The 461,373-nt window shown below is 54.1% G+C and carries 409 protein-coding genes, 3 tRNA genes, 1 other RNA gene, 5 pseudogenes, 2 CRISPR repeat arrays and 2 riboswitches (2 of these 422 cut by a window edge); of the genes and pseudogenes, 293 read left to right on the top strand and 125 right to left on the bottom strand.

Annotation, left to right across the window (positions count from 1 at the left end):
* On the bottom strand, window positions 1-429 hold the start of the coding sequence (gene corA, locus L6439_RS20620; protein WP_168181249.1) for a magnesium/cobalt transporter CorA. It extends 507 nt beyond the left edge of the window; only the first 429 of its 936 coding nucleotides appear in the window; the start codon lies at window positions 427-429; the stop codon falls past the left edge of the window.
* A 504-nt stretch (window positions 430-933) separates the two neighbouring features.
* A riboswitch (SAM riboswitch) is annotated at window positions 934-1,086 on the top strand.
* Window positions 1,087-1,202: 116 nt separating this feature from the next.
* On the opposite strand from corA, the gene metA reads away from it, so the two are divergent.
* From metA to mqnC, 4 genes are all read left to right on the top strand, one after another.
* Entirely contained in the window at window positions 1,203-2,144 is a 942-nt protein-coding gene (gene metA / locus L6439_RS20615; protein ID WP_168181250.1) for a homoserine O-acetyltransferase MetA, read from the top strand.
* Entirely contained in the window at window positions 2,144-3,328 is a 1,185-nt protein-coding gene (locus L6439_RS20610) for an aminotransferase class V-fold PLP-dependent enzyme (RefSeq protein WP_168181251.1), read from the top strand. Before metA ends, L6439_RS20610 begins: the two co-directional genes overlap by 1 nt.
* Window positions 3,325-4,509, top strand: a complete 1,185-nt coding sequence (locus L6439_RS20605; RefSeq protein ID WP_213469152.1) for a trans-sulfuration enzyme family protein — start codon at window positions 3,325-3,327, stop codon at window positions 4,507-4,509. The genes L6439_RS20610 and L6439_RS20605 overlap by 4 nt, the downstream gene beginning before the upstream one ends.
* A 302-nt stretch (window positions 4,510-4,811) precedes the next feature.
* Window positions 4,812-5,951, top strand: coding sequence for a cyclic dehypoxanthinyl futalosine synthase (gene mqnC, locus L6439_RS20600; protein WP_168181253.1), 1,140 nt, complete (start codon window positions 4,812-4,814; stop codon window positions 5,949-5,951).
* A 58-nt stretch (window positions 5,952-6,009) separates the two neighbouring features.
* Here mqnC and L6439_RS20595 read toward each other — a convergent pair.
* From L6439_RS20595 to L6439_RS20570, 6 genes and pseudogenes are all read right to left on the bottom strand, one after another.
* A pseudogene (locus tag L6439_RS20595) lies at window positions 6,010-6,282 on the bottom strand (IS5/IS1182 family transposase); the annotation flags it as partial.
* Between the two features lie 833 nt (window positions 6,283-7,115).
* Window positions 7,116-8,459 carry an MFS transporter gene (gene pgtP, locus L6439_RS20590; RefSeq protein WP_168181254.1) on the bottom strand — a complete coding sequence of 448 codons (1,344 nt, stop codon included), beginning with the start codon at window positions 8,457-8,459 and terminating at the stop codon, window positions 7,116-7,118.
* A gap of 3 nt (window positions 8,460-8,462) precedes the next feature.
* Window positions 8,463-9,506 (bottom strand): ABC transporter substrate-binding protein, encoded by a 1,044-nt coding sequence (locus L6439_RS20585; RefSeq protein WP_168181255.1) that lies wholly within the window; start codon window positions 9,504-9,506, stop codon window positions 8,463-8,465.
* Entirely contained in the window at window positions 9,503-10,321 is an 819-nt protein-coding gene (locus L6439_RS20580) for a DUF3919 family protein (RefSeq protein WP_213469151.1), read from the bottom strand. The genes L6439_RS20585 and L6439_RS20580 overlap by 4 nt, the downstream gene beginning before the upstream one ends.
* Window positions 10,322-10,393: 72 nt before the next feature.
* Window positions 10,394-11,833, bottom strand: coding sequence for a sensor histidine kinase (locus L6439_RS20575; RefSeq protein WP_168181257.1), 1,440 nt, complete (start codon window positions 11,831-11,833; stop codon window positions 10,394-10,396).
* Between the two features lie 34 nt (window positions 11,834-11,867).
* Window positions 11,868-12,545, bottom strand: coding sequence for a response regulator transcription factor (locus L6439_RS20570; RefSeq protein ID WP_213469150.1), 678 nt, complete (start codon window positions 12,543-12,545; stop codon window positions 11,868-11,870).
* 382 nt (window positions 12,546-12,927) lie between these two features.
* Here L6439_RS20570 and L6439_RS20565 point away from each other — a divergent pair, with 382 nt between their 5' ends.
* The 12 genes from L6439_RS20565 (at window position 12,928) to L6439_RS20510 (ending at window position 29,577) form a co-directional block, all read left to right on the top strand.
* Complete coding sequence (locus L6439_RS20565) at window positions 12,928-13,749, top strand: AAC(3) family N-acetyltransferase (protein WP_213469149.1); 822 nt, start codon at window positions 12,928-12,930, stop codon at window positions 13,747-13,749.
* Window positions 13,750-14,930: 1,181 nt separating this feature from the next.
* Window positions 14,931-15,848, top strand: coding sequence for a putative sporulation protein YtxC (gene ytxC / locus L6439_RS20560; protein ID WP_213469148.1), 918 nt, complete (start codon window positions 14,931-14,933; stop codon window positions 15,846-15,848).
* A gap of 497 nt (window positions 15,849-16,345) precedes the next feature.
* Window positions 16,346-18,304 carry a threonine--tRNA ligase gene (thrS, locus tag L6439_RS20555; protein ID WP_168178209.1) on the top strand — a complete coding sequence of 653 codons (1,959 nt, stop codon included), beginning with the start codon at window positions 16,346-16,348 and terminating at the stop codon, window positions 18,302-18,304.
* A gap of 276 nt (window positions 18,305-18,580) precedes the next feature.
* Window positions 18,581-20,794 carry a M1 family metallopeptidase gene (locus L6439_RS20550; RefSeq protein WP_237096565.1) on the top strand — a complete coding sequence of 738 codons (2,214 nt, stop codon included), beginning with the start codon at window positions 18,581-18,583 and terminating at the stop codon, window positions 20,792-20,794.
* 225 nt (window positions 20,795-21,019) lie between these two features.
* Window positions 21,020-22,489 carry an ammonium transporter gene (locus L6439_RS20545; RefSeq protein WP_213469145.1) on the top strand — a complete coding sequence of 490 codons (1,470 nt, stop codon included), beginning with the start codon at window positions 21,020-21,022 and terminating at the stop codon, window positions 22,487-22,489.
* 294 nt (window positions 22,490-22,783) lie between these two features.
* Window positions 22,784-23,488: a response regulator transcription factor gene (locus L6439_RS20540; protein ID WP_168178206.1), complete on the top strand. Its 705-nt coding sequence runs from the start codon at window positions 22,784-22,786 to the stop codon at window positions 23,486-23,488.
* Between the two features lie 4 nt (window positions 23,489-23,492).
* Complete coding sequence (locus tag L6439_RS20535) at window positions 23,493-24,878, top strand: sensor histidine kinase (RefSeq protein WP_213469144.1); 1,386 nt, start codon at window positions 23,493-23,495, stop codon at window positions 24,876-24,878.
* 85 nt (window positions 24,879-24,963) lie between these two features.
* The gene (locus L6439_RS20530) at window positions 24,964-25,506 is read left to right on the top strand and encodes an FG-GAP repeat domain-containing protein (RefSeq protein WP_168178204.1); all 543 of its coding nucleotides are present in this window, start codon (window positions 24,964-24,966) and stop codon (window positions 25,504-25,506) included.
* Window positions 25,493-26,464, top strand: coding sequence for an LCP family protein (locus L6439_RS20525; RefSeq protein ID WP_213469143.1), 972 nt, complete (start codon window positions 25,493-25,495; stop codon window positions 26,462-26,464). The genes L6439_RS20530 and L6439_RS20525 overlap by 14 nt, the downstream gene beginning before the upstream one ends.
* Window positions 26,465-26,974: 510 nt before the next feature.
* Complete coding sequence (locus L6439_RS20520; RefSeq protein WP_213469142.1) at window positions 26,975-28,144, top strand: FtsW/RodA/SpoVE family cell cycle protein; 1,170 nt, start codon at window positions 26,975-26,977, stop codon at window positions 28,142-28,144.
* Window positions 28,145-28,270: 126 nt separating this feature from the next.
* Window positions 28,271-29,185: a 3D domain-containing protein gene (locus L6439_RS29760; protein WP_213469141.1), complete on the top strand. Its 915-nt coding sequence runs from the start codon at window positions 28,271-28,273 to the stop codon at window positions 29,183-29,185.
* Window positions 29,186-29,295: 110 nt separating this feature from the next.
* The gene (locus L6439_RS20510; RefSeq protein ID WP_213469140.1) at window positions 29,296-29,577 is read left to right on the top strand and encodes a hypothetical protein; all 282 of its coding nucleotides are present in this window, start codon (window positions 29,296-29,298) and stop codon (window positions 29,575-29,577) included.
* Between the two features lie 162 nt (window positions 29,578-29,739).
* Here L6439_RS20510 and L6439_RS20505 read toward each other — a convergent pair whose 3' ends face one another.
* From L6439_RS20505 to L6439_RS20495, 3 genes are read right to left on the bottom strand one after another with little or no spacing between them, the layout of a single operon-like run.
* On the bottom strand, window positions 29,740-30,384 hold the full coding sequence (locus tag L6439_RS20505; RefSeq protein ID WP_168178199.1) for an ABC-2 transporter permease: 645 nt from the start codon (window positions 30,382-30,384) through the stop codon (window positions 29,740-29,742).
* Window positions 30,385-31,242 (bottom strand): ABC transporter ATP-binding protein, encoded by an 858-nt coding sequence (locus L6439_RS20500; RefSeq protein ID WP_213469139.1) that lies wholly within the window; start codon window positions 31,240-31,242, stop codon window positions 30,385-30,387.
* Window positions 31,239-31,619, bottom strand: coding sequence for a GntR family transcriptional regulator (locus L6439_RS20495; RefSeq protein ID WP_168178197.1), 381 nt, complete (start codon window positions 31,617-31,619; stop codon window positions 31,239-31,241). Before L6439_RS20495 ends, L6439_RS20500 begins: the two co-directional genes overlap by 4 nt.
* Before the next feature lie 296 nt (window positions 31,620-31,915).
* Between L6439_RS20495 and liaF the strand changes: the two genes are divergently transcribed.
* The 14 genes from liaF (at window position 31,916) to serC (ending at window position 50,604) form a co-directional block, all read left to right on the top strand.
* On the top strand, window positions 31,916-32,878 hold the full coding sequence (gene liaF, locus L6439_RS20490; RefSeq protein WP_213469138.1) for a cell wall-active antibiotics response protein LiaF: 963 nt from the start codon (window positions 31,916-31,918) through the stop codon (window positions 32,876-32,878).
* 3 nt (window positions 32,879-32,881) lie between these two features.
* A complete protein-coding gene (locus L6439_RS20485) occupies window positions 32,882-33,958 on the top strand; it encodes a HAMP domain-containing sensor histidine kinase (RefSeq protein WP_168178195.1) in 1,077 nt (358 codons plus the stop codon).
* A 72-nt stretch (window positions 33,959-34,030) separates the two neighbouring features.
* Window positions 34,031-34,684 (top strand): response regulator, encoded by a 654-nt coding sequence (locus L6439_RS20480; protein WP_168178214.1) that lies wholly within the window; start codon window positions 34,031-34,033, stop codon window positions 34,682-34,684.
* Between the two features lie 36 nt (window positions 34,685-34,720).
* Window positions 34,721-35,137, top strand: a complete 417-nt coding sequence (locus L6439_RS20475) for a YugN family protein (RefSeq protein WP_213469137.1) — start codon at window positions 34,721-34,723, stop codon at window positions 35,135-35,137.
* A 246-nt stretch (window positions 35,138-35,383) separates the two neighbouring features.
* Window positions 35,384-37,021: a S1C family serine protease gene (locus tag L6439_RS20470; protein ID WP_213469136.1), complete on the top strand. Its 1,638-nt coding sequence runs from the start codon at window positions 35,384-35,386 to the stop codon at window positions 37,019-37,021.
* A gap of 171 nt (window positions 37,022-37,192) precedes the next feature.
* The gene (locus tag L6439_RS20465; protein WP_168178192.1) at window positions 37,193-37,882 is read left to right on the top strand and encodes a response regulator transcription factor; all 690 of its coding nucleotides are present in this window, start codon (window positions 37,193-37,195) and stop codon (window positions 37,880-37,882) included.
* On the top strand, window positions 37,882-39,348 hold the full coding sequence (locus L6439_RS20460) for a sensor histidine kinase (protein ID WP_168178191.1): 1,467 nt from the start codon (window positions 37,882-37,884) through the stop codon (window positions 39,346-39,348). The genes L6439_RS20465 and L6439_RS20460 overlap by 1 nt, the downstream gene beginning before the upstream one ends.
* Window positions 39,349-39,396: 48 nt before the next feature.
* Entirely contained in the window at window positions 39,397-40,347 is a 951-nt protein-coding gene (locus L6439_RS20455; RefSeq protein WP_168178190.1) for a 4-hydroxy-3-methylbut-2-enyl diphosphate reductase, read from the top strand.
* A 51-nt stretch (window positions 40,348-40,398) separates the two neighbouring features.
* Window positions 40,399-40,866, top strand: coding sequence for a DUF2062 domain-containing protein (locus tag L6439_RS20450; protein ID WP_237096564.1), 468 nt, complete (start codon window positions 40,399-40,401; stop codon window positions 40,864-40,866).
* Between the two features lie 215 nt (window positions 40,867-41,081).
* On the top strand, window positions 41,082-42,143 hold the full coding sequence (gene aroF / locus L6439_RS20445) for a 3-deoxy-7-phosphoheptulonate synthase (protein ID WP_213469135.1): 1,062 nt from the start codon (window positions 41,082-41,084) through the stop codon (window positions 42,141-42,143).
* A 1,362-nt stretch (window positions 42,144-43,505) separates the two neighbouring features.
* The gene (gene glnA, locus L6439_RS20440; RefSeq protein ID WP_213469134.1) at window positions 43,506-44,930 is read left to right on the top strand and encodes a type I glutamate--ammonia ligase; all 1,425 of its coding nucleotides are present in this window, start codon (window positions 43,506-43,508) and stop codon (window positions 44,928-44,930) included.
* Window positions 44,931-45,275: 345 nt separating this feature from the next.
* Window positions 45,276-45,401: a hypothetical protein gene (locus tag L6439_RS29370; RefSeq protein WP_269155948.1), complete on the top strand. Its 126-nt coding sequence runs from the start codon at window positions 45,276-45,278 to the stop codon at window positions 45,399-45,401.
* Between the two features lie 424 nt (window positions 45,402-45,825).
* Entirely contained in the window at window positions 45,826-49,332 is a 3,507-nt protein-coding gene (locus L6439_RS20435; protein ID WP_213469132.1) for a discoidin domain-containing protein, read from the top strand.
* Window positions 49,333-49,509: 177 nt separating this feature from the next.
* Complete coding sequence (gene serC / locus L6439_RS20430) at window positions 49,510-50,604, top strand: 3-phosphoserine/phosphohydroxythreonine transaminase (RefSeq protein ID WP_213469131.1); 1,095 nt, start codon at window positions 49,510-49,512, stop codon at window positions 50,602-50,604.
* Between the two features lie 112 nt (window positions 50,605-50,716).
* Here serC and L6439_RS20425 read toward each other — a convergent pair whose 3' ends face one another.
* On the bottom strand, window positions 50,717-51,955 hold the full coding sequence (locus L6439_RS20425) for a lytic polysaccharide monooxygenase (protein WP_237096563.1): 1,239 nt from the start codon (window positions 51,953-51,955) through the stop codon (window positions 50,717-50,719).
* Window positions 51,956-52,369: 414 nt separating this feature from the next.
* Between L6439_RS20425 and L6439_RS20420 the strand changes: the two genes are divergently transcribed.
* On the top strand, window positions 52,370-52,840 hold the full coding sequence (locus L6439_RS20420) for a hypothetical protein (RefSeq protein WP_168178186.1): 471 nt from the start codon (window positions 52,370-52,372) through the stop codon (window positions 52,838-52,840).
* 104 nt (window positions 52,841-52,944) lie between these two features.
* Here the strand turns inward: L6439_RS20420 and L6439_RS20415 are convergent, their stop codons facing one another.
* Window positions 52,945-53,664: a response regulator transcription factor gene (locus tag L6439_RS20415; protein WP_168178185.1), complete on the bottom strand. Its 720-nt coding sequence runs from the start codon at window positions 53,662-53,664 to the stop codon at window positions 52,945-52,947.
* 142 nt (window positions 53,665-53,806) lie between these two features.
* Between L6439_RS20415 and trmL the strand changes: the two genes are divergently transcribed.
* From trmL to L6439_RS20400, 3 genes are all read left to right on the top strand, one after another.
* Window positions 53,807-54,274 carry a tRNA (uridine(34)/cytosine(34)/5-carboxymethylaminomethyluridine(34)-2'-O)-methyltransferase TrmL gene (trmL, locus tag L6439_RS20410; protein ID WP_168178184.1) on the top strand — a complete coding sequence of 156 codons (468 nt, stop codon included), beginning with the start codon at window positions 53,807-53,809 and terminating at the stop codon, window positions 54,272-54,274.
* Window positions 54,275-54,578: 304 nt separating this feature from the next.
* On the top strand, window positions 54,579-54,827 hold the full coding sequence (locus tag L6439_RS20405; protein WP_006676399.1) for an AbrB/MazE/SpoVT family DNA-binding domain-containing protein: 249 nt from the start codon (window positions 54,579-54,581) through the stop codon (window positions 54,825-54,827).
* Between the two features lie 210 nt (window positions 54,828-55,037).
* Complete coding sequence (locus tag L6439_RS20400) at window positions 55,038-57,383, top strand: fibronectin type III domain-containing protein (RefSeq protein ID WP_213469130.1); 2,346 nt, start codon at window positions 55,038-55,040, stop codon at window positions 57,381-57,383.
* A 376-nt stretch (window positions 57,384-57,759) separates the two neighbouring features.
* Here the strand turns inward: L6439_RS20400 and L6439_RS20395 are convergent, their stop codons facing one another.
* Together L6439_RS20395 and L6439_RS20390 are read right to left on the bottom strand one after the other, a co-directional pair.
* Window positions 57,760-58,821 (bottom strand): phosphodiester glycosidase family protein, encoded by a 1,062-nt coding sequence (locus L6439_RS20395; protein ID WP_213469129.1) that lies wholly within the window; start codon window positions 58,819-58,821, stop codon window positions 57,760-57,762.
* A 15-nt stretch (window positions 58,822-58,836) separates the two neighbouring features.
* Window positions 58,837-59,247, bottom strand: a complete 411-nt coding sequence (locus L6439_RS20390) for a hypothetical protein (protein ID WP_213469128.1) — start codon at window positions 59,245-59,247, stop codon at window positions 58,837-58,839.
* 318 nt (window positions 59,248-59,565) lie between these two features.
* Here L6439_RS20390 and L6439_RS20385 point away from each other — a divergent pair, with 318 nt between their 5' ends.
* Complete coding sequence (locus L6439_RS20385) at window positions 59,566-60,777, top strand: aminotransferase-like domain-containing protein (protein ID WP_168178180.1); 1,212 nt, start codon at window positions 59,566-59,568, stop codon at window positions 60,775-60,777.
* Between the two features lie 19 nt (window positions 60,778-60,796).
* Here L6439_RS20385 and L6439_RS20380 read toward each other — a convergent pair whose 3' ends face one another.
* Window positions 60,797-61,609, bottom strand: coding sequence for a DUF2161 domain-containing phosphodiesterase (locus tag L6439_RS20380; RefSeq protein ID WP_168178179.1), 813 nt, complete (start codon window positions 61,607-61,609; stop codon window positions 60,797-60,799).
* A 348-nt stretch (window positions 61,610-61,957) separates the two neighbouring features.
* On the opposite strand from L6439_RS20380, the gene L6439_RS20375 reads away from it, so the two are divergent.
* Window positions 61,958-63,853, top strand: a complete 1,896-nt coding sequence (locus L6439_RS20375; protein ID WP_213469127.1) for a PrkA family serine protein kinase — start codon at window positions 61,958-61,960, stop codon at window positions 63,851-63,853.
* 1,181 nt (window positions 63,854-65,034) lie between these two features.
* On the top strand, window positions 65,035-65,613 hold the full coding sequence (locus L6439_RS20370) for a DUF2199 domain-containing protein (RefSeq protein ID WP_168183090.1): 579 nt from the start codon (window positions 65,035-65,037) through the stop codon (window positions 65,611-65,613).
* 70 nt (window positions 65,614-65,683) lie between these two features.
* On the opposite strand, the gene L6439_RS20365 is transcribed toward L6439_RS20370, so the two are convergent.
* Window positions 65,684-66,526: a DUF368 domain-containing protein gene (locus L6439_RS20365; protein ID WP_213469126.1), complete on the bottom strand. Its 843-nt coding sequence runs from the start codon at window positions 66,524-66,526 to the stop codon at window positions 65,684-65,686.
* Between the two features lie 205 nt (window positions 66,527-66,731).
* On the opposite strand from L6439_RS20365, the gene L6439_RS20360 reads away from it, so the two are divergent.
* The 5 genes from L6439_RS20360 to L6439_RS20340 all read left to right on the top strand — a co-directional run bounded on the left by L6439_RS20360 (window position 66,732) and on the right by L6439_RS20340 (window position 71,280).
* The gene (locus L6439_RS20360; protein ID WP_237096562.1) at window positions 66,732-68,219 is read left to right on the top strand and encodes a hypothetical protein; all 1,488 of its coding nucleotides are present in this window, start codon (window positions 66,732-66,734) and stop codon (window positions 68,217-68,219) included.
* A gap of 189 nt (window positions 68,220-68,408) precedes the next feature.
* Window positions 68,409-69,044 (top strand): FMN-dependent NADH-azoreductase, encoded by a 636-nt coding sequence (locus L6439_RS20355; RefSeq protein ID WP_168183063.1) that lies wholly within the window; start codon window positions 68,409-68,411, stop codon window positions 69,042-69,044.
* Between the two features lie 165 nt (window positions 69,045-69,209).
* A complete protein-coding gene (locus tag L6439_RS20350) occupies window positions 69,210-69,635 on the top strand; it encodes a cell wall hydrolase (protein ID WP_168183062.1) in 426 nt (141 codons plus the stop codon).
* 234 nt (window positions 69,636-69,869) lie between these two features.
* The gene (gene gerQ, locus L6439_RS20345) at window positions 69,870-70,241 is read left to right on the top strand and encodes a spore coat protein GerQ (RefSeq protein ID WP_374043257.1); all 372 of its coding nucleotides are present in this window, start codon (window positions 69,870-69,872) and stop codon (window positions 70,239-70,241) included.
* Between the two features lie 214 nt (window positions 70,242-70,455).
* Window positions 70,456-71,280, top strand: a complete 825-nt coding sequence (locus L6439_RS20340; protein WP_168183060.1) for an aldo/keto reductase — start codon at window positions 70,456-70,458, stop codon at window positions 71,278-71,280.
* Between the two features lie 395 nt (window positions 71,281-71,675).
* Here L6439_RS20340 and L6439_RS20335 read toward each other — a convergent pair whose 3' ends face one another.
* The 7 genes from L6439_RS20335 to L6439_RS20305 all read right to left on the bottom strand — a co-directional run bounded on the left by L6439_RS20335 (window position 71,676) and on the right by L6439_RS20305 (window position 81,090).
* Window positions 71,676-72,344 (bottom strand): 3'-5' exonuclease, encoded by a 669-nt coding sequence (locus L6439_RS20335; protein WP_168183059.1) that lies wholly within the window; start codon window positions 72,342-72,344, stop codon window positions 71,676-71,678.
* A 161-nt stretch (window positions 72,345-72,505) separates the two neighbouring features.
* On the bottom strand, window positions 72,506-74,695 hold the full coding sequence (locus tag L6439_RS20330) for an alpha-galactosidase (protein ID WP_420540568.1): 2,190 nt from the start codon (window positions 74,693-74,695) through the stop codon (window positions 72,506-72,508).
* Window positions 74,692-76,230, bottom strand: a complete 1,539-nt coding sequence (locus L6439_RS20325; protein WP_213469123.1) for a response regulator transcription factor — start codon at window positions 76,228-76,230, stop codon at window positions 74,692-74,694. Before L6439_RS20325 ends, L6439_RS20330 begins: the two co-directional genes overlap by 4 nt.
* Entirely contained in the window at window positions 76,227-77,972 is a 1,746-nt protein-coding gene (locus L6439_RS20320) for a cache domain-containing sensor histidine kinase (protein WP_213469122.1), read from the bottom strand. The genes L6439_RS20325 and L6439_RS20320 overlap by 4 nt, the downstream gene beginning before the upstream one ends.
* Window positions 77,973-78,020: 48 nt before the next feature.
* On the bottom strand, window positions 78,021-78,839 hold the full coding sequence (locus L6439_RS20315; RefSeq protein ID WP_168183055.1) for a carbohydrate ABC transporter permease: 819 nt from the start codon (window positions 78,837-78,839) through the stop codon (window positions 78,021-78,023).
* Window positions 78,839-79,723 (bottom strand): carbohydrate ABC transporter permease, encoded by an 885-nt coding sequence (locus L6439_RS20310; RefSeq protein ID WP_168183054.1) that lies wholly within the window; start codon window positions 79,721-79,723, stop codon window positions 78,839-78,841. The genes L6439_RS20315 and L6439_RS20310 overlap by 1 nt, the downstream gene beginning before the upstream one ends.
* An 80-nt stretch (window positions 79,724-79,803) precedes the next feature.
* Window positions 79,804-81,090: an ABC transporter substrate-binding protein gene (locus tag L6439_RS20305; RefSeq protein ID WP_168183053.1), complete on the bottom strand. Its 1,287-nt coding sequence runs from the start codon at window positions 81,088-81,090 to the stop codon at window positions 79,804-79,806.
* A 503-nt stretch (window positions 81,091-81,593) separates the two neighbouring features.
* On the opposite strand from L6439_RS20305, the gene L6439_RS20300 reads away from it, so the two are divergent.
* Window positions 81,594-82,499 carry an EamA family transporter gene (locus L6439_RS20300; RefSeq protein ID WP_213469121.1) on the top strand — a complete coding sequence of 302 codons (906 nt, stop codon included), beginning with the start codon at window positions 81,594-81,596 and terminating at the stop codon, window positions 82,497-82,499.
* Between the two features lie 1,100 nt (window positions 82,500-83,599).
* On the opposite strand, the gene L6439_RS20295 is transcribed toward L6439_RS20300, so the two are convergent.
* Complete coding sequence (locus L6439_RS20295; RefSeq protein ID WP_237096890.1) at window positions 83,600-84,481, bottom strand: IS3 family transposase; 882 nt, start codon at window positions 84,479-84,481, stop codon at window positions 83,600-83,602.
* A 50-nt stretch (window positions 84,482-84,531) separates the two neighbouring features.
* Window positions 84,532-84,852 carry a transposase gene (locus L6439_RS20290; RefSeq protein ID WP_237096561.1) on the bottom strand — a complete coding sequence of 107 codons (321 nt, stop codon included), beginning with the start codon at window positions 84,850-84,852 and terminating at the stop codon, window positions 84,532-84,534.
* Between the two features lie 1,160 nt (window positions 84,853-86,012).
* On the opposite strand from L6439_RS20290, the gene L6439_RS20285 reads away from it, so the two are divergent.
* The gene (locus L6439_RS20285) at window positions 86,013-86,672 is read left to right on the top strand and encodes a topoisomerase II (RefSeq protein ID WP_168182908.1); all 660 of its coding nucleotides are present in this window, start codon (window positions 86,013-86,015) and stop codon (window positions 86,670-86,672) included.
* A 193-nt stretch (window positions 86,673-86,865) separates the two neighbouring features.
* The gene (locus L6439_RS20280) at window positions 86,866-87,384 is read left to right on the top strand and encodes a YfjD family protein (RefSeq protein WP_168182909.1); all 519 of its coding nucleotides are present in this window, start codon (window positions 86,866-86,868) and stop codon (window positions 87,382-87,384) included.
* Between the two features lie 50 nt (window positions 87,385-87,434).
* Here L6439_RS20280 and L6439_RS20275 read toward each other — a convergent pair whose 3' ends face one another.
* On the bottom strand, window positions 87,435-87,698 hold the full coding sequence (locus tag L6439_RS20275) for a metal-sensitive transcriptional regulator (protein ID WP_006675029.1): 264 nt from the start codon (window positions 87,696-87,698) through the stop codon (window positions 87,435-87,437).
* Window positions 87,699-87,890: 192 nt separating this feature from the next.
* On the opposite strand from L6439_RS20275, the gene L6439_RS20270 reads away from it, so the two are divergent.
* The 42 genes from L6439_RS20270 to L6439_RS20065 all read left to right on the top strand — a co-directional run bounded on the left by L6439_RS20270 (window position 87,891) and on the right by L6439_RS20065 (window position 143,327).
* Window positions 87,891-89,501: a hypothetical protein gene (locus L6439_RS20270; RefSeq protein WP_213469612.1), complete on the top strand. Its 1,611-nt coding sequence runs from the start codon at window positions 87,891-87,893 to the stop codon at window positions 89,499-89,501.
* An 80-nt stretch (window positions 89,502-89,581) separates the two neighbouring features.
* Window positions 89,582-90,295, top strand: coding sequence for a hypothetical protein (locus L6439_RS20265; RefSeq protein ID WP_213469611.1), 714 nt, complete (start codon window positions 89,582-89,584; stop codon window positions 90,293-90,295).
* 67 nt (window positions 90,296-90,362) lie between these two features.
* Window positions 90,363-91,133, top strand: a complete 771-nt coding sequence (locus L6439_RS20260) for a hypothetical protein (protein WP_213469610.1) — start codon at window positions 90,363-90,365, stop codon at window positions 91,131-91,133.
* A gap of 129 nt (window positions 91,134-91,262) precedes the next feature.
* The gene (locus L6439_RS20255; protein ID WP_213469609.1) at window positions 91,263-92,003 is read left to right on the top strand and encodes a hypothetical protein; all 741 of its coding nucleotides are present in this window, start codon (window positions 91,263-91,265) and stop codon (window positions 92,001-92,003) included.
* A 1-nt stretch (window position 92,004) separates the two neighbouring features.
* Window positions 92,005-92,157 (top strand): hypothetical protein, encoded by a 153-nt coding sequence (locus L6439_RS20250; RefSeq protein ID WP_168182914.1) that lies wholly within the window; start codon window positions 92,005-92,007, stop codon window positions 92,155-92,157.
* 124 nt (window positions 92,158-92,281) lie between these two features.
* Window positions 92,282-97,720 carry a phage tail tape measure protein gene (locus tag L6439_RS20245; protein WP_213469608.1) on the top strand — a complete coding sequence of 1,813 codons (5,439 nt, stop codon included), beginning with the start codon at window positions 92,282-92,284 and terminating at the stop codon, window positions 97,718-97,720.
* Between the two features lie 21 nt (window positions 97,721-97,741).
* Window positions 97,742-98,338, top strand: coding sequence for a distal tail protein Dit (locus tag L6439_RS20240; protein WP_168182916.1), 597 nt, complete (start codon window positions 97,742-97,744; stop codon window positions 98,336-98,338).
* 23 nt (window positions 98,339-98,361) lie between these two features.
* Entirely contained in the window at window positions 98,362-98,997 is a 636-nt protein-coding gene (locus tag L6439_RS20235; protein WP_168182917.1) for a hypothetical protein, read from the top strand.
* An 11-nt stretch (window positions 98,998-99,008) separates the two neighbouring features.
* Complete coding sequence (locus L6439_RS20230; RefSeq protein WP_213469607.1) at window positions 99,009-99,650, top strand: phage tail family protein; 642 nt, start codon at window positions 99,009-99,011, stop codon at window positions 99,648-99,650.
* A 15-nt stretch (window positions 99,651-99,665) separates the two neighbouring features.
* A complete protein-coding gene (locus L6439_RS20225; protein WP_213469606.1) occupies window positions 99,666-103,136 on the top strand; it encodes a phage tail spike protein in 3,471 nt (1,156 codons plus the stop codon).
* Window positions 103,137-103,199: 63 nt separating this feature from the next.
* Entirely contained in the window at window positions 103,200-103,688 is a 489-nt protein-coding gene (locus L6439_RS20220; protein ID WP_213469605.1) for a hypothetical protein, read from the top strand.
* Window positions 103,689-103,780: 92 nt separating this feature from the next.
* The gene (locus L6439_RS20215) at window positions 103,781-104,935 is read left to right on the top strand and encodes a hypothetical protein (RefSeq protein ID WP_213469604.1); all 1,155 of its coding nucleotides are present in this window, start codon (window positions 103,781-103,783) and stop codon (window positions 104,933-104,935) included.
* A gap of 25 nt (window positions 104,936-104,960) precedes the next feature.
* Window positions 104,961-105,503: a hypothetical protein gene (locus L6439_RS20210; protein WP_168182922.1), complete on the top strand. Its 543-nt coding sequence runs from the start codon at window positions 104,961-104,963 to the stop codon at window positions 105,501-105,503.
* 114 nt (window positions 105,504-105,617) lie between these two features.
* Window positions 105,618-106,229 (top strand): hypothetical protein, encoded by a 612-nt coding sequence (locus L6439_RS20205; protein ID WP_213469603.1) that lies wholly within the window; start codon window positions 105,618-105,620, stop codon window positions 106,227-106,229.
* 9 nt (window positions 106,230-106,238) lie between these two features.
* Window positions 106,239-106,823 carry a hypothetical protein gene (locus tag L6439_RS20200; RefSeq protein WP_213469602.1) on the top strand — a complete coding sequence of 195 codons (585 nt, stop codon included), beginning with the start codon at window positions 106,239-106,241 and terminating at the stop codon, window positions 106,821-106,823.
* A 2-nt stretch (window positions 106,824-106,825) separates the two neighbouring features.
* The gene (locus L6439_RS20195; protein ID WP_213469601.1) at window positions 106,826-107,500 is read left to right on the top strand and encodes a hypothetical protein; all 675 of its coding nucleotides are present in this window, start codon (window positions 106,826-106,828) and stop codon (window positions 107,498-107,500) included.
* Window positions 107,501-107,517: 17 nt separating this feature from the next.
* Window positions 107,518-108,810, top strand: a complete 1,293-nt coding sequence (locus L6439_RS20190; RefSeq protein WP_213469600.1) for a discoidin domain-containing protein — start codon at window positions 107,518-107,520, stop codon at window positions 108,808-108,810.
* Window positions 108,811-108,875: 65 nt separating this feature from the next.
* A complete protein-coding gene (locus L6439_RS20185; protein WP_213469599.1) occupies window positions 108,876-111,062 on the top strand; it encodes a hypothetical protein in 2,187 nt (728 codons plus the stop codon).
* 30 nt (window positions 111,063-111,092) lie between these two features.
* A complete protein-coding gene (locus L6439_RS20180) occupies window positions 111,093-112,223 on the top strand; it encodes an SPRY domain-containing protein (protein ID WP_213469598.1) in 1,131 nt (376 codons plus the stop codon).
* A 610-nt stretch (window positions 112,224-112,833) separates the two neighbouring features.
* Window positions 112,834-114,048 carry a hypothetical protein gene (locus L6439_RS20175; RefSeq protein ID WP_213469597.1) on the top strand — a complete coding sequence of 405 codons (1,215 nt, stop codon included), beginning with the start codon at window positions 112,834-112,836 and terminating at the stop codon, window positions 114,046-114,048.
* Between the two features lie 113 nt (window positions 114,049-114,161).
* A complete protein-coding gene (locus L6439_RS20170) occupies window positions 114,162-115,901 on the top strand; it encodes a DNRLRE domain-containing protein (protein WP_213469596.1) in 1,740 nt (579 codons plus the stop codon).
* Window positions 115,902-115,987: 86 nt separating this feature from the next.
* Complete coding sequence (locus L6439_RS20165; protein WP_237096560.1) at window positions 115,988-116,497, top strand: phage holin family protein; 510 nt, start codon at window positions 115,988-115,990, stop codon at window positions 116,495-116,497.
* A gap of 4 nt (window positions 116,498-116,501) precedes the next feature.
* Window positions 116,502-116,873: a hypothetical protein gene (locus L6439_RS20160; protein WP_213469595.1), complete on the top strand. Its 372-nt coding sequence runs from the start codon at window positions 116,502-116,504 to the stop codon at window positions 116,871-116,873.
* A 550-nt stretch (window positions 116,874-117,423) separates the two neighbouring features.
* Complete coding sequence (locus L6439_RS20155; RefSeq protein ID WP_213469594.1) at window positions 117,424-117,567, top strand: hypothetical protein; 144 nt, start codon at window positions 117,424-117,426, stop codon at window positions 117,565-117,567.
* 618 nt (window positions 117,568-118,185) lie between these two features.
* Window positions 118,186-119,406 (top strand): cupin-like domain-containing protein, encoded by a 1,221-nt coding sequence (locus L6439_RS20150; RefSeq protein ID WP_213469593.1) that lies wholly within the window; start codon window positions 118,186-118,188, stop codon window positions 119,404-119,406.
* 465 nt (window positions 119,407-119,871) lie between these two features.
* On the top strand, window positions 119,872-121,101 hold the full coding sequence (locus L6439_RS20145; protein ID WP_213469592.1) for a YcaO-like family protein: 1,230 nt from the start codon (window positions 119,872-119,874) through the stop codon (window positions 121,099-121,101).
* A gap of 25 nt (window positions 121,102-121,126) precedes the next feature.
* The gene (locus L6439_RS20140; protein ID WP_213469591.1) at window positions 121,127-122,134 is read left to right on the top strand and encodes an ABC transporter ATP-binding protein; all 1,008 of its coding nucleotides are present in this window, start codon (window positions 121,127-121,129) and stop codon (window positions 122,132-122,134) included.
* Window positions 122,103-122,882, top strand: a complete 780-nt coding sequence (locus tag L6439_RS20135; RefSeq protein ID WP_213469590.1) for an ABC transporter permease — start codon at window positions 122,103-122,105, stop codon at window positions 122,880-122,882. Before L6439_RS20140 ends, L6439_RS20135 begins: the two co-directional genes overlap by 32 nt.
* Window positions 122,879-123,670, top strand: a complete 792-nt coding sequence (locus L6439_RS20130; protein ID WP_213469589.1) for an ABC-2 family transporter protein — start codon at window positions 122,879-122,881, stop codon at window positions 123,668-123,670. The genes L6439_RS20135 and L6439_RS20130 overlap by 4 nt, the downstream gene beginning before the upstream one ends.
* 774 nt (window positions 123,671-124,444) lie before the next feature.
* Window positions 124,445-127,135, top strand: coding sequence for a carbohydrate binding domain-containing protein (locus L6439_RS20125; RefSeq protein WP_237096559.1), 2,691 nt, complete (start codon window positions 124,445-124,447; stop codon window positions 127,133-127,135).
* A 241-nt stretch (window positions 127,136-127,376) separates the two neighbouring features.
* The gene (locus L6439_RS20120) at window positions 127,377-128,555 is read left to right on the top strand and encodes an ROK family transcriptional regulator (protein ID WP_213469588.1); all 1,179 of its coding nucleotides are present in this window, start codon (window positions 127,377-127,379) and stop codon (window positions 128,553-128,555) included.
* A 355-nt stretch (window positions 128,556-128,910) separates the two neighbouring features.
* Window positions 128,911-129,996, top strand: coding sequence for an extracellular solute-binding protein (locus tag L6439_RS20115; RefSeq protein WP_213469587.1), 1,086 nt, complete (start codon window positions 128,911-128,913; stop codon window positions 129,994-129,996).
* A gap of 54 nt (window positions 129,997-130,050) precedes the next feature.
* A complete protein-coding gene (locus L6439_RS20110; protein WP_213469586.1) occupies window positions 130,051-131,130 on the top strand; it encodes an ABC transporter ATP-binding protein in 1,080 nt (359 codons plus the stop codon).
* A gap of 14 nt (window positions 131,131-131,144) precedes the next feature.
* Window positions 131,145-132,881, top strand: coding sequence for an ABC transporter permease (locus tag L6439_RS20105; protein ID WP_168180455.1), 1,737 nt, complete (start codon window positions 131,145-131,147; stop codon window positions 132,879-132,881).
* Between the two features lie 128 nt (window positions 132,882-133,009).
* The gene (locus L6439_RS20100; RefSeq protein WP_213469585.1) at window positions 133,010-135,559 is read left to right on the top strand and encodes an NEW3 domain-containing protein; all 2,550 of its coding nucleotides are present in this window, start codon (window positions 133,010-133,012) and stop codon (window positions 135,557-135,559) included.
* Window positions 135,560-135,709: 150 nt separating this feature from the next.
* Window positions 135,710-136,048: a hypothetical protein gene (locus L6439_RS20095; RefSeq protein ID WP_213469584.1), complete on the top strand. Its 339-nt coding sequence runs from the start codon at window positions 135,710-135,712 to the stop codon at window positions 136,046-136,048.
* Window positions 136,049-136,144: 96 nt separating this feature from the next.
* Entirely contained in the window at window positions 136,145-136,903 is a 759-nt protein-coding gene (locus L6439_RS20090) for a creatininase family protein (protein ID WP_213469583.1), read from the top strand.
* Window positions 136,904-136,913: 10 nt separating this feature from the next.
* On the top strand, window positions 136,914-138,422 hold the full coding sequence (gene argH / locus L6439_RS20085) for an argininosuccinate lyase (RefSeq protein WP_213469582.1): 1,509 nt from the start codon (window positions 136,914-136,916) through the stop codon (window positions 138,420-138,422).
* Entirely contained in the window at window positions 138,422-139,441 is a 1,020-nt protein-coding gene (locus tag L6439_RS20080) for an N-acetylglucosamine kinase (protein ID WP_213469581.1), read from the top strand. The genes argH and L6439_RS20080 overlap by 1 nt, the downstream gene beginning before the upstream one ends.
* A 61-nt stretch (window positions 139,442-139,502) precedes the next feature.
* Complete coding sequence (locus tag L6439_RS20075; RefSeq protein WP_213469580.1) at window positions 139,503-140,255, top strand: PIG-L deacetylase family protein; 753 nt, start codon at window positions 139,503-139,505, stop codon at window positions 140,253-140,255.
* Between the two features lie 515 nt (window positions 140,256-140,770).
* Window positions 140,771-141,138: a CRISPR direct-repeat array (repeat unit 32 nt; unit sequence GTCGCATCCTACGCGGATGCGTGGATTGAAAT).
* 184 nt (window positions 141,139-141,322) lie between these two features.
* Window positions 141,323-142,630, top strand: coding sequence for a helix-turn-helix domain-containing protein (locus L6439_RS20070; RefSeq protein WP_213469579.1), 1,308 nt, complete (start codon window positions 141,323-141,325; stop codon window positions 142,628-142,630).
* 382 nt (window positions 142,631-143,012) lie between these two features.
* Window positions 143,013-143,327 carry an aspartyl-phosphate phosphatase Spo0E family protein gene (locus L6439_RS20065; protein WP_213469578.1) on the top strand — a complete coding sequence of 105 codons (315 nt, stop codon included), beginning with the start codon at window positions 143,013-143,015 and terminating at the stop codon, window positions 143,325-143,327.
* A gap of 236 nt (window positions 143,328-143,563) precedes the next feature.
* Here L6439_RS20065 and L6439_RS20060 read toward each other — a convergent pair whose 3' ends face one another.
* From L6439_RS20060 to L6439_RS20050, 3 genes are all read right to left on the bottom strand, one after another.
* Window positions 143,564-143,713, bottom strand: a complete 150-nt coding sequence (locus tag L6439_RS20060) for a hypothetical protein (RefSeq protein ID WP_237096558.1) — start codon at window positions 143,711-143,713, stop codon at window positions 143,564-143,566.
* 66 nt (window positions 143,714-143,779) lie between these two features.
* A complete protein-coding gene (locus L6439_RS20055; RefSeq protein ID WP_237096557.1) occupies window positions 143,780-143,947 on the bottom strand; it encodes a hypothetical protein in 168 nt (55 codons plus the stop codon).
* An 18-nt stretch (window positions 143,948-143,965) separates the two neighbouring features.
* Window positions 143,966-144,256 (bottom strand): Rpn family recombination-promoting nuclease/putative transposase, encoded by a 291-nt coding sequence (locus L6439_RS20050; protein WP_237096556.1) that lies wholly within the window; start codon window positions 144,254-144,256, stop codon window positions 143,966-143,968.
* Window positions 144,257-144,300: 44 nt separating this feature from the next.
* Between L6439_RS20050 and L6439_RS29755 the strand changes: the two are divergent.
* The 5 genes and pseudogenes from L6439_RS29755 to L6439_RS20025 all read left to right on the top strand — a co-directional run.
* Window positions 144,301-144,650: pseudogene (locus L6439_RS29755) on the top strand (transposase); the annotation flags it as partial.
* A gap of 651 nt (window positions 144,651-145,301) precedes the next feature.
* On the top strand, window positions 145,302-145,871 hold the full coding sequence (locus tag L6439_RS20040; protein WP_213469577.1) for a restriction endonuclease subunit S: 570 nt from the start codon (window positions 145,302-145,304) through the stop codon (window positions 145,869-145,871).
* Between the two features lie 19 nt (window positions 145,872-145,890).
* Window positions 145,891-147,483, top strand: a complete 1,593-nt coding sequence (locus tag L6439_RS20035) for a type I restriction-modification system subunit M (RefSeq protein ID WP_213469576.1) — start codon at window positions 145,891-145,893, stop codon at window positions 147,481-147,483.
* Window positions 147,473-148,675, top strand: coding sequence for a restriction endonuclease subunit S (locus L6439_RS20030; protein WP_237096554.1), 1,203 nt, complete (start codon window positions 147,473-147,475; stop codon window positions 148,673-148,675). Before L6439_RS20035 ends, L6439_RS20030 begins: the two co-directional genes overlap by 11 nt.
* 23 nt (window positions 148,676-148,698) lie before the next feature.
* On the top strand, window positions 148,699-151,857 hold the full coding sequence (locus L6439_RS20025; protein ID WP_213469575.1) for a type I restriction endonuclease subunit R: 3,159 nt from the start codon (window positions 148,699-148,701) through the stop codon (window positions 151,855-151,857).
* Window positions 151,858-153,309: 1,452 nt separating this feature from the next.
* On the opposite strand, the gene L6439_RS20020 is transcribed toward L6439_RS20025, so the two are convergent.
* The 5 genes from L6439_RS20020 to L6439_RS20000 all read right to left on the bottom strand — a co-directional run bounded on the left by L6439_RS20020 (window position 153,310) and on the right by L6439_RS20000 (window position 160,208).
* Complete coding sequence (locus L6439_RS20020) at window positions 153,310-154,758, bottom strand: SpoVR family protein (protein ID WP_168180461.1); 1,449 nt, start codon at window positions 154,756-154,758, stop codon at window positions 153,310-153,312.
* On the bottom strand, window positions 154,755-155,906 hold the full coding sequence (gene yhbH, locus L6439_RS20015; RefSeq protein ID WP_168180462.1) for a sporulation protein YhbH: 1,152 nt from the start codon (window positions 155,904-155,906) through the stop codon (window positions 154,755-154,757). The genes L6439_RS20020 and yhbH overlap by 4 nt, the downstream gene beginning before the upstream one ends.
* A 159-nt stretch (window positions 155,907-156,065) precedes the next feature.
* On the bottom strand, window positions 156,066-157,574 hold the full coding sequence (locus L6439_RS20010) for a sulfatase family protein (protein WP_213469574.1): 1,509 nt from the start codon (window positions 157,572-157,574) through the stop codon (window positions 156,066-156,068).
* Window positions 157,571-158,344 (bottom strand): IclR family transcriptional regulator, encoded by a 774-nt coding sequence (locus tag L6439_RS20005; protein ID WP_213469573.1) that lies wholly within the window; start codon window positions 158,342-158,344, stop codon window positions 157,571-157,573. The genes L6439_RS20010 and L6439_RS20005 overlap by 4 nt, the downstream gene beginning before the upstream one ends.
* Before the next feature lie 190 nt (window positions 158,345-158,534).
* Window positions 158,535-160,208: a DUF4091 domain-containing protein gene (locus L6439_RS20000; RefSeq protein ID WP_213469572.1), complete on the bottom strand. Its 1,674-nt coding sequence runs from the start codon at window positions 160,206-160,208 to the stop codon at window positions 158,535-158,537.
* 316 nt (window positions 160,209-160,524) lie between these two features.
* Here L6439_RS20000 and L6439_RS19995 point away from each other — a divergent pair, with 316 nt between their 5' ends.
* Both L6439_RS19995 and L6439_RS19990 read left to right on the top strand, forming a co-directional pair.
* Window positions 160,525-160,893 carry a DUF423 domain-containing protein gene (locus L6439_RS19995; RefSeq protein WP_168180466.1) on the top strand — a complete coding sequence of 123 codons (369 nt, stop codon included), beginning with the start codon at window positions 160,525-160,527 and terminating at the stop codon, window positions 160,891-160,893.
* A gap of 47 nt (window positions 160,894-160,940) precedes the next feature.
* Window positions 160,941-162,872 (top strand): putative bifunctional diguanylate cyclase/phosphodiesterase, encoded by a 1,932-nt coding sequence (locus tag L6439_RS19990; protein ID WP_213469571.1) that lies wholly within the window; start codon window positions 160,941-160,943, stop codon window positions 162,870-162,872.
* A 67-nt stretch (window positions 162,873-162,939) separates the two neighbouring features.
* Here the strand turns inward: L6439_RS19990 and L6439_RS19985 are convergent, their stop codons facing one another.
* The gene (locus tag L6439_RS19985; RefSeq protein WP_213469570.1) at window positions 162,940-163,605 is read right to left on the bottom strand and encodes a hypothetical protein; all 666 of its coding nucleotides are present in this window, start codon (window positions 163,603-163,605) and stop codon (window positions 162,940-162,942) included.
* Between the two features lie 175 nt (window positions 163,606-163,780).
* Here L6439_RS19985 and L6439_RS19980 point away from each other — a divergent pair, with 175 nt between their 5' ends.
* A complete protein-coding gene (locus L6439_RS19980) occupies window positions 163,781-164,083 on the top strand; it encodes a YunC family protein (RefSeq protein ID WP_168180498.1) in 303 nt (100 codons plus the stop codon).
* A gap of 124 nt (window positions 164,084-164,207) precedes the next feature.
* Here L6439_RS19980 and mtnK read toward each other — a convergent pair whose 3' ends face one another.
* Entirely contained in the window at window positions 164,208-165,464 is a 1,257-nt protein-coding gene (mtnK, locus tag L6439_RS19975) for an S-methyl-5-thioribose kinase (protein WP_213469569.1), read from the bottom strand.
* A 320-nt stretch (window positions 165,465-165,784) separates the two neighbouring features.
* On the opposite strand from mtnK, the gene L6439_RS19970 reads away from it, so the two are divergent.
* The 9 genes from L6439_RS19970 to L6439_RS19930 all read left to right on the top strand — a co-directional run bounded on the left by L6439_RS19970 (window position 165,785) and on the right by L6439_RS19930 (window position 174,846).
* The gene (locus L6439_RS19970) at window positions 165,785-166,255 is read left to right on the top strand and encodes a Dps family protein (RefSeq protein ID WP_168180470.1); all 471 of its coding nucleotides are present in this window, start codon (window positions 165,785-165,787) and stop codon (window positions 166,253-166,255) included.
* Window positions 166,256-166,897: 642 nt separating this feature from the next.
* Window positions 166,898-167,680 (top strand): Fe-S cluster assembly ATPase SufC, encoded by a 783-nt coding sequence (gene sufC / locus L6439_RS19965; RefSeq protein WP_168180471.1) that lies wholly within the window; start codon window positions 166,898-166,900, stop codon window positions 167,678-167,680.
* Between the two features lie 42 nt (window positions 167,681-167,722).
* Window positions 167,723-169,030 (top strand): Fe-S cluster assembly protein SufD, encoded by a 1,308-nt coding sequence (gene sufD / locus L6439_RS19960; protein WP_172878798.1) that lies wholly within the window; start codon window positions 167,723-167,725, stop codon window positions 169,028-169,030.
* The gene (locus tag L6439_RS19955) at window positions 169,027-170,253 is read left to right on the top strand and encodes a cysteine desulfurase (protein WP_168180473.1); all 1,227 of its coding nucleotides are present in this window, start codon (window positions 169,027-169,029) and stop codon (window positions 170,251-170,253) included. Before sufD ends, L6439_RS19955 begins: the two co-directional genes overlap by 4 nt.
* Window positions 170,240-170,665, top strand: coding sequence for a Fe-S cluster assembly sulfur transfer protein SufU (gene sufU, locus L6439_RS19950; protein WP_213469568.1), 426 nt, complete (start codon window positions 170,240-170,242; stop codon window positions 170,663-170,665). Before L6439_RS19955 ends, sufU begins: the two co-directional genes overlap by 14 nt.
* Window positions 170,666-170,709: 44 nt before the next feature.
* The gene (sufB, locus tag L6439_RS19945) at window positions 170,710-172,107 is read left to right on the top strand and encodes a Fe-S cluster assembly protein SufB (protein WP_213469567.1); all 1,398 of its coding nucleotides are present in this window, start codon (window positions 170,710-170,712) and stop codon (window positions 172,105-172,107) included.
* A gap of 347 nt (window positions 172,108-172,454) precedes the next feature.
* Window positions 172,455-172,565 (top strand): dihydroorotate dehydrogenase, encoded by a 111-nt coding sequence (locus L6439_RS19940; RefSeq protein WP_168180476.1) that lies wholly within the window; start codon window positions 172,455-172,457, stop codon window positions 172,563-172,565.
* A gap of 106 nt (window positions 172,566-172,671) precedes the next feature.
* Window positions 172,672-172,785, top strand: coding sequence for a sporulation protein YjcZ (locus L6439_RS19935; RefSeq protein WP_237096553.1), 114 nt, complete (start codon window positions 172,672-172,674; stop codon window positions 172,783-172,785).
* Window positions 172,786-173,952: 1,167 nt separating this feature from the next.
* Window positions 173,953-174,846: a polysaccharide deacetylase family protein gene (locus tag L6439_RS19930; protein WP_213469566.1), complete on the top strand. Its 894-nt coding sequence runs from the start codon at window positions 173,953-173,955 to the stop codon at window positions 174,844-174,846.
* A gap of 12 nt (window positions 174,847-174,858) precedes the next feature.
* On the opposite strand, the gene L6439_RS19925 is transcribed toward L6439_RS19930, so the two are convergent.
* Entirely contained in the window at window positions 174,859-175,917 is a 1,059-nt protein-coding gene (locus tag L6439_RS19925; protein ID WP_213469565.1) for an HD-GYP domain-containing protein, read from the bottom strand.
* 273 nt (window positions 175,918-176,190) lie between these two features.
* Between L6439_RS19925 and L6439_RS19920 the strand changes: the two genes are divergently transcribed.
* From L6439_RS19920 to yfkAB, 5 genes are all read left to right on the top strand, one after another.
* Complete coding sequence (locus L6439_RS19920; protein ID WP_213469564.1) at window positions 176,191-177,633, top strand: bifunctional metallophosphatase/5'-nucleotidase; 1,443 nt, start codon at window positions 176,191-176,193, stop codon at window positions 177,631-177,633.
* 22 nt (window positions 177,634-177,655) lie between these two features.
* The gene (locus tag L6439_RS19915; RefSeq protein WP_168180480.1) at window positions 177,656-178,483 is read left to right on the top strand and encodes an undecaprenyl-diphosphate phosphatase; all 828 of its coding nucleotides are present in this window, start codon (window positions 177,656-177,658) and stop codon (window positions 178,481-178,483) included.
* A 201-nt stretch (window positions 178,484-178,684) separates the two neighbouring features.
* The gene (locus L6439_RS19910; RefSeq protein WP_172878812.1) at window positions 178,685-179,770 is read left to right on the top strand and encodes an HD-GYP domain-containing protein; all 1,086 of its coding nucleotides are present in this window, start codon (window positions 178,685-178,687) and stop codon (window positions 179,768-179,770) included.
* Between the two features lie 60 nt (window positions 179,771-179,830).
* Entirely contained in the window at window positions 179,831-182,071 is a 2,241-nt protein-coding gene (locus L6439_RS19905; protein ID WP_213469563.1) for an MMPL family transporter, read from the top strand.
* A 165-nt stretch (window positions 182,072-182,236) separates the two neighbouring features.
* A complete protein-coding gene (gene yfkAB / locus L6439_RS19900; RefSeq protein ID WP_213469562.1) occupies window positions 182,237-183,388 on the top strand; it encodes a radical SAM/CxCxxxxC motif protein YfkAB in 1,152 nt (383 codons plus the stop codon).
* An 821-nt stretch (window positions 183,389-184,209) separates the two neighbouring features.
* Here the strand turns inward: yfkAB and L6439_RS19895 are convergent.
* Entirely contained in the window at window positions 184,210-185,214 is a 1,005-nt protein-coding gene (locus tag L6439_RS19895; protein ID WP_213469561.1) for a YpdA family putative bacillithiol disulfide reductase, read from the bottom strand.
* A gap of 199 nt (window positions 185,215-185,413) precedes the next feature.
* Between L6439_RS19895 and L6439_RS19890 the strand changes: the two genes are divergently transcribed.
* A complete protein-coding gene (locus tag L6439_RS19890) occupies window positions 185,414-186,109 on the top strand; it encodes an HAD family hydrolase (protein WP_168180500.1) in 696 nt (231 codons plus the stop codon).
* Between the two features lie 59 nt (window positions 186,110-186,168).
* Here the strand turns inward: L6439_RS19890 and L6439_RS19885 are convergent, their stop codons facing one another.
* From L6439_RS19885 to L6439_RS19865, 5 genes are read right to left on the bottom strand one after another with little or no spacing between them, the layout of a single operon-like run.
* Window positions 186,169-187,359 (bottom strand): YheC/YheD family endospore coat-associated protein, encoded by a 1,191-nt coding sequence (locus tag L6439_RS19885; RefSeq protein ID WP_237096552.1) that lies wholly within the window; start codon window positions 187,357-187,359, stop codon window positions 186,169-186,171.
* A gap of 21 nt (window positions 187,360-187,380) precedes the next feature.
* The gene (locus L6439_RS19880; RefSeq protein WP_213469560.1) at window positions 187,381-188,490 is read right to left on the bottom strand and encodes a YheC/YheD family endospore coat-associated protein; all 1,110 of its coding nucleotides are present in this window, start codon (window positions 188,488-188,490) and stop codon (window positions 187,381-187,383) included.
* Entirely contained in the window at window positions 188,487-189,863 is a 1,377-nt protein-coding gene (locus L6439_RS19875; RefSeq protein WP_213469559.1) for a YheC/YheD family endospore coat-associated protein, read from the bottom strand. The genes L6439_RS19880 and L6439_RS19875 overlap by 4 nt, the downstream gene beginning before the upstream one ends.
* Entirely contained in the window at window positions 189,860-191,014 is a 1,155-nt protein-coding gene (locus L6439_RS19870; RefSeq protein WP_213469558.1) for a YheC/YheD family endospore coat-associated protein, read from the bottom strand. Before L6439_RS19870 ends, L6439_RS19875 begins: the two co-directional genes overlap by 4 nt.
* Window positions 191,015-191,029: 15 nt before the next feature.
* On the bottom strand, window positions 191,030-192,391 hold the full coding sequence (locus L6439_RS19865; RefSeq protein ID WP_168180488.1) for a YheC/YheD family endospore coat-associated protein: 1,362 nt from the start codon (window positions 192,389-192,391) through the stop codon (window positions 191,030-191,032).
* Between the two features lie 155 nt (window positions 192,392-192,546).
* Here L6439_RS19865 and L6439_RS19860 point away from each other — a divergent pair, with 155 nt between their 5' ends.
* The 3 genes from L6439_RS19860 (at window position 192,547) to L6439_RS19850 (ending at window position 194,608) form a co-directional block, all read left to right on the top strand.
* Window positions 192,547-193,722, top strand: a complete 1,176-nt coding sequence (locus tag L6439_RS19860) for a DUF445 domain-containing protein (RefSeq protein WP_168180489.1) — start codon at window positions 192,547-192,549, stop codon at window positions 193,720-193,722.
* Window positions 193,723-193,791: 69 nt separating this feature from the next.
* Window positions 193,792-194,127 (top strand): YlbF/YmcA family competence regulator, encoded by a 336-nt coding sequence (locus L6439_RS19855; protein ID WP_213469557.1) that lies wholly within the window; start codon window positions 193,792-193,794, stop codon window positions 194,125-194,127.
* Between the two features lie 130 nt (window positions 194,128-194,257).
* Window positions 194,258-194,608: a prominin family protein gene (locus tag L6439_RS19850; RefSeq protein WP_237096551.1), complete on the top strand. Its 351-nt coding sequence runs from the start codon at window positions 194,258-194,260 to the stop codon at window positions 194,606-194,608.
* 78 nt (window positions 194,609-194,686) lie between these two features.
* On the opposite strand, the gene deoD is transcribed toward L6439_RS19850, so the two are convergent.
* On the bottom strand, window positions 194,687-195,397 hold the full coding sequence (gene deoD / locus L6439_RS19845; RefSeq protein ID WP_168180491.1) for a purine-nucleoside phosphorylase: 711 nt from the start codon (window positions 195,395-195,397) through the stop codon (window positions 194,687-194,689).
* A 280-nt stretch (window positions 195,398-195,677) separates the two neighbouring features.
* Complete coding sequence (locus L6439_RS19840; RefSeq protein ID WP_213469556.1) at window positions 195,678-196,409, bottom strand: Crp/Fnr family transcriptional regulator; 732 nt, start codon at window positions 196,407-196,409, stop codon at window positions 195,678-195,680.
* A gap of 157 nt (window positions 196,410-196,566) precedes the next feature.
* On the opposite strand from L6439_RS19840, the gene L6439_RS19835 reads away from it, so the two are divergent.
* The 8 genes from L6439_RS19835 to L6439_RS19800 all read left to right on the top strand — a co-directional run bounded on the left by L6439_RS19835 (window position 196,567) and on the right by L6439_RS19800 (window position 208,321).
* On the top strand, window positions 196,567-197,748 hold the full coding sequence (locus L6439_RS19835; protein ID WP_213469555.1) for a phosphopentomutase: 1,182 nt from the start codon (window positions 196,567-196,569) through the stop codon (window positions 197,746-197,748).
* Between the two features lie 63 nt (window positions 197,749-197,811).
* The gene (locus tag L6439_RS19830) at window positions 197,812-198,846 is read left to right on the top strand and encodes a BMP family lipoprotein (RefSeq protein WP_168180494.1); all 1,035 of its coding nucleotides are present in this window, start codon (window positions 197,812-197,814) and stop codon (window positions 198,844-198,846) included.
* Between the two features lie 65 nt (window positions 198,847-198,911).
* On the top strand, window positions 198,912-200,453 hold the full coding sequence (locus tag L6439_RS19825; protein WP_172878802.1) for an ABC transporter ATP-binding protein: 1,542 nt from the start codon (window positions 198,912-198,914) through the stop codon (window positions 200,451-200,453).
* Window positions 200,440-201,516 carry an ABC transporter permease gene (locus L6439_RS19820; protein WP_172878804.1) on the top strand — a complete coding sequence of 359 codons (1,077 nt, stop codon included), beginning with the start codon at window positions 200,440-200,442 and terminating at the stop codon, window positions 201,514-201,516. Before L6439_RS19825 ends, L6439_RS19820 begins: the two co-directional genes overlap by 14 nt.
* A 3-nt stretch (window positions 201,517-201,519) precedes the next feature.
* On the top strand, window positions 201,520-202,473 hold the full coding sequence (locus tag L6439_RS19815; protein ID WP_172878806.1) for an ABC transporter permease: 954 nt from the start codon (window positions 201,520-201,522) through the stop codon (window positions 202,471-202,473).
* Between the two features lie 344 nt (window positions 202,474-202,817).
* Window positions 202,818-205,493, top strand: a complete 2,676-nt coding sequence (locus tag L6439_RS19810; protein WP_168183072.1) for a YhgE/Pip domain-containing protein — start codon at window positions 202,818-202,820, stop codon at window positions 205,491-205,493.
* Window positions 205,494-205,727: 234 nt separating this feature from the next.
* On the top strand, window positions 205,728-206,582 hold the full coding sequence (gene ant(6) / locus L6439_RS19805) for an aminoglycoside 6-adenylyltransferase (RefSeq protein ID WP_168183073.1): 855 nt from the start codon (window positions 205,728-205,730) through the stop codon (window positions 206,580-206,582).
* Window positions 206,583-206,986: 404 nt separating this feature from the next.
* Window positions 206,987-208,321 carry a DRTGG domain-containing protein gene (locus L6439_RS19800; RefSeq protein WP_168183074.1) on the top strand — a complete coding sequence of 445 codons (1,335 nt, stop codon included), beginning with the start codon at window positions 206,987-206,989 and terminating at the stop codon, window positions 208,319-208,321.
* Window positions 208,322-208,410: 89 nt separating this feature from the next.
* On the opposite strand, the gene L6439_RS19795 is transcribed toward L6439_RS19800, so the two are convergent.
* The 3 genes from L6439_RS19795 to L6439_RS19785 form a co-directional block, all read right to left on the bottom strand.
* Entirely contained in the window at window positions 208,411-208,722 is a 312-nt protein-coding gene (locus tag L6439_RS19795) for a YtpI family protein (protein ID WP_172878808.1), read from the bottom strand.
* Window positions 208,723-208,804: 82 nt separating this feature from the next.
* Window positions 208,805-209,302, bottom strand: coding sequence for a sporulation membrane protein YtrI (locus tag L6439_RS19790; protein WP_168182560.1), 498 nt, complete (start codon window positions 209,300-209,302; stop codon window positions 208,805-208,807).
* Window positions 209,303-209,339: 37 nt separating this feature from the next.
* Complete coding sequence (locus L6439_RS19785) at window positions 209,340-209,666, bottom strand: YtrH family sporulation protein (RefSeq protein WP_006679841.1); 327 nt, start codon at window positions 209,664-209,666, stop codon at window positions 209,340-209,342.
* Between the two features lie 155 nt (window positions 209,667-209,821).
* Between L6439_RS19785 and L6439_RS19780 the strand changes: the two genes are divergently transcribed.
* The 8 genes from L6439_RS19780 to L6439_RS19745 all read left to right on the top strand — a co-directional run bounded on the left by L6439_RS19780 (window position 209,822) and on the right by L6439_RS19745 (window position 219,004).
* Window positions 209,822-213,436 carry a DNA polymerase III subunit alpha gene (locus L6439_RS19780; RefSeq protein ID WP_213469554.1) on the top strand — a complete coding sequence of 1,205 codons (3,615 nt, stop codon included), beginning with the start codon at window positions 209,822-209,824 and terminating at the stop codon, window positions 213,434-213,436.
* A gap of 103 nt (window positions 213,437-213,539) precedes the next feature.
* Window positions 213,540-214,040, top strand: coding sequence for a phosphatidylglycerophosphatase A family protein (locus L6439_RS19775; RefSeq protein WP_168181690.1), 501 nt, complete (start codon window positions 213,540-213,542; stop codon window positions 214,038-214,040).
* A gap of 143 nt (window positions 214,041-214,183) precedes the next feature.
* On the top strand, window positions 214,184-214,372 hold the full coding sequence (locus tag L6439_RS19770; RefSeq protein ID WP_087445247.1) for a glutamate decarboxylase: 189 nt from the start codon (window positions 214,184-214,186) through the stop codon (window positions 214,370-214,372).
* Window positions 214,373-214,497: 125 nt separating this feature from the next.
* Entirely contained in the window at window positions 214,498-215,379 is an 882-nt protein-coding gene (gene accD / locus L6439_RS19765) for an acetyl-CoA carboxylase, carboxyltransferase subunit beta (RefSeq protein WP_168181691.1), read from the top strand.
* Complete coding sequence (locus L6439_RS19760; RefSeq protein ID WP_213469553.1) at window positions 215,369-216,349, top strand: acetyl-CoA carboxylase carboxyltransferase subunit alpha; 981 nt, start codon at window positions 215,369-215,371, stop codon at window positions 216,347-216,349. The genes accD and L6439_RS19760 overlap by 11 nt, the downstream gene beginning before the upstream one ends.
* 145 nt (window positions 216,350-216,494) lie before the next feature.
* The gene (pyk, locus tag L6439_RS19755) at window positions 216,495-217,928 is read left to right on the top strand and encodes a pyruvate kinase (RefSeq protein WP_168181693.1); all 1,434 of its coding nucleotides are present in this window, start codon (window positions 216,495-216,497) and stop codon (window positions 217,926-217,928) included.
* A 127-nt stretch (window positions 217,929-218,055) separates the two neighbouring features.
* A complete protein-coding gene (locus L6439_RS19750; RefSeq protein ID WP_168181694.1) occupies window positions 218,056-218,538 on the top strand; it encodes an acyl-CoA thioesterase in 483 nt (160 codons plus the stop codon).
* 61 nt (window positions 218,539-218,599) lie between these two features.
* Window positions 218,600-219,004: an FxsA family protein gene (locus tag L6439_RS19745; RefSeq protein WP_168181695.1), complete on the top strand. Its 405-nt coding sequence runs from the start codon at window positions 218,600-218,602 to the stop codon at window positions 219,002-219,004.
* 897 nt (window positions 219,005-219,901) lie between these two features.
* Here the strand turns inward: L6439_RS19745 and L6439_RS19740 are convergent.
* The gene (locus tag L6439_RS19740) at window positions 219,902-220,423 is read right to left on the bottom strand and encodes a ClbS/DfsB family four-helix bundle protein (protein ID WP_213469552.1); all 522 of its coding nucleotides are present in this window, start codon (window positions 220,421-220,423) and stop codon (window positions 219,902-219,904) included.
* Window positions 220,424-220,613: 190 nt separating this feature from the next.
* Window positions 220,614-221,729, bottom strand: coding sequence for a sporulation integral membrane protein YtvI (ytvI, locus tag L6439_RS19735; RefSeq protein WP_213469551.1), 1,116 nt, complete (start codon window positions 221,727-221,729; stop codon window positions 220,614-220,616).
* A 315-nt stretch (window positions 221,730-222,044) separates the two neighbouring features.
* Here ytvI (L6439_RS19735) and citZ point away from each other — a divergent pair, with 315 nt between their 5' ends.
* From citZ to L6439_RS19710, 5 genes are all read left to right on the top strand, one after another.
* A complete protein-coding gene (gene citZ, locus L6439_RS19730) occupies window positions 222,045-223,157 on the top strand; it encodes a citrate synthase (protein ID WP_168181698.1) in 1,113 nt (370 codons plus the stop codon).
* A 156-nt stretch (window positions 223,158-223,313) separates the two neighbouring features.
* Entirely contained in the window at window positions 223,314-224,612 is a 1,299-nt protein-coding gene (gene icd, locus L6439_RS19725; protein WP_213469550.1) for an NADP-dependent isocitrate dehydrogenase, read from the top strand.
* 12 nt (window positions 224,613-224,624) lie between these two features.
* Window positions 224,625-225,566, top strand: coding sequence for a malate dehydrogenase (mdh, locus tag L6439_RS19720; RefSeq protein ID WP_213469549.1), 942 nt, complete (start codon window positions 224,625-224,627; stop codon window positions 225,564-225,566).
* Window positions 225,567-225,707: 141 nt separating this feature from the next.
* The gene (locus L6439_RS19715; RefSeq protein ID WP_168181701.1) at window positions 225,708-226,130 is read left to right on the top strand and encodes a hypothetical protein; all 423 of its coding nucleotides are present in this window, start codon (window positions 225,708-225,710) and stop codon (window positions 226,128-226,130) included.
* A gap of 50 nt (window positions 226,131-226,180) precedes the next feature.
* The gene (locus L6439_RS19710) at window positions 226,181-226,375 is read left to right on the top strand and encodes a hypothetical protein (protein WP_213469626.1); all 195 of its coding nucleotides are present in this window, start codon (window positions 226,181-226,183) and stop codon (window positions 226,373-226,375) included.
* 94 nt (window positions 226,376-226,469) lie between these two features.
* On the opposite strand, the gene ytvI (L6439_RS19705) is transcribed toward L6439_RS19710, so the two are convergent.
* Complete coding sequence (gene ytvI, locus L6439_RS19705) at window positions 226,470-227,606, bottom strand: sporulation integral membrane protein YtvI (protein WP_168181702.1); 1,137 nt, start codon at window positions 227,604-227,606, stop codon at window positions 226,470-226,472.
* 129 nt (window positions 227,607-227,735) lie between these two features.
* On the bottom strand, window positions 227,736-228,365 hold the full coding sequence (gene yfbR, locus L6439_RS19700) for a 5'-deoxynucleotidase (protein ID WP_168181703.1): 630 nt from the start codon (window positions 228,363-228,365) through the stop codon (window positions 227,736-227,738).
* Between the two features lie 225 nt (window positions 228,366-228,590).
* Between yfbR and L6439_RS19695 the strand changes: the two genes are divergently transcribed.
* From L6439_RS19695 to L6439_RS19625, 15 genes are all read left to right on the top strand, one after another.
* Window positions 228,591-230,141 carry a fumarate hydratase gene (locus tag L6439_RS19695; RefSeq protein WP_213469548.1) on the top strand — a complete coding sequence of 517 codons (1,551 nt, stop codon included), beginning with the start codon at window positions 228,591-228,593 and terminating at the stop codon, window positions 230,139-230,141.
* Window positions 230,142-230,427: 286 nt separating this feature from the next.
* Complete coding sequence (gene pnpS / locus L6439_RS19690) at window positions 230,428-232,239, top strand: two-component system histidine kinase PnpS (RefSeq protein ID WP_213469547.1); 1,812 nt, start codon at window positions 230,428-230,430, stop codon at window positions 232,237-232,239.
* A gap of 153 nt (window positions 232,240-232,392) precedes the next feature.
* Window positions 232,393-233,112 carry a response regulator transcription factor gene (locus tag L6439_RS19685; protein WP_168180699.1) on the top strand — a complete coding sequence of 240 codons (720 nt, stop codon included), beginning with the start codon at window positions 232,393-232,395 and terminating at the stop codon, window positions 233,110-233,112.
* Between the two features lie 404 nt (window positions 233,113-233,516).
* The gene (locus L6439_RS19680) at window positions 233,517-234,644 is read left to right on the top strand and encodes a methyl-accepting chemotaxis protein (RefSeq protein WP_213469546.1); all 1,128 of its coding nucleotides are present in this window, start codon (window positions 233,517-233,519) and stop codon (window positions 234,642-234,644) included.
* A 443-nt stretch (window positions 234,645-235,087) separates the two neighbouring features.
* Window positions 235,088-235,474: a hypothetical protein gene (locus L6439_RS19675; protein ID WP_213469545.1), complete on the top strand. Its 387-nt coding sequence runs from the start codon at window positions 235,088-235,090 to the stop codon at window positions 235,472-235,474.
* A gap of 575 nt (window positions 235,475-236,049) precedes the next feature.
* Window positions 236,050-237,063, top strand: a complete 1,014-nt coding sequence (locus tag L6439_RS19670; protein ID WP_213469544.1) for a PstS family phosphate ABC transporter substrate-binding protein — start codon at window positions 236,050-236,052, stop codon at window positions 237,061-237,063.
* A gap of 136 nt (window positions 237,064-237,199) precedes the next feature.
* Window positions 237,200-238,126, top strand: coding sequence for a phosphate ABC transporter permease subunit PstC (pstC, locus tag L6439_RS19665; protein ID WP_168180703.1), 927 nt, complete (start codon window positions 237,200-237,202; stop codon window positions 238,124-238,126).
* Window positions 238,127-238,129: 3 nt separating this feature from the next.
* Window positions 238,130-239,005 (top strand): phosphate ABC transporter permease PstA, encoded by an 876-nt coding sequence (gene pstA / locus L6439_RS19660; protein ID WP_213469543.1) that lies wholly within the window; start codon window positions 238,130-238,132, stop codon window positions 239,003-239,005.
* 12 nt (window positions 239,006-239,017) lie between these two features.
* Complete coding sequence (gene pstB, locus L6439_RS19655; RefSeq protein WP_168180708.1) at window positions 239,018-239,821, top strand: phosphate ABC transporter ATP-binding protein PstB; 804 nt, start codon at window positions 239,018-239,020, stop codon at window positions 239,819-239,821.
* 18 nt (window positions 239,822-239,839) lie between these two features.
* Window positions 239,840-240,499 (top strand): phosphate signaling complex protein PhoU, encoded by a 660-nt coding sequence (gene phoU, locus L6439_RS19650; protein WP_168180710.1) that lies wholly within the window; start codon window positions 239,840-239,842, stop codon window positions 240,497-240,499.
* Between the two features lie 806 nt (window positions 240,500-241,305).
* Entirely contained in the window at window positions 241,306-243,975 is a 2,670-nt protein-coding gene (polA, locus tag L6439_RS19645; protein WP_213469542.1) for a DNA polymerase I, read from the top strand.
* Between the two features lie 63 nt (window positions 243,976-244,038).
* Window positions 244,039-244,881: a DNA-formamidopyrimidine glycosylase gene (gene mutM, locus L6439_RS19640; RefSeq protein ID WP_213469541.1), complete on the top strand. Its 843-nt coding sequence runs from the start codon at window positions 244,039-244,041 to the stop codon at window positions 244,879-244,881.
* Between the two features lie 99 nt (window positions 244,882-244,980).
* Window positions 244,981-245,688, top strand: a complete 708-nt coding sequence (locus L6439_RS19635) for an MntP/YtaF family protein (RefSeq protein WP_213469540.1) — start codon at window positions 244,981-244,983, stop codon at window positions 245,686-245,688.
* Window positions 245,689-245,730: 42 nt separating this feature from the next.
* On the top strand, window positions 245,731-246,327 hold the full coding sequence (coaE, locus tag L6439_RS19630; protein ID WP_213469539.1) for a dephospho-CoA kinase: 597 nt from the start codon (window positions 245,731-245,733) through the stop codon (window positions 246,325-246,327).
* On the top strand, window positions 246,324-246,908 hold the full coding sequence (locus L6439_RS19625; RefSeq protein ID WP_172879026.1) for a lytic transglycosylase domain-containing protein: 585 nt from the start codon (window positions 246,324-246,326) through the stop codon (window positions 246,906-246,908). Before coaE ends, L6439_RS19625 begins: the two co-directional genes overlap by 4 nt.
* A 53-nt stretch (window positions 246,909-246,961) precedes the next feature.
* On the opposite strand, the gene L6439_RS19620 is transcribed toward L6439_RS19625, so the two are convergent.
* Window positions 246,962-247,183 carry an alpha/beta-type small acid-soluble spore protein gene (locus L6439_RS19620; protein WP_006679245.1) on the bottom strand — a complete coding sequence of 74 codons (222 nt, stop codon included), beginning with the start codon at window positions 247,181-247,183 and terminating at the stop codon, window positions 246,962-246,964.
* A gap of 122 nt (window positions 247,184-247,305) precedes the next feature.
* Between L6439_RS19620 and nrdR the strand changes: the two genes are divergently transcribed.
* The gene (gene nrdR, locus L6439_RS19615; protein ID WP_040733970.1) at window positions 247,306-247,779 is read left to right on the top strand and encodes a transcriptional regulator NrdR; all 474 of its coding nucleotides are present in this window, start codon (window positions 247,306-247,308) and stop codon (window positions 247,777-247,779) included.
* A gap of 92 nt (window positions 247,780-247,871) precedes the next feature.
* Here nrdR and L6439_RS19610 read toward each other — a convergent pair.
* Window positions 247,872-247,946, bottom strand: a tRNA-Ala gene (locus L6439_RS19610).
* Window positions 247,947-248,002: 56 nt separating this feature from the next.
* Entirely contained in the window at window positions 248,003-248,257 is a 255-nt protein-coding gene (locus tag L6439_RS19605) for a hypothetical protein (RefSeq protein ID WP_006679243.1), read from the bottom strand.
* Window positions 248,258-248,425: 168 nt separating this feature from the next.
* Here L6439_RS19605 and L6439_RS19600 point away from each other — a divergent pair, with 168 nt between their 5' ends.
* The 15 genes from L6439_RS19600 (at window position 248,426) to L6439_RS19530 (ending at window position 260,285) form a co-directional block, all read left to right on the top strand.
* Window positions 248,426-249,328 carry an AraC family transcriptional regulator gene (locus L6439_RS19600; RefSeq protein ID WP_213469538.1) on the top strand — a complete coding sequence of 301 codons (903 nt, stop codon included), beginning with the start codon at window positions 248,426-248,428 and terminating at the stop codon, window positions 249,326-249,328.
* A 136-nt stretch (window positions 249,329-249,464) separates the two neighbouring features.
* A complete protein-coding gene (locus tag L6439_RS19595) occupies window positions 249,465-250,436 on the top strand; it encodes an N-acetylglucosamine kinase (RefSeq protein ID WP_168180722.1) in 972 nt (323 codons plus the stop codon).
* Window positions 250,437-250,489: 53 nt separating this feature from the next.
* Entirely contained in the window at window positions 250,490-251,797 is a 1,308-nt protein-coding gene (locus L6439_RS19590) for a 6-phospho-beta-glucosidase (protein ID WP_213469537.1), read from the top strand.
* A gap of 143 nt (window positions 251,798-251,940) precedes the next feature.
* Window positions 251,941-252,339: a phage holin family protein gene (locus tag L6439_RS19585; protein WP_168180726.1), complete on the top strand. Its 399-nt coding sequence runs from the start codon at window positions 251,941-251,943 to the stop codon at window positions 252,337-252,339.
* Between the two features lie 216 nt (window positions 252,340-252,555).
* Entirely contained in the window at window positions 252,556-252,933 is a 378-nt protein-coding gene (locus L6439_RS19580; protein ID WP_006679238.1) for a cupredoxin domain-containing protein, read from the top strand.
* A gap of 113 nt (window positions 252,934-253,046) precedes the next feature.
* Window positions 253,047-253,469, top strand: a complete 423-nt coding sequence (locus tag L6439_RS19575; RefSeq protein WP_168180730.1) for a DUF86 domain-containing protein — start codon at window positions 253,047-253,049, stop codon at window positions 253,467-253,469.
* 64 nt (window positions 253,470-253,533) lie between these two features.
* Window positions 253,534-254,169 (top strand): helix-turn-helix transcriptional regulator, encoded by a 636-nt coding sequence (locus L6439_RS19570; RefSeq protein WP_168180732.1) that lies wholly within the window; start codon window positions 253,534-253,536, stop codon window positions 254,167-254,169.
* 217 nt (window positions 254,170-254,386) lie between these two features.
* Window positions 254,387-254,863 (top strand): DUF948 domain-containing protein, encoded by a 477-nt coding sequence (locus L6439_RS19565; RefSeq protein ID WP_213469536.1) that lies wholly within the window; start codon window positions 254,387-254,389, stop codon window positions 254,861-254,863.
* Between the two features lies 1 nt (window position 254,864).
* Entirely contained in the window at window positions 254,865-255,206 is a 342-nt protein-coding gene (locus L6439_RS19560) for a YtxH domain-containing protein (protein ID WP_168180735.1), read from the top strand.
* Between the two features lie 267 nt (window positions 255,207-255,473).
* A complete protein-coding gene (gene racE, locus L6439_RS19555; protein ID WP_172879029.1) occupies window positions 255,474-256,265 on the top strand; it encodes a glutamate racemase in 792 nt (263 codons plus the stop codon).
* A gap of 151 nt (window positions 256,266-256,416) precedes the next feature.
* On the top strand, window positions 256,417-257,631 hold the full coding sequence (locus L6439_RS19550) for a M14 family metallopeptidase (protein ID WP_213469535.1): 1,215 nt from the start codon (window positions 256,417-256,419) through the stop codon (window positions 257,629-257,631).
* Between the two features lie 65 nt (window positions 257,632-257,696).
* Window positions 257,697-257,957 carry a hypothetical protein gene (locus L6439_RS19545; RefSeq protein ID WP_237096550.1) on the top strand — a complete coding sequence of 87 codons (261 nt, stop codon included), beginning with the start codon at window positions 257,697-257,699 and terminating at the stop codon, window positions 257,955-257,957.
* A gap of 111 nt (window positions 257,958-258,068) precedes the next feature.
* The gene (locus L6439_RS19540) at window positions 258,069-258,293 is read left to right on the top strand and encodes a YuzB family protein (protein ID WP_168180740.1); all 225 of its coding nucleotides are present in this window, start codon (window positions 258,069-258,071) and stop codon (window positions 258,291-258,293) included.
* Window positions 258,294-258,369: 76 nt separating this feature from the next.
* The gene (locus tag L6439_RS19535) at window positions 258,370-258,657 is read left to right on the top strand and encodes a hypothetical protein (RefSeq protein ID WP_213469534.1); all 288 of its coding nucleotides are present in this window, start codon (window positions 258,370-258,372) and stop codon (window positions 258,655-258,657) included.
* A 107-nt stretch (window positions 258,658-258,764) separates the two neighbouring features.
* Window positions 258,765-260,285 carry a glycine betaine uptake BCCT transporter gene (locus L6439_RS19530; protein ID WP_213469533.1) on the top strand — a complete coding sequence of 507 codons (1,521 nt, stop codon included), beginning with the start codon at window positions 258,765-258,767 and terminating at the stop codon, window positions 260,283-260,285.
* A gap of 119 nt (window positions 260,286-260,404) precedes the next feature.
* On the opposite strand, the gene L6439_RS19525 is transcribed toward L6439_RS19530, so the two are convergent.
* Together L6439_RS19525 and L6439_RS19520 are read right to left on the bottom strand one after the other, a co-directional pair.
* Window positions 260,405-262,387, bottom strand: a complete 1,983-nt coding sequence (locus L6439_RS19525) for an LTA synthase family protein (protein ID WP_213469532.1) — start codon at window positions 262,385-262,387, stop codon at window positions 260,405-260,407.
* Between the two features lie 120 nt (window positions 262,388-262,507).
* On the bottom strand, window positions 262,508-263,674 hold the full coding sequence (locus tag L6439_RS19520) for a THUMP domain-containing class I SAM-dependent RNA methyltransferase (RefSeq protein WP_213469531.1): 1,167 nt from the start codon (window positions 263,672-263,674) through the stop codon (window positions 262,508-262,510).
* Between the two features lie 82 nt (window positions 263,675-263,756).
* Here L6439_RS19520 and L6439_RS19515 point away from each other — a divergent pair, with 82 nt between their 5' ends.
* The 3 genes from L6439_RS19515 to L6439_RS19505 all read left to right on the top strand — a co-directional run bounded on the left by L6439_RS19515 (window position 263,757) and on the right by L6439_RS19505 (window position 267,218).
* Window positions 263,757-264,392, top strand: a complete 636-nt coding sequence (locus L6439_RS19515) for an O-methyltransferase (protein WP_213469530.1) — start codon at window positions 263,757-263,759, stop codon at window positions 264,390-264,392.
* A gap of 97 nt (window positions 264,393-264,489) precedes the next feature.
* Window positions 264,490-265,836 carry a sodium-dependent transporter gene (locus L6439_RS19510; protein ID WP_168180751.1) on the top strand — a complete coding sequence of 449 codons (1,347 nt, stop codon included), beginning with the start codon at window positions 264,490-264,492 and terminating at the stop codon, window positions 265,834-265,836.
* Window positions 265,837-265,877: 41 nt separating this feature from the next.
* Window positions 265,878-267,218: a sodium-dependent transporter gene (locus tag L6439_RS19505; RefSeq protein WP_168180753.1), complete on the top strand. Its 1,341-nt coding sequence runs from the start codon at window positions 265,878-265,880 to the stop codon at window positions 267,216-267,218.
* A 532-nt stretch (window positions 267,219-267,750) separates the two neighbouring features.
* Here L6439_RS19505 and L6439_RS19500 read toward each other — a convergent pair.
* The 3 genes from L6439_RS19500 to L6439_RS29365 form a co-directional block, all read right to left on the bottom strand.
* Window positions 267,751-268,683 (bottom strand): hypothetical protein, encoded by a 933-nt coding sequence (locus L6439_RS19500; protein ID WP_237096549.1) that lies wholly within the window; start codon window positions 268,681-268,683, stop codon window positions 267,751-267,753.
* 400 nt (window positions 268,684-269,083) lie between these two features.
* Window positions 269,084-270,289: an MFS transporter gene (locus L6439_RS19495; RefSeq protein ID WP_168180755.1), complete on the bottom strand. Its 1,206-nt coding sequence runs from the start codon at window positions 270,287-270,289 to the stop codon at window positions 269,084-269,086.
* Window positions 270,290-270,632: 343 nt separating this feature from the next.
* Entirely contained in the window at window positions 270,633-270,755 is a 123-nt protein-coding gene (locus L6439_RS29365) for a hypothetical protein (RefSeq protein ID WP_269155947.1), read from the bottom strand.
* A 290-nt stretch (window positions 270,756-271,045) separates the two neighbouring features.
* Here L6439_RS29365 and hemE point away from each other — a divergent pair, with 290 nt between their 5' ends.
* The 9 genes from hemE (at window position 271,046) to L6439_RS19450 (ending at window position 281,325) form a co-directional block, all read left to right on the top strand.
* Entirely contained in the window at window positions 271,046-272,092 is a 1,047-nt protein-coding gene (gene hemE / locus L6439_RS19490; RefSeq protein WP_168180757.1) for a uroporphyrinogen decarboxylase, read from the top strand.
* 73 nt (window positions 272,093-272,165) lie between these two features.
* Entirely contained in the window at window positions 272,166-273,092 is a 927-nt protein-coding gene (gene hemH / locus L6439_RS19485) for a ferrochelatase (RefSeq protein WP_237096939.1), read from the top strand.
* A gap of 15 nt (window positions 273,093-273,107) precedes the next feature.
* The gene (hemG, locus tag L6439_RS19480; RefSeq protein WP_168180761.1) at window positions 273,108-274,589 is read left to right on the top strand and encodes a protoporphyrinogen oxidase; all 1,482 of its coding nucleotides are present in this window, start codon (window positions 273,108-273,110) and stop codon (window positions 274,587-274,589) included.
* A 297-nt stretch (window positions 274,590-274,886) separates the two neighbouring features.
* The gene (locus tag L6439_RS19475) at window positions 274,887-276,176 is read left to right on the top strand and encodes a CapA family protein (protein WP_237096548.1); all 1,290 of its coding nucleotides are present in this window, start codon (window positions 274,887-274,889) and stop codon (window positions 276,174-276,176) included.
* Between the two features lie 54 nt (window positions 276,177-276,230).
* Window positions 276,231-276,893: a fumarylacetoacetate hydrolase family protein gene (locus tag L6439_RS19470; RefSeq protein WP_237096547.1), complete on the top strand. Its 663-nt coding sequence runs from the start codon at window positions 276,231-276,233 to the stop codon at window positions 276,891-276,893.
* Between the two features lie 22 nt (window positions 276,894-276,915).
* On the top strand, window positions 276,916-277,779 hold the full coding sequence (locus L6439_RS19465; protein WP_213469528.1) for a DUF92 domain-containing protein: 864 nt from the start codon (window positions 276,916-276,918) through the stop codon (window positions 277,777-277,779).
* A gap of 111 nt (window positions 277,780-277,890) precedes the next feature.
* A complete protein-coding gene (locus tag L6439_RS19460) occupies window positions 277,891-278,535 on the top strand; it encodes a TetR/AcrR family transcriptional regulator (protein ID WP_213469527.1) in 645 nt (214 codons plus the stop codon).
* A gap of 115 nt (window positions 278,536-278,650) precedes the next feature.
* A complete protein-coding gene (locus tag L6439_RS19455; RefSeq protein WP_213469526.1) occupies window positions 278,651-280,579 on the top strand; it encodes an ABC-F family ATP-binding cassette domain-containing protein in 1,929 nt (642 codons plus the stop codon).
* A gap of 221 nt (window positions 280,580-280,800) precedes the next feature.
* Complete coding sequence (locus L6439_RS19450; protein WP_283771203.1) at window positions 280,801-281,325, top strand: STM3941 family protein; 525 nt, start codon at window positions 280,801-280,803, stop codon at window positions 281,323-281,325.
* A gap of 103 nt (window positions 281,326-281,428) precedes the next feature.
* Here the strand turns inward: L6439_RS19450 and L6439_RS19445 are convergent, their stop codons facing one another.
* From L6439_RS19445 to L6439_RS19420, 6 genes are all read right to left on the bottom strand, one after another.
* Window positions 281,429-282,439: an acrylyl-CoA reductase family protein gene (locus L6439_RS19445; protein WP_213469524.1), complete on the bottom strand. Its 1,011-nt coding sequence runs from the start codon at window positions 282,437-282,439 to the stop codon at window positions 281,429-281,431.
* 145 nt (window positions 282,440-282,584) lie between these two features.
* A complete protein-coding gene (locus tag L6439_RS19440; protein WP_213469523.1) occupies window positions 282,585-283,664 on the bottom strand; it encodes a M42 family metallopeptidase in 1,080 nt (359 codons plus the stop codon).
* Between the two features lie 63 nt (window positions 283,665-283,727).
* Window positions 283,728-284,075, bottom strand: a complete 348-nt coding sequence (locus L6439_RS19435) for a LapA family protein (RefSeq protein WP_168180774.1) — start codon at window positions 284,073-284,075, stop codon at window positions 283,728-283,730.
* A gap of 173 nt (window positions 284,076-284,248) precedes the next feature.
* Window positions 284,249-286,045, bottom strand: coding sequence for an oligoendopeptidase F (gene pepF, locus L6439_RS19430; RefSeq protein ID WP_172879031.1), 1,797 nt, complete (start codon window positions 286,043-286,045; stop codon window positions 284,249-284,251).
* Window positions 286,046-286,356: 311 nt separating this feature from the next.
* On the bottom strand, window positions 286,357-286,536 hold the full coding sequence (locus L6439_RS19425; RefSeq protein WP_168180777.1) for a hypothetical protein: 180 nt from the start codon (window positions 286,534-286,536) through the stop codon (window positions 286,357-286,359).
* A 51-nt stretch (window positions 286,537-286,587) separates the two neighbouring features.
* Window positions 286,588-286,821 carry a hypothetical protein gene (locus L6439_RS19420; protein ID WP_168180779.1) on the bottom strand — a complete coding sequence of 78 codons (234 nt, stop codon included), beginning with the start codon at window positions 286,819-286,821 and terminating at the stop codon, window positions 286,588-286,590.
* 156 nt (window positions 286,822-286,977) lie between these two features.
* Between L6439_RS19420 and L6439_RS19415 the strand changes: the two genes are divergently transcribed.
* Window positions 286,978-287,223 carry a cold shock domain-containing protein gene (locus tag L6439_RS19415; protein WP_172879032.1) on the top strand — a complete coding sequence of 82 codons (246 nt, stop codon included), beginning with the start codon at window positions 286,978-286,980 and terminating at the stop codon, window positions 287,221-287,223.
* 873 nt (window positions 287,224-288,096) lie between these two features.
* Here the strand turns inward: L6439_RS19415 and L6439_RS19410 are convergent.
* Window positions 288,097-291,255 (bottom strand): glycoside hydrolase family 2 TIM barrel-domain containing protein, encoded by a 3,159-nt coding sequence (locus L6439_RS19410; RefSeq protein WP_237096546.1) that lies wholly within the window; start codon window positions 291,253-291,255, stop codon window positions 288,097-288,099.
* A 165-nt stretch (window positions 291,256-291,420) separates the two neighbouring features.
* Between L6439_RS19410 and L6439_RS19405 the strand changes: the two genes are divergently transcribed.
* Entirely contained in the window at window positions 291,421-292,296 is an 876-nt protein-coding gene (locus L6439_RS19405; protein WP_213469522.1) for a helix-turn-helix transcriptional regulator, read from the top strand.
* A 139-nt stretch (window positions 292,297-292,435) separates the two neighbouring features.
* Here the strand turns inward: L6439_RS19405 and L6439_RS19400 are convergent, their stop codons facing one another.
* The gene (locus L6439_RS19400; RefSeq protein ID WP_168180206.1) at window positions 292,436-293,086 is read right to left on the bottom strand and encodes a nitroreductase family protein; all 651 of its coding nucleotides are present in this window, start codon (window positions 293,084-293,086) and stop codon (window positions 292,436-292,438) included.
* Window positions 293,087-293,446: 360 nt separating this feature from the next.
* Complete coding sequence (locus L6439_RS19395; protein ID WP_213469521.1) at window positions 293,447-294,640, bottom strand: MFS transporter; 1,194 nt, start codon at window positions 294,638-294,640, stop codon at window positions 293,447-293,449.
* Window positions 294,641-294,817: 177 nt separating this feature from the next.
* On the opposite strand from L6439_RS19395, the gene L6439_RS19390 reads away from it, so the two are divergent.
* From L6439_RS19390 to pfkA, 3 genes are all read left to right on the top strand, one after another.
* A complete protein-coding gene (locus L6439_RS19390; protein ID WP_168180204.1) occupies window positions 294,818-295,135 on the top strand; it encodes a hypothetical protein in 318 nt (105 codons plus the stop codon).
* A 163-nt stretch (window positions 295,136-295,298) separates the two neighbouring features.
* Window positions 295,299-296,336: a tetraprenyl-beta-curcumene synthase family protein gene (locus L6439_RS19385; protein WP_213469520.1), complete on the top strand. Its 1,038-nt coding sequence runs from the start codon at window positions 295,299-295,301 to the stop codon at window positions 296,334-296,336.
* Window positions 296,337-296,347: 11 nt separating this feature from the next.
* A complete protein-coding gene (gene pfkA / locus L6439_RS19380; RefSeq protein ID WP_168180202.1) occupies window positions 296,348-297,319 on the top strand; it encodes a 6-phosphofructokinase in 972 nt (323 codons plus the stop codon).
* A gap of 93 nt (window positions 297,320-297,412) precedes the next feature.
* On the opposite strand, the gene L6439_RS29525 is transcribed toward pfkA, so the two are convergent.
* Both L6439_RS29525 and L6439_RS29520 read right to left on the bottom strand, forming a co-directional pair.
* Window positions 297,413-297,616: a hypothetical protein gene (locus L6439_RS29525; protein WP_331253393.1), complete on the bottom strand. Its 204-nt coding sequence runs from the start codon at window positions 297,614-297,616 to the stop codon at window positions 297,413-297,415.
* Window positions 297,617-297,634: 18 nt separating this feature from the next.
* Window positions 297,635-297,784, bottom strand: a pseudogene (locus L6439_RS29520) (DUF3899 domain-containing protein); the annotation flags it as partial.
* A gap of 1,180 nt (window positions 297,785-298,964) precedes the next feature.
* Between L6439_RS29520 and L6439_RS19370 the strand changes: the two are divergent.
* The 7 genes from L6439_RS19370 (at window position 298,965) to L6439_RS19340 (ending at window position 305,914) form a co-directional block, all read left to right on the top strand.
* On the top strand, window positions 298,965-300,749 hold the full coding sequence (locus tag L6439_RS19370) for a peptide ABC transporter substrate-binding protein (protein ID WP_213469518.1): 1,785 nt from the start codon (window positions 298,965-298,967) through the stop codon (window positions 300,747-300,749).
* 73 nt (window positions 300,750-300,822) lie between these two features.
* Window positions 300,823-301,770: an ABC transporter permease gene (locus tag L6439_RS19365; protein WP_168180199.1), complete on the top strand. Its 948-nt coding sequence runs from the start codon at window positions 300,823-300,825 to the stop codon at window positions 301,768-301,770.
* Complete coding sequence (locus L6439_RS19360; protein ID WP_237096545.1) at window positions 301,767-302,903, top strand: ABC transporter permease; 1,137 nt, start codon at window positions 301,767-301,769, stop codon at window positions 302,901-302,903. The genes L6439_RS19365 and L6439_RS19360 overlap by 4 nt, the downstream gene beginning before the upstream one ends.
* Window positions 302,904-302,920: 17 nt before the next feature.
* Window positions 302,921-303,976, top strand: coding sequence for an ABC transporter ATP-binding protein (locus L6439_RS19355; protein WP_213469517.1), 1,056 nt, complete (start codon window positions 302,921-302,923; stop codon window positions 303,974-303,976).
* 1 nt (window position 303,977) lies between these two features.
* Window positions 303,978-304,931 (top strand): ABC transporter ATP-binding protein, encoded by a 954-nt coding sequence (locus L6439_RS19350; RefSeq protein ID WP_168180197.1) that lies wholly within the window; start codon window positions 303,978-303,980, stop codon window positions 304,929-304,931.
* A gap of 180 nt (window positions 304,932-305,111) precedes the next feature.
* Window positions 305,112-305,312: a DUF3906 family protein gene (locus L6439_RS19345; RefSeq protein WP_168180196.1), complete on the top strand. Its 201-nt coding sequence runs from the start codon at window positions 305,112-305,114 to the stop codon at window positions 305,310-305,312.
* A gap of 65 nt (window positions 305,313-305,377) precedes the next feature.
* The gene (locus L6439_RS19340) at window positions 305,378-305,914 is read left to right on the top strand and encodes an NADPH-dependent FMN reductase (RefSeq protein ID WP_168180195.1); all 537 of its coding nucleotides are present in this window, start codon (window positions 305,378-305,380) and stop codon (window positions 305,912-305,914) included.
* A gap of 98 nt (window positions 305,915-306,012) precedes the next feature.
* Here the strand turns inward: L6439_RS19340 and L6439_RS19335 are convergent, their stop codons facing one another.
* A complete protein-coding gene (locus tag L6439_RS19335) occupies window positions 306,013-306,840 on the bottom strand; it encodes a YitT family protein (protein ID WP_168180194.1) in 828 nt (275 codons plus the stop codon).
* A 270-nt stretch (window positions 306,841-307,110) separates the two neighbouring features.
* Here L6439_RS19335 and cshA point away from each other — a divergent pair, with 270 nt between their 5' ends.
* Window positions 307,111-308,655, top strand: coding sequence for a degradosome RNA helicase CshA (gene cshA, locus L6439_RS19330; protein ID WP_168180193.1), 1,545 nt, complete (start codon window positions 307,111-307,113; stop codon window positions 308,653-308,655).
* Between the two features lie 98 nt (window positions 308,656-308,753).
* Here the strand turns inward: cshA and L6439_RS19325 are convergent, their stop codons facing one another.
* On the bottom strand, window positions 308,754-308,855 hold the full coding sequence (locus L6439_RS19325; RefSeq protein WP_168180192.1) for a sporulation protein YjcZ: 102 nt from the start codon (window positions 308,853-308,855) through the stop codon (window positions 308,754-308,756).
* A gap of 176 nt (window positions 308,856-309,031) precedes the next feature.
* Here L6439_RS19325 and L6439_RS19320 point away from each other — a divergent pair, with 176 nt between their 5' ends.
* The 3 genes from L6439_RS19320 (at window position 309,032) to L6439_RS19310 (ending at window position 310,692) form a co-directional block, all read left to right on the top strand.
* Window positions 309,032-309,862, top strand: a complete 831-nt coding sequence (locus L6439_RS19320) for a YesL family protein (protein WP_168180191.1) — start codon at window positions 309,032-309,034, stop codon at window positions 309,860-309,862.
* Window positions 309,863-309,966: 104 nt separating this feature from the next.
* A non-coding RNA gene (ssrS, locus tag L6439_RS19315) (6S RNA) lies at window positions 309,967-310,148 on the top strand.
* A gap of 151 nt (window positions 310,149-310,299) precedes the next feature.
* Complete coding sequence (locus tag L6439_RS19310; RefSeq protein ID WP_168180190.1) at window positions 310,300-310,692, top strand: DUF1499 domain-containing protein; 393 nt, start codon at window positions 310,300-310,302, stop codon at window positions 310,690-310,692.
* A 99-nt stretch (window positions 310,693-310,791) separates the two neighbouring features.
* Here the strand turns inward: L6439_RS19310 and tpx are convergent, their stop codons facing one another.
* Window positions 310,792-311,304, bottom strand: a complete 513-nt coding sequence (tpx, locus tag L6439_RS19305) for a thiol peroxidase (RefSeq protein WP_168180189.1) — start codon at window positions 311,302-311,304, stop codon at window positions 310,792-310,794.
* Window positions 311,305-311,527: 223 nt separating this feature from the next.
* Between tpx and L6439_RS19300 the strand changes: the two genes are divergently transcribed.
* Complete coding sequence (locus L6439_RS19300; RefSeq protein WP_213469516.1) at window positions 311,528-312,127, top strand: rhomboid family intramembrane serine protease; 600 nt, start codon at window positions 311,528-311,530, stop codon at window positions 312,125-312,127.
* Between the two features lie 55 nt (window positions 312,128-312,182).
* On the top strand, window positions 312,183-313,133 hold the full coding sequence (gene gltC, locus L6439_RS19295) for a glutamate biosynthesis transcriptional regulator GltC (protein WP_213469515.1): 951 nt from the start codon (window positions 312,183-312,185) through the stop codon (window positions 313,131-313,133).
* Between the two features lie 78 nt (window positions 313,134-313,211).
* Here the strand turns inward: gltC and L6439_RS19290 are convergent, their stop codons facing one another.
* The 3 genes from L6439_RS19290 to L6439_RS19280 all read right to left on the bottom strand — a co-directional run bounded on the left by L6439_RS19290 (window position 313,212) and on the right by L6439_RS19280 (window position 315,976).
* Entirely contained in the window at window positions 313,212-313,895 is a 684-nt protein-coding gene (locus L6439_RS19290; RefSeq protein WP_168180186.1) for a zinc metallopeptidase, read from the bottom strand.
* Window positions 313,896-313,949: 54 nt separating this feature from the next.
* Window positions 313,950-314,378 carry a MerR family transcriptional regulator gene (locus L6439_RS29750; RefSeq protein ID WP_168180208.1) on the bottom strand — a complete coding sequence of 143 codons (429 nt, stop codon included), beginning with the start codon at window positions 314,376-314,378 and terminating at the stop codon, window positions 313,950-313,952.
* Between the two features lie 389 nt (window positions 314,379-314,767).
* The gene (locus L6439_RS19280; protein WP_213469514.1) at window positions 314,768-315,976 is read right to left on the bottom strand and encodes an MFS transporter; all 1,209 of its coding nucleotides are present in this window, start codon (window positions 315,974-315,976) and stop codon (window positions 314,768-314,770) included.
* Window positions 315,977-316,211: 235 nt separating this feature from the next.
* Between L6439_RS19280 and L6439_RS19275 the strand changes: the two genes are divergently transcribed.
* Complete coding sequence (locus L6439_RS19275; protein ID WP_213469513.1) at window positions 316,212-316,781, top strand: TlpA family protein disulfide reductase; 570 nt, start codon at window positions 316,212-316,214, stop codon at window positions 316,779-316,781.
* A gap of 587 nt (window positions 316,782-317,368) precedes the next feature.
* On the opposite strand, the gene cimA is transcribed toward L6439_RS19275, so the two are convergent.
* A complete protein-coding gene (cimA, locus tag L6439_RS19270; RefSeq protein ID WP_168180181.1) occupies window positions 317,369-318,982 on the bottom strand; it encodes a citramalate synthase in 1,614 nt (537 codons plus the stop codon).
* 209 nt (window positions 318,983-319,191) lie between these two features.
* Here cimA and L6439_RS19265 point away from each other — a divergent pair, with 209 nt between their 5' ends.
* The 6 genes from L6439_RS19265 to L6439_RS19240 all read left to right on the top strand — a co-directional run bounded on the left by L6439_RS19265 (window position 319,192) and on the right by L6439_RS19240 (window position 328,235).
* The gene (locus L6439_RS19265) at window positions 319,192-320,511 is read left to right on the top strand and encodes a DNA polymerase IV (RefSeq protein ID WP_213469616.1); all 1,320 of its coding nucleotides are present in this window, start codon (window positions 319,192-319,194) and stop codon (window positions 320,509-320,511) included.
* A 136-nt stretch (window positions 320,512-320,647) separates the two neighbouring features.
* Window positions 320,648-320,881, top strand: a complete 234-nt coding sequence (locus L6439_RS19260) for a ferredoxin (RefSeq protein WP_006680207.1) — start codon at window positions 320,648-320,650, stop codon at window positions 320,879-320,881.
* Between the two features lie 276 nt (window positions 320,882-321,157).
* Complete coding sequence (locus L6439_RS19255) at window positions 321,158-323,011, top strand: CHASE2 domain-containing protein (protein ID WP_168180179.1); 1,854 nt, start codon at window positions 321,158-321,160, stop codon at window positions 323,009-323,011.
* 103 nt (window positions 323,012-323,114) lie between these two features.
* Window positions 323,115-325,016 (top strand): FecR family protein, encoded by a 1,902-nt coding sequence (locus L6439_RS19250; protein ID WP_213469512.1) that lies wholly within the window; start codon window positions 323,115-323,117, stop codon window positions 325,014-325,016.
* Window positions 325,017-325,034: 18 nt separating this feature from the next.
* Complete coding sequence (locus L6439_RS19245) at window positions 325,035-326,774, top strand: stalk domain-containing protein (protein WP_237096544.1); 1,740 nt, start codon at window positions 325,035-325,037, stop codon at window positions 326,772-326,774.
* A gap of 48 nt (window positions 326,775-326,822) precedes the next feature.
* Window positions 326,823-328,235, top strand: coding sequence for a L,D-transpeptidase (locus tag L6439_RS19240; RefSeq protein WP_213469511.1), 1,413 nt, complete (start codon window positions 326,823-326,825; stop codon window positions 328,233-328,235).
* 84 nt (window positions 328,236-328,319) lie between these two features.
* On the opposite strand, the gene L6439_RS19235 is transcribed toward L6439_RS19240, so the two are convergent.
* Window positions 328,320-328,457, bottom strand: a complete 138-nt coding sequence (locus L6439_RS19235; protein WP_213469510.1) for a hypothetical protein — start codon at window positions 328,455-328,457, stop codon at window positions 328,320-328,322.
* A gap of 251 nt (window positions 328,458-328,708) precedes the next feature.
* Between L6439_RS19235 and L6439_RS19230 the strand changes: the two genes are divergently transcribed.
* The 5 genes from L6439_RS19230 to L6439_RS19210 all read left to right on the top strand — a co-directional run bounded on the left by L6439_RS19230 (window position 328,709) and on the right by L6439_RS19210 (window position 333,326).
* Window positions 328,709-329,812 carry a quinone-dependent dihydroorotate dehydrogenase gene (locus L6439_RS19230; RefSeq protein WP_213469614.1) on the top strand — a complete coding sequence of 368 codons (1,104 nt, stop codon included), beginning with the start codon at window positions 328,709-328,711 and terminating at the stop codon, window positions 329,810-329,812.
* Window positions 329,813-329,869: 57 nt separating this feature from the next.
* On the top strand, window positions 329,870-330,679 hold the full coding sequence (gene yjbM / locus L6439_RS19225) for a GTP diphosphokinase (protein ID WP_168180175.1): 810 nt from the start codon (window positions 329,870-329,872) through the stop codon (window positions 330,677-330,679).
* A gap of 17 nt (window positions 330,680-330,696) precedes the next feature.
* The gene (locus L6439_RS19220) at window positions 330,697-331,089 is read left to right on the top strand and encodes a DUF309 domain-containing protein (RefSeq protein ID WP_213469509.1); all 393 of its coding nucleotides are present in this window, start codon (window positions 330,697-330,699) and stop codon (window positions 331,087-331,089) included.
* 265 nt (window positions 331,090-331,354) lie between these two features.
* Window positions 331,355-332,698 carry an MFS transporter gene (locus L6439_RS19215; RefSeq protein WP_213469508.1) on the top strand — a complete coding sequence of 448 codons (1,344 nt, stop codon included), beginning with the start codon at window positions 331,355-331,357 and terminating at the stop codon, window positions 332,696-332,698.
* A gap of 19 nt (window positions 332,699-332,717) precedes the next feature.
* Entirely contained in the window at window positions 332,718-333,326 is a 609-nt protein-coding gene (locus L6439_RS19210) for an ArsR/SmtB family transcription factor (protein ID WP_213469507.1), read from the top strand.
* Between the two features lie 75 nt (window positions 333,327-333,401).
* Here L6439_RS19210 and L6439_RS19205 read toward each other — a convergent pair whose 3' ends face one another.
* Genes L6439_RS19205 through L6439_RS19195 form a run of 3 tightly spaced genes read right to left on the bottom strand, consistent with a single transcriptional unit; the run spans window position 333,402 to window position 336,629 of the window.
* Entirely contained in the window at window positions 333,402-334,484 is a 1,083-nt protein-coding gene (locus L6439_RS19205; RefSeq protein WP_168180171.1) for an efflux RND transporter periplasmic adaptor subunit, read from the bottom strand.
* A gap of 46 nt (window positions 334,485-334,530) precedes the next feature.
* Window positions 334,531-335,907 carry an ABC transporter permease gene (locus L6439_RS19200; RefSeq protein ID WP_168180170.1) on the bottom strand — a complete coding sequence of 459 codons (1,377 nt, stop codon included), beginning with the start codon at window positions 335,905-335,907 and terminating at the stop codon, window positions 334,531-334,533.
* Window positions 335,904-336,629 carry an ABC transporter ATP-binding protein gene (locus L6439_RS19195; protein WP_168180169.1) on the bottom strand — a complete coding sequence of 242 codons (726 nt, stop codon included), beginning with the start codon at window positions 336,627-336,629 and terminating at the stop codon, window positions 335,904-335,906. Before L6439_RS19195 ends, L6439_RS19200 begins: the two co-directional genes overlap by 4 nt.
* 279 nt (window positions 336,630-336,908) lie before the next feature.
* Between L6439_RS19195 and L6439_RS19190 the strand changes: the two genes are divergently transcribed.
* Both L6439_RS19190 and L6439_RS19185 read left to right on the top strand, forming a co-directional pair.
* Window positions 336,909-337,661 carry a pseudouridine synthase gene (locus L6439_RS19190; protein ID WP_213469506.1) on the top strand — a complete coding sequence of 251 codons (753 nt, stop codon included), beginning with the start codon at window positions 336,909-336,911 and terminating at the stop codon, window positions 337,659-337,661.
* A gap of 26 nt (window positions 337,662-337,687) precedes the next feature.
* On the top strand, window positions 337,688-338,500 hold the full coding sequence (locus L6439_RS19185; RefSeq protein ID WP_168180167.1) for a Cof-type HAD-IIB family hydrolase: 813 nt from the start codon (window positions 337,688-337,690) through the stop codon (window positions 338,498-338,500).
* Window positions 338,501-338,564: 64 nt separating this feature from the next.
* On the opposite strand, the gene L6439_RS19180 is transcribed toward L6439_RS19185, so the two are convergent.
* Complete coding sequence (locus L6439_RS19180; protein ID WP_168180166.1) at window positions 338,565-338,657, bottom strand: sporulation protein YjcZ; 93 nt, start codon at window positions 338,655-338,657, stop codon at window positions 338,565-338,567.
* 215 nt (window positions 338,658-338,872) lie between these two features.
* Here L6439_RS19180 and L6439_RS19175 point away from each other — a divergent pair, with 215 nt between their 5' ends.
* The gene (locus tag L6439_RS19175; protein WP_213469505.1) at window positions 338,873-339,571 is read left to right on the top strand and encodes a hypothetical protein; all 699 of its coding nucleotides are present in this window, start codon (window positions 338,873-338,875) and stop codon (window positions 339,569-339,571) included.
* Between the two features lie 1,029 nt (window positions 339,572-340,600).
* Here the strand turns inward: L6439_RS19175 and L6439_RS19170 are convergent.
* Together L6439_RS19170 and L6439_RS19165 are read right to left on the bottom strand one after the other, a co-directional pair.
* Window positions 340,601-342,043, bottom strand: coding sequence for an RsmB/NOP family class I SAM-dependent RNA methyltransferase (locus L6439_RS19170; RefSeq protein ID WP_213469504.1), 1,443 nt, complete (start codon window positions 342,041-342,043; stop codon window positions 340,601-340,603).
* A 239-nt stretch (window positions 342,044-342,282) separates the two neighbouring features.
* Window positions 342,283-343,179, bottom strand: a complete 897-nt coding sequence (locus tag L6439_RS19165) for a hypothetical protein (RefSeq protein ID WP_213469503.1) — start codon at window positions 343,177-343,179, stop codon at window positions 342,283-342,285.
* Window positions 343,180-343,997: 818 nt separating this feature from the next.
* Here L6439_RS19165 and L6439_RS19160 point away from each other — a divergent pair.
* Together L6439_RS19160 and L6439_RS19155 are read left to right on the top strand one after the other, a co-directional pair.
* On the top strand, window positions 343,998-344,939 hold the full coding sequence (locus L6439_RS19160) for an ABC transporter ATP-binding protein (protein ID WP_168180162.1): 942 nt from the start codon (window positions 343,998-344,000) through the stop codon (window positions 344,937-344,939).
* Window positions 344,936-345,694 (top strand): ABC transporter permease, encoded by a 759-nt coding sequence (locus tag L6439_RS19155; RefSeq protein ID WP_213469502.1) that lies wholly within the window; start codon window positions 344,936-344,938, stop codon window positions 345,692-345,694. Before L6439_RS19160 ends, L6439_RS19155 begins: the two co-directional genes overlap by 4 nt.
* A 50-nt stretch (window positions 345,695-345,744) precedes the next feature.
* On the opposite strand, the gene L6439_RS19150 is transcribed toward L6439_RS19155, so the two are convergent.
* Window positions 345,745-346,941, bottom strand: coding sequence for a GGDEF domain-containing protein (locus L6439_RS19150; RefSeq protein ID WP_213469501.1), 1,197 nt, complete (start codon window positions 346,939-346,941; stop codon window positions 345,745-345,747).
* A gap of 85 nt (window positions 346,942-347,026) precedes the next feature.
* Here L6439_RS19150 and L6439_RS19145 point away from each other — a divergent pair, with 85 nt between their 5' ends.
* From L6439_RS19145 to L6439_RS19135, 3 genes are all read left to right on the top strand, one after another.
* Window positions 347,027-348,160 carry a glycosyltransferase family 4 protein gene (locus L6439_RS19145; protein ID WP_168180159.1) on the top strand — a complete coding sequence of 378 codons (1,134 nt, stop codon included), beginning with the start codon at window positions 347,027-347,029 and terminating at the stop codon, window positions 348,158-348,160.
* A gap of 91 nt (window positions 348,161-348,251) precedes the next feature.
* Complete coding sequence (locus tag L6439_RS19140) at window positions 348,252-349,586, top strand: metallophosphoesterase family protein (RefSeq protein WP_213469500.1); 1,335 nt, start codon at window positions 348,252-348,254, stop codon at window positions 349,584-349,586.
* Window positions 349,583-352,828, top strand: coding sequence for an AAA family ATPase (locus L6439_RS19135; RefSeq protein WP_213469499.1), 3,246 nt, complete (start codon window positions 349,583-349,585; stop codon window positions 352,826-352,828). The genes L6439_RS19140 and L6439_RS19135 overlap by 4 nt, the downstream gene beginning before the upstream one ends.
* Before the next feature lie 192 nt (window positions 352,829-353,020).
* On the opposite strand, the gene L6439_RS19130 is transcribed toward L6439_RS19135, so the two are convergent.
* Complete coding sequence (locus L6439_RS19130) at window positions 353,021-354,133, bottom strand: YkvI family membrane protein (protein WP_213469498.1); 1,113 nt, start codon at window positions 354,131-354,133, stop codon at window positions 353,021-353,023.
* Between the two features lie 145 nt (window positions 354,134-354,278).
* On the opposite strand from L6439_RS19130, the gene L6439_RS19125 reads away from it, so the two are divergent.
* On the top strand, window positions 354,279-354,893 hold the full coding sequence (locus L6439_RS19125; protein WP_168182485.1) for a DedA family protein: 615 nt from the start codon (window positions 354,279-354,281) through the stop codon (window positions 354,891-354,893).
* 40 nt (window positions 354,894-354,933) lie between these two features.
* Here L6439_RS19125 and L6439_RS19120 read toward each other — a convergent pair whose 3' ends face one another.
* Window positions 354,934-355,581 carry a DNA uptake lipoprotein gene (locus L6439_RS19120; RefSeq protein WP_213469497.1) on the bottom strand — a complete coding sequence of 216 codons (648 nt, stop codon included), beginning with the start codon at window positions 355,579-355,581 and terminating at the stop codon, window positions 354,934-354,936.
* A gap of 236 nt (window positions 355,582-355,817) precedes the next feature.
* On the opposite strand from L6439_RS19120, the gene L6439_RS19115 reads away from it, so the two are divergent.
* From L6439_RS19115 to pdxA, 7 genes are all read left to right on the top strand, one after another.
* Complete coding sequence (locus L6439_RS19115; RefSeq protein WP_168182487.1) at window positions 355,818-356,144, top strand: hypothetical protein; 327 nt, start codon at window positions 355,818-355,820, stop codon at window positions 356,142-356,144.
* Window positions 356,145-356,258: 114 nt separating this feature from the next.
* Window positions 356,259-356,516, top strand: a complete 258-nt coding sequence (locus L6439_RS19110; RefSeq protein ID WP_213469496.1) for a hypothetical protein — start codon at window positions 356,259-356,261, stop codon at window positions 356,514-356,516.
* Window positions 356,517-356,815: 299 nt separating this feature from the next.
* A tRNA-Leu gene (locus L6439_RS19105) sits at window positions 356,816-356,902 on the top strand.
* A gap of 277 nt (window positions 356,903-357,179) precedes the next feature.
* Window positions 357,180-358,883, top strand: coding sequence for a sigma-54-dependent transcriptional regulator (locus L6439_RS19100; protein WP_213469495.1), 1,704 nt, complete (start codon window positions 357,180-357,182; stop codon window positions 358,881-358,883).
* Between the two features lie 173 nt (window positions 358,884-359,056).
* The gene (locus tag L6439_RS19095; RefSeq protein WP_168182490.1) at window positions 359,057-360,046 is read left to right on the top strand and encodes a 2-keto-3-deoxygluconate permease; all 990 of its coding nucleotides are present in this window, start codon (window positions 359,057-359,059) and stop codon (window positions 360,044-360,046) included.
* Between the two features lie 12 nt (window positions 360,047-360,058).
* On the top strand, window positions 360,059-361,360 hold the full coding sequence (locus L6439_RS19090) for a four-carbon acid sugar kinase family protein (RefSeq protein ID WP_213469494.1): 1,302 nt from the start codon (window positions 360,059-360,061) through the stop codon (window positions 361,358-361,360).
* Window positions 361,357-362,361 (top strand): 4-hydroxythreonine-4-phosphate dehydrogenase PdxA, encoded by a 1,005-nt coding sequence (gene pdxA, locus L6439_RS19085; RefSeq protein ID WP_213469493.1) that lies wholly within the window; start codon window positions 361,357-361,359, stop codon window positions 362,359-362,361. Before L6439_RS19090 ends, pdxA begins: the two co-directional genes overlap by 4 nt.
* Window positions 362,362-362,438: 77 nt before the next feature.
* Here pdxA and L6439_RS19080 read toward each other — a convergent pair whose 3' ends face one another.
* The 3 genes from L6439_RS19080 to L6439_RS19070 all read right to left on the bottom strand — a co-directional run bounded on the left by L6439_RS19080 (window position 362,439) and on the right by L6439_RS19070 (window position 364,703).
* Window positions 362,439-363,431: an IseA DL-endopeptidase inhibitor family protein gene (locus L6439_RS19080; RefSeq protein ID WP_213469492.1), complete on the bottom strand. Its 993-nt coding sequence runs from the start codon at window positions 363,429-363,431 to the stop codon at window positions 362,439-362,441.
* A gap of 112 nt (window positions 363,432-363,543) precedes the next feature.
* Entirely contained in the window at window positions 363,544-363,987 is a 444-nt protein-coding gene (locus L6439_RS19075; protein WP_213469491.1) for a GNAT family N-acetyltransferase, read from the bottom strand.
* A 47-nt stretch (window positions 363,988-364,034) separates the two neighbouring features.
* Entirely contained in the window at window positions 364,035-364,703 is a 669-nt protein-coding gene (locus tag L6439_RS19070; RefSeq protein ID WP_237096543.1) for a sigma-70 family RNA polymerase sigma factor, read from the bottom strand.
* Between the two features lie 182 nt (window positions 364,704-364,885).
* On the opposite strand from L6439_RS19070, the gene L6439_RS19065 reads away from it, so the two are divergent.
* Entirely contained in the window at window positions 364,886-365,185 is a 300-nt protein-coding gene (locus L6439_RS19065; protein WP_213469490.1) for a hypothetical protein, read from the top strand.
* Between the two features lie 126 nt (window positions 365,186-365,311).
* The gene (locus L6439_RS19060) at window positions 365,312-365,656 is read left to right on the top strand and encodes a carboxymuconolactone decarboxylase family protein (protein ID WP_213469489.1); all 345 of its coding nucleotides are present in this window, start codon (window positions 365,312-365,314) and stop codon (window positions 365,654-365,656) included.
* Window positions 365,657-365,740: 84 nt separating this feature from the next.
* Here the strand turns inward: L6439_RS19060 and sdaAA are convergent, their stop codons facing one another.
* The 3 genes from sdaAA to L6439_RS19045 form a co-directional block, all read right to left on the bottom strand.
* The gene (sdaAA, locus tag L6439_RS19055) at window positions 365,741-366,616 is read right to left on the bottom strand and encodes an L-serine ammonia-lyase, iron-sulfur-dependent, subunit alpha (protein WP_213469488.1); all 876 of its coding nucleotides are present in this window, start codon (window positions 366,614-366,616) and stop codon (window positions 365,741-365,743) included.
* Entirely contained in the window at window positions 366,601-367,308 is a 708-nt protein-coding gene (sdaAB, locus tag L6439_RS19050; protein WP_213469487.1) for an L-serine ammonia-lyase, iron-sulfur-dependent subunit beta, read from the bottom strand. The genes sdaAA and sdaAB overlap by 16 nt, the downstream gene beginning before the upstream one ends.
* Before the next feature lie 74 nt (window positions 367,309-367,382).
* Entirely contained in the window at window positions 367,383-368,426 is a 1,044-nt protein-coding gene (locus L6439_RS19045) for a PTS sugar transporter subunit IIC (RefSeq protein WP_213469486.1), read from the bottom strand.
* A 410-nt stretch (window positions 368,427-368,836) separates the two neighbouring features.
* On the opposite strand from L6439_RS19045, the gene L6439_RS19040 reads away from it, so the two are divergent.
* Window positions 368,837-369,514, top strand: coding sequence for a helix-turn-helix transcriptional regulator (locus L6439_RS19040; RefSeq protein ID WP_213469485.1), 678 nt, complete (start codon window positions 368,837-368,839; stop codon window positions 369,512-369,514).
* A 210-nt stretch (window positions 369,515-369,724) separates the two neighbouring features.
* On the top strand, window positions 369,725-370,291 hold the full coding sequence (locus L6439_RS19035) for an RNA polymerase sigma factor (protein WP_237096542.1): 567 nt from the start codon (window positions 369,725-369,727) through the stop codon (window positions 370,289-370,291).
* 90 nt (window positions 370,292-370,381) lie between these two features.
* On the opposite strand, the gene L6439_RS19030 is transcribed toward L6439_RS19035, so the two are convergent.
* A complete protein-coding gene (locus L6439_RS19030; protein ID WP_168182500.1) occupies window positions 370,382-370,747 on the bottom strand; it encodes an SH3 domain-containing protein in 366 nt (121 codons plus the stop codon).
* 960 nt (window positions 370,748-371,707) lie between these two features.
* On the opposite strand from L6439_RS19030, the gene L6439_RS19025 reads away from it, so the two are divergent.
* From L6439_RS19025 to L6439_RS18960, 14 genes are all read left to right on the top strand, one after another.
* Window positions 371,708-372,052 (top strand): hypothetical protein, encoded by a 345-nt coding sequence (locus L6439_RS19025; protein ID WP_168182501.1) that lies wholly within the window; start codon window positions 371,708-371,710, stop codon window positions 372,050-372,052.
* A 751-nt stretch (window positions 372,053-372,803) separates the two neighbouring features.
* The gene (locus L6439_RS19020) at window positions 372,804-373,055 is read left to right on the top strand and encodes a DUF7660 family protein (protein ID WP_213469483.1); all 252 of its coding nucleotides are present in this window, start codon (window positions 372,804-372,806) and stop codon (window positions 373,053-373,055) included.
* 676 nt (window positions 373,056-373,731) lie between these two features.
* Window positions 373,732-374,595 (top strand): aminoglycoside phosphotransferase family protein, encoded by an 864-nt coding sequence (locus tag L6439_RS19015; RefSeq protein ID WP_213469482.1) that lies wholly within the window; start codon window positions 373,732-373,734, stop codon window positions 374,593-374,595.
* 211 nt (window positions 374,596-374,806) lie between these two features.
* Window positions 374,807-375,379: a TetR/AcrR family transcriptional regulator gene (locus L6439_RS19010; protein WP_213469481.1), complete on the top strand. Its 573-nt coding sequence runs from the start codon at window positions 374,807-374,809 to the stop codon at window positions 375,377-375,379.
* A 339-nt stretch (window positions 375,380-375,718) separates the two neighbouring features.
* Window positions 375,719-376,153, top strand: a complete 435-nt coding sequence (locus L6439_RS19005; protein WP_213469480.1) for a hypothetical protein — start codon at window positions 375,719-375,721, stop codon at window positions 376,151-376,153.
* A gap of 53 nt (window positions 376,154-376,206) precedes the next feature.
* Window positions 376,207-376,560: a DUF4064 domain-containing protein gene (locus L6439_RS19000; RefSeq protein ID WP_237096541.1), complete on the top strand. Its 354-nt coding sequence runs from the start codon at window positions 376,207-376,209 to the stop codon at window positions 376,558-376,560.
* A 171-nt stretch (window positions 376,561-376,731) separates the two neighbouring features.
* Window positions 376,732-377,409, top strand: coding sequence for a response regulator transcription factor (locus L6439_RS18995; RefSeq protein ID WP_213469478.1), 678 nt, complete (start codon window positions 376,732-376,734; stop codon window positions 377,407-377,409).
* On the top strand, window positions 377,406-379,229 hold the full coding sequence (locus tag L6439_RS18990; protein WP_213469477.1) for a sensor histidine kinase: 1,824 nt from the start codon (window positions 377,406-377,408) through the stop codon (window positions 379,227-379,229). Before L6439_RS18995 ends, L6439_RS18990 begins: the two co-directional genes overlap by 4 nt.
* Before the next feature lie 158 nt (window positions 379,230-379,387).
* Window positions 379,388-380,206 carry a polysaccharide deacetylase family protein gene (locus L6439_RS18985; RefSeq protein WP_213469476.1) on the top strand — a complete coding sequence of 273 codons (819 nt, stop codon included), beginning with the start codon at window positions 379,388-379,390 and terminating at the stop codon, window positions 380,204-380,206.
* A 79-nt stretch (window positions 380,207-380,285) separates the two neighbouring features.
* Window positions 380,286-380,963, top strand: coding sequence for a GDSL-type esterase/lipase family protein (locus L6439_RS18980; RefSeq protein ID WP_213469475.1), 678 nt, complete (start codon window positions 380,286-380,288; stop codon window positions 380,961-380,963).
* Window positions 380,964-380,998: 35 nt separating this feature from the next.
* On the top strand, window positions 380,999-382,405 hold the full coding sequence (locus L6439_RS18975) for an MBOAT family O-acyltransferase (RefSeq protein ID WP_213469474.1): 1,407 nt from the start codon (window positions 380,999-381,001) through the stop codon (window positions 382,403-382,405).
* Window positions 382,406-382,419: 14 nt separating this feature from the next.
* Entirely contained in the window at window positions 382,420-383,571 is a 1,152-nt protein-coding gene (locus L6439_RS18970; RefSeq protein WP_213469473.1) for a DHHW family protein, read from the top strand.
* Window positions 383,568-384,062, top strand: coding sequence for a DUF4358 domain-containing protein (locus tag L6439_RS18965; protein ID WP_213469472.1), 495 nt, complete (start codon window positions 383,568-383,570; stop codon window positions 384,060-384,062). The genes L6439_RS18970 and L6439_RS18965 overlap by 4 nt, the downstream gene beginning before the upstream one ends.
* A gap of 259 nt (window positions 384,063-384,321) precedes the next feature.
* A complete protein-coding gene (locus tag L6439_RS18960; protein ID WP_213469471.1) occupies window positions 384,322-385,020 on the top strand; it encodes a hypothetical protein in 699 nt (232 codons plus the stop codon).
* A gap of 138 nt (window positions 385,021-385,158) precedes the next feature.
* On the opposite strand, the gene L6439_RS18955 is transcribed toward L6439_RS18960, so the two are convergent.
* Together L6439_RS18955 and L6439_RS29745 are read right to left on the bottom strand one after the other, a co-directional pair.
* On the bottom strand, window positions 385,159-385,854 hold the full coding sequence (locus L6439_RS18955) for an aspartate/glutamate racemase family protein (RefSeq protein WP_213469470.1): 696 nt from the start codon (window positions 385,852-385,854) through the stop codon (window positions 385,159-385,161).
* A gap of 31 nt (window positions 385,855-385,885) precedes the next feature.
* Window positions 385,886-386,110 (bottom strand): GrpB family protein, encoded by a 225-nt coding sequence (locus L6439_RS29745; RefSeq protein ID WP_369009959.1) that lies wholly within the window; start codon window positions 386,108-386,110, stop codon window positions 385,886-385,888.
* Window positions 386,111-386,546: 436 nt separating this feature from the next.
* On the opposite strand from L6439_RS29745, the gene L6439_RS18950 reads away from it, so the two are divergent.
* The 18 genes from L6439_RS18950 (at window position 386,547) to L6439_RS18865 (ending at window position 399,694) form a co-directional block, all read left to right on the top strand.
* Entirely contained in the window at window positions 386,547-386,939 is a 393-nt protein-coding gene (locus L6439_RS18950) for a Gfo/Idh/MocA family protein (protein WP_213469468.1), read from the top strand.
* A gap of 248 nt (window positions 386,940-387,187) precedes the next feature.
* The gene (locus tag L6439_RS18945; RefSeq protein WP_213469467.1) at window positions 387,188-387,463 is read left to right on the top strand and encodes a hypothetical protein; all 276 of its coding nucleotides are present in this window, start codon (window positions 387,188-387,190) and stop codon (window positions 387,461-387,463) included.
* Window positions 387,464-387,496: 33 nt separating this feature from the next.
* Window positions 387,497-388,042, top strand: coding sequence for a GNAT family N-acetyltransferase (locus L6439_RS18940; RefSeq protein WP_213469466.1), 546 nt, complete (start codon window positions 387,497-387,499; stop codon window positions 388,040-388,042).
* A 127-nt stretch (window positions 388,043-388,169) separates the two neighbouring features.
* Window positions 388,170-388,835 carry an MBL fold metallo-hydrolase gene (locus L6439_RS18935; RefSeq protein ID WP_213469465.1) on the top strand — a complete coding sequence of 222 codons (666 nt, stop codon included), beginning with the start codon at window positions 388,170-388,172 and terminating at the stop codon, window positions 388,833-388,835.
* A 106-nt stretch (window positions 388,836-388,941) separates the two neighbouring features.
* The gene (locus L6439_RS18930; RefSeq protein ID WP_168182618.1) at window positions 388,942-389,292 is read left to right on the top strand and encodes a VOC family protein; all 351 of its coding nucleotides are present in this window, start codon (window positions 388,942-388,944) and stop codon (window positions 389,290-389,292) included.
* Between the two features lie 227 nt (window positions 389,293-389,519).
* On the top strand, window positions 389,520-390,650 hold the full coding sequence (locus tag L6439_RS18925; protein ID WP_213469464.1) for an amidohydrolase/deacetylase family metallohydrolase: 1,131 nt from the start codon (window positions 389,520-389,522) through the stop codon (window positions 390,648-390,650).
* Complete coding sequence (locus L6439_RS18920; RefSeq protein WP_213469463.1) at window positions 390,604-391,716, top strand: DgaE family pyridoxal phosphate-dependent ammonia lyase; 1,113 nt, start codon at window positions 390,604-390,606, stop codon at window positions 391,714-391,716. Before L6439_RS18925 ends, L6439_RS18920 begins: the two co-directional genes overlap by 47 nt.
* Window positions 391,709-392,440 (top strand): 2-dehydro-3-deoxy-phosphogluconate aldolase, encoded by a 732-nt coding sequence (gene dagF, locus L6439_RS18915; RefSeq protein ID WP_213469462.1) that lies wholly within the window; start codon window positions 391,709-391,711, stop codon window positions 392,438-392,440. Before L6439_RS18920 ends, dagF begins: the two co-directional genes overlap by 8 nt.
* Window positions 392,433-393,461, top strand: a complete 1,029-nt coding sequence (locus L6439_RS18910) for a sugar kinase (RefSeq protein ID WP_213469461.1) — start codon at window positions 392,433-392,435, stop codon at window positions 393,459-393,461. Before dagF ends, L6439_RS18910 begins: the two co-directional genes overlap by 8 nt.
* 38 nt (window positions 393,462-393,499) lie before the next feature.
* Window positions 393,500-394,213 carry a GntR family transcriptional regulator gene (locus L6439_RS18905; RefSeq protein WP_168182623.1) on the top strand — a complete coding sequence of 238 codons (714 nt, stop codon included), beginning with the start codon at window positions 393,500-393,502 and terminating at the stop codon, window positions 394,211-394,213.
* Between the two features lie 274 nt (window positions 394,214-394,487).
* A complete protein-coding gene (locus L6439_RS18900) occupies window positions 394,488-394,748 on the top strand; it encodes an HPr family phosphocarrier protein (RefSeq protein ID WP_111153105.1) in 261 nt (86 codons plus the stop codon).
* Between the two features lie 67 nt (window positions 394,749-394,815).
* Entirely contained in the window at window positions 394,816-396,549 is a 1,734-nt protein-coding gene (locus L6439_RS18895) for a BglG family transcription antiterminator (RefSeq protein WP_213469460.1), read from the top strand.
* Window positions 396,550-396,727: 178 nt separating this feature from the next.
* Window positions 396,728-397,090, top strand: coding sequence for a PRD domain-containing protein (locus L6439_RS18890; RefSeq protein ID WP_213469459.1), 363 nt, complete (start codon window positions 396,728-396,730; stop codon window positions 397,088-397,090).
* Window positions 397,091-397,105: 15 nt separating this feature from the next.
* Window positions 397,106-397,471 (top strand): SFCGS family glycine-rich protein, encoded by a 366-nt coding sequence (locus tag L6439_RS18885; protein ID WP_213469458.1) that lies wholly within the window; start codon window positions 397,106-397,108, stop codon window positions 397,469-397,471.
* A 6-nt stretch (window positions 397,472-397,477) separates the two neighbouring features.
* Window positions 397,478-397,816: a DUF4312 family protein gene (locus L6439_RS18880; RefSeq protein WP_168182626.1), complete on the top strand. Its 339-nt coding sequence runs from the start codon at window positions 397,478-397,480 to the stop codon at window positions 397,814-397,816.
* Between the two features lie 47 nt (window positions 397,817-397,863).
* Window positions 397,864-398,652, top strand: coding sequence for a DUF4311 domain-containing protein (locus L6439_RS18875; RefSeq protein WP_111153109.1), 789 nt, complete (start codon window positions 397,864-397,866; stop codon window positions 398,650-398,652).
* A 1-nt stretch (window position 398,653) separates the two neighbouring features.
* Window positions 398,654-399,304: a DUF4310 family protein gene (locus tag L6439_RS18870; protein ID WP_420540567.1), complete on the top strand. Its 651-nt coding sequence runs from the start codon at window positions 398,654-398,656 to the stop codon at window positions 399,302-399,304.
* Window positions 399,305-399,607: 303 nt separating this feature from the next.
* A tRNA-Leu gene (locus L6439_RS18865) sits at window positions 399,608-399,694 on the top strand.
* A gap of 242 nt (window positions 399,695-399,936) precedes the next feature.
* Here L6439_RS18865 and L6439_RS18860 read toward each other — a convergent pair.
* Window positions 399,937-400,578, bottom strand: coding sequence for a hypothetical protein (locus L6439_RS18860; RefSeq protein ID WP_213469457.1), 642 nt, complete (start codon window positions 400,576-400,578; stop codon window positions 399,937-399,939).
* A gap of 324 nt (window positions 400,579-400,902) precedes the next feature.
* Between L6439_RS18860 and L6439_RS18855 the strand changes: the two genes are divergently transcribed.
* The 5 genes from L6439_RS18855 (at window position 400,903) to L6439_RS18835 (ending at window position 405,301) form a co-directional block, all read left to right on the top strand.
* Window positions 400,903-401,730 (top strand): GNAT family N-acetyltransferase, encoded by an 828-nt coding sequence (locus L6439_RS18855; protein WP_213469456.1) that lies wholly within the window; start codon window positions 400,903-400,905, stop codon window positions 401,728-401,730.
* A gap of 76 nt (window positions 401,731-401,806) precedes the next feature.
* Entirely contained in the window at window positions 401,807-402,058 is a 252-nt protein-coding gene (locus L6439_RS18850; protein WP_168182631.1) for a hypothetical protein, read from the top strand.
* 198 nt (window positions 402,059-402,256) lie between these two features.
* On the top strand, window positions 402,257-403,183 hold the full coding sequence (locus L6439_RS18845) for a PadR family transcriptional regulator (protein ID WP_213469455.1): 927 nt from the start codon (window positions 402,257-402,259) through the stop codon (window positions 403,181-403,183).
* Between the two features lie 211 nt (window positions 403,184-403,394).
* A complete protein-coding gene (locus L6439_RS18840; RefSeq protein ID WP_213471782.1) occupies window positions 403,395-404,747 on the top strand; it encodes a transposase in 1,353 nt (450 codons plus the stop codon).
* Between the two features lie 50 nt (window positions 404,748-404,797).
* Complete coding sequence (locus L6439_RS18835; protein WP_213471794.1) at window positions 404,798-405,301, top strand: VanZ family protein; 504 nt, start codon at window positions 404,798-404,800, stop codon at window positions 405,299-405,301.
* A 77-nt stretch (window positions 405,302-405,378) separates the two neighbouring features.
* On the opposite strand, the pseudogene L6439_RS18830 reads toward L6439_RS18835, so the two are convergent.
* The 6 genes and pseudogenes from L6439_RS18830 to L6439_RS18805 all read right to left on the bottom strand — a co-directional run bounded on the left by L6439_RS18830 (window position 405,379) and on the right by L6439_RS18805 (window position 412,241).
* Window positions 405,379-406,730: pseudogene (locus L6439_RS18830) on the bottom strand (transposase).
* A gap of 289 nt (window positions 406,731-407,019) precedes the next feature.
* Window positions 407,020-407,757, bottom strand: coding sequence for a cyclase family protein (locus tag L6439_RS18825; RefSeq protein ID WP_213471732.1), 738 nt, complete (start codon window positions 407,755-407,757; stop codon window positions 407,020-407,022).
* Window positions 407,758-407,802: 45 nt separating this feature from the next.
* The gene (locus tag L6439_RS18820; protein ID WP_213471731.1) at window positions 407,803-409,176 is read right to left on the bottom strand and encodes an XRE family transcriptional regulator; all 1,374 of its coding nucleotides are present in this window, start codon (window positions 409,174-409,176) and stop codon (window positions 407,803-407,805) included.
* Window positions 409,177-409,329: 153 nt separating this feature from the next.
* A complete protein-coding gene (locus tag L6439_RS18815) occupies window positions 409,330-409,521 on the bottom strand; it encodes an aspartyl-phosphate phosphatase Spo0E family protein (protein WP_237096540.1) in 192 nt (63 codons plus the stop codon).
* A gap of 240 nt (window positions 409,522-409,761) precedes the next feature.
* A complete protein-coding gene (locus L6439_RS18810; protein ID WP_213471730.1) occupies window positions 409,762-411,063 on the bottom strand; it encodes a helix-turn-helix domain-containing protein in 1,302 nt (433 codons plus the stop codon).
* A 242-nt stretch (window positions 411,064-411,305) separates the two neighbouring features.
* Complete coding sequence (locus L6439_RS18805; RefSeq protein WP_213471729.1) at window positions 411,306-412,241, bottom strand: aldo/keto reductase; 936 nt, start codon at window positions 412,239-412,241, stop codon at window positions 411,306-411,308.
* Between the two features lie 369 nt (window positions 412,242-412,610).
* On the opposite strand from L6439_RS18805, the gene L6439_RS18800 reads away from it, so the two are divergent.
* Entirely contained in the window at window positions 412,611-414,707 is a 2,097-nt protein-coding gene (locus L6439_RS18800; protein ID WP_213471728.1) for a TerD family protein, read from the top strand.
* 89 nt (window positions 414,708-414,796) lie between these two features.
* Here the strand turns inward: L6439_RS18800 and L6439_RS18795 are convergent, their stop codons facing one another.
* Window positions 414,797-415,915, bottom strand: coding sequence for a DUF4261 domain-containing protein (locus L6439_RS18795; protein WP_213471727.1), 1,119 nt, complete (start codon window positions 415,913-415,915; stop codon window positions 414,797-414,799).
* Between the two features lie 348 nt (window positions 415,916-416,263).
* Here L6439_RS18795 and L6439_RS18790 point away from each other — a divergent pair, with 348 nt between their 5' ends.
* Complete coding sequence (locus tag L6439_RS18790) at window positions 416,264-416,587, top strand: hypothetical protein (protein ID WP_213471726.1); 324 nt, start codon at window positions 416,264-416,266, stop codon at window positions 416,585-416,587.
* A gap of 431 nt (window positions 416,588-417,018) precedes the next feature.
* On the opposite strand, the gene L6439_RS18785 is transcribed toward L6439_RS18790, so the two are convergent.
* A complete protein-coding gene (locus tag L6439_RS18785; RefSeq protein ID WP_213471725.1) occupies window positions 417,019-417,396 on the bottom strand; it encodes a hypothetical protein in 378 nt (125 codons plus the stop codon).
* Window positions 417,397-417,489: 93 nt separating this feature from the next.
* The gene (locus tag L6439_RS18780; RefSeq protein WP_213471724.1) at window positions 417,490-418,491 is read right to left on the bottom strand and encodes an Rpn family recombination-promoting nuclease/putative transposase; all 1,002 of its coding nucleotides are present in this window, start codon (window positions 418,489-418,491) and stop codon (window positions 417,490-417,492) included.
* 392 nt (window positions 418,492-418,883) lie between these two features.
* Window positions 418,884-419,511: direct repeats of the CRISPR family, unit length 32 nt; unit sequence GTCGCATCCTACGCGGGTGCGTGGATTGAAAT.
* A 1,562-nt stretch (window positions 419,512-421,073) separates the two neighbouring features.
* Here L6439_RS18780 and L6439_RS18775 point away from each other — a divergent pair.
* The 18 genes from L6439_RS18775 (at window position 421,074) to L6439_RS18690 (ending at window position 436,088) form a co-directional block, all read left to right on the top strand.
* Complete coding sequence (locus L6439_RS18775; protein WP_168181428.1) at window positions 421,074-421,994, top strand: methyl-accepting chemotaxis protein; 921 nt, start codon at window positions 421,074-421,076, stop codon at window positions 421,992-421,994.
* A gap of 197 nt (window positions 421,995-422,191) precedes the next feature.
* Window positions 422,192-422,359, top strand: a riboswitch (cobalamin riboswitch).
* Between the two features lie 307 nt (window positions 422,360-422,666).
* Window positions 422,667-423,299, top strand: a complete 633-nt coding sequence (locus L6439_RS18770) for a cobalt-precorrin-8 methylmutase (RefSeq protein WP_213471723.1) — start codon at window positions 422,667-422,669, stop codon at window positions 423,297-423,299.
* Window positions 423,300-423,313: 14 nt separating this feature from the next.
* Window positions 423,314-424,435 carry a cobalt-precorrin-5B (C(1))-methyltransferase CbiD gene (gene cbiD, locus L6439_RS18765; RefSeq protein WP_168181430.1) on the top strand — a complete coding sequence of 374 codons (1,122 nt, stop codon included), beginning with the start codon at window positions 423,314-423,316 and terminating at the stop codon, window positions 424,433-424,435.
* Window positions 424,432-425,037 carry a cobalt-precorrin-7 (C(5))-methyltransferase gene (locus L6439_RS18760; RefSeq protein WP_168181431.1) on the top strand — a complete coding sequence of 202 codons (606 nt, stop codon included), beginning with the start codon at window positions 424,432-424,434 and terminating at the stop codon, window positions 425,035-425,037. The genes cbiD and L6439_RS18760 overlap by 4 nt, the downstream gene beginning before the upstream one ends.
* Complete coding sequence (locus L6439_RS18755; RefSeq protein ID WP_213471722.1) at window positions 425,027-425,602, top strand: decarboxylating cobalt-precorrin-6B (C(15))-methyltransferase; 576 nt, start codon at window positions 425,027-425,029, stop codon at window positions 425,600-425,602. Before L6439_RS18760 ends, L6439_RS18755 begins: the two co-directional genes overlap by 11 nt.
* A complete protein-coding gene (locus tag L6439_RS18750) occupies window positions 425,599-426,348 on the top strand; it encodes a cobalt-precorrin-4 methyltransferase (RefSeq protein WP_213471721.1) in 750 nt (249 codons plus the stop codon). The genes L6439_RS18755 and L6439_RS18750 overlap by 4 nt, the downstream gene beginning before the upstream one ends.
* Window positions 426,335-427,375: a cobalt-precorrin 5A hydrolase gene (locus tag L6439_RS18745; protein WP_213471720.1), complete on the top strand. Its 1,041-nt coding sequence runs from the start codon at window positions 426,335-426,337 to the stop codon at window positions 427,373-427,375. Before L6439_RS18750 ends, L6439_RS18745 begins: the two co-directional genes overlap by 14 nt.
* 17 nt (window positions 427,376-427,392) lie before the next feature.
* The gene (cobJ, locus tag L6439_RS18740; RefSeq protein WP_168181435.1) at window positions 427,393-428,118 is read left to right on the top strand and encodes a precorrin-3B C(17)-methyltransferase; all 726 of its coding nucleotides are present in this window, start codon (window positions 427,393-427,395) and stop codon (window positions 428,116-428,118) included.
* On the top strand, window positions 428,115-428,849 hold the full coding sequence (gene cobK, locus L6439_RS18735; protein ID WP_213471719.1) for a precorrin-6A reductase: 735 nt from the start codon (window positions 428,115-428,117) through the stop codon (window positions 428,847-428,849). Before cobJ ends, cobK begins: the two co-directional genes overlap by 4 nt.
* Before the next feature lie 24 nt (window positions 428,850-428,873).
* Window positions 428,874-430,373, top strand: coding sequence for a uroporphyrinogen-III C-methyltransferase (cobA, locus tag L6439_RS18730; protein WP_213471718.1), 1,500 nt, complete (start codon window positions 428,874-428,876; stop codon window positions 430,371-430,373).
* On the top strand, window positions 430,370-431,164 hold the full coding sequence (locus L6439_RS18725; RefSeq protein ID WP_168181438.1) for a sirohydrochlorin cobaltochelatase: 795 nt from the start codon (window positions 430,370-430,372) through the stop codon (window positions 431,162-431,164). Before cobA ends, L6439_RS18725 begins: the two co-directional genes overlap by 4 nt.
* Window positions 431,157-431,855, top strand: coding sequence for a cobalt-factor II C(20)-methyltransferase (locus L6439_RS18720; protein WP_213471717.1), 699 nt, complete (start codon window positions 431,157-431,159; stop codon window positions 431,853-431,855). Before L6439_RS18725 ends, L6439_RS18720 begins: the two co-directional genes overlap by 8 nt.
* A gap of 108 nt (window positions 431,856-431,963) precedes the next feature.
* Entirely contained in the window at window positions 431,964-432,614 is a 651-nt protein-coding gene (locus tag L6439_RS18715; protein ID WP_213471735.1) for an energy-coupling factor ABC transporter permease, read from the top strand.
* Window positions 432,611-432,904 (top strand): energy-coupling factor ABC transporter substrate-binding protein, encoded by a 294-nt coding sequence (locus tag L6439_RS18710; RefSeq protein WP_168181440.1) that lies wholly within the window; start codon window positions 432,611-432,613, stop codon window positions 432,902-432,904. The genes L6439_RS18715 and L6439_RS18710 overlap by 4 nt, the downstream gene beginning before the upstream one ends.
* The gene (gene cbiQ / locus L6439_RS18705; protein ID WP_213471716.1) at window positions 432,891-433,568 is read left to right on the top strand and encodes a cobalt ECF transporter T component CbiQ; all 678 of its coding nucleotides are present in this window, start codon (window positions 432,891-432,893) and stop codon (window positions 433,566-433,568) included. The genes L6439_RS18710 and cbiQ overlap by 14 nt, the downstream gene beginning before the upstream one ends.
* 87 nt (window positions 433,569-433,655) lie before the next feature.
* Entirely contained in the window at window positions 433,656-434,465 is an 810-nt protein-coding gene (locus L6439_RS18700) for an ATP-binding cassette domain-containing protein (protein WP_213471715.1), read from the top strand.
* Window positions 434,466-434,737: 272 nt separating this feature from the next.
* Complete coding sequence (locus tag L6439_RS18695; RefSeq protein ID WP_168181443.1) at window positions 434,738-435,487, top strand: alpha/beta fold hydrolase; 750 nt, start codon at window positions 434,738-434,740, stop codon at window positions 435,485-435,487.
* 4 nt (window positions 435,488-435,491) lie between these two features.
* Window positions 435,492-436,088 carry a TetR/AcrR family transcriptional regulator gene (locus L6439_RS18690; RefSeq protein WP_213471734.1) on the top strand — a complete coding sequence of 199 codons (597 nt, stop codon included), beginning with the start codon at window positions 435,492-435,494 and terminating at the stop codon, window positions 436,086-436,088.
* Between the two features lie 63 nt (window positions 436,089-436,151).
* On the opposite strand, the gene L6439_RS18685 is transcribed toward L6439_RS18690, so the two are convergent.
* From L6439_RS18685 to L6439_RS18675, 3 genes are all read right to left on the bottom strand, one after another.
* On the bottom strand, window positions 436,152-436,748 hold the full coding sequence (locus L6439_RS18685; RefSeq protein ID WP_213471714.1) for a class I SAM-dependent methyltransferase: 597 nt from the start codon (window positions 436,746-436,748) through the stop codon (window positions 436,152-436,154).
* A gap of 301 nt (window positions 436,749-437,049) precedes the next feature.
* Entirely contained in the window at window positions 437,050-439,119 is a 2,070-nt protein-coding gene (locus L6439_RS18680; RefSeq protein ID WP_213471713.1) for a leucine-rich repeat domain-containing protein, read from the bottom strand.
* A 154-nt stretch (window positions 439,120-439,273) separates the two neighbouring features.
* Entirely contained in the window at window positions 439,274-440,662 is a 1,389-nt protein-coding gene (locus tag L6439_RS18675) for an MFS transporter (RefSeq protein WP_237096539.1), read from the bottom strand.
* A gap of 388 nt (window positions 440,663-441,050) precedes the next feature.
* Here L6439_RS18675 and L6439_RS29740 point away from each other — a divergent pair, with 388 nt between their 5' ends.
* Both L6439_RS29740 and L6439_RS29505 read left to right on the top strand, forming a co-directional pair.
* On the top strand, window positions 441,051-441,200 hold the full coding sequence (locus L6439_RS29740) for a CatA-like O-acetyltransferase (RefSeq protein WP_369009969.1): 150 nt from the start codon (window positions 441,051-441,053) through the stop codon (window positions 441,198-441,200).
* Window positions 441,166-441,279: pseudogene (locus L6439_RS29505) on the top strand (CatA-like O-acetyltransferase); the annotation flags it as partial. The gene L6439_RS29740 and the pseudogene L6439_RS29505, both read left to right, overlap by 35 nt.
* Window positions 441,280-442,155: 876 nt before the next feature.
* Here L6439_RS29505 and L6439_RS18670 read toward each other — a convergent pair.
* From L6439_RS18670 to L6439_RS18660, 3 genes are all read right to left on the bottom strand, one after another.
* Complete coding sequence (locus L6439_RS18670; RefSeq protein ID WP_237096883.1) at window positions 442,156-443,037, bottom strand: IS3 family transposase; 882 nt, start codon at window positions 443,035-443,037, stop codon at window positions 442,156-442,158.
* A gap of 50 nt (window positions 443,038-443,087) precedes the next feature.
* Window positions 443,088-443,408, bottom strand: a complete 321-nt coding sequence (locus tag L6439_RS18665) for a transposase (RefSeq protein ID WP_172879205.1) — start codon at window positions 443,406-443,408, stop codon at window positions 443,088-443,090.
* Between the two features lie 274 nt (window positions 443,409-443,682).
* Window positions 443,683-443,886 carry a hypothetical protein gene (locus tag L6439_RS18660; RefSeq protein WP_213471635.1) on the bottom strand — a complete coding sequence of 68 codons (204 nt, stop codon included), beginning with the start codon at window positions 443,884-443,886 and terminating at the stop codon, window positions 443,683-443,685.
* Between the two features lie 53 nt (window positions 443,887-443,939).
* Between L6439_RS18660 and L6439_RS18655 the strand changes: the two genes are divergently transcribed.
* Complete coding sequence (locus L6439_RS18655; RefSeq protein ID WP_213471636.1) at window positions 443,940-444,266, top strand: antibiotic biosynthesis monooxygenase family protein; 327 nt, start codon at window positions 443,940-443,942, stop codon at window positions 444,264-444,266.
* 730 nt (window positions 444,267-444,996) lie between these two features.
* Here L6439_RS18655 and L6439_RS18650 read toward each other — a convergent pair.
* Both L6439_RS18650 and L6439_RS18645 read right to left on the bottom strand, forming a co-directional pair.
* Entirely contained in the window at window positions 444,997-445,302 is a 306-nt protein-coding gene (locus tag L6439_RS18650) for a spore coat protein (RefSeq protein WP_168182770.1), read from the bottom strand.
* Between the two features lie 19 nt (window positions 445,303-445,321).
* Entirely contained in the window at window positions 445,322-445,525 is a 204-nt protein-coding gene (locus L6439_RS18645; protein ID WP_168182769.1) for a spore coat protein, read from the bottom strand.
* A gap of 251 nt (window positions 445,526-445,776) precedes the next feature.
* Between L6439_RS18645 and hfq the strand changes: the two genes are divergently transcribed.
* Together hfq and L6439_RS18635 are read left to right on the top strand one after the other, a co-directional pair.
* A complete protein-coding gene (gene hfq, locus L6439_RS18640) occupies window positions 445,777-446,004 on the top strand; it encodes an RNA chaperone Hfq (protein ID WP_168182768.1) in 228 nt (75 codons plus the stop codon).
* A 242-nt stretch (window positions 446,005-446,246) separates the two neighbouring features.
* Window positions 446,247-447,422 carry a cation:proton antiporter gene (locus L6439_RS18635; RefSeq protein WP_213471637.1) on the top strand — a complete coding sequence of 392 codons (1,176 nt, stop codon included), beginning with the start codon at window positions 446,247-446,249 and terminating at the stop codon, window positions 447,420-447,422.
* A 70-nt stretch (window positions 447,423-447,492) separates the two neighbouring features.
* Here L6439_RS18635 and L6439_RS18630 read toward each other — a convergent pair whose 3' ends face one another.
* Genes L6439_RS18630 through L6439_RS18620 form a run of 3 tightly spaced genes read right to left on the bottom strand, consistent with a single transcriptional unit; the run spans window position 447,493 to window position 451,180 of the window.
* Window positions 447,493-448,614, bottom strand: coding sequence for a Ger(x)C family spore germination protein (locus L6439_RS18630; protein WP_213471658.1), 1,122 nt, complete (start codon window positions 448,612-448,614; stop codon window positions 447,493-447,495).
* A complete protein-coding gene (locus L6439_RS18625; protein ID WP_237096538.1) occupies window positions 448,614-449,708 on the bottom strand; it encodes a GerAB/ArcD/ProY family transporter in 1,095 nt (364 codons plus the stop codon). Before L6439_RS18625 ends, L6439_RS18630 begins: the two co-directional genes overlap by 1 nt.
* Window positions 449,705-451,180 carry a spore germination protein gene (locus tag L6439_RS18620; RefSeq protein WP_213471638.1) on the bottom strand — a complete coding sequence of 492 codons (1,476 nt, stop codon included), beginning with the start codon at window positions 451,178-451,180 and terminating at the stop codon, window positions 449,705-449,707. Before L6439_RS18620 ends, L6439_RS18625 begins: the two co-directional genes overlap by 4 nt.
* A gap of 146 nt (window positions 451,181-451,326) precedes the next feature.
* Here L6439_RS18620 and L6439_RS18615 point away from each other — a divergent pair, with 146 nt between their 5' ends.
* Entirely contained in the window at window positions 451,327-451,629 is a 303-nt protein-coding gene (locus tag L6439_RS18615) for a LolA-like protein (RefSeq protein WP_168182762.1), read from the top strand.
* Between the two features lie 77 nt (window positions 451,630-451,706).
* Here the strand turns inward: L6439_RS18615 and L6439_RS18610 are convergent, their stop codons facing one another.
* The 4 genes from L6439_RS18610 to L6439_RS18595 form a co-directional block, all read right to left on the bottom strand.
* Window positions 451,707-452,105 (bottom strand): PDZ domain-containing protein, encoded by a 399-nt coding sequence (locus L6439_RS18610; RefSeq protein WP_213471639.1) that lies wholly within the window; start codon window positions 452,103-452,105, stop codon window positions 451,707-451,709.
* Window positions 452,106-452,197: 92 nt separating this feature from the next.
* Window positions 452,198-452,503 (bottom strand): transposase, encoded by a 306-nt coding sequence (locus tag L6439_RS18605; RefSeq protein WP_213471640.1) that lies wholly within the window; start codon window positions 452,501-452,503, stop codon window positions 452,198-452,200.
* Window positions 452,504-452,609: 106 nt separating this feature from the next.
* A complete protein-coding gene (locus L6439_RS18600; protein WP_213471641.1) occupies window positions 452,610-455,774 on the bottom strand; it encodes an MMPL family transporter in 3,165 nt (1,054 codons plus the stop codon).
* A gap of 6 nt (window positions 455,775-455,780) precedes the next feature.
* On the bottom strand, window positions 455,781-456,227 hold the full coding sequence (locus L6439_RS18595) for a MarR family winged helix-turn-helix transcriptional regulator (protein WP_213471642.1): 447 nt from the start codon (window positions 456,225-456,227) through the stop codon (window positions 455,781-455,783).
* Between the two features lie 730 nt (window positions 456,228-456,957).
* Between L6439_RS18595 and L6439_RS18590 the strand changes: the two genes are divergently transcribed.
* Together L6439_RS18590 and L6439_RS18585 are read left to right on the top strand one after the other, a co-directional pair.
* Complete coding sequence (locus tag L6439_RS18590) at window positions 456,958-457,359, top strand: DNA-directed RNA polymerase (protein ID WP_213471643.1); 402 nt, start codon at window positions 456,958-456,960, stop codon at window positions 457,357-457,359.
* 336 nt (window positions 457,360-457,695) lie between these two features.
* Window positions 457,696-457,926: an ATPase gene (locus L6439_RS18585; protein WP_237096537.1), complete on the top strand. Its 231-nt coding sequence runs from the start codon at window positions 457,696-457,698 to the stop codon at window positions 457,924-457,926.
* Between the two features lie 101 nt (window positions 457,927-458,027).
* Here L6439_RS18585 and L6439_RS18580 read toward each other — a convergent pair whose 3' ends face one another.
* Window positions 458,028-458,798, bottom strand: a complete 771-nt coding sequence (locus L6439_RS18580; protein WP_420540566.1) for an N-acetylmuramoyl-L-alanine amidase family protein — start codon at window positions 458,796-458,798, stop codon at window positions 458,028-458,030.
* Window positions 458,799-458,944: 146 nt separating this feature from the next.
* Between L6439_RS18580 and L6439_RS18575 the strand changes: the two genes are divergently transcribed.
* A complete protein-coding gene (locus L6439_RS18575; protein WP_168182755.1) occupies window positions 458,945-459,220 on the top strand; it encodes a YqzE family protein in 276 nt (91 codons plus the stop codon).
* Between the two features lie 36 nt (window positions 459,221-459,256).
* On the opposite strand, the gene L6439_RS18570 is transcribed toward L6439_RS18575, so the two are convergent.
* Both L6439_RS18570 and L6439_RS18565 read right to left on the bottom strand, forming a co-directional pair.
* Window positions 459,257-460,459, bottom strand: coding sequence for a phospholipid phosphatase (locus tag L6439_RS18570; RefSeq protein ID WP_237096536.1), 1,203 nt, complete (start codon window positions 460,457-460,459; stop codon window positions 459,257-459,259).
* Between the two features lie 394 nt (window positions 460,460-460,853).
* Window positions 460,854-461,373, bottom strand: partial view of a YqhG family protein gene (locus L6439_RS18565; protein ID WP_438822776.1) — the 3' portion only. It continues 578 nt past the right edge of the window; 520 of the gene's 1,098 nt are visible here — the last part of the coding sequence; its start codon lies off the right edge, out of view; its stop codon occupies window positions 460,854-460,856.

Below are 461,373 nucleotides of genomic sequence, written 5' to 3'. Positions count from 1 at the left end.
CGAGAAGTAGTTATCCACCACCAGATCGAGCAAGTGATACAGCATGCGGTCGGCCGAGCTCACCTGCTGCTCCCACAGCATCGGCTTGACCATGCGCAATTCATTGATTTTCTGCTTCGTCACGGTGATGATGAAGTGTTTGCCGAGAAAGATATTCAGGGCCCGCAGAAATATTTCCTCATCGTCGAAGCGGATGCTATTCAGCACGATGAAATAATGATTTTCATAGATTTCGATTTTGGGCCGCTGCTCTTCTTCGCTCATACAGTCCTCGACCGCGAGATCATGTATGGAGAACAAGGGCTGCAGCTCGACCAGATCTTCCAAATCGGCATCTAACCAATAGAAGCCGTTCTCCGGCGGAGCGAGTGTCATCTGTATATCATCCACCGGCGTGAAGACGCCTTCGTTTACTAGACGGATTTTCATTGCCAATCTCCCCTTCGGCCGCATATCCGATGCGGCAGCTTGCTTCGTCTACTTAGACGATTCGTGCAGGGCAGATGCAGATGAGAGCCGTAGACCCCAGGGCACGGCATTTATCCGCGCATGACGCTCGGGGATGGGCATAATGACAGAACGCAACAGCCGTCAAGCTGCACGGAGTCCCGCCGAATCGCCTTATTCGGTTGTCCGTTCGTACCTCGGCATTGCCTCGGGTCGCCATCCATCCGAAATTCACCCCAATTTGAAATGATTTACGATAATCTTCGAACTTTATGACAACTGTGCCGCTCAGGCACCTGTTAAGTATACCGCTCGGCACGTCCTTTTTTCAAGACAAAATCGGTTCGCTGCGGCGTACATGGAATACGATATGCCGGAAGGAGCAAAAGGTGATTTTCCTCTTGACTTCTGGCTCGTCTTGCCTTTAAATTATTACCAAGTCCTGTTCAGCTTCCCGGGACTGCAATCGAATATGAAATGTTAGCAATCTTATCAAGAGCAGGTGGAGGGACAAGCCCGATGAAACCCGGCAACCGGCCAGATGCGCAGAGCCGTTCTTGCATTCAAGGACGTATCTGCCGCGTGCACGGTGCTAATTCTTGCGGTAGCGGTCAGAGGACTGCTGCTGACAGATGAGAGAGGCGCATGAATCTGGAAATGCACAACCTTTCTCGAATGTCGGGAAAGGTTTTTTTGTACCCTTATCCCGCAAGCGACAACCACATTATGATGGATTTATGAAGGAGGAGAGCGTCATGCCGATCAAGATTCCCGATCATTTGCCGGCCAAAGAAATATTGTCTCAGGAGAATATATTCGTCATGGACGAAACCCGCGCGTATCACCAAGATATTCGTCCCTTGCGAATTGTGATCCTCAACCTGATGCCGACGAAAGAGACGACCGAGACGCAACTGCTGCGCCTCATAGGCAATACGCCGCTGCAAGTGGATGTGACGCTGCTTCATCCAGCGACGCACACATCCAAAAATACATCCGCCGAGCATTTGTCCTCATTCTATAAGACTTTCGATGAAATCCAAGGACAGCAATTCGACGGCATGATCATTACGGGGGCGCCGGTCGAGCAAATGGAATTCGAGGAAGTGACGTATTGGAACGAGCTGTGCGGCATTATGGAGTGGTCTTCCGCCAACGTAACGTCCACGTTCCATATTTGCTGGGCTTCCCAGGCCGGCTTGTACTTCCATTACGGCATTCCGAAATATCCGCTTGAGCGCAAAATATTCGGCGTCTATCCGCACTGTACCACCAAGGACAATGTGAAGCTGACGCGCGGCTTCGACGACGTATTCCTCGTGCCCCAGTCCCGGCATACGGAGATTCGCCGCGAGGACGTGGAGCGGGTGCCTGAGCTGGATATTCTCGCCGAGTCGGAAGAGGCGGGCGTCTATCTCGTGGCGACGCGGGACGGGAAGCATATTTTCGTGACCGGACATTCCGAGTACGACCCTTGCACGTTGAAATGGGAGTACGATCGGGATATCGCCAAAGGGATGGAGATGGATCTGCCGGTCAATTATTTCCCGAACAACGATCCGTCACGCCAGCCGCGTTCGTCGTGGCGCGCCCACGCCAATCTGTTGTTCTCGAACTGGCTGAACTACTATGTCTATCAGGAGACGCCGTACGAACTGGGCAATGCCGTATTGCGTAAGGAAGGGGCCAACGTATAATGGTGCAGCGCAACGAAGCCGATTACCGCATGGAAAGCCGCTTGGCCCAGATCGGGTCGGTTCACGATCCGGCGACAGGAGCCGTTAATTATCCGATTTACCAAGCTACCGCCTATCGTCATCCGAGATTGGGAGAGAGCACGGGGTTCGATTATATCCGTACGAAGAATCCGACGCGTACCGTGCTGGAGGAAGCGGCAGCCGCCCTGGAGCAGGGCGATGCCGGCTTCGCCTGCAGCTCGGGCATGGCGGCGATACAGACGGTGTTCGCCAAGTTCGGACAAGGCGATCATCTGATCGTGTCGCTCGATCTGTACGGCGGCACGTACCGTCTGCTGGAGCGGATATGGTCCCGCTGCGGGGTCACCGCCACCTATGTCGACACGAACGACCTGGACGCGCTCGAGTCATCCCGCACGCCGCAGACGAAGGCGGTCTTCATCGAGACGCCGACCAATCCCTTGATGATGATTACGGATATCGAGCGGGTGGCGGCCTGGGCGAAGAAACATGGCCTGCTGACGATTGTGGACAATACGCTCCTGACGCCGTTCTTCCAGCGGCCGCTGGAGCTGGGAGCGGACATCGTCGTACATAGCGCGACGAAGTACCTCGGCGGCCACAACGATGTGCTGGCCGGCCTTGTCGTCACGAAGGGCCGCGAGCTGTCGGAGGAGATGGCTTTCCTCCACAACTCGATCGGCGCCGTGCTGAGCCCGTCGGATTCCTATCAGCTGATGCGGGGCATGAAGACGCTGGCGCTGCGGATGGAGCGTCATGAATCCAACGCGACCCGCCTCGCGGAATGGCTGCTGGAGCACCCGGCTGTCGAAGCGGTCTATTATCCCGGGCTGGGGGCTCACCCGGGCTATGAGATTCAGCGGCGCCAGTCCTCCGGGAACACCGGCATCTTCTCCTTCCGCTTGAAGGATGCCCGCTATGTCGATCCGATTCTGCGCCATCTGAAGCTGATCGCGTTCGCCGAGAGCCTGGGCGGGGTCGAGTCGCTCATGACGTACCCGGCGGTGCAGACGCACGCCGACATTCCGGCCGAGATTCGGGACCGGATCGGGGTCGACGATCGGCTGCTGCGGTTCTCCGTCGGCATCGAGCATGTCGACGACCTGAGACAGGATCTGGCGCAAGCGCTGGAAGCGGCCCGCTTGGAGGTGGAGCAGGGATGAGCGGATCCGATAATTCGAAGCCGGAGTTGAAGCAAGGACAGGCGCTCGATTTTACAACGAAGCTGATTCATTTCGGCGGGGAAATCGACAAGACGACGGGCGCGTCCAGCGTGCCGATCTATCAGGCGGCGACGTTCCATCATCATGACATTTACGAGCCGCCCGAATTCGATTACTCGCGCTCGGGCAATCCGACCCGGCAGGCCTTGGAGGATCATATCGCCCTGTTGGAGGGAGGAACGAACGGCTACGCGTTTGCGTCCGGGATGGCGGCTATATCGTCCGCCTTCCTGCTGTTCTCTGCCGGCGATCACATTATCGTAACCGAAGATGTATACGGAGGGACGTACCGTCTGCTGACCACGATTCTGAACCGGCTTCGGATTGAATCGACCTTCGTCGACATGACCGATATCGATCGGGTGAAGGCGGCGCTGCGTCCGAATACAAAGGCCGTCTATATGGAGACGCCGTCCAATCCGACGCTCAAAATTACGGACATCGCGGAGGTATGCGGCTGGGCGAAGGAGCATGGGCTGCTGACACTGCTGGACAACACGTTCATGACGCCGTATCATCAGCTGCCTATCGCCCATGGGGTGGACATTGTCCTTCACAGCGCAACGAAGTTCCTGAGCGGACACAGCGACGTGCTGGCCGGTCTGATTGTCACGGCGACCGAGGAACTGGGCGGGCGCATCAAGCAGCTTCAGAACGGGCTTGGCACGGTGCTCGGCGTGCAGGACAGCTGGCTGCTTATGCGCGGGATGAAGACGCTGGGCGCGCGGATGAGCCAGAGCGAGCAGAGCGCCCGCCGCTTGGCGGCTTGGCTGGAGGAACGAAGCGATATCAGCCAGGTTTATTATCCGGGCCTGGCGGGTCATCCGCGCCGCGGCGTGCACGAGAGGCAATCGGCAGGCTACGGCGCGGTCGTCTCGTTCGATGTCGGCTCCGGCGAACGGGCGAAGCGCGTCCTGAACAAGGTGAAGCTTCCGTTGGTCGCCGTCAGCCTCGGCGCAGTGGAAAGCATCCTGTCCTATCCGGCGATGATGTCGCATGCCTCGATGCCGGGGCAGGTTCGGCTGGAGCGCGGGATCACGGACGGACTGCTGCGGTTCTCTGTCGGATTGGAGCATATCGACGATCTGCTGCAGGATTTGGATCAAGCACTGAGCCAATAATAGGGCCTCAGTGAATTATTTTTCCTTATATACATGGCATTATGCCCTCTTCAGCACGGAGTACCGGCTATATTACGGGTCGGGCTTCCCTGGAGAGGGTGCTGTTTTTTCGCCTGTAATTGTGGTACGATTATGAAGTCATTGACATGCAGGATCCTATGCTCTGACGGGCATCGGCTTCATGTCAGGATCGGAAATCGAATGGCTTGCGAATAGAGGAGCATCGGACCGGATGCATCCGCTTCGTGCTGCATGTACGCTCATACAGCATGCAACTAATGAGAGAGGAAGTGACTGTGACGATGTCACCGATTGATCGCATTTTGGATAAAGCGCTGCGCGGTGAACGTATCGACACGGATGAGTGCGTGACGTTGTTCGCGTCCGATCAGGTAGAGAAGATCGGCCATGCCGCCAACCAGATCATGTTGAAATGGCATCCCGAACCGATCGCTACGTTCGTCATCGGACGCAATGTGAATTATACGAATATCTGCGATACGTATTGCCGGTTCTGCGCGTTCTACCGTGCCCCGGGCTCCAAAGAAGGCTACGTGCTTCCGGATGAAGTCATCTTCCAGAAGATTCAGGAGACGATCGATGTCGGCGGTACGGAAATTTTGATGCAGGGGGGAACCAATCCGGAGCTTCCGTTCAGCTATTATACGAATCTTCTCAAGGCGATTAAGGAACGGTTCCCGAGCATTACGATGCATTCCTTCTCTCCGGCCGAAATCATGAAGATGAAGGAAGTATCGGACGGTTTGTCGCTGGAGGAAGTGGTGCGCGCTATCCACGAGGCGGGACTTGACTCCTTGCCGGGGGGCGGCGCCGAGATTCTGGACGATCGCACCCGCCGCAAGATCAGCCGGCTCAAAGGCTCCTGGCGGGACTGGATGGATGTGATGCAGACCGCGCACAAAGTGGGCATGAATACGACCGCGACAATGGTGGTCGGCTTCGGCGAGCTGCTGGAGGAGCGCGCTCTTCATCTGGAGCGGGTCCGCACGGCGCAGGACGAATGCATCGGGAACAAGTATCCGTCCAAGGGCTTCCTGGCCTTCATTCCATGGACATTCCAATCGGAGAATACGAATATGAAGGCAGACCCGGTCAGTCCGGAGGAATATTTGAAGACGCTGGCGATCAGCCGCATCTTCCTGGATAATATCCCGAACTTCCAGGCATCTTGGGTAACGATGGGGCCGGAAGTGGGCAAGAAGACGCTGAGCTACGGCTGCAATGACTTCGGCAGCACGATGATCGAGGAAAATGTCGTCTCCGCTGCAGGCACGACGCATAAGGTCAACATCAGCAGCACGCTGCAGCTTATTCGCGAGGCCGGCAAAATTCCGGCGCAGCGGGACACGAAGTACAATATTTTGAAGGTGTTCGAGGACGAGAACGCGAAGGTCGATCGCGACTTCGTCATGCAGAATTAGTTCTGCCGGAGGGCGGATATTGTTATTCCAGTCTTAAGATGCGCTTAATAGCGTTATTTTATAGATGCGGAACGGGAAGGACGAACGCCGGTTCCAGATTGTTGACTAACTCCCGCGAAAAAACTGCCATCGCGGGAGTTGTTTACGTCTTTTATCCATATTTCAAATTAGCAGATGGGTGACCGGTCTTCCAGAGACAGGCCGCCGTTTTTTTGAGGCTTATGGCAGCAAAAACAAGCATCGCTGGTGTGGCGGCCCTTTTTAGTCCCCGCAAGGTCGTCCACCGCATACCATCCTTTAAATCAGCAAAAATTCGCTCTTTTGTCTCTTTTGGCACCGCGAAGATAACCCCATCGACTCTTATGTATCAGGGCTCCCGAAATGGTTATTACAACTGGACAAGACGGAAAGTAAGAGGACTATCCGGGAAACCGTTGCCCGCATCCATGATGGAGCTCGCTTTGAAACCGCGTACAGTCAAGAATGGAACAGGCCCGCACTAGGACGACATAGGGACCTGTTCACTGTTATATTCCTTTAGAAACAGGTATACCATAAAATAGCGGATGAAGGAAATGTACCAAACGAGTACGTCGGAAAGATGAAGCCCTGTGTAAAACCAAATGGGTTGGCAGATGTGATATACATAAGAAAAACATTGAAGGTACGAGTGACAATGAGCGTCCATCGGTTCTGGCAGCCTGCAGCAAATGGTGTGACGCCTTGGGCCGGATACTGGTAGAGAAAGCTTTGCACTTGATACGGGGACTGCGACAGCTGCTGAAACGAACTCAGCAATTGAGGCGGTGGCGGCGTAATGCCTGGAGGCAATCCTGCTCCAGGCCCTCCCCCTGGTGCGGAAGGAAGGCCAGGTGTGAAAGGACCTCCCCCTGGTGCGGAAGGAATTCCAGGCGTGAAAGGCCCCCCACCTGGCATTGGGATTGGAAAAGGCAAAAATGGACCGAGTGCTCTATAGGTCGTAGTCACGGATCTCTCCCTCTCTTATTAGGATTGACATATATCGTTACGCTACAGTATGCACAGGCGTTAGCACATGTTCTTCTTGATTCCTCAAGGGTGAATAAATAGGAAACCCTCTGATGCCCAGCTTTGGCAGCGTGACATCAGAGGGTCATTTTTTTATAATTTATATCCTGCTGCGGCTTACGCTTCGTTCGCAGCGTTAGTCAGCTTCTTCTTGCGGCCGACCTGAATCAGCGTCAGGAAGAGTGCTGCCAGTATGCCACTCGCGAGAAGCAACAGGAAGCAACCGTTCCAACCGGAGGATTCGACGATAAATCCAACGAGTGCGCTTGCCGTCAAGTTGCCGAACAAGTAAGCGAACAAACCAGTCATGCCAACCGTGGTACCTACAGCGAACTTCGGCACGAAGTCGATCGCGCTCAGGCCAATCAGGAACTGCGGTACATAGATGAGACAGCCGATAATGGATACGGCGATAGTAATTACGAGGACGTTCGCAGACTGCCAATATACGAGCGTAGCCAACACGACGCCGACCATGCTGATAATACAGAGCGGCATCCGGTTGCCTTTGAACAACTTGTCGCTAAGCACACCGACGACGAGCGAGCTCAGAATGGCTGCCCATTCGAATACAGCAAATGCAACGTGATACTGCGATTGCGTGAAGCCTTTTTCTTCCGTCAAGTATAAGGGTACCCAGTTCAAGACGCCGAAGCGAATGAAGTACACGAAGACGTTCGCCAAGCACAGGTACCAGATGAATTTGTTTTTAAGCACATATTTGATCAAGATTTCTTTCATGGACAGCTTGTCGCCGTCTGGATTGCGTTCCACATCGTCATAATCGTTGCGATATTCATCGATTGGCGGCAGACCAACCGACTGCGGAGTATCCTTGCCGCAGAACCAGACGAAAACGGCGATCATCATGGCCATAATCGAGGGAACGACGAAAATTCCGGTTTGCCAGTAAGCCGAGCCTAGAATCCCTAATGCAACACCGACGATTGGCGCGATAATGCCTCCGCCGATATTATGGGACGTATTCCAGATTCCCATATACGTACCGCGCTCTTTCTTCGAGAACCAGTTCGCCAGCACGATACTGCAAGGAGGAGCGCCCATGCCTTGAAATACCCCGTTCACGACAAGCATTATGAAGATGAGACCGAACGAGGAAGTAGATCCTAAGATAAGGTTAACGACGGCAGACAAGAACAACCCAACAGCGATAAATCGCTGCGTATGGGCTTTATCCGCCAGATTTCCCATGAAGAATTTGCTTATTCCGTAGGTAACGGCAAGTGCCGCGCTCAACATACCGATTTGAGAAGGGGTGAACCCGAACTCACTCTTCAAATAGGGTGTGGACAACGTAAAGTTGCTGCGCACTAAGTAGTAGCCTGCGTAACCGATAAAAATACCGATTAAGGTACGCATGCGGAAAATTCGGTACATCTTCGCGATCATGTGCTCCGGCAATCGAGGTATGGCGGGAGCTTTTTTCAACCAACCTAACATGCTTCATTCTCCTTGACCTTTTTTGTCCGCACGCATTCTGTTCCAAAGGTCAATGATTTGTTCATGCCTACGCATGGAACTGTGTACAGGCAAGACAGCGGAATTCGCTGCATCCTGCTTGTTCTCGAGAACGGTCGGGGTGCCGTAAGACACCCGTTCCAGGACAGCCGCAGCCTCTTGTGACAAGCAGTAATTGATGAACCAGTCCGCAGCGGCCTCATTGGGCCCGTTCCGGATTTTCGATATGCCATTGACGAAGAGGCTCGTTTTTATCGGAACGCTGCTCACGATATCGAACCCGGCCTCGCGCAGCTTGCGCTGATCTCCCAGGAAGTTGATACCGATTGCATACTCGCCCGAGCTGACGTATTGTGCCGGCATGAAGCCGTTTACAGTAAGCAGGCCGATATTGCGGTTCAACTGCCGCAAATAATCGGAAGTTCTCTGCTCGCCCCATGCATCGTATAACGAGGCGATAAACGTGTACGCGGTTCCTGAGTAATTCGGATCTGGCATAACGAGCTTGCCGCGATATGCAGGATCAAGCAGGTCTTCCCACGTTGCAGGGATCTTCAGCCCGAGCGGCGCAAATTCTTGATTCCAGCGTTCGCGATGAACCGCAATGGATAACTGCTCCACTTCGTAACCAGCCCAATACTCGTCCGCATCCTTGAACGGGAAAGGGATAAGATCCATATTTGCGCTGCGAATCGGGGAGGATAGAGCCTCTTCCTTCATCGTCATGTGCGCATCGATCGTTCCCCCAATGACGAGATCCGCTTGCGGCTTCGTTGATTCCTGAGACACGCGGCGCAATATTTCCTCTGTCGACAGCCGGATATATTCGTACGTACATCCTGTTTGTTGACAGAAGGAGGACAGCAGGGCACTGCCGACTTCTTCCCGAGCGGCCACGTATACAACCAGATGGCGCCCTTTCAAGTCGGGCATGCCTTGCTCATCCACAGTAATGGCATGATGATCATTGGAACAGCCTGCCTGCGCAACTAGACAGACGAATAGTAAAAGGTAGAGTAATCGTGTCATCTTATATCCGCCTTTGCGTTCTTTCGATGAAGCAGCTTCTCCAAGCCCGCCTGCAAATAGATCGAATTTCCGTTGTCATCGCCCATATACTGCATGACGACATAGTCGGAATACACGACAATATGCAGGATATTGCCGCGGTCATTTTTCAGCTCCTTGTCCTCCTTGTATGCAGTAATCGAGCCGAGCAGCTTCTGCTTGCGGAGCAACAATTGCTTAATTTCGACCAGATCTTTGATTTCCAATGCTTGTTGAATGCTCGACACCAAGTAACCCTTTTCATGATCAAGCAAATTTCCTTGTACGCCATCAGAGCGAAAAGTGAGCCCCTTTGCAGTTCGTATGAATTGCGCGAAATGCTCGGGCGTATAATAAAGACTTTGCAGCTGAGTCTCCAGGGCAGACAGCAGAGGAGTCTCGTGTCCAGGGCCGTAAGACCATTTGCCTAGGGTAAAGGTGCTGCCAAGCTCAAAGGTCTGCTCGCTTCCGTTCAAATATTGGATACGTCCCGAGAGGATGGCCTGCTCACTGTCGGTATCCGTAGACAGCTTCGGTTCATACTCCTGCTTGATTCGATCCATATAGGATACGAACGCGTGCAGACTTACTTCGTCATTGACATCCACGGATCCCCATTTCTGATGAGAAATGATTGCTTGAACAGGAAGGGAATCGCTTACTTTTCGCAATACTTCATGCTTATCGTCGATAATGCCGACCTTCTGATAGACCTGCTCATTCAGGAAGAAGCCGGCAAAAGACAGCAATAGAATGATTCCCGTAAAAAGAAAGGCGCTCCATATAAGCTTGTTCATCTGCATTACTCTCCTTGCTCAGCATAAACAATCATCATTTCATAATTTCCTCGTAATTGTTTCATAAATGTATTATTTCGAGCATGTTGGTAGAGGATGTGTATCCAATGCTGCCGGCGAGCGGAATTGGAGCGTGATCGTCGTTCCGATCCCATCCTCGGATTGTATGGACATTTCTCCTCCTTGCAAGGCCATCAGCTGCTTGCATATGAGCAATCCGAAGCCATTGCCTGCGTCCGATTTTAGGGCTGCGTCCGATGATGCGTTTTCGAACCGTGCAATGAGTGAATGACTTATGCCGATTCCATCGTCCCGGATCGTAATTCGCTCGGCATCATCGCTTGATGTCTGTCGAATCACTAGCTCGGATGCATCGCTATATTTGATTGCGTTATCGAGCAGGTTCAGGAAAATCTGCTTCGTCTTATCCGGATCCGCGACAACCATCGTAGGTACTAGCTCGTTGTGCAGCCGAATCCGATATTTGTCCAGCCGTGGCTGCATGATATAGACGCCTTCGCTCGCAATCGCCGCGATATCGCATATGGTAGGGGATACCGAGAACGGGCTGTCTCCATACTTGGATTGGCTGAGCAGTTCCTCGACAAGTGTAAGCATGCGCTCGCTTTCCACGGAAATATGGCGCAGGCTTTCTTGAACATCCTTCGGATCCTTCAGACGCGGAATAAGGTTCGAATATCCCATAATCGCGGTCAGAGGCGTCTTCAGCTCATGAGTGACCCGATCCAGGAAATCGCGCTGCTTGTCCTTCTCCCGGCTTAGCTGCTTGACGTGCAGCTCGATGGCATCGGCCATTGCATGCAAGGAATGCGCCAGCTGACTTATTTCCTCATAACCGCTCAGTTCGATACGGCTGCCATAATGGCCGTTGGCAAGCTTCTTCGCCATATCTCGAAGCTGCTCGATCGGTTTGCTCAGCGACTTGGCGAAGCGATTCGCAACCAACACGGCGGCAGCGAGAATAAGCACGCAAGCCACCCCGAAGGTGAGCTTCATTCGCTTGACCAGCTGCGATTCATCCTCCAAGGGCTGGAGGAATCGAATGATACCGATGACTTGATTGTCGACGTAGATTGGGCTAGAGAACAGCAGCAATGGAGAAGGAGAGGCCTTTTGAAACATATAGGACTTATTGCCAAGCATCGCTTGTTCCATATCCTGATTCACATAAGACAGCGATCCTCGCTCGGTATCGGCCAGGACGAGATGATGCGCGTTAATGAGCTGAACACGAATGCCCATGCGCTTGGACAGATAGGAGGCAATGAGCGGCGCCCCTTTTTGAAGCGTGACGTCCGGTCTTCCTTTTTGTTCGCGTTCCACATAATTGATCGTGTAGATTTGAGCTTCTACGCTTAGCTTTTGCAGCGAATTGACCGCGGAGTGATAAACATTATTCTGCAAAGAAATATCAAGCACGATATAGAGAAAAAGCATGACAGGAATGAATAGGGCAAGAAGTGCCAAGTGAAAGCGTTGCTGTAAAGTCATGGGTTGTCCACCTTGTTCAAAATGGCCGTGCATCTCAACAATCTATTTTGTATCCGACGCCGTAAATGGTTTTGATTCGCTCTCCTTCTTTTCCCAGCTTTTTGCGGAGGCGCTGTATCATAATATCGACGGCTCTCGTATTTTCCGGATAATCAAGCTTCCACACCTTCATAAGGAGATCATCGCGAGTGAAGATGCGCTGCTTATTGGATAATAACAGCAGAAGCAGATCATACTCTCGATACGTTAGCGTAATTTCCTGTCCGTTCACAACTAGCGCGCGCTTTTCCGGATCGACTTGAAAAGGTCCGCAATGCATGATGCTGGATCCGGAGTTCGTCTGCACTTGTTTTTTCATCCGTCTTTCGATCACCTTGATTCGGAGCAGCAGCTCCGTGCTGTGGAACGGCTTGACGAGGTAATCATCCGCGCCTAATTGCAGTCCCAGCAGCTTGTCGTTGATTTGTCCTTTGGCGGTAAGCATGATGACGGGAACATCTGAATTGCTGTTGCGGAACTCGCGCAGCAATTGATACCCATCTGTGTCGGGAAGCATAACATCAAGAATAATCAAATCAATCGGTTGCGCCTGCCATTGTTCGTGCGCGGCTTGGCCGCTCGCGGCCGTGTGCACCGCGTAGCCTTCGATCTCGAGATTGAGACGGATGAGGTTCAAGATGCTCTGCTCGTCATCGACAACTAGAATATTCATCGCGTCCTCCTTCTAGGGTGTGGTTATCATTGATCGCACAAAAAAGCAGCCTGGCAAAAGGCCGCTCCTTCTTCTATTATACGGACATACCCGTAACTGTGCACGAAATGCTTCCTCATTAGACACGGTAAAATATCCTAGCTAATGCTTTTGCAAGCCCTATTGCAAATATGTGCTTCAAACGTTTAGAAATGTTTATTCATAATGTTCATTTATATAGTATTATTATGGCACGCAATGTTTTCTGGATATTGGCAGGGGAATTTCCTATTAGTAACTGCATCCTATTCTGCTCTGGATCTGGCGGACGACTCAATGTGAGCAGGGGATAAGACCGATGACATAGCTCGTTCGAACATGACTACAAAGGCGGAATGAACAGATGGAAGTAATCAGCGGAGATTTCATTACACCGTCCTCACTGAAAAAGGACTTTAAGAAGCTGGGCGTACAATCGGGAATGAATATGATTCTTCACTCCTCTATGAAATCCTTAGGCGGCTGGGTGGTAGGAGGAGCCATATCAGTCATATTAGCTTTAGAGGAACAGTTGGGAGAAGAAGGAACGCTTGTCATGCCAACGCACACGCCGGACTTGTCTGATCCCTCGACATGGCGCAATCCGCCTGTGCGAGAATCTTGGTGGGAGGATATTCGGGAGCAAATGCCTGCTTTTGATCATGATTTTACTCCTTGCTGGGAAATGGGGATTATACCGGAGGTGTTCCGGAAGCAAAGGGGCGTCATCCGAAGCAGTCATCCTCAGCTTTCCTTCGCTGCCTGGGGCGCCAACCGGGAGTATATTACAGCAAATCATAGTCTGGCGTACGGCTTGGGCGAGCAATCGCCGATCGCCCGTCTGTATGAACTTGATGGTTGGATATTATTATTGGGGGTCGGTCACGGCAATAATACATGCATTCATTTGGCTGAATATAGGGCCGATTATGAGCGTAAGAAGGAGATGATGGCGAAAGCTCCCGTGATGCAAGGCAATAAGAAGGCTTGGGTTGGATACAAGGAAGTGGATTTAGATTCAAGCGATTTCGATGTGATTGGGGCAGACTTCGCGCGGGATACGAATCATGTCCGAGTGGGGAAGGTCGGGAATGCAACCGCCTTGCTCCTTCCTGTTCGAGATATTGTCGATTACGCGACAATATGGATGGAGAAACATCGTACACTTTCTGCTCCCATCTCGTAACTTTTTACCACATCTTTTATACCGGATAATATGGTTTTTGCACATGGATGGAGGGGAGAGTACGCGCGGTATGCGCAGGGGAAGTCCAGGTTTGTAGGCTTGCGTTGGGGGAATCCTGCAAAACTGCACTATTTTCTCCTTCTTTCCGTTGTAATTTGGGAAATTGATGCAAAAGTCAGGCTGTTGGAAAACCCCTGTTTTTTGTAAAGGGGTAGCGAAGGTCCATTTTCCTCATCCAAACTTTGGCTCTTAGAGCGTTTTAAATCGATTTTTTTCTACCGGGAGAAGAGATCCACATCACAGGTGAAAAGTCCCATAGACTACTCAATGGCCTGATTTTACGGGATCCAACCGACCGCGTCGGATGCTGGGGGCAACATCGCCTTCAGGAAGCACTATCCGGCCTGCTGGAAGCACTATCGGCCTGCTGGAAGCAGCGTTGCCTCCTGGGGCTTGGACGTGCGGAGGAAATTGCTGCTAATTTACAGGAATTTCGGCTTAATGAGTCCCCATCCCGAGGAATTGCTGCAAATCTACATCATTTTAGGCCCTTTTGCTTCAAACCGAAGCGAAACGGGGGAAATTCCTGTAATTTTGCAGGATTCCCTTTCTGGAATAGTCGTCCATATCGAATTGCTGTATTTCTGCAGATTTCGCTTACCGAATCGGCGTGCCTGGAAAAATCGTGGAGTTTGCGGATTTCGCCTGCCGGATGGGCGTGTCTAGGGAAATGGTGCAGTTTTCAGGATGGTGGAAATATCCATTTTCCTGCTCAAAACTTCTTTCTCAACAGCCTGAAAAGTGCAGGATTTCGCCGGTTTTACCTCTGCATAAGTGGAAGTTAGCAGAAATTCCTGTATTTCTGCAGGAATTTCTATTTCGGGAAGCCCCGCCAAGCCGAAAACTGTATAATTACAGTTATTTAGAGCCAAGGCCGCCGTATCTTTCCCATACCGCAGGTGCCTCAATTCGCCATGCCAAGCGATCTTTTATGACGGGGGCCGGCACAGCCAGCTTTTCTCTACACAGGGGAGGCGCTCCCTGTATGATGTGCCCTCCATCAGCCTGTCTGACGTGCCGTCCCGCGGCCTGTCCGGCGTCGGCTTCATTTCCAGAACCCGCTTCGTATATCTGTTTCCGCAGCCCCATATACTTAATAAGGAACAGAAAGGAGTGGGCATATGGAACTGTTCACGTTAACGCTTCCGAATGCGTCACGGGAAGAGGTTTTGTCTTTAAGCAAATTGCTGCAGCAGGAGCTGGGTGATTTACATAAAGAACAGACGATTGTCCGATTGGATGTCACGTTCGGTGAACAGCTAAGCTCCATTGCATGCAGCGGAGTGGAGCCGGATTTTCAACTGGCGGGCCATGGCTCCGAAGTATGGAATCGAAGTGCCCGCGCCTTGGCCGAATTTATTCTTTCCGGCAAAGAAGAGGAACTTTTGCGCGACTTGATTCAAAAATATACGAGCTATGATCCGGAGGAATGCGTCAAAATCGAAAAGTACTGTTTGCTGCTATTGAGCGGCGGTGACGATACCGGCGGCCAGGAAGCGCGGCGGCGCCGCAAAAAGAAAGTCATGCGGGCCATCCGCAGCTATTTGGAGGAGCATACCTCCCTTCATCTGGACGGGTTCATCCGCTTCCGGCTGCAGCCTTATATGGCCGAGCTCCAGGAGGTCGTCGATTATGCCGTGGACGAATTTGTGCTCGAGCGGCAGTACCAGGAATTTATCGCGTTGTTGAAATATTTTGTCTATATTCAGGAAACCAAGGTGCCGCTCGCGCATTTAATGCACAGCGGGGGACATGATTTTACCTTGTTGAATGAGAATCTTCAGCCGTTGGAGCCGAAGCATGTCATGGACGGCATGATCGTGGAGATGGTCGATTGCGATATGGAAATGGAGGACATGATCGTGAGCACGCTCATCAATGTCTCTCCGCAAAATATCATCATTCATACGCGGGAGCCGGAATCACAGGTCATCAAGACGATTCAGCAAATTTTTGAATCCCGGGTCCATGTCTGCATCCGCTGCAACGCTTGCCAATCGATGCTCTGGCAGAAGCAGGAGACGGCGCCTGATTTTTAAGGACGGGCTGGGCTCCTGCTTGACCTCCCGCCGAAAATGCCATATAATATGGGTTGATCTAAAATGCGATATCAGTCGCGATGCAACATGCTGTGACGAAGACAACAATGGCGAGATGGAACCGCCCAGAGAGAGGGACCTTGGCTGCAAGTCCCTTCGGTGGCCGCGCACATTGACCCCTTCGGAGCATTGGGCGGGAACCCCGGAAGCCGGACATGCGGCTCGGCCGGACAGTATCGCTCAACGAATCATTCCCGTTACCGAATGCTCAAGAACCGGCAGGATCGATCGCAAGCAACCGCGCTAAGCGGTATTGCGAGGGTGCCTGCGCTTCCGGTTGAATGAGGGTGGAACCACGGGTTAACTGCGTACGTCAACACTCGTCCCTTGCCAGGGACGGGTGTTTTTTGTTGTTGGCGGGCTCGCGGGCAACGCAACGCACAGATGGCGGTTACGGATATCGCAGCGCAACAGCTGAAATGAGGAGGTCCAGCATCATGTCTATGGTCAAAGTAACTCTGCCCGATGGCTCCGTTCGGGAGTATGCGCAGGGCACAACATTGGAGGAAGTCGCCGGCTCTATCAGCAGCGGCTTGAAGAAGAACGCGCTGGCAGGTAAATTGGACGGCAAAATGGTCGATCTGGCAACGCCGATTGAGCATGACGCCCAAGTGGCAATCGTGACGGCGGATTCGGAGGAAGGGCTGGAAGTCATGCGCCACAGCACCGCCCATCTGATGGCCCAGGCGATTAAGCGGCTCTACAAGGACGCGAATGTGAAGCTGGGCATCGGTCCGGTCATCGAGGACGGCTTCTATTACGATATCGATCTTGATATTTCGTTGACGCCGGAGGATCTGCCGAAGATCGAGAAGGAAATGACACGGATTATCGGAGAAAATCTGCCGATTACACGACGCGTCGTCTCCCGGGAAGAGGCATTGGCGATCTATGAGGAGATTGGCGATGAGCTGAAGCTGGATCTGATTCGCGATCTGCCGGAGGATTCGGTGATCACGATCTATGATCAGGGCGAGTTCTTCGATCTGTGCCGCGGCCCGCATGTGCCGTCGACCGGCAAGATCAAGGTGTTCAAGCTGCTTAGCCTTGCCGGAGCTTATTGGCGCGGCAATTCGGACAACCAGATGCTGCAGCGGATTTACGGCACCGCCTTCCCGAAGAAGGCGCAGTTGGATGAATACTTGCATTTCCTGGAGGAAGCGAAAAAACGGGATCACCGCAAGCTGGGCAAGGAACTGAAAATGTTCACCTTCTCCCGCGAAGTCGGCCAGGGGCTGCCGATCTGGCTGCCGAACGGGGCGACGCTGCGCCGCACGTTGGAACGCTATATTGTCGATATGGAGGAGCGCCTCGGATACAGCCACGTCTATACGCCGGTGCTGGCTAACGTCGAGCTGTACAAGACGTCGGGCCACTGGGAACACTACCAGGAAGATATGTTCCCGAAGATGGAGATGGACAATGAGGAACTGGTGCTTCGTCCGATGAACTGCCCGCATCATATGATGGTGTACAAGAGCGAGATGCGCAGCTACCGCGACTTGCCGGTCCGGATTGCGGAGCTCGGCATGATGCACCGCTACGAGATGTCCGGCGCCTTGACGGGGCTTCATCGCGTGCGGGCGATGACGTTGAACGACGCTCATATTTTCTGCCGCCCGGATCAGATCAAGGAAGAGTTCGCGCGCGTCATTACGCTGCTGCGCAAAGTATACGAGGATTTCGGCATCAAGGAGTACCGCTTCCGCTTGTCCTACCGGGATCCGCAGGATACCGAGAAGTATTTCCCGGACGACGCGATGTGGGAAATGTCCCAGCGCATGCTCCGCGAAGTGGTCGAAGAGCTGGGCCTTCCGTTCTTCGAGGCCGAAGGGGAAGCCGCATTCTACGGTCCGAAGGTCGACGTACAGATCAAGACGGCGCTCGGCAAGGAAGAGACGTTGGGCACCGCGCAGTTGGACTTCCTCCTGCCGGAGCGATTCCAGCTCGAATACGTCGGAGATGACGGGCAGAAGCATCGTCCGGTCGTCATTCACCGCGGCATCATCAGCACGATGGAGCGCATGACGGCGTTCCTGCTGGAGAACTTCGCCGGTGCGCTGCCGCTCTGGCTGTCGCCGGTCCAGGCGAAGGTCCTTCCGGTATCGCCGGCGTATGAGGCGTATGCCAAGGAAGTAACCGAGAAGCTGCTCGATGCGGGCATTCGCGCCGAAGCCGATGTGCGGAACGAGAAGCTCGGCTACAAAATCCGCGAAGCGCAGCTGGAGAAAATGCCTTACATGCTCGTCGTCGGCGAGAATGAGAAGAACGAAGGCGGGGTATCCGTCCGCAAGCGCGGGGAAGGCGATCTGGGCATGAAGCCGCTCGCGGAGCTGATCGGCCTGATGCAGGAAGAGATTCGGACACGCTATATCGCGCAGCCGAAGGAACAATAATGGAGAGAGCCTGCCTGCGTGCCGCCCAGGGATAAAGCAGAAGCTGAGACTCTTGGGCGCAGCGCTGCTTGACTATTTATGCCGTAAGACAAGACGTCTGTCGTTGACAGGCGTCTTTTGCGGTTGGAGGAGCGGCAGATGGTCCATTCGATCCGGAGCCGGGCTGACAAGTTTGTAAGCTTCCGATAAGGAAAATCACTGGCATGCCGGTTCTTGCCTCCGCTAAAATAGGGGTAACAGCCCAGACATTAGCAACGATAAGGAGTGGGGAGATTGATGAAAATAACCGGACGCCAACTGCTGCACACGACCTTGGCGGCAGCGATGGCCTTCACGATGCTGGCGGCCCCTCTGGCCGGCAACGGAACCGCCTATGCCAAGGAGAGCGGCAAGCCAGACTTGACTCGGAACGCTGCGGCGGAACCGGCGAAGCGGGAGGCCGCGGCGCAGGTTCAATATGATATACAAGCGAAGCTGGACACGGAGAAGATGACGATTGCCGGCAGACAGAAGGTAACCTACCGCAATACGTCATCCGACGAGCTTACCGATGTCGTCTTCCGGCTGTTCGCCGACGCGAACCGCTCGAAAAAGACCCAACCTGCCATGTTCGCACGGAATAATGAGCAAATCGCCAAGGATAATCCCGATAAGAAGCCGGAGGATTTTCTCGGCGGCATCGATATTATTAGCGTGAAGGATGCAAGTACGGGACGGACGCTCGATTTCAAGAAGGAGAATCAAGCGCTGACGGTTTCCTTGGCGAAGGCGTTGAAGGAAGGAGAAGCGGCCGCGCTGGAGCTGGAATTCAAGACGAAGATTCCGTTCGGCATGCAGCGGCTGTCCTATTACAAAGACATTGTGAACGGCGCGCATTGGTTCCCGGTCATGTCGGTCTATGACGGGCGGACGCATGCATGGGCGAAAAAGCCGTACAGCAAAACGTTCGAATCCGATTACTACGATATGGCCGATTATCGCGTCAGTCTGAATGTCCCGGAAAAGCTGCAGGTAGCGATGCCGGGCCAATTGTCCGAAGCGGCGGCAGAGCCCGGACGCAAAACGGTTACGGCCGAGGCCGACAATACGCGGGAGCTGGTCTTCTTCGCCAGCCCGAAGTATCATAAGGCGAGCAAAACGGTGAACGGCTTGACCGTGGAGTATTATTATTATAATGATGACAATGATCCGAAAAAGACCAAAATCATTAATCAATACATCGATCAGGCATTCAAGGCGATCACCTTCTTCAGCGAGAAGTTCGGTCCTTACGACTACCCTGAATTCCGCATCGTGGAATCCCATGTCGAGGGCGTGGCTGTCGAATTCTCCAGACTTATCCAGATGGGACTCGTGAGCGCTCAGGACGATCCGGAAAACAAAACGGCCTTCGTCCACGAGATTGCGCATCAATGGTTCCATTCCATCATCGGCAATGACTCGGAGCATGAATCGTTCCTGGATGAAGGCTTCGCCGACTTCGCCATGGCCTATTTCTATGAAGAGCAGGGGAACAAGATGAGCGGCTTCGACGGCGTGCGGATGGATGAATTTCCGCTGGAAGAGTCGATTAACTCCACGAATGACAATGTGGGCGACTCTCCCGATGCCGTATTTTACAAAAAGGGGCGCCTGGCCATCTATGAACTTTACCGCACGGTAGGACAAGCCAAGTTCGATGCGTTCATGAAAGAGTACTATAATCGTTACGCTTATCGGAACGCGACGGTCGAAGGGCTCCTGCAGATCATAGAGGATCAGTTCGGGACCGAGATTGGCCAGCGGATGGATGACAATCTGAATAAGCCGAATTATGAGCTGAAGCAGGAATTCCGGTTGACCGAAGCGGAGAAGGCGAACTACACCCGGACGACGATGACTCAAATGTATGACGGCATCCTGGAACAACATCCGGATCTTCCGCCACAATCGATGCTCCGCATCATGTCCAAGACGCTGCATGGCGAGCCGCTGGTTATCGTGCTGAGCGATGGCGTAAGTGAGGAAGCCGCGGCGCACCAGGCCATGGTGAAGGATAGCCTCCTCCATATGCTGAACATGTGGGGCATGAAGGCTACGGTGTTGACGGAGCGGCAGGCGGTCAAGAAAAATATGGAGACGGCGCTGGCGAAGAGCAATGTTATCGCGATCGGCAATTCGTCGAAGAACGCCTTTGTGCAAGCGATGAAGCCTCAGCTCGCGGACAAGTCGGCTCAATCGGGCTTCCCTTGGAAAGAAGTCATGGGCAAGCCCGGTCTTTACGGCGCTTACGGCACGGTTCATCCGTACAATAAGAACCGGCTCGTGGTGCATTATTTCTGGACTGACGATCATGTCAATGAGAGAGCGGCAGAGGAGTTTTTGCCAACCGCCAGCTTCAGCACGTTATTCCCGACGCAGAACTTCCACCAGTATAAAGTATTCAAGCAGGACGGGACAATCTATAAAGAGAAGTTTACCGAAAATCCGCTTTCCCAAGTATTCCAGTAAAGTCGGACTCGCCATCGATACCGCAGAGGATGTATCCTCTGCGGTATTTTGCTGTTAACCTAACCTGCGAAGTGACATGATTGCGTTAGATTCATTTACATTAATTGCAGAAAAATATACATTATCTTGAAAACCTATTGAAACAAGGCGATCCCACCCCTATAATCACCAATAATAAATTAAATTTGTGTTAGAGTATCTTACACATTAAAGGGAGTGGAGATTATGCAAAGCAACCTGTCCATTCAGCCGCCACGCATGTCAAGCGGGTGGAGACGCTGGGGGATGGCCGCGCTCCTCGGGATCGGCTGGGGGCTAAGCCTGCCGGTTCCGGCCCTGGCAGCGGACGGTCCGTCGGTCGAGAGCTTGAACACGGGGATCAATGCCCTCTGGGTCATGCTGGCGGCCGTGCTGGTTCTGTTGATGCAGGCGGGATTTATTCTGCTGGAATCGGGATCGGCCCGCATGAAGAATGCCGGTCATATCGCCGGGAAGACCGTGTTCACGGTTGGCTTGTGCTCGCTGGTGTATTGGGCCGTCGGCTATGGTCTCATCTTCGGCGGCAGCGGGAACGGACTGATCGGCTGGGGGGACTTTTTCTTCAACCCGCAGGGGGCTGGCGGCCTCCCTCCGTTCGTCTTCTTCACGTTCCAGTTCGCCTTCGCGGCCGTGGCCCTGTCGATTGCGTGGGGAGGCTTCGCGGAGCGGGCGAAGCTGTCCGTCTATGTCTGGTTCACCATCCTGTTCACGGCGGTCATTTATCCGGTCGTGGCGCACTGGATTTGGGGCGGCGGCTGGCTCGCGGAGCATGGGAAGCAGGATTTCGCCGGATCGACCGTCGTTCATTTGACAGGCGCGATGGCCGCGTTGGCGGCGACGCTTCTGCTCAAGCCCCGGCTTGGACGCTTCGGGGGCAAAAGAGCTCCCGAGGAGATAAAGGGGCATAATCAGGTATACACGACGCTTGGCGTGCTTATTCTCTGGATCGGGTGGTTCGGCTTCAATGCGGGCAGCACATTGGCTGTCGATGACGGCTTTTTCGGTTACGTGGCGATGAATACGCAATTGGGCGCCGGGGCCGGCGCGATAGCGGCACTCGCCATCAGCTGGATTGTCAATGGCAAAGCGGACATTCCGACGATATTGAACGGCACGTTGGCCGGGCTGGTTGCCATTACCGCCTCTTGCGCTTTTGTGGAACCATGGGCGGCGGTGCTTATCGGTCTTGCCGCCGGGGTACTGGTCTTTTACAGCGCGAAGCTGTTCGATAAGCTGCGCATTGACGACCCGGTTTACGCCTTGTCCGTCCATGGGATGGCCGGAATCTGGGGCACGCTCTCGAACGGAATTTTCGCGACGACGGAGCTGGCGGCCAAGGTAGGCGTCGGAACCGGAGGTCTTCTCGATACGGGAAGCCTTCGCCAGTTGGGGGTGCAAGCCTACGGAATCGCGGCAGCGGGGGCGTTTGCCTTCCTCGCTTCCTATGTTCTGTTGTACGGCATCAAGCAAATCTCGGGCTTGAGGGTGCGGGAGGACGAGGAAGTGATGGGTCTCGATCTGAGCGAGCATGGGGAATACGGGTATCCGGAGCAAATGGGCCAGCTTGACGCTGCGCACCACAATCGGCCCGCTAGCCCGCCGTTGCCTCCGCCGATCGGCCATTCGCCCGCGAAGCCGGCCGTGCTGAGAAGATAGGAAGACCGGCTGGAGGATAAGGCCCGAGGAGCGGTCTGCGACTTGAACGCGGATGCTCTTCGGGCTTTTTCCCGTGCATCCGGTCTGGACAACCCGCATCAGCACGGCGGATATAGGGGGGATCGCGGAACCGTCCCTTCACCCGTTATAATAGAAGATAAACGCAAGGCCGGAACGGAGGCGTCTTCTGCATGCCTGCGCTGCGGCAGCCGGTGCTGTGCCCGCGCCGGCGAACTGAATAGAAGGAAATGATTCTCCCTTGTGCATGCTTGAATGGGAGTGAAGGAGGCAGCGATGAATACTTCCTGCGGCAATCAAGTGCTCGTCGTCGAAGACGATGATAATATTAGACGATTTGTCACGATTAATTTGGAACGGAATGGCTTCCTGGTAGCGGAGGCGGCACAAGGAGAAGCGGCGCTGCATCGTTTTGCGGCCACCCGTCCCGATGCGGTCGTGCTGGACATCATGCTCCCCGACATCGACGGATTTGCCATTTGCGAGCGGATGAGAGAGATGGATCCCGAGATTGTCATTATTTTTCTCACCGCCCGCGGACAAGATCTGGACAAGATTAAGGGACTCGAACTCGGTGCCGATGATTATATCGTCAAGCCGTTCAATCCGCTGGAACTGGTGGCCCGGATTCGGACCGTGCTGCGGCGGACCCGTCTAGCGGCCGCGCCGGCGCGAAAGATCATGGAATCCGGTCCGTTCCGGCTCGACCTGGATGCGAACCGGCTGTACAAACGGGATGATGTGATCGGCTTGACGCCGAAGGAATATCAGATGGTGAAGGTGTTTATGGAGCATCCCGACAAAGCGCTATCCCGGGATGACCTGTTGAACCTCGTCTGGGGAGAGGACTTCGTCGGCGATCCGAAGACGGTAGATGTGCATGTTCGGAAGCTGAGAGAGAAGCTCGAAGACGATTGCTCGAAGCCGCAGCGGATTGAGACAGTATGGGGAACCGGGTACCGCTGGAGAAAGGACGAATGACATTGTGGGCATCCGACAAAGATTAGTAGGAAGCTATTTGGCAGTCATCCTCATTACGGTATCGATCTTGGAAGTGATCCTGATCGCGTCGGTGGATTACTATTACCATTCCAGCGTCAGGCGCATTCTCATAAATCAAGCGGAAATATCGGCCGCTTTTTTTCAGCAATATTTCTCGGGGCAGGATGTGGCTGAGCAGTCGGAGCGGCTGCTCCGGGGGTTTTCCCAAAATACGGCAGCGCAGGTGCAAGTCATTGACGCTTCCGGACGATTGCTTCAGGATAATGTCAACGTCCAGGCCTCGGGAAGCCTGATTGATTATTCGGATGTGCGGCAGGCGCGGGACGGAACGATGGGGATATGGCGGGGGACATCTCCCTCCTCCGGCGAGTCCTTGCTGGCGGTATCCTGCCCATTGGTGACCGACGCCAAGACGGTCGGGGTCGTCAGGTATGTGGCATCCTTGACGAACACAATCGCCACCATCCGCCGGATCGCTGCCTTATGCATTGCGGCCGGCCTGCTGGTGGTCGGGATTGTCACGGTGGTCAGCCTGTTCCTGTCGCGGACGATTACCGGATCGATACGGGAGTTGAAGCTGGCCGCAGACCGGATGGCGGAGGGCGATCTCTCGGCTAGAGCGGAGAAAAGACACAAGGATGAACTGGGAGCCTTGGCGGAGACCTTAAATACAATGGCATCCCGATTGCAGCGAAGCGATCAGCTCAAAAATGAATTCATCTCCTCGGTGTCCCATGAGATTCGAACGCCGTTAACGTCCATTAAGGGGTGGACGGTGACGTTGCAGGCGGCGGGCGGCGACAGCAAGGCTTTGCTCGAGGAGGGGCTGGACGTGATTGAAGCGGAAAGCGATCGCTTGACTGAGCTGGTGGATGAATTGCTTGACTTCTCCAAGCTGGCGAACGGAAAAATTACGTTGTCCCGCGCCCCGGTGCATGTTCCGGAGCTGCTGCGGCATGTCGGGACACAGCTGGCCCCAAGAGCGGCCAGACTGGGGCTGGAACTGGAGGTCAAGGGTGGAGATGCCCTGCCTGTCATCCATGCGGACGCCAATCGTCTGAAGCAGGTGCTTCTCAATCTGTTGGACAATGCGATCAAGTTCACCCCTCCGGGCGGAACCGTTGCGATGCATGCAGGCCAGTTCAAGGAATATATCGTTCTTGCAGTCGAGGATACGGGCGCGGGCATTCCCGAGGAGGAGATCGGCAGCGTCCTGCAAAAATTTTATAAAGGCAGCAACAGCGGAGCCGGAAGCGGACTGGGCTTATCGATCTGTCATGAGATCGTGAAGCTGCACGGCGGGTATCTGAAAATAGAGAGCGAGCCGGGACGGGGAACGAAGATTCAGGTGTTCCTTCCGTCGCGTTAGATGCGACAATTTTAACCTTTTCATAACCTATTCTTGGTTATGAGGCAATACACTAGAGTGGAAGACAGGCAGAGAAGGGGATGCAATGAGAGACATAAGGAGATGGGGAGCGTTCGCAGCGGCTTCTTTGCTGTGGATAGGCGGATGCAGCATGCCTTCCGCTCCGGCCGAGTTGGTTCAGCCGCCGCGGCCCGAGCCCCATCATCGCAGCGATCTTGTGTTAAGCGACATTCCCGGCTTTTCCAGATTGCTGATTCCGGCTCTCAGCGAAGAGGGCAACGGCATCTCGGTCGGGGATGTGGATGGGGACGGCAACGATGAGGTCGTCGTCGTCTATGAAGCGAATATTCAAGACGAGAAGGTGCAGAAGGCGGCCTTGCTGAAGCGGGAGGATGAAGCGTGGCGGGTCGTGTGGGATACGAAGGGCTTCGGCCATGGCCTCGATTACGCGGGGTTGGCCGATCTGAACCAGGACGGTTATCCCGATATTGTGCTTGGCTGGGCTCTGGGCGGCGGAGAAAAGGGCATGGATGTCTATGTGTGGAAAGACGATGGCATCGAATTGTGGAGAAAACAAGCCTACCGCGGCCAAATGAGTTTGGGAGAGATGAACGATGAAACTAAATAAAAAGTGGGCGATTATTGCGCTTGCTGCGGGCATTGTGCTCTTCGGCGCCTTTTTATTTCGCAAGCAGCTAGCCGTACTCGCCTTCGATATGTTCCTGTCGGATAAGGTGGAGAAATCACTGGATCGGACCTATAAACCGATTTATGACAAGAAGGACACCATAGGCATTGATGATGATCCGTTCTCGCTGCTGCTGCTCGGAATCGATCAGCGGGACAAGGAGGTCGGACGTTCCGATTCGATGCTCTATACCGTCGTGAGGCCGAAGGATAACCGCATTCTGCTCTTGTCCATCCCGAGGGATTCCTACGCCGAGATTGTCGGCAAGGACAAGCAAGACAAAATCGCTCATGCCTATGCCTTCGGGGGCGCGAAAATGAGCGTCGAGAGCGTGGAACATCTGCTCCAGCATCCGGTGAATCATTATGCGGCCATCAATTTTAAAGGATTCCGGGAGGTCGTTGATGCACTGGGCGGCGTCGAATTGCCGATCACGGAGGACATCCGGAATCAGAGCCGTTACCATGACAAATTCCTGATCGAAGCGAACAAGCCCATCTATACCGGACTGGAGGCGCTGAACTATGTCCGCTATCGCGAAGATTCGGACATGAACCGGATGGAGCGCAACCGTATCTTTTTGCAGGCCTTGATGAAGCGCATGGTGCAGCTCGACAAGATCAGCCATTTGCCCGAGCTTCTGGAGATTGCCGGTGACAACCTGGACACCGATATTTTGCCCGGCGATATGATTGGTTTGGCCAAGATGATGCTGTTGAAGGACACCCTTCCCTCATTCACCAGCTATTCCTTGGATGGGAAAGGAAAAATCATGGATGATATCTGGTACCTAATCCTGAATGAAGAGGATCTGGCCTATGCGAGGAAGCTGATTGACAATTGGCTCGATCCGGAAGTGCTCTCCGCGGAATTGTTGCTTCCCGAGACACTAGGATAGCGAGGACCTGTGTACAAGATAAAAGTTTAATCGCTTTAACTTCAGGTTGCGGAAATTTTCCGGACTCTCTGGCTGTATATCTGTCGTCACTTATTAGAATCGCAAGGAGGACGAATCAACGTTGGTCGCGAAGGCGGATGTGCAGGCGGATGTGCAGGCGGATGTGCAGGCGGATGTGCAGGCGGATGTGCAGGCGGATGCGGATGCGGCGGTAAGGCGGGGGCTCTGATAGCAGCGGCCTCGGTCCAAAATTGCTGCAAATATACAGTATTCGCCCTGATGCCCCGTTCCGAAAACTAAAATCCTGCAAGGATGCAGGATTTTATGCCAATTTCGGCTTGTTTTATGGAGAAACAGGCGAAATCCTGCACTTCTGCAGCAATTTCCCAAATTCTTCTCGTAAGTAGAAGAAATTAATGCCTTTTTGCAGGATTCCCGAAAACCGCGATTCCCTCGCCAGATCTTGGCGGGAACGGGCACTCCTCCAGCCTACGAATAAGAGGTACTGAGATGATTTATATTCGCAAGTTTAGAAAAATAGATAAACCGATCGTCTTGTTCATGCTGGCCCTGATTGCCATTGGGACAGTGGCCGTGCATGGGGCGACGGCCGGCACCAAGCTGGACGGATTATATGTGAACAACATCGTGTTGTTCGCCTTGTTCACTATTCCGACGCTGCTTGTCGCGGTGCTCGATTATTCGATCCTTATGGGGGCCGTGGCCTACGTTTTGTACGGAATCGGAATCGGTCTCTTGCTGCTTGTCATGTTCCTTGGAGAAAATATCAACGGAGCGGTCCGGTGGCTGAGTGTCGGCAGCTTCCAGCTTCAGCCCTCCGAGTTGATTAAAATCGCTACGGTATTGGTGGCCGCCGATATGCTGCACAAACGCTCGGGCCGGACGCTTCGTCTGCTCCCCGATCTGCTGCCGATCGGGGCCGTGTTCTTCGTCCCGACGTTCATGATTATGAAGCAGCCCGATCTTGGCACGGCGCTTGTCTTCGTCGGCGTCCTGCTCGCGATGCTATGGATGGGCAATATCCGCACCTCCCAGATGGCCTCGCTGCTTGGCACCCTCGCGGTGGCGATCGGGGCGATATGCTGGTTGTATTACGCGGATCACGATTTGTTGGCCAAGCTGGTCAAGCCGCATCAAATGTCGCGGATACAGACCTTTCTCGACCCCGCCAGCGATCCTGATAAATCATGGCATGTCAACAATGCCATCCATGCGATTGGCTCGGGGGGATTAAGAGGCGATTCGGGATTCTATATCGAGCGCGGCTACATTCCCTATGCCTACTCGGATTCCATCTATGTGGTCATTGGCGAGAAATACGGGTTTTTAGGGTCCTCGGCGCTGCTGCTGCTTTATTTTCTTCTTATCTATCGCATGATGCTCATTGTCCGGGAGAGCCGCGACCTGGCCGGATCCTATCTCGTTATCGGACTTGCCGGAATGCTGGTCTTTCAAATCTTCGTCAATATCGGCATGCACATCGGCTTGGTGCCCTTGACCGGCCTGTCGCTGCCGTTCATCAGCTATGGCGGCAGTTCTTTGTTAGTGAATATGGTATCGATAGGGCTGGTGCTTAGCGTCAGGATTCATAAGGATGACGCCATCCTGGATGTTGGCGGCCAATTGCCCTCTGAACCTGCCCTTTTAATCCCTAAGTAAATCGTAAATTGCCCGCGGGCTCATGTCGAAAGAACGCCTTCCCTATCGGAGGGAGTTCTTTTTTGTCGATGATGCATAAAATAAATAAGCCGTGGACATCCTTCCCACTAAGGGAGGGGTAACCATATGTTTACAGGAATGAACAAGGAAAAGAATAAGGAAGAACGTTCGATGATGACGTCGCCTAACCGTTCACGGATTCGCTTGGCGGTCATTCTCCTGCTCGGCGCGGTCGCTATGGCTTTGGCGCCAGAGCGGGGAGAGGCGGATGCCTATCTGTACCGGTACGTGGCCTTGATGGAACAAGGACCGGTGTCTGCCGCGATGGGGCAGGGGGTACGGCCATCGTCTGGGCCTGTATGGAGGGGCTCGGCTCTTCCGGAGGGCATTGGGAACCGGTATGCGGCTGTTCCGCCGCTGGCTGACATCGGGCCTGGGATGTCCGGGAAGCGGGCTCCCGCGCTCGGGGCGTACAACGCCGGGAGTAAGCCGTCTCCGCCAGCAGCGATCGTGTATGTCAACCCGCCGGCCCGTCCGGATAAAGGGGCGGAATCCGCGTCGAAAGAGCCGCGCAAGGCCGTTCCGACTTCCTCGATGTCGTATTCCGACGTCAATCTGGCGCCGGGGAAGCAGCAGGTGATCAAGAGAGTGAAGGTCATCGCCACGGGTTATACGGCAGGCGTGGAATCGACCGGAAAAAAACCGGGCCATCCGGAATACGGCATTACCTATTCGGGCGTGAAGGTGCGAAGAGATTACGTGTCCACCATCGCCGCTGATCTGTCCGTATTCCCGCTTGGCAGCATCTTATATATTCCGGGCTACGGCTACGGGATCGTGACGGATATCGGTTCGAAAATCAAGGGAAATAAAATCGACTTGTATTTTCATACAACGAAGCAGGTATATAAGCAGTGGGGCAAGAAAGAAGTGGAAGTTCAGCTTGTCCAGGAAGGCAATGGCAAGGTGTCGGAGGACATGCTGAATCAGCTGAACGAAGCCGTCTTCAAAACCGGCTCGATTCCTAAATCGCTGCAGTAGCCTGCCGGGCGAATAAAGCGGGGCAGACCATCGCATACTACTTGTCGTGGGAAACGACGTTTCCTTGATATGCTCGCCAACGACGGCGAACTCTCAGGAGGTGAAATGCGATGAAAAACAACAAAGCGAACAGAATGTCCCCAGCGAATTCGAAATATGTTGACGCTGAATTTGCAGCAGAAAACACGGCTGCAGATACGGGAGTGGCTCCGAGAAACGCGGGTGCGGTTCCAGGAGGAGCTGCAGGAAGAAACGCGGCTGCGGACACGGAATTTGCAGCAGGAAATGCTTTTGCGGACACGGAATTCGGGGTGGAATCGGAAGGCGCCGCAAGCGCTCTGAACAACCCGCAAGCGAACCGTATCTCCAAAAAACAGCCGGAGCAACTGTAATTACGCTGACATGGAAGGCGCCGCAACGGCTTGTTCCCTAGTTATAAAGAGATGCAATGACCGCCGATAAGGCGGTCTTTTTTGCATCCTAGCCCGGCCGCCGGAGCGTATTAACCGGTTCTCTCAACGGCCTGCCGTTCCGCTCGCGGCGCCGGTTCCGATTCACAGGTTTTGACGGGAATAGATGGCTAACGACAGGCGCATCGAGATCCATCCAATCAACAGCCCAAGCAGGGCGGGAAGCCAAGCTTCCACGGCAGGCGGAAGCGGGAGATGAAGGCTCAGACTGAAGGGGGAATCATGAGCCGCACGCGCGATGACCGGAGATACAAACGGCGTCAGAAAGACAAAAATCATAAATACGTATTTGGACTTCTCGTAGCCGAAGTGATACTGAAACGGCAGCAGAATCCCGAAGATAAGGGAAAAGAGCAAAAACGATCCGGCAAACGAAGCCGCCGACAATAATTCGAGCTTCGAGGGCAGAAGCAAGGCCGTTATCGTATAAATGAAATAGCAACCGGCAAAAAGAACGCAAATAAACAAATATTTTGCCTTCACCAAAGCTTGGCGCGTATAGGGGGTAGCGCACAGCAAAGCCGCTCCCTTATACTTGTATTCCATCATCGACACGGTGTTGAAGAGCAAGTACACAAAATAGAGCCACGTCATAAAGAACGCCAAAAAGCTGCCGGCCACAGGAAGCTTTGTGGAAATAAAAGCCGGCAATACAAACGCCACCGCCAGCATGAAGGCCAAGTGCTTTTTTGCCAGGAGAAAATCTTTTTTCACGAGATGTAACAGCATCTATTTTGCCCCCTTTAAATAACCGAGCATCACGTCTTCGATCGTCGGACGTTCGATTAGCACATTGTTCATGTTTTGGCGTACGGCCATTTTATTGTTCGTCAAGCCCGTAAAACCGTAATGGGTCTCGTCCACGCTCAAAAACAATCCCCTCGTCTCCTCGTTCAGCGCCGCCCTGTCCCCTTTGACGACCGCATGGGAATCAAGCAAAGCGTCCCTCTCTTCCATGAATTTGATTTTGCCCTTATCCATGAAAATGAGCGCATCGGCCACTTTGTCCAGATCGGATGTGATATGGGTGGAGAAGAAGACGGCTTTTCCGCCTGAATTCATGAAATCGAGCAGGATGTCCATCAACTCGCTTCGCACCAAAGGATCGAGACCGCTGGTAGGCTCATCCATAATCAAAAGCTCGGCCTGATGGGAGAGGGCCAGGGCAAGCGCATATTTCATGCGCATTCCTTTTGACAGGGTCGAGATTTTTTGGCCGGGATCCAGGCTGAAGCGCGTCATATATTGCTTGAATGCGGACTCATCCCATTTGGAATAGGCCGGCGCGACGATGCTTTTCATTTCCCGCAGGGTCAGATCCTCATAAAAGTAGCCTTCATCCATGACGATGCCGATTCGGTTTTTCAGCTCCCGTTCATGACCGTCCATGTCCTTCCCGAACAGGGCGATGCGTCCGGCATCCGCCTCCGCCAAGCCGAGGATCGCTTTGAGCGTCGTTGTCTTGCCTGCCCCGTTAATCCCAACAAGCCCGGTGATGCAGCCTTCTTGCAGAGAGAAGCTGACATTTTGCAGGCTGAATGAGCCAATTTGTTTGCGAAGCTCTGTAACTTCGAGTATCGGGTTCATTGGTCTTCCTCCTCGAAAAGAATGTCCATCATGGCCATGAGCTCTTCCTTGCTGATTCCGAGCGCACGGGCGGTTGTCCACGCTTCTGTCAGCTTGACTTCCACCATATGCCGCTTCGATTCCAGCAGCAGCTCCAGGTTCTCCCTCGCGACAAAGGAGCCTTTGCCCGGCCTGGTAGTAATAAATCCTTCGGATTCCAGTTCATCATACACTCTCCGGGTCGTCAGCACGCTCACATGGAGATCGTTGGCCAGCGCCCGAATGGATGGCAGCAATTCGCCTTCCTTCAGCTCGCCGTAGAGGATGGCATCCTTGATCTGGTCCTTGATTTGCTGATAAATCGGCGGATCCGATACGTTGGAAATAATAATTTTCATGGGACCTCCATCAAAATTAACTGTGCATCTCTTACATACACATCATATACATACAGTACATCATTGTCAATCCATAACGCTGCGAATCAGCTTGATTGCAAGCGACCCGGTTATGTCAGCCAGGGCTTGCAGAGGCCTTGTCCGAATATCTGGGATCAGCTTCCACCCCCTCGGTCTGGAGACCGAGGCCGATTTCAATCTTACGCCGCTGGCGCCCGGACGAGTCATCGCTTACACTAGAGTTACAAGAAGCGGCACAAGCTGAGCCGCATATGGATAGAAGCGAGGGATGAGACATGCAACATAATCGGGGACGATGGTTAGGCGGTCTGGTGCTTATCGGGCTCGGTGCTTTCTTTATGCTCAGTCAGTTAGGCTACATCGATATGAATATCGGGGATTTGTTCCGCACCTTCTGGCCGGCCATTTTGATCGTCATTGGCTTGAATTCGCTCCTGCATGGCGCCTTCTGGGGAGTCATACTGCTTGGGGTCGGCGGCTACTTCCTGCTGTCGAATCTGGGGTACATCTATATGTCGCCGGGCGATTTCTTCAAAATGCTGTTCCCGCTTGCCCTTATCGTGGGCGGAGTCTGGATGCTGTTCAAGAAGCGGGATTATCCGCGTCCTGACCGGGATCGTCATCGCCCGAAGGATTGGAAGGAGGACGATTGGGGATTCGATGCGCATGCGCAGACCCCGCCTCCACCGCCGCCGCCGGCGGACTATGATTTTGACAGCAAGTTCGATGAGCAATTCGGCACGAATTATACGAAAAAGGAGCCGAAAAATAATGATTTCCATGGCCAGTCGGGCTCCTTCGCCGGATCGGTTCCGCCGCCGCCTCCAATGGGAGGAATGTCAGGCAATCCGAAGCGGGACACGTTCCACAAATCGGCGTTCATCGGCGATACCCATCTGGGCAGCGATTATTGGGAGCTGAAGCCGACGAATCTCTCCCATTTCATCGGCGATACATTCATTGACCTGACGAAGGCCCAGGTCCCTTACGGAGAGACAAAGATTACGGTCTCTTCCTTCATCGGAGACGTGAAGGTATTCGTCCCGAACGATATGGATTTGGGGGTTAGCGTAACGTCGAGCTCCTTCCTGGGCGATGTGAAAATATTCGATCAAAAGAAGGACGGATTCATGAGCAGCGTGCAGATGGAGACCCCTTATTTCTATGAGGCCGGCAAAAAAATTCGCATCGTCGTCAGCACGTTCATCGGTGATGTGAAGGTGACAAGGGTAGGATAACGAATGCTGATAAATTGGGTTCGCCGTTCCCGGAGCGTCAAATGGGAGCTTCTCCTTACCTTCCTTATCTCGGGCGGCCTTATTATGAGCGTATTCTGGATTGGCATTGTGTACGGCGGCGCATGGTACCATGGCATGAACTGGTGGCTGTTCGGCATCAGCACGGTCGTCGTCGTGTCGCTCATTATGGGCTATGTCGCCGGCGTCCGGCTGCAGCGCCGCCTCGACGTGCTGCACCTCAGCATGATGCAGGTGATCAAGGGCAATTGGTCGGAGCGGATTCCGCTCGGCGACGACGCGTCCTTCGATCGGCTCTATGAGGATTTCAATACGATGGTCGACGCGATGGAGAAGAAGCTTCGCCTGCTGCAGAAGATGTCGGAGCAGCAGGTGATGGATCGGGAGAAGGAATGCGAGGCGGTTGTGCTGGAAGAGCGCCGCAGGCTGGCCAGAGATCTGCATGATACGGTCAGCCAGCAGCTGTTCGCCCTGCATATGGCCTCTTCTTCTCTTCCCAAAGTGATGGAGCGGGATATGAAGCGGGCTGAAATGGTGGTCAACCAATTGATTCAGATGTCGCATATCGCCCAACGGCAAATGCGCAGCCTGATCGCCCAGCTCCGCCCATTGGAACTGGACGGGCGCACGCTGCAGGAGGCGCTCGATCATTGGTTTCCCGACTACTGCCGGCAGAACGGCATTCAAGGCAAAATCGATATTGACATGAACATCAAGCTGTCCGAGGCAATTGAGCACCAGAGCTTCCTGATGATTCAGGAGGCGATGGCTAATGTCGTGAAGCATGCCCGCGCGACGCAAGTTACGCTTACCATGCACGCGACGCCGGCGCAGCTCATCCTGGCCATCGCCGATGACGGCCAGGGCTTCGATCTGCAGGGCGCGTCCTATAAGACCGGAAGCTACGGTCTGACGACGATGAAGGAACGGGTAGACAAGCTGGGCGGCAATCTGGATGTCATCAGCCAGCCCGGCGCGGGAACGACGATTCGCGTTCATATTCCGTTATTTCGGGAGCAAGAAGAAGAAGCCGGGGAGACGGCTCCGCCAGGAAGCGAATAGAAGAGGGGAAGCGGGCCCGGAGCAGGGCGAGCCGGAGGCAGACGGAGGGATATCATAGTGGAACAGACGGTAATGACCGTATTTCTCGTGGATGACCATGAGATGGTCCGAATGGGATTGAAGACATATTTGATGCTGGATCCGGATATTGAAGTGATCGGGGAAGCCGGAGGCGGGCTGGAAGCGATCCAGTCGATCTCCGCCCGGGCGGAGCGGGGAGAGCGGCTGCCCGATCTCGTTCTGATGGATCTGATGATGCCGGACATGAACGGCGTCGAGGCGACGCGCGAATTGACGCGCCGCTATCCGGAGCTGAAGATCGTCATGCTGACGAGCTTCATGGAGGATGAACAAGTATTCGAAGCGATTCAGGCCGGGGCCATCAGCTATGTGCTGAAGACCGTCTCCGCCGAGGAACTGGTCTATGCGCTCCGCGGCGCCTTGCGCGGCATGCCGGTGATGAGCGGAGAGGTGTCGCAGGCGCTGACCCGCGGCTTGCGCAAGCAGGCGTCGCAGTCGGATGATGAGGCGTTGACGGAGCGGGAGCGGGAAGTGCTGCTGCTCATCGCCGACGGGAAGACGAACAAGGATATCGCGGAAGAGCTTCATATCAGCATCAAGACGGTCAAGACGCATGTGTCCAATCTGCTCATGAAATGCGAGGTTCAGGATCGGACGCAGCTCGCCGTTCATGCGCATCGCAAAGGCTGGGTTAAAAGCGACTGACTTCGTCCACAATAAGGAGGAAGGAGGTTGCATGCCATGCAGCAGTTGGAAGGGAAGTTCGCCGGCCGCAAGTTCGGCACCGATGAACTGGTGCGCGTGTTGGAGCCGCTCGGGTTCGCCATCTCCGGCAATTGGGATTATGAAGGGGGCAGCTTCGATTGCGCATTGAACGAGGAGCGCACCCTGTGGCTGCGCCTGCCGTTCGCGGCGGTGAACGGTTCGTTCGACGGGGAAGCCAACGAATCGATCTTCGTTGAGATGAAGCAACCGTTCGTGCTCAAGCACGAGTACCGGGTCGGCAATGATCCGGATGCCGGCGTGCAGCTGTTCGGCGCCGTCGTGAACCAGTTCCAGGCGCCAACCAATCCGGACGCTTCGCTCTCTCCCGCGGAGATGCACCGGGCCCGGGCCAAGCTTGATGAAGCAGAAAATGTATTGGGGCGGATGAGTTAGCGGCGCCGGCCCGTTCGTAACGTAAAACAGGTCCATGGGCCTGTTTTTTGCGTCCATATCGATATCCGGCGAAGGCTGCCGCATGGGGGATAAGGCGGCTTGTCTCCGGAGAATCATTCTTTTTATTGGGTTTTATAATCTTTTTAAGCTGAGCTTAAGGTTGATGGTACAATATATAAATATATCATTCATACCTAAAACGCTTGTTGATTCGAGTGAAGATCAGCTTATTGGGAGGTAAGAACTATGGACGAACAACGACGCAAATTATTTTTTACATCCGACTCCGATTCGGATTCTTATACAACAGCACCGAATGAGACTCGAGGCCCGCAGGACGGCCCTCAGACGGGCGATGCCCAGGCGCGCAAGCCCGAGGAAGCTTATTATTTCGCTTACGGCCCTTATCAGTCTGTCAAGCAATCCGAAGAAAGCACAACGACTGCTATGGCATCGGGCAAGGTGAATGAAGTGGAGGTGACGCCGCCCGCGCCCGTCAAGCCGCTGCCATTCTCCAGAGCGACCAGCCAGGGAAGCGGCTCCGGCTTCCAGCCCGGGGGGAGCGGAGGCAGCCTGCCTCCCCAGCCGCCGCAGGGCAATTGGCAGTTCAAGGAGCCGAAGCGCAAGCGGGGCAGCTCGTTCCGGGCAATGTTCGCTTCGTTCCTGGCAGGGATGCTGGTCATCACCGGCCTGATGTATGCCGCGGACACGACCAATCTGTTCACGGGCAGACAGGAGCTGGCGAGCACGGCCGCCACGTCGGAGAGCGCGGTCGTGACCAACGGCACGCCGGCTCCGTTCCCGAACGGCGCCAGCAGCGTGCCGGAGGTCGTGAAGAAGACGAGTCCGGCGGTAGTGAAGATCGAGACGCTGGCCCGCGTAAGCACGCAGAACGGCTACGGCAATAACCCTTGGATGAACGATCCGTTCTTCCGCCAGTTCTTCGGCGATTCCTTCGGCGGCAGCGGGAACAACAGCTCGAGCCAGAGCCAGCAGCTGCAGCCGCTTGGCATCGGGACCGGCTTCATCTTCGATAAGTCGGGCTATATTTTGACGAACCAGCACGTCATCTCCGGGGCGGAAGTCATCCAGGTGACGGTGGAAGGCTACAAGAAGCCGCTCAAGGGGACGCTGCTTGGCCAGAGCCAGGATCTGGACCTGGCGGTTATCAAGATTGACGGGGAAGGCGACTTTCCGACGGTTCCGCTTGGCGATTCCGATGCGGCTCAGGTCGGAGAGCAGGTTGTCGCGATCGGCAACCCGTCCGGCTTCGACCACACGGTTACGTCCGGCGTGCTGAGCGCCCGCGAGCGCTCGATCAATGTCGATGATAACGGCAGCGCCCGGGAATACGAGCATTTGCTTCAGACGGACGCGTCCATCAATCCGGGCAACTCGGGCGGGCCGCTCTTGAATATGAAGGGCGAAGTCATCGGCATGAATGTCGCGGTCAGCAAGCAGGCGCAAGGCATCGGATTCGCCATCCCTTCGAATGTGATCAAGAAGGTCGTGGACGATCTGAAGGCGAACCGTGAAATACCGAAGGAGCCGATTCCGTTCATTGGCGCTACCCTCCAGACGATGACCAGCGACATTGCGCAGGAAATGGGCATCAAAAATGTCGAAGGCTCTCTCGTGCTTAATGTGATGTTCGGTTCCCCGGCCTATGAGGCGGATTTGCGCGCCTATGATATTATTGCAGGTATGGATGGCACGAAGTACGCGACCAAAGAGGAATTGATCGAAGCGATACAGAAGAAGAAGGTTGACGATACCGTGACGATGCAGGTGGTACGCAACGGCAAAGAGACGGAACTGAAGATTAAGCTCGGCGACCGGAACAAGTTCGACAAGCAGCTTCAGTCGCAGCAGCAGCAGCCATAAGCCGCGCGGCTTATGACGAATCCGGGTGCTGCGGCCCGGGCGCAGCGGGAGAGGAAGCATAGGACGGCCTGCGCCGTTCTTGGCTTCCTTTTCGCTATTCGGGCGGCGAATGGCAGTAAGGAAGAAGCAGGGAAGAGAATGATAATCTACGGGTGAAGAGGGGCTGGTAGGATGACGCGTTCAACGATTATGGTCGTGGATGACGATGAGAAAATTACGTCCATGCTGAGGCGTGGCTTGGTCTTCGAAGGATATGAAGTCCGGACGGCGACGAATGGCAGCGAGGGCTTGCGCGAGATGATGATCCGCGAGCCCGATTTGCTGATCCTGGATGTGATGATGCCGGAGGTGGACGGCTGGGAGGTATGCCGCAGGCTGCGGGAAGCGGGCAGCAATGTGCCGGTGCTGATGCTGACCGCGAAGGACGAGGTGCAGGACCGGGTGCACGGGCTGGATCTCGGAGCCGACGATTATCTCGTCAAGCCGTTCGCGCTGGAGGAACTGCTGGCCCGCGTGCGCGCCTTGCTGCGCCGCCGGGCCGAGGGCGAGGGCGGGACGCACCGCTTGACGTTCGAGGACGTCGTGCTTGATCTGCATACGCGGGAGGTGCTTCGCGACGGGAAGCCGATCGAGCTGACGGCGAAGGAGTTCGAACTGCTCCATCTGTTCATGCAGAATCCGAAGCGGGTGCTGCCGCGCGACGTCATTATGGAGAAAATTTGGGGCTATGACTACAGCGGAGAATCGAATGTGCTTGAGGTGTATATCGCCATGCTGCGCCAGAAGACGGAAGAACATGGAGGCAAGCGTATCATCCAGACCATTCGGGGAACGGGCTACGTCTTGAGAGGAGATCATTAATGTCGATTCGGCTGCGGCTTACGGTATGGTATTCCGTCCTGCTCGCGTTTACCTTGCTCTTATTCGGAATCGCCATCTACACCTTTGTCGACTACAACACATACGCGCATATTAAGTCGCGCATTCAGGCCCAGGTCAACCAGTTGAAGGTGCTGCCGACGATCGATCTGCAGAATCGCTTCGACTTCGATGTTCCCAAATCCGACGTGAAGCGGCTGGAGGATGCCGAGCTGTATATTCAGATTGTCAGCTTCCGCAACAAAACGCCGAGGATGTCGCCGAATCTGTCGGAGCTCGGTCTGAATATACCGATGCCGCAAAAGGCGGCGCAGATTAAAGAGGGCTATCGAAAAATCGAAGTTGGAGGCTATGAATTTCTTGTCTATGAAAATGCAATCGTGTTAGGTGATCAGGTTGAGGGGGCATTTCAGGTATTCGCCTTCACCGGGCGCGAAGCCCTGTTCACCAAAGAACTGCGAAGTATCCTTATCATCGCGTCGATGGTCACGATCGTGCTGGCCTTCTCGCTTGGCCTGTTCCTCGCCCAGAAATCGCTGCGGCCGATCGAGAATATCATCCGGGCTACGGACCGCATTCAGAAGGGGGCCGACCTGAGCGTCCGCATTCCGCGCGAGGGGCCGTCCGACGACGAGATCGGACAGCTCACCGACCGGATCAACAGCATGCTGGGCCGGATGGAGACGTTCTATAACGAGCTGGACGAGGCGTACCGGGCGCAGCGCCGATTCGTGTCCGATGCGTCCCATGAGCTGCGGACGCCGCTGACGACGATTCGCGGCAATGTCGATCTGCTTCAGAAAATGTGGATGAAGCAGCAGGAGCCGATCCAGATGAGCCAGAGCGACCGGGAGCAGATGTCGCTGGAAGCGCTGCGCGATATCGCGGACGAGTCGGAACGCATGAGCCATCTGGTGAATGATTTGCTGTCGCTTGCCCGCGCCGATGCCGGCTATGTGATGAGCAAGGTGCTCGTCGAGCTGAAGCCGATGGTCGAGGAGGTCGTGCGCCGGGCGCAGTTCCTCCCGCGCAAAGCGGAATGGGAGCTCGGCGATATCGATGTGCTGGAAGATTTGTATGTGTACGGCAACAAGGATTATTTGCAGCAGATGCTTTTCATTTTCATTGAGAATGCGTTCAAATATACCCCGGAAGGCAAGGTACGGCTGACGGCGCTGCGGCAGGATAACCAGATCGGATTGAAGGTGGATGACACGGGAATCGGCATGAACGAGAAGGAAGTGCCGTATATCTTCGAGCGTTTCTATCGGGCCGACGTGTCCCGCGGCGTAACATCGGGCACCGGGCTGGGGCTGGCGATAGCCAAATGGATTATCGATGAGCACCGGGGTTCGGTCGAGGTCGTCACGAAGCCGGGGAAAGGAACCTCGTTCATCGTGTGGCTGCCGCTGGCTACGGTCGACGGAAGCGGAGATTATCCGGTATAATGGAGAAGCGGATGTCAGACGCAGTATAATGAGAAGGCAGGTGTACCGATGGAAGTCAGGAAAATTACACCGCGTGGCTATTGCTATGGCGTCGTGGATGCGATGGTGCTGGCACAACAGACGGCGCGCAATCTGGATTTGCCCCGTCCGATTTATATATTAGGGATGATCGTTCATAACCGTCACGTAACGGATGCGTTCGAGGACGAGGGCATCATTACGCTGGATGGGGCGAACCGCCTGGAGATTCTGGATCAGATCGATTCCGGGACGGTGATCTTTACGGCGCACGGCGTATCTCCGGAAGTGCGGAAGAAGGCCCGGGAGAAGGGGCTGACCACCGTCGATGCGACATGTCCCGATGTGACGCGCACGCATGATCTGATTCGGGAGAAGACGGCCGAAGGTTACGAGATTATTTATATCGGCAAAAAAGGGCATCCTGAACCGGAAGGCGCCATGGGCGTAGCCCCGGACAAGGTGCATCTGATCGAGACGGAAGCGGAGATCGCCGATCTGAAGGTTGGCACGGATCGCCTCGTCATTACGAATCAGACGACGATGAGCCAGTGGGATATCAAGCATATTATGAATCGGCTTATCGCCCGCTTCCCGACGGCGGAGATTCATAACGAGATCTGCATGGCGACGCAGGAGAGACAGGCGGCGGTGGCCGAGCAGGCCGCAGGCTGCGACCTCGTCATCGTCGTGGGCGATCCGCGGAGCAACAACTCCAACCGACTGGCCCAGGTCTCGGAGGAGATTGCCGGCGTCCGTGCCTACCGCATCTCCGATCTGTCGGAATTGAAGCGGGAATGGCTCGATGGGGTCCGAATCGTCGGCGTGACCTCGGGCGCGTCAACGCCGACGCCGATTACGAAGGAAGTCATCGCTTATTTGGAGCAGTACGACGGGAATAACCCGGAGACATGGGACTTGAAGCGGACCGTGAATATGAAGAAGCTGCTTCCGGTCATTCGCGAGAAGTCGAAGTCATGAACTAGGGCTGCCATCAACGGATCGGAGATACAACTCGAGAGAAGGAATATTGTGAAAAGATGGTTGAAGTACCAGTTCCTGAAGCTGATTCGAACCCGGGGCGCCGCCGCGCTGGTTGCGAGAGGCTTCTGTATTGGACTGGCCGTTGAAATGTTCACACTGCCGACGGCAGGGCTGGCGTTCTTCCTCATCTTTCCTCTGGTGTACTGGATGAGGGGGAGGCTCGCTGCCGCTCTGGTCGGCTTCGCATTCGGGAAGCTGATCTATATTCCGGTCGCTGTCGTCAATGAGCGGGTAGGGCATTGGGTTCTGCCCCTGCATTGGACGGTTCATGCGGCCGCGCTGCCGGACTGGCTGAACCGGCTTCTGACCATCAACATGAATCTGATTGTAGGCGGAATGATTGACGGAGCCTTGATGGCGCTTCTGTTGTATATCCCGATGAAGCGGTTCCTGCTGGCCATGCAGAAGCGGCGCTGGGAGCAACGCCGCCATTATCATGGTCACGCTCACGGATAAAGAAAAGCTCTTTTCTGCCAGCCGAACGGTCTGGGGAGAAAAGAGCTTTCTTTTATTTCCCGGGACATAACGGATGGCGGGAAACGGATGAGGAAAAAAGGATTGACGAAGGGTGGGATTTTCGTTATAGTTGCTTTAATGGATAAAAGCTTAAAAGCGTATAAGCGTTGAAATGTGAAAGCGATGAATCGACAGTAAAGAATGGATGTAATCCCATGATCGTTATCGTCTCGAATCAGACTCCGGAAGAGCGGGTCGCGGAGCTTGTAAGCCTCATCGAGAAGGCCGGCAACCAGGCCCATATCTCGCGCGGAACGGATCGAACCGTCATTGGCATTATCGGTAAAGCAGAGCCTCAGCTGGCTGAACATCTTAGACAAATGAAAGGCGTCGAGAGCGTGATTAAAATTACGAAATCATATAAGCTCGCTAGCCGTGACTTCCATCCGGAAGATACGGTAATTAAGATTAAAGGCGTGGAAATCGGCGGCGGCAATCTCGTCGTTATGGGCGGCCCGTGCGCGGTGGAATCGCCGGCGCAGATTGACGAGATCGCGCGCCTGGTGAAGGCGGCGGGCGGACAAATCTTGCGCGGAGGGGCTTTCAAGCCGCGGACAGGACCGTACAGCTTTCAAGGAGTCGGCGTAGAAGGGCTGGTCATGATGGCCGAAGCCGGGCGCAAGCACGGGCTGTTGACGATTACGGAGGTCATGACGCCGGAATACGTCGATATTTGTGCGGAGTACGCGGATATTCTCCAAGTCGGAACGCGCAATATGCAGAACTTCGATCTGCTGCGCAAGCTGGGCGAATGCGGCAAGCCGGTCTTGCTCAAGCGCGGGTTCAGCGCCACTTATGATGAGTGGCTGAATGCGGCCGAATATATTTTGGCCGGGGGCAATCCGAACGTCATGCTGTGTGAGCGCGGCATTCGCACCTTTGAGACGTATACCCGCAACACGCTGGACCTGACCGCCATTCCGGTCGTGAAGCAGTTGAGCCATCTGCCGGTCATCTCCGATCCGAGCCATGGCACGGGCCGCCGCGAGCTCGTGGAGACGATGTCCAAGGCATCGGTGGCCGCCGGCGCGGACGGATTGATCATCGAGATGCACACCGATCCGGACAACTCGATGACCGGAGACGGGGTGCAGTCGCTGTTCCCGGATCAATTCGCTAATCTGCTGCGCGAGCTGGAGCAGCTCGCCCCTCTGTGCGGCAAGACGTTCAGCACAGAGAAAATGGAGCCGTCCCATTTTGCTACTTGGGTCAAGTAAACCTAATGATGAAGTGAAGAAGAACAGTCTCTTTCCATGTGGAAAGAGGCTGTTTTTTCTTTCGCGGAAACAGGGGGCGCTGGTTGGCGCTTGCCCGCACGCCGGACATGCCGCTGCTGCTCATGGCCTGCATCTAGCGTGGCATGGCGGAGGCGGGGGCTAGCGTGGGCATGACGGGGGTAGGCACGGTGGAGCCCTGGGGCTAGCGTGGGCATGACGGGGGCCCGGGGCTAGCGTAGGCACGGTGGAGCCCTGAGGCTAGCGTGGGTATGGTGAGGGCCTGGTGCTAGCGTAGGCACGGTGGAGCTCTGAGGCTAGCGTGGGTATGGTGAGGGCCTTGTGCTAGTGTAGGCACGGTGGAGCCCTGGGGCTAGCGTGGGCATGACGGGGGCCCTGGGCCTAGAGTGCACGGTCGGGTCCCTTTGGCAGAGGCGCTCCGCAGCTATGCCCATATGCCTAGTGGCGGCTATGCTCGTGTACCTAGCGGCAGATGCGTCTGTGGCTCTGGGGGCCTGTTCGCAATGGGTTGAGCTGGTGTACAACAAATTCGAACGAGCGGGCTCGTGGGTGTCCGGATGATAACGCATGGCTAGTGTAATGTCCCGTTAGGGGTATTACGGCCATGTGCAGGTCATGAGTCGCTAGCGAACCGGCGTGAAGCCGTGTACGCGTATGTGGGACTATGGGCTTGTCATGACGTAAAGGTGCTTCCGCCTATGCGCTCTGGTCGGATAGCCTACGGCCGAGTGATGCGTCGGTTTTGGGTCCCTGCTCGATGAATGCTGCAAATTTACAGCATTTTCTTCGTCTAGCAGGTAGATTAAGTGACATTGATGCAAATATACATCAATTCTCCCATTTCGGGCCCAAATGAAGTGAAAACGGGCGAAAATCCTGCACTTTTGCAGGATTGCCTTACTCAAAATGGAGGCGTTCCAGAAATCCTGCATTATTGCAGCATTCGGAGGGGCGAACGTGTAGAGAGAGTTCCCGAGTCCCTGATCGGGAGGGAGGAGTGCCGAAGCCGGGCATTATGCGGGTTCCCGCCGCAACCTAGAACAGGCGATGCCGCAGCCGATTCACAGGCAGGCCCGCTTGGACGGAGGCACACGAAACATTTCCCAGTCCGAGGGGCCAATTCATTTCCCCGTGGGAGATCATGAGCCAAAGCGGAGGAGAAAGCGGATTTTCTGCTGTTTCCCATCATTTAGTGTAAGAATACCTAACATCAAACATAAAAATACCTGACATAGGTATTGACGAGATTTCTCCGCAGCGATTATAATGACAACAACTTAATTTTGAAAGTGGAACAATGAATGCGTGATGAACGTGTATTGTTCGGAAATGGGAGGAATCATCATGTCGACAAATCCAGCTTTGATGGTTATTCAAGAGAAAAAAATCCAGTATGTAGATTTTCGCTTTGTTGATTTGGTCGGTCGGGCGCATCATATTACCCTTCCCGCTTCAGAGGTCGATGAGAGCACGTTCACGAACGGAGTAGCATTTGACGGTTCCTCCATCAAAGGATTCCGCGGAATTGAAGAATCTGACATGGTGATGATGCCGGACGCGAACTCCTGCTACGTCGATCCGTTCACGGCGCATCCGACGCTTATCATCATGTGCGATATTTTTACACCGGATGGCGAACGCTATGACCGGGATCCGCGCAGCATCGCCCAGAAGGCGGAAGCGTATTTGCACACGTCCGGGGTCGGTACGGCCGCATTTTTCGCTCCGGAGTCGGAATTCTTCATCTTCGATGAGGTCCGGTACGAGAATACGATGAACCGTTCCTCCTTCTATGTCGACTCGGTAGAGGCATCCTGGAATACGAACCGCGAGGAAGCCGGCGGCAACCTCGGGGGCAAAATTCCGGCAAAGGGCGGATACGTGCCGGTCGCGCCAGTCGATACGCAGCAAGATATCCGCAGCGAGATGTGCCGTCTGCTGCAGGAATGCGGCATCCGCGTCGAACGCCATCATCACGAAGTGGCGACGGCGGGGCAGGGGGAGATTAACTTCCGCTTCGATACGTTGACGGCCTCGGCCGATAATCTGATGAAATATAAATATATCGTTCATAATACGGCACGGCAGTTCGGCAAGGTGGCCACCTTCATGCCGAAGCCGCTGTTCGGCGACAACGGCAGCGGGATGCACGTGCATCAATCGATATTCAACGGCGATACGCCGCTATTCTACGAGAAGGGCGGATACGCCAATCTGAGCGAAATGGCGCTCCATTATATCGGCGGGATTCTGCACCACGCGCCTGCGCTTATCGCCTTGACGAACCCGAGCACCAACTCATTCAAGCGGCTCGTTCCCGGGTATGAAGCTCCGGTCAATCTGGTCTTCTCCAAAGGCAACCGTTCCGCCGCGGTTCGCATCCCGGTGGCCGCAGTCACGCCGAAGGGCTGCCGCATCGAGTTCCGCACGCCGGATTCGACGGCGAACCCGTACCTGGCGTTCGCGGCAATGCTGATGGCGGGACTGGACGGAATCAAGCGCAAGATCGATCCGGCCGCCGCCGGCTTCGGTCCGTATGACCGCAATCTGTATGAGCTGTCCGAGGCGGAGAAAATGGAGATTCGCCGCGTCCCGGCTACGATGGAAGAGGCGCTCGACGCTTTGATGGCGGATCATGAATTTTTGCTGGAAGGCGGCGTATTTACCCGTGAGTTCATCGACAACTATGTCAGCATTAAGCGGAAAGAAGCTCAATCCGTAGCCATTCGCATTCATCCGCAGGAATACAGCCTTTATTTCGACTGCTAATCACATTGATATACGTCTCCTCCTATGTATCCTTCCCATCCGGCTTGGATGGGGAGGATTTTTTTATTCACGTCCCGGGGAAGAGGCCAGGGCAAAGCTCAAAAGAAAGGAAGAGAATGGAATGTTAAAACGTTTCTTCATGACAACGCTCAAGGGAGAGAGGATGACCGTAAGCTTGCTTGAATACGGCTGGATGATTTGGAAGCGTTGAAAAACGTTTACGTTTTGGCCAAGCGAGGTCGGTAAGATGAAAAAAGGTGTCCATTGCTACGGTGCCCTCTATTTTAAGGCGCCCCCTATACGGCCCGTCTGCGTTTCCCGTATCATACGGAATGGTTTTTTCAAGTGAACCGTGAAGACGGGATCGTCGCGGCCGATGGAGCGGGAGCCCCGGTTGAACGCCGCTATCGAGCCGAGAAGGACGGAACGCTGGAGATCTGCGTGGAGAGATGGAGGGAGAGGAAGGATTAAGGAAATGGAACGTATCAAACGAATGAACGAAAGGAAGGAAACAGCATGAGGAAACGGGTGACGGGATTCCTTGCCGGCGTCCTCTATTCTCGGGAGCCGTGTTCGATGCCTCGGAGTTTGCGGCCCATGCCGGGATTAAGGGCCTTAAGCGATTGGACAACGTTGAAGTTCCGTATGCTGTGGGCAGCGGTTGCACGGAAGGGCATGGGTGAAGGTTGTAGTCTTGTGGTGCCGCCAAGCACGGCGGCGGAAGTGTTATCTTCCCTGCTGACGCCGCAGTGCGGAGCAAGAATATACATCTCTTTACTTATGCTTATTTTTTGTTGCGGCACGATGTTGAACAGGTTAGGATTGGAAAAAAGGAGGTGAGAAACAAAAAACTGGCGTCAATGACGCGGCGGAATCCACGACAATATGGAGGGAAATGAAGAAGACGATGAACAAAAAAGCGCTTGGATGGATGCTTGGTATCGTAATAATGACGGCGAGCGTTCTGCCCGGAACTCCGCCATCGCATGTCTATGCCCAGCCGAAAGAGCTGGCGGCAGTTGCGGACGATGAGCCGATCGCGCCTCCAGACGGCGGCGAGCCGGGGACGGTGACGGAGGCTGTCTATCATAAAAATGGAAGCGCATTCCCGGAAGATCCTTCCCCGGATAGAGGCGCCGGCCATTCCCTCGCGGCTGCATTCGGCGGGACGAACCTCGCCCTGAACAAACCGGCCTACTCGTCGGGCAATGAAGTCGATTACCTGAGTCCGGATCTGGCCGTAGACGGGAAGGCCAATACAAGATGGTCTTCCGCGAAGCAGGATGATCAATGGTTCTATGTCGATCTGGGAGAGCGGACCGCGATCGATCGCGTCGTCATCCGCTGGCAGACGCCGGCCGATACATACAAGATCCTTGTGTCGGATGACGGGGAGCAGTGGACGAACGCGAGGGATGGCGACGGCGTCATTCCATGCAAGGGAGGCACCGAAGTAATCGATTTCGCGCCGCTTCAAGCAAGATATGTCAAGTTCCAAGGAGTGAAGCGAGCGCCTGTCGAAGGCGTGCTGTACGGTTACTCCTTCTATGAATTCGAGGTGTACCAATTGAATGACCTGCAATCTATCGCAGACCGGATTCAGGCCACATTGACGGTGCAGGCCGGACAGACCGAGCTGGATTGGTCCGCGGCCGAAGTGCCGGAAGGGTATCGCGCCAGCGTGTACGGGAGCGACCGGCTGCCTGTCATCGATCGCGAAGGCCGTATCCGGATGCCGCTGGTCGATGCCAAAGTGAATCTGATCGTGCAGGTGGAGGATCTGAACGATCCGAACCGCAAAGTGCTGTCGGATAACATTGCGGTTACGGTTCCGGGTCAGTATAAGCAGACCCCGGATCGCAATCCGGAGCCGGACGTCATCCCGTCCTTGCGGGAATGGTATGGCGGATCGGGGACTTATACGTTGACGGCATCATCGCGCATTGTCGTCCGCCCGGAGGACGAAGCGGCGCTGCGCAAGGCGGCGGAGCTGACGCGAGAAGATGTGGCCGGCCTGACGGGATATGAGCTTGAGATTGCCTATGGCCAGCCGCAGACGGGCGATTTGTACTTGTCGCTGGATCCGTCGCTAGCGTGGCTGGGCGAGGAAGGCAACGTCTTCCAGGCCGGAGACTATGTGTCGATCGCCTCGTCTTCGGCGACAGGCGCGTTCTTCGGCACGAGAACCGCGCTTCAGATCCTGAAGCAGCATCCCGATCTCACGATTCCCCGCGGAGAAGCGAGAGATTATCCGAAGTATGAGAAGCGGGGCCTCATGATCGACGTGGCGCGCAAATTTTACACCGTTGATTTTCTGAGAAGCTATGTGAAGCTGCTGTCCTGGTACAAAATGAACATGTTCCAAATTCACCTGAACGATGATGTCGGCACCCCGTTCTTGGACGGAACGAGGGCGGCTTACCGGCTGGAAAGCGCCACGTATCCCGGATTGGCCAGCCCGAACGGACATTATACGAAGCAGGAATTCAAGGAACTCCAGCTTCTGGGCATGGATTACGGAGTCAACGTGATTCCGGAGATTGACACGCCCGGGCATTCCCGCGCTTTTACTTCCTATAATCCCGCGCTGGGGAACGATCACGCCCTCGACATTTCCAAGCCGGAAACCGTGGAGTTCGTGAAAAATCTGTTCAACGAATATTTGGATGAAAACGATCCGACCTTCGTCGGTCCGGAAGTGCATATCGGCACCGATGAATATTGGGGACCGGATGTGGAGCGCTTCCGTTGGTACATGGATACGCTCATCAAGCATATAAACGAGAAAGGCAAGCACCCGCATTTGTGGGGCGGATTAACGCAATACAACGGGACGACCCCGATCAGCAATGAAGCGACGATGGATATCTGGTATGAACCGTATGGGGCCCCGCAGCAGGCGGCCGATCTCGGGTATGACGTGCTGAACGTCCAAAATATTTATATGTATATCGTCCCTACCCTATATGGAGACTATTTGAATTCCCAGTTCTTGTACAATGACTGGGAGCCGATCAAGTGGGAGAATACGACGCTGCCGTTCGGGCATCCCCGCGTAAAGGGCGGCATGTTCGCCTTGTGGAACGACGTCTCGGATGCCAACGGGGTATCCATGGACGATTCGCATGAGCGGATGCTGCCCGGAATCCAGGTCGTGTCCGAGAAAATGTGGACCGGCACGCGGGACGACCGATCCTTTGAACGCTATATGAAGCGGGCGGAAGCGATCGGGGATGCGCCGAACGCGAATCTATCCCGCAAGTTCAAGGTGGATAACGAGGAGAACCAGGTGATTCAATACCTGTTCGAGGACCAGTTCAAGGATAGTTCGGGCAATGGCTTCGACGGAAAAGGCGTCAATGTGGAGATGACGGAAGGGAAATATGAGCAGGGGGTGCGCTTGAAGGGCGGAACCAGCTATATCGAGACGCCGGTCGAGGCGTTGGGATTCGGCTGGACGCTCTCGGCGTGGGTGAAGCCGGATCGGGGGAACCCGGATGACGCGATCCTGATGGAGTCTCCGGCCGGAACGTTGAAGCTCAAGCAGGGCAAGACGGGCAAGCTCGGGTTCACGAAGGAGCACTATGACAGCACGTTCGATTATGTTGTGCCGGAAGACAAGTGGACGCATCTTTTGCTGAAAGGCGACAATAAGGGCGTGACGCTGTTCGTCAATGTGGATGAGTACGTGGAGCGGCTCGAGAATGCGTACCCTCGTCTGCACACGCTCGTGCTCCCGGCGCTGCGCATCGGCAGCGAGACGAACGCGTTCCGGGGCGTGCTGGACAATGTCATCATGTACAATAAGCCGATTGAGCTTCTCTATACGGACAATAAGGCGCTTCATCAACCGGCCGAGTCCTCCGCAACCGAGTTCCCGTATTATTCGCCGGATATGGCCGTGGACGGAGTCGTGTCGATCAATTCCAGATGGTCCAGCGCCTATGTGGACGACGCCTGGTTCATCGTAGATCTGGGCGAGCCGACAGACATCAACAAAGTCGTTATTAAGTGGCAGGCGGGCGCGGAGAAGTATCAGCTGCTCGTCTCCGATGACAAAACGAACTGGACGAATGTATCCGGCGATAAAGGAACGATCACGTCCCAGGGGAAGTTGGATATCGTGACCTTCGAGACGAAGACGGCGCGCTATGTCAAATTCCAGGGCGTGAAGCGGGCCACGGTCTTCGGATATTCCATCTACGAGTTCGAGGTGTATGCGCCGGATCATATCCAGGAATATAAGCGGCTCATCGGCTTGATGGAGCATTTGCTGCCGCGGTTGAAGAAGCCGGAGCGCCTGCGCGAGCTCCTGCTGCAAGTGTTGAACCGCTATCCGTATGACGCGACGCGCGAGCTTCGCCCGATGCAGGATCTGCTGCAACGCGCTCGGATAAAATAAGCTGAATGAACGGCGTACAGCCCCCGTATCCTGAGAAGGATGCGGGGTTTTTTAACGGCGCAGGATCCCTGAGGAGCGCAGACTTTTTTGCGTTACCTCCTTGAAGCGAACTTCAATTACTGCTATGATTATCGATAAAATATGGGATAGAGAAGAACACGAAGGTGGGAGAAACCGATGGAACAACATCAACGCGCGTACAATTTCAATGCCGGCCCGGCAGCTTTGCCATTGGAAGTATTGGAGCGGGCTCAGTCCGAATTCGTCGATTTCCGGGGCCATGGCATGTCCATCATGGAAATGTCGCACCGCGGCGCCGTCTACGAACAGGTTCATAATGAAGCGAAGCAATTATTGAAGGAGCTGTTCCAGATTCCGGACGGCTACGATGTGTTGTTCTTGCAGGGAGGAGCGAGCACGCAGTTCGCCATGGTGCCGATGAACCTGCTTGCCGCAGGCAAGGTGGGCGCTTACGTCCATACCGGAAGCTGGGCCGGCAAGGCGATCAAGGAAGCGGAGCTCATCGGCGAGACCCGCGTCATCGCCTCGACCGAATCCGATCGCTTCATGCGCATGCCGGCACCGGAGGAGATTGTGGCTCCGGAGAATGCCGCCTATGTTCACCTTACTTCCAATGAGACGATTGAGGGAACGCAGTTCGCCGCTTACCCGGAGACGGGCCCGCTGCCTCTTATCGCCGATATGTCGAGCGACATTTTGTGCCGTCCGATCGATGTCTCGAAGTTCGGGATGATCTATGCGGGCGCGCAGAAAAATCTCGGTCCGTCCGGCGTTACGGTCGTCATCGCCAAGGAAGAACTGCTGGCGGACAGCCCTGCGACGATTCCGACCATGCTTCGTTACAGTACTCATTATAAAAATAATTCCTTATATAATACGCCGTCCTCTTTCTCCATCTATATGGTGAACCTGGTGCTGCAATGGCTTAAGGAACGCGGCGGATTGGCGGCGGTCGAGCGGGACAATCAGGCGAAGGCGGAGCTGCTGTACGGCGCCATCGACAACAGCGGCGGCTTCTACCGCGGCTGCGCGGCGCATGACAGCCGTTCCATGATGAACGTCACCTTCCGGCTCGCGGACGAGGAACTGGAGAAGGCGTTCATCAAGGAAGCCGGGGAAGCGGGCTTCGTCGGTCTGAAGGGACACCGCAGCGTCGGCGGTTTGCGCGCCTCGATCTACAATGCGGTACCTTATGCGTGCTGCGAGGCGTTGGCGCAGTTCATGATGCAATTCCAACAGAAGAACGGCTAAAATACAAGTTGATGACGCCCCGCGAGGCTCTCTCGCGGGGCGTTGTGTTTACTTTGGACTATATTCTCAAGGAAGCCATACAAAGCATCGCCTTGAATGGCTCTATGGGTGTCTACTTCACCGCTTGCCACACATCGGCGCTGCCAGGCTCCTCTCCGCGGGTCCACCAGCGTGCCTGGTAGACGGCCCCGTTATAGTTCACCTTGTCTCCGCCTACGTAGGCCCGATCCTTGCTCCAATCGAGGATGACGTTGCTCACCAGCTTCCACGCTTCTGAGACGTCAGGACGATTGTTTTGCGTCCAATACTGGGCTTCGTATTCCAAGCCTTCGTAGAGTACGCGGTCGCCGCGGGTATAGATGGCGTCGGATTTCCAGGTCGTATCGCCGGTCTGTGGAGGCTCAGTGCCGCCTTCTCCCTCGCCGCCGTCTCCGCCGCTGCTATCCTGCGGGAGCGTCGCCGCAACCAGCGGCGCGGACAACGGGGACAGATTGCCGGCCCGATCGATGGCCCGCACGGTATACGTGTAAGATGTATCCGGAGTCAGCCCGGCGTCAAGATACGATGTTCCGGTCGTCTGTCCCAGCGAAGCGCCGTTGCGGAATACTTCATAGGCCTTGATTCCGTTCGCCGAGGAAGAAGAGGTCCAGGACAGCGTGATGGATGTCTCGGTCTGCGCGGAAGCCGCGAGCTGGCCCGGAGCCGACGGCAGATCGATGGCCGAATCGTCGTTGACGAGATCAACGTCAATCACTTGGTAGAACGCATTGCCGGTGTCCGCGATCTCCCAGACGCCGAGAATCAGATGATAGCCGCTGCGATCGGTCGGCACGCTGCATTCATGCGTGACGGTTGCCGGCGGCTTTTTGCCGCCGTCCTGAATCGTGCAGAACGGCACCGGATCCAGATCGGCGCGAGTGAGCGGTTTGTTCGGATCCCAGTCTTTTTTCGTAATATAGTATTTCCATTCCGACGTGGCATGCGGCGCTGTCAAATGCCATTGGAACGTATTCATTCCGCCTTGCATTTTCACCTTGTTCCACCGATCGGCTGACTGCTCATCCAGCGGGGCGAAGATGCCGCCGCCGGCAATATGTCCGTCAGCCGGGCCGCCTTTCGGGAAGTTGCCTTTGGCTTCCACGCTTTGCGGTTCATACTGAACCTGTCCGCAGCCGGTGTTCAAGCCCAGCTTGCATTGGTACGCCCGACTGGCGGGAGATTCAATGTAGCCGTGGGCCGATGCGCTGTCCGCGAAGATGGCGCTCGCGGCCAGTCCGAGCACGATAAGCCCGAATGCGGTGAACAGGGGGGATACTTTGGACAGCATAGTGCTGCCGATTCGTCTTGCCATTTGTGTCAACTCCTTTAAGTGGTCTCAACACCAGTGTAAAGATATAAGCGTTTTAATTCTATCGATCATTGGTCTGATTTCCTCTAAACATTACAAACTATTTTGGCGCACGATCCGAAGTACCAGGAAGCATCGCGGAAGCAGCGCTTTTGTCGAATCAATCCCCCGATCCTCCCGAACTTGCAGGATGAAGCTTGTCAAAAAAAGTAGAATCGCCTCGTTCAAGGGGGGACGGTGGAGAATTGGGGTTTTAGGCATTTAGGAGGGGAGAGTTATAACTATCGTTTGTTCTAGGACGATTTGCAACTTTTTAATGAAATCTATCTCTTTATTAAGGCGAATCCGGCCTTCTCTATTCTATTGACCGTGATGATGTCCGCAGTAGCGTGAATTTACAAGGAAAGCAAAAATAATATGCTCATGAAGTATGAACAGGAATGTAACGAACTGACCCATAAACTTCAATGCTGCGGAGCTCTGGAAAGTTCATTGTCAAAGAATCGAACCGAAGAAATTGATGAATTTTTAAAAAAGCTGGCCAAACCGACAAAACCTATATTCGTTCTGTTTGTCATGGGAACGGTCTTCCTCCTGTTTGGATATTACTGGATTCAGGCCGAATCTTGGTTCGAACGGCTGAACTATTTTTGTGGAAGCGTCTCTGTTATGCTCTCGATGGCTTTATTTTTCGAATGGATTTTTAATGACCTTGTCTTTCAAAAAAAATTTACGCCGTTGCTCTTAATGTGGGTAGGCAGTCCACTTATCGGTCTAGTCGGAAATAACCTGTTTATTCTCTCGACCTTCATCCATTTGTTGATCATTTTTGTGATGTACAGAATCAAACGAAATCAAAAGAAAATACTTGCCTATGAAGCTTCTTAAGCTGCATAAATCCCCTTCATAGCGTTTTCTTGGTATACAGAATTCTTGGGCACACGAATACCCGCCCGCTCCCTGGAGCAGGCGGGTATGGATGAAGCAGGGACTTATCCTTCCGCAGCGAGATGGCGCCGCATCGGATCGGTCAGCTTATAGCCGACGTTGCGGATCGTCATAATAAATTCGGGATTCCGCGCATTTTTCTCCAGCTTGTCGCGCAGGTGGCTGATATGGACGTCGACGATGCGCGTATCCCCGAGAAAATGATAATCCCAGACGCCCTGCAGAAGCTGCTGCCGGCTGAGCACTTTGCCGCGGTGCCGGCACAGGAAGACGAGCAGCTCGAATTCCTTCGGGGTCAGTTCGATGGGACGATCGTCCAGCTTCACTTCCCGCTGATCGGCCATGACGGTAAGCGGTCCAATCTGGTAGACCTGGCCATCGTCATGCAGCGGCAAGGAACGGATGCGGCGCATGACCGCCTGAATGCGGGAGATCAGCTCCTGCGGAGAGAAGGGCTTGGTCATATAGTCGTCGGCCCCGTTGTTCAGCCCGTCGATTTTGTCTCCGACCTCCTGCATGGCGGTCAGCATAATGACCGGCACCATGTTGCTCCGCTCGCGGAGCTTCCGGCAGACCTCGAGGCCGTTGCTTTTCGGCAGCATCCGGTCCAGCACGATCAGATCGGGCCGGAAGGTCGGCAGTACTTCGAATACCGCTTCTCCATCGTAGACGCACATGACCTCGTAACCGGCCAGCTTCAGATTATATTCAATGAGGGTAGAGATGGATGGCTCATCGTCAACGACAAGTATTTTGGACTTCATAACGTTCCCTCCCATCGATTCCATTCTGCTTCTATTATGCAAGGAGATCGTCAGCGTTATATTAAACAAACGTAAACGGGATGTTAAATCGCGATTTTTGGCATGATGTTGTATAATGAGTTCAGAATGTGAGGTGAACAGAATGGCACTGCATATCGTGCTTGTGGAACCGGAAATTCCGGCCAATACCGGCAACATCGCCCGCACCTGTGCCGCGACAGGCACCCACCTGCATCTTGTGCGGCCGCTGGGCTTCCGTACGGATGACGCGACGTTGAAGCGTGCCGGTCTGGATTATTGGTACGCTGTCCATATCGAATATCATGATTCGTTCCAAGAGGTGCTGGATCAATACGCGGATTCGCGTTTTTTTTATGCCACGACCAAGGCGGACAAATGCTACAGCGACTTCTCGTTCCGGGACGGCGACTTCCTCGTCTTCGGCAAGGAGACGAAAGGACTGCCTCCCGAGCTGATCGAAGCGAACCGCGAAACGTGCATGCGCATGCCGATGACCGATAAGGTCCGCTCGCTCAATTTGTCGAATTCAGCCGCGATCATTGTTTATGAAGCGCTTCGTCAGCTCGATTTTCCCGGCCTAGTCAAATAGGGGCGACAGAAGACTTGTTCCTGCCGCATGGCAGGGACAATCTGCGCCGTTGAGACTATTTTCACAGAAGGTTCGAAGCTTAATCCGACCATATACTTAGCGTAAGAGCTCTTGTATTGCCCGCCAGTAACGGAACCCGACGTACATTCCTGCCAGGGACATATAGACAATAGATGAACAGAATAGATAAAAACGAAATTGATTGACATTTTTCAGCAGGAATTTCGTCTATAGTATCGAAGTAATAGAAGCAGAGTTTTCTAAGGGTAATCATGAGGAAGTATATACAAGAGAGGTGGAACAGATGAAACCTGCCGGAGTAGTCCGTAAAGTCGATCAACTGGGACGCATTGTGTTGCCCAAATCGTTGAGAAAACGTTACCAGATGAACGAGGGGGATCCTGTCGAAATTTTGGTGCAAGGCGACCATATTATTTTGGAGCGCTACCGTCCGAAGTGCGTATTCTGCGGGTCCATGGATGGAGTCGCTGAGTTCAAGGAACGATACATATGTTCTCCATGCATGAATGAGATGACGCATCTCGTTCGCTAACCGGGCAAAGAAGCATCGCAAGATGCTTCTTTTTTTATCATTTTTTGAAAACCCCATTCATCGACCTCTATTTGTTACCAAAGACTCTATTTAAAATCCGATTTAGTATAAAAGTCACGAAAAAGACAATACCTTAATCCGATAAAATGTTATATAATGGAATCATACTTACATATTATTACTTCAAACTTATTTTTTGGGGGGAGTAAAATGAGGTTACGCAAGATCGGCTGGTTGTGCATTGTCTTGACGTTGGTTGCAGGCTTGATCCATGCCATGCCCGTGAACGCCGCGGCGAGCAAATATACGGGCGGCCTGCTGGACGGAGTTCCGCTTCCAACCGGAAGCACCATCGGGAAGCCGTCAGGCAGTCCGGTGACGCAATTGACCGATAATAATGCTTCAACTGCTTATCGGTTGAATGCAGGCACATTCGTCTGGAACACCTTTTCCGAACCGGCGGAAATCACCGCTGTGATTGTGAATAGAACCGCAGGCACTAATGCTGTCATCGAGTTCTATGATCCGGACGACCATCTGCTGTTATCCTATCAGCCTGTTGTCAACGATGGCGTTGTATCGTTGCCGGTTTCTCTCCGTAATGTGAAGACGGCGGTATTAAAATCGACCGGCTCCTATTCCACGATTGCGGAGTGGAACGTGTTCGCCACGCCTTCGGCGCCTCCTTCCGTTCCCGTTATCAATTGGATTCAGGCTGGCGACAAGACGGTAACGCTTGAATGGGGATCGACCGGGGCCAAATCATACCATGTCAAGCGGGCAACGTCCCCGGGAGGACCGTACGCCATGCTCGCTGCGAATGTGAAGGATCCTGCTTATACGGACAAGTCTGTGACGAACGGCATTACGTATTACTATGTCGTAAGCGCTATGAATGAGGCGGGCGAGAGCGGCCATTCCGGCGAGAAGAGCATCCGGCCGAACGCCACCAAGTATACGGGCGGCCTGCTGGACGGATTAACGCTGAAGGCAGGAACAACTCTTGCAAATCCCACGGAATCAATACGGGTACTAACCGATAATAATGCTTCATCTGCTTACCGGTTGAATGCAGGGAAACTTATCTGGCACACCTTTTCCGAACCGGCGGAAATCACCGCTGTAATTGTAAATCGAACCGCAGGGACGAACGTCGTTATTGAGTTCTATGATGCGGAGGACCATCTTCTGTTATCCTATAACCCTATTATCAACGACGGGATTGAATCCTTACCCGTTTCTGTCACCAATGTGAAGAGGGCAGTAGTGAAGCCGACAGGCTCCTATTCCACACTTGCAGAGTGGAACGTGTTCGCCGCTCCTTCTTTTCCGCCTTCCGTTCCGGCCATGAATTGGGTTTACGGAGGCGATCAGACGGTAATGCTCGAATGGGGCTCGACGGGGGCGAAAGCATACCATATCAAGAGGGCAACGTCTCCCGGAGGTCCATACGCCATGCTTGCTTCGAATGTAAAGGGGACGGCTTATACGGACAAGGCCGTAACGAACGGCGTAACGTATTATTATGTCGTAAGTGCGGTAAACGAAGCGGGCGAGAGCGCCCATTCCGGCGAGAAGAGCATCCGGCCGAATGCCACTAAGTATACCGGCGGCCTGCTGGACGGATTAACACTGAAGGCGGGTGCGTCCCTGGCCAACCCGACGGAATCCGTACGGGTACTCACAGATAATAACGCGTCATCTGCTTATCGGTTGAACGCAGGCAAATTCGTTTGGCACACCTTTTCCGCTCCTGCCGAAATCACCGCGGTTATTATGAATAAAACCGCAGGCACTAATGCTGTTATCGAGTTCTATGACGCGGACGAGCAACTGCTGTTATCCTATAACCCTGTCGTTAACGATGGCATTGAATCGTTGCCCGTTCCTGTAAGCAATGTGAAGACGGTCGTATTGAAATCGACCGGCTCCTATTCCACCATCGCGGAGTGGAACGTGTTCGGGAAGACGACCGGCGTGCCGCCGGCGGAGCCGATTGTCTTGAACGGAACGGCAGGAGACGCCAGTGTGACGTTAAGCTGGAATACCCTCAATGACGCAACAGGCTACCACGTGAAACGGTCCGCAACGACGGGAGGGCCTTATGCCACGATTGCTACCGTTACATCGAGCACTTACGGTTATATCGATTCAAGTGTCATGAATGGAACCGTCTATTATTATGTGGTCACCGCATTATATGAAGCCGAGGAGTTGGCGACATCCAATGAAGTGGCCGTGACGCCGCAGGCGGGGAACAAGCCGGGGCCTGGACCCGGCGAACCGGGAGAGCCAGGCGGTGAGGGGGATCGAGCGTTGCTCCGGATTATGCTGATTAACGGGGCGGACAAGGAATACGACTTGTCCATGCAGGAAGTCAACGCGTTCATCAGCTGGTATGAAGGCCGGGCTGCCGGAACGGGACCCATCACGTTCTCTATCGACAAGCACGGCAACAATAAAGGCCCGTTCAAGCAGCGCAAAGATGTCATTATCTATGATAAAATCATAACCTTTGAAATTAACTCGTACGAAAATGGGCAAAAAGCGAGCTAAATCCTGCATCCTGTCGAACAAACAAAGCCGCGGCTGAAAATGCCGCGGCTTTTCTTCGTCTTCGGATGACCTATTAGGCAGCTTGTCCCGTTACAGAAAAAGCTCCCCTGCGTCCGGGAAGCTTCTTCGCCTTTACAAGCCTTTGGTCTTATCGTCGTTATAACCTGCCGTTAAGATAGCTGTCAAGAACATGGCCATCACGAGCACGATAATCCAGAACGTCGTCGTCATGGTACGCCCACCTCCATTGATCTAATCTCATTATAACCAAGACATGCCAAAAAGGAAATGATTAACGTGAAAAATCGCACGGCGCGACGAGCGCATTTTGTGGTAATCTATTAGATTTTTGCGGCTCGGTGCTGGATTTCCCTTATTATTTGAAAAACAAAAAGTGAGTCGGCAGCGCCCGGAGCTCCCCGTCCGAAGGATTGTTCACCACTCTGCCGTTGAAAATGAGCGACGAGGAGCCGCCGCCATCGAGATTGTAGGCATCGATGACGCCGAGGTTCGACAGCTTCGCCTGCAGTTCCTCCAGCTTGGCGCCGGAGCTTCCATTCTCATCATACCCATCCGCGACGAGGATTAATAATTGATCATCCTTATAATTGCCGATTACGGTGCGCGGAGCCCGGGATGACTGCCATTTCTTCGGAATGGCCAGCTTGCGCCCGTTCTTCAGCAGCGCCGGAACGAAGGTGGCTCCGTGCTGCGGCTTCAATGTATCCAGCTGCTGCTTCTCTGAAAATTTGCCGCCAATCAGCTTCCCGCCGACATCGAGCCCGACGAAGGCCAGGTCTTTGTAGGTCGGCTCGAATGAATTCACATATTCTCCGTTCATGACCGTCGTGCCGAGCGGATACCGGTTGCCCTTCCCGTCCGCGAACCCGCCGGCATTGACTCCGGCGACGGCCCCGTAGCGCTTGACGGCCTGCAGGGTCGTCTCGGCCCCGCCGTACTTGTCCTTGCCCAGCGTCAGGCGCATGGCGGACGGATCCTTCAGCTTCACCTTCATGGCGTACCCCTGATAGGTTGGCTGATGAATCCGGTACAATTCGGCCCGCAGCTTGTCGCTGTCGATCCGTTCCTGCGCTGTGCCAAGCTTGGCCGAGATGCGCCGGTCATAGATTTGCTCCGGACGCTTCGCCTGCGCCCCGGCCGTGCTGACAATATCGTTCATCGCCTGGGTGGTCTGCCGATACAGAACCGATGTCTTCTTAATAGATTCGACCGTGAAGGAGGCGGTATGCTGCGCCTCGTCCAAGCTTATGTATAGCTTCTTGTTCTTGTCCGTCCAGCCCGCCGGCTCGGAAGGAGGGGACCACTCCACCTCCGCCGTGACGTGCAGCGTGGATGCCAGCATCCAGATCATCATCCCGATGAACGGGGCGGTAATCAGCATGAACAGCCGGTTTATTTGTTTCACTCGCACATTCATCGTATCGCCTCACCGCTATTTCAAAAGATCCATTTTTTTCTTCAAGTCATTCAACTGCTTCTTCACTTCATTCAATTGAGTGTACAGCTTGTTGCTGTTGTCGGTCTTATCCGACGCATTGTCCTTCGTGAAGGTGAGGAGCTGGTTGAACGTGTCCACCTTGCTCTGCATTTCGTCCAGCTTTTTGTTCATGTCGGCCAGCTGCTGTTCGTAGGACTGCTGTACGATCTTGAGCTGGGCCTCGGTCTGCTTCTGCAAATCTTCCAGCATCGTCCTTTTCATATAATCACTATAGAAATAGGTCGCTGTCACGCCAAGCCCGATCATGACGACCCAGAACAGAAGGAACCATTTGGCATTGGAACCGCTAGTCTTCGTTCGAGCGCGACGGGTAGTCTCGGGGGAAGAATTCGTGGATGGCTGCATAGTCTAATCACCTCGAATGAAGTCGTATTTCGTCAAAACATTTACTATTCTAGCATGTATTCTATCACTGGTGGATAAAATTTTGCAAAAAACATACAAAATAGACATAGATATAACAATAAAACGATAGATTTCCCTCCTTATGCCTCCAACTTCGAACACAAGGGCGCGCCAAAACAAGCTTCAGGAAGACATCGGGAGAAGCTTGAGAAGGCGTTTACAAGCAGATAAAACGGCGCTTATGACCATGACGATCCCATTGCATAACACCAGTATTGGGTGTATCATTTTTGAAAAATGGGAAAGGGCGATAGCCGAATGCAATACTCATTCTCTACCCGCGTGTCATCCGTCGAAAGCTCGGCCGTACGCGATATTTTGAAATTAACGCAAGGAAAATCGATCATTTCTTTTGCGGGAGGCCTGCCGGCCGAAGAATACTTCCCGATGGAAGCGATTCGCTACGCGGCGGATCGCGTCCTTCAGCAAAGCCCGCAAGCCCTTCAATACGGCCTGACGGAAGGGACGACCGTGCTGCGGGAGCGTCTAGGGGCGCGTCTCCAATCGCAGAGGAACATTCCGGCTGCCGTCGACGAGATTCTGATTACGAACGGATCGCAGCAGGCGTTGGATCTGTTCGCGCGGGCGATGCTGAATCCGGGGGATACGGTACTTGTGGAAAATCCGACCTACTTGGCTTGCCTGCAGGTGCTGAGCATGAATCAAGCGAACATCGTCCCGGTGGACAGCGACGACCAGGGCATGATTCCCGAGGATGCGGCGGAGAAGCTGAAGCGCCATAAGCCGAAATTCGTCTACGTCGTGCCGACGTTCGGCAATCCGACCGGCCGGGTATGGAGCGTCGAGCGAAGGCAAGCGCTGCTGAATCTGTGCCGGGAGCATGGAACAGTCATCCTGGAGGACGACCCGTATGGGGAATTGCGGTTCACTTCGGATCGCGTGCCGAATATCGCCGCGCTGGAGGGCGAGACGGATCATCGTCTTGTCGCTTATACGAGCACGTTCAGCAAGACGGTCGCGCCTGGATTAAGAACAGGGTGGATTGTCGCCGATCGCCAGATTATTCGCATGATGGCGCGCGCGAAGCAATCGGCGGATCTGCATACCAGCGTGCTGGATCAGCTCATTTTGAGCGAGATGCTGCTTCCGGAAGTGTTCAAGCTGGATGATCATATCCATAAATTGTCTTCCATTTACAAGGAAAGAATGGAGACGATGGAAGCCGAGCTGTCCCGGAACATCTGGAGCAGCTCCGTCTGGAAGAAGCCGCAAGGCGGCATGTTCTTCTGGGTGGAGCTGCCCGAAGGACTCGATTCCCAGACGCTGCTGGCTTGCGCCGTCGACAAGGGCGTCGCCTTCGTGCCGGGAACCTCATTCTATGCCGGAGACCCGAAGCGCAACACGATGCGGCTGAATTACTCGTTCGCGGAGCCGGACGTGATCCGCACGGGCATGGAGCGGCTGACCGAAGCCGCCTCCGAATTCCTCGGGCGCTATGCCGGCGAGTAGCCTGTAGCCAGGCACCCTCTTATGTATCGCCCGCCATCGGAAGGCCGGTGACCTCCGCTGTCCCGGCCCCCGGCTTGCGCCATTCGCGCACGATATGGGCGTAGCGCTCCAGCGCTTCACGCCCTTCCCCCGTCAGCGCGTAGACGCCCCGGCTGACCCGCTCGAACCAGCCGTAATAATTGCGCTGCAGGATGGCGGCCGCATCGCCGACGCCGCTGCCATCCCGCACGGCGGCTGCCCGGAGCGGGCCGTCTGCCAGGCAGTGCGCCGCGCGAAGCGCTTTTTCCCGATAGGCCGTCACGAGCGGCTGCTTCGTTGTGCCTCCCACGTTGTAATCCCCGCTGCGGGCGCTGAATTCACGGACGAGCCGGGCCGCTCTGGTCTTCACGGGCCGCGTCGCCATGTAGCTGGCCTCCGAACCCGCGGGCGAGCAGATAATCTCGACGAACGGCGCCTTGCGCTTGTAGAATGTCACGAGCAGGAAGCCGATGCCGAGCTTGCCGCACAGCAGGCGCAGGGACGAGACGGAGTGTCCTTTGCCTCCCTTTTTCTTCTCGACCGCGACATACACCTGAGGCGACAGCTTCTGCCGTTCGAGCGCCTGCAGGACAAGCGTCAGATTGAAGGAAGGCTTCATTTCCACAATGATCGGCGGTTCCTCCTGTCCCTCGGGCCCCTCCGGCCGCATCGCGACCAGATCGCAATGGCGAACCTCGCCGCGAACGATATATCCCCTTGCTTCAAAGAAAGCTTTCAACGGAGCGTACAGCTCCGATTCCTTGCGTGCCGCCGATTTGGCGGGCTTTGCTTCACGATGGTCAAAAGCGTCCATGTCCGCAACTTCTCTCCTCTCTCCGAACCTTGGCCGATCCGCATTTCCCGGTCTCCTGCCGCGCAATGAGCATCCCGGCTCGCTGCTAACACGAGTATAACATGAGCCGGGCAGGCTTGCTTTTCGCCAAGTTGGTCTGCAAATTACCGTGCTAATAATCCGTCCGGGCCGCATAAGTATGTATTACACTTTGTTCACGCACCGCTCCAGCAGGGCTGTCGAGAGCCCGCGAGGCGCGGCCAGTCTCTAAGAAGCATGAGCAATCATGGAGAATCGTGCATACCGTATACGAAGCGAAGCGGCGATGAAGGGCTGTGTTGCAAATCGGGAGCAATGGAGGTATAGAGTATGGATATTTTCAAGCGGATTTCAGAGCACCGCGCCGAGAGCGAACGATTGGCCTGGACCGGTACCTTTAAAGAATATGTGGAACTGCTGCGTCGAGATCCGACACCTGCGATGACCGCTCATGCACGCGTGTATGAGATGATCGCGTCGCACGGCGTGGAGGAAGTTGACGGGCATAAGCGATATGCCTTTTTCGAGAAGGAAATCTTCGGTCTGGACCGGGCCGTGCACAAGCTGGTAGAGGAATATTTCCATTCGGCAGCCAAGCGCCTTGATGTGCGCAAGCGCATCCTGCTGCTGATGGGGCCGGTCAGCGGCGGCAAATCGACGTTGGTCACGATGCTGAAGCGGGGGCTGGAGCAATTCTCGCGCACGGAGAAGGGGGCCGTCTATGCGATCAAGGGCTGTCCGATGCATGAGGAGCCTCTGCACCTGATTCCGCATGAACTGCGAGCCGAGGTGGAGCAAGAGCTGGGCGTCCGCATCGAAGGCAATCTGTGCCCGGCGTGCCAGATGCGGCTCCGCACCGAATACGGGAATGACATCGAGCGAGTTCCGGTCGAACGCGTGCTGATCTCCGAGGAGAACCGGATCGGCATCGGGACCTTCAGTCCGTCCGATCCGAAGTCTCAGGATATCGCGGATCTGACGGGAAGCATCGACTTCTCGACGATTACGGAGTACGGTTCGGAGTCCGATCCGCGGGCATACCGCTTCGACGGGGAATTGAACAAGGCGAACCGCGGCTTGATGGAGTTCCAGGAGATGCTCAAATGCGACGAGAAATTCCTCTGGAATCTGCTCTCGCTGACCCAGGAGGGCAATTTCAAGGCCGGGAGGTTCGCGTTAATCAGCGCGGATGAGCTGATCGTGGCCCACACGAACGAATCCGAGTACAAGGCCTTCATAGCCAACAAAAAAAATGAAGCGCTTCAATCCCGGATAATCGTGATGCCGATCCCGTACAATCTCAAAGTGTCCGAGGAAGAAAAAATATACGCGAAGCTGATTAACCAGAGCGACATGAAACATGTTCACATCTCGCCGCATGCGCTGCGGGCCGCCGCGATTTTCTCTATCCTGACCCGGCTCAAGGAGTCGAAGAAGCAGGGCATGGATCTGGTCAAAAAGATGCGGATGTATGACGGAGAAGAGGTTGAAGGCTATAAAGAAAATGATCTCAAGGAGATGCAGAGCGAATTTTCCGAGGAAGGGATGTCGGGGGTTGACCCGCGCTACGTCATTAACCGGATATCGAGCGCCTTGATCAAGCAAGATCTTCAGTGCATCAACGCGTTGGATGTGCTGCGTGCGTTGAAGGACGGTCTGGATCAGCATGCTTCGATTACGAAGGAGGAACGGGAACGGTATCTGAATTACATCTCGGTGGCGCGCAAGGAATACGACAATCTGGCCAAGAAGGAAGTGCAGAAAGCGTTCGTCTATTCCTTCGAGGAGTCGGCGAAGACGCTGTTCGAGAATTATCTGGACAACATCGAGGCCTTCTGCAATTGGAAAAAAATCCGCGATCCGTTGACGGACGAGGAAATGGACCCGGATGAGCGGCTGATGCGCTCGATCGAGGAGCAAATCGGCGTCTCGGAAAACGCGAAGAAGGCGTTCCGCGAGGAAATTCTGATCCGCCTGTCCTCGTATTCCCGCAAAGGACGCAAATTCGATTACAACAGCCATGAACGGCTGCGGGAAGCGGTCGAGAAGAAGCTGTTCGCCGATTTGAAGGATATCGTGAAAATTACGACCTCGACGAAAACGCCGGATGAGACCCAATTGAAGCGCATCAACGAGGTGTCCGCCCGGTTAATGGAGGAGCACGGGTATTGCCCGGTCTGCGCGAACGAATTGCTGCGTTATGTGGGCAGCCTGTTGAACCGCTAAGCAGCCCGAAGCGAATAGGGGCATGACGGGAAACCTGCAAGCGAAGGGCTTGCAGGTTTCAGATTGAAGAACAAACTCCCGCGAATACGGAAAGCGCGGGAGTTCTTTACGTTTTTTATCCCTATCATCTGCTCCACCAATACTGCAAGAATGCATCAATTTCATTGACACGAGGTTGCGAAAATACGATTACTGCAAAAATACAGCAATCACCGTGCGGCGAAGCATAAATAGCGTTCAAAATGGCGGAATAATGTAACTCTGCAGGATTTTCTCGGAATTTAGCCTCTTGAGGTTAAAAATGCTGTGCCTGTCAGGCTGATGAGAAAGAAGTTATGAGCAGGGAAATGGATAATTCCACCAGCCTGAAAACGGCGCCATTTCCTGAGACACGCCGATTCGGTAAGCGAATCCTGCAGAAATACAGCAATTCGATAGGGACGACTATTCCAGAAAGGGAATCCTGCAAAATGACAGGAATTTCCCCGGTTTCGCTTCGGCTTGAAGCAAAAAGGCCTAAAATGATGTAGATTTGCAGCATTTCCCCGGGAGTGTGACTCATGAAGCCGAAATTCCTGAAAAATAGCAGCAATTTCCTCCGCACGTCCAAGCCCCGGGAGGCAACGATGCTTCCAGCAGGCCGATAATGCTTCCTGAAGGCGATGATCCCCCCCAGCATCCGACGCGGTCGCTTGGCTCCCGTAAAATCAGGGCATTGAGCAGTTTATGGGACTCTTTACCTGCGATGGATCTATTCTCCCGGTAAAAAACGATTTAAGACGCGCTGAGAGCCAATGTCTGGATGAGGAAAATGGACCATCTCCACCCCTTCGTAAAAAACAGTGGTTTCTCAACAGTCTGGCCTGTGCAGTAATTTCATGCGGGGAACAGCTTGCCCTATTTCTTCGAGAAATGTTTTATCGGATAACATGAGCGCATTATGAATTCGGGGAATGAAAAGATGTTAGCCCAGAAACTCCAATAGCGGATCTGAGCGATGACAAAAACGCTGTTGGTATTCATGTACACCCCGGTTGATAGGCTTGATTCTTAAAACAAATCGACATAATTCGACATTTTGGTGTTGATTTTTGTTGATTTTTGTTACAAAATGTTCACAATCTCCCTCTTTCAATCTTCCAAATTTTGAGTAAATTATTAGTGGAGGGAGAGATATAGAGATGAAAATGATTGATGGTGTGAACGGTACCGCTAACTCAACGGCCGCCGGGAGGAGGCGGCGCCATCGCATCCGGCTGCGCAAGCCGGAGAAAAAGGCCTCTATCGGGGTATATACCGATTGTTCGGCTCCATTCTACGTGACGGAGATCGAGCCTTGGGAGCGGGAGGAACGCTGCCGCTTCATGGGCGGGGAGATCGTCATGGACGGCCGCTATCATTATGTGCGCGGAAGCCTGCGCGTCCCGTACGGCAATGGCCGCGGACATATCCGCTGGGAAGTATGGGTGGAGATCCGCCCGGATGACGCCGCCGGCTCATCCAAGCCCGAGCGCGGAACGTACCCGCTCGGCAATGCGCCCGTGGAAGGGCGGCTGTCTTCCGCGATCCCGGGATATCCGGATACGTTGACGCTGGCTGTCAACGTGCATTACCAGAGCAGAGGGGCATTGCCCGATGTCCGCATTCAAGACATGGAGCATCTCCTGGGCAGAGAACAGCGGGAAGGGATCTCCTTCCAGAGGTGGCTGGAGCTTCGCCCGCTGCATGCCGAATATCATCGCTACACCGACGCGCAGTAATCTCACATCATCTACGATCGACTTCATATATGCGGAAGAAGGCACTGGCCGTTGAGGCCGGTGCCTTCTGTTATGGTATGTTGATTTCCGCTTCTATTTTCTGCGCGGGGCGCTGTCCCAGGAAGAATGCGGCCGCGAATCCCGCCGCCAGCGTGACGATGCTGATGACGAGCGTCATGGCGGATCCGTTCAATCCGGGGTAGACGACGGCGAGGGAGCCGACCACCATGCCGATGATTAATGCGTACATCACGGCCGGGAAGCGGCCAAGGAGCATGCGGATGAATTTGCTGCTGACGATAAAGCCGACGATGACGCCGCTCCCGATGATGGCGATCAACGGAATATTGAGGCTGGAGAGCGCGTGAATCGCGGTTGGATAAGCGCCGAGCAGCAGCAGCACGAAGGAGCCGCTGATTCCCGGCAGAATCATGGCCATGCTTCCGAGCCAGCCCGCCAGAAATAAGAACACGCCGGAAGATGCGGTCAATTCAATAAGCGGAGCCTGTCCCTCGGGGCGCACAAAGGCGGTGGCCGCTACGGCTGCCCCTGCGGCAATCGCCAATAGGTAATGGACAGCCTTGAAGGAGCGGGAGGCGTCCGCTTCTTTCCACAGAAAAGGAAGGATGCCTACAATCAGTCCCAAAAAGAAAAAGAATGTTGGCTGGGGATGCTCGGCCAGCAGCCATTTCATCAGACGGCTGAGCAGCAGCAGGGAAGCGCCTACGCCGATTCCCAGCGGAACGAGAAAGCCCAGGTGCTTCTTCCATTCCCGGCTGAAGAACCCGCTGATGGCGGCGATCAGGCGCTCGTACATCCCGAGGACAACAGCGATGGTTCCGCCGCTGACGCCAGGAATAAGATCGCTGGCGCCAATGAGAATTCCGCGAAAGATATTTTTCCACTCGAACATTGATAAGCTCCTTTACATATCGATAGTCCAAAACAAGCCATACCCATTGTACTATCAATTGCCGCGAGAGTCCAAAGGCCCGCTTGTTCATCCAATAACAATTTAAAAAGGAAAATGCATAAACCTCCTGCCTGTCTATCCATAATAATGTCGAGTGCTGAGCGCAGGTTCGGCCCACTTTCATATCCTATAAGGAGGCAAAGGCATGACTTTTCAACAATTTCGACCTCAAAGTCAGGCGCCGTCATCCGGAGCGGGGTTGTCCGGCGGTATCGTGGCAAGCACGTATGCCGGCAATAATTCCGGCCCATCGGGCAGCACGGCGAACGAAGGCGCGTACAACAGCTTCAGCGGTCAAGGCAGCTTCGCGCCAACGAGCAGCTTCGGCGCGGCTGGCGGCGGTCTGTCCGGCGGCATCGTGGCGAGCACGTACAGCGGGAACAGCTCCGGCCCTTCCGGCAGCACGGCGAATCAAGGCGCGTACAACAGCTTCAGCGGTCAAGGCAGCTTCGCGCCAACGAGCAGCTTCGGCGCGGCTGGCGGCGGTCTGTCCGGCGGCATCGTGGCGAGCACGTACAGCGGGAACAGTTCCGGCCCTTCCGGCAGCACGGCGAATCAAGGCGCGTACAACAGCTTCAGCGGTCAAGGCAGCTTCGCGCCAACGAGCAGCTCCGGCGCGGCTGGAGGCGGTCTGTCCGGCGGCATCGTGGCGAGCACGTACAGCGGGAACAGCTCCGGCCCTTCCGGCAGCACGGCGAATCAAGGCGCGTACAATAGCTTCAGCGGTGAAGGCAGCTTCGCGCCAACGAGCAGCTTCGGCGCGGCTGGCGGTCTGTCCGGCGGCATCGTAGCAAGCACGTATGTTGGCAATAACTCCGGCCCTTCCGGCAGCACGGCGAACGAAGGGGCGTACAACCGTTTCAACCAAGGCTTCTCGGCGATGGGCGGCCAAGGCTTCTCTGGCGGCATCGCAAGCGGGCTTCAATCCAACTATGGAGCTTTCCAACCAAGCGGCTTACATAGCTTTGGAGCCCCATCGTTTGCCAGCCAATCGTTCCAGCCAAGCGGCCAAGTGCAAAGCATCACGGCCCAAACTCATGGCGCGCAGCAAAACGTAGTGCCAAGCAACTTCCAGCCAAGCGGCCAAGTGCAAAGCATCACGGCCCAAACTCATGGCGCGCAGCAAAACGTAGTGCCAAGCAACTTCCAGCCAAGCGGCCAGACGCAAAGCATTACGGCGCAAACTCATGGCGCGCAGCAAAACGTAGTGCCGAGCAACTTCCAGCCAAGCGGCCAGACGCAAAGCATTACGGCGCAAACCCATGGCGCGCAGCAAAACGTAGTGCCGAGCAACTTCCAGCCAAGCGGCCAAGTGCAAAGCATTACGGCGCAAACCCATGGCGCGCAGCAAAACGTAGTGCCGAGCAACTTCCAGCCAAGCGGCCAGACGCAAAGCATTACGGCGCAAACCCATGGCGCGCAGCAAAACGTAGTGCCGAGCAACTTCCAGCCAAGCGGCCAGACGCAAAGCATTACGGCGCAAACCCATGGCGCGCAGCAAAACGTAGTGCCGAGCAACTTCCAACCAAGCGGCCAGACGCAGAGCATTACTTCGTCGCTGTCTTCCGGCGAATCGGCTTCCAGCGTTTCGGAGCTCGTGCGAAGCGTCCAATCCGACAACCAATTGGGGTAAAGACACGGCGGCTCTCCAGGGCCGCCTTTCTCTTTTATTTTGCATAAAAAATATTGCTTGACATTAGTAAGTAACATTCGCTATTATACTTACATAAAGTAAGTTGATGTTATTTAATGAGCGACAGTGCTGAGTCAACATCCACAATTCGATCATTGATAGCAAATTTGACGCAGAGGTGACAAACCGATGAAAAAAGTACTCGTTGTGAATTCCAATCCAAAACCGACGGAAATGTCTTATGGACTCCGTCTGGGAGAGCATTACCTGGCCGCGCTGCAAGCAAAAGGCGACGTTGCCATCGAACGCGTGAATCTGTATGAAGATACGATTCCTCTTATTGACGGCAGCGTGTTGGACAGCTGGGGGAAGGCCGCGAAAGGCGAAGCGCTGACTCCAGAGCAAACGAAAGTGCTCGGCCGCATGAACGAGATTCTGGAGCAATTCATTGCCGCCGATCTGATCGTATTCATTACGCCAATGTGGAACCTGAGCTATCCAACCATGCTGAAAGCTTATATCGATAACGTAATTATTGCTGGCCGCACGTTCAAGTATACGGCGGAAGGCCCTCAAGGCCTGCTTCAAGGCAAACGGGTCGTGCATATCGAAGCGCGCGGGGGCTTCTATTCCGAAGGACCGGCACAGGCGTTCCAATTCACGAATTCGTATCTGAAAGCCGTGATGGCATTTATCGGAATTACGGAATATGAAAATATTGTGGTGGAAGGCATGAACGCGGTTCCGGATCGGGCCGAAGAATTGCTGGAAAACGCCAAGCGCGCGGCGGAACAAAGCGTAGAGCGCTTCTCCGCTTCCGTGTAACAAGCGAAAAGGATTTTTTCCCTGTCTAGGATTTATAGAGTTTTTCCCGGGCCGGCTCTTCCGAGAGCCGGTCTTTTTCTGTTGTCCGCCCTTTGTCCGGTGTCACCAAATAGGCGTATGCACATATGATGAGGATATCGAAAGAAAGGAGGGGAGCGCACGAAGATGGCGGTCATCAAAGCAAACTCCGAAGACGTGAGGCTGCTGGCTCAGCTGCTGCGGGCCGAAGCGGAAGGCGAAGGAGAACTCGGCATGCTGATGGTCGGCAATGTCGGAGTGAATCGCATTTTAGTGGATTGCCTTGATTTTGCAAACGTGCGAAATATGAGGGACATGGTCTTTCAGAGTCCAGGGGGATTCGAATCGACGCAGAAAAGCTATTTCTACCAGAGGCCGCGTGAATCCGAAATCCGTCTGGCCAGACGTGCCGTCAATGGGGAACGCACCTGGCCCGCTACTTACGCGCTGTGGTTCTTCCGTCCGGAGGGAGAATGTCCGGCAACCTGGTACAATCAGCCGAATTCCGGGCGGTTCAAGGCCCATTGCTTCTTTGCTCCGTCTGGCGACGATTGCCCGGATGTGTACCGGTAAATCTCCATCCTGCAGTGTCTGTTAAGCATGGCCATCGCTTGTGACACAACAAATAAAAAGCCGTAAAGGCTAAGAAGGAGAGAGTGCAAGATGAGTTACAGCTATTCCATGTATGGATATTCCAACCCAATGGCGTACCAGCCGCAATCTTGGGGCGGATCCTGGGGCGGATCGAAATGTATGGCCCCTCCGACACCGACCCCGTATATGGGTGGCCCGACAACATCCGGTTACATGGTGCCGCAGCAGGTGCAGGGCGCTGCCGCTCCGCCTGCGGTGCCAAGCGGCAGTCCGATGACGCCAAGCGGAACAGTCGCGCCGACGCCGCCTCAATTATTTGAGCAGTCCTACATCGAGAACATTTTCCGGCTGAACTTGGGCAAAATCGGCACCTTCTACATGACCTACGAGAACAACTCCCAATGGAACGCGAAGGTGTTCCGCGGCGTCCTCGAGGCCGCGGGACGGGATCATATTATCATTAGCGATCCAAATACAGGGCAGCGCATCGTTATGCTCATGGTCAACTTCGATTATGCGACCTTCGATGAGCCGTTGAATTATCAATATCCAGGCGTGACGCCGCGCCTGCAGGACGAGGCGTAATCGTGACTCCAGGCCGCTTCCAATGGATGCGGCTATTTTTTCCGGGACGGGCTTGTCCGGAGAGCGGCCAGGCGGACAGATTGGATTCAGCGGCGTTCGGGTAATATGGGACAGGGTTTGATTTGGTGCGCGGAATGGGGCTATACTAGATAGAGAAAAAGCCATCGCGCAGTATCTGTATGGATTCAATTTTTGCTATGAGGAGGTTGTTAATGTGATCGTTACTTTGAATAATGGTGTGCGCATGCCGCAACTTGGCCTGGGGGTATGGCGCGTAGAAGAAGGACAGCAAGTCAAAGAATCGGTCAAGACGGCGCTCGAGATTGGATACCGCCTCATTGATACGGCAGCGATCTATCAGAACGAAGCAGGCGTAGGCGAGGGAATGCGCGAGTCCGGCGTGAAGCGGGAAGATATTTTCCTCACGACCAAAGTATGGAATTCCGATCAAGGCTACGACGAGACGCTGCGGGCGTTCGAGACCAGTCTGCAAAAGCTGGGTACCGACTATGTCGATCTGTATCTGATTCATTGGCCGGTGCCTGCGAATGATAAGTATGTCGATACATACAAGGCGTTGGAAAAATTGTACGCCGACGGCCGCGTGCGGGCGATTGGCGTATCGAACTTCCATATCCCGCATCTGGAGCGGATTTTGCGGGAGTGCAGCGTGAAGCCGGCCGTCAACCAGGTAGAATGCCATCCGCGCCTGGCTCAGAACGAGCTGCGTGAATTCTGCAAGCGCAATGAGATTGTGTTGGAGGCTTGGAGCCCGCTGATGCAGGGCGGCGATATATTGACGAACGAGACGATCGGCGCCATTGCCGGCCGGCATGGGAAGACGCCTGCGCAGACGGTGATCCGCTGGCATTTGCAGAAGGGCAACATCGTTATTCCGAAATCGGTCACGCCATCCCGCATCCGGGAAAACTTCGATGTATTCGACTTCGAGCTCACGGAAGAAGAAATGACCGACATCAACGGGTTGAATCAGGATAAGCGCGTCGGTCCGAATCCGGACGAATTCAATAACGCGTAAAGACAGCGGATATATGCGGGACCTGCGTCCCGGAGACAGGGAACCGTCCGGCAGATGCCGGTCGGTTCTTGCTTGTGCGTGAAGAACGGGGAACCGGGAACAGGCACACTGCTCCTTCACGCCGAGCAAATAAGAGGCAATCATGTCGATGGTCTCCGCCTTGATCCGCTCGGATGAGACGGGCAGCGCGGAGAACACGATCGTGTCCGCGAGCCTGTCCAGCGTCTCGAATACGACAAACGGCGCAGCTTCGCTATCCGTGACGCGCAGCTGGTCCCGTGTCAGGTTCAAATACTCCAATGCAGGCTCCGGCCCAGTTCGTATTGTTCATTTTGTTGGCTGGGGCAAAACATCCGGCTCGTACGGCCGCACGCTGCCCGGCGCATCGCCCCGGCTCACTCCTTCGGCAGCTGCAGCCGGGCGAGCGCCGCGAACGGATTCGCATCCGCATCGGCTTCCGGCTCGTCCCGATAGACGACGGCGCTCTCATAGCTCGGATGCTCCTGGACTTCATTTCGCTGAAGCTGGATATGATCGATCATATGGATGTAGATGAGCGCCGTATTGTATGCGTCATCGAGCGCCCGGTGCTGCGTGCCGACGAACGGAACCTGCAGCGTGTCAAGCGCGGTCTTCAGTCCGACCTGCTGGTGGCTCCCCCGGTTCATGACCTGGGACACCGGCTTCTGCAAATTGTTGTGGTTACGCAGCCAGTGGAGCGGAATGCGCTTCATGCGGCACTCCTTCAGGAACTGGGCTTTGTCGTCCGGTCCCCAGGAGCAGAGCGCGTAATCCTCCGTATCAATCCAGGCGACGAATTGATCCAGCACATCCTGCAGGACGGGAGAAGCGTTGACGTCTTCCTGGCGGATGCCCGTGAAATTGACCGTATCCTGCGACAGCTTGGGGGAGAGCGTCGGCTTGACGAAGGCCTGGAATGTGTCGACGATGGCGGCCTTGCCGTCCTGCTCCGCTACTTTTACCGCGCCGATCTCGATAATCTCCGCGAATTCCCCTTTTTTCCGCTTTACGGTCATTTCCAGGTCATAGATGATGGCTAACATGGGCTTACTCCTGTTCTGTTCATTTAGTCTCTCTGTATTTTACCATAAAAGACAAGACAGGTTGGAAGGAACTACTTGGATGGGAGGGACGAGGGGAAGGAATCGGCGCGGCACGGAACCGCCGCCTCTGCCGTTGAGGGGCAAAGACGGCGGTCTATTGCTTAGACAGCGGTAAAGCGGTAAAGGATGCTGCAGAAATCCTGCTCCATCTGCGGCAGATGAATCCCTGCGTACATGAGTTCATCGCCGCCGTACATGCGGCCGGTCTGTTCCAAGCGGTACATGGTATCCGGACAAAGACCTCGCAGCTTGATGCGGCCGATCGCCGGGTTCGGCCCGGCGAGCACGCGGAAATGGCCTAGCAGCGCCTCCTTGCGATCCGCGGAGACGAACATCCATGCCGTCACGGCGCTGGTGAACGGACTGGAGAGGCGGTACATGTCCCCCTGCTGCACGAGAGCGCGCACCGATTTATAGAACGCCACCTGTGCCTTGACCTCCGTCTTCTCCGCCTCCGTGAACTTCGTCAGATCGAGCTCATAGCCCAGGTTCCCCGACATCGCGACATGTCCTCTCATCTCCAGGGAGGTAACGCGCCCGAGCTGATGGTTAGGGACGGCCGATACATGCGCCCCCATGGCGCTGACCGGGTAGACGAGGCTGGTGCCGTATTGAATCTTCAGGCGCTCGACGGCATCGGTGTTGTCGCTTGTCCATGTCTGCGGCATGTAGAAGAGCATCCCCGGGTCGAAGCGGCCGCCGCCGCCGGAGCAGCTCTCGAACAGCACCTCCGGAAAGGCGGAGGTGACCTGCTCCATGACGCGGTACACGCCCAGCATGTAGCGGTGCGCCGTCTCCCGCTGCCGCTCGGGCGGCAGGGCGGCGGAGCCGATCTCCGTCATGTTGCGGTTCATATCCCATTTGACATAGGCGATCGGGGCGCTCGACAAAACACTGGTGAGCATGTCCGCAACCGCACGGCACACGTCCTCCCGGGAGAAATCCAGAATAAGCTGCGAGCGCGCCTGCGTCCGTCTCCGCTCCGGGACATGCAGGCACCAATCCGGATGGGCACGGTACAGATCGCTGTCCGGGGAGATCATTTCCGGCTCGAACCAGAGGCCGAACTGAACCCCCTGCGCATTAACCCGCTTCGCGACATCCGCCAATCCGCCCGGAAGCTTCTCCGCGTTCACGAACCAGTCGCCCAGAGAGCTGCGGTCATCATTGCGCTTCCCGAACCAGCCGTCGTCCAGCACGAGCAGCTCGATTCCCAGTTCAGCGGCGCTGCCGGCCAATGCTTCGATCTTGTCTGCCGTAAAGTCGAAGTAAGTGGCCTCCCAGTTGTTGACGAGCACCGGCCGTTCCCGATCGCGGTACCGGCCGCGGCAGAGCCGGGTGCGGTACAGCCGGTGATAGGTCCGGGACATCCCGCCCAGCCCGGCGGCTGAATAGACCATGACCGCTTCCGGCGTCTGGAATGATTCGCCCGGCTCCAGCAGCCATTCGAAGTCGAACGGATTCAATCCCATCGAGACGCGCGTCGAACGGAATTGATCGACTTCCGCCTGGGCGAGGAAGCTTCCGCTGTAGACGAGGCTGAAGCCGTACACTTCGCCGTGCTCTTCATCCGCTCCCCGTGACAGCAGCGCAATGAACGGGTTGTGCTGATGGCTGCTTGAGCCGCGGCGGCTCTCGACCGATTGCATGCCGGCCGCCAGCGGGTGCCGCTCGATATGGCGCTCCCGCGCCCAGGCGCCCGGCAGGCGGAGCAGGTCGAATTCCGCATGCGGGAAATCGACGCTCATGCTGAGCGCCCGCTGGAGCCTCATCGCCGCGCTGCCCGCATTCCGGAAGCAGACGGAACGCGCAATGGCGTCATGCTCCGCGAATACGGTATACCGCAGTAGCGCCTGCAGGCCCGTGACCGCATCCTCCAGCTCGACCTCCAGGGTCATCGCTTCTTCATCGGCCTCGGCATAGGTCGCGGGCAGCCCTTCCAGAGCCGGCTTCCCGCTGACAATCGCATGGCGCCGGTACATCAGCTCGGACGCCGTTCCCCCATGGGCCTGCCGCGCTTCATAGGCGGGGTGCCGGAAATCGCCGCAGCCATACCCCGGCAGCTCTTGGGGAAGCGTATCGGGCGAGAATGAGCGGTCATGCGGATCCGGATTCGGATGGAACGAGCATCGCTCCACATAAGGGATTCGCTCCAGGGCGTGAATTCCTCTCAGCTTGCGCCCCCAATAGATATGGGCGAGATAGCCGCCCTTCACCACTTGCATGATGTAGCTTGTCTTCGGCGTCTGCAGGTGAAAGAGCTGCTCCGCCTCGTTGTAGTCAATCTTCAATGTGATCCCTCCCATGACGTAATAGCCGGCTTCTGCATATTTTGGAGCTTTCGTTTTTTCTTATATTCGGAGGGAGAGCATCCCTCGAATTCGAAGAAGCACTTCGTAAAGTGTCTTGTGCTGAAATACCCGACTTGCTCGGCAACCTGCTGCACCTGCAGCGACGGGTCGGCAAGAAGCTGCTTTGCCCGCATCATCCGCAGCCGCATCACGTATTTCACGAACGTGGTGCCCGTTGTCTGATGGAATAACGTGCTCAAATAGTTGGGCGTGACATGAAAGTCCCGGGCCAGCTCCGTCAACGTAATCTCGCTCGCATAATGCTGCTCCAGATAGGAGATGACCTGCTCAATCATCGTGGAGCCGCAATCCTTGGAAGCATGGTGCGGCAGCAGGCTGTCTCCGGCCTCGTGAAGCGCCTCTATCCAGTTCTCGCTGCAGATGTCAATCCGCCGGTTCATCGTGACGGATGCATAGTCCCCAATCGATTGCGCGACGGACGGGGAGCAGGCGGACAAGCGCTCCGCATGGAACAGCTGCCACAGCCGATCGGCGGTCTTCATATAGGACAAGTAGTGACGGCCCTGATAGGCCGCGCTCAGATCGAGCCACAGCCGGCTGAATTCTGCCAGATTCCCAGCGTGCGCTCCGATCAGCAGTTCCTTGCTCCAGTGCCTGCCTATCCCCCTTATGACGCGCAAGGGAGCGAAGCGGGCACATTCGTTCAATTCGTGCCGCAGCTCCTGCAGCGAGGCGCATATTCCGGTAGAGAACAGCGTCACGGTCACCGCAGCCTGCGCGCCGCTTGCCGTCTGCGCCTCATCCTCCAGCTCGCGCAGCAGCCTGCGCATCGCCCGGCTTCCTTCCTGCTCCCGCTCCGGCAGCCAGGCGCCGATAAGAGCCATATGGCCATGGGGGAGCAGGAACAGCGCCGGATAGAAGGATTCGGACACGAGCGCTTCCATCTTCAGGCGCAGCCGGGAGAAGTACTGCTGATGGAATGCTCTCTCCTGTTCCTTCAGGCCGCTGTCGATCGCGAACGAGATGCCCATATACTGCGCCTGCTCGATAAACGGATCATGGCATGACGAGTGTGGATCGACCCAGCCCGAGAAGGCCGCGTTCAAGTTGCTCTCGAACTGCTTATACAGCAGGCTGCGCTGCTCCCGGACGATCCTGGCGACCCGCAGCAGCGCCTGTTCCAACTCCTTGGCGCTGGACGGCTTCAGCAAATAATCGGCCGCTCCCAGCTTGACTGATTCCCGGGCGCTGTCGAAGTCCGAGAATCCGGTCAAAATAATCCACTGCGTCAATGGAGAAAGAGCTTTTCCGCGGCGCATCGCTTCCAGCCCGCCCATCTCCGGCATTCTCAGATCGAGCAGCACGATGTCGGGCCTGCAGTCCGGCAGCAGTTCAAGCAGATCCTCTCCGCTCTCCGCTTCCCCGCATATGCCGAACGGGTGCGGCATCTCCTGAATCATGCTCACCAGCGTCATGCGTACCAAATATTCATCATCGGCAATCAGAACTTTCATGGACTCACTTCTTCCTTGCGGATTTGAATCGTAATGCTCGTGCCCTCGTCCACCGCGCTCTGAACGGCAAAGGCTGCCGACGGATAGAGGAGGCGCAATCGTTCCTTCGTATTGGCCAGCCCGACCGCATTCGGCCGGACGGATGCTTCATCGAAGCCCTTCCCGGTATCCTTCATCGCAATCGAGAGCCAGGGCTCCCCGTCGACCGACACCTCCGTGGCCTGCACTTGCAGGAAGGCCGGGCGCCTGAGCGGCTCGATGCCATGAATGATGGCGTTCTCAACGAGCGGCTGCAGCAGCAGCTTCGGAATCATGGCATCTCCGACGGCTTCGTCATGTTCGATGCGGAAGGTGAACTTGTTCCCGAAACGCAACTGCTGCAGCTCGCAATAGCGCTGCAAAAAATCGAATTCCTCCCGAAGCGTGCTCTTGGGCCGGTCCTCCAGCGTATACCGCAGCATCCGGCTGAGCGAGACAATGGCTTCTTCCAGCACATCCCGCTTGTTCATCCGGTTCAGGCCGATAAATCCATTTAACGTATTGTAGAGAAAATGCGGCTGAATCTGCGACTGCAGCGCGCGATATTCCGCTTCCTTCAACTGCAGCTTGGCGATGTATTCGCGCTTGACCATGTCGCTGATTTGATCAGCCATCGTGTTATAGGCGAGCGACAGTTCATGGATTTCGCCCGTCCCGTTCCTCACCTCGATGCGCGACTGCCAGTCTCCGCGCCGGAAGCGGTTCATCGCGGCGAGCAGCTTGTGGTACGGGTTGATGATCCAGCGCGACAGCAGCTTGAACAGCAGGAATGTCGCCGCGATTCCGGCAATGGCGAACAAGCCGCCGACGATATAGAACCAGCGGATATTGTTCTTTAATTCCGTCTTGGACAGCAGCACGACGATGCTCCAACCCGAGCTGCTCATCTGCTTGGCGATCTTGACATAGGAGTCGCGCTCGCCCTCGACCATGTCGCCCGGCTGCACCGCTTGAAGCTGGATCTTCTCCGACAGCGGATGATTGGAGAAGATCAATTGATTGTCCTGGTCATAGATGCTGACAATCGAAGATACGTCGAATTCGATGTCCTTGACCAGATGATTGATGATGGACAGATCCGCGTCCGCCATCAGCACGGCCAACGGCTGCCGCGAGTCCGGATCCTGGATCAGCCGGGCGACGGAGAACGCATGCGATACGGCCGGGTTCGTCACGTAGTAGCGCGGATGCGGGCTAATGAAGACCGTCTTGCCGTCGGCTTCGACCGCCTTCTTGTACCAGGATTGCTTCCGGAAGGAATAATTTTCGGTAATCTGCCCTCCTTGCGAGGAGGGGAGCATATAGGTCGAGCCGTCCAACGGCAGCAGCACGATGCCCAGAATATCGCTGCGCAGATTGCGCAGCAAGTTCGGCAACCCGTTGCGCAGCGCGCGTTCCGACAGCAGCTTCGTATAATCGTCTACGGTGCTGTAGCGGGAGCTCGCTTTTAATTTCAGCGCGTTCATCACTTCGTCGCTCAAGTAGGGGGTAATGGTCAGCCGCACCAGATCATCGAGATACGTTTCCATATTTTTCGACAGCGATTCCAAAATGGTCTCTGTCTGCTTCGAGGTTCGCTCGGTAATAACGTTATAGAAATAGGAGGGCATCACATACACGATGACAAGCATCGGAATCATCAGGATGATGAAATACAGCACAAGCAGCTTCGAGCGAAGCGAATGCAATTTCTGCGAAATCATGATGCCCTCCCTTATTGTTGCGGTGCGAATGCGAACCGGTACCTCGGTTTATCCTTTGACGGCGCCGGAAGACAGGCCGTGTATGAACTGCTTCTGCAGCGCCAAGTAGACCAATGTAATCGGCAGCGCTCCCATCAGCGATCCGGCGGCGACCCAACCGATATTGCTGTTGTATTGTCCGAAAAATTTCGCCAACGACACCGTGATGGTTCGCACTTCTGTTTTTTCCAGGAAAAATACCGAGAACTGATAGTCATTCCAAATCGCGACGCCCGCCAAAATAATGACGGTGGCTGTCACCGGCTTCAGCAGCGGCATAATCAGCCGGAAAAACAGCCCGACTCGGCTGGAGCCGTCGATCATGCCCGCCTCATCCAGATCCTTCGGGATGGTGCCAATGAACCCGGTAAATAAAAAGATGGTGATCGGCAGGTTGAATGTCACGTGAATCAAAATAATTCCCCAGTACGTATTCAAGGCATGAATATCGACATAGAAGCGGTACAAGGGGACCAAAATGGCCAGCGGCGGCACAATGAGCACCGAGATGAACAGCATGTACATGAACTTGTTCCATTTCGTCTGATGCCGGGCCAGCGGATAGGCGGCCAGCGAGCCGATCGCGACGACGAGCACGACAGCGATGCCGGTGATCAGGATATTATTGATGAACGCTCTCCCAAGATTCGCTTCATTCCAGGCGTTCACGAAGTTGTCGAGGTAGACATACCCCGGAAAGGCCCATTTGGAAGACAGATCGTCGGCCGCCTTGAAGGAACTGGTCAATAAAATATAAAACGGAATGGTATGGAGCGCAATGACAATCATCGAACCGATGGCGATCAGCCATTTTTTGTATGCCTTCATTATTGCTGCATCTCCTTTCTTCGCAGGAAGTACAGCGCAGACATGCTGATGACGGAGATGATGACGAACATCAGGTTGCCGAGCGAAGCCGCATACCCCGCGTCTTGTCTGGAGAAATACAGGTGATACATCAAGGTGGACAGCGAGGAGGACGCATAGCCCGGTCCGCCGTTCGTCATGGCGATAATGACATCGAACAGCTTCAGTCCGCCGATAAGATTGAGCACGACGTTGATCGTAATCGATGGCGCAAGCAGCGGCAGCGTAATGTTGCGGAACTGCTTGAGCGAGGAGGCGCCGTCGATCTGAGCCGCTTCGTAGTACTCCTTCGAGATCGACTGCAGGCCGGCTAAATAGATCACCATGGCAATCCCCATGTATTGGAATGTATTGACAAACGTAATAATCCATACGTTAATATCCGCATTCGCCAATAAATTGATCGGCTCGTCCCGGAACCATAAAATCATATCGTTCAAGGCGCCTCCGTCATATTGGAACACAAAATACCAAATGTAGCCCATGATGAGCGGGCTGATAATGACCGGTAAATAAACGATGGTCCGGATGAGCCCTTTGGCCCGTATCGAGCGGTTCAAATATAAAGCGTACAGCAGGCCGAGTATATTTTGCAGCACCGTGCTGCCGACGCCGTAAATGATCGTGTTTTTCATGACGTTGACAATCTGCGGATCGGAGAACATGCGGCGATAGTTCTCGAAGCCGATCCAGCGGAAATCTTGGGAGTAGCCGTCCCAGTTCGTAAACGAGATCTGAATTCCCTTCATAAAAGGATAAAAGACAAAGGCGGCAAACAGCGCCAAGGCGGGAATATAAAAGAGATTCAGCACGCTGCCGGACGCCCGTTTTCTGTTCGTATTCATCGTTTCTCACTCCTGACCTCTCATAGAGAGAGGGCTTGCTCGTATGAACAAGGCCCTCTTCTGCTGCGCGAGTCGTCTATCTATCTGTTGCGCAATCGCTCTACTTCCTGCTTCATCACTTCGGAATATTGTTCCGGCGTGATGCGATCCGCCAGAAGCTCCGTGCCCTGCTTGCACAAGACGTCCCACATTCCGCTCGGCAAATACACGCGGTCGAAGTAAGGGAATACGCGTACATCCTTGTACTGCTCATAATAAGGCGAGAATTCGTGCTTCGCATCAACGCCCTTGAGGCCCGGAGGAAGCATGGTGACATTCGCGATTTTGCTCATGTTCTCCGGCTTGGCGAAGAAGGCAAGCAATTTTTTCGCTTCTTCCATATTCTGTGTGTCTTTCCATACGCCCATCGTAAAGCGCTCGCCGCCCGAGAAGCTCGGTTCGTCGCCGGCAACCAGCGCAGGTACAGGCATATAGCCGATCTTCATATCTTGGTTCATTTTGCGCACTTCTTCGGCAAAGCTCGGATTGACCATGACGAAGGCGACTTTGCCTTCCGCGAACTGGCGGGAGGCATCGCTGTATTTTGCCGTAATGACGTCTTTATTGATATAGCCCTTCTTGTGCATCTCCTGGAATTTTTCCGGGAGCGGCGTCCATTTCGTCCAGTCGAAGGTTCCGTTCAGGAGCGCTTCCTTCTCATTCTGCTCCGGGCTGATGAGGAGCGGGGTCGCCATCAGATCGAAGTACTGGCCGATCGTCCAGTCGTCGATGCCGGAGAAGTGGAAAGGCACCGTCTCGCCGTTCGTCTCCTTCACGATCTTCTCGGCCGCCGCCATCAGCTCGTCGAACGTGGACGGCACGGGAATATTCAATCGCTCCAGCAGGTCGGCGTTGTAGGTGAAGCCGTCCTTGGCTTCGCTCAGCACCAGCGCATATACTTTGCCGTCCTTGTCTGTGACGACGTCCTTGATCGTGTCCGTGAGCTGAGGAACCCATGGTTCATCGCGCAGATCGGCCAAGTAATTGCCGTAGCGCACCTGCGCCCAGCCATGCGTATCGAAGATATCCGGCATTTCATTCGCCGCCATTTTGACCTTCAAAATATTATCATGCTCCGAGCCGGGGAATTGCAGGTCGACTTCGATGTCCGGATTTTCTTCTTCAAATGCGGCCACGATGTCTTTGTATGCGCGTTGAACCACCGGATCGTTCACACTGCTGTCGACCGTGATTTTCGTGGATGCCGAGGTGTTCTTTTTGGCCGTTTCGGTGTCGGTTGCCGTATCTCCCGAGCGGCTGGAGCAGCCGGCCAGCAGCATAATGGCCGCCAGGGCGATGGCTGCCCCTTTCATGAATCTGGTTTTCATGTGATTGAGACCTCCTAGTTGTAAGCGTTGCCACCATTCTATCAACTTCTCATTTTGGCCGATACGACCTAATCTACGATGAAAGCGCTCTTTTTTAAACAAGAACCCATATAATGGCATGGATGCGATGCGGTCTGTACCTGCGGTTCGAAGTGGCTAATGATTGCGTTGTCCGCGAATCCGGTTCAACACGGCGGTTGGCGGGCATGCCGCTGCTATTCGGCGAGCAAAGCCTCATGATAGCAGAAGCCGATGGAAGCAAGCTGCCGGATCGGCTCCAAAAGGATTGACATTGTCCGTATTCCTCATTACAATGATCGTGCAGAAACGTTCGGCTCAGCAACCAAACTCAGTCCAATGGATTGAGCGGCGAAATTTTGCGGAGGCGTGCACGGGCTACCGCTTCGTGAGCGCATCTGGTTTCGTTCGCCCCCTGTCAAGCGACAGGGGGTTTTTTGCGTGGATTTACGGTTTTACTCAACCAGAAGGGAGCGTAAAGGGCAATGAAATTATTCCGTTATGCGCTGCTGGTCTTCATCGGCGCATGCAGCTACGGGACATTATCCTCGATTATGAAGCTTGGGATAAGAGAGGGGTATACCGTGCCCCAGATTATCGGGAGCCAGTATTTCTTCGGATGGCTGCTTCTGGCCGCCGCCGCGCTTCTGTTCTCCCGGCGCCGTGTGAGCGGGAAGCAGGTGCTGGCGCTGCTCGTTTGCGGCTTATCGGTGAGCTGCACCTCGATTTCCTACGGGATCGCAGTTGAACAGCTGCCTGCTTCGATCGCCGTCGTATTCTTGTTCCAATTCACATGGATCGGCGTCTTGCTGGAGGCGCTTCTCAACCGGACGTGGCCGGATCGGGCCAAGCTCCTCTCTGTCCTGATTCTGCTCGTTGGCACGGTGCTTGCGGGGGGGCTTGCCGACCACGGCTTGTCCGGGTTAACGGCGAAGGGCGCGATCTTCGGCCTTATCTCCGCCGTATCATTCGCCTTCTATATTATGGTGAACGGGCGTGTCGCGACCGATATGCCCATCTTGAACAAGAGCCTGTCGCTGACCACCGGAGCGGCGGCCAGCCTGTTCCTCGTGTTCCCGCCCGCCTTCCTCGCCGACGGCGCGCTTGCGGCCGGCTTATGGAAATATGGCCTTTTCATGGGGCTGCTGGGCGTGCTCGTTCCCGGCGTCTTTTTCGGTCTTGGCGTGCCGAAGATCGGCCCCGGTCTCGGCACGATTCTGGGAGCGGCCGAGCTGCCCGCCGCCGTCATCATGTCCGTCACCGTGCTGCAGGAGCAGGTGAGCTGGCTCCAATGGGCGGGGATCGCGTTGATCTTCGCGGGCATCTGTCTGCCGCAGTTGGCGTATGTGCGGCAGGAGCGGCATCGGCACGCCGGGGCGCGGGCGCTGTAGCTTGCCGGCCCGGACAATGCGGCCGCTGGGGAAGGCGCGAGCGCTGGAGAATTTGCAGCCAGCGACGGAGAATCCGGAGCCGGCGTGGGACAGGCCGGGAGCGCGGGCTCCCGGTTTTTTGTGCGCATGGCGGAACGGATGCGCTTGGCTGCGCCGTTTGAGGGCCCGGCTTGATGGGGTGACGGGCGAGAGCAGGCGGTGATGACGGTACACCGGCTTGACTTGATGAAGGGAACGTGTCTGGAAGCAGCTTCCGTGCGCCGCGCGATCATGCAAGTGTTTAGAGTAAGGGATCGTGGATCATGAGGTAGCTTGCTTGGTACGCCGGAAGATGGATGGTGGGTCTTGAGGTAGCTTTGGTGAGCCGAATGATGGATGGTGGGTCTTGAGGTAGCTGGTAAGCCGGAAGATGGATGCTGGATCTTAAGGTAGCTTTGGTGAGCCGAATGATGGATGGTGGGTCTTGAGGTAGCTGGTAAGCCGGAAGATGGATGGTGGATCTTAAGGTAGCTTTGGTGAGCCGAATGATGGATGGTGGGTCTTGAGGTAGCTTGGTACGCCGGAAGATGGATGGTGGATCTTAAGGTAGCTTTGGTGAGCCGAATGATGGATGGTGGGTCTTGAGGTAGCTGGTAAGCCGGAAGATGGATGGTGGATCTTAAGGTAGCTTTGGTGAGCCGAATGATGGATGGTGGGTCTTGAGGTAGCTTGGTACGCCGGAAGATGGATGGTGGATCTTAAGGTAGCTTTGGTGAGCCGAATGATGGATGGTGGGTCTTGAGGTAGCTGATTGATAATGCACGGGCCTTGTAGGGCTTCGGGATACCCAAGAAAGTGTTCTAACTAGCTTCGGTGCGCTCAAAGCTGGTGAATAAACGGTGAGATGTGATCTCGGAGGCAGATTGGAGGGGGACCGATAACTCATTCGGTATGCGTCTCTATAATGCTTCTGTAAAAGTGAATCCTGCAATTTTACAGTATTTTATTGCTTAAATGGAGATATAGTGAAAAGTTGCTGTAAAAACGGCTAGGCCCCCTATATCTGGAGTCATGTCCACCAAAAAAGATGCGTTCTTAGAATTGCTTCCTATTTCGCGTGGTTACACGGCCCGATGATATTTTGATCGGTCCTCCAGCGTCATGACCCACTTTGAGTATTCCGATGGTGACATGCTCTTTAGGCTACCATGCATTCTGCGGTTGTTGTAGAAATCCATGTAACGATCAAGTGCTTCATAGGCCTCTTCAAATGTCATAAATTCCGTCAGGCTGAACAGATCACGTTCGAGTAAGCTATGAAATGACTCAATGTAGGCGTTCATATTCGGACTGCGTGGCGGGATGCGTTCATGGACGATCTCCAGACTCTCGCACGTATCACCAAACAACTTGCTGACAAACTGAGGCCCGTTGTCGGTGCGGACGGTGGGCAACTCATCGCCGGGATTCAGGCGTTCTTGTAGCGCCCGGCATAGTGTCTGTACGACGTGCTTGGCCTCACACACGGAACCCCGGTATTGTCCGACGACGACGCGGTCAAATACATCGATGATACTGAGCACGAAAAAGAAACGCTGGCGACCAATCACGTACCCATATTTAATATCAATTTGCCATAGCTGGTTCACCCCGGTTACCGTCCGGTTTCTCGGTACTCTTCGAGGATGTTTGCTTGTTTTCTTCCGTTGTTTCTGAAGAATTCCTAACTCTTTGCAAATGCGGTACGCCTTTTTCTTGTTTAGAATCAATCCACGTTGTTTGCGGAGGCACAGCGCCAAATTCTTATACCCATAAATGTGCTCTTCTCCTTCCAGGAGTTCGAGCATCCATTCTTTAATCTGTTCATCTGAAACTTTCCGGCCCGTGTTCGTAGAGGAAAATCCAGGCACAGGACGCCCTTTTAGAGCGCATGAAGCCTGTTCTTCGGTACTGGATGCCTCTCGTTTCTTCCGGCCATAGTACGTCGATTCGCGAACTTTCAGGATACGCAGAACTTTAGCTGCTGCATGCCCCCGCTTAATAAACGGTTCTGCTATTTCAAGTCTTTCAGATAAGCGGGGTTCTTCTTTTTTACGACTTCTCGCAGGATCTCGATCTCAAGCTCTTTTTCACCCAGGAGCTTTTTTGCCTGCTCGAACTTTGCCTCTACCTCTTGAAGTCGACGGAGTTCTTGCAGATGCTCGTCTGCTGCGGGTATCTCCTCTTGGCTAATTTCGTCACGGTGGTCTCTAACCCAAACACGTACCGTCTCCGGATGGACACCGTACATTCGGGCAAGTGTTCCCACCTTAATGCCGGCCATTGCTTCCTTTATGATTTGCAGGCGTTTTTCCTTGCTAAAGTGCTTTCCCATACTAGTTGTCCCCCTCTGATAACAGCTTATAATATTGGAGCCGGAAGCTCCAGTTTAATTAGGGGGCCTAGGAGAAAATACAGGAAATATACTGCTTTGATGTAATTATAGAGGTATTTAGGAGAAAATGATGTATTTTTGCAGGATTTTTTTTCCGGGGCACGGGGCTGAGGTAAAAATCCTTCATTTTTCAGGCTGTTGGAACCCCCCTGTTTTTTGTGAAGGGGTGGAGATGGTCCATTTCCCTCATCCAAACTTTGGCTCTTAGAGCGTTTTAAATCGATTTTCTCTACCGGGAGAAGAGATCGATCACAAGTAAAAAGCCCCATAGACTACTCAATGGCCTGATTTTACGGGATCCAAGCGACCGCGTCGGATGCTGGGGGCATCATCGCATTATCCGGCCTGCTGGAAGCATTATCGGCCTGCTGGAAGCATCGTTGCCTCCTGGGGCTTGGACGTGCGGAGGAAATTGCTGCTATTTTACAGGAATTTCGGCTTAATGAGTCTACATCCCGAGGAATTGCTGCAAATCTACATCATTTTAGGCCCTTTTGCTTCAAGCCGAAGCGAAACGGGGAAAATTCCTGTAATTTTGCAGGATTCCCTTTCTGGAATCGTCGTCCCTATCGAATTGCTGTATTTATGCAGGATTTCGCTTACTGAATAGGAGCGTCTGGAGAAATCGTGGAATTTTGCGGATTTCGACTGCCGGATGGGCGTGTCTAGGGAAATGGTGCAGTTTTCAGAATGGTGGAAATATCCATTTCCCTACTCAAAACTTCTTTCTCAACAGCCTGATTTTTGCAGCATTGTTCTGCGGCTGAGGCGGGTCCAGGGTGAACAGGGGAAGCTGTCCCCTCGGCAGAGTGCCCGCCTGGCTGTGTCAGCCCCAGCGCTGCGGCCCAGCCCGCCTGGCGGGAACGGCCTCTGCGGGTCGCATCCCGCTACGGCCGAGCGGAGCGGGCAGCCCGCACAGCCGCGTTCTCGCTTGGCGGCTGTAACGCCTACCCGCCTCTCGCCGCGGGAGCGGGCACTTCCGGCAGCGCAGGAAAATAAGGGTGACTATACAGGGAGAATGGTCCATAATAGAGAAATATGCGTATTCATTCTAATTCTTTAAATTTTCAAATATTATGAGATGAAAAGAGGAATGCGACTTGTCAGTCAACCCTTCTATGCGCATCGTATGCAGCGGCGGACATGTGTTTATGGGGCGGACCCGCACTTTTTTTATGATCATTCTTATCTGGGCCAGGGGGAATGAGATGTCCTTCGGCAGCCTGGCCGGCTGGGGAGCGGGGGAGCCGCTGGAGTTGACCGTCATCCCGGATCGGTCGGTCACCGTGCGCGAAGTCTATGGTTTTCAGGCCGTGCCCGGGACCAAGCAGGTGACGGTGCCTTTGGGAGCATGGGAAGCGGACGGGTTCCGGCTGGTCGTGCTGAAATGCGAAAAGGAAGAAAGCGGGGATTCATCCGGAATGCAGCTGGCCGCCCATTGCGAGCTCCATGTCCCCGCTGGCGGCATGGTGTTGGAGCGGCAGGGAGTCTATCTGAATGTGGATGAACTGCCGCGGGTAGACGCGGAGGCGGAGCAGCTTGCCGCGAGAAGGGAGCAGTGGTTCCGGGCCCTTCCGGAAATCAACTTCATTCTGGAGCCGCTGCGCGAAGGCAATCCGGCCAGCGCCTATTGGACCATTCAGCGGCAGTTGGACGAGATCGTGCTGGAGGCAGTGCAGGCCCATGACGAGCTGCGGGATCTATATTTGGAGATGTACGAGCATATTAGCCAGGTGGTAGAAGCATCGCAACATCCCTAAGAAATACGCTTTAATTCCAGGCGCAGCTAGCTGAAACGTTAACAAAAATGTAACACAAAAAGGCTGCGGCGGAGCCGGTTCGGGCTTGCCGGACGAGGGTAAAAGGAGATAACATAGGCGATACAAAGAGCAAGCATGAATGCGGGCCACGCAATTCCAACTTATCGTTCACAGGGGCAAGGGTGATAAGCGGATGGAATATGTATGTTACCGGCGGCGGGTGGCCGCGGCGAAGCTGTTGTTATCGATGCTGGGCCTGGCCGGGGCGGCCGGGTTAATCTATGGGGCTCTGTTCGGCTCTGTCTCCTTGTCCGTACGGATCGCCGCCTGGGCTGCCGCTCTTACCGGAACCCTATTTTTCGGCAGCAATCTGGTTCTCTCGTTCCTGGCGCTCGTCCGGCCGCGCAATGTTCTGTTCCGTTATGACGAGTCCGCCGTCTGGAGTCACGGCGATCGGCCTGTGCCATGGGCGCAGGTGAAGGAGATTACCGCCGAAGGCGCGCGCGTCGGCATCTTGTTCAAGCCGGAATTCGCGAAGTTCCTGCTGCGGCTGGAGGATGGTTCGCGGATCGAGATTCGCACCTATAATGCGATGACCGAACGGGAGATGAAGGAATGGGCGCGTCGCATGCGGGAACGGAAGCAAGCCCATGATACGGCCGCGAGAAGCGATAGCCTCCGGCCAGACCCGACCCCGGTTCAATGCACGTAAAGCGATTCGGCGCAAGAAGAAAGGGAGCGGCACGGATGCCCTCCCTTTCGTTATCTGCTCTTGACCAGCAGTTCTACCGCTTCCTTCACGATCTTCCCCGTGTCTCCGCCGGAAGCCTGCTCCTCAAGCAGGCAGTGCTGCAGATTATCCGCCACGATCTGAGCCAACGCCTTGTCCGACGCGTTCCGCACTGCCGACAGCTGGCTTACGACCTCCTTGCACGGTTTTCCTTCTTCCATCAGGCGCAGCACGCCGCGCACTTGTCCTTCAATCCGCTTCAGCCGTTTTTTTACGTCATCCGAGTAATGATTCATACGAATTCCCTCCTTTCTGGTCACACACATACGCGTATAGGTATAGTATACCCGAAATCCGACAAAAAGCGTTATAAGGTTATTATAAATAACATTAAATATTTCTGTTAAATAATAATAACAAATCTATCGTTCCCGTTTAAGTTCGATCCCGAAAAGAGCCTTACGATAGAAAGAAAGGGGTTGAGAGCGATGGAACGACGGAATTTGAAATGGTTGCTGGAAGAATATCGCCGCGGCAACAAGGCGGTGATCAATGGAATTGTATCCGAACACGATCGCGTTATCCGCTTCGGACTGGAGGATGTGCAGCAGGCGCTGCAAGCGATTAGGCGGCAATTCGCCGCCATGGAACGCGATGAGATCGATATCCGCTTTATGGAATATTTGCTGCTGTTCCTGGAAAAGCAGTCCAGACGGCCTGCAGCCAGCGAGGAGGGGCAGCCGGAACAATTCCAATGCTGGATGGAGGCCCAATTCCGCAAGCATGAACCTAGCCTTCGCCAAGAGCGGGATCTCGCGCTCATCCTGGCCGAATATCAGGCGGGAAGCAGGGAGTCGGCGCTGAAGCGGATTTTTGCCCAGACCGTCATTCACCAAAAACAAGGAGTGCAGGTCCGGCTGGACATCAAGCATAGCGTAGTGCGCAGCATGTACCATTCGATTCAACGAAAATATATCAACTATTTCGGAGCCGATGAGATCAAAGGGTATTTCGTAGAATGCGTGATCGAGTTTCTGCAAAATGACAGGAACCTGCTGTTTACGGAATCCCAGCTGCGTGCCCGCCTCTATCATCATGTGAAGTATTCCTTGGAGCGATTCACGGAGAAGAGCTTCGGCAAGATCCTTCCGGGCAATGAGCAGGAGCCGGATCGCCGGGAGCGGAGCTTCGAGGATGGCGCCGCGGCGGGGAAAGGCAAGGATATGGAAGACAAGGCGTACTCTCCTTACGATACGCATGCTTTCGCAAGATTTCAGCAAATCCGGGGAGAGAGCAGCTTCGCCAAATTTTTGCGGGAAATCGAGATTGAGGCGCTGCTGACGGAGAAACAGCTGCGGGTGTACCCTTACATTTTGATCAAAAACAATATTGAGTACAAGCCTGCGGCTGCGGATCGGGGCCGGAGCTTCGAGCGGCAGGACAAGCTGCCGTACAAGCAAATCGCGGCGGAACTCCAAAGCGTCTACCAATGGCGCATCTCGGAGGCGATGGTGCGCAAATACGAGCTGGCGATTAAAGAAACGATTCGCAAGGCGTACCTGAAATGGAAGGAATACCGCTTCGTGAAGCGAGTTCCTTTGCCGCAAAAAATCAATGAATATATGATCGTATACCACAGCATCGGCGAGGAGACGAAAGCGTACCCGCTGCTGTTCCAGATCTTCGTCAACTGGTTGAAGGATAATCTGGACGACGATGACGAGGAAATTGACTTTTTCAAGCGGGATTACAGCTTCGATGATTCTCCTTATGAGTGGGTCGTCGAAAATTGGTTGAACCAGCGGTACGGTTCGTTGAACCGGCTGCTGCAGCAGAAGCTGGCGACATACTGGGAGCAGGTGGCCGAGATCGTGCACCATGACGCCCCGCTCTCGATTCTGACCGCGCAGCAGAAAAAGCGAATCATGGAGCGGGTCGGTACGATTTTCCGGCAGTATCTCAAGGAGAACCAGCATCATGTCAATCAGTTGATCAAATATTCCTGCTTATATAAAAAGGATGCACAAAAAACGGGCAAAACAGGTTCGAATTCGGACACTAGCTATAGTACAGGGGATCATCGCCGGACCTTGGCTTGACAAGGCAACCGGACAGGAGCGGCCGCTCCCCCGACCATTCCCCGAAGCATGGGGCTAGAGAGGAGTGCAGATATGACACGATGACGGAACGGCTGCGTTGTTTTCTCGGGAAGCCGATTGCGGCCGGCAAGGTGAACGTCTATTCGCCCACGGTCGATCAGATCGGCGAAATAGGCGAGCCGCTGTACAATTTGTATCTTTTGCTGGCGACCTTCGACAAGGAGGAGGTTGTGAAGCGGCTGTTCTCGGTAGACGATGACGATTGGGCGCAGCTTGAAGCGGAGGATGATTTCCAGTTGATCTGCTCGATACCGGCGCTTCATTACCGTCTTTGCGAGGCGCTGCGTTTTTTTACGAAAAACGAGTTCGCCTATGATAAGGACGATCAAGCCTTCGTGAGCGACGCGGCGGTGATCGATCGTCATAATTACCGGGACGTCGCTCGCGCCGTGAAGCTGGTGAACGGCATTGCGGCCGCGGTGACGGCGCCGGTCCGCTTCAAGAACGAGAAGGCGAAAGAGCTGTACGGCAAGCTGCAGCACTTCAAGGCGAAGTACGCCCGGGATAACGACAATACGCTTCATTTGAAGGATATTTTGTCCATCCTCTGCCATGCGGAGGGCAACGGCATCCATATTTTTAATGTGGGTCAACTGACGATTTATCAGGTGTATGAGCATTTTGAGCGCTTGAATGTGCGCGAGCGCCATACTCGCTTGCTGAAGGTATGGGCGAATGGATATTTGGGGCGCGATGAATCGCTGCCGGAATGGATGACAAGAAGCAAATTGTAAAAGCAAATTGTAAATCAGAACAAGCATGAAAGAAGCACGGGCTTCAACGACGAGGAGGAAACGATTTATGGAACAAGGACGTTACGGATCTAGAGCGATTTTGAACACGCAGGTTATCGACTATGCGACCAATGAACCGATTATGTATATGGATTATGCCACATCGGCCACCAATGAATGGACGTCGGAGACGGTCTATGCCCGCGGCGGCAACGGCAACCCGAAGCGCATCGCGTGGAACGGGGAAAAGGGAGCGACGCTGACCATCGAGACGCAAATCTTCACGATGGAGCATCTCGCGCTCCTGGCGGGAGAAGAGATTGTGACTGGTCCGCAGACCATATATAAGCGGGAAGTGCTTACCGTTCAGGAGGATGGCGCAGGCGGCAAAAAAGTAAAGCTGGGCAAAGCTCCGCAGGGCGGCAGCACGGCCGTGTCCGTATTCGCCTTCACCAATGGCGTCAAAGGGGCGGCGCAAGAAGTGAAAACCGTTACCGGCAGCGAAATCGCTCTGTCGGACAAAGCGACCGTAGCGGCAGGGGAGGAGGTCGAAGTCTACTACCAATTCCAGTCGGCTTCCGCGAACAAGCTCTCCTTCACGGCCAAGGGCTTCCCGAAATACGTGAAGATTGTGGGCGACACGCTCTATGCGGATGAAGCGGCGGGCGAGATGGTGCCGATGCAGATGACGTATTACAAGGCGAAGCTGCAGCCGAACTTCACCTTGGCGATGAGCCCGACAGGCGATCCGAGCTCGCTTACGCTGACCTTCGACATTTTCCCGGTGAAGGTAAATGGAACGGATACGTTGGCGGACATGATCATTTACGAGGAATAATCGATTGTACTTTTCGGGGGAGTGGCGGCACTCCCCTTTTTCATTGGAGAATGCTTGGATTGAGAAACTCTGGCCGGAGTCAGAGTTTTTGATATCAATTATTCTGCCAGCGACAAGGAGAGAAGCGATATGAGCGCGATGAAAAATTTAGCAGTCAAGCAAGTAAAAAAAGAGATGAAGGACCGGTACAAGGAGAAGAAGCGGGTTGAATTCGGGGAAAATCGGAAGCTGGACATCGATGTGCGGTTCCGTCCATCTGTTAAAAGCGACGTGAAGAAGGAGCTTATCCGCGTTTTGACGGAGGCGCTGGAGCAGAATAAGCCGCTGGATGCCGGCATGCTGCTTGGGCTGCAGACGATGCTTGCGATCAAGCATTTCACGTCGATCGTAACGGATGCCGCGACCCTCGACGATTATATGGAGATGCTGCATGCGCTGCATGACGGCGGCTATACGGAGCGTATCCTGGAAGCCTTCGACCGGGAGGAACTGGCTGCGCTGTACGGCGAGTTGAATGACGCGCTGCAGTTGTTCAACCGGGCGATGGAAGCGGAGCTGGCCAAGGCGAAGGGAGCGGACGCCGCAGACGAGGCGGGCAAGCCAGTCAAGGCAGTGAAGGCAGCCGGCAAGGCAGGTAAGGTCGATAAGACAGATAAGACCGATAAGACAGATAAGACCGATAAGACGGATAAGGCAGCCTATAGAGCGGGCAGGGAAGAGAAGGCGGGCAAGCGCAGCAAGTCACGCAGCGCAGACCAGGAAGGCAAGGAGGCCGCGGCAAGCACGGGAGACTCGGAGCCGGCAGCGGCATCCCCGTTAACGCGATCCTCCTCCCGGGCATCGGCGCGCGGAGCAAAGGGGGAGAATTAAGATGGCCAAGTATGAATTATCGGATCATATGGTGAAAAATTTGCTGCAGTTTTTGAACCGGACGCCAGTAGAGGGCTTCGCCGAGCAGGATGCGATGTATGAGATTCGGTATGTGCTGGCGAAGCCGCTTGAGGAAGACGAGCCGAAGGAATAGAACGGAAGGGAATCGAGCATGAAGCGGGACAAGACGGAGAGTACATCTCCGGGAAGGAAAAGGTGCGCAAAAGAGCGGGGAGAACCGCTCTTTTTGGCATGGACAGAAAGGAGTGGGGAAGAGAGTGAATGATGTAACATTGCGGCTGTCGGCGTCGCTCGATATGAGGAGCTCGACCAAGGCGATTAACCAAGCGATTCGGGCGCTCGAAAAGAGCCCGTCGCTCCAAACGCTTCAACTGCGAGCCGCCATCGATCCCGCCATGCTTCGATCGCTCAAGGAGTGCAGCACGGCTATCGTGAAGCAGAACGAGTCGGTCAAGGAGGCGATCGACAGCTATAAAAAGCTGGGCAAGCAGATCGAGGAGGCCAATCAAAAAGCGGCCAAGGGCAAGGGCGGGTCTGGTGAACCGGCTGCCGCTCAGCCTGAATCGGGGGCATCAGATCAGAAAAGCTTCGGCAGCTATTTGAAGGATGCGAAACAATCTGTGCTTCAGAATGTAGCGAAACAACTGGTCAATGCCCCGATCGAAGGGGCACGGCAGGCGGTGCAGACGGTTATCGAGATCGATTCCAAAATGGCCGCTCTTCGGCGGGAAATGGACGCGGATACTAACTTCGACCGCATGCTGGACCGTTCCGTCACGCTGGCCGGCGAATTGGGCCGATCATTGAACGATGTTCTCGATACGATGCACGGCCTGTCCCGTTCGGGCTGGAATGAACAGCAGGTTATGGCGCTGGCGGAGACGGTGCAATTGGCCCGGAATATTTCGGGTCTAAGCGGAGATGAAGCGATCGTAGCGCTTACCGCCGCCATGTCCGCTTTCCAGATCGAGGCGGGCCGAAGCATGACGATCCTCGATTCGCTCAAGGCGGTCGATCAAGCCTACGCCGTCTCGACGCGGGATTTGGCGCTCTCCTTGACCGAAGCCGGCGCAGCGGCGCGATCCTATGGCGTCAGCATGGAAGAGCTGATCGGACATACTGCCGCTATCGGCAGCATCACGCAGGAATCGGGCGCTGTTATCGGAAGCAGCCTGGAAGCGATATATGAGAGCATCATGAAGGCCGATACCTCGGCCGCCGCGCTGCAGGAGGCGGGGGTGTCGCTGCAGGATACGTCGGGGACGTTAAAATCGGCTTCGAGCATTGCGGAGGAGCTGGCCGGCAAATGGAATCAGCTCTCGGAAGGGACGCAGCGCTATATCGCGCAGACGATCGCCGGCAAGGATCATATGCAGCGCTTTATGGCCTTGATGGCGAATTACCCCGTGGCGCTGGATGCGGCGAACGCGGCGCTTTATTCCGAAGGCGCGGCGATGAGGGACAATGAGGCGCATATGCAGTCGCTCGAGGCCCGGCTCGCGAATATGCGGACTGCGTGGCAGGAGCTCGCCCTCACGATGGGCGAGGCTTTCATCAGCGATTCGCTTATTGCGTTGATCAGCGCCGCGACAGCATTGGGACAGACGTTCGTCTGGCTCGCGGAGCGAATCGGTACGCTGCCGCTACTGTTCGGGACGATGGCGGCAACGGTAAAAGTGGTCCGTACGGCGATTGCCTCCTTCATCGGGAGCATCTCCCAGACAGCGGCCGGTCTTCTTGGTATTGCTCCGGCTTCGGCTACGGCAGCTACCGGACTGAGAGGACTGGCTGCTGCAACGAAAATGTTGGGCAGAGCCATTAAAAGCTTGGTGGTCAGTACAGGTATAGGAGCACTAGTTGCCCTGATCTCTTGGGGCGTATCCGAGCTGATCGGGCTATTCGGCGATGCGGGAGAGGGCGCGGAGAATGTCGCCCAGTCGTTTGAGCGTGTAAAGGAATCCGTCGCGCAAGCCAGTTATCTTAAGACACTAGCTGCGGAATATGAGGAATTGACGGCGCTCGAGGAGAAATCGATTCAGGCGAAGATACGTCTTGCTCAGATTGAGGATACGCTTCGGTCCCAATTCGGCATCAGCGTAAAGTCGTTGGATGAGCATGCCGATGCGCAAAAGGAGAACAACGAGCTGATTAAACAGCGAATCGCCTTGCTTCAGGAACAGATTCAGAGCGAGCGGGAAAATGCGCAGTTGGAATACGAAAGTCAGAAGTCGAAAATCGATCGCAAAATCGATGAAACCTCTGCGAAAAGGGACAGGGCGGAAGAGGAACTTGATAAAAAGTGGAAAAAGTATGAAGAGTTCCTTGCAAAATATAAGGGCAAGGACAATGAAAATGTCTATTATTCGTTCGAAGAGTTCCCGGAGTTCGATCTTGATCCAAATGCCTCGGACAAAATTTATACGGTCAAGGAGTTAAGAGAAAAGCTTGCTGGAGAAGTGAAAAAAGCGAAAGAAAAATGGGAAGAATCCAACACCGAATTTACGGAAGCGGTCAGTACGGCAGAGAACGCGATCAAAGGACGGCTCCAGTCCTATGTCGACGCCTTCGAATCCAAAGGAGAGGAACTGAATGAGCATACCCGCTTCTTGACTGATGTGCTGGCCTCCTGGGCCGCCACCAATCGGGTGGAGATTAGCGAGAGTGACTTCGCTGCGATCTTTCAAGCCTTCCAGAAGGGCGACATTCAGCAGGTCGAAGACGTTGTCGACTTATTCGCCAAGCTGCCCGGGAACATCCAAATTACCGGAAGCTCATTGAAAGATTTGGAGCAGCGATTCAACCAGATGAAGTTCGGCGCCGGCGGCGCGGCGGACGGGCTGGACGGCCTGGCTTCTTCTTTGCAGAAAGGCAAGCAGGAAAGCGACGAGCTTCGCAACCGGATCAAGAGCACGCAGGACGAGCTGAAATCGTTCAATCAGATTTTGGCCGATCTGGAGGCGGGCCAATCGATGTCTACCGAGGCGATGCTGGATCTGATGGCCCAATATCCGGAGCTGCAAAAGCATATCAGCAAGGCGGCCGACGGCTGGAGGCTGGAGAAAGAGGGCATTCAAGAATTACGGGAAGAAAAGCTGAAGAAGGCGAAGGAAGACCTGGAGAACGAAAAACGTTCGACGCTGGCGGCTTATTTCCAATCGAAGGCCCGGATTCGCATCTACGGCGTCGAGATGGGCAGCATTAAGGATCTCGCCGATGCCAAAAAGACAATCGGAGAAATCGAGAAGAACCGGGAGACGACGAAGCAGTTAGCGAACGTTGTCACAAGTATTGTTCCTGGCGCGAAGGTCCTCCTGGATCCGGTTCAACGGTTCCAAGACAATCAGTTGGATGAAGTGAAACAGAAAATCCAAGATACTGAAGAGTACTACAAAAAATATGAAGCCATGCTCGATGACGCCTACTACGGAGTCAGCCGCAAAGGAACTTCCTCCTCTTCTTCCGGCAAGAAGGATTCCTACCAGCCGAGCTTGCGGTTCAACCCATTCGAGGAAGCGATTCAGCGGGTCAATGCGTCCCTGGAGAAAAATCAGCAGCAAATGGAAGAGGCGATGGCGTCCGGGCGCCAGTACGACAAACTGCTGGAGAAGCGGATCGGTCTGTACAATGACATGGGGGAGGCCCTGCGGAAGCTGCGGCAATCGCAGTCATCGCGCCGCTCGGAGCTGGCATCCCTGCTCGGATCTGCCGGGCTGGTCAAGAATGGCGAAGTCGTCGGGGATGTCCGCGCTCGGCTCGAGTCGATAAGCAAGCGCGGGAGCAAGACGGGCTATTCGGCAGCGGACTATGAGAAGTTCGTCGAAGAATATATGGAGCTGACCCGCAATATCGGCGACACCGACCTCAAAATCGATCAGAACGTCATCCAACTGGCCGATGCCTATAAGCGCCGCTTCGAGAGCCGGCAGCAGCCGAGCGAGAAGAAGAGGGAGAAGCTGAGGCATCAACTGGCGCTGCTTGGCGATATCAATACGGCCGAAGAGAAGCGGCTTGCCGCGCAGAACGCGGCCGAGAACATGAACGCGCTGGTGACGGAGGGCAAGCGCATCCGCGGAGAGATCGACGATACGGAGCAGCTTATCCGGAACAGCAAGACGCCGCCGGAGCAGAGACGGGCCGCCACGATCTATCTGGAATGGCTGCGGGACAATGATCGGAGCAAGCAAGAGGAGATCGTGGCCGAAGCCGAGCATGCCGGTCAACAGCAAGCCGAAGCCTTGATTGCCGGGTACAAGGAGCGAATCGGCGAGCTCGAATTCGAGAAAAGTCTGCTTGGCAGCCTGGACACCGAAGAGAAACAGCGCAGAGCCAAAGAAATCGACGATCAGATCATCTCCATTTACGAAGAGTCGGGCCGGACCATCGAATCCCAGATAGCCGAATTGACGCGCAAGGCAGCTGCCGCCGACTCAGTGGCCGAGAAGCGCCGCGCCGAGTCGAAGCGGCAAGCGCTGCAAGAATACCAGCGCACCGTGCTGAAGCAAATCGCGGATAATCAGGCAGCGGAACAAAAAGCAAGGCTCGATAACGCGAACAAGCTGATCGACAACCTGAAAAAAGTGCTGCAGCGGGAAAAAGAACTGCGCACCCAGGCAATCGAGGAAGAGATTCGGACGGAGAACAAGCGCCACGACGCGAAGATGAAGCATCTGGATGCGGAGCTCAAGAAGACCGAGGATTATATCAATGCCCAACTCAAGGGGCTGGACCGCGCCAATGCGGAGGAGGATTACGATACACAGCTCCGCAAGCTGATGAAGGAGCGGCAGGATATCCAGGATCGGCTCAACGTTCTGGCCTTGGACGATTCCTTCGAAGCGAAAGCGAAGAAGAAGCAGCTTCAGGAGCAGCTCGAGTCCAAAGACGAGGAGATCGACAAGTTCAAGCTGGATCGGGAACGGGAGCTGCGGAAACAGGCCCTCTCCGATCAGTTGGAAGACCGGCGCAAAATCATCGAGAACGAAAAAGAGCTCGAAGATAATCAGCATAACGATAAGATAGCCAAGCTGGACATCGAGAAGAGCAAAATCGAGCAGCATTATAAGGGAATTTTGGAGGATGAAAAGTACTTCTATGGCATAAAGCAGCAGTTGCTCAGCAATGACAAGAACGTCGTGTTCACGGCGCTGGACGAAATCAAAGTCAAGTACGGCGTGTTCTTCGAGGAACTGGCCAAGGCTAGCGAACGGCTTGGCCAGACGATCGCCGACAACATCAAGTATGGCTTCAAGCAGGATTATGACGAGCTGGAGCAGTACGGGAAGAGCTTAATTCCGTCGATTTCAGGTACGGTCAAACAGCCGGGAACGTCCTCGGGAACCATGCTTCCGGGCGCAGCTGACCAGATCAAAAACAAAAAACTCTTCTCCGCCGAATCCGGCGGCATGACTCCGGCGTGGGGCGGCAAGCAGGGCAAATTCCTGCTCGCCCATGAAAAAGAGCTGATCCTGAACAAAGCCGATTCGTTCAATCTGCTGAAGGTGGTCGATATTACCAGAAACATTATCGATTCCATCAAAAGGCCGTTCGCTTCCGTTCCCGCGCTTCAGCCTGCCCTGGCGGGAGCGCCGACCCAGAACTTCCACATTTCCATTACGGGGAACTTCGCGCAGAAGGACGGGGAAGATATCGCCAAATCGCTCGATACGGCGCTCCGGGCCCGGGGACATCGATTATAGGAAAGGCAGGTGAATGGCAACATGACGATTAGAGACGCGGATTATTTCGTCTATGCCGGGGTATCCAGCATCGATTTCGGCATCCGGAACGTCAATATCAGCTCCGGCATGCTGGAGGAGAGCTTCGCGGCCCCGCGTTCAATTCGCGAGGTCAGCATCGCGGGACGGGATAGGCCCTATTTTCAAAACATCGCCAAAGAACCGCTGCGCTTCCAGGTCTCATGCGCATTCGAAGAAACATGGAACTCGGACCGGATTCGCGAAGCGGCGCGTTGGCTGACCGAGCAGAGCTATTACCGGGAGCTCGTCTTCTCTTCCGATCCGGAGCGGGTCTTCTACGCGCTGGTCATCGACGAGCCGATGCTGATCCATAACGGATTAGCCGAAGGGTATATCAACGTGACCTTTAAATGCGATTCTCCGTATTCTTACTCCCCGGTCTATTACTCTCCGCGGTATGAATGGAAGGAGACCGTAGCGGAGATTGCGGAGCGGGACTTCGCGAAGGGAAGCCGGGAAGCGCTGATTCTCGGTCCGCAGGGAGAGCTGCGGCTCGATTCGCGCAGGCCGCGCTGGAGCGATTACGCCCCGGGGACGAGATGGTCCGACATCGGGTGAAGGAAAGGAGAGAGGAGTATACGATGGCAAAAATAACGGAAAAACTAGCGCTGCATATTCCAGACTATGCGGATGAGATTTACGAGACGATCGAGCAGCTCGGCCAGAACTTCGCCAAGCTGGATGAGGCCTCGCCGAACTACGCCACGGCCCCGCCGGTGGCGGGAACGTGGCAGCAGCGGGACATCGTCTGGAATGCGGAGCCGGCGATCGGGGCTTATGCCGGCTGGGTGAATACGCGGACCGGCCGCACGGCTCCTTCCTGGACGGAGCTCACCTCTTACAAGACAGGGGATTATGTCGTCCCGCAGACGGATAACGCCCATGTCTATGTGTGCATTCAAGCCGGACATTCCGGCGCGCTGGAGCCGGTCTTTCCGACCGCGTCCGGCCAGGAAGTGCAGGACACGCGGGGAGCGCGGCGCTGGCAGCGCTCGAAGCGGTACGAGAAGCACGATATCGTATTTCCGGCGGTCGATAACGGCCGTTTTTATGTCTGCATCACGGCGGGCGAATCCGGGGGAACCGAACCGGAATGGGCGTTGACGGACGGAACGAGCATCTATGACGGGGCCGCCGTATGGCTCGGCTATCGCATCGCCAAGTGGAAGGAGAGCGGCATCTCCGCTCTGTTCCGTCCCTTCGGGAAGATCGAATAGAGGTGGATGGGATGGCAAATTGGCTTGCATTATCGAATTTGCTCGGGGTGTACACCTCGGAGCCGCTGTCGATTGCGCTCGATGGAGACGGCGCCCTAACGAAGCTGGCCTGGGAATGCGATGTTCCGCCCTCCTGCCGGGCTGCGGTCCAGACCTCGCTTTCCCCGGATCAGGGACGGACCTGGAGCGATTGGAAAACGTGCGTGAACGGCGGCGGCATTCCGGATATCGAAGCCGGGACGCCCCTACGCGAAGCGATGCTGCGGTACCGGCTTATCCTGCAGTCCGGGCGCCATGGCGTCACTCCTGCCTTCCAGTCCATCTCCTTCCGGCTGGAACCGGTTGTCGTGTTCGACAATAAGGGAGATGTGAACTGTTCCCCGGAAATCTGGATTACGAAGGAAGGCAGCGGCGAGTTCGCGATCGTGAACACGTCGCGGGGAGACGCCGCTTTTCGCTTCGAGCAGTTGCTGGATGAGGAAACGGTGTATGTGAACAATGATCGGCAGCATATCGAGACCAGTCTGGTGAACACGTACCGCTACACCGAGTTCAACGACGGGTATCTGTCGCTGCCGCCCGGAAGGAATGTGTTGAAGGTGCGCGGGAACGCCGCGTTCCAGTTCCGCTATCAATTCCGGAGAATTCAATAAAGGAGGCGATGATGATTGCTGGGCGATATTGATTATCTCAAGAAGCCGTACCGGCCGCAGCTGTTCCTCGCCAAGCCGAACGGCAGCGTCATCAGCAAGATCAGCGAAGCGTACGATATCAGCCAGAACATCTCGCTGTCCTCCGTGAACGAGCTGACCTTCAAAATTCCGCTGTACCTGGACGTAAACCACCGGCTCGTGCCGAACAAAAATATCGGCCTGCTCCGCGAACGGTACCATATCCGGGTAACGCTCGGATCGAAAAGCGAATGGTATATGATTCACTCGATCGAGGACAGCGGACAGGACGACAGGCTGTACCGGCAGGTCGCCTGCTTCGCTCTTCCTTATGAGCTGAGCGACAAATCGATTCGGGATTACAGCGTCGAGTCGTATCATGCCGAGCAGGTGCTGACGGAATTGCTGCGCAACACGATCTGGAATATCGGCTATCTCGATGCCGACTTCAAGCTGACGTACCGCGCCTTCGAGTTCGGGAACACGACGGTGCTGGATGCGGTCTATCAAGTGGCCGAGACCTACAATGCGGTCGTCCAATGGGACACGCACCGGCGAACCGTGTCGCTGCTCAAGCCGGAGCTGTTCGGGGTGAACAAGGGCCTTTCTTTTTCCTATGGCAAGTACCTGAAGTCGATCGGCAAGGAAGCGCGAGCGGATGAGATGGTCACCCGGTTGAAGGCGTTCGGACAGGACGGGCTTACGATTCAAAAGGTCAACCCGACGGGGCAGAATTACATCGAGAATTTCCGTTATTTTCTGTATCCGTTCGAGCGGGACGCGCAGCGGCGGGTGATCCGGCACAGCCAATATATGTCCGATGAATTATGCCATGCGCTGCTTGATTATGAGGAGCTGGTGGAGAGCAGGCGGGACAAGTTCCGGGAATTGCTGGCCGAACGCAAGAAAATCGAGGACAGTCTGAACGAACGTAGCGTTGAGCTGGATAAGCTGAAAAAAAACGAAGCGGTCATTACCGACACGATGATTTCGCAGCAGTTCGAGCAGAAGATGTTTTTCGAGAAGTATGCGCATCGCGGCAGCAGCTCGCGAAGCTTCGCGCTGAATCCGGAATATCCGTACGCCGTCCTGTGCAAGGTCAGCCAAGGGGGCGTCACGGTCTCGCTCGACGGCGCGGATCAAGCCGCGGCTCCGGGCCGGTGGATGCTGCTCGGCAAGCGGCATCATGCGGACCGGGCGGTCGTCGAGGTGCGGGGCGGCGCCGAGGCCGAAGTGTTCCTCCAGGTGGCGCTCATCTCCCTTGACGAGCTGAACGGGGCGAACAACGGGCCGGACATTATTGAAAAGTTCAGCCTCGATAATAAGCAAATGCAGATTGCCGCCAAGGAAATCGAGATCAACAATTTGGAGCAGGCGCTGGATAATGTCAAGGCGAACATTGCCGAGCTGCAGAAGACGCTGTCCGCCGACAGCAATTTCGCTCCCGAACTGCTGCAGGAGCTGAACCTGTATGTCATCGAGAGGGAATTCAGCGATGACAAGTACATTGACGAGCAAGATCTGTATGAGGCGGCGCTTGAGAAGTTCAAGGAGCTGCAGCGCCCCCGGACGACATTCCGCATCGATATCGTGAACTTCCTCGAGATCCTCGAGGAGCAGCATAACTGGGACAAGCTGGTCGTCGGCGATTGGGTCACGATCAAGCATGAGCGGCTTCAGCTTGAGATCGAAGCCCGCATCGCGGAGATGATCTATGACTATGAGGACGGCAATATCAGCCTGACGATCAGCAATGCCAGAGATGTATCCGATGCGCAGAAGCGGCTGGAGAAATTCATCTACGATAGCAAGAACACGTCGATTGTCGTGGACACCAACAAGAAGAAATGGGGGCAGGCCGTTGTCGATACGTCGGACATGAGCCGGCTGTTCGACCATTTCTGGAACAAGGTCACGAACGACATCAATATGGCGTCGAATGAGTTCGTGACGCTGGATCGGAAAGGGTTGACGATTACCGATCCGAACGATCCGAACCGCTTCCTGCGGGCGACGCATGGCGCGCTGGGCCTGACGCGCTCGGGCGGGCTGCGTTATGATACGGCGATTACGCCGGACGGCCTGATCGCGGAGACGGTGCTCGGCAAGATCATTCTCGGGCAGCGCGTCGTCATCGGCGATACGACCGGGGTGTTCACCATCGAGGGCTCCCGCCTCATGATCGACGACCGCTGCGGCCGGGAGGTCGTGAAGCTCGGGCTGCTGGCGGAGCGACCCGATCGGTTCGGCATGATCGTGAACCGGTACGCTTCGGGCGATTGCGGCAGCGGCACGAAGGTGAACCGGGTCTCGATAACTGCGGATGACGGCTTCACGATCGAGCGCATTCGCCACGGCGTGTATGAGAAGACATTCGGCACCTCCCTGGACGGCGATCTGTTCGTCAAGGCCGGGGTCGACGATCAAGTGTTTACGATTGACAAGCAGGGGCTTGCGCTCGGTTCCTCCGTATGGTCGCAGGCTCCTTTTCACGCCGATTATTTGGGGAATGTCTGGATGAACAAGCTGTTCGCGAAGGACGCCGAGATTGACAGCTCCTTGTTCAAAAACGGCCATATCGAAGGCTCCAGCCTGGTCATCGGCGAAGGCAACGATGTGTTCAAGGTCTATCCGAGCCTGGGCATCTGGGCCGGGCATGATGAATTCGGGAAAGCCCCCTTCCGCGTCGACATGAAGGGCAATCTGACGGCCTACAAAGGAAAGTTCGTCGGCCCCGCGGGCCATGTGCTGATCGATACGGAAGCCGGCTACATCGATATGGATCATCTCGATATGATCAATGTGGGCAAGCTCATTCCGGAAATGATCCAGGTGAACACGATTCTGGCCGACAAGACGTATGTGAATGATCTGACGGTGAATAAGGTGAAGACGCTGCCGAAGGATGCGCAAGAAGGAGAATATGTCGACTATATCGAGATCCAGGAGCATGCGATTCAGTTCATCACCGCCAGGGTGTCGAAGAGCGAGCCGGCGCAGGATTCGCGCGGCCGTCCGCTCTACTGGCAGGATGCGGACAAGAAAGTGTTGACGACGGAAAATACCGGGATTGTGGCCAACACGTACAATTTTGACAGCATCAATGTGAAGCAAAAAATTACGTTCGAGCGAGACAAGCCTGGCGGCGGCGCCCAGCCGGTCCGCTATCTCGGTATCGGAGACGGCACCGGGGACGGCCACGGCGTGGCGGTCGAGAAAAAGTATTCCGGCGGTTATATGCTGGAATACGGCGCCAGCGCCACGGGCAAAAAACGCAGCTTCGACTTGAGGGACGAAGGCGTGTACGTGACCGCGAAGGAGAGCGGCATCGTGCTGGACGGTCGAGACATCGAAGCGATCGCCAAGGGAGGCGCGGGCCGCTTCGGCACCGAACGCGCTTATATTGAGATGACCGCTGACGGCAACATGATCTTCCATGCGGTCCAGTTTGATTTTGTGAACAGTTGATAGTTGTAAATAAGGATGAACCGTTCGTGGGCAAGCCGGTTCACCGTGAAGGGAGGGGATGCGATGGCTGCTATCGCCTTGCATGGGGGCGCAACCGCCCCGGTCGTGAAGGATGGGCATGTAACTTATACGATACAGACTTATGAGGAGCCTTGGTGCGCGCATCGGGATCCCGACACCGGAGAGTGTGACGATCCTAGGGGCGATGAATGGCACACGACCGGCTCAGGCAGCACCGGCGCGCTGATTACCGGCCGCGGCATTGCGGCGAGCTCCCGCTTCTATGTGAACGGCGTGTCTGCCGCCGTCGTCGGGGATCGGGTGAACGAAGCCTGGCAAGCGAGCCCGCCGGTTCCTTCGGATACCGCTAGGACACGGTACATCAACATTTCTCCGGGCACGTCGGGGAGCGGGCAAGGCACGATAACGGGCGGCAACGCGAAGCGGGTGTATTTGAACGGCAAGCTGATTGCCGTCCAGGGGTCAAGCGTGACGACCTGTCTCGGAAATGGGACGACGATTCGCGAAGGAAATTCATTGATCAATATGTAGGCATGCCAGCGCTTCTCTTCAACGAGAGGCGTTTTTGGGTTGCAATGATGGCCTGCATTTCGAATTCATCGATAGATTAAGGAGGTGATAGGATGGCCCAATTACGGACGCATCTCGAACTGCATGATCCGGTGACCATTATTTGGCGGGAAGGCACGCCAGAGGAGCCTTACAAGGAGCATATCGATTCGCTCCCCGTCATTAACAACCAGATTACGCTGCTGGAGATTCCTTCGCAGACCGACAAGGTCCGCATCGAGGGATTGACCGAGGTCGACCCGGAACGTTTCGATAAGAAGCTGGCCTTGTCGCCGCATGAATTTCTGGTCAACTATGCGAACGGAACGATTCAGTTCCATCCGTCCCAGGAAGGCAAGACGCTGTTGTGCAAATATAAGGGCAGAGGCCTGATCCTCTATCCGGCTTCCCGCATCTATGCGATGGTCAGCCGGCATCCGGATGTCGTCAAGACGCTGCAGGACATGATTGACGAGATGCTGCAGCGGCTGCGGGAGACGAATCTGGCCATCGCGGAGGTCAACGAGGCCGTGGCGATGGCGAAGGAGGCGGCTCATGCGGCCGATCGGTCCGCCGACCAGGCGAATCAGGCCGCGGATGAGGCGAAGCTCGCTGCCGAGCAGGCGCTGTTGGCTTATAAGTCAACGCTTCTGGTGTTCAAGCCTCCCGTGGCGGATAGGAAGGAGCTGATCGCGACCTATCCGTATCCGCATATCGGCTGGACCGTGCAGACGTACAAGGATGGCAACCGCTACCGGTTCGACGGCAAGGAATGGGTGCTCATCGACATTTTCGGCCGCAGCATTCAGCCGGTGAGCGAGCATGCGGACGGCCTGATGACGGTCGCCGAGCATGTGAAGTTAAAAAGCATCCCGCTGGAAGTGAAGGACCGGGTGATGGTGTTCTGCCTGCCGAATTCCTTATATCAGGGCGTTCAGAGCGTCATTGCGAGGTTCCCTTTTCAGGGAGAACTGGTCGGCATCGAAGCGTTGTGCGGGGTAGCCGGCGAATCCGATACCGAGATTACAGTGGAAAAATCGCTGGACGGGGTGAATTGGAGCGGGATTATGTCCCAGCCGGTTCGCATCAAGGCCCATCAGCATGTCGATGATCGCAGCGCCGTCATCGATAACAAGGTTGTGAATGCCGGCGATATGTTCCGGCTTCATGTCGTGAAGCAAGGCGTGAACATCCAGCATGTCACGCTGCAGCTCATCGTCAACATATAACGATAACGAGAAAAGAGGAAAAAAGATGACCAAACCGATCGTAAGCTGGTTCAACGACACGCATACTGCCCAAATTGAGGCTCCGTTTGATTTTGGCGTTATTGATGCCGGAGATCTGGGGCCGCTGCGCACGTTTAACATTTGGAACAACCGCAACGGCGAGACCGACGTCTCGAAGATGGAGGACTGCACGTTCACGACGCGCGACATGGGCGGGGGTACCGGCGATACGCCTGAAAACGACGTCGAAGCCGTCCGAAACAATTGGTTCCATGTTCAGGTGGACTCCCTCGGCGAGACCGATATCGAGGAGGAGACATCGGCAGTCGGCAAAATTCGCATGAAGCCGATCGGCACGACGGGCAAGACGACGAAGGATCATGAGGGCAACCCGCTGTCGATTCCGCTGACTCCGGCCAGCCAGGAGATTCTCGGGGTCAACAATAACGGGAATCCGATGGACGCCGCCGGCAACTATGTGACCGTGACGGTGCAGCCAAAAATTCCGCTGGACGCGTCGAGCGGCCGGCAAGAATTCAAGCTGCGCGTGTCCTATCGCTATGTATAACGTTGAATAGAGCAACAATGTACACCAAGACACTGTATCCAGGCGGGGCCGATAGGGTCCCGTCTGTTTTGCTTTATGGAAATATTCATCTCACAATACAATGGGAGGTTACGCATGATTTTTGACAAGCACATAACGCGTTCGCCTGTCGCCCAGTCGTTCATCTGGGTGGCGGAATATGCCGACGGCACGCATCTCGCTGAATATAACTTCGACAACGGAAAAGCAAACAGCTTTTATCATATAGACAAAACCAAACTGATCCGGTTCGGATTGATCGGGGAAGGCTCGCAAATCTACTTCGATGTCGGCAACGGCGTCTTCACGATGAACGGCCACCGGCTGTCCTTGTCCTACTCGGCCTCCTCGCGGGAATATCCGCTGACCGGGCGGACCTTCCTGTACAACGACATAATTACGTACAAAAACGCCGTCTCCGACGCCAAGCTGATCACGGCGGGCGGGAAGGGAGGGGCCTTCTCCGACTCGATTACCCAGTACAACATCGGCTACAAAAAACAAATGCAGCTCCACGACGCCAACATCGATTTTCAGTGCATTCTCTCCATTCCCTATAATGATGCGGCGTTCATGCAGATTAAAATAACGTCAGACATCGATCTGGACGGCACAATGCACATTCGCAGAAACGGATATCTTGTGGATGAGATTCAAGCGCCCCTGAAGGCGAAGCATGCCGGGCAGATCAATTGGACGATACGATGAGGTGATTCGATGACAAACGCAACGCATGAAGTGATTATTCCCGTCGATTTGGCAGCAGGCACTTTTACGAACACCGTCATAAAAGACGGCAAACTGCAATTGAAGGAACTCAAGAAAGACGATGAGGGAAACATCGTCTACGCTCCCTCCGGCTCCTGGGAGTCGCTGCCGATCATCATCCAGGACCGATTCGCCTCCTTTCAACGGATGACACAGGCGGTAGACATGAAGGGTGCGGCAGACTATAAGCTATACATCCGCTATTCTGCGGACAGCATCACCTGGACCGAATACGCAGCCATCGACAAAACGGCCGGCAATCTCGACAGCGCCCCCTTCGCCAAATACGCTCAGCTCAAAATCGAATTCATCCCCGCCCTGCACGGCGCGACCTTTACCGTAGACGACTTCACCGATTCAGCCAAATACACCAACGAATGGGTCAACTCCGACGAGGGCGTGCTGGAGCTGAAAAAGCACTATCGCTACAAGTACGAGCGGGACGAAACTTGGGAAGATGAAGGTGTGCTTTTGAGGAAGAGGATACCGAATGGGAAGTTGAAGAAGATTGATTCGTTACGGGTGGAGGGTTAAGGATGCCAGTTCCAGCGACTACGGGACAATTGAGAAAACATGTGAAGGATATGAAGATTGGGGATTATATCGTTTGGAGTTATCAGCCTGATGGCTATTTTGAGTTCGGCGCAGACACGTCAAGATATACAGAATGCCCATTAGAAGGAATTCCAAATGGGGAAACCTCAAAAGGTAAGTACTGGTATGGAGTTAAAGTCGACAAAGGATTAATTATTTCAGACAGAGTTCTTAGAAACCAATGGTCATGGGACTATTTGAATAGTGTGAAGTATATCGAAGGGGTTAGTACGACAATTTCTACGGTGGAGGGAATTCTTCGTTCCCTTACTGGCGGCGTTGCTTATGCGGATGCTAACGGAAATAAATCATTAACCGATCAAGGCTATGGTGGGTGGCCTGCTAATAATGAGTGGGATAAATATATAGTTAACTTTCCTTCAAGCAAGATACAACAAGACCACACTATAAATGATGTTTTCCATTGGAATGAAAAAATAACGGTTTGTCAAGAGACTCCAGCTCTTGGGGTTATCACATATGACGGGTTTAACACGACTGACTCTAAAAAAAGAGTAAGAAGAGGGTATAAAACGATTCAGGCCTTGTATCACATAGCAGCAGATTCTGCATCGGAATTTAATGGTTTTCGACCTGTATTCGAATATAAAGAATAGAAAGAAGGTGAATATAAGTGCTAGAAGAGGTAAAAAATGTTGAACAATTAAAAATTGGAAAAAAAATAAGATGCCACTACAAAGCAATATCAAATACATTCGGTACTTTTTCAGGACTTGGGAAAGAAACATCCGGCTTCATTTCACCTACAACATCATCTGCTGCACCAAACGGTGATTTTTATTTTATTTGTGTCGATAGGGATTATCTGGGCAGATGGAAATTGATCGCTGATAGAAACATACAGCATTCCATTTCATGGGATACCTTAAATAGTGCTGGAATAGCCAATGGAAGCGGATTGCCAATTGAATTGGACTATGAGAATGTCGCGTTCAACAAGCACGTCGAGACTGATACTAATCATTTTGAGAATTTTTCAATATCCAAAGTGGTTGATGGCATTGACATTCATACTGACGGCTTTTTGCAATCAGATGGAGATAAAGGGAAAATTACAAGAATAATTATTGATTTGGGGAAAGAAGAAGAGATAGATGGATTAGCTCTGACCAATTTACTATATACATCGGGTTATCGTTGTAAAAACTTTGGTTTTAGTTGGTCAAATGATAAGAATAATTGGAATTTTATTATGAACGCGGTGCTGCCAAATAATGAAATTAAACACTTTTTTAAAGCAAAAGCACGTGCCAGATATTTCTCGATCTTACTTAAAGACAGTTATCTTGGTTCAGGATGGTCACTAGGGATTGGAGAAATTGAGCTTATTAAAACAAACCGCCAAACCAAATCAGTTCTTAGGCTGCTAACTGGTGGTACTAGTCCTGAGGATGAAGATAACGAATGGAACAAATATATTGTGAATGATACGTTGAACGGTTTAATCACGCCCGGAGATGATAATATCTGGAACTGGAAATCAGACACGCCATCTTGGACGAGTGCAACTCAAACTATTGCCAGTAGAAGGGTGAGAAGAGGAGGAGGGGCAGGTGGATTAAGAGGATATTATAGTGATTCTGCTACCTTGTCAGAGTTCAATGTTTCGGGTACAGCATGCGGATTTCGTCCGGTGTTACTTCTTTTACCTCCACTAACGAATTCCTTGATTTACCATGATGATAAATACAAAACATATAATAATGGTTGGAAACCAATTTCAACAACTTTACCCTCAAAAGACACTTTTATGAATGATGGCATGAGTGATTTATCTGTTCTAGAGAGAAAAGGGCAGATTGTTTCTCTTCCTATGATATCCTCTGCATTGGGTGAAGGTAGAGTGTTTAAAACAAAAATTGATTACAAGAAGTACTTTGACATCAATAGCATGGATGTGAAGTAGAACCGAATTGGTTCTGCTTCTTTTGTCTTGAATACCGATTTGATTTGGACGGGATGGTGAGGAAGATGGCGATAGTATGGAATAATTTTACCTATGATAAAAAATATGTTGTAGATGCTCTTAATGGAGATGACGCTTCAGGAGATGGCATAAAAAAACCGTTTAAAACTTTGTCTAAATTGTTGCAATTCATACCAAAAGATAAAAACAGTCTTATTAAACTGGAAGATGGCGAGTATACATTTGGACAAGACATATCAGATGGATTTGCAAATTGCAGAGTAACTATTGTAGGGAATAAAGCTAGAACGACTTTGAAACAAATCCAAGGTTTATATTCAAATAAGGGTGGTGGTAGCGGCACTTTTACACTTGAATTTATACAGCTAATTTTTACAATAGACGCTGCTTTAACACAGCATAATCTGAACAACTTTAAATTTACTTGGAATATGTACAATATTGTAATAGTTGAAGTACCGTCAAATGATTATGCGGTCTTTGTACCTGATGGTGGAACACTCAAAATATACAATTGCATAAATATTAGCCCATCTAATAATTTACTCAGGACTACTTACGGAATTATTGAACTGACCAATTGTTATGGAGGGTTCACTAGTGGATACGGTACTAACAATAGTAATTGGGATAAACGTAATAATATAATCACGAGTACTCCTATTTACGATTCGGATTATAAGGTTCCTTATGATGAGATTGGAGTATATTATGGCGAATTCGCATGGAAAAAAAACAAGTTTTTAATTCAAGCTGCAAAACGAAAGTATCTCTCATTTGAGAATAAAATTGATAGGCTAACATCCATCCCAAAAATGACATCAAATACATCTCCTAGTGGACGCGCATTTGCTAAAGACGTATGGAGTTCTTCATATGATGTTTGGTACGCATTTAATCAAGCGGATGATAATGATGGTTATTGCTCTAAAAGTGGAAGTGGCGGAGTTGGATATTTGGGATATGAGTTTGTTCAACCAATTCCTATTTTTAAATATGCATTACGAAGCATGGGTAACTCTAGTGTGCTTACTACTATGCCGAAAGATTGGACTTTTGAAGGTAGTACCGATGGAGAAAGGTGGCATATTTTAGATACTCAGAGAAATCAATCTTGGAGTACAACAAACACAGATAAATACTACTACATCAGCTATCCTAAATCTTTTAAAATGTATCGCTTGAATTGGACAGCAAACAATGGACATACGGGGTATACGGGCATCAATGAACTAAAGATGTATAGCGGTACTAGTATGGTTTCGCATATTCCGACAATAAATGAAAAATACGTAACTACGTATGGGGGTGACAAGTTAATACAAGAAACTTTTAAAAATAAATATGATAAGGTGCGTCTAGTATCCAATAAAGAAAGCAAATTAAATGAAGGAAAAATATTTGAGCACGAGATTGATTTGAAGAAATATGAAGTAAATAAGATTACTACGATTGTGAACACTATGTCTTTATCAGAAAATGGGGGGAATTATAAAAACCTTGCTCCAAAATTGCTCCCCAGTGCAATGGGAAGATTTCTAGGTACAACAGAAAAAGATTTATACAAGGCTATAGAGGGAGATGGAATACTGACATCCGGAAAATTCATACAATTCGCAAGTCCTTCACATAACTCGCCAGTAATATTTATGTTAAAACCAAATGGTTCTGCCATAAAATTAAATAAAATTAGAGTTGCATTTGGTGTTTCTGATTGGAGTGGAAATACAACAGCCTCTGATTTTGAAGTTCAAATTTCTAAAAATAGTTCCTCATTAATAAATGATCCATCTGCGAGCACCAATTGGGAAACTATCTATTCAATAAACGGGAACTCAAAAAAAGATTTTATAGAAATTAGGCCTACAACATCAGTCATAACACCAATGATAAGAATTATCATATATAAAAGTGCCCATTCAACCTATCTTACAATAAGCGAAGTCGAAGTCTATGGAGTAGAAGTTAATGACTATATGTTGCTTAAACCAGAAACAGACTCTTATTTGTACAGCATTTCAAACTCCCAGTTGATTTATTTGCGAAATAATATAAATAAAAATAGTTTCACTGGATATGGATTTTGGAAAGGAGAATCGGTTGATTTTACTAAAGAATTGGAAAATAAGATGTATGTTTCAGATGAAGCGACACCTTTAGGATCAGGAAAAGTATTCAAACAAAAAATCGACACATCAAAAATTCCTATCAAGAAAGTGTCGATTGAATGAGGGATCAATTCAGAGAGGATGGTGAGGAAGATGGGGATTATAGACGTTACTTGGGATACAGTAAATAAAGGCAGTGATGTGATTCTAAGCAATGCGAACCTAACAGCAAAAGTCCCTAATTACAAGAATACTGTAAGAGCAACGCACGGGAAACACTATGGAAGATGGTATTGGGAAATAACAATTAGTGTATATAATTGGCTGCTCATAGGAATAGTGAACAAAAATGCATATATAAACATGAGCAATGGTTCTACACCAGATGTTAGGTATTATAGAGAAAATGGGTATAGACATCCGGAAGCAACCCCATATGGGGAAACTTTTGATGTCGGTGATACTATAAGCGTCCTTCTTGACTTGGAAAGTGGGACGTTAGAATTTTGGAAAAATGGAGCTAGTCAAGGGATTTCTCATACCAATATCAAAACAATGGGGGAAGTTTTTCCTGCTGTTTCAGCTCCACAGTCAGCATCTAAAGAAAGTACGGTAACAGCGAATTTCGGTGCGACTCCTTTTAAATACAAAGTTCCACTTGGTTTTTTACCCTATCAAACACAAGAAAAAGTATTAGTTTTGTCGAATGGAGTTTACTGGCAATATAGCAACATCGGATGGGAAAGAGTAACTAATTCATCACCAACAGAACAAGATTATATTAATCATGGCATGGATGATATTTCGATAATTCCCGAATCGGCGTGGAAAGAACTTTCTGGTGATGTTCAAGTGGGCTACTGGACGAATGACCTATACAAACCTGAAGCCTTCTTCAACATCGAAACCGAACCATTTACCCTTGCTGAAGAATTTGATGCTCAAACAATCAAAATCATCGAATATACCGAAAACCCTGACCAAGAAGATTCAACCATCACCTTAGAAACCGAACCATTCACCTTTTACGATGAGGTTGGTGACAGTTTTGATGTACTGTACTACACCGACGATCCAGATAAGACGGAAGCTGAACTTGAAGTCAGCCATAATTATTCGCCGCTGGACGAATTGGATGGAGACTTTGAATTGGTGACATGGACAATGGAAGAAGAGGCGGAAGTTCAAGAGGAACTTAAACGAATATTTAAAGAAAAAATTGAAGATGGAGATCTATACGGTGTAACGGTGGATTTATCAAAAGGGACGATAAATATTAAGTGAGGCAGTTATCAAAGGCTGTCTCTTTTATTTTGTGAAATTATTGAAAGGAGATGATGTTATGGCAGGTAATGCAAAACCTGATGTGCCGGATTTAGGAGATGAGATAAAAATTGAACTTATCTCCTTCAGAGGTTCATCTGTGGATACTCATAATGCATCAGATTCCTCGGCATTGTTTGATGGCATTACGATTAAACAGGGTATCTACAACGCAGTTATTATGTCCTCCGGTGGTTTATATTTTTTAGAGTTTTCTGTAGATAGAAGTTGCAACTTATGGGCTGTTGGCGGCAGCTATTCGGACAGTGGTGGTAGTGCGGGAAAACAAATCAAGCTTCAAAAGTGGGATGGGGAAAAGTATGAAGATGTTGGAGTTTACAACACTACATCCTCAAATGATTGGTATCTTTTATTCCCAAATTTAACAGCGGGGAAATATAAAATTACTCCAATGGGGAATTATGTAGCTTTCAACGAGTGGTATGCGGAAAGCATAACTCCAAATAAAAGTCTAATCCAACTAAACAACGGCGAGTATCGAACATACAGAGACACTGGATGGGAAGTCATAAGCCCTCCGGTATTTTCGCAAGTATTCGCCCAACACGGCATGACCGATCTCTCCATCATCCCGCCGGAGGCCTGGCAGGAGCTGGCCCAGCTCTCTCCCACAGTCGAAATCGTGACCTATGTGCCGGAGGGCAACAAGGTGAAGTCTGTCACCGAGACTTATAGGGACATCCCCTTGCGCATCGATATGAAGGCTTTACCGTTCGAGCAGCTTGTCGTGCAGCCGGGCGATTTTGAGCTGCATGGCAGTCTTCTCGCTATCATTGCGAATCAGATTCCTGTGAATGCTTATGAGGGCCGCTGCCGGTTTATTTTGTCGTTCGATGGCGGCGTGACGTGGGAAGTGTTCCGGAATGGACGATGGAAAACGGTGAATGCAAGCGATATGGCGAAGGTGCGCGAGCTGGGCATGAGCTTCAAAGCGCTTGGCAAAATTAAAGAGGCGAACTTCCAAGATAAGGGCTGCCAGCTTCGGATTGGCTATTATTTGGACGATAGCATTCATCGCGAAGAGGAAGTGAAGCTAGATCATACGCGGTTGTTGGCGAGGTCTGCTCTGGACGACGTCAAGGTGAAGGACCTGTCGCTAACGCTTCTCAATACGAAGGCATCGATTGAGCTCAAGCTGACGGGCAACAAGTTAACCGGCCGCTTGGATGATGCCGATAAGGGAAAAGTTCAGTACAGGGTGCTGCTGAATGATAAGCCTTACTTTCCGGCGAATGGGGAATTCACGCGCCTGGCCGCTTCACCGCTCGATATGAATCTGTCGATCTCGGAGCGGGATATTGTGTTCAATCGGGAGAATAAGCTTCGCGTCGAATATCAGGATTATTGGGGCGAGACTGAGTCTTGGGAGACGAAGTTCATCGGCAGCTACTCCGGCTTGATGTTCATGGATGAGACGGGGAATTATTACTCCGACACGTTCGGCGGGATTCTGAAATACTTGGATTTCGATATGCTGATTGCCGGGCAGACCAGTCTGGATCAGAAGGTCGTCGTCAAAAACCAGTTGGGCTACTCGATTACGAATCTGACACTGAAGACGGTCAATGAGTCGCTACCGGATGGCGTAGCGATCGAGCTGTCCCGGAAGTCGAGCCCGTTCATTCCCGTCGATAGTCTGCTGTACAGTGAAGTATTGCATCATGGAGACACGGTTGAATTTTATGTCCGGATTGCCACGGAGATTGACGCCAAGCCGACGCCGGATGGCCGCTTCGAGATTCGGGCCTATGCCAATCGGATATAGACAGTCTCAATACAATGAGATTGGAAGTGATTACGATTCACGAAGATGAGAGATTACGAAACGAAATAGTAGACGAACCGTCCCCTTCCAACCGCATGAGAGGGGCTTTTTATTTGTATGGCTCCGGAAGGAGCGAGGTGGAAGCCGCCCTCGTCACGGCCGCTCGGGTAAGGGAGGGCATCGACGCCGCGATCTCCGCGAGAGTGCGGAGAGAGAGCGAGCTGCCGGCCGTCCTGGATATCAAGTACCGGGGCAATGAGGAGGTGCAAGCAGCGATCGAAGCGAGAGCTTCCAGCTACCTGCCTGCATCAATCGAGGTTCGGCCCCATAACCGGATGGTTGGACGGGTGGAGCTGCTGGAGACGCCGCGCAAAGACGTCAGCCTGCCTCCGGTGGCCGATTCGACGACCCGCAGCGATCCGGAGCTTGTTACCCTGAATTACGGCGACATGAAGAGCATGGTTACGGGGAAGGGCAGCAATGAATCGTTCGAGGCCTTTATTCATTTCGGTCCATTGAATGAATGGCTTCCCGATGTGTACCGTTTGGAAAAGGCGACGATGAAGCTGTATTATGCCGGCACATTCCCGAACGGGACGAGCATTGAGCTGCATCAGCCGCACAGCATTTGGAGAGAGCTTGGGATTACCCACGCGAACAAGCCCCACTCGGTAGAACTGCTCGCGGATGAATACACGCTTCACCCGGCAGAGCGCTGCATTGAGGTGGATGTGCTTCGGATCGTCGAGCGCTGGCTTCAGGGCGAACTGGACAACTTCGGATTTATTGTGAAAACGCAGGACGATTACGCGGTCACATTTTATACGAGGGAATCTCACAAGCCGCCCGTGCTCCAGCTCCGCTATATCCCGAACCAAGTGTACAGCATCGGCAGAAGCGCGATTGACGCCTCCGTATTCGTCTACGGAGTTGGAGGATCCGAGCGGAGGGCCAGCCTTACGGTCCATAGCGACCGCGGCGCGGACGATCGGACAGCGGCGCTCTATGTGCATCAGCCTGCCGATCCGATGTTCGAATGGCAGGAAGGCTTGCTGCTCGTGTCCAGGCCGGTTCACCCGGCAGCGCTGACGGTAGCGATTCGGGAATATCCAGAGCTAGAGGCAAGCTGCACGATTCGCAGAGACGGGGCAAGCGAGCGCAGGGTGATCATGGCGGCCAGCACTCCGGACAAGCCCGTTTGCATCACGGTTGATCCGAACATAAGCCTGGCTTGCTCTCTTACGGTTATGAAGAAGGAATCCGAGGGGCCGGAATCATCCATTACGGCTTCTGTCCCTGCGCTGCCTGCGTATGTGGAAGTATCGCTCTATCATAAGCATAGCAGCGATACAGCAGCGAGCCTGAGCATTCGTGAAGGAAGGGATTCGGATATCGAGTCCCGGGCAACCGTATCCAAGCCGGATATGCATGCGGGGCTGATGATTCGGGCGCTGGGTGAGCGGGAGATGGCAGGCCAGATCGAGGTGCCGCACTATGAGGATCATCGCGCCTCGCTTGCGGCGTCCCGCCCAGAGGTTCCAGCCGCTCTGGACGTGAAGCATGCTTCTTCCATCGAGACGCATCTCTATGTGAAGCATGAACAGACGCTGGACAGTACCGTCCTGATTAAGCTGCCGTCGGAGCTGAAGGCCTTCCTCGTTGTACACGCGATTGATGAGGTGGAGGGCGCCCTTCGGGTCAGCGTTCCGGATCTTCACGGCTATCTCGCGCCAAGGGTCATTGCGGAGGAGGACTGCCATGCGGCAGCCCTGATCCGACAGCGGGATGCAGGAGATTTGCATGGTGTCATTACCGTCGGCAGCGCAGGCGGCGCATACTATTATATTTTGTAGCAGGAACCCATATTGTGAGCCGTCCTTCACCGGATGGCTCCTTTCTTTTTCCGAGAGATGGCTGTCGATGAGCAAGGAGGGATCGGGTGTACGACAAAATAGTGAACAGCAGTATCGGATTCATCGGCGGCTTGATGAGCTACTTGTATGGGGGAGGGAGCAGCTTGCTTGAGTTTCTGGCGTTGTTGGCGCTTATGGATTACATCAGCGGCTATGCAGCCTCCGTAATGGAAGCGGCCAGAGGGATGCCGCAGGCCGGGTTGAGCAGCAAGAAGGGCTTTGCCGGACTGGCCAAAAAAGGCTTGATGTTCGTCGTCGTGCTGCTCGCTCATCGGGCCGATGTGGCGCTGGAGAGCGATTTTCTCATGTACGGCGCGATATGGTTTTACATTTCCAATGAGGTGATCAGCATTGCGGAGAACTCCGGGCGGATTGGGCTGCCTTTGCCGCCGCAGATCAAGCAGATTATTGCGATTTTGAAAACGAGGGAACAGCAGCAGCGGCAACAGGAACAAGATAACGAGAAGAATGAACAGAATAACGATCAGAGACAGCATGAACAGGGTAACGGGCCAACAATCAGAAAGGAAGGATGATCACATGAGCAGCAGAGGAACGCAGGTATGGGGCTCGGCGGCCCTGCATACCGAACCGATTGTCATCAAGGGGACGAATAACACGTTTATTTTCCAGGTAGACGGTACCGAGTACGAGGCGAGCATTCCCCAGGGAACATACGCGACGAGGCTGGAGCTTTTTACGTCCGAGCTGATCGAGCCAGTGAATGAAGCGCTGCGGCAGGCTCAAGCGCCCGTCATCGCCAGATTGGGCGGCAACCGCCAGGACAAGCATATTTGCGTGCTTGTGCTGGAGCATACCGACACATCGGATGACCATGTTATCGATGGCTTTGGCGGAAGCGCGCGAGACGTGATCTGGGGCGAGTCGGAGCACATCTCCGCCGTGCAATGACGAATTCGCCGGTTAGCTTACTTAGGTAAAACTAATCGGTGCAAGTCCGAACGAGGCTGCTCATAGTACTAGCAGGTAGCTGGGCCATTATCCACCTACTATCCTGTACGACAAAATGTTGAAAATGGTGGAACATCGGATAAGACACAAATTTCAAGTTGAATCGAATGATTGGTCGAAAGCTGATGAACTACGAAGCAGAAGCCCCGTAGGGAGGAGTTATCTCGTGGTTGCTTTCGACTCTCTCTAGACTCTCTGGACACCATTCGGGTAGAACCGTATAAGCATATCGTCACACTCATGCGAAATCAGTATTTGCGGAAACTGGAACTGACAAGGATAAAAGCAAAAACCGAAACTCGTCAATAGCTGGGCGGACAAAATAAGGATTCAATTGTCTGGGGTATACTGTCCGCTTATTCTTTTCTACCTATATAACACGGATGATAAAGAATATTTATAAAAAATTTAAAACATATAAATTCAAAGTTATTCCTTTACTTTTAATATTTACTATTGTATTATAATTTCAGGAAGGAGGTGATAAAATATGGGGAATGCACGTACCGAAAAAAACGGACATGATCCATTTGAATTCAAACTTGCTAACAACACCGAATTGGAAGAATTATTACTTCATCTATCCTCAAATAAAGATGAATTAAATGAAGTAAAAGCACTCAATAAGGATTAAGTACACTTATGAGCTAGTGCCCCCGACCAAGAAGATCAACACCTGCAACCAAAGACAAGCCGTGATTTCCGGCCTTCCTCAAAGTCCTCCGACGTCGCTAGAACCTATTCTTCATGGCTCAATCGGATTGAATGCCTTTTTTCCCCGTTGGTTCGTTTGTTCTCTCAGGTTCGAATTACCAAAATCATGACGAACTTGCTGTTCCGATTCAACGCTACCTTCGTTGGAGAAACAAAAATGCCAAATCGGAGGAGATTCTACGCCTTCAAAAACGGGTTATAGTAGTCTGATGGGGCACAAGGTTATTAAAATAGGGAGTTAGATATAGCTATCTAACTCCCTATACAATCGATTCTATTATCCCTTTATCAAAGGTACCTTCAGGTTTAAAAGCTTACCGCCAACAAGATAATGAATGAAAGTACACTTTCAACCCAATCGTTGACCTACGAATAAGACATATGTAATTCTGCTTTATCGAGGTGCAGTATTTAGAATAGTTATTATAATATTTCGAATATACTAGAGGATTATGATTTTAACTTGCCATAATTTGCGAGGTGAGAATTATTGTGTATCCCTGTCGCCTCTATACCTTTTCCTGGTTGGAAAGTGTTTGTGAGTGAATATTTCGAAAAAAAACCAGGTGTATTTAAAAGCGAAAATAATAACATGCTGGTAACTGAAAAAGAGCTATTCGAATCAATTTTAAATGGTATTGAAATGTGGAGGAAAGGAAGTGAGAGAACGTTTAGTATTTGGTTAGACAATGAATTGGTTACTAACAATTTTGAAAAGTATATACCAAACAAGAATGACAAATGCATAAGTTGTTATATAAACAGAATTGTTGGTTCGCCCAAGAGTAAAGACTTCACATACTCCCAATATAACCTACAATGCAATCATTTGGATATTTGGCGGAAAGGCGCTAAATACCTTGAAGGACTTTTAAATATCATTGGGATACCAAGTGGTGGCATTGACATTGACACATTTTTAGGAAATTATAAATCAACCCCACGAGGGGTGCATACGGATCAAGCAAGCACATTTATGCATATCATCAAGGGAAAAAAGAAGATGTTAGTATGGCCTCCAGAATATTTTCAAGAATTAGAAAATACGTCTCAAATAAAAATAGTTGGATCCCGGTTACGAAAAACAATAATTGATTTTGATTTTTCTAGGGTTGCTTCAGATGCAATTTTATTAGAAGGTGAACCTGGAGAAATTCTCTACTGGCCATCATCATATTGGCATATTTCAGTTTTTGATAGCGATAATCATCCTTCAGTGATTTGCAATGTAGGTATATATCGAGAAGAGTTTTCCAGCTTTTTATCAGAAATCGGGATCCAGTGTATTAAAACAGCAACCAAAAATTATATTGACTTAAAAACGTATTCTTACCCAGATAAACATTCAGAATATCAAATTCCAAAAGAGGAGCAAGATTATCTAAATAAATTAAGACTTTTAATTAACAATACATACATAGAAGAATATATCCAACAAAAATGGATTGAAAGAATGTCAGCTTGTGGGTATAAATCAGGGTTTCCCTTACTACAAGTTCGTGAGATTAATGGTAAAGAGTTCATTAGAGACTCAGTCATTTATTGGAGCATACATAAAACAAAGTCTACAATAAGGATTTATGGAAACGGCAACTCAATAGAACATTCTGATTTAACTATAATACCAGTGCTCAGATATATTAATAAGTTAAGAAATGTTGAGATCGAAACACTCTATAGTATTTTCAGAATACAACAAGAAAGTATTATTCAGATTATAAAAATATTGCTTTCATTAAGAATTCTTAGAAGTGTTTGAGTAAGTCTCGAGAGTTAATCAAGTGATAAAAAGGATCCTCCTTAAAGACACCTTAATAGTTGGAATAACCACGTAGACTAGACCCTCCCCTTTATCCATACATTTTTTCCACTATCTAACTTGCGAAACTTATAGGGGATATTTCTATTTTCCAAAAGAATATGCAGGGGCTTGTTTGTTGAGTAAGAATGCTTAGTTTTGCAGCAATAGTTTATGTAGAAAAAGCTACTGGTTTTATATATGGAGAGATGGGCATGATAGGCTTATTGGCCTCTGCGAAGCCTATGGCTTCGCCCCTTCGCAGTGAATCATGCCCATAGAGGCTCCATGTCAAACCTATGCATAAACCTTACTTGTTGCTGTATATTGATAAAATTTCTTGGCTGCAAAATTCGGGACTTTTCGATTGCCAAAAACAGGGGCTCATGTTAGGTCCACAAGAAATACAATATGAGGTGGATTTTTATGACAAATATTGAGCGAAGCACTTCCGTTGATTATGCAATTCAAGCAGCTTTAAAAGAAATTAGAGAGTTAGGATTAGATTTCTCTATTAAAGATATTGGAAGATATATCAAAACCCATATTTGCATTTTATACAAAAATGGCGATGAACTGACCAGAGGAAATGGAAAGGGTATTGATAATCAATCGAAAGCCAGTGCACTTTATGAAGCTTTAGAACATTTCATTTCAGAGAATGAAGTGTTAGACGGTAGTAAAAAAATGAAAATTCAGCATGTAGTTGAACAATCTCAAGCAATAAGGGACGAAAAGGTATTTGAGCTTTTAATGAAAAGTTATCCGGATTATCGTGTACCGGTAAAGGAGTACTTCGATCTTAGGGAGGAAGGCAATGTAATATATTACCCAAGCTTTCTCACTAATCCTTCACATTGTATCGATCAACCTCCAGATGATCTTTTTTATAAAAACTACTCTAAATATTCTTCTAATAACGGAACCGCAATAGGTTGCTGTAAAGAAGAGGCACTTGTTCATTCAATTTGTGAATTGATAGAACGTGATGCTTTTTCATGCTTTCTCTTAGAGTCATTTATATCAAGAAACCCAAAACCTATGAAAATTGTTGACAAAAAAAGATTGCCTGAAAAGTTAGAATACTTGATTGATAACGTACATAGTGAGCTAGAGCGAGATTTTTATATATTGGATATTACCAGTGACTTTCAAATACCGGTTTTTTTATGTGTTATGGAAAACAAAAACCTCCTGCCACCTTATATTGGATGTGGAGCTTCGTTATCTCCATATTATGCACTTGAAAGAGCATTGCTTGAACTGGTACAGGTGTATCATCTATATAACGAATACTATGAAGTGTTAAAAAAAGAAGATGAATTAATATTGAAAAAATTTTCAACATTGAAAAAATATAAAAACTGCGTAGATTTCGATATTAGTGGTGGTCTATTCGAGAAAAATAATAATATTATGATTAATATAAATGAAGAAAAAATAAATAATGACAGCTTAGAAGATTATCTTAATATTCTCATTAATAAAGTTACTAATAATGGTTTTGAAATATATGCTAATGTACTATACTCTTCCAAGAGTGATATAACTTGTGTCAATTGTATTATACCAGGGCTTGAAAGATTTCATTTGGTTAGGCATGGCTCACTTGTTTTACCCTCATTACGAGGACGCAACATTTTAGTAAACGCTTAATAAAGCCATTTGGAGTAGATACATTATGGAGATAAATATCCAAAACTTGAATCATGATTACATTACTTACCGAAAACGGCAAGGACTCAAAGGGGCCTTTCAAGATTTTATTTTTAGAAAATACGAACACAAAACAGTAATTAAGTCGGTCGATCTGTCCATTCAAGCTGGTGAATTGATTGGGTTACTTGGGCCAAATGGGGCGGGTAAAACAACCTTGATGAAAATTATGTCCGGTCTGATTCATCCGACAAGTGGAACCGTTGAAGTGATGGGACATGTTCCATTTAAAAAAAACCCGGATTTTCTACGGCAATTAGGAGTCGTACTAGGTCAGAAAAGTCAGTTAACATGGGATTTACCACCGATTGATACGTTACAAGTACTAAAAGAAATCTACAAAGTCGATGATGTGACATTTCAAAAGCGGCTTTATGAATTAGTGCATAAACTTAATGTTGAACATTGTATTCAAGTTCCTGTACGAAAATTATCGCTTGGGGAACGGATGAAGTTTGAAATCATAGCTTCCCTTCTCCATTCCCCAAAGCTCCTACTTCTGGACGAACCTACAATAGGTTTAGATATGGCAAGTCAAAAATCAATCCGTTCGTTTATTAAGGAAATTAATCGTGAATATGGAACGACAGTTATTCTGACAAGCCATTATGCAAAAGATATTGAAGAAATTGCAGAAAGGTTGATCATTCTCAATAAAGGCTCGATTCATTATGATGGCCTACTTGGCCATCTTCAAGAAGAAAATCATCACGAAATGACACTAAAAATAGAAATTAAACAATATGAATCGTTAGCTGATTTGGGTTTTAAAAAAACGGGCGATAGACAATGGGAGACTCACCTTGCATCTGAAAATTTGAATACACTGTTATCAAAACTTACACAGTTATATACTGTAACTAATATCCAGACATACGATATTCCTTTTGAAGAGAAGCTGTATACGCTATTTACAAGATTACTATCAGATGGAGAAGCGAATGAAAACCTTTTGGATAATAGTAAAAAATAATATGTTGATAACGCTCGCTTATCGATGGAACATCATGTCTAGTATTGTACTGATGATCATTCAAATGATAGTAGGTTTATTTGTCTGGATAGTAATTATAGATCAATCAGGCCCAATCAATGGATATTATCATGATGATATGGTGACTTATTTTTTGCTCGGCGCGTTCATAAGTGTCGTTTTTTCTTCTTCTCATTTTTTTCGACTGTCTTCTTTAGTAAGAAATGGAGTATTTAATATGTATCTCATTCGGCCTTACTCTTTTCTAGCCGACAGTGCGGCTCAATTTTTAGGGAGTAAAATTATTGATGCTCTACTCACTTTAATGCTGACCCTCATTTTTCTCGCGACAGGATTAGCGACTTGGCCCTCTCTGAACATACTCGGTTTATTTTTGTTTTTAAGCAACTTTTTGCTACTGTTTATGTTCGGTGCTTTTTTAAGCTGTTTTAGCTTTTGGCTCATTCAGATGTGGCCGTTGAAACCACTCTATAACGCAATGATGGCTATACTGGGAGGAAATTTGTATCCTCTCGATTTACTGCCTGCTATATGGTTTCGGGTAATTCATTTTACTCCCTTCCCTTTGTTTGGATATGTTAATACAAAATTGCTGCAAGGAAAGTTAGAGTATCATGATTTACAGTACTATGTACTGTTATCATGCTGTTGGCTAGTTGTGTTCTCGATTGGATATAAATGGTTATTCATGAAAGGATTACGTAAATATGAAGGAGTAAACGCATGAACCCAACCAGGTATATAGCGCTTCTTAAGCTCCTTGGCAAGCAAAGCCTTGCTCAAATGCTTACTTATAGAATGACTTCCACATTTATTATCATATTTGGTACGTTATTCGCATTTGCCGATATAATAGGAACGGTTGTTTTTTTTCAGTATACAGAATCAATTGCAGGGTGGGAAATCTATGATTTCCTGGTTCTATTATCGACATTTCAATTTATTAGTTACCTGTATCAGTTCTTTTTTGTTGCTTCTCATGAGAACTTAATGGAGAATATTTTAAATGGGAAACTTGATTACGATTTATTGCGCCCTGTTGATTCACTGTTTTTATGTAGTATGAAACAATTGGATTTTCCGAGTGTAATCAATATGATTATCCCTTCTTTCATATTTTTCTACTGCCTTCCTTATATAAAAATCGAGTTGAACTTGTTAAATGTGTTCATTTACATATTGTTTGTCGCACTTGGGGTTATTTTCTATTATTTACTGAACCAGATGTTTATCTGTCTTGCATTTTGGGTTGATAGGCCGCAAAAGATAGCAGGAGTGCCTGAGTATATGCTGGATTTCGCCTCACGTCCAAGAGAGGTGTATCCAAGAATTCTTCAAATAATTTTATCAACAGTATTCCCGGTTATCACGGCTGTAAATTTGCCTGCTGAGTATCTTAAGGGAAGCTTATCTATTAACTATTTCGTGTTTTATCTATTTTTTCTCATCTTATTCGGGATTGTTGTTCGTTTTCAGTGGAAGTGTGGAATTTCTAGATATGCAAGTGCGAATTAGCATTAGCCACCGATACATTTTGCATGCTCCCCTCAATATGGATCGGTTACACAAATAAACATAAGCTCAAGGAGTGCCGGGTTGGAGGAGGTGATTTCGTCCAATTCTTTAAATTTTCAAGAAAAGCCGTAAAGCTTACGGCAGGGTTTGGTTTCAGCCCTGTCCGGAACAAGGATTCTGAGATCGTTTCCCTGTATTTTCCTCCATTTGAAGCCGATTTTGGGTGGACATATGAGTTAATACCCAAATTCCTCACTGGATATTTTTGCCGAATTCCTCGTATACTTTTTTTTCCAGCCCGAACATTCAATCGGGGATTAAGACTGCCCCGATTCCTTCACGCTGTCTTTAATCTGTCTATAAATCGCCGGCGAATTGACATCGCCATCAACCGAAGTAATATAGAAGACATGAACCAGTTGTAATCTAATACTCCATTTCATTTGTTGCTCATCTGTTTTTATGCGGGAGTATATGCACTACATAAGAACCTGAATCGATGAAAAGGAGGTGATCCGGCCGCTGAGAGTCGAAGCTAGCGGGTGATGGCAAGGAAGACAAATGCGGAGAAGGTAAAGGTAAGGTCAGGGCCGTTCCAACGGGAGAGGTTATAGTTTAGGAGAGCGCGTGAGTCAATGGCGGCTCATTGCCAGGTTACATGTTACCGGAAAGTAGTAGGTATCCCGAGTTAAAGCCGACCGCATTCTTGATAACGCTTACAACAAAGCGCAAATGCGGTCGCGGCAGCAAGTCAAGACATGAAGGAGGGGAATAATGATGGTACCGTGGAGAAGCAAGCGGTTCAGCCGAATTAGCGCCGTGCTGGCCGTACTGATGGCTGTGTTGACATGCGGCGATGCCGTCGGGGCTGAAGCAGTGGGAGCTGTTAATAATCAAGCGACAGCGACCACAGCCGCAACCGGCAATAAAGGCAAGGGAGAGACCCGCTCCGAGGCGAAGGCGCTGCCTCTGAAAAATCCCGGCTTCGAGCAGCAGACAGCGAAGGACTCGATTCCGGGCTGGACATCGATATTCGCCAGCGTGGAAGGCGCGGTCAGCCATGAGATCAGCAGGGAAGAAGCGTACCGCGGCAAGCGCAGCTTGAAGATTACCGATACGAGCCGCGATCATGCCGTCGCGGTCCAGAGCGATCCGCTGGCTGTCGAACCGGGCGCGACCTATACCGGCTCGGTCATGATGCTGCTGAAGAGCGGCAGCGCCAGTCTGCTGTTCCGCTATTATGATGCCAACGGCAAACAGGTCGGCGACGATATGCTTCAGCATGTGTCAACAGGCTACGGCGAATGGCAGAAGGTGCAAGTGTCGGGCACAGCGCCTGCGGGTGCGGCGACGGCCCGCATTTTCGCCTCGGTCAACAAGTACCAGATGGCGGAAGTCTATTACGATGACTTCGAGGTGACCTATCCGAAGACATCGCCGGGCGAGCCGCCGGCCGGAGATATCAGCTTCAAGGGCAGAACCTTTGCTCAGCCGGTTGATCTGGGCATTCCCGTCTTCACGGTCGCGATCAACGATGCCGTCGCCGGCGTAGAGGACGGGCGGGCCACGATGTACTCGACCGCGCAGGGCGATACGGCCGTGTTCAGCGTCGTGGATATCGAGAGCAACAAGCTGCTCCGGTCGTTCCCGTTGGATGGGGTTCATACGGTGTGGCGCCATACGATCGCCCCGGATGGAACCGTCTATATCGCGGCGATAATGACGGGCAGCAACCGGGGAGAGTTGTGGAGCTACTCCCCGCGGACGAAGACGGTGAGCAGCCTGGGCGAGCCGCTACCGGGCGAGAAATCGATCTGGTCGCTCGTCACCGACGAGAAGGGCAATGTGTATGGCGGCACCTTCCAGCAAGGCAAAGTATTCAAGTACGATCCGGTAGCGAAAACTTATCGCGATTATGGCCGCATGATGGGCAATCAGGAATATGTGCGGTCGATGGCCTATCACAACGGCTATATTTACGCGGGGATCGGATCCACGGGCGCGATCGTCAAGCTCAATGCGGAGAGCGGCGAGAAGGAGGTCATTTCCGGACCGGTCGCGGGGCTGCTTGGCGTGAATCCGGCAGATGTGCCGTTCGCCTACGATATGGCGATCGTCGATCGTTATTTGCTGGTGAAGTTCGGCGATCCGCAGATGGCCTTGCTGTTCTATGATCTCGATCGGGGAGAGTGGCTGCCGCATGTCGTCGGCAAAAACATCGGCGGTACGCAGGGCGCTGGCGTATTCTCCTTCAACCAGCTCGTGACGAAGGACGGCAAAGTGTATGTTCCCGCCAACGGAGTCATCACCGAGATCGATCTGACTACGTTCGAAGCGCGGATGACCTCGATGCGCTACGGCACCTCCTTCCGCGGCGCCGCCTGGGTCGAGTTCCGCGACGATCCGGCCTTCCCGGGTAAGTCGTTCGTCACGATGCAGCGCGACGGCAAGACCTCCGTATTCAATGTGGACGCGGAGACGGGCAAGACGCTTCCTTCCGTCGTCCAGGGCTCGGCCAATCCGCTTCACAATATGGAGAACGGACCGGACGGCAACGTATACATGAGCGGTTATCCGGGCGGGATCGGCGTTCAGTTCGACCCGCGGACCGACACGTTCAAGACGTTCAGCCTCGGGCAGGCGGAGGGCATGGCCGCTTACGGCACCGATATGTATTTCGGCATTTATCCGGGAGGACATATTTATTCCGTGGATACGACACAGCCGGTTCCCCAAGCGAAGACGGTATTCCAGATCGGCTCGGAACAGGATCGGCCTTATGTGATGCGGGCGGCGGATGATTTTATCATGATCGGCACGATCCCCGATTACGGCAAATTAGGCGGCGCGCTTACGCTCTACTATCCGGGTACGGGTCAGAAGGAAGTGTACCGGAATATCGTCCGCAATCAGAGCATTAACGGTCTGGCCTATAAGGACGGGAAAATATTCGGGTCGACCACCGTCTTTGGCGGGCTTGGCATCGGGGCAACCGAAAAAACCGCAAAAATGTTCGTCTGGGACGTCGCCAAAAAAGAAAAGATAACGGAATTTGCGCTGGATATTCCCGAACTGGATCAGCCCGTCATGATTAGCGGCTTGACGATCGGGCCGGACGGGAACGTATGGGGAGGCGTCGACGGGATCATCTTCAAGCTCGACCCGGTGACGTACCGCGTTCTTGATTATAAAAACATATATCCGCATGTGAAAAATTACGGCTTCTGGCGTCCATATCATCCGCATTGGGGGCAGGATGGCCTGCTGTACATCGATCTGGCGGATCGGATTACCGTCATCGATCCGGAGACGCTGGAGCATGTCACGCTCTCCGAGGATAACGGCAGCACATTCCAGGAGATCGCCTTCATGACGCTGGCCGAGGACGCTCAGGGCAACGAGCATATTTATTACATCGATCAGGCCAATGTCAACAAAATTAAGATTACGGGCAAGACTCGCTAATCCTTGCCTTTCGTTTGCTTCTCGCAGGATGCAACAGCCGATGACCGCTGTCATCGGCTGTTTTTCGGGAAAGGATTGAACGGCCGGACGAACAACCGGATGAGAACAGGAACGATGAACGGAGTAACTGAGCAGGAAAAATAGGGTTGACACCTTGTAAGCGGATACAATAAAATGGAGGCATCCAAACTTTGTTAATTACTTTAACAAACTACCAGTCTTGCAGAAAGGAGGGAGTGAATTGATTGGCAAGGGCCAGACGGGAAATGCCAAGCTGGTGAAGCAAATGAACCGGGAAGGCATTCTTCATCAGCTGCGGGAGCATCCGCGTGTATCGAGAGCCGATTTGGCCAAATTAACGGAGCTGAGCCGTCCGTGCGTCTCCGCATTGGTCGATGAGATGATTGCGGAAGGGTTAATCAACGAAGTGGGGTTCGGAGAATCGACAGGGGGCAGAAAACCGATTCTTCTGGAATATAACTTTCAAGCATACGGCGTCATCGGCGCGGTGTTCGAAGGCAGCACCCTGCAATTGGCCGTTGCCAATCTGCGAGGAGAACTTCTTGTCCAGCGCACGACATGCCTTTCGCCTCCGATGAATGGGGAAGCGGCCATCCGGAGCATTGAGGAAGGAATAGCGGCCCTGCTTGACGAGAGCGGATTCCGCAAGGAATGGCTGCTGGGCATGGGGCTCGGACTGCCCGGCATTACCCGCCGAAGCTCCGGAACGGTAAGCTACGCGCCGAGCACGGGGTGGATGGGACTGCCGGTGCAGCGGGAAATCGAGGCCGTCCTGGGCCTGCCCGTCGCGATTGAGAATGACGTGAATCTGATGACGCTTGGGGAATTTTACAAGGGGATCGGAGTCGGGCATTCCAATCTGGTGTATATGTATGCGGGCACCGGCATCGGCGCCGGAATCATGATCGACGGGCAGCTCTACCGGGGAGCCAGGGAAGCGAGCGGCGAGATTGGTTATATGGTCATCGGCCCCGTCGGGAAGCAGGCCAAAGGAGAGTACGGCGTATTCGAACGGAATTATTCCGTACGCGCGATCCGTGACAAGGCTAGAGGCGTCCTCCCTGCGATCGACGACGATACGAGCATTATGAAGCAGATCGTCGACCATGCGGGCCGCGGGAATGAAGGGGCCCGAAGACTGCTCGACGACGTCTGCCGGCACTGGACCTATGGCATTGCCAATCTGACGAGCGTCATGGATCCGGAGCTGCTGATTCTGAGCGGAGAAATGCTGCATATCGGGGACGATGGGATCGCTGCCATCCGGCAATGGCTCAACGATTGGGTTCCTTCCGTTCCTCCGATCAAAATGGCGGCCCTTGGGGATCAGGCGGGACTTATCGGGGCGATCCATTGCGCGCTCGAAGCTTTTTCATCATCTGCAAACGTAAAAAAATGACACAAACACAAATACAACCAACCATATCCGCTCTTTTTACTTCAGCCTGCCGCCTTTGTATTGGGGCGGTTCAGACATATCCTCCAAGAAATAAGAGCAGCAACCTAAATACAACACTCCGACGAAAAAAAACACCAAGACTCAAAAATGCATAAAGGGATAGCTTGAAAGGACAGTTCAACCAGGTATGGAGTCCGGCTCGGGACAACGCTTTTTTCTGAGTTTTCTCGGGCACTGCATCTATTTATTGAAAATGTTATTAATTAACTCATTAGTCATTTTGTAACAGATCAAACGATTTGGCGAAAGTGATGATTTTTCAGAAAAACAATGAAAATTATACTGGAGGTCAATAATGGGACACGCAAAAAAGGATCTCAAGTGGTGGATGGGGGCAGTTCTTAGCCTGGTTATGCTGATGGTGACGGCCTGCAGCGGCAGCACCGCATCCGAAGGCGGCCAGCCGGCGGGAACGAACGGCTCGCAGAAGCAGAAGCTCGTTATTTATACGGCGCGAGACAAGAATGTCGTCGAGGAGATCATTCCGAAGTTCGAAGCGAAGCATCCCGAGGTCGAGGTGGAAGTGCTTACGATGGGGGCGCAGCAAATTTTGGAGCGCGTCCGCGGCGAAAAAGCGAACCCGCAGGCGGATTTCTGGTGGGGCGGCACGCAATCGGCTCTGATGACGGCGGCGGAGGAAGGGCTGCTCGAAAGCGTGAAGCCGAGCTTCGCCGACAGCGTTCCGGAGCTTTACAAGGACAGCGAGGATCGCTGGTACGGCGAAATGCTGCTGCCGGAAGTCATCATGTACAACTCCGCGGCGCTGAAAAAAGAAGAAGCGCCCCAAGACTGGGATGACCTGCTCGATCCCCAATACAAAGGAAAGATCATTATACGGGGCGTGCTTGCTTCCGGAACGATGAGGACGATATATTCCGCCATGATTTACCGTCAAGACGCGAACGATCCTGCCCCAGGGTATGAGTGGCTGAAGAGGCTCGACGCCAATACGAAGGAATACGCCCAGGATCCGACCAACCTGTATCTGAAGCTGGCGCGCGAGGAAGGCACGCTGTCGCTGTGGAATCTGCAGGATATCATGATTCAGAAGGAATTGCAGAAGCAGCCGTTCGATTTTATCTATCCGGCCAGCGGCGCGCCGATTCTGGTCGATGGGGTCGGCGTAGTCAAGGGCGCCAAAAACATGGAAGCGGCGAAGAAATTTTATGAATTCCTGTTCGATTCCAATCTGCGTGTGGAGCTGGCGGAGAAGCTGTACCAGATTCCGACGCGTACGGATATCAGCAAGGACACACTCCCGGCATGGCTGCAGGGACTGGAGTTGAAGCCGCTGCCGCTGGATTGGGCGGTCATGGCGGAGAAAGAGAAGGAATGGATGCAGCATTGGGACGAGAACATCAAGGGCAAAGGGTCCAACTAACGCATTCGGGCGGGGGCTCCTCCGCCTGATCATTTTACCAAGGGGGCAAGCAACTTGATAGAGGTCAACCTGGATCATGTGAGCAAACAATTCGGAAACGTAAAGGGAGTCGCGGATGTCAATGTCCGGATTCAACCGGGGGAATTTTTCACCTTTCTCGGGCCGAGCGGCTGCGGCAAGACCACGACGCTGCGAATGATCGCGGGCTTCTACTATCCGAGCGCGGGCCGGATCCTGTTCGGCAGCAGCGATGTGACCACACTTCCCCCGAACAAGCGCAACACGGGCATGGTGTTTCAGAACTATGCACTGTTTCCGCATATGACGGTGTTCGAAAATATCGCGTTCGGCCTGCAAGTGAGAAAGGTCGCGAAATCCGAGATCGTGCGGCGCGTCGAACGCGCGCAGAAGCAAGTCCATCTGGAGGGCTACGGCAGCCGCCGAATCGATCAATTGTCCGGCGGCCAGCAGCAGCGGGTCGCGTTGGCTCGCGCCCTGGTGATCGAGCCGCAAATCCTGCTCCTCGATGAACCGTTATCGAATCTGGATGCGAAGCTGAGAGAAGAAACGAGAATCGAAATCAAAAGATTGCAGCTGGAGCTCGGCATCACGACGATCTATGTCACGCATGATCAGGCCGAGGCGATGGCGATGTCGGACCGGATTATGGTGATGCAGGGCGGGGTGGTGCAGCAGATAGGAAGCCCGGCGGACATTTATCATCGTCCGGTCAACCGGTTTGTCGCGTCCTTTATCGGGGAATCCAATCTGTGGGAAGGAACCGTGGAACGAATCGCAGACGGAGAAGCGGTCATTCGGATCGCTCCGGATCTGGCGTTGACGGGACTGGCTGCGAACGCCTCGCCGGACTGCAGATTGGAGACGGGCAAACGCGTCACGATGTCCATACGTCCGGAATCGATACGCGAGTCCCTGCCAGGGGAGCCCATGGACAATGTGGTCTGCGGCAGCGTGATCATCTCCGAATTTACGGGCGTGAGCGTGAACTATGTGTCGCAAGCGGCGGGGCGGCAATTGAAGGCGATGTTCGTCAATCAGGGGCATCGGGTGCGCGGAAGAGGGGAATCCATATCCTTGTTTATTCCAAAAGAAAGCATTTATTTTTTGGAATAGAGAGGGGATGAACGATGATACCGAAACGGAACATAAAACCGAGGAAACCGGGGATTGCTCCATTCAGGCCCGTTCCCATTACGCAGTCGCCCTATTTTGTCTATGTCCTGGTCGCGCCCTTGTTTTTGGTGCTGTTGGCTTATGTCGTATATCCGCTGTTCCAGACGTTCATGCAAAGCATTCAGACAGAGGATCAACTCTCGCTTCAAAACTATGCCCGCTTTTTTAGCCTGGAGCATACCTCCAATCTGGAAGCGCTCTGGACCAGCATTTTTATTTCGGTGTTAAGCGTGATCACCTGCGCGATTGTCGGCGTTGCGATGGCCTTTCTGCTGGAACGCTACGAATTCCCCGGCCGCAAAATCCTGGCCGTCCTCGTGCTTGTCCCGATGGCTTTGCCGCCGCTCGTCGGCGTGCTGTCGTTTACGTTTCTCTATGGAGAGAGCGGGATTATTCCGCGGGCGCTCAAGGAGTTGCTTCAGCTTGAACAGGTGCCGTTTGCGTTAAAAGGCATCTGGGGCGTGCTCGTCGTCCATACGTTCACGATGTACACGTACTTTTACATGACGGCATCGTCGGCGATCCGCAATCTCGATCCGTCGCTGGAAGAGGCGGCGGCCAGTCTCGGCGCGGGACGGCTCTACATATGGCGGCGCGTTATTTTGCCGATGCTGACCCCGGCCTTGGTCGCGTCGTCGCTGCTCGTGTTCATGATCGCGATGGCTTCCTATACGGCTCCGCTCATTTTCGGCATTGAGCGGACGATGACGATGCAGATTTACTTGTCCCGGACGAACGGCAATCTCGATATGGCGGCCGCACAGTCCACCATTCTGTCGGTCGTGTCGATCGCGTTCCTGCTCGTCATGCGCTGGTATCAGGGCCTGCGCAATTACCAGAACATGAGCAAGGGGGTCAGCGTGCATCGGACGGAAGTGAAGAGCGCCGCGGGCAAATATGTCGCCATGCTCCTGTCTATCGCGGGGATCGTCGTGCTGCTGCTTCCGATTCTCGTGCTTGTTCTCATCTCGTTCTCGGCGGACGGCAGGTGGACGACGCAAATTTTGCCTCCTGAATATACGGTGGAGCATTACGTAAAGCTGTTCACCGACAGCAAAACGTGGCGGCCGATTGCGAACAGCTTCCAGATGAGCTTCGTGGCCACCATCGGCAATGTGATCTTCGGCGTCGCTGCCGCTTACGCGATGGTGCGCTTGTCCTTCCGGGGAAAAACGCTGCTTGATGCGCTGATCATGCTTCCGTGGGCCTTGCCCGGCACGGTCGTCGCGGTCAACCTGATCGCGGCCTTCAGCGAGCCTACCGTATTCAGCTTCAATCAGGTGCTCATCGGCAGCTTCTGGATACTTCCGTTGGCGTATTTCGTCCGCCATTTGCCGTTAGTGTTCCGCTCCACCTCCGCCACCCTGATCCAGATGGACGCTTCGGTCGAGGAGGCGGCGCGCAATCTGGGCGCATCGTGGTGGTACAGCTTCCGGCGGGTCGTGTTCCCGATGGCGCTCAGCGGGATTTTGGCGGGAACTCTGCTCGCGTTCGTGCAGGGCATCGGGGAATTCGTCTCTTCCATCTTGCTCTTTACTGCCAGAAGCACTCCGCTATCCGTCGAGATTTTTCAGCGGATGTATTCGTTTGAATTCGGCACGGCCTGCGCGTACGGCGTGCTGCAAATTTCCTTGATCATCATCGTGCTCTTCGTATCGCGCAAAATAACGGGCGACAGCGCAGCCATGTAACGGGCGGTTAATTGGAAGGAAGGTCATTTCGTGGGAACACCTAGGGGTTCGCCAACCACGTGATGATATGCAGCGGGGAACAGGCCATTCCCTGCTGACAAACAATCCACCATTCGAGGAGGGATTTGATGATCAGAGGCAAGTCAGCTTGGAGGTTCTGTTCCTTGTTCATGAGCATGGTGCTGGCGGGCGGCGCCCTGCTGTCCGCTCAAGCCCAACCCGCATATGCGGATCGCGGGATTGCCGATCTGTGGAAGGCGATTCGGCCATTGACGACGATCGCGAGCGCCATGAACACGGGGGCCCACCCCGATGATGAGCACAGCGCAACCTTGGCTTACCTGTCCTTGGGGCGAGGCGTGAGCACCTCCAGCGTCATCGCGGTCAGAGGGGAAGGCGGTCAGAACGAGATCGGGAGCGAGCTGGGGCAGGCCCTCGGCGTCATTCGGACCCGTGAGCTGCAGGAGGCATCCCGCATCACTAACGTGACGTTAGGCATGCTTGGCGAGAAGCTGGACGATCCGATCTACGATTTCGGCTTTTCGAAGAGCGTGGAGGAGACGCTGGACAAATGGGGCGACTCCGTCGTCTACGAGCGCTTGATTCGAAAAATTCGCGAGCTCCGCCCGGATGTCATCATTCCTTCGTTCTTGAACGAAGCCTCCACGCATGGACATCACCGCACGATCAACGTGCTTACCGTGAGGGCGTTCAAGGATGCGGCGAATCCGGACATTTTTCCTGAACATCTGAAAAAGGGCCTGCGCCCCTGGCAAATCAAGAAGCTGTACGTGCCGGCCCATGCCACGGATTACAGCGTGAACATTCCGGTTGGGGACTACGATGAAATCTACGGCGCGTCATATCTGCAGCTCGGGGAAGAATCCCGCTTCATGCACCGCAGCCAGGGGATGGGCAGGGTGTATGACGAAGGCCCCGGGCAAGGCGAGCTGTTCAGCAAGTATTACAAGCTCGAGCTGAGCACCGTCACATCGAAGGAGAAAGAGAATGACTTCTTCGACGGCATTGCTTTCACCTTCGAGGATTTGGCGAAGGAGATCGAGGCGAAGGACAAAGACGGCAAGGTGGCCCGTGATTTGCGCGCCTTGCACAAGGACGCGAATGAAGTCGTTGCCGCCTATCCCAGCTTTGCCGGCGTCCTGAAGCAAGTTCATAAGATGAAAGCCGATGTGCAGACCGCGCTGGCTGAGGTCCAAGCATCCGGACTGGAGGCGGCAGTCAAGGAGGATTTGCTTCACCGGCTTCGGGTCAAGGAAGCGCAGCTGAATATAGCCAGCAAGGAAGCGGCGTCCGTGGTGGCGAAGGTCAAGCCGGCCGACAGTGAATTGGTCGCGGGCCAGACGACGAAGGTCGTCGTGTCGGCTTTCAACGGCGGCTCCACGACCTTGCGCAACGTTAAGTTGAGCCTTCGCGTCCCCGCAGGCTGGAAGGCCGCTCCGGCCGGGGCGACCCGCTTCGAGCAATTGGGCTACAACGAGACGGCATCTGCCGTCTTCGAGGTGACGGTCCCCGCGAACGCCCCGCTGTTCAAGCCTTATGACCCGGCGGTGTTCCAGGGGAAGGCCGAATATGAGGCGTACGGCACGGCCACGACGCTGGACGTTGCGCCGCAGAACGCCGTGGCTGTTCTGCCGCCGTACTCGATGACGCTGAGCCCGAAGGCCACGATTCTGAATACGCTCCGGGCGGGAGAGCCGATTCCGGTGAAGGTGACCGTGCGCAATTACACGCCGGGCGCTTCCAAAGCGTCAGTCTCGCTGAACGTGCCGGAAGGCTGGACGGTTGAGCCGGCCGTCGAAGAGCTAAGCTTCGCCGCGAAGGGCGAAACGAAGTCCGCCGCATTTACGGTCAAGGCGGCATCGAACGTGGCGCCGGGCGCCTTTTCCGTGAAGGCGATCGCGAAGAACGGCGCCGTGCTCAGCACACATGGGGCGCAGGTCATCGAATACCCGCATATCGGCAGGACGTACCTGGTGCAGCCGGCGGAGCTCAGCATCCAGGCCTTCGATCTGAAGGTGCCGGACCAATTAAAGGTCGGTTACGTGTCCAGCGGCTTTGATAACATCGATCAGTATTTGCGCCAAGCGGGCGTCGATGTCGTCAATCTCGAGGCGAAGGATATCGAATCCGGCGATCTGTCGCCGTACGACACCATCGTGCTCGGCATTCGCGCCTATGCCTTCCGCCCGGAATTGATTCCAAGCAACCAGCGCCTGCTCAGCTATGTTAAGGACGGCGGCAATCTGGTCGTCCAGTATCATAAGCCGGAGGACAAATGGTCGCCGGAGCTGGCTCCGTATCCGATTACGATCGGAACGCCGCTCATTCAGTGGCGCGTCACGGACGAGAATTCGAAGGTGACGATGCTGGCCCCGGATCACCCGATGTTCAACACGCCGAACAAGATTACGAATCAGGATTGGCAAGGTTGGATTCAAGACCGCTCCGCCTACAATCCGTCGCAATGGGGCAAGGAATATACGGAGCTCATCTCGAACGGCGACCCGGGGGAGAAGGAGTTCACGGGCACGTTCCTGACCGCGCATTATGGCAAAGGGGTCTATACGTACAGCTCCCTGGTCTGGTACCGCCAGATTCCGGCGCTCGTTCCGGGCTCCATGCGGATGTTCGTCAATATGATTAGCCAGCATCAGTAGGAAGGCGTTTGCACTCACAACCATTAGGCTTTAATCGCTGCCGGTTTATTTACCTGAAAGCTGCCTGACAACTGCCGCCTGACACGGCTATCTGCGCAGCATGGCACCAACGGCGAGGGTCCCGAACAGATTACCGCGAAAGGGCGGAGCGTGAGCCGTCAACCCGGACGGATTGCCGCGAAAGGGCGGAGCGTGAGCCGTCAACCCGTACGGATTACCGTGACAAGGCGGCAGCAAAAGCGTCAACCCGAACGGATTACCGTGACAAGGCGGCAGCAAAAGCGTCAACCCGAACGGATTACCGTGACAAGGCGGCAGCAAAAGCGTCAACCCGAACGGATTACCGTGACAAGGTGGCAGCAAAAGCGTCAACCCGAACGGATTACCGTGACAAGGCGGCAGCAAAAGCGTCAACCCGAACGGATTACCGTGACAAGACAGCAGCATAAGTCGCCAACCCGAACGGACACCGCAGAAGACGGTATCTAGCACAAGCATCCAATTTTCGTTATGGAAGTGAAAAGCTCCAGCTTTCCGCCCCTTCGGGACCCTCTCCCATTTTCACTGCATGAGGAGGTGCAAGCATTGAAGGCACTCGGAATTCACGGGCGGGATATCGAGCAAGTGGCAATGGACGTCCGGTTCGCCGTCGTTCCGTTGGGCTCGGTGGAATATCATGGTCCGCACGCTCCGCTCGGAACGGATACGATCCTGGCGGAGAGCTTCGCGGAGCGGATTGACGCATCCCTGCATCCTTTGATCTATCCGGCCATTCCATACTCGGCCTGTCCCGGCAAGACCCGGCATTATCCGGGCACGATCCCGGTTCGCCCCACAGTCTTTATCGATTATCTCGCCGATGTCGCCGAAGGCATATGCCGGCTCGGCATCCGCCATATCGTGCTGCTGAACGCCCACGATGCCAATATGGGGCCGGCCCACACCGCAGCCGAGCAGGTAACCGGCGCCTATCCTGACGCCAGCTTCCTTCTGATCAACTGGTGGCAGATGGCGAGCGCCGATTTCGCGCAGCGGATGGGGCTTTTTCTAGGAACGGCTGGCCGTGGGCATGGGGGACCGTACGAGATGTCGGCCATCAAGGCCTTCCGCCCGGAAATGGTAACCGTACAGGAATCCGACCTTGAACTTGACGCGGATCCCCCGTTATCTTCCGTGCCTTATGTATTAGTGGAAGGAAGGCCGCAAGGCTGGGACGGCTATACGGGCCGCATCCGGCAGAGCTCCCTTGAGGCGGGGCAGATCTTCGTGGAGGAAGCGAGCCGCCATATGAACTTGCTCCTCCAGGAGTGGCTGGCGAGGAGAACAGACAAGACGAAGGAGTGATATTTGCGCTATGGGATATCGTGAAAAATGGATGGAAGCGGAAGGAACTTCATTCCCTGGCAAAACGTACGCGGAGGTGGTGCTGGAGCCGGCTTTTAAGGAAGCGAAAACCCATTTGCTCGGACCGATGATGGCGATCAACAAGGCCCATCTTATCATGCTGCAGCGGCAGCAGTTGGTGTCGCTTGACGAAGCGAAGCAGATCGCCAAGGCGATTCGGGCCATCGACACGGAGGCGCTTCGCCAAGCCAGTTATACCGGACAGTTCGAGGATTTGTTCTTCCAGGTCGAGCATCAACTGCTGGAGCATGCGGGGGAGATCGCCGGCAACCTGCATCTGGCGCGCAGCCGGAACGACATGGGCATCGCGATCTACCGGATGGTGCTGCGGGAGAAGCTGCTCGAGACGCTGGCTTCCGCGCTGAAGCTGAAAGAGCAACTGCTGCTGTTCGCCAGCGACCACACCGGCACGCTGATGATCGGTTACACGCACACGCAGCAGGCGCAGCCGACGACACTTGCGCATTACATGATGGCGGTCGCCGATTCGCTCAACCGGGATATCCGGCGCATGATGGCGTCCTACGCCAATTGCAACCGCAGCAGCATGGGCGCGGCGGCGCTCACGACATCGGGCTTCGCGATTAGCCGGGAGCAGATGATGGAGCTGCTCGCCTTCGACGAACTTATCGATAATTCCTATGACGCCATCGGCGGGGCCGATTATCTGGGCGAGATCGCGGCGGCCGTGCAGCTTGCGGCAATCAATCTGGGCCGGGTCGTTCAAGATATGCTGCTGTGGTGTACGCAGGAGTTCGGCGCGCTGCATGTGGCGGCCCCTTATGTGCAGATCAGCTCCATCATGCCGCAGAAGCGCAATCCCGTCTCGTTCGAGCATATGCGCGCCCTGCTGTCGAGCTGCGCCGGCAATACGAACACGGTGCTGACGATGATTCACAATACGCCGTTCGGCGACATCGTGGACACCGAGGACGACATGCAGCCATATGCCTGGAAAAGCCTCGCCATATTGGATAATATATACCGCCTGTTCGCCGCCGTCATCGGCACGATGGAAGTGAACAAGGAGGTGCTGCGCGAGCGGACGCAGGGAAGCTTCGCCACGGTGACCGAACTGGCGGATACCCTGGTCCGAACGGATGGCTTGTCGTTCCGCAAGGCCCATCATATCGTCAGCGACGTGGTGCGGCAGGCCTTGGCGCAAGGACAGGCGGCCGATCAGATTACGCTTTCCCTCGTCAACGAGAGCGCGCGGCGCCATATCGGGCGAGAGACGACACTTAACGAACAAACGCTGCGCGAGGCGCTCGACCCCGCGCATTTTGTGGACATTCGTTCGCTGCCTGGAGGACCGAGCCCGAAGGAAGTGCAGCGCATGATCGGAATTCGGATGAATGAGCAGCAGGCGCATTTGAAATGGGTTGGGCAGGCGCAGGACAAGATTCGGCGGGCGATGCGGCATTTAGACGAAGTCATTCTGGAGTGGAGTGGTACTTGATGGCTGTGCGCCGCATCCCCCTGCTGGCCGTCGACGGCGGGGGGACCAAATCCCTTGCCGTCTTCACGGATAGGCAGGGCCAGTTGCTCGGACGAGGACATGGCGGACCGTCCAATTACCATGGCAGCGGGACAAAGGGAGCGATACGCGAGCTGGCGGCGGCGATCCGCGAAGCGATCGCGGATCTGGAGCGGAGCGGCGGATGTCTTGTCATACCGGAACCGAAGAAGGAACGGGAAGCGGATGTGGAAGTGGAATGTGCCGTGTTCGCCCTGGCCGGCCTGGATACCGAGTCCGACAGGCGCGCCGTTACCCGATTGGTAGAGGAGGCGCTCGCGCTGCTGCCGCTTCAAGCCAGGCACCTGATCGTGGAGAACGACGGTTATGCCGCCCTGCTCGGCGGGACCGGCGGTCAGCCGGGGATATTGGTGATTGCCGGAACCGGTTCGATTATATACGGCATCGACGGGCACGGAAGGACGGCCAGGGCGGGCGGCTGGGGCCACCGTGTCGGCGACGAAGGCAGCGGCTATTGGATCGGCAAGCAGGCGGCGCTGGCGATTCTGAGGGCCTATGACGGAAGGGGAGCAGACACGAGGCTGAAGGAATGGGTGCTGCCGTATTTAGGCATGGAGCGGGAAGAGGAGTTGTTCGACTGGATGTACGGATCAGCCTATTCCATTCAGACCGTTAGCCGGCTCTCCCGCGCCGTCGGCCAGGCAGCCTCTGCCGGAGATAAGGAAGCGCAGCGGATTTTATCGGCAGCCGCTGACGAACTGTTTTACGCCGCAGCCGCGGTGATCCGTCATTTATCCTTCCACCGCGACCCCTTTGTTGCGATTATGCAGGGCGGAGTGCTGCAGCATGAAGGGCGCGTCCGGGAAGCGCTGATGCGCCGGATTGAAGCATACGCTCCGCATGTCCAATGGGACGACGCCCGCCGGGAGCCGATCTACGGGGTAATAGCCATGGGATTATCCTACTTTAGAGAAAAAGGGAAGGGGGAAACGTGCGAATGATAACGTTAAACGATGCTCCATACATGCGAGGAACCGCTGAACGGCGGGAGGCTAAAGGGAAATGAAGAAAAGATGGCTCTTCGTGTTCGCTCATCCTGACGATGAGTCCTTTGCGGCCGGAGGGACGATAGCCAGGTTGAGCAGGGCGGGCCATGACGTCATTCTCGCGTGCGCCACCTCGGGATGCAAGGGAAGGTCAGGGGAATTTCGATTCGCTAGTCGCGAAGAATTGGCCCGGTACCGGGAACAGGAGCTGCGGAACGCCTGCTCCATCCTTGGCGTCGCCGAGCTCGTGCTGTACCGGTACCCGGACGGCGAACTGAAGTCGCTTGACTTGTCTAAGCTGACGGACCGGATTCAGTCCACGATTGTGGAGCGAAGGCCAGAGATCATTATTACGTTCCCGCCGGACGGGGTGACCGGACACCCCGATCATATCGCGATTTCCCGGGCCACGGAGAGAGCGGTCGAACGGGCCGAGGCGCCTTACCCGGAGGGGAGGAAGCCATCGCTCTACTATACCTCGATCCCTCATTACTACGACCATTGTCCGGATTCCGGACCAGCGCAGACCTGCCCGATCACGGCGCGAGCCGATATCCGCGGCTTCCGCCATCACAAGGGGCGGGCCTTGCAGGCCTACCGGAGCCAGATCTACTCCGTGAACCGCGCCTATCCCGGCGTCATGGACGGCGACTTCACCGTCATCGGCGACTACGAATACTACACCCTGGTCCGCGCCAATGGTCAGCCTGTCCCGCCGAACACGGCCGCGGGGGCTCTCGACGAACTGCCGGAGATGGATCTGGGGTGAAGGGAGCGGGGCATCATTCATCTGGCTGACCTGCTGGTGCCGAATGGCTGCCCCCAAACCCTATAACCCGTTAGAGTCAGCGGCAATGATGTATTTCCTCGTCTTTGCCCTGTGTTGCCAGGCCCCAGGCCAACAACCGGGGCTTGCCCTCGCCTTAGTGCCCCCCAAGGAATGGATTACTCGTGGCGCAACGGCCGTTACCTTATCCCGTGACTCATGATATACTTAATGAGAGAACAAGTTGAGGAAGCGGACAGAATGAGGATAATATCCGGCCCCTTCGGCCCGGCGAGGAAAGCGGAGTCGTGCGATTTTGATGATTAGGCACACGACGGGTGCGAATGTGAAGCGCACATGAATTCCCCGGGACATTCGCACCATGGTTTTTACATTATTATCCAAATAAACCGAAGAAGAGTTATGGATTTAACGTAATTTTTGGTTCATATATCTATTTTATGGTTTTATTCAATCATACTTGAACGGATATTTTACACATTCAGTCAATTTTCGCAGTCGCATCCTACGCGGATGCGTGGATTGAAATAAGCTGCCTCATCTCGGCTCGGTGAGCACGCCGGTGTCGCATCCTACGCGGATGCGTGGATTGAAATGAGATGCATATCCAGCTCGGCAAACAGCACACCGACCGTCGCATCCTACGCGGATGCGTGGATTGAAATCTGTGCTGTCAATTGGCTCATCATGTCCACCTCACGTCGCATCTTACGCGGATGCGTGGATTGAAATCAACTGGAAGGTAGCTTATCGCCACAGGTCAACAAGTCGCATCTTACGCGGATGCGTGGATTGAAATATAACCAACATACTCCCTCCGACGAGTCCTCCTCGTCGCATCTTACGCGGATGCGTGGATTGAAATGTCTAATCTCACGTGAGCACGTCGATTAGCGGGTGGGGAAACTGCTGAAGAGGACGTCAGGCATGAGAGCATGTTATCTGTTTGAAGGTCACCATACCTCGCTTTTCAACCTCTCCCCACCTTATTTACATCAATTGAATATTATGGTAACGTACAAATAAAGATGTCTTGGAAGGGTGATGATATGGAAGCATCGTCGCTACAATATTCCACTATTGGCGACAGCATAAGACAATACAGAAATAAAGCCAATCTTACACAAAGCCAACTTGCCGAGTTGTCAGGCGTCAGCACAGGCTATATCTCCAAAATTGAAAATGATGAGGTAGAACGTCCTTCATTTGAAAAGGTTAATCCCATAGCTAACGCATTACATATACCTATTCGTGAAGTCATACAACCATATCTTGAAATAGGGCAAAAATCCGATGTTCTGTTCGGAATCTTACGAGAAGTAATCAAGGGAGATGGAGCGGATTTAACGGATTTAATTATTAAAACGGCATCTGCCTGTTTACATAGCAAGGATTTGGACAGCATCGATTTGATGGAAAAACTGTACCAGTTTGTAGATCAGGAAGTGAACAACGACTCGCTCAAACTCGCCTTGTACGATCTCATTATCCGTCACTCCCGTGGCTACGGTATCAATAAGTTTGTTGCCAAAGCTCTTTTTCAGAAATATCTTATTGAAAGAAATGACTTTACTAAACTACATGCAACCTATGATTCGGGGCGATTTGTTTTACATTACATAGATTTTCTATCAGCAGAAGAACGAACAACCTTATTTTATAAGCTAGGTGTTCATGCGTATAATTTGCGGCGTTTTCAAGAGAGCATTGACTTATGCATGAATAATGTAACCGAGGATATACCGGTAAGCTTGATCAAGGCGGAATCCATAGCTGTCGTTCATAATTCTTACTATTATATAGGCGAGTATATTTTGAGTGAGTCTTATTTGAAACAGTACATAACTTTTCCGTATCCTCATATTCAAGATAATGCAAAATTAATGATGGCTGTCCTGAATGTGAAAAAAGGGGATAAAGAACTTGCCTTGTCGCAGCTTGAAGAATGTTTGCAGAGTTGCGGAGAGAATGCTTTGTTGCATGTTATCAACCAACTCATGATACTATACCTTGAAATGAATGATTGGGCATCTATTGAAAAGCTATTAAAGTGGGAAAATAAAATTGTCTCTATTCCATACATTACACCGTATAAGAAGTCTGAGTTGGCCCATTTCTATAAACTAAAAGGCAACTACTGCGTTTCTATAGGGAACATTGAAAACGGAATTCAGTGTTATTTGGAAAGTGCGTTACGATATTCCCAAGTTAACGATATTTTAAATGAACGCGAATGTTGTAGTCTAATTATAAAATTATATACTGATAGGGATAAAATGATGGATGTTGAAACCCTGAAAAAACTTCAGTTACTTTATAATCAATGTAATGATTGGGGCAACAGTTCCTCTTTATGAAGTAATTTACTATTATAATAGAGATTCCGATTAGACCGGATGGTTACTTTACATTGGAGGGATAAATATGAAACGGGTAACAAAATCTTTAATATTTGTTGTCGTGTTATTTACTACTATTATTATTGGCCCCTCAGATTTAATTACCACCTTTACTCATTATGTTCATGACGTTGGTTGGTAAAGATAAATAATTGAGGTAACGCAAGGGACGCCGTATACCAAGCGTCTCTTTTATTATTGAAAAAAATGATAAATTTTGTCGAATTTTCCTTGAAAGAGAATAAGGGAATTAAAGGAAAAACGTGATAAAGTTGCACCAAGAGCAACATGTAGATGCAGGCACCCAACGTTATACAATACGTGGAAGGGAGCAACTTTCATGTCTTTTTTTCTTGACGAAGTCGATTGCTTGAGATACAAAATCGAGAGCGTACGGCAGCAAATGATACAAGTGGCCGCAGAGAAGAAGAATTTCACCGATAAGACGGTCGTAGAATTGAGCCAAGAGCTGGATATTTACCTTTTGGAATATCAGAAGAGAAAGAATGCCGCAAGTCGATATAAAGTCCAGCGGTATGATGATAAGTTCTCCTTGGAAAGACACGGGCAACATTTGGACATCCATTCAGACAGGCGATGTGATGAAGTGGAATGGGGAGGGGGCACAGCCATTCTGAACATGGATATTCGTTGAAATGAAAGGTTTTTAGATTCAAAATCGAGTCGCATCCTACGCGGATGCAAACGGCACAACAACAAGCAGGAGGCATAACGCTTCACTGCTCTTGTATTTTGATTTTATGACTATCTCGATTTATACGAGCAGGAAACGGGTAATCGGCAGTTTTTATTCAACCGTCCCCGATCACACTCAAATGTTATGGGAACAAATAAAAAAGCCGTTCGTCTTGAAACGGCTAACAAAATGAATTAATGGGATTGTTCCCTTAACTTTGCGATAATATCTACTGGGAAGCCTGTTACCCTCGCGATCAATTCAGGATCCAGATCTTCGGCAATCATTTGCTTGACAACTTCTTCTTTTGCTTCCAGCTTGCCCTCACGCTTAATGGCATCCAAGGTTTTTTCAAGCCCATATCCGATACGCCTCCTTTTACGTTCTGAATAAGCTCGCGCAAATAGGGTTCATTTTCCGGTGAATTTCTGACTTAATATATTCGCCATCCAGGCGACCAATTGCTGCTGGCTTTCCTCTGGTAATTGCTGTATGGTATTCATCAGCTTGCCGAGCCGATTCAGTAATTCCGTCTGATCAAGCAAAAACACAGAACCAATCGTATTGGAAAGAGCCAACAACTCTTCTTCTGTATATCAGGCAACATCAATAAGGACATATTCAAAATTCAGGAGTTCCGAACCGAACATCGTTTCATTTGCTAACAACTGGCGAAATTGGCGACTGACGGTCCAGCGTCTCTTCCCATTGTACAGCACAATCGGCACAATGGGAGGCAGCCGGAATGTTTTTGGCTTGCCCTTCGTCTTTTCCTGATCTTTCATAAGATAGCACCAGATCTCAACCTGATAAAGCAGTAGGCGGTATGGCATGAGGAAATCCACTTTGGACTGCACTTCCAACAACAAGTAAAATAGCAGCTTCACCCGGTATACTAAATCGTCTTCCTTGCGCTTGAAAGCAGTCCTTGTTAAAGAATACGCTTTATCTCTGGCTGAAAAATCCAGGACAACCTAAGTCATGCCCAGAAAAAAACAATGGATAAGCTTAAAGACTTCGATCTTGATACAGCCAAGGCGTACAGGATGAGGCTGATCCTGCAGGTATCCAGCTTCGATTGTACCTATAGTCCTTCAGGATTGGATTCAGTGGGGGCTACACTGCTGTTTAGATCCGATGGTTGAAGCCGCAAAAATGCTACAGAAGCATTATGACGGCGTCATTCGATGGTTTAAATCCAAGCTGAACAACGGTTTATGGCAAGGTGTGAATAGCCTTTTCCAAGCGGCCAAACGAAAGGCAAGAGGTTACCGCTCTTAGAAAAACATCATCGCCATGGTATTTGTACTGGCAAGGAACTCAATTTCGCCTTGAAATGAAAAAAGAATTGACAACAGCTTGGAGCCACGCATCGCTCGGATCTGAACCAATCCCCTTGTCCGATTTTCAAAGAGTTTCTGGAATTTCATAGAGCATCTTATGCTGGTAGCATCGCTAGCGGCGAAGAGCTTCTAAACGTTATTTTGTGGTATCCTTCATAATGAACAGCTCCATTGTGGTTTTATCAGAGAAGGACGAGTATGGCATAACACTGTATTCATGCTTTGGGTTTCAGCGGCTTTCCTATGCTAATCCTTCTGAAGAACATATAATTAACTAAGGAGGCATGCTGCGGCATGTTCCTTTCGCTTTCTTTCGCCGATAGACCAGTTAAGCTGAACCTATCACAAGTACCGGCAAGTTATTTGCAGAAAAGCTCGCAGAAGCCTGTATTTTCATCACGCGAACCATACTCCGATCGGAACGATGCGTAAGGAGGCCTCTGCTTAGGTTTACGTACACACCGATAATTATGTGTGTAATTCATAAAAGTTACATAAATTATTGATTGAGTATTTCCAGACTGATATGTTTTGATTGTAAGAGAAATAAGTAATTTTAAAGAAATACTTATTATGAAGAGGACGGGATATGAAACTTGAAGATATTGTAACGATTAAAATAGGGAGAAACCTGTCTAGAGGAAGCGAGAAAAATGATCTAACTTTAGTTGCCTATTCATTTGAGGATTTAATAAATGACTTAGATGGCTCATTTCTAGACTCACAAGCTAGTTCTTATACTGCAATTTCAAGTCATAAAGAAGGCTATTTAAGTAGTGCTGGAGATGTTGTGTTCAGCTTTGTTAGTTCGAAAGCCGGAATAGTAAGTAACTTAAATCAAGGAAAGATTATTAACCAAAACTTTGCTAAACTTATTATTGAACATGATCAATTGGATAGCAGCTATTTATGTTATGCATTGAATGAATCCTATTCAATGAAAAAGCAAATGGCAATATCTATGCAAGGAAGTACTGTACCAAAATTAACCCCAGCGATACTAAAAGAGTTGGAAATCAAGTTACCGAGTATTGAGAAACAACGGACAATTGGAAAAGCTTATTTCTTTTTGAGAAAGCGTCACGCTTTGGCAAAGAAACAAGCAGAACTTGAAGAGCGACTTTATTTAGAAGTATTGAAGCAAATAGACCAACAATAGAAAAAGTGAGGAACGCAACATGGCTGAATTAAATACAAAATTATTTAGTGCCGCGGACAACCTGCGAAGCAAAATGGATGCATCAGAATACAAAAACTACTTATTAGGATTGATTTTTTACAAGTACTTATCTGATAAGTTATTAGAAAAAGTAGTTGAAATAGCCGATGAATCCCTAGAAGAATACAACACACAAGAGAAACAAACTCAATTGTATAGAAATTTATTAGCAGATAAAGAGATAAAAGATGACTTAATTGAAACATTAGTGGATACATTGGGCTATGATATTGAACCAGAGTATTTATTCAATGTATTAACCACTCAAGCGAAACAAAACACGTTTCAGTTAAATGACTTGAATAAAGCCTTTATCGATTTGTCTACGAAATATGATCAATTTAATGGATTGTTTGATGATGTGGATTTGAAATCAAAAAAATTGGGATCAGATGATCAACAGCGAAACATTACCATTACAGAAGTACTGAAGAAACTAAATGATATCGATGTGATGGGACATAATGGTGATGTCATTGGGGATGCCTATGAGTTCCTAATTGGTCAATTTGCCTCAGAGGCTGGCAAGAAAGCTGGAGAATTCTATACACCTCATGAAGTATCTGACATGATGGCTCGTATTGCCGCAATCGGTCAAGAAGACAAAAAATTGTTTAGTGTATATGACCCCACCATGGGATCAGGTTCCTTGATGTTGAATATTCGAAACTATATTAACCATCCGGATAGTGTAAAGTATCATGGACAAGAACTAAATACAACGACCTATAATCTGGCAAAGATGAACTTGATCTTGCATGGCGTTGGTAAAGAAGATATGCGTTTACGCAATGGGGATACATTGAACAAAGATTGGCCGACTGATGAGCCTTATACCTTTGATGCGGTCCTTATGAATCCACCCTACTCTGCAAAATGGTCCGCAGATGAAACCTTTTTAGATGATTCTCGTTTCAATCGTTACGGGAAATTAGCGCCAAAATCAAAAGCAGACTTTTCCTTTCTTTTACATGGGTTCTATCATTTAAAAGATTCGGGAACAATGGCTATCGTCTTACCGCATGGGGTACTGTTCCGTGGAGCTGCAGAAGGTGTGATTCGGAAGAAACTATTAGAAGATGGCAGTATATACGCCGTAATTGGCATGCCGGCAAATTTATTCTTTGGGACATCGATTCCAACAACAGTCATCATCTTGAAGAAAAACCGCAGCACTCGTGATGTGTTATTTATTGATGCAAGTAAGGAGTTTATTAAAGGAAAGAACCAAAATAAACTTTCCAAAGAAAATATTGATAAGATTGTCGAAACGTATAAGAAACGAGAAGATGTAGAGAAATATGCCCGTGTCGCTTCCTTTGATGAAATCAAAGAGAATGATTTCAATTTGAACATCCCTCGGTACGTTGATACCTTAGAGGAAGAAGCGCCCGTGGATATGGCTGCAATTGGCTCAACCATCCAAGAAATCCGAAAAGAAAAAGCAGAACTAGAATCTAGCATATATCAGATAATTTCTTCGTTACAATTTGATGAAGAAAACGCAGAATGGATCAAGGGTGCATTAGAGGTGTTTAATCGTGGAAAATAAACGTACACCAGATATTCGATTTGCAGGATTTACTGGAGATTGGGAAGAGCATAGGTTGGAGGAAGTAGCAGAATTCAATCCAAAATCAAAACTTCCTGAACAATTTGAATATGTTGACTTAGAATCAGTTTTAGGAACAAACTTAATTTCGCATCGTACTGAGCAGAAAGAAACAGCACCTTCAAGAGCCCAAAGATTGGCTAAACGAGGAGATGTATTTTATCAAACGGTTAGACCATATCAAAAGAATAATTATCTTTTTGATTTACCATATGATAATTACGTTTTTTCAACGGGTTATGCACAGATGCGTCCATATGTGGATAGTTATTTTCTATTAAATAGACTACAAGATGAGAGGTTCGTTTCAACCGTTCTTGATAGATGTACAGGTACTAGTTACCCTGCAATTAATTCCAATGATTTAGCTCAGATTGAAACTAGTGTTCCAGTATCAAAAGAAGAGCAGGCCCAAATCGGTAATTTTTTCAAACAACTAGACGACACGATCGCTCTTCATCAGCAAGAACTAACCATCCTCAAACAAACAAAACAAGGATTCTTACAAAAAATGTTCCCAAAAGAAGGGGAGTCGGTGCCGGAAGTTCGCTTTCCAGGATTTACTGGAGAATGGGAACAGCGGAAGTTAGGAGATTTATCTGAGATACGTCGTGGGGCCAGCCCAAGACCCATAGAAGACCCAAAATGGTTTGATGATGAAAGTGATGTAGGATGGTTAAGAATTTCAGATGTAACAGAACAGAATGGTTTGATTCATCATGTTAAACAACATATTTCTGAAGAAGGCCAAAAAAAGACTTTAGTATTGAATGAACCACATTTAATTTTAAGTATAGCAGCAACTGTTGGAAAGCCTGTAATTAACTATATTAAAACAGGTGTTCACGATGGATTTATTGTGTTTATAAATCCTAAATTTAACATAGACTTCATTTTTCAGTGGTTAGAAATGTTTCGTCCAAAATGGCAAAAATATGGTCAGCCGGGTTCACAGGTAAATATCAATTCAGAGTTAGTAAGAGAACAAAATGTTTTTCTTCCTTCTTTAGAAGAACAAGAAAAGATATCTAAATTCTTCAAACGATTTGATGAGACTATCGCTCTCCATCAACGCGAACTAGATGCCTTGAAAGAAACAAAAAAAGCATTCCTGCAAAAGATGTTTGTCTAAGCGAATAGAAGAGAGGAAGAAACATGACAAAGATACCACATCACAATGAAGCTGAAGTAGAACGTCGCCTGATTGAAGTGTTAGGGGAAGGGCGTAATCAATGGAATTATCGTCCAGATTTAAAATCAGAAGAAGACCTATGGAAGAATTTGCGTCAAAAAATTACACAAAATAACTTATCAGAAATTGGAGATCATCCAATTTCTGATAAAGAATTTGATGCTATTAAAACAGAATTATTATCGAAAACAAAGACACCCTTTGACGCGGCTAGATGGCTCAAAGGGGAGAATGGAATTGCTCGTATTACGATTGAACGTGAAGATGTATCGTTAGGTTCGATGTCTTTAGTCCTATATTCCAATCAAGACATTGGCGGCGGAATCTCTACATATGAAGTCGTTCATCAGATTGCAAAGCAAAAGGCAAACGTTGATGATCGTGATCGCCGATTTGACGTGACACTCTTAATCAATGGGTTGCCCATTGTTCAAATTGAATTAAAGCAAGTCAGTGCCAAAGACGGCGTATTCCAAGCATATAAGCAAATTAAGAAATACGCAGAAGAAGGGATGTTTAGAAATAATATCTTTTCTACTCTTCAGGTATTTGTCATTTCCAACGAACAAACGACTCGCTATTTTGCCAATGCGATGCCAAAAGACATGCATAAGAAATTTGTCTTTAGTTGGCGGACAACGGACAATCGAAAAGTAGAAAATCTCTATGAATTTGTGAAGCAGGTCTTAAATATTCCAGATGCACATCGCTTGATTGCCAATTATACAATTGTGAGTGAGGACCAAGACAACAAAACCTTAATGGTATTGCAGCCTTATCAAATTCATGCGATTGAGGCTTTATTTACATCTGCTATGAAACATCAATCTGGATTTGTGTGGCATGCGACCGGGTCAGGAAAAACGTTGACAAGTTTTGTTTCTACGAAGTTATTAGCTCGCAAACCAGGTGTAGATCGTACCATTATGCTCATTGACCGGAAAGACTTGGACAATCAAACGACGACAGAATTCACCAAATTTGCTTCTGAATTTAATACCGGTCTTTCTTCTGGTAATGCCAAGTCCAATAGCTTGATTGTCGGAACCGGAAGTGCGAAAGAGCTGAGTAATACCCTACTATCTGATGCCAATTCGAATACAGTGATTATCACCACTCGTCAAAAACTAGAAACTGCCTTGCGCTATGCCCAAAGGCAAGAGGAACAAAAAGGCACCCAACGTTTTAAGAAACTGTTGGGGCAACATATTGTCTTTGTTGTAGATGAATGCCATCGAGCGTTAAGTGCTGAAGGGATGGAAGTGATTAAGGGATTCTTTCCAAATTCTACGTGGTTTGGTTTTACAGGTACGCCGATATTTAATGAAAATAAAAAACAAGCTAAAGGCCAATTAGCTCGCACCACTCGTGATCAATATGGAGAAGTTTTGCACACTTATACAATTAAGAATGCATTGGATGATGGGGCTGTTTTAGGGTTCCAAGTAGAGCATGAAGATACGATTGAACCCACATCATTAAATAATTATATTTTTAATCAACTTCGTCTAAATGAAAAATACGCCGATTTTAGTAGTGATGAAATTAACGATATGATCGATCAAATGGATGCAATAGAAAAGGAAGCATATCTTGAACCATCTACTTTTGAAAGAGATGAACATATTCAAAAAGTCATTCATAAGATTTTTCGGCCTGATAATGCCTATACCAAATTTGATTTCCAAAACGGTCGCCCGCAAAAGTCGGCCATCTTAACAACAAGCTCCGTTGATATGGCGAAACGCTATTATCAGGCAATCAAGGAAATGACCAAAGATCCAGAATGGTTAACGAAAGAATTTGCTGGATATCCGATCCGAACAGGGCGTACGATTGAAGATCCGGCCTTCCCTCGGATTGCCGTCACCTATTCGATACAAGAAAACGAAGATAATTCCAAACAAATTCAAGACGAAATGAAAGAAATTATTAAGGATTATAACGATTATTATAATACAGCTTGGTCGATAGAAGATATTGAACGATATAATGGTGACATCAACAATCGTTTAGCTCGTAAGAAAGCAGAATTCAAAGAATTTGGGAAACAAATTGATCTTGTCATTGTCGTAGAACGTCTATTGACTGGATTTGATGCACCCACGATTCAAACGTTATTTGTAGATCGAAATTTAAGTTATGCCAATTTGATTCAAGCCTTTTCTCGGACCAATCGTACCTATCCCGGAAAGACAAAAGGATTGATTGTGACATTCCGAAAGCCTTCAACAATGGAGCAAAATGTAAAGGATGCGACGAAGTTATATTCTGAAGCACAAGAGGAATCTAATCTTGTTTATCCAACTTATGATGAATCGAAGAAGCGTTTACAAAAGGCTCACAAGACATTGAAAAAGCTGGTGCCAAATCCAACTGATATTAACGAGCACTCTCCGCTCGAAACGCGGATGGAATTTGTAAAGGCTTTTCAAGAGTTAAATAATGCCTACGAGGCTTTAGTTACATATGATGATTACAACGATGAAATAGAGCAGTCAAAAGCACTTCAAGAACAGGTAAAGACCTTAGAAGAATATATTGGCGTATACAATACGATCAAGGGTTCTTTAGTAGATGAAGGGGGACATGATGGACCGAGTCCAGATTTCTCAGATATTGAATTCTATGGAGAGAATGCGATTAAGATCTATGATATTGACTCAACCTATATTGACCGGCTACTAGGAACGTACTCAGCCAATAATCAGAATATCCGTGACGAGATCGAAAAAGCACTTCAAAAACTAAAAAAGTTAGAAATTGTCAAAAAAATATACCGTGCGATTTTAAACTCTATCGATACCAAAGAAATAGATGCAGAGGAAGATATTTTTGCAGTGAAACGACGCTTCTTCACTAAAGCACGTAACATGGCGATTAAAGAATTTGCGGAAACTTGGTTTGTGGAAGAAAATGAACTGCATTTATCTGCGATACAATATGTGATAGGAACAGACCCAATTCCGAATATTGGGGGGATTATTAATAGCAAGCAATTCGATAAGTACAAAGCCGAACATCCAGATGCCAAACCATTGAAATACGGACCAGAAATGAAACGTCAGTGGAGAAAGACATTAGATGAAGTCATCATACCATTGGATGATGAGTTGAGATAAAATTGTCTTGTAATTAATGCTTTTCTTTAAAATGGGCATATTCGCAGGATTTTTTGTAGGCATTTTATAATGATTACGCAGCTTGAATGGTTTTTAAGTTAGAAAGATTACTGAAATTCTGATTAGCTTTGTTACTTTGGTATTATCCCCTTTAAGTAGAACTCAAAAAAGTCCAGATGATATCATGAGGATAGAGTGAACTTGGAGGGGATCTTGGTATGGATAAAAAAGGACAGACATTTCAAACATACGGAGAAGAGTTTAAACCGGATGGGCTGGAGAGGCCTACGACACTTGTAAGGGATAAAGAACACCCACATGAAGTTCGCTACGATCGGTGATGAACATAAATTACTCAAGGCACAGGTAGACAATCTAAAAGCAAGATCCCAATCTGGTCCAGGAGGTCGTTCCCATCCACAACACAAGTACTGAATAATCGAGGAGCTATGCCACCAGCACGGCGTAACAAACTTTCCGTTTAGAAATGGCCCACTAGAGGACATGTATGCTGTTCGAGCGAAGAACATAACTGACAAAGACATGATACTGAACAAATTTGTACATAATTGGTTGGCTTACGTGTTGAATGATTATGCAGGAGAGATGGGGTAAATTTACATTTATGGTCGAATGACGGCGTCATTCAATGGTTTAAATCCAAGCTGGAATAACGGTTTACTGGAAGGTGTGAATAGCCTATCCAAGTGGCCAAACGAAAGGCAAGAGGTTACTGAGAAAAACATCATCATCATGGTATAAGTACTGGCAGGGAAGCTCAATTTCGCTTTGAAATGAAAAAAGAATTGGCATCAGCCTGGAGCCACCCATCGCTCGCATCTGAAGCAATCCCCTTGTCCGAAATTCAAAGAGTTTCTGGAATTTCATGGATTATATTATGCTGGTAGCATCGCAAGTGTGGAAGAGTCAAAAAACTATACGTTGCAAATGATTGATGTGAAGAGCCGTATGAGTTCATTGCGCACGTACGAGGGTTATTGAGCAAATTCTTCTTCGCTGTCACTGTAAGTTGAGATTCCTTTCTGACGATCATCGCGGGCTTGCTTCAGTTGATAAAGTACACCTGGGTCCTTGAAGATAACGGATGTCAGCTTCTGTTTTTGTTCCTTAGAAAGTGGGACGGTGTCAACTTTTTTGCTTAGGGTTACATATATCCGAAGTGATCTTCGATGAAATGTACAAGATCTTCGAGTTCTACGACTGATTTATGTTTAAAATTTTGATCCAAAGTATCTTTTGGGACGGACATGTTCATCACCTGCCTTCATTTCTATTTTACCACAATGAAATGAGATCCAATAGTTATGCAGTGGATGCCATGAGTATTAGGCAGAGATTCAAATCTCCATTGAAAATAATGCGTTAAGAAGCTGGTTCCCTTGAAGAAGGGGAGGCCAGCTTCTTTTGATAGCGAACGTAAATTTTAGACTGTCACAAAAACTTCCGCGACACCTTTTTCCCGTCATAGGTGAACAGAACGATCTTTTCCTCGACCTTCGTCTCGAGGTGGACGGCCTTGCCCCATAAGGTGTAGACATACGGCAGCGTCCGTTCGAGATATTTCAGATCGAGCTCCAGCCCTTCATAGTGATGCTTCAGGAACAGCTCGCCGTTCCGGTGGTAGTCGCCGTCCTCGACGACGAGGTAAGGGAAGCCGCCGTTGACGCGCGAGTAGACGAGCTGATCGCGGATGTTCTCCCAGGATTTATCCGTAATTCTCCACTCCGGGCCCTTTTTCTCGAAAATGTACAGGTCCAGCTCTTCCGTCAGTTGCTTCGTTAAGTAATTGCGCAGGAACGATTGGTCAGAGTCGAATTCGCGCACCTCGAAAATTTTGGACCGGCCCTGTCCCGGCTGGCGGCCGAACCGCTCGCGCTCCTCCTGCGTCGGGTTATCCCACCGCTTCTCGATATCCTCGAATATTTTCACGCCCAAATAATAGGGATTCAGGCTGTGGCGCGACGGCTGCACGACGGACGCGTTCAGCTTCGCGTACTCCAGCGTCTCCTCCGGCGTCAGATCCAGCTCCCGCAGGATGCGCTGATGCCAATACGAGGCCCAGCCCTCGTTCATGATTTTGGTCTCCATCTGCGGCCAGAAATAGAGCATCTCATCGCGCAGCATCGTCATGATGTCGCGCTGCCAATCCTCCAGCACCGGGGAGAATTCCTGGATGAACCAGACGATGTCCTTCTCCGGCTCCGGCGGGAAGCGGCGGTCGGCCATCTCCGCCCGGGACGAGGCGGAGCGCATCGCCGCCTTCATTTCCTCGAGCGCCCACAGATCGTCGTAGGCTCCCGGCGGCCCGGGCGGCTTTCCTTCGCGCTGCTCGCGCATTTTCAGCTCCATATAGCGCTGCTTGTCGAGCGTCCGCGGCCGAACGATCTGCGGGTCGATATGCTCCTGGATCGCCAGCACGGCATCGATGAAGCTCTCCACCGCCTGCGTCCCGTATTCCAGCTCATACTGCATGACGCGCTCGGCCGTCGCCGACATGCTCTCAACCATATTGCGGTTCGAGTTGGAGAAGCGGGCATTGTTCTTGAAGAAATCGCAATGCGCCAGCACATGCGCGACGATCAGCTTATTCTGGATGAGCGAGTTGCCCTCGAGCAGGAAGGCATAGCATGGGTTGGAGTTGATGACGAGCTCGTAGATTTTGCTCAACCCGAAGTCATACTGCATCTTCATTTTATGAAAAGTTTTCCCGAAGCTCCAATGATTGAAGCGGGTCGGCATGCCGTAAGCGCCGAATGTGTAGATGATGTCGGCCGGGCAGATCTCGTAGCGCATCGGATAGAAGTCCAGACCGAAGCCGGCCGCGATCTCGGTAATCTCGTCGATAGCATAGTGCAGAGCCTGCATGTCGTCGGCTGTCATGAAGGCACCCCTTCCGGCTGTTTTTTGAAAAAGTGCTTGAGCGCGCGGTACACCTCGGCCTTTTCTTTAATGACATAGTGCATGAAATGGGGGTTCTGAATATGGCGGTACGCGGACATGAGCGTGCTGCTGCGATTATATTGATTCACTTCGCCGTATCCGAACAGGTTGGCCCGCTGCAGCAGCTCGCCGATCAGCTTCACGCAGCGCTCATTGTCGCTGGTCAGGTTATCGCCGTCCGAGAAATGGAACGGATAAATATTGTAGGAAGAAGGCGGGAACCGGCTGTCGATAATGTCCAGCGCCTTGATATAAGCGGATGAACAGATGGTGCCCCCGCTCTCGCCGCGGGTGAAAAATTCATCCTCGCTCACTTCCTTCGCTTCGGTATGGTGGGCGATGAAGACCATGTCGACCTTCTCGTATTGGCGGCGCAGGAAGCGCGTCATCCAGAAGAAGAAGCTGCGCGCGCAATACTTCTCGAACGAGCCCATCGAGCCGGACGTGTCCATCATGGCGATAATGACCGCATTGGAATGGGGCTTTACGATCTCCTCCCACGTCTTGAAGCGCAGATCGTCCGGACTGATGCGGTGAATGCCCGGATTGCCGGCGAGCGCATTGCGGCGCAGGTTTTCGAGAATGGTCCGCTTCTTGTCGATGTTGGACATGATGCCCTTTTTGCGAATATCGTTGAACCGAATGTCGGTCGTCTCCAGTTGATCCCGGTCCTTCTGCTTCAAATAAGGCAGTTCGAGCTCATCGAAGAGCATATTTTCGAGATCCGCGATGCTGACCTCGGCTTCGATGACATCCGCCCCGGCCTGATCGCCCGCCTGCTGCCCTTTGCCTGCGCCTTGGGAGCCGTCGGTTCCGAGGACGTCCCCGACCTGGCTGTCGCCGTCTCCTTGGCCGACATGCTTTTTCTTGTTGAAATTGTAGACGAAGCGGAATTCATCCAGGCTCCGGATCGGAACTTTAATGATTTGCTTGCCGTCGGACATGATAATGTTCTCCTCGGTGATGAGGTCGGGGAGGTTCTGCTTAATCGCATCGTTAACCTTCTGCTGGTGGCGCGCTTGATCCTGATATCCTTTGCGATGGAGCGACCAGTCCTCGCGGGACACGATAAACAACGGGTTGGTCATAGATGGCCCTCCTTACTAACCAAGTGAAATGCCCTGAATAAGCAGATGAATCGCTTTCTACTCACTTTATTCAGGAGGGCCGGGATTGATGAGGGAGGATGACGATGATTCTTTGCCTGCGGCGGCGGGCGCCGGAGACGGCCGCTTGGGCCGCCCCGCTTATTCCATCCAGTGGAGCTGGCTCCAGCGCGGCATGCCCGTATTGGGCTGCGGCGCGCCCGGCGTGCTTCGTCCTTCCTTAATATAGCGGGTCAACAGCGCCGTCAGCTCCTGGACGATGTCAGGGAAGCGATCGATTACATTTTTCCGCTCGCCGATGTCGTCGCTCAGCCGGTATAACTGGAACGATGGGGAGCCGGGAGGCTCTTGTCCAGGAGCCGGATCGCTCCAGCCGCCGGAGCCGGGGCACAGCTCCAGCTTCCATTCGCCCTTGCGAATCGAGAAGGAGCCGTCGATCGAATGGTGCACGATCGCTTCGCGAAGGGGCTCTGTTCCTCCTGTCCCGAGCCAGAGGGGGAGATGGCTGACGCTGTCCTCGCCCGCATCGTCAGGAAGCGTCTGGCCCGTCAAGCCGGCGGCCGTCGCCATGAAGTCGACGAGGCAGACCGGCTCGTCGGAGACGGTGCCCGCCGCGATGCCCGCAGGCCAGCGGACGAGCAGCGGAACGCGGTGGCCGCCTTCATAAATATCGGCCTTGTGGCCGCGGAAGACGTAGCTCGGGTTATGGCCGCAGCGGGCCAGCTCCTCGTAATCCGCGCTTGGGGAGCAGCCGTTGTCGCTCGTGAACAGGACCACCGTATTTTCCGCGAGCCCGCATTCCTCCAGCTTGCGCATAATCGCGCCCACGACATCGTCGATCATGAGGACGAAGTCCCCGTACAGATTGGTTCCCGAGCGCCCGACGAATTCCGGAGCGGGCAAGATGGGCGTATGCGGGGCGGGCAGCGGGAAGTAGATGAAGAACGGGCTGCTGTCCCCCGCCAGGCTGCCCCGCTCAATCCGCTCCAGCACTTTCTCGGTCAGCCGCGGCAGCACCTCCTCATGGCGGAAATCGGGCGCCGTCGGGCCTTCCCGCCAAAATCCTTTGCGGTCATCGCTGCGGGTCAGCCGATCGGGAAGCTGTACAACGGCATCATTTTCGATATAGACATAGGGCGGCATATCGAGCGAGGCGCTGATGCCGTAGAATTCGTCGAAAGCGGCATCGACCGGACCGCGCCGAATCGGCTGGCTGAAATCGACATCCTCGGCGTGGGGGCCGTTCCGGTGCCAATCGAGCCCGAGATGCCATTTCCCGTAGCATGCCGTACGATAGCCGGCCTGCTTGAACAAGGATGCGACTGTCATCCGGCCCTCTTCGAGGATGCTGGGAGAATACCCCCACAGGACGCCTTCCTTCAATTCGGAACGCCAATTATACCGTCCGGTCAGGATGCTGTAGCGCGAAGGGGTGCAGACGGCTGAGGAGGAATGCGCATCGGTGCAGATGAGGCCTTCCCGCCCGAGCCGATCCAGATGCGGCGTCGCGATTCGGGACCCGGGGTTCAGACAAGAAATGTCGCCGTATCCCATATCGTCCGCCAAAATGTAAATGACATTCGGAAGCGTGCCTCTGCCGCCCGCCTTCGTCTTGCTGCGGTTCAAGTTCTTGTTCACATCCATATTCATGCTTCCCCTCTCCTTTCCTGAATCGCGGGCTGCAGCAGCTTCATGACCTGCGCGGCCTCATCCTGCAGAAGATCATAGATTCGGCGAATAAACGGAGCGTCGAAGGAGGTCCCCGGCATGCCGACGGCAATCGCGGCGGCGAGCCGCTCCCCGTCATAGACCGGAACGGCGATGCGGCGAATATGGGGCAGGATGGTCCCTTGATCATCCGCCAGGCCGCGCTCCGCGGCATCGGCAATATACCGGTCCAGCGCCGCAGCATCCGGACGATAAGGCGCCAAGGCTCCGTCCTCCGCGTGCTCGAGATATAAGCGCCGCGTCGCTTCATCGACATGCGCCAGCAGCAGGAATCCCCACGGGTGAAGCGGGTAATCGGTCCGGATCTCGCCCGTCTGCTGCATCGCGACGCCTTCCGGATGAACCCGCTTGTCCCGGCAGATCATGCGGCCGTGCCGGAAGTCAATCCAGAGCGCCGTGCAGCCCGCCTCCCGGGAGATGCGGTCCAGCACCGGGCCGCTCGCGCCGCGGAGCCCGTGATGATGCTCGGCCTGCTGCATCAGGGCCAGCAGCCTGGCCCCGGCCACATATTGCTGATTCCCGTCCTTCTCCACATAGTGCTCTTCCAGCAGGACCTTCAAATACCGGTTCAGGCTGGCCGCGCTCAAATCGGCCGCTAATTTCAATTGATTGAATCCGATGCCGGATTCGGATTCGACGATCGCTTCCATAATGCGAAGCCCGCTGCTCAACCCTGGTGCGGAAGCCGCCATCATTGCACCTCCATAGAAATCAGAATATTAGTATCATATAAGTTACTATTTGATAATATATATATTACTCCTATCATTCTTCCCATGCAATCAAAAAACCGGCTCTACGCGAGCCGGCTTCTGATTTCCGTTTCGGTTATGTTTATCGCCCCAGACGGGTCTTGCCGCCGCTTTGCTACGTGACGCACCTTTATGATGGCGCGGACAGCTTGCCGCAGGCCGCTTCCCGAATCCGTTCATTCACCTGCATCCGCTTGTTCAGGAGCCAGTCGGCGCTGTGCGGGTAGGTGCGGAAGGTGAGCGGTTCATCCAAGTCTTCCTCGATCAGCGCGATGACCGCCTCCCGGCCAATGTAGGATTCAAGCAGCTGCAGGGCGCGCAGATCCTGCAGCGCTTCTCGCAGCACATCGAGGCGGATCGACTCGAGCGGCCCCTCCGGGCCGGGATAGACGAGGAAGGCGTCGCCGGACGGGAAGGCGTACGCCGCGTCCGTCGTGCGGAACGGATCGATCGGCTTCCGCGAATATTGCGAGTAGTAGAAATTATAGCCCCAATGGAGGAAGCCGTCGGCCTGGAATTTGTACAGCTGCCAGCCGAGAATGCGGTTGCGCGCCGAAGGCATCGAGAAGAAGCGGTTCGACACCTCCCGGTACTGGGAGCAGCAGTAATAGGTCCAGAGCGGCTTCACCCCGTTTTCGATGAACGGCTCGATATGATCGTTGGCCGGAACCGGCACCTGGACGAGCCCACTCTGATAAAAATCATAATCGGACAAGGCATCCATCACCGGGAACCCCGCCAGCAGTCCGGATACGGCTTCCACCGCATTGCGGTAAGAGTCCATCTCCTCGAGGCGCGGTTCGTCCGAGATATGGAAATGAGCCCGGTCCGCGATGCCGTTCGCCTTCAACCAGGCGATCAGCTCCGGCAGGAACCGGCGCAGGAACGCGCGGTACTCCGGACCGGCCGCGTCTGTCTCCCATCCGAAGATGCGCCGCGGTTCGCCGTCAACGTCCGCGATAATCTTCGGCGCGTGCTTCGCCCCCCACTGGGTGAACAGATGGGACAACTCGAAATATTCGACGCCCTCTTCCAGACACAGCTTCACCCACCGCTCCAGGCGCGCGAAGCCGAAGGCATAGCCATCGCCGGTCTTGGCGACGTCAACGAGTTGGACGGTCGGCCGCTCTCCGCCGACCTCGGTATCCAGCGGAGGCGTGAACAGCGGCGTCAGGATCATATTGATGCCGTGCCGGACGGCGGTCCGGATGAACTTCCGAATCAGCTCCCAATGCGCTTCGCTGAACACGTCCACGCCGTAATAGGTCGCGATGCCGTCACAGTGGAACCATTCGGTATGCATGAGCTCCTGCTTGGGCAGGGCGGCCGGGAGGACGGTAAGCGTGAACGTCTCCTCGGCGAGCAGATCGCCGCCGCTGCTCGTCAGGCTGACCGTGAGCGGATGCTCGCCCGCCGCCCACCGGTCATCGATCTCGGCGGTAATCCAGAGCGCCCGCCATTGTCCGGGACAGATGACGATGCCCTCCCGGGGCTCTACGGGCGCCAGCAGATCGGGATAGAGGCCGGGGGCGGTGCGGAGCAGATTGCCGTCATGCTGCGCATAAACGGGCAGCTCGGACGGAACGAGTTCAACCTTGCGGACGGTAATGGCTTCGGCCACGCCGCCGCGAACGGATACGGCCGCTTCCTTCAATAGCTCTTCCCCGCGGTAGGCAAGCTGGAAGTGCAGGGCTTCCCCTTGCAGGGCGGTTGCGGTGCGGAAGCGGGGAGCCTGAAGCGGCTCGTCGGCAAAAACCTTGACTAAGGAGCTGATGATGCGGGTGTCCAGCACGTGATTCGCCATATGTCATGCCACCTTTACATGGAAAAATAACTTTCTCTTGATTCATATGATAACGCTTTCTATAACTTCTCCATGCGGGCCCGTTTTCCTGTGAATATCCTTTTTTCCTAAAAAAATATCCGATACCTTTTAAGGCCGGCCATTTTGTCATCCCCTAGGTATCCGCTTATATATCAAGCCTTGTCGACTATTGGCATCTATTCACCGGTTCATAAAGGCATCCTTCGATTTCATTGTGGAAAAAGGCGGCGGATTCAGATAAGATAGAATCGTAAAATAGTATAGATCACCAAATGATCCATAAAGGAGTGGCAACATGCTGCGACGCTACGCAATGATAGGAAGCCTGAATATGTTGTTGTCCGTTGCGCTGGGGGCGTTTGGTGCGCATATTATGCAGGCAAGACTGACACCGGAGCGGATGGCGACCTATGAGACGGCGGTTCAATATCATATGGCGCACGCGCTTGGATTGATTCTGATTGCAATCCTGGCGGATAAGCTGGCGGACCGGAAGAAGGTGCAGTGGTCTGCACGACTCCTGTTCACGGGCATGATCATCTTCTCGGGAAGCTTGTATTTGCTATGCTTCACCGGATTCTCCATGCTGGGTGCGATTACGCCGATTGGAGGCGTCGCTTTCCTTATCGGCTGGCTTATGCTGGCCTTGGCAGCGCGAAGATAGCATCAAGCAGACGGGTTGAGACTAGGGGCCGGAAGGAAGAGTGCAAGGTGAATAAGCAGATAGAAGAACCGAGGGCGGAACCGCGGAGAAGGTCGCTGTTCCTCGTTACATCGTTATTGGCGGCCATCACGTGCATCGGAGGCGCGGTCGTCTTTTTGCTGTCGGAGGGGGCTCTCCGAATCGGCAGCGGGATCCTGTGGGGGGCCGCCATGGCGTACATTGCGTTATCGGAATGGCGGGCGAAGACGCTTCGGCGGAAGGCCATCCTCCAGACTCGGTGTATACCTGACAACAGAGCACCGGCCGGTTCGGAGTGGGCAGATTGGGTTGATCATGTGCCTGTTCCGATTTTTTTTATAGAGAGGGATGGGGCGGTTACTGGAGTGAATCTTTCATTCCGGGGCGTAACGGGATATGAAGAAGACAGCCCGGCATTGTCGAAGGTGATGGATGAATGCTCCAGGCGGAAATTATTTGATGCGATGAAGGAGCTCGAACCGGGCGGAGAGAAGGAGCTCGCGCTTGCCGGGTTCCATAAGGAGGGCTTTCGCCAGGATTGGATAGCCCGGGTTGTCCGACTGGCCGACGGAGGCGGTCCCCAATCGGCCCGGCCGCTCTATTCGGTCTGTCTGCAGGATCCGAGCCCGGATCGCCATATGGCGGAACGGATCCGGTATATGTCTTATTACGATGACATGACCGGGCTGCCGAACCGGCGCATGTTCATGCAGCGGTTGGAGGAAGCTATCGGGATGGCCGTCAATGAACGCTTCTCGATCGCCGTTCTGTACATGGACCTCGATCGGTTTAAGCGGATTAATGATACGTTCGGCACGGATTTCGGCGATATGCTGCTGATGCAGATTGCCGAGCGGCTGCTGCGGACGATGACAGACAATGACGTCGTCGCCCGCATGGAAGGCGACGAATTCGCCTGCTTTTTCACGTTCGTGGAATCGGAGGCCGAAGTGCATAAGCGGATCGGACAATGGCTGTCCGTCTTGGAAGAGCCGTTCTGCCTGAACGATGTGCCGGTTCATGTGACGATGAGCATCGGCATTGCGATGGTCGACAACCCGGGCTCGACAGACGGTGCCCAGGCGATCAAGCAAGCGGATCTGGCGCTGTCCCGCGTCAAGGAGCAGGGCAAGAACGGCTTCCTGTTCTATGTGCCGGAGATGAATGATCGGCCGCTGGAACGGCTGACTCTGGAAAATGACATGCGGCGGGGGTTAAAGCAAAAGGAATTCGAACTGTATTATCAGCCGCAGTTCGATATGAGCACGGAGCGCATTGTCGGCATGGAAGCGCTGGTCCGCTGGAACCATCCTGTGCGCGGATTAATCTCGCCGGGGGAATTTATTCCGATCGCGGAGGAGAACGGCTTCATTGTCGCGCTTGGCACATGGGTGCTGGAAGAGGCCTGCCGCCAAAATAAAGAATGGCAGGAGAAAGGCTTTCCGCCGATACCGGTATCGGTCAATCTGTCCGTGCGGCAGTTCGAAATGGACAACCTGTCGAAGACCGTGCAGGACGTGTTGGCCAAGACCGGGCTGGATCCGGCCTGCCTCGACCTGGAGATTACGGAGAGCATGACGATGGACGTGCCCAGAGCGTCCCCCGTGCTGCAGCAATTGAAGGATATGGGGGTGGCCATCAGCATTGACGATTTCGGCACCGGCTACAGCTCGCTCCATTACCTCAAAAATTTCCCGATTCATCGCCTGAAAATCGACCGATCATTCGTCCGCGATCTGCAGCAGGATCCGAATGATGCGGCGATTGTGTCGGCGATCATCGCCTTGGGGCACAATATGAATATGCAGGTCATTGCCGAAGGGGTAGAGACGGAGGAGCAGCTCCAGTTCCTGCAGAAGCATAACTGCGATGAAATTCAGGGGTTCTACTTCAGTCCGCCGTTGTCCTGCCAGCGGTTCGAGCAGTTATTCCGCGAACATTGCGAGACATACATAGGATAGGCTTGCGATACAACAGCCGCCATGCGAAGTCGTAGGGACTTGCGTGGCGGCTGTTCTTGTATCTGCATTAATTATGGGCATCCATCGATTCGATTTCGAACAGTTGGTAAGCGTAGACATTCTTTTCATCGACATGGTACACATTCAGCAGCTGATTGACGGGGTCATAATTCAGAATACGGCAAGGAATGCTCAACATTTTTCCTTTTCCTTTGTTGACGGTAAGCCGGACGAGGGAATTTTGCTCGATGTAACGCTTGATCTGAAGTTCTGTCAAAACCAGTCTCATTCGCGTCGCGGAAGGAGTGTGGCTTTTCTTCTCCGGACAGTCGGCGTTCGCAACGATTTGCATCTCTTGCTCCGGGGACTCGGTATCCGTCTGATTCGGCTCTGCTGCATGCGCCGGACGGGATTCAGGGACAATGGAGCGCACCGCTGCGGTCTCGGCCTTCTTGTCTCCCCCGGTATCCCCCGCATTGAGTGGCTGATTCCGCCCTCTAGTCGCGGTTGGCTTGCCAAATGGCGTCTCATCCATGTTGTTCTGCTGCATGGCTTCCATCAGATTCAACAGGGATCCCATTTGCGCACCGGATTGGATTCGGAGATCGAGCACATCCGGCGAAGCATGAAGCAGGTGGAGCAGCTTCTCCAAGGTGGCAGCATTGGATTCGCCTTTGACCAGGATGTCGACATTAAATTTGTACACGTTAGATGTTGTTATGGGATACAGCATGTTGATTCCTCCAACCTGGACAATTAGCCTAGATGAACCCATTATAATACGGGACAAAAATCATAGCATAGTCCTTAAGTACTATTATTGGCAAAAAGATTTTCATTTCCTTGGGAGACCTTCCGGGCAGGTGATGCATAACATGATATCATCTTGGGCGGAAGGGGAATTCAAAATGATGCGTATGGTGCCAATGGCTGTGGACGGCATGACCGTTCTAGGCATTGAAGTCAAACTTCCAAAGACGACGCTGCTCGCGATTACGGCAGAGGAAGGATATATTATGTGCGGAGCGCTCGATGTCGGATTGCTGAATGAGAAGCTCAAGGATCGCCGCATTATTGCAGGGCGTGCCGTCGGAGTGCGCACGCTGGAGCAGCTGCTGGAAGCGCCACTCGAGTCGGTGACCGCCGAGGCGGAGAACCGGGGCATCCACGCCGGAATGACGGGAAAAGATGCCCTCGCGCGAATGGCGTAGGCTGAAGGGAAGCCTCCCGCCGGAGCGCGCGAATGCCGAAGGCGAAAAGCGGGCAGCTTTTCGCCTTCGCTCTTAAGCCGTCAAGCGCCAGCGATAGGGGACAAGCGTCCTCGTATTGCGCTGGCTAGCAACGGTCATGCACGTAATCCCCGAAGGCGGATTCCGCTGCCGAGATAGCTTCTCCAATGGAGCGCACAGTTCGGTTGGACAGGATGAATGTTTTGCCGATGCTTAATGCCATCCGCTGCGCCCGCAGCCGAATCGCATCATCCTCAATGCGATCAATGTCGGCGACATGGGACAGGCCGACAATCCGGCGAATCATTTTGCAGCCGGCATAACCGACCGCATCCTGCAAAATTCGTTCCATATATAGATCCTGATATCCAGGGGTAAATGACAAGCGATCGATGCCGTGTTCATTCCACAGCGATCGGAAGCGGGAGTCGAACCCGTTCCACACCGCTTCAGCCGTGGCCAGCAAATAGGCGCGGTGCCGCTTCCGGGCGGCCTCGTCTGCGCTCCAATATTCATGACCGGCCGCATTGAGCAGCAGATTGGCCAGGACCGCGCCGATGTCGAAGCCGATCGGGCCGTAAAAGGCGAACTCCGGATCGATTACTTTGGTTGATTCGGGCGTGACGAAGATGCTTCCCGTGTGAAGGTCGCCATGCAGCAGAGCTTGAGCCTGCGTCAGGAACTTCTCCCGGAGCAGCATCACTTCCAGATGAAGCGCCCTATCTTCCCGCAGCTTGCGGTGATCCTCGCGCAGCGCTTCCTCGCAGTTATTATTCGGTGATTCGGTATAGGGATCGTCGAAGATCAGATCCTCGGTTATTTTGCACAGCTCGGGGTTGGTGAACGAAGCCGCGATTCGCTTTTTCTCCTGCTGATTGCAGCCCTGATCCGAGGTGAAGAACAACGTATGCGCCATAAATTCCGCGATATGATCGGCGAACAGCGGATACGAAGCGGATTGCATCAGCCCGTGGCGCATAATCGTGTAGTCGCTCAGATCTTCCATGACGGTGAGCGCCAGCTCGGGATCATGCGCATAAACCTTGGGAACGAGATGGGGGACAAGCCTTCCTTGATTCAAAAGGGCTTCGCTTTCGATTCGGGCCCGATCCAATGTGAGCGGCCACGATTCTCCCACCACTTTTGCATACGGGAGCGCCTGCTTGATAATAATACGTCGAGGGGAAGTCGATTCATCGGTTTCCTCCGCAACGCCGAATACACGAAACACCAAATTCAAGTTGCCGTCCCCGATTTCCTCGCAATGAAGAGGCAGATCGGACGGGAACAGCCCTTCGATCCCGCGGGCCAGAGCCACGGCATCCTCCAGGCTTAACGGACGGTAAGCTGTGTGATAAGTCATCGTAGACAGGCACCTCCCGGTACTAAAATGTACATGAACAATCTTCCATCTAAGAGGTTGTGCTAACCACTCGCTCCAAGACTGTTTCGATTTAGTATAACGGATTTTTTTTCCTATGGAAACTTTAAATTTGGAGGATGAGCGGGGCAGGCCCGAGGATTCAAAAATGCCGGCTAAGGGTACTTATGGGATAAGGGATGCCGGGCTCCGGGACGGAATCAAGGATGCAAAATTTCCGTCAAGGGGTTGAAATTAACTCATTATTATATTAGAATTATTATCAATAAGAAATAAATCAAAACTCAGGAGGCGTTTTACTTATGTCGAACCAAAAATTGCAGCAAATGTTGAACCAGCAAGTGGCTAACTTGAATCTGATGTATGTGAAGCTTCACAACTATCATTGGTTTGTCAAAGGCGATATGTTCTTCACGCTTCATGAGAAGTTCGAAGAATTCTATAATGAAATCACGGAGAAAATGGATGAAGTGGCGGAAAGACTGCTTACGATCGGCGGGAAGCCTTACGCGACATTGAAGGAGTATGCGGCGAACGCGACGATTCCGGAAGCGCGCGGCAGCGAGAGTGCCGAAGAGATGGTGAAGCAATTGATCGATGATTTCAATCAATTGATTACCGAATTCGGAGAAGCCTTGAAGGAAGCCGACCGCATCGGAGACAACGTGACCAACGATATGCTGATTGGCATGCAGGGCGATCTGGAGAAGCATATCTGGATGCTGAGCTCTTATCTTGGAAATGCCTCCAAGGCCGTTCATCAGATGGCGTAAGCCGGGGATGGGCCTGTGGGCATCTGTCAGCGGCCGAAGAAGTATAGCTTGAAGGTGAAGAGGGTGTCCCAAAAAGTCATCATAGATGACTGAGGGACGACCCTCTTTTTTATGAGTAATTGAAAGAGGGCGGGATTCGCTAAAAGCGATAATGATATTGATTATCATTATCAAATAATGGTATAATGATTTTGTTTCCTAGGTAAACAATTATGGCGCGTATGCGCGCTTTAGTTATTTTTGCCGTTCTGCCGAAGGCGTCCCAGGCTTTGTTTGCATAAATATTTTTGATTTATGCGACACTGGTGAGAAAGGGTGCCACCGTTATCCAATAGGTTAGCGCGGAACGGCTGCCGATATTCGAGCAGAGTCCTTGCAGGCAGGAGCTGAAGGACGGAGAAGGAGGCAAGGACGGAATGAACGGAAGGGAGAAGAGGTTCGCGAATTTCATTGCTCAGGTGCTGTCGGCTTGTCTTTTGCAAGGTTGATTTATATATCCCGATGTACTAATATTATATATTGAGAATCATTGATAATCACTTTATAATGATTACTAAGTAAGAAAGGATCTTGCAAAAGATTAATCTTTAATTTAAAGTATACATCTTTTCAACAAATCCATCAATCTGGAGGTTACGACACATGGCAACTGAATTCGTCATTAATGGTTTGAAAGCGACCATTGAAGGTAAAGAGATTCTGAAAGGCATCAGCCTCTCGATGAAGGGCGGGGAAGTGCACGCCATCATGGGGCCGAACGGAACCGGGAAGAGTACGTTGGCATCCGCTCTGATGGGCCACCCTAAATATGAAGTAACCGAAGGCAGCGCCACGCTTGACGGCGAAGATTTGCTGGAAATGGAAGTCGATGAGCGCGCACGCGCCGGGCTGTTCCTTGCGATGCAATATCCGAGCGAGATTGCCGGCGTCACGAATTCCGACTTCCTTCGCAGCGCCATCAACGCGCGCCGCGGGGAAGGCAACGAGATCTCCCTCATCAAGTTCATCCGCCAGATGGAATCGAAGATGAAGGAATTGGAGATGAACGAAGAGTTCGCTCACCGTTATCTGAATGAAGGGTTCTCCGGCGGGGAGAAGAAGCGGAACGAGATTCTTCAAATGATGATGCTCGATCCGAAGATCGTCGTCCTTGACGAGATCGACTCCGGTCTGGATATCGACGCGCTGAAAATCGTCGCGAACGGCGTCAATGCGATGCGCAGCGAAGATCGCGGCTTCTTGATTATCACTCACTATCAACGGTTGCTGAACTACATTAAGCCTGACTTCGTCCACGTTATGATGCAGGGCCGCATTGTCAAATCCGGCGGACCTGAGCTGGCCGAGCGGCTTGAAGCAGAGGGCTACGACTGGATTAAGGAAGAGCTTGGCATCGCCGACGAGACGGTTGGACAAGACGCCTAACGACATTCAGCAATTCGATTGACAGGAGGAGCGATGGAACCGATGAGCACGCAAATAACTTTACCAGTGAACCGGGATGCGGTAGCCAACCTTTCCGCCCGCAATAATGAACCGGCATGGTTGACCGAGTTCCGGCTGCAGGCCTTGGACAAGGCGGCAGCACTGGATAACCCGATATTTGAGAAAACGAAAATCGACCGCTGGGATCTCGATGCATACGGGCAGTATGCGGAAGGCGCGGCGGCTGACAGCTTTGCAGCCCTCCCGGAAGGCGCCCGAGCCGTATTCGGCGAAGGCGCGGAGCCGGAAAATGTGCTGGTGCAGCATAATTCCGCGGTCGCGTACAGCAAGCTGAATGCCGAGCTGGCGGCCAAAGGCGTCATTTTCACGGACCTGCATACGGCGGCCCGCGAGCATGAAGATCTGGTGAAGCCCTATCTGATGCAGGCCGTCAAAGCTGACGAGCACCGCATTGCGGCGCTGCATGCGGCGCTCTGGAATGGCGGCGTATTCCTGTACGTGCCTCGAAATGTGGAAGTGGACGTACCGGTGCAAGCTTTGTTCTATACCGATGATTCAAAGGCTACGTTCGCGCCGCATGTCTTGATAGTGGCCGATGCGAACAGCCGGGTGAATTACGTTGATAATTACGTGTCCGGCGCGTTGAGCGAACCGGTGATGCACAACGGCGTGGTTGAAGTGTTCGTGAAGCCGGGCGCGAAGGTGACTTACGCTTCGATCCATCATCTCGGCGAAGCGGCGACCGATATTTCGTTCCGCCGCGCCATCGTAGAGAATGACGGCCGGATCGAGTGGGTCGTCGGCGAGATGAACAACGGCAATGGAGCTTCCGACACCTGCTCGATTCTGAAGGGCAACGGCTCCACTTCCGATGCGAAGGTTATCTGCGTCGGGAACGGAGACCAGAAGCTGAACATTACGACGAAGGCCGTCCATATCGGCCTCAGTTCCGAGAGCGATATGATTACCCGGGCCGTGATGCGCGAATCCGCCTCTTCCATCATCAACGGAATCACGAAGATTGAGAAGGGCGCTTCCAAAGCGAACGGACAGCAGACCGAACGCGTGCTGATGCTGAGCCCGAAAGCCCGCGGCGACGCCAACCCGATCCTTCTCATCGATGAGGATGACGTCAAGGCAGGACACGCCGCTTCGGCCGGGCAGGTCAATCCGGAGCAAGTCTATTACCTGATGTCCCGCGGCGTATCCAAGGAGGAGGCGGAGAACCTGATTATTCGCGGGTTCCTGGCTCCGGTCGTGGCCGAACTGCCGAATGAGCATCTGCAGGATCTGCTGCGCCGCTACATCGAAAGGAAGTTAGGACAATGATAGGGCGCGAGCTTCGTAAGCAGTTTCCGATACTGAATCAGGAGATTAACGGTCACCCTCTCGTCTATTTGGACAATGCGGCTACTTCGCAGAAGCCGGCAGCGGTTATCCGTGCTGTTCAGGACTATTACGAACGGGACAATGCGAACGTCCACCGCGGCGTGCATACGCTCGGTTCCCGGGCAACGGATGCTTATGAAGGAGCGCGCGAGACAGTAGCCCGGTTCATTCGCGCCCGGCATTCGGAAGAGATTGTATTCACCCGCGGCACGACGACGGCGTTGAATCTGGTAGCCTCCTCGTATGCCCGCTCCGTATGCAAGGAAGGCGACGAGATCGTGCTGACGCCGATGGAGCATCACAGCAATCTCATTCCGTGGCAGCAGGTTGCCAAAGCGACCGGCGCTACGTTGAAATATATTCCTCTGCAAGAGGATGGAACGATTGACCTGGCGGACGTGGAACAGACCGTGACGGATCGGACGAAGATTGTCACGGTCACGTATGCCTCGAACGTGCTGGGCGTTATCAATCCGGTGAAGGGGATCGCGGCCATCGCGCATCGTCACGGCGCCGTGATGGTAGTCGACGGGGCGCAGAGCACGCCGCATATGCGGATTGACGTTCAGGACTTGGACTGCGATTTCTACACGCTGTCCGGGCATAAAATGTGCGGTCCGTCAGGAATTGGGGCATTATATGGCAAGAAAGAGCTGCTGAACATGATGGAGCCTATCGAGTTCGGCGGCGAAATGATTGACCATGTTGACTTGTATGAGTCGACATGGAAGGAGATCCCGTGGCGCTTCGAGGGCGGCACGCCGATCATTGCCGGAGCCGTCGGCTTGGCCGCGGCGATCAAGTTCCTCGAAGAGGTCGGCCTCGACGCGATTGCCGCTCACGAGCATGAGCTGGCGCAGTACGCGGTCGAGCAGCTCTCCGCGATTGAAGGGATAACGATTTACGGTCCGAAGAAGAACCGGATCGGTCTCGTTACCTTCAATCTGGATGATGTTCACCCGCATGATGTGGCGACCGTTCTCGATTCGAAGGGAATTGCCATTCGCGCGGGCCACCATTGCTGTCAGCCGCTGATGCGCTGGCTCAAGGCAAGCGCGACGGCACGGGCAAGCTTCTATCTGTATAATACGGAGGAAGACATCGACCGTCTGGCAGAAGCCTTGCGGGCAACAAAGGAGTATTTCAGCGATGCAATTGGATGATTTGTACCGGCGCGTCATCATGGATCATTACAAAAAGCCGCGCAACCGCGGTACGTTCGATTCCGATGCGGTAACGATCGAATTGAACAATCCGACCTGCGGCGACCGCATTTCCTTGCAGCTGATGGTAGAGGATAATAAAGTCGTCGATGCCCGCTTTACCGGGGAGGGCTGTTCGATCAGCATGTCGAGCGCCTCGATGATGACCGATGCGGTCAAGGGCAGAACGTTGGAAGAAGCGATTGAGATGGCTGAACGGTTCTCCTCCATGGTGAAAGGCGAGAACGTGGCATTCGACGAATATGAAGATCTGGAAGCACTGTCTGGCGTATGCAAATTCCCGGCCCGGATCAAATGTGCGACGCTGGCCTGGAACGCGCTGCGCAAAGGGATTGAAGAGCCGACGAAATAACGGCGAGAATGTACGTGGATAACGTACGGAGGAGGTAATGCACCATGGCGAAAGAAATGCCAGAACTTGAGGAATATAAATATGGCTTTCGCGATAATCACCAATCGATTTTCCAATCCGGCAAAGGATTGACTCCGGAAATCGTCCGGGAAATCTCCAAGATTAAGGGGGAGCCGGACTGGATGCTTGATTTCCGCTTGAAGTCGCTGAAGCAATTTGAGAAAATGCCGCTTCCGCGTTGGGGCGGCGATCTGAATGAACTGGATTTCGATGATATTCAATATTATGTTCGTCCTTCCGAGAAGCAGGGCAAGACGTGGGAGGAAGTGCCGGCGGAGATTAAGGAGACGTTCGACAAGCTGGGAATTCCGGAAGCGGAGCAGAAGTTCCTGGCCGGCGTATCCGCGCAGTATGAATCCGAAGTCGTCTATCACAGCATGCAAAAGGATCTCGAAGAGCAAGGCGTTATCTTCATGGATACCGACTCGGCCCTGCGCGAGCATCCGGAAATTTTCAAGGAGCACTTCGGCACGGTCGTTCCTCCGGCGGATAACAAGTTCGCTGCATTGAACAGCGCGGTATGGTCCGGGGGCAGCTTCATCTATGTGCCGAAGGGAGTCAAATGCGAAATCCCGCTGCAGGCGTATTTCCGCATCAACTCCGAGAACATGGGGCAATTCGAGCGCACGCTCATCATTGCCGACGAAGACAGCTTTGTGCACTATGTAGAAGGCTGCACGGCTCCGATCTACAGCACGAACTCGCTGCATAGCGCGGTCGTCGAGATTATCGTGAAGAAGAACGCCCGCGTCCGTTATACGACGATTCAGAACTGGGCCCCGAATATTTACAACCTGGTTACGAAGCGCGCGGTCTGCGAAGAGAACGCGAACATGGAATGGGTGGATGGCAACATCGGCTCCAAGCTGACGATGAAATACCCGGCCGTTATTTTGAAGGGCCGCGGAGCCAAAGGCTCGGTGCTCTCCATCGCGGTAGCGGGCAAAGGCCAGCACCAGGATGCAGGCGCGAAAATGCTGCATCTGGCGCCGGACACGACATCGACAATCGTATCCAAGTCGATCTCGAAGCACGGCGGCAAAGTAACGTATCGCGGCATCGCGTCCTTCGGCCGGAATTCCGAAGGCTCCAAGGCCAATGTCAAATGCGATACGCTCATCATGGATAATCAATCCACGTCCGATACGATTCCGTATAACGAAGTCATGAATGACAATATTCAATTGGAGCATGAGGCGACCGTATCCAAGGTGTCGGAGGATCAGCTCTTCTATCTGATGAGCCGCGGATTGACGGAAGACGAAGCGACCCAGATGATTGTCATGGGCTTTATCGAGCCGTTCACGAAAGAATTGCCAATGGAATATGCGGTTGAGATGAACCGTCTCATCAAATTGGAGATGGAAGGATCTATCGGTTAACCTTTTATGCTACGCGGTTTTTAGAGGAATTAAGGCGCACTTGGCCATGTTTTGCCCACGTATTTTTTATCTCGCCAGATAACGGGCATGCAGGTCAAGTGTGTCTTTTTCTATTTTCTGGATCATGTGTGACTACGAATCCCCTTCAATTACGCATATATCACCGATCTATCTGGTCGTTACATCGAACCAACGCTCGTTACGATTCCGTGACGGGCGTTTTCGATCGGCACCGCTTGTCCTTTCAACGGACAAAGCCTATTTATTTCTACATGGGGTAGAGCCAAGTCACAACGACCGCAACTTCAATACTATGAGTATGAACCTAGCGAAAGGAGGTTGCTGGAATGGGTGAAGTTGGAGGCTTCTCTTGTGGATTCGGAGGATTTACTTCTATTGGTGTAATCTTGGTGCTTTTTATCTTGCTTGTTATTGTTTCTCGTGCATTTATCTACTAAGATGAACATCGGCGTTGCATCCCTGCGCTCATGGTTCACTTGCGGGTCTAAGCCAAGTCAAAACCCGTCTCAGTCCATGAGTACCTAGAAGAGAGGAGGTTGCCTTATGAGCGGTGTTGTTGGAGGTTCGTGTGGCCTCGGAGGTCTCTGGACTTCCACGGGGGTAATCTTGGTGCTGTTTATCTTGCTTGTAATCGTTTCTCGTGCATGTATCTTGTAAGACCTGCGTCTATACCCATGGAGAAACTTAATGATAAGCCCTGCCTCTTCAGCAGGGCTATTTAGTACTGCAAATCAAACGTAGTACGGTAAGAGCCCTGGACGATTCCGAGGCTTTTTTCTTGCGGGTTATGCGGGGTGGAGCTGTGGTTCGACGGGTGCTCCACAAAAATGAGGAATTACCAAAAATGTCTTTTACGTTTTTTGCACTCCACCAATACTCTTTGCCCACGGTGTAGAATAACAGTGATGTTTTTTCTCCGACGACGTCTCATTCAAGCCACCCCCTTTGCTAAATTACAATATGAGAAAGTACTTTAAATGATTGGGCGAAAGCTGCAGGGAGAGCAATATCAAAGTTTCGCCGCGGTTCAGCCCATAATTCAGCCCACTTTTTGCCCGCATAAGTATGTGATGGGATTCATGTGATAAACGATGTCACAGCAGTGATTGTGGCAAGGGTTGTCTTTATATGGCAGATGTACGCAGCACATATTATGCGATTCGACATCTGTAAAGGGAGGTCTGTTTTGGAGATGCAATCCCGATCATCCTTTTGGGATGGTTGATAGGACAAATGAGTTCTAAAGGGATGAACCAGCCGCCAATTTTCAAGCTACTTACCTATAGCCTTATGAGTTTTGCTCCCCAATCCTGCAAAAAGGCAGCATTTTCAGCTAGCGAATCCGAGATTTCACAAAAATACTGCGTCAATACATCATTTTCTCCCAGACGACCCCTAAACAAGTGAAAATGTGTTAAATTCCCGCACTTTTGCAGGATATCTTTTTCCAATGATCGAACCCTGTGGAATTCCTGTATTTTTGCATCATTTACGGAAGGCGGGAGAGCAGGGGAAGATACCGGACAAGCCTGCAACCACACAAGCCGCTCGCTTTATTCAAACGCGTTCCCCCTCACGGCAGAGGCAACTCTTCTTTTTCCCGTTGCATGACGAACGCACAGGAACTGGAAATGCTATGTTTGGGAGGAAAGCCTATGCGCAGCCATCTCTCCCAAACTCCATCCGCAGACGCAGAATCCTTCATAATTCGGTTCCCCATGAATGTCTTCCCTCCGCCGGCGCATAATAAGTGAATCTTCAATGCTTGCGGCGCTTTGGGCACCGCAGAGGATGTTCGACAGCTGTTATGAAGGAGGAAGCGACATGAATCGCGTAAGGAAACGCCTGGAACGAGCGGCACGAGCAGGGATGATCTGCTTTGCGGCAATGGCCCTGCTGTTCATTACGGCGGAGACGAATGTACATAAGGGGGAGGCTGCGGGGAGAGCCGCCGGCGGTAAGGCTGCCGAGCAGGGACAGCATGGTGCCGGAGCGAGAGGGACGATCAAGCCAATGCCGGCGAACGCCGCCGGGAAGCCGATACGCAAAGATCGGGCTTATTTTGAGGAACGGGGAGATATCGTCTGGGAGGTGCCGTCAGCCGGCAAGCGGATTGCCCTCACATTTGACGATGGTCCTGATCCGAAAAATACGCCTGCCATTCTGGAGCTCCTGAAGAAGCATGAAGCCAAGGCTACCTTTTTCCTGGTCGGATGGCGGGTGAAGGATAACCCGGAGTTGGTGAAGCGCACCCTACGTGAAGGACATGAGGTCGGGAACCATTCTTATTACCATAAATATTTTCGCCGCGGGATATCGGCCGCCGAGATCGAGGAGGATATGATGAAGGCGCACCGCCTCATCAAGCAGGTGACCGGGACGGCCCCTCACCTGTATCGACCGCCTGGAGGCTATTATAATCAAGAGCTCGTCGATGTCGCCCGTGCCAACGATTACCGCATCGTCATGTGGTCATGGCACCAGGACACAAAGGACTGGAGTTCGCCCGGGGTTCAGCGCATCGTCAATAAAGTACTGAATTCGGCCCGGAATGGGGACATCGTGCTCATGCATGATTTCGCAGAGGGCCGTTCGCAGACGGTGGAGGCCTTGAAGACGATTCTGCCGGAACTCAAAAAGCGGGGCTACTCCATGGTCACGGTCTCCGAATTGATGGCGCACCGGGTCAAGGGAGAAGTGAAAAAGCCCCGCAAATAAAAAGTATAAAAGTTACATGTACACATGATCGATTTCCAACTGTCTTCGCTGCGCCAGATCGACGAACTCCTGATCGATTTGCACGAGCGGGCGGAACAGTTCGGTCTGATTCGACATCACGATGACACCCGTCCGGCCGTCATTGAGCCGGGCTTGCTTGTGGAGGAAGTTCGGAACCATGTTCCGGATGAAGGTATGGGTCATCGTAGGATCCAACTGGCCGAAGCTCATCGCGTGCAGTTCCCGCAATACGCAGAACAGGTTCTGCTTCTGCAGGCCGCTGCAGGCCGAGGTCATCTCGCTGTACACGTCGGCGATGGCGACGATACGGGAGACGGGATGAATCTCGTCTTCCTTCAGGCCCAGCGGATAACCGCTTCCATCCATCCGTTCGTGATGCTGCAGCGCGGCCAGATACAGCCATTCGTCTTCATAGGTCCCCCGAAGCAAGTCGCACCCGAAGCGGGTGTGCTTTTTCCGCTTCTCGGCTTCTTCCTCGCCCGGAATTCCCCTCGCCGGCGATGAAGTATCCGCATCCACCAGGGCCATGCCGATATCATGAAGGAAGCCGGCCTTGCCAACGCGCACCGCATCCGTCTCATTATAATTGAGCCACTTCGCCAAATAATAGGACAGCATTCCGACTTGCACCGAATGCTGGTAGGCGCAATCCTCTTCCGTTCCCATCATCAGGAGCAGGGAGACGACATCCCGTTCCGCCTTAATCTGATGAATCAGCGGCGTCAAGGTCTTTTCCACTTGCTCGTCTTGGATATGACCATGGGCAGCCGCCTCATAAAATAAATTCTCGACTCCGCCAACCGCTTCCCTGTAGGAAGACTGCAGCCGATCCGATCCGGATGCGGATGCGAGTTGTGGAAGCGTTGTCATCGATTCGGCTTTTTTTTCTTCAATGTCGATATAATCAAGATGATGCCGCAGGAGCAGGGCGATGTCCTTCTCCTTCAATCTCGTTCCGGCGGAGATCACAAGAAGACCGTGGGAATTAAAAATATCCTTCGCCACGATGTCGCCGTCCGTCACGCTTAAGACATGAACCTTCACGTTCATTCACCGTCCTAGCCAAAAATAGACAACATATGTACCGTAATCATATCAACTTCATCGAAACGTGACAACAGCATTTCCCATTTTACTTAAAAATTATCGGTCATGAAATCGGCCCCCCGCTCGTATACAGAGTAGTAGGGCTTGTATAACCGCTCCGTTCGGCCTCGATTGCTGTCATTCTTCCGCCTCACCTCCCTGTAGCCACGCGAATCGGACACATGCTATTCTAATCTGTGCACGCCATTCTGGAGATAAGGGAAGGATGGGGATACGATGCCGTCGCTACCAAGGAATACATCAGATTCGATTCTATTGCTGTATACGAACGATATTCACAGCCATTGGGACGGGGCGGCCCGCCTGGCTTCGCTCATGAACCGTTACCGTCGGCATTGCCCGGAGAAGATTGTGCTGCTGGACGGCGGCGATCATATGGACCGGGCTTATATGGAGACGGAGGGGACCTATGGCGCGGCCAATGTGCGGCTTATGAACCGGCTAGGGTACGATGCCGCCGTGATCGGCAATAATGAAGGGCTGACGTTCGTGCCCGATCGGCTTGGGGAAGTATACCGGAGCAATGCCCGTTTTCCCGTCTTGGGAGCGAACGTCGCCGCGCTGAGCACCGGGCAGCGTCCGGAATGGCTGAAGCCGTGGGCCGAGCTGGAGCGGGGCGGGATTCGGATTGGCATCGTCGGTGTTACGGCGCCCTACGCCGACTACTACCGCCTGCTTGGTTGGGAGGTCGGCGAACCGATAGCCGCGGTGCAGGAGGCGGTCTCCGTTCTCCGTCCCCGCGTCGATCTGCTCGTCGTCCTGTCGCACTGCGGGCTGACGACGGATATGAAAATGGCCGAAGAGACGGAAGGAATCGATCTTATTCTCGGCGGACACAGTCATCATCTGCTTCCGGACGGCCATAGAGTGGGGCGGACCTGGCTGCTGGCGGCGGGGAAATACGGCGGCCATCTGGGCGTGGCCGAGTGCCGTCGGGCCCCTTCGGGCGAACTGGAGCTGGCGGTGCGCTGCATCCCGGTGACCGAAGAGCTGCCTGATCCGAGCGTGGAGGGCGAACTGCTCCAGGCCAGGGCCGAGGCAGCCCGGAGACTGTCCGTCCCTGTCGCTCAGGTCGCGGAGCCGCTCGCCGTGCGCTACGATCGGCCGTCTCCTCTTGGTCAGCTGCTGGCTCAAGCGCTTCGCGATCATACCGGGGCGGATATCGGCCTCGTCAATGCCGGTCAATTGCTTGGGGATCTGCCGGCCGGAACGGTAACCGCGGGCATGCTGCATAAGCTATGTCCTTCCCCCATCAATCCAGTCCGGATGCATCTATCCGGCGCGGACGTGAAGCAGGCCATCCGGGAGAGCCTGCATGAGGATGCTTACGGCCGGGTCGTCCGCGGCTACGGGTTCCGCGGTGGCCAGCTTGGCACGCTGTGCGTCGACCGGCTGCAGGTGGAATGGAGTCGCGGCCCGGACGAGGAGCGGATTCGGCTGCGGCTCGATGGACGGGAAGTAGCGGATACCGATCGGCTCGTCGTCGGCACGATCGACATGTTTGTATTTGGCGGAGGCTATCCGAGCTTGAAAAATGGACAGGATATCATATTTTTCCTGCCGGAGATGCTGCGCGATATTTTGGCCGTCCAGCTGCGGAAGGCGGAGGAAGTGCTCCGCTGCCGCGAGGAGCGGCTCACGATTGTCCATTATCGTTAGTCGGGAAAGGTGGACACCTGTCATGGTCTATATTTGGATTGCGGTTATTTTGGGCATCGTGGAAGGCTTGACGGAATTTATCCCGGTCTCCTCTACCGGGCATATGATTTTGACGACCCGGCTTATGGGCATTGCCGAACAGGAGGATTTTCTGAAGACATTCGAAATCGTCATCCAGTTGGGCGCGATTCTCGCGATTACGGTTGTGTACTGGGAGCGGATTCTTGGCATGCTCGGACTGCGGAGCCGAACGGTGGCGCAGGGGCATGTCCGCACGAAGCAGCTCAATCTGGTGCATGTGGCGCTTGGCATCGGCCCGGCGCTCATCGTCGCTTACTTCGCCAGGGATTACATCAAGAGCCAGTTCGACAATACCGCGACCATATTGTGGGCCCTCGTGGGCGGAGGCGTATTCATGTGGGTCGCGGAATGGTTCGGATCCCGGCGCAAGGCGGCCGCGGAGACGATGGACGACATTACATACCTGCAGGCGCTGCTGATCGGACTGTACCAGATACTTTCTGTCGTCTTTCCGGGCTTTTCCCGTTCGGGCTCGACGATGTCGGGGGGCATGCTGAGCGGGGTCAGCTATCGGGCGGCTGCCGACTTCTCCTTTTTGATGGCGATTCCCATTATGTTCTTGGCGAGCGGCTACGAACTGATCGACGGGTATCGCATGCTCAGCCTCGATATTATCGGATTTTTCGCTCTCGGCTTCATCGTCTCCTTCATCGTGGCGTATCTCGTGGTCGTCACCTTTCTGAAGCATATCCAGCGCATTCGGCTCCGCCATTTTGCCATCTACCGCTTCGTGCTTGCCGGACTGTTCTGGTTCTTCATTTTACGATAAACCGGCGATGCCAAATACCGGCGGTCACCGTCCGGCAGCTTCTGCCGGCGGCAAGCTCCTGGAGTCGACAGAAAACAACATTCGCCTCTTCGCGCGCGGCGGCATTTTTGCTATGATAGAGTAGCTGATAGAGTCGTACGAGCAGAGGAAATCGAGGTTGCCAAATCAGAAAACAGCAGGGGTTGACCATGTGTGCGTTGGATGCCAATTCAGGCTTGCCGTCCCGGCATGCGGCTAGCGAAAAAAATTTTCAATGAAGAAGGCCTCGTCCTGCTGGGCGAGGCGGTACAGTTGTCCGAAGCATATATTGACCGGCTCGCGAAGATGGGCATCTCTTATGTGTACATTGAGGATAACCGGACGGAAGGCATCGAAGCTCCTTCGCTGTTGAGCGAGAAGACGCGCAGGGAAGCGGCGGTCATGATCCGGCGCCAGTTCAAGCAGATGATGAATGAATCGACATCCCGGAAGCAGCCGCGGCCGCCCTCGCCGATCGGCAAAGCGTTTGGAGGCATACTCGATTCGATTATCGACGAGCTGTCCGGTCACGAAGACGCGATGATTATGCTGACCGATATGCAGACGACCGATCATTACCTGTTCCAGCATTCGTTGAATGTTTGCATTTATACGACGCTGCTTGGCATCCATCACGGGTATGGAAAGGAAGAGCAGCGGGTATTGAGCATGGGCGCGCTGCTTCATGACATCGGGAAGACGCAGATTGATCTGAATATTTTGAACAAGCCCGGCAAGCTGACGGATGAGGAATTTGCCGAGATGAAGCGGCATGCCGAGCTCGGCTACCTCATCCTGAAGGAGGAGCCGAATATTCCGCTGCTGTCCGCCCATTGCGCGTTCCAGCATCATGAGCGTCTGAACGGAAGCGGGTACCCGCGCGGCATTCGTTCCGATGAGATTCATGAGTATGCGAAATGGGTCGCGATTGCCGACTCCTATGACGCGATGACATCGCATCGGGTGTATAAGGAAGCTACCTTGCCCCATGTCGCGTTGGAATTGCTGTACACGGGGGCGGATACGCTCTATGATGCATCGATGCTCGCCGTATTCCGCGATCGGCTGGCCGTCTATCCCATCGGGATGTCCGTCCGCCTGAGCACCGGGGAGACCGGCGTCGTAGCCCGCATTCATTCGGAATATCCTCAGCGGCCGATCGTGCGAATCTTGACCGGGCCCGAGGGAGAAGAGCTCGCCGTGCCGTACGAGGTCGATCTGGCCCGGTCGCTGAATGTGACGATCGTCGGCTCGCACGTCCAAAATTGACCCCGCCACTCGGGAAGCTTACAATGAAGCTATAATAAGAGTGGGCAGGGGGCGACAAACGTGCGGGAAACGGACAGCCGCGGCTTTTTTTGGACATGGGGACAATGGGTATACCGTCGACGGCACGCTGTGTGGATCGGTTGGACGGTATTCTTTTTGGCCATGTCTCTGTTGGCCCTGCAGGTTCCTTCGATGCTCAAGGATAACGGGTTTACGCCAGCCGGCAGCGAATCGGACCAGGGGCTGTCCCTTCTGCGCAGCGAGGTCGGGATCTCTTCGACGACCATGGATATCGTCTACGAGAGCCGGGATGGCTCCTCCTTGATGACGGAAGACATATTGAGGCAGATAGAACAGCGGTTTTCCGGACTGAAGCAGGAGCCGTACGTGAGTGACGTGCGCGTTCGGGAGGAAGGGCGGAAGGAGGATGCGCGGCAGGATGTCGTCGCCGTCCATGTCATACTCGATCTCGATACGAACGAAGCGTTGGAGCAATATCCGGAGATCCGCAGCCGGATCCCGGATCTTCCGCAGGCCGACACCTATGTCAGCGGAGCGACCCCTGTCTATTACGATATGCAGGTGGCAAGCAAGCGGGACATTGTCAAGTCGGAACTGATTGGCTTGCCGATTGCGCTCGTCGTCCTGCTTGCCGTCTTCGGCACGCTGCTGGCCGGCTTGCTGCCGCTCATCGTCGGTGTCGTTAGTGTGACCGCGACCCTCGGTCTTATCTACTTCATCTCGTTCGCGACGGATTCGCTCAGCAACTTTCTCCCGAATGTCGTCACGATGCTTGGGCTTGCCGTCGGGATAGATTATGCGCTGTTCATGGTCAGCCGCTTCCGGGAAGAGCTGCGGCGGCAGAGCTCGGTCGAAGCGGCGGTGGCGATGACCGCCCAGAAGGCGGGGCGCTCGATCTTCTTTTCCGGGGTGGCGGTGCTGATCGGGCTGGTGGCGATGGCATTCATCGATCTGGCTTTGTTCCGTTCCTTGAGTCTGGGCGGCGTACTTGTCGTGACGTTGTCCGTCATCGTAGGCAACTCCCTGCTGCTGGCTCTGCTGGGCGTATTCGGCGAGCGCATCAATCGCTTTCCGGTCATTCCGGCCCGGTTCCGAAGCCGGGATGAAGGCGGAGGGAGCGTCTTCTGGCGGCGAATCGCGCATAGCGTCATGAAGAGGCCGATTACGGTTGTCCTCCTCCTGTTCGTCCTGCTGAGCGGCCTGGCGCTGCCGATGGCCGGCATGAATATCGGCATTCCGGACGCGGAAATGCTGCCGCCGAAGTACGAGTCGCGCGCCGGCTCCGATCTGCTTAACGAAGCATATGACAAGCGGGAACTTAATCCGATCCTCGTCGCGCTGCGCACGGAGCGGCCCTATATGGAGGCGGGGACGATCCGGCAAGCGGAAGCCTGGCAGGCCGAGCTCAGCCGGATGGAGGGAGTGCGGCGCGTCGACAGTTACGCAAGCCTGATGAGCGGGCTCGCAGGCCCGGAGGCGAAGGCGGAGGCGTTGAAGAATCCTTCTCTGCGCGCTCATTTGGAGGCCAGCCATCTGGCGAAGGAGCGGCTTATCGTCATGCAAGTGATTCCCGATGGCGACACGGAAGGGCAGGAAGTTCGCGATCTCGTCCACAGGCTGCGGAATTGGGAGCTTCAGAGCGGAATGACCGCCAAATATGTAACCGGCGGACCGGCGGTCCAACTTGACATCATCGAGCGCATCACGGGGGCGCTTCCTTATGTCGTCGTCTTCATCCTCATCGTGACCTACCTCGTATTGTTCATCGCCTTCCGTTCGGTTTTGCTTCCATTGAAGGCGGTGCTGATGAACATTTTGAGTCTCGGATCGAGCCTCGGCATCGTCGTGCTTGTTTTCCAGCACGGATATTTGGCCGATCTGTTCCAGGTCACCTCGACCGGCATGGTGGTTGCGATGCTGCCGGTCATCATATTTTGCGTCGTATTCGGCATATCGATGGATTATGAAGTCTTCCTGTTGTCGCGGATTGCCGAGGAATACGAGCGTACGGGACATAACGAGCACAGCACGGCCGACGGACTCATGAAGACCGGCGGAATCATTACGAGTGCCGCCTTCATTCTGATTGTCGTCGTCGGGGCCTTCATTTTCACGGATAATGAGATGATGAAAGCAATAGGCCTCGGGTTGGCCGCTTCCGTTCTGCTTGATGCGACCCTGATCCGCATCTTCCTCGTGCCCTCCCTGATGAAGCTGATGGGGCGGGCCAATTGGTGGGCGCCCAAGCGGTTCCGGCGCAGGGAGAAGAATGCGGCTTAATCGCTTATGGGCCGGACGAATGGCCCCCTTCGCCCGGATTATGCGCTCCCGTTGCATGCGCTGGCCTCTAGCTGAGCGGCAGGCGGGGGATGGTCTTTGTTTGCACGCGGTGGAGATGGATATCCAAGACAACAGGTTAATGGAAAAAATAAGGTGGAATGTAGCATGAATCAACTAGCAATGGAACGAGTCAAGGAAAAGCAACAGATCAGCCCGGCGTACGATCCTTGGGATCCCATCCGCTCGCTGCGGGCGTACGGCCGCCATGTCCTGACCAGCGTCGAGATGACGGTGGCGCAGATGTGCAACATGCGCTGCGAGCATTGCGCGGTCGGACACACGCTTGTGATGAGCGAGCCGCCGAAGCTGCCCCTCTCCCTCATGCTCAAGCGGCTCGACGAGGTCGAGCATCTGGAGACGCTCAGCATTACGGGCGGAGAGCCGATGTTCCATCTGAAGACCGTAACCGACTATATCGTTCCGATTTTGAAATACGCCAGCGAGCGAGGCATACGGACACAGATCAACTCGAATCTGACCTTCGACATCGGCCGCTATGAACTGGTCGCTCCCTATTTGGACGTCATGCACATTTCGTTCAACTATACGTGCATGGAAGATTTCCATGCCGTCGGATTCACCCATACAAGCCATGAGGTGAAGTCCGGGGCCGCATCCCGGTTGTACGAGCGGATGATCGACAACACGAAGCGGCTGAGCGAGGCGGGAATGTATATTTCCGCCGAATCGATGATCAACTACCGCACCCACACCAAGCTGAGCGAGATTCATCAGCTTATCGTCGAGATGGGCTGCCGGCGCCATGAGGTGCATCCGATGTACCCAAGCTCGTTCGCGCAGAATCTTCCGGTGCTCCCGCTCTCCGATCTGAGACAGTCGATACATCGGCTGCTAGATACCCGTCACCGGGATATCTGGATGCTGTTCGGGACGCTTCCTTTCTTCGCCTGCAATACAAACGAAGAAGACCAGAAGCTCCTTCGGCGCCTCCGCTCCGAGCCGATGGTCACGCTCCGGAACGATCCCGACGGGCGCAACCGCTTGAATGTCAACCTGTTCAGCGGCGATGTCTTCGTGACCGACTTCGCGGACATCCCGGCCTTCGGCAGCATTTACGAGAGCCGGTTGGATGATATTTTCAACTCCTGGCTGCAGGACCACCCGCTCTCCCGCACAGTCGACTGCCATTGCCCGGCGGCCGCCTGCTGCGGACCGAACCTGCTCGTCGCAGACATGTATTACAAGGGCGTCGACTTCAAGGCGAGAACGGCCCACATGCCAGCCTTGGCGGATTAGGCCGCAGCTTGGATTATATTTCGATTCGATCAGGCGGATGCCAGTTGGCAATCCGCTTTTTTTATTTGAGAGAGCATGATCTCGCATAATACCAAATTCTCAGTCGATCGGGAAGCTGGATGCGGTCGGTTCAGGGAAGGGGTATGGGTGTTGGCTTCTTTATAGCTGCTCTCCCCGTCAGTCAGGAAGTTGGATGAGCTGTTCAGGGCATTGGAATGGGACTGGCCTTGCTTTTTGACCAATCTCCAAATGATTCAGGTCAAGTCTACGGCCGTGCTCGAAAATGGGAACAAGGTGTGACGGGTACGAGTGTCTTTGATTTCGAAAAAGTACAGATGGATTGTAATAATGATAGGCATCAGCCTGAGACAATGGGAGAATCGCGCAAAGAGCCGGGAAGAGGACTACTCTGACTGGAGGGGATATTGAAGCAAAGAGCCGCAGAATAGGAGGTCCTGAAGCATTGGGAGAATGGCGCAAAAAGCCGGACCACACGGCCACACTGACTGGAGGGGATATTGGGATAAAGCGGGGCAAGTTAGGCTTCCCCTGACGATGAAAGTTCCTGGCCGCATGGCACAGCAACATGTCTCTTCACGATTCACGGACGTGGCCTGCAAGGCGGCCTAGCCCATGGAGATCACACGTGTGCTTTCACGGACGATGCCTGGACCAACGACGACCGCATGATTCCCAAAAGGTCCTGGTGCAGTGAGATGGACGAGTATTCATGAAAGGGCGATGGGCCGGCTCCGTCCAAGAGGACGGAGGCGGGTCCGTTGGCGGACCGAGGCACTCCGTCCGATACGGGGCCGAACGGCTCAGTGGCTCGCGCGGGGTTCCGCGGCGCCGGGGTTGGGGCCGATATAATCGGCAATCAGCCGGCCATGGTAGCGGCCGGTCTCGATGAAGACTTCGTTGGCATTGCGGCCCGATGCGATAACGCCCGCGACGAACAGGCCAGGGACGTTCGTCTCCATCGTCTCCGGATCGTAGACGGGCTTGTCCTGATCGTCCTGCATGCGGACGCCGCTCGATTCCAGCAGCTTGCGATCCGGGCGGAAGCCGGTCAGGGCAAGCACGAAGTCAGTGCTCAGCTCCTCTGTCGAGCCGTCGCCCCGCTCAATGCGTACCCGATCTTGGGCAATATGGACGACGCGAGAATCGTAGCGAATATGGATTCGTTCCTTGGCGAGCTTGCTCTCGAGAATCGGGCGGACCCATGGCTTGATATTGCCGGAGATCTCCGTTCCGCGATAGACGATGGTTACCTGGGCGCCCACCCGCTCGCATTCAAGCGCGGCATCGACGGCGGAATTGCTGCCGCCGATGATGACGGCCTTCATGCCGGCGTATGGATGCGCCTCCTGGAAATAATGGGTGACATGCGGAAGATCCTCGCCCGGGATGCCCAGGAGGTTCGGATAATCGAAGTAGCCGGTCGCAATGACGACATGCCGGCTGCGGTAGGCGAGCGCTTCCCCGCTGCGGGTCTCCGTATGCAGCGTGAAGATGCCGTCTTCCCCCTTGGCGATATCCTTGACCTCTTCATAGGAGCGAATGCGGAGCCCGTACTGCTCCGATACTCTGCGGTAATAGACAAGCGCTTCGTGACGGTATGGCTTCTCATTCGGTGTCGCGAACGGGATGCCGCCGATTTCCAGCAGCTCCGGCGTGCTGAAGAATTGGAGATGGGTCGGATAACGGTAGATGGAGTGAACGATGCACTGTTTCTCGATGATGAGCGGATCCCACCCGCTGCGCTGCAATTCAATCGCGGCCGATAGCCCGCAAGGTCCGGCGCCTATAATAATCACTTGTTCCAAATCGGTTCGCCTCCGTGTAACATGCTGTACTATGATGTTATCCGAAATGAAGCCGTACCACAAGTGAACGGGCAGCAGCCGTTACATAATTTTAAAGAGAAGAATAAGGGAAAACGCTCCAGTTCTGCCGCCGTGTATGGTATAGTGGGTTCACTGACCGTTTATTTTATGACGACAAATGGAGGGACTTGCTGTGAGTATGGACATAGTGCGGGCAGACCGGCTGCCGCGGCCGGAAGCGATGATCTTCGATATGGACGGAACGTTGTTCCGCACGGAATCGCTGTTGATAACGGCATACCATCGCGTATTCGATACATTGCGGAGCGAGAAGCTTCACGAGGGACCGACGCCGCCGGAAGATTTGATGCTCGGATCGCTTGGCATGCTGCTGGCGGATATCTGGAAGCGGGTTATGCCGGAAGGAAGCCCGGAGGCGCACCGCCGCGCGGACGAGCTCCTGCTGCAATATGAGCTGTCCGGATTGAACGAAGGCATCGCGGAGCTGTATCCGCAGGTGAAGGAGACCTTGGCCGAGCTGCGGCGCGAAGGTGTGAAGCTGTTCGTCGCAAGCAACGGGCTGGAGGAATATATACAGGCGATCGTGAAGACCTTCGGCCTGGACGAGCTGTTCGCCGGCTTGTACAGCGCGGGCGGAAGAGGCACCGCGACCAAGGTGGAACTGGTGCGGCTCCTGAAGGCGGAGCACGGCATCGACTCGGCCTGGATGGTCGGGGACCGCTCCTCTGACGTGGAAGCGGGAAAGGAGAACGGGCTGTCCGTCATCGGCTGCCAATATGCCGGCTTTGGACAGGAGCAGGAGCTCCAGGGTTCAGATGTCATCATCCGCCAATTCGAGGAGTTGTTGGACTTATACCGCTCTACAGCTTCTTAACCGCCACAGGCGCAGCTCTCCGAGTCTGCGCCTGTCGTATGTGATGGACGCTCCCGAATTCAAGCGTCCTTCTTATCAGCCGGATTGCTCTCTGCCGGCTTGTTCTCTTCCTGAGGCTGTGTGGCTTTGCCGGAATCCGGCAGCTTGATGCCCGCCTTTTTGCGATACAGCCAGGATGCATATTCGAGCGGGCGGATGATTGACTTGCGGTACGTCTCCTTGTCGCCGATGCGGTGGAACACTTCGCGCGCCGGCTTCGGATTGACCTCCAGCAGCCAAATGCGCCCTTTCTGGTCGATGGCGAGATCGAGCGCCAGCTCGCACAGGGCATCATATCGCTTCTCGAGGAAGGCGGCCACCTCAAGGCTGAGGGCTTCGGCTTCCCTGCGGATGTGCAGGATGCGCGTCTTGTCGCCTATCCATTGCGACAGCAGCTCCTCCATTCGCACAGCCTGGCCTCCCCCGTGAAGATTCGAGGTGATGCTGTTGACCGGTCCGACGCGTCCGGCGCAGCCGGTAACCGACCAGACGCCGGAGCCGTTTTTCTGAACGAGCATCCGGTAATCATGTACGCGGCCGCTCGGCAGCTTGAGCGCGATGCCTTGCTGGATGAGATAGCGGTCGTTCGCTTTCCAGGAGCTTAGCCGTGAAGCCAGTTGGGAGTAGGTCATTTTTTGCGGCCGGATGACCTGCCGCTGATGATCTCTTCCCTCGACATAGACCACGCCGTCCGAGGAGCGAATGCGCTGGATGCGAAGAATGCCGCGCCCTCCCGTGCCGTTAACCGGCTTCAGGTAGAGCAGCGGCCGCTCCTTCAGCATGCGCTGCACATCCTGTATCCCCGAATACAGTCTTGTGTCGGGAAGATATTTCTTAAGGGATGGGACTGTGGAGAGCACCTGGTAGATCGTCCATTTATTGCGGAGCGGACGGTTCAGATACAGCAGCTTCGGGTATTTGCTGCGGAACCGCTTCAACTGCTCGAATCGGTAGCTCTTCTGAATGCGGCACCGATCGAAGATCATGGTCGGGAAGCGGGTCCATTTGCGTATCCAGCGCTTGCTCTCCGGGTGGTACCACATCCCGTTGATTCGCTTGTGCTGTTCATCGACATCCTGCGGGGTGAACACGAAGACCGTCAACCCCAGCTTTTTCCCTGCCACGATCATCTTCTGATAAATATGCCGTTCTTCCAAGTGCTTTTGCTCATTTAAATAAAGCGTCAAAATGCCAAGAACGGGTTTATCCAAGCGTCTTCACCTTCTTTGACGTTATCCGCTGGTTCGGGATAAATAAGCCGAATACTGGAAAATACGTTCCAGCGAGCGTCTCCGAATATGGGGCTCATCGAATTTCATCGGCTTCGCATTGGCTTCGAAGAACCAGATGCTGCCGTTCGTATCCACGCCCAAATCCATCGACATCTCGCCAAGCGTATGCCCGGAGCCGCGTTCGATCTGCCGGGCGATGATGATAGCCGCGTTTTTGGTGCGGGCCATCGTTCTCCGCGCTTGTTCGACGCCGAAATTCGCGCTCAGCAGCTTCTCGGGATCATCGATGCTTCCGCCGCGGGGAACATGGGTCGTTATGCTGGAAGAGCCGGCGACGCGCGCGCCGACACCGGTAATATCCCACTGGCCTTTGCTGTTCTTCTGCACCAGAACCCGCAAATCAAACGGCCGCCGGTTCACCGTAGCCAGCGTAATCCCTTGCTGGACGATATAATTATGGGTACCGGCCTGCTTGCGTATCCGGCCCCACAGCTTCGAGATCGTGGCGCACTTGAACAGGGCGCTTCGTCTTCTGTCCTGGGTCTTGAGGCGGAACTTCATCGCCTTCGTATGGTTGACGCGCAGCGTCATAATGCCCATGCCCGCTTTTCCCGTCTCCGGCTTCAGGAACAGATAGGGATGTTTGTTCAGCATTTTGGCCAGAGCGACAGCGGTGCGCAGCCGCCGCGTGGCGGGAATGAAGGGCCGGGTGGCCCTCGATTTTTTCAACCATTCGAACAATTGCCATTTGTTGAAAAAGTAAGGATTGTACAGGCGAATCCCCGGATGCTCCAAAATCTCCTCGATCTTGCGGCGGACGGCAGGCTGATTCTCATCCTCCCGGAGCGGTATGCGGTTGTAGACGATGCGTGGAGGCGGGAACCATTCTTGTTCCCAGGTCTGTTTATCTTCGTTGTAAGTGTAGCCCGCGATTCGCTTGGCGCCGAGCTTCAGATCCTTCACGGTCACGATATATACGGTAAAGCCGAGATCCTTGCCCGTGCGCAAAATATCCAGGAAGTTGTCGCGATTGCCCCGGAATTTCTCCTTGGCATCCTCGATCGTCAGAATGGCGACGATCGGCAGATGATCTTGCCCTATGCCACTCACATCGGATCCCTCCTGCGGAATTTGCTAAGGAACAGACAGTGATCCAGGATATGTTCAATCGAGGACTGTCCTTCTATGCGCAAGGATGGATGCTTGAAAATCGAGCGTCCAGGCTTGGCATTGGCCTCGAACATCCATACATGCTCATCTTTGTCAATGCCGAGGTCGAAGCCGAGCTCGCCGAGCAGATGAGGATAGTTCCGTTCAATGGCCTTGGCCAGATCGACCGCTACCATTTTCATTTTGACAAGCACTTCGTCGGCTCTGTCACCGAACATCCGCTGGAGAGCATGCTCCGGCGTCATCAGTTGTCCGCCATTTTTCACGTGGGTGGTCACGCTGCCTTTGCCTGCTTTTTTGGCGCCGATTCCGACAACCGTCCAGTCATTCTCCCCGTTTTTGTGCATATGGAAGCGGAAGTCGATCGGACAGCCGTCGATCTCGATGAGCCGGACGCCCTGCTGCACGACATAATTGCGCAGCGAACGGCCGTGCCTTCCTTGCAGCATGCGGATGAGGCTGGAGAAATTCTTGAAGCGGAGCAGCGTGTTTTTGCCGTTTACGGTGTAGCGTACGAAATAGCCTTTTTTCGGCAGGAAGGTGAGCCGGTAGATGCCGATGCCGAGACTTCCCGAAGTCGGCTTGTAGTAGACGAAGTGATGGCGTTCCAGCATGTCGCGAATCGTATCCGGCGTCGGGTTCATCACCGATTCCGGCACGTGGAGATTCGCTTCCAGATCGTTTTCCAGCAACTCGTAAATATCGGATTTTTTGAAGAAGCTCCAATTGAAAAAAGGGATATTCCGGCGAACGAACCGTTCCCGCAGCTGCTGGATCGAGGACGTGGTCTCTGCCCTCCGGCTCGGCAGCCGGTTATATACGACATCCGGGAGCGGTACGGTTCGCCGGATCCAACTTCCGGATTCCGATAGGAAGTAGGCGTAGACGGTCTCGTTCTGCCAATTGATATCGCGCGGAGTGAAGGCAAAGACGAAGGCTTTCTTATTGCCGGTTCGCAAAATCTGCTTAATGAACGAGGTTCGGCTGCCAAATGGATGCGACTGCGTGCGCAGCGCGGAATCCGATAAGACGCCGATGAGCGGCCCCAATTGCAGATCGCCTTCCTGATCGTTGCGCAAATAGACCATGCCGGATTTGGGCACACGGACAAAGGAACGAAGGCCGGCCGGTATAATGACATGGTTGCCTGGACGCTTCACCGGCTTCACCGTAGCGGGGATTGACGCCTTGCCCAATCGAAGCCGGACAGATTTTTTGCCGGTTAGCTTCAATTGCCTCATTAAGGTGCTGGAGAGATACACTGTTTTTTCGGATTTAGGTGTTAAGTGGACGTTGCATACCGTCAAACTCATGGACTTACCCTCCTAAGATGTCGACCCAATACATAGCGCGCATACAAGATGGGATTTTCCACGGATTTCACAGCGGCTTCCCGCTCGCCTGTCTGACGGAAAACCGTCCTGCCCGGCTTCGAATTGACCTCCAGCAGCCACATGCGGGCTTCCCGATCAATGCCGTAATCCAGACCGACCTCCATCAGACGCCCGTGTCGCGCTTCAAGTAGAGGGGGAATGCGCTCGCTATAGGCTTGCAGCTGCTCCATGAGCTGCTCGGCACGCTCCGGGTCGTATTCGCGCTTCAAAAATGGAAGGACAGACACGGCCCGCCCGCCTCCATGGAGATTGGAAGTAATGCTGTCAGGGGTGCCGATGCGTGCGGCCATGCCGGTCATCGCCCAGCGGCCCCGGTCATTTTTTTGCATCAGCACACGAATGTCGAATGGCTCGCCCGCCTGCGTCAGCAGGGACAAGCAGGGCTGCATCACAAAGGTTCGTCTGCCGATAAAGCTGGCAATCCAGTCGAATCCATCCTCGGCATCTTCAAATTGCTTCGTTAGCGGGCGGTTGCGCTGATCGCGTCCTGCGATTTGCAGCACGGGGGCGTCGCTTCCGGCTTCGCGCTGTGCCTTCCGGTGATGCTGAACCCGGAGCGCAGACTTCCCTTGGGACCCGGCATGGGGCTTCAGGAACAGGCTTCCGCCGTAACGGGACAGCGCCGCAGCGAGGCTGCGCTTGCTTTGGTACAGGTGAGTGGGAGGAAGAATCGCGCTCAGGCCGGACTCGGCGGATAAGGAGCGGTAGATGTCCCACTTGCCCCGCAAGCCTACCCCCAACGGAGCGGTGCGTCTGCTCCGGAGCAGCTTGGCGAGGGCGGCTGACGTTCTGGCCCCGGCGCTTCCGCCTGAGAATACGCACCGGTTGTACACCAGGGGAGGCAATGCGGCAGTGCAGGGCTCCCAGCGGTGGTCGCCATAGACATAGCCGTTCACAGTGCCGGAAGCAAGATCGGCCCATTCGGGCGAGAACACGATGACCCGGACGCCGTGTTTGCGTCCGGCTTGACACAGCCTCCGGCAATATTGAGGCTCGGTGAAGGGAGGCGTTCCGGTCGATTCATTCTGCAGAACGCCGATGACGGGCTGCTCGGTTCGCTTCTTCATCATTTCGCTGTCACCTCCTCAAAATCCGGATAAATACCGGGCATATTCCACTGTTTTGCGGACGGAGGGACGGACTCGGTTGACGTTCAGTGGAGTATTGTCATTTTTGGAAGGCTTGGAGTTGACTTCAAGCAGCCACACTTTCCCTGACGTGTCGATAGCCAGGTCAATTCCCAATTCACCGAAGTGAGCGGGAATATGCGTATCGATCCCCTTCGCGATATCAAGCGCCGCCCGCTGCAGCTTGCCCACGATATCGTTCTTCGCCCCGGAGGGCAGATTCGATCGGCCGACGGCTTCCTTGACGGTGCTGAGCGTTCCGCCCCGCGCCACATTCGACACGAAATGCTGTGTGCTCGCGGTTCGGGCGACGATAGACGTGATGCTCCAGCGGCCGTGTATGTTTTTCTGAACGAGGGCCCGGAAATCGATTGGACGCTTGGCATAATCGATCAGATTCAAGCCTTGTTGAATCTGGTAGCGGTTCGTCTTCAGCTTCCCGGACAGGGTAGAAAACAGCTTGGTTAAGCTGCTGAAGTTCTGGCGCTTGGTGCCGCTAATATTGGAATAAAGGGCTTGAAACCCGTTATCCGAGGTACGGTTGATGCAGATGATGCCTTTGCCGAGGCTTCCCCGGGCCGGCTTCAGGAAGAGGGTCTGATAGCGTCCGCTCATCGTCTTGAGGGTAGAGTAGCTGCGCAGCAGATGCGATTCCGGCAAGTAGCGGGTCAACTCCGAACTGGCCTTTAACGCGTCGAACACCTCGGTCTTATCCAGAAACTTTTCATTGAACACATGGGACTGGTAACGCGATTTTACTTCTTTCATGAAATGCTGTACGCTAGGTTTGTTCTCCAGAGATCGCGACGTCAAGCGATTGTTCACGACATCCGGGATCGGCATGCTGGTAAGCTGCCAGCATCCTTTGGTATACACCCATGCCTGTATCCGTTGAGAGTCCTTCACATGTTCCGGCGTGAAGAAGCAGGCAACGGCTCCTTGGGAATGGCAGGCATCGACCATCTCCCGGCAGAAGGCGGTAATCGTGCCGAACGGCCGATCCGGAACGGCGGGATAATCCCGGCTGATCAGGACGCCGATGAGCGGCCCGATTTTCAACGTCTGTTGGGCATACGTCAACCGCAGAGGAACGCCGTTCGACAGTCCCATATTGCGGGCAAGCGCGTGACTGATCCGGAGCCCGTCAGATTTGGGAACGGAGGATACGGTCACGCTCTGTCTGAAGGAACCGAAGCGGATCGTAATCGGATGGTTTACGGGAATTTTCCATTGTTTGACATAGCTGTCGCCCAACATGATCATGTCTTCCCGCAAGATGCCGGCGCTCACAACGTGGAGCCTCACTTTTGATTTCAACATGTTGGTTCTCCTTCCAACGACGACTTGCATGATGAATCACGGTATGCACCGGGCTGGGGTCGATATATATACAGGTGAACCGCATACGTAATTTCATCATATGAGGACATATTTCCCTTGGTGATTGACCTACATCAGGAAAGGAGGCATTCGGCGTGCCCAATTGGTTATTTATTCTATTTAGCGTCATTGTGGCCGCGTTCGTCGGCGGCATTACGAATCACTTTGCGATCAAGATGCTGTTCCATCCGCGGCAGCCGATTCATCTGTTCGGGCGGAGAGTGCCCTTCACGCCCGGTCTCATTCCGAAGCGGAAGGCGGATATTGCGGTATCGCTGGGGGAAGTTGTATCGGAATATTTGGTGACCAGCGACGGGCTGCGGGCGATGCTCCGCCAGCCGGAGGTACGGGAGCGGGCGGCGGCCGGCTTGACGGGCTTCGCCGACCGGCTGCTGGCGGATGAGCGAACGCTGCGCGAATGGATCTCGATCGGCTTCCCCGGCCGAAGCTGGCCTGAGCTGTGCGAGGCATGGGGGGAGCGGCTCGACAAGCTGACCGAGTCGGGAATCCGGCGCGGCTTGGCGGGCAGCGGCTGGGAAGAGCGCCCGCTGTCCGAGTTCCTGCCGGAAGGGCAGGAGGAGACCCTGAACCAGCTGGCAGGCAAGGCGGCTTCCGCCATCCTGCTGTCGATTGAACGGGAGCTGCTGTCGTCCAGCGGGCAGCGTATGCTGCTTCGGATGGCGAAGGAGTTCGTCGACCGGTCGAAAGGCTTCATGGGGGTGATGGCGGCTATCTTCGTCGATGAAGACAAGCTGGTGACGCGGATTACGCCCCTGCTGGCGGAGCAGCTCCGCTCCGACAAGGTCCATGAGACCGTGACCCGAATGCTGGAGCGGAAGCTGGAGGAATGGCTGAGCCAGCCGCCGGCCGATCTGCTGCGCGCCTGGTCGGGCGATGGTTCCGAGCCTGCCGTCCTGATTGCCGGCCTCGCGAAGTCATGGCTGCAGTGGAGCCGCCGCCTGGAGCGCTGGGGGGACGCGAGGCCGAGCCGCTGGCTGGAGGAGAGCCGGGAGACGTGGCAGCCTTATGTGCCGCGGCTCGTCGATTGCGCGATTGGGCTGCTGGATCGCAATCTGGACAAAGTGATGCGCGCCGCCCGCTTGGAGGATGTGGTTCGTTCGCAGGTGGAGCAATTCCCGATCGAGCGGCTGGAGACGATTATTTTGAGCGTATCGGGCAAGGAGTTCCGCGCCATCACATGGCTCGGGGCGCTGCTTGGGGGGATTATCGGCTTGATCCAGTCGCTGATTCTGCTTGCGGTCGGCTCGTAGCGCCCGCGACAGCGGCCGCTCCCGTATGGTATGCTGACTAACGAGGAAGAACGGAAAGGATGAGAAATGATGAGTGTATACGATCAAGCCCATGAACTGGCGCGCGCCTTGCAGCAGTCGGAAGAGGCGAAGGACGTCGAGACGGCGATGCAGGCGATTGAGGCCGACGCGGACAGCAAGCGGATGCTGGATGATTTCCGCCTGCGCCAGATGGAGATGCAGCAGAAGATGATGACCGGCGAGATGCCGGAACAGTCGGAGCTTGACAAAATGGAGAAGCTGTATGAAGTGATCAGCATGAATACCGAGATCGCGAAGCTGTTCGAAGCGGAACGGCGGCTCGCGGTCGTGATTCAGGATGTGAACAAGATCGTGTCCGATGCGCTCGGCCATCTGTACGGCTAATCCGGCCCGCGTCCCGCGCGAGCCCGGCACGGCAGGCAGTTGCGCAAGTGCTGCGGCTTGAACGATCTGGCATGTTATCTATTGATGCGGCATACGCTCTACTATAGCCAAGCTATAGGAGAACAGAACGATGGCGCCCCTGGCTGACATCGTTGACGATGAAGGAGCGATTGCCATGATGAACCGAATGTCTTATTTCCGTTCTTCGAAGCGTAAGATATGGAAGCATGTCCTGTCGATAGGAGCTGCCCTTGTCATGCTCGTGATCGTCCTGCCGAAGCTGTCTTTCAAGGCGGGGTGGACGCCGTCCTTCTGGTTCGGCATCGTCTGGTGCGCGTTCGCCCTGCTTATCATTGCCGCCCATCTGCACCGCCTTCTGGGCGTGGATGAAGAGACCGAGCAGGAGCTGAAGCGCATCAAGCAGGAGAAGATGCGGCGTTGGGAGGAACGGCTGAGCAGCAAAATCGTGCGGATGAAGTGAATGAGCATGAAGAAAAGGGGCAGCCCGGTCTTGGCATGGACCGCAGGCTGCCCCTTCTTTCCTGTCTGTACGTTTGTCTTATTTACCGCGAATCGCCGTCTCCAGCGCGACTTCGATCATGTCGTTGAACGTGGTCTGCCGCTCTTGGGCCGTCGTCTGCTCTCCGGTCAGAATGTGATCGCTGACGGTGAACATCGCCAAGGCGTCAATGCCGTACTTGGCCGCCAAAATATAAAGCGCGGCCGTCTCCATTTCGACAGCGAGAACTCCGTATTTGCCCATCTTCGTCTGCATCTCTACATTGTCGGCATAGAAATGATCCGAGGAGAAGATGTTCCCTACCCGGAGATGAAGCCCTTTTTCCTGGCCGATCTCATAGGCGGTGCGAAGCAGATCGAATGTCGCGATCGGGGCGAACTCGGCATCCGGGAAGTAATGCTTGTTGATGGAAGAGTCGGTGCATACCGCTTGCGCCAGCAGCACGTCGCGCAGCTTCACGTCTTCTTGAATCGCGCCGCATGTCCCGATGCGGATGATGGTTTTGCAGCCATAATCTTTAATCAGTTCCGTCGCATATATGGAGAAGGAAGGAATCCCCATGCCGGAGCCTTGAATCGATACTTTATGTCCTTTATAGGTTCCCGTGTAGCCGAGCATGCCGCGCACCTGATTGTAGCAAGCGGCGTTCTCCAGGAACGTCTCCGCGATGTATTTCGCGCGAAGCGGATCGCCAGGCATTAAGACGACGGGCGCAATGTCTCCAACTTGTGCTTCCAAATGAATACTCATGCTGAATCCCTCCATTGTCCTTCACAAATGAATTTGGAACCGTTATAGTTAATATGAAAACGGTTACTTGTCTTTATACGATACCATGAACGCGGATGCAAAAACCGTAATGGCGTGCCCTTATATTCTGTGAACAATTTCACCAAATTATTGACGGGTCGGTAACTGAATGCGCCTTCTTCGCCATTTATAATCAAGATATGACAAACGGCTCCGACCTTATCGTCGGCAGCCGCCATTCGTTCCATACTCGCATGGCGCATAGTTGGACCATGGATTTTTACGGTTGGGAGATATCTTGCGAACGCCATTTGCGGTAAGCGGGCGAATCGTCCATATCATCGCACATCGACTGAAGCTTCTCCAGATCGGTGATGTAAATGTACTTCTGATTCATCATCAGCACGCCTTCATCCTGCAGTTCGCGCATGACCTTCGAGATCGATTCGCGGGTCACGCCAATCATGTTGGCCAAGAGGTGATGCGTTACTTTACAGTCGATCTTGTAAGCGGATTCAGCTGGCTTGCCCAGATTGTAATACAGGTCCAGGAGCAAGTTCGCCAGCTTCAGCCGCACGTCAAGATACGAGAGGTAGCGGACTTTGTTGTTCATATTGCTCAAGTGATCGAGCAGCCGGTTATAGGCCCGCTTCAGCACCGACGGGTGTCTTTCCATGATCGAGATGAAATCGGAACGGTTCATAATCCAGAAATGGGAGGTTTCCATCGTTTCTACGGTCGCGACGCGCCGAGGGTAGGTGGCAATCGTCTCCATCTCGCCGATGATATCTCCGGGGAACTGGAAGTTCAAAATAATTTCCTTGTCGTGATAAAGGCGATATACTTTTACGAGTCCCTCCCGCAGAATATATATATCGGAACTATCATCATCCTCATGGATGAGTATCTGGTTCTTTTTGTAGGTTCGGGTTTTGACCAAGGGAAGGATCTGGTCGAAATCCTCCTGAGATAAATCCTGTAATAAAAAAACGTGCTGCAAACTGCTGAGCATGGATTCTCCTTTCTCGGCAGGAATATGGATATATTGCCTGTCCAAAAACCATAATTACATTTATACATCTATATATTACATGACATTCGCCGGAGAACCAAGTGCCGGCGGCAGTGTCCGATTAGACAACTTGGAGAACAGAAGAGGAGTGGTAAACATGTTTGAACGAGTATGTGTGGTCGTCATGGATAGCGTAGGAATCGGGGAGCTTCCGGATGCGGAACGCTTCGGCGATGCCGGCTCTCATACGCTCGGCCATATCGCGGAGCGCGTACCGACGATTCAGCTGCCTAATCTGCAGGCGCTCGGTCTTGGGAATATCGCGGATCTGCCGCATATTCCTCCGGCCGCATCTCCGCTGGCCTTTTACGGCAAAATGGCGGAGACTTCCGTCGGCAAAGATACGATGACGGGCCATTGGGAGCTGATGGGCCTGCATGTCGACATTCCGTTCGAGGTCTACCCTGAAGGATTTCCGGAGCCCCTCATTAAGGCTTTCGAAGAGAAGACGGGACGCAAGGTGCTCTGCAACCGGCCGGCTTCCGGCACGGATGTGCTGAATGAGTACGGCGAAGAGCAGATGCGCACCGGCGCCTGGATCGTATACACGTCCGCGGACAGCGTCTTCCAGATTGCGGCGCATGAGGATATCATTCCGCTGGATGAGCTGTATGCGGCCTGCAAAATTGCGCGGGAGATGACGCTGACCGCGCCGTATGCTGTCGGACGGGTGATCGCGCGGCCGTACGTCGGCGAGCCGGGCAACTTCAAGCGGACCGCCAATCGTCATGATTACGCGCTTGCTCCGCCGGCGAAGACGGTGCTGAATTCCATCTCCGAGAGCGGGTATGATGTGGTATCGGTGGGGAAAATCAACGATATCTTCTCGGGAAGCGGAATCAATCATTCCTATCCTACCAAGAGCAATTCGCACGGGATTGAGACGACGATCGAGCGGTTAGGGGACGCCGGCAAAGGGCTCATCTTTACCAATCTGGTTGATTTTGATTCCCTGTACGGCCACCGCCGCGATCCGGAGGGCTATGCCCGCTGCCTGGAAGAGTTCGATCGGGCCCTGCCGAAGATGATGGAACGGGTCGGCGAGAAAGACCTGCTCATCATTACGGCCGATCACGGGAATGACCCGATTCATGCCGGGACGGATCATACGCGCGAGTATGTGCCGATTCTCATCTACAATCCGGCGTTTGCGGGCAAGACCGCTTCCATCGGAGTGCGCTCGACCTTTGCCGACTTGGCCGCCACGCTGGCCGAAAACTTCGGCGTCACGGGAACAGGTCACGGGACCAGCTTTTTATCGCTGTTGACGGCCCGCTGACGTGCTCGCTTCAGATAGATGCAAGACGAAGAAGGATTCATTAATCTCAAGGGGGAACTCGTCATGAAAAAATCGATGTTGTTGGTCTTATCAGCGATGCTATTGTTCACCTTCGCTCTGGCCGGCTGCGGCAACAAATCCGGGGGCACGAACGCCGGCGGCGGCGAAGGCGCTGAAGGCGGCGGGAAGAAGCTCAAGGTCGGGATGGTTACCGATATGGGCAGCGTGAACGACAAATCGTTCAACCAGAGCGCATGGGAAGGACTGCAGAAGCTGCGCGACGATCTTGGCTATGAAGTCAAATATTTGGAACCGAAAAACGACGGCGAAGTGGAGCCAAACCTGAATCAATTCGTCAAGGGCGGCTATGACCTGACTTGGGCGACTGCTGCCACGCTCGACAAGGCGGTAACGAAGATTGCGCAGGAAAATCCGGACTCGAAGCTGGGTATCGTCGATTCGGACATCATCGTGCCGAACGTCGCTTCCGTCTCCTTCAAAGAAAACGAAGGCGCGTTCCTGGTCGGCGTTATCGCCGGCTCGATGACGAAATCGAATAAAATCGGATTCGTCGGCGGCATGGAAATTCCGGTCATCAAGCGCTTCGAAGCCGGCTTCCGCGAAGGCGTCAAGGCCGTGAATCCGGATGCTTCCTTCAAAGCGATTTACACGGGACAGTTCACCCGCGTCGATATGGGAAAATCGGCCGCTTCCACGCTCTATGATGATGGCGTCGATATTATTTTCCACGCATCGGGCTTGACGGGGAACGGCGTGTTCAATGAAGCGAAAGAGCGCGTGAAGCGCGGCGACCGCGTGTGGGTTATCGGCGTCGACAAAGACCAGTCGCTTGAGTTCGGCGATGATGTCACGCTGACCTCGATGATTAAGAAGGTCGACGAAGCGGTCTACACGATTTCCAAGGCATTGGCGGACGGCAACTTCCCTGGCGGAAAGGTGACCTCGATGGGTCTGAAGGAAAAAGGCGTCGATATTGCGCCGACTTCCGACAAAAACGTGCCGAAGGACATATTGGATAAAGTCGAAGAATACCGTGCAAAGATTATGAACGGCGAGATTGAAGTGCCGACGACTTAATTTCACCATACCGTCTCCCCGCCCGCTTGACCGGCGGGGAGATGTGTTACGGAGGGGAACGCCATATGCACAAGGGAGATATCGTACTGGAGCTGAAAGGAATTACAAAGCGCTTTCCCGGCATAGTAGCAAACGATCAAATCAGCCTGCAGTTGAAAAAAGGCGAAATTCACGCGCTTCTCGGCGAAAACGGCGCCGGCAAATCGACATTGATGAATATCGTATTCGGATTATATCAGCCTGATGAAGGCAGTATTGAGCTGAACGGCCGGCCGATTGTGATGGACGGCCCGAACAAGGCGATTGAATGCGGCATCGGCATGGTGCATCAGCACTTCAAGCTTGTTCACCCCTTTACGGTTACGGAAAATATCGTGCTCGGCATGGAGCCGACGCGAGGCATAAAGATGGATTTGAAAGGCGCTGCAGCGAAAATACGGCAGTTGTCCGAGCAGTACGGGCTGAATGTGAAGCCGGAGGCGGTCATCGAGTCGATCTCCGTCGGCATGCAGCAGCGCGTCGAAATTATGAAAACGCTGTATCGCGGCGCCGAGATTATTATTTTCGACGAGCCGACCGCGGTGCTGACGCCGCAGGAGATCGAGGAGCTGCTGCACATCATGAAGCGGCTGGCTGCGGAAGGCAAGTCGATTCTGCTCATCACGCACAAGCTGAAGGAAATTATGGAGGTCGCTGACCGCTGCACGATCATCCGCCGGGGCAAAGTCATCGACACCGTCCTCGTGTCCGAGACCGATCCGGAGATGTTGGCCGAGAAGATGGTCGGCAAGCATGTCGAATTCAAGACGGACAAGGCAGCGGCAACGCCGCAGGATGTCATGCTTGAGGTCCAGAACCTGATCGTGAAGGATGAGCACGGGCAGCATGCCGTGGACGGCGTCAGCTTCCGCGTGCGCGCCGGAGAGATTGTCGGCATCGCCGGCGTTGACGGCAACGGTCAGAATGAACTCATCGAGGCGATCACCGGCATGCGCCGGACCGCGGGCGGACAGATTCGGCTGGCGGGACAGGATGTGACGGATGCGTCGCCGCGGGCCGCTTCGGACAAGGGTATTTCCTATATCCCTCAGGATCGTCACAAGCATGGACTGGTGCTTGACTTCGACGTCAGCGAGAACTCCGTGCTCAAATCCTACGACAGCCCGAAGTTCACACGCAAAGGCTTCATGGATCAGCAGGCGGTTAAGCAGGTGGCGGAGCGGTATGTCGAGCAGTTCGATATCCGGACGCCAAGCATCCATACGCAGGTGCGGGCGATGTCCGGCGGGAACCAGCAGAAGATCATTATCGCGCGCGAGATCGACAAAGATCCGAAGCTGCTCGTCGCCGCCCAGCCGACGCGGGGGCTGGACGTCGGCGCGATCGAATTCGTGCATAAGCAATTAATCGCCCAGCGCGACGCAGGCAAGGCCGTACTGCTCGTATCGTTCGAGCTGGAAGAGATCTTGAATGTGGCCGACCGCATTCTCGTCATGTTCGACGGGCGCATTGTCGGGGAGACGACGCCGGAGACAACGACAGACCAGGAGCTGGGTCTCATGATGGCCGGCAAGCATCAAGGGGGGGAACGTCATGAACAAGCTTAAATCGATGCTAGCCAAAGAATCGGTTATCATCTCTCTCGTGGCCATCATCCTCGGTATTATGATTGGCGCTCTCGTTATGCTTGCCGGAGGCTACGATCCGCTGCTGGCTTATCAGTCTCTGGTGGAGAAAATCTTCGGCTCCGCCTATGACATGGGAGAGACGCTGCGAGCGATCGTGCCGCTTATTTTCGCCGGGTTGGCCGTTGCGCTTGCGTTCCGCGCGGGCATGTTCAACATTGGGGTGGACGGCCAGATCGTAATGGGATCGCTCGGAGCGCTTATCGTGGGCAATATGATATCGCTGCCGCCGATTCTGCACGGCATCGTGGCCATTATCGCGGGCACGATTCTGGGCGGTCTGTGGGGGGCGCTTGTCGGTCTGCTCAAGACGAAGCGGGGCATCAACGAGGTTATCTCCTGCATTATGCTGAACTGGACCGCGCTCTATATCAGCCATATGGTCATCAAGGCGTTCATGGCCGAGTCGGGGACATCCCGTTCACAGAACATTCAGGAATCGGCCAGCATCCAGATCGGATGGCTGAGCGATTTGATGAGCGGGGCCCGCGTCCATTGGGGATTCTTCATCGTCATCATCGCCATTATCGGGTATCACCTGTATATGAACCGGACGAAGTGGGGGTATGAGACCCGCGCCGTAGGGAATAACAGACATGCGGCGGAATATGCCGGCATGAACGTGTCCAAGGTCATTACCCGCACGTTCTTCCTCTCGGGGATGCTTGGCGGCATGATCGGTACGCTGGAAGTACTGGGCGTCTTCAAATATATGGCCATCTCCTCCGTCACGTCCGGCATCGGCTTCGACGGCATCGCCGTCGCGCTGCTTGGCATGAACGGCGCGCTGGGCGTCCTGCTGGCCGCCGCGCTGTTCGGGGCGCTCATGTACGGAGCGCAGGGCATGAGCTTCGGAGCGAACGTTCCCGGCGAGGTCATTAAGATGGTTATCAGCATCATCATCTTCTTCGCCGCGGCACCGGGCATTATCCGTTGGTTGTTGACACGGTTTTCACGTTCCAAAAAGGCGAAGCGGGAGGGATAACAGATGGAATTGCTCGGATCTTTAATCAACGGGACTCTCGTATTTGCAACAGCACTCGTCTTCGCCGCGCTGGGCGGACTCATTGCGGAGCGTTCGGGGGTTATCAACCTCGGATTGGAAGGCTTTATGGTGTCAGGCGCGTTTTCCTCCGCAGTTGTGGCTTATTATGCCGAACAGGCGGGACTAGGCGCGGCTTCTCCATGGCTGGGCTGTCTGGCCGCGCTTATCTTTACCGTTATCTTCTCGGGCATTCATGTCATTGCCTCGGTTCGCTTCAAGGCGAATCAGGTCATAAGCGGTATCGTGGTCAATATGCTCGCCGCCAGCTCCACCTTCTTCCTGGTGAAGCTCATCTTCGACGGAGCGGCCGAGACCCCGGTCATCAGCAATGTGTTCCACCGGATTCACATTCCTTGGCTGAGCGATCTTCCGTTCGTCGGCAGAGCGTTCTTCCAGTCTTACCCGACGACGTATATCGCGCTGCTGCTCGTCATCATCGTCTATTACGTGATGTTCAAGACGCCGCTCGGCCTGCGGCTGCGGGCGGTCGGCGAGCACCCGGGAGCGGCGGACACGGCCGGGGTGAAGGTCAACCGGCTGCGCGGCTGGGCCGTTATGGTCGGCGGATCGATTGCCGCGCTCGGCGGAGCGACGATTGCGCTGACGGCGAACAGCAGCTTCGCGTCCAACACGATCTCCGGCCAGGGGTATATCGCGCTGGCGGCGGTTATCTTCGGCCGCTGGAATCCGGTCGGCGCGACGTGCGCGGCTTTGTTCTTCGGCCTCGCGCAGGCGCTGCGCGATCAGGTTCAGCTGTACTCCTTCGCCAACGCGGTACCGACGGAAGTGTTCTATATGCTGCCGTACGTGCTGACGCTTCTCGTGCTGATCTTCACGGCCGGCAAGAGCAATTCGCCGTCTGCGCTTGGCGCGCCGTACGAGCCGGGCAAGCGGTAATATCTGGCAATCGAACGGGCGGGCCTATGCCTCCCTCTTCTCCAACGGGAAGAGGGAGGTTTTTTCATGTTCGGATTCCCCGCCGCATACATTCTTCGCAGCTTCATAAGCCGGTTGCGCGCTCCCTTTCATCCATGTCCCGGGCGGACCATGCGCGATTTTTTTAAAACAAGAGAAAACCGCTGTTTTTATATAAATTTTAAACCTTTTTTGAACCATTTTAAGGGGAATTGCCAAAAATAATCTGTTTGAATTCTGAAAAGGCGGGATGTATAATATCAAACATCTGCGATATCAGAACTATTTTAACAAAATGGTCATTCGGTCAGTAAGGAGGTGACAGCATGAAGAGTCTTCGGTTTTTTTGGTCGGAATTCATGGGAGTTGTCCGTTCGAAGGATGTCCTGGTTCCGGTACTCGGTCTCCTGGTTATCCCGCTTCTGTACAGCGGCGTCTACTTGGTAGCGAACTGGGATCCGTACAGCAATGTCAAAAACATGCCTGTCGCAGTCGTTAATGAGGACCGGCCGGTGATGTATGAAGGCAAGGAGATTGCGATCGGGCGCGAACTGATCGAGAAGCTGCACAGCAACGATGCGGTCGACTTCCATTTCGTGTCGCGCAAGGAGGGCGAGCGCGGATTAAGCGAGAACAAGTATTATTTGCTTATTATCGTGCCGGAGGAGATGTCGCATAATGCGACCACGATTCTCGACCCCCATCCGAAGCCGATGAATCTGATTTATAAGGAGAACAGCAGCTATAATTTCTTATCCGGTCAAATCTCCGACAAGGTCGTGCAGAGCATCAAATCAGAGCTGTCGCAAAAGGTGACGGAGACCTATGTCGAGCAGATGTTCAATGCGATCGACAGCGTCGCGGAAGGATTGGGCGCCGCCAGCGAAGGGGCCGGCAAAATCGAAGACGGTCTGAGCCAGTTGGGCGACGGAATCGAGATGTTCCGGGACGAGTTGAATGCGCAGGTCGACTCGAAGACGGCGGAAGCGGAGACGATGGTCGAGAAGATGCTGGCCGAGAACGAGAAGAAGCTCGATCGGCTGATTCATGACGAAATCGACAAAACGATGGATACGAAGAAGCCGGAGCTGATGAAAAAAGTCCACCAAGACATCGATACGGAAGCCGAAAAGTATACCAAGGTTGTCTATGATACCGTGCATACGCGGATCGACGACATGGTCAATGAGTATTCGCCATTGTCCAAGGAAAAGCTTCACGATCAAATCGACAAACAGTCCGTTATCTATGGAGCGGCAATCCGCAAGAAGCTGCATCAGGAAATCGACAACGCGTACAACAACAATCTGAATCAGGTGCTGGGCAAAATCAGCCGGGAAGTCGACAAGTCGGTTACCGAGATGGAGCCGGCTGCCCGGGTGAAAATGCACAGCATTATCGACAAGGAATACGAGAATGTAGACAGCTCGCTCCGTGCGACGCTGAACCATTACATTGATGAGAAAGTGGATCAGCTCTTCGACGGCGCCATCAAGCGCGGAAAGGAGCAGCTGGGTAAAATCCAGGCGAACCTCGATCAACTGGAAGAGAAGCTGAAGCCGATCGGCGAGAAGCTGCCTCCGGAGCTCCAGCAGCAGTGGGAAGCGGTGAAGAAGCAGCTCGAAGAGGTTCGAACCCAGATCGAAGATAACCTGACTCAGGCCAATCTGGAGCAGCTGCGCGACAAAGTGAAGCAGGATTTGAGCAACATGGTCAATAAGGAGCTCGACAGGTTGAAGCCGGCCCTGCTCGCCAAGCTGCATCAGGCGGCGGACCAGAAATTCGATCAGGTATACCCGCAGGTTCGTTCGCTCGCCCAGCAGGCGGCGATGTCCAAAGCGAATGAGCTGGCGCCGAAGCTGCTGGCCAAGGCGCATCTCGTGGCTGAAGATCTATATCAGGAAAAATCAAAACAACTGAACGACAAGCTTCATGATACGGTCGATACCAAATGGATGGAGTATGAGCCGAAGGTCGTCGCAGGACTCCATCGGAAGGCGAACGACGAGCTGAATCGGATGACGCCGGAGATTCTCGCCAAGATTCATCAGGCGGCCGATGACAAGGTGAACAGTCTGGAGCCGATGGCGCGCGACATGCTGCACGACATGGCGGAGATGAAGCTGAAGGAGGCCGCCAAAAAGGTGCAGGACATGATCTTCGTCAAGATGAGCGATATGCTGAATCAGGTGGATCAAGCGAAGGATGCGATCAACGGCGGATTTGATCAGCTGCTGGACGGGCAGGAGCAGCTGTTATCCGGCGGCGCGGAGCTTCGCCGGAAGCTTCAGGAAGGCGCGGATAAAGCGCAGCAGAACCCGACCGATAAGACATATGAAATGATTTCGTCTCCGGTTGGCAGCGATAAAGTCGCGAATCATGATGTCACGACCTATGGCGTAGGCATGGCGCCGTATTTCCTGTCGCTTGGATTTTTCGTCGGGGCATTGATGTTCTCGATGGTCTATCCGCTGCGGGAGACCTACAACCGGCCGCCTTCCGGCACGGCCTGGATGACGAGCAAATACGGGTTCATGGCAGTGGAGAGCGTTCTCCAGGTTGCCATTGCCGGACTTGTTGTTCTCAACGTGATTCATTTGCCGGTCACGAACGTGCCGATGTTCTTCGTCGTCTGTCTCGTTACCAGCTTAACATTCTTTGCCATGATCCAATTTTTCATCACCTCATTCGGGAATGTAGGGCGCTTCATTATCATTTTGCTGCTCGTGTTCCAGCTGTCCTCGACGGCAGGCACATTCCCGATTGAGCTAACGCCGAAATTTTTCCAGATGCTGCATCCTTGGTTCCCGATGACCTACACCATCCGGGCCTTCCGCGGCGTCGTGTCGCTGGGCGACATCCAATACGTCTGGTTGAATCTCGGCAAGCTGTCCATCTTCCTTGTCCTGTCGCTTCTCGGCAGCTGGATCTATTTCATTCGCAGCCACCGGAAGCTGGCCAAGACGGAGCCGTCGGCTGACGCAACCGCCGTGACCGGCTGACGCTGCAGCTTGAACCGATAGAGAGAAAGACCGTGAAAAAGATAGGTTAGGGAAGGCAACAGGAAAGACGCTTGGAACATTTCGTTCCGGCGTCTTTTTGTTCGCTGCAACCGGTGATGGACATGGTTCCGTGGCGAACAGAGCCAGGAAAATGAAAGAACAACGTCGAATATTCAAATGGAAGATACAGCTTGCGGCTTCATATCTTATACGTTCAGAACGGAGGACTATCCATTGAGAAGTGAACAAGAAATGATGAATTTGCTTGTCGATTTCGCCGGAGAGGATGAGAGAATCCGACTGGTCACCTTGGAGGGCTCGCGTACAAACCGCAATATCCCCCCGGATTCGTTCCAAGATTATGACATTTCCTACTTTGTAACCGATATCGATTCCTTCAAGGAAAACGATCAGTGGCTGGACATATTCGGGAAGCGGCTCATGATGCAAAAACCCGAGGATATGGAGCTTTTTCCATCGGAGTTAGGGAGCTGGTTTTCCTATATTATTCTGTTGGAGGACGGGAATAAATTAGACCTGACCCTTATTCCGGTTCGAGAGGTGGAGGATTATTTCGCCAAGAGCGACGGATTGGTGGAGGTCCTGCTTGATAAGGATGCCCGCATCCACACCGAAGTGATCGCAGACGACCGTCAATATTGGATAAAAAGGCCGACTGCAAGAGAATTTGATGACTGCTGCAATGAATTCTGGATGACCTCCACTTATGTGGTAAAAGGCTTGGCGAGAAAAGAACTCCTGTTTGCGGTCGACCATTTCCACGAGATTGCGCGGCCGAACCTGCTGCGAATGATGGCTTGGCAGATCGGCTCGGAGCGTGGATACACCTTCAGCGTAGGGAAGAACTATAAGTTTCTTGATCGCTGCCTTCCTCAGGAAGACTGGGAGCAGCTGCTCTCCACCTACTCCCAGAATGGTTATAAAGAAATGTGGCAGTCTTTATTTACTTGCTATGCACTATTCCGCGCGTACGCCAAGGCTGTGGCCGCGAGTCTCGGCTACCGCTATCCGGATTACGATGAAGCCATCACCAAGTATACTGAAAAGATCTATAAGTCATTGACGTGAGCCCAAATGGCCGCCCTTACCGTGGGCGGTATTATTTTGGGCGAACGCGAGTATCCCCGGAAGTTCCATATTTCGCGTAAGCCGATTCCCCTTGTTAGCCTCCGATGGCCAATATCCCAGCGGCTCAGAACCGGAAATAACGCATTCACCCGTTGACCCTTCATTTTTATTGAATCCGCTCATCCTTCAAGGCTTCGGTCAGAAATCTGCTGTTATACTCATATGCCGCCGGAATATGATGCGCTAATTTTGGGCGGTCCGCCGGTGCGCCAGCGCCTGTGAAGAGAGATTCCTTGTGCATGTTCAGGGATAAGGCCGCCGGAACCGATTTTTTTGCATCGCTCTTTCTTGATGTGCTATCATAAATACAGCATACAACAGATCGGAGTTCGGGGGTGTAACAGATGGAAGGGAATGATGGGACGGTCACGAAGTATGAGCAGTTGCTCCATCATATCGAGGGCTTGAAGCCGGGAACGAAAATATCGGTGCGCAAGCTGGCGAAGGAGATGTCGGTGAGCGAGGGGACCGCTTACCGCGCCGTCAAAGAGGCCGAGAGCATCGGCATCGTCATTACGAAGGAGCGGATAGGCACGGTCCGCGTGGAGAAGAAGCCGCGCAATATGTCGGACAACCTGACCTTTGGCGAGGTGGTCGACATCTTAGGCGGGCACGTATTGGGCGGCGGCAAGGGGCTCGAGAAGACGCTGAACAAATATGTCATCGGGGCGATGAAGCTCGACGCGATGGAGCGCTATATCGATGCCGGCAGCCTGCTTATCGTCGGGAACCGGGAAGATGCGCACCGGCTTGCCCTCCAGCATGGCGCGGGGGTCCTCATCACCGGGGGATTCGGCACCAGCCGCGAGGTCAAGCTGCTGGCCGATGCGCTGAATCTGCCGATTTTTTCGTCGAAATACGACACGTTCACGGTCGCCTCGATCATTAACCGGGCGCTGTTCGATCGCTTAATCAAGAAGAAGATTATGATTATCGAGGATATCGTCACGTTGAAATCGAAAATGTATGTGCTGCGTCCTTCAAGCACGGTGCATGATTTCGAGCGGATGCGGGAAGAGACGGGGCACAGCCGCTTCCCGGTCGTGGACGAATGGAACCGCGTCATCGGGATGATGACGTACAAGGATATGCTCGGCGCGGATTCCCAGCAGACAATCGAGAAGCTGTATACGCGAAGCCCTCTGACAGCCACGCTGCAGACGACGCTGGCTACTGCGGCCCATACGATGGTGTGGGAAGGGGTGGAGCTGCTTCCTGTCGTCGATCGGAGCCGGAAGCTGATTGCGGTCGTGACGCGCCGCGAGGTGCTGAACGCGCTGCGGGACGCGCGCCAGGAGACGCAATTGGGCGAGACATTCGTTGATCTGATATGGAACGGCTTCGAGGAACAGCGGGACGAGGAAGGAAATCCGTTGTTCCGCGGGGCGATTACGCCCCAGATGGTGAACGGCTTCGGCGCGGTGTCGGAGGGCATATTGACGACGCTGATGACGCAAGCCGCGCTGCGGGCGGTCAAGGAAATGCGGAGCTATGATCATGTGATGGACAATATCACCACGTATTTCGTCCGTCCGCTCCAGATTGAAGATGCCGTCACGCTGAAGCCTCAGTTGATCGAAATGAGCCGCAAGTTCTGCAAGCTGGAGGTCGAGATTCGGCATGGAGAGGTGCTGGCGGCCAAAGCGATGATGACGATGCAGTCGATCGATCACGACTGATCGCCGCTTTTCCACGGCCAATAGCCTCTGCCCGTCGCGGGCAGGGGCTATTTATGCGCCTTCGTGCGAGGCGCACGGGGGGCGGCGGCTTATTTCGAGGAGCCGACCCCGTCAAGAATGCGCTGGAAGTGCATATGGTTGCGCACGCCGGCCAGCAGATTGAACAGCCCGAGCAGCATGACGACGGCGCCGACAATGATGCGCATCGTCGAGGCGGAGTACACGATCGCCTGAATGCCGGCCAGGCAGAGCAGCATCAGTCCCATGCAGATGTTCATTCTGGCCGCGAACAGGCCGCGGAGCACCGTGTCCGTCTGCCGCCGGGAGCGGATGCTGAAAAAGACCGACAGCACGGATGTAATGCACAGTAACAGGAACAGCGTCCATTGAATCCATTCCATCAGGAAGAACTCTCCTTCTCACATGCTTTTCATAGGTTCTGGCTGTCCCTAGTGTATCACAGATCCCGCCGCATCCCAATATTTAGGGCACCTTCGCCGGAATATAAGGTTTTACATCGACCCATACGTGAAGCACGCCCTCCGTGACGAGCATCGTGCGAAGCAGTACGGCATAATCCTTTTCATGCACATCGGGATAAATTTTGTTGGCCAGCAGCCCCTCGACCAGCTTCGAATGCTCGTCGATCTGGAAGACGTCCCTGCCCTTCAAGCCGGATAAATCCTTGAGAAGGCGGCGCCGAATCTCGGTCTCATGGGCCTGGGGAAGAGCCGTGCCCGTGGCGGGCTCATAAATATGAACCTCGATGCTCTTGACAATCGTCCGCCGGTTCTTGTAGCGAAGCAGATCCTCCGCCTCCGCCTTATAGTGGGCGAGCCTGTCCTGCAGGTCGATGTTCATCATCATCAGCTCGTTGAACTGGTGCAAGTGCATCGCATGATATACCGCCGCGCCAATGACGATTCCGACGAGGACGAGCGCGATGTCGCCCAGCCATCTCGGTACTGCCTTCAACCGCATAGCCCCGCCCCCTCTCGCGGCCGGTGCTTGTCTGCGATTAGATTCGGCTTCGGCATATCCATTGAATCAGCTCGGTTCCCATATGGGCGCCGATGAAGGAGACGAGGATGTAGAGAAGCTGCTTGAAGACCGGGGAGAGGTTCCCGTCCAGGAAGTTGCTTTCGATGACGCGTATCGGGTCGATCGTTCCGCCGACGGCGGCGACGACGGCCCATATTTTCAATTGCTCGGAAATATGCTGCATCGTATCGACCGGCGATTGCAGCGCGACGACGGCCCCGATGCCGGCCAATATTGATCCGCCCAGCACGACGCCGAAGGCGATGAAAAAATCGATGAGCGCTTTGGACAGAAACGTACCCATTGAATGGTTTCTCCTTTCCTGCTCCCGCGGGTGCACGGCGGACAAGATGTCCTTTATACATATATAGAATTTCCGTGAAAAAATATGATACAATACAGGATAGACGAAAATATGTTCCCATACATAGCACGGCACATGAAGGGGAGGGGAAGGCTATGGAACCGTTCGTGCACCTGCACGTTCACAGTGAATACAGCCTGCTTGACGGTGCGGCCCGCATCGAGAATCTGGCCGCGCGGGCGGCTCAATACGGGATGAAAGCGCTGGCGCTTACCGACCATGGGGTCATGTACGGGACCATCGCCTTCTACAAAGCTTGCCTGGCGCACGGCGTCAAGCCGATAATCGGCATGGAGGCCTATGTGACGACCGGGTCGCTTCATGATAAAGGCTCCCGCAAGGAGCAGCCAATCTATCACCTGATTCTGCTGGCGAAGAACGAAGAAGGCTACCGCAATCTGATGCGGATTACGTCCATCGGGCATTTGGAAGGATTTCATTACAAGCCGCGGGTGGACATGGACACGCTGCGCCAGCATGCGGACGGCATCATCGCGATGAGCGCTTGCCTTGGAGGAGAGGTGTCCCAGCATGTGCTCCACGGGCGCGAAGAGGCCGCCCGGGAGGCGGCGGAACGCTATCGGGATATATTTAAGGACGGATTCTATCTGGAGCTGCAGGACCATGGGCTGCCCGAGCAGAAGAAGGTCAATCTCGGCCTTGCCGCGCTCAGCGAGGCGACGGGCATTCCGCTTGCGGTAACGAATGACGTCCATTATATGGAGGAAGAGGATGCCGCCGTGCAGGATGTCCTCATCTGCATCGGCACGGGCAAGACGAAGGAAGACGAGGATCGTCTGAAGATGGGGACGACCCAGATGTACTTCAAGTCGGCGGAGGAGATGAACGCGCTGTTCCGCCACGTTCCGGAAGCGGTGGCGAATACGGCGCGCATTGCGGAGCAATGTCAGGTGACGCTGGACCTTGGCGCCTCGATTCTGCCTTCCTTCGGGCCGTTGCCGCCGGGGGTGTCCGCCCCCGATTACTTGCGGCAGCTATGCCAGGAAGGGCTTGAACGGCGCTACGCGGATCTGCCCGTCTGGGCGGAAGAGGAGTTCCGCGCGGCGGCGCAGGATCGGCTGAACTATGAGCTGGACACGATCGAGAAGATGGGGTTCTCCGACTATTTCCTTATCGTGTGGGATTTCATCCGCTTCGCGCATGAGCAGGGCATTATGACCGGACCCGGCCGGGGCTCGTCCGCCGGCAGCTTGGTCGCCTACAGCTTGCGCATTACGAATGTGGACCCGCTCAAGTACCGGCTGCTGTTCGAGCGTTTCCTCAATCCTGAACGGATTACGATGCCGGATATCGACATCGATTTCAATGACGAACGGCGCGACGAAGTCATCCGATATGTCGCCGACAGATACGGCCATGACCGGGTCGCGCAGATCATCACCTTCGGCACGATGGCCGCGCGCGCGGCCGTACGGGATGTCGGCCGGGTGCTGAATGTGCCGTATAACGAGACGGATCGGGCGGCCAAGCTGATCCCGAACCAGATTGGCATGACGCTTGCCAAGGCGCTGAACGCAAGCAGCGAGCTCCGCGAATGGAAGCAGCGCCAGCCCCGCATCGGCGAGCTGCTCGACATGGCGGCGAAGGTGGAGCGGATGCCGCGCCACGCCTCGACCCATGCGGCGGGCGTCGTCATCAGCCGCGAGCCCTTGACGGATTACGTGCCGCTTCAGGCCGGGACGGAGCATGCGGCGCTTACGCAATATTCGATGGAGCATCTGGAAGCGGTCGGACTGCTGAAGATGGACTTCCTCGGCCTGCGCACATTGTCGATTATCGAGCGCACGCTTGGCTGGGTGAAGAAGGATACGGGAGACGAGATCGGCCTGAACGCGCTTGACGACACGGATCCGGCCACTTATGCGCTGCTGGGCCGAGGGGATACGACGGGCGTATTCCAATTGGAATCGGCGGGCATGCGCCGCGTCCTGCGGGAATTGAAGCCGTCGTCGTTCGAGGATATCATATCCGTTCTCGCCTTATACCGGCCGGGTCCGATGGAGTTCATCCCGAATTTTATTCAGAGCAAGCACGGCCTGAAGCCGGTGGAATACCCGCATCCCGATCTGGAGCCGATTCTCCGGGACACCTACGGAATAATCGTCTACCAGGAGCAGATTATGCACATCGCCTCGAAGATGGCGGGCTTCAGTCTGGGGGAAGCGGATCTGCTGCGGCGGGCCGTGTCGAAGAAGAAGCGCGAAGTGCTGGATCAGCAGCGCCAGCATTTCGTGGAAGGCAGTGTGGGGCAGGGCTACTCTTCGGAGGAGGCGAACCGGGTGTACGACATGATCGTCCGCTTCGCCGACTACGGCTTCCCGCGCGCCCATGCGGCGGCGTATGCCGTGCTCGCCTTCCAGACGGCATATCTCAAGACGCATTATCCGACAGAATTCATGGCGTCCATGCTGACGGCCAATATGGGCAGCCACCGGAAGGTGGCGGAATATATCGACGATTGCCGGCGGCTCGGCATCGAGGTGCTGCCGCCGGATGTCAATGAGAGCTTCGTGCCGTTCACGCCGGTCGCGGGCGGCATCCGCTTCGGCCTGGGAGCGATCAAGAATGTCGGCACGCTGGCGATCGACAGCATTATTCGCGAGCGGCGGGAGCGGCCTTATACGGATTTGCTCGATTTTTGCCAGCGGGTCGATCTGCGTGTCTGCAACCGGCGGGTCATCGAATCGCTCATTCAGGGCGGAGCCTTCGATTCCTTGCCGGGGCACCGGGCCCAACTGCTCGCCATGATCGACGAGACGCTGGAGGCGGCCGCGAAATGGCGCAAGGATCGGGAAGATTTGCAGATCCAGTTCCTCGATCTCGTCGAGGTGAACAACTGGACGATCGAGTATCCCGAGGTTCAGCCGCTCACGATGCCGCAGCAGCTGGAACTGGAGCGGGAACTGCTCGGCCTCTATCTGTCCGGGCATCCGCTGGACGAATATGATCAATTGCTGGAGGAGCTCGACACCGACCGGCTTGTCGACCTTCACGAAGCGCCTGACGAGAGCGAGTGCATCGTCGCCGGGATGATCGTGTCGCTCCGCACCATTTTGACGAAGAAGGGCAAGCCGATGGCCTTCGCCGAGCTGGAGGACCGCGTGGAGCGGGCCGAGGTCGTGCTGTTCCCGGAAGTGTGGAGACGGGCGGAGCGGCTCGTCGGCAAGGGCGCGCTCGTGGCGGTGCAGGCGAAGGTGCAGCTTGAGGACGAGGGTTTCAAGCTGCTCGCCCACGAGGTGGTGCCGCTCGAAGCCGGCGCCGTCTCCGGCCTGGCGAAGCGCGCCGCCGCCCGACGGAGGAAGCCGCTGGCGGCCGGAAGGGGCGCGCCCGACGCCGCCGCCCCCGCAGCTGCCGGCGCCGCCGGGCATCGCGCCGCGCCGCCGCGCCCGGCTCCGGCCCGCCAGCCGCAGCAGGCGCCATCGGCGGGCTCCGGCGCCAAGAGCGCGCCGCGCGGGGCGAAGCGCCAGCGCGTCTATATCAAAATCACGGCCGACCGCGAGCGGCCGGAGCTGCTGGAGGAGCTCAAGCGGCTCCTCCGGACGCAGCCCGGCCCGCTGCCGACCGTGCTGTTCTACGAACGCGAGCAGCAGCTTCTCGCGTTGAACGACTCGTACGCGCTCAAGCCTTCGCCGGAGCTGTTCAAGCGCATCGAGGCGCTGTTCGGCGAAGGAAGCGTACGCGTAAAATAATGATAGAGCGGTGAACATTTCCCCGCCCTTCCGCATACATTTTAGATACGCCTCCGATTAGGAGACAAGTCCGAACGGAGGACTGGGAAGGGAGGGGATCGCCATGCCGATCGACATGGCCGAGCAGTGGCTCAACCGGCGGGGGGTTACCCTGGACAGCATCGCGGACATCGTGTATCGGCTTCAGTCGCCTTACAATGCGTCGCTGACGATGGAAGCGTGCCTGGAGAGCGTGCGGACGGTAATCCGCAAGCGGGAAGTACAGTATACGCTCATCACAGGCATTGCCCTGGATGAGCTGGCGGAGCAGAAGCGGCTGCCCGAGCCGCTGCAATCGATTATGGAAGCGGATGAATCCTTGTACGGCGTGGACGAGACGCTCGCGATGGGGATTACGAACGTATACGGCATGATTGGATTAACGAGCTTCGGCTATTTGGACAAAGCGAAGATCGGCGTCATCCGCGAACTCAACGATAACCGGGATCAGGTGCACGTCTTTCTTGACGATATCGTCGCCGGATTAGCGGCGGCGGCTTCCGCCCGCATCGCTCACCGGAACCGGGACGCGCGCAGCTATAATCCGGCAGATGAGGCGTTGTAGCTTGAGCGAATGCTCCGAGGACTCCCCTGACATACATGACGGCGAACGATTACACCGGATTTGGTTGCGGTGAAAATGTCAATTATGTTATCATTATGGCATTATATGAGCCGTACTTGGGACGTTAGGGGGGTCATACGCGCATGTGGACAGTCATCTACATCGCACCGACTGCCAATTTAGCAGAGAAGATCCGGATCAGATTGACAGAGGAAGGATTTCTCGTTCAGGTTCGACCTGTCCATCTCTCCAAACAACAATTTGAAATCCTGGTACCTTCCGGGGAAGTCGAGGAAGTTCAAGAGGTGCTCAATTCGATTTTGCATGCATGAGACGGCTGATGGATGAACGCTAGATTGTTCAGACAGCCGATTTTTATTGCCTGCGGTTAGGACAATCTCTGGGGAGCCGCAACGCTGCTCCTTGTTGAGAAATCACGCCTAAAGAGGTGTAACGGGTGTTTAAAGACTTATTTCAAAAGAAAAAGTACGCAACAGTACCTTCGCCGATAATGAACGATGATCGTCCTAAGCGTGAAATACCCGAAGGGTTGATGAACAAATGCCCGAAATGCGGCACGATTCAGTATCATAAAGAATTGCAAAAAAACCTGAAGGTATGCTCGGAATGCAATCATCATCTGCGATTGAATGCGTGGGAACGCATCGAAATGACCTTGGATGAAGGCCGTTTCTTTGAATATGACGCGGAAATGGATTCGGTCGACCCGCTTCAGTTCCCGGATTATATGGAGAAGCTGAATCTTCAAAAAGCAAAGACGGGTTTGAAAGAAGCTGTAGTTACCGGCGAAGGCACCATTGGCGGTTTTCCGGTTGTGGTTGCCGTCATGAGCTTTGAGTTTTTCACGGGAAGCATGGGTTCGGTCGTCGGCGAGAAGGTGACGCGCGCGATCGAGACGGCGCAGCAGAAGCAATATCCTCTGATCATCTTCTCCACCTCCGGGGGAGCGCGGATGCAGGAGAGCATCCTGAGCTTGATGCAGATGGCGAAGACGAGCGCGGCTCTGGCCAAGTTCCACGAGGCCGGCGGTTTGTACATTTCCGTCTTCACCGATCCGACGATGGGCGGCGTATCGGCCAGCTTCGCGATGCTTGGCGACATTATTCTCGCGGAGCCAGGCGCTAGAATCGGCTTTGCCGGGCGGATTGTCATCGAGCAGACGATTCGCCAGAAGCTGCCGGACGAGTTCCAGACGGCGGAATTTAACTTGAAGCACGGACAGATCGATCTGGTCGTCCCGCGCAAGGACATGCGCCAAACATTGATCAAGCTGATTGATCTGCATACCGTGAAAGGAGAGGTGACGCATGGCGGGTGAGCTTCCGTTCGAGCAGCCTTTGGTAGAGTTGAAGAAGAAAATTGACGAGCTTAAGCGGTTCGGCGAAGAAAAAAACATAGACTTTACTGAAGAGATCGCCCGGTTGGAGCAGCGTTACGCCAAGCTGGCCGAGGACATTTACACCACGATTAGTCCGTCCCAGAAAATGCACTTGGCACGGCATCATCAACGTCCGACCGCGCTTGATTTCATTCAGCATATTTTTACCGATTTCATCGAACTGCATGGAGACCGCCTGTTCGGCGACGATCTCGCGATTGTCGGCGGATTGGCGCGTCTGAACGGCATTCCCGTCACGGTTATCGGCCATCAGCGCGGGAAGGATACGAAGGACAATATTGCCCGCTTTTTCGGCAGCCCCCATCCGGAAGGCTTCCGCAAGGCGCTGCGCCTAATGCAGCAAGCGGACAAGTTCAATCGCCCGATCATTACGTTTATCGACACGAAGGGCGCCTATCCGGGCAATACGGCGGAAGAGCGCGGCCAATCCGAGGCGATCGCCCGCAATTTGCGGGATATGATGCTGCTCCGCGTTCCGGTCATATGTGTCGTTATCGGCGAGGGCGGCAGCGGCGGAGCGTTGGCTCTGGGCGTGGGCAACCGCGTGCTGATGCTTGAAAACGCGATCTATTCCGCCATCTCCCCGAACGGGGCGGCCTCCATTCTGTGGAAGGATGCATCGAAGGCTGATCAGGCGGCGGAAGCGATGAAGATTACGGCAGACGATCTGAAGGAAATGGACGTCATCGAGGAGATCATTCCCGAGCCTCAGGGCGGGGCCCACAAAGACGTGGAGGCCGCTTCAGCCGAAGTCAAAGAAGCGCTTGTCCGCCATCTGTCAGAGCTGCTGGAGATGAGCGCCGATGAACTGCGGGAGGACCGTTACGAGAAATTCCGCCGCATCGGGGTTTTTGAAGAACAAACCAAGGTCGGAAGTACCGAATCATAAAAACGGTATATGCTGGCAAAACTAAATATTATGATAATCTTCATATACAAACTTGCCGATTTATAGTAAATTAGATAGATGAGAGCATACGCAAGATATGCAAAAGTAGACATAAAAAGAGAGCACAACATTGGAGGAAACTCATATGCGTAAAACGAAAATTGTCTGTACGATCGGTCCTTCCAGCGAATCCTTGGAGAACATCAAGAAATTGATTATGGCCGGCATGAATGTCGCCCGTCTGAACTTCTCGCACGGCGACTTCGAAGAGCACGGCAACCGCATCAAAAATATTCGCCAGGCTTGTGCCGAGCTGAACAAGACAGTTGCTATCTTGCTCGATACCAAAGGCCCTGAAATCCGCACGGGAAAATTGGCGGTAGAGCCGATTGACCTCGTTCAGGACGAATATGTTACATTGACCACGGAAGAAATTTTGGGAGACAAGGACCGCATCTCGGTTACATATAAAGAATTGCCGCAAGATGTGGAAGTCGGTTCGACGATTCTAATCGACGACGGTCTGATCGGGCTGTCTGTCGTTGATATTCAAGGCACGGAGATCAAATGTAAAATCGTTAACGGCGGAACCATTAAGAGCAAAAAAGGCGTAAACGTTCCAGGCGTGAAGATTTCCCTGCCGGGCATTACGGAGAAAGACGCAAATGATATCCGCTTCGGGATTGAACAGGGTATCGATTTCATTGCGGCTTCTTTTGTGCGTAAAGCGAGCGACGTCATGGAGATCCGCAACCTGCTCGAAGAGAACAAGGCAGGCCATATCCAGATCATCTCGAAAATCGAGAACCAAGAAGGCGTGGACAACCTCGACGAGATTCTCGAAGTGTCCGACGGCCTGATGGTTGCGCGCGGGGACCTCGGCGTTGAGATTCCGGCCGAAGAAGTGCCGCTCGTTCAGAAGCGCATGATTGAGAAGTGCAACCTGGCCGGCAAGCCGGTCATTACCGCAACGCAAATGCTTGATTCCATGCAGCGCAACCCGCGTCCGACCCGCGCCGAAGCGAGCGACGTAGCGAACGCCATCTTCGACGGCACCGATGCAATCATGCTGTCCGGCGAGACGGCTGCAGGTAAATACCCGGTAGAGTCGGTATTGACGATGTCCCGCATTGCGGAGAAAGCCGAGTCTGCGCTTGAATATCATGAGCTTCTGGCGAAGCAAAGCTCGAAGCAGCAGGCGACCGTAACCGACGCGATCAGCCAAGCGGTAGCGAATTCTGCATTGGAGCTGGATGCAAAGGCCATTATCAGCTCTACACAGACAGGCTATACGGCACGGATGGTATCCAAGTATCGTCCAAAGGCGCCAATCATCGCTGTTACTCCATCGGAGCAAGTCATGCGCGGACTGTGCCTGTCCTGGGGCGTCGTGACCGTCAAGAGCGAAGCGGCTAATTCGACGGACGAGATGTTCGATGAAGCGGTTCGCGGCGGCGTGAAGACGGGTATCGTATCCGAAGGCGACCTCGTCGTCATTACAGCAGGCGTGCCTACCGGCTGCGCAGGCTCCACGAACTTGATCAAGATTAGCCAAATCGGTCAACACCGCATTTCCTAATCGGCAGATTTGGAGACGGACAGACATCGATTTCATAAAAAACGAGCAGAAGCAATGGTGCAACCGCCATTGCTTCTGTTGCATTTGTGAGCGGAGGCTCCATAGGATACAATAGGGGGGAATGGGGATGAGCGATTCCGGAATGAGCCCGCAAGCTGCGTGGCATGGATTTCCGTTGCGCGTCCGGTATCAGGAGACCGACCGGATGGATGTCGTGTTCCACGGCAATTACGTTACCTGGTTCGAGGTGGGCCGGACCGAATGGATTCGGGCCCAAGGTTTAACCTACCGTGAACTGGAAGCACGGGGGTTGCTGCTGCCGGTCGTCGATCTGCATCTGCATTTTATGCGCCCGGCGGTATACGACGATACGGTGGTCGTATTCACGAAGCTCGTTCAACGGACGGCTCTGCGCCTTACCTTCGCCTCCTGCGTATGCCGCGCAGGCGAGGGGGGTGCCGACGAAGCCGGTTGGTATACCGAGCCGGAGGGCGAGCGCCTCGTCGAAGGCGAGACGACGCTGGCATGGCTGAACGCGAACTGGAGACCGGCCCGGATCGAGCGGGAAGCGCCTGATGTATGGGAGTTGCTGAAGCGGGCGTGCCCTTGACGCTCCTTCACAGGCTGCTCCGAAGCGGCGGATGTAACTTTAGTGGGAAGGAGATGCGAGCATGAACCCGATCATGATAGGCATACTTATCGTATTGACCTTAATTCCGGCCTTGGAGATATATGGCTTCCTCCTCGTCAGCGGCTGGATAGGAGGGTGGAACACGTTCCTCCTGATCCTTCTGACCAGTGTGATCGGTGCGGTCATCGCGCGCTATGAGGCGGCCCAAGTATGGGGAGATGCCCAGAAGCAGCTTCAAGCGAGACAGGTTCCGGGACGGGCGGTCATTGACGGGCTCTGTATATTGGCGGGCGGCGTACTTCTGCTGACCCCCGGGTTTTTCACGGATATTGTGGGCTTCACGCTCGTGTTTCCGCTGACCCGGCCCCTATACAGGCATTATTTGCTCAAATGGATTGAAAAGAAAATGAAGGACGGCAGCTTCATCTACTATCGCCGGTATTGATGAAGTCTGCCTGAGCAGACAACGACATGATGCATGCATCATGTCGTTGTTTTGTTCCGGACACCTGTGAGCGGGGATCCCATTGCATCAGGACAGGTAAGCCCATATGAGCGCGTTATAGACGATATCCCGTTGGGTCAGGGCAGGAAAGTCCGAATGAGCGCGTTATAGACGATATCCCGTTGGGTCAGGGCAGGTAATCCGAATGAGCGCCTTACAGACGATATCCCACTGCGTCAGGGCAGGAAAGCTCATATGAGCGCCTTATAGACGATATCCCACTGCGTCAGGACAGGAAAGCCCATATGAGCGCCTTATAGACGATATCCCAATGGGTCAGGGCAGGCAAGCCCGAATGAGCGCCTTATAGACGATATCCCACTGCGTCAGGGCAGGAAAGTCCGAATGAGCGCCTTATAGACGATATCCCAATGCGTCAGGGCAGGAAAGCCCGAATGAGCGCCTTATAGACGATATCCCAATGCGTCAGGGCGGTTGAGTATCCAGCATCCGCCTTATAAATATCCCCTCCATGAAGGGAAAACAGAAGCGGGGAAACCGGCTTTGCGCCGAGATCTATCCAGACTTCTTCGTTGGCAAGGCTTCGGCCCCTGACTTGTTGGGATAGCGGTTATAAGCACTTCCCGATAGGACATCTCCATTCGACAAAAGTCTGTACAAGCCCTAGCATTTAAAAAATCACATGAACAAGCCGATGAACAAGAACTTACAAGCACTTGGACAAGCAGTTGAATAAGAACTTGCATTCGTACACGTACCGCCGATGGTCTCCGGCACGCTCCATCTGTTCAACGATTTGCGGCAGCTTGGCGGGCCGCATCCCGCCCTTCCGGGTTCCGGAAGCCGTATCGACGGGACAGATACAGACATATTGAGCTATGCTTGCCCCTGAACCTTTTTCCACTTCCTGATCTTGGTCCGGAATGTTTTGAAGGGAGCGGCGGAATTGATGTGAATCCATCGGGCCATGGGCCAGTTCGGTTTGTCCCCGGTCCATTTGCGGACAGATTGTACGAACAGCTCTTCCTCGGTCAAGCTGTCGATCCAGTCCAGCCACTGGCGCTCGGTGCGCCGGAACAATTCCCGGAGATCGGTCAAGGAATGCTCGGCGTAAGCCGCGTAGAACGATTGATACAATGGACCGAGCTGGTTCCATTTATAACCCGGGGCCGGCATGATAACGGGTTTTCCCGCCAGTTCATCTTTGTCCCAGCCCATAACAAGGTTCAGCCAGCCGAGCTGGTAGGCGATGATTTCCGCGGGAGTTCGATCGGCTTCGGGCACCCTGCAGTCTTTTTCCCTATCGTCAATCCCTTCGAACTCGCCATCCAGCAGCAGATAAGCGGCATGGATCGCTTCCTTCAGTTCTTGTTTCGAGTTGTATTCGTAGCTTGCCATAGCGGCGCTCCTTATCAGGTTTTCTATTTATTCTACTGGATTGAACTTGACAGGCCTATGTCATATTCATAACCTACTCCGCAGTAAAATTCATAACTTTACATCGGAATCATGCGGCCGAAGCTCCAGAGCGACAAAAAGAGGGAGACTTCTCCCCTCAGTGAGAGTGCGCCAACCTTGCCCCGGACTCTCAATGTCTTCCGGCCATAATGTAGTTGCGCAAATCCGTGAAGATTCCGGCCCGGTGCAGCGCGGCGATGATGACGACGGCGACGGGGCCGGCGATCAGGCCGAGTACGCCGAGCAGCTTGAGACCGGCAAAGGTGGCCATAAGCATGATGAGCGGATCGAGCCCGAGGCTGGAGGCAAGCACTTTCGGCTCCATCACCTGACGGGCGACGAGGACAATCGCATAGAGGACGGCAAGTCCAATGCCGAAGGAGGTATTGCCGATCGCGAAGCTGTAGACTATCCAGGGCACCATGACCGCTCCGACGCCCAGATAGGGGAGCAGATCGACGAGGCCGACCAGCAGCCCGAGGGTGATCGCGTACTCGACCCGGAGCAGAATAAGGCCGATCGTGACGAAGACCATCGTCATGGAGATGAGCAGGAACTGCGCCCGGCAGTAGCCGAACAAGGCCCCTTTCAGATCGTTCCAAATGGTGCCGGCAGGTGTCCGGAGCGGCTCCTGAACCCAGGAGAGGACCGCGCGCCGCCACCGCAGCCAGTCCTTGCTGATGAAGAAGGCGGCAAGCAGGACGACGATCGCAATGGTCGCAACGTTAGGCAGACTGGTCAGCAGCCGGACGATGCCGTCCAGGAAGAGCGTGATCAGATTCGTAATCGCGGTTGTTACGGTCTGTGCGGTATCTGCCAGATTGCGGTTGATCGAATCCTGGACATTTGGATTGTCCTTGTAGATGGAGCTGATCAAATGGATGAACTGCTGCACTTCCCCGCTGTCGAAAAAACGGACGAAGAGCTCCCGCCATTGATTGAGCGTGTAATCCATCGTTAACGATACCGTATATATTTCCTTGACGATACGCGTAATAACGGCCGCCGCAATCGTCATCATTCCGAGCAGGAACAGAAGCAGCGACACCGTGACGCTGAGCCAGCGGGGGAAGCGCAGCGATTCGCTCATCCAATCGACGATCGGGTTCAGCAGGAGAGCGATCAGCCACGCGATCAAGAACGGGTACATCACAGGCAAGAGAACATAACAAGCGACGCAGACAAGGATGGATCCTCCCAGGACGAGGCTTCCTCTCCACAGCCGTTTCAACAGTATGTGATTCATTTTTCCGTCTCCTTTCCGGCTTGGGTGACCGGGCTTCCTGCTTCCCGGATCCGAACGTGGGACAGACCTCTATATGTAATGCTATGCTTAAAATCACAAGACTTTCATTTTTTTTTCACAAAAAGCATTTATAGACGTGATAAAGCATTTCTATCCACATTCTGTAATGAAACCGTTCACAGTTCCGACAAAATCCTTTATGATTTAAAGTAGAAAGAACCTGCCTATTTCCAAATAGTCAGGGAACATCAGGATTGGCAGAGAAAAGGGAAGCTGGGATTGATATAGGTTAGTAATGCAAAGGAGAGAGGACAGATGACAGCGACGAAAGGTTTGGAAGGCATTGTTGCAGCGGAATCGTCAATCAGCTCGATTATCGACGGCACGCTGACCTATCGCGGTTACAATATCGACGATTTGGCGGACTACGCGGCCTTTGAAGAGGTCGTGTACTTGCTCTGGCATGGCAAGCTGCCGAACCGTGACGAATTATCTGCATTACAGAAGCAATTCGATGAGAATGCGGCGATTTCTCCCGCCGTCATCGATCAGATGAGATTGTATCCGTCGAACGCCAATACGATGGCTGTTCTCCGCTCCGCGATTTCCGCCCTGGCTCTGTATGACGAGTTGGCAGACGATATGAGCCGGGAGGCGAATATCGCCAAGGCGGTGAAGCTGCAGGCGAAGCTGCCTGCCGTGGTCGCGGCTTATGCACGCCTTCGCGCGGGCAAGGAGCCGGTGGCGCCGCAAGCCGGCCGTTCCATCGCATACAATTTCCTGTATATGCTGACCGGGGAAGAGCCGGAGGCAAGCGCGGTGAAGGCGATGGACAAAGCGCTCGTCCTTCACGCAGATCATGAGTTAAACGCTTCCACGTTCGCCGCCCGCGTCACGGTGGCGACGTTATCCGACATCTATTCCGGCGTCGTGTCGGCTATCGGAGCCTTGAAGGGGCCTCTTCATGGCGGAGCGAACGAAGCCGTCATGAAGATGCTGGAAGAGATTGGATCGCTTGACCGCGTGGAGGATTACATTCAAGAAAAGCTCGCTCGCAAAGAAAAGATCATGGGCTTCGGACACCGCGTCTACAAGAACGGAGATCCGAGAGCGAAGCATCTTCAGGCGATGTCCCGCGAGCTTGGCAGCAAGTGCGGCAATCTCGAGCTGTATAACATGTCGGTGCGCATCGAAGAGATTGTGACCGGTCAGAAGGGGCTCAAGCCGAACGTAGATTTCTATTCGGCATCGGTGTACACGCTGCTTGGCATTCCGCGGGATCTGTTTACTCCAATCTTCGCGGTAAGCCGGGTATCCGGTTGGACGGCTCATATATTGGAGCAGTACGAGAACAACCGGATTATCCGTCCGCGCGCCGAGTATACCGGACCGGCCGTCCAGCGCTACGTTCCGCTTGCGGATCGATAATCGCCGCCGGACACGGGACGGAGCGGCGCATAATCGAATTGGCTTGTGCTACCAGACGGCGGGTTGCTACAATGGAGTTGTGGCTCCCGCCGATCGTATGGCAGATTGAGGCCGCATCGCGTGGTGGTGCGGCAATTTACTTAAGGAGGAACGTCCATGGTTCAATTGGAAAAGTTCGAGTTACCTACTGAAGGCGAGAAAATTACAATTCAAGACGGCAAGCTGCAAGTGCCGAACCATCCGATTATCCCGTTCATCGAAGGCGACGGAACGGGCCGCGATATTTGGCGCGCGTCGAAGCGGGTGCTCGATGCCGCGGTCGAGAATACGTACAAGGGCGAGCGCAAGCTGGCTTGGTACGAGGTGTTCGCGGGCGAGAAGGCCTACAACACATACGGCGAATGGCTGCCGAATGATACGCTGACAGCGATTCGTGAATATATCGTGGCGATCAAGGGACCATTGACGACGCCAATCGGCGGCGGCATCCGTTCCCTGAACGTGGCGCTTCGCCAAGAGCTGGATCTGTATACCTGCCTGCGGCCTGTCCGCTATTTCAACGGCGTCCCGTCTCCGGTCAAGCGTCCGGAATTGGTTGACATGGTTATTTTCCGCGAAAATACCGAGGATATTTATGCCGGCATCGAGTACGCTTCCGGAACGGAAGAAGTGAAGAAAGTGATTGCCTTCCTGCAGCAGGAGATGGGCGTCAAGAAAATCCGCTTCCCTGAGACTTCCGGAATCGGGATCAAGCCGGTCTCTTCCGAAGGCTCGAAGCGCCTCGTGCGCGCGGCGATCGAATACGCGATCAAGCATAAGCGCAAGAGCGTGACGCTCGTTCACAAAGGCAACATTATGAAGTTCACGGAAGGCGCGTTCAAGAACTGGGGCTACGAAGTGGCCGAACAGGAATTCCCTGAGCAGACGTTCACTTGGGGCCAATACGACCGCATCAAGGAAGCGGAAGGCGTAGACGCGGCGAACAAGGCCCAAGCGGAAGCGGAAGCGGCCGGCAAGATCATCATCAAGGACGCCATCGCCGATATCGCGCTGCAGCAAGTGCTGACGCGTCCGAAGGATTTCGACGTCATCGCTACGCTGAACCTGAATGGCGATTACTTGTCCGACGCGTTGGCTGCCCAAGTTGGCGGCATCGGCATTGCGCCTGGAGCGAACATCAACTATGTGACTGGACATGCCATTTTCGAAGCGACGCATGGAACCGCGCCGAAGTACGCCGATCTGGATGTCGTTAATCCGGGCTCCGTTATTCTGTCCGGCGTCATGCTGCTGGAGCATCTCGGCTGGCAGGAAGCTGCCGACCTGATCTACAAAGGCATGGAGACGGCCATCAACAACAAGACCGTAACCTATGATTTTGCCCGTCTGATGGACGACGCAACGGAAGTGAAATGCTCGCAATTCGCTGATCATATCATTAACCATATGAAATAGGGGGTCACCGGAATGGCTATTCGGCGCAACAAGATTACGGTAGTCGGTGCAGGATTTACCGGCGCCACCACTGCCTTGATGCTTGCCCAAAAGGAGCTTGGAGACGTTGTATTGGTGGATATCCCCCAGCTCGAGAATCCGACCAAGGGGAAGGCGCTTGACATGCTGGAAGCAAGCCCGGTGCAAGGGTTCGATAGCCAGATTACAGGCACCTCCAATTATGAAGATACGAAGGATTCCGACATCGTCATCATTACGGCGGGCGTTGCGCGCAAGCCGGGCATGAGCCGCGACGATCTCGTCAACACGAATGCCGGCATTGTCAAGTCCGTTTGCGAAAATGTGAAAACGTATTGCCCCAATGCTTACGTCATCATTTTGAGCAATCCGGTCGATGCGATGACCTATGCGGCATTCAAGACGCTCGGATTCCCGAAGAACCGCGTCATCGGCCAATCCGGCGTGCTCGACACGGCACGTTACTGCACGTTCATCGCGCAGGAATTGAACGTGTCGGTGGAAGATGTGCGCGGGGTCGTGCTGGGCGGACATGGCGACGACATGGTGCCGCTCGTTCGGTACACGAATGTCGGCGGCGTGCCGATCGAGAAGCTGATTCCGAAGGAGCGCATTGACGCGATCGTGCAGCGCACCCGCGTCGGCGGAGGCGAGATCGTGAATCTGCTTGGCAACGGCAGCGCCTACTATGCGCCGGCGGCTTCGCTGGTTCAGATGACCGAAGCGATTCTGAAGGACAAGAAGCGCATTCTGCCGGTCATCGCTTACCTGGAAGGCGAATATGGCTACGACCAGCTGTTCATGGGCGTCTTGGCCGTACTGGGCGGCGACGGCATCGAGAAAGTGATCGAGATTGACTTGACGACGGAAGAGCGGGCGGCATTGGACAAATCGGCCGAGTCCGTACGGAATGTTATCAAAGTTGTCTCCGGATAAATCGAAATTGTGACAAATATTATAGCGAGATGCAGAAAGATGGCCTGGAAATGGCCATCTTTCTTTGTGTTCAGAGGGAGAGTCTAGTATAATAGGAAACAATATTACATACTTCACATGACTATGGAGGGAATGTTCCTTATGTACACGGCTCTTGTACTGCTGCACATTCTGGGCGCAGTCGCGATGGGGATTTATGCGGTCATCCCGTTTGTCGTCAATAAGCTGAAGCTTGTATCGGCATCGGGACAGGAGGGGCTGCTGCTTGGCGTTCATTCCGCGAACCGGATTGCCCAATATGCGCTCATCGCGCAATTTCTGACAGGCGGCTATATGATTGGCAAAGGCAGCTATTCCATGCTGTGGATTATCTTGACGATGGTAGTGTTCCTCGCCATTGCCGCGCTAGGCGGAATTATGGGCAAGCAGATCAAGGTTGCGCTGCAGTCGGCGAAGGCCGGCCAGACCAATACGGCAGCGATTGACAAGACGCAGATGTTCGGTACGCTCGTCTTTATCCTGTTCATCATCATGGTTATATTGATGGTCTACCGCAACATTTGACCGGAAGGCAGATGAGGGAGGGCCGTCCTGTACGTCATGCAGTTTGACGTATGGGACGGCCTTTTGCATTATTTTTTCACTACCATGTTCCGAACGATGTCGTCTTTACGGAAGAATATTCGGTCCGATCCGCAACAATCGCCGTATATACGCTGCTGGGCGTGAACAAGCCAATCGCCCCGATCAACGAATATCAATATGATATTAGAACGCTGCTGAATGGACTGGTCACTTCCTTCCGGTAAGAAGGGGCTTGAAGAGATACGGCAGCTTTGCCAAGCAAGAGAGCGCATTCCGGAAAATGGCGCTCTCTTTCTTGTCCTTGCGAAGCTGCGCTGCTTATTTAGGTGCCGGAGGCGCGGCCGGGAAGAAGGAGCCGGTCATAATATACCGCCAGATATCGCGGAATACATGAGCCCGCTGCAGCGCCGTCAGTATGACGAGGGCGATGATGCCGACGAAAATGCCGATCACTCCGAACAGGTGAAGTCCCGCGAACAAAAAGATTAACAGCAGGAGCGGGTTCAGTCCGATGCTGGCCCCGTACACCTTCGGTTCCAGGGCGTGCCGCGTGACAAGGATGATCGGCCACAGCACCAGAAGACCGGTGCCCAGGAACAGGTTGCCTTCGAAGAAGGAGAACACGGCCCATGGGACGACAATGGCTGGGATGCCGATGAGCGGAATCAGATCAACGATGCCGCCGATAATGGCGATCGTGAAGGCGTACTCGACGCCAAGAACAAGCAGCCCGAGGAAAAAGACGAGTGCGGTTATGCTGGATAAAATAATATGGCCCTTTACATATCCGAAAATGGCATGCTGCAGATCGCCGATGACGGCGCCAAGGGAGGTGCGCACCCGTTCGGGCACCATCTGCTTGCTCGCGGCCGCCAGCGTATTCCACTGTCTGCTGATCAGATAGGTAGCGACCATAATAATGACAGTGATGACCGCCAGTTTGGGCAGGAACAGCACGGTCGCTTTAATAAAGTTGAATAAATAGGCGACGAGGGCCGAGCCGGTCGTCGCGATCGCGCTCGTGTATTTCGAGAGCGACGATTGCAAGTCGATCGATGTCAGCGTCTCATTCAGATCGGTCAGGAGCGCCTGGAATTCAGCGGAATGATAGTAGTCATTCAGCCAATTCCTCCACTCCGCGATCTGCTCCTGCACGAGGCTGACGATATGCCAGGATTCTGCCACGATCTTGGTCGTGAAGACGAAGATCGCGAACCCGATAATCGATGCGAACAGCAGAATGGAGGAGGCTACGGCGATCCAGCGCGGGAACCTCCATCTCCTCTCCAAAAACCGTACGAGCGGATTCATCATATAGGCCAGCAGCCAGGCGATCAAGAACGGATAAATAATCGGGAAGCCATAATAGAAGAGAAAAATAATCCCGAGCGTAACGATGGTTACCCATAGCCCGCGAAAAATGCGATGAACCAGTGTGACATTGAATAATGGCATGATGTTCTTCCTTTCTTCCTATCCGACGGCGACAATGTTCGCTGTATTTTTACCTTAATTTTAACAGACCGCGGGATGATTTCCAAAACCATAACAGTCCGTGGGATAGGAAGAAGGAACTGCCGGAGCCTAGGTGTCGGACCGCGACATTTCGTCCAGCGTCATGTCGAAGCTTGGCGCGAGATGGGCAAGGACATAGTCGACTTCCTCCAGTCCGAGCGCCCGCAATTTGTGTTCGGTCTGCCGGCGGGCCACATCGAATTCCCGGTTCCCCGCCGCCGCTTCGCTTCCGCATTTGAAGTAGGCGTCGAGCAGATCGGCAGCCTTCACATAGCGCTTCAGCTCCTCATCGAGCGACTGATTAATGAGCGGCGCGTAGGCCGCCTGCAGCTCGGCCGGAATCATGCCGACAAGCCGCTCGGCAGCCAATTGCTCGATCTCGCGGAAGTTGGCCAGAATGCGCGTATTGTGATGCTTGACCGGCGTCGGAATATCGCCCGTGAACACTTCCGTCGCGTCGTGGAACAGCGCCATCATGACGGCCCGGCCCGTATCCAGCGCTTTGCCGTACACCTCATTCCCGATCGTGCACAGCATATGGGTCGTCAGCGCGACGTGGAAGCTGTGCTCGGCCACATTTTCCTTCGTCGTATTGCGCATCAGGCTCCAGCGTTCGATATGCTTCAAGCGATACATGTAGGCAAAAAAATGATGTCCGCCCGGGCGCCCGGGTTGGGCCTCGTCCTTGATAGGATCCATACGTTCTCATCCTTTCCGGCATCGGATCGAGCTTCGGTTAACTTCCTCCGGAAGTCTTCGACAGACGCTTCTATTATGCTATTATAATACTATAGGAAGCGGATTCACGCCGCATGCGGCATGTCGAATCGGCCGAAGCAGAGAAGATACAGAGGAACCCGACATACAGCCAGATCATAGCAGAGAGACAGCGGGATATTCGAAGAGAGGGGCTTGGGTTTGCTTATGAAATCGTTTTTGCAGAGCGTATATGAATTGATCGTGGAGACATCAACCAATCTGCCCGGCGATGTGCGCAAGGCGATCCGGGAAGCGCAAACGCGCGAGGACGCCGCCACGCGCGCCGGACTGTCCCTGGGCACAATCGCCCGCAACATTGGGATGGCGGAGACGAAGGTATCCCCCATCTGCCAGGATACCGGCATGCCGACGTTCATCGTGCATACTCCGGTTGGCGCGAACCAGATCGTCATGAAGCGGGACATTCAGGAGGCGGTCAGCCGCGCGACGAAGGAAGGCAAGCTTCGCACCAATTCCGTCGATTCGCTGACGGGAGCGAACAGCGGAGACAACCTGGGCCCGGGTACGCCGGTGATCCATTTCGAGCAGTGGGAGCGGGATGATATCGAGGTGCGCCTTATCCTGAAAGGCGGCGGCTGCGAGAACAAGAACATCCAGTACAGCTTGCCGACGGAGCTGGAGGGCTTGGGCAAGGCGGGCCGCGATCTCGACGGCATCCGCAAGTGCATCCTGCATGCGGTCTATCAGGCGCAGGGGCAGGGCTGCAGCGCAGGCTTCATCGGCGTCGGCATCGGCGGCGATCGGACGACGGGCTACGAGCTGGCGAAGCAGCAGTTGTTCCGCCGGGTCGATGATACGAATCCGATTGAAGAGCTGCGTCAATTGGAAGATTATATTATGGACAAGGCGAATCGATTGGGCATCGGCACGATGGGCTTCGGCGGCGAGGTCACGCTGCTTGGCTGCAAGATCGGAGTCATGAACCGGCTGCCGGCCAGCTTCTTCGTATCGGTCGCCTACAACTGCTGGGCCTATCGGCGGCAGGGCGTCCTGCTCGACAGCGCGAGCGGAGAGATTAAGGAATGGGTGTACGAGCGAGGCAGCGAGCTTCCGATGGACAGCGCGGCCGATGAAGCGGCAGGAGCGGCGGAAGAAGCGCCCGCGAAGAGCGAGAGCCGCCGAATCGTCCTGAACACGCCGATCTCCGAGGAGCAGATTCGTTCCCTGAAGGTAGGGGACGTCGTCGTGATCAACGGAGAGATGCATACGGGGCGCGATGCGTTGCACAAATATTTGATGGACCATGATGCGCCTGTCGATCTGAACGGGGCGGTCATCTATCATTGCGGCCCGGTCATGCTGAAGGATGAGGAAGGCTGGCATGTCAAGGCGGCCGGACCGACGACGAGCATCCGCGAGGAGCCGTACCAGGGCGATATCATTAAGAAATTCGGCATCCGCGCCGTCATCGGCAAAGGCGGCATGGGAGCGAAGACGCTGGCCGCGCTGCAGGAGCATGGCGCCGTCTATCTGAACGCGATTGGCGGGGCGGCTCAATATTATGCGGAATGCATGAAGCAAGTGAACGGCGTCGATTTCCTCGAATTCGGCATCCCGGAAGCGATGTGGCATCTCGAGGTAGAAGGGTTCGCGGCGATCGTGACGATGGATGCGCACGGCAACAGCCTGCACGCCGACGTCGATCGCAGCTCGTTCGAGAAGCTGGCTCAGTTCAAGGACCCTGTCTTTGTATAAGCAATTATGGTTTGATCCCCGGTCGCGGCCGGGGATTTTTTTCGATCGTCAATGCCGGGCGGGAGCAGGGGGCGTGTTGCGGGAAGAGCGGCGTGGCGCCGAACGCGCTCTGATCCGGGACGTCGGAATGATAAGGTTGCCTGTTAGGAAAGAATAGGTTAGAACGCGCTGCCTTCGGGGCGAAGGTTTACAAAACCTTTACATAAGACGGTCTAGCCAAACGGCGCAACGGTCGGTAGGATGGAACATAGACCTACAACCTCGAGAATGAAGTGGAGAGATGCGCATGTCGCGGTTTCGCACGCGTTTGACTTTAATCTTTGTGCTGCTGATCGGGATATCCGTGACGGCAGCGGGCATTTATATGGCGTCGACCTTCAAGCACAATCATATCCGCCAGCTGGAGGAGAATATGTCCCGGGAAATCATGCTTATCGAGCAGACGCTCGCCTGGGTTAAGCCGGGCAGCCTGGATGACATGATGGCGTATTACAGCGGCTGGGCGCGCAAGCTTCATGACAGCGCGGACGCGCGCGTCACCTTTATTCTCGCTGACGGCACGGTCGTCGGCGATTCGGATCATAAGGCTGCCGAGATGGACAATCACCTGTCGCGCGAGGAGATTGTGAAGGCGGGGCGGGAAGGGATCGGCTCGAATATCCGCTACAGCGAGACGCTGGGACAAAACATGCTCTATGTCGCCAGTCCCGTGAGCACGGTCAATTTCGACGGATATATCCGTCTGGCGATGAGTCTGGAGCATGTCGAGAGCAGCGTCAGGGCACTGTGGGCGTATCTGGCGCTTGGCCTCGCGGCCCTGTTCGTTATCGCCGGGATCGTCAGCTACCGGATTGCCTTCAATCTGACGCGTCCGATCGAGAATATGACTCGCGTCGCGATGCGCATCGCCCAGATGGACTACCAGGCGAGGGCCCAGGCGGCGGGGAAGGACGAGATCGGGCAGCTGGGGACCGCCATCAATGCGATGGCGGAAAGCCTCCAGGTGCAGATGTCGCAAATCCGCGAGAACGAGAGCCGGCTGCAGACGGTCATGGAGCATATGATCAATGCGATCGTGATGGTCGATGCGGAAGGCAAGGTGGCCCTGCTGAACCGGAAGGCCGAGCAAATACTCGGTATCCGCAGCCGGGAATGGATCGGGCGCCCGTTCAGCGACGTGAGGGCTCCATATGAGATGCAGCAGATGATGGCCGAAGTCGAGGAGAAGAAGCTGCTGCGTCATGAGGAGTTGACAATTTACTACCCGGAGGAGCGTCTGCTGGATGTGACCGTCGTCCCGGTATATTTTACGGATCAGGAATGGGCGGGCATTCTGCTGGTGCTGCAGGACGTCTCGGAGATTCGGCGGCTGGAGCGGATGCGGACCGAATTCGTGGCGAATGTGTCCCATGAGCTCAAGACGCCGATCGCCGCGGTCAAGGGCTTCGCCGAGACGCTGCTGAACGGAGCGATGCATGATCCGGAGATTGCGAAGTCCTTCCTGCAGATTATTCAGGAGGAGAGCGAGCGCTTGAACCGGCTCATCGGCGATATTCTCGAATTGTCGAAGATCGAAGCGAAGCGGGCGGTGCTGCAATTTTCGCCGGTGGAGCTTGGGACCTTCCTGGAGCAGACGGTGGAGATGCTGCGCAAGGAAGCGGCCAGCAAGCGCATCGACGTCCGGCTGGATACCGAGCCGGACTTGTACGTCGAGGCGGATGAGGACCGGCTGCGCCAGATTATGCTCAACCTGCTCTCCAACGCGATTAATTATACCCCGGAGGGCGGACAGGTGAAGATAGGGGCTGTGGCGCTGCATGACCCGGATCAGGTGGAGCGGATCCGGCTGACGATCGCCGATACGGGAATCGGCATTCCGAAGAAGGATCTGCCGCGAATCTTCGAGCGCTTCTACCGGGTAGACAAGGCTCGATCCCGCATATCGGGCGGAACCGGGCTCGGGCTGTCGATCGTGAAGCATCTCGTCGATGCGCATGGCGGGACGATACGGGTGGATAGCGAGTTGGGTGTAGGCACGACGTTCACGATCGAGCTTCCCGTGCTTCAGGAGTGGCAGCCGGGCGGAGCAGAGCAATAAGTGCGGGCCATGACCTGTCAGCCCGCCGTACCGGCGGGCTCCCCATGAAAAAAACGTCGCCTCGGCAAGCGGAAGTATGTTACGATAGGGTTGCGAGTATAAGTATGAACCGGTATAGTCACAAGGATAGGAATTGACTTTCGGAGGATAATCATGTCTGAACGAAAAGTACTAGTCATCGAAGACGAACCGACATTGGCGCGGCTATTGTCATATAATCTGACCTTGGAAGGGTACGATACGACGGTGATCGACCATGGCTCCCAGGGGCTGCAGGTGGCGCTGCACCGCAAGTTCGATCTCATCATACTGGATATTATGCTGCCGGGCATGAACGGATTTGAAGTGTTGTCCAAGCTGAGACAAGCCGGCATCCGCACGCCCGTCATTATTTTGACGGCGCGCAATGCGGAGGAAGAAGTCGTGCAGGGCTTGAAGCGCGGGGCGGACGACTACATTACGAAGCCGTTCGGCGTCGCTGAGCTGCTGGCGCGCGTCGGCGCCGTCCTGCGCCGCGCATCGAGCGACGAGCCGGCCGCGGCGGAGGACACGGACGACAAAGTCATTGCGATAGGCGATCTTCGCATTTATCCGGAGAAGTATGAAGTGACGCTGCATCATGAGCTGATCCCGCTGCGGCCGAAGGAGTTCGAAGTGTTGCTCTATCTTGTCCAGCGCCCGGGCATGGTCATTACCCGCGACGACCTGATGAACGCGGTATGGGGCTTCGACTACATCGGCGGACAGCGGACGGTCGATGTTCATGTCAGCTCCCTGCGCAAGAAGCTGGAGATGAACCAGCGCTCCGTCCAGATCGACTCGATTCGGGGCGTCGGCTACAAATTGGTCCATCATAAGAAGACCCAGCACTAAAAACAGATTTAGAAGAAATGACAAATTTCTTCTAAATCTGAAGCTTGGACTCGCAAGCAGGAAAACAAGGATGCGCTTCCTTCAGGCCATTCATAAATCATCTCTTCGACGTTACCCGCTTCGTTTTTATTTTTATGCACGCTTTACCCGCCCCAACTGAGTTCCAACCTTTTCCGCTCTCATTTTTTTTCGCTCGATCTGTTCTTCATGCTTGCGCATGGATCCACGCTCCCGGATCTTCTCTCCGATTTCCCCTGCCGCTTATGCATTTTCTTGTGATTTAATTCACATTTAACCTGACCTTTACAAATTCATTACATAGCCAGGGCAAACCGTTTACAATCCCGTGCTACATTGGGACTAAAGAAGCAGATTTACAAATCTATCGCAAAGGGTGCTGCTATATGACTACGCCTATGTTTTCTCTCATGAACACCGGTTCCCCGATGATCGAACATCATGCCGCCGCCCGGGAGTACGGCGATTTGGTTCATGACGCACCGGCCATTGATCCGCAGACTCCGATTGAGGAGGTAGAGCGAATGTTCCTATCCGATGCCTCGCTGCGCTGTCTTATTGTCGTGGACGGTGCCCGGCAGCCGATCGGGATGGTGATGCGGGAACGGTTCCATGAGCGGATGAGCAAGCGGTTCTCTCCGGCACTCTACCATGAGAAGCCTGTATCCCGGCTGATGGATCGGGACATGGCCTGTGCGGAATGGGGGACGGATCCGGTCCAACTGCTTGAGATGGCGGGGGCTCGTCCGGAGGAGCGGATGTATGACAGCCTCATTATGACACGCGATAGGGAGTATATCGGCGTGCTGCCCGCCAAGCAGCTGTCCGAGCTCTCTACCCGCGTGCGCCGCAATGCGGAGCGCAAGGAGAGAGCGGTATTGCAATCGACGCTCCAAGCGTTCGATTCGATTCAGGGCGAGACCGGATATGTCAAGAAGGCGGCGGAGGAAGGCAAGCTGCACGCGTCCGCGATGATGGATAAGACGCTGGCCGGCAAAACTTCACTCGACCATGTATCCTCCTCCTTTCAGCAAGTATTGGAGCAGGTGAACGATCAGGCGGCGGAAATGGAGCATCTGCGGCAATATACCCATGCCGTAGCCGATTCTATCGGCGTCATCCGCGGCTGGTCCGATTCCTGTCAGATGCTGGCGCTGAACGCGTCGATTGAAGCGGCCCGCGCCGGAGAATACGGGCTGGGCTTCCAGGTCGTGGCCGCCGAGGTGCGCAAGCTGGCGATGCTGACGAAGGCGGCTGCCGGACAGATCGAGGAGACGCTGGTCCAGATGATTCAAGCATTGAATGAGGCGATACATACGGGGGAGCGCACTCGGGAGCAGGTTGGAATGACCGCGACGGGGGTGGAGGCGGCATGCGGGCGGTTCGGGCAGCTGCTCCAGGCTATCGCGCATAATCAGGAGCGGATAGCGCAGATTGCCGCTTGCGCGCAGCGCGTGGAGCAGCGGGCGCAGGCAGCGCATGCGGAATTGAAGCGAATGGCGGAGCGGGATTGAAGCGGCGCCCTGTGAAAAAACGTCGCTGGCGCACGGGGAAGTATGTTACGATAAGGTACCGAGTGTATGAGTGAATCGGTTGCACTCATCGAAGTCGAACTGTTATATAATCTGGCCTTGGAAGTCTGATTCGACAGTGATCGGCTGGACGACATCGCTTAAGGTGAATCAAGATGGAAAAGGATATTAGCCGTAAAATCAAATTGTTGAAGATACTTGCTGAGGAAAAGAAGTGAGTTACTCTCTCTGAACTTGAACAAAAACTGAATTGCTCCAGTAAAACAATTCGAAAGGATCAGTTCTCAATGATTTATTGCCGCAAAACGCTTCTATCTATTCGAAAAAGGGAAAAGGGATCAAATTAGCCATACCCGAAAATAATAATGCCGGAAAAGGAGACTTGCAAGTATATAAAGAACACTTATAAAAAAACATTTCTCTCCGTGAAGAAAGCATACAACGAATGGGCAAAGAAACTGGAAATCATCGATGTGCCCGATGAAGAAGCCGCAAAAGTAACGATGCGGATAGCGGCAACCGGACGGCTAAAAATGATGAATAAGAAAAAAGCGCTGCTGGTTACAGGGAAAGAGAAAAGCTGGGAAATCTATATGAAGAGATGGATTAATAAAAAGTTCGACGGAAAACTCGAGATTATAGGTGAAGTGGATAGAAAAATGATTGAAGGCGATATAAAAAGCATGGACATTGACGTTATTATTACTACAATACCGCTTCATATTAATTTTCATTCCATTGTTCATGTATCCCCTATACTCCAAGAGCGTGATTTCAATGAAATCGAATTATGTGTCGATCAAAACGGATAAACCGGGTCTTTTTCCGTTTTACCAGGCTTCAACTCGTCACGCTGACGGGCACTTTGACGGATACAGACGCTTCCATCCCCTTTAGCGTGGGGGCGGAGGCGTCATTTTACTTTTTCGACTCAATCAAAAGCGTAATCCCGAAAATAGAATCAGTTTCGTCTTGGAGTCCGTGGTTGCGATCACGTACTCTTTTTTTCTAAAAAAACTTGCACTTTTTAATATCGATTTCCCAGTCGTTTATTATAATTTTTGCCTAACTGAAGTCTAGGTTGACCACTTATGGGACCTTGTGCTTAAAAAATCACTTTCTAAAATCACTCTAATATTTTCCCGATTTGAAATTTCGGATTTACATTCTTGAAGCGCAACTTCTTCCATAATCTCACCTGACTTCATTTGAAAGGCGTTGGTGAAATGTGTATTCCGCGGCCGCTCGTCACCGCCTTGAATTTTTACACTCCGTTAACATACTTCCAAATCAGGCTTTACAAACAAGCTGTAAGATTCAGATTGTAAGGCAGCAAGCGAACTTATTATCGGAAAATGTGAGAACCAATTCAAAGGAGTGAATTTACTTGAAAAAGTGGGGCAAACAAATCATGCTGCTTACTTTGGTAGCAGTCATGGCATTCGCGCTGGCGGCATGCGGCGGCAAAAAAGAAGAGACCTCGAACGCAGCCGGCAATTCGGGAACAGAATCAACGCAGACGAATACCGCTAACAATACGGAAAATCAAGGCAGCGAGGACAAATTGTCCGGCACGATCGAGATCGACGGTTCCAGCACGGTCTATCCGATGACAGAAGCGATTGCGGAAGAGTTCGGCAAGGAGCACAGCGCGGTCCGCGTCTCCGTAGGAACGTCCGGCACCGGGGGCGGCTTCAAGCGGTTCATCGCCGGCGAGACGGCCATCAGCAACGCCTCCCGCCCAATCAAGGACAAGGAAGCGGAAGACGCAAAGGCGAACGGCATCGAATATTTGGAATTGACGGTAGCTTATGACGGCTTGTCCATTGTGGTGAACAAGGACAATACTTGGGTCGACAAAATTACGCTCGACGAGCTGAAAAAAATCTATGAACCAAACTCCAAGGTCAAAACGTGGGCCGATGTGCGGGAAGGCTGGCCGAACGAGGAGATTAAAATCTACTCTCCGGGCGCGGACCATGGAACGTTCGACTATTTCACGGAAGAGATTAACGGCAAGGCGCAAGAAAGCCGCAACGACGGCCAGATTACGTTCAGCGCGGACACCAACGCCATCGTGCAAGGCGTCGCCGGAGACAAAAACGCGATCGGGTACTTCGGATACTCCTTCTTCGAAGAGAATCAAGACAAACTGAAGCTCGTTCCCGTCGATAACGGAACGGCGACAGTCGCTCCTACGCTGGAGACGATTAAAGACGGAAGCTACTCGCCATTGTCCCGTCCGCTCCTTATTTACGTAAGCAAGAAACATTTGGAGAAGCCGGAAGTGAAGGCTTATGTCGAGTACTACCTGCAGACGGCAGGCAGCATTGCCGAGGAAGTCGGCTATGTGCCGCTGCCGCAAGAGAAATATGACGAGCAGTTGAACCAGTTGAAGTAATCGCCGGAATTCCGACCAGCAGTCATACACGATGATGAACGTGTGATGTCTCTTATCCTCTTGAATTAGGGACATCACATTTTCATAGCGTGATTGTTAACGAATTGTAAATGAAGCTAAAAGTGAGGTTAAGCATATGCAGGCGAATGTCCCGCAACAAGAAGCGAAGCTGACGTTCCGTAACCGCAGAATGCATTTGTCGGACAAAATCGTGCCGGTGCTGCTGTTCCTGTGCGCGGCCGTCTCGGTTCTGACGACGATAGGCATCGTCTATACGTTATTCTCGGAGACGTGGAACTTCTTCTCCCGCGTCAACATCGCCGACTTCCTGTTCGGCACCCGATGGAGCCCGCTCATTCAGCCGAAGGAGTTCGGCATTCTGCCGCTTATCGGCGGGACGCTGCTGGTTACGCTCATCGCTTGCCTGGTCGCTATCCCGATCGGACTGGCTAGCGCCATCTATCTGAGCGAATACGCGCCGGATCGCGTCCGCAAGATCGTCAAGCCGGTTCTGGAAGTGTTGGCTGGCGTGCCAACCATTGTCTACGGCTATTTCGCCCTCACCTTCGTCACGCCGATCATCCGGGATATCTTCCCGAGCACAGGCGTGTTCAATGCGCTCAGCGCCGGAATCGTCGTCGGCATCATGATTATCCCGATGGTCTCCTCCCTGAGCGAGGACGCGATGACGGCGGTGCCGCGCAGCCTGCGCCACGGGGCTTACGCCCTCGGGGCCACGCGCTTCGAGGTGGCGCTGAAGATTGTCGTGCCGGCCGCATTATCCGGCATCGTCTCCTCCGCCGTGCTGGCCTTCTCGCGGGCCATCGGCGAGACGATGATCGTGACGGTCGCCGCAGGGGCGACCCCGCAGCTGACGTTCAATCCGCTGGAGAGCATTCAGACGATGACGGCGTATATCGTACAGGTCAGCTTGGGCGACACGCCGCATGGATCCATTGAATACGGCACGATTTTCGCGGTCGGCATGACGCTGTTCATCATTACGTTTCTGCTTAATATATTGGCGCTTTGGGTTGCACGCCGGTTTAGGGAGGAGTATTGACAGATGGCGATGTTACAAGACGCGAACCGCAAGCAGATCAGCACCCGGCGGAAAATCGATTTTTGCCTACACATTCTTTTTGTTATTGCTACCTTGATTGGAATCGTGGCGCTGATGGCGCTGCTCGTCAACATTATGATGGACGGTTTGTCGCGGCTCAATGCCGATTTGTTCACGAACTACCCGTCCCGCCGGCCTGCCGCTGCGGGGATGAAGTCGGCGATCGTCGGATCGATTTATATGGTGCTCATCATGGCGCCCATCTCATTCATTCTTGGCGTAGGAGCGGCAATCTATCTGGAAGAATACGCGAAAAAGAACGCTCTTACCCGGTTCATCCAGTTGAATATCAGCACATTGGCGGGGGTTCCGTCCATCGTGTACGGAATTCTCGGGCTTACGATTTTCGTGCGCGGCATGGGGCTTGACCGCAGCCTGCTCTCCGGCTCGCTCACGATGACCTTGCTCGTGCTGCCGATCATTATCGTATCCGCCCAAGAGGCGATTCGCGCGGTGCCGAAGACGCGGCGCGACGCTTCGTTCGCGCTTGGCGCGACCAAATGGCAGACGGTCTCTCGTTCGGTTATGCCATCGGCTATCTCCGGCATATTGACTGGCGTCATTCTGGCATTGTCCCGGGCAATTGGCGAGACTGCACCGCTTGTCATGATCGGCGCCCTGACGTTCGTGGCCTTTCTTCCGAACAGTATTATGGATCAGTTCACCGTTATGCCGATTCAGATTTTCAACTGGGTGTCGCGGCCGCAGCTGGCGTTCCATGAGTTGGCCGCAGCGGGGATCATCGTGCTGCTGGCGCTGCTCATCGTGTTGAACCTGTCAGCCGTGCTGCTCCGCAACAAATATCAGAATAACAGATAAGGAGACGATCGTATGACGACGGCGGCGATAACGAAGAATCCGGCAACGACCGTAACGGATCTGAAGCCTATCATTAATATCGACAGCCTGAACTTGTATTATGGCACCTACCATGCGCTCAAAAACGTGTCGATGACGATTCCCGAGAAGGCGGTCACCGCGTTCATCGGCCCTTCCGGCTGCGGGAAGTCGACCCTGCTCCGGACGCTGAACCGGATGAACGACATGATTGCCGGCACTCGCATCGAGGGGCGGGTAGAGATTGCCGGAACCAATATTTACAGCAATGAAGTCGATGTCGAGACGCTGCGCAAAAAAGTGGGCATGGTCTTCCAGCAGCCGAACCCTTTTCCGAAATCGATATATGACAATATTGCTTACGGCCCGCGGCTCCATGGCATTCGCAACAAGGCGAAGCTGGATGAAATCGTCGAACAAAGCCTGCGTTCCGCCGTGCTGTGGGATGAGGTGAAGGATTATTTGAAGCGGTCGGCATTCAGTCTGTCCGGGGGCCAGCAGCAGCGACTCTGCATCGCGCGCGCGTTGGCGGTGAACCCCGAGATTCTGCTGATGGATGAAGCGACATCCGCGCTGGATCCGATCTCGACGCTGAAGATCGAAGAGCTGGTACAGGAACTGAAGCATCAATATACGATTGTCATGGTTACGCACAATATGCACCAAGCCGCCCGCGTGTCGGATCAGACTGTCTTTTTCCTCAATGGGGAAGTAGTGGAGTTCGATCAGACGGAGACGCTGTTCTCCAATCCGAGCGACAAGCGGACGGAAGATTATATTACAGGACGCTTCGGCTAAAAAGGAGAGGAAATCAGGATGATTAAGCGCAGGGAATTCGATCTGGGATTGGATGAGCTCAGCCGCCTGCTCGAACAAATGGGCAGTCACGTGGAGCGCGCGCTGTTCGAATCGATAGAATCATTGAAGACGATGGACGCGGAGCGCGCCCGGGCAATCATCAACGAGGATCCGACTCTGAACCGGATGGAAGATGATATTATCGAGCTGGGCTCGAAGCTGATTTTGACGCAGCAGCCGGTCGCCAAAGATCTGCGGCGCATCCTTGTCGCCTTCCGCATCTCCAGCGACTTGGAGCGGATGGGCGACCTGTCGATCGACATCGCCAAGGTCGTGCTGCGGATGGAAGGTCAGACACTGATGAAGCCGCTCATTGACCTGCCGCGCATGGCGGAGATTGTCCAGCAGATGATTACCGATTCGATTCGGGCCTATATCCAGGAAGACATCGATCTGGCCTACAAAATGGCGAAGGACGATGATCAAGTCGATCAGCTGTACAGCCAAATCTTCCGCGAACTGCTCAGCTACGTGCTGGAAAATCCGCACAACGCCTCCCAGGCGATGCTGCTCACCTTCGTCGGCCGCTATATCGAACGGATTGCCGATCATGCCACCAATATCGGCGAGTCGGTCGTCTATCTCGTCACCAACGAACGTCCTGATCTGAATAGTTGATGCCCTCTTGCTGGGACCGTCCGGAGCTGAATCCGGGCGGTTTTTATATTTGCTCTGTCTTCTGCTGATTATCCCCATGGTTTAGAAATCGGACTTGCAACGTACTCTTCCATTACACCTTCGTCGCAGGAAGTTGGGTGGAATCCGTATCAGCAGCGCCTTATGAACGCTATCCCATCGTCGCAGGAAGTTGGGGGGAATCCGTGTCAGCAGCGCCTTATGCTCGCTATCCCATCGGCGCAGGAAGCTCGGTGGAATCGGTGTCAGCAGCGCCTTATGCTCGCTATCCCTACGGCGCAGGAAACTCGATGGAATCGGTGTCAGCTCCGCTTATGAACGCTATCCCATCGGCGCAGATTGCGTAGAGGGTAATTTTCTAGAACAGAAGATTGCTATTGAAGAAATCATTATAAGGAGGAATTACGAGCCTGGGTTAGTGGAGTTGAAGAGTGACCTGACTCGTCGGGAGATTGAGCATAATGCGTTGAAGAGTGACCTGACCGGTTGGGATACTGACCATAAGGAGTTGAAGATTGACCTGACCGGTTGGGATACTGACCATAAGGAGTTGAAGAGTGACCTGACCCATTGGGCGAGTGAGTATAAGGATGTGGAGGGTTGAGCTTGACCTGTCGGAAGATATACGACATGGCATTGATGAGCGAGCCTTGCACATAAAGATCGGCAATTCTTGCAAGAGACTTCCAATCGGCTTCTGATCTTCGGGCCGCGTTCATATTGGATTTCCTATTCGGGTTCTCGCTATGCTATCATGAAAACATGAGACGGGATTGAGGTGTTTATTAATGAAGGAAAAATGGATCGTAATCGACGGCAACAGCATTATTTACCGTGCTTTTTTTGCGATGCCGCCATTGTCGAACTCACAAGGTTTGCATACCAATGCCGTATTCGGCTTTACGCAGATGCTGCTTCGCATTTTGGAGGAGGAGCAGCCGACGCATATGCTGGTCGCGTTTGACGCGGGCAAGGAGACATTCCGCCATGGAGACTATCAGGATTATAAGGGTGGCCGGGAAAAGACGCCGCCGGAGCTGTCCGAGCAGTTTCCGCTGCTGAAGGAGCTGCTGACGGCAATGGGCATCGCCCATTTCGAGCTGGAGGGCTACGAGGCGGATGATATCATCGGCACGATGACCCGCCAGGCGGATGAAGCGGGTCAGACGATGTATGTCGTCACCGGCGACAAGGATATGCTCCAGCTCGCTTCGGGGCATGTGTCCGTGCTGCTCACGCGCAAGGGCGTGACGGAGGTGGAGAAGTATACTCCGGCCGAGATAGAGGAGAAGTACGGGTTGAAGCCGGAACAGATTATCGATCTGAAAGGATTGATGGGAGACACCTCTGATAATATCCCGGGGGTTCCAGGGATTGGAGAGAAGACCGCGCTGAAGCTGCTGCATCAGTATGCGAGTGTCGAGAGCGTGCTGGAGCATGTGGATGAGCTGAAGGGCAAGATGAAGGAAAATCTGGTCAACCATGCGGAAGATGCCCGGATGAGCAAGCGGCTGGCCACCATTTTCCGGGAGGTTCCGTTCGATCTGCCGCCGGAGCAGATGAAGTTCGGCGGCTTGCAGGCGGAGACGCTGACGGCTCTCCGCAAGCTTGAGTTCAGATCCGTTATCGAGCGGCTTGAAAAAGCGGGTGTCGGTGGGGAAGACAAGCCTGCGGCCGTCGATGAATCGCTCTCTGCGGAACGCCTTAATGTCCGTCTCGCCGGAGAAAGCGGGTGGGACGGGTTGAATGATTCGCTCGCCGCCGCTGATGTGTTGATTGTCGAAGCCCATGGCGATAATCCGCATCAAGCGGAGCTGATTGGCCTGCTCGTCGGCACAGAGGAAGAGAGCTGGTATGTGACGTCCGATGAGTTGCAGAGCGAAGAGGCGGCCGAACTGCGCGCTTGGCTTGGAGACGGGCAGCGTCCCAAAAGCGGTTATGATCTCCACTATAATGAGCTGGTGCTTCATTGGGCAGATGTTCCGCTGGAAGGAGCCGTCTTCGACGTTCATCTCGCGGCCTATCTCCTCAATCCGGAGGATGCTTCGGCTACGCTGCAGTCCGTCGCGGTGAAGTACGGGCTGCCGTCCTCTCGGGATAATGACGCCGTATACGGCAAGGGAGCCAAATTCAAGGTGCCGGAGAAGACCGTCGTCGCAGAGCATGCGGCCCGCAAGGCTAAGCTCGTCCGGCTGCTGAAGCCGGTGATGGAGAAGGCGCTGGAAGAGCAAGAGATGAATCGGCTCTATTACGAGCTGGAGCTGCCGCTCTCCAAGGTCTTGGCACAGATGGAGAAGACGGGAATCCGGGTGAACAAGCAAAGTCTTCACGATTTGGGAACGAACTTCAAGCAGCAGATCGAGGAGACGATGGCCCGCATCTACGAGCTGGCCGGCACGGAATTCAACATTGGCTCGCCGAAGCAGTTGGGCGAGATTCTGTTCGACAAGCTGGGCCTGCCGGTCATCAAGAAGACGAAAACGGGATATTCGACCGATGCCGAGGTGCTGGAAAAGCTGGAGCCGTACCATGACATCATTCCGCTCATCTTGCTCTACCGGCAGATGACCAAGCTGCAGTCCACCTATATTGAAGGGCTGCTGAAGGAAGTGCGCGAGAGCACGGGCAAGGTGCATACGTATTACCGTCAGACCATTGCGGCGACGGGACGTCTGAGCAGCCAGTATCCGAATCTTCAGAACATTCCGATCCGGCTCGAGGAAGGGCGGCAAATTCGTCAGGCATTCGTGCCTTCGGAGCCGGGCTGGCACATTGTCGCCGCCGACTATTCCCAGATCGAGCTTCGGGTCCTGGCCCATATCTCCCGCGACGGCAAGCTAAAAGAAGCGTTCATCCACGACATGGACATTCATACGAAGACCGCGATGGACGTATTCGGCGTCTCCGCCGACCAGGTCGATTCCAATATGCGCCGTCAGGCGAAGGCTGTCAACTTCGGCATCGTGTACGGCATCAGCGACTACGGTCTGTCCCAGAACCTGCATATCACGCGCAAGGAAGCCGCCGCGTTCATCGATCAATACTTCCATGTCTTCCGCGGCGTACGCCAATATATGGACGATATCGTCAAGCAGGCGCGCCAGGACGGCTACGTCACGACGCTGCTGGAACGGAGACGATATCTCAAGGATATCAACGCATCGAACTACAATCTTCGTTCGTTCGCGGAACGGACGGCGATGAATACGCCGATCCAGGGAACTGCCGCCGATATTATCAAGCTCGCGATGGTGCAGATGGATGCCAAGCTGAAGGAGCTCGGCCTGAAGAGCCGGATGCTGCTTCAGGTGCATGACGAATTGGTGTTCGAGGTGCCGGAAGAGGAAGTGGACACGATGAAGAAGCTGGTGCCGGAAGTCATGGAAGCGGCTTTGAAGCTCGATGTGCCGCTTCGCGCCGATGTCAGCTCCGGCAGCAATTGGTACGAAGCGAAGTAAATTAAGACCAGGACTCCGCTGGAGGACAAGATTCGGTATAATGGACAACGAGAGGTGATTGACATGCCGGAATTGCCGGAAGTGGAGACTGTCAAAAGGACATTAAATACGCTGGTGGCGGGGAAGACGATCGAGCGCGTGACCGTTACGCTTCCCCGCATCATCCAGCGTCCTGCGAACATAGAAGAGTTCTGCGACGCATTGAGCGGACATACGATTGAACGAGTGGAGCGGCGGGGCAAGTTCCTCCGCATTTTGCTGGACGGGCTGACACTGGTGTCTCATCTGCGAATGGAAGGGCGCTACGGCCTGTTCCAGGCGGGAGAGCCGGTGGAGAAGCATACCCACGTCATCTTCCATCTAACGGACGGCAGCGAGCTGCGGTACAAGGACGTGCGCCAGTTCGGCACGATGCATCTGTTCCGGCGCGATGAGGAATGGGGGATGCCGCCGCTGCAGAAGCTGGGAGTGGAGCCGCTCTCGGATCGGTTCACGCCCGAAGCGCTGGCCGCTTTGCTGCGCAAGCGCCGCAGCTTCATTAAGCCGGTGCTTCTCAATCAGCATGTCGTGGTAGGCATCGGGAATATCTATGTGGATGAAGCGTTGTTCCGGGCAGGCATTCATCCGCAGCGGCCGGCGGACGAGCTGACCGACGAGGAATGCGTCCGCTTGCACGAAGCGATTGTATCGACGTTGACCGAGGCGGTAGAGGCCGGAGGTTCCTCGATCAAGTCCTACGTTAACGGACAGGGCGAGATGGGCATGTTCCAGCATCAGCTTCAAATGTACGGGCGTCAAGGCGAGCCGTGCATCCGCTGCGGCCAGATCATTGAAAAGAGCGTTGTCGGCGGCAGAGGCACGCATTATTGCCCGCGCTGCCAGAAGCATGCCCAACGCCCCAATTAGCATTCACCCCTCTCCGCTATTGCCCATATGATGGGATATACCGGCGGGAAGCCCGCGCCTTGGCGCGGCCGGTTCTCGCTGAGCAGGGAGGGAAATGCGATGCTAATCCAAGCAGCGTCCATGTTCGTCTTGGCTTTTGCGTTGAGCCTTGACAGCTTCGGAGTCGGAATGACTTACGGTCTGCGCCGCGTGCGCATCCCGATATTTTCGATCGTAATCATTTCGATATGCTCCGGAATGTTCATCTGGCTGTCGATGCAGGCGGGAGGGCTCCTGGTGCGGTACGTATCGCCGGCCGCGGCGCAGTGGACCGGATCGGTTATTTTGATTGCGATCGGGGCCTGGGCGATTGTCCAGCTGCTCCGCAAGAAGGAGGATGCGCCCGACTCGGGCCGAAGCGGGGGCGGCATGAAGCCGATTCCTCCACAGGATCTGAAGGAATGGATCGGCCGGGCGGAATCGAAGCCGCTCATCCGCATCCAGCTGCGCCGGCTCGGCCTAGTCATTCAAATATTGAAGACGCCTTCCGCTGCCGATATCGATCGCTCGGGAAGCATCAGCGCGGCCGAAGCGGCATGGCTCGGAGCCGCGCTGTCGCTTGATGCGTTCGGCGCAGGGATCGGGGCATCCCTGCTTGGCTATCCGTCGTTGCTGACGGCGCTTGTGATCGCTTTATTCAGCGGCGCTTTTTTGCGGGCAGGCATGCATCTGGGAATGAGGTTCTCGCATCAACGCTGGATTCAGAGAATATCGTTCCTGCCAGGTTTGTTGTTAATGTTGATGGGGATGCTAAAATTGATATCCTAAACGGAATGGAAATGTAAGCAGGCAAATAAATGAGGTGAAGGCATGAACATCGGATTAACCGGCGGCATTGCGTCGGGGAAAAGCACCGTCTCCCGTCTGCTCGTGGAACGGGGCGCTCTGCTTGTTGATGCGGATCGGATTGCCAGGGAGATCGTGCTTCCTGGCAGTCCCGCGTTAGATCGGATTGCGGAACGGTTCGGAGCGGACATGCTGCTGCCGGACGGTTCGCTTGACCGCAAGCGGCTTGGAAACGTTGTATTTTCCAACCCTGCCGAACGGAAAGCGCTTGAAGAGATCACCCACCCGGCCATCCGGCAGGAGATGATGACGCAGATGCGCCGGCTGGAGGAAGAGCATCCGCAATCCCTTGTTGTCGTGGACGTGCCCCTGCTGTATGAGTCCGGCTTGACCGATCGCTTCGAAGAGATCGTCGTCGTCTACGTGCCGGAAGAGATCCAATTGGAGCGCTTGATACGGCGGGACGAGATTACCGAAGCGGAAGCATCCGAACGGCTTCGATCTCAGTGGGACATTGAGATGAAGCGGGAACGGGCGGATTATGTCATCGACAATAGCAAGGGAATGGAAGAGACTCGGAAGCAGGTGGAACAGTTCTTGCTTCAGAAAGGCTTGCTATGAGCCGAATCATGAATCTGATGCGGAAGAAGCGTTTTTTGCTCGTTCTCTTTCTGGGGTTTCTATTTCTGCTATTCGTGCAATCGCAATGGCTGGGCCGCTGGATGTATCCGATTCCATATGAGGAAGAGATTCGGAAGCACGCAGCCAAATATAAGATTGATCCGCTGCTCGTGGCGGCGATCATCCGGGTAGAGACGAATTATCAGGCTGGACAAGAATCCCGGAAGGGCGCTATCGGGGTAATGCAGCTGATGCCGGAGACCGCCTCGTGGGCGATGGAGCAGCTCAATCTGGATACGCATTGGACGATGGAGGAATTGAAGTACGAGATCGACCCGAACATTCATATCGGCACCTGGTATTTGCAATCGCTGCATAAGCAGTTCAATGGCAACTGGATTGCGGCGATCGCGGCATATAACGCCGGTCCGGGCAATGTAAGCAAATGGCTCCGCAATCATACATGGGACGGACGCTACGAGACCGTGAAGCAGCAGATTCCTTATGGGGAAACGAAGCTGTACGTACAGCGCGTAATCCATTATTATGATAAGTATACGGACGTCTATGGGATGAAATGAATAAGCACCGGACAAGCCGGGGGTTACCGGCTTGCTCCGATGCTAGTAATGCCTTATTTGAATTGTCCTGCGAGTTGTTGCTCCGCGATTTGTACCAGGCGCTTCGTGATGTATCCCCCGATCGAACCGGTGTCGCGGGTTGCCATGTTGCCATAGTATCCGTCTTGCGGAATGGCAATGCCCAATTCTTGAGCGATCTCGAACTTCATTTGCTCGAGAGCTGCAGTTGCTTGAGGTACAACCAGGTTGTTGCTGGAACGGTTGTTTTGGGCCATTTCTATTCACCTCCTTGCGGTTGGTAATTGTATTGTGTGCATTCTCGCTAAGTTCATTACAGGTAACGACTGGTATTTTCGATAACAACCGAGTGTAATCGGGAAGAAGGGAGGAACACGATTTGAAATGTCCTTTTTGTGATCATCTTGGAACGAAAGTGCTGGATTCCCGGCCTGCCAATGACAACAAGTCCATCCGGCGGAGAAGGGAATGCGAGCTGTGCAGCCGGCGGTTCACGACCTTTGAAATGGTCGAAGAGACACCGCTGATTGTGATAAAGAAGGATGGAAGCCGTGAGGAGTTCAGCCGCGACAAGATGCTGCGAGGCCTGATCCGGGCTTGTGAGAAAAGGCCGGTCTCGGTGGAACGGCTGGAGATGATAGCGTCGGAAGTGGAGAAGCAGCTCAGGAATACGGCTCATGCCGAAGTAGAGAGCCGCATTATCGGCGAGCGAGTGATGGAGCAATTGTATCCGGTCGACGAAGTGGCTTATGTGCGATTTGCTTCCGTATACCGCCAGTTCAAGGATATCAATATGTTCATGAAGGAACTTACCCACTTGCTGTCCAAAAATTCTCTAGGGGAGCATTCATGAAGAACCCGCATCTTAGAACCCTTGCGGGTTCTTTGTTTATAGACATAACAAAAAGAACATCTTCATCCAGATGTTCTCGAGTGTAGCTATGATGGTGGAGCATAGCGGATTCGAACCGCTGACCTCTTCACTGCCAGTGAAGCGTTCTCCCCCTGAACTAATGCCCCGTTACCTGTTACATTATACCACTACATGTCTGGAATTGCAACAGGAATTTATTCATTTATTCGGCAAGCATGTCGGATAAATGGACTTGGCTGTCAATTTGTTCCGCGAAGCGGTTCAGACATGAGCAGATGAAATCTTTTCTGCATACGGGACAAGGAATGGAGAGCAAGCGGCTGATCGTAATTGCTCCTTTGTTGTAGATGACGCGGCATTGAGTGCCATCCTGCAATTTCACTTTCACTTGATACAGGTTATCTTCATCATTGCGCTCAATCAACGTCTTTTCCTTTACAATCGGTTGGTAGTTCACGGGTAGGTCACCTGCTCCCTTTAGTTTTTTTGCATTTTACATCTTAATGTCTTTTTATTGCATTTGTCAATTTATTTGTGTACAACACACGAAATGTTTTTCTTTGCGGAAACGGCTTTTTTTGCTGTAATAGAAGGAGAACGTTTCCATTGCGGAGGTGAAGCTTGAATGGATCGGAATATACATACCGAACCCCGGGAAAAGCCGAAGGCCGTCATGCCTGATCCGGTAAGTTGGCCTACCCCGATGCCGTACCTCGTGTCGACGACCGAAGGCGTGAGTCCAGGCTTTCAACGGCTGCATTGGCACCGGGAACTGGAGATTAATTATATACGGGGCGGAACAGGATTTTATGTGATCAATGGCGTAAAATATCAGCTTCAAGCAGGAGATATTATCCTTATCAATGGACAGGACCTGCATCGCGCCTTCGAGACGGATCATCTGATCATTGACGTTCATATGTTCGATCCCGGAATGCTGGCTATGGAGATGCGCTATGACCATGATTTGCTCCGCCCGTTCCGGGAACAGGGCGTGCAGTTCACCAATCTGCTCAATCGGGACATGCCGGTATATGATGAATTGATTGCGATTCTCCTCAATATGAAGGAGGAGATGACTAGCCGGGCTCCGTCATACGCATCGGTCATCCGGGCGCAGCTGACCCGCTTCCTCGCGCTCGTGAACCGCCACGGCGCTATCTCGGAAGGCGAGCCGGCGCCGGTGAAGCACCGCGGAATTCATGCGCTGAAGGAACTGATTGTCACGATGGAGCTCAACCTGGCCTATCCGTGGACGCTGAAGGAATTGGCCGAGTTGACCCATTTGAGCCCGTCCCGCTTCAGCGCCTTGTTCCAGCAGGCCGTCGGCACATCGCCGCTTGATTATCTTATCCAACTCCGGCTGACCCAAGCGGTTCATTTATTGGAATCATCTGATGAGAAAATTATTGATATTGCATCCGAATGCGGATTTCGGAATTTATCGAATTTCAATCGGCTGTTCCGGCAGCTGTTCGGTGTGTCGCCAAGCGAAATCCGGAATCAGCGAACAAAGAAAAAACAGTAAGATCATATTAGTTTACACGAGGTTAGTAGTAGTTAATGGGGTAAATCAAATTGTACAGTAGGGATATAGCACAGATGATGTTTTCGCCCGCGAAGGTGCGGAGAGGTGCATTTGCAGATGAATGGGAGAGAAACCGATGAGCATCTACTTAGGAGTCGACGCAGGAGGAAGCAAGACACACGCCTTGCTGGTCGATGCGGAAGGGAACGTGCTGGGCACAGGCCTATCCGGCAACGGGAATCACCAGATTGACCGGGATGGCGCAGCCCGCAATATCCGGGCCGCCTGTGAAGCGGCGCTTGCATCGGCCGGATTCAGGCATGAGGATGTGAGCTATGCCTACTTCGGCTTGGCTGGGGCGGACCGCGAACCGGATTATGTGATCCTGCGGCCGATGATAGCGGAGTTGGGCTTCGCCAGGCACGCCATTGCCTGCGACACGATGATCGGCATGCGGGCCGGCACGGATCGTCCGTACGGCGGCGTTATCATTAGCGGCACGGGGTTCAACAGCGCCGCTCGCAACCGCCATGGCGAGGAATTGCAGTATGGAGGCTACGGCCATCTGTTCGGCGATGGATTCGGAGCAGGGTCCAGTCTGGCGGTATTGGCGTTCCGGGCGGTCATTCGAGAGTGGGACGGCCGCGGGGACCAGACGGGACTCACACCGCTTGTTCTGAAGGAAATGAATTACAGAACCGTGGAGGCAATGTATACGGATGTGCTGGACAACGGCGTGCCTGTGCCGCGGGATTTGGTTAAATGCTTGTTCGAGGCGGCCGCTCAGGGCGATGCCGTGGCGCAGCGAATTTTGGAAGAGGAAGGAACGGAGCTCGGCAATGCGGTCAATGCCCTCATTCGCAGGCTGAACATGACGGATGACGAATTCGATGTCGTCCTTATCGGCAGCGTGTTAATGCGTGGCAAGGGCGCTTATCTTCAGGATGCGGTTGCCCGGGAAGTGCGCCGAGTGGCTCCGAAGGCACGCTGCGTCCGGCTGCAATCGGATCCGGTCGTGGGAGCGGTGCTGAGCGCGATGGATGCAGCGGGAAGCCGCATCAGCCCGGAGCTGGATGCGCGGCTGAAGTCTTTCACTTTTCCCGGATAAGCTTCGATCATAAGTTAAAGCGATTTGCTTTTCAAAACGAGGGAGGTACTCACATGGGAGACAACAACGGCTTGAAAATTGCAGTGATTGGCGGCGGCTCTTCGTACACGCCGGAGATCGTGGAAGGATTCATCCGCAACTATGAGCAAATGCCAATCCGCGAGTTATGGCTGGTCGATATCGAACAAGGCAAGCATAAGCTGGATATTGTCGGTAATCTGGCGAAGCGCATGGTCCAGGAATCGGGGTACCCTATCGATGTACACCTAACGCTGGATCGGGAGCGGGCGATTGAAGGCGCCGATTTCGTCACGACGCAAATGCGAGTCGGTCTGCTCGAAGCCCGGAAGCGGGACGAGCATATTCCGATTCAGCATGGAGTCATCGGCCAGGAGACGACAGGGCCGGGGGGGATGATGAAGGCGCTGCGAACGATTCCCGTCCTGCTGGAGATCTGCCGTGACATTGAGCGGTTGGCGCCGCATGCCTGGATGCTCAACTTCACCAACCCGGCAGGCATCGTGACCGAAGCGGTCGCGAAGCATAGCAGGGTTCGTTCCATCGGGTTGTGCAACTCGCCGATCAACGTCAAGAAATTCCTGTCTGCGGAATATGGAGTGTCCGAAGCCGAGGTGCTGCCGGAATTCGTCGGCATCAACCATCTTCATTGGGTTACTTCGGCTGCGGTCAAGGGAGAGGAGAAGCTTCCGGAGCTGTTAGCCGGAGGGAAAGCGTATAATGCGAAGAACGTGCCGACAACGGGCTGGGATGCGGACTTCCTCGTCTCCTTGGGAGCGATTCCGACGTATTACTTGAAATATTACTATCAGACGGATGAGATGTTCGAGGAGATGAAGGAATCGCTGGCGAAGAACGGAACGCGCGCCGATGTCGTCAGCCGGGTCGAGACCGAATTGTTCGAGCTGTACAAGGATGAATCGCTCCGGGAGAAGCCGAAGCAGCTGGAGCAGCGCGGCGGCGCTTATTACTCGGAAGCGGCGGTCAATCTGATGACTTCTATCTACAATGACAGGCACGACATCCAGACATTGAATGTGTTGAACGGCAACATTTACGACTTCCTGCCGGCCGACGCCAGCATCGAGGTGAATTGCGTCGTCACGAAGCAAGGCCCGATTCCGCTGCCGCCGCGCTGGGTTCCGGAGCATATCAAGGGACTGCTGCATGCGGTGAAGACGTATGAGCAGCTGACAATAGAAGCCGCGGTTACCGGAGATCGGGGAATTGCGCTGCAAGCGATGGTCCATCACCCGCTTGTCCCTTCTGTCCGCGTAGCGAAGGCGCTTCTGAATGAGATGCTGGAAGCGAACCGGACGTATTTACCGCAATTTTTCAAATAAGAATCACAACGAAGAGCGATACGGACCGTGTCTCCTGGAGGGGGCGGTCCGTATTTTTTTCATCAGAACGGAATCCGTCCGTGGCGGGATGGACAAGACCTTGCATACGATAATGTATCACGCAGCAAGAGGAGGTTGGTCATGTGAGACAGCTTGCTCTGAACAGCTTAAGCGGGATCCTCGGGGGAATTGTCGCTTTCCTGTTCGGCACCTGGAACCCGCTGTTATCGCTTTTTATCATTGCGATCGCTATTGATTACATCTCCGGCATCGCCGCATCGCTGCGGGAAGGCAAGGGTTTGAGCAGCGAAGTCGGGTTTTGGGGCCTGACTCGCAAAGGGTTGATGCTGTTTATCGTCATTTTGGCGCATCATGTGGATACGGTCTTCGGGACCGTCTGGATACGAGAAGGCGCTATCAGCTTTTACCTGGCGAACGAACTCGTCTCCATTGTGGAAAACTATGGTCGACTCGGGCTTCCCCTTCCGCCGAAGCTTCGGAAATTCATCGCCTCCCTCAAAAATAATGAGGATAACCAATAGAGCGTGTTCACGAAAATGTAAGAAAGAACCCAGCGTTTCCGTAGGATGAAATCGTGAATAAACGGCAAAAATAACAAAAATATTGCTTTCGTTCATCAATTCGTCACAAAGTTCAAAAATGATTTAGAAATTTTCAAGTTAGGGTTGAGAGATTCAGGAAAGATTTTGTAATATAAAAGGTGACGAATGTAACTGACAAAGGGGCGTATGACAGTTATGCAAAAATGGGCAATGTTCACATTGTTCAGCATCGCGTGCGTTTTCGCCATCGGATTGTTGCTCTTCAACATGCCGAAGGCAGAGCAAGAAGAAGCAGCTCCAGAAGGCGTTAAGCTTGTCAAGATCGTAGCGAGCAATGATTTTACGTTCGATCAGGCCGAATATAAGGTCAAGGCTGGGGAAAAGGTCCGCCTGAAGCTGGTGAATGAATCCGGCTTTCATGGCGCCGCCATTGAAGATTTCAAGATCGACTTGAAAGACGGTCAAATGGAGAAGGACTTTGTTTTCGACAAACCGGGGAAATATTTAATTCACTGTTCAGTCATGTGTGGTACAGGTCATGATGATATGAAATCTTATTTGATCGTGGAATAAGCAGGTTTTTCAGGAAAAGGGGCTGGCGGGCTCCTTTTTTTGTGCTTGCGAATCATGTCCAGCTTCGATATGCTGTCTGTGACAGCGTCTGACAGAGAAGGGAGAGGCTAGCGATGTATTATGTGAACACCACACAGATCGAGCAACGGTTGAATATGGTTCCCGAAATCGTGGAAGCCGCGAACGCGATACGGCACGGATGGGACGGTAGCCTAACCGCATCCTATGCGCAAGAACGGGCGATACATATCGCGATCGAGCTGATTACCGATGTCGGCAGTCTGCTGATCGACGGATTTATGATGAGGGACGCGAGCAGCTATGAGGACATCGTGGATATTTTATCCCAGGAGGGAGCCATCCCGGAACGGCTGCATGACGGCTTGCTTGGTCTCGTTCGGCTTCGCAAACCGCTTGTCCAGGACTACGCTTCTTGGAAGAGAGGCGAACTTCATCCGGTCCTGGCGGAGCTCTCGGAGCTGTTGCCTCCATTCGCGGAAGCCGCCCGCCAGTTCATTGCCAAAGAAATGATCTAGTCTCGGCCCCCGGGATAAGATACAATTGTCGGTACGAAGACAACCCAAATAAAGGTGGTTACTATTGAAACAGTCTGATACGAAAACATCGACCCGCCAACAGATGCTGATGCTCCTCAAGACGAATGGATCGATGTCGGCTGCCCAATTGGCCGTGGAACTGAACATGACGGAGATGGGCGTGCGAAGGCATCTGTATTCGCTGGAGGAAGAAGGCATGCTTGAAATCGAGATGGTGCGCCAGCCGATGGGCCGTCCGCTCCGTACATACCGGCTGTCGACCCAAGGGGATGAACAGTTCCCGAAGCAATACCATCAGCTGATTCTGGACTTGCTAAGGGAGATGGAGGTCTGGCCGGAGGAAGAGGGGATTGGGAAGCTGTTCGAGAGCCGCAAGCAGTCGCTAATCGAAAAGTATGCCCCTCAGATGGGCCAATCCAGCCTGGATGAACGCGTCGAAGCCCTGGGGACGATTCAGGATAATAACGGATACATGGTCGAGACGGAGCGCGAAGAGGATGGCAGCTGGCTGCTGCATGAGTACAATTGCCCGATTGCCCAGGTCGCTCAGCATTATAAGCAGCCTTGCGCTTGCGAGCTGGCGCTGTTCCGTGAACTGCTGGATGCGGATGTGACCCGGATCGAATGCATCGCGGAGCAGGGCAAGCGCTGCACATACCGGATTCGCAAGCAAATCTGACGCCGGGAGGGAACTCCCGGTTTTTTCGTATTTCCATGGTCAGGCTGCGGTTGCCCCGTTTGCTTCTTTTGCTGTTTCTCTGCGGAAGCTCATCAACAACGATGTGGAATTCAAATTTTTACGTGAAAAGTGTGTCAAGACAAGACCGATCTATCTATACTGTCATTACAACATGGGCATTTGCCCGGGTTGATGCTGGAGATAGGGAGGACCCGTCATGATTGGATGGAGCGTTCTGCTTGCTGCTGTGGCCTGGACGGCACTGTGCGGTGCGGGAGTAGCCGTACTGCTTCGCGTGGGGAGGACGCTGGCCCTGGCTGAGGAGTGTGCGCATGAAGCGAAGCGTCTAATCCGTCGGCTGTCGGCTCTGTCCAAGAAGGCAGAGCGTGCCGTGGAGGCTGCCGAGGGAGTCGTCGGTGCCTTGAACGAATGGAGCGGCGCGCTTCGCCAGACCGGCAGAGTGCTGTCGGACTGGGGGCGCAGGACAGAGCGATGGTTCGGGCGCAAGGAACGGCAAGCGGGCGGCTCTCGGGACGAGGCGGACTTCCGTTCCTGCCGGACCTCCGGCCAATGGCTGGAATGGGCTGCGGCGCTATGGGACGAATGGAACCGGCGCTCGTCCCGGCACGAATCCCCGCCGGATTCCCGACAACAGCATGAACCCGGGGCTATGCCGACAGGAGGAGAGAAATAACATGGCAAACGGCAACAAGAAGTTCTGGATCGGGACGATCGTCGGCGGTGTAGTCGGTTCGGTAGCGGCATTGCTCCTGGCCCCCAAATCGGGCCGCGAGCTGCGCGCCGATATTGCGGAGGGCGCTCAGCAGTTGAATGAAAAGACACAGCAGCTGGCGAAGCAGATTGGGGAGCAAAAAGATAATTTCCTTGCAGCGGCGCGGGAGAAGGCGGCCGGGATTCAGCAGCACTGGAACCAATGGCGTCAGGCAGACAACGAAGCGGAGTTGACGGTGCTTGACGACACATTGGATGCTGCTTCCGCGGAGACGGAGAAGGAATTGGAAATTACGCGCAGATAAGCTTGGCGGCACTTCCTTTTGGCTCACCGCATCCCTGTTCTTCTTGGCGCTTGCCAAAAGGAAGCAGGGATGCTTCTGTTCGCGGAGCCCTTCCCCCCGAAGCTGTTGTCTCTGGCGCTGTGTGAAAATGGAACGGCAGCCGACTTGAACCTTGTCTGCATTGCTGTTAAGATCGAGGTACATTTTAGGTTTTCCGTACATATGGTATCACAGGTCAGTCAATCAAGAGACAAAGGAAGCGGTGTATTCGTGCAACAAGCTATAGCAATGCTCGATTCGGGTGTGGGAGGTTTGACGGTAGTCAAAGAAGTCATGCGCCAGCTTCCACAGGAACAAATTATTTATTTCGGCGATACCGCCCGATCGCCCTATGGACCCCGATCCTCGGATGAAGTGAGATTGTTTACGCGTCAAATCGTCGACTATCTAATCCAATTTCAGCCGAAGATGATCGTAATCGCCTGCAATACCGCGACGGCGGTGGCCTTGGAAGAGATACGCGAATATGTTCCGGTTCCGGTCGTCGGTGTCATTTATCCGGGAGCCCGGGCCGCGCTATCGGCCACGAAGACGGGTTACATCGGCGTCATCGGCACGGACGGGACGATTCGAAGCGGCGCCTACGAGCAGGCTCTACGGCGGTTATCTCCTCACGTGGAGGCGGTCAGCAAGGCTTGCCCGACCTTCGCTCCTCTCGTCGAAAAAGGCTTGTTCCAGTCCAGTGAAGCGCTCGGCGTTGTCCGGGAATCGCTGGAACCATTGCGCTCTTTACCATTGGATACATTAATATTGGGTTGCACGCATTATCCTTTTCTCACCGATGCGATTCAACTGGTCATGGGCCCGGACGTGCAACTTATCAACTCGGCCGAAGAGACCGCAAGGGAAATCAGTACGATTTTGCATGATAAAGGGGAGCTCGCCCATAGTTTGGAAACGCCGGTTCACCAATTTTTTTGCAGCGGAGATCCGGAAATGTTCCAGAAGATTGCCCGCGCCTGGCTGGGCGAACAGATATGCGCCGTGCCTGTCGTGTGGCGAATGTCCCAAATCTTATAGCTATTATTTATACGTATTTGTTTCTGTCCAAGAGCATGCCTGACGCGTTTTGTATCGCGGAGAGCATGCTCTTTTGGTATTGGGGCAACCCAGTCATGTCCGATGTGCATAGGGCATATGCATCTAAGAGGAAATGAAGGAGGTTCGAACGATGCATATCCCTTACACCATACAGCCTGGAGACACCTACCTGCGCATTTGCGCCCGGTATGGGATTAATCTGCCTGCGCTGTTGGCATACAATCCGCAGCTTGATCCCGACCAATATGCGCTACCCGGACATGTCCTCATGATACCGGCGCGCCCATACGATACTTATGCCGTGCAACCGAACGATACTCTATGCAATATTGCCGCCCGGCATGGCGTTCCGGAAGCGCTGCTGCGCTCGGTGAATCGAGGCTTGTCTCCGAACCGGCTGGCGGCCGGGCAGAGGATATTCATTCCCTATGTTTGCACGAATGAGACCCTTCGGAAAAAAGCGGAGTATGGCCCTATGCAGCTGATGGAAGATCTGCATCAATTAAGCCGCCGCTATTCGTGCGTCCAGGTGGAGACGATCGGACATAGCGTTCTCGGCAAGCCGATATTGGCCGTCAGCATGGGGCGCGGGAATGTGCCGATTCATGCCAATGGCGGCGTCCATGCCAATGAGTGGATTACTTCGGCCCTGCTCATGCAGTTCATCGAAGATTACGCGCGGTCGTGCGACAGCGGAAAGTCATGGCTTGGCTGGGAGGCACGGTCCGCTTATGAGCGCACGGTCTTGAAAATCGTCCCTATGGTCAATCCGGACGGCATCGAATTAGTGCAGGAAGGCATCTCGCCCCGACATCCGTTCTATTCCCCGGTCATGGAGTGGAATCAGGGCTCGCGGCACTTTCAACGTTGGAAAGCGAACATTCGCGGCGTGGACCTGAATGATCAGTTCCCGGCCCATTGGGAGGAGGAACGGGCGCGGCGCGGAATGCGTTCCCCGGGGCCGCTCAATTACGGCGGGGAGCATCCGTTGTCCGAGCCCGAGGCCGCCGCGCTCGCTTCCTATACGGAACGGAATTCGTTCGAGCTGGCCCTGTCTTTCCATACGCAAGGACAGGAAATTTATTGGAACTACCGTGACTATGAGCCGCCCGAAGCGCTCACATGGGCGGAACGGTTCCAAGCGGTCAGCGGTTACCGCGCCGTCAAGCTGTCGGGCAGTGACGCCGGGTACAAGGATTGGTTCATTCAGCGCTTCCGCAAGCCCGGCTTCACGGTCGAGGTTGGCCTTGGCGTGAGTCCGCTGCCATTGCATGACTTCGACGGAATGTACAAGGAAGTGTCGGCGATTTTGCGGGAAGCATTGAACGGGCAAGTCCAGGAATAGACTGTCTCCGGAGGGCCGTATGACGAGGGCCGGATGGCGCACACTAGAAGCAAGGGGGTGTGCGGATGGGCCGCAATCATAGGTCTGCCAAGGCCGGAAGCAAGCGTCCTGTCCTCGGGATCATCCGGCTGTTCCGAGCGGCGCCGCGGCTGTTGCTCTCGCCCCGGGTACCGCTGAAGGAGAAGGGGATTTTTGCCGGACTGGTCCTGTTGTATTGGGTAATGCCCGATTTCGTGCCATTTATGCCGATCGACGATATCCTGTTCACGATGATTTTGATGCCATGGTTCTCCAAGCGGGTCATGAAGTACGATCCTGTTCGCTAGAAGTTGGGGTCATACCGGTTGCTTCTGCTGGGCCATTCCCTTACAATAACTATAGCAATATCGGACTTTCTTTTATATCAAGATGAAGGGATTAAGATGGAGTGAGCAATCATGGCTAATGATATACGTATATGCGATAAATGCCGCCATATCAGCATGAAGTCGTTCCTGCCGAAGGTGAAGAAGCTGGATCCCGAGGCGGAAATTAAAATAGGGTGCAAGTCATACTGCGGCCATTGCCTGAAGCGGGTATTTATTTATATTAACGGAAGATACGTCACGGCGCCGACGGAGGACGAGGCGATCGAGAAGGCAAAGGCGTTCGTAAAGCACTAAGTTACGGTATAGAATATGCTGTCAAGCACATCCTAACGTTGATTATGAAATAACACAGACGAAGGAGGCTTACAGCATGCCGAACAAGTATGACTCCAGCCTGCAGTCGCAGAATCCGATCTCCCAGGCCCAAAATGCGGTCAAGACGGCACGCAATGCGGTATCCCAGGCGATGTCTCATCCGTCGGACCAGTCCATCGAGCAAGCTGAGCAATCGCTGCAGCATGCGGAACGGGCCGTCGAGCAGGCCGGTTTGAGCCTGAACCAGCAGCCGGTGGAGCTGGCCGAAGCGATGCTCGAGGAGCAGCAGGATCGGTTGAACTCTCTTCTCGCCAGCGAGCAATGGGAAAATCGCGAAGAATGAAGTTGCGCTATTTATTATGAAAATAATGCCGGAATCCCAGACAGCCGTCTGGGATTTTTTTTGCGCATACTACATGCTATCAAGGCAACAACCAGGGGGTGGGGATATTGGTATTTGGAATATCGGTCGTTATCATCCTGGCCTTTGTCCTGTGGGGCTTGCTGTCCCCCGGCAGCATGGCCCAGCAATCCGAGGCGGCGCTTACCTTCACGACGGAGCGGTTCGGCTGGTTCTATCTGATAACGGCGCTGATCGTGCTTTTGTTCTGCTTCGTGCTTGCCTTCGGGAAGCATGGACATATTCGGCTCGGCCAGGACGACGATGAGCCGGAATATTCGAATCTGTCCTGGTTCGCCATGCTGTTCAGCGCAGGCATGGGCATTGGCCTCGTCTTCTGGGGGGTAGCCGAACCCCTCAGCCATTACCTGATTCCGCCCACCGCGGCCGGAATGACACCAGATGCGGCACGCGAAGCGATGCGGTACTCTTTTTTCCATTGGGGGCTTCATCCGTGGGGGATTTATTCGCTCGTATCGCTCGCCCTGGCTTATTTCACCTTCCGGCAAGGGCATAAGGGATTGATAAGCCGGACATTTTACCCGTTGCTCGGAGAACGCGTGGACGGATCCATCGGCAAAGTGATTGACATTTTGGCCATTATCGCCACGACCTTCGGAGTCGCGACGTCGCTTGGGCTCGGCGTTATGCAGATTAACGGAGGATTGCAGCATACGTTTGGAATCCCGTCGAACATCACGGTTCAAATCATCATTATTATCGTCGTTACGGTACTCTTCCTGACATCGGCCATTACCGGCCTCGACAAGGGAATCCGAATATTGAGCAATACGAATCTGCTTATTGCGCTCGGACTTCTCGTAGTCACGCTGCTGCTCGGACCGACGATTTTCATCATTGATACGTTCACGACAACATTGGGCGGCTACTTGCAAAATATTATCCAGATGAGTCTTCGGCTGTCGCCGTTTACCGGAAATTCCTGGATTGCGAAATGGACTTTGTTTTACTGGGCGTGGTGGATCGCGTGGGCACCGTTCGTCGGTTCGTTCATCGCCCGGGTATCCCGGGGGCGGACGATTAAGGAGTTCATTCTCGGGACATTGCTGCTGCCAAGCGGCTTCAGCTTCATCTGGTTTTCCGTCTTCGGGGCGACGGGACTTCACTTGGAAATGTTCGAGGGCATCAAGCTCGCTCAGGCCGTGCAGCAGGACATTACATCCGCCTTGTTCGTGACGCTCGACGCATTGCCGGCCGGTTATGTGCTCGGAGTGCTGGCCACGCTGCTCATCGTAACCTTCTTCATTACCTCGGCCGATTCCGCCACCTTCGTGCTCGGGATGATGTCCTCTGACGGCAATCCGAATCCGAGCATTCCGATCAAGCTCACCTGGGGAATCTTCCAGTCGCTGATCGCGATCGTCCTCCTCCTGAGCGGGGGGCTGGACGCGCTTCAGACCGCTTCCATCCTCACGGCGCTGCCGTTTGCGGTTGTTCTGCTCGGCATGTGCGCGTCTCTCGCCAAGGCGCTGCGCCGAGAAGAGCGGGAACGGCGCCTGAAGGAGAAGAAGCGGCGCCGGAAGCTGGACGAGCTGCTGCAGGATCGGTAGGGGCGGCAGAACAGGAGAAGGGGACTAGCGGGGCCGCGCAGGGGAGTGACAAATGGGGGACGATATGCGCCAGAGGCGCGGAGAGCCGCTGTCCACGGAGACAGCGGCTCTCAATCATGTCACGGTTCTGCATAAGAGGATTGGCGGAACCGCTTGATCAGATTGTGCATAATTACGCGGTCCGAGACGGTCAAGCGGCGCTTCGCTTCAGCTTCTTGAGGCTGACAGCGGGTAACGTCCGTTTTCTCTCGCGACACGTAATCGAAGCAGGTGCCGTGCTCGAACAGTCCGTCGGCCGAAGGGACGTAGAACACGCTCCCGTCCGTGTAAGATCCGTTCCGCAGCACGACGAGCCGCCCATCCGGCTGAAGCAGGTTATGGCCCATCATGTAGGAGCCGGCCGTATCGATTCCGAGCCAGTGCAGCAGGGTCGGGGCGACATCCAATTGGCCCGCGACCGTGTCATACGTCCCGGATTGGGCCCCGTCAGGGAGATGGATGAAGAGGGGGACCTGATTCTTCATCTCCAGCATATCAAGCTTGCTGACCGGATGGCCTAGCAGCCAAGAGAGAGGCTCCGTCCCGCCGATCGAGTTGTCATGATCTCCGTAAAAGACCCAGATCGTCTTGTCCCACAGCCCGCGTTGCTTCAGATCGGCGATCATCTCTCCGACCGCTTCGTCGACGTAATGCATCGACTGCAAGTAATCGCCGAACATCGTGTCTTTGTACGGTCCGACATCGAGCTTTTGCGCTGCTTCCGGCAGCTTGTACGGGTGATGGCTGGCCAGCGTAATTAAGAAGCTGTAGAACGGCTTCGGCTCGGACGACATTCGTTCGACCGATTGACGGAAGAAGGATTTGTCCCCGACCGTCCAGCCCACGGGCTCGTCCAGAACATAGTCTTTTTTGCTCATAAAAAAGTCGTAGCCCATATTTTGATACATGATATAGCGGTTCCAGAACCCGGCGTCATAAGCATGGAATGCTCCGGTGCGATAGCCTTCCGCGCGAAGCATGCCCGGCAGCGTATCGAAGGCATGACTCGGGTAGCGGATGAAGACAGAGCCGGACGGCAGCGGATGAAGCCCTGCGTTCACCCCGAAGTCGGCATCGGAGGTCCGGCCTTGACCGGTCTGATGGAAAAACCGGGTGAAATACAGACTCTCCTTGCGCAGCGCATTCAGGTTCGGCGTTATCTCCTGTCCGTTCACCTTGGCGCCGATGACAAAATTTTCGAACGCCTCAGCTTGCACAATAATAACATTGCTGCCGGCATAGCGTCCGAATGACGATGCGGGGCCCTGCCGATCCGGGAGATGGGCGGAGAACCAGGCTTCCGTTTCCTTGATTTCGGCTTCCGAGAGGGAAGACCCTCCCATCATCTTTTCCTTCACATAACGGTACGCATCATAGCCGTGAAAGCCCAGCAAGCCCGTTATATTATAGACGGAGGCGCTCCACCAGACCGAGCTGAACAGCCCTTTCGCCCACGTGCTTGTCGCATGCTTGACCGGCACGGCAACCAACACGGCGCCGACGATAATGGCAAGCAGGCCGGCCGCGGCCCGCTGCATCATGCGTCTCGGGTTCCTGCCGCCGGAGATGAAGGCGCGCCGGGAGCGATATTCCCGCGACCGAATGCGGACATGGCCGACTGTAAGCGGAATCAGGACGAGCCAGTCCAGGAACAGCCGCAGATCCTTGCTGTGAATGAGGGATGCGATGCTCTCTCCGAGCGAGCTGACCTGTCCGGCCTGAAGCAGGACGGGAATCGTAATGAAGTCCTGAAAATAACGGAAATAGATCAAATCCGCAAAAATGAGCAGTGTGAGTGCGGCGTTAAGCAGCAGCAGGAGCAGGGGGCGCCATCGTTCCTTCGCCCAGAACGTCCAGCTGCCGGCAATGAGCAGTGATCCCAGGGCAACTAAATAGTCGTCCCGGTCCATGGCCATATTCGGAATCGCCAGCGTGCGATTGAAATAGATCAGCTTCCCCATCATAGCCGCGAGGAAGAAGACGAAGCTGAGCCATCCGAAGAGGGAGGCGGCTGAACTTTTCCTGCCGGCGGTATCGGGCCGGGCTTGGCGAATTGGATTCATTGCATGTCCCTTCCTTGTCTTGTAATCGTACCTCCCATCTTATCAGATTTTCATAAAATGTTAAAAATAAATGAACACCGCCTGCCGGTATAAAGGCAGATGGTGTTCGATAGGACATGATTAGGATTCGGAAGGCGAAGCCGGCATCTTGCTGCGCGGCGGGAGCGGACCGAAATATTGATAGAGCTGGCATTCGATATTGCCGTTGAACAGCTTGCGGCGCTTGTCCGCAGGCCGCCCGAAGTAATGCTCGAACTGGCGGCTCGGGCTGATCGCGAAGAACGACCAGGTCGGCAATGTTTTGGCCATGAAGCCAAGGTCTCTTACCATCCGCTCCACTTCGTCCTTCTCGTTCAACCGTTCGCCATAGGGCGGATTCGTCACGAGGCAGCCGTAATCTCCTTCCGGCTTCGCCTTGTTCGCCGGGCAGACGCGGAACTCGATCTCGCGGCCGAAGCCGGCGCTCTTCGCTGCCGCCTGCGCGAGGCGAATCGCTTCCGGATCGATATCCGATCCGGTCAATTGAAGCTCCGTATCGTCGCGGACGGCGTCGAACGCTTCCTCCCGCGCTTGTTCCCAAGCCTGTTCCCCGATGATGCCCCATGCCTCCGCAGAGAAGGAGCGCCGGAGTCCGGGAGCGACATTCCAGCCGATCATGGCGGCTTCGATCAGCAACGTTCCCGATCCGCAGAACGGATCATAGAGCGGACGCTGCGGACTCCAGCGGCTCAGCAGGATGATGGCGGAAGCCATCGTCTCTTTGAGCGGGGCGGCTCCGGTCAACTTGCGGTAGCCGCGCTTATGTAACCCGGGCCCTGTCGTGTCCAGCGTAATCGTAGCCATGTCATTCAGCAGGGAGACCTCGATCCGGTACAGCGGACCGGTCTCTTCGAACCAGTCGGTATGGTACCGCTGCTTCATCCGCTCCACGACCGCCTTTTTCACGATGCCCTGACAGGCGGGAACGCTGGAGAGCTGGGATTTATGGGATCGACCGTCAACCGGAAATTCGCCGTGCATCGGGATCCAATCCGGCCATGGGATGGCTTTGGTCCCCTCGAACAGCTCCTCGAAGGTGCGAGCGCGGAATTCGCCCATCTTGACAAGCACCCGATCCGCGGTCCGGAGCCACAGGTTGGCCCGGCACACGTCGAGAGGCCCTCCGGAGAACAGCACGCGGCCGTTCTCCACCCGCGTATCCTCGTATCCAAGCAGCTTCAATTCGCGCGCGACGACAGCCTCCAGTCCCATCGGGGCGGTCGCGATTAACGTCCAAGGTCGATTCATTCGATAACAACACTCCGTTCTGCTTCTCTTACTTGTACTTGTATGGCATTCATCATATCATAAAATGCAAGGAGGATGGAAAATGTCGAGTGAAGCAGTAGAATCGTATTTGGAACAATTATATCCGGCGGATCCGGCTGTGGAGCGAATCAAGGAGTCGATCCGGGCGCATGGCATCCGGGATATTTCCGTGCCGGAAGGGTATGGCCGCCTGTTGACGATGCTTGCCCGCCTGGCGCATGCGAAGGATGCGCTGGAGATCGGGGCGCTCGGCGGCTACAGCGGTTATTGCATCTTGCGGGGGCTGGAACCGGGAGGCCGCCTTGTCTCGCTCGAGCTGCGTCAAGAGTACGCCGATCTGGCGAAGCGCAATCTGGCGGAAGCCGGCTTCGGAGAACAAGTGGAATATAGAGTGGGCGAGGCGCTTCATTCGTTAGCGGTGCTGGAGCGGGAAGGGGCCCGTTATGATTTGTTCTTCATCGATGCGGACAAGGAAAATTACCCGGCCTATCTCGAATACGCGATCCGGCTCGCGAGACCGGGGGCCATCATCGCGGGAGACAATCTCATGCTCCGCGGCAGAACGCTCAATCCGGACAAGCAGGGTCCGTCCGTGCAGGCGATGCGGGCCTTCAATGCCGCGATCGCCCAGGATGAACGATTGATCAGCGCGCTGCTTCCGGCCTATGACGGTCTGGCGCTGGCTATCGTGAAATAATTCGCCCAGATTCTAAATATAGGGAAGCAGACTCTTTATTCCGTTGCTATGCTATAATGGATGACAGCAATCGAAAAAGAAGGATGGATTAGATCGGATGACACAGCAAGAACAATGGACTTCCAGACTCGGCTTCGTACTCGCTTCGGCCGGATCGGCCATCGGGCTCGGAGCGATCTGGAAGTTCCCGAATGTCGTCGCTACCAGCGGTGGCGGCGCTTTTTTTCTTGTCTTTATTATCTTTACCTTCGGCATCGGCCTGCCGCTGCTGCTGGCGGAATTCATGATCGGCCGGAATACGGGTAAGGAAGCGGTATCCGCCTACCGTGAATTGGCGCCGGGGAGCAGATGGCATGGCATCGGCTATTTGGGAATGGCGACGTGCTCCTTGCTGCTGTCCTTTTACAGCGTGGTCGGCGGGTGGATTGTGCTCTATTTCCTCAAAGGCCTGACCGGCTCGCTGCTGCGGGATGGACGCAATTACGGGGAACTGTTCGAATCGACCGCCGCGAGCCCTTGGGCGGCCGTGCTGGCACAGGCGCTGTTCATGCTCATTACGATCGTTATCGTGGCCCGGGGAGTGAAGCAGGGCATTGAGAAAGCAAGCCGCATTATGATGCCTGGCTTGTTCATCCTGTTCCTCGTCCTGATCGTGCGGTCGCTTACCCTCCCGGGGATGAGCGAAGGACTCGTCTATTTCCTGAAGCCCGATTTCGGCAAGCTGACGCCGCAAGCGCTGCTGTACGCGCTCGGACAGTCTTTTTTCTGCCTGAGTGTCGGCGGGTCCTGCATGGTGACGTACAGCTCCTATCTCAATAAAGGGGAGCCTCTTGGGAAGCCGGCTCTGTCGGTTGTCGGCTTGAACGTGCTGACCTCGTTCATGGCGGGCATCGCGATATTCCCCGCTTTGTTCGCGCTCGGCATGAAGCCGCAGGAAGGCGCCGGCCTGCTGTTCATCACGCTTCCGGCCGTCTTCGAGCAGCTTCCGTTCGGCAGCCTCTTCATCGCGCTGTTCCTGGCGCTATTCTTATTCGCGACCCTGACATCGGCGTTCTCTCTGCTGGAAATCGTCGTGGCCGCCTTTACCCGGGGCAAGGCTGAGCAGCGCGCTCGCATGTGCTGGCTGGTCGGATGCGGTATTTTCGCCTTGGGCGTGCCATCGGCCCTTTCCTTCGGGGCGGGCAGCGATCTGCAGTGGCTGGGGCGCAATATATTCGATTGGGCCGATTTCGCCGTGACGAATGTAATGCTTCCGCTTGGCGTGCTGCTGATCTCGTTGTTCGTCGGCTTCCGGTATCCGCGGCGGCGCCTGCAGGAGGAATGGGACACGCTCGGCAGCCGCTGGCACAAAGGCTTGGCCGTGTACGTCTTCATGCTGCGCTACATTTTGCCGGTAATCGTCCTGATCGTATTTTTGCACGGCATGAATTGGCTGCCGATGTGATCGGGCGGCATTCGTACTCAGATTGACAACAGGAGGCAGTAATGACTCGAGAGCAGTGGACTTCGAAACTTGGATTTATACTGGCGTCGGCCGGATCGGCGATCGGGCTGGGGGCCATATGGAAATTTCCCAATGTCGTCGCGACGAGCGGCGGGGGCGCATTTTTTGTTATTTTTCTACTATTTACGCTGGGCATCGGACTGCCTCTGCTCCTGGCGGAGTTCGCCATCGGGCGCAGCACCGGGCGGGGAGCCGTGTCCGCCTATCAGGACATTGCTCCTCGATCGAAATGGCACTGGATCGGCTACTTAGGCATCGGAACCTGCTTCTTGCTCTTATCCTATTACAGTGTTGTCGGCGGGTGGATTGTGCTCTATGCAGGCCGCGGCATCGTCGGGGGCTTGCTCGCAGACGGCCGCGATTACGATGCGCTGTTCGCGGAGACGGTAGCGAATCCGTGGTACGCCGTTGCCGCGCAATTCGTCTTCATGCTGATTACCATCGCGGTGGTCGCGCGCGGAATCAAGGGGGGAATCGAACGGGCAAGCCGCGTCTTGATGCCCGGCTTGTTCATCTTATTCCTCGTGCTGATTATCCGTTCGCTGACTCTTCCCGGGATGGGCGAGGGGCTTCGTTATTTCCTTCAGCCTGATTTCAGCAAACTGACGGGACAGGCTGTCCTGTATGCGTTGGGGCAATCGTTCTTTTGCCTCAGCGTCGGGGTATCCGTCATGGTGACCTACAGCTCCTATCTGAACCGCCGGGAATCGCTGCTCAAATCATCGGTCTCTGTCGTCGGCCTGAACGTCCTGACCTCGTTGATGGCGGGACTTGCGATCTTCCCGGCCATCTTTGCGCTGGGGATGAAGCCGCAGGAAGGCCCGGGCTTGTTGTTCGGCACCTTGCCGGCTTTATTTGAGCAGCTGCCGTTCGGCGGCTTGTTCATCGTGTTGTTTTTGGCGCTGTTCCTGTTCGCGGCCTTGACCTCGGCCTTCTCTATGCTGGAGATTTTGGTGTCTGGATTTTCCAAAAACGATCAACAGCGCTCCCGGATGAGCTGGCTGTTCGGCATCCTTATCTTTATCGTTGGCATCCCGTCCGCCTTGTCGTTCGGCGTCTGGTCAGATGCGCGCGTTTTGGGCCTGTCCCTGTTCGACGCAGCCGACTTCGCCGTGACGAATGTGCTCATGCCCTTCGGGGCGCTGCTGATCGCCTTATTCGTCGGCTACCGGTTCCCGCGCCAGCGGCTGCACGAGGAATTCGCAAGCGAAGCGGCTTGGTGGCGCAAAGGCCTGGCCCTCTACATCATTCTGCTGCGCTACGTTATTCCGGTTGTTATCGCCGTCGTATTCCTTCATGTGCTTGGTTTGTTGAAATTGTAAAGACGCCAGTGTGAAGCGTCGGGAGTAGGGTCTCCCACTGCTTCAGATGGAATCAAGCGGAGCGATTCCCTTTTTTGTTGGCAGATTCCTGCTGCAACGGGAGGAATGGGGGGCAGCTCGTTCTTTTGTGTAAACTCCCCTTCACTCAGTTTTCGGGGTGGAGATGGGCGCCAGTCATTCCTTTTGTGCAATCTCCCATTGACTCAGGCTCGGAATGGGGTTGGAGAGCGTTAATCCCTTTTGCCCAGTCTCCCATTGACGCAGGTGGAGTATATAAATGGGTCTGGCACTCCTTATCACCATTCTCCCATCCGCTCAGGGCGAGGAAAAAAGACTGCGGAGAACATCGCTGTTAATCTCCATCTGACGGAATGGGATAGTGGCGCAAAGGGCCGTGCCTGCATCCGGACTGACGGAATGGGATAGTGGCGCAAAGGGCCGTGCCACGCATCTGAACTGAAGGAATGGGATAATGGCTGAAAGCCCCTCATCCGGTCATTGCCGACTGGAGAGGGGCTGTTGTTGTATACCGCTATAACTTCAGTTTCTTGGTGTTGATGATGTACATATTTTTAAGAGGATATTTTCCGTTCGCATATTTGCGCGCGCCGGATTCGAACAGAACGTAGAGGCTGCTTCCCGTTAGGGAGATGCCTTCGGACATCGGAGGCATTTTCAAGGAGCTGACCTTCTTCCCCGAGGCGCCGCGCGTGTATACGAGCAGGGTGCTGTCATTGTTGCGGCCGCAGGATTGGCTGTAGAAGACACGGTTTTTCGTCAGGGCCATCCCTTGCACCCGGTCAGGGGTCGTCCACGTATATGAAGGCTTCGGATTGGACGGCAGTTGGCCTGTCCCGTTCAGCTTATACCCTCTCGCCTTGCCCTTCGGTCCCGGCTTGCACATGCCTTTGCCGATGTCTTCGCCATCCATATATTCCCCTACCCACAATACCCCATCCGCATAGGAGGCATAGGAGGCTTTATGGCCTAGAGCGAATTTTTTCATGACGACATTGCTGTAATCCTTTTTGCTGGAGATCGTGCTCATCGGAATTTGGTACACGCTTCTGCCGGAGGCAATCCATAAGTATTTGGCGCTGGCGGCGACACCTCCCGCATGTCCGGTATGCTTCTTCTTGGCGCTCTCGTACAAGTAGAGCGTTTTTATCCGCTTTTTGGTCTTCGTGTCGGTAATGGAGATGGCGCTTGCCTGACTGCTTGATTTCCCTGAATAATGCGAGACGACGACCCAGTTTTTCCCCGGAACGAGCGCCAATCCTTGCGGCACCCATTCATTTTTGGCGTTTAATCCCGGAATGACGGGACCTTTGGTCGCCACTTTGTTGAATTCCGGATAGCTTGGCTTGGCCTGCGTTACTCCCGGCTTCCATACCGCTGCCGTGCTCCAGGTCAGAAAGAAGCACAGCATGACGGCCAAGGCACGCGACGTCCATTGGTTTACCATGTTTTACAATCTCTCCTTTCAGTGGATATATACGCACGATATCGGAAATCCAAACAGGGAGAAGGCTCTGATAAATTTTTTGAATCGGGTCTGCGGCGCTGATAACTAAAAATAAGAAAGCCGCCTGCCGTAACGCCCCGACGAGTCGTCAGGTAACGCCGGCCGCTTGGCGGCTATGTTCATACTGTACCGGATGAAATGCTTTTCAGATCAAGCCTTTTTTGCAAAAATTATATATTCTCATCCAATGGTTGTCTTTATAACGTTAGCGCTTGGTGGCAGGGGCGGAAGTATGCGGAGGGGGGATAGGCACATCTTCAAGGCGGCAGACGGCAGCCGTCTGTCCGCCCGAGATGCGTGATGCAAGCAAACAAAAACCCTGCTGAAGGCAGTAATTATGTCAATGACTCGTTCTTCTTCTCCCGTATAAGGAGTAACGGGCCCATGCCGTGTTCACGAGCAGCAAAATGCCGGAGATGATAAAAATGCCTTGAATGCCGATAAGTCCGGACATCGCTCCCCCGAATACGGGACCGATCATATTGCCGAGGGCGAGCGTGCTCGTATTGAAGCTGTAGGCCCGGCTCTCCATGCCATCCGGCGTATATTTCCGAATCAGCGAATTGACCGACGGGAGCAGGCCGCCCATAAAGATTCCGAGCAGGAAGCGGACGATAAGCAGCTGCCATACCGTGCCGACGAAGGCCTGAGGAATCAAGGTTAGCGCAGCTCCGATCAGACAGACGGTCAATATCCGGTGCGATCCGTACTTGTCGCTCATTTTCCCGAGTATCGGGGAACATATCATGTTGGACAGGCCGGTGACCGCGCTGACGAGTCCGGCGAGAAACGCCAGATTTTGCGTCGAGCCATGAAGGTCCTGCACATACAGCGGAAGCAGCGACATCGGGCTCAGCATGGCGAATTGAAGCAGGAAGGTTACCGCGAACAGGGACAGCAGCTGCGGAATGCCGGACAATTGTTTGAAGCCGGCGAGAACCGAGATTTGGGGCTCTTCCGCCGCTTTTTCACGGTCGAACGATTCCTTCACCATGAATAGCGTCAGCATCGTGGCCAGGAACAGCAGAGTTCCGGTAATATAGAAAATCGGCCGATAGCCGACCCAGTCCGCCAGCCCCCCGCCGATAAGCGGACCGAGAATCGTGCCGGCGACGACGCCGGACTGCAGGATCCCCATCGCGAAGCCGGTCCGTTCACGCGGCGTGGTCGACGATACGAGCGCGACCGCGGCCGGGTTGAAGCCCGAGATGGTTCCATTCAGCAGGCGAAGCAGCAGCAGATGCATCGGCGTCTGCGCGAAGCCCATTAATACCGTCACGATGGCCATCCCTAAGCCGGAACGGATAATCATGACTTTGCGGCCGTACTTATCGGCGAACTTGCCCCAGATCGGCTGAAAAATGAATGAGGTCAAAAAATTCGCCGCAAAAATAAGTCCCGTCCAGATCGCAATTTGATGCGGATCGCTTAACCCGATATCATGCTGCAAATACAGCGCCAAGAACGGCGTAACCATGGTCATGCCTGACATGACCAAAAAAGATCCGAACCAGAGAATAATCAGATTCAGTTTCCATTGCTGCATAAGATGCTCACCACTTTCTGTCACGGTCCGTACAATGTTCAGCAACGGGTTCTATTATACCATATAGATATATATCAATTGTCATATGAAAACCGGGATATGGATGCAGGGATGCCGTTGATAGCAAGTCAGGATAGGTTATGCAATGTCTGGTCATTTCACGCAAGGGGAGAAGAGGCCCGGGAGAGGCAAAGTCCGGAGATCCGGCAGCGCAAACCAAACCGGCATGGTCACAGACAGGCTGCGCAGATGCGGCCGGCTTGATTCAGGGTCCCGAAAGGTTACGGATGAGGCTTGCGAAGCGGCTCCTTGAACAGGCTCGGCTTCTTTGTCACAGTCGGCGTCAGGAGGAGCGCGTCGCCAGCTTGAATTCGCTGAGCGTCCGGGCTCCCGCAGTCCCTGTGAAGCTCCCCAGCCCCGCCGGGACGGCGGCAAGCGCAGCGGCTCCGCTGACCAGATAAGCCAAATACGTTCTGCGGTTAACAGCGCGAACGCGAAGCGCGTCTCGTCTCCGCTAGATTCCAAGACGAGTGTGAAATCGCGTGTTAACGAGATTTACAGGTTGTGTGGGGAAATTGTCGAAAAATCATCATATGCGAACGTTTTTTGTCAACAGATTGTCATAGCTAACCGGATCGGCGAGGTTGTGAGAAGCAGGGAAAAGGGGCATAATGGAAGCGTTAGCTATAAAAAAGTGCGTGTCCAATAACGGACGACTTGTCTATAAGCACAATACCGTCAAAGCGGGGTATACGAATGACTTATAATGATCGTTTTCTGAAAGCGTGTCGACAGGAACAAACAGACCGCGTGCCGGTATGGTACATGCGGCAGGCCGGGCGTTATGATCCCGACTATCGCAAGATTAAAGAGAAATACAGTCTGCTTGAAATATGCCGTCGGCCCGAGCTGGCCGCTGAAGTTACAATGATGCCCGTCCGCAAGCTTGGCGTGGATGCGGCGATTCTCTATTCCGATATTATGAATCCGGTCGCTTCGATGGGGATCGACTTCGATATCGTAGCCAATGTGGGACCGGTTATTCACAATCCGATACGAAGCGCGGCCGACGTCGAGCGCCTGAGACCGGTCGATCCGGAAGGCGATCTGGGCCATATTCTCGAGACCATTCGCATCCTTGACCGGGAGCTGAAGGTTCCGCTCATCACGTTCGCGGGCTCCCCGTTCACGATTGCGAGCTATTTGATCGAGGGCCGGCCTTCCAAAAATTATATTCTTACAAAAACGATGATGTACGAGACTCCTGACGTATGGCATGCCTTGATGGACAAGCTGGGAGACATGGTGATCGCCTATGTGCGTTCCCAGGTGGCGAATGGGGCCAAAGCGTTCCAATTGTTCGACAGTTGGGTCGGTTCCTTGTCTCCGCGCGATTTCGAACGGTACGTGCTGCCGACGATGAAGCGCATTTTTGCGGAACTGTCCGAGCTGGACGTCCCGAAAATATATTTCCCCGGCGTCAGCTCCGGCGAATTGCTTCCGGTCCTCCGCGATCTGAAGGCGGATGTAATCGGGTTGGACTGGCGGATATCCGTCACGGAAGGACGCCGCCGGTTGAACGGCCGGTTCGCCGTCCAGGGCAATCTGGACCCTTATGTGCTGACGGGGCCGATGAGCGTCATCGAACGGGAAGCCGCCCATATCATAGAGCAGGGAATTCAGGAGCCGGGCTATATTTTCAACCTCGGCCACGGGCTCTTCCCGGAAGTTTCGCTGGACAAATTGCGGCAGCTGACCGAGTTCGTGCATGAATATTCCAGTCGATTGCTGGCGAAGAAATAAGAAACAGGATGTAACGAGAACGAGACGGAATGGAGGGACGCGAGTGTCCAAGCGTAAAATCGGCGTGCTGGTGATGTCCTATGGAACCCCCCGCAGCCTCGAAGAAATCGAGCCTTATTACACGCATATCCGGCGGGGCAACCCGCCTTCCGAGGAGCAGTTGAAGGAACTTACGGATCGGTATGAAGCGATTGTCGGGGGCGTGTTCCCGCTGCGGGAGCATACGAACCGCCAAGTTGAAGCGCTGCAGGAGACGCTGAACCGCCGGACCGAAGGCACGGAAGTTCAGTATGTGTGCTACCAAGGCCTGAAGCATGCGCAGCCGTATATTGAGGACGGCGTCGAGGCCATGGCCGCGGACGGCATCAAGGAAGCCGTGTCCGTGGTGCTGGCGCCGCATTATTCCGCGATGAGCGTCGGCGGCTATAATGCGCGGGCGAAGGAAGCGGCGGCGAAGCACGGGATTGAGCTTCGCTGCGTTAACAGCTATCATCTTCACCCCGATCTGCTGGATGCGTTGACCGGGCGGGTGGATGAGCAGCTGGACGCTTTCGTCGCCGAAGGGGCTGAGCGGCATGAGATCCAGGTGTTGTTCAGCGCTCACAGCCTGCCTGCCCGTATCCTGGAGATGAACGACCCGTATGTGGATGAATTGAACGCCACATCGGCCGCGATAGCCGAGCGCTGCGGGCTGAAGGAAGAGCAGTGGAGATTCACCTGGCAGAGCGCGGGCCGGACGGCAACGCCTTGGCTGGGGCCGGATATTTTGGATACGCTCGCCGCGGTCCATCAGGAAGGCATTCGTTGGGTGCTGTCGGCGCCGATTGGATTCGTATCCGATCATCTGGAAGTGCTGTATGATCTCGATATCGAGGCGGTGCAGGAGGCCGAGCGTCTGGGCATCCGCTTCAAGCGCATTCGCATGCTGAACGATGATCCGAAGTATATGGCGACATTGGCCGACGTTACGATGAAGGCGATGTCGGAAGCGAGTAACTAGAAAGAAGGTAACAACATGAATGCTCTGCGGAAACTTGTCGTTATCGGTGGAGGAATTACGGGATTGAGCGCGGCGTTCTACGCGCTGAAGCAGGCGGATGAAGAGGGCCAGCCCGTCTCCGTTGCCGTCATAGAGCAATCGGACCGTCTCGGCGGGAAGATTGAGACCCTGCGGAAGGAAGGGTGCGTCATTGAGAAAGGGCCGGACTCCTTCCTCGCCCGGAAGCTGCCGATGATTGATTTGGCGCGTGACCTTGGGATGGAATCCGAATTGGTCGCCACGAATCCGCATGCCAAAAAAACCTATATATTGCGCCGGGGCAAGCTGTACCGGATGCCGCCCGGCCTCGTGCTCGGCATTCCGACGGAGCTGGGGCCGTTCGCGAAGAGCGGGCTCATCTCACCGTGGGGGAAGCTTCGCGCGGCTATGGATCTGTTCATCAAGCCGCGTCCGTCGGAGGACGATGAATCCGTCGGCGCGTTCCTGGACAGACGTCTCGGACGGGAAGTGACGGAGCACATCGCCGAGCCGCTATTGGCCGGCATTTATGCCGGAGATCTGCAGGCACTGAGCCTGCAAGCGACCTTCCCCCAATTCGCGCAGGTGGAGCGCCAGCACGGCGGCCTGATACGCGGAATGAAAGCGAGCCGCCAAGCGGGCCAATCGGTTCCGGGGCTGCCGGATGTCGCCAAAGGAACGATGTTCCTGACCTTCCGCAATGGCTTGACCTCGCTCGTCGAACGGCTGGAGGAGACGCTGCGGGAACGGGCCGATCTGCGCCTCGGCGTCGCTGCGGAAGGACTGGAGAAGCGGGAAGACGGCAAATATCGGGTCCGTCTGGGGGATGGAAGCAGCCTGGAGGCGGATGCGGTCATCGTGACCACCCCTTCGTATCATGCGGCTTCCTTGCTTGAGGAGCATGTCGACGCGAGCGCCTTGAAGGCAATCCGTCATGTATCGGTCGCGAACGTCGTCAGCGTGTTCGATCGCAAGCAGGTCAAGAATAAGTTCGACGGCACGGGGTTCGTCATCTCGCGCCGGGAGGGCCGGGCGATTACCGCCTGCACGTGGACCTCGGTGAAGTGGCCGCATACGAGCCGCGGGGACAAGCTGATCATCCGCTGCTATATTGGCCGGGCCGGAGACGAGGAGCGGGTCGATTGGCCGGATGAGGCGCTCAAGCGCACGGTGCGCAGCGAGCTTCGGGAACTGCTTGATATCGATATCGACCCGGAGTTCGTCGAGATTACGCGCCTCCGCCACTCGATGCCCCAGTATCCGGTCGGACATGTGCAGGAGATCCGTTCGCTGAGGGACGAGGTGGGGCGCGTGCTGCCGGGCGTATTCCTTGCCGGACAGCCGTACGAAGGGGTCGGCATGCCCGATTGCGTTCGCAGCGGCCGCGATGCGGCGGAAGCCGCGGTCAGCGCCCTGCAAGCCATAAGTGCGAGCACCGAAGCGCCGGCCAATGACGCCGCGACCGGTACCGCAGGGTAATCAGACCCGTTGAATGAGATGGAACTGGACAGATGGCCAATAGAGTAGCCGCGCGGAAGCGCGGCTTTTTGGCGTGTCTTGGGCTATATTCCTTCGGCGGTTGGGGGTCAAGAGAACGGTTGAATTGAAGGCGGACTACTCGCCGCGAACTGGCAAGCGGAGGGTGGCATCGGGCTGGCTGCCGCCTGGGGGAATGACCAGCGCGTAATGTATGCTTGATGGTGCGATTGGAAAAAAAGGGCGGGAACGCGTTATAATGAGACATATTTGCAAAAATCGGGCGGAAGGGGCGGAACATTGAGACAATCGCGGAAGTTGCGGGAAGGGCGGGCGCGAAGGCGGCGCCGCCGCCCGCTGCTTGTCCTGAATATTTTGCTGGCGGTCATCGTGGCCGGAACGGCCTATGCCGGCTGGCAGCAGGGATTATTGTCCGGCGAACAAGCGGAATGGCCCCAGCCGCCGGCTGCTTCTCCCGAAGGGGAAGCGCCGGCGCAGGAGAAGCCGGCCAGCGGGCTCCCGGCGGGTGAGCCGGAAGGCGAGTCTCCCGGCCCTGCCGACAGTCAAGCGGCGGACGGCGATACGGACCAGACCGATCAGGGTGCGCCGCTTCCGGGGAGCGGGCCGGAGGAGGAGCCGCGCGTCCGGCTTGCCTTCGCCGGCGACGTGATGACGGCTGGACGCGTGGAGGAAGTCGTGAAGGAGCATGGATATGACTTTCCTTTTGTGCACGCCAAGAGGTGGTTCCAGGAAGCGGATATCGCCGCGGTGAATCTGGAGACGCCGCTGACGGTCCGGGGCGTCCCGGCGAAGGACAAGGAATTCGTCTACAAGTCATCCCCGCGGATGGCGCAGGCGATGATCGAGGCGGGCATTGACCTCGTTAACCTCGCCAACAACCATTCGATGGATCAAGGGGAAGAAGGGCTGCTGGATACGTTCGCCGCGCTGAAGGAAGTTCATCTTCCTTACGTCGGGGCGGGGCATGATGCGGAGGAAGCCTTCGCGCCGGTTATGCTCGAGAGCCAGGGCATCAAGCTCGCCTTCCTCGGCTTTACCCGTGTCGTTCCGGAAGTGAGCTGGTATGCGGGCAAGAACAAGCCGGGGCTGGCGACGACCTATGAAGGAATGAAGGAGAAAGCGGCGAAGGCGGTCGCGAGCGCGAAGGAGCAGGCCGATGTCGTCGTCGTGATTGCGCATTGGGGGAAGGAGAAGGTGGATTTCCCGGTGGATTATCAGCGGGAGCTGGCCCGCCTCTACATTGATGCGGGGGCCGACCTGATCGTGGGCGGACATCCCCACGTCCTACAAGGCCTGGAGCAGTACAAAGGCAAATGGATCGCCTACAGCCTGGGCAACTTTATTTTTACGCGGGCCGTGCAGCCCATAACGTGGGAGACCGCCATTTTGCAGGCGGAATGCACGAAGCAGGGCCAATGCGATCTGACCGTCGTTCCGTTCTATACCGAACTGGGGCAAGCCGTTCCGCTTGACGGGGAAGCAGGGCAGGCGGTGCTGCAGCGGCTGGAGAACATATCGGAGCAGGTATCCATCGACGCGGAGGGACGCGTGAAGCATCGGAAGAAGTGAGCCGGCGGCGCACGGATGGCCGGCTAACCATAGATTCAAAGGGAGAGATGAACGATGAGCGATCATAGAGGACGGATGAGCGACGGGCGCCAAGCGCGCAATGTCTATTGCATCGGGCGCAACTATCGGCTGCATGCGGCCGAATTGGGCAATGCGGTTCCCGAGCAGCCAATGGTATTTTTGAAGCCTTCCCATGCGGTGATAACGATTGATGCGGAGACGGCGCTCCCGCTCCCGCTCGAACGGGGGGCGGTTCATCACGAAGTGGAGCTGGTGCTTCGCATCGGCCGCCGGGTCGAGCCGGGCATGACGGCTGCGGAAGCGGTCGACGCCTTTGCCCTTGGGATTGATTTTACGCTGCGCGACGTGCAGGACGTTTTGAAGAAGAAGGGTCATCCGTGGTTGGCCGCCAAAGGCGTGCTGAACTCGGCCCCGGTCACGCGTTTTCTCCCTTTTTCGGGCACGGAGACGCTGGAACGGACGAGCTTCGCGATGCATAACAACGGCCGCCTTGTCCAGGAGGGGCGCGCGGAGGAGATGCTGTTCACTCTCGATACGGTGATCGAGTATACGGCCCGCCATTATGGGCTCGGTGAAGGTGATCTCCTCTTCACGGGAACGCCGGCAGGAGTCGGCCCGGTGCAGGCCGGGGATCGCCTGGAATTAAGCTGGGGCGGAGAACGGCTGGGCTCCTGCGTCATCGCGGCGCAGAATTGACGGCGGGCTGGGAGGAATTCGATTGATACAGGAAGCTATCGGATGGCATACGGGTTGGGGCCCGTGGGTTATCGGGCTGCTGGGGAGCCTGCTGGTGGCCGGAGCCGCATGGCGGAAGCAGTCATTAACCGGATCCGGAGCCGCGGCGGCCATCGTGATGGGAACGATCTATTGCGGAAGCGGCGCGCTTGTATGGTTCGGGTTGCTGCTTACTTTTTTTGTGACGTCGACGCTGTGGTCCAAGTGGAAGAAGAAAGCGAAGGGGCGCTTCGAGGATAATTATGAAAAGTCAGGGACCCGGGATGCCGGACAGGTCTTCGCCAATGGAGGCTTGGGCCTGCTCCTCTGCCTCGCCTATATTATCGCGCCCCATCCCGCTTGGGTCGCCCTCTTCGTCGGGGCGATGGCCTCGGTGAACGCCGATACATGGGCGACCGAGATCGGCAGTCTAAGCCGCCGCCCGCCGCGCTCGATCGTAACCGGCCGGACCGTTCCGCCGGGAACTTCCGGCGGCGTGTCTCTGCTTGGCACGTCGGCGTCGGCGGCGGGCGCCTTCGTTATCGGCTTGGCCGCGGCCGTCCTCCTGCTGCTCGATCCGCTGCAGGCCGGGCCGGAGACGTCCTTCCGCTCGCTGGCCGTCCTGCTGATTGCCGGGACGGTGGGCGGCTTGGCCGGGGCGCTGATCGATTCTCTGCTGGGCGCGACCTTGCAGGCAGGCTACCGCTGCCCCCAATGCGGGGCGGACACCGAACGGACCGCGCATTGCGGAAGCGCGACGAAGCTCGTGCGGGGCTGCCGCTGGCTCAACAACGATCGGGTCAATCTGCTGTGCTCTTGCTCCGGCGCGGCCGTCTCCTGCCTTCTCTGGTTGCTTGCCGGGGGCTAAGCCGGCGCATGGCCCCCAGGGAGCCAAATCGACAACTTGCCGATCTCGTGATATATTCGTATCAGCAGCCGGGATTGCGAGGCTTGCGTCAGATTGGAAGGAGGTGTGCCGATGAGTTACGGGCAGAACGATAAACTGCATCTGATTTTGGATGCGGCCTATGAGCTTTTCGGTGCCAATGGCTTCTATGAGACGAAGATGTCGGATATTGCCGAGAAGGCCGGCATCGCCAAGGGAACGATATATATTTATTTTAAAAGCAAAGAAGAATTGTTCACGGCCATGTCGGTACGTGATTTCGAACAATATTTGCGCGAGCTGGATTACGGCTTGAACCAGGCCGGTTCGCTGGAGGACGGGCTGCGCTTCGCCGCGGATCACCATCTGCGTTATTATTTCAGACGGAGGCAGTACACGAATCTGTTCTTCAAGTCGCCGAACAAGGATCCCGATATGATGCAGGCATTGTGCAAGTTCATGCATCGCTATATCGAGGCGATAGCGGGCTTGATGCGGCGCTTCGAGCTGCCTGAGCCGGCCCTTCATGCGAAATCGTATACCGGGATGCTGGATATGATGAAGATGGACATGCTGTTCGCTCCGGAATTCACCGAGCAGGATATGGAGCAGCGCATTCGCTTTGTGGCCGATTTGTTCATTCACGGCTGCCCGGCGGCGGGGACGGCTTCATCGGACGGGGAGGCCGGGAACGGCTTCGCGAGGGAAGAGACCGCGCCGAACGGGCAGAAGCGGTAAAAGCTGGGCGAAGTGATTTACGGGGGAGAACCGACGGTTCTCCCCTTTGGCTGTGGCATGCGGGGCATGCCGGACCGCCTGGGGAAGCAGGCAGGACTGAATGGGGGGACGCAAGATGCATATCATGACGATAGAAGAGCTGGGCAAAAGCTATGGCGACAAAATACTGTTCCGGGATGTATCCTTCGGCATCGAGGAAGGGGATCGCTTCGGCATTATCGGCGTCAACGGGACGGGGAAATCGACCTTTCTGCGCACAATCGCGGGTTGGGAGCAGCCCGAGCAAGGAAAGGTGCTGTCCGGCAGCCGGATTACGATCCGCTTCGTGCCGCAGGAGCCTGAATTCGATCCGGAGGCGACCATTCTGGATCAGGTGCTGGGCGGAGACGCTCCCGACATGACGGCGGTGCGCGTATATACGGAAGCGCTGGAACGGGCCGCCCAACGGCCGGGAGATGAAGCGGCGCAGGCGGCCTTGATCCGGGCGACCGATGATATGGATCGGCTTCAGGCCTGGCAGTTGGAGAGCGAGGCGAAGTCGATTCTGTCCCGGCTTGGACTAGTCCAATTCGGAGCCAAGATGGGGGAATTGTCCGGCGGGCAGCGCAAGCGCGTCGCCCTCGCGGCGGCGCTGATCCATCCGGCGGATCTGCTTCTGCTTGACGAGCCGACGAACCATATCGATAACGACACGGTCACTTGGCTCGAGACGATGCTGCAGAAGCGAAGCGGCGCGCTGCTGATGATTACGCATGACCGCTATTTCCTGGATCGGGTAGCGAACCGGATCGTGGAGCTGGATCGGGGACGGGCGTTCTTCTATGAAGCCAATTATACACGCTTCCTGGAGCTCAAGGCAGACCGCGAGGCGCGGGAAGCGGCGTCGGAGGACAAGCGCCAGAATCTGCTCCGTCAGGAGCTGGCCTGGATCCGGCGCGGCGCGAGAGCGCGGACGACGAAGCAGAAGGCCCGGATTGAGCGCTTCGAGGCGCTGCAGAAGCAGGAGGGACCGGGGCAGAACGGGCAAGTGGACATCTCGGCAGCCTCCGCTCGTCTCGGGAAAAAAATTATGGAGATAGACGGCCTCAAGGCCACGCTGGCGGAGCGGACGCTGTTCGAGGGGCTCAGCTATATCGCCGTGCCGGAGGACCGCATCGGCATCATCGGCCCGAATGGAAGCGGCAAGTCGACGCTGCTGCGCATCATGGCCGGCGAACGCGAGCCGGACGGCGGTTCGCTTGTGCTCGGGCCGACGGTCCGCATCGGCTTCTTCACCCAGGAGCATGCCGAGATGGACGAGTCGATGCGGGTGATTGAATACATCCGCGAAGCGGCGGAGACGGTTCGCACGGCCGACGGCGATTCCATAACAGCGGCGCAAATGCTGGAGCGGTTCCTGTTCGAGCCTGCGATGCAGTGGACGGTGATCGGCAAGCTCTCCGGGGGAGAGAAGCGGCGCTTGCAGCTGCTTCGCATGCTGATGGAAGCGCCGAATGTGCTGCTGCTCGACGAGCCGACGAACGATCTGGACGTACAGACGCTTGCCGTGCTGGAAGATTATTTGGACGAGTTCCCGGGCGTGGTGATCGCGGTCTCTCATGATCGCTATTTCCTGGATCGCGTCGCTGAACGGATCTGGTCGTTCGAAGATGGCGCCATCCGCCAGCATGTCGGGAACTATAGCGAGTATATGGAATGGAAGTCGCGGCACGGGAAGGAGGCCGGCGAGCCGAAGCCGAAGGCGCAGACGCCGGCGGAAGCCGCCCCGGCAGGCAAATCGGAACGTCCGGAACGGAAGCCGAGACTAAAAATGTCGTATAAGGAAGAACGCGAATATGAGCGGATTGAAGACGACATTATGGAGGCGGAGGAGCACATTCAACAGATCCAGCGGGAGATGGAGCTGGCATTCAGCGATTCGGCGCGGCTGCAGGAATTGATGAAGGAAGAAAGCGCGGCCCAGCAGCGGCTTGAAGCCTTGATGGAGCGCTGGACTTATCTGAGCGAGCTCGCGGAACAGATCGAGGCGGAAAAGCAGAAGTAAGGGAAGGCAGATGCTCTCCGCTCCGGCTCCGGACAACCGACCCTTGCCTTGGCTGCGGTTGCTCCCGGGCCCTTGTCCAGGTGTGCATTCCGTACGCCTCCGGAGGTGTCCGGATGTTTCCAGGCGAGGGACTTGCCCGCGGAATTGGCTGTTACAAAGCGCCAGCCGGGGTGTATATAAATATAGCTTCGTTATGCGGGAGGTCATGTGTATTGGAAGCGATGCATTCGCATTCGGGAGCCGAAAAGTTGTATCCGAGCAAGCGAAAAATGATGCCTATCCTGCTCGGCTCGGCGTTGTTCGTCACGGCAGGGATATTCCTCATGAATGCCGAGGAAGGCTTTGCGGTCGCGGTAGGGGCCATCTGCGCCTGCTTCTTCGCCGTAACGCTCGCCTATTCCCTGTGGCGCATTCTCTCACCGCGCCCTTCCCTTATCCTCCATGAACAAGGGTTCGTGGACAATGCCTCGCTCAGCGGCGTGGGCGAAGTGAATTGGGAGGAAGTGACCGATATTTACGTCTACCCATTCATGAATCAACGCTTCATCGGCATCAAGGTCGGGAAGCCTGATCGCGTGCTGGCTCCTCTTCCATCCTGGAAGCGCATGCTTCTTCGCGCCAATCGCGGCATGGTTGAGGCGACGGTGAATCTGCCGGCCGTCGCGTTCGCGGAGCCGCTGGACGACGTGGCCCGGAGGCTGCGCGAGCGGTGGGAGCAGTTCAAGCGGGACCAAGGCCGGGCATAGCCATGGCACACACATAGAAAAACAGACCGAGCGGGGGATTCGCTCGGTCTGTTGCTGTTGCGGAAAAATCGCGAACCATGAGCATTAGCCCGGGGATTCACGTTCATTCTTCGTCTCCGCTCAGGCGGACGATGGCGCGGCCGGAAATGCCGCCTTCTCTCATCATCCGCGCATAGTCCGGCACGTCCTCCAGCCGGAGCTCCCGCACCCAGCCATCGAAGCGGACGGCATCGCGCCAAGCGGAGGCCATGCGGATCCACAGCTTCAACCGGAGCTCATGCCGCGCGTAGACGGAATCGATGCCGTAGAGCGTGATGCCCCGCAGAATGAACGGAAATACGCTGGCGGGCCAATCGCCGCCCGCCGTCATGCCCGTGGCGGCCACGGCGCCGCCATACTTCGTGGAAGCGACTGCGGCGGCCAGGATGCCGCCTCCGCAGACGTCCACGACGCCAGCCCAGCGCTGCTTGTCCAGCGCGCGCGGGCGTTCCGGCCGCCAGTCGTCGCGGGATACGACGCTGGCGGCTCCGAGGCGCCGGAGCGCATCGCTTAGCTCCGGCTTCCCGCTGGCTGCGACGACCTCGCAGCCAAGCTGCGCCAGCATGGCGATCGCCAGCGAGCCGACGCCGCCGCTGGCGCCGGTGACGAGCACCGGTCCGTCGCCAGGGCGCAAGCCGTGCCGCTCCAGGCGCTCGACGGCCATCGCCGCCGTCAGGCCGGCCGTGCCGAAAGCCATCGCATCGCGCAAGCTTAACCCTTCCGGCAGCGGCACGATCCAATCGCCGGGAACCCGTGCATATTCGCTCAGTCCGCCGAAATGCGACACCCCGAGCTCATATCCGGTGACGAGAACGCGCTGTCCCGGCGTGAAGCGCGAATCGTCGCTCGCGGCGACGATGCCGGACAGATCGATGCCCGGCACGAACGGATAAGTCTTGACGATATGCCCGTCCGCCGAGCAGGCGAGGGCATCCTTGAAGTTGACGCCCGAATAAGCGACGCGTATCGTCACGCTGCCTTCCGGCAGATCGGCAAGCGTTTGTTCCCCCACGGCGGCATGGACCTCGCCGTCTGCGGTCTTGTCGACGACCAGGGCAGAGAATGGTTCTTTCATGCCAATTCCTCCTTCATAGAGCTTTCTTATGTCCATCTGCGCGTACTCTTCCCGACAGTCGGGCGGCGCTTAAGGAGCAAGGTCCTCTCGAACGAAGACAGGGCGAGCGCACGCCTGCCGGCAGCCTTCGTCCCCTGTCTTTCCGTTATGCTTCTGTAATATACGCCGCGGCGAGCCGGGCCGTATTCAGCACGGCCTTCAAATGGGTGCGCTCCATCGCATGGGACGCATGCACGCCCGGACCGATGAGCGCGGCGCGGATATTATTGCCGCCGCGCAGGGCCGCGGATGCGTCCGAACCGTAGTGCGGATAGACGTCAACGGCGTAGTCGATGCCTTCCCGTTCAGCCAATGCAATCAGCCGGCTCGTCATCATGTAATCGTAAGGGCCGGACGAATCTTTGGCGCAGATCGAGACGTCGGTTTCCTTGCAAGCGAGATCATCGCCGATGCAACCCATGTCGATGGCGATCATTTCGGTTATTTCCTGGGGAATATACGAAGCGCCATGGCCGATTTCTTCATAATTGGTAATAAAGATGACGGTATCGTGAAGAGGCTGCCAGCCTGTGCGCTTCATGCTCTCCAGCAAGCCGAACAAGGCGGAGACGCTCGCTTTGTCATCCAGATGGCGGGATTTGATATAGCCGTTCGGTAGCCGCACCGGGCGGGCGTCGAACGATACGTAATCCCCGGTGCGGATGCCGAGCTGCTCCGTATCCTGCTTCGAATGCACCGGCTCGTCGATGCGCACGATCATGTTCGCTTCCTCGCGGCGGTAGTCGCGGGCATCGGAATATACATGCACAGACGGATGATTGCTCATAATCGTGCCTGTATAGACTTTGCCGCTGCGGGCATGAATTTGGCAATATTCATTCTCCATCGATTGCATCATGAATCCGCCTATGGATGTGAGGCGTAGCGTGCCGTCGCTATGAATCGATCGGACCATGGCGCCCAACGTATCGACGTGGGCGGACAAGCCGATCACCTTGCCGCTGTCACGGTTCGTTCCCCGGACGCGAATGACGCCGCAGCCTTTGCGGGTCAACTCGAAGGAATAACCAAGCTGCGTGGCTTCGACTTCAATCCGCTTCATGACATGATGGGTGTAGCCCGTCGGAGACGGGGTGTTCAGCAATTCCATGAGCACGGAGGCGACATAGTTCTCGTCAATGTCGGCGCGCAGCGGCTGGGGTGACAGGGAGTGTGGTTGAGTCATTGTTACGAATTCCTCCTCGTTAATTGAAAAAATAAGCCGGAACGGCTTGCCGAAGGCAAGCCGCTATGCCAGGTCCTCCTGATTTCGCTTCTCGGACGTAAATCCTTGAACCTCCTCGTTGGCCGGCGGAAGCGGCATTTCCGTATCCGCTGCGATTCCCTCCGGCGACAGTTGGGCAAGCTGCTGCTCCAACTGTTGTATTTTCTTCTGCGATCGGTACTGTAAATAGATGCTGTAGGAGCCGACAATGATGGCGCCCAGCAGCGTGCAGCCGAGAATCAATAAGATGAGCGGCACCTCGAAGGTGCCGAACAACAGATTGACTTGTACCGGATTCACGTTGATTACGGCAAAGATGGCGGTAATCAAGGCGAAGATAAGCCCTGCTATCAAGGACCATTGAATGCGCATCAGGCATCCTCCTCATGGTTTCTATGTATCTATTCTCCAGTATAATATTCGGCTTCTTCCGTCACAAGGTGATTTCTCACTTGGCCCCGCTTCAGAGCCGGACGGGTTCAGCCGCGCCGCCAGACGCAAAAGGAAATGGCGGATTCGTCTAAGGAATCCGCCATCCGTTCCGTTTATTTGTCTGCAGCCATCTTTTCCATTTCTTCAATCAGCGATTCCAGCAGGCTCATGCCTTCCTCAATCGGCGTCGGCGCGGACATGTCGACGCCCGCCTTTTGAAGAATGTTAATCGAATAATCGCTTCCGCCGCTCTTCAGGAAGCCGAGGTAGCGGTCAACCGCCGGCTGGCCTTCATCGAGAATCTGCTTGGCGAAGCTTTGCGCGGCCGAGAAGCCGGTCGCGTATTTGTACACGTAGAAGCTCGTATAAAAATGCGGAATGCGAGCCCATTCCATCTCGATGTCTTGATCGACAACCATATCGTCGCCATAATACTTTTTGTTCAGATCATAGTAAATCTCGCACAGGAGCTGCGGCGTGAGCGCCTCGCCCTTCTCGGCATGCTCGTGGATAAGCAATTCGAACTCGGCGAACATCGTCTGGCGGAACACCGTCGTGCGGAATTGATCGATATAGTAGGCGAGCAGATACATTTTTTCTTTTTTGTCGCTGGTCTTCTTCAGCATGTAGTCCATCAGCAGCGCCTCATTCAGCGTCGACGCCACTTCCGCGAGGAAGATCGTATACTGCGCGTCGCGGTACGGCAGATTGTTGTCCGAGTAATACGAGTGCAATGCATGGCCCATCTCATGGGTCAGCGTGAACATGCTGTTCAGATTGTCTTTATGATTCAGAAGCACGTACGGGTGGGTGCCGTAAGCGCCCCAGCTGTAAGCGCCGGTCCGCTTGCCCTCGTTCTCGTACACGTCGATCCAGCCGTTATCGAACCCTTCCTGGAGCGCTGTCAGGTAATTCTCGCCGAGCGGCTTCAGGCTCTCCTTGACGATCTTTTTCGCTTCCTCGAACGTAATGTCCATATCGAACTCTTCGACCACCGGCGCGAACAGATCGTACATATGCAGCTCGTCGACCTGAAGCAGCTGCTTGCGAAGCTTCATGTAGCGATGCATGAGCGGCAGATGCTTGTGAATCGTGCGAATCAGATTGGTGTAAACCTCTTTCGGAATATTGTCCCCGAACAGGTACATTTCCAGGGCGGAAGGATACTTGCGCGCCCGCGCGTAGAACAGATTTTTGGTTACGTTGGCGCTGAGCGTAGCCGCAATCGTGTTGCGCTGTTTGCGGTATGTAGAGTAGACGCCTTCGAAAGCAGCCCGGCGCACGTCGCGGTTGCGGCTCTCCAGGAACTGGATGTAACGGCCATGCGTCAATTCCACTTCCTCGCCCTTTTCATTTTTTATTTTCGGGAACTTCATGTCCGCATTGTTCAGCATGCTGTAAATCGTCTCCGGCGCCTTCGACAGATTGCCGACCTGCGCGAGCAGGGCTTCTTCGCCTTTGCTCAGCACATGGGCCTTCTGGCGCTTCATCTCGACGAGCGTGAAGCGGTAGGCGGACAGGGAAGGATCGGCAATCAGGCGATCCAGCTCCTCGTCGGACAAGGACAGAACCTCCGGCGTAATGAACGACAGCGCTTCGCCGACTTTTACGGACAGTTGCTTCGCTTTCTCGGACAGCGCTTGATAGACCGGATCGGCTGTATCCTCGTGATGGCTCATGCTGGCGTATACATATAAACGTTCCGTATGTAGGGAAATATCGTCTTCCAGCTCAAAGCATGCCTTGAGCGCGGAGGCTTCATTCAGCTTGCCGTGGTACTGCTTCATTTTGTCGACCAATTGAAGCACGAGTTCATATTCCTTATCCCATTCAGCCCGGGAGCCGAACAGGTCTTGCAGCTTCCAGCGGTATTCCTGCGGAACTTCCGAGCGTTTCATCAATTGCTGCATATGTATCCTCCTCTTAAATGGTTGTTGCGTCTTGGACGGATTCGATGAGTTCGCGGCTGAACGGGCCGCCGTCTCCTGACGGGAAATGGCGGAAGCCGGAACCAACGTCGAACCCAATACGGAGATGACGGTGAGCATAATAAGGATGCGTTGCCGATTCATTCGAACCCCCCTGATCTGTTCCGGATTCATACCTGTCGCTATTGTTCATCATGCCAACGCAACATGACTTAACGTGACTTGATGAACATACTTCAATAGTATGGCCGTCAGGGGGAGAGTCTAACACGTTATTCCGGATGCCGCTGGATCTATGCGCCGGCGGTCCAGAGGGAATAGACAATCAGGAAAAAGGCAAAGACGAGAAACAGAAGCGCCGCGATAGCCATCGGGCGGCGAAGGGTTGGGGGCACGCTATCCTTTTTCCATACGAGTATGGCTCCGAGCGAGAATGCCAAAATGATGAAAATAATATTGGTTGACGAATTCATAAGCGACCTGCCTTCATCGAACTGGTATCATGCCGTGGAGGCGAAGCAAGCCTAGACTTGCTTGAACGCATCCATAATGTTCTGCCACTCTTCTTCCTTGCCTGCGAAATCTTCCTTCGGGAAGCGCTGCTCTGCCCAGTGCAGCAATGCCGGACGGCTGAGGAAGTTGTGGCACTCTTCTCCCCATTGATCGGATATCTCGCGCAATACGATATGACGGCCCTGCACTTCGACCGTCATCATGTTCCATTTGTCATGCTTGTAGATGACATGCTTCTTCATCATAATGAAAACCTCATTTCTGCGTTGCCGGGACAGGGCTTGCATGCAGCGCCTGCCTTCTTGGCGCATCCTTGTAAGGATCATGATAACCCAGGCCGTGAGCGAAAATCAAATTGAATTGGCAAAAAAAAGTTGCGTTCCACATACACCTCCAGTATAATGACATTATTCACCTGTAAGGGTGGATTATGTGAGGAGGTTTTGAATTTGAAAGGTACGGTAAAATGGTTTAACGCAGAAAAAGGCTACGGATTCATTCAAGTGGAAAACGGTGACGATGTATTCGTACACTACTCCGCAATCCAAGGCGATGGATTCAAGAGCTTGGATGAAGGCCAAGCGGTAGAATTCGAAATTTCCGAAGGAAACCGTGGTCCACAAGCTGCTAATGTCATTAAATTATAATGAAACGCCCGCGACGGGCTCTTCATTTATAAATAGTGTACAATAGCACGACCAACAGTCCTGACCTCCCGGTCAGGGCTGTTTTTTTATCGGGTTGATGAGCAGGGATGGCTTCGCAACTCTTTAACGTCCGGTATCCCCGTCGCTCATGGAGTGCCCTGCAATGCCTTATGCTCGCTATCCCCGTCGCTCATGGAGTGCCCTGCAATGCCTTACGCTCGCTCTTCCCCGCCGCTCATGGAGTGCCCTGCAATGCCTTATGCTCGCTATCCCCGCCGCTCATGGAGTGCCCTGCATTGCCTTATGCTCGCTATCCCTGTCGCTCATGGAGTGCCCTGCATTGCCTTATGCTCGCTATCCCTGTCGCTCATGAAGTCTCCGCAGCTCCCTTAGGCCGCTATCCCCATCGCTCATGCTACGTGTCATTCATCCCTATACAACTAAAATAATCTCTGCTTAAATCATTAAATCCTATTTCACTCTTGATGAAGAAACATGATGATAAGGCCAACCAGAATCAATTTCTTTAAAGTTCTGATTCACGGGGATTGCTGATATAAGCCGAGTGGAAATAAGGCAGCATGCGAGCTCCTGACTTACAGGGATACAGGATATAAGCACGTGACTAAATAAAGCGTTCGTGGTCTGAGTGATGGGGAGAGCGCTTATAAGCCGGCAGAGGGCACGGAGACTCGCCGTGCAATTCCCCTGCGCGGCGGGGATACCGGCCATAAGGCGGCGGAGCTATGACCATATCTGTGTCCAGCGTCCATGGAGGTTTTCTATGGAGCCAGCCGCTGAGACCGACTGCGGCAACTGCTTCGGCGGAAGCGGAGGACGGAGCTGCGAATGGCAGCTCCGTTCCCGTGTCCATCAGTCCGCGGCCTGAAGGGAAGCGAGCCGGCGGGCCAGCGCATCCGGCGCAATCGCGTCCCGGCTGAACGGGACGAGCGTGACCGTGAAGGCGATGTCGTCCAAGCGGAGCTCATGCCGGGGCAGCGCTTTTGGTCCGCAGCTATTGCTGCCGAGGCCATGCTGGGCTTTGTCCAGATGGACGATAATATTTTCCCGCGGCGTCAGATCCGCCTGGTGCGGCGCACGCTCCAGCTCTTCGATCGTGTAGCGATGGGCGCTGAAGTCGAACGTGCCGCCGCTGAACGCAAGCAGGCCGAATCCGCGGCGGTTCGTCCAGGCGGCCCAGCGCGTGTCGGTCCGGTTGCCGTTCTCCTGCGGCTTCTCATAGGCGGTCATCAGATCGTCTACGCTTGCTTCGTACCAGCCGGGTCCATTTGCTTGCTTGCTGTCTGCATAGCTCTCGCCCGGCCCGCGGCCGTACCAGGCGCAGCGATCGAAGGCGCCCGGAAGCGATAGCTCGTACCCGAAGCGCGGCATCACCTGCGGATGAATCCCCTCCGGCGTGCTGTGAACGTGCAAGGTGACGGTTCCGTCCTGCCGGATCGTCCATTCATGCCGGCAGCGGAGTCCCCAAGACAGGGCCGGCGCGCCGAGGCGAGTGCGGCGGACAACGCGAACCACTCCTTCGCCGGCATGAGACGCATCGAGATGAACCTCGTCCACCCGTTCATCCATCTGATGGAGACCGAAGGAGCGCCACTCCTTCACGTTGTACATGTCATTGTCAATTGCGGCGCGCCACAATTGCAGCCGCGGGCCGGATGCCAGCAGATCCGCGCCTTCGGCCTGCCAGGCGAGAAGCGCGCCGCTGCGGCGATCGATATCGAGGCGGAAGCTGCGCCCGGTCAAGACATAGGCTTCTTCCTCCTCCCGCACTTCAATTGGCGCGGCGGCATGTTCCGTTCGGCCATGCGGCGGGGCCTTTCCCGCGGGAGCCGAAGGCAGGAAAGCGGCCGGATCAAGCGGAAACTGGGCCCAGGCCAGCTCATGGCCGGCTTCCGCCCACGGCGTGCTCACTGGCGTCCGGAAGGACAGCTTCAGCCACACGTCTTGCCCGAGCAGGGAAGGGGCGAGCTCGCGCAGCGCCGGGCCGATATTCCAGGTCCATGCCGCCTTGCGGCGGGGAGCGATATCCGGCACGGGGAAGCTGCCGCTGGCAGCGATGCGTCCGCCGGCCACGACAGTGTAGAAGCCTTGCAGCACATTCAACGGCAGGAAATCAAAACGGTTCTCCACTTCGAATTGTCCGGAAGCGGCATCGATAGCGGCGACTCTTACGGGCTCGATCGCCTTTTTGTATTCATGCAGCGCCGGCCATGGCTGGCGATCGCCGTCGATGAGCCCGTTCAGGCAGAAGCTGCCGTCGTGAATCCGCTCCCCGAATTCCCCGCCATACGCCATCTCTCGCCGGCCGTCCTCCCTGATCCGGCGGATGCCCTGATCGACCCAATCCCAGACAAAGGCGCCCTGCAGCTTCGGGTAACGGTAGAACAGCTCTACATAGTCCTCGAATGCGCCCGGACCGTTGCCCATCGCATGGCCGAATTCGCACAGGATGAACGGCCGCGGGTCGTCATTGCCAGCAATCTCTTCCACTTCCTCGACGGAGGTATACATATGGGAATGAATGTCCATTCCCAGTTCATCGTCCCAGTCGCCCTCGTAATGGATCGGGCGGGTAGGGTCGCAACTGCGCGCCCGCTCCGCCATCGCGCCGTGATTCGGCCCGCAGCCGGATTCATTGCCGAGCGACCACATGACGATGCACGCGAAGTTTTTGTCCCGCATGACCATTCGCTCCATCCGCTCGACATAAGCGGCGGTCCAGACCGGGTCCTTGCTGAGGCGGGACCAATCTCCCGCAGGCTGGAACCCGTGCGTCTCCAGGTCGGCTTCATCAATGACGTACAGTCCGTACGCATCGCACAGCTCGTAGAAGCGGGGATCGTTCGGGTAATGAGATGTCCGCACCGCATTCACGTTGAAGCGCTTCATCAGCTTGACATCTTCGATCATGGCGGCGAGCGGCACGGCCCGGCCGAGATCGGGATGGAATTCATGGCGGTTCACGCCTTTGAACATGACTGCCCGGCCGTTTACGCGCAGGTTGCCGCCCTCCAGCTTCACTTCCCGGATGCCGACCCGGTGAGCGACGACCTGCGCGACTTCGCCCCGGGCATCCTTCAACTCCAGCAGCAAATGGTACAGGTAAGGCGTCTCGGCGCTCCACAGCTTCGGTTCCGTCACCTCAAGAGCCGTATTTATCGACCGTGTCTCTCCAGCGGGCAGCATTCCGATGTCGATGGCAACCGTCTCGGCAGCCGGCTGCAAGGAACGATCCAGCAGGGTGACGGACAGGGTTCCGCCGGGCGCGGAGCCGCCCGCATTGTGACAGAGAGTTTCGACACCCACTTGAGCTTGTTTGCCGGAGTCGACTAGCGTTGTCCGCACGGTCATGTCCCACAGATGTATTTCCGGAAAGGCCAACAAGTAGACGTCCCGAAAAATGCCGCTCAGCCACCACATGTCCTGATCTTCGAGATAGGTTCCGTCGCTCCACTGATACACTTGCACGGCGATGAGGTTCGCTCCGGTGCGGACATCATCGGTAATATCGAATTCGGAGGGCATGCGGCTTACTTGGCTGTAGCCGATAAGGACGCCGTTCACCCACACATGACAGGCGCTGTCCACCCCTTCGAAGCGGAGCACGATTCTCCGGCCCGTCCAGGACTCGTCGATCCAGAACTTGCGGCGGTATGAGCCGGTCGGATTCTCGTCGGGAACACGGGGCGGATCGACAGGGAACGGATACAGAATATTGGTATAGGCGGGAGCGCCGTATCCTTCCATTTGCCAATTCGAAGGCACGGGAAGGCGGCCCCACTCCGCGTCGTCATATTCCGGCTGCTCGAAGTTCTTCGGCGCATGCTCCGGCGAAGGCGCGTAATGGAATTTCCACTCCCCGTTCAGCAGCTGAAAGAAGGGGGACAGCCCTCTCTCATAGGTCAGCGCATCGTCCGCCTGGGCATGCGGAATGAAGTAGGCCCTCGAATCCAGCCGGTTCAGATGAAGCTTGGTCGGATCTTGCCAGATGGGCAGTGTCAAAGAAATCATCCTCTCGCTCGTTGTCGGGAAACATGAATGTGCAATAATGACACAATATGAAGCTATTCTTCCTCTATGATAGGGTCCTGATCCGTTGCATTTCAATCTAATGATTTTATAATGGATATAATAATATGAAAGAACTCGATATTTCCTTGACGAGGAGGGAAGCGATTGGACTGCATCCATTTCCCCATTCTGACAGACGAAGAGCGTCTGCTTCCGCTGGTCGTAACGACAGCAGGAAGCTGGACGAACCAACTGGAGACGATCCGCCCGCACGGTTATCCGGATTATCAATGGCTTCAATGCACGAGCGGCCGGGGCATGTTCCAATGGGAGGACGGACCGGCGGTGGAGATCGGTCCGGGCCAAGGGGTGCTGCTGTACCCGAATGTGCCGCATGTATATCGGCCGCTGGAGGAGCCGTGGGGCATCTTTTGGCTCGGTTATCACGGAGCGCTGGCTCAGGAGCTGACCTCGATGGTGCATGTCCACCAATCGGCGGCCATGACGGTCGGCGATCCGGAGCAGACGCTGGCGCCCATACGGCGGGCGATTTCCTGGCTGGAACAGGCGAGCGGCGGCCATGGCCCCCGTTTGTCCGCCCTGGCTTATGAGCTGTTGATGGCATGGTCCGAATGCGGACGGCAGGACAGGGGCTTGTCAAGAAAGCCTGGCGCGCAGCCGCTGGCCCCGTTGCTCGAGTGGATTCACGAGCATTACCAGGAGGATGTCTCCCTGCAGCAAATGGCCGACCGATTGCAAGTATCTCCGCAATACGTCTGTACCCTGTTCCGCCGCGCCTTCGGGTTGCGGCCGCTTCAATATGTGAACCGGCTCCGCATCCGGAAGTCGAAGCAGCTCCTGATCAGCTGCCCGCACATGGCCGTCTCCGATGTTGGCAGGGAGGCGGGGTTCCGGCATGCAAGTTATTTCATCCAGCGCTTCAAGCAGCAGGAGCGGATGACGCCGGTCCAGTTCCGCCAGATGTATGGGCGGGTTCCGTACAAGCCGGATGAGCAGGAACGGCTGCTGCTGCCGGATTGATGCACAGTTATGGGGACGATTAGGAAAGCGGATTCGGAAGCCGATTGGGGAGAAAAAAAAGACAAGCCCCTCGGCTCATTCACCTGAATTGGGAATGGAGGGGCTTGTCTGTATAAAAGGCCGGAACCATGGCATCCGATTATTCGATAATGCGGAGAATCTCCTCCACCGGCTTGCGTGGAAGCTTGGCCGGCGTATCTGCGGCATAGCCAAGCGAGAGCACCATATTGACCTGCCGATCCGGCGGAATGTCGAGCAGCGACTTGATCGCGTCGGCGGCGAGCAGTACGGGCCCGGTCATCGGGCAGGTCGCCAAGCCGCGGGCATGGGCGGCGAGCATCAGATTTTGGAGCGCGAGACAGCTGCTCTTTATGCCTTCTTCATCCCATACAGACTCCGGAACGAGTTGAATCGGATCGAAGATCCGATCGCGGAACTTGGATGTATAAGGGGTCGCCAAGCCGATGATCAGGACGGGGGCGTCCGAGAAGGCGGTGGCATAAGGGCCGAACGATTTGACGAGCAGGCGCGCTTCCTTGGCCAGTCCCCGCTCTTCCGCTTCGGCCGCCTTGGCGTGCAGCGCGTCCCAGGTCAACTGCTCGATTTTCCGAATCCGCTCCCGGTTCATGACCGCGATGAATTCCCATGTCTGCGAGTTCGTGTCGCTTGGGGCATATCGTGCGCAGTCGACCAATTCCTTCACGTCCTCGACGGCGACGGGTTGCTCCGTGAAGCGGCGGACGCTCCGGCGGCTGTGAATGACTTCCTTCACGGTCTCATATAACGTCATCTTAACATTTCTCCTTCGCTGTATAAGAGGCGGTTCAAAAAGTCCGTTCGGGGCGGCGCCGAAACCGGCCTTGTGAACCGAACTGCAGATACGTTATTTCCAGTTCATCTCTTGATGCTCTATTATTTAGTACCACGTACTAAGACTTGATCCTATTATACGGGCCGTAATGTTGGATTGCAATGATTTCCGGCTTTGTGGCCGGAGCGATAACGATGTCTCCCGACGGGGTTCCGCGAGCTGTGAGGGACGCCTCTCCATGATTTGCGGCAACCTGCCAATGACATCTCCGCTTCCGGCAGTATGCCGCTTCCCTGGCGCCGACGGCCGGCACGGCGGAATCCGGCCATTTTGCGGAACTTAACGGCGGCGCCTCGGCCATCGGGTCCCGGTCTCGGCATAGCGGGAATGAACGGCCATCGCGAGGAAGCCTGCGCAGGCGGCGACGGCGAATGCCGCCCCGACATGGAAGACGGTGTCCTTGCCATAGGCTTGAAGGAGCATGCCTCCGAGGGTGCCGCTCAGCAGTCCGGCAATGCTCGACCAGACGATTGTATAGAGCGCGAGTCCCGTGGAACGGTACTCTTCGGGTATGACCCGGCTGATGTAGCGGACGGCGACGAAATAAAAAATGCCGAAGGATACGCTGTGCATGAGCTGCGTCGCCACGATGGCGCCCGGGGCCTGCAGATTGGCTACGAGCAGCAGCCGAATCGCATACGTCAAGCCGGAGAAGGCGAGCAGCGGGAGCTCCTTGAAGCGATCGCCGAAGGCGTTGAGCAGGAAGAAGATCGGAATCTCGCTGACGGCCGACAGCATCCAGGCCCAGCCGACGAGCGATTCGTCCGCTCCGAGTCCGGTAAGCGTCACTCCAAGAAAGGCTTCGTTCAACCGGTGCGCGATCGCGAGCAGGAGCACGAACAGGAAGAACAGCAGCACCTCGCGTTGTCTAAGCACGGCCCATAGCCCGGAGAACTCCATTTTTTTCATGGATGCCCGCTTGTCTGTCAGGAAAAAGGCGATGCCGAGCGACAAGACTCCGATGAATACGAGTATCCATACGGTATAGATGGCGCCTGCCGTGCGGAGCACCATGCCGAACAGCAGGGCGGCGAAGGCGAACCCGATCGACCCGAACACCCGGATGCCGATGAAGCTCTTGCCCTGAGCTTGCGCCGTCACGATAGAGAAGCTGTCGTTCAGCGGAAATATCGGAAAATAAAAGAAATAGAACAGAATAAGAACCGGGACCACCGCTCCGAAAGAAGCGAATTGACTGAGAATCAGCGACAGGATGATTTGGGCGCACAGCAGAAGAATCAGAACTTTTTTCAATGTCCCGAGCCGATCGCTTGTTAAGCCCCAGAACAGATTGGATAAGATGGAGATAAGCGGCCCGATGGAATAGAGCAATCCAATCTGAACGCTTGTAAACCCTAGTGCCTGATAATAAAGCGGCAGATAGGATACGACGACGGATGACGCCATGAAGATGGAGAAGGTAAAGGCCCGGAGCCAATGGGCGTCACGATTCTTCATAACCGGTTGCGACATGATGGTTCCCCCCGTGAAGTCAAGCATTGCATCAATGAAAGCATGCTATAGTATATCATGCTTTTAAGGGGTTCGGGGCGAGATTCGCGGCTGATGACATTTACTTTCCAGCCCCGTAATGGTACAGTAACTGCAAAAGTCGCTTCTGTACGGAAGCGGGAGGAGAAGGTCGCGGGAATGAACCGGTATCGCTTCGAGCGGGATGAACGGCTTGGCATTGAGCTTCCGGTGCTGCTCGTGCCCTGGGAATCGCTATGCTTCACGGAACAAGCCGAGGTCATTGCCCGCTGGGAAGACATCCGTAGCTGCATTCCGGAGCGGGTGAAGGAGCTAGAGGGCCGCATTATCGCCAAGCAGCGCGAACTGGACGAGGAAGAACGGTTTGAAGCATCCTGCCGGCTGAATTGGGATATCGCGGAGTTGGCGAGCATCATCCACGATCTGCATTTATGGTTCCGCGTGCAGCAGGATACCGTTGCCAAAAGCCATCTTTAGGTCAAAAAGGCGCGGGAATAGTTTGTGCAAAGAGTCACTTCGTAATATAATAGTTTTGGCTAAAATGAGTGCATCCACTGGTGGAGGACTGGAGAACGGGAGGTTATTCTTGGACCATTACAAGCTTAGCCGTTCAGTGGCTCCAAGAGGGCCGTTGCGGCTCATGCACCGCGTATATAAATACATACTGCCGGGGGTACGTTCCGAACTGGATGCCTGGCGGGCGCGGGCAGAGAATATTCCGAACGAAGAACTGCGGAGACAGGCCCTGGCCAGCATCGCCACGAAGCAGTTTCACTGTCAGGGCGGCGCGGTATACGCTGCCATCCGCCCGGAGACGCGTGGCATCATGATTCCGTTGATTGTAGCTTTTCAGACGATAAGCGATTATTTGGATAATTTGTGCGACCGCAGCACCTCACTGGATCCGGATGACTTCCGGCTTCTGCACCAATCGATGCTGGATGCAGTCCAGCCCGAGCGCCCGCTGGCAGACTATTACGCCTTACGGGAAGACAAGGATGACGGCGGGTATTTGCGGGGACTGGTGGAGACATGCCGGGCCTGTATCGCTCAGCTTCCCGGCTATGAAGCCGCCCGCACGGATGTCGTCTGGCTCGTCGGGTTGTATACCGATCTTCAGGTGTACAAGCATATCGATCCGGCGAAGCGGGAAGAAGCGCTGCTCGCCTGGTGGCGGGACTATGAGGCCAAGTTCCCGGATTTGACGTGGAATGAGTTCGCCGCAGCGACGGGTTCTACCCTCGGCGTGTTCCACTTGTTCGCCGCTTCCATGGACGGCGGACTTGCGAGGGAGGATGCCGCGCTCATCCGGGAAGCCTATTTTCCATATGTATGCGGTCTTCATATCCTGCTCGATTATTTGATTGATCAGGAGGAAGACCGGGTGGGCGGAGATTTGAATTTCTGCCATTACTACCCGAACCAATCCACGGTTGTGAACCGGATTGGCCATATCGCGGAAGCGGCGAAGGAGCAGGTGAAGAAGCTGCCGGAGGAACGGTTCCACCGGATGATTATCGAAGGGCTTCTGGCGCTGTACCTGTCCGATCCGAAAGTACGAGACCAAGCTGAGGTGCAGGACGTATGCCGGCGATTGATGCGGAATAGCCCGTTGATGCGGTTGTTCTTCTGGGTCAACAGTCGCTGGATACGTAAACATACGCATAAGGAGAACTAGGAGGAAACAACATGTCTGATGTCAAAAAAATTGCTATCCTGACAAGCGGGGGAGACTCCCAAGGTATGAACGCGGCGATTCGCGCAGTGGTGCGGGCAGCCTTATTCAATGGAATCGAGGTATTCGGCATTCAGCGCGGCTATCAAGGCCTCCTGAATCAGGATATCCGTCCGATGGATCTGCGCAGCGTCGGAGACATTATCCAGCGCGGCGGCACGATTCTGCAATCGGCACGCTGTCAGGAGTTCCGTACGGAGGAAGGCCAGCGCAAGGGCGCGGATATTCTGCGCGCTCACGGGATCGACGGCTTGATCGTCATCGGCGGTGACGGCTCCTATCAAGGCGCGAACAAGCTCAGCAAGCTCGGAATCAAGACGATGGGCCTTCCGGGAACAATTGATAATGACATCTCGTATACCGACTACACGATCGGCTTCGATACGGCCGTCAGCATCGTGGTCGATGCGGTGAACAAGCTGCGCGACACGATGAGCTCCCATGAGCGCTCCTCTGTCGTCGAGGTTATGGGCCGCCATTGCGGCGACATCGCGTTGTATGCCGGTGTGGCCAGCGGCGCGGAATCCATTCTGGTGCCGGAAGTGCCGTTCGATATCGATGAAGTGGCCCAGCGGATGAAGCATAACTTCGAAGCAGGCAAGCGCCACAGCATCGTCATCGTCGCCGAAGGGGTAGGACGCGGCGAAGACGTGGCTCAAGGCATCATCGAGCGCTGCCCGACCGTGGAGCCTCGCGTTACGGTGCTGGGACATATCCAGCGGGGGGGAGCGCCAACCGCTTTCGACCGGATCCTGGCGAGCCGTCTTGGCGATTTCGCGGTTCGCAAGCTGATGGAGGGCGATTCCGGCAAGGCATGCGGCATGATCCGAGGCGAGCTGGTTGCGACAGACATTGACAAGGTCGTCAACACGAAAAAAGAATTCAATATGGAGCTGTACGAGCTGGCAACCCGTCTGTCCCAATAATAGGAACGGGCCGGCGCTTCCGTTGCTCAAGGCTCTCGCATAAAAATCCGGCTGACTGCACCCGATGCGGTCGGCCGGATTTTTGTTATTGCGCTACATGGAAGCGTATGCAAGCGCCAACGAACAGAGCAGCAGCGGAATCGCGAACAGATAGAACAGCCGGTTCGGCCATGGGCCCCGGCCGATTCGGGCGGCATGTTCATGCAGCTTCAGCTTGGACATCGATTCCCCGCCTGCGGCATCGATGCGATTGGCCGCGTCTTCGGCTTGTCTTTTACGCTGGAGATGATAACTCAAAGATTTAAAAAATCCGATATTTCGGACATGGCAAAACAAAGCGATGCATAAATAAATGAGCCCGATGATGAAAAAGGAATTCGAGAGATTGACGAGGGTAGGGACATGAGAGTTAAGGACCAGGTAAATGGCTGTAAGTAGAGCAGTAATAAGCGATAAACGTTTCATTGCCAAAACGGCTCCTTTCCCTGCGCAAGCCGTCAGCTTTGCCCGTGTTTATCTCTATGATTGAAGAGCGGCTGTGTGCGTGTTTTTGTTATGCTCGTTTGTTCTCTTTCGACATATTTGTGGGATTTCCTGCTTCTATCTACAAGATTTCCAAACACGCGATGTAAAAGTATCCAAAACATAATTTGTCTTTGTAGAAAGCGGTTACAGGAAAGGAAGAGGTCTATCCTTCCTGTAACTTATAAGGTGGAGGTGTTGGTTAGGTTATAACACATGAAATTGCTGTTACACAAAATATACTTAAGCCGTCACGTTTTAATGTAACGACTCAAGACGGGGACAGACTCCGATTATATCATTCTTATCGCGGGAAAATCGCTGTTTTTGACGGTGACCAAGCAGAGCGCGTAAAGAGTGTACTGAGATCAAAATCAGTGGAATTAGTACATAATGACAGGAACTCTGAGATTATACCTTTTTTATTTCAAAAAGGTTTTCTTGTACGTGAGAGTGTAGATGAGTTCCAAATGGCCACCGCACAAAAGTATAATATGTTGTCCTTTAACAGGACCCTCGAACTTATCTTGATGCCGAATGAAGACTGCAATTTTCGTTGTGTCTATTGTTATGAGGATTTTGTTAAATCGGAAATGAAGGTTTGTAGTCGAGTATGACGCTTTGACCATTATATTGACTTTTATCAGTGAATAGAATACAAGGGGATTTATATTCGGGTTTGCAGTTTTTGCAGACCCTTTTTACGTAGAACTGCCAGGGCAGACATAGCAGGTTTCTGCGGTTCGGGTTCTTATATTGCTCCTAGTACTAGGGCATAAACCGTTTTTTGGGATTAATTTATCTTCTTGACCAAGGTTTACAATATCCCCCTTCGAGATCATATATTTATATCTTGACTACCATTTGTCACTTTGATAGGCTTTTAATAATCGCATTCCACTATTTTCCTCGAGCGTATACTTCTTTGTCACCAATGTGATGCATATCCTATATCCCAAAGATTTGATCTGGAAAAAAATTGGATCATAAATGCATTAATTAACATTTAATTGATTCCATGAGGAATTTTGTCGATGGAATAGGTTTTCTGCATGTCCGTTTTTTATTGTACCCGCACAAATTGACATACATGAACAAATATTTTTATTGAGGAGGGGATCTTATGACACAGCCAAAAAAACCGTTTCTGGTGCTTTTGGCCATGTTGATGGTGCTGTCCTTCGCCGGCTGCACCAGCGGAGGCGGCAATGACGCCAGCCCGGCGAAGCAGGAGAACACAGAGGGGGAGAGCAAGGAAAATGGCGGACAAAAGGAGGCTTCCGCCAAGCCTGCGGTAGTCCGTTTTGCCGGACTGTCGGCGGAGACCTTCAACCAGCACACAAGTGAAAGTGCGGAAACGTCGAAGCTGATGGAGTATATTTATGGAAACATGCTTGAATTGATTTATGACGAAGATACAGACAACGTGAAATTTATTCCAAATCACGCCGTTGATTTGCCGGAGACAAGCGACAACAAAACATGGATCTTCAAGCTCAAGGAAGGACTGAAATGGTCAGACGGCACGCCGATAACGGCACATGATTACGAATATTCATATCAGATGCTGCTGGACCCGAAGCTGGTCAACCGCAGTGCATTCATGTTATTCGATAATATACCTGTTGTAAGCGCTAACAAATATTTCAAGGGCGAGGCCAAATGGGAAGAGGTCGGCATTAAAGCGAAGGATGATCTGACGCTGGAAATCGTGCTGGAGACGGAAATGCCGGAAATCGACGTTTTTCTTAGCTTTGCGGGCGGATTACCAACATCGCCTGTTCACAAGCAACTGTATGAAGCCGGGATGAATGCGGATAGAACCGCTACAACCTACGGAACGACGCTGGAGCAAGTCCCTTCCAGCGGAACATATCGCCTGAAGGAATGGGTTCGCGACCAGTACCGCGTATTCGAGAAAAACCCGGATGCGCCGCTGAAAGACGTGTATACGCCGGATCGCATCGAGAGCCGGGTCGTCTCGGAGAGTGCGACGCGCATGCAGCTGTGGGAGAAAGGCGAGATCGAAAATGTCACGATCAGCGGGGAGCAGTTCGACAAATATGGCGACGATCCGAGAGTTGTGTATACCGAAGCCAGAGGCGTGTGGGGATATTATATCAACTCGGAGTCGAAGGAAAATCCGATTCTGGCGAACAACGACCTGCGTAAAGCATTGTTTTATGGAATCGATCGCGAAAAAATAGCAAAAGGGATATTTAAAACCTACAAGCCTGCGCCGTATTATATCGCGACCCTGTGCATGGTAGGTGACTATAAGGATGGCCTAAGATATCGGGATACGGATGCAGCCAAAGCGATATTGCCTGAAGGAACAGGCTATGATGCGGAGCTTGCGAAAGAATACTTCGACAAAGCTTTTGCGGCGAACGGCAACAAGAAGATTACGATCGAGATCACTTACTTCGACGGTCAGGAAAATATGAAGAGAACGGCAGAAATGACGGAAGAGCTGTACGAGAAACTGTTCGGCCCAGACCGGCTCGACATCAAGCTGCGCGCCATGCCGCCTAGCGCCGCTTACGACGCTTATCGGGATGGAGATTTCGATCTGGGTATCGGATCTATCACCCAGAATGCCTTTAATCCATGGTCCAGCATGAAGGCATGGAGAACCGACTTCCCGAACCGTTCCCACCGCTTCAGCAGTCCGGAATTCGACGAGCTGCAAAAGCGGACGACGACCGGAGATTTGCTGCTGAAGCCGCAGGAAAGGCTCGAGGCATTGGCGGAAATGGAAAAAATGCTCCTCGAATATGTTCCGCAAATTCCGCTGTTCCAAAATGATAATGCGGTGCTGTATCAGGATCGGATTGAATTAAAGGCCAAAGGGAAGTACTTCCCGTCGGTTGAATTTGCTCCATTGCAATCCATTATTCATGACTAGATAAAAGGTGGAGACCTTGCGAAACGATCCGCTGCGCGAGGTCTCCGAATTTGCGAAAAGGAGCTTCAGGCCCATGCTGCGTTACATATCGCAAAGACTGGTTGCGATGGCAATCACTTTGTTTTTGATCATCAGCCTGTTATTCTTTTTGATCCATTCGATGCCCGGGAGCATCGTAAGCGATCCGATGCTCCCGCTGGACGTGAAGGAGCGCATTGAAGCGAAATATCATTTGGACAAGCCGCTTGTTGTTCAATACGTATATTTTTTGCAGGATTTCCTGACCTTCAATTTCGGAGACTCCATCAAGATGCAGCCGAATGTCCCGGTCTTCAATATTATTAAGGACAAGCTGCCGATCACGATTCAGCTTAATGTTTTCGCGCTTATCTTTACGCTGCCGATCGGCATCATGTTCGGTATTTGGGCAGCGCTCAAGAAGAATACCGCCACGGATCATGCGCTTAATATTATGGTCGTGCTGTTCATCTCGGTGCCGTCCTTCGTCCTCGCGGCGCTGCTGCAGTATATCGTCGCATTCAAATGGGAGCTGGTCCCGATCCTGCTCTCGGCGGAGCAGTCGATGAGCTGGACGAAGCTGAAATCGATGATTTTGCCGGTTCTGGCGTTATCCTTCGGTGAAATCGCGATCATTACCCGTTATTTGCGGGCGGAATTATGCGAAGCGCTCAACTCGGACTATATGCTATTGGCCCGCACGAAGGGACTGACCCTCGCGCAAGCGACCCTGCGCCATGCGATTCGCAACTCGTTCGTTCCGCTGGCGAATATTATTATTCCGTTATTCTTCTCGATCCTGTCGGGAGCAATCGTTATCGAAAATATTTTCGGCGTCCCGGGACTCGGCTCCCTCGTCGTCAACTCGATTAATGCTCTCGATCACCCGTTAACGATTGCCATCATGTTCTTTTATTCCTTGATCGGCTTGATCAGTATTTTAGTCGTGGACTTGTCATACGGCATCATTGATCCGCGGATCCGCATGGGAGGGAAGAAATGATGAAAATCGAAATCGAGAAACGCCAGGGGCAGAACCCTTTCGAGCTGGTGCAGCGGGAGAAGCAGCTTGCCGATCAGAAGTTCGAGGGCCAGGCGATCGGCTTTTTCAAGGACGCGATGCTCCGTTTCCGCAAAAATAAAGCGTCCACCGTCGCCGCTTTTTTTATCGGCTTGATCATCCTGATGGCAATCATCGCACCGCTGATCAGCTCCTTTACATACCGCGAGCAGAATATTGAATGGACCTTGCTGCCGCCACGCGTGCCGGGACTGGAGAAGCTGGGCATCTTCGACGGCACGAGGACGATGGACATTCAAAAGGCCAGTCTGGATGTGAAGTATAAAGACAGTGTCGTTAAAATTATCGACGAATTCGAAATGGATTATCGCGGCCGCAAAATACCGATGGTCAAAGCGAAAGTTAACATGTATCAATTGAAAGATGCAAAAGATCAATATTTCTGGATGGGCACGGACTCGCTGGGACGGGATCAGTGGACCCGTCTGTGGAAAGGGACGCGAATTTCGCTTCTGATTGGATTTATGGCCGTTACGATTAACGTGCTGATCGGCATTACCTACGGATCGATTTCCGGTTATTACGGCGGCAAGGTGGACATGATTCTGCAGCGGATTATCGAAATTTTGAACGGCGTGCCGCAGCTTGTGCTCGTCATTCTATTCGTCATGTATTTGGGAGCAGGGATAGTCCCGATCATTCTGGCGATGGTCATCACCGGCTGGATTGGGATGAGCCGCATGATTCGAGCCCAGTTCTACAAATACAAGGGGCAGGAATATGTATTGGCATCACGAACGATGGGGGCCAAGGATCGGGCGCTTATCTTCCGGCACATTCTGCCGAACGCCATCGGCCCGATCATTACGCAAGCGACGCTTGCCGTTCCGGGCGCTATATTCACCGAGGCGTTCCTGTCTTATCTCGGATTGGGGATCGCGGCGCCCGATCCTTCGATTGGCGTTCTTCTGTCGGATGGTCAGAAATTGCTGCTCGATCATCCATATTTGACGCTGTTCCCGGCCATCGTCATCTCGATTCTGATGCTCTCGTTCAACTTGTTCGGGAACGGACTGCGGGATGCCTTTGATCCGACGTTAAGAGGCCAAGAATAGGAGCGGGGTGAGAACAGATGACTGCGACACCGAATAAGGATACGATTTTGCAGGTCAAGGACCTGCGCATTACGTTCAACACCTTTGCGGGCAAGGTGCATGCCGTGCGCGGCGTAGGCTTCGATCTGCATCGCGGGGAGACGCTGGCGATAGTCGGCGAATCGGGCTCGGGCAAATCGGTGACGAACAAAGCGGTTATGGGCATTTTGTCCAAAAACGCCAATATAGAGAATGGAAGCATCCTCTATCAAGGGGATGATCTGACCCAATATACGGAGCGGCAATTTACGCAGATCCGCGGGTCCAAAATCGCGATGATCTTTCAGGATCCGATGTCTTCGCTGAATCCGATCATGAAGGTCGGGAAGCAGATTATGGAAGCGCTGCGGGCGCATAACATCAGCAAGGCGAAGGCGCGGCAAAGAGCGCTGGAGCTGATGATCGCGGTCGGCATTCCCGATCCGGAGAAGCGGTTCGAGCAGTATCCGTTCCAATTTTCCGGGGGGATGAGACAGCGGATCGTGATCGCCATCGCGCTGGCGAGCGATCCGGAAATCTTGATCTGCGACGAGCCAACGACGGCGCTGGATGTGACAATTCAAGCGCAAATTCTCGATCTGATCAAGCAAATTCAGAAGGAGCGCCAGTTATCCGTCATTTTTATTACGCATGATCTGGGCGTTGTGGCGAATGTGGCGGATCGGGTAGCGGTCATGTATGCCGGCAAAATCGTGGAATACGGCACGGTGGATGAAATTTTCTACAATCCGAAGCATCCGTATACCTGGAGCCTGCTCGTCTCGATGCCGGATCTGGATACGAGCTCATCGGATGAGCTGCTCGTTATTCCGGGGACGCCGCCGAATATGCTGTATCCGCCGAAGGGGGACGCGTTCGCGCCGCGGAACCGGTATGCGATGCGGATTGACTTCGAAGAAGAGCCGCCGATGTACCAAGTGAGCGAGACGCATTTCGCAGCCACGTGGCTTCTTCACCCGCAGGCTCCGCCCGTGCAGCTTCCCGATGTCCTGAAGCGGCGGATAGCGCAGCAAACCGAAAGGCTGGTGCGATAACATGACGAATTCGACGGTAACGCCGGTGCTGGAAGTGAAAAATCTGAAGCAGTATTTCACGAGCGGCTTCGGACGAAAGAAGACGGTGCTGAAGGCGGTCGACGATGTCAGCTTTACGATTTACAAGGGGGAGACGTTCGGTCTCGTCGGCGAATCCGGCTGCGGCAAGACGACGACCGGCAGGACGATTATCCGTCTGTACCAGCCGACGGGCGGGGAGATCTATTTCAATGGAAAGCTGATCTCGGGACCATTGAGCAAGGACGGGAGACAAGAAGTGACACGCGGCATGCAGATGATTTTCCAGGACCCGATCGCTTCGCTCAACCCGCGTATGACGGTGAAGGAAATTATCGGGGAAGGGCTGAAAATCAACAAGCTGTGCAAGAACGAAAAAGAGATGCTTGCCATGGTCTATGACATTTTGGAGACCGTCGGCTTGACGAAAGAGCATGCGAGCCGGTACCCTCATGAATTTTCCGGAGGCCAGCGGCAGCGGATCGGCATCGCGCGGGCGCTGATTACGAACCCCGATCTGATCATCGCGGACGAACCGATATCGGCGCTGGACGTCTCCATCCAGGCCCAGGTGCTGAATCTGCTGAACCGGCTGCGGAAGAAGCTCGGATTGACGATATTGTTCATCGCGCATGATCTGTCGGTCGTCAAATATTTTTCCGATCGGATCGGTGTGATGTATAACGGCAAGCTCGTGGAGTTGGCCCGTGCCGATGAATTGTACATGCAGCCGCTGCATCCGTACACACAGTCGCTGCTGTCGGCGATACCGCTGCCGGATCCGCATCACGAGCGGAACCGCAAGCGGATATACTACAATCCGGACATCCATGATTACAAGTCGGAGCGTCCGGAGCTGACGGAGATTCGGCCGGGTCATTTTGTCTATGCGTCTCCGTCGGAGGCCGAGGCCTACAGGAAAAAAGTGTCGCTCTAGGCGATCCTTAATGCACCGCGGCACTCAGAGGCGGATCTGAGGCGCGGTGTGTTTCATTCTGGCAATGAAAACGCGATCGGCCGCAGCCCTAGATACAGCCGTTTTGTGCCGCGGGTGGCTCTAGTTCTTGACGATGACTACCTATTTATGTATGATTTCCGAAAGGGGAGGGAGGAAGACATGTACATATACCGGTTGGAAGCGTCATCGGCGCAGGGAACGTTCGTATGCATCGTGGCCGCGGAGTCGGAAGCAGAAGCGTTCGCGCATGCGGAAGCGCATTTGACGCGCGAAGCGCCAGGCGCGGAATGGACAGACCTGGCGTTGCTGGAAAAGAAGCGCTGCGGCACGGGCAGCGGATATGTCATCCCCTCCCGTTAAGCCAGGCTGTTGATCGTGGGCGATGTTCGCTTGCCAACCGCAACATGACGGAAGGAGAGAAGATAGTGCGTATAGTATGTATTGCCGGGAGCAATCACGCGGATGCGACCAGCTCCAAGCTGGCGCGTTATATTGCCGCGCGGCTGCAAGAAAAGGGTCATGAGGCGGAGGTCGTGGAGCTTCATCTCCTGCCGCTGCCTCTGTACAATCCGGATGTGGATGAGGAGAATGCGAACGTGCTTCGCTTGAAGAAGGCGGTCAAGGAGAGCGACGCGATTGTGCTGGCGACGCCGGAGTACCATGGCAGCCTGTCGGGCGTGCTGAAGAACGCCCTTGATTATTTGAACTGGGATTATTTCAATAATAAGGTGGTGCTGTCCGTCAGCTCGGCTGGCGGGGCGGTGGGCGTCAGCTCTTTGTCCCATCTCCAGACGATCGTACGGAACCTGCACGGAATCAATTGCCCGGAATGGATCTCGATCGGAGGAGATCAGCGGGAGTTTACGGCGGACGGCGTGCCGTCGCATGAAAATGTCGTTCAGCGCGTGAACAAGACGCTGGATTATTTCCTGGCGTTGGCTAAGAATACGCGCGACCTCTAGCAGGTTGCCCGGATGGACTTATAAGACGATCGAACAAGCCCGCCCTTGCTTGGGGCGGGCTTGGTTTTTGCCGGTAAGAGTATATTCCCTGCAAATCGCTACTTCGACAGCGGGCGCCGGAAATTGCCGATGACGCCGACGGTCTCCACGATATTGACGAACGCCTTCGGATCGATCTCCATGATGCTGCGCTTCAGATCGGGCAGTTCGTAGCGGGTCGTCACGGTCATGAGCATATCCTTCTCGATATCGGTGAAAGCCCCCCGGGTTTTGATCACGGTTACGCCGTGCGGAAGACAGAGCAGTTTGTTGATTAGCGCTTCCTTCTCCCGGGTAATGATAAAGACGGTCACCTTGTAATGGTTGATATAGATCGTGCCGATGACTTTGCCTGTCGTGAAGATGGACACCATGGAATAGAGGACAAGCTCCCACTCCTGGGATATGTATCCGTGCGAGAAAATAACGGCGCCGTTCAAGATGATCAGGATGTTCTGAATCGAGAAATCCCGATAGCGGGTCACGATCGAGCCGATGATATCGAAGCCGCCGGACGAACCGCCTACGCGCAGCGAGATTCCGCTTCCGATTCCGACGAGCGTCCCGCCGAAGACGGCGGCAAGCAGCGGCTCGTTGGTCACCGTATGGACGGGAATGACAGTCAGCAGCCAGGTCGTGGTGGCGACGCTGAGAATGCTGTATCCGATGAACCGCTTGCCCAGTACGAACCAGCCCCAGATCAGGATCGGAAGGTTGAAGGTGAAGTACAAGACGCTTGGATTCCACCCGGTCAAGTAATTCGTCACGAGCGAGACGCCCGATAACCCGCCGCTGAGCAGATGATGCGGAAGCAGAAACAGATTGAAGGAGGCGGCGATACAGGCGGCTCCGATAACAATAGTGATGCAGTGGAAAATTCGCTTCAACGTGATGTCACCTCATGAGGTAGTATTGGTCAGTTCGGAACTGGTATTCTGTCAATCGTTTATGTTATAATATGCTGGATATTCTTGAGTAGGCTTATGTTACCCACGTTGACCATAATATGATTACATGGTGGAAGTCCCCCGTGCAGGACCCCTCCGCATTGTATATGAGAAGACGAACGGCTGGAAGTGCCTTACGTCACCATTGTCGCGCTACTTAAGAATACAGACAAGGCTGTGGATTGTCCACAATGAAGGAGTATGAATATATTGAAGACATTTGTTGAATTCGGCCTGGAGCCGAAATTGCTCCAAGCGATTACGGAATTAGGGTTTGAAGAAGCCACTCCGATTCAAGAAAAAGCGATTCCGGTTGCAATGACGGGACGTGACTTGATTGGACAGGCTCAGACAGGAACAGGTAAGACCGCCGCATTTGGAATTCCGCTTATCTCCAAGATTGACCCGTCGGAAGAGCGAGTTGTCGCTCTCGTCATGACCCCTACCCGCGAATTAGCCATTCAGGTAGCCGAAGAGATCGGCAAGCTGACCCGATTCAAAGGAGTCCGATCCCTGCCGATCTACGGCGGACAGGATATTGGCCGGCAGATTCGCGCGCTGAAGAAGCATCCGCAGATTATTATCGGAACGCCTGGCCGCTTGCTCGACCACATTAACCGCAAGACGATTCGTCTGGCCGATGTGCAGACGGTCGTATTGGACGAGGCGGATGAGATGCTCGACATGGGCTTCATGGAGGATATCACGTCCATTCTGAGCCTCGTGCCGGAAGAGCGCCAGACGATGCTGTTCTCCGCCACGATGCCTCCGAACATCCAGAAGCTGGCGAATCAATTCCTGCGCGATCCGGAACACGTCTCCGTCATGCCGAAGCAGGTCAGCGCACCGCTGATCGAACAAGCCTATATCGAAGTGCCTGAACGGGCGAAGTTCGATGCGCTGAGCCGCTTGCTCGACATGGAGTCGCCGGAGCTGGCCATTGTATTCGGCCGCACGAAGCGCCGTGTCGACGAACTGTCCGAAGCGCTGCAGAAGCGCGGCTATTCGGCTGACGGCTTGCACGGGGATCTGTCCCAGAACCAGCGCGACAACGTCATGCGCAAGTTCCGGGACGGCAGCATTGACGTGCTGGTCGCGACCGACGTGGCCGCCCGCGGCTTGGACGTGTCTGGAGTGACCCATGTCATCAACTTCGACCTGCCGCAGGATCCGGAATCCTATGTGCACCGTATCGGCCGTACCGGCCGCGCGGGCAAGGAAGGAAGCGCCTGGTCGTTCGTGACGCCGCGCGAGATTGACCATTTGAACTTCATCGAGCGTGTGACACGCCACCGCATTCCGCGCAAGCCGATGCCGACGCTGGCGGATGCGATCGAGGGCAAGCAGCGCATCGTCGCCGAACGCTTGATGGAAGTGCTGAAGGATACCGATTTGAACGAATACAAAGGCATTGCGATTCAACTGCTGGAGCAGTACGATTCGGTGCATTTGCTGTCTGCGGCGTTCAAGCTGCTGACGGGCGAGAAGAAGGATGTCCAGATCTCGCTGACACCGGAAGAGCCGATTCGCGTGAAGCGCCGCAAGCCTGACCTGCGCTCCAGCGGGCGCAAGCTGTCGGCGCCGTATAACCGCGGAGGACGCCAAGGAGATCGCCGCGGCGGCTACGGCCGGGATAACCGCGGCGGATATGGCCGCGACAACCGGGGCGGCAGCCGCGGTGATAACCGGGATCGCAGCGGCGATCGCAGACCGCGCCGCTTCAACGACGAAGGTCGCCGCCAGCGCGACGAATAAGACGATTGGAAGTGCATCGGGATGGCCGAAGGCGTCCCCAGCATAAGAGAACACAAAGAGACCGCAGTGTGCGGTCTCTTTGTGTTCATAACGCCGAATTAGATAATAAGGGCGCGGCTCACGATAACCAACAGAATGAACAGTACCAGAATCGTACCTGTCGACGTCCAGAAACCGCCGTATCCTCCTACGTGGCTCATGTTACAACCTCCTTTAGAACTTGCAAAGGTTTTGAACTACAGTAGTATCATATGCCGGGGGGGCATTTGCGACTGAGCAAGTACCCAGAGCGCCTGGAAAATAGGCACTGGCACAGCAGGGGAGCTTTGTATTATAGTAGATAGGACAGGATGATGTATTCGAGGGGGAATGACCTTTGGAATTTCGAGGGATAATGGGCGGATTTTACCGCATTTCGGAATGGATTATGCGATTCTCGGTCACGAACGTGCTGTGGCTGCTCTGTTCGGCGCCGTTTTTCTTTTTTGTGCTGGTCAAATTGCTCGTCATGCAGCAAAATATGCTCAATGAATCGATCACGATGAATTGGATGATGGGACTTACCGCTCCGTTCACGCTCTTCCCGGCGACAGCCGCCATGTTCTCGGTAGGGCGCAAGTGGGTCATGGGCGAGACGGATGTCAAATTGCTCAAAACCTTCTTCAAGTCCTACAAAGAGAACTACAAGCAGGCCATGGTCGGCGGCATCTTCTACACGGTGCTGTTCGTGATTATGTATGTGGACTATACCGTATACATGACGCAGCTCCAGTCCATGCAGATTATCGGATTCGTCATGCTCGGACTGCTCATCGTCTTGTTCGTGTCGCTGTTTAATTTTTTCTCGATGGTGGCACACTATCATATGAAAACGGTTCAGCTGGTCAAAAACAGCATACTGCTGACGCTGATCCGTCCGCTTCGCATCATCATGACGACCGTCGTCAGCGGCGCCATTTTATATTTCAGCTTGTTCAAATGGCCGTTCCTGCTCATCTTCTTCGCAGGCTCAGTCATCGCCTACTACGCTTTCTTCAACTTCTATGCGGTCTATCAGAAGATGCAGGACCAGCATCAGCGCATGCAGGAACAGGAGGAAGCGGGAGAAGAGCCGGAGAAGGACGCCGATACCGAAGTGCGCTTCGATGAAGTCGATCGCGCGCCGGTCAAGGAGTATGAGGACGGGAACCGTTACTCCCGTCGATAGGCCGAACGGCTTACCGGGCGTCGGGGAAGCTGCTTCGCAGGCTTGGCCCGGATTGGGAATAAAGTACCGGTTTACATTTGCTGTCGTCCGCTATATAATAAAAATACTTCCTGCGATGTACGTGTCGGCTTTCGTTGTTTTGAACCAATGTTTGTTTCTAGGGAGTCCTATATCGAAGTGCAGCTGGCAAGCCCTCTTGAAGGGAAGTCAAAAGCATTTTTGCGGACACCCACCTGCCAGAGCAGGTTCAGAAACATAAGAGCCAAACGGCATAGGCGGGTTTTCCTATTGACATTTCAGCCACCTTTCATGTGAATGACCATTCGCATGGAAGGTGTTTCTCTTTATTGGACACATTTTTCCTTCCGTTCACCCCGGAACAGTGATACACTATAGATAAGTGAGCAACGGCTGTCATGAAAAGGAGGAACACGCTTTTGTCACTCAAACGAGTATTGGTCGGCATTCTTCGCAGTTTTGAATCCAGCGGCGATCGTGCCAAAGACCCCAAATTGAAAACGCATTACTATCAAATGTCCCGGGATAAAGCATGGGAAGAAATCGCATCGACATTGAAGAAAATTCAGGGGTACAAAATACTTCATGAGGTTCCTTCTGTCGGTGAAATCACTATGGAGAAACGGACGATGACCGGACGGACGATGGATATTACCGTCTCTGTCATCAACGTGGGACCAATGAGAACGGCGGTTGATATTTACTCGGCTTCACGCGGGGGATTAGGTGATTTGGGCGCCAATTATCGCGTAATACTCGATTTGTTCGCTGTCTTGGACAAGAAGCTGGCGGCATATAAAGTAAATAGTTAAGGAAGCGGCCGCCGAATAGAGGCAAGGGGCACTGCCTGACGATAAAGCGAGAGGAGAGCCGAAACTCTTCTCTCGCTTTTGTTCACCCTGGAAGCGAGCTTACAGCAAGCTTTTGACCGCTTCGATCGCTTTCTCGTAATTCGGATGCTCCGTCATCTCGCCCAGCACTTCGACATAGCGAATCGTGTTGTCTCGGTCAATGACGAAGATGGAGCGCATATCAAGCTGAAGCTCCTTAATGAGGACGCCGTAGGCTTCGCCGAATGTGTTGCCCTTGTAGTCGGACAGCATGACGACATTCTCGACGCCTGCCGCGCCGCACCAGCGGGCTTGCGCGAACGGAAGGTCGGCGCTCACCGTCAGCACGACGACGTTGTCGCCAAGCTTGCCTGCTTCTTCATTGAAGCGGCGGGTCTGCGCATCGCATACGCCCGTATCGATGGAAGGAACGACACTGATGAGCTTAATTTTGCCTGCGAAATCGTTCAGGCCTGCAACCTCCGTCAACGATTTGTTCAACTGGAATTCTGGAGCTTGGTCTCCAGCCTTCAATTCCGGGCCCACCAGCGTGATGGGATTGCCCTTGAGCGTAGCTTGACGTTCATTAGCCATATCGTTAGCCTCCTTCAATAAAGTGACGGTAATTTATCGAGGTCGTTCAAAAAGTACGCTTTTCATAACGAAGAGATGCCCCTTTTTGAACAGTCATTTACCTTATTTTTCATTATAAAGCTTTGCTTGTACGATTGTCCAATGTCCGTTCGTGATAGGTTCCCCGCATCCATGAGAACGATTGGAGAGTTCAGGCCGGCGGAGAGAGAGGAAGAGAAGACCCGTGATATTTATTCGTTATGAAAATTGGCGCAGTTATATCAAGCAGTTCCCGGTAACGACGCTCCTCATTATCGCGAATGTGGCCATGTTTATCGTGCTCGCGCTGAATGGGGGAAGCCAGGATAACATGACGCTGTTCCGCTTCGGAGCCGTCTTGAAGATGGAGCCGTACGCCAGCGAGACTTGGCGGCTGGCGACAGCCATGTTCCTGCATTCGGGATTCCAGCATCTCCTGTTCAATATGTTCGCGTTATTCGTGTTCGCGCCGCCGATGGAGCGGATCCTCGGCTCCTTCAAATATGCCGTGCTGTTTCTGCTGAGCGGCCTGCTTGGCAATGCGGCGGCCTTGTATCTGTCGGAATGGGGAACCTTGGCCGTCGGGGCCTCGGGCGCGATTTATGGCGTGTACGGAGCCTATCTGTTCATCGCTGTATTTCAACGATGGGCGCTCGATCAGGCATCCCGGAAGACGATTATGATTATTCTTGGCATCGGGATCGTGCAGTCGTTCGTCATCACCGGCATTAGCTGGAGCGCCCATTTGGGCGGCATGGCTGCCGGGTTTCTGCTGTACGCCGTCCTGCAGCGCATTCGGCAGTAGCGGCGGGCAACGCACCGCAAGACCGTATTATTAAGTAGAACGGAGCGAGACATTCGTGGAACTTAGGCAATTGTTGTACTTCGTGAAGGTAGCCCAGAAGGAGCATGTGACGCAGGCGGCGGAGGAGCTTCATGTCGCCCAGTCTGCCGTAAGCCGGCAGATTCACCAATTGGAGGAGGAGCTTGGCGTCAAGCTGTTCCTGCAGAAGGGGCGCAACCTGCAGCTAACGCCGGTAGGGCAGTTGTTCTGCAGCCGCGCGGAAGCGGTGCTCAAGGATCTGGAGCGTGCGGTTCAGGAGGTGCAGGAATTCATGCATCCGGAGCTGGGAGAGGTGCGGATCGGATTTCCGCACAGCTTGGGAATCCATCTCATTCCGAAGCTGGTGGCCGAGTTCCGGAAGCGGCACCCGAACGTGAAGTTCCGCTTCAAGCAGGGCATGTACCCGTCCCTCATTCGGGACATCGTATCGGGGGAAGTCGACCTCGCATTCATCTCCCCCTATCCGAAGGATAGCGATATGGTGACCGGGGAGATCGTGCTGAATGAGGAGCTGCTCGCCATCCTTCCGCCGAACCATCCGCTGGCCCAGGAGGAGACGATCTCCCTGAAGCAGCTGAAGGAAGAGACATTCGTCATGTTCAGCCCCGGATATTCGCTGCGGCCCATCGTATGGGATGCCTGCATGAAGGCAGGCTTCACGCCGCATATCGGCTTCGAAGGGGAAGAGACGGAGACGATTCGAGGACTTGTGGCAGCCGGCATGGGAGTAAGCCTGCTGCCGGATATGGCGCTCCAGCATACATCGGAGCTTCAGCCGGCCCGCGTCAGGGTGATCGATCCGGTCGTGACGCGGTCCATCGGCTTGATTCGCCGCATCGACGAGAAGCTGCCCCTGGTCGCTCAGACCTTTCATGCCTTTTTGCTGCAATATTTCAGGGAGCACCAGGGAGGCAAGCGCGGGCCAGGGAACCCGGATTCGGAGACAAATGAGCTTGAGCTGCTGTAGCCGGGCCGGGAGCTTCCACGGCATACAGAAGAGCCCCTTCGGACCTGCATCGCAGGCGAAGGGGCTTTTGTCAGGCGATTACTCCCGGTTGTTCGCGAAGATCATAATGAACTTGAGCAGTTCCAGAAGCGAGATGAGGGCAGCCGCTACGTACGTCAGGGCGGCAGCGTTCAATACTTTGGCGACGCCGCGTTCCTCTTCGTTCGTAATGAAGCCTTCGGATACCATCAGCTCGCGCGCGCGGTTGCTGGCGTTGAACTCGACCGGCAGCGTGACCAGTTGGAACAACACGGCGGCCGAGAAGAACAAAATCCCGACGAGAAGCAAGTTCGACCATTGGAACAGCAGCCCGGCAATGATGAGGAAAGGCGCCGCGCCCGACGTCAGATTCACGAGCGGGAACATGCGGTGCCGCAGCACGAGCATCGGATACGATTGCTGATGCTGAATCGCATGGCCGACTTCGTGACAGGCGACCGAGATGGCCGAGATCGAGCTCTCGTAATAGACCGGCTCCGACAGCCGGACGACCCGATGAATCGGATCATAGTGGTCGGTCAAGGCTCCCTGCACAGGCTCGATCGGAACGTCATGAAGTCCGTTCGCATCGAGCATGCGCCGAGCCGCTTCGTAGCCGGTCATGCCGCTGCTGGCCTGCACTTGCGTGAAACGGTTGAACGTGCCTTTTACACGGAATTGGGCCCAGATCGAGATCCCGAGCGCAATAAAAATCAAAAAATCCATAGGATGAAATAAAATCATATTGTTGCCTCCTATCCGGTACAGATGATGCGAGCTTATTCAGGACCGAAGATGTCACATCATGAAATGATTGTTCTTGTCAATAAAGGTGAGCAGCACTTCGATGCAGGCCGCGCTCTGGGCGCCGAGACGGTTGAACAGTCTGCGGGCTTGGGTCGGCTTCAGCTGATCGAGCATCGGCTTCAATTCCTTCGCCTCGCGCTCCAGCTTCTGCATGTGCAGCTGCAGCTCCGTCAGCCGGTCGGCAAGCTCCTGTTCCGCCGATGCGTGCCTCAGCTGCGCGAAATACTGCTTGATTTCCTCCAGCGAATATTTCTCTCTCTTCATTTGATGTATACGTTTGAGCCGCTCGATGGTTTCAAGGCTGTACAGACGATAGTTCGTATCTGTCCGTCCTGCCGGCTCGATTAGACCGATTGTCGTATAATAATCAATTGTCCGCTGGCTGACCTTCGCCGCACGGGCAAGCTCTCCGATCCGAATTAGCGACTTATTCCCATCGTCCTCACCTCACTTTTTTTACTCTAAGAGGTTGTTCAAAGAGTACGCTTTTGCTCACGAGGTTACACAAGAAGGTGCTTGACATCGAACCTTGCACTCACTTTCGAAGAGCGTATCGTTCCGAAGCATGTTTCCTCCGGAAACCTTATAGCTCATTTAGTATTGGGCCTGTATTGCGCTGCTTCTTGTTCAAGTCCCCGCAACCTTCTCGGTACTGAAAACCGCTCTCTCTGAACTCTTATTTATATGATACTAAAAACCAAACCATACAGTCAAACGTGATGGTTTGGCGAAAAAAGCACAATTTTTGAATGATTTTGCAAGTGAGCTCACAGGTCGATTTTCCCGCGAAAACATAGAAAAAAAGCCGGCTAGCGCACTTTTTTGTCCGGCTTAATGAACAAGAACACGAGGATGAGCGCAATGACGGAGAGGACCGTGACAACGATAAAAATAAGCCGGTGGGACTTGTCCATCATCCAACTGAACAGCGGCGGCCCGAAGGCGACTCCGAGGAAGCGAAGGCTGCTGTAGAGCGATGTGATCATGCCGCGTTGTGCCTTCTCCACCGTGCCGGTGATCATCGTGTTCAGACATGGCAGCAGCAAGCCCGTCCCGATGCTGCTCACGGTAATGAGCGCGATAAAGCCGTACACGTTTTTGTAGAAGAAAATCGTGCATCCAAGCGAAATCGCCATAAGCAGAAGTCCGATATTCATCAGCCAGCGCATCAGCACGCCGTTCTTCTTGATGAGCGAACCGGTAAGATAGGCGGTCGTCACCATGCCGAGCAGCGGAATGGCTAGGACAAGACCTTTGACGATCCCTTTCAAATGGTACGGCTTTTCCTCCAAAATGTCGGATAAATAGAACAGGATGCCGAACAGGATAAACAAGGACAGCGCCCCGGCAAAAAAGGCGGGAACGAGCCAGCGCCCCTGCTGCTTGAAGATTTGTCCAATGTTCTGAATATACGTTTTGAGCGGCTGCGGCTTCTGCTTCCGTTCCGGTTCCTTAATGAGGAAAATGACCGCGACCAGCGACAAGGCGCAAAATACGGGAAAAGCAAAAAAGGGCGCCGTCCACGTCAACAGGGCAAGCGCCGAACCGAGGATCGGGCTAATCACCTTGCCGCTGCCGTTGGAAGCTTCGATCAGTCCCAAAGCCTGGCTCTCCTGGGCGTCCTTATACAAATCGCCGACGAGCGCCATCGCGATCGAGGCGGTTCCGGCCGCACCCAGACCCTGTACCGCCCGGAAGCCGATCAGGATGCCGTACGATTCCCATAAGGCTCCAAGCCCGGTGACGATCCCGGCCGCCCCGTAAATAATCAGCGAAGGGATAATAATCGCCTTGCGTCCGAAGCGATCCGACAAATAGCCGGCGATCGGAATGATAAGGCCCGCCGATACGGAGAACAGCGTAATGATGAGACTGGTCTGCAGCTGAGTCAGGTGCAGATGGCGCTTGACCTCCGGCAAAATGGGAACAAACATCGAGTTGCCCAACACGAGCACAAGCGGAACGGTGGCGATTGCCGTATATTCAAGCCATAGGGAGGAGCTTCGTTGTGTGGCCATGATCAGGTTCCTTTCCTGCGTAATATCTGGAGAGCAATCATTGCAATCACGTCGTTACTATTCCCAAGGGAGGAAGGAGTCATACCCGCGGCAAATGGGCGAAAGGATCGTATTTTATGCAGAAAAAGGGTACAATACATACAAAAGCACATGTTCAGACTTGCCTGCCGGAGTGCGGGCCCGGGCAACGGGGTTAAGAACTAACGCGGAAAGCATAAAGGAGAGATTACCGTAAATGAAAAAGAGTGCAGGCGTGCTGATCATCGGCGTGCTGTTCATTCTCTTTGGGGTGTGGCAGAATCTCAGCCAGTCTTCGGTCTCTTCGACCGAAATGAGACAAGGGTCGGCCGAAGTCGAAGTCGCCCTGCCGGAAGAGACAGGCCCCCAAGTAGGGAAGCTGGCGCCTCCGTTCACGCTCGAGACCGCCGAAGGAACGAAATATAAGGTGGGCGGCAAGCAGGATAAACCGATCTTTTTGAATTTCTGGGCTTCCTGGTGCACGCCGTGTCAGGCAGAAGCGCCTGATCTTGTCAAACTGTATGCGAAATATAAGGATAAGCTCGAACTTCTGTCGGTTAATGTGACGAATGATGATACGAAGGAAAAAGCGAAGGAGTTCGTGAACCAGTACGGGATGGTCAACCCGGTGCTCTGGGACGAGAAGGGAGAGGCTTTCAAGCTGTATAACGGCATTGCCTTTCCGACCAATATTTTGATTGACAAAAACGGAGTCATTCGCGAGCTGTTCATCGGACTGCGCCCGCCGAAGGACCTGGAAAAGGCCATCGACAAGCTCATTGACTGACACTGGGGGTAACGGAAAAGAGGCCTGTGCATTAGGCTGAAATTCGGGCTGCTAAAACTGCACCATTTCCCCAGGCCCGTCTTTCCGATAGGACAAATCCGAAAAACTGCACGATTTCCCTAGACATGTCTATCTGATAGGAGATCCGCAAAACCGCACGATTTCTCCAGGTACCCTATTCGGTAAGCGAAATCCTGCGTAAATACAGCATTTCGATATGGACGACTTTTACCAGAAAGGGAATCCTGCAAAATTGCAGGAATTTCACCCGTTTCGCTTCGGTTTGAAGCAAAAGGGCCTAAAATGATGTAGATTTGCAGCAATTCCTCGGATGTGGGTTCATTGAGCCGAAATTACTGTAAAATAGCAGCAATTCCCTCCTATGTTCAAGCCGCAGGAGGCATCGATGCCTCCTGAAGGCGATGATGCCCCTGTGCTTGGCAGGAATTCCTGTTACGGAGTAAACGTCATGGGGGAAAAGTGTATTTTTTCCAGTCTTCCGGCGAGTCGAGGGTGAAGAATCAAGGGGGTCCCATTGCAGTGAGTACCGCAATGGGACCTCCCCCTTCGTCTTGTCCGCGAAGAGATTAATGGTTAACGAGCCCCAGCGGTTCCCGGCGTTCGGAAACGAGAGCCACCTTTTCTTTGCCCATAAGCGCATACCGTATGCTGTCTAGCAGAGCTTCCCAACTCGCTTCTATCACGTTGCTGGAGACGCCGACCGTGCTCCATGTATTTTGAGAATCGGTCGACTCGATGAGGACCCGCACCTTGGCCGCTGTCGTATCATTCTCGTCCAATACGCGTACTTTATAATCGGTGAGATGCATATCTTCAATAAAAGGGTAATGGCGGACGAGCGCTTTGCGCAGCGCGTTGTCGAGCGCATTCACCGGCCCGTTGCCTTCGGCGGCCATGTACACCGTCTCATCGCCGACATTCAGCTTCACGATCGCTTCCGAATTGACTGAACGATCGGCCGCCTTCTCGACGATCATTTTGAAAGAGGCGAAGGTGAACGGCTCCTCGTGCGTTCCGGTCGCCTGGCGAAGCAGCAATTCGAGCGAGGCGTCCGCGCCTTCGAATTGGTATCCCTGGTGCTCCAGCTCTTTGATGCGCTCGATAATGGCGCGGGTTGTCGGATTGCTGGCATCCAGCTCATAACCGAGCTGCTGCGCCTTGGACAAGACGTTGCTCTGGCCGGCCAGCTCCGAGACGAGCACCCGCTGCTTGTTGCCGACCTCCCCGGGCTCGATATGCTCGTACGTGCGGGAATCCTTCATAATCGCCGATACGTGGATCCCTCCCTTGTGAGCAAAGGCGGCATTCCCGACGTAAGGCTGGTTGACCGGCATGTTGACATTGGCGATCTCGCTGACATACCGTGCGACTGAAGTCAATTGCTTGAGCTGATCGGCGGAGACGCAGGAGTATCCCAACTTCAACTGAAGATTCGGGATGATGGAGCACAGATTGGCATTGCCGCACCGCTCGCCGTAGCCGTTCATCGTGCCTTGGACCTGGGTCGCTCCCGCTTCCACCGCAGCCAGCGTGTTGGCGACGGCCAACTCGCAGTCATTATGCGTATGGATGCCGAGCTTGATGTTGACATGGCTTTTGACGTCGCGGACGATGCTCGCGATCTCGTGCGGCAGCGTTCCGCCGTTCGTGTCGCACATCACGACCCAGTCGGCTCCCGCCTCCTCGGCGGCGCGAAGCACGGCCAGCGCGTATTCGGGATTATGCTTGTAGCCGTCGAAGAAATGCTCCGCATCGAGCATCACTTCCATGTGGGCCCGCTTCAAGTAGGCGACAGAGTCCGAGATCATGGCCAGATTCTCCTCCAGCGTCGTCTCCAGCGCCGTATGGACGTGGAAATCCCACGACTTGCCCACGAGTGTCGCCGCGGGAACCCCCGCTTCGATGATGCGGTTCAGGCTTACGTCTTGCTCGGCCCGCGACATTTTGCGGCGGGTGCTGCCGAAGGCTGTCAACTTCGCTTGCCAGGAATACGACTTGACCCGCTTGAAGAACTCGATGTCCTTGCCGTTGCTGCCCGGAATCCCGCCTTCGATATACGACACCCCGAAGGCGTCCAGCTTGCGCGCGATTTTTATTTTATCATCCGCGGACAGGCTGATTCCTTCGCCTTGAGTGCCGTCGCGCAGCGTGGTATCAAAAATGGAAACGAATGTCGACATACTTGAAACCCCCTTCATTTAGTGCACGGACGATACCGTTCCGAAACTATATTTTCCTATTATAGCATTCGAAAGAAAGATGTATAGTCCGTAATTTGTGCGGGGGAGAAAAGTGCTGCGGTTGTATTGGCCTCCAAAAAGCGGTAAAATGGAACTAGAACAGTTGTTCTCTTGTGGAACACTTCCATGAAGGAAGAAAGGTGAGAGAAATGGGCGGTAAGGAAGAGGCGCGTGACCGGGTCGATCGGCATTATCCGCCGAAGGGCCGTGTCATCCTCCATGTGGATATGAACGCATTTTATTGCTCCGTTCATGAAGCCGAGGACCCGGAGACGTACCGGGACAAGCCGACGGCGGTCGCGGGGAGCATCGAGCTGCGCAAGGGAATTATTGTCACCTGCTCCTATGCGGCCCGGAAGAGAGGCGTACGGACCGGCATGCTCGTGAAGCAGGCGCTGCGGCTCTGTCCCCAACTTGTCCTGATCCGCCCGGATTTCTATCTGTACCGGCGTTATTCACAGGCATTTATTGCGATTGCACGCGATTATACCCCTTTGGTTGAAGTCGTCTCCATTGACGAATGCTATATGGATATCAGCGGCTCGAAGTTATTCGGCACGCCCCTGGATATCGCGAACGAGCTGCAGCACCGCATCCGCGGCGAGCTGTCGCTGCCTTGCTCGATCGGGATTGCCCCGAACAAGCTGTTGGCGAAGATGGCTTCGGATATGAAGAAGCCGAACGGCATTACGGTGCTTCGCATTCGGGATGTGCCGAGGCTGCTCTGGCACAGGCCGTGCGGCGAACTGTTCGGCATTGGACACAAGACCGCCGCGAAGCTGTCGCGTTCTGGGATCCGCACGATCGGCGAACTGGCCCAGGCGGATGAAGCCCGCCTCGTCTCGCTGTTCGGCGTTCAGGGCCACTGGATGAAGCGTGCGGCGAACGGGCTGGATGAAGGGCCGGTCCGCCCGGAACGGGAGCCGAACAAGTCCGTCGGACATACGACGACATTGCCGAAGGATGTCACCGCGAAGGAGGATGTCCGCCGCGTGCTGCTTAATCTGGCCGATCAGGTCGCCCGCCGCATGCGCAGGCAGCGGCTGATGGCCCAGACGGTTCAGATTACGATCCGCACGCCGGAGATGAAGACGATTACGCGATCGGCGACCCTGGAGTCGCCGACGGACGATGCGGCCCGACTGCTCGACGAAGCCTGGCGCCTCTATGAGCAGCATTGGCGGCAGGATCAGCCGATACGGCTCCTCGGAATTACGGGGCAGAATATGGTGGCCAAGGAGGAGGCGGCGATTCAGCTCGATCTGTTCGACTTCGAACAGCAGCCGAAGCGGGAGCAGCTCATCCAGGCGATGGACCGGATCCGCGACAAGTACGGGGAGAACGCCCTCGTCACGCTGGGTATGCTGGGAGACGATCCTTCTGCGCTGCTGCGGAACCATAAAGTAAGGGGGACCTCCCTTCAGACGGATTTTCTCCGCGAAGGAGACGGGGACAACCGAGCCGATTAATGCGGGTAGGGCATTGGGAACCCGCGCGGGAACGCGATAAAATCGAGGATTTCGTTTGAATTTCAACCCTGTTTGTATTATATTGATTACGGAGGAACCATGACGAACTGTTCTGATTACAGGAGGGAACGAACCAATGGCAAAATATACTTGGGTAGATAAAGACACATGCATCGCTTGCGGAGCGTGCGGCGCAACCGCTCCGGATATATACGACTACGACGATGAAGGCATCGCAGAAGTGATATATGAAGGCGACAACAACCAAGGAATCACCGAGATTCCGGAAGATCTGTACGACGATCTGCAGGATGCGGCCGACGGCTGCCCTACGGATTCGATCAAGATCGCGGATACGCCGTTCAACTGACACTGCGTGGCATCAACATAGAGTGAGCTTGTCCCTGCTTAGAGCAGGGATTTTTTTTATTTATGGAAAGAATCCGTCATGCGTTACGCAAATATCCCTAAACATCGGGGGACAGCCGCATTTTTCTATGCAAATCGGGACTTCCGCGCGGCCTAGCCGGAGTGAGGCCGCTGTCATTGCCAAGAATGCTTTCCTCGTTCTACAATGTTATAGTTAACGCCGCAACAACTGAATATATGAACATATTCCATTTTATCAGCCAGGGGGAGGGCTGGGATGAAAAATTACGGTATTCCGATCGGGATCGCGGCCCTCGTCACCATCATGGCGGTGTATGTGTACTGCTTCGGAACCGGGGGCTCGTTCCAGATGGCGGAGCATGCCCTTCGCGATGCGCTGCGCACCAAGAGCGTGGCCGAGCAGGCTCCCGACGATCGGATCAAGATTATTGCGATTGACGAAGAATCCCTGAATCAGTTGGGGCCGTTTCCTTGGCCACGCAGCGTATATGCGGATATGATCAAAAATCTGATGGATGCCGGAGCCAGATCGGTTGCGCTGGATCTGCTTCTCATCGATCCGGCTGCGGACAAGCGGGAGGATACGCTGCTGTCCGAGCAGCTGCAGCGCTATCCGCAAGTCTTCCTGCCGGTTCAGGTCACCCTGCAATCGCGTCAGCCTGACGCGGAATCGCTGCTCGTTGATCGCGTCGATCGGCCGGCCGCTTCTCTGCAAGTCCCGGAGGCGCAGCAGGGCCATGTGAATGTCCTTCCCGATCCGGACGGGGTCATTCGGCATATGACGCTCGGGCTGCGCGACGAGAAGGGCGGGATGATCCCGTCGCTCGACGTGCTGCTTGCGAACCGGATGCTCCCGGAAGAGGAACAAATCCGTTGGGATGAGGAGAAGCAGGCTTGGCTGCGGGGGGACAAGCCGATACCGGCGGATGCACGGCATCAGGTGGCGACGGATTTCTTCACTTCCGCTTACGGTTATGGAGACAGCGAACTGAACGGATACGATCGCCAGTCGTTCGTCGATGTGTTGACCGGCGTCGTCGATGCCGCATATTACCAGGATACGACGGTCCTTATCGGCCCGTATGCGACCTCGCTCAGCGACAAGCACATGACGCCGCTGAGCCGGACGATGACGCTCCACGGCGTGGAAATCCATGCGAATATGGTGCAATCGCTTCTGGAAGGGCGCTTCTATAAGGAAGCTCCCTTCGGCTGGAACGTGCTCGCGCTCGCCGTCGGCATCGCCGCTGCCGCCTGGTGCGGGAACCGGGTTCGGGGGGTGCTGGGGGCAGGATGCGCCCTGCTGATCGCCGGGCTATATACGGTGATCTGGATCGGGGTCTATGAGAGCGGTTCGGTATTCATTCCGTATTTCACCGAAATATGCGGGATGACCGCCGCTTACACGCTTCTTCTCGCCTATCGCAGCCGGGAGGAGCGGCGGGCGCGCCAACAGGTGGAAGAGCTCTTCGGGCGGTATGTGTCGCCCGCCATCGTAACGGAGCTGCTGCGAGCCAGGGAGCCGATTCGGGTGGGCGGAACGCGCTGCGATATTACCGTCATGTTCATCGATATCCGGGGCTTCACTCCGCTCTCGGAACGGCTGGCCCCGGAGGAGACCATTCAGGTCCTCAATCAATATTTGCATGCTTGCGCCGACGTCATCTTCCGCCACCAGGGAACGTTGGATAAGTTCATCGGCGATGGCGTGATGGCCATCTTCGGCGCTCCTTATCCGCTGGAACGGCATGAAGAACATGCGCTGCAAGCCGCGTTAAGCTTGGTGAGACGGGCGGAGCTGTTGAAGCAGACGTTGGGGACTCGGGATATTTCCGTTCAATTCGGGATCGGGATTCAGAGCGGCGAAGCGGTCGTCGGCAACATCGGCTCGGAAGCGCTCCGGCTCGATTATACGGCGATTGGCGACACGGTCAACACTGCGGCGCGCCTGGAATCGCAAGCGAAGCCGGGACAGGTGCTGGTCGGAGAAGAAACGGTGCGCCGACTCGGCAGCCGGTTCAAGATGTCCGAGGTTGGGCCTCTCAAGCTGAAGGGCAAATCGGAGCCGGTGCTCGTCTACGAGCTGCTGGCCGAACAAGAAGAGGCGTGAAGTAGGACAGAAGGACGGGTTTCATACGCAAAAAGGATGGAAAAGTAAAAAAAACTCGCAATTCGGTCATTTTCATCCGATAGTAAAGGAGAGGAGGGATAACGTGCAACGACGGAGATGGAATCTCATGTGCATTATCGCATGCTGCCTGCTAGTGGCTGGGCTTATCCGGCCTGTGCCGGCTGCGGCTGCCGACAAGGCGGTGCGCGTAGCTCTCGTGAAGGAATGGAAAGGAACGGCCACCGTGACGAAATCAGGCGGCGGCAAGCCGCTGCAATTATTCAAAAATATGAGCATCAATCAAGGAGACCGGATTGTCACCGGATCGAAATCCCGCGTCGTGCTTCAACTGGTCGGCGGAGACGAGGAGGACGAACTGACGATCGGAGAAGAGGCGGATGTAGCCTTTACGGAATTGGATGGCGAAAAAGGAGCCAAAACGAAAATCGCCGTATGGGCGGGCTCCGTCTTTGCCAAAGTAAAGTCGATTATGGGCGTGGATGATCGCTTCGAATTGGAAACGCCAACGACCGTGATGGCTGTCCGCGGCACTCAGTTCGCCGTGCATGTCGATCCCGGCGCCGGATGGACGGATCTGCATGTTACCTCCGGCGTTGTCCGCACGCAGTACCTGGGCATCGCTACGGATTCCGCCGCCCGGGGAACGTCACTAAAGCCCGTGTTGGAGCGGGATGTGTATCCGTCGCAAGCCGCCAGCTTCATTCCGTCGAAGTCGGGAGGAGTGGAAGCCTTGTTCGCCTATGCGGATACCGATTCTCTCGCGGCAGAGCTTGACCCTGCCGTGCTGCGGGCGATGGTTCGCGGCTTCCGCGACGCGGCCGAGGAGAACAGCCGCTTGCTGCGGGCATGGCGGGAGGCGGCCTGTTCGGCTGAGTCGTCCCCGGCGGACGGCAAATCGTGCCGCGTGCTCGAGAGCTTCCTCCAGCTCGGGGGCGATAAGGAGGGCAGCGGAGCTTCGGCAGGAGCGCGTAGCGAGGAAGAAATCCGCATTCAGCGCAACCTCGCCGCATTCCATGGCGTCATCGTCAGAGCGGCGCTGGAGGCGGGACGGCTGACGGCGGCCGAAGCGGCAGCTTCTGGCACGGCTTGGCGCGACGCCGCCTTACAGCTTACTGCGGGCGAACGGGAGCGCATCACCCGGATGAAGGAAAAGCGAAGCCGCCTGGAGGAAGCCTTCTCCGCAGCTGAGCCGCCTCTGTCCAAGGAAGAGGAAGCGCGCCGGCAGCAGCAGGCGAAGCTCGATCGGGAACGGCAGCTGCAGCTGGAGCGGGACTATGCCGCATCGCTGGGGACAAAAGATCGCGAGCGCTTTGCCGAGGACTTGAGGAAGGCCCGGCTGGAAGTATGCGAGAACGGAAAGGAATCGGCCTTGTGCGTCGAGGCTCCGAAGCCAGGCCTTGCAACGGACGAGACTTCGGGGAGCTCCGCGGGCAATGGAGGGATGCCGAACCCGGACCCTGGGCCTGGTCCGAAGCCTGACCCGGATCCAGATCCCGATCCCGAACTGAAAAAGGATGTGCTGGAGCTGACCGCAAGCCCGGCAGAGGTCCAGCCGGGGGGCGCGGTCGAGATTACGGCCGTCTTGAAGCGACTGACGCAGCCGGTTGATGTCGCCGCCATCCAGTTCGCGGTCCAGGCGACCGGCGGAACGCTCGATCGGAACAAGCTCGATCAGAATGCCGGGCAATACCGGCACGGCGGCGGCAAGTTCGATATTGCGTTGAGCCCGGACGAATATAAGGAAAAGAACAGTGTGGACGCCGTATCGGTCACAGGAAGCCGGGTATTGTACCGGATTCTGGTCACGACGCCCGGATCCGTCCGGCTCGACAGCGAGGACGCGATGCTGACCCTGCCTTATCTTGCCGGATCGGGAGGAACGATGTCCTTCATGATCTCCGATATCCGCTTCTACGATGCGGCAGGAACGGCTCACTCCATCGCCCCGATGGAAAAGCCGTTGGAAATTAAAGTGAATCCATAAGTCATAAAGGAGAACAGCATGTATCAAAAAATAAAGCAATTCCATTGGGCAAGCAAGATGCTCCTCCTTATGCTGTGCATCGGCGCGGCCGCTGCGGAAGGAACGGCTTCCGCGTCGCCTGCGCCAGCTCCTGTGAAGCCGGTACAGGAAATGAGCCAATTCGACAGCTTGTCGACCCCTGCGTTCGACTTCGGCTCCTGGAGCCGATCGACGGTCTGGTACGAGACGATCGATTGGGCAGGCTCGGGCGTGCCCGGCGCGGCTGACGGCAAGCCCGATCAGGCGAGGTTCCGCTATCCCGCCGGATTGTTGGCAGGGAAGAACGGACTGCTTCTCATTGCGGACACCTATAATCATCTGATCCGCCGGGCTGACGCTGCGGGACAGGTCACCACGTTGGCCGGACAGGTCCGCATGGCATCGGGGACGGGGGAGCCGAACGGAGGTTGGGCAGACGGCAAGTCTGCGGAGGCCCGCTTCCATCGTCCGATGGGGATGGCGGAGGATCGGGAAGGCAATCTCTATATTGCCGATGCGGGGAATCACGTCATCCGCAAGCTGGACAAGTCGGGCCGATTGACGACGGTAGCCGGCAGCGGCCTGGCCGGCTGGAAGGACGGCGCAGGATCGGAAGCGCGCTTCAACGAGCCGCGTGATGTGGCCGTGGCGGAGGACGGTTCCCTTTACGTCGCGGATGCCTTGAATCATGTCATTCGCCGCATTGATGGGAACGGAAATGTGACGACGCTGAATGCCCGCTCGAAGCGGATCGTCGAGTACGCTCCCGGCGCGGTCGCGGCAGGAGGCGATTATGCGGACGGCAAGCTCTCGGAGTGCAAATTCAACGAGCCGAGCAGCCTGGCCTTCACTCCGTCCGGCGATCTGGTGGTCAGCGACACGGGAAATCAGCGTCTTCGCCTGATTGATCTGAAGCGGAAGCGCGTGACGACGCTTGCCGGTGCCGGATCGGTGGCCAGCTATAGCAGCAAGTTCCCGGACGCGCGGCTGTATGCCGCGGGAGGATACCGCGACGGGAAGGCGAGTGAGGCGCTGTTCAACGGTCCGGCCGGCATCGCGGTTACGGCCGAGGGAGGCATCGTGGTCGCGGACCGTTGGAACCATGCCGTACGTTATATCTATGACGGCAAGGTATATACGTTAAGCGGAGGCGGCCGGACAGGCCATGAGAACGGATGGGCGGAACAGGCGACGTTCCGCGAGCCGATGGATGTAGCCGTGCTAAGCAACGGAACGATAGCGGTGGCGGACGGATTCAATAACTCGATTCGCCTTATCCGCCGCTACACGCTGCCGGAGGAGGTTCGTTCCTCGGCCGAGGCAAGCTCGTCCTCGCAGGACGCGGTCGTTGCGGTGTACAACGACCGGCGGGTCGAGATGCCTGTTCCGACGGTCATCCGGAACAATCGGGCGTTCCTACCGCTGGAGCCGTGGAAGATCCTGCTCGGATACGGGATGGAAGAGCTGGATGAAGACAAGGTGCGGGTCATCTTCGGGCCTTCGGTTCTTATTCTGGAGCGGGATGTGGCGCAAGTACAGGTAGAACGCAGCGGGGTGAAGCGGACGCAGACGCTCAGCGCGGAGGAAGCGCCCTTCCGCCAAGACGGACAGTGGCTGATCCCGGCGCGCTTGCTCGATCAGTTCGGGCTGCATGTCAGTTGGGTTCCGGAGCTTCGGACGCTTATACTTCGCGACACCGTATTTGAACGGCTGCGTTCGGGCGAAGCGGCCGGACGGTAGGGAAGGAATCGGGGAGAAGACGATTCATTAGAGAAAGGAGGAACCAGAATGCCGCCTCAATCCGGCCAATCGGCTCCCCAATGGTCCAAAAAAGACCAAGCCTATATGAAGGAGTACCTGGAATCTCATCCGGACAACCGGATGGCCTGGTATTTGCTGGGCAAGCAATATGAGCGTTCCGGGGAGCAAGGGAAAGCCAACTACTGCTTCAACCAGGCAGGAGATATCTATAAAGCGTTCGAGAACGAGCCTCTGCCGCAGGAGACGGTGGAGGAGCAGGTGAAGGAGCGGATGGAGCGCGAGAGGCGGCGCCGGACGAAGGCCCGCCGGCGGCGGACCGGGTTATTGGCCATTCTGTTCCTTCTGCTGCTTGTTCTCTTGCCCGGGGGAGAGGCCGCGGCACCCGACGGAACGCGTCTCCGCGTTCAGCGGGAGAAGGGCCCTGCGCCGGCGGCGCCGCAAGAGGAGGCCGCTGGAGGCACCTTCTACCGGCTGGTGGCGGCTGGAGATGACGAGGGCTATGCGCGTGTCTTGAAGGGGATCCTGGAGAAGGAGCGAAGACGGAATGGCGAGGATGCCGTCGTTCGGATGAAGGCCGACGAAGGGTGGGTCATCTGGTCGCGGGAGCCCGAGCCCGTTCTGTTGGCCATCTCGCCATCCGAAGGCGGGCCGATCGAGATGCTGCCGCTCGCGGATCCCGATTGCCGCTGCGAGGAGGAGAGGCTGACGGTGAGCCAAGGCGCGGCGCTGTGGGCCGAAGCGAGCGAGCAGCGGCTGATTGCCAAGTCGGCCCTGACGGCCTACGTCAAGCAGGGCAAGTCGGCCCCGGATCAGTGGTCCGCCATGGCGAGAGCCTATCCGGCGAATGCCGTATCCGGGACGTCGGCGACGATTGAACAGGCTTATGCGGAGGTGCTGAAGGTATACCGCAGCGGGATGGACCGCGGCTCGAAGCGGAAGCGGGGCGAGCAGGCGCTCTCCCGCATGTGGGCGGATGAGGCCGATCCGTTCCGGGAGCCGATTCGCATCGTGGTCGACAAAAAACGGCATCGCCTGGGGGTCGTGAGCGGCCGCATCCTGCTCCGCAACTATGAGATCGGGCTGGGGGGCAGCCGCACGCCGAAGGGGAAGTTCGTCATCTCGGAGAAGGTGGTGAATCCGAATGGCTCCGCGACCGGCACCTTCGGAAGCCGGGGGATGACGCTGTCCGATACGCTCTACGCGATTCATGGCACCAATGAGCCGGACAGCATCGGCCGGGACGAATCGCTGGGATGTATCCGCATGCTGCCGGACGATGTCGAGGAACTGTTCGACATGGTGCCGATCGGGACGGAAGTGAGCATTGAATCGGACGTGCTGCCCGGCGCGCTGCGAATCCCCCAGCCGGAAGGACGCTACCGGCTCGATCTGACGCCGAAGCAGGAGAACCCTCATAAGGTTTACCGCTGGCTGGATTAACCGGCGCCCCTGCACAAAAGATAGAGCCGTGTTCCCTCGGAAGCTGAGGGGCACGGCTCGCTTATTCCCTGAAGGGCAGGCATGTTATCCGTTCACCACTAGTAAGATGGAAACGATAATGACAATGACCAGTGCGATGCCTCCCGCCCAAAAAATGGCTTTCTTGTTCACGGCATCGTGGGGCTTGGTCGCGATAACGGGAGGTTTCCGTTTCGTTGCCATAGTTCATCACCTTTCTTCGAAATCGCTTGTTCCCTGCCTTTATTGTAATCGTTTTCCGGGCAAAAGGCCATACGAATTGAAAGTGAATCCAGACTTTTCTTTTGCCGAAGAAAGATTTAAACTATTTGTTAGGGCCAAAATGCGCCTGCTTCTCTCAAGGGACGGCTGCCGTGCCGGAGAAGGGGTTGGCGACGAGCCACAATAGTACCGAAGCGGGCTTATGTCTGGCATGGATGAACGGAGTGAACACGTTGTTGTATCGATATATTGCAAAACCTCTGCTGTTTAAAATGGATCCGGAGCAGGCGCATCATCTCGTCATCGGGGGGATGAGCAAAGCGGGCCGGATTCCGGGCGTGCCAGCGCTGCTGAGAGGGGTATACGGGGTTGGAGAGCATCCGGCCTTGAAGACCGAGCTATTCGGCTTGTCCTTCCATACGCCGATTGGATTGGCCGCCGGCCTGGACAAGAACGCGGAGGCGGTGAGCGGGCTGTCCTCAGTCGGCTTCGGGTTCATGGAAGTGGGAACCGTAACCCCCAAGGGTCAGCCGGGGAACGAGAAGCCGCGCATGTTCCGCCTGCCTCCGGACGAGGCGCTTATCAACCGGATGGGCTTCAACAACAAGGGAGCGGACAGCATGCTGCGGTCGCTGTCGGCGCTTCCGAAGCGGCCGATTCCGGTATGGGTCAACATCGGCAAGAACAAGGTGACGCCGAACGAGCTGGCGCAGGATGATTATTTGTCCTGTCTGCGGACACTCTATCCGGTAGCAGACTTGTTCGTCATCAATATCAGCTCGCCCAACACGCCAGATCTGCGCAATCTTCAGCATGGAGACGAATTGAAGTCGCTGCTGCAGGCGGCGGTCGGGGAAATGAAGCGGCTCAATGCGGAGCATGGGCGGAGCAAGGCCGTGCTGGTCAAAATCGCCCCCGACGTGTCCGACGGCGAGCTGGAGCAAATGACGAGTACAATTATGGCGAGCGGCGTGTCCGGCATTATCGCGACGAACACGACGCTGTCCCGCATGGGAGCCGAGCACAGCAACCGGCTGGAGGCCGGCGGCTTGAGCGGGCGTCCGCTGGAGGAGCGATCGACCCAGGTCGTGTCCCGGCTGTACCGCCTGACGAATGGCTCGATCCCGATTATCGGCTCGGGCGGCGTATTCAGCGCAGAGGACGCCTACCGCAAGATTCGGGCCGGCGCCAGTCTGGTAGAGATTTACACCGGCTTCATCTACCGGGGCCCGGGCATCAACCGGGATGTGGCGGCGGGGCTGGCCCGCTTGCTGGAACGGGACGGGTTCCGGAATATATCCGAAGCCGTCGGCGCAGATCATCGGCGCAACGATTAAGATATCCGCTTGGACGCTCATAGATAACGGACGGTGGGAATGACAGGAGGCGCTTGAATGGACGGAAGAGATTGGGGAAAGTTTTTGCTGCCATATGAGCAGGCCGTCGAAGAGTTGAAAGTCAAATTCAAGACGATGCGCTCGGAACTGAAGAAGCGGGAAGAGTATTCGCCGATTGAGTTCGTCACGGGACGGGTGAAGCGCATCTCCAGTATTCTGGACAAGGCGAAGCGGTTGGACGTCCCGATGGACCAGTTGGAGCGCGGAATCGAAGATATCGCCGGCATCCGCATCATGTGCCAATTCGTGGATGATATCCGCCGAGTCGCTGAGTTCATCCGCCATCGCAAAGATATGACTCTGCTGTACGAGAAAGATTATATCACGAACTATAAAGAGAGCGGTTACCGAAGCTTTCATATGATTGTGGAGTACCCTGTTCAGACGGCGCTCGGCCAAAAGCTGGTCCTGGCGGAGATCCAGATCCGGACGCTGGCGATGAACTTCTGGGCGACCATTGAACATTCTCTCAATTATAAATATAGGGACAGCCTCCCGGAGGATGTGCGGCTGCGCCTGAAAAAAGCGGCGGAAGCCGCATTCATTCTCGATAATGAAATGTCCAGCATCCGGCAGGAAATATTGGAAGCGCAGCGCGATTTCGAGGATCAGTCGCGTCTGGTGCATCAATGCCTGGCCCTGATTCAGGAGCTGTACTTTTATCATAAAGTAACGGAAGCCGTCCAGTTCCAGCAGCGGTTCAACATGCTGTGGGAACGGGAAGACCGGGCGGGAATCAAGCAGCTGGAAGAAGATATTATCGCCATGCTTCGGGAGGCGAAGCAATCCGGCTCGGACAGCGAATGAACGGGCGGAGCGATGGCATGGCCTATGATCTCCGGTATATCCGGTTCCTTGACCTTTTCAACCGCGAGCGGGATTACTATGAATGCCATGACGTCATGGAGGATCTGTGGCTGGAGGAAGGGCGGAAGCCGTTGCTGCAAGCTCTGCTTCAGGTGGCCGTCGGTCTGTACCATCTGGAGAACGGCAACCGTCCGGGCGCCGTCAAGCTGTTGACGTCAGCGCTCGCGAAGCTGGCCAGCTATCCGGATACGGCGCTGGGCATCGATCTGGAGCGGCTGCGCCAGGATGCCGAACGCTGCTGCAGGCAATTGAAGCAGAGCGCGGGTGCGACGGGATGCTGCCCCGTAATTACGCTTCAGATTGTCGATGAACAGCTCCGCAGGCGCCTGGAAGAGGGGGATCCTTCATAGAGAGAAGAGGAATGATGGCAGGATTGCGGGGGCAGCGGTTCTGTATGGGCGGGGGAAGCTGGCCGTCCGCAAGGTCGTGGACAGAGTGATACATACCGGTAGACAGGATGAGGGTTGTCTCTATAAGAGGCAGCCCTTTTTGCGTTTGACGGCACATTTTTTATCGTTAAAAATATTTTTAATGATTCATAAAAGACTATTTACAAATCATTTTTTATCACTAAAATAAATTTTAACGATAAAAATGATTTTGGAGGTTGTCCTGATGAAACTGCTCTTCAGCAATTCTTCCTACCGGCGTTTATGGTGGGCCCAGCTCATCTCCGAGCTTGGAGACGGAATTACCCGCCTCGTCGTTATTTTCCTGGTCGCCCACTTGTCGGACAGTCCGCTCGCGCTGAGCCTGGTCGTGTTGTCCCAAGTGCTGCCTCAGATGCTGTTCGGGGCATTCGTCGGGCCGCTCGTCGACCGGATCAATCGGCCGCTGCTGATGGCCGCTTCCGATATCTACCGCGCGGGCATCGTGCTGGGGTTTATCCTGGCGCAACACAGCCTGCCGTTCATTTATGCGCTGATCTGGCTGCAGGGCATCGGCACCGTCTTTTTCGAGCCCGCGCGCTCCGCCCTTATCCCGCGCCTCGTCGGCAAGGAGCAGATTAGCTCGGCCGTCTCTCTGTCGCAGGCCACATTTATGTCGATGAGACTGGTAGGTCCCGCTCTGGCTGGCCTGCTCATTCCGCTTGGCCATTTCGGCTGGCTGTTCACCTTCAACGCGCTTACTTTTCTCCTTTCCGCCGTCTTCGTCTTCTCGCTGCGGGGAGTGGAGCCATGGAAGCTGAGCAGCGGGCAAGCGAAGGGCGGCAAGACGGCAGCCGAAAAAAACGAAGAGCAGGAAGCAAGGAAAGTACGGCAAGAGAAAGAAGCGAAGAGATCCTACATGGGGTCGTTCAAAGAGGGACTTATCCAAATGTACCGGCACGAAGGCCTGTTCGCCCTGCTTCTGCTGGTCGTTCCGGTGATGCTGGTCGTCGGCGTCGTCAATTCGAACCTGAATGCGGCGCTGCTCCAGACCTTCCGCATTCCGGCGGAGCATTTCGGCTTCGTCTCCAGCGTCATCGGCGCCGGAAGCATCATCGGAGCGATAGCTGCGCCCCATCTGCTGCGCCGCCTTCTACCGAGCAGGCTGCTGCTGACCGGGATAGCGGGCATTGGATCCGCTTGCATCTTCCTTCTGCCGTTGGCGCCGATATACGCTCATACGGGCATCATTAGCATATATGTATGGGCCCTGTTGACCGGGTTCACGATCTCTTGCACCAACGTTCCGCTCAGCAGCTTGTTCCTGACTCTGATGCCGGATGAGATAAGGGGCAGGGGGTCGGCGGTATTCGGAACCGTCGCCGAGACGGGCACCGTGATCGGGATTGGCCTGGGCGGCGTGTTCGCGGTCTGGTTCGGGGTGCTGGAGGCCACGGCGGTGGCAGGGGGGCTGCTTGTTATTGTCTCTATCGTTTTCCCTCTGTTAAAATATAGTCGAGCCTTAAAAAGGAAGACAGCAGGCACGATGACCCCGCCGGAAGGAGACGCGCAAGCGGCTATGCCTTCTTAGCGGTTAAGGAGGCCATGGATTGAAGAATCACCGGATTATTGAAGACCTCGAGCTGGCGAAGGCCCTTCTTGACTCGAGAAGAACCCAAATACTGCGATTGGCGCGGGAAGAGCCGGTAACGGTCAAGCAGTTGGCGGAACGCCTCAACGAGAAGCCTTCCCGCTTATACTATCACGTCAAAAAGCTGGAGGAGCTGGATCTGCTGCAATTGGTGGAGACGAAGCAGCATGGCAATCTGATCGAGAAGTATTATCAGACCAATCCGATGCAGCGCAGTTATACGTTCGATCGCGAGCTGGCGGCGGAGAATTCCGCCTATATTTTGCAGGAACTGTCAAGGGTGTTCCAGGAAGGCATCGGCATCATCGAGGAGCAGATTCATCTGGATCGGCATGGCGAGAAGATGCTGGCAGAGGCGAATATCGCGTACCGCAGCATGACTCCGAAGGAATGGGAGCAAAAAATGGCGTTGATTCGGGGATCGGTAGCGGCAGAGAATGGCTCCGATACGGTCGAGCCCGATGAACAAGAAGATCTGGGACGCTATGCCGAACAGACGGAGAAGGACGACTATGTATTCGTTACGCTGTCTTATCGGCTGAAGGATGTGCGGACGCCGAAGCCGTGACGGCTCCGGCAGGAGACGGAAGAGCCCCTGGCATGAAGGAATTCTCATGACGGGGGCTCTTGCTCTGGCGGGCTGCTATTGCAGGACCACCTGATCGCCTTCCTTCAAGCCTTCCAGGACTTCCGTTTTTTCCGGAGTCTCCATTCCGATCTTGATATCTCTCCGTTCGACTTGACCGTTGCCTTTGTCGAGGAAGACATAATACTGATCTTTCTCGCGCAGCACGGCCACGGTAGGAACGACGATGGCGTTTTCCTTGCGCTCGGTCTCGATCTGGCCGGTCAGGCTCAGTCCGGCGATGAGCTGCTTATTCGGCTCCAGTCCGATGATGACCTCGAATTGAGCGGGCTGATTCGTATTCTTCTCATCGGTGCCCGCCTTGGCGAATTTGGATACTTTGATGACTTTTCCTTGCAGCTTAACCTGCTTCAGGGCGTTGATCTTCACTTCGACCGGCATGCCTTCCGCGATGCGGAATACATCCTGCTCTCCGACAAGCGAGACGAGCTGGAGCTTGTTCAGATCGACGATCTTGCCGAGGCGGTCGTTGCTGTTCACCTGGGAAGGAATCTTCTTCGGATCCTCGAACAGGAAAATGCCGGACGCCGGCGCCCGAAAGTTCGCTTCATTGAGCTTCTTCTGCTTGTCCGCGATGTCCCGTTCCTGAATATCCAGGGTGACTTCGCTTAATTCCTCTTGGAGCTTCTGGGCTTCCCGCTGCACGAATACTTTTTTGCGGTCCGCCTCCGTCACGCCTAGCGCCTGATCCTCCTGGCCCAGCGCGCTCTGGACTTCCGTCAGTCTCATTTCGAGGCGCTGCTTCTTGATTGTCGCTTGCGTCTGCGCGATTTCATTCTCGAGGGCGGTCGAGTCAAGCCGGAACAACACGTCTCCTTTTTTGATTTGCTGGCCGTCCTTCACGTTCCACTGTCTTACTTCCGCGCCGAATGGAGCATGCACGAACGTCTCCTGCTCATAGCTGGACTTCCCTTTGACTTCGATGCTGTTCACCAGCGTTTCCCGGGTCACGGGGAAGGTGATGGCGTCATTGTTCTCCATCGCCGTGTCCGGGGCGGGAGGATTGCCGAATGAATAGAGTCCGTAACTGATTCCGGCGAGTACCAGGATAATGATTGCCCATTTTATTTTTTTCTTCATTCCGGTGAGCGGACCTCCTTAGTCTATAGTTGTGGCGCGACTGCGATCAATCGCGCTTGATGGCCGTCAGCGCATCGGTGCGCGACGCGCTTATCGCAGGATAGAGGCCCGATATGACCCCGGTCATAATAGCGAAGGCGATGCCGATCGGAATAAAGTTGGATGAAATAAAAATAATCGGATCCCCGCTGCCGTCCGACATGGCCCCTGCGGCCGCCCCGTTGATCGCCCAGACGATCCAATAGGACAGCATAATGCCGACCAGGCCGCCTACCAGGCCGAGCAGCGCCGCTTCGATGATGAACATATTGCGGATCTGCTTCAGATTGGCGCCCAGCACCTTCATAATTCCGATTTGCCGGCGGCGCTGATACGTTGACATCGTCATCGCGACGACGATGGAGATGGATGCGATGAACAGCACGAACAAGCCGATGCCGAGGGCGATCGTGCGCACGATGGCGAATTGTTCCTTCAGACGGTCTATCTGGTGAAGGTTGGTGCTTGTGTTCAGGACCAGCTTTTTGATTTGCTTTTCGACGTGCTCGACATTCTTCTGATCGTCGACCTTGACGATGAGCGAATTGTATGTACCTCGCTTGGGAACGGAGTCCCCTTCGATCTTTAGCTCTTGCTGCAGCAGTTCGGCGGTCTCCAGCGAGACATACGCCTTTTTGTCATACATGACCATGTCATCCGTGCTGCCGGCCGGCTTCTTGAGCACGCCGGACACGCGAAGCGGAGAACTGGCCTGCGGGCGTTTGCCGTCCTCGCCTCCGAACGGGATCAGCCGGATCTGGCGCTGATAGAGCGAGCTCGGCGTACGGCTCAGATTGCGGTATTGCTGCATTAACGCATCGTCGTACGGGTTCTCGTTCAACTGCTTGATCAGCTTGTCCATCGTCTCCTCGTCGACGAGTCCGAGGGTGGCCCCGTAATTCAAAATGACGGTCCCTGTCAGATCGGAAGCCGCGCCCTGCATGAACTCATGGCCGAAGTCGGTCAGCGTATTCAGGTCGGTGCCGATAATCTCCAGGCCGGACTTGCGCTCGTCGGCGGTCTCCATCTGCATATAGCCGAGCTGCTGAAAAGCCGCTACCGCCTTGACGTGAGGTATGTTGCGGATGACCTCGAGCTTCTGCTCGGTAATCTGCCCGCGTTCCTCGGCTTCGCTGTTATCGCCTTTGCTTGCGTTTTGCGCGCTCGGGTCCGAGACGCCCTTGTTCGGCGTGACGGTGATCTCGTCCATTTTCAGAAAGGAATTCAATTGCTTCTCCGCGAACACCTGGGCCGATTCCCCGACGCTCATCGCGACGACGATAGAGGCGCAGCCGATCGAGATCCCGATGGCGCACAAGCCGGTGACTACCTTGCGCCGCTTCAACTGATCCCAGGACAGCCGTATGTAGTCGGCGATTCTCAATGGGTTTCACCTCCGGTCGGGACCGCTTCTTCCCGAGCTTGCTCCGGAGCGGGGCTGTCATCGTGCAGATGGCCGTCTCTCAGCGTAAGAATGCGTTTCGTCTGGGCAGCCACTTCATGCTCGTGGGTGACGATGATGAATGTCGTATCCATTGTCTGGTTCAACTGCTTCAAGATCGCGATAATCTCCTCCTCGGTGCGGGTATCGAGATTCCCCGTCGGCTCGTCGGCAAAAATAACGGACGGATCGGTGATAAGCGAACGGGCGATACTGACCCGCTGCTGCTGTCCGCCCGAGAGCTGGGACGTGAACAGCTCTGACTTGTCGGGAAGTCCGACCTGTTCCAGCAGGCGCATCGCCTTGGCCTTGCGCTCGGAAGGGGCGACGCCCTGAAAGATGAGCGGCAGCTCGACGTTCTCCCGCACCGTGAGATTGGCGATCAGTTCATAGGCTTGGAAAATAAAGCCGATATTCCCGCGCCGGAATTCGGCCAACTGGTTCTCGCTCATCGTGACGATGTTCTGGCCCGCGATATATATGCTGCCTTCCGTCGGCTTCATCAGCCCTGCCATCAAATTCAGCAGGGTCGACTTGCCGGAGCCGGAGCTCCCGAGCAGGGCGACCATCTCTCCGCGCTGCACACTGAACGATACCGAGTGCAGCACCTGGGTTGTCTCCGGCCCGTTTTTGAAGGCGTGCGACAGATTTTCAACACGTAACATCCGTCTCCTCCTCTCTCTGATTGTCTGTTGTCCCGGATGATTGTGAAAACAATGTTTTCATACGAATATTGTACAATAAAGTTTCCCCGTTGCGGGCATACATGACAATAATGTAAGTCTGCTTGCACATAGACGAGAAGAGGAGGAAGCAGCTCTTCACGCGTTTCTTTTCCAAAACGGACGACAACATGGTATGCTGATAAGGACATGTCCTGCATTAGGGCCATGCGATCCGCAGGGACAAGAACGGATAGAGGCAGAGGAGGTGACCCTGTCGTCATGGGCAAAATGATGCGGATCGACAAGCTGCTCGCGCATATGGGCCGCGGTTCCCGGTCGGATATTAGAAAATGGGCCAAGGCGGGGCGAATTTCCGTCAACGGCAAGAGCGTCAAGGATAGCGGCCAGCAGGTCGATCCGGAACGGGATGTCGTCCGGCTGGACGAAGAGATCATAATGTACCGCGAATATATTTATGTGATGATGAACAAGCCGCGGGGCGTCATCTCAGCGACGGAGGATACGCGCGAGCGGACGGTGCTGGATTTGCTTCCGGCGGCGCTGCGGCATTTCGAGCCGTTCCCGGTCGGCCGGCTGGATAAGGATACGGAAGGCTTGCTTCTGATCAGCAACGATGGGCAACTGGCCCATCAGCTGCTGTCTCCGAAGAAGCATGTACCGAAGACCTACTTCGCTCAGGTGGCGGGCGAGGTGACCGCCGGGGACGGCGCCAGCTTTGCCGCGGGCGTCACCTTGGATGACGGTTATGTGACGGCTCCGGCACGGCTGAACATTCTCGGTCACCGGCCGGATGGGGAAGAGGGCGTCCTGTCGGAAATCGAGCTGACGATAACGGAGGGCAAATTCCATCAGGTGAAGCGGATGTTCGCGGCGGTCGGCAAGAAGGTCGTCTATTTGAAGCGTCTCTCAATGGGAACGCTGGAGCTGGACCCGCAGCTGAAGCCCGGACAATGGCGCGAATGCAGTCCGGAAGAGATAGAACGGCTGCGCTCGGGACACAATGAGGGATAGAACCGACAGAAGGGGAGAGAAGGCCTATGAATTACCGAATGATTGCCTTGGATATGGACGGGACATTGTTGAATGACGAACATGCGATTACGGGCCGTACGGCCGCTACGATACGGAGCGTAGCCGAGCGAGGTGCGGAGATTGTGCTCTGCACCGGGCGCGCTCCGCAAAGCACGCTGCCTTATTTGGACGAGCTGGGGCTGGAAGGCGTCGTCATTACGCATAACGGAGCGGCGACCGTCGCATCAAAAGGCCGGCGCATTCTGCACCGCTTCGATATTCCGCCGCAAGAACTGGAGCCGTATATTCAATATTGCCGCGAGCACGGCGTTCATTTCAATATCAACACGGTGTTCGATTTATATGTGGATGACCGGGCGGGAATGGCGCCGGAGACGCTGGATCTGTACGCTCAGTTCCTTGTCGAGCCGAAGCAGCTTCCAAGCTGGGACGAACTGGAGGACGCGCCGGTCAAAATGACGTTAAGCGGGCAAAAAGAAGAGATGGATCGGGTGGAAGCGGAATTGGGCTTGTGGGAACATCGCTTGCACTATATCCGCTCCGGGGATTACTTTATCGATATTATGCATCAGGACGCGTCCAAGGGAAGCGCGCTGGCGAAGCTGGCGGAGCTTCGCGGCGTTGCCCCGGAGCAGGTGCTCGCCATCGGCAATTACTATAACGATCTGTCGATGATTGAATTTGCGGGGATGGGCATCGCGATGGATAATTCACCGATTGAGGTGAAGGCAGCCGCACAGGAAGTCACGGCATCGAACAATGAAGACGGCGTTCATGAGGCGCTTGTCAAGCATTGTCTGGAAAGGGCGGCGCGATAGGCGTTCCCGGCATAACGCGGAATAAGGCGGGGGCGTCCCCGCCTTCTGTGTGCCTGATGATCTTCTAGTAGATGAGCGAGCGGGATACGATGACCAGCAAAATGAACAATACGAGAATGACGCCTGTCGATGTGAAATGCCCAAATCCTGCACCCATGGAAACATTCCTCCCTTGTTCGAGATGAAGCGGAACAGCGGGATGGATACCCGGAGGGACGATGTCCCCCTTGTTCCGACACCCATAGATTATGCAGCGGAATCCGGCTGCGATTGGACGGCTATCCAGACCCGTCGGAGGGAATGTAACGCGAAGGAACGGGCAACCTTAAGGAAGTACCGGATTTACCGGAAATGGCAAGGGAGGACACGCAGATGATTGAATTTCGCCCTGACTTCCGGACGGCAAGCGGGGAAGCGCAGGATGTGCTGTTCAATGGCGCGTACGCAGGGGAGTTCCTCTGGCTGTACCGGGAGCGGGAACGGCTTCAAGGCGTATTCGTCATGGACGGAATGGACGTGCTGGAGCGGCACCGGAGCGCGATCGAGGAACAGGTCGAACGCTATGTCCGGCATACGGCGGAAGCATTGGGCGCCGCCGAGCTGGAGGTCGTGTTCGTGACGGGGCAAGTGCAGCGCATCGTCACGAATGATGACGTCGCGGAATATCGGGCGGAGGCCCCGGAGCGGCAAGCGGGGCCGTTCGGCGCCCGGCCGATGGACAGGCTGGAGCATGATCCGGACGAGGACAACGGGACGGAAGGGGCGGATGATCGGATTCACGTGATTTTGGCGCGGGATGACGGCAGCGCGCTGCTCTATGATATTTACCGCGATCGGAGCGGCTCTCTGCCGGTCGGAGAGGCCACAATCAGCACCGACGGGCCGGAAATGTCCGGGTATATCGATTTTCGCGTACCGGGAACGGGAGCGGATCGGGCCTGCATCGGCCAGGAGCTCGCTTGTCAATTGGCCAAGGATAAGCAGGTGCAGTCGCTCCATCTGACGATGATGTTCCATAACGAGATGATTGATGAAATGATCGTGGATTGCGCATCCCGCGATCAGGGGTAACCGTTAACCTTGCAGAGGCAAGGCTCCCGGGGGGAGCAGTTGAATCTGCAAGGTCAGCGGTTTTTTTGAAATTTTTTGAGGTAGAAGCTGTTCTGCGGCATTGTTTCTGTTTTTGGTCAGGCCAGGATATGGAGACGAACATGTTAAAACGAAACTTTCTGGGTCAAAACTTGGCACTCTGAATATTTTACATCGATTTTTCTACTGAGAGACGAGTATCCACCGCATAAAAAATGAATCCCCTCCACGGACGGTCTCAACGGCCCGATATACGGGCTCCAAGAGACTGCGTTGGATGATTTATAGGCTTCACAAGAAACTGCGACGCTCCTCGGGGCATTAGCGCCTTTTGGAGGTATCATCGCCTTCTGGGGCTTGAACGTGTGGAGGAAATTGCTGCTATTTTACAGGATTTTCGGCTCAAAGAGTTCGCATCCCAGGAAAATGCTGCAAATCTACATCAATTTAGGCCCTTTTGTTCAAAGTCGAAGGGAAACGAGTGAAATTGCTGCAATTGTGCAGGATTCCTTTTCTGCTGAAGTCGTCCCTATCGAATTGCTGTATTTTTGCAGGATTGTGCTTACCGAATCGGCGTGTCTGGAGAAGTCGTATAGTTTTTCGGATTGTGTTTACCGAACGGACTTACCGAACAGGCCTGCCGGATAAGCTTGTCTGTAACAATCGTGCAGTTATACAAATTTCGCTAACCGAATCGGCGTGTCTGGAGATATCATGCAGCAGTTATGCGGATTTCACTTGCCGCTTAGTCGTTTCCAGAGCGTTTCCAGGGAAATTGTACAGTTTTCAGGCTATTGGCCCCCTTTTTTACGAAGAGTGGAGATTGTCCATTTACCGAATCGAAACCTGGCACTCCGATCAGAGCGTGTTACATCCTTTTTTTCTACACTTTTTCTGCTAAGAGAGAAGTCCAAATGGAGTGCCGAAAAAACACTTGGACTTTATTATGTTGCCGGAGAAAAGAATCCAGGCTTATCCCTACCATGAGACACAACGGCCGAACCCCCCTTGCTAACCGAGCGCGCGAAGGCCTTTCGGCAGATGATTTTTGATCAGGCCGTCGGACGCTTTGCCCCAGCCGATCGGCAGGCCGTCGACGGCGACGAGGGTCCAGCCCTTGGCGCCGCTCTGTTCCGGGTTCGGCGCGATCGGTTCGCCGCGCAGATAAGCGGCTATGCGCGGATCGTCCGCGGCGGCGTCGAAGCGGAGCGCGGCCTGATCCGCTGCGGTGCAGGCCATCGCCAGCGCATGGGCTGGCTCGAGCCGGTTCTTCCGCAAATGAGCGAGATGAAGGCCGAGGCGGTGCAGGCGCAGCCCGGAGAATACGGAAGCGTCGTCAAGCAGCGCCCGCGCTCCAGGATGCGTATCGGGAACGTAGTACAGCTCGTCCCCGAACAGCAGCGGCCTTCCTGGCGGAAGCTCCAGGCCGGGCAGATGCACGCGGGCCCATTCGGCGTACTGCCGGAACGCGGCCGCCGCCGCATTCACTCCGGAAGCCCCCTTGCCCTTGCGGCTGCCGCCGCGACGCCCGGATTGCGCCGATGCGGAACCGTCCGCGGCGTCTGTCGCGTCTGGCGCGGAAGAGGATTTCTTCAACAGCGCGACGAAATGCCCTTCCCCCCGATGGCGGTGCGGCCACAGCCGTTCCATGCGCACCAGCTCGAATTCGGGATACGTCTCCAGCCAATGAGCGATGATGTCCTCGTTCTCCCGGCGATTGAAGGTGCAGGTGGAATAGACAAGGCTTCCTCCCGGGCGAAGCATCCGGACAGCCGCCCGGATAATATCCCGCTGGCGGAGCGCGCATGCCTCCACATGCTCGGTCGACCATTCGTTGACCGCCTCCGGATCTTTGCGGAACATCCCTTCCCCCGAGCAGGGCGCATCCAGCATAATGCGGTCGAAGCTGTACGGGAAGCGCTCGGCCAGCGCATGCGGATCCGCCTGAGTGACGATGCAGTTGACGACCCCCATCCGTTCCATATTTTCGGCCAATATTTTGGCTCGCTGCGGATGGATCTCGTTGGCGATAAGCAGCCCCTCGCCCTTCATCCGCCCGGCGATCTGAGTCGCCTTGCCTCCCGGAGCCGCGGCCAGGTCCAGCACGAGCTCGCCCGGCTGCGGATCGAGCAGCTCGGCGGAAGACATGGCGGAAGGCTCCTGAATGTAATACAAACCGGCATGATGGTAGGGATGCTTCCCGGGCCGGGATGATTCCTCATAGTAATATCCTTCCGGGCACCACGGGACAGGCTCCAGGCCGAAGAGGGCGGCCGCGTTCCGGCGGGCCGTCTCATGTCCGCCCCACTTCCAGGGCTGCACGCGCAGGCCGTAGGCCCGGGGCTCCCGGTAGCTGTCGAGGAAGGGATCGATCGGTTCGCCGTCCGCTTCGAACAGGCGCTTCATCTGTTCTTGATAGGCCAGAGGCAATTCATCAGGCAATGATATTGACATCGCATTAACTCCTTGCATGATAAAATAGATTGCGAAAAAGGGTTTGGTGATTATGCGGTTGTACGTCATTATTATTACCCAACGCAATCATCCCTGGCAATAAAAAGCCGCTCATTCCCCGAAAAGGAAATGAGCGGTATACCACGCTTCCTCTATCGCTCTTATACAACGATCACCCTGAACCTAGCCCTACGGAGAGTTAGCTCTGTAACGCTGTAAGCAGAAATTAAAACTGAACTCTAAATTTCTTTAACCCCGCCATAAACATTTCCTGCAAATGTTCCGCCAACGTATGCCTCAACCGTACCAGAATTCATGGTAATACCAGCCCATCGAATACCAAATTGGGATTCAAAATAAACTCGAGTATATACTTCTGGATATGAATAGTTTTCTACTCTAACTGTGCGCTCCTTGCCTTCAGCTTTCTTTTCTATGACCAGAGTAGAACCCCAAAAATGTCTTTCAGAATTTCCATCTGAGTTATTATGTTTTGCGGTCTTTCCGTCATATTGGAAATTCCCTTCTGCCCAAATAGTAAACATTTTTCCGCCTAAAGCATTATATGCGATTCCAGTACTTCTTTCGGTTCTTGTTGTTTTCCAAGCAGCCGCTAAAGTTTGGTTCGAAAAATCGGAGTCTTTAGCGGGAACACTGCTTAGGTCCCAAATCATTACCTCACCAGTATCAGCAATATATACAGTAACTGCGCCATTCTCATTAGGAAACTTATAAATTGAATCCCCATTTCCAGACGAGTTATTGGCAACATAAGAAGCGAGTTCCTCGAAATGTAGCACATTTCTTGAAGCAGTACCTGTAGTATCTATCGTATCATTGGCAGGGAAGATGTCATCAATTGTTAGATTATTTACATCAATGAGCTTTTGAGGTGCAGGATTATGGGAAAAATAGTTATCGATAATAGATTCAATATCCTTTAGTTTTAACTTTTGATATTGTACAGATGACATCATAGCATTTAATTGACTCACATTATTTTTAATATAACTTCGTACGATTTGTACTGTCTCCTCTTTAGTTTCTCTTTCAGCCGCAGATAATATGGAAGATGAGTTAAAAGTTAATCCAAGCATCAAAGTTACCAAAAATAAAGAAAGCGTTTTCTTAAACATCTTAAGACCTCCAAATTAAATTTTTTCAATTTCCAGAGATCATTGAAGCTAAAAAATAGATTTTAAATGGAAATGATTTGAGGTTAGAAAATCAAGTCGAGCATACCAATTACTGAATGCACGATAAAGGCAATACCAATGCATAAAATTATTATTCGAATTAGCCATGGCATTTTTGGAGGAGGAAAAGTAGAAATAATGCCAACAACAAAGAATAAAATACCAATAAATAACTCAAATATATATAATAATATATATACTCACTCTCCTCTGCGCGTGTGTCATAAAAATTCATTGTTGAGCTTTCGAATAAGGCATAGGGCTTTTTCTTCTGGTGGCGGGTTAACAGTGAACCAGTTCGCAGACTTATAAGTACTGAAAAAACTGGGTTAAATATCATAAATCTTGAAGGGTATGTGAACTGGTTTTCCATTAGAGGAAGCATGGTGGCATACATCTTAAAACCGTTACCAAAGATTGACTAGTTTCCACCTCCTTCCTTATTGATATTACCACAAATAGGGTAAGTGATCAAATTATGATTTAATTAGGTGTGTATTGTATGTGGAGTAAATGTATTTCCTTATTTTATACTTATTAACGCTAACTGTGTAATAGAAACGGGTGCAGCGCACCCTTTGTTCTTTAACAATGAATTCGAAACGATTTGGCCGATACTGCGTACGTAATAGATGTCTTCTGCGATAGCCAATCGGGCAATGCGGATTCCGCAGTTGGAATGAAGGGAAGAATCCGGTAAAGTAAGTCAGAGAGAGGCAGCAACATAAGCAGCTGTACTATGGAAGGAGTGAGATTTGATGCAAGGCACCGATGATACCGTTGTAGAATTGGAAGGCGTGACGAAAAAAATTCGGGGAAAAACGATTATCGATAATTTGTCGTTCCGCGTGCGGCGCGGGGAAGTCTATGGCTTCCTCGGCCCGAACGGCGCAGGCAAGACGACGACGATCCGCATGATCGTCGGACTGATGTCCATGACGTCGGGACGAATCCGGATTGAAGGTCATGACATCCGGACCGACCGGGCCAAAGCGATGACCCACGTCGGGGCGGTCGTCGAAAATCCGGAGCTGTACAAATTTATGAGCGGGCGCAAAAACCTGCTTCATTTCGCCCGCTTGAGCGGCAAATCGATCAGCGAGGAGCGGATCGAGGAAATCGTGCGGCTCGTCGAGCTCGAAAATGCGATAGATAAAAAGGTGAAGAACTACTCGCTGGGGATGCGGCAGCGGCTCGGCATCGCGCAGGCGCTGCTTCACGATCCTTCGATTCTGATTTTGGACGAGCCTACGAACGGGCTCGATCCGGCAGGTATCCGGCAACTCCGCGACTATTTGCGCCGCTTGGCCCGGGAGGAGAAAATCTCGATTCTCGTCTCGAGCCATCTGCTCTCGGAAATCGAATTGATGTGCGACCGGGTCGTTATCATCCAGAACGGCAAATTCGTCGGGGAGCGGGAACTGAATCCGTCCGTTGACGCGGCGGAAGCGCGGCCGGCCACGATCTATCTGGAGGTGGATCGGACCGAGGAAGCCCTGCAGGCGCTCGCTGCGGCCGATTGGCCAGCGGCCCGGGACGAATCTCGTTCCGGCATCACCGTGAACGTCATGCGGAATGAGATTCCGAAGGTCGTCGAGAAGCTTGTCCACGCGGGCATCGCGATCTACGAGGTCCGGACCTCCGCGCCGACGCTGGAAGATACCTTCCTTACGATGACGAAAGGAGGCCGGATTGAATGAGTTACTTTTTCTCGCTCGTCCAGAATGAATGGATGAAGACGAACAGCAAGCGGCAAGCGCCGTATTATTATATTTTCCTGGCGTTAATGGCGCTGCTGCTCGGGGTTGTCATCCGGTTTTTCGTGTTCAAGGACGGAGCCATGCCTTATTTGGAATTTGCCAATACCTTTGTGTTCATCGCCCGGCCGCTGACCACCATCTTCATCATCATCGTCGCGGCACAGACGATCACGGACGAATTCAAGGACGGCACGATCAAGCAGCTGTTAATCCGGCCGGCCAGCCGCTCGCTTGTCCTGGCCTCGAAATGGGTGAATGCGCTCCTCGTGCTGTTCGCGGCTTATATGATCATTTTGCTGCTCGGATTGGGTATCGGCGCCGCGCTGTTCAATCTGGCCGCAGAGGAAGCTACCTTGATGGATTCGGTCGTGTCGCTCTTCCTTGGTTATTCGGAAGCGGCCTTTCAGCTCACGCTCGCATTCATGATTGCGGTGCTGACCCGAAGTCTGGGCTTGTCCATCGCGCTGCCGATCATTGTCCAGATGCTCGGCGGAACGGTCTCGATGATGCTCCATCAGAAGGAGTGGTACAAATGGCTGGTGTTCCCGCATTTGAACTGGGGACCTTATTTCGGGGAAGGCCAGTTGCCTTATGAAGGGGCGACGTTAGGCTTCAGCCTCATGATGTACGCGATCTACTTTGCCGTGCTGCTCGCCGTCTCGTTCTTCGTCTTCCAGAAGCGCGACGTGCAGTGAGAAATGAATAGCGCCCCTGCCGGAATCCGTCCCGGCAGGGGCGCTTCTGTTCAGCGGCCGGCCGCTGAAGCGCGCTTGCGCCGGCGGGGGCTGCCGATGGCGTCATAATCGGTCACTCGATTCTTGCCTGTCGTCTTCGAGTGGTACATCGCCTGGTCCGCCTCCCTGACCAGCTCCTCGGGCGTCATTCCGCTTCGCAGCGCGCTGTGGCCGACGCTGACGGTGACGCTTGTCTCCGCCTCCACCCTCCGGCGGATATTCTCGGCCAACTGATCCACGCGGGCATGCGGATCCACGATCAGCGCCACGAGCTCCTCGCCTCCGAAGCGCCCCGGAATGCCGGCTTCCTCCACTTCCTCCCGAATGATCGCGGAGACCAGCTTCAGCTCATCATCCGCTCTATCATGCCCCTGCGTATCGTTCAAGCGCTTGAAATTGTCGATATCGCAGAAGATGAGCGAAATGGCGGCCTCCTTCTGCGCGTAGCTCTGCATTGCCTTGAAGAGATAGCGGCGGTTGTACAATTGGGTCAGCCCGTCGGTAATCGAGGACCGGTATGTCCGCTGCAGATGCTCGACCACGCGCTCGAACAGAATGAAGAACATGAGCGTGAAATACACGAGCGGAAGCGCGTGCTCCAGGTAGAACAGGAGCCTGTTCATTCCGCCGAAATAAATCGAGTTCACTCCGGACGACAGGTTCATCAAAAAATTGACGAGGAGGGTAAACGCATACTTCACCCGCTGGCCCGCACGGGGGCCAATCCAGAAATAACAGAATACGGTGAACGTCATATGATAGACTATGAGCGGCCACGACGGCTTGGCGGATAGCCCATACTGCTCCGCCAGGATGAGGGAGAGGGCGGCGGCTCCCGCGAGCAGGAGCAGGGCAGTCAGCGCATATACGCGCATTCTCCGGTTGCTGCGCTTGTACAGCCGCAGCACCGCCAAATTCATCAACAAAAAAGAAAACGCTTGCAGGGCGGTTCTTCCTATCCCATACGGATCGAACCATCCGGGAAACCATTCATAATCGGCAAGATCCAACGTCCGCTCGAACGCGATGAGCAGCAAGGCCGCGATGAATAGAATATATGCTCCGGAGCGCTGCCTGGAATAGAGGCGAACCGTCATCAAAAGCATAATGAACAAAATATACATCATGCACGCCGACGTCACCGCGACGGCGGTGCTGCCGGATAACTCTGGGGTAACAAGCCGATTCATCGCAATCGATAGCTCCATTTGCGTAGTCTTTACTGAAACATATGTTCTAATATATCATAAATGGTAGACATCGAAAAGCGAAAGCAACATGAAGGAGGCTGGCATGAAAATATTGCAGGCGTTGTTTTTCCCGCCGGAACAGCCGGGAGGCGTGTCCTCCATGGTTCCCTATATACAAGACCGCTTCCAGCTCCCCCGATGGGAGATGGAGCTCTTCTCGCTGCCCAAGCGGCTGCGGGGCAAAGGGCAGGAGGAGATCGCCTTCGCGACCTTCGACTGGACCGTATATGGCGATTCTCCGATCGTGGCCAAATATATTCAGACGATCCGCGATTACATATGGTGGACGAGACGGCGAATCACCTCCTCCTATGATCTTATTCATGCCCATCATCCGATTGCCGGCTGGGTGATGAAGCGGCTCTTCCCCGAGACGCCGGTCATCTTGACGGTTCACTCCAGCTACGAGCGGGAACTGCTTCTGAACGGCAAAATCGAGCCGGACGGACCGGAGTTCCGCTTCCTGACCTCCTTGTACGGGGAGCTGGAAGCGCATGTCGATCTGATGATGACGGTATCGAATTCGTTCCGGCACGATCTGGCGCCCTACGTCGCGCGCCCGGAGCGGATCGAGGTGCTCCCGAACGGCTTCGACGAGAAGCGGTTCCGGCCGATTGCCCATGAGAATGAAGTGCCCCAGTTAATTGTCGTATGCCGGCTTGTCCCGGCGAAGGGGCTTGATGTGCTGCTCCGGGCTTGCTCCGAGCTGAAGCGGCGCGGCCGGCCTTATGTGCTCCACATCATCGGCGACGGGCCGATCCGCGAGGATCTGGAGCGGCTTGCCCAGGAGCTTGGCATTTATGACGAGACGATATTTTATGGCTATATGCTCCATCCGGAGGAGTTCATGCCATTCTCGGACATCTTCGTGCTGCCCTCCCGGGCGGAGGCGTTCGGATCGGTGTTCGCGGAGGCGGCGTTGTGCGGGCTCGCGCTGGTCGGCACGAATGTCGGCGGCATCGCCGAGCAGATTACCGACGGGGTGAACGGGCTGCTGGTGCCCGTGGACGATCCGGACGCGCTCGCCGCGGCGCTGGATCGGGTCATGACGGATCCGGCGTTCCGCTATGAGCTGTCCCGGACGGCCTGGACGAAGGCGAAGCAGGATTACTCGCTGAGCGGCGTCGTGAACGAGTTGAAGCGAATCTATCTCCGCTTCCGCGTCACCGCGGACTGACTTCGCCGACCGGAGAAGGCCCATCCAGCCATGCGAACGCCCGGCGCTCATCTGCCGGGCGTTCGCGCATGATCAGAGAGGAGAGAGGAAGTTGAATGCGTTTCGCTTCATACATGCGGCAGACCTGCATGTGGACAGCCCGTTCCGGGGCCTGAGGGAGCTTCCGTCATCGCTGCGCGCGCGCGCCGTCGAATCGACCTTCGCCGCATGGGATGCGCTCGTGGATCTGGCGGTGCGGGAACAGGCCGCCTTCGTCGTCGTCAGCGGCGACCTGTACGACGGCAAGGATCGGTCGCTGAAGGCCCAGTGGCGTCTCCAGCGGGGAATGGAACGGCTGGCCGGGCACGGGATTGCGGTCTATCTGATTCACGGCAATCACGATCCGCTGCATGAAGGCGTGCAGTGGGCGTGGCCGGACAACGTGACCGTTTTCGGCGCCGGCGCGCCCGGCGCGGCCTTGGCCCGCGGGGCCGACGGGACGCCGCTTGCGGTGATCGCCGGGATGTCGTACGGCGATTCCGCCGTTCGGGACAATCTGGCCGCGCGTTATCCGGCGGAGCCGGAGAAGGCGCTTGCCGCCGAGGAGGCGAACGGCTTGCCGGACCGGGCGCGCCTGTTCCGCATCGGCATGCTGCACGGGACGGTCGACGGGCGGCCGGGCCATGATCCGTATGCTCCCTGCTCCAAGCGGGAGCTGATCGCCTCCGGGTACGATTATTGGGCGCTCGGCCATATTCACCTCCGGGAGGTGCTTCATGACTCTCCCTATATCGTCTACCCCGGCAATACGCAGGGGCGGCATGTCAAGGAGACCGGGCCGAAGGGCTGCTACGTCGTCGAGGTGGACGAGCGGCGTCACGTGTCGCTGCGCTTCGCGCCGCTCGATCTGGTCCGCTGGCGCGATGAGGCCGTCGACATCGCGGATCTCGCCGATATGCAGCAGGTGATGGATCGGCTGGACGCAGCGCTGGCCGGGCTGCGCCAGCAGTGCGGCAGCCGCCTCGTCTTCGCGCGCCTGACGCTGGTCGGGCGGACGGCGCTCTACCGCGAGCTGCAGCGCCAATCGCTGGAGCGGCAGTGGGCGGCTGCGGCCAACGAGCAGGAGCTGGAACGGATGGAGCGTTCCGGTTCGACAGACGGGGTATGGATCGCCGAGCTTCGCGTCCGGTGCCGGCCGGATCTCGATCCGGCCGTCTGGCTGGAATCGGACAGCTTCCTCGGCGATCTGGTCCGGCTGGCGGACCGGAGCCGGCAGGACGGCGAGCTGCGGGACGAGCTGCTGGCGGAAGCGCTTGGCGCCTTCCAGATGCAGCCCCGCCTTCGCCAATGGCTGGCCGAACAGCCGGAAGAAGCGCAGGCGGATTGGCTGCACGAAGCGATGCTGCTGGCGCTTGAAGCGCTGCAGGAAGGAGGGAACGCGTCATGAGGCTGCTGCATCTGCATGTGAACGGCTTCGGCGAGCTGCGCGATGTGGACCTTGAGCTGGCCGAGCCGGGGAAGCCCGGGGGCATCACGCTGCTCCTTGGCCCGAATGAGGCGGGCAAGAGCACGCTTGCCGCTTTTCTCCGGGGCATGCTGTACGGCTTCCCGAAGCGCGGCGGCGCGGCCGGCCGCTACGAGCCCGCGGAAGGCGGGGTCTACGGCGGGCGGCTCGCCGTGGAGGACGATCGCGGGCAGGAATGGCGGATCGAGCGCCTGGAGCGGAACGGCAGCGTGCAGACGGTCATCCGCCGCCGGGGGGCGGACGGGCGCCTGGACCGGATGACCCAGTCCGAGCTCGAGACGGAGGTGCTGGGCGGCCTGAACGGCGAGCTGTTCCGGCGACTGTTCGCGATTACGCTGGACGAGCTGCATGAGCTGCAGGCGCTCCAGGGCGACGAGGTCGGCGCCTTCCTGTACGACACCGGCCTCGGAGGCGGCCGTCAGGTCGCCGAGGCGGAGCGGTGGCTGCAGCAGGAGGCGGACAAGCTGTATAAGCCCCGCGGCCGTTCGCAGGAGCTGGCGCATACGCTGCAGGCGCTGGATCGGGCGGACCGGGCGCGGCGGGAGGGCCAGGCGCAGGCGGAGCGGCTGGCCGGCGTGGAAGCGCTGCTGGCGGAAGCGGACGCTGCCCTCGAAGCGGCAGCGGCTTCGCGCCGGGCCGTCCGCGAGGCGCTCGCCTTGACGGAGCGCGCCGCCCACGTCAGCGAGACGTGGGTGCGCCTCGTCGCGGCGCGCGAAGCGCTGGCGGGGCTGCCGCCGCGCGCCGAGTGGCCGCCCGACGCCGCCGCGCGCTGGGAGGCGAACGAGCGCCGGCTCGCCGAGGCGGAGGCGGCGCTCGCCCGTGCGGAAGAGCAGCGGGCCGCGTGGGAACGGCGGCTCGCCGGGCTGCGTCCGCAGGGGGCGCTGCTGGCGCTCGCGCCGGAGGCGCGCCGCTTGGCCCGGCAGGCGGATGCGGTCCGTCACTGGCAGGAGACGGCGGCGGAGACAGAGGCGGAAGCCGCGCGGATCGCGGCGGAGCTGCGCCGTCTCGCCCGCCAGACGGACTCCGGCTGGACGCCGGAGCGGCTGCTTGCCTGCGACGCGAGCTTCACGCAGGCGGAGCAGGCCCGGGCCGCGCAGGCGGAGGCCGATGCCGCCGGCCGGGCCCGGGCCCAAGCCGCCGACGCGGCGGAGCGGGCGGGCCGCGAGGCGTCCGCGGCCGAGGCCGAACGCCGCGAAGCGGAGCGCGCGCTTGCGCGGCATACGGCCGCCGGCGTGCGCGGCACCGGCTTCGCCCCGGCGCCGGCCCAGGCCGAGGAGGTCCTGCGCCGCGGCCAGGCCCTCCAGGACGCGCTCGCGTCGCGGCAGGCTCTGGCTCCTTCGCGGCCAACCGGCCGCCGCTCGGCCCGGTCCGCCGCAGAGCGCCGCATCCCGGCCGCGTACGGCGCGTATGCCTTCGGCGGCGGCGCGCTGCTGCTGGCCGCGCTGCTCGGCTTCGCTGCGGGCCAGTGGCTGGCCGCCGGAGCGGTGGCGGCGGTCGGCCTCGCCGGGACGCTCGCGTTAGCGTATGCCGGCCGCGGCGGGCATGGGGGCCGGGGTGCTGGAGGCCCCGCGGAAGAGGCCGGCGCGGACGGGCGGATGGCCGCGCAGCAGGCCGAAGCGCTGCGGGGGCTGCTTGGCCCGCTCTGGCCCGGGACCGGCGGCGCGGGGCTGCCTGCCGCTTCGAAGCGGCAGGAATTGGCGCAGGCGCTGGCCGATACGGCCGAGTGGGCCCGCGAGCAGGCGCGGCTCGCCGATCGCGCCCGTCATGCGGCCGAAGTCGCCGCGGCCGCCGCGCGCCGGGCGGAAGCCTTGGCGGAGGAAGCCGAGGCGGCCCTGGCGGCGGAGAGAGGAGCTGCCGGGCGCTGGCGCGGCTGGCTGCGGGAGCGCGGGCTGCCGGAGTCGCTCAGCCCCGCCGGCGCGCTCGAGCATCTCCGCCGGGCGGAGCAGGCGCTCGATATGCAGAGCCAGCGGGAACGGCTGCTGGAGCGAGCCTCCCGCCTGCGGCGCCAGATCGGGGAGGTCGAGCAGGAGTGCGCCCGGCTGCTCAAGGCCGCCCGGGAAGCTTCCGAAGGAGACGGCGAAGCGGCCGCGGCGGCCGAGCGCCGGGAAGCGGAAGGCGCTGCTTCGGAGCCGGGCCTCCGGGACGAAGCGGAGGCCCGCCGGCGCTTCGCTTCCATCGGGGAGCTGTACCGCCTGCTGGAACGGCTGGAGGCGGAAGAGAAGCGGCAGCAGCAATATGAGCGCGGCGCAGAGCAGTATGAAGCGGCCGTCGAGGCATGCCGGACGGCGGCCCGGGAAGCGGAGGACGCCCGCCGGCGGAAGGAGCGGCTGCTGGCGGAAGCAGGCGCGGAGGAGGAAGCGGAGTTCCTCCTCCGGATGAACGCCGAAGCCCGCCGCCAGGAATGGGAGCGGACGCTGCAGGAGAGCGAGGCGGTCGTGTACCGCGGCGGGAGTCCGGAGCAGTGGGCGCCGCTGGAGGAACTGCTTACCCGCTATGACGGGGCCGAGCTGGAGCGGCGCGCCGCCGAACGGCAAGCGGAGCTGGAGCGGTGGGATGCGAGCATCAGCGAAGGCGAGGAGCGGCGCGGACGGCTGAAGCAAGAGCATGAGCGGCTCACGGCCGAGGTCGAGGGAGCGGCCCATCATCACGAAGCGGCGATGAACGAGGCGAGGCTCGATGAACAGGCCTCCCGTTATGCGGTGCTGGCGCTGGCCCGAACGCTGATTCAGCGGACGAGGCGGCTCTATGAGCAAGAGAAGCAGCCCGAGGTGCTGAAGCGGGCGGCCGCTCATCTTCGGGCGATGACCGAAGGGCGGTATGTACGGGTGACGGCGCCGCACGGGACGAAGCGTCTGGAAGTGGAACGGGCCGATGGCCGGATGATTGACAGTTCCCTGCTGAGCCGCGGGGCGGCCGAGCAGCTCTATCTGGCCATGCGCTTCGCTTTGGCGGAAGAACTGTCCCATAAGGCGGCCCTTCCGCTGATCCTGGATGACATTCTCGTCAATTATGATCGGCGGAGGCTGGGACAGGCCGTACAAGCGCTGCATCGGCTGTCGTCGGATCATCAGATCGTGATGACGACCTGCCATCCGCATGTGGCGATGGCGTTCCGGAATGAGGTCGCGGATGTGCGCATGGTGGAGCTGGGGCCGATTGGATAAGCGGGCGGAAGAGACAAGCGAGGCCGGCATGGCGGTGCTTCAGGGGGGATCAGCCGCGATTCCGGCCGGGTTCCATGAAGCCCAAGCCGGATTCTCTCCCTAACAGTCGGATCCGCCGCGAGCGAGCGGCTGCGCCCTGCCAGGGAAGGCGCAGCCTGTCCAGGCAAGCCGCATCGGCATTTGGCGTACGCGTCATTTTTTGCGCGGCAGCGGCTTCAGCTTGAGCGTCCCTGCCGCAGGAGATGGAGCGGAGGGAGGTTCCGGCCAGGGCTTCGGCGGGGAGGCCGCCCGCAGCAGCAAGTAGAGCCAGATGAGGCTGAACATGCCGAATAGCGGGTACAGGAACGAAATCAGATTGCGGAAGCCGAATTGGCTGATGGTAAAGCAAATCATCATGATGACCGCCGTGATCAGCTTCTTCGGCACTCCGGTCCGTTGGTGAAGCTGGAGCGTAATGCCGTACAAATCGGCGATAAAGGTCGTGAAAATTTCCGAAAAGATGAGCAGAACATAAATAAGCTGGATGGTGATGCCGAGCGAATGCGCGATCTCCCCCATCGGAATGTCGAACTGCTGTATGCCTGGCATATGGACGGAGAGCGCCAGATGGCCTGCCAGCAGCAGGATGCCGATGAGGACGCCCCCGATCGCGCCTCCGATGCGTATGATACGCTTGTTCGGCATCGAGGCGCCCAGCGGGACGAGCACCGCCTGGGCCATCGCGAGATTGAACGCGCTGTACAGCAAGGGAGCTGTCCATGCGGCATACCACGATGTGTCGGTCGTGATGGTGAAAACCCGTCCCGCGTTCGGCATATGCAGCGTCTGGGTTACGATCATGACGGTAAAGACGAGCATGGTAGGGACGACGAGCGAGTTAAGGCTCAATATCGCGCTCATTCCCCGGTTGATGATGAAATAGGCGGATACGATTGTCAGCAGGAGTCCGGTCTGGTAATGGAAATTCAACTGCTGAACGAAGACCGACCCTGCGCCCGCAAGCATGACCCCGTTCACGCTCACAATGACGATCATGGCGAAAATGCTGACCCAGCCGCCGATTCGCGAACCGAATAAATAATGGTTCACATCTTCATAGGAACGGGCCTGGATCTGCTGGGCAATCAGCATCAGCTTCGTTCCGAGGAAGAGAAAGATGAGGCTGGACACTCCGATCGTGAAGGAAGCGATCCATCCGTATTTGGTGAAAAACTGCAAAATCTCTTGTCCCGTCGCAAATCCGGCTCCGACGACGGTTCCGACGTAAGTGAAAGCAATCTGAAATATCCGCAGCGACTGTCTCAACGGTTAGGCGCCTCCTTGTCCGACAAAGCTTGTTGCGAAGGAAAGAGTTAGCTTGTTCGCATTACTATACGTATGACAAGCTTGGGCCGGACATGACTCCCTCAATGTGGTAAGATAGTAAGGGACTTGAGAGGAGGAGCCTTGGTTGCTGGAGATTACATGGGCATTGACCCATTTCGGGTACATAGCTTTATTTTTTCTGCTGGCGCTTGGCATTGTCGGACTGCCGATCCCGGATGAGACGATCATGGTCTTCGTCGGCAGCTTGACGGTGGAAGGGCCGTTCGGGTACGTGCCCGCGTTCGCCGTATGCCTGGCCGGGAGCATGACCGGCATGACGGTCAGCTATATCGTGGGGCGGAGGGTCGGCAAGCCGCTGCTGGATCGGTACGGCAAGCGGGTGAAGCTGACGCCTGCCCGGGTGGAACGAACCGAGCGCTGGTTCCAGCGGTTCGGTCCATGGGCTATCGTCTTTGGGTATTTTGTGCCCGGCCTGCGCCATTTGACCTGTTATCTGGCCGGAATGGCACGCATGAATTGGTCTCTTTATTTATTTGCAGCCGGAACGGGAGCGCTGATCTGGGTAGCGACTTTTCTGACGATAGGGCATTTCGTCGGAGTTCATTGGGAAGCGGCCGTTCAATGGATTCATACGAGAGGAACGATCTATGTGGCGTGCTTGGCAGCGATGCTCTTGCTGATCGGATCGCTCGTGTATGTCCTTATCCGGCGCCGCGTCCGGCCAAAACAAACGCCTTGATCCTTAACGGCTCAAGGCGTTCTATGATCAGGCGGGCAAATCAAGCCTTCGCCGGGTTCTCCTCCATCGGGAACAGCTTGACGGACTGAATCTTGCCTGATTTCGGATCGAGATCAAGCCGAAGCAGGGCATTGGCCGCTTGGTAGCTCCAGGCGTAGCCGGTATCTTGATCGGGCTTGCCGAGCGCTTTCACGGCAGCATCGCTTTTGCCTCCGATACGCAGGCCCGTGATGCCGGTAGACGAGCCGTCGCCCGACACCTCGACAAAGACGACCTTAGCGTCATCATGACAGCCGAACGAAAATCCGTCATATTCCAGCACATGAATCGGCTCCTCGTCGTCCATCACGAATTGGGACACAGGCGTTCCCCAGAGTTCCCGCACCTTCTCCTCGGTATCGCTCAGGCCGATTCCCTTCAGCTGCGGCTGCTTCCGATTGAAGTCGGCTTCATCGCCCGTGCCGGAACGGGAATTATCCTTGTTCGAAGCAATCTCGGTCCGTTCTCGCGTCTTTTCCTTGCCTGAGGCCGGAGTCTCGTCCGCCGGGGCCGGCTTGGCCGTAAACGGAGCTTGCGGGCTGGCCGGCGGCGCGCTGCCGGCCTGGGTCGTACAGCCGGACAGAAGAGCGCCAAGAGCGGCAGCAGCTGCAACGATAAGCAGCATTCGGGTTATCGGGGCACGGGTCATTGGTGGGGTTCCTCCTTCGCCGCCTCGCGGCGGGTATGACTATAGGTATAGGATCGGTTTGGATCGGTACCGTTACAGGTTACTTGTAACTAAGGAGAGCGGGTTTGCAGACGCTCTCACTAATATAGACGGAGCTCGCTCCAATAAGTTGCAGTCGTTGTATGAAATTGCCTGCTTTTCTCCATTCACCTGTTTGGCATATAATAAAGATAAGTTGGTGAGAGGGGGCGACGAAGATGATTGATCAACCAACAGCTCGTTTTTTGCAGGAGAAGGTCTCGGAAGCGAAGGTTCATTTTGAACGGGCTCTCGATTGTAAGCATACGGAGTTCGATGATTTGTACCCCTATATGATTGAACACCCTCAATTTTTCTGGTACAAACGTTACGTGGCCTGGTCTGAATTACTGACTATCGTCAAACTGTGCGAACAGCTGCAGGTGGCTTGGCAAGAGCAATTCACCCCGCAGCAAGTCGAATATATACAACAGCGCGTCATGTCGGCGAAAGTGCTGGATTATTGGTTCGAGACGAACGATTCCAGAGAGCATGTCGGCGGATAACCTCACGTGACGAAGGGTGCAAGGCCTGTCAGCGTCAGCCGGCAGGCCTTGTTCCTATTCGAAGCATAGGCCAGATGCGAGGGATGACCCTCTTACGAGAAAGGAGATGCGGCCATGATGGACGAGAAGATGCTTGATCGCTTCCGCCAGGAGGGCACGAAGGTGCGCGTCGTGCGGGACATGCTCGAAGCAAATGATGTTATCGGCATCGTCGTCGCCTGGAGCCATGACGAGGTGATGATTCGAAAACGCAACCGGCGCATCGTGAAGCTCAGCAGGAGCTACTTGATTCAGCCCTTCAGCGAGCCGCGGACGGAGCTTGGGGAGTGGAAGCCGGGCCCGCTAGCCGGTGCATCCGAAGGCGAAGCCTGAGCCAGATATCGATAGGGAAGGACTGCCGAATTGCCGGGCCAGTCCTTCTTCTGTATCGAGGCTCGTCCCTGGAACCGGCAACGCCACGATCTCCATGGTCACGTTGTCTTGGCCGTCGTTTCGTTTGCGAACATTATAATGGACAGACCTCGCGCTCGGCAGCGGCAACGGGCCCATTTGACACGGTTACAAGTGAATTTAAATTTTTTTTCGAAAAGTGTTGACGCATTTCCGGATGCATGATATTATATTTCTTGTCGCTAACAAAATTAAATTACGAAATGTAAGATACTAAGTATGCGGTCATGGCGGAATTGGCAGACGCGCTAGATTCAGGTTCTAGTGGGGTAACACCCGTGGAGGTTCGAGTCCTCTTGACCGCACCATATTCACTCTAATATTGACTTTGACGGCTCATAAATTGCTTCCGGGTAATTTATGGGCCTTTTTGCATATTGCCCCGTTATTGTTTCGCATAATCACGATTTTTCGATGCTTCATGCGATAAAAATTGTATTATACTGGTCTGAGATGAAGTATAAATGCCTCTGCAAATCCGAATGATGGATAGAACATGGAGCAGGAAGGAATGATGCTTGATGCCGTTGTTTTGCGCAGGGGCAAAACGAGTTATGGGCATACAAATAGAGCAGGTGAGTTCGGATGACGATTAAAACATTGGTTATAGCTCCTTACCCGGCAATGACGCCGCTTATCGAGGAGTGCCGGAGCGAAGACCGGGAGCTGGATATCCGCATCGAAGTAGGCAACCTTCAGGAAGCGGTTCCGATAGCCCGGGAAGCGGAGCGACAGGGCTTCGATATCATTATTAGCCGGGGAGGCACGGCCAAGTTGATCGAGCCTGAGGTCGGGATCCCGGTGATTGATGTGCACGTCTCGGGTTACGACATGCTGCGGGTGCTGACCTTGACGAACGATTTCCCGGGAAAAAAAGCGATTGTCGGCTTTGCGAACATTACGTTGGGAGCCAAGGCGATTGCGGATGTGCTCGATATCGGGGTTGAAGTCTGTACGGTTGAGGAGGCCGGGGAGGTAGAATCCATTCTGGCGGAGCTCAAGCGGAAGGGATATGAACTGATTATTGGCGATGTCGTTACCGTCGAGGCCGCGGCCAAGCATCAGCAGAAAGGGATTCTGATCCAGTCCGGGCGCGAGGCTATCTTCGAAGCGTTCCATAAGGCGAAATCAATATACCGGTTGTACCGGCGCCAGCAATGGGACATCGCTTTTTTGCGATCCTTGCTTGCGGAGACGGCGTCCGACCTGATCGTGCTTGGACAGCAAGGCGAGATCCTGCTCGAGCAGTGGACAAGCCATGTGGCTTGCCCGGTGCCGATCGATGAGTTGGTAGCCGATATTCGCCAAGATCCGCACACGGAAAATTTGCTTGCGATCCGGGCAAGCGAGACAGGCAAGTTCAAGCAGCGGCGGGTGCGCAAAGAAATATTGGGGAAGACGTATTATCTCTTTTCCTTTTCTTCTTTGCCGGAGAAGGGGGCACGCGAAGTTTGTCCTGTCGAGGAAGTGTCCCGGCTCCCGGTCATTCTCGCCGAGAGCGAAGCGATGAGCCGATGTCTCCGGGCGATCGATGGCCGGCTTGACGGCAGCTGTTTCATTTTGATCGGCGAAGCGGGCAGCGGCAAGCAACTATTGTCGCGGTACATCCATGTCAAGAAGCATGGAGGACGGGGGCTGTACGCCTGCCTGACGGCACGGCAAGCGCTGACGGAGCTCGCCGTGCTCGATTCCGATATCCTGACCGTGTATATTAATGGTCTGGAGCAGTTAGAGCGGGAGGACGCGCTGCGGCTGCAGACGTTGATCCGCGAACAGGCGGACACCCGTCCGGCCATTGTCGTCGCGCTGGAGCGGGAGGACCGCGTATATCAGGGGTTGCTGTTCGATGAAGGGAACGTCAGAGTGAGTGTGCCTCCTTTGCGTGAGCGGAAGGAAGACATCAAGCCGCTGGCCGCCTACTATATTGCCGATTTTCATGGAACATTGGGCACTTCGCCGGTCAAGCTGAAAGAGGATGCCATCGAGCTGCTGGAGGCTTATCCATGGCCAGGCAACGCGGCCGAACTGCAAGCGCTGTTGAAAGATGCGGTTACCGCGGAGAAAGGGTATGTTATCGGGAAGACACAGTTGACGCGGCTGCTTGATGCCAAGCGGGCCAGGCCGAACGCTCCCGCTCCGTTGCCGCGCGATTTTCTGGAGGGCACGCTGGACGAGATTGAAAAGCGGATTATCCATGCCATTATGAAAGAGGAACACGACAATCAGACCCGGGTGGCCGAACGCTTGGGGATTAACCGTTCTACTTTATGGAGAAAGCTGAAACAATAAGTTTCGGCTTTTTTTGTTGCTCCCAATCCGGATATTGAATGTTTAAATTTGCAACAATTACTTGATGATATATTGCATTTTGTAATACCTCTGTTTAGAATATAGTTTGAAATCGATTTCAAAATTATTTTATGTTTCATATTGAAACAGTAACAGAAGGGGTGCTACAATAAATGAAGATTAAAGGCACTTTGGAGAGGATTCCCGGAGGGATGATGGTCGTGCCGTTGCTTCTTGCGGCAGTCATCAACACCGCGGCGCCGGATTTGCTTCGCATTGGGAACTTCACGGAGTCTCTGTTTGTCAACGGATCAAGCACATTGATTGCGCTGTTCCTGCTGTGTACGGGAGCTCAGATCAATGTGAAGTCGTTCGGAGTGTCGATTGGCAAAGGAGCCACCTTGCTTTTCACGAAATGGGCGGTGGGCGCGCTGTTCGGCCTGCTCGCCTACCTGTTCGCCGGGGATAACGGATTATGGCTCGGTCTGGCGCCGATCGCTGTAATCGCTGCCATGACCAACAGCAATGGCGGGCTGTTCGTTGCTCTGGTCGGCCAATACGGAAGCAAAGAGGATCGCGCGGCTTATTCCTTGCTGGCGCTGAATGACGGTCCTTTCCTGACGATGGTCGCCTTATCGATTTTTGGCGCCATGGGCTTTGTGGACGGGATGTTCTCTCTCGTCTCGTTCGTGTCGGTCCTGCTGCCGATTCTGGTCGGGATGGTGCTAGGGAATCTCGATGAGGAGATGCGCAAGTTCCTGGACAGAGGCAGCTCGATGCTGATTCCGTTCTTCGCCTTCTCGCTAGGAATGGGCATTGACTTCCGCGCGATCGTGAACGGCGGTCTGTCTGGCATTATTCTCGGGTTGCTGACTGTATTTGTGACCGGTACGGCAGGCTATTTCGTGTTCAAGGCATTGAAATGGAACCCGATCGTCGGCGCGGCGGAAGGCTCGACCGCGGGCAATGCGGTCGCGACTCCGGCGGCGATTGCGGCAGCGAATGCTTCGTTCGCGGCTTATACCGATATTGCGACCGTACAGGTGGCGGCATCGACGGTGACCACCGCGATCCTTCTCCCGATTTATGTCGGCTTTTTGGTGAAGCGCCTAGAAAAAAAGGGGTACTCGTTCGAACGGCAGGCGGCGGATACCCATGCGTAAGGTGTGATAAATGTGGGCAAGCAAATAGGAATTATCGCGGATGATTTGACAGGCGCCAATGACGCGGGCGTCCAATTGGCTAAGAAGGGATTCCGTTCTACTGTGATCATGCATCCATGCGGGAACGAGACGGGAGCCGGGGCGGATGTGCTGATCGTCGACACGGACAGCCGGGCGATGAGCGGGCCGGACGCGTATGAAGCGGCATGGCGGGCTGCATTGTTTTTACAAGAACGCGGTTATCGCCATATCTATAAAAAAGTGGACTCGACGCTCCGGGGCAATATTGCGGAGGAGCTCAAGGCGGTGGAAGAAGCGTTCAAGCCGGATGTGGTGTTGATTGCTCCCGCTTTCCCCAACATGAACCGGGTGACCGTCGAAGGGCATCATTATGTCAATGGCGAATTGATTACCGCCACCGAATTCGCCAACGATCCCAAGACCCCGGTCACCGACAGTTATATTCCGCGGCTTCTGCGGACCGGCGCGGGGCGGAAGGTTGAATTGATCGAGGCCGGTTGGCTGCAGCGGCCGGCCGCAGAACTGGCGGCATGGGTGAATGACGCGCTGCACAGCGGGACGAGCTGGTTCGTCTGCGACAGCGCGTCGGAGGAGGAACTGCAGGCCCTTGCGCGGCGTTTCTCCGGCATGGACAAGCGCATCGTCTGGGCCGGGTCGGCCGGGTTGATTGAGTATTTGCCGGAAGCGCTGGGCTTGACACCATCGGCCGCCAGGGACGAGGAGAAGGCATGTATCAGCCAGGCTCTCGTTGTATCCGGCAGCTTGTCGGACACGACAAGACGGCAGCTCCTGTACGCGCGGGATATGCCCGACGCTTGCGCTCTAGAAGTCGATCCGGCAAGACTCGTCGCTGGAGATTATGATGCGGAGCAGTACGTGCAGAGCATGAAGCGGCAGCCGGAGAAATCTTATTTTGTGCTGTATGTGGACAGCTCGGAACAGTGCCGGACAGCGGCCGTAGAAGCCGGCAAGCGGGTAGGCAAGTCTTTGCGGGAAGTGAGTGAAGCCATTTCCCGGGGACTCGGCAGGATTGCGAGGGCGATGCTGGAAGCCAACAGCGGCATTCAAGGATTGGTCCTGACCGGCGGGGATACGGCCAAAGCCGTCTCCATGGAACTCGAGATCGGAGAAATGCAGCTCTTTGCGGAAGCTGAACCCGGGCTGCCGTTCGGCAAACTTCTGGGCAAGGAGCGCAGCTACTGGGCGATTACGAAAGCCGGCGGTTTTGGCCATGACCGTTCGCTAGCCGCCGCCTTGCATTATATGAGCGATGAGAAGAGGGTGAGGGTATGAGTACACGCAAGCCGGTTGTCGGCATCACGATGGGCGATGCCGCGGGCGTCGGCCCGGAAATTATTTTAAAAAGTTTGCGTCATGAAGAAATGTATGCCATCAGCAATCCGGTCGTTATCGGAGATCGGAAAATACTGGAGCGCGCCCGGGAATTTGTAAACAGTGACCTCGCGATTGAAAGCATCGCCGCAGACGGCATCGGTCAGACTTCATTTCGCCATGGGATCGTTCATATGCTGGATCTCGATCTGCTGCCGGCCGATCTCCCGATCGGTCAAGTGTCGGCGGCAGCCGGGCATGGCGCTTTCAAATATTTGGAGACCGCGATCGAATTGGCTTCACGGCACGCGATCGACGCAATTTGCACAGCGCCTCTGAATAAGGAGGCCTTGCATAAAGGCGGGCACCCCTATCCGGGCCATACGGAAATTTTGGCCGACTTGACGGGGACGGCCGATTTCTCGATGATGCTGTCTGCGCCAAAGCTGAAAGTCATTCATGTCACGACGCATGTCGGATTGATCGATGCGGTTCGTCTGATTACGCCGGAACGGGTGTATCATGTCATCAAGCTGGCGCATGATACGCTGCGCAAGGCAGGCGTAACGGCTCCGAAAATTGCCGTATGCGGCATTAATCCTCATGCCGGGGAGAACGGTCTGTTCGGGTATGGGGAAGAGGAGGAAAAAGTGATCCCTGCCGTTGAGAAAGCGCAGGCGGAAGGAATGCAAGTCGTCGGCCCGCTGCCGGCCGACACGCTATTTTTCCGGGCGGTTCGCGGCGACTTCGACATCGTGGTCGCGATGTATCACGATCAGGGGCATGGGCCTGTCAAAGTGTTGGGGCTGGATGCGGGCGTCAATATTACGGTCGGACTGCCGATTATCCGCACAAGCGTGGATCACGGCACGGCCTTCGACATTGCCGGAACCGGCGTGGCGGATGAGAAAAGCTTGATGGAAGCGATTCGCCAGGCGGCGGAGCTTGCTCCGAAATTGTAGGCTGAAGCGGCGAAGCAGTTCTCGCTCTTACCGGGAGTAAGGGGAGAACTGCTTTTTTTTTGTTGCCGCTTTCTCCGCTACTGGATCACGGTCTTTTGCCAATTGCCGCCGACGAGCAGCCGTTCTTCGAACACCTTGCTGTTCTTATCTTTGTAGTAGAACGTGCAGCCCGCGATGGTCCCTTCCTCGGACCAGATGATGAACAATTGAATGTCTATCTTGCCTTTCTTGATTCCTTCCAGATCGACGTCATCGGATTCGGTCCGGAATCGGTAGTCATCGCGCTGAGTAATGTCATACCGCCAGACATCGCTATCGTCTTTGGCGCTGGCGACAACTTCCTCCGGAGCGCCGAAAAGCTCGTTGACCTCGTCGTATGTCAAGCCAAGCTTCGCTTGGGTTCGAATGGCAGCCGCATCGATCGTCTTCGCTCCCGGCACCGGACAGCGCCCGATCGGTTCCGCTTCTGGATCGTCCTTGATCCGCCAGCCGGCGCCCTGGATGTAGCGGAAGGTCAGTTTATACGTTTCGCAATCGTAATTTTCGCCAATCGGGACATAGAACTTGAATTGCTTCTCGTCCTTCGTTTCTTTGACGAGCGACGCCTTGGCCTGTTTCCATTCGGCGAGGCTGCCTTTATCGGCGTCGACTTTGGCCAGCCGTCCGTTATGCTTTACGACATATTTGGAGTCGAGGCGGTTCTTCAAAAAGGCCTTGGCTGTATCCTTCGTGAAAGACTTGCTCAGATAGGCGACATACTTCTCCGGCGTTCCGATATCCTTCCCCAAATAAAAATAGTGCGTTCCGTTCAGCTCGAACGTCGCAAGAGGGCCTTCCGGCCGCTTGCCGCCGTTCTCCACATGCCAGTAGACGCTCCGCGCTTCGGCCGCGAGCGCAATCGCTTCCTCCACGGTGAGCTTCGGGGCCTTATGTGCGGTTGAAGTTGCCGGCCCGCTCTTCGCCGCGGCGTTCGGAGCCTGGGCAGGAGCAGCCGGACTAGCCGGAGCAGCCGGAGCGGCCGCCACCGAGAAGGCCAATGCCAATGCTCCTAACAGCGTGGGGAGGTTCATATTGTTATTCCCTCCTTATCCAATATCTCTTATTATATGAGTGGAATGGCCTTTTTGACCTTCTCGCCGCGGATGGGACAGTGTTCCTCGCGAGGGACGCATGATACCGCGGTTACAATTTCTTTTTGAGAAAAAATTGTTGGATTCCGTCCGGATAATCATCGAGAACGGCAAACACTTCATAGCCGGCTTGCTGATAGAAGTGCGGGGCCTGGTAGGAAAATGTGGATGTATGCGCAAACGTACAGCCCATCTCCCTTCCGATGTTCTCCGCTTCGGCGATCATGGCTTTGCCGTACCCTTTGTTTCTGTAGCCGTCGGCTATCCAAAACATATCGATATACATGCAATAAGAATAGGTCTCGCAAAAGATGCCGCCTGCGACCTCGCCGGATTCGTCTCGCAAAAACAAGTGGATATCATGCTCAGGCTTGGTCAGCAAGCCTCTCGTCGCTCGCACATTATATTCAAACAAATGATCCGCTACCGTGTCGTAATCCGTGTCCGCATATTGAGACGTGATTCTCATGCCGGAATCCAGGATTTTTGTCTTCATACCGTATCCCATCCTGCCTCATTGACTATGGCATTGTCTGTTATGATTTATGACGCTGTGATGATGAAATCTGCCTCTGCGGGAAGGCAAAGCAGCTCGCTGAGTCTGATTCGCTTCCGCGCAACGCGAGGCAGCGGAGCAAGGTTGCTGTAACCAAGCTCCGGGTTTACTGTCGGGTCATGGTCCACGTTCCTTTCTTCAGGGGATTCTAAGATTTCCGCCAACAGCTCGCGAGCCCGGTGCAGCCGGGATTTCACGGTCCCCTCCGGGACGCCCGCCGCCTTGGCTATTTGCCGGATCGTCATATCTTTATAATAGTAAAGCTGAACAATCTTGCGCAGATCATGCTCCAGATACGTTACCGCTTCCTTCAGTTCAATGGCGTGGAAGGGATCTCTGGCCTCGGCCGCATCCCATTCCGCCGGCTTCGCGATCGGATTCCGCTTGCGTTCTCGCAGCAGCTGGCAGCATTCATGGACGAGAATCCGGAACAGCCAAGTCTTGAAGTAAGCCGGTTCTTTAAGGGAGCGTATCGCCCGGAACGATTTGAATACCGTCTCCTGGACCGCATCTGCGCAATCCTCCTGCCGTTTCAGATATGAACGGGCCAACCGATACAGACTGCTCTCATAGGCGACGATCAGCCTGCTGAAAGCATCCGCATCGCCGCGCTGGGCGAGCAGAACTAACTGCTCCATATGCTGTTTGGTCAACACATTACAGGGCCTCCTTTCTCCAATAGGTAATTTCACCCTCTAGTATAGACGGAGGAAGAGCGGTTTCGGTTCACAAAAAAATAAAATTCGATGCAGGAGGCAGCGTATTGGCGAACGCCCCTGTTTTTCCTTTATAATGTTCGGAAAGGAAAAAGCTTTTCTCAGATCAAGGGGGTGCAGCGGTGAGCGTATTGGCGGTACAGACATGCATCGAGATTACGAGGACGATTGATTCCAACGAGGAGCGCATTACGGAGACCTCGTTCCATATCGAGCTGCATGCGCATGAGGTCCGAATCCGGGACAAGCGGATCGCCATGTCGCAGATCTATGATATATCCTGCCATCGCAAGCATGGCGGTTCGGATCCGATCGGCTTTCTGTATTTGCATACTCATCGCGGGGTGGAGACGTATTTTGTCCGCGACAATCCCGCTTCGTTCATCCATGCGTACAAGAAGCTGAAGCGGGAATCCCGATGATTGTTGAATCGTCCGCCTGACCGGCCGGAGGGATGAAGCCGGCTTGTCCTGGTTATCCTAGGGAACGAAGCAGATTGGCCGCAGTCCTCGCGAAGATTGCCGCGGGACGGCAGAGAAGGAGCGATTATGTCCGAAATGGATAACAAAGTGCAGGCTTATAAGAATGAGATTTCCGAGCTGGAATCGACTTTGCCGGAAGTCGTGCAGGCTTATCATGCGTTTACGGGCGCATGCTTCGCCGACGGCGCGCTGGATGCGAAGACGAAGCAGCTGATAGCGCTTGGAATCGGCTTGTTCGCGAACAACGAGGTATGCACGTTATACCATGTGAATGAGGCGAGGCATAAAGGAGCGGGCGATGCGGAAATTATGGAGGCCGTAGCGGTCGCTGCGGCTATCGGAGGCGGTCATGCGTTGTCCCAGGGCGTCATGCGGGTCCAGCAGGCGCTGAACGGAGCCTCCTTGTCTTAGGCATGCCCGGTCCGATCGCGCGACTTATACGTGCAAAGTCCCCGGCAGCGTCGGTTCCTGCCCGGGGACTTTTTCATTTTCGTATTATTGGCTCTCGCCAAGCACCATCGCTTCCAGCTGGCGGCCGGTTGGCGTGTTGGCCAGCCCTCCTTCCGCGGTCTCGCGCAGGGAGCTTGGCATGGAGCGGCCGACCTCATACATCGCCTGGATGACCTCATCGGGCGGGATTCGGCTCTTGATGCCGGCCAATGCCATATCCGCGGCCACAACCGCCGCCGAAGCCCCGACTCCGTTGCGCTTCACGCAAGGAACCTCCACCAGGCCGGCTACGGGATCGCATACCAAGCCGAGCGTGTTTTTAAGCGCGATCGCCATCGCCTCGGCCGATTGGCGCGGCGTTCCGCCCGCCATCTCGACAACCGCCGCCGCGGCCATTCCCGTAGCGGAACCCACCTCCGCTTGACAGCCTCCCGCCGCGCCCGAGATGAAGGCATTATTGGCGATGACGAACCCGAACGCTCCCGCCGTGAACAGAAACTCCGCCATTTGCTTCCGCGTCGGCTTCAGCTTCTCCTTGACGGCGAACAGCGTCCCCGGTACGACGCCTGCCGCTCCAGCGGTAGGGTTGGCGCAGATGATGCCCATGGCCGCGTTCACTTCATTGGTCGCAATCGCCTTGCTGACCGCATCAAGAATGAGCGGACCGGCCAAGGAATGACCGCCGGCAATGTAACGCTGAAGCAGGACGGCATCCCCTCCGGTGAGTCCGGAATGGGAGACGACCCCTTTCAGCCCTTTCTCGATTGCCTGCTCCATGACGGTCAGGTTGGCCTCCATCATTTGCATAATTTCGTCTTCCGTTTTCTCGCGAATCTTCATTTCTCTTTCCAGCATGATACGCGATATTTTCATTTGTCTCTCTTCGGCAAGCTGGAGCAGCTCGGCTACGCTATGGAACATGGTCTGCCTCCTTCGGAGCTGGCGCGCTGATACGTCTTCACTTGCCATATCTCCTGGATATGGGGGAGCGTATGCATATGATGGATCACCGCGTCATCGACCGATTCGTCGAGCTCGATCGCCATCAAGGCGCTCTGTCCTTTACCCGAACGGGATACTTCCATATATCCGATGTTGATATGATGCTCGGCGAGCAGCGACGTCACATGGGCCACGGCTCCGTGCTTGTCCTCATGCAGGACGAGCATCGTTGGATGGCTGCGTGCCGGATTGTCGTCCAGTTGAATGACTTCGCGGATCTCCATGCTGCCGCCGCCAATCGAGACGCCGGTGACCTCCAGCCCGCCGCGCTTGTCCCGCAGCGCCAGGCGCGCGGTATTGGGATGCTCCACGGCCTCATCCGACAGCACGAACTTCACGTCCAGCCCTTGTTCCGCGGCGATGCGGAGGGCATCGGGAATCCGCTCGTCCGCCGTGTCGAAGTCAAGAATGCCGCTTACGATGGCCACATCGGTTCCATGGCCCCGGTAAGTCTTCGCAAAGGATCCGTACAGGGTGATCGTGACGGATTCGGGCAGGCGTCCGAACAGCTTGCGCGCCACGCGGCCGATGCGGTTGGCCCCGGCCGTATGCGAGCTCGACGGCCCGATCATGACAGGGCCGATAATGTCAAACACGGAGTGAAACGGCATGGTGCGATTCTCCTCTCAGCAGATTGGTCGGTGTATCGGGATTACTCTCGAAAGACTTCATATCTTTGACTCGATTAAGCTACTTCGTTGCCGGTTACGGGTGCGGTTCCGCGGATTTCGGCGACGGTTCGAATCTTGAAGTTCCTGAAGATGAGCGAGCCGATGAAGCCCGCCACGATGCCGCACAGCGCGCACAGGACTGCCGCGATCGTGACCGTTATCGCATCATTGAACCCGTACATGACCATCAGTCCGGCAATCGGGGTCGCCGTGCCGGTGGCGTTGTTGGTCAGGTTGAACAAGGCGACGACGACACCCGCCATGGCCCCGCCCAGGAAGTTGGTGGTATAGACGGGTATCGGGTTGGCGGAGATGATGTCCGCTTGCGTTAACGGCTCGATGGCCACGGCAATCGTGGAGCGGCGGTCGCCGAACTTCATGCGATGGAAGAACACGAAGTTCATGAAGGAAGATCCCATGACGGACAAGGCTCCGATCGCCATCGGCAATCCGGTCAGACCCAGCATCGCGGTAAGCGCCATGGAGCTGAGCGGCGCGGTAGCGACGACGGTAATGACCCCGCCCAGGACGATGCCCATAATAATCGGATTGTTGTTGGCCGCTGTCGTGATGATGCCGCCGATATTGAGCAGCGTCGCGTCGACGATCGGCGTCGCGATATTGGCCGCAAAGCGAACGAGCGGTGCGGCGACGACAATGCAGACGATGAGATCGAGTCCGTCCGGAACCTTCTTCTCAATCAGCTTGACGACGAACGAGACAAGATAGCCCGCGATAAAGCCGGGGAGCAGACCCGTGCCGGCACAGGCTGCGCCAAGCAGCAGCGCGTAGACGGGGGAGACGCCCATCGCGAGCGAGACCAGCGCGGCAGCGGCTACGCCGCCCATGCTGCCGGAAGCGAGCCCGACTTCCTTCGCGAGCTCGAAGCCGAACAAGTCTCCGCCTACATAGCTCTGGAACGCTTCCACCAAAAAGCTGGCAACCGCCGCATTGGCCAAAGCGCCCATCGCCTTCATGCCATTCGGGGCCTTGAAGCTGAAGAGGGAGAACAGGGACAATACCAATAAAAGCAATAAGGTGCCGATTGCGATGTCCATACTCGATGATCCTCCTTGTGTGCACGTAGATTAGTAACCGCTTTCAAAATTTAAAAATTAAGGCATTGCTTTGAGGAATCAATTAAGTTTGAGTTCATCTTTCATTTATTTAGTGAATCAAAAATAATTGAGTATATTAACTAGAATTGATTATATCAAGTTTATTTCGATCATACAATCCCGCTTCCGGCAGAGTTTGAAATTTTGCCGCAAGTTATGCCAAACGGTCAATACTGTGACCAGTTTAGGCGGTTTATTGGGGGACTTGGCGAATCGGGGATTGATTGCGCCCATCGTTCGCGTTATGATGTTACTAATCGTTAATAGAATTAACTTATGTTGATATAATCAAATTTTTTTGATTGACCGCAATGCGCAAATTCAGGTTGCCCAAGGAAGGATTTGATTCTATGAACACGAGATTTACGGAGCAGGATCGTTCTATCTTGCAGTCGTATGATTCGGTAGTGGAAGGCTTGGCGGATTACTTGGGGGATGCCTCCGAAATCGTGCTGCACAGTCTGGAAGATTACCAGCATTCCGTGATCAAGATTGCGAACGGGCATCATACGGGAAGGGAATTGGGAGCGCCGATCACGAACCTGGCTCTGCAAATGCTGCAAGAGATCGAACAGTCCAACTCGAAGCAGGCGATCAGTTATTTTACGAGGAGCAAGAACAATCGTCTGATGAAGTCGAGCACGATCGCGATACGGGGCGAGGCCGGGAAAATTATCGGATTGCTGTGCATCAACATGAATTTGGATGAACCGTTTTCTCAGGTGCTGCAAGCCTTTGTGCCGCATCCGGATATGGAATCGCGGGGGCAATCGGAGCACTTTGCTTCCTCCGTCGAGGATATGATCCAGGAAACGATCGAACGGACGATTGAAGCGGTTGATGCTTCCCCCGAAATCTCGTATGCGAACCGGAACAAGCATATTATCGGCCTGCTTAATGATCGGGGCGTGTTCAATATGAGGGACGCGGTCACGATTGTCGCGAACGCCCTCAAGATTACGAAGCATACGGTGTATTTGCATCTGCGCAATCATACGTCGAAAAGCGAAAAGAAAGCCAGCAACTAAGTTTGGAAGGGAGAATCTCCCGCCGTGGAGGAAGAGCGTCAGCACGTGAAGGCTGAGGCTCTTTTTTTGTTGCTTCGAAGAGCTATTCGCCTGTTTTATATGTAAAATATTGTCTTTACTTTCTGGTTTAAAATAATTATGATTTGTAATATACATAATTATACTAGAATGGGATTTACATGAAAATATAATAAAAAATCTGGGGGTGGCATGATGATGAGGGAAAGAGATGAGCGCGATGAGCTTTTTTTTCACGAATTATGTGATGCCTATTTCCAGCCAGTCTATAAATATTGCAGGAAATTGGCAAATTCGCGAACGGAGCTGATGGATTTCGCCGATGAATGCACGCAAAATACCTTTCTCGAAGCAAGAAAGCAAATCTCCAAGTTAAAAACTCACCCGAATGTGGCGGGATGGCTGTTCACTACGGCCAGAAATTTTATTAACCTTTCCTTTCGAGCGATGTATCTGAAAAACAAGTATGAAGTTATCATGTCAGATGACATCAATGACCGGGTAGAATCGCGGAATAATGAAATCGATCAGATGATCGAAAACGCTGTCGATGTGGATGTTTTATATCATGAGGTGTTAACGAACTTGAGTCCAGGCGAATACGAGCTGTATGCGGATTATTATATAAAGAAAATGTCAATCGCGGATTTGACCCGCAAATACGATGTATCGGCTAATGCGATTACGACAAGAATTTACCGGGTAAATAAAAAAATCAGAAGCATTGTTCAGAGGCTTGTCGTGAGTCTTGATATTTGAGAAGCCCTGCCAATCATCCATCCGCCGCTGACCTTGGGGATATAATCGTTCAATCGCAATGGGGCAGCCCCATTGCGATTGAACCTGGAATTAACCGATTTCGCTCAAATAATTGATTGCCACCCAGCCCGAAGCATTATGTTTGTAGCTGTAGACATTGAGCCAGTAATAACCGTCCGCGTATACCGGATCTGCACCATGCCCTCCGTTCACCATATCGCCCTTATTCAGCAAGCCAAGCACGGTTCCGGATAAGGAAGGCTTGGTTCGCAATCTGACTCCATTTTCCTTTACTTCATACGTGGCACTGAGAACGACAAATTCGTTTTCGGCTGTCACGGCTTGATGCTGATTATTCACATTGGCTTGCGTATTATTTTCCGCGGCATATGCTCCTTGGGTCATAACGGCCGTACTGGCGATCGCCAGCGATAAGATTGCAACTTTTTTGAACATCTGAATAACAACTCCTTTTTATGATAATGGCCTTTATTTTCTGCGAAGGGTAAAGCCTGACTCTTTCGCGGAATTAGGATGAAATATACCCTTCATCTATAACATTGCTTATAAATTCCTAGATTACATAAAATTTATGAACAATTTTTAAATTAAGGGATTTTGATTGCTAGGATTGAAACAAACCGTATAAACCTATAACGGCCACGACCGGTTGCTGAACGATTGATCTCCCTGGAAATAAAAAAGACTCCTCGTTAAGGGAAGTCATTAACACCAAGTTTCTCCTTGAATGCATCCTGAAGGTCTGGAGAAGTTGATCCCTTCCTCGGCAGCAGCATCGTTTAGCCATTTTGGAATGGTGAGTGTGTCTTATTGATGGCCTTCAGACGGATGCGCTCGCGGACGAAATCAGTACTCACTTGGATAAGAGACACAAATTCAAAGTCAGGGAAGGTTACGGTATAACCGCCTTCGTCTGGCTCGCCCGGATGGAACACAGCAGGATAAATGTGATTACTTCGATATGGTTAACCTCCTCGGGAGAAGCAGGGCCTGAATCAGCCCGGCCTGCTCGGAGATGCTTGGATCTTGGATTCCACAGCCGCTCCTGGTCTTGTCCGGTGGACGACGGATACCTCAACCTCCGTGCGCCCCTGCTCGTTACCAAGGATTTTGAAGCGCTTATGCCCGCCGACCATGTTCCCGGTTCGATCATTCCAGACGTTGGGCTCAACACAGCCGAACTCCTCTATGCTTCGGCGAAGCTTCTGGTATTCGGGGTTGTCCAGTTGCAGGTCAACGCGAGGTTTGCAGGCAGCTGCATTAAAATACATACAGAATTTTATTCTTTCATTTGGTGAATATTAATATCGAGAAATGCTTAAGGAAAGGTTGATGAGAATGATTTCTTTTCCAGTTCATGGTTCTAAGCACGATGACTTAGGAGACCATAGAAGAATGGAGACAAGATTTACAATTTCAGCAAATGGAAGAATGGATGCGGCTACAAAAACGTGGACGTCTGACCATTGGGAAGGATTTACTGGTTCTGTTGTTGTTTTTCTTACAGATGCTTCTGGTGACATCCTTCATGCGACTGGTAGCCGCACGTATGGTGTCGATGGTGTCTACATAGGGGATCCAAGTCGAGAAGACGTTTGGAATGAGACAATTCCTGATGACGCATTAAAGAATATGGCAGGATATGCAGTTTGGCAAGCACATACCCCTGACATTATAGTTACTCCTGACGCATTTAAAGAGTGGGCCAAGGCTATTGTGCCAATAACAAAATTTTTTTAAGAAGAGCGAGTTGTGTTGGTTTCTCGGGGTGCCTGCGCAGGTTAGGTTAGGGCAAGTTGGTCCGCGCGTATGAAGCAAACTGTTCCCCGCATGAAAATGCTGCACAGGCGCAGCATTTTTAACCTCAAGAGGCTGGATTTTGACGATATCCCTCAAAATTACATTATTTCTCCATTTTGAATGCTGTTTATGCCTTGCCGTAAGGTAATTGCTGTATTTTTGCAGCAATCCTATTTTCGCATCCTCGTCTCAATGAAATTGCTGCATTCTTGCAGTATTGGCAGAGCAGATGACTAGAGTGGCGGGAGAGACTGCAGCTATAGTGGAGTAGATGACCGGAGCTGCGGACGTACTGGCCGGGAACGATCGAAGAAAGCGAGGTATTTGCGAACCTATCGGACCTGGATGGGCGTTTCGGAGCGGCTGCGCTCCCGGGCGGAGCAGGGCTTATTCAATGCCTTTTCGGGATACGGCACTATATGAAGCTATCTTTGATCGCATCCTCGAAGAAGGTGCTCCCCATGGTTTTCGTGACCTGACGTATTCTTTCTTGATGCCAACAGATGTGAAAGCCAGCGCGAACAAAAACGAGATTATGCGTGCCGTGCCATCGTGGCCGACGCGTTAATGGCGAGTTTGCGGATTATAAAAGCTTGTGGATCAGGCAATGAATATGATATAGAGGAAAGTGCATTTCTATGATGTAATGTGCAGTTCCTGAAGGAAAATGAAAAAGGATTGAATGTTAAAGATGAAGAAGATACTTTTCGAGCTGGCAGATGAAGTGACAGATGAAAAATCCTTTCTCCACTTTATGAGTGAGCTTAGAAAGGACAGAGTAAACCATAGAGAAGAGTGGGAGAATGAATCGATAGAAGCTTTTCTGGAAGCCGCTTCGGAATGGGGATTGGCGTCGAACGATGGTCTTCCCTACTATAATAAGCCCCATAATCCATGGAAGAGGTGTGCTCAGATCCTGTATATGGGAAAGATTTATGAGTAGACGCGAAGAAAGCAGAGGCGCATTAAGAAACTTGGAAGACCCCAACTTTATGTGAAACTCTAGAATAAACGAAAAAACCGAGGATAGACTTGGTTTCTCGACAGCGCTGTGGAAAGAAACGCCCTATAGACATTCTATTCCAAGCCCTTATTGAGATGCTTCTTTTTTAGCGTTTATCCAGGATGAAACTCAGTGTGCCTATGAACGTGATCAAGAGACAGGGAAGCTTGTAAAAAATTCATGATTTTGATGGGGATGATTATAACAACGGTTAAGATTTGCGGTAGGTCAAAGAAGTTATCTAATCGTATTTTCCCTGATGATCCATCAACTGGTAGAAAATGAGGCGTCAGTCTGGTAAAATGTTATTACTCAGCGGCAAAAGGTTCAAAATCTTTACCCGAATCCGTTTGTAAAGTTTGAACTTCTTCATTCTGAAGAACAAGACAATCAGGAAGTTATTGAAGACGTTGCTGTTATTGGACCGGTAACAGATGAGGAAGCTGCTCAAGAACTACTGGAAAGTAAGGGCAAGACTCTCGTATTATTGAGTCTGCAATGAAGATTGCAGTATTTTTTTACTTTTTTTGAAGGATAGACCCGACTTGGGTAGTCTGTAGGAGCAGGCCCCAGGAATACAACGATAAGATAAGGCCTCTGGAAAGGAAGAGAAGCGTTGACGAATTCTATTCGAGACATAGATTGGATGGAAATCCGCAGCGAGGCACATTTACTGCTCCAGCCAGAGGAGTCGGGCGTCGCCGTTCATCCCATAAAGCCCGGTCTGGAAGCAGAGGTAATGAAAGTCAGCATAGGCGGGCTTCATTTTGTGCTTAAATCATGGAATCGGGACTCCAAGCCGAATGTACATGAGCAGTATAAGCTTTTAGAAGCACTTTATAGTCGGGGGCTGCCCGTTTCCAAACCGTATGGGTGGGGGCTTGATCGGGACGAGAATCCGGTCTTATTAACCAGCTTTGACGGGAGTCCTATAGTCAAAGTAAATCAGTCTTTATGTAAAACGCTTGCAATGATGTTAACGCGGGTACATCGAATGCCCATCCAAGATATAGATGAATTGGCGCTTCCCAAGCATGATTTTATTCCTTATTTTTTTCCTGGGATTGAAGAACATGTTGATCTTCAAGAGCTGCTTGTTCAACTCATTGAACGAGGGGATATGAAGCAAGATTGCCTGATTCATGGGGATTTTAATATAGGGAATGTGTTGGAAGCGGAGGGGACGCATACTCTTATCGATTGGACAAACGGACAGCATGGCGACCCCAGATACGATATCGCCTGGGCATTGGTTCTGATCAGGATATACGGCGGCATGCGGTCAAGTTCCCATTATCTTTCTGCCATTTTATCGGAAACTCCCTATACGCAGGAGGAACTGGAGCTGTTCGAGGCAATGGCATCCTTAAGGTGGATATTGCTTCACAGAATGTCTTATTTGCCTACCCGAAAAGGCACGATGTCAAGAGTAAGGAGCCTATTGAAAGGGAATCGGCATTTGAATGAGGATTTACTTTGAAAGCAGCTTGTATAGTAAGTTGGCTAACCTTTCGGTGCTCCATCGTTCTCGCGGGTAGCGCTTATTCGCTTATTATATTTCTCAATCGAAATCAATATGGGCTTATTCTGCGGTGTTCCAACGTGCTTCTTTCTGCGTTGACAAAAAAATGCAACTGTGCTTTAATGTGAATGAATAAAAAAAAATTCATTCACAAGAGGTTAGGTAACGGATGGATAAAAAACAGCTCATCTTTCAGTGTGGTTGGGAATTGTTCCACTCCAAGGGATTCAAAGATACGAATATCTCAGACATTGCAAAAATGGCGGGAATAGCGGTGGGGACTTTTTATAACTACTATTCCTCGAAAGAGAAATTGTTCTTTGAAATCTATATGAAAGAAAACGAGATATTGAAAAAGCGGATTGTCGAATCCGTCGACATGAGCCAAGATCCCGTATCGCTTGTAAGCACATTAGTGGAGCAGAACATCAGTGCCATGAACTCGAATCTCATCCTGAAGGAATGGTATAACCGGGAGCTCTTCCGGGAACTGGAACGCTGCTATGAAGAGGTCAAAGGAAATGAGGAGTCGATTCACAATTTATACACGGAATTATTTAGAAAATGGAAAGCGGAAGGAAAAATAAGAAAGGATATTGATGATGAACTTTTGCCCGCATTCTTTGACTCGTTAGCTTATATCGATTCACATAAGGAAGAGATTGGGGTTCGCCATTTTCCGCAACTGATTCAGTATTTGGCGGAGTTTATCATGAAAGGGTTAACGGACTGCCAAAAATAAGAGGAATGCAGGCAGTCCTTTTTTGGACGGGAATGAATGAATTTTAAAATATTCATTCATCGCTGCGAAGGGGTGGAGATGGTCCATTTTCCTCATCCAAACTTTGGCTCTCAAAAGGTTTTAAATCGATTTTTTCTACCGGGAGAAGAGATCCATCACAGGTGAAAAGTCCCATAGACTACGCAATGGCCTGATTTTACGGGATCCAAGCGACCGCGTCGGATTGCTGGGGGCATCGTCGCCTTCAGGAAGCACTATCGGCCTGCTGGAAGCATCGTTGCCTCCTGGGGCTTGGACGTGCGGAGGAAATTGCTGCTATTTTACAGGAATTTCGGCTTAATGAGTCCCCATCCCGAGGAATTGCTGCAAATCTGCATCATTTTAGGCCCTTTTGCTTCAAACCGAAGCGAAACGGGGGAAATTCCTGTAATTTTGCAGGATTCCCTTTCTGGAATAGTCGTCCATATCGAATTGCTGTATTTCTGCAGGATTTCGCTTACCGAATCGGCGTGTCTGGAGAAATCGTGGAGTTTGCGGATTTCGCCTGCCGAATCGGCGTGTCTGGAGAAATCGTGGAGTTTTGCGGATTTCGCCTGCCGGATGGGCGTGTCCAGGGAAATGGTACAGTTTTCGTCTGGTAGAACTATCCATTTTCCTGCTCAAAACTTCTTTCTCAACAGCCTGGATATGCTAGCGAGGAGGGGATTCATCAACCAAACCGTGAAACGAGTGCCACGGGAAAGATCTTTATATTACAAGGGAGGTTCAACATGAAACGAACAGGGGAAATCGCGTTAAGCATAATTGGAGCCGTAGTGAGTCTCATTATGATCGTGACCGGCTTGGTTTTTTTATACCTGAAAGATAATGAAGATTATGTGAATGATTTGTATGCCCATTGGACGGACGGCGAAGCAGCCGCTTCGCTCGATCAGATGAATCAAGCGGGAACGATGTGGGTTCTCCCCGGGATGATCGGCTGTGTGCTAGGTCTTATTGTGATGATTTGGTTGAAAGGCAGCGGCAGCCCGAAGCTGGCAGGATGGACGCTTATTCTTGTATCGATGGCGGTTTGCATTATTTCGGTGTTCGGGTTCATTCCTGCCATGTTCTTTGTTATCGCAGGAATTATGGCATTGGCACGAAAACCAAATGGAAGAAAGAAACAAGCAATTCGGTAAGTAAAAAAATGGAAATTGGGTATTTTAGCCCGCTCGGCTTTATTTCCTCCCGAACATATTTGTCTCCATTCCGCCAACATGTTAGGATATCCAATGATGTTATGTTCCGAAAACAAGGCTCCTCAGGCAAGCGATATGGGGGGCTGCTCCAAAAAGATGTGAGGTCATCATATGTCGAGAACAATATTGATTGTGGAAGACGAGCAGATTTTGCGGGAAATCATGAAGGATTATTTGTTCAATGAAGGCTATGAAGTACTGGAGGCGGGCGACGGAAAGCAGGCGCTGTCGCTCTTTCATGAGCATGAAGTGGATTTGATTATTCTGGATATCATGCTGCCGGAGTTGGACGGATGGTCGGTGTGCCAGCGCATTCGCAAGGCATCGAACGTTCCGATTATTATGCTGACGGCGCGCGCGGATGAGGACGATACGCTGCTCGGATTCGAGCTGGGCGCGGACGATTATGTCACAAAGCCGTATAGTCCGCCCATCTTGCTCGCTCGGGCGAAGCGGCTGCTGGAAAGCCGGCATGTCCGCGATCAGGAGGCCGACACCTTATCCGGCGGCGGCATTACGGTTCATCTCCCCTCCCGAACCGTGACGGTGGACGGGACTGCCTGCAGCTTGACCCATACCGAATTTGAAATCTTGGCGTATCTGATGAAAAACAAAGGACTCATCATCACGAGGGATCAGCTTATTACAAAAATATGGGGCTATGATTTCGTCGGGGACGATCGCACGGTCAACAGTCATATTCGCAATCTGCGCTCCAAGCTGGGGGAACAGGCCAAGTCCATTGTCACCGTCGTTCGCTCGGGCTATAAATTCGAGGATCAGCCATGAAAAAGGGCATCGTCTTCAAGCTTTTTCTGTTAACGACCGCCCTGTGTCTGTTCATCCTTGCGATCGTTTTTGTGGGACAAAGCCTTTTCTTCAAACAAATGTATGTGCGTCAAAAGGTGGCGAGTGTAAAGTCTGCCATCGAAGCCTATGAACAGGACTTTCTGAAGCATGCCGGGAACGTCCAGGCGATGGTCGGGCTTGAACAAGATTTTTATCAAAAGCATGGCACCTGGATCGCGGCGTTGGACGATAGGGGCAATCTGCTGTATACCGATGATTTTCAAATGGAGATCAGACTGGATCGGGTCGGCGGAAGCCCCGGCCTGGCCGGCACCACGCTTATTGTTCCGCTGTACACCGTCATGAAGGTTGAGGAATTCAGCAGCGACAATTCGTTTTTGGTTCCCTGGATTGAAGAGGGGGAGCGGATAACGTTCGAAGGCGTAATCATGAACAAGCAACTCGTCGTGCAGCGGATGGGGCGAAGTGTCTCCAATCTGAGGGAGGAGAACCGTCTGGAAAATCATCAGATGGTGAACAAGGAATATCAAGTCGTCCCCCGGTTCGGGAATCCGACGGAATATTTCGACAAGTATCCCCCTTTCCTGGAAAAGGGAACGATTACGGCTATCCGGATACCGGAAGGGGCGGGCGTGTCACGCTATACGAACCATTTATTTCTGGACAGGATTAAAGCGTTTCAGGCAGATCTGCTGTACGGAGACTATGACAGCGGCGCAAATCCGAGTCAGATCATCGATTTTGAAGAAAATCATGTGAATTACAAAATCTTCGTGGATCGCATCGAGGATCGCAACGGGAAGGCCGCCTACCTGTTCGCGATGACGTCGCTGCAGCCCGTGAACGAAGCCGCGGGGATGATGCAGGACTACTATGTATATATCATCGTCGCCACGCTGCTGCTCGTGCTGCTGGCCTCGTTCTATTTCTCCCGCCGCATCGCCCGGCCGCTGCTGCGCATGAACAAGACGACGCAAAAAATGGCCGGCCTGGACTTTTCCGAGAAAATTCCGGTCACGACCAAGGATGAGATCGGGGAGCTGTCCCGCAACATTAATGAGCTCTCCGCGCGGCTGCATTCCCATATTGCCCGGCTGGAGGAGGATATCGAGAAAGAAAAGCAGCTCGAGAATACGCGCAAGGAATTTATAGCCGGGGTGTCGCATGAATTGAAAACGCCGCTGAGCGTCATTCAAAGCTGCCTGTCCATACTTAAGGACGGGGTGGCCAGCCATAAGCGGGATTATTATTTTGCGGCGATGGAAGATGAAGTGAGACGGATGGATCTGCTGATCGCGGATATGCTGGAGCTGGCCAAATATGAGTCCGGCACGTACAAGATGGAGATGGAACCGTTCGATATCGCTGCTGTCCTGGAGCGGATATGCGCGAAGTTCGCTTCCGGCATCGCGGGCAAGGAATTGGAGCTGCACACTCATCTTCAGCCGTTCGAAGTGGAGGCCAATCAACGCCGGATCGAGCAAGTGATCGTCAATTTCCTCACGAACGCGATTCGCTATACGCCGGAACGGCAGGCCATTATTGTGTCGACCATGGAGGAGCGGGATACCGTACAGGTTTGCATCGAAAATAAAGGGGCCCATATTCCCGATGAACAGTTGGAGAAGATATGGGATCGTTTCTATCGCGGCGAGCCTTCCCGCCAACGCTCGACCGGCGGAACCGGACTCGGCCTGGCGATCTCCAAGAAGATCCTGGAGCTGCACGGCGTGCCGTACGGCGTAAGCAATACGGCGGAAGGCGTGATGTTCTATTTCCATTTGCATAAAAAAAGGTAGGGCGCGCAGAACTTTGGTTCTGCGCTTTTTTGTTGCGTTCAAGGGCATGCGGCCGGATTCCCGGCCTCTGCGGTTTATCAAGCAATCTTTATTTTATCTGCATTTTATCTTTATCTCTCTCTATTATTCTGTCTAGTGTGAGAGGGGATGGATGGAACATGACAGCACGAACCAACCTTGAACGAAGCACGAGGCAAAGAAGGTCCAGAAAGAAGAAACGAGGCCGATTCATCGCAGGACTGGCGGCCGTTGCGCTGCTCGTCTTTTGCTTCATGAAAGTTACATCGTTGCTGGAGACGGCGGCGGCGAAGCAACACGGACAGGGCCATCATGCGGCGGCGAAGAGCAGCGACGCCCGGCCGCAAGGGAAAACCGTTTATTTAACCTTCGACGACGGTCCGAGCGAACTGACCGGGAAGCTTTTGGACGTTTTGCGGCAGCACGGCGTCAAGGCCACTTTTTTTATGCAGGGAACCAATCTGGAACGCCGCAGCTGGCAAAGCGCTGTGAAGCGCGCGGTGCGTGAAGGGCATTATGTCGGCGGCCATAGCATGACTCATCAATATAAAAAGCTGTACGAAGAGGGACAATTCGTCCCGGAGATGAGAGAAACCTTATCGCTCATCCATGATATTACGGGCGAGAATCCGCATTTGGTGCGTCCGCCGTACGGCTCGGCTCCGGGATTGGAAAATGAGCAGCTTCGCGATCAAATCGCGGACGACGGGATCAAAATCTGGGATTGGACCATTGACTCGAACGACTGGGATCTGAAGGATCGCCCCGAGCAGATTGTCCAGAACATTAAAAAAGCGACGACAGACGAGCTGGAAGTCGTGCTCATGCATGAGAAGCCGCAAACGCTGCAGGTTCTCCCGGAGATCATCGCCTTCTACCAACAGGAAGGGTACAGCTTCGGCGTGTATGATGATGCCAAGCATTTTCATCTGAATTTCCAGAAGGATCATCGCTTGTAACGGGAACGGAGGGCACCGCAGCCCGGCTCCGTTCCGGACGGATGCAAGACGTCCTGATAATGAAGAAAGGGAGAGGAATATGACATCGAAATTAATCTCTGCACTATTGATCGGGAGCATCGTAATCACCTTGGCCGCATGCGGACAGGAGTCCGGCAGCCAACAACCGCAAAATTCTGCGCTTCAAGCGCGACAACAGGAGGGCGGATCCGCCAAGTCAACCGAGGCTTCCTACCCATCGATTTTTCAAGACAGCGTCTTTCTGGGGGATTCGATCACCGAGGGGCTGTCCTTCCATGATGTGCTGGATGAGGCGAATGTGCTGGCAGGCGCGGGCAAAACGGCCGAATTCGCGCTCAAGGATATCGGCGAGTTGGCGAAGCGAAGCCCGAAACATGTTTTTATTCAATTGGGGTCGGACGACATCCTCTGGCCTACGGACGATCCGAAGGCTTACTCGTTGGCGCATTACGCCACCTTGATCGGCTCGATCAAGGAAAAGCTGCCGCAGGCCAAAATCACGATCTTAGCGGTCACCCCGGTTACGGCTGAGCGGGAGAAGGAAGAGCCCCGCTACAAAAATATAAGCGATTATAATCAAGGCTTGAAAGAGCTGGCGGAGAAGGAGCAGGTCGGATTTGTCGATATATCTCCGATCGTTGCCGACCATCCTGATCTCTATGATGAGGATGGCATCCATTTTAAAGCCGGGTTCTATCCGTTCATGCTGGATGCGCTGAAGGATGCAGTGAAATAACATGCCTATCGTTCGATTATGCGAGGTGACAGAACGTGGTCTTTAGCAGTCTCCTGTTTCTGTTCCTCTTTTTGCCGGCAACGATTCTGATCTACTATGTATCGCCGAAGAGGCTTAGAAATGCGGTACTGCTCGCCGCAAGCCTGATCTTCTATGCCTGGGGCGAGCCTGTCTATATTTTTATCATGATTTTCTCGACCGTCTTCGATTATGTTAACGGACTGTTGATCGAGAAGTACCGGCACCGCAAGCCGATCGCCAGAGCGGTCTTTATCGGCTCCATCGCCGGCAGCTTGGGCATTCTCTGCTTCTTCAAATATGCCGGATTTGTCGTCGGCACGATTAACCAGTTATTCCATTTGCATATCCAGGCGGCGGATCTGCCCCTGCCGGTGGGCATATCCTTCTATACGTTCCAGACGATGTCTTACATCGTGGATGTATACCGGGACAAAGTGCCCGTACAGAAGAATATCATCTCCTTCGGCGCTTATGTCACCATGTTCCCGCAGCTTGTCGCGGGTCCGATCGTCAAGTACGGCGATATCGCGGGACAATTGGCCTCCCGAACGATGACGCTGGACCGGTTCGGCGAAGGGGCGGAATTATTCATCAGAGGACTTGCCAAAAAAGTGCTGCTGGCCAATAATATCGGCTTGCTGTGGACGAGCGTGAAGGCGGCGCCGGCAGAAGAGCTGAGCGTCTTGTCGGCCTGGCTTGGCATTATCGCCTTTACGTTCCAGATCTATTTCGATTTTAGCGGATATTCGGATATGGCGCGCGGACTCGGGAAGATGTTCGGATTCGATTTTCTGGAAAACTTCAATTATCCCTATATAGCGAAAAGCGTTACCGAGTTCTGGCGCAGGTGGCATATTTCATTGGGCGCCTGGTTCCGCGAATATATCTATATTCCGCTCGGGGGCAACCGATCGGGCCTGCCGATTCAGTTCCGCAATCTGTTCGCCGTCTGGCTCGCCACCGGCTTATGGCACGGATCGAACTGGAACTTTATTCTATGGGGCTTGTATTTCGGCGTTGTCGTTACGGCCGAGAAGCTGTTCCTCTTGAACTGGCTGCAGCGCAGTCCTCGGTTCGCAGGGCATGTCTATACGCTTCTCATCGTGATCATGGGCTGGGTCTTGTTCGAATTCGAAAATCTGGGTTCCGCCGCGGAATTCATCGGGACGATGTTCGGGTACGGCACGCATGTATTGGCAGACCGTCAAGCGCTCTATGATCTGTCCGCGAATGTAGTCTTGCTGATTGTGCTGGCATTTTGCGCGACGCCGCTTCCCCGGAAGGCGTTATCCTTCTTCAGGGACAAAGGGAAGATAGCAGGAGTTGTCCTCGTACCGGCGATATATTTTCTGTTCCTGTCGCTGTCGACGGCTTATCTGGTCACGGAAACGTACAACCCATTCCTCTATTTTCGCTTTTGAAGGAGGCGGCGCCGATGAACAAATACGACAAAATCTATAAGTATGTAATGGCCGCACTGCTGCTCCTTTTTATAGGCGCGCTCGCCGTGCTGAATGTTGTGACGCCGGATCGCGAATTTTCGGAAGCGGAAAATCGGGTGTTGGAGAAGCGGCCGGACTTTATGCTGCTGTCGCTGGCGGCGGGGAAATTTACTTCCAGCTACGAGAAGTATGTGTCCGATCAATTCCTCTTCCGGGATGCCTGGATCGGAGTGAAGACCGACGCGGATCGGGCCATCGGGAAGAAGGAGAGCAACGGGGTGTACTTGGGGAAGGACGGCTTCCTCATTCAACGGTTCAACCCGCCGGAGGACAGGGCTGTGGAGGATAAGGCAGAGGCCATTCGAGCGTTCGACTTTGCCACGCCCGGCGTTCGCAAATATATGATGCTTGCGCCTACGGCCGCCATGCTGCTCCAGGATAAGCTCCCGGCGTATGCCGCGGCCGGCGATGAATCCGCCTATGCGGACCAGGTCCGGCATGCGCTTCCTGCCGGTATTCGCTTCGTCGATGTGTATCCTGCGCTGTCTGCCGAACGGGAACAGCCTATCTTTTACCGGACCGACCATCATTGGACCACGACCGGAGCCTATTACGCTTACCGGGAGCTATGCAAGCACATGGGGGTCATCCCGCTGGACAAGGAAGATTTCCGCATTCGGCTCGTAACGAATGAATTCTACGGGTCGCTCTATTCGAAGAGCGGATTCCGGCATATCCGGCCGGACCGGATCGAGCTCTATCTGCCCAAGAAAGAAGCGGACTATAAGGTGGAGTATGTCGATGAACAGCGAACAACGGATTCCTTGTACGAGTTCGGCAATCTCAACAAGAAGGACAAGTATACGGTGTTTTTGAACGGCAATCATCCGCTGATAAAAATCACGACGGCCCGCCCGGAGGGAAAGAAGAAGCTGCTGGTGGTCAAAGATTCGTACGCCAATAGCTTGCTGCCCTTCTTAACGGAGCATTTCAGCGAAATCTATGTCGTCGATCTCCGGTATTACGGGGAAGACTTGACGGCGCTCGTGCGGCAGCACGGCATCCGTGACATGCTGCTGCTCTATAATGTCCATACGTTCTTTGAAGATCCATCTATTCAGAATCTATCGGAGTTGATCGAATGAAACCATATAGACAAGAGATTTGGAAGTATTTCGTCTTTTTATTCATGTTAGCCGTTGTCATCGGGGCATTGGCCGGATGTTCAGGCAAGCAAGCCGGGGAGGAGCCCTCGGCCGCCGCGGTGGGGGAACGAATCCACCAGGCGGTGAATCTGGATGAGATGAAGCAGGGGGATATCAAGAAACTGGTCAAGCTGTATCATATCGAGGCCGATGAAGTGGAGGATTTTATGCTGTATACGGCTGCATCGAATGTGAAGGCGGACGAATTGGCGATCATCAAGGTAAAAGATGCGGATCAGGCTGAACGCGTCAAGCAAAATATATTGCAGAGAATCGATGCCCAGACGGTAAAGTTTAAAGACTATCGCCCGGAAGAGTATTTTCTCATCGAAAAGCATGTGCTGAAAACGAAAGGGCGCTTTGTCTTTTTCGCGGTCTCTAAAGAGGCGGCTCAAATGGAAGCGGCGTTTGACAGCGCGTGGCAGCACTAGATGGAGACGACAAGGCATCCCCGCCTGAGGTGCGACGATAGGACGTTTCTCGTGAGCATTAAGGGAACGGGTTCTAGCGTGAGCGGCGAGAGGTTTTTGGCCTTGCATCGAGAATATATGAAGGAAGCCTTTCTTCGAAGCTCAGTTGCCGCGCGGTGGACGGAGCATTTTCTCCAAGAATAGGAGGAAAGTCATGAATCGCTCGATATCTGCGAGCGGTGAATACATTTAATCATATGACCAATTAAGCAGGTGCGTGATGGAAAAGGAACAGCTGGCTTTCAAATGTAGAGCATGCAAACAAGTTGCGGAAAAAAACGAACTCGATAGCAGAGGGTTCGATATCGTAGCGTATGAAGATATGATGGATTGGTCTGATTTTTCCCAATCTGTGCCCGGCTTGGACGAGCAAATATGGCAGAGGACAATAACGGCGCCAAGCAAAGGTGAAATGAAAAAAGTGCAAGTGTACTTTCCTTTTCATATGTCGGTGGGAGAAACTTTTTGGACTTTATTCAGACCTGCTTTGTCGAGCTTCAATGGCTGGGAGGAACACCCGGATGAGATCGGTTCCTCCGCATTGGTGAAATGTCGTTTTGAAAGCATTCTCTCCAAAAATGAAGAAAAAGCGTGGATAACTCTCGCTATTAAAGAAGTGTTGCCGTTAACCGAAATATGCGATAAGCTGCCTGAAAAAGAGGGCGCCGGATATTTGGACGGGTTCAAAATGTTTGGAGCGTCTTATGTGATGAAGTACAATGAGTGGATTCTGTTTGACGCAGGCGCCCAAGGAGATTTAGGAATTTGGGCTCTAGTGAGACAGCACAGCAAAAAGAGCAGTCTGGTTGCATATGGTGAATGGGGCTTTCACTCCAGCCTGGTCTACTGCGCCAACAAGGTACTTCCTGAGAGCGAGCTGAACGAATTATTGGAACGCTCTATAACATATGATGATTAAATCAATGAAGCAACGGAGCTGCCAGATCGGTCTAATCGGGAAAGCGGGCGTTAAAGGGGAAGAGCTTGAAATCAGGCTTTTTCCCCTTCTGCAGTGCGTGTGGCATGAACTTCATCTCTAGACCTTTGTTCAATAAGCTTATTTTGATTCTAATGCTATGTTAACGGATTCAATGGCGTGTATTACCGTTGTATCAAACAATAGTACATCAGCATCCTCTGGTTTTATCAATAAGCCAATTTCTGTACAACCGAGAACGATTCCTTCTGCACCATTATGAACCAAGTGTTTAATTACTTGTTTATAATAGTCTCTGGATGATGGTTTAATAATCCCCAAACATAACTCTTCATAAATTACTTTATTAACGATTTCTCGTTCAGAATGAGTTGGAATGAATACCTTGATACCGTTTGCCTCTAATCGCGACTTATAAAAATCTTGTTCCATTGTATATTTTGTCCCTAACAAACCTACCGTACTTATGTTTGATTTTTTTATTTTATTTGCCGTAGCATCTGCGATATGCAAAATTGGAATGTTTATTTTTTCTTCGATATATTCAATGACTTTATGCATCGTATTTGTGCAAATAACGATAAAATCCGCTCCTGCTTTTTCTAATGAACAGGCAACATTGCCTAATCGCATACCGGCCTTGTCCCACTTGCCTTCTGCTTGATAACGTTCAATCTCTTCGAAATCAACGCTGTATAAAAGACATTCTGCCGAATGCAATCCGCCCAGTCTATTTTTTACTTCTTCGTTAATGATTTGATAATACTCAGCCGATGATTCCCAACTCATTCCGCCTATTAGTCCAATTGTTTTCATTAGATTTCCACTCCCTCTTCGATGCTGTTTTTCATCCGGCGGCATTACTCCTCTTCCCAAACGTTCTGAAGCGGAAGTCCCTTCTCCGTTCTTGCGGCATCGACTGCTCTCTGGAGATAAATTCGGTTTTAGAACGGGTATATTGCTCCATGGTAACTCCATTAATTTTGGCCGTTCGCTTTTTGAGCTCGCTATATTCCCGGACCAAATCGGGATGTTGCTGTAAATAGTCCCGAAAAAGAAACTCGTTTCGCATATAGAACTCATCGTTATACGGGAGGATATGTAATCTTGATTTTGTCTTCCAACGCCCGCACCATCCTCTCAAGCATCGTTCAAATTAGATGAATAGATTTCCATTTGTTCAGGACATTCATCTTATCAAACCTCAAACGCTAGCGTCAAACCTAGATTCAAGACGATGGCCTAACCAGATTGCACCGCCCCTGATTAAGAAATCGGGGGCGGCTTTTCGATGTTGATAGTGTGCAACCGATCATCCCGCTATAATGAAGCTATCCATAGCAAGGAGGTTTTGGCATGACATTGGGCGAAAAAATACAACAGCTTCGAAAAGCGAACCGCTTCTCTCAGGAACATAGCTGAAGTGCTTGACTCGAGCTACTCCTTGAGACTCTCCTTTGATAGATGCGAGGCCAATTCTAAATCCAGATTTTTAGATTATATATCGAATGCTGCGTTTGCAAGTCAAGAATGCCCGGGCCTTATACTTCAGAATCGAAAATCCCCATAAAGGAGATATCCATGAAAACAATTCAATTAGGCATGATTGGAAGCGGACATGTCAGCAATCGCTTCCCCATTCCTTGCACGCGGAGCCGGTAATCTCCGCGCTGGAACGGGGCCTGCATGTACTTAACGAGAAGCCGATGGCTGCTTCCTTCGAGGACTGCCAACGCATGGTTTCCCTTGCCGAGGACAAGGGCGCTATCTTCATGAGTCTGCCGTTTGAGTTGCATCCAGTCTTCTTAGCGGCATCCGAGTTCGTGAATGAGCGCTACATCGGCAAGGTTACCGGGGCCGAAGCGCAGCTGTCCCTTCCCGGCCCATGGCGTGATAATTAGTATTTTACTAAGCCCATCGCCCATTTCGTTCAGTGTCTTCGAAGCGGTCAGCAGCCAATACAGTCGGGCAGGCAGCAGCTTCACGTGCATGAAATTATGTTCGGAGCCTATCGTTCGGCGGAATCGGGGGAACGGTACTCCTTAACGACAACATTTACGCCATGGGCCAAGCTGGATCCGCTTCTATTCGATACCCGCAGTCAGTATCTATAAGTTACTGTGGTCTCAAGATCAAGGAGAGTGGGAAGATGGCGATTTGCATTGAGTTCGAATTAATCGAAGAGAGAGGAACCGCCGCGCGCTACCGCTATGGCCATTGCATGCAAACCTTGGAATATGAACTGGAAGTCGATCTTTCCAAATTAATGAGCGGGGAAATAGGAAAAGACACGCCATTGAACAATATCATTGTTTTTACGAGTGAAAAGAAGAGCGAATGGATGGCATATCGCGTGTTCTCCAAAATCTATAAGCATTACGCTGCCGAAGGTCAATATGTCAAGCGAGGCGGATATTATGCTTGATGGGCGCCACATGACAAGGAGGGGTGAATACGTATGATCGCGCTTCAATATTTCGAGCCTTCCGATTTTCAACAACTGATATCATGGAGCGGGGATGAAGCATTTTTGCTCCAATGGGCCGGGCCGGAATTCAAATATCCACTGACTGAAGATCAGTTGCTCGAATATATCAAGGGAGCTAATGATGTAGAGCGTTCACACAGACTTATATATAAAGCAATCGAAACGGAAACCAATCAGACAGTCGGTCATATTTCCATCGGCCGAATAGAAAGATATAACCGCTCAGCAAGAATAGGCAAGGTACTCATCGGAAATAAGAGCAGCCGGGGCAAGGGGTACGGTACACAAATCATGCAGCAGGCGTTAAGAATAGGATTTGAAGAACTGCAGTTGCACCGGATAAGTCTTGGTGTTTTTGATTTTAACGAATCAGCCCGAAGATGCTATGAAAAACTAGGCTTCGTTCAAGAAGGCGTAACAAGGGATGCAAGACGGTATCAAGATTCCTATTGGAGTTTGGTAGAGATGAGTATATTAGAAGATGAATGGGGAAACACGAAATCGCTTTATAACTAGATGCAGCTCTCAAGGGAGACAATGATGAGAATTTTTTCATGGCAGGAATGTTTTTGGAAAACCCGTGCGGTGAGTCCCCTCAAGGAAAGATGAAGGAAGCATGGTAGACGGATGGAGGCCCGATATTATGGAAATTTCAAAGGGAATAGAAATGCTTCATCTAGATTTTCATGGGAATATTATTCACCCAATTCTTTTATGGGATCGAGAAATGGCTGTTTCAATAGACACAGGATTCCCAGGGCAAATTGAAGATTTACGCGTGGCCATGGAAAAAGTAGAAGTGTCGTTCGACAAACTAAAAGTTGTGATTCTGACGCATCAGGATGTGGATCATATAGGCAGTCTTCCTGAGATTTTGCAGGATTGTGGTAGTAATGTTAAAGTTTATGCACACGAACTGGATAAGCCGTATATTCAGGGGGAGAGACCGCTTTTAAAAGACGGGCACCTTGAGAATCCCCCAAAAGGCAGAGTGGACGATACCTTGATTGACGGTCAGGAACTGCCGTTTTGCGGCGGGATTCGGGTAATCCATACTCCGGGGCATACTCCCGGTCATATCAGCCTTTATTTACGGCAAAGTAAGACTCTCATTGCAGGGGATTCGATGTACAGTGTAAATGGGATTCTCGGGGGAATTCATGTCCCGACCACACCGGATATGAATGCAGCCCGTCTCTCTTTAAAAAAGTATTTAGACCTCGACATTGCATCCGTGGTTTGTTATCACGGGGGATTAAGTAATGTAAATGTTCATGATCAGATATTAGGACTTAGCCAAGGATTATAAAATTAACGTAAGGACAGGGCAACGAGTCTCCGCGCAAAGGTTATCATTTGCACTAATGTGATACGATAAACCAGAATAAATATCCAGGAAAAGGATGTGTAGCCTTGTGAGACTGAATCATCTCAATCTTACGGTCACCGATGTTCCGGCAGCTTCCGATTTTTTGACGACTTATTTCGGCCTGCAAGCCATGGACACGAGCGGAGATCCGCGCGGCGATGCCTTTGGAGTCCTGTTCGACGATGACGGATTAGTGCTCACATTAATGAAAGGATCTCAAGCCAGTTACCCGAAAACATTTCATATCGGCTTCATCCAGGAGAGCGAAGAAAAGGTGAACGAGATGAACCAGCGGCTGAAGGAAGACGGTTTCGATGTCGCGCCGCCGAAAAGATCCCACGCCTGGACATTTTATGTGAAAGCCCCAGGCGGGTTCACCGTCGAGGTGCTCGCTTGATAACCGATTCGGTCCTTAGCCTTTGCGCGCCGCGCAAGGGCTTTTTGACGATATGGCGGCCTGTGAGCCGTTACAGGACGGCATGATGACGGAAGTGAAAACATTATAATGTTATATTGACGCGGGCGAAGTGGAGTGCTACGATGAGACCAAACATTATAATGTTTTGCTTTTCGAGAAGGAATCTTTGGACTTTTTCTTTCATTATTTGAAATGAGGTGATCACGTTGACCGAGCGGATCGTCCTGCGCGGCCTCAAACGCGTGGATGGGACGTATTTGGATCTGGTCGTCGAGGACGGAATCATTGCCGGCATGACGGAAGCGGGCGCCAGTCGCGGCGGCGATATTCTGGATTATACGAATACGGAGACTTATGTATCCAGCGGCTGGATCGATCTGCATGTCCATGCCTTCGAAGAGTTCGATCCTTATGGCGACGCGATTGACAAGATTGGCGTGGAGCAAGGCGTGGCGACTGTCGTCGATGCCGGAAGCACGGGGGCGGATCGGATTGGAGATCTGAGGGCGCAGGCGGAGCGAGCCGCCACGAACGTGTTGGCGCTGCTGAATATTTCCAGGATCGGGCTGATGCGCACGGATGAGCTGTCGGACCTGGCCTGGGTCGATCCGGCGGCGGTGCGGGAAGCCGTCGCGGAGCATCAGGATTTCATCGTCGGGCTCAAAGCGCGAATAAGCCGGAGCGTCGTGCGCGGCAGCGGCATCGAACCGCTCAAGCAAGCGCGCGCCTTGTCGGACGATACAGGACTTCCCGTCATGGTACATATCGGGTCGGCTCCTCCCGGCATTGAAGAGATTATTCCTTATTTACAGCGGGATGACGTGATTACCCATTATTTGAACGGCAAAGCGAATAACTTGTTCCGCGATAATGGAGAGCCGCTCCGCGTGCTGACCGACGCGATTGCGCGCGGCGTGCATCTTGACGTTGGGCACGGGACAGCGAGCTTCTCGTTCAAGGCGGCGGAATCCGCCAAGCGGCATCATATTCCGCTCCATACGATCAGTTCCGACATTTACCGGGGCAACCGGCTGAATGGACCGGTATACAGCTTGGCCCGCGTCATGTCGAAATTCCTGTATCTGGGTTATTCGCTGGCAGAGGTCGTCGCGTCCGTGACGACGCATGCGGCGGATTGGCTCAAGAAACCGGAGCTGGGCCGGATACAGGCAGGGGATCGGGCCAATTTGACGCTGTTCGAAGTGCGGAAGGAACCGATTGAGCTGACGGATTCGGAAGGCGATGTCCGCATCGGGCATCAACATCTTGTAGCTAAGGGAGTGTTTGCAAATGGCAAGTACGTTGCATGTGAAGTACGGCCTGAAGCGCGTCATTAATGCCAGCGGCCGCATGAGTATCCTGGGCGTGTCCGCGGCGACGGACACGGTGATGGAGGCGATGAAAATCGGCGCGCAAAGCTATGTGGAAATTGCCGATCTCGTCGATAAGGCAGGCAGCTATGTCGCCAAGCACCTCGGTTCCGAAGCGGCCGTCATCGTGAATTCGGCCTCGAGCGGAATCGCGTTGTCGGTCGCGGGCATCGTGACGCGAGGGGAACGCCGCCGCAGCCTTCGCTTGCATCAGGATCCGATCGAGAAGAACGAGATTATTATGTTGAAGGGTCACAATGTGCAATACGGCGCTCCCGTAGAGACCATGGTCTATCTGGGCGGCGGCAAGGTGGTGGAAGCCGGTTATGCGAATGAAGGCAGGGCCGAACATATCGAGGACGCGATTCATGAGAAGACGGCGGCCATACTCTATGTGAAATCCCATCATGCCGTGCAGAAAAATATGATCTCGGTCGAAGAAGCGTGGGAAGTAGCCCAGCGCAACCGGGTGCCGCTCATCGTCGATGCGGCTGCAGAGGAAGATTTGCAGAAATATGTGAACGTATCCGATCTGGCGATCTACAGCGGCTCGAAGGCGATCGAGGGGCCGACGACGGGGATCGTGGCGGGCAAGCGGCAGGCCGTGGACTGGGTGAAAGCCCAACTGCACGGCATCGGACGGAGCATGAAGGTCGGCAAAGAATCGGTATTCGGGCTGCTGCAGGCTTTGGATGAGTATATGGCGAAGGAAGACAAGAGCGAGCAGGAGAAAGAGATGCTTGCCAAGCTGATGCCGCTGAATGAACTCGAGGGCGTCACGTGCACGATCGTTCAAGACGAAGCGGGCCGGGCTATCTACCGCGCGCGCATTCAGATTGATCCCGCGCTTGCCGGCACGACGGCCACCGGGGTCGTCGAAGGGTTGAAGTCGGGAGAGATTGCGATCTACACGCGCGATTACGGGGCAAGACAAGGCTATTTCGATATCGATCCGCGCCCGCTTATGGGGGACGACATCGACGTCATCGCGGCGCAAATTCGTAAACTAACGGGAGGGACTGCTCATGTCTAAGATGGATCAACGGTTGTACAAAGGACGCGCGGCGCTCAATGTGCTCGCCAACAGCGCAGATAATGCGAAGGAAGTGTTCGATGCGGCGGAAGGGCATGTGCTGGTCGGCGTCCTGTCCAAAAACTATTCGGCGGTGGAAGCGGCCGTCGAGGCGATGAAGGAATACGGCGCGGCGATTGACGAGGCCGTGTCGATCGGGCTCGGCGCCGGCGACAATCGCCAAGCGGCGGTCGTCGCGGAGATCGCGAAGCATTACGGCGGGACGCATATTAACCAGGTGTTCCCTTCCGTTGGCGCGACCCGCGCCAATCTCGGCGGCAAGGAGTCCTGGATCAACAGCTTGGTTTCGCCGACGGGCCAGGCCGGTTATGTCAATATTTCAACGGGTCCCGCAAGCGCCGCACACGCGGATCAAGCCATCGTTCCGATCAAGAGCGCCATCGCTCTGGCGCGCGATATGGGCGGCAATGCGCTTAAATTTTTTCCGATGGACGGACTTGCTTGCGAGAGCGAGCTGCGTGCCGTGGCGAAGGCATGCGGCGAAGAAGGCTTTGCGCTGGAGCCGACCGGCGGAATCGATCTCGACAACTTCGAAGCGAATGTGCCGATCGTCATTCCGCATGTCTACTCTTCCATCATCGATAAGGCAACCGGGAAGACGAAGGTTGAGGATATGCGCGTCCTGTATGCGACAATGAAGAAATGGGTCGATTATTATGCCTGATCGGACTCCCAAAAAGATTGCGGCCTTCGGAGAAGTGATGATGCGCTTGACCGTGCCCGGGGTGGAGCGGTTAAGCCAAGCCAGCCGGCTCGATTATTCGTTCTCGGGCACGGGCGTCAACGTCAGTTCGCAGCTTGCCCGCTTCGGGCATGAGGCGTATCTGGTATCGAGGCTGCCGGACAATCCGCTGGGCGAAGCGGCGGAGGCTCATCTGCGCAAGCTTGGCATCGGCACGGCTTATCTTGCCCGCGGCGGGAACTATTTGGGGATGTACTTCTTCGAAAAGGGGTTCGGGGCGCGCCCGGGGAGGGTCACCTATACGGAGCGGCTGGGAAGCAGCTTCAATACCGCTCCGGAAGATGCGTATCCGTATGCCGATATCGCGAACGGGATCGACGCCGTTCATCTGTGCGGCATTGCGCTGGCGATGAACGATGGCGTCCGCCGCCATATGAAGGCATTGGCCGCCGCCGTCAAGGCTGCGGGAGGGCTCGTCATCTTCGACTGCAACTACCGCCCGGCGCATTGGGGGGAAGGCGGGCATGGGAAGGCCAAGCCCCATTATGAGGAGATGCTGCAGCTTGCGGATATCGTCATGATGAACGAAAAGGATGCGATGCTGACGCTGAACATGAAGAGCGGGAAGGCCGGACGGCGGGAACAGGCGGAGGAATTGATTCCCCAGGTGGCCAAGCAGTATAATATTTCCGTCATCGCCGGCACCCATCGCACGATTGTGGACAGTCAGACGCATTCGCTGCAGGGCTTTTTGTATAAGCGGGACTCCTTCTATTATTCCGAACCGTTAACGTTCGCGGTGCATGATCGGATTGGCGCGGGGGATGCCTATACGTGCGGCATCCTGCATGGCGAATTCCGCGGCTTCCCGCCGGAACGGACGGTAAGGTTCGCTGCCGCTTCCAGCATGCTTGCGCATACGATCGAAGGCGATACGCCGATGGCGGCCGAGCAGGAAGTGATGCGGGCGATGGAAGAGTCCGGGATCGACGTCGAGAGGTAAAAGGAAGCAAGCAAGTAAGGGAAAGGCGGGACGTAGTCTTGAAACGGTCACGGAACAAACGTCCTTTGTATGTACAAGTAAGCAATATTTTGCGCGAGCGCATTTTGCATGGCGTCTATCCGCTCGGCACGAATATTCCGTCAGAGCCTCAGCTGGAAGAAGAATTCCAGGTCAGCAAAATAACGGTGCGCAACGCCATCATTGAACTGGTGCAGGAAGGGTATGTAGAGAAGGGCAGCGGGAAAGGCACCAAGGTCATTCGCAATACATCCGCCTCGAAGCTGTCCAAGTGGAAGCGGTTTACGGAAATTTTGGTCGAGGAGGGCCATCGGATTCATAAGCGGGTCATAAGGGCGGAAGTCATCCGCGCCGAGGAGGGAACCGCTCCTTGCCGCTTGTTCGGGGCGAGCTGCCTATGCATCGAGCGGGTCTATGATCTGGACGGTTCGCCGTATATCCACTTTACTCATTATTTGTCGCATCAGGCCGGAGCGCTCGATCTGTCGGAACTGGACGGGCAGTCGCTGTATGAATGGCTGGAGGAGCAGGATATCGAACTCGGCCAGTATAAGGATGAGTTCGCCGTAGCGACGGCGCCGCCCGCGGCCAGGGCGGTGCTTGGCGTAGGAGCGGACGTGCCGCTCCTGCGGCGTTCCCGCTATTCTTATGACGTGAACGGCACGCTGATCGAATATAGCGTAGGGTATTACCATACGGCTCTTCATTCTTATGTCGTGAATTACGACGGCTAACAGGGCTTGCGCTGCACGCCTTGGGCGAATGATGGGGCCAGGCAGAAGCCGCTCTTCGTGCTGCCATCGGGCAGCGCGGACGGAGCGGCTTCTGTCTTTTTGCTGTCCGCCCCTCTCGGGAGATGATCAATTTGCCTCCCGATGAACAGTGCAAGAGGTTGTATCTTGGCAGCGTCCTGAATGTACGATACCGTTAAAGCAGGGAATAAGAACATATCGCGGCGGTTGCGATCTCATTGATGTAGATCAAGACTGCGCACAGGAGGGACACATCATGGATAAGCAGGTCACGATCGCGAATCCGCTCGGGATTCATTCCAGGCCGGCCGGAGCGTTAATGAGAGAAGCGAAAGCGTTCCCATGCGATATTCGGCTCATTAAAGGCGAGAAGGCGGCGAACGCCAAGAGCATTGTCGGCATTTTGTCATTATCGCTGCAGCAGGGCGATCAGGTGATCGTGGAAGCGAATGGCGAGCAAGAAGCGGAAGCGGTGGAGGCGCTTGCGGCCGTGCTGGAGTCGATATTGGAGGCATGATGGATTCGTGCCGCTAGCAGGCGATAAGGAGTGATGCGGTATCACACTGTCAACGCGTTCTCGCCGCTTGCTTAAGACCTTGATGTTCGCGAATACGCCGTTCCATATTAAAGAATTGGCCGCCATGTACGAGGTGAGCGAGCGCTCGATCAAGTACGATCTGGAATCGATTCGCATGTGGTTGAAGGAGCAGGGGATGACGCTGCATTCAAGTCCCAGCAAAGGGATTTGGCTGGAATGCGGCCAGGCGGCGCGGATGGCGCTGCTTCACCGATTGGATGAAGCGGGTGATGGAGGCTTCATTAGCCAACGGGAGCGAACGGCCTGCATCATCCTGGATTTGCTGCTCGCCGATGAACCCGTCCCTATCGGGCGGTTCTGCAAGCGATACGATGTTACCCGCAATACGATTGTGTCGGATGTGGCGCTGGCCGAGAATCTCCTCGCGGAGCATCGGCTTGCGATCGAGCGGACGCGGCGGGGCATCAAGCTGAAGGCTGGCGAGCAGGAGCGGCGTATTGTACTGGAAAACGTTATTTACGGGCAACTGGATCAAGCCGATATGCTGCAAATCGTTCAGGGCGTTGCGCTGCGGAGGAAGCCGGACACATTCGCCGTCTATGTGTTGGATCGCTTGCTTGCGTCCGTTGCCGACGTGAATATGCTGTTCGTGCTGGTCGCGAACATCGTTCAGGATATCGAGCGGGAGCTTGAGGCAACGTTATCCGATCGCGTCATGATCGGGGTTTTTATCCGGCTGTGCATTGCCATTCGGAGATGCCGATCGGCAAGCGGTTCAGCTTGCCCGCTGCCGGCGGATTGCGCCGACGCCCCGCAGGCCAGACTGATGATTCATTCGATTATTCGAACGAGACTGGAGCCATTGTCGGAACGCTATTCGCTGGTCTTGACGGACGGCGATGTGTGGTTCATCGGCTTGCAGGCGGAAGGGCTTGCCGCTCCGCAGGTCCAAGGAGGAGGGCACAAGCCGCTTCCCGATGTGTACGGGATCACGATGGAGCTGATTCGGCAGGTGGATCGGGAGATGCAATTCCCGTTCCAAGAGAGTCCGGATCTGGTGGACAGTCTGTTTGCGCATATGTCGAGCCGCATCTCGAAGCATAGCTTGGGGGTGGCCGATCCGAATCCGCTGGCGAAGGATGTGATGGTGAAATACAAAACGATGTTCCGGCATGTCAAGGCGGCGTGCATGAACGTGCTCCGCGAGCATCAGATTTTCCTGACCGATGCGGATATTGCGTACATTGTGCTGCATTTTCAGACGGCGTATGAGCGCCGGATCGATCAGCACCGGTGGAGAGCGCTGGCCGTGTGCGGCACAGGGAGGGGCACGGCCCAACTGCTCACCACGGTTATCGAGAGCGAGCTGAAGCATATCCGGTTCGTGGCCACCTGCTCGGTGATGGATGTCAAGAAGGTGCTGCAGAACATCGAAGTCGATTTGATCATCAGCAATTTGCCCGTATCGGCCGACGTTCCGGTCGTCGTCGTCCATTCGATTCCGGGAGTCAGGGATATCGAGGCGATTCGCATGCAGCTTGGCCGGCTGCGCCGCGGCGCGTCAAGCAAGGAGGGCGGGAGCGGGCATATCTTCGGCGAAGCGAAGGCGCATCCTTGCCATGAGGCGGAGCTGGAAAGCCGGATTCGCGATGTGATCTATACGGGCTATGAATTGTCGAGCGCCGTCATCGCGCGCTTCAAGCGTTATCTGTCGGAGGAACGGGAGGAAGGACTGCGGCTTCACATGATGTTCATGGTGAACCGGGCCGCATGCGGCTGATCCTTCGCGGACAGCAAAGAGCTTCCGATACTGGATGAAACGCGGCGGGCGATGAAGAAAGAGATCGAACAGATGCTTAGAGAACGAAATGTAAGCGCTTCAGAGGGAGAGGTTTTTGCCATTCTCAGATATTTGGAACCGTGTAACGACAACTTGAATGATGGAGAGCGATCAGCAGATGGACAGAATCGAACGAATACTTCATGATATCCCTGCCAAGACGAAGGCAGATCCGGACGAACTGGAAGAGCTGCGGCCGATGCTTGACTGCCTGCTGGCAGGGAGTGAGGGGATTGGTTTGCCGCTGACGGATGACCGCCTGCTCGTCATTGCCATCCATTTGCTCGGGTTCGCGCGCAGACGGAAGCGAGAAGAGTCACTGCCCGAGGTGGAGGAATCGATGTTGGACGAGGCGAGTCCGGAACTGGCGCAGCTAAGTCGCCGCACGCTGCGAAGGTACGGGGAACTCGCGGAGCAAGCGATTGATGATGCGGAAGTTTTTTATTTGACGGTTCATTTCGAAGCGGCCAGGAATCAATAAGAAGAGGTGAAGACGATGGGGAACAAAGTGAAAGTCGTGATTGGAGATCGCTTGGGCAAAGGACAGCAAGTGGCGAAGGGAGTAGAGGCGGCAGGCGGGGAAGCGATCCTGATCCCGGGCGTCGGGGCGGACATGAAGGTCGGCGACGTGATGCACGCGGAGCAGGCGGACTTCGGCATCTCGTTCTGCGGCAGCGGGGGAGCCGGAGCGGTTACGGCCAACACGAAATATAAGTATCCGATGGAATTCGGCCTGCGTTCCATTGATGCGGGCGTGACGGCCATTCGGGAAGGCAAGAAGGTGATTGGCTTCGGCTTCATGGATGTGGAGGAACTGGGCCGAAGGCTGACAGAAGCCTATATTCAGCAATATAGGGGGTGATGCGGGATGTTACGCGTATGGGAGCAGAAGATCGAGATCGAAGGGAAGGGAGCTTCGAAGGGGGCGGCATTCCAGCAGGCGCTCTCCGCCATGAAGAGGAAGCTCACGCAGGAGCTTCCCGATGTGCTGCTGCAGATTGAGCCGCAAAATGTCGAAGTGCTGTCGGCAAAGGAGACCCGCTATACGGAACGCTTTTTGGGGCTGTTTTTTCCGAGAGTAAGGGCGCGCTACGAGATTCGAGTTCGCATCCATATTAAAATCCGCGCCGTAAAGCTGGACGAAATCGCGTTCGAGCAGCAGACGGAATCGTTGTCCCCGCCCCAGCGCATTCTTCATCTTCGGTAGGACGATAATCAGCTTGCAAGCATTACATCCGAGTGGGGAGGACTCCGATGGAAACCGTTACGATTATTGTGGAATCGATCATTATCGGCCTGTTGGTCGGGTACGGCGTTGGGGCTGGCGCGGCGCGCATGTTCCACGCCCCGAAGGTGCAAGGCATGGGAGCGTTCCGCACATTCGGCGAATTGAATGCATGCGAAGGCGACCCCGTGGCGCACTTCTCTTTCGGACTCGGCTTTCTGTTCAACGCCTGGGCGTCCGTTGTCGGCGCGGGCGGACTGACGCAGGATGTGGATCACCGCATCATTCCGAACTGGTCGGCCGCGCTCCTGATGATTCGCAATAAAAATGTGGAGGATACGCTGCACAATCCGAAGAAAATGGCGTATGCCGGAGCGCTGGTCGGCGCTATCCTCGTGCCTCTGTTGAATTCCACGGCAGCAGCCATTCCGGCATCGCTGCAAGCCGTTGCGACGCAAGTGCTGGTCCCGGCGGCAAATTGGCTCATTAATCCGATTATGCCGATCGTGTTCTGGACCGCGGCAATGGACGCCGGCAAGCGCCCTGGCTTGTGGGCGACGGTGCTCGGCGGATTCGCTCACATGATTATGGGCAATGCCGTGCCGGGGCTTGTGCTGGGGATACTGGTCGGCAAAGGCTTGGACGACAGCGGCTGGAACCGCATTACGAAGACGCTGGTCGCGGCGATTGTGCTATTATTCACATTGAGCGCTTTTTTCCGCGGCTTCGATGTTCAACTCCTCCACAGCTTGCATGTGGAGAACATTCCGCAGTGGCTTATTGATCTGCATGCATTTTTCGGATCGGAGGTTCGTTAGCGTGGAGACGGTAAAACAAGGCTTTTGGTATTCGGAATGGGCGTTCGTCTGGTTTGTCGCCTGCTTGTCTTCCGGCATTTTTGCGGGGACGCATCTCTATTATGTCTATCATGTGGGCGCATTCAACGATATCGCGATTGTGGCGCTGTTGGAGGCGGGCATGAAGGGCGGCAGTTATGGCGCGGCCGCAGCCTTCGGCGCAAGCTTCTTGTTCGCACGCATTCTCGAGGGACCGCTCGTTGGCATCTTGGATATCGGCGGCGCGCTGCAGACGGGTATCGGCATCGGCGTCCCGGCGTTGATGCTCGGGGCCGGCATTACCGCTCCGCTTACTTCGTTTCCGCTCGCGCTCGTAACGGGAGCCGGGCTGGGCGCCCTCGTCGGTTCGGTCATTATTATGATCCGCAAATTTACGATCAACGCGGCGAATTCCACCTTCGGCGCGGACGTCATGATGGGAGCAGGCAACGCCGCAGGCCGTTACTTGGGGCCGCTCATCGTCATATCGGCCGTCATGGCCTCGATTCCGGTCGGGATCGGCGCGACGATCGGCGCAGGCATTTTTTATTACTTCAAAAAGCCGATAGCCGGCGGCGCGATTATTGGCGCCATGGTTCTGGGCGCGCTTTTCCCCATTGCCGCCGGTTCGTGAAGCCGGCGCATGAAGGCCATGCGTCATTGAACCGGATGTTACTCCAAAGAACGCCTAGAATGAACGGCAAGCCAATCGCTGGAGGAGAAGCGGGCAGAATGAGCGCATGAAGAGCTTCCGCTCAATGACGAAGAACCACGTTCTCCGGGCGTGGTTCTTCTCGGCTGCGCACCGGGAGACATTTTCACAGAAGAATAATATTTTATGTGTTTCATGCTTGACATCGGATGTTAGATAGGCTATACTAATGATTGTTGAGGCGATGTTAGCGACTTTGACAGGAACATTACATAACATGCATATGCGGTCATGGCGGAATTGGCAGACGCGCTAGATTCAGGTTCTAGTGGGGTAACACCCGTGGAGGTTCGAGTCCTCTTGACCGCACCATACTTAATAAATGAAGAAACCCTTACTGCCTAAGGGTTTTTATTTTTTTCTGCTCGAGTATCTGCTCCGTATCCAACTTCTCATTGGGCCATAGGGGACGAAGCGGGAACGGTTATTATTTTCTTCGCCGCGCCGCTTGCCCCTTGCTTCTTCTCTTGAACCAGCTAAGCCTTGTTCCCACATTGCAGCCATCCATTACCCTTTCGCCATACCGACAAATGCCGCCATGAGAGGCATCAAGCTCACGACGCCGCAGCTTCTCCATTCTCTAGGTATTCATAGTCCGTGATCAACCAGTTGTCATCGAACTTCTTCACTGTCAATTTAATGAAATAGGGTCCTTCACCGCCTGTGGAAGTCGACATATGGTAACGCACAAGGAATTCTGTGGTTGAGTCATCCAATTGCTTTTCGCTGTCAATCACCATGCTGGATACCCATGGACTGGATAGGCCTATCACCCAGCTCCCTTCTTCAACAACCTCTGAAGCCATTTTTTGGTCTCTAATTTGCGGATCGAGAATGGCATACAAGAGCGCTCCATTCCGTGTCTTGATGCTAGTATTAAATAACTCTCCGGCTTCTTTGGCGGAGTGGGGAGCAAGTGCTTTTTCCAGCAGATCGAGCCGAATCCTTTGTGCTTCCCTCTCTGTGTCCATCAACACCCCTTGCCGATTGACGACCCAGACTATCTTCTCCTCGATGATTTCGCTAAGCGATTTGACGGAATCTATTACGTGGCTATTGAGCTTTTCCAGTGCATTACAGGCCCTGATGACGTTCCCGTCGGCGCTCGGTCTGGTTGGACGGCTCGCAAAGAGAGTTATCGCGACAACTAATCCGATTACAATTCCGGTGGCAATACCGTACCCATATTTTTTCATTTCGCACCTCTTGTTACCGTTAATATCATATCTACACTATGATAGACGATGTCGAAGGATGATCGGTTCGAGCGCAGACTCAAATATAACAAATTTTTTTAGCATACGTGCAGTTGGTGGCGGCTCATGAATTTTTTTTATTTTTCATGAACGAAGGAGCTCTCCTCTGCATCTAAGCTTATATAACTCAAAATCAAGCGCAATGATTTTCCGTTATTCTCCGTATTTTGAGAATGGGTTACGATTTTGGAATTCTGATGGCCATCCGGATGGAATCACAACCATGTTCTCCCGAAAACTGCCATTGAAGGAGTGGACTTAATAGTGATCAGCAAACTTAACAAAAACGATTATGAGAAAATAAGGCCATTGCTCAAAAACGAGCAGCAAAATGACCTGACTTTAAATGCAATTATTAAAGGAACCAACCGCGGCACCGTGTATGTGGACAACCCGGAACACCCGCGCACGGCCATAGTTGACGTCATTGGCACGATAACCCTGTTTATTGGGGATCATACGAACGAGGACTTTTTTCGCCTGCTGCCGGACTATATCGATAACCAGTTGAAAATGGATACGTTAGAATCTTGCGGAGGTACTTATTTCTTAACGGTTGTTAGCGATGAAGCCTGGGAACGAGCGATCGAGAGCGCCATTGCGCACCGCGATTACGAGCCGGATTACGAATGGTACCATACCTTCAACGCGGAACGCTTCCATGCCCTTAAAAGCGGACTAAAGCCGCTGCCGGCGGGGTATACCGTTCGCAGAATCGACAAAGGGACGATCGAGAACGATCCAGAAGGGCTCCTCTCCGAAGCAGTGAACGAATTCTGGTATTCGACGGACGATTTTCTGCGCAAGGGGGTAGGCTACTGCGTGTTGAAGGACCGGCACGTCATTAGCGCCTGTTTTTCCTGTTGTGTGAATGGCCAGGATCACGAGATTAGCGTAGAAACCTACCATGACGAGGACATGAAGAAAGGTTTCGCTTCGTTGGCGAGCGCCGCATATTTGGAGCATTGCGTCGCTCACGGATTACACCCGCATTGGTCGGCCCTCGAGACGAATAAGGAGTCCCTTCGACTAGGGGCGAAGCTGGGATTCGAGTTCGCATACAAGCGAAAGACTTTTGAATTTGAATTTTAGATAAACTACAACTTGGCCGTTTGCTTGCAGATAATAAGAAAGAATGGGTTGATGAAATCGTGTTTCAGGTATATGGATGGTTGATTGGGATATCGGCCCTGATGGTACAATTTTTCTTATCGAGAAGGAAGAGCGTTTACTGGGGGGCCATCTTGCCTATTTTGTATATCGTTTTCATACTTATTTGGCTGCCCGACAGGTATGGCAAGGACCTCCCATTTTCTGTGATATTATCCGCTCTTGCCGGCTTGGCGGTCCTCTTGGGAATATGGGCGAATGGAAGGGATGCTTGTACGAAGAAAAGAAAGAAAATGAAGCCGCACGATAGTAAATAGAATAACCATTTGTTTAAATTTCTTTTTAGCGATTCGGACCTGTTAACTTCGCCGGTGAACAGCCAAAGAGCTGCGGGAGTTTTTCCTCAACTCCTTAGCAGCTCTTTTTAAGTTGAATATCTCATATTTACATGAGCGGCAAAATAAGTTACTATTAACCTATGTTACAAGTAACCTAATGAGGTGGCTTTATGTCAATCAAGTATGCCATACTGGGGCTTCTTAGCTGGAAACCCGCTACAGGATATGAGCTAAAAAAGATTTTTGAAGACTCTTCCGCGATGTATTGGTCCGGCAACAACAATCAGATCTACAAGTCCCTTGTTCAGCTCTTGAATGATGGCTTGGTGACGAACGAGGTTAAGCATCAGGAAAGCTCTCCATCCAAGAAAATTTACAGTATTACCGAGGAAGGGCTGGCCAGATTGAAAGATTGGGTTCTTGAAGAACCGGACGTTCCCGAGCTCAAGAACACGTTCCTTATTCAATTGGCGTGGGCGGACCAACTGAGCGACGAGGAATTGCATGAAATGCTGGATCGATACGAGAGCAGCATCCACATGCAGCTTGTCTACCAGCAGGAAAAAAGGAAACGCGGAGTTCAGGCGCCCAATCGAAACGAGCGGGAAAGCTTTTTGTGGGAGAAAATTGCCGAAAACCAGCTCTCCTTCTATCAGAACGAACTGAAATGGGTGCAAGGCATTCGCAAGGAACTCGATGACCGAACACAAATGGAGGAGAGAACGACAATGAACTATAAAATTGTGGAGAACGGAACGAAAAAGTATATCGAATTGATCTCTGGCCCAACCCCGATAAGCACAGAGCAGGATGCCGTGGATCTGGTTGCGTTGTGCAGAGAACATGATCTCGATTTTCTGATGCTGCATGGGGAGGCACTGTCGGAGGACTTTTTCAACCTGAGAACAGGCGTAGCGGGAAGAATGATGCAAAAATTTATCACCTACAGTGTTAAGACGGCCGTCGTCATTCCCGATCCATCGGTGAATAAAGGCAGGTTTAAGGAAATGGTCACCGAATCCAATCGCAGCAACCAGTTTGGGGTTTTTGCATCCAGAGAAGACGCGGAAAGCTGGCTTATTCCATCACTCTCTTAGCAAAAAATCCGAGGGGTTGAAAAGCTGGTAACGAGGAGAGTTGGGCAATGGACTATCTTCTTGATTTTATTTTGTTAGCATTCGAATCAATTTCATAAATCGAAAGTCTTGCTATGACTGGGTTTTTAAGGTACAGAAAAAGGAGTACCTCCCCAAATCTCGAATAAGTAAAGTATCCACACAATACCCAAAGAGATGAGGCGAACTCCCTATGCCCTATATTCGACATGAGAGCTTATTTACCCTGCAAGAGCTTTATGAGATGGAACAAAAAGATCGTTTTCGTGAGATTTTTTCTACAATCGACATCACTCCGATCTTGCGTTTGGTCAGGAAAACATCTTTTTATGGTGCCCCCATTGAAGTGAATTATAGGGCGATGGTCTATTCCTTGATTGTTAGAATCGTTGAACGTATTCCTACGATTAAAGATTTAATAAAGAGACTTCAACATGACATCTTATTCCGCATGGATTGTGGCTTTATGCTTTCAGAAGCGATTCCTTCGGCCTCTTCCTATTCCCGGTTGGTGCGCAAGATGAGCCAAAGCCATGCACTGGAGGACATGCAAGAGCAGTTACTCGAACAAGCCATGGCAGAAGGATTCATTACAGACGATACGGTTGCAATCGATGCGACCCATATCGAAGCTCGGGATCAGGCACCTGCGAAGCAAGAAAAGGAAAAACCTGAGCCAAAAAAGCGTGGGCGAAAAACAAAAGCCGAACGTGAAGCTTGGCTCAAACAAAAGCAAGAAGAAGAGGAACAAAAACCAATCTTCGAAAAAGAAATTGCCGCTCAATTAAATGAATCATTCCATGTTTTGCGAGATCAAATGCCTCTTGATCCGCAGTGGGGAGTCAAGAAAAATAGTGATGGAAAAAATGTCTTTTGGTATGGCTATAAAGGTCATCTTGCCATTGGAACGCAGAGTCAGTATATCCTCGGAGCCTTGCTCTCTTCCGGAAGCTTGAATGACGGTAAAGCGGCCATTCCACTCCTAAAAGGGGTTGCTTCACAGCATCCGAATTTCAGTTTCAAGTACGCAACCATGGATGCTGGATACGATTATGAACCTATATACAAGCAAGTTCGAGAAGCAGAGGCACATGCTGTAATTGCGTATAACCGTCGCCGAGAACCAGAACACGACGGATTTGACGAACACTTCGCCCCAACCTGTGTAAGGGAGCATTCTTATCGTTATGACAGCTACGATTCAAAATATGGAACACTCAAATATGTTCGACCGAAAGAATGCGAAAGCTGTCCATTGGCGCATGATTCACTTTGCCAGAAAGTCTATAAAATGAAGATAACAACTGATCTTAGAAAATATACCGCCCCGGCCAGAGGCTCAAAGCATTGGAAAGAAATCGCTAAGAGACGTTCTGCAGTCGAAAGAGTGAATGCTTACTTGAAGGAATTCTTCCAATTGAACAATGTGAGACACCGAACGGGTCAAAAAGCTAAGGTTCATTTTAACTTGGTTACTTTGGTTTACAATTGTATAAAATTAGCATGTGATCGTTTAAATCGTCAATTCCAAGAGCAAGCTGCATAATTTTCAAAAAAGGAAATACTTTAATTCGGTTAATCTACAGTTTTGTAATTATGCATTATGAAATTGATTCATTCATTTATGTTTTGTTTTTTTATAGGAAATGGAATAAAAAATCAAAAAAGCATTTAATCCTGAATTCAATAATATACGTTTATATGGTAATGGTCTTATTTGTTACGGTAATGCCATTTACCTTACCTTTTGGCGGAACGAATAATTTGTTTATGGAGACGGCAAATTTTATTCCTTTTAGAGATTTAATGGCAAATTACAGTGGGGCGGCTAGAGAGCTCCTTTTAAATGTAATTATGATGATGCCATTTGGATTTCTATATCCCATCGCTAAGAAAAAAGGTGTTCTCCGTACGGTTGCATTGACTTTTACTTTTAGCTTACTCATTGAATCTTCTCAGTTACTAAGTGCGTGGTGGGGAGGCTTACATTCAAGAACTTTTGATGTGACTGATTTGCTCACAAACACATTTGGAGGTTTACTGGGCTATCTGATTTTTTTAGCTTTAAGACCAGCGGTCCAAAAAATATTAAAAGAATAACTAAATTGAATCAATTTCATAATGCATAATTACAAAACTGTAGATTAACCGAATTAAAGTATTTCCTTTTTTGAAAATTATGCAGCTTGCTCTTGGAATTGACGATTTAAACGATCACATGCTAATTTTATACAATTGTAAACCAAAGTAACCAAGTTAAAATGAACCTTAGCTTTTTGACCCGTTCGGTGTCTCACATTGTTCAATTGGAAGAATTCCTTCAAGTAAGCATTCACTCTTTCGACTGCAGAACGTCTCTTAGCGATTTCTTTCCAATGCTTTGAGCCTCTGGCCGGGGCGGTATATTTTCTAAGATCAGTTGTTATCTTCATTTTATAGACTTTCTGGCAAAGTGAATCATGCGCCAATGGACAGCTTTCGCATTCTTTCGGTCGAACATATTTGAGTGTTCCATATTTTGAATCGTAGCTGTCATAACGATAAGAATGCTCCCTTACACAGGTTGGGGCGAAGTGTTCGTCAAATCCGTCGTGTTCTGGTCTCGGCGACGGTTATACGCAATTACAGCATGTGCCTCTGCTTCTCGAACTTGCTTGTATATAGGTTCATAATCGTATCCAGCATCCATGGTTGCGTACTTGAAACTGAAATTCGGATGCTGTGAAGCAACCCCTTTTAGGAGTGGAATGGCCGCTTTACCGTCATTCAAGCTTCCGGAAGAGAGCAAGGCTCCGAGGATATACTGACTCTGCGTTCCAATGGCAAGATGACCTTTATAGCCATACCAAAAGACATTTTTTCCATCACTATTTTTCTTGACTCCCCACTGCGGATCAAGAGGCATTTGATCTCGCAAAACATGGAATGATTCATTTAATTGAGCGGCAATTTCTTTTTCGAAGATTGGTTTTTGTTCCTCTTCTTCTTGCTTTTGTTTGAGCCAAGCTTCACGTTCGGCTTTTGTTTTTCGCCCACGCTTTTTTGGCTCAGGTTTTTCCTTTTCTTGCTTCGCAGGTGCCTGATCCCGAGCTTCGATATGGGTCGCATCGATTGCAACCGTATCGTCTGTAATGAATCCTTCTGCCATGGCTTGTTCGAGTAACTGCTCTTGCATGTCCTCCAGTGCATGGCTTTGGCTCATCTTGCGCACCAACCGGGAATAGGAAGAGGCCGAAGGAATCGCTTCTGAAAGCATAAAGCCACAATCCATGCGGAATAAGATGTCATGTTGAAGTCTCTTTATTAAATCTTTAATCGTAGGAATACGTTCAACGATTCTAACAATCAAGGAATAGACCATCGCCCTATAATTCACTTCAATGGGGGCACCATAAAAAGATGTTTTCCTGACCAAACGCAAGATCGGAGTGATGTCGATTGTAGAAAAAATCTCACGAAAACGATCTTTTTGTTCCATCTCATAAAGCTCTTGCAGGGTAAATAAGCTCTCATGTCGAATATAGGGCATAGGGAGTTCGCCTCATCTCTTTGGGTATTGTGTGGATACTTTACTTATTCGAGATTTGGGGAGGTACTCCTTTTTCTGTACCTTAAAAACCCAGTCATAGCAAGACTTTCGATTTATGAAATTGATTCAATTAACAGAAAATTATCAGAGAGTCTTGCTCCGACTATAAAGAACGGATGGAGCACTCCGAAGTCATGCAGTGCTGGGCGGGTTATGATCTAAGGGGATGCGGCTGCTTGGCTTAGCCAATAGAAAAACACGCTTGCGTACGGCAGCGTGTTTTTTGCGTTTATGGCAAGATGGCGAAGGATCGCACCGGAAATCCGGATGCTTTCTCCGGCTTGGGCACAATGTTAAAGATGATGGCGCCTGTGGCCGGCACTTTATCCAGATTCTTCATGAGCTCGACTTGGTAGGCGTCTTGTTCGAGCACGTAATACTCTGCTAACAGGGCGCCATTCTTTTGATAGTCCACGCTCGCGTCCGTATCGAATGTTTCATGGCCGATTGCTTTGATTTTTCTTTCCTGGAATAAAAATTGAAGCGCGGCCAGCGACCAGCCCGGTGCATGGTTGTTGCCGTCCGCATCTTTGTTATTGAAGGCGTCTTTATCCGGCCAGCGCTTGCTCCAATCGGTTCGCAGCGCGACGAAGGAGCCTGCCTCGATGGTGCCGTGCTCCGCTTCAAATTGCAAAATGTCTTCTACGCTGATCGTATAGTCATGGTTCGCTTCGGCTTCTTTGGACTTGTCGATCACGACCAGAGGCAGGACCAATTCCTTCAAATCCAGCTCATCCAAATAACGAGTATTCCGCACAAAATGAATGGGAGCATCCAAATGCGTTCCGTACTGTCCGGGGAAGGTAAAGCTCTGGGCAAAAAATCCGTCATCATGGTTGAATAAGGTCGTGAACCGGGCGTCGGCAAAGGCGGAAAAATGAGGCGAGTCCGGACCGAACGTATGCGTCAGATCGACCCATTCCTTTTCCTTTAATCGCTGCAACGCGTTGATTAATTCGTTTGCCATCTGACCACCTCACAACTTGTTTACTTACCAAGCCTTTCCCTGAATCTAGCTGCTCCTTCTAGCTATGTCCTTTTCTTGTTGTTTTATATAATACTTTTGCAGCTCAAGTATGTAAATATCTAGCTGTTGGCTAATCTGAACAACTTCGTCATCCGTAAGTTTCCCTTTTTGACTGGCGATGTGGATTAATTTTTGTTTAAGTTCTTTGACTTTGGCCAACAATGCATCATTTAAATTTTCTAATTTGTTTTTGCATTCCTTTTCATTATCAGTATCATCCACCTTAGAGAAGTACCATGCACTTTCTAGCAGATCTGATACTCCTTTTTGAATGTCGCCAACTGTAATGTAATATTGAGCTCGATGAAAATAAAATTTGGCAAGTTGCGAGATGATATTGGGGTTGTTTGTGCTGATGGATTGCGGGCATACTGGATATGAAAGTAGTTGTACAGCTTCTTCCAATCGATTTTCCCGCAAATATATTTTCATTAATTGATTCAGCGCCAGAAGGGCATCATCCTGATTGCATGTTTTCAGAAATGATGTCAACTGTTCGATAGCTACTTCGGTCTTTCCCTTTTTTGCGTTGAGCGATGCTGTCATAAGAATTGAATATCTCTTGATGTGAGGATAGTCGTATTGTGAATAGAGTCGTGAGTAATATTCAGACTTTTCGTAGTTCTCTATATAGAAGTAAGAATCACGAATTATGCCAAGCGCATTAATGTAAAACCAGTTGTCTGGAGCTGCCTCTCGAAGAACTTGGTGGCCGAGCTCGATGCTTTGCCGATACAGAAATAAATTGAACGCATGAATCGATAGTTTGTAATACATAACGATTCGGTCTTCTGGGGTTAAAAATTGGGCGTACTGAACAATATGCCTGCCGCTCTCGTAAACAGATCTGAGCCTGGTGAAGTCGTCCCGTTCGATAAGGTACACCTGAAGTAATCCCCTGGCCAGAAAGGGCATGATGCCATGGTCGCGCGAATAGTCAACAATGAGTTGATACAGAGCGTATTGAATCTCCTTATTTTCTACGTGGCCCGCGAAGTCATAAAGCCGTTCCACCAAGGCGTGACTATCGTCGCCGGAGGATTCCAAAAATTTTCTGCTTACTGTGGTTACCAGCTCGGCAGTACCCGAATGCTGAATCATATCCTGCAGCAGAAATAGGAGGGTGTCCGCCCTCTTGTCCACGGTAATGTGCAGTTCGACCCAAGTTTCTAGCGGGATCTGCAATGTTTCTGCAAGCGGACGGATGGTCTTATATTGCGGTCTTTTCACATCACCGTTTTCAATCTTGGAGATGGTCCCTTTATGTATGCCAGTCAGCTCTGACAATTGTGTTAGCGTCATGCCTCTATTGCGTCTGTAGCATTGTATTAACTCCCCAATGGACAGTAGTTGTGCCATCCGTTAAGCACCTTCTCCCCATATTCAATGATATGACCCATGACTGATTTTATGGTTTTAGGACCAGCTATCCCATCGTTGCAACGCTTGGATTAATCCGTTTGCCATTTGACTACCCCACAAGTTGTATACTTACCAAGCCTTTCCCTGAACCTAGCTGCTCCTTCTAGCTATGACTTTTTCTTGTTGTGTTATATAATACTTTTGCAGCTCAAGTATATAAATATCTAGCTGTTGGCTAACTTGAACGACTTCGTCGTCTGTAAATTTCCCTTTTTGATTGGCAACGTGGATCAATTTTTGTCGAAGTCCGTTAATTTTATGGAGAATATCATCACTGTACACAATAGTTCGTCACCTCGCATCAGCTTGGATAATGGGGCGCTTTCTTAACTATGAGTATACAATGTGTCGAACGAATCCCAATAAATTCAATTACAGGAAACAAGAAGAAACGAAAAAGAGTACCTATCAGGTACTCTTACCATGGAAAAATGCCTCCACTATTCCCCAATGCCACACTTGAAGTTACCACAACGACTGCCGAACAAACGATGCCGCTGCATAGCTTTGCTATGAGACGCTTCATACCAATCCCTCCAATTTATTTTCTTTAGCTGCACTGCGTTCATAATACGCCTTCAATTTTTCCACTGTGGACATTGACATGGTAACGTTTTGTTGCAGGTGGATGCACATGATTTGTTTGATACATTCTTTTTCCTGAACCGTATCATTTACTCTTGAGAAATGAAACGCGCCTTCCAGGTATTCAGATACTCCCTTATTGAGTTCGCCCAGGGTAACAAAGTATGCAGCTCGATGATAATAATATTCAGCTAACTGTGAAATAGTATTAGGGTTATTTGTGCTGATGGATTCCATGCATATCGGGTAGTCAATCAACTGTCTGGCCTCAACTAATCGGTTTTCTTGCAAATATAAGGGCATTAGCTGATTAATAGCTTGAAGTGCGGCATCCTGACTGCATGTTTCCAGAAATGTTCTAAGCTCTGTGATAGCAAAATTTGAGTTTCCTTTTTTAGCGTTTATTAATGCTGACATAAGCACTGCATTTGCTTTTACGTCCGGGTACTCGTAGTGCATATAAAGCGATAAAAAATTTTCAGACCTCTGGTAGTCTCCAAGGTAGAAATAAGAATTACACAATATGCCGAGGGCGTTTACGTAATACAAATGCTCTCTACCTGCTTCACCTGCTTCTTGAAGAACATTTAAACAGAGATTAATACTTTGTTCGTACAGAAATAAATTGAACGCATGTATAGCCAATTTGTAGTAGAAAGTGATTCTCTCTTCGCTGGTTAAAAAATCAACGAATTGAACGATATGTTTACCACTGTCGTAAACGTCCCGGAGCCGGGAAAAGTCGTCTCGCTCGATAAGATACACCTGGAGTAACCCTTTAGCCAAAAAAGGCATGATTCCATGGTCGCGAGAATAGTCCACTATGGCTTGATACAGGGCTAATTTAATCTCCTTATTTTCCAGGCTGTCCGTGAAGTCATAAAGCCGTTCCACCAAGGCGTGACTATCGTCACTGGGGGATTCCAAAAATTTTCTGCCTACTTTGGTCACCAGATCGGCAGTACCCGAATGCTGAATCACGTCCTGCAACACGAAGAGGAGGGTGTCCGCCCTCTTATCCACGGTGATGTGCAGTTCGACTAACGTCTCTAGCGGGATTTGCAATGTATCTGCAAGCGGACGGATGGTCTTATATTCCGGTCTTTTCACGTCACCGTTTTCAATTTTGGAGATGGTCCCTTTATGTATGCCTGTCAGCTCTGACAATTGCGCTAATGTCATGCCTCTATTGTATCTGTGACATTGTATTAATTCACCAATGGACAATATTTGTGCCATCCGATAAGCACCTTCTCCCCATAATCAATGATATATTACCTATAATTTACCATCCCCCTCTTGTTTTGTAAACATGACATGACAAAATAACTATTTAATGTAAACCATTCTACAATGAGGATAGTTGGTGGTTGGAAGACTGGTGACGAATGAGAGCAGAGCTGCTGTGAATCCCGCCAAAAAGGGCTGCCCTTCGTCATTTTTTTCTGACTTGTGGGACAGCCCTGGAGCTCCATATGCAATTATGCTTTGAAAATCTGATCGATCCGCTCGATCTCCTCCGGAGTGAGCCGAACAGATAAGGTCTTCAGGTTGTTCAGTACCTGATCCGGCCGCTTGGCGCCCGGAATGAGCGCGTCGATAGCGTCCCGCGTCAAATACCAGGCCAGCACGACATGGGCCACTTCGGCCTGCTTCGCTTCCGCTATCTGCCGGACTTGCTCCACCTTCTCCAGATTCGCGGCGAACGCCTCGCCCTGGAACATCGGGCTGTTGGCACGTCCGTCCGTGAACTGCGAATCCTTCGTATACTTGCCGCCCAGCAAGCCTGACGCCAGCGGGAAGTAAGGGATGAATGAAATGCCGTTCTCCGCCGCATAAGGAAGAAGATCACGCTCTTTATCGCGCTTGATCAGGTTGTATTCGTCCTGGATGACGTTGACGTAGCCGTCCTTATTCGCTTCCCGCAATTGCTCGATGGTGAAGTTGGATACGCCGATGGCCCGAATTTTCCCCTCGTCCTTGAGCTTCTTCAGCGTGCCAACGGCCTCGTCCTTCGGCGTCTGTTCGTCCGGAAAGTGTATGTAGAACAAGTCGATGTAGTCGGTCTGAAGACGCCGCAGGCTGTTCTCTACGGCGGCGGTCAGGAAGGCGGGGGAGTTGTCGATCTCCACCTTGCCGTCCACGAACTTGTGCGCCCCCTTGGTGGCGATTACGATGTCCGAACGGTTGCCCCTCTCCTTCATCACTTCGCCGATAAGCTGCTCCGAGCGCTCCGGTCCGTAGAAGAACGCCGTGTCCACAAAGTCGATGCCCTGATCGAAGGCCGTACGGACGACCTCCCTGCCTGTCTCATCGTTCAAGTTCGGGTGAATGTTATGTCCCCCGACCGCGTTGGCTCCAAGCCCAATCGGATTAACCCATAAGTCCGTCTTGCCGATGCGTGTCTTCTGCGTCATTCCCCTTCACTCCTTTGTTCAATATGCCTACAGTATAGCAGTTGCGGATCGCCGCTGGCAAACGAAGGAAAAACCTATCCATGCATCATTTTTCCAAGTTCGCCATACTTGCGCCCTGTTCGCGAGCTCCCCATGGTGCGAAGATAGTAACCAAGAGGCCGAGCGGGCAACAGCTTGAGCGGCGCTCCCATCTTCCGGCTATTGCTAACCTTCCTTCTACTTCCTTTACCCTGGCTTAGGGTAGCAGCTTTCCGGAAGATACCAGACTGCGTTCGCCAGGCTATCGTCTTTCTTCCTTCTACAATAACTTGGGTGTTACTAGAGGGGCGGCTTTCCTGGCGATGCAGTTCCATCGAAAAGGGGTATGACATGATGCAGAACGAGATTTATTTGCGCAGAAGCCGAAAAGTAATCGTGGTACCGGAACAATCCAAGCTTCCGGACGCGCAGTTGGCGACGGCAATGAAAAATATAGCCGCACTCGGCTTCACCTGTTCCCCCGCGCTGCTTGCGGCTCTTCGCACGCTGTCGGAGGTTTCGTTTTTGAGATGGTACAAAGCATTGATCCATAGCTTGAAAAAGCTCGTTGGCGCGCATGTTGCCTATCGGCCGATGTATCCGAATTTCCCGGAGCAGGTCATGGAGGCAAGCGATGCCGTGTTATTTTTAAATGCATGGTATCACTATGTGACGAATGAAGTGCCTGAGATGGAGCCGATCACCCGGGAAATTTTGCGGGGCAAGACGAAGCTGGAGATCATCGAGCTCGGTAGCGAGGAGCACTTCCGCCAGCTCATGCGTGAGCTGATGCAGGCGAATACGTCCATCTCGGACACCGACAAACAGGATCTGGCCTGGGTCATGGAGCATGACCAGGACATTGACGCTTTATTGCCGGATGCGATCCCGCATAAGGAGCAGGTCGGCTTTATCGTTGCTGCTTTGCTGCGCAGCGGCAAGGCGGACGTGACTCGCATTCAACGCTATGTGCGGACGGCGACAGATGTGCTGCGTCTGGCCGTGGCCTGGTCGGACGGCGATGTCAGCCTGGCGGCGAGCACGCCCTTCCGCAAGTTCACGCGGGCAGAGCGGCGGTTGCTGCTTGGCTTGCTGGAGCAATGCCCGCATCCGGCCGAAGATATGCTGCGCTGCCGCCACCGCTGGGTGCGTCTGGGCGAGATCTTGCATCCTTCGGAATATAAGAGCCGTTATCCACGATGCCAAGAAGCGTTTGATGTGCTGCGCAACAATCGGCCTTATGCGACCTTTGGCCATCGTCTTGAGGAGTCGCTGCGCTATTTCGATACCGATCAGGCCGTGGAGCAGCTATTGGAGCAGCCGGGTGAATTTGCCCGGCGCTTGGATCATTTGCTTCGCCTGGAAGGAGCGGAGGCGGGCTGGATTGCCTCGTTTTTTGCATCGGTGGCGGATCGGGTGGCGACACCGGTCTTGCTGCAAGTAATGACGCATTTCAAGTATCGCCCGTATGCTAATGAACTGCGGCTGTTTTTCCCGAAAGGCAATGTGGCCAAAGCGTTCTCTTCGCCAGATACGCGGCCTCCCGTCGCGCCGGACGCATGCGCTGCCGTAGTGGAGGTATGCGAAGAGACATTGCTCGCCCGCTTCGCCAAGCTACCTGCTCTCGGGAATGTCTATCTTGATCCGCAATTGCAGAACTATATGGTGCCTTTCTCCCAGCGTTCCGCCAGCAAGTCCTTGCGTACGCTCGTGCGTGGCAGCAAGCTGGCCATGCCGGCAGGGGAGACGATTCGCTTTTTCCTGTGGTGGAAAGAAGGGGTGAGCGACGGAAAGGCGACAGGCCGCACCGATATCGATCTCTCTGCCGTCTTGTATGATGACGCCTGGAACTACAAGGAGCATATCTCTTATACGAATTTGAGGTCTGCGCGCTATAAGGCGGCCCATAGCGGCGATATCGTATCGGCACCGCATGGCGCCTGCGAGTTCATCGATATCGACATTCCTACTGTCCTCCAGTACGGCGGACGCTATATTGTGGCCACGCTGCATTCCTTCACGGGGCAAGCGTATAGCGAGCTGCCGGAATGCTTCGCTGGCTGGATGATGCGTCAGCATCCGAAATCGGGCGAGGTGTTCGATCCGGCGACCGTCGTTGATCGCCTTGATTTGACGGCCAACACGCAGATTGCCATTCCGGCTATACTCGATTTGGCGGAGCGCACCGTCATTTGGTGCGATCTGGCTTTGACCCGCAATCCTCAATTCTATAACAATGTGGAAGGACATCAGACGGGAATGGTCGCCATGGGCAAAGCGATGACTACGGCAGCCAAGCCGAATCTGTATGAGTTGTTCCGGCTGCATGCGCTGGCGCGCGGACAGCTTGTCGAGCGGGAAGAGGAGGCGCAGACCGTATTTTCGGTCCAGCGTGGAATCACTCCGTTCGATTTGGAGGACATTATGGGAGCGTTTCTGGCTTCGTAGGGTACGGCGGTTTGTCTCATTTGTCGCGGTCGGAGCTGCCGGGGCACAAAAAAAGCAGGAAGCATCGCGCTTCACTGCTCTTTTTTGCCTTAAAATTCGATTTTAAGACTGTCACCGTCAACATATATGCCTTCGGAGCGGGTAATCGGCAGCTTCTGTTCCGCCGTGAAGCCGATCGTCTCGCCATCTCGTAAGGTGACGTCCTGCTCTACGACATAAGCGGAAATATAAATCAGGAAGTCACGCAGCTCGGCAGGGGTTGCCTGACTGTCCAGCACTTCGATTTCGTCCTTGCCGAAATGCTCCAGCCCGACCGTGTATCCGCTCACTCCTGATTCCGTTCGGACAAGGCCGAAATGCACCAGATTTAATAAAGGAAATTCGTCATCCGACTTCATTATCTCGGCCAACTGGACGAAGAATTCAGGCTGAAAGACGGTGCCGGATGAATAAAGCCCGATTGCATTCGGGAGCTTTAAGCAACTGGCGGCCAGCTTGGTATACATTCTTCCGCTGTCCAGCGGGGAGCCGGAGCGGGTAAATACAGCCAATATGATTTGGGCGACATGCGTTTTAGTGATCTCCACGGCCTCCGGCCAGAGGTAGTTGCCTTGCGCGTAATGCTCGGCTTCGCCGTCCGGCACGGGAGCATCGACAAAGCTAACGGCCAAGGTGAAGCCTTCCACCTCAAAGACCATAGTTCCCTCTTTTTCTTCCTCGGGGTTCTCGGCGGATGGACAAGAGATGTTCCAGTCCTGCAGCAGATTGGCCTTGATCTGTTCAAGGTCGCACTCCGAAGCGTTGAGCAGAACGAAACCGTTAAAAAGGCCGGATGATTCCTTCTTCGACCCGGAAGGATCAGATTGTTCTTGCTCTGCCTCAAGTGCTGCCGCTTGCTTCATCCAATACTCGCGGATCATTTCGACCATCGCAATCGCTTCCTGCTCCGCAGTAGCCGGATCATAGGGCTGCATCTCACTGAACACGTGGCCGCAATGCTCCGTGTCATCTGGAGCTTCATAGCCGCCACAGACGCCAAGAAGCCATGTCCCGAGCATGGTCTTTTTATACTTGAATATGTAGTAATGCATATCGTGCAGATCAAATTCACCTGCGATCTCAATCTTGCTGGGTTCGCGGCCGAGTTCATGTTCATCAGCCAGCCATTCTACCATCGATTGCATTGCCGCCTCTTGTTGGACTGTCATTCCATCTCTCCTCTCCCTTACCATAATATTGTAACGCGTTAGCGTCTTCTTTTAAAGTAAACCGTTAGTATAAAGTGAATTCGCGTTCGAGGGAAACGGATTTTGCTGTGTTAATCAGGGGCATTTTCGCAGAAAGAGGATTGAAAGGCGGCCGTTTTGACTTAACCAAAAGGGTGGATGCTCAAGAAGTATATTTCGAGAAAAGTGCTACAAATCTCAAGTTGCTGTTATTCAGAGGCAGCGGAACCTTACAATAACCTTACAGTTATACTAAATATATTGATCGTTGGAAAATAAGGGGATACAATGACCTTGTAGTTGAAATACCATTTTAAGGGAGGAACGAACATGAACAAAATCTTAATTGCTTCTTTATTAGGGGTTGCATTGTCATTGGGTGCGACTGCCCCATCCTTTGCTGCAAAAGACATGCACGAAATTCAAGCGTCAAAAAGCTACAAAGAAATGAGACTAGCCGTAGGTGAAACTGATTATTTGCCTTATGAAGACTCATATCTTTATGCTATTGAACCGATCGGCGATTCGGGAGAGATAATTCGCCTTACTAGTTATGGTAAAGTGAAAGGTTTAAAAAGAGGAACGGTGTATGTATCCATTAAAGATGCGGATACGGGTGAACTCGTTGACATCTACAAAATTAGAGTTTTTTAATGTACAAACGTAATTAAGTCGCTGATTATTCAGCGGCTTTTTTAGTGCAGGGAAATCTTTGCTAATGTCGAAGGCATGGTGGGAGAAGGCGGTAACAGTGAAGCGAGATATGGACTTAGATAAAAAATTCTGTTAAGTTACTTAAGTTTACTTTTAAAATATACTGGAAAAATAATGAGGGGCGTTCCTGGCAGGAAAGAGGGGGGCGGTTCATAAACGGCAGGTATAAATTTGAAGCTCACATGAAATCCCCTGGGTTGCCATCATCGAAAAATTCGAGCCCTACGTTGAAATCGCATCCTAAGTGGAAGCCCGCTGTGATTGATATTTGGGAGGTCGCAGGACGACCATGGGAAGCGGCGATTTTTTTGGAGTTAAGAAGCCGGTACAATTAAAAAAGCTAAAAGCTGCTTCGAAATGAAATGGCTTGTTCAATAGGATTTTTCCCGTAACTGAGCGATAATATCGAGTGAAAAGCCCGTGACCCTGGCGATCAATTCAGGGTCCAGATTTTCGGCAATCATGTTCTTGGCCACTTCTTCTTTTGCTTCCCGCTTGCCTTCTTGTTTGCCTTCTCGCATACCTTCTCGCATACCTTCTCGCATACCTTCTCGCATGCCTTCTCGTATGCCTTCTCTTCGGCCTTCGCGTCTTCCTTCGCGCTTAATGGCATCCAAGGTTTTTTCAAGCCCCATAACCGATACGCCTCCTTTTTCGTTTTGGATAAGCTCACGCAAATGCGGTTCATTTTCCGGCAATTTCTGACTTAAAATATTCGCCATCCAGGCGACCAATTGCTGCTGGCTCATTGTAAAAGAGAACTGGTATTTTTAATCTGAAAGATGTACTTAAATACAAGGAGTAAAAAAGGGGCCGTTCAAAAGAAGCGGCCGGAATATGAATCACTTAGATTTAGATTTTTCGCGTAACTGTGCAATAATGTCGAGTGAAAAGCCCGTGACTCTGGCGATCAATTCAGGATCCAGATTTTCGGCAATCATTTGCAGGACAACTTCCTCCTTTGCTTCCCGCTGGCCTTCTTGTTTGCCTTCTCGCATACCTTCTCGCATACCTTCTCTTCGGCCTTCGCGTCTTCCTTCGCGCTTAATGGCATCCAAGGTTTTTTCAAGCCCCATAACCGATACGCCTCCTTTTTCGTTTTGGATAAGCTCACGCAAATGCGGTTCATTTTCCGGCAATTTCTGACTTAGTATATTCGCCATCCAGGCGACCAATTGCTGCTGGCTGTCCTCCGGCAATTGCTGTATGGTGTGCATCAGCTTATCGAGTCGATTCAGCAGTTCCGCCTGATCCTCCGTCTGATCAAGCAAAAAGACAGAACCGATCGTATTGGAAAGAGCCAACAACTCTTTTTCCGTATATCGAGCAACATCAATAAGCAAATATTCAAAATTAAGAAGTTCCGAACCGAACATCGTCTCATTGGCTAACAACTGGCGAAATTGGCGGCTGGCGGTCCAGCGTCTCTTCCCATTGTACAGCACAATCGGCACAATGGGAGGCAACCGGAATGCTTTCGGTTTGCCCTTTGTTTTTTCCTGGTCTTTCATAAGATAGCGCCAGATCTCCACCTGATAAAGCAGAAGACGGTACGGCATGAGGAAGTCCACTGTGGACTGCATTTCCAGTAACAAATAAAACACGACATCTTGTCCATTCAGCTTCACGCGGTACACCAAATCGGCTTCCTTCCGCTTGAAGTCTTGAAGGACAAAGGAATGGGGGATTTCTTGAACGTTCGTTTCGTCTATGCGGTCCACCCATTCTTTTTGAACAAAGGAACGAAGCAACTCGACAAATAGCTTTTTACTGGACAACAGAAAGCGATATGACGTATCGTGACGGTAATGAATCGATTGGCGTTCGTCGGATTCCGTTCCCATCGCTGCCCCTCCTTCCTGCCATCTTTTCCTTTATTATACCTGATTATAAGTGGTGGGGAACAGGGTGGGAATCCGGTCGAGTCTATGCTGTAAGCCATATTTGCCAACGCAACTTCTGGATGAGTGAGTCTGAAATGATCCATCATTTAGATCCTCCTGTGGTATACTGAAAAAGAAGTTAAGAGCCTGTTTGCAATGGAGTAAAAAATCTGGTGCGAATGTGAAGTGCACATGAAATCCCTGGGGGATTCGCACCAGAGTTATTGCAATGTTATCCAATTCAGTTTGTGAAAGTAAATTAGTTTAAAGTTATTTGAAGCTAAAACTCTCACTTGCCTCGAAATTTTAGAAAAAAATTGATTGTATTGTTATATTTTATGTCATTTTTCGCGGTCGCATCCTACGCGGGTGCGTGGATTGAAATGACAAAGTCAACATATTCCTGGACAGCGTTCTCGTCGCATCCTACGCGGGTGCGTGGATTGAAATTTTATCTGCATACGATCAGCAATTAGCGGATTAGTCGCATCCTACGCGGGTGCGTGGATTGAAATCTATCATTGGGAGAATCCCTTCTTGCTTAAGAAGTCGCATCCTACGCGGGTGCGTGGATTGAAATACTTCAAGAGTCAATTCTTGTGGAGCGACATCTACGTCGCATCCTACGCGGGTGCGTGGATTGAAATAAGAAACGATGGCCGACGCAGGGCGCGAAGGTCCAGTCGCATCCTACGCGGGTGCGTGGATTGAAATCCCTGGATCAATCCCCGTGCCGGGGGCGGGCTCGGTCGCATCCTACGCGGGTGCGTGGATTGAAATTTCAAAAGCACGAACGGCGAGTTCGTCTTTTACTAGTCGCATCCTACGCGGGTGCGTGGATTGAAATTTCCGGAACATCTCCGCGAAGATATGGTCACCGAACGTCGCATCCTACGCGGGTGCGTGGATTGAAATCTTCAACCAGTTCATCTATATCGCCTCCAATGATGTCGCATCCTACGCGGGTGCGTGGATTGAAATGTTCTTCCAGCTCGTTAAGGTCAAAATAAGACTGTCGCATCCTACGCGGGTGCGCGTGGATTGAAATCTCCGGGATGATCCATTCGTACTCCGGACGGAGCGTCCCATCCTGCGCGGATGCCTGAATTGAAACGAAACCGTCCTTCGGTCTTGGGGCAAAGTCGATAATGTTTCCGATGCGCTACAAAAGCAAATTTTCTATGGCAATCCCGATTGTGAGGAGGCTGTCCCACAGGCAGTGCGCAAGGATGCGGGGCAAGACGGGATGTACAGATAAGAGAGTGGCAGGAAGACGGCGGACGGCAAAGCGGCGGAATAGGGATGGGTTGAGACGAGGTTGTGAGACGGAGATGGTGAAATGAATTCCTGCATGGATCAGGCTGTTGAGAAAGAAGTTTTGAGTAGGGAAATGGATATTTCCACCATCCTGAAAACTGCACCATTTCCCTAGACACGCCCATCCGGCAGTCGAAATCCGTAAAACTCCACGATTTCTCCAGACGCTCCTATTCAGTAAGCGAAATCCTGCATAAATACAGCAATTCGATATGGACGACTATTCCAGAAAGGGAATCCTGCAAAATTACAGGAATTTTTCCCGTTTCGCTTCGGCTTGAAGCAAAAGGGCCTAAAATGATGTAGATTTGCAGCAATTCCTCGGGATGTGGACTCATGAAGCCGAAATTCCTGTAAAATAGCAGCAATTTCCTCCGCACGTCCAAGCCCCGGGAGGCAACGATGCTTCGAGCAGGCCGATAATGCTTCCAGCAGGCCGGATAATGCGATGATGCCCCCAGCATCCGACGCGGTCGCTTGGATCCCGTAAAATCAGGCCATTGAGTAGTCTATGGGTGATTGATCTCTTCTCCCGGTAGAGAAAATCGATTTAAAACGCTCTAAGAGCCAAAGTTTGGATGAGGAAAATGGACCATCTCCACCCCTTCACAAAAAACAGGGATATTCCAACAGCCTGATGGATGCAGCATTTCCGCCGTTTATGCCCGTATTTGATTAAATTGCTGTAAAAGTGCATTATTTTCGCCGATTTTTGCTTCCTATCTATGCTAATCCCTTACATTCCTGCAGTTTTGCAGGAATCCCGCTATCGGGCGGCACCTCATAATGGAAACCTGTATTTTTGCATTATTTCGGCAAGCCGAGCTTGGAGAAGGCGGGGTTGTCTCATCACTGCAGCCAAACACTGCGGATGGGACAGCCCCAATTTTTTGTTTCAAAAATGGTTGAGATCTATGTTATATAATTAAAAAGTCCTAAGGCATATTGAAACAGCAGCTTAGAAAATGGGGCGAAAGTAATGCCAATTCATAAAAATAGAGGTTTAATTACATAAAAATTGGTAGATCTTATTCGCGGTATGTCCACACGACACGAGCTGATCATTCATCAATGTGCAAAAAACGAGATGCCGGACCAGGCTTAGCCATCAGCCAGCGGTTGCGCCATCTCATGGACGGGGATATAGAGGTCGAATCGACCCGGGGGCAAGCAGGTACGGATGGCATGTCTGCGGCAACGGCATGAAAAAAGGGAGATGCGCATGAATGAATAGCGGGATAAGGCAGAAAAGCACGCAAGTGCTGGAGGAGCAAGCGGTGCTGGCCGCATTGGAGCAGTCGCTCGCCATGATTGAATTTAATATCCAGGGCGAGGTTCTTTGGGCGAACCATCTGTTTGCCCAGACGATGGGATACACGGCGTCAGAACTCATCGGCAAGCACCACCGGATCTTTTGCACACGACAGTTTGCCGGCAGTATGGAGTATGATGCGTTTTGGGAAAATTTGCGGAACGGTATAAAGTTTCAACAGAAAATTGCCCGGGTAGCAAAGAGTGGGGACCTGATATGGCTGGAAGCCACGTATATGCCGGTCCTCGATGAGAAGGGCTGCACAGTCGCCGTGCTCAAAGTGGCGACCGACATCACGCCAAGGGAAAACGCCGCCTCCCGAATGAAGGACGAGCTGCGGCTGATGGCGGAGGATTTGCTGAAGCGGACGGAAGAAGGCATGGAGCGCAATCAAGAGGTTGCGGCAGCCATCCAGTATGCGGTGACGGACAGCGAAGATAACTTAACCCTCCTGCGTGAATTGGAAGAACAGTCCAAAGCCATCAAGGGAATTGTACAGATGATCCGGGATTTTGCCACCCAAACCCACCTGCTGGGCCTGAACGCGGCGATTGAGGCGGCCCATGCCGGGGAGCATGGCCTCGGATTTCAAGTGGTGGCCGCCGAGGTTCGGAAGCTGGCGGAGCACGTTCAGCAGGCGGCCAAAGATGTTCAATCCGCCATCGAGGGAATCGCCGATAAGATAGGACAGGTCGGCGGGGGGACGAAGAACTCCCGGAACGCAATCGTCGAATGCCAGCACCAGATTAAGCAAGCTACCGAGGAATTTGCCAAAATCGGCAAAGCTGCCGGGAGCCTGGATGCGCAGGCAAAAAACCTGAGCGAAATGATGTAACGAAGGCTGAACATCCCTATCGCAAAGATTTCATAAAGAGCGTTTGAGCCCGTCAGCAGGCTTGAAACGCTCTTTTTGTTGTCCGCAACCCGGCATGCAGTGAGTTCTGTCACAGGCGGCACGATGTCAGTCAAGCTATGATTCATCTAAGAGATTCACGCAATTCAAGTGAAAAAAATTCAACCTGATAAAAATTGAATAGAAACACTGAGCGGAGATCAGGGAAAGAGGTGCGATTCCTCTACAGGCCCTAGCTACTGTGAAGCGGACGAAATCCCATTCATTGTCACTGGAATTCATTTCTGGGAAGGCGGGAAAGTAGAATGATGCAAAGTCAGGAGACCTCCTCTGTTCAGCCTTGCAGCAACTTCTAAGGGAACAGTTGTCTATTGCAGAGAACCAAGGCACAAGTGTGTTCATTTGGCGAATACGCTTGGAGACGGCCTTTTCTTCGTATGGACACGGGACCTTCAGGTTTCGTGTTTTTTTGTTCCCTTTTAGAGGTTGTTCAAAAAGTCCGCTTTTGATCGCGAAGAAATACAGGAAGGAACTCGGCATCGAATCTTGCATTCACTCTTGAAAAACGTATGCTTCGAGTTCTTGCAACCTTCTCGGCGCTGAAAACCGGCCTTTTTGAACACTTATTGAAACTCATGAAAAGGAGAGGGAACGATGGATTACATCAAAAACCCCAAGCGCATTGAAGAAAGAAGCTTTGAAATCATACAGGACATCATTACGGAAACAAGACCGGACTATACGTTCCGCAGCCGGGAAGAGGAGCTGGTCATAAAGCGGGCGATTCATACGACGGCGGATTTTGACTACTTGGATAATCTCGTCTTCACGCATGATGCCTTGACGAAAATACGCGAAACGATCCGGCAGGGCGGCATCATTTTCACCGATACGAATATGGCTCTGAGCGGCATCAATAAAAAGCTGCTGGACCAATACGGCTGCCGCTACCGCTGCTACGTCAATGAGCCCGAAACGGCCCAAGCGGCCCGTCAGCAAGGCATCACCCGTTCCATGGCCGGAATTCAGCTTGCCGCCAAGGAAGAAGGCAAGAAGTTGTTTATCATCGGCAATGCGCCTACCGCGGTCTATCAAATTTTGGAGATGGCGGCTGCCGGCGAGCTGGACGTGGAGGCGGTCGTCGGCGTGCCCGTTGGGTTTGTCGGGGCGGCCGAATCGAAAGAAGCGCTCTATGAAAGCGACATTCCGGCGGTCGTGGCCCGCGGGCGGAAGGGCGGGAGCAATCTGGCGGCGGCCATTTTGAACGCCGTGCTGTACGCGATGTAAGAAGAGGTGGCCCGATGGAAGATTACGTGTATTACGAGGGAAAAAAATTGCGCAAGGGCTATACGACAGGCACTTGCGCGGCAGCGGCGGCCAAAGCGGCAGCGGCCATGATCATCCAGCAGGAGAAGATCGCCGGGGTGACGATCATCACGCCGAACGGAACGACCCTGCAGCTTCCGGTGGACAAGCAGGAATTCGATCGGCATACGGCCACGGCCGCCGTGCAAAAAGACGGCGGCGATGATATCGATGCGACGCATGGGATGCGGATTTTTGCGCAGGTCACCTTGAATGGCAGCGGGGAGATCCGCATCGACGGCGGGCAAGGCATCGGGCGCGTGACGCAGAAGGGCATTGCGGTCCCGGTCGGGGAAGCGGCCATCAACCCGGTGCCGCGCCGAATGATTGCCGCGGCCGTCCGGGAAGAGATTGGCCCTGACCGCGGGGCGGATGTTGTGATTTTCGCGCCGGAAGGCGAAGAGCGCGCAGAACGCACCATGAACAGCCGCCTCGGGATTCTCGGCGGAATCTCGATTCTGGGAACGACCGGGATCGTAACGCCGATGTCCGATGAAGGATGGAAGCAGTCGCTGTCCATCGAGCTGGAAATGAAAAGAGCGCAGGGCTTCCGGAAAATCATTCTCGTTCCCGGGAATTACGGGGAGCGCTTCGTCGAGGAGCAGCTTGGCATCGATGGCAAATACGTGGTCTCGATGAGCAATTTCGTCGGCTACATGCTCAAGGAGACGCAGCGCCTCGCCTTCGAGCATGTGCTGATGGTGGGCCATTTCGGCAAGTTGATTAAAGTGTCCGCCGGTATTTTCACCACGTACAGCAAAGACGCCGATGCGAGGGCAGAAATCCTGGTGGCGAACCTGGCGCTGGCCGGCGCGCCCCTGCCCCTGCTCCAGCGAATTGCGGCTTGCGCGACGACGGAAGCGGCGGGCGAAATTATGGTGGCGGAAGGGTATAGCGAGGTTTTTCAGACGATCACGGACAAAGTGAAACAACGGGCCGAACAGTTTTTGAAATACAGTAAACCGGCGGTGGATATCGATGTCATTACGTTCTCGACGGATCGCGGAATGCTGGCTTCCACCTGCGACATCTCAACCATCAAGGAGGCATGGCTATGATTCATATTGTCGGTATTGGCCCGGGCAGTCCGGAGCTGCTGACCGCTGCGGGGGCCTTGCTCATCCAGAAGGCGGACGTGCTTGTCGGCTCGAAGCGGCAGCTCGGCGACATTCCGCCGGACAACCCGGCCGAACGCAAGCTGCTGCCCTCACAACTCTCGGAGCTGGAAGCCTTTTTGCAAGAGAGGATCGGCCAGGAGATCGTGGTGCTCGCTTCCGGAGATCCGTTGATGTATGGCATCGGAAAATGGGCGTTGGAGAGATTTCCGCCGGAGCAGCTTCAGATTGTGCCCGGGATTAGCTCGATTCAATATTTGTGCAGCCGTTGCGGCATTGCCATGAACGACCTGTACATTACGAGCAGCCACGGCAAGCAGCCTGATTTCGGGTTTCTGCTCGCGCACCCGAAAGTGGCGATGGTCACGGACAGCAAGATTGGCCCTGCGGAAATCGCTGAGGAAATTCTGCAAAGGAAGCTGCGTAAAACGCTCATTATCGGAGAAAACCTCAGCTATCCCGAGGAACGGTTGCATCGGTTGAAGCCGGAGGAGGTTGCGGCTCGCTATGATATGAATGTGGTGGTGATCTTGGATGAAGGATGAAGCTTTTATTCGCGGCAAGACGCCGATGACCAAGGCGGAGGTCCGCGCCGTATCCATTGACAAATTGGCCTTGGACGAGACAAGCCGCCGTGTACTCGACGTTGGAGCCGGCACGGGCAGCGTAGCGCTCCAGGTCGCGAAGATGTTCCCCCATGTGGCGGTAACCGCGATAGAACGGAACGAAGAGGCGCTGGCCCTAATCGAACAGAACCGGCGGCAGTTCGGGCTGGACAATGTGGAGATCGTGGCGGCAGAGGCTCCCATCCCGCTGGACAATACCGGGTTCGACGCTATTTTTGTCGGCGGCAGCGGGGGGCAATTAACGGAGATCATCGATTGGAGCCATGCCTTGCTGCTGCCGGGCGGCCGGCTTGCGCTCAATTTCATCTTGCTGGAAAATGCCCTCGAAGCGGCAGCCTATCTCGAAAAAGGGCCCTGGCAAGAAGTCGAGATCATTCAAATGCAGGTGTCGAAATGGCAAGAACTTGGACAAGGGCATTATTTCAAGCCCCAAAATCCGACGTTCATCATCGCCTGCCAAAAAGAAAGGAGCGGAACAGCTTGACGAAAGTGCATTTTGTCGGGGCGGGACCCGGACATAAAGAACTGATTACCTTGCGGGGATACAACCTCCTGAAAGAGGCGGATGTCGTCATCTATGCGGGCTCGCTGGTGAACCCGGAATTGCTGGAGTATTGCAAGGAAGGCTGCGAAATCTACAACAGCGCCGGGATGGATTTGACGGAGATTATCGATTGCATGGAAAAAAGCGTGAAGGCCGGGAAACAGGTCGTCCGCCTCCAGACCGGAGATTTTTCGATCTACGGATCGATTCGGGAACAGATCGAGGAAATGAAAAAGCGGGATATCGGGTTCACCTGTACCCCTGGGGTAAGTTCATTCCTCGGGGCCGCCTCGCAGCTCGGTGTCGAGTACACCGTCCCGGAAGTAAGCCAGAGCGTCATTATTACGCGCATGGAAGGCAGAACGCCGGTACCGGACAGGGAATCGCTGCGTTCCTTCGCCGCGCACCGCACCTCGATGGTTATTTTCCTGTCGGTGCAAGCGGTTGAGGACGTGGTGGCCGAACTGGTGGCAGGCGGATATCCGGAGGATACCCCGGCGGCTGTCATCTATAAAGCAACCTGGGCGGATGAAAAGCAAGTGACCGGAACCCTGCGGGATATCGCCGCCAAGGTCAAGGAGCAGGGCATCATCAAAACGGCGCTGATTATGGTAGGGGATTTTCTGGGCGAGACCTATTATTATTCCAAGTTGTACGACAAGGATTTTTCGCATGAGTACAGATAAGAACACTGCCATTATCGCGGTCACGGCCATCGGCAAGGCGCTTGCCGCGTCCATCAGGGAGGCGCTGGCGGCCGATTGCTATGTGCCCGCGAAGCTGCAATCCGAAGGGTTTGCAGCGCTTGAACCGGATTTCGCATCGGGGCTGCGCCGCCTTTTCCAGCAGTATGATGCGCTGATCTGCATTATGGCGACAGGGATTGCCGTCCGGACGCTGGCTCCGGTCATCTCGGACAAGCTGTATGATCCGGCGGTGGTGGTGATGGACGAGAAGGCACTTCACGCTATCAGCCTCTTGTCCGGACATGTGGGCGGAGCCAATGACTTGGCCCGCAAGCTGGCGGAGCTGACGGGAGCGGCCCCCGTGATTACGACGGCGACAGACGTTCAGCAGGTAGCGGCGCTCGACATGATCGTGCCGTCCGTGCCGGGATGGATCCCGGAATTTCGCGAGAACTGCAAGCGGATCAACGGGCTGCTGGCCGCCGGGAAAACCGTGTCCCTGTACGAGGAAGTGCCGGCCGAGATCGACCGGCGGGGCTTCACGCCAATCACGAACCCGCATGAGCTTCCGGAACAGGCCGAAGCCCTGGTATGGGTCACGCACCGGTACCGGCTGCCGGAATTGAAGGTGCACACGGTGAAGCTGGTTCCCCGGACACGGGTGCTTGGCGTCGGATGCCGCAAGCAAACGGAGCCTGAACAGATGAGGCAGGCGTTTACTGATTTTTGCCTCCGGCATGATACCGATCCGCATTCCTTTGCGGTGATGGCCAGCATCGATGTCAAAAAGGAGGAACCGGCGATCAAGCAATTGGCGGAGCAGTGGAACTGCCCCTTCATCACGTATACGGCCGATCAACTGCGTGAAGTCGAGGGCAAGTATCCGGTATCCGAGTTCGTCAGACAGACCGTGAAGGCAGGCAGCGTCGCGCTATCCGCGGCCGATCTGGCCAGCGGGGGCCGGGTGTTGACGCCAAGGTTCGCCGTCAATGGAATCACGATGGCGATGGGAGAGAGAACGAGATGAAGCGATGGGGTGAAGGCATGATTTATGTGGTAGGAATTGGGCCGGGCGAGAGAGACATGATGACCGGAGAGGCGCTCGCCGCCATTCAAAAAGCGGATGTGATCGTGGGCTACATTACGTATATCCGGCTGATCGAAGAGTTGATCCAGGGGAAAGAAGTCGTCAAAACGGGGATGCGCAAGGAAATCGACCGCTGCCAGGAAGCCGTCGATATCGCCAAGACCGGCAAAACGGTGGCGGTCGTATCGAGCGGAGATGCCGGAATTTACGGCATGGCCGGCCTCATTCTCGAGATTGTGGAGAAAGAGCAAGCAGCGATTGAGGTAGAAATCGTGGCCGGCGTCACGGCGAGCATCGGCGCGGCGGCCAGGCTGGGGGCGCCCCTGATGCATGATTTTTGCCATATCAGCTTAAGCGATCTGATGACGCCATGGGAGGTCATCGAGAAGCGGGTGAAGCTGGCGGCGGAAGCCGATTTTGTCGTCTGCTTCTATAATCCGAGAAGCAAGGGCCGGGCGGATCATCTGAAGCATGCCCTGGAATGGATGATGGCCTATAAATCGCCTTCCACTCCGGTCGGCATCGTGAAGGATGTCGGCCGCAAGGAAGAACGAAAAATACTGACGACGATGGCGGACATCGACTATGAAGAAGTGGATATGACGACGATGGTGATTGTCGGCAACAAGGAAACCTATGTCTCCGGCGGCCGCATGATCACGCCGCGGGGTTATACGCTATGATTCTGATGTTCGGCGGAACCTCGGATAGTCTGGACATTTGCGATTGGCTGCATGCCCGCGGACATGACTATATCGTGTCCGTGGCCACCGAATACGGGGAACAGCTGGCGAAGCGGCATGCCGAGCATGTTCTCTGCCAGCGGCTGGATGAAGCCGGCATGCGCCGGGTGATGCGCGAGAAGGCGGTCTCCCTGGTCATCGACGCGACCCATCCGTTCGCTGTCGAGGTGTCCGCGAATGCGATGAACGCCGCGGGGAGCATGAATATTCCTTATGTTCGTTATGAGAGGTCTTCCGGCGATGCCGGCCATCTTCATCTCGTCCGCGACATTGATGAAGCGTGCCGCGTCGCGGCGGCCTTGGGCGACCGGATTTTTCTGACGACCGGGAGCAAAAACTTGCCGGAGTACGTGGCCAAGCTCCCCGGAAAGCAGGTCATCGCGAGAGTGCTGCCTGTGGCGGACGTCATCGCGGCCTGCGAACGGCTCGGTCTGCTGGCCGACCAGATTATCGCGATGAAGGGACCGTTCTCCCAAGCATTGAATACCGAGCTGTTCCGCCAGACCGGCGCAGACGTGATGATTACGAAGGAAAGCGGGCCGAAGGGCGGCTTTGCCGAGAAAATCGCCGCTTGCCGGGAGATCGGCATTCCTTGCGTCGTCATTCGGCGGCCGTCTCTGTCTTATCCGAATGTCATTACAGATATCAACGAGCTTGTCCAATACACATAGACATGAAATAAAGGGGGAAAACCGATGAGCGGCAAAGTAGTTCTTGTCGGAGCCGGACCCGGCGATGCCGGTCTGTTAACCGTGAAAGCTCTGGAGTTCATACGGCAGGCGGATGTGATCGTCTATGACCGCCTCGTGAATCCGGCGCTGCTGAAGGAGCGCAAACCAGACTGCGAGCTGATTTACGTGGGCAAGGAGCCGTCTCACCACCCGATTCCGCAAGCGGAAATCGAGCAAATTCTCGTGAATCAGGCGAAACGGAATAAATTAGTCATTCGCCTAAAAAGCGGCGATCCTTATGTATTCGGGCGCGGAGGGGAGGAAGGCGAGACCCTGCATGCGGCAGGCATTCCTTTCGAAGTCGTCCCCGGCATCACCTCGGCGATCGGCGGGCTGGCCTATGCAGGCATTCCGGTGACGCATCGGGACTGCGCCTCCAGCTTCCACGTGATCACCGGACACTTGAAGGAAGGCGGCGATCCGCTCGATTGGACAAGCTTGGCCCGGCTGGACGGCACCTTGATCTTCCTGATGGGGATGACCCAGCTTCCGTCCATCTGCGCGAACCTGATCCAGCATGGACGCCGCCCCGACACGGCCGCGGCCGTGGTCGAATGGGCATCCCGCTCCCGTCAGCGGACCGTGAGCGGAGATTTGACGACGATCTGCGCCAAGGTGGCGGATGCCAACATCGGGGCGCCCGGGCTGATCGTCGTCGGCGATGTGGTAAAGCTGCGGGATAAATTGAGCTTTTTCGAGAAAGCGCCGCTGTTCCGGAAGCATATTCTCCTTCCGCGCGCGCGTGCCGGGCGAAGCGAACTGGCCGACCGGATTGCGGCCTTGGGCGGAGAGGCCACTCTTTATCCGGGTATTCGGATTGAAAAACTTAATGATTCGGCGCAAATGAACGCGATGCTGGCGTCCTTGCCGGAGTGCGAAGAAATCCTGTTTGCTTCGGCGGAGGCCGTAACCTTGTTCATCGAGGGGCTGCTGGAGTCCGGGAAGGATAACCGCGCGCTGAGCGGGATCCGGCTGACGGCGATCGGCAAGCAGACGAAGGAGAAGCTGCGCGAATACGGACTTGCCGCTGATACCCTGGTGACGAGACGGTCGGCGGACCTCATCCTTCAAGCCTGTGCCGGGAATTGGCGGCAAGGGGCGAAGGTGGTGCTGGCCGGAAGCGAGAAGCATGCGGCCCAGTTGGCCGATGAACTGGGCGGAGCTGCCGAGTTCGCCGCATTGCCGTTGTATCGTGAAGTGTTGGAGTCGGTGCGGCCTTTTGACTTGAGCAAGTTTGACGCCGTCTGCTTTTCCAGTTCCGCTTCGGTAGAGCATCTGCTCTCCGTATTGAGCGCGGAAGAACAAGCCATGCTCCGCTCGATGAAAATGCTGTCCATCGGCCCGATGACGAGCCGGACGATACGCGAGCAGGGCTTGGAGGTCTATCGCGAGGCGAAAGCGGCGCAGCCGGATTCTCTGATTGCGCTGTTGTTAGAAGAAGCCGGGGAGGTTATGCCGACATGAAACCGAAACAAGCGATACTGGTCGTCAGCTTCGGAACAAGCTATCCGGAGACGCGCGCCAAAACGATCGAAGCTTGCGAAAATAAGATCAGGGACACATTTCCCGACTACGATGTGTTCCGTGCTTTTACATCCAACAAAATCAGAAAAAAACTGGCGGAGCGCGATGGGCTGTATATCGATACGCCCGCGCAGGCGCTTGAAAGATTGAAAGCGGACGGTTATGCCAAGGTTATTATTCAATCCCTGCATCTTATTAACGGCGAGGAGTTCGAGAAAATCGTCTCCCAGGCTCTGCCGTACCGGGAGCAATTTGAACAATTGCTGATCAGCAAGCCTCTGCTCGACAGCTATGAAGATTACGGCCAAGCGATCCAGGCCGTCAAGGCGCAAGCGCCGCGCCTGGCCGCGGATGAAGCGCTGGTCTTGATGGGGCATGGCTCGGAGCATCACGCGTTCAGCGCCTACGCTTGTCTCGACCATATGCTGGCCGGCGAGCCCATCTACTTGGGCACCGTGGAAGGCTATCCGCCGCTGGAGCGCGTCATCGGACAGCTCAAGGCGGCGAAGGTCCGGAAGGTCCATTTGATGCCATTCATGCTGGTGGCCGGAGATCATGCGATCAACGACATGGCATCGGACGAAGAGGATTCCTGGAAATCGCAATTGACGCAGCAAGGATTCGAAGCCGCGGCTTACTTGCAGGGACTGGGCGAGAATCCGCTGATTCAGGCGCAGTTTATCAACCATATCCGAGCGGCGATGGAGAAGGAGATGGCAGTGCATGGCTAAGTTTTATGGCATCGGGACAGGTCCGGGAGACAGCGGGCTATTGACGATGAAAGCCGTTCATACGCTGGAGCGGTTGGACGTGCTCTATGCGCCGGAAGCGAAAAAAGGCGGAGCCAGCCTCGCGCTGAAGATCGTGGCTCCGCATTTGCCGGAGAGGCTGACGGTCAAGCAGCGCCATTTTCCCATGACCTACAACAAGGAGGAAAAGGAGCAGGCCTGGGAACGCATCGCGGCGGAGATCAAAGCGGATGTGCTGGCGGGCAAAAATGCCGGATTTATTACGCTGGGAGACCCGATGGTCTATAGCACGTACAGCTACTTGCTGGAGCTGCTGCGGACGGAGATCGAGACCGAGACGATAGCGGGGATTTCCTCCTTCTCTTATATGGCCTCGCGTGTCGGCTGGCCGCTGGTGATGGATGAGGAATCGCTGGCGGTCATTCCGGTCACTTCCGGGGAGGAGGCGCTACATCAGGCGCTGACCGGCTTCGACACGATTGTTCTCATGAAGGCAGCCAGCAATCTGCCGCTGGTGCTCCGGCTGCTGGAGCAGCACCAATTGCTGGAGAAGGCGGTGCTGGTCAGCGATGCATCGATGGGGACCGAAAAGATAACGTTTGGCTTGAACCAGTTGCATGATGAGGAAAAGCTTTCTTATTTTTCCACGATTATTGTGAAAAAAGAAAGGTAGGGACATGAAATGCGAAACCGGTTATCGGCGAAATATTTCAGATTTATCCCGCTTGTTCTCGCTGCTGTTCTTTATTTTGCCGTCACGAATCCGCAGACGGCGCATGCGATGCACATTATGGAGGGCTTCCTTCCGCCAATGTGGTCCATCCTGTGGAGCATCGCGTTTATTCCGTTCCTGATTGCCGGATTGTTCCGTATTCGCAAGCTGGTGGCCGCCGATCCGCACAATAAATTGCTGCTTGCCTTATGCGGCGCCTTTATTTTTGTCTTATCCGCGCTGAAAATCCCGTCCGTGACGGGCTCTTGCTCGCATCCCACCGGCGTCGGCCTGGCCACCGCGCTGTTCGGGCCGCTGGTCGTCAGCGTATTCGGCGCGATTGTGCTGCTGTTCCAGGCGCTGCTGCTGGCCCATGGAGGCATCACCACTCTGGGAGCCAATGCGGTGTCGATGGCGGTCGTCGGACCGATCGCCGGGTATCTCGTCTATCGATTGGCCCGGAAAATGGGCTGCCGGCAAGGCTTGGCCATCTTTCTGTGCGCCTTTATCGCCGATCTGGCCACTTATTTGGTGACTTCGGTGCAGCTTGGGATTGTTTTTCCGGATCCGGCCTCCGGCATGATGGCCTCGATCTTCAAGTTTATGGCCATCTTCTGCACGACTCAAGTGCCGATCGCGGTTGCGGAAGGGTTGCTCACGACGATGATGTACAATCTGATCCACAAAAATCTCCCGGAAAAGGCGGCGCAATGGCAATGAAAAAAATCAATATCAATCTCATTTTATTGCTGCTGGTCGTGATTTTGATCGCAAGTCCTTTTTTGCTGAACCGCGATGCCGCGTATGAAGGATCGGACGGGGAGGCGGAAGCGGCGATCTCGGAGATCAACCCGGACTATGAACCATGGTTCACTCCCGTCTATGAGCCGAAGAGCGGCGAGATCGAAAGCTTGCTGTTCACGCTGCAGGGCTGCATCGGCACCGGGATTATCGCCTACGTGATCGGAGTGCAGCGCGGCAGACGGAAGCGGGAACATGCTGACCATTGATAAATATGCCTGTCATAACCGCTGGCTCGGCGTCTCTCCCTATGTCAAGACATTCGGGTATGTGCTGCTTCTGATGTTGTCCTTGACCGGTCCGGCGGCGCTGCAAGCCGTCATCTGTCTGCTGCTTGTTCCGTTAACCATGTATGCCGCGAAAATGAGCGGCCGCCAGTATCTCAAATGGTTTATGCTGCCGTTTTCATTTTTGCTGATGAGCATCGTCTCGATTCTCGTGTCTATCTCGGCGTCCCCGGAGGGAATGTTCTGGAAGGTGCAGGCCGGATCCTTGTATTTCGGAATGTCAGATGCTACGCTGCAGGCTGCGGCGCATGTCTTGTTCAGAAGCACGGCTTGTCTCGCCTGCACCCTCTTGTTTGTCCTGACCGTTCCGGTGCAGCAGTTGGTCAAGGTGATGCGTAGGATCCATATTCCCGTTCTTCTGGTCGAATTTATGATTTTAATTTACCGTTTTATCTTCATTTTTATCGAAGAAGCGGCGGCCATCCGCCATGCGCAGCAGCTCCGCTTCGGCTATCGCGGGCTCGCGAACAGCTACAACTCGCTGGCGATGCTGGTGAATGTCCTGTTCCAGCGCGTCCTGCGGCGCTACCGCGATATGTCGGTCGCGCTTGATGTCAAGCTGTACCAAGGCGACTTTCACGTATAAGAGGGAGTTCAGGCAGCCTTGGGCCGGCGCCGAACACCGGCCTGTGGGAACAATGAAACTGCCTCGTTAACGAAAGAGGGGAGACGGATGTTATCCACGAAACATCTCTGCTTTGAATATGAAGATGGCAAGCGGGCGCTGGAGGATGTCTCGATTGATCTGGCAAAAGGCAATATTATCGGTCTTGTCGGCGCCAATGGCTCGGGGAAATCGACGCTGTTCAAGCTGCTGCTCGGCCTGCTCAAGCCGTCAAGCGGGGAAGTGATGTTCCATGGGCGGCCGCTCCGCTACGGCAAGAAGGAGCTGCTGTCCTTGCGCACCGAGGTCGGGATTGTTTTTCAGGACCCGGATCAGCAAATTTTTTATTCGAATGTGGCGGATGATGTCGCCTTTGCTCTTCGGAATCTGGGGAGGGGAGAAGAGGAGATCGCGGCACGGGTCAATCAAGCGTTGGCGACGGTCGGGGCGGCGGAATTCCGCGATAAGCCTGTGCAGTATTTGAGCTACGGGCAGAAGAAGCGGGTCGCCATTGCGGGGGCGCTCGCGCTCGATACGCGATGGCTGCTGCTTGACGAGCCGACGGCCGGGCTCGATCCGGAGGGCAGACAGATGATGATGGAGCTGATTCGGGATTTGGCCGGAGCCGGGAAAAATATATTGATTTCCAGCCATGATATTGATTTGATCTATGAAATCTGCACTTACGTGTATATCTTGAAGCAAGGGCGCGTCCTGGCGGAAGGCGCGGAGACCGAGGTGTTCGCCGATGCCGCCCTGGTGCGGGAGGCCGGACTGGCTCAGCCATGGCTCGTCAAGCTGCACGCCCGGATGGGACTGCCGTTATGCAAGACGGAAGACGAGCTGTTCCGGAACTTCGGCAGAGCCGAGAAATCGTGATAAGGTCATGGGCATGGCGCTTCCGGCAAGCAACCAACCGGCTCCAAGCGTATGGCAGCTTGGGGCCGGAAGACTTTTTTAGCTATCGGCAGACAATCGCGCCTGTTTTATGCCGGAAGTGGTTCGAGTTCAGCCTCACAGGCATTACTAAGCAAAGCAACGGACTTTTACGTCGGAAATGTTAGGTTCAGTTTTTTCTTTGACTAAACATTCATTCAATAATAAAATCAAGTTATGAATGCGCTTTCATTTATGAATGGAGGGATTAGACAATGGACTTGTACTATGAGGTGAGCGGAAACGGAAAGCCTGTCGTTCTCCTTCACAGCGGCGGCGCAGATCTACGGGATTGGACGTTTGTCGCGCCCCTTTTGGCAAAGCGCTATAAGGTGGTCGCCTATGACGGACGGGGGGCCGGGAAGTCGCCATCGCCTGCAGTACCGGCTAACTATGTGCAAGATCTGCTTGCTTTGCTTGATCATCTGGAGATCGGCAAGGCTGCGCTTGCAGGCCATTCTATGGGCGGGCGAATCGCCACCGACTTCGCGCTGGAACATCCTGACAGGGTATCTGAGCTTGTGCTTGTCGGTCCCGCCTTGTCAGGCTTCAGCTTCTCCCAGGAATTCCTGGAATGGATGCAAAAGATCAATGCGGCCTTTCCCGATATAGACAAGGTTGTCGAGCTATCCTTCGATGCTCCGTCGTATCGCATCATTAAGACTAGCCCGCATTGGGAGCTGATGCTTGACATGTTTCGGCATCATCTGCGGAAGACGTCGGAATGGGGGACCTTCGAATCGGTGTGGCCCGAGCCGCCGGCTATCGACAGGCTGGAAGACATGACGGTGAAGAGCATGCTTATTATAGGAGACGTGGAGCTGCCGGACAACATACGTATGGCCGAATGCCTCCGGAGAATCCCCAACCTTCAACTTGTCACGGTTCCCGGCGCGGATCATATGATCACGTTAACCCATCCTGATGAGCTTTCTCGCCACATCATCGGTTTTGTGGAAGGGTGAAATCATGCCGCGTACACAAAAAGAAAATGAACGAATACGTCAGATGGCCAAAGAGAAAATTCGAATAGCCGCCATGGAATTGTTCATGAAGCGAGGGTATCACGCGACTTCGATCGAAGACGTAGCGAAGCATGCGAACATATCCAAAGGTCTGCTGTACAATTACTATAAAGGGAAAGAAGAGCTCTTGTCGACCATGATCCAGGCTAGAATCGATGAATTGATTCAGGTCATGGAAGCGGCGTCCTCGCAGGAGTCGCCTGCCGAGCAACTGAAGCATATTGTTGAGGGCGCTATCAACAATGTCCGACAAAAACCGGAAGTATTTCAATTCTATCTTCATTTGCAGACGCAGCCGGAATCAGACGAAGTACTGTCGAAATACAGTAAACTGCTGATCGAAGAAAGCGCCCGACAGTTTCATTTGCAATGTGAGATGTTCGAAAACCTCGGAGTAAAGGAGCCCAGAAAACGGTCATTATACTTTTCATCTGTGCTTCAGGGCCTTATGTTCATGATATCTGCCTATCCGGAGCAGTTTCCGGTTGAAGAAATGAAGGCACAGATTATTCATGAATTTTGCCATTCATCCAACACATAAGGGGAGGGGGCCGCTAATCGGTGTATTCTACGCATTGGCCGGCCCCGTACATGTGCCCGTGCTTTATTTTCTTACTACAAGCTGAATGACATGGGCTAGACCGGTATGTCCCTTTCCTTCCACTCGCTCTTGCTCTCCATAGAAGAAATGGAGTATTTTATGACCTGCGCACCATGCAAGCAAATCTTGCGGATCGTACAGCATGCCCGGCTCCCGGGGGCCGCCTGTGCCATAATGCAATTGCTCTTTGGAGTATACTTCCAGCAGGATCATCCCGCCGGGTTTTACCGTATTTTTCAGCTTCGCAAGCACCGTTTGTTGGGCCTCTTGATGAAAATGTCCAAATACCATGATGGCTCCATCGTATTCCTCGTGCGGAACGGGGTCGGTCAACAGATCCGCTTTTTCGGCATGCACGTGGACCGCATGCTTCTCAGCCAGCTTTTTCGTTTTGAGCAGACCGCTATCCGCATAATCAAGGGCGGTCACCTCATGCCCTCTCGTTGCCAAAAACACCGCATTCCTGCCTTCTCCTTCGGCAAATGCGATGATCTTCTTGCATGCCTCTAGCCGAAAGGCCTGTTGCTGAATAAATACATTCGCTTCTTTTCCATAATAATAGTCGTCCGAACGAAAACGCTCATGCCATGGGTTTTCCATACATACTAGCCTCCTGTCATTCATTTCGGATCAGGGTTCCGGGCGTTCAATTGGTGCGGTGCGAGCTGTCAGGAAGAGGGCGGAGGGAAGGGCGGAATTGGAGCCGTTAACAAATTTTATGGTGAAGCCGCAAAGTAAAGCCGAAAAATTCACTCCCAATCAAAGACTTCGCAGCTCTATAATAACCTCTAAGATTTTGCCGTGTCAATTCACGGGTTGCCGAGCGGGTGCAAATAGGGCCCCCGCCTTGCGATGGGGACCCTGCATAATCGGCAAGTACGCTTCGAAGCGGCAGATGCGGCTACATGGTGCGCAAAAACACGGTATCCTGCATCTGATCGGCAGACGACCAGTCCAGAACGGGATTGTCCCGCAGATCGGCCAGGCGCAGTTGCGGCAGCATCAATAGCGGCTCGATGCTTGTAATGCTGTTGTCTTCGAGATTCAGATGCGTCAGCTTGCCCAGTCTGGCCGCGAACGACAGCTTCGTCAGCTTGTTCCCGGCCAGCTCCAGCGTCTCAAGCTGCGGCAGGCCTTTCCATTGGCCGAGCTCCTCGTCCCAGTTCCGGTCGTCATAATAATAGCTGGTCATGAACCCTTGCCGTTCGATAAAAACGTTATAAATCAGGCTGCTGTGGTTGATGGCCAGCTTCTTCAGCTTGCTTAGCCCGGTTAGGGACGCCAGCTTGAGATGCACCTCCGAATTCTGGATGCGCAGCTCCTCCAGCTCCCGCAGGGCACTGATGCCGGACATATCGCCATATACGTTGCTGTCCAACACCCGCAGCCGCTTGAGCTTGCCCAGCTTGAAGATCGGGGCGGCCTCGTCGATTCCGCCGATATTGTCCGCGAGCGTGAGACTCTCCAACTGGGCGAGTCCGGCGAGCGGGCGAAGATCGCTTGTTCCGGACGATCTTCTCAGCTCGAGACTGCGCAGCTTCTTCAGATGGGTCAGCGGGCTCAGATCATGCATCCCTCTCAGCTTCAGCGACTCCAGATTCGTCAGCTTGGCCAGCACGTCCAGCGTGTCCGAAGGGCCGGCATCGAGCTCCAAATGAGTGAGCCTCGTCAAGCGGGCCAGCGGAGCCAGATTGCTCAGCTTGCTGTTGTCATCCAGCGTAAGCGACGTAAGCGCCGGCAACTGGACGGCAAAGGAGATATCCTTGGTTCCGGTGCGGTGCAGAGCAAGCGCTTCAAGCTGTGTCAGCTTCGCCAGCGGCTGGAGCATGAACAGCTCTTCTCCCTCCAGCGTCAGCTCTCGCAAACCGCTGAATTGGGATACCTCCTCTACGGATGTGATCAGATCGTTCCGCCGCAGCGTTAGCGATTCGAGACCGCCTAAGGCAGCCAGCGGCTCGAGATTGTCCACCTTGGTCCGCTCCAGCTCCAGCTTTCTCAGCTTCGGAAGCTGGCCGATTCCTTCCAGGCTTTCAAGCCCGCTGCCTTGCAGGGACAGCTCCTCCACCCCGCTGAGGCTGGCCCATGCCAACGGATTCTGTCTGAATCCGTACGCCAGGCGCAATTGCTTCATATCGGGCAGAGCCGGAAGGAGCCGCTCATCCAGGAGGTTAGCGCTGACGTCCCATTGCAGCGACCGCAGTCCCCAGAATAGAGCAAGCTCTCCCGTTGCCCAGGGCTGATCCGAGAATTTGCGCGGCAAAGGCATGGACAGCAGAGCAGAAGCCTCGGCATCGTCCGGTTCCTTGTCTTCCGATTCGATAAGGTAGGAAATGCTTTCCTCGCTAATGCTCAAAGACTTGAGCTGATACAGATCCTCCCATGTGATCTGCTCGGCAGGCTTGCTGTAGGCCGTCTTCAGGAAGCGCCTGAGGGAGCCTGATTCTATTATTTCCGCGGGCGCCACGGACTGCCGCAATTCCTCCGCCAACTCGCGCGCGCCTGTCTCCATCATCCCTTCCAGCCAGATCGCGGCGGCTTCCGCAGGATAACGGTGCCGGATGAATCGTTCCGCCGCCCTGCCATAGAGCTGCGCACTCGCTCCCTGAGCGGAAAGCTGCTCCTGCAGCAGTTGAAGGGCGAGGTCTTTCTTCCCGTCTGCGAGATAGGCCTCAAGCTGCTTATCCCATGCTTCTTCCTTGAGGCTCCCGCCAGGCATTTCCTTCGAATCAACGGCGTCCGTGGAAGCGGGAGTGTTCGTATGGAGCCATTCGTTGTCTTTATCCGGCGCATTCAGGTAATCGGCGAGCAGGATCACCGAGCATACCATGGCGAGACTAAGCAAGGCGGCGATCAGATTCCGTCTCCTGAAGCCCGTATGGCGTTTATTTTTGTAGGGCAGCCGGGAACCGCATCGGGGACAATAACCGATGGATTCACTGACCTGCGTCCCGCAATCTTGACATTCAATCACTGCTGGTTCACTCCCGGTCTCGATAGATAAATTTTCTGCATTATTGTCTCACATGCAGGTAAATGTTGTCTATCCATATCTATCCGCGATCTGCCGGGACAGACCACAACCCAGTCATCCTCCGAAGGAGACTGGGTTGTGGAATGCGCCTATTCTATTGCTCCTTCGTTTGCCCGAAGGTTCCTCGCCCGCGGCCGGGGGCAGCGACGAACAAGAACAGGATGCCGCCGGCAGCGACGACCGTCATGCACAGCAGCGTAATATTGCTGTAGAGAGAAGCGGTACCGCTGGAGCCGGTCCATAGGCTGACATTCAGCCACGGTCTCGTCAGCAGCCCGCCAATGGCGGCAATTCCGATGCCTTCCGCGAGGAAGCAGGCGAAATTGAGCATTCCCATGCCGGAGCCGGCTTCATCCGCAGTCAGCGTCAAGGCCACGCTTGCCGAAATCACGGTTTTCACAAAGGAAAGACCGCCAAATAGTAAAATCATGGAAGCGGCGATCAGCCATGGCGCCTGATCCGGATAGAGCATGACGATGAGAAAGCCGGCAAGGAGCATGCTTAATCCGCAGACCATGGCAATGATATGCCCCTTGCGGTCGGCGAGCGCGCCTCCGATCATCCCGAATACCATAACGCTTACCGTGCCCGGGAATAAAATGGCGCTTCCGATCAGCCCGGCAGGCATATGATGGACGGCTCTCATCAGATAAGGCACCATAGCAATAAAGCCGGCGACGGTGCCGAGCAGCAGGGCTCCGGTCAGTACGCGCGCGAGATAGGTTTGCTTCCGGAACAGGAACGGTTCCAGGAAGGGAGACGGCGTTCGGCGCAAGTGAAGCGCGAGCAGCGCGAATACAGCGATGCTCGCGGCCAAGTACCCCCACTGGTACAGCGTGGTGAACAGCGCGAACGCGATAATGCCCACGGACAGCAGGGCCGCGCCGGCCAGATCCAATGCCTTGCGATCCGTTGTCTCGTCAGGCATCGTTCGCAGCACCAACGGAAGGGCGAGCAGCGACAGCAGCGGCAGAGCGAACAGCATAAACCAATGAATAGAGCCGGAAATCGCGCCGCCGATGACCGGACCAAGCCCTTCGCCGCAGGCCACGACAGAACCAATGAGGCCGAACGCCTTGCCCTGTTGGCTCGGCTCGACGGTCTTGGCGATGATGACCATGATGAGCGAAGGAACGGCGGAAGCCCCGGCTCCCTGACACAAGCGCGCAATGAGCACGAGCGGGTACCAGGCATGGCCGAGCAGGCCGATGATCGATCCGAAGCCGTAGGCCAGCATCCCGAATAACAATAGTTTTTTCATGCCGGCATGCTCCGAAAGTTTGCCGTACAGCACAATCCCGATAGCGAAGGAAAGAGAAAAGCAAGTATTGACCCAATTGGCTGCCGACGGCCTAATGCCGAAATCGGCGGCAATATCCGGCAAGGAAACGTTAAACATCGTTTCGTTCATCACGCTGAAAAAAGTCAATACGCTGAGCCACACCATAAATTGCCCAGTGCGGATTTTTTGATGTTGTTGCACTTGCAGATAACCCCTTTAACAAGAAGGGGAAACGCAGTTTATAGGGCCAATGATACGTATCCCCTTACAGGTTGTGCCCTTTTCGAATTGTATTTCGCCGCATTGATATACCTCCAAAATAAAATAAGGAATAAAAATATAATAAACCACAGCTATTATAGCATAGCTTCGCATATTGATGGAAATTCCCGCCAGCGTGAAGCGGAGAACGGCATCTCCGGCAGGCGAGTCCCGGAACTTGCCGGATCGGAAGAGCCGAGATGCGGCAGTATGATATGCCAGCAGAGAGGTGAGCAGAATGAATATGCGCAAGAGAAAAGGAGTTATGGTTAGAACACGTGATTACGCCTCCTAGAATACGCGAGATCTATTTAGGAGGTTATATACAATGAATTTTCATCCTATCGACATGGAGAATTGGGGAAGAAAGCCCTACTTTGCACATTACATGCATGCAGCGAGATGCACCTTCAGTATGTCGGCGAACATCAACATTACCCCAGCCCGTTTCCTTGCAGATGCATCATGCCGTTTGTGATGGATATCATGCTGGCGTTTTTATGAATGAATGGGAAGGGTTGGCGCAGCGGTGCGGAGAATGGATGAACGCAGAGTGACGAACGTAAGGGGATGTCTCACAGGCACTGAAAGTGATGGAGATAACGAGTTAACATTAGAATGCGGATCCGGGAAAAACAGCGGCGCTTGCAAACCGGGGGAAGATGGATGAAGCAGTGAAATGCTGCATGGATCAGGCTGTTGGAAAACCCCTGTTTTTTGTGAAGGGGTGGAGATGGTCCATTTTCCTCATCCAAACTTTGGCTCTTAGAGCGTTTTAAATCGATTTTCTCTACCGGGAGAAGAGATCAATCACAAGTAAAAAACCCCATAGACTACTCATTGGCCTGATTTTACGGGATCCAAGCGACCGCGTCGGATGCTGGGGGCATCATCGCATTATCCGGCCTGCTGGAAGCACTATCGGCCTGCTGGAAGCATCGTTGCCTCCCGGGGCTTGGACGTGCGGAGGAAATTGCTGCTATTTTACAGGAATTTCGGCTTAATGAGTCCACATCCCGAGGAATTGCTGCAAATCTGCATCATTTTAGGCCCTTTTGCTTCAAGCCGAAGCGAAACGGGGAAAATTCCTGTAATTTTGCAGGATTCCCTTTCTGGAAAAGCCGTCCATATCGAATTGCTGTATTTATGCAGGATTTCGCTTACTGAATAGGAGCGTCTGGAGAAATCGCGGAGTTTTGCGGATTTCGACTGCCGGATGGGCGTGTCCAGGGAAATGGTGCAGTTTTCAGAATGGTGGAAATATCCATTTCCCTACTCAACACTTCTTTCTCAACAGCCTGATGGATGCATCAATTTCTGCTCTATAAGCCGCTATTTGATGAAATTCCTGCAAAAGCGGCTAGGCCCCCTATATCTGGAGTCATGTCCACCAAAAAAGATGCGTTCTTAGAATTGCTTCCTATTTCGCGTGGTTACACGGCCCGATGATATTTTGATCGGTCCTCCAGCGTCATGACCCACTTTGAGTATTCCGATGGTGACATGCTCTTTAGGCTACCATGCATTCTGCGGTTGTTGTAGAAATCCATGTAACGATCAAGTGCTTCATAGGCCTCTTCAAATGTCATAAATTCCGTCAGGCTGAACAGATCACGTTCGAGTAAGCTATGAAATGACTCAATGTAGGCGTTCATATTCGGACTGCGTGGCGGGATGCGTTCATGGACGATCTCCAGACTCTCGCACGTATCACCAAACAACTTGCTGACAAACTGAGGCCCGTTGTCGGTGCGGACGGTGGGCAACTCATCGCCGGGATTCAGGCGTTCTTGTAGCGCCCGGCATAGTGTCTGTACGACGTGCTTGGCCTCACACACGGAACCCCGGTATTGTCCGACGACGACGCGGTCAAATACATCGATGATACTGAGCACGAAAAAGAAACGCTGGCGCCCAATCACGTACCCATATTTAATATCAATTTGCCATAGCTGGTTCACCCCGGTTACCGTCCGGTTTCTCGGTACTCTGCGAGGATGTTTGCTTGTTTTCTTCCGTTGTTTCTGAAGAATTCCTAACTCTTTGCAAATGCGGTACGCCTTTTTCTTGTTTAGAATCAATCCACGTTGTCTGCGGAGGCACAGCGCCAAATTCTTATACCCATAAATGTGCTCTTCTCCTTCCAGGAGTTCGAGCATCCATTCTTTAATCTGTTCATCTGAAACTTTCCGGCCCGTGTTCGTAGAGGAAAATCCAGGCACAGGACGCCCTTTTAGAGCGCATGAAGCCTGTTCTTCGGTACTGGATGCCTCTCGTTTCTTCCGGCCATAGTACGTCGATTCGCGAACTTTCAGGATACGCAGAACTTTAGCTGCTGCATGCCCCCGCTTAATAAACGGTTCTGCTATTTCAAGTCTTTCAGATAAGCGGGGTTCTTCTTTTTTACGACTTCTCGCAGGATCTCGATCTCAAGCTCTTTTTCACCCAGGAGCTTTTTTGCCTGCTCGAACTTTGCCTCTACCTCTTGAAGTCGACGGAGTTCTTGCAGATGCTCGTCTGCTGCAGGTATCTCCTCTTGGCTAATTTCGTCACGGTGGTCTCTAACCCAAACACGTACCGTCTCCGGATGGACACCGTACATTCGGGCAAGTGTTCCCACCTTAATGCCGGCCATTGCTTCCTTTACGATTTGCAGGCGTTTTTCCTTGCTAAAGTGCTTTCCCATACTAGTTGTCCCCCTCTGATAACAGCTTATAATATTGGAGCCGGAAGCTCCAGTTTAATTAGGGGGCCTAGGAGAAAGTACATGATGTTCATCGATTTTTTTCTTTTTTCGATTGGATAGGCAGAAATTGATGCCGTTTTGCAGGATTCCCTGTAGACTGGTACACGTCATAAAGGAAAAGTGTATTATTGCAGTTTTCGGCGAGCGAGCTTTGAGAATCAGGGGGGCCGTCTCACTGTAGTGAAATACTACTTTTGGTCCCCCTTGGTTCTGCTTATTCCGCTCCCAATTTGGCTCTGGCCTTGGCCGGAATGGCCTCCTCCGTCACCTCGTCATATCTTCCGACTTGCCGAATCCCGCTCTGATCCTCGCCATCCTTGACATACAAGAGCAGGAACGAATCGAGCCGGGGCAGAAAAGACAACCGGTCCAGCGGCAGATCGAAAACGGGTGGATAATTGAAAATAATAATCATCATCAATTATAATGGAAGGAGCGTGATATGATGAATTTTGAAGGAGAGGAAAATAAATGTTTATAGAAACAAAAACAATTACGGTCAAAGAAGGCACTTCCGACTTGGTTGTGCAGCGTTTCTCGGGTGAAGGCGCGATCGAAAAATTTGAAGGATTTATCGACTTGAGCGTACTCGTCAAAAAAGCGAGAAGAGGCGACGAGGAAGTCGTCGTCATGATTCGCTGGGAATCGGAAGAAGCGTGGAAAAATTGGGAGACGAGCGAAGTGCATCTGGAGGGGCATAGACAGAGCCGGGGAAAGCCGAAGCCGGAACATATCATTCATTCGGAGCATGCCGTCTACTACGTAAAAGCGGTAAAAGGCGCATATCAACAAGCATAATCCACATCGAATCATTCCTGCTTAAGAGGGGTTGGCAAGACACCAGCTCCTCTTCCATTATGTTAACGCTCCTTCATCCCCGAGAATCCGCCGCTGAGCTAGTCCCCCGTTCTGAATGGCAAGCAGAGCCTCGACAAAACCCGATAATGCCATATCCAATAGCAATCCTGTCTTTGCCTAGGTATAATCCCCTCAAAATCTTGTCCGCGGAAGGGGATAACCGTCCTGGGCAGAATCCTGCAAACGGATGGATGGAGTTGAGGATTCTTGCTATCTTCGGCCCCGCGACGCTTTCCAGATGGCAAGGAACAAAATGGGAAGCACAAAGAACAAGGACAGGAAGAGAGCTCCTCCCGCCAGAATGGCCAGCATCAGTATGCATACGGCCCCGATAATAAAAAATAAACAGCCTCTTGTGACAGACAGCATGGGCAAATCATCACCTCGCTTGCAGCTCTTCTTCTTATTCTATGTGCCAGCAAGTGCGGACAAGACAGAGAATATGCAAGCTTTGTCCGTGCCAATATCGCGTTGAGGTTGACGATGTTTCCCTTTTCGTATAATAATTGGATCAGACAGCCGGATTCGGGATGGCAGCCGGTGCCGACTCTGTTACGAAAGACAATCCGATTTGCGAAGACGGGGGAAATGAAATTGGCGAGAGCTTGGGGAAAATAGGGGAACAGAATCCGATGCGGCCGAACTGTTCCCCAGTCTTGAACACGGGCAGCTATCCGTTCCGCTGGACCATGTTCAGTGCCGTGCTGGCATTGTTCATGTCGATCTGAAGCTGTTCCTGCAGGTTATACGGGTGGTAATAGCCATTCTTCATCATGTATGCGGTTAATTGCTCATGGGCCTGAATGGCGGTATCGAGGTGATTGCGCAAGACCGTCCGTACCTCCGGCGTCGCAGCTTCGGTCAGGGCGGTAGCCAGATCTTTAATTCCGGACTTGGCTGCGATCAGCATATCCGTGGCAACGGCCTGATCGGTCATCCCGGCCATGCCGGTCAGATTTTCCATAATCGTATTCATTGTGGGCCTCCTTTTATTATTAGCTGCGGGCTCTGGACAACAGGCCTTGATAGTCCTTGATCGCTTGGGCCGAATGTTGAATGTCTTGCTGCATTAGGCCTTTCAGCTCTTGGCAGGACACCAGGTTGACCATCGTTGCCGTTTTGGTCATGCATGCGTTTTTAAAAGTCAGAAGCTCATGCAGCTCCAGCGTCTCGTGCGCGCCCAGACTTCTTGTTTCCACTTGAATTCACCCCCCAGCGCAGCAGATCACAATTAGTATGGGAGTGGACAAGCGAATTATGTATGGGGAAATCAGTAAACCGGAGAATGAAATGGATTTCCGCCAAATGATTCTCACTGATCTTGACGATATAAGATACATACATGTTCGGGCGTCCGGGAGAAAGGCATCTTGTGAACTATTTTTTTATCCGAATGAAATCTGGTAAACTTAGCAGTAGGTTGACTTTAAAAGGAAGGGGATGATTGCACTTGAAGAAATCGAACGATCGAAGCTTGCAAGAGCAGTTTCTTACGGAAGCGATCCAGCAGGAAGTGCCCGTCACGCTCATTACGAAAAATGGAATCCAGATGAAGGGCACGATTACGTCATTCGATGTATACACGATTGTGCTCAAAATCGATTCCAAGTACAGCCTTATCAACAAATCGGCTGTCTCAACCATCATCCCGTCCCAACGCCTCTCCTTGTTCAAGTAGCAAGTTTTCGTTTTCACCCGTGTTTCCGTTTTCGTTAGGGGGCTGTCCTGTCGTCGTCAGACGAAGGATAGCCTTTTTGCATCCTTACTGAAAAATGGTTTGCAACTTACGAGAAGTTGAAGTATAATAGACGTAATTCGTCTAAAAAAATATTTGTTTTATTTTGGAGGAGCCTGGCAATTCAGGGCTCCTCTTTGTCTTTTTTTAGAATTGAAAATTTTGTAAAGAGTGGGGGAATCGCAATGGAATTTATTCTGTATCTTGCCTTGATTCTGCTGTGCACCAAGGTGGCGGGAGACATTTCGGTCCGTCTGGGGCAGCCCGCCGTCTTAGGGAAGCTGATCGTGGGCATCCTGCTTGGCCCGGCTGTGCTGGGCTGGATTGAGAAGGACAGCTTCATCACCCAGGTCTCTGAAATCGGCGTCTTGCTGCTGATGTTCATTGCCGGGTTGGAGACCGATGTCGATCAGCTGCGCAAAAACTGGAAATCGGCGTTCGCGGTTGCCGTTGGCGGCATCATTCTGCCATTCATTGGCGGCTACGGGGCAGCGATCGCGTTCGGTTTTTCATCGCATTATGCGCTATTTTTCGGCGTTATCTTTTGCGCGACTTCCGTCAGCATCTCTGTCCAGGTGCTTAAAGAAATGAACAAGCTCAATTCGAGAGAAGGGACGACGATACTTGGCGCCGCCGTCGTCGACGATGTGCTCGTCGTCATCCTGCTGGCCTTCATTATGAGCATCGTCGGCCAAGGGGGGGACGTCTCCCTCGGACTGCTCGTCGGCAAGAAGCTTCTGTTCTTCGCCATTACCTTCGTGGCCGGCTGGCTGGTTGTGCCGCGCGTCATGAAATGGCTCGCTCCGCTCAAGGTAACCGAAGCGGTCATTAGCGCGGCCTTGATTATTTGCTTTGCTTTCTCTTATTTTGCCGAATGGATGCAGATGGCCGGCATTATCGGCGCCTTCGCCGCCGGCATCGCGGTGTCGCTGACCCCATACAAGCATGATGTCGAGCATAAGGTCGAGCCGATCGCTTATTCGATCTTCGTTCCGGTGTTCTTCGTCAGCATCGGGCTGAACGTGTCATTCGCCGGCATCGGCAGCCAATTGGGGCTGCTTGCCGTGATTACGATCATCGCCATCGTGACGAAATTGGCCGGGGGCTGGCTGGGCGCCCGCGCAACCGGCTTCGACAACCGCTCCTCGCTGGCCATTGGCTCAGGAATGATCTCCCGGGGAGAGGTCGCCCTCATTATTGCGGCCACAGGCTTGCAGTCCGGGCTGCTGCAGCCGGAATATTTTACGTCGATCATTATCATGGTCATTATTACGACGCTGGTCACGCCGCCTATGCTGAAGATAATGTTCAAGAACGCCGACACGCTTCCGGCGGAGCAAAAAAATAGTGTAAACATGTAGCCTTCCAGGGCCGGGCCGATTCACTGCTGTACTCTTGCGGCGAATCGGCCCGGCCTCATTAAGGCGCCGCTTATTTTGTGGCGCCCATACCGACGATTTTCACTTTCACCTTCACATTGACAATGGCCTCTTCGAAATAATCCTCCCAACGGTCTTGGATTTTCTTCCATTGCGGATACGCGTGGGCTCTTGCATATATGCCGAATCCAACCGGATCGATGCGCGCCTTTTGCAGCTTGCGAATCAAGTCGTTGAACCGCTGCTCCAGAACAGCGGCGATTTTCTTCTCCATCTCCTCGAACGGCTGCATGACATCATAGGGGAAGAGACGTTCCATGACATAGGCGATCGAGCGGATATTCACATCGAACACAAACCGCCCCTGCGTGTAGCGAGCGCGGATCTTTGTCTTAATTCCTTGAAGGTTGACGCTCGTTTGCTTCATGTCCACGTTGCCGGGTCCTTTTCCCGGAGCCAGCGGAAGATGAAGCGTGAAAGGAAATTCTCCCCTCGTCTTCTTTCGCAATATGTAGAGAAGCTTGGTTTCATCGGAATTGGCCATCATTTTGAATTTGGACGATTTGTCAAGCAACGCGGTGCCGGTCAGCGCCAACCCTTTATCTTTGCGGAGACCGGTTATGCTGGGTGTCATCCCCTTCTCGTACAGATGCCGGTGAAATTCCTGGATGGTCGTTTTCGTGGCCTCGTTCCGTTGCAATCCCGTATCGACCAGCTTCGCCAAATACAAGGGCAGTCGTGGCTTATCCTTGGCCGAGAAATGAATCAAGTCGCCAATCGGTCCATCGAAGTAGATGACGCGAGCGGATACGGTGCTATGGGTATCCCGATAGAACGGATCGAGCAGCTCCGCCCAATTTTTCTCGGCGGCCAGCCGTTTTCCAACGACAACAGCCTGGGTTTTGCCTGCCGTGGTAAGGCCCAGAGCCCGTTTATCGAACTCTTCGCGCGAGTGGCGCAGCGTGGTTGATCGGACCTCGAACTCTTCTTCATTATCCTTGGCTTCCTTCGAAAAAACCGGACTCGAGATCGCCAGCAAAAGGTTGCCTTCCTCGTCCATATCCAGACAGAGCAGCAGCGAGAGTGTCATGTTTTCAAGGGTTCTGTATGTTGTGCATCCTGGAACCGGGAGCAGAAGCATCAGCAGGATGACGGTGGTCACGGCGCGCCCCATCAAGAGATCGCCTCCTTTGGTGTCAGCTTCTGGTAAATTTTTATGGACAAATATAAGAGAAGCGGGAAGAGATAACAGACGACCATGCCGGTATAACCGGCCCATTGCTTATAGCGAAGCGACTCCAGCCAGGAAGGCTTGATCCACGATGCCGCCAGCAATGTTGCGGTGCATAACGCGAGCACATACGCGCCATGGTTCTGCGTTCCGAACACCTTTGCGCCGCTGACGGCGGCTCCGTACAAATACGGCACCAGCGACGTCGAAATGACCAACAAATAGATGGCCAAAAAAATGATATCGAACCGTTCCAGGAAGCGGAACTCGATGAGCTTCAACAGATTCAAGATCGGTTGATTATACTGCGTAATTTCTTCCGGGCTGAAAAAACCGAAGCATACAACCGTGCCGAATACATAAACCAGCATGGTCAGCGTATTGCCGATCACGACGCCTCGGATGGCCAAATCCTTGCGCGTTAAGAACGGATAGGCGAAAAGGATGATCTCGAACCCCAGATAGGCATTTGTCGTGGTCGGGATCGCCTGAATGACCGGTCCCCACCCTTCCCTGAGGACAGGAAGGAAATGGATGAGATACCCCTCGCGCAACGGAAACATAAGCACGGGTGCCATCCAAATCGTCATATAAAACACGATTTCGCAATATCTGGCGATATGGACAATATGCTTCCTCGCCGTAATATAGACTGGAACGAGGAGCATGAGCATAATGTACGGGATCGGCGTCATCATTAGAAACCACGATTTGATGTACAGAATCGTAGTGACAAATATCGACCAGGATAAAAAAGCAAAATGCAGGGCGATTAATGCCAGCATCAGCTTGCCGACCATCCCTCCGAACAACCGTTCCAGCAGATCCGGAAGCGTGTCTTCCGGATATTGCCGCATAACGACAACCGTCAGCATGCTGAACAATATGTTGATCACCCAAGCCAAGATGAGCGAAATCCATCCGTCCGTAGACGCGATCTCCGCGAGCTGGCGGGGAAGGGACAGGACGCTGGTCGCAACCTGAATACCGTGAATCAACAAAGTGAACTGCATGAAGGTGATGCGATATGAATTCACTTCGGGTTGCCTCCTTCAGGTGAATTCTCCCCTTGCCTTTTGAGCTGCTTTGGTCCCGGACCGGTCGGTCGCGTTTTCATCGCCCACAGCGGAAAGCGCAGGAACGTGTCCTTCAAATCGGCATAACGGACGGGAGCCAACGGGCTTCCATAGGCAGTGCCGAGCGATGTCAGGGAACAGAGATGAGAGAGCAGAATCATCGCTCCGCATACGATGCCGATGAAGCCGTACATGAAGGCAACCAGCATCATCGGGAAGCGCAAAAAGCGGATCGCGGTCCCCATATCGATGTTCGGAATGATGAAGGACGCGATCGCGGTCGAAGCGACAACAATAACCATAATATTGCTGACGATTCCCGCCTGAACAGCGGTCTGACCGATTATAATTCCGCCGACGAGCCCTACCGTCTGGCCGATTGGGGCCGGCAACCGGATTCCCGCCTCCCTCATCATCTCCAACGTCACTTCCATGATGAACGCCTCCAGGAAGGGGTGAAAAGGAACCCGTTCCCTCGATTCCGCCACCGACAAGATCAACTGAATCGGAATGACCTCGAAGTTGAACGTAATGAAAGAGATGTAAAGCGACGGCAAGAACAAGGCCAGGAAGAATGCAAAAAAACGGAGCAGCCGAATGAATGAGGCATTCATCCATCGGATGCTGTAATCATCCACGCTCTGGAAGAAGGAGACGAACGTCACCGGGCCGATAAGCACACTCGGGGAACGGTCGACAACCACGACATAACGTCCCTGCAAAATATGGGAAGCGGCAGAGTCGGGACGTTCCGTCATTAACAGCTGCGGAAAAGGCGAGTAGGGGCTGTCTTCGATCAGCTCGGACAACTCGCCCGTATTGATTACGTTATCTATATCCAGCCCTTCGATTCGACTTGTGAGTTCCTGCATGACTTCCGGATCGGCGACATCTTGAAGGTACATGATGGATAACGTGTTTTCTCCTCTTTTCCCGACCTTCAATTGCTTGATTTTGAGCTCCCGGTTCGGGATATAGCGCCGGATAAGGGCGATGTTCTGGGTAGCGGTCTCGACAAAGCCTTGATGGGAGCCTTTGACGGAGGCCTCGATCGACGGATCGGTTATCGACCGCTGCGGCCATCCGCACGTATCGAAAATATAGGCTTCGGACGAGCCTGGCAGGAAGAGTACGCTTTTACCGTTAAGCAGCATCTTCTCCACTTGGCTCATGTCGGATGTCGATTCCACATGGCCGACCGTGACAGGCAGGGAATATTCCGTACTGGACAGTCCTTCAATCAGCGGGTACAGAACATGATTGTTGATGGAATTCAGATCGACCAAGCCGTCGAAATAGACCAGCATGGCTTCAGGCCCGTTCGGCGTATCGACGCTCCGGTAGATCAGGTCGGGAGCTTGCGAGAAGATGGATTGCAGCTGCTGCACATTGTCCGACATCCGTTCATTCACTTTTCCGTATTGTGCTGACATCCTTGCTCACCCTCACCATTGTTCATATGAGAGAAGTCTGGCTCACTCGGAAGGATTTTATGCGAGCGGCAAGGCAAGTAATCGACAGGAACCGGGAGAGGAGAAGCGCGTAGGAAATAAGATAAAGAAAGAAGGAGGGGAAACGGATGAGCAGGGGAGCAAAGATTGGACTCGGCATCACGGCAGCTATCGTCGCGTGTATTGCGTTGATGATCGTCTGGTACTTCAACACGGCGGCGGGACAGCGGTCGTTAAAAAATCTTAAGTCCAATCAAGCCGGCGGGTTGGAGAGAACGGTGAAGGTATACAGCAGTGACGGAACCTTGATTCAGGAGTATGAAGGCAAGATTGATATTAAGGATACGGAATATGGCAATAAAGTTCTGTTTGACTTGGACGGGAAGCGGATTGTCATCTATAATGCGACGGTCGTGACGGAAGAAAAATAAGGCAAAACGCGTGACGGGGGATCCGCAAGGGATGAGCTTGCGGATCTTCATGGCGGCAGCGAGGAGATTGCAGCTGATCAGGAAGGAATGGAGTTCAACTTGGCGCCGAACCGAACCGTAGTCAGCTGCACCTCTTGCCGTTTGCCGTCCCGCAAGAGCCCGAGCTTCAACACCTGTCCCGGACCGATCCGGGTGACCGCCGATTCCAGGTCATCGTATCCGCGTACGGGCATCCCATTCACGTCCGCAATGAGGTCGCCCACGGACAGGATCCCGTCGGCCGGCGTGCCGGCCACCACTTCCACGATAACCGAGCCAGACAGGGCTGCGTCCGCATACGTACGATGGTGCGCCCCGATCCAGATCAGCCAGATCGAGGAGCGGATATCCGTGCCGCCCGCGAACAGCCCCTGCGGATTGGATCGGAGATCGCCCGGTAGATGTCGGTCATATTCTTGCCCTCTATATATAACCATAAGATTATGTGAAGAGTATATCTGAGCGATGGCCCATTGTCTCTATGGTTATATTCAAGGACAGAGCTCTCGAATCGCATTGGGCAAGCTCCCTAGATTCGCCTCTTGTCATCCAGATGGAATGCAAGCTCCCGCAGCAGCCGGTAGGGAATATAGACCCCTATATAAGCCCCGGCAATCAGGAAGGACGGATATAAAAAGACAGCATGGATTTGCGAAGTTAACTGGGTGCCCTGCTTCACCACTTCATACATCACGGCAGCAAAGATCGAGCCTGCCACGAAGAAGCTCAGCACCGCCAATAGATGTAACGCGGTGGCAAGCGCACGATTCCGATGGGCAAGCCCAGCCATCACGAAGGGAACAGCAATGAACGCAGCGATTAGTACGATTTTCACATATATCGCCTCCTTGGAACTACGATTGCCTGACGGGAGAGGGGTTATGCACGAAAAACCGTCCGGAGCAATCGCTTCCGGACGGGGAGAGGGATATATTCAAGTGTTACATCGCGATCCGATCGCGCTTGGCCTGGTCCGCCTGGCGTGCCCGGAACGGCCACCAGTTGGCCGAACCGAACAATTGGACCATGACGGGCACGAAGAACGGCAGCAGCAAAATGGCGTAGAGCACAAGGCCGGACAGAACAACCGTCGCAATCTGCAGCATGCTGAGCACGCCGGACGGATAGAAGGAGGCGAAGGTTCCGCCCAGAATGATGACGGCCGAAATAATGACGGTGCCCATATTTTTCATCGCGTGCAGAATGGCTGCGCCGGCATCCATATGCTTATTTTCGTTGAAGCGGTCCATCAAGAAGATGCTGTAATCGACGCCGAGCGCGACGAGCATGACGAAGCTGAAGAACGGCGTCGGCCAGCTGATGCCCGAGTATCCGAGCATATCGACGAAAATAAGCTCGGTTACGCCCAGCGACGTATAATACGTCAAAATGAGCGAGGCGATCAAATATAACGGCATAATGATGGAGCGCAGCAGAAGAATCAGGATGATCAATATGCCGGCCATCATGAAGATGACGGTACGGGTATAGTCTTCACCGGAGATCTGCTTCAGATCGGCGAAGGTGCTGGATACGCCGCCGATGGCAATGTCCGCTTGTTCCCAAGCGCTGCCGGCCACCGCGCGCTCTGCCGCAGCTTGCACATTCGGCACCTGCCCGATTGCCTCGATGCCGTACGGGTTGACCGAGAATACGACATCGAGCGTCATGACGGTGCGATCCGGCGAGACATACAGATCGATGGCTTGCCGGAAGTCCGGATTCTCCAGCACTTCCCTCGGCACGAACCAGCCGCTGAACTCGCTGTCAGCCGTGCTTCCGACTTCGCTTAAGTAGTGGGAAGCGGAATTCAGGCCGCCGGAGACCTGCTCCAGGCCGTCGATTCCCAGCTTCAGCCCGTCGCTCAGCTGCGTTAATTGGTTGTTCAATTGCTGGAAGCCGTCGCTCATCTGCTGCTGGCCGTCCTCTATCCGGGTCAAGCCTTCGATAACCGAAGGGACCTTGCCGATAATCTGGCCTTGACCATGAGCGGCCTGAGTGAGCCCGTTCTCCAGATCGGACAGTCCATTTATAAGCTGATCCAGTCCGGAGGCAAGCGCCTTCTGGCCCGCAACCGCTTGGGCGTAACCCTCGTTCGCCTGCCTTAATCCGGCGGCCAATGGCCCGAAGCGGCCGCTCAGCTCGCCCAGCGCTCCCGCCAATTGGGCGGTTCCCTGGCCGGTCTCGGTGACGGTGCCGCGAATGGCCAGGTAATCTTCATCGCGCAGCAGAGCCGGATAATTCTCTTCCAGCCGGCCGAAGCGGGTGTCCAGCGACTGCAGCGCCTTCGCGGCGCCGTCGAGCTGCTGCTGCATCTGCTTCAGGCCGGTGTCCGCCTGCTGAATGCCGTCGCCGATCTTCCGGTAGGAGGCGAGAAGCTTTTCATTGGCGGCGGCCAATTGCAAGGCGCTCGCTTGGGCTTGCGACAAGCCGGCCTTCAGTTGCCCGGCGCCAGTCGAGCCGTCCGCAATCCCTTCCTGAATACGGGCCAGGCCGGCATTCAGTTCCCGGATGCCTTCCTTGAGCGCCTTCGTGCCCGCGGTAAGCTGCCCGGCGCTATCTGCCGCTTCCTTGAGCTTTGGCGCGTTCTCGGACAAGGCGCTGCTGGCTTGGGACAGTCCGCTCTTAATGTCTGCCAGGCCTTGGCTCCCTTCGCCGAGTCCTTTTTTCAGCGTCTTGGCCTGCTCGGTAATCTTCAGATCGGGGATAGCCTCCCCGGAAGGCCGGCTCAGGCTCCGAACGCTGGCGACACCGGGAACCTTCTCTATCTCCCGGCTAATCTTTTCGGCCAAGGCCATATACTCGGCGGTATCGATCGGCTTCCCGCTATGAACGACAATCTGGGCCGGAAGCGATTCGCCCGGCTCGAAGCTGTCGGCGATAATATTGAAGGCTTTGACGGAATCGTATTTGTCGCCGATCTCCTCCAGACTGTTGTAGGAGAGCTGTCCGTTATACGTGGCGATGAACGGGATGGTGACCGCGGCCACGATGAGCAGGGCGGCCCACGGACGCTTAAGCGAGAAGGAACCGACCGCTCCCCAGGTGCGGCTCTCTTTATGTTCAAGGGAGCTGTTCCGGCTCGGCCAGAAGATGCGGGTTCCGAATACGAACATGAAGAACGGAACGATCGTGACCAAGGCAATCAGCATAACCGCGATGCCGATCGCGACGGCCACCGCCGACCGGTACAGAATGAATGTGGACAGACCGATGGCGGTGAAGCCGATCAATACGGCGAGCCCGGAGAATAGCACCGTCTTCCCGGCCGTCCGGTACGTCGCGATAATCGCGCCGCCGATATGTTCGTGCCGCGGCACTTCCTCTTTGAAGCGGCTGAGAAGCAGGATGCAATAATCGGTTCCGATCCCGAACATAACGGCGACCATGAAGATCTGCGTGAAGGTAGAGACGGGGAAGTTGGCCGAATCGACCAGAAAAGCAACGATCGACTGCGAGATCAAATAACTGACGCCGACTGCCAGCAGCGGGATAAGCGGGGCAACGAAGGAACGGAAGACGAGAATGAGAATAATAAGAATGAAGGCGACCGTAAAGTATTCCGACTTCTTCAGACCGTCTTGCGAGCTCTGAATCGTATCCTTGTCGATAGAGTGCCTGCCGGTCATATAATGCTCGACCTTGACGGACTCCAAATCCTTGTGCATGCGGCTGATGGTGTCGTCTATGGAATGACCGCCGGCCGCGACTCCGATGGAGGTCAGGACCGTCTTGCCGTCCCGGGAGACCAGCTTCTTCTCCAACTCCGGCTGAGCGTACGGATTCAGGATCGACTCGATGCCCAGATCGGCTTTATGCTGCTCCAGGCGCTGTATCGTCTCTTTGATTTCGGCGATTTCATCGGCCTGCAGCCCGTCCGGGTTATGGAAGACGAGCGCGATCTGGGATTGTTCCTTGACGCCGTTCCGCGCAGCGGCTTGATCCAGGATAGCCTGGGCCTCCGTCGAGGAATACCCGTCAGGAACGGTGATCGTCCCTTTTTCCTTGACCAGATCGTTCAAGGAAGGGGCGACAATCATCAGGCCGGCTGCCGCGATGATCCAGACGGCGATAATCGCCCATCTTGCCTTCAGGATAAGATTCATGAATCGCTACTCCTCTCTCTTGATCAGATAAGCTAATTTTTCGAAGGTACTGATGAAGGCCTCCACTTCCCGCTCTTCGAAATGAACCAAATAGGAAGATACCATGTCCTGCACCTTCTGCTCCGCTTCCTTCAGCACCGATTCCCCGCGGGGGGTGAGGGAGAGATACACCTGCCTGCGATCGGATTCATCCCGGGCGCGGTCGATGAGCCCGCGATCGGCCAGCCGGGTAATGATCGCGGTGATCGAGCTTTTGCCGACGAGAAAAGCATCCGCCAGCTCGGTAGGATTGCAGCGGCCGCATCCGTTGATGAAGAGAAGAATCTGGAATTGCTCAGGCGTCAATTCTTCCTGAATGGCGTCCCGGATGTCGGCGAACAGATGCTTCGTTACATCGAAGTAGGCAGCGATATAACGATCAATCCATTGCTTGGAATTGGAATTCGAATTCAATGCGTTCTTCCTCCTCAATGAGTGTATGCACGGCAGAGTTGTCTATATTGTTTCATCATAAAATAGTTCGATGATAAAACTATATGCCGGGGTCTGGCGAATGTCAAATTCATGACGCGGAAAAAATACGTCCTAACGAATCTAACTCTTGAAAAGAGAAGCATCCCTTTGTATAATGATGATAATGATTATCATTTCTAATTATGTTTGCGTACATTTTGGATGAAGCCGGGGTGGAACGATGATTATTTTGCAACAGGTCATGACGGCAGCGCTCTTTGTCGTGGCTGGGATATGCCTTTACATGTGTCTGAAGCAGGATCGGAGAACAAGGAAATCCCCTCAATAGGAAGCGGATTTCCTATTTTTCTTTTTCATTTATATTTATTGACATTTCATCAATGAAGGTTTATACTTATAACTTATAATCGTAATTTCACTCTCCTACGCATTTTTACAATCTTACACACCTTGCCACATCTCACTTCGGAATCACCCTTATCTGCTGCCCATTCCGTCTGTCATGCCACCAAGTTTGTTGTAAGGATAGCCGCTACGCTCGTTGAAGCTCACGATCGGCGAGTCTGTTTCATCGTGTTCCATTACGGTTACTATGATGAAGTGAAGAATATAGTCTATCGCAAAGGGGACTGTACACAACGACATTATTTTGAGATTTCCTGCTGGCAGCAGAGCGTCCGGCAGGTTGAGAGGTTTGGAGGTAATACAAATGAATACGCAATTCGTGCACAATTGGTTGAACCATTTGGGCGGATACCGGGCAAGCCGCGCGATCAACGAACGCCGCTTGAGCTACCGGATGTCCTACATCCAGGACGCGAAGCGTCCAGGCACGCGCCGGGAGCAAGAGCGCATTCGCCATGCGATCTCCCGTGCGAAGGAGCAAGAGATGATATTCCAGGAGGCATGCGCGCGACTGCCTGTCCCATACCGCGAAGTGTTGAACAAACGGTATTTGCAGGACACGCGCGGCATCGAGCTGGATATTATCTCGGATGCGGTTGACGCCTTGACCCGCGTCTTGACGGCGATGGAGCAAGCGGGCACGATACAATATCGTATCGTCGAAGGCTATGTCATTATGCACCGTGTTCATCAACGGACGGCGTAATCGCTGTTTCACCGCGGAATGATGATGCAACCGGGCTTTTGGAAAAAAACGATTGATGCAATTCACGTCATTCACTGTACATGGAATTTTCGAACAATTGGATATGGACCTGTCATCTCACGGATGGGTAAGCCCTCCGTTCATGCATTTCATTCTACACGATTGGGTGAACAATAATCATGATTCAGGAACACTGATAACCCCTTAGGATAACGACATCCTACAGGGGTTATTTTTATGGTATCCGGCTGGTCGCCTCCGGTCAGGATAGGCTTGGCGCAAATGACGCATAGTAAAGATATGCAGAATCTGGTCCACAGCTATGGAGGGATGATCATGAAAAAGGGGATTGGAAAACGGGCTAAAGAAATATTGCGGAAATTGCTGCAAGGCAGAGGGATGAGACGTCTTGCCATCGGCCTCGCGCTGCTGATACCGGCAGCCGGATATGCCGGAGACGCTTCGGCATGGCCGGATGGGGAACAACGGCCTCTACAGTCCTTGAATGCCGCGAAGGAAGGCATTCCCGCTTCGCCCCGGCATGCGTCAGAGAACCGCGAACGATGAGGCGTTCCAACATGCGTTCAGGGAAGGAGAAGCGGCAGATGCGTCCGCCGTATCCTGCGCAAAGCGCCGGAAGGAAATCGTTCCTCCCGGCGCTTTGCAGATCAACATATGGCGTGATAATGGATGATCGCATCGCAGATTCGGGCCGCAATCTCGGTCTGCCACCGAGGATCGGTCAACATATGGCGATCCTTCGGGTTGCTCAGATAACCCAGCTCGACGATGACAGCCGGCAGATCGACGTGCTTCAGCAGATAGTATGTCTTCCCAAGCTCGGGAAGCGTGCGCGTGGAGAAGAGCGGGTTCAATGAATCCTGGAGGAGGGAAGCCAGCAAGCGGCTTCGGCCTTCGCTCTGATGCAGGACGAGGGGGCCGGTCGCCTTCGGCTGCTTGGACCAATTGACATGAAGACTGATGAACATCGACACGGGCACCTCCCTGCTCAACTGCCTTCGCTGCGCCAAGTCCTTTGAATGACGCGAGCGCGAGCCGGACCAGCGGTTATCATCGCTGAGGGCATAATCGCCGGTGCGGTTCAGAATGACGGGAACGCCGCGCGCCTTCAGCAATAAATAGAGCTTGCGGGCAATGGCGAGGTTGATGTTTTTCTCCAAAATATCCCCGTAGCTCGTTCCGCCGTCAACCCCGCCGTGACCCGCATCAATCAGCACGTGCGGGGAAGGAAACGCGCCGCTGTAGACCGGGGGTCTGTCAGGAGCCGGCCAAGCGCCGGCCGCTTCGGGAGTATGGGCATTCCTGGCGGCCTCCCGCTGCGCGTAAGCAGGGAGGGGCAGGAATGACGCGCCTATAAGCACTGCTATGATGGCATGCAGCCATCGCCCTGTCCTACGGGACCGCAGGAGATTAGCCATATCGCGTGAACCACCTTCATTGTATGGAATCGATTGTTCTTATCGTGCGCAATAAGACATGGCTTCATTCCGAGGCGGGGCGCGTTTGGCCGGGTAGGGAATGGGGCACACTAACATCCATCAGGGACAGGATGGAGGTGGCCGTCATGGCCAAAGGTCAAGACCTGATTAAATACATTACGCAGCAGTTTGTCACCTATATTGACACTCCTGTCGAGGCCCGGCGCGAACGCAGATTGGAGCGCAAAAACCGCGGCAAGGAGCCGTGGCAGACGAAATGGTTCGGCATGGTGCCGTTCAGCGTGCAGATGTGGGCAGGGAAGTGGAGGCAGGCGGGGCGGCCGTTCCTGCGTCGGGCGGCTCGTCTCAAGCTGGTGCGATGGCGCAAAGGGCCTCCGCAAGATGAAAAGGCACACTCTTGAGAGCAGAGGGTGCCTTTTTGTATGCCGATAACCGGATTAGGATTGCGGGATGAAGTACCCGTTCGCAAGCGCGTCTTCCGCCGGAATCCAGCGCATCGCTCCCATATCGGAGCTGGATATAATAACATACTTGGGATCAGCCTGAGCGGCAGCATCTCCGGCCGGCTCCCATCGCTGCATTCCGATATAGGCGAACGGCATCTTCATATCGAGCCCGGCGCGCTGCTGCACATAGACCCACCGCTTCGTCTTGTAATCGGCCGGGGCCCCGGATTGCGGCTTGGGAAGCTGGTGCGGGCGCCGGGCCATCCACAATATATTATGATACGGGTCGAACGGATCCCGGTAAGAGCTCGGGCCCGGAACAGCCTCTCCAACTTCGCGGCTCCTGAGGGAATGGGTCTCTTCCCGCCCGGTAACGCCCTCCAGGAGAAGGGCAGGTGCGGCATTCTCCGTCGATGGGGCCGCGCTGGAGGCCATGACCGCCCGAAGCTCCTTGCTCCATGGCGCCGCCGATCGCTCCGGTTCGAAGGCAGGAGGCAGCCGCTCTCCGGTCTGCGCATCAATCCATTCTACCGCTCCGCTGCTCCATTCGAGACGCCACACTGTTAGCAGCGGGTCGAAGAAGTAGGGCTCAATATCGGCCAATACGTCCTGGTCGGCGGAAGAAGCCGCTTCATCCGCTTGCAGCCGATGGGCCAGCGCTTGATGCAAGGTCGTCTCCTGGTACGGCATGGCACTGCCGCGCCCATATTCCGCGAGCCGGATCCCGCCCTCCCCGGTCGCTTCCAGAATCATATATCCGATCTGCTCCTGGCCCGATATGACGCGCACGAGCCACCCGTGCATCCCGGGACTGAGCGGAATGGTCTCCAGTCCGGCCTCGCTCCAGTCGGTGAACGGTTCGTTCTTCGCCAATTGCCGCTTGTAGCGGTCCGCGATGTCCCGCACCGATTGCGCTTGCGCGTTCCTCCCCAGGCTGCCCCCCGGATGATGGTGCTCCGCTGCGCTCCGTATTCCAATCAGCATCGCCGAATAGCGGCGTCCATGCGCTTCCTTCGGTTCGACATAAGCGGACTGCGCCTTCGGCAGGATGACGGGCGGCTGCTCGCCGCGAAGCGGGTACAGCGAATCGGACGCGGCCAACACCGCGAACGTGACTCCTCCCGCGGCGAGCGAGGTCAGCGCCGCCGTCGTCATCAGACTGGCCAATCTTGTCCACCAAGGCGTATTTTGCATCTCCAACACCTCTCTTGGCTATGACATTCCAATAAGCTTGCCGTCTTCTTCCGGTGCCGTGCAACGGTCCGGGATATGTATACGTTAATACCCGTCGGGCTCCATGTTTCAACCATTTCATTGTAAGGGACAAGCTATAAAAAGGCTGTCGGAACAGGGGATGAGGCTCCTTGTTATGCCGGTTCTATTTTTGCCGCAAAATGGCAATTCGCCGCGCATTATAGCCGACTGCCGCGGACATCGCGCCGCGAGAATCTGACAAGGCCCGGGGGAAGCGGAAGGCAGAGGAACAAGGAAGCTTGCCGCTGCCTTTGAATGATGCCTTTCTACGGTTCCTTGTCAGCAAGTCCCAGCTTCCCTGCCGGTCCCGCGCCGGCCGCTCCTCAGGACCTCGCTACGGGATCAGGGGGACGTGAACGAGCCCGGCATTAATGAGACTTACTTGAATTCGCGGCTCGAACTGCCACCGCACTTCCTGCTGGCGCACCTCGTATTGCTCCTCGATGCTCATGGGCCGCGCCTCTTCCTCCCCGCTTGCCGGCGGGACGGGCGCTTCCTCTTGTCGCATGCGGCCCGGCCCCTGTTGGCCCGCCTCGCGAATCAGCGGTTCATAGTAGGAGGCGAGGCGGCTCAATTCCTCCTCCAGGCGGACGCTCGCTTCGCGCGCCCACGTGTCGTCATGGCGGGAGATGATCTCTGCGAGGTGCTCCTCTACATAGGTTAATGCCGCCGGCAGCGACAGTCTCCATGGCAGCACATGGACATGGGGCGGGAGCTTCGGCGTGACATCCATCCGCAGCACCTCCTCCATATAGTCGAGGCGCATTTTGCCGCTGACGAGCGAGATGCCGTAGGAATGGATCTCCTCGCGCTTCAGGTCGCAGGCGAACTCCAGCTTGAAGTTGAGCAGCAGC

Source organism: Paenibacillus dendritiformis (assembly GCF_021654795.1).
GTDB lineage: Bacteria > Bacillota > Bacilli > Paenibacillales > Paenibacillaceae > Paenibacillus_B.
Note: the sequence above shows the minus strand (reverse complement) of the source record. Positions and strands in the feature narration are given on the sequence as shown.

Excerpts from the sequence above, each read along its gene's own strand:
- L6439_RS19825 (WP_172878802.1), top strand. The coding sequence starts at position 198,912 with ATGCACAAGGGAGATATCGTACTGGAGCTGAAAGGAATTACAAAGCGC.
- L6439_RS20395 (WP_213469129.1), bottom strand. The coding sequence starts at position 58,821 with ATGAATGTGCGAGTGAAACAAATAAACCGGCTGTTCATGCTGATTACC.
- L6439_RS19450 (WP_283771203.1), top strand. The coding sequence starts at position 280,801 with ATGCATTCGCATTCGGGAGCCGAAAAGTTGTATCCGAGCAAGCGAAAA.
- L6439_RS20510 (WP_213469140.1), top strand. The coding sequence starts at position 29,296 with ATGAAAAACAACAAAGCGAACAGAATGTCCCCAGCGAATTCGAAATAT.
- L6439_RS19510 (WP_168180751.1), top strand. The coding sequence starts at position 264,490 with ATGACACAGCAAGAACAATGGACTTCCAGACTCGGCTTCGTACTCGCT.
- L6439_RS20210 (WP_168182922.1), top strand. The coding sequence starts at position 104,961 with ATGACCAAACCGATCGTAAGCTGGTTCAACGACACGCATACTGCCCAA.
- L6439_RS19010 (WP_213469481.1), top strand. The coding sequence starts at position 374,807 with ATGGATAAAAAACAGCTCATCTTTCAGTGTGGTTGGGAATTGTTCCAC.
- L6439_RS19970 (WP_168180470.1), top strand. The coding sequence starts at position 165,785 with ATGTCGAACCAAAAATTGCAGCAAATGTTGAACCAGCAAGTGGCTAAC.
- L6439_RS20020 (WP_168180461.1), bottom strand. The coding sequence starts at position 154,758 with ATGACAGCCGACGACATGCAGGCTCTGCACTATGCTATCGACGAGATT.
- sufB (WP_213469567.1), top strand. The coding sequence starts at position 170,710 with ATGGCGAAAGAAATGCCAGAACTTGAGGAATATAAATATGGCTTTCGC.
- ytvI (WP_168181702.1), bottom strand. The coding sequence starts at position 227,606 with ATGCCATTATTCAATGTCACACTGGTTCATCGCATTTTTCGCGGGCTA.
- L6439_RS19385 (WP_213469520.1), top strand. The coding sequence starts at position 295,299 with ATGCACCGCGTATATAAATACATACTGCCGGGGGTACGTTCCGAACTG.
- L6439_RS19850 (WP_237096551.1), top strand. The coding sequence starts at position 194,258 with ATGGCGCCCCTGGCTGACATCGTTGACGATGAAGGAGCGATTGCCATG.
- L6439_RS19100 (WP_213469495.1), top strand. The coding sequence starts at position 357,180 with ATGACGATTAAAACATTGGTTATAGCTCCTTACCCGGCAATGACGCCG.
- L6439_RS19245 (WP_237096544.1), top strand. The coding sequence starts at position 325,035 with ATGTATCAAAAAATAAAGCAATTCCATTGGGCAAGCAAGATGCTCCTC.
- L6439_RS20185 (WP_213469599.1), top strand. The coding sequence starts at position 108,876 with ATGGCGATAGTATGGAATAATTTTACCTATGATAAAAAATATGTTGTA.
- racE (WP_172879029.1), top strand. The coding sequence starts at position 255,474 with ATGCTCGATTCGGGTGTGGGAGGTTTGACGGTAGTCAAAGAAGTCATG.
- L6439_RS19795 (WP_172878808.1), bottom strand. The coding sequence starts at position 208,722 with ATGGAATGGATTCAATGGACGCTGTTCCTGTTACTGTGCATTACATCC.
- L6439_RS20275 (WP_006675029.1), bottom strand. The coding sequence starts at position 87,698 with ATGAATCATTACTCGGATGACGTAAAAAAACGGCTGAAGCGGATTGAA.
- L6439_RS20100 (WP_213469585.1), top strand. The coding sequence starts at position 133,010 with ATGATCAGAGGCAAGTCAGCTTGGAGGTTCTGTTCCTTGTTCATGAGC.
- L6439_RS20485 (WP_168178195.1), top strand. The coding sequence starts at position 32,882 with ATGCTGATAAATTGGGTTCGCCGTTCCCGGAGCGTCAAATGGGAGCTT.
- yjbM (WP_168180175.1), top strand. The coding sequence starts at position 329,870 with ATGGACGGAAGAGATTGGGGAAAGTTTTTGCTGCCATATGAGCAGGCC.
- L6439_RS19815 (WP_172878806.1), top strand. The coding sequence starts at position 201,520 with ATGGAATTGCTCGGATCTTTAATCAACGGGACTCTCGTATTTGCAACA.
- L6439_RS20145 (WP_213469592.1), top strand. The coding sequence starts at position 119,872 with ATGACAAATATTGAGCGAAGCACTTCCGTTGATTATGCAATTCAAGCA.
- L6439_RS19470 (WP_237096547.1), top strand. The coding sequence starts at position 276,231 with ATGAGCGATCATAGAGGACGGATGAGCGACGGGCGCCAAGCGCGCAAT.
- L6439_RS19750 (WP_168181694.1), top strand. The coding sequence starts at position 218,056 with ATGAGCGATTCCGGAATGAGCCCGCAAGCTGCGTGGCATGGATTTCCG.
- L6439_RS19325 (WP_168180192.1), bottom strand. The coding sequence starts at position 308,855 with ATGAGCCACGTAGGAGGATACGGCGGTTTCTGGACGTCGACAGGTACG.
- L6439_RS18810 (WP_213471730.1), bottom strand. The coding sequence starts at position 411,063 with ATGGCACAAATATTGTCCATTGGTGAATTAATACAATGTCACAGATAC.
- L6439_RS18710 (WP_168181440.1), top strand. The coding sequence starts at position 432,611 with ATGAAAAAAATCAATATCAATCTCATTTTATTGCTGCTGGTCGTGATT.
- L6439_RS20360 (WP_237096562.1), top strand. The coding sequence starts at position 66,732 with ATGACTTTTCAACAATTTCGACCTCAAAGTCAGGCGCCGTCATCCGGA.
- L6439_RS20540 (WP_168178206.1), top strand. The coding sequence starts at position 22,784 with ATGAATACTTCCTGCGGCAATCAAGTGCTCGTCGTCGAAGACGATGAT.
- L6439_RS19195 (WP_168180169.1), bottom strand. The coding sequence starts at position 336,629 with ATGTTACGTGTTGAAAATCTGTCGCACGCCTTCAAAAACGGGCCGGAG.
- L6439_RS20310 (WP_168183054.1), bottom strand. The coding sequence starts at position 79,723 with ATGAATACGAACAGAAAACGGGCGTCCGGCAGCGTGCTGAATCTCTTT.
- metA (WP_168181250.1), top strand. The coding sequence starts at position 1,203 with ATGCCGATCAAGATTCCCGATCATTTGCCGGCCAAAGAAATATTGTCT.
- cbiD (WP_168181430.1), top strand. The coding sequence starts at position 423,314 with ATGGAAGATTACGTGTATTACGAGGGAAAAAAATTGCGCAAGGGCTAT.
- L6439_RS18845 (WP_213469455.1), top strand. The coding sequence starts at position 402,257 with ATGTCAATCAAGTATGCCATACTGGGGCTTCTTAGCTGGAAACCCGCT.
- L6439_RS19190 (WP_213469506.1), top strand. The coding sequence starts at position 336,909 with ATGGGCAAAATGATGCGGATCGACAAGCTGCTCGCGCATATGGGCCGC.
- L6439_RS20115 (WP_213469587.1), top strand. The coding sequence starts at position 128,911 with ATGGGACACGCAAAAAAGGATCTCAAGTGGTGGATGGGGGCAGTTCTT.
- L6439_RS18990 (WP_213469477.1), top strand. The coding sequence starts at position 377,406 with ATGAAAAAGGGCATCGTCTTCAAGCTTTTTCTGTTAACGACCGCCCTG.
- mqnC (WP_168181253.1), top strand. The coding sequence starts at position 4,812 with ATGTCACCGATTGATCGCATTTTGGATAAAGCGCTGCGCGGTGAACGT.
- L6439_RS18805 (WP_213471729.1), bottom strand. The coding sequence starts at position 412,241 with ATGACGCAGAAGACACGCATCGGCAAGACGGACTTATGGGTTAATCCG.
- L6439_RS19000 (WP_237096541.1), top strand. The coding sequence starts at position 376,207 with ATGATCGTGACCGGCTTGGTTTTTTTATACCTGAAAGATAATGAAGAT.
- L6439_RS19075 (WP_213469491.1), bottom strand. The coding sequence starts at position 363,987 with ATGAAGACAAAAATCCTGGATTCCGGCATGAGAATCACGTCTCAATAT.
- L6439_RS20335 (WP_168183059.1), bottom strand. The coding sequence starts at position 72,344 with ATGTTAGCCATCATCTATGACCTGGAAATGACCGTAAAGCGGAAAAAA.
- L6439_RS19370 (WP_213469518.1), top strand. The coding sequence starts at position 298,965 with ATGACACAGCCAAAAAAACCGTTTCTGGTGCTTTTGGCCATGTTGATG.
- mdh (WP_213469549.1), top strand. The coding sequence starts at position 224,625 with ATGGCTATTCGGCGCAACAAGATTACGGTAGTCGGTGCAGGATTTACC.
- L6439_RS20500 (WP_213469139.1), bottom strand. The coding sequence starts at position 31,242 with ATGAACCCGATACTCGAAGTTACAGAGCTTCGCAAACAAATTGGCTCA.
- L6439_RS18885 (WP_213469458.1), top strand. The coding sequence starts at position 397,106 with ATGGGGAACAAAGTGAAAGTCGTGATTGGAGATCGCTTGGGCAAAGGA.
- L6439_RS20125 (WP_237096559.1), top strand. The coding sequence starts at position 124,445 with ATGATGGTACCGTGGAGAAGCAAGCGGTTCAGCCGAATTAGCGCCGTG.
- icd (WP_213469550.1), top strand. The coding sequence starts at position 223,314 with ATGGTTCAATTGGAAAAGTTCGAGTTACCTACTGAAGGCGAGAAAATT.
- L6439_RS20025 (WP_213469575.1), top strand. The coding sequence starts at position 148,699 with ATGACAAAGATACCACATCACAATGAAGCTGAAGTAGAACGTCGCCTG.
- L6439_RS20035 (WP_213469576.1), top strand. The coding sequence starts at position 145,891 with ATGGCTGAATTAAATACAAAATTATTTAGTGCCGCGGACAACCTGCGA.
- L6439_RS18720 (WP_213471717.1), top strand. The coding sequence starts at position 431,157 with ATGGCTAAGTTTTATGGCATCGGGACAGGTCCGGGAGACAGCGGGCTA.
- phoU (WP_168180710.1), top strand. The coding sequence starts at position 239,840 with ATGATTAAGCGCAGGGAATTCGATCTGGGATTGGATGAGCTCAGCCGC.
- L6439_RS18795 (WP_213471727.1), bottom strand. The coding sequence starts at position 415,915 with ATGACAGTCCAACAAGAGGCGGCAATGCAATCGATGGTAGAATGGCTG.
- L6439_RS19165 (WP_213469503.1), bottom strand. The coding sequence starts at position 343,179 with ATGTTTAAGAAAACGCTTTCTTTATTTTTGGTAACTTTGATGCTTGGA.
- L6439_RS19520 (WP_213469531.1), bottom strand. The coding sequence starts at position 263,674 with ATGAATCGACCTTGGACGTTAATCGCGACCGCCCCGATGGGACTGGAG.
- L6439_RS19545 (WP_237096550.1), top strand. The coding sequence starts at position 257,697 with ATGGGCCGCAATCATAGGTCTGCCAAGGCCGGAAGCAAGCGTCCTGTC.
- L6439_RS18800 (WP_213471728.1), top strand. The coding sequence starts at position 412,611 with ATGATGCAGAACGAGATTTATTTGCGCAGAAGCCGAAAAGTAATCGTG.
- L6439_RS19800 (WP_168183074.1), top strand. The coding sequence starts at position 206,987 with ATGGAAGGGAATGATGGGACGGTCACGAAGTATGAGCAGTTGCTCCAT.
- L6439_RS18700 (WP_213471715.1), top strand. The coding sequence starts at position 433,656 with ATGTTATCCACGAAACATCTCTGCTTTGAATATGAAGATGGCAAGCGG.
- L6439_RS18695 (WP_168181443.1), top strand. The coding sequence starts at position 434,738 with ATGGACTTGTACTATGAGGTGAGCGGAAACGGAAAGCCTGTCGTTCTC.
- L6439_RS19220 (WP_213469509.1), top strand. The coding sequence starts at position 330,697 with ATGGCCTATGATCTCCGGTATATCCGGTTCCTTGACCTTTTCAACCGC.
- L6439_RS19535 (WP_213469534.1), top strand. The coding sequence starts at position 258,370 with ATGCCGAACAAGTATGACTCCAGCCTGCAGTCGCAGAATCCGATCTCC.
- pstB (WP_168180708.1), top strand. The coding sequence starts at position 239,018 with ATGACGACGGCGGCGATAACGAAGAATCCGGCAACGACCGTAACGGAT.
- L6439_RS18780 (WP_213471724.1), bottom strand. The coding sequence starts at position 418,491 with ATGGGAACGGAATCCGACGAACGCCAATCGATTCATTACCGTCACGAT.
- cobJ (WP_168181435.1), top strand. The coding sequence starts at position 427,393 with ATGATTTATGTGGTAGGAATTGGGCCGGGCGAGAGAGACATGATGACC.
- L6439_RS18940 (WP_213469466.1), top strand. The coding sequence starts at position 387,497 with ATGATCGCGCTTCAATATTTCGAGCCTTCCGATTTTCAACAACTGATA.
- L6439_RS20520 (WP_213469142.1), top strand. The coding sequence starts at position 26,975 with ATGATTTATATTCGCAAGTTTAGAAAAATAGATAAACCGATCGTCTTG.
- L6439_RS20580 (WP_213469151.1), bottom strand. The coding sequence starts at position 10,321 with ATGAACAAGCTTATATGGAGCGCCTTTCTTTTTACGGGAATCATTCTA.
- L6439_RS18985 (WP_213469476.1), top strand. The coding sequence starts at position 379,388 with ATGACAGCACGAACCAACCTTGAACGAAGCACGAGGCAAAGAAGGTCC.
- serC (WP_213469131.1), top strand. The coding sequence starts at position 49,510 with ATGGAACAACATCAACGCGCGTACAATTTCAATGCCGGCCCGGCAGCT.
- L6439_RS18620 (WP_213471638.1), bottom strand. The coding sequence starts at position 451,180 with ATGTCAGCACAATACGGAAAAGTGAATGAACGGATGTCGGACAATGTG.
- L6439_RS20370 (WP_168183090.1), top strand. The coding sequence starts at position 65,035 with ATGAAAATGATTGATGGTGTGAACGGTACCGCTAACTCAACGGCCGCC.
- L6439_RS18755 (WP_213471722.1), top strand. The coding sequence starts at position 425,027 with ATGAAGGATGAAGCTTTTATTCGCGGCAAGACGCCGATGACCAAGGCG.
- L6439_RS19525 (WP_213469532.1), bottom strand. The coding sequence starts at position 262,387 with ATGAATCCAATTCGCCAAGCCCGGCCCGATACCGCCGGCAGGAAAAGT.
- L6439_RS18875 (WP_111153109.1), top strand. The coding sequence starts at position 397,864 with ATGGAAACCGTTACGATTATTGTGGAATCGATCATTATCGGCCTGTTG.
- L6439_RS20065 (WP_213469578.1), top strand. The coding sequence starts at position 143,013 with ATGTCTTTTTTTCTTGACGAAGTCGATTGCTTGAGATACAAAATCGAG.
- L6439_RS18715 (WP_213471735.1), top strand. The coding sequence starts at position 431,964 with ATGCACATTATGGAGGGCTTCCTTCCGCCAATGTGGTCCATCCTGTGG.
- L6439_RS19025 (WP_168182501.1), top strand. The coding sequence starts at position 371,708 with ATGGAGACAAGATTTACAATTTCAGCAAATGGAAGAATGGATGCGGCT.
- L6439_RS19890 (WP_168180500.1), top strand. The coding sequence starts at position 185,414 with ATGGACATAGTGCGGGCAGACCGGCTGCCGCGGCCGGAAGCGATGATC.
- L6439_RS19420 (WP_168180779.1), bottom strand. The coding sequence starts at position 286,821 with ATGATGAAGAAGCATGTCATCTACAAGCATGACAAATGGAACATGATG.
- L6439_RS19875 (WP_213469559.1), bottom strand. The coding sequence starts at position 189,863 with ATGAGTTTGACGGTATGCAACGTCCACTTAACACCTAAATCCGAAAAA.
- ytxC (WP_213469148.1), top strand. The coding sequence starts at position 14,931 with ATGGAACTGTTCACGTTAACGCTTCCGAATGCGTCACGGGAAGAGGTT.
- L6439_RS19560 (WP_168180735.1), top strand. The coding sequence starts at position 254,865 with ATGGCAAACGGCAACAAGAAGTTCTGGATCGGGACGATCGTCGGCGGT.
- pstA (WP_213469543.1), top strand. The coding sequence starts at position 238,130 with ATGGCGATGTTACAAGACGCGAACCGCAAGCAGATCAGCACCCGGCGG.
- L6439_RS20325 (WP_213469123.1), bottom strand. The coding sequence starts at position 76,230 with ATGAAAGTTCTGATTGCCGATGATGAATATTTGGTACGCATGACGCTG.
- L6439_RS18585 (WP_237096537.1), top strand. The coding sequence starts at position 457,696 with ATGAAAAAGGGGATTGGAAAACGGGCTAAAGAAATATTGCGGAAATTG.
- yfbR (WP_168181703.1), bottom strand. The coding sequence starts at position 228,365 with ATGGATCCTATCAAGGACGAGGCCCAACCCGGGCGCCCGGGCGGACAT.
- hemH (WP_237096939.1), top strand. The coding sequence starts at position 272,166 with ATGTCCTATGGAACCCCCCGCAGCCTCGAAGAAATCGAGCCTTATTAC.
- L6439_RS18825 (WP_213471732.1), bottom strand. The coding sequence starts at position 407,757 with ATGGCAAACGAATTAATCAACGCGTTGCAGCGATTAAAGGAAAAGGAA.
- L6439_RS19350 (WP_168180197.1), top strand. The coding sequence starts at position 303,978 with ATGACGAATTCGACGGTAACGCCGGTGCTGGAAGTGAAAAATCTGAAG.
- L6439_RS20010 (WP_213469574.1), bottom strand. The coding sequence starts at position 157,574 with ATGAATATGGATGTGAACAAGAACTTGAACCGCAGCAAGACGAAGGCG.
- L6439_RS20195 (WP_213469601.1), top strand. The coding sequence starts at position 106,826 with ATGCCAGTTCCAGCGACTACGGGACAATTGAGAAAACATGTGAAGGAT.
- L6439_RS19865 (WP_168180488.1), bottom strand. The coding sequence starts at position 192,391 with ATGTTGAAATCAAAAGTGAGGCTCCACGTTGTGAGCGCCGGCATCTTG.
- L6439_RS19445 (WP_213469524.1), bottom strand. The coding sequence starts at position 282,439 with ATGAAAGAACCATTCTCTGCCCTGGTCGTCGACAAGACCGCAGACGGC.
- L6439_RS19060 (WP_213469489.1), top strand. The coding sequence starts at position 365,312 with ATGTCCGAAATGGATAACAAAGTGCAGGCTTATAAGAATGAGATTTCC.
- tpx (WP_168180189.1), bottom strand. The coding sequence starts at position 311,304 with ATGGCTAATGAACGTCAAGCTACGCTCAAGGGCAATCCCATCACGCTG.
- L6439_RS19995 (WP_168180466.1), top strand. The coding sequence starts at position 160,525 with ATGCTGCGACGCTACGCAATGATAGGAAGCCTGAATATGTTGTTGTCC.
- L6439_RS20265 (WP_213469611.1), top strand. The coding sequence starts at position 89,582 with ATGACGGAACGGCTGCGTTGTTTTCTCGGGAAGCCGATTGCGGCCGGC.
- L6439_RS18615 (WP_168182762.1), top strand. The coding sequence starts at position 451,327 with ATGAGCAGGGGAGCAAAGATTGGACTCGGCATCACGGCAGCTATCGTC.
- L6439_RS19740 (WP_213469552.1), bottom strand. The coding sequence starts at position 220,423 with ATGGCAAGCTACGAATACAACTCGAAACAAGAACTGAAGGAAGCGATC.
- L6439_RS18630 (WP_213471658.1), bottom strand. The coding sequence starts at position 448,614 with ATGGGGCGCGCCGTGACCACCGTCATCCTGCTGATGCTTCTGCTCCCG.
- L6439_RS20605 (WP_213469152.1), top strand. The coding sequence starts at position 3,325 with ATGAGCGGATCCGATAATTCGAAGCCGGAGTTGAAGCAAGGACAGGCG.
- cbiQ (WP_213471716.1), top strand. The coding sequence starts at position 432,891 with ATGCTGACCATTGATAAATATGCCTGTCATAACCGCTGGCTCGGCGTC.
- L6439_RS19240 (WP_213469511.1), top strand. The coding sequence starts at position 326,823 with ATGCCGCCTCAATCCGGCCAATCGGCTCCCCAATGGTCCAAAAAAGAC.
- L6439_RS19280 (WP_213469514.1), bottom strand. The coding sequence starts at position 315,976 with ATGGCCACACAACGAAGCTCCTCCCTATGGCTTGAATATACGGCAATC.
- L6439_RS19710 (WP_213469626.1), top strand. The coding sequence starts at position 226,181 with ATGGGACGGCCTTTTGCATTATTTTTTCACTACCATGTTCCGAACGAT.
- L6439_RS18850 (WP_168182631.1), top strand. The coding sequence starts at position 401,807 with ATGGTTGATTGGGATATCGGCCCTGATGGTACAATTTTTCTTATCGAG.
- L6439_RS19515 (WP_213469530.1), top strand. The coding sequence starts at position 263,757 with ATGTCGAGTGAAGCAGTAGAATCGTATTTGGAACAATTATATCCGGCG.
- L6439_RS20365 (WP_213469126.1), bottom strand. The coding sequence starts at position 66,526 with ATGTTCGAGTGGAAAAATATCTTTCGCGGAATTCTCATTGGCGCCAGC.
- L6439_RS19920 (WP_213469564.1), top strand. The coding sequence starts at position 176,191 with ATGCCGTCGCTACCAAGGAATACATCAGATTCGATTCTATTGCTGTAT.
- L6439_RS19180 (WP_168180166.1), bottom strand. The coding sequence starts at position 338,657 with ATGGGTGCAGGATTTGGGCATTTCACATCGACAGGCGTCATTCTCGTA.
- L6439_RS19080 (WP_213469492.1), bottom strand. The coding sequence starts at position 363,431 with ATGAACCTCCCCACGCTGTTAGGAGCATTGGCATTGGCCTTCTCGGTG.
- L6439_RS19820 (WP_172878804.1), top strand. The coding sequence starts at position 200,440 with ATGAACAAGCTTAAATCGATGCTAGCCAAAGAATCGGTTATCATCTCT.
- pnpS (WP_213469547.1), top strand. The coding sequence starts at position 230,428 with ATGTCGCGGTTTCGCACGCGTTTGACTTTAATCTTTGTGCTGCTGATC.
- L6439_RS20610 (WP_168181251.1), top strand. The coding sequence starts at position 2,144 with ATGGTGCAGCGCAACGAAGCCGATTACCGCATGGAAAGCCGCTTGGCC.
- ytvI (WP_213469551.1), bottom strand. The coding sequence starts at position 221,729 with ATGAATCACATACTGTTGAAACGGCTGTGGAGAGGAAGCCTCGTCCTG.
- L6439_RS20570 (WP_213469150.1), bottom strand. The coding sequence starts at position 12,545 with ATGAATATTCTAGTTGTCGATGACGAGCAGAGCATCTTGAACCTCATC.
- L6439_RS19365 (WP_168180199.1), top strand. The coding sequence starts at position 300,823 with ATGCTGCGTTACATATCGCAAAGACTGGTTGCGATGGCAATCACTTTG.
- L6439_RS20140 (WP_213469591.1), top strand. The coding sequence starts at position 121,127 with ATGGAGATAAATATCCAAAACTTGAATCATGATTACATTACTTACCGA.
- L6439_RS19260 (WP_006680207.1), top strand. The coding sequence starts at position 320,648 with ATGGCAAAATATACTTGGGTAGATAAAGACACATGCATCGCTTGCGGA.
- L6439_RS19620 (WP_006679245.1), bottom strand. The coding sequence starts at position 247,183 with ATGGCCCAAAACAACCGTTCCAGCAACAACCTGGTTGTACCTCAAGCA.
- L6439_RS20480 (WP_168178214.1), top strand. The coding sequence starts at position 34,031 with ATGACCGTATTTCTCGTGGATGACCATGAGATGGTCCGAATGGGATTG.
- L6439_RS20465 (WP_168178192.1), top strand. The coding sequence starts at position 37,193 with ATGACGCGTTCAACGATTATGGTCGTGGATGACGATGAGAAAATTACG.
- L6439_RS19395 (WP_213469521.1), bottom strand. The coding sequence starts at position 294,640 with ATGTCGCAACCGGTTATGAAGAATCGTGACGCCCATTGGCTCCGGGCC.
- thrS (WP_168178209.1), top strand. The coding sequence starts at position 16,346 with ATGTCTATGGTCAAAGTAACTCTGCCCGATGGCTCCGTTCGGGAGTAT.
- L6439_RS20300 (WP_213469121.1), top strand. The coding sequence starts at position 81,594 with ATGAAATTATTCCGTTATGCGCTGCTGGTCTTCATCGGCGCATGCAGC.
- L6439_RS19715 (WP_168181701.1), top strand. The coding sequence starts at position 225,708 with ATGTACACGGCTCTTGTACTGCTGCACATTCTGGGCGCAGTCGCGATG.
- L6439_RS18775 (WP_168181428.1), top strand. The coding sequence starts at position 421,074 with ATGAATAGCGGGATAAGGCAGAAAAGCACGCAAGTGCTGGAGGAGCAA.
- L6439_RS19595 (WP_168180722.1), top strand. The coding sequence starts at position 249,465 with ATGAGCATCTACTTAGGAGTCGACGCAGGAGGAAGCAAGACACACGCC.
- L6439_RS20005 (WP_213469573.1), bottom strand. The coding sequence starts at position 158,344 with ATGGCGGCTTCCGCACCAGGGTTGAGCAGCGGGCTTCGCATTATGGAA.
- L6439_RS20350 (WP_168183062.1), top strand. The coding sequence starts at position 69,210 with ATGGCGGTCATCAAAGCAAACTCCGAAGACGTGAGGCTGCTGGCTCAG.
- L6439_RS19635 (WP_213469540.1), top strand. The coding sequence starts at position 244,981 with ATGCTAATCCAAGCAGCGTCCATGTTCGTCTTGGCTTTTGCGTTGAGC.
- L6439_RS18760 (WP_168181431.1), top strand. The coding sequence starts at position 424,432 with ATGATTCATATTGTCGGTATTGGCCCGGGCAGTCCGGAGCTGCTGACC.
- L6439_RS19115 (WP_168182487.1), top strand. The coding sequence starts at position 355,818 with ATGATTGATCAACCAACAGCTCGTTTTTTGCAGGAGAAGGTCTCGGAA.
- L6439_RS19565 (WP_213469536.1), top strand. The coding sequence starts at position 254,387 with ATGATTGGATGGAGCGTTCTGCTTGCTGCTGTGGCCTGGACGGCACTG.
- L6439_RS20105 (WP_168180455.1), top strand. The coding sequence starts at position 131,145 with ATGATACCGAAACGGAACATAAAACCGAGGAAACCGGGGATTGCTCCA.
- L6439_RS19955 (WP_168180473.1), top strand. The coding sequence starts at position 169,027 with ATGATAGGGCGCGAGCTTCGTAAGCAGTTTCCGATACTGAATCAGGAG.
- L6439_RS20460 (WP_168178191.1), top strand. The coding sequence starts at position 37,882 with ATGTCGATTCGGCTGCGGCTTACGGTATGGTATTCCGTCCTGCTCGCG.
- glnA (WP_213469134.1), top strand. The coding sequence starts at position 43,506 with ATGTCGACAAATCCAGCTTTGATGGTTATTCAAGAGAAAAAAATCCAG.
- L6439_RS19580 (WP_006679238.1), top strand. The coding sequence starts at position 252,556 with ATGCAAAAATGGGCAATGTTCACATTGTTCAGCATCGCGTGCGTTTTC.
- L6439_RS19930 (WP_213469566.1), top strand. The coding sequence starts at position 173,953 with ATGAATCGCGTAAGGAAACGCCTGGAACGAGCGGCACGAGCAGGGATG.
- liaF (WP_213469138.1), top strand. The coding sequence starts at position 31,916 with ATGCAACATAATCGGGGACGATGGTTAGGCGGTCTGGTGCTTATCGGG.
- L6439_RS19540 (WP_168180740.1), top strand. The coding sequence starts at position 258,069 with ATGGCTAATGATATACGTATATGCGATAAATGCCGCCATATCAGCATG.
- L6439_RS20545 (WP_213469145.1), top strand. The coding sequence starts at position 21,020 with ATGCAAAGCAACCTGTCCATTCAGCCGCCACGCATGTCAAGCGGGTGG.
- L6439_RS20155 (WP_213469594.1), top strand. The coding sequence starts at position 117,424 with ATGGGGAATGCACGTACCGAAAAAAACGGACATGATCCATTTGAATTC.
- L6439_RS19695 (WP_213469548.1), top strand. The coding sequence starts at position 228,591 with ATGAAATCGTTTTTGCAGAGCGTATATGAATTGATCGTGGAGACATCA.
- L6439_RS18840 (WP_213471782.1), top strand. The coding sequence starts at position 403,395 with ATGCCCTATATTCGACATGAGAGCTTATTTACCCTGCAAGAGCTTTAT.
- L6439_RS19020 (WP_213469483.1), top strand. The coding sequence starts at position 372,804 with ATGAAGAAGATACTTTTCGAGCTGGCAGATGAAGTGACAGATGAAAAA.
- deoD (WP_168180491.1), bottom strand. The coding sequence starts at position 195,397 with ATGAGTATTCATTTGGAAGCACAAGTTGGAGACATTGCGCCCGTCGTC.
- L6439_RS18660 (WP_213471635.1), bottom strand. The coding sequence starts at position 443,886 with ATGATGATTATTATTTTCAATTATCCACCCGTTTTCGATCTGCCGCTG.
- L6439_RS19150 (WP_213469501.1), bottom strand. The coding sequence starts at position 346,941 with ATGGAGCTATCGATTGCGATGAATCGGCTTGTTACCCCAGAGTTATCC.
- L6439_RS20565 (WP_213469149.1), top strand. The coding sequence starts at position 12,928 with ATGGAAGTAATCAGCGGAGATTTCATTACACCGTCCTCACTGAAAAAG.
- L6439_RS20175 (WP_213469597.1), top strand. The coding sequence starts at position 112,834 with ATGACCGATCTCTCCATCATCCCGCCGGAGGCCTGGCAGGAGCTGGCC.
- L6439_RS19940 (WP_168180476.1), top strand. The coding sequence starts at position 172,455 with ATGGGTGAAGTTGGAGGCTTCTCTTGTGGATTCGGAGGATTTACTTCT.
- L6439_RS20355 (WP_168183063.1), top strand. The coding sequence starts at position 68,409 with ATGAAAAAAGTACTCGTTGTGAATTCCAATCCAAAACCGACGGAAATG.
- L6439_RS20305 (WP_168183053.1), bottom strand. The coding sequence starts at position 81,090 with ATGAAAACCAGATTCATGAAAGGGGCAGCCATCGCCCTGGCGGCCATT.
- cobK (WP_213471719.1), top strand. The coding sequence starts at position 428,115 with ATGATTCTGATGTTCGGCGGAACCTCGGATAGTCTGGACATTTGCGAT.
- pstC (WP_168180703.1), top strand. The coding sequence starts at position 237,200 with ATGCAGGCGAATGTCCCGCAACAAGAAGCGAAGCTGACGTTCCGTAAC.
- L6439_RS19275 (WP_213469513.1), top strand. The coding sequence starts at position 316,212 with ATGAAAAAGAGTGCAGGCGTGCTGATCATCGGCGTGCTGTTCATTCTC.
- L6439_RS20230 (WP_213469607.1), top strand. The coding sequence starts at position 99,009 with ATGGCAAATTGGCTTGCATTATCGAATTTGCTCGGGGTGTACACCTCG.
- L6439_RS18610 (WP_213471639.1), bottom strand. The coding sequence starts at position 452,105 with ATGGTTATATATAGAGGGCAAGAATATGACCGACATCTACCGGGCGAT.
- L6439_RS20135 (WP_213469590.1), top strand. The coding sequence starts at position 122,103 with ATGAAAACCTTTTGGATAATAGTAAAAAATAATATGTTGATAACGCTC.
- polA (WP_213469542.1), top strand. The coding sequence starts at position 241,306 with ATGAAGGAAAAATGGATCGTAATCGACGGCAACAGCATTATTTACCGT.
- L6439_RS20420 (WP_168178186.1), top strand. The coding sequence starts at position 52,370 with ATGCTCATGAAGTATGAACAGGAATGTAACGAACTGACCCATAAACTT.
- L6439_RS18770 (WP_213471723.1), top strand. The coding sequence starts at position 422,667 with ATGGATTACATCAAAAACCCCAAGCGCATTGAAGAAAGAAGCTTTGAA.
- mutM (WP_213469541.1), top strand. The coding sequence starts at position 244,039 with ATGCCGGAATTGCCGGAAGTGGAGACTGTCAAAAGGACATTAAATACG.
- L6439_RS19625 (WP_172879026.1), top strand. The coding sequence starts at position 246,324 with ATGAGCCGAATCATGAATCTGATGCGGAAGAAGCGTTTTTTGCTCGTT.
- L6439_RS20215 (WP_213469604.1), top strand. The coding sequence starts at position 103,781 with ATGGCCCAATTACGGACGCATCTCGAACTGCATGATCCGGTGACCATT.
- L6439_RS20320 (WP_213469122.1), bottom strand. The coding sequence starts at position 77,972 with ATGATTTCGCAGAAATTGCATTCGCTTCGCTCGAAGCTGCTTGTGCTG.
- L6439_RS18665 (WP_172879205.1), bottom strand. The coding sequence starts at position 443,408 with ATGGGAAAGCACTTTAGCAAGGAAAAACGCCTGCAAATCGTAAAGGAA.
- L6439_RS20425 (WP_237096563.1), bottom strand. The coding sequence starts at position 51,955 with ATGGCAAGACGAATCGGCAGCACTATGCTGTCCAAAGTATCCCCCCTG.
- L6439_RS20505 (WP_168178199.1), bottom strand. The coding sequence starts at position 30,384 with ATGCTGTTACATCTCGTGAAAAAAGATTTTCTCCTGGCAAAAAAGCAC.
- L6439_RS19045 (WP_213469486.1), bottom strand. The coding sequence starts at position 368,426 with ATGGACATCGCAATCGGCACCTTATTGCTTTTATTGGTATTGTCCCTG.
- L6439_RS18900 (WP_111153105.1), top strand. The coding sequence starts at position 394,488 with ATGGATAAGCAGGTCACGATCGCGAATCCGCTCGGGATTCATTCCAGG.
- pdxA (WP_213469493.1), top strand. The coding sequence starts at position 361,357 with ATGAGTACACGCAAGCCGGTTGTCGGCATCACGATGGGCGATGCCGCG.
- L6439_RS18575 (WP_168182755.1), top strand. The coding sequence starts at position 458,945 with ATGGCCAAAGGTCAAGACCTGATTAAATACATTACGCAGCAGTTTGTC.
- L6439_RS18655 (WP_213471636.1), top strand. The coding sequence starts at position 443,940 with ATGTTTATAGAAACAAAAACAATTACGGTCAAAGAAGGCACTTCCGAC.
- L6439_RS20240 (WP_168182916.1), top strand. The coding sequence starts at position 97,742 with ATGACGATTAGAGACGCGGATTATTTCGTCTATGCCGGGGTATCCAGC.
- sdaAB (WP_213469487.1), bottom strand. The coding sequence starts at position 367,308 with ATGCCGTTTCACTCCGTGTTTGACATTATCGGCCCTGTCATGATCGGG.
- L6439_RS18745 (WP_213471720.1), top strand. The coding sequence starts at position 426,335 with ATGAGTACAGATAAGAACACTGCCATTATCGCGGTCACGGCCATCGGC.
- mtnK (WP_213469569.1), bottom strand. The coding sequence starts at position 165,464 with ATGACTTATCACACAGCTTACCGTCCGTTAAGCCTGGAGGATGCCGTG.
- L6439_RS19680 (WP_213469546.1), top strand. The coding sequence starts at position 233,517 with ATGACTACGCCTATGTTTTCTCTCATGAACACCGGTTCCCCGATGATC.
- L6439_RS18580 (WP_420540566.1), bottom strand. The coding sequence starts at position 458,798 with ATGGCTAATCTCCTGCGGTCCCGTAGGACAGGGCGATGGCTGCATGCC.
- L6439_RS19030 (WP_168182500.1), bottom strand. The coding sequence starts at position 370,747 with ATGTTCAAAAAAGTTGCAATCTTATCGCTGGCGATCGCCAGTACGGCC.
- L6439_RS19745 (WP_168181695.1), top strand. The coding sequence starts at position 218,600 with ATGAACCCGATCATGATAGGCATACTTATCGTATTGACCTTAATTCCG.
- L6439_RS18965 (WP_213469472.1), top strand. The coding sequence starts at position 383,568 with ATGAAACCATATAGACAAGAGATTTGGAAGTATTTCGTCTTTTTATTC.
- yfkAB (WP_213469562.1), top strand. The coding sequence starts at position 182,237 with ATGAATCAACTAGCAATGGAACGAGTCAAGGAAAAGCAACAGATCAGC.
- L6439_RS19785 (WP_006679841.1), bottom strand. The coding sequence starts at position 209,666 with ATGGGTACGTTTCTGTCCAAAGCGCTCATCGATTTTTTCATCGCCTTC.
- L6439_RS19155 (WP_213469502.1), top strand. The coding sequence starts at position 344,936 with ATGAGTTACTTTTTCTCGCTCGTCCAGAATGAATGGATGAAGACGAAC.
- L6439_RS20375 (WP_213469127.1), top strand. The coding sequence starts at position 61,958 with ATGGATATTTTCAAGCGGATTTCAGAGCACCGCGCCGAGAGCGAACGA.
- L6439_RS19170 (WP_213469504.1), bottom strand. The coding sequence starts at position 342,043 with ATGTCAATATCATTGCCTGATGAATTGCCTCTGGCCTATCAAGAACAG.
- yhbH (WP_168180462.1), bottom strand. The coding sequence starts at position 155,906 with ATGACCAACCCGTTGTTTATCGTGTCCCGCGAGGACTGGTCGCTCCAT.
- L6439_RS20250 (WP_168182914.1), top strand. The coding sequence starts at position 92,005 with ATGGCCAAGTATGAATTATCGGATCATATGGTGAAAAATTTGCTGCAG.
- L6439_RS18890 (WP_213469459.1), top strand. The coding sequence starts at position 396,728 with ATGGACAGAATCGAACGAATACTTCATGATATCCCTGCCAAGACGAAG.
- L6439_RS29760 (WP_213469141.1), top strand. The coding sequence starts at position 28,271 with ATGTTTACAGGAATGAACAAGGAAAAGAATAAGGAAGAACGTTCGATG.
- L6439_RS19265 (WP_213469616.1), top strand. The coding sequence starts at position 319,192 with ATGGGCGGTAAGGAAGAGGCGCGTGACCGGGTCGATCGGCATTATCCG.
- L6439_RS19600 (WP_213469538.1), top strand. The coding sequence starts at position 248,426 with ATGGATCGGAATATACATACCGAACCCCGGGAAAAGCCGAAGGCCGTC.
- L6439_RS18600 (WP_213471641.1), bottom strand. The coding sequence starts at position 455,774 with ATGAATCTTATCCTGAAGGCAAGATGGGCGATTATCGCCGTCTGGATC.
- L6439_RS20260 (WP_213469610.1), top strand. The coding sequence starts at position 90,363 with ATGGAACAAGGACGTTACGGATCTAGAGCGATTTTGAACACGCAGGTT.
- L6439_RS19500 (WP_237096549.1), bottom strand. The coding sequence starts at position 268,683 with ATGGTAAACCAATGGACGTCGCGTGCCTTGGCCGTCATGCTGTGCTTC.
- L6439_RS20435 (WP_213469132.1), top strand. The coding sequence starts at position 45,826 with ATGAAGAAGACGATGAACAAAAAAGCGCTTGGATGGATGCTTGGTATC.
- L6439_RS20205 (WP_213469603.1), top strand. The coding sequence starts at position 105,618 with ATGATTTTTGACAAGCACATAACGCGTTCGCCTGTCGCCCAGTCGTTC.
- L6439_RS19120 (WP_213469497.1), bottom strand. The coding sequence starts at position 355,581 with ATGACCCGTGCCCCGATAACCCGAATGCTGCTTATCGTTGCAGCTGCT.
- L6439_RS19855 (WP_213469557.1), top strand. The coding sequence starts at position 193,792 with ATGAGTGTATACGATCAAGCCCATGAACTGGCGCGCGCCTTGCAGCAG.
- L6439_RS19135 (WP_213469499.1), top strand. The coding sequence starts at position 349,583 with ATGAGGCTGCTGCATCTGCATGTGAACGGCTTCGGCGAGCTGCGCGAT.
- L6439_RS20585 (WP_168181255.1), bottom strand. The coding sequence starts at position 9,506 with ATGACACGATTACTCTACCTTTTACTATTCGTCTGTCTAGTTGCGCAG.
- hemE (WP_168180757.1), top strand. The coding sequence starts at position 271,046 with ATGACTTATAATGATCGTTTTCTGAAAGCGTGTCGACAGGAACAAACA.
- L6439_RS19415 (WP_172879032.1), top strand. The coding sequence starts at position 286,978 with ATGACATTATTCACCTGTAAGGGTGGATTATGTGAGGAGGTTTTGAAT.
- pfkA (WP_168180202.1), top strand. The coding sequence starts at position 296,348 with ATGTCTGATGTCAAAAAAATTGCTATCCTGACAAGCGGGGGAGACTCC.
- L6439_RS18785 (WP_213471725.1), bottom strand. The coding sequence starts at position 417,396 with ATGAGCCAGCAGCAATTGGTCGCCTGGATGGCGAATATTTTAAGTCAG.
- L6439_RS20530 (WP_168178204.1), top strand. The coding sequence starts at position 24,964 with ATGAGAGACATAAGGAGATGGGGAGCGTTCGCAGCGGCTTCTTTGCTG.
- L6439_RS19005 (WP_213469480.1), top strand. The coding sequence starts at position 375,719 with ATGAGTCCCCATCCCGAGGAATTGCTGCAAATCTGCATCATTTTAGGC.
- L6439_RS18920 (WP_213469463.1), top strand. The coding sequence starts at position 390,604 with ATGGCAAGTACGTTGCATGTGAAGTACGGCCTGAAGCGCGTCATTAAT.
- L6439_RS19095 (WP_168182490.1), top strand. The coding sequence starts at position 359,057 with ATGAAGATTAAAGGCACTTTGGAGAGGATTCCCGGAGGGATGATGGTC.
- L6439_RS19185 (WP_168180167.1), top strand. The coding sequence starts at position 337,688 with ATGAATTACCGAATGATTGCCTTGGATATGGACGGGACATTGTTGAAT.
- hemG (WP_168180761.1), top strand. The coding sequence starts at position 273,108 with ATGAATGCTCTGCGGAAACTTGTCGTTATCGGTGGAGGAATTACGGGA.
- dagF (WP_213469462.1), top strand. The coding sequence starts at position 391,709 with ATGTCTAAGATGGATCAACGGTTGTACAAAGGACGCGCGGCGCTCAAT.
- L6439_RS18590 (WP_213471643.1), top strand. The coding sequence starts at position 456,958 with ATGAATACGCAATTCGTGCACAATTGGTTGAACCATTTGGGCGGATAC.
- L6439_RS18725 (WP_168181438.1), top strand. The coding sequence starts at position 430,370 with ATGAAACCGAAACAAGCGATACTGGTCGTCAGCTTCGGAACAAGCTAT.
- L6439_RS20315 (WP_168183055.1), bottom strand. The coding sequence starts at position 78,839 with ATGAAGGCATACAAAAAATGGCTGATCGCCATCGGTTCGATGATTGTC.
- L6439_RS18995 (WP_213469478.1), top strand. The coding sequence starts at position 376,732 with ATGTCGAGAACAATATTGATTGTGGAAGACGAGCAGATTTTGCGGGAA.
- argH (WP_213469582.1), top strand. The coding sequence starts at position 136,914 with ATGGGATATCGTGAAAAATGGATGGAAGCGGAAGGAACTTCATTCCCT.
- L6439_RS20220 (WP_213469605.1), top strand. The coding sequence starts at position 103,200 with ATGGCTGCTATCGCCTTGCATGGGGGCGCAACCGCCCCGGTCGTGAAG.
- L6439_RS20550 (WP_237096565.1), top strand. The coding sequence starts at position 18,581 with ATGAAAATAACCGGACGCCAACTGCTGCACACGACCTTGGCGGCAGCG.
- L6439_RS20290 (WP_237096561.1), bottom strand. The coding sequence starts at position 84,852 with ATGGGAAAGCACTTTAGCAAGGAAAAACGCCTGCAAATCATAAAGGAA.
- L6439_RS19290 (WP_168180186.1), bottom strand. The coding sequence starts at position 313,895 with ATGATTTTATTTCATCCTATGGATTTTTTGATTTTTATTGCGCTCGGG.
- pepF (WP_172879031.1), bottom strand. The coding sequence starts at position 286,045 with ATGCAGCAATTGATGAAACGCTCGGAAGTTCCGCAGGAATACCGCTGG.
- L6439_RS19425 (WP_168180777.1), bottom strand. The coding sequence starts at position 286,536 with ATGAATTCGTCAACCAATATTATTTTCATCATTTTGGCATTCTCGCTC.
- L6439_RS19255 (WP_168180179.1), top strand. The coding sequence starts at position 321,158 with ATGAAAAATTACGGTATTCCGATCGGGATCGCGGCCCTCGTCACCATC.
- L6439_RS20160 (WP_213469595.1), top strand. The coding sequence starts at position 116,502 with ATGAGCAGCAGAGGAACGCAGGTATGGGGCTCGGCGGCCCTGCATACC.
- L6439_RS19040 (WP_213469485.1), top strand. The coding sequence starts at position 368,837 with ATGAACACGAGATTTACGGAGCAGGATCGTTCTATCTTGCAGTCGTAT.
- L6439_RS20455 (WP_168178190.1), top strand. The coding sequence starts at position 39,397 with ATGGAAGTCAGGAAAATTACACCGCGTGGCTATTGCTATGGCGTCGTG.
- L6439_RS18950 (WP_213469468.1), top strand. The coding sequence starts at position 386,547 with ATGCTGCGTTTGCAAGTCAAGAATGCCCGGGCCTTATACTTCAGAATC.
- L6439_RS20235 (WP_168182917.1), top strand. The coding sequence starts at position 98,362 with ATGGCAAAAATAACGGAAAAACTAGCGCTGCATATTCCAGACTATGCG.
- L6439_RS20075 (WP_213469580.1), top strand. The coding sequence starts at position 139,503 with ATGAAGAAAAGATGGCTCTTCGTGTTCGCTCATCCTGACGATGAGTCC.
- L6439_RS19780 (WP_213469554.1), top strand. The coding sequence starts at position 209,822 with ATGGAACCGTTCGTGCACCTGCACGTTCACAGTGAATACAGCCTGCTT.
- L6439_RS19460 (WP_213469527.1), top strand. The coding sequence starts at position 277,891 with ATGAGTTACGGGCAGAACGATAAACTGCATCTGATTTTGGATGCGGCC.
- L6439_RS20415 (WP_168178185.1), bottom strand. The coding sequence starts at position 53,664 with ATGAAGTCCAAAATACTTGTCGTTGACGATGAGCCATCCATCTCTACC.
- L6439_RS19870 (WP_213469558.1), bottom strand. The coding sequence starts at position 191,014 with ATGATGAAGAAGCGAACCGAGCAGCCCGTCATCGGCGTTCTGCAGAAT.
- L6439_RS19790 (WP_168182560.1), bottom strand. The coding sequence starts at position 209,302 with ATGCGGTTGAAGGCAGTACCGAGATGGCTGGGCGACATCGCGCTCGTC.
- L6439_RS18945 (WP_213469467.1), top strand. The coding sequence starts at position 387,188 with ATGGCGATTTGCATTGAGTTCGAATTAATCGAAGAGAGAGGAACCGCC.
- L6439_RS19235 (WP_213469510.1), bottom strand. The coding sequence starts at position 328,457 with ATGGCAACGAAACGGAAACCTCCCGTTATCGCGACCAAGCCCCACGAT.
- L6439_RS19915 (WP_168180480.1), top strand. The coding sequence starts at position 177,656 with ATGGTCTATATTTGGATTGCGGTTATTTTGGGCATCGTGGAAGGCTTG.
- L6439_RS19035 (WP_237096542.1), top strand. The coding sequence starts at position 369,725 with ATGATGATGAGGGAAAGAGATGAGCGCGATGAGCTTTTTTTTCACGAA.
- L6439_RS20575 (WP_168181257.1), bottom strand. The coding sequence starts at position 11,833 with ATGACTTTACAGCAACGCTTTCACTTGGCACTTCTTGCCCTATTCATT.
- L6439_RS29745 (WP_369009959.1), bottom strand. The coding sequence starts at position 386,110 with ATGCGAAACGAGTTTCTTTTTCGGGACTATTTACAGCAACATCCCGAT.
- L6439_RS18880 (WP_168182626.1), top strand. The coding sequence starts at position 397,478 with ATGTTACGCGTATGGGAGCAGAAGATCGAGATCGAAGGGAAGGGAGCT.
- L6439_RS18835 (WP_213471794.1), top strand. The coding sequence starts at position 404,798 with ATGCATTATGAAATTGATTCATTCATTTATGTTTTGTTTTTTTATAGG.
- L6439_RS20000 (WP_213469572.1), bottom strand. The coding sequence starts at position 160,208 with ATGGCGAATCACGTGCTGGACACCCGCATCATCAGCTCCTTAGTCAAG.
- L6439_RS19840 (WP_213469556.1), bottom strand. The coding sequence starts at position 196,409 with ATGCTCAGCAGTTTGCAGCACGTTTTTTTATTACAGGATTTATCTCAG.
- L6439_RS18790 (WP_213471726.1), top strand. The coding sequence starts at position 416,264 with ATGAACAAAATCTTAATTGCTTCTTTATTAGGGGTTGCATTGTCATTG.
- L6439_RS20390 (WP_213469128.1), bottom strand. The coding sequence starts at position 59,247 with ATGCAGCCATCCACGAATTCTTCCCCCGAGACTACCCGTCGCGCTCGA.
- L6439_RS19830 (WP_168180494.1), top strand. The coding sequence starts at position 197,812 with ATGAAAAAATCGATGTTGTTGGTCTTATCAGCGATGCTATTGTTCACC.
- L6439_RS19410 (WP_237096546.1), bottom strand. The coding sequence starts at position 291,255 with ATGATTTCTTTGACACTGCCCATCTGGCAAGATCCGACCAAGCTTCAT.
- L6439_RS19575 (WP_168180730.1), top strand. The coding sequence starts at position 253,047 with ATGTATTATGTGAACACCACACAGATCGAGCAACGGTTGAATATGGTT.
- L6439_RS18635 (WP_213471637.1), top strand. The coding sequence starts at position 446,247 with ATGGAATTTATTCTGTATCTTGCCTTGATTCTGCTGTGCACCAAGGTG.
- cobA (WP_213471718.1), top strand. The coding sequence starts at position 428,874 with ATGAGCGGCAAAGTAGTTCTTGTCGGAGCCGGACCCGGCGATGCCGGT.
- L6439_RS20255 (WP_213469609.1), top strand. The coding sequence starts at position 91,263 with ATGAGCGCGATGAAAAATTTAGCAGTCAAGCAAGTAAAAAAAGAGATG.
- gerQ (WP_374043257.1), top strand. The coding sequence starts at position 69,870 with ATGGTGCCGCAGCAGGTGCAGGGCGCTGCCGCTCCGCCTGCGGTGCCA.
- sufD (WP_172878798.1), top strand. The coding sequence starts at position 167,723 with ATGAGCACGCAAATAACTTTACCAGTGAACCGGGATGCGGTAGCCAAC.
- L6439_RS19495 (WP_168180755.1), bottom strand. The coding sequence starts at position 270,289 with ATGCAGCAATGGAAACTGAATCTGATTATTCTCTGGTTCGGATCTTTT.
- L6439_RS19925 (WP_213469565.1), bottom strand. The coding sequence starts at position 175,917 with ATGAACGTGAAGGTTCATGTCTTAAGCGTGACGGACGGCGACATCGTG.
- L6439_RS18955 (WP_213469470.1), bottom strand. The coding sequence starts at position 385,854 with ATGAAAACAATTGGACTAATAGGCGGAATGAGTTGGGAATCATCGGCT.
- L6439_RS19835 (WP_213469555.1), top strand. The coding sequence starts at position 196,567 with ATGTTTGAACGAGTATGTGTGGTCGTCATGGATAGCGTAGGAATCGGG.
- L6439_RS19345 (WP_168180196.1), top strand. The coding sequence starts at position 305,112 with ATGTACATATACCGGTTGGAAGCGTCATCGGCGCAGGGAACGTTCGTA.
- L6439_RS18690 (WP_213471734.1), top strand. The coding sequence starts at position 435,492 with ATGCCGCGTACACAAAAAGAAAATGAACGAATACGTCAGATGGCCAAA.
- aroF (WP_213469135.1), top strand. The coding sequence starts at position 41,082 with ATGATCGTTATCGTCTCGAATCAGACTCCGGAAGAGCGGGTCGCGGAG.
- L6439_RS19360 (WP_237096545.1), top strand. The coding sequence starts at position 301,767 with ATGATGAAAATCGAAATCGAGAAACGCCAGGGGCAGAACCCTTTCGAG.
- L6439_RS19390 (WP_168180204.1), top strand. The coding sequence starts at position 294,818 with ATGAACCGGTATCGCTTCGAGCGGGATGAACGGCTTGGCATTGAGCTT.
- L6439_RS20200 (WP_213469602.1), top strand. The coding sequence starts at position 106,239 with ATGACAAACGCAACGCATGAAGTGATTATTCCCGTCGATTTGGCAGCA.
- L6439_RS18650 (WP_168182770.1), bottom strand. The coding sequence starts at position 445,302 with ATGAATACGATTATGGAAAATCTGACCGGCATGGCCGGGATGACCGAT.
- L6439_RS20280 (WP_168182909.1), top strand. The coding sequence starts at position 86,866 with ATGGAATATGTATGTTACCGGCGGCGGGTGGCCGCGGCGAAGCTGTTG.
- L6439_RS20270 (WP_213469612.1), top strand. The coding sequence starts at position 87,891 with ATGGAACGACGGAATTTGAAATGGTTGCTGGAAGAATATCGCCGCGGC.
- L6439_RS20070 (WP_213469579.1), top strand. The coding sequence starts at position 141,323 with ATGGAAGCATCGTCGCTACAATATTCCACTATTGGCGACAGCATAAGA.
- L6439_RS19110 (WP_213469496.1), top strand. The coding sequence starts at position 356,259 with ATGATGGACGAGAAGATGCTTGATCGCTTCCGCCAGGAGGGCACGAAG.
- L6439_RS19590 (WP_213469537.1), top strand. The coding sequence starts at position 250,490 with ATGGGAGACAACAACGGCTTGAAAATTGCAGTGATTGGCGGCGGCTCT.
- L6439_RS20180 (WP_213469598.1), top strand. The coding sequence starts at position 111,093 with ATGGGGATTATAGACGTTACTTGGGATACAGTAAATAAAGGCAGTGAT.
- L6439_RS20405 (WP_006676399.1), top strand. The coding sequence starts at position 54,579 with ATGAAACCTGCCGGAGTAGTCCGTAAAGTCGATCAACTGGGACGCATT.
- L6439_RS18820 (WP_213471731.1), bottom strand. The coding sequence starts at position 409,176 with ATGGCACAACTACTGTCCATTGGGGAGTTAATACAATGCTACAGACGC.
- pgtP (WP_168181254.1), bottom strand. The coding sequence starts at position 8,459 with ATGTTAGGTTGGTTGAAAAAAGCTCCCGCCATACCTCGATTGCCGGAG.
- L6439_RS19505 (WP_168180753.1), top strand. The coding sequence starts at position 265,878 with ATGACTCGAGAGCAGTGGACTTCGAAACTTGGATTTATACTGGCGTCG.
- L6439_RS20385 (WP_168178180.1), top strand. The coding sequence starts at position 59,566 with ATGCAATACTCATTCTCTACCCGCGTGTCATCCGTCGAAAGCTCGGCC.
- L6439_RS18860 (WP_213469457.1), bottom strand. The coding sequence starts at position 400,578 with ATGAAAAAATATGGGTACGGTATTGCCACCGGAATTGTAATCGGATTA.
- L6439_RS20400 (WP_213469130.1), top strand. The coding sequence starts at position 55,038 with ATGAGGTTACGCAAGATCGGCTGGTTGTGCATTGTCTTGACGTTGGTT.
- L6439_RS20380 (WP_168178179.1), bottom strand. The coding sequence starts at position 61,609 with ATGGACGCTTTTGACCATCGTGAAGCAAAGCCCGCCAAATCGGCGGCA.
- L6439_RS20040 (WP_213469577.1), top strand. The coding sequence starts at position 145,302 with ATGAAACTTGAAGATATTGTAACGATTAAAATAGGGAGAAACCTGTCT.
- L6439_RS19810 (WP_168183072.1), top strand. The coding sequence starts at position 202,818 with ATGAAGAGTCTTCGGTTTTTTTGGTCGGAATTCATGGGAGTTGTCCGT.
- L6439_RS19550 (WP_213469535.1), top strand. The coding sequence starts at position 256,417 with ATGCATATCCCTTACACCATACAGCCTGGAGACACCTACCTGCGCATT.
- L6439_RS29740 (WP_369009969.1), top strand. The coding sequence starts at position 441,051 with ATGAATTTTCATCCTATCGACATGGAGAATTGGGGAAGAAAGCCCTAC.
- L6439_RS19175 (WP_213469505.1), top strand. The coding sequence starts at position 338,873 with ATGATTGAATTTCGCCCTGACTTCCGGACGGCAAGCGGGGAAGCGCAG.
- L6439_RS20470 (WP_213469136.1), top strand. The coding sequence starts at position 35,384 with ATGGACGAACAACGACGCAAATTATTTTTTACATCCGACTCCGATTCG.
- L6439_RS19160 (WP_168180162.1), top strand. The coding sequence starts at position 343,998 with ATGCAAGGCACCGATGATACCGTTGTAGAATTGGAAGGCGTGACGAAA.
- L6439_RS19145 (WP_168180159.1), top strand. The coding sequence starts at position 347,027 with ATGAAAATATTGCAGGCGTTGTTTTTCCCGCCGGAACAGCCGGGAGGC.
- L6439_RS19440 (WP_213469523.1), bottom strand. The coding sequence starts at position 283,664 with ATGACTCAACCACACTCCCTGTCACCCCAGCCGCTGCGCGCCGACATT.
- L6439_RS18980 (WP_213469475.1), top strand. The coding sequence starts at position 380,286 with ATGACATCGAAATTAATCTCTGCACTATTGATCGGGAGCATCGTAATC.
- sufU (WP_213469568.1), top strand. The coding sequence starts at position 170,240 with ATGCAATTGGATGATTTGTACCGGCGCGTCATCATGGATCATTACAAA.
- L6439_RS20525 (WP_213469143.1), top strand. The coding sequence starts at position 25,493 with ATGAAACTAAATAAAAAGTGGGCGATTATTGCGCTTGCTGCGGGCATT.
- L6439_RS19910 (WP_172878812.1), top strand. The coding sequence starts at position 178,685 with ATGCCAATTCAGGCTTGCCGTCCCGGCATGCGGCTAGCGAAAAAAATT.
- L6439_RS19760 (WP_213469553.1), top strand. The coding sequence starts at position 215,369 with ATGGCGGGTGAGCTTCCGTTCGAGCAGCCTTTGGTAGAGTTGAAGAAG.
- L6439_RS18685 (WP_213471714.1), bottom strand. The coding sequence starts at position 436,748 with ATGGAAAACCCATGGCATGAGCGTTTTCGTTCGGACGACTATTATTAT.
- L6439_RS20130 (WP_213469589.1), top strand. The coding sequence starts at position 122,879 with ATGAACCCAACCAGGTATATAGCGCTTCTTAAGCTCCTTGGCAAGCAA.
- L6439_RS18970 (WP_213469473.1), top strand. The coding sequence starts at position 382,420 with ATGAACAAATACGACAAAATCTATAAGTATGTAATGGCCGCACTGCTG.
- sdaAA (WP_213469488.1), bottom strand. The coding sequence starts at position 366,616 with ATGTTCCATAGCGTAGCCGAGCTGCTCCAGCTTGCCGAAGAGAGACAA.
- L6439_RS18935 (WP_213469465.1), top strand. The coding sequence starts at position 388,170 with ATGGAAATTTCAAAGGGAATAGAAATGCTTCATCTAGATTTTCATGGG.
- L6439_RS19435 (WP_168180774.1), bottom strand. The coding sequence starts at position 284,075 with ATGCGCATTCAATGGTCCTTGATAGCAGGGCTTATCTTCGCCTTGATT.
- pyk (WP_168181693.1), top strand. The coding sequence starts at position 216,495 with ATGCGTAAAACGAAAATTGTCTGTACGATCGGTCCTTCCAGCGAATCC.
- coaE (WP_213469539.1), top strand. The coding sequence starts at position 245,731 with ATGAACATCGGATTAACCGGCGGCATTGCGTCGGGGAAAAGCACCGTC.
- L6439_RS18910 (WP_213469461.1), top strand. The coding sequence starts at position 392,433 with ATGCCTGATCGGACTCCCAAAAAGATTGCGGCCTTCGGAGAAGTGATG.
- L6439_RS19205 (WP_168180171.1), bottom strand. The coding sequence starts at position 334,484 with ATGAAGAAAAAAATAAAATGGGCAATCATTATCCTGGTACTCGCCGGA.
- L6439_RS19935 (WP_237096553.1), top strand. The coding sequence starts at position 172,672 with ATGAGCGGTGTTGTTGGAGGTTCGTGTGGCCTCGGAGGTCTCTGGACT.
- L6439_RS19775 (WP_168181690.1), top strand. The coding sequence starts at position 213,540 with ATGCCGATCGACATGGCCGAGCAGTGGCTCAACCGGCGGGGGGTTACC.
- L6439_RS19215 (WP_213469508.1), top strand. The coding sequence starts at position 331,355 with ATGAAACTGCTCTTCAGCAATTCTTCCTACCGGCGTTTATGGTGGGCC.
- L6439_RS20080 (WP_213469581.1), top strand. The coding sequence starts at position 138,422 with ATGGCTGTGCGCCGCATCCCCCTGCTGGCCGTCGACGGCGGGGGGACC.
- L6439_RS19685 (WP_168180699.1), top strand. The coding sequence starts at position 232,393 with ATGTCTGAACGAAAAGTACTAGTCATCGAAGACGAACCGACATTGGCG.
- L6439_RS19355 (WP_213469517.1), top strand. The coding sequence starts at position 302,921 with ATGACTGCGACACCGAATAAGGATACGATTTTGCAGGTCAAGGACCTG.
- L6439_RS19455 (WP_213469526.1), top strand. The coding sequence starts at position 278,651 with ATGCATATCATGACGATAGAAGAGCTGGGCAAAAGCTATGGCGACAAA.
- L6439_RS20495 (WP_168178197.1), bottom strand. The coding sequence starts at position 31,619 with ATGAAAATTATTATTTCCAACGTATCGGATCCGCCGATTTATCAGCAA.
- L6439_RS19985 (WP_213469570.1), bottom strand. The coding sequence starts at position 163,605 with ATGCTGTATCCCATAACAACATCTAACGTGTACAAATTTAATGTCGAC.
- trmL (WP_168178184.1), top strand. The coding sequence starts at position 53,807 with ATGGCACTGCATATCGTGCTTGTGGAACCGGAAATTCCGGCCAATACC.
- L6439_RS18960 (WP_213469471.1), top strand. The coding sequence starts at position 384,322 with ATGGAAAAGGAACAGCTGGCTTTCAAATGTAGAGCATGCAAACAAGTT.
- L6439_RS18570 (WP_237096536.1), bottom strand. The coding sequence starts at position 460,459 with ATGCAAAATACGCCTTGGTGGACAAGATTGGCCAGTCTGATGACGACG.
- L6439_RS19400 (WP_168180206.1), bottom strand. The coding sequence starts at position 293,086 with ATGACGTTATATGAGACCGTGAAGGAAGTCATTCACAGCCGCCGGAGC.
- L6439_RS19770 (WP_087445247.1), top strand. The coding sequence starts at position 214,184 with ATGTGGACAGTCATCTACATCGCACCGACTGCCAATTTAGCAGAGAAG.
- L6439_RS20475 (WP_213469137.1), top strand. The coding sequence starts at position 34,721 with ATGCAGCAGTTGGAAGGGAAGTTCGCCGGCCGCAAGTTCGGCACCGAT.
- cimA (WP_168180181.1), bottom strand. The coding sequence starts at position 318,982 with ATGTCGACATTCGTTTCCATTTTTGATACCACGCTGCGCGACGGCACT.
- sufC (WP_168180471.1), top strand. The coding sequence starts at position 166,898 with ATGGCAACTGAATTCGTCATTAATGGTTTGAAAGCGACCATTGAAGGT.
- L6439_RS19980 (WP_168180498.1), top strand. The coding sequence starts at position 163,781 with ATGATGCGTATGGTGCCAATGGCTGTGGACGGCATGACCGTTCTAGGC.
- citZ (WP_168181698.1), top strand. The coding sequence starts at position 222,045 with ATGACAGCGACGAAAGGTTTGGAAGGCATTGTTGCAGCGGAATCGTCA.